The following is a 452,788-nucleotide window of genomic DNA, read 5'->3' on the forward strand; positions in this document are numbered from 1 at the left end:
GTCCAGGCGGGCACTCCGCCGCTGAGCACCCTCCAGGGCGTTCACGACCCGCACACCGTCCGGCGCATCCTTGCTGCCTCCGACGCCGCCACACCGCCGACCGCCCCCGGCGGCCTCGCCGTCGTCGACGGCCCCTCGTGGGACCAGCCGCTCGAACGCGGCGAGCTCGGCGGCCTCGTCGACCGCCTCGTCGCGCAGCACGCCTTCCTGCTCGTCGACGCCGGGGACGACCCCACCGACGGGGCGTACGCCGCGGTCGCCCGCTGCGACCGTGCCGTCGTCGTCACCGGGCCGGGGGAGATCGGGCTGCGGGCCCTCGAGGTCGCACTCTCCCGCCTCGACCGGGTCAACCCGGCGGCGGCGCGGTCGGCGGTCGTGGTCGTCGTCTGCCGCGAGGACGGAGACCCCGTCGACGAGGCTCGGCGTGCGGCCGCGGCCGTCGGTGCCGTCGACGGACAGGTGGTCGTCGTCGGGCGCGACGACGCGCTCCGTCACGGCCGCCCCTTCCGGGCCGACCAGGTCACCTCCCAGACCCGGTTCGCCTTGCTGCAGGTGGCCGCGCGGCTCGCAGAGGGACGATGAGCGGCGCCGACCAGGGCGGTACGCCGCCGACGCGCCCGGTCCCGCCGACACCGGGAGCGACGCTCGCCCGGACGCCGAACGCAGAGAAGTACGTTCTCGAGGCCGACGCGCTGCGCCGCAGGCAGCTCCGGTCCGCGCTCCTGCACGGCACACGGCGGACGTGGCGCGAGCACCGCTCCACGTGGCCGGCCGTGCTCGCCGGGGTGATCGTGGTCGCGGTCATCGTCGCCGGGATGGCGGTCACCAGCGCCTACCAGCGCCAGCAGGACATCCAGGAACGTCAGGAGCGCCAGCGCAGCAGTGCTGAGACGCCGTCCGCGTCGGTGCCGACGCCGTCACCGACCGGCAGAGAGCGACCCAGACGGTCGTTAGCGACCCCGAAGACTCCCGAGACCCCCGCCACTGTGGACGGCGAGGGATGACGAACCTCACCGCGTGTAGGTTCATGCCTTGACGTTGACGCTCGGACATCCAGCTGGAGGCCCTCCATGTCCAAGTTGCCGACCGCGGGTGAGACGCGCACCGCTGCGCGCCTCCCTTCCACGCGGGAGCGCCGTCCGGCGCTCGCTGCGCTCGCGGTCATCCTGATCGTCGGCGGGGCCCTCCTCTCGGGCTGGATCGCCATGAGCTCCGGTGACCGTGCCGACTTCCTCAAGGTCCAGGGCGAGGTGGCCCAGGGCCAGCGGCTGACCCTCGACGACCTCGGCACCGTCTCGCTGCCCGAGGGTTTCGACGGCGGCGTGCGTGCCGGAGAACGCGACTCGGTCGTCGGACAGTACGCGACCGCCCGGCTCCTCGACGGCACGGTGCTGTCGCCGGCGATGGTCGCGGAGTCGACCGGCGTCGGCAAGGGCAAGGCACAGTTCCCCATCCAGACGCCGGCCACCCGCTCGCTCACCGAGCTCCGCGGAGGCGCACCGATCGGCCTGTACCTCTCCGGTGCCGACGGAGACCCGCGCGGGATCGCCGCCGAGGTCGTCCAGGTCGGTGAGGTCGACGACGGTGCCCTGTCGTCGAGCCAGGACATCACCGTGCTGGTCAGCGTGGACGCGAGCTGTGGCCCGCGCCTGGCCGGCGCACTGGCCGACGACTCCGTCTATCTCGCGACGGTCGGCGAGGGCGCCGACCTCGACGACACGTGCGGAGGCTGACGTGGCGCTGATCGCCCTCGCCTCCGCCAAGGGTGCGCCCGGTGTGACCACGACGTCGTTGCTGCTGGGGGCGCTGTGGCCACGGCCTGTCGTCGTCGCCGAGTGCGACCCGGCGGGTGGTGACGTCGCCACCCGGATGCCCGCCGCCGACGGCAGCGCACTGGACCCGCAGACCGGGCTGACCAGCCTCGCCGCCGCGGGTCGCCGCTCGCTCTACCCCGAGCTCGTCGACGAGCACACCCAGCAGCTGATCGGCGGGCTCGAGGTGCTGCTCGGCCCACCGTTCCCCGAGCAGGCTGGCGGCCTCCAGGCGACCTGGCCCCAGCTCGGCCCCCTCCTGGCGCGCCTTCCGGGCCACGACGTCGTGGCCGACCTCGGCCGCATCGGCGTGCTGACCCCTCAGAACGCTCTCCTGGCCAGTGCCGATGCCGCGGTCCTCGTCGTCGACACGTCGCCGAGCAGCGTCGTGCACCTGCGCCACCGGCTGCGTCCGGTCTCCGACACGGTTGGCGGTGCGTACGGTGTCCCGGTCCACGTCGCCGTCGTCGCACCGCCGAAGCGGACGCAGACCGTCCGCGAGATCCGTGACGCGCTGACCGCGACCGGCGTGGAGCTCGCCGGCGTGCACCACCTCGCGTACGACGAGCGGGGCGCCCACCTCTTCCAGGGGCAGACGACCTCCCGGCCCGACAAGCTCGCGCTCGTCCGGTCGGCCGGACCGCTCGTCGCCGAGCTGGCCGCGGCCGTGGCTCACGGCTCACCGGTGGCGGCCGGACCCGTCGACGACCAGGAGCCCGCGTCCCCGGACTCGCACGAGCACGGACAGCGGACGGGAGCACACCGGTGATCGACCACACACTCGTCCGCACGTTGCGAGGACAGGTCGCCGACCGCCTCAACGAGCAACGCCGACGCGACCAGGCCGCCGGGCTCGCCACGATGTCGCCCGACGACGAGCGCGAGTACGCACGCTCCCTGATCGTCCAGGTGCTGGAGGACCACGCCCGGTACGAGATCGCCGAGGGGCGCACGCCGATCCCGCCCGACGTCGAGGCCGAGGTCGCGGGAGCCATCCACTCGGCGCTGTTCGGCGTGGGCCGCCTGCAGCCGCTCCTCGACGACCCCCAGGTCGAGAACATCGACATCAACGGGTGCGACACCGTCTTCGTCCAGTACGGCGACGGGCGCGAGGAGCGTTATCCGTCGGTGGCCGAGACCGACGAGGAGCTCGTCGAGCTCGTCCAGGTGCTCGGCGCCCACTCCGGCCTGTCCAGCCGGCCGTTCGACTCCGCGAACCCGCAGCTGGACCTCCGGCTGCCCGACGGTTCCCGACTGTCGGCTGTGATGAACGTCTGCTCGCGGCCGGCGGTGTCGATCCGCAAGGCCCGCATGTCGAAGGTCTTCCTCGACGACCTCGTCGCCAACGGGACGATGTCCGCCGACATCGCCGACTTCCTCAAGGCGGCGGTCGCCGCCCGCAAGAACATCATGATCGCCGGCGCTACGAACGCCGGGAAGACGACCATGCTGCGGGCGCTGGCCAACGAGATCCCGCCGCACGAGCGCATCATCACGGTCGAGAGGGCGCTGGAGGTGGGACTGGGTGAGACGCCCGACCTGCATCCCAACGTGGTCGCGTTCGAGGAGCGTCTGCCCAACTCCGAAGGCCTCGGCAGCGTCTCGATGGCGGAGCTCGTCCGACGCTCGCTGCGCATGAACCCCTCACGCGTCATCGTCGGAGAGGTGCTCGGCGACGAGATCGTCACGATGCTCAACGCCATGAGCCAGGGCAACGACGGCTCCCTCTCGACGATCCACGCCAACTCGTCGGTCGAGGTGTTCAACCGCATCGCCACCTACGCGCTCCAGGCCCGTGAACGTCTCCCGATCGAGGCGACCCACCTGCTGGTCGCGGGTGCGCTCGACTTCGTCGTCTTCATGCGCAAGCACAACGACGCCCACCTCGGCGGGGGACAGGCGCGCGTGGTCGAGAGCATCCGCGAGGTCGTGGGCTTCGACAACCAGGTGCTGTCCTCGGAGGTCTTCGCTCCCGACACCGACGGACGTGGTGTCCCGCACGCGCCGATCTCGTGCGCCGAGGAGCTCGCCTCGTACGGATACCAGCCGTTGGTGCACGGGAGCTGGTGATGGAGGAGCTGCGCGTCCCTCTGGCATTGACGGCCGGTGCTCTGGTGGGTGTCGGCGGGTTGATGCTGGCGTACGCGCTGCGCCGTCGTGCCCCGCGCCCCGCGATGATCCGGCGCAAGTCCTCCGCGCACCGTTCCGAGCGCCAGGTGCGCCTCGCCGTGGGCGGGATCATCGCGTTCGCCCTCACCCTGCTCGTGACCCGCTGGGTGGTGCTGGCGGTCGTGATCGGCGGCGTGGTCGCGCTGTGGGACAGGCTGCTGGGTGGCGGGCGCGCCGAGCGTCAGGCGATCGTGCGAGCCGAGGGGCTCGCCGCGTGGATCGAGGCACTGCGCGACACGATCGCGGGCGCCATCGGTCTCGAGCAGGCGATCCCCGCGACCGCCAAGAACGCCGCGCCCTCCGTCCGTCCCGCACTGAACCTCCTGGTCGACCGGCTGCGCGTCCGCGAGCCGCTCCCGGACGCGTTGATGCGCTTCGCCGATGACCTCGACGACCCCTCGGCCGACGTCGCCGTGGCGGCGCTCGTCCTCAACGCACGGCTGCGCGGGCCGGGTCTGCGCGAGGTCCTGTCGGCGCTCGCCGAGTCGGCCCGCGCCGAGCTCGACGTGCGCCGCAGAGTCGAGTCCAGCCGTCGCAGCACGCGCCGGAGCGTCCAGATCGTCGTCGGCGTGATCGTGGTCGTCGCCGGAGCGCTGGTGATCTTCAACGGTGCCTACGTCGAGCCGTACGGCACCTTCGTGGGCCAGATCGTCCTCGCCGTCGTGCTGGCGATGTTCGGTGCGGCCGTGCTCTGGATGCGGCGCTTGTCCGGGGTCGATCAGCCCGAGCGCTTCCTCATCGCGGCCGAGCCGGCCCGCAGACGCGACGGGCAGGTGGTCGCACGATGATGCTCGCGATGCTCGCCGGGGCCGCGGTCGGCGCCGGCATCCTGATCTTCGTCCGCATGGCCGTACGCCCGGTGCCGGGTGTGGCGGCGACGCTGGCGCGGGTCGACGGCGCCAGACGCCGGAGTCGTCCGCGCCGCACGGTCGAGGACGGCAAGAAGCCCGACCTGATCGACCGCTGGCGCGTATCGGTGGGGGAGAGGTTCGAGGACGAGGCCTCGGCCCGCGGCTGGTCGTTCACGCGGACGCGAGCCGATCTCGCCGTCGTCGACCGGCCGTTCGCGCAGCACCTCGGCACCAAGGTCCTGCTCGCGCTGGCGGCGCTGGTGTGGTTCCCGATGATCTTCACGCTGCTGGGCTACGACCCGCTCGGGGTTCCCGCCGTCGTGTCGCTCGCCCTGGCGGCGGGAGCGTTCTTCCTGCCCGACCTGGAGCTGCGGAGGGACGCCGAGAAGCGACGCCGCGACTTCCGTCACGTCACCGGCTCGTTCCTCGACCTCGTCGCCATGAACCTGGCCGGCGGCCGCGGTCTCCCCGAGGCGCTCCTGGCGGCCTCGACGGTCGGTGACCACTGGGCGATGGTCAGGATCCGCGAGGCGATCACCACCGCACGCCTGTCCGGGCGCACCCCCTGGGAGGGCATCGCCCACCTCGGTCAGGAGCTCGGCGTCGAGGAGCTCCGCGACCTCGCGTCCACGTTGGGGTTGGCCGGTGACGAGGGTGCCAGGATCCGTGAGAGTCTTCTCGCGCGGGCGAACAGCATGCGGCGCCGCGAGCTGGCCGACATCGAAGGCGCTGCCGGCGAGAGCTCGCAGTCCATGCTGGTGGCGCAGCTCCTGATGTGCGTCGCCTTCTTGGTCTTCCTGGCTTATCCCGCGGTGTCGAAGCTCGGGTGACGTCGTGCAGCAAGGAAAGGAAACACATGTACTCACAGGTGCTGGCCGCTCAGGTGATGATCTCGCGAGTCCGTGCGCGTGCCGCGCAGATGCGGCGCGAGGGTCGGTCGGAGATCGGAGCCTCCGCGATCGAGTGGGCGATCATCTCGGCGATCGTCGTCGCCGCCGCGCTGCTGATCGGCGTGGCGATCAACAACGTGGTCGACAGCAACATCGACAAGATCAACGAGGGCGGCTGAGCCGTCCCGTCGGGCACGGGCGCCTGGGGCGTGGTGGCCGTGGGGAGCGGGGCGCGAGCGCGGTCGAGTTCGCGATCGTGGCGCCGGTGCTGCTGCTCCTCGTCTTCGCCACCATCCAGATGGGGCTCTACATGTACGCCCGCAACGTCGCCCAGACCGCGGCGCGCGAGGGAGTCTCGTACCTCCGTCTGGCCGGTGACAACCCCAACGCCGGCTCGTACCTCACGCGTGCCGAGGAGCTGAGCGTCGGCTACGCAGGCAAGCTCGGGCGGCTCGACGCGGTGCAGGCCGACGGCTCGATCGACGAGACGACCGGCCGGGTCACGATGGTCGTCCAGGGGGAGGCAGTGCTCCCGCTGGGCGGCCGGGTCACCGTGGTGCAATCGGCCGACGCCACCCTCGAGCAGTTCCGTGTCGATCCGCGGAGCGTGGCGCCGTGACGATTGGCCGGGGGAGCGGTGCTGGTGGTCGACTGCGGCGCACCCGGGACGACGGGGGCGCCTCGAGCCTCGAGCTCGTGATCCTCGCACCGTTCATGATGATGCTGCTGATGCTCATCGTCGCGTTCGCCCGCTATGCGCAGGCCGAGAACCTGGTCGACCAGGCGGCTCGGGACGCCGCCCGCGCGGCCACGGCTCAGAACGATCGCGGGGCGGTCGCGAGCATCGCCGCCACGACGGTCACCTCGACGATGGACGACGCGCCGCAGAGCTGTCGCGACAGCGCGAGTGCCGGCGCGCCGGTGCTCAACGGCAAGGCGTTCACCATCCCTGACCCCGACGCCGCCGACGAGGTGGCGTCGGTGACCGTGACGGTCACGTGCACGTTGAGCACGGCCGATCTCAGCTTCTTCCCGTTCTGGGAGATCGAGGTTCAGCGCTCGTTCACCAGCCCGCTCGACCGATACCGGGGATACCGATGACGGGCGTCAAGACCTGGGTACGCCGGGTGGCTGCGCGGCGCGACGAGGCGGGGTCGGTGGCCCCGTTCGTCGTCATCGTGAGCGTGGGGCTGCTGCTCCTGGCCGGGATGGTCATCGACGGCGGACGCCAGCTCAACGCCAAGGGCATCGCGATCGCGTACGCCCAGGAGGCCGCCCGCGCCGGTGCCCAGGCCGTCAACGTGGCCGACCCGTCGCTCAACCTGATCAGCTCGGCCGCTCTCTCGGCCGCCCGCAACTACTGCGAGCAGGCACAGGCCGGGGACTCGACACTCGTACGGTGCAGCGCCGCGATCCGCGACGTCACCATCAACGGCAGCCGGACGAGCGCGGTGGAGGTCGAGACCGAGGTGTCCCGCTCGGCGATCATCATCGGGATGATCGGGCGCGAGACGCTCACCGCGAGCGGTGTCGCGCAGGCGCGTCCGGTCTCCGGGATCGACGCACCCGACGACGCGAAGGTCAGCACGCTCGAACCGCCGAGCGTGGCGCCGCCCGGCGGCCCCGGGGATGATGACGAGGACGAGGACGAGCTGCCGATCTCGTCGTGGTCTCCGCCGTCGCCGTCGCCGATCGACGAGTGCCGCACCCCGGACCCGGACGAGGACGAGGACGAGAACCCGGAGGCCTCGGAGTCGCCGCCGACCTCGACGCCGGAGGATCCGCCCGACGGCACCGACCCCACGGAGACGCCGACACCGACCCGCACGACGCCGACCTCGACGATCCCCACCTGTCCACCGGCCGAGGGCTGACGCCTGGGGGCGAAGGGTTCACGGGTGAGCCTCCAACCCGATACTGTGCGGTCTTGGTGTCGGATCTCCAGAACAGACGCGGAAGGGTCTCGGGCGTGCATCTGCGATGGATCATGACCGCCGCGGCGGCGGTGCTCCTACTGTCCGCGTGCAGCTCCGAAGACGACTCGGCCACGGCCGACCCGACCCCGACACCGAGCGAGACCGCCACGTCTTCGACGCCGTCTCCGACGCCGACAGCAGCCGCGACGACCGCCCCGCCGAACCCGTTCCCGGGGATCGAGATGACCTTCACCGGTGGCCGCGCGGGCGACGCGCGCGTGGAGGTGCTGAAGACGTTCGTCGCCGGGAGCGCGTACTCCCAGCGTGAGCATGTGGTTCCCGCGCAGTTGCGCGCGGTGCTCTCCCGCGATCTGAGTCGCTTCTTCGCCGGTGCTGTGAACGATGCAAAGAAGAACGGCTGGACTGTCCCTTCCAAGCCCGTCGCGCATGTCGGCCGACTCAAGGGTGATGCGAAGGCGTCCACCGTTCGACTGTGCCGATGGTCTCCCTCAATCTCCTGGGTCGATGCCAAGACTCGGAGGTTCATCGACCGCCGCAAGAACGAGTGGGAGGCTCTCGCCATCTCGATGAGGTCGACAGGCGACCGGTGGGTGCTGACGGCGGTGGAGCCGTCTGGACCATGCAAGCTTGGGGCACCGCGATGACCCGCCGCCGGACGCTCGCGTCCATCATCATCCTGATCGGCGCGCTGATCGCACCTCCTTCGAGTGTGTGGGCCGTCGACGGATGGGGCAAGCCGCCCGCAGTGGGGGGTGGTGGTGGCGGAGGGACGCCGACTCACTCTTCGCCGCCGCAGCAGGCGCAGATCGCGGACTGCACCGTGTACGCGAGCGGCACGGGCATGGGGTCCTCCTGTGCGCGCGGCGGCGGCAACGACGAGACGCTGCGCGAACGCTTCGGAGGCGAAGAGTTCGTCCCGTGCCGCTACTCCGATCCACCGCCGTGGATCGAGGTTCCCCCCAACCCCGATCCCGGCGAGGGGAGCTTCCTGCTCAAGCGCTGCATCGAGGACATCAACTGGGACACCTACGCGGGCGGCAGGGACATGCACCTGACGATCTCGCTGGAGTGGGTGCCGAACGGTGCAGACATCACGCCCCCCAACAACGGGCTGATGAGGTTCCTGTGGCAGCGCGTGACCGGCGACGAGACCGCACTCCCCGTGCCGATGATGCGTCCCGAGCCCTCGACGGTGCCCCTCGTCGGATACCCGACCTTCTTCACCTTCGCGTGGGTCGACCCGGAGACCAGCGACCCGGTCGCCGAAGGCGCCTTCGCGGGAAACCCGCTGGGGGCCCCGTACCGGGAGGTCCGCCTCGAGCGCCCCGGTGACGATCTGCACATGGTCGCCGAGGCGACCGAGATCGTGATCGACCCGCACCAGACCGACATGGAGCCGATCACCTGCACCCCTGACGAGCTCGTCTACGAAGAGGGCGCGTCGGTCGCCGACCAGCCGTCCGACTGCAGGATCACGTTCACCCGCTCGTCGGCCACCGCCAGGGCCTACGCGGACGCTGACGCGCCCGAGCTCCCGCAGGTCTATGTCTCCGCCTACCCCGTCACCGTGACGGTGAGGTGGAGGATCACCTTCGGGATCGGGAGCCCGACAGAGGAGCTGGGCAACGGATTCGAGATGACGGCGACGCAGGCTCTGCCCGTCCAGGAGGTCCAGGCGCCCAACGAGCCTCCGATCGTCCTGTACTGACCGCCCCGCAACTGAAGGACTGAAGGCGATGACCGTGACCCAGAGGAGCAACAACCGTCTCCCCGTGGCTCCCCAGCAGGGTGGGCGCGGTGGCGAGGTCGTTCGCGGGCTGGTCGCGCTGATCGCGATCCTCGCCCTCGTCGTGGGCGTGCCCTGGGCCCTCTGGACCGCGTTCGGAGCGCCGTGGCCCGACGCGCTCCCCGACACCGCCTGGATCAAGCAGCCACTGACGACCGACGTCCTGATGAGCGTCCTCGCTGCCATCGTCTGGCTCGCGTGGCTGCACTTCCTCGTCTGCCTCGTCGTCGAGACCGCCGCAGAGGTCCGGCACCGAGGCCTCGCGCCACGCGTCCCCGGCGGCGGGATCGGGACGCAGGCCTTGGCGCGCAAGCTCGTGACGACCCTCGTGCTCCTGGTCGGCACCGCCACCCTCGCTGCACCGGGCGCCAACGCCACCCAGGCCGGCCCCGAGCACCGCCCGGCCGGCGTCGAGCGCGTCGCGTCGCAGGCCCAGACGGTCGAGCGCACCGCCGACGCGGATCGTCCCGCCGCCTCCGACCTCGCGCGAGCGACCAAGGCGGAGCAGCGCGGCGGCGAGGTGACGACGTACTACGACGTCAAGCCGCCCAACAACCGCAATTACGACACCTTGTGGGACATCGCGGAGCGCTACCTGGGAGACGGGTTCCGCTACAAGGAGATCTACGCGATGAACCGCGACGCCGTCCAGCCCGACGGTCGTACGCTCACCAATCCCGACCTCATCCACCCCGGATGGGTCATGAAGATGCCCAACGACGCCCGCGGACCGGGTCTGAAGGTCGTCGAGGCCACCCGGGACGACGTGACGCCGCCCGTGTCGGCGCCCGACGGCACCTCGCAGGCCGAAGGTTCGGGTGCGGACTCCGACGCGGCCCAGGCGGGCGGCGCGGAGGGTGCGGGGGGTGGCGCCGGCAGCGTGGTCGACGACGCCGCGCCGCGGTCGGGCGTGGGGGAGTGGGCCCCGGTCTTCGGGGTCGCCGGCGGTCTCGCCCTGGCGGGTGCGCTGCTGGCCCTGCGGCGCCGCCGCGCCTCGACCCCAGGAGGTGGAGGCGATCGGCCACGCGGGTCGAAACCCGCCGCGGCGACCCCTCAGGTGGACATCGCGTCGCGTGTGGAGGCCGGTCTGAGGCAGGAGGCTGCCCCGAAGGACGGCCAGTGGCTGGCCGGCGCGGTCCGCGGACTGCACGCGACGGCGCTGCCCCCCGTGGCGAAGGCCGCGCTGTCGTCGGACGGGCTCGTCATCGCCTTCCGAACCGAGCCGGAGCGTGCGCTCCCCGCCGGATGGACCACCACCGGCGACGCGCGCACCTGGATGCTCCCTCGCGACGCGGACGTGTCGTCCACGTCGCCCTCGGCCCTGCCCGGCCTCGTGTGTGCCGGTGTCCGCGACGACGGCGCGGTGCTGCTCCTCGACCTCGAGTCGTACGACGGCGTCGTCTCTCTCGGTGGCGACCCCGACGTCGCCCGCGGCGTGGCGATGAGTCTCGCGGTGGAGACAGCCACCCACCCGTGGGCCGACGCCCCGGTGGTGACGCTGGTCGGGTTCGCCGACGACGTCGCGGGGATCGGCAACGTGCGCGCCGTCGGCGACATCGATCGAGCGCTCGACGCACTCGACAATGTCGCCCACGACCAGCGCGCGACCTGCCGTGCGTACGGCGTGGAGTCGGTGCAGGAGGCGCGGCGTGTCGCCGAGCGCCCCGAGGAGGTCCGACTCCAGCTCGTGGTCTGCTCCGGCGTCCCTGACGCCGCGTCCCTCGCGCGCCTGCGTGCGTGGGCGGCCGACCCGATGGTCGCGCTCGCGGCCGTCGTCGTCGGCGACTGCCCCGACGGTGCCGCACGGCTGACCGCGACCGAGGAGGGCCGGCTCGTCAGCGGCCCGCTGGCCGTCGACGTCGCTGCACAGGAGCTCGCGCCAGAGGCCTACCGCGGTCTCGCCACGTTGTTCGAGCTCCCGGCGGAGCCCGCGGCGGTGCGGATCGAGGAGCTCGCCGAGGCGCTCGTGGTGGAGGAGGCCGTGCTCGCCACCGGCGACGACGATCCCGTCGTCGTCTCCGTCGACGTGCTCGGGCCGGTCCACGTCCGCGCCACGGGGCCACTCGAGGAAGAGCGGCGTGAGCTGTTCTCGGAGATCGTCACCTACCTGGCCCTGCACCCCGAGGGCGTCCACGTCAACGTCCTCACCGGTGCGCTCTGGCCCCGCGGCGTCGACCCGACGACCCGTGACGCGACACTCGCGTGCGTCGCGGAGTGGCTCGGGTCGACCGCGGCCGGCGAGCCGGTGCTCGCCGACGACGCCGGCGTGTGGTCGATCCGTCGATCGTCGCTCGCCTGCGACTGGGACCGGTTCCGGGCGGCGCTCAACCGCGCCGTCGCCAGCCGGTCGCGCGTCCCGGCACTGCGCACCGCCATGTCGCTGGTCCGCGGGCCCGCCTTCGAGGACGCCCCCCAAGGCCGCTACGCCTGGCTGGCCCACCTGAGCATCGAGGACGACGTCGCCCTCGCCGTCGAGATGACGTCCGCAGCGCTGGCCACCGAGTGCAGCAACGCCGACGATCCCGACGGTGCGCGGGACGCGCTCCTCGCAGGGCTCGCCGCACTCCCGGCCAGCGAGGCGTTGTGGTGCGCAGCGATGCGGCTCGCCCTGCGGTTCAGCGGTCGCCACGACGCGATGGTCGTGGCCGACCAGATGTACGCGGCGGTCGCCGCCCACGGCTCACCTCTCGGCGTGACGTCACGAACGGAGGCGCTCGTCGACGAGATTCTGCCGGGCTATCGCCGTGGCGTAGCCTGACGTCCGTCTCGTCTCCCGTCTCGTCGTTCGTCACACCAGGAGTCTTCGTCGTGCGTCTTCGTCCGTGGATCGTCGCTGCCCTCACCGTGGTCCTCCTCGCCGGCTGCGGAACCGATGAGAAGGCCGATGACGCCGACGTCTCCTTCTCGGCGGATCAGGCGACGATCAAGACCAACCGCGGCGACATCACCGTGACGCTGTTCGCCGACAAGACGCCCACGACCGTCTCGAACTTCGTCGGGCTCGCGACCGGTGAGAAGGCGTGGACCGACCCGGAGTCGGGGGACGAGAAGGCGGGCGAGCCGTTGTACGACGGCACCATCTTCCACCGGGTGATCCCGGGATTCATGATCCAGGGAGGCGACCCGCTCGGTACGGGCACGGGCGGGCCCGGATACGAGTTCAAGGACGAGATCGTCGACGACCTCACCTTCGACCGCCCGTACCTGCTGGCGATGGCCAACGCAGGCCCCGGCACCAACGGTTCGCAGTTCTTCATCACCACGGTGCCGACCCCCCACCTCGATGGCAGGCACACGATCTTCGGCGAGGTCGCCGACGACGCGAGCAAGGCGATCGTCGACGAGATCTCCGCGGTTCCGACCGAGTCGGACCTGCCCGTCGAGCCGGTCGTGGTCGAGTCCGTCGTCGTGGCGGACTGACACCACTCCGTACACTGGTCGGTGGCCGGGTTCTCGGCTCCGAGGGCGTCGGTGCCCTCCCCCTCACCTTCTTCCACTCCCAGGAGCAGCTCCGCCATGATCAGCGTCCACGACCTCGAGCTGCGCGTGGGTGCCCGGGTCCTCATGGCGGGTGCGACGTTCCAGGTGACCGATGGAGACAAGGTCGGTCTGGTCGGACGCAACGGCGCCGGCAAGACGACGCTGACCAAGGTCCTCGCCGGTGAGGGCGGCGACCCGACCGCGGGGACGATCACCCGACGAGGCACGATCGGCTACCTCCCGCAGGACCCCCGCACGGGAGACCCCGAGCAGAGTGCACGCGACCGGATCCTGTCGGCTCGCGGTCTCGACGAGGTCTATCGAACGTTGCGCCGGTCGGAGATCGACATGGGCTCCGAGGACGACGCGGTGCGCGACCGTGCGATGAACCGCTACTCGCGTGCCGATGCCGAGCTGCACGCCGGCGGTGGCTACGCCGCGGCGTCGGAGGCGGCCACCATCGCCGCGAGCCTCGGGCTCCCCGACCGGGTCCTCGACCAGCCGCTGAAGACTCTGTCGGGCGGCCAGCGTCGCCGTATCGAGCTCGCGCGCATCCTCTTCCTGGGTGCCGACACGCTCCTTCTCGATGAGCCGACCAACCACCTCGACGCCGACTCGATCGGGTGGCTGCGCTCGTTCCTGATGTCGTACAAGGGCGGTGTGGTCGTCATCAGCCACGACGTGGTGCTCTTGCAGGACGTCGTCAACAAGGTGCTGCACCTCGACGCCAACCGTGCCGAGATCGACGTCTACAACATGGGCTGGCGCAAGTATCTCGAGCAGCGCGAGACCGACGAGCGGCGTCGCAAGCGCGAGCGCTCCAACGCAGAACGCAAGGCCACGACCCTGATGGCACAGGCCGACAAGATGCGGGCGAAGGCGACGAAGGCGACCGCCGCGCAGAACATGGCGCGCCGCGCCGAGAAGATGCTCGCCGGCCTCGAGGGCGAGCGCGCGTCCGACCGGGTCGCCAAGATCGACTTCCCGACCCCGGCGCCCGTCGGCAAGACGCCGCTGATGGCCGAGGGCCTTTCGAAGTCGTACGGCTCGCTGGAGATCTTCACCGACGTCGACCTCGCGATCGACCGGGGGAGCCGCGTGGTCATCCTCGGACTCAACGGTGCCGGCAAGACGACGCTGCTACGGATCCTCGGTGGCCTCGACACTCCGGACACCGGCGAGATCCGTCCGGGACACGGACTGAAGATGGGCTACTACGCCCAGGAGCACGAGACCCTGGACCTCGATCGGAGCGTCCTGGAGAACATGCAGTCGTCGGCCCCGAACCTGACCGACACCCAGGCACGCAGCGTGCTCGGAGCGTTCCTCTTCAGCGGTGACGACGCGCACAAGCCGGCGAAGGTCCTCTCGGGCGGCGAGAAGACCCGGCTCGCACTCGCGACCCTGATCGTCTCCCAGGCCAACGTGCTCCTGCTCGACGAGCCCACCAACAACCTGGACCCCGCGTCACGCGAGGAGGTGCTCGGGGCGATCCGCTCGTACGAGGGCGCCATCGTGCTCGTCACCCACGACGAGGGGGCGGTCGAGGCGCTCCAGCCCGACCGGGTGCTCATCCTCCCCGACGGTGTCGAGGATCTCTGGACCGCCGACTACCAGGAGCTCATCAGCCTCGCCTGAGCGGCGACCAGGGCGGGGGATAGCCTCGCCCCATGACGTATCCCTCTCCTGAGACCCTGGCCGAGGCGGGCCTCGAGCTCGCCGTCGACGGCGCCGTCCTCACGGTCACCTTGAACCGTCCTGACGTCCGCAACGCGCAGACTCCGGCCATGTGGCGCGGGCTGGCGGCAGTCGGTGCCGCCGTGGAGCCCGACGTCCGTGTCGTGGTGCTGCGCGGCGCGGGCGCCTCGTTCTCGGCCGGCCTCGACCGGGCCATGCTGTCGCCGAGCGGCATCGAGGGCGAGGCGTCCTTCCCTCAGCTCGCCGCCGCAACCGCGGAGGAGTTCGACGCGACGATCGCGACCTACCAGGAGGGCTTCACCTGGCTCCGGGACCCGCGCTTCATCTCCATCGCCGCGGTGCAGGGACATGCCGTCGGTGCCGGCTTCCAGCTGGCGCTCGCCTGCGACCTGAGGGTGCTGGCCGACGACGCGCAGCTGTGCATGAAGGAGCCCGCGCTCGGCCTGGTGCCCGACCTCACCGGCACCAAGCCGCTGGTGGACGCCGTCGGCTACGCCCGTGCGCTCGAGATCTGCGCAACCGCACGGTGGGTCTCCGCCCAGGAGGCGCACGCGCTCGGGATCGGGCAGGAGATCGTCCCGGTCGAGGGGCTGGACGCCCGCGTGGCCGAGCTGGCCGCCGCGCTGACGGCGGCGCCGCACCACGCCGTCAGCGCCACCAAGGGCTTGCTCCAGAGCGCGGGTGATCACGACCTGGCCGCGCAGACCGCAGCGGAGCGGCGTGCGCAGCGCGAGCGGTTCATCGAGCTGGTGACCGCACGATGAGCACCCCGTACGACCTCACGGGTCGTGTCTTCATCCTCACCGGTGCCAGCCGCGGGCTCGGGTTCGCGACCGCGGAGGCGCTGGTCGGCCTGGGAGCCGACGTCGTCGTCTCCGGGCGCGACGCGGACGCGGTGGAGGCTGCGGTGGACCGTCTCGGTGCGGAGCATGCCGTCGGGGTGGCGGCCGACAACGCCGATCCGGCGACGCCCGGGACGCTCGTCGCGGCAGCCCGCGACCGGTTCGGCAGGCTCGACGGCCTGGTCCTGAGCGTCGGCGGTCCACCGGGCGGCACGGTGATGGACGTGACGGACGACCAGTGGCGCGCGGCGTTCGAGTCGGTCTTCCTCGGCGCCGTCCGGACCGTGCGGGAGGTCGCCCCCGAGCTGGGTGACGGCGGCGCGATCGCGCTCGTGCTCTCGTCGTCGGTCCGGGCGCCGATCGCGGGCCTGGCGATCAGCAACGGGCTGCGCCCGGGTCTCGCGATGCTGGTCAAGGAGCTGGCCGACGAGCTCGGACCTCACGGCGTACGCGTCAACGCTCTGCTCCCGGCGCGGATCGACACCGAGCGGGTGCGCTATCTCGACGGTCGGGCGCAGGACCCGGCGGCAGCGCGTGCCGCGCACGAGGAGTCGATCCCCTTGCGGCGATACGGGCGCCCGGAGGAGTTCGGGGCCGCAGCGGCGTTCCTGCTGTCACCCGCCGCTTCGTACGTCACCGGCGTGATGCTGCCGGTCGACGGGGGCGCCATCCGCGCGCTCTGAGGCCGGCGGTGCCGTCGGACGGCTGCCGCCGTCGCGTGCCGCAGCCGCGCGCTCGGCGGCGGCACGCGCCGCGGGCACCGAACGCTGGCCCGGTCTGGCGTGACCGGCCCTGCGCGGGCCACGCGGGTGGGCCTCGGCCCAGGCGAACCACCCGAACCCGCCGAGGGCCAGGGCCGCGAAGAACCACCACTGCACGCCGTAGAAGAAGTGCGGCCCGCTGCCGAGCTCGGGCCCCTCGGGGGCGACGAACCCGTCGGTGGCCGGCTTCTGCTCCTCGAGCGCCAGATAGCCGCCCTCGTACAACGGATAGTCGAGCGCCTGCCCCATCCCGAGAGTCGAGATGGCGCGGACCTGGCCCTCGTCGGGCTGGGTCGCCGACAGGGGCACGTGGTCGTCGGCCCGCCACCAGCCCAGGACGGTCACCTCGCCGGCAGGAGGCTCCGGGATGTCGACCTCGGCGCCCGTCGTGTTGGCCGACGGCACCCACCCGCGCTCGACGAGCAGTGCGCGACCGTCATCGGTCCGCAGCGGGGTGACGACGTCGACGCCGGGCCCGCGCTGCTCGCGGGTGCGGTACTTGACCACGACCTGCGCGTCGGTGTCGTACGTCCCGGTCACCTCGACCCGCCGCCACTCGTGCTGCTGCGACGCGTCGGGGTCGCTGGTCGCCAGCTCGTCGGGCGCGACGGGGGTCGAGACCATGTTGTGCCGGGTCAGCTCGTTGCGGGCCTCACGCAGGTCCCCCCTGCCGAACTGCCAGAATCCCAGCCAGATGCAGACCCCGGAGAGGAGCGCGACGAAGAGCGCGAAGGCGATCCAACGTCGCGTCAGCAGGAACCTGTACACAACACGACGGTAGCGAACTGGTCCACGCGCCCCGGGCGGGAGGGCCGTTGTCCTGCCTAGACTGACGGCATGACCGCCGACTCCGTCGTGCAGCACGCCCCGGACGAGACCCGAGGAGGGCTCGCCGACCGACATGGACGCGTCGCGACCGACCTCCGGGTGTCGCTGACCGATCGCTGCAACCTGCGGTGCCAGTACTGCATGCCGGCCGAGGGCCTCGACTGGATGCCGACGGCGGAGACGCTGACCGACGACGAGGTCGTCCGCCTGGTCACGATCGGCGTGGAGCAGCTCGGCATCACCGACGTCAGGTTCACGGGAGGTGAGCCCCTGCTCCGCCGCGGGTTGGTAGACATCGTCTCGGCGACCAAGGCGCTCTCCCCGTCGCCGACGGTCTCGCTGACGTCGAACGGTCTCGGGCTCAAGCACACGGCGCAGGCGCTGGCGGCCGCCGGGCTCGACCGCGTCAACATCAGCCTCGACACGATCCGGCCGGAGACGTTCGAGCGGATCACCCGGCGCAAGCGGCACGCGGACGTCCTTGCTGGGCTGGCGGCAGCCCAGGCGGCCGGGATGGCTCCGGTCAAGGTCAACGCCGTGCTGCTGCGCGACATCAACGACGACCAGGCACCGGAGCTGCTCGCGTGGTGCCTCGAACGCGGATACCGGCTGCGCTTCATCGAGCAGATGCCGCTCGACGCCCAGCACGGGTGGGACCGCGGCTCGATGGTCACCGCCGACGAGATCTTCGAGCGCCTCGCGCCGCACTTCGAGCTGTCGCCGGCCGACCGCGAGCGCGGCTCCGCTCCCGCCGAGGAGTTCCTCGTCGACGGCGGACCGGCCACGGTCGGCATCATCGCGTCGGTCACGCGACCGTTCTGCGGAGACTGCGACCGCGTACGCCTGACCGCCGACGGTCAGGTCCGCAACTGCCTGTTCGCCCGCGAGGAGTCAGACCTTCGAGCGGCGTTGCGGGGAGGGGCGTCGGACACGGAGATCGCCGACCGTTGGCGTGCCGCGCTGTGGACCAAGCTGCCCGGCCACGGGATCGACGACGTCGACTTCCTGCAGCCCAGCCGCCCGATGTCGGCGATCGGCGGCTAGAGGCCGTCCGAGAGCGGCTGGGTCTCTTTCCAGAACCCACGGGCGGACAAGAACTGACGCAGGGACGCCTCGTGCTCGTCGCACGCCAGCCAGGTCTTGCGCCGGTCGGACGTGTGGATCTTGGGGTTGTTCCACAGCAGTGCATGCTGCGCGGGACTCTCGCAACCCTTCGCCGAGCAGATGAGGGGCGCGTCGGCGGCGGGGTCAGTCTCGGTCATCGCGTCCTGTCTCGGGGGAGGAGTCGTCGGCGGCGGGCTTCGTCACGGGGCCGGTCCCGAGCTCGCCGATCGGCTCCGGGCGGACGACGTCGGCCTGGTCGGTCGGTCTGCGGCGCGCGGTGTTGGCGAAGACGACGGCGACGTAGGGCAGGATCAGGGCTCCGGCGATGAAGACCCACCGAGCCCAGCCGGTGACCACGACGGCCATGATGAAGCAGACCGTACGGATCAGCATCGACACCAGATAGCGGTTCTGCCGGTGGCGAAGCTCCTCGCTGCGTCCGACCTGGGCGGTCGTGATGGCGACCGGGTCGTCGTGACGATCCTCCATCCCCCCACGGTACGCCAGCCGATCAGCGGCATGATGGGCAGCATGACGAACCGCACCTACCGCATCACCGAGATCGTCGGCACCTCGTCCGAGAGCGTGACCGAGGCCATCACCAACGGCATCTCGCGCGCTTCCCGAACCTTGCGCCACCTGGACTGGTTCGAGGTCGAAGGGATCCGCGGCCATATCGAGGGAGACCAGGTCGAGCACTACCAGGTGACTCTCAAGATCGGGTTCCGCCTCGAGGACGACGAGTAGGCGGTGAAGCAGCTCGTCGTGGTCCGGCACGCGAAGGCCGAGGGATCCGCGCCGTCAGACGCCGCTCGGGCGCTGACAACGCGCGGGCGCGCGGACGCGCGCCGACGCGGCGAGCAGCTCGCCGACTTCGTCACCGGGACGACGAGGGCTCTGGTCTCGCCGGCGGTGCGGACGCGGGAGACGTTCGAGGAGCTCAACCGCTCCCTCGGCCTGGGTGAGGACCACGTGACGTACCCGGGTGCGCTCTACGAGGCGAGCGCGCACGGGGTCCTCCAGGAGGTCCGGATCCTCGACGACGCGCCGGTCACGGTGATCGTCGTCGGGCACAACCCGGCGATGGGCGATCTCGTGTGGATGCTGCACGACGGGACCCGCAACGCCGCGTGGACGGCCTATGGGGATCGGGGCTTCCCGACCGCGGCGGCGGCAGTGATGACGTACGACGGCGAGTGGGCCGACATCGACCCGCGGACCATGCGGCTGGAGGACTACCTGGCGCCGTCTCCGGGCTGAGGGTCGGTCTCGGCGACCTCGGCGTCGGCGGCCTCGATCTCCTCGCGGGTGATGCCGAGGAGGAAGACGATCGCATCGAGGTAGGGGACCGACAGCGACGCGTCAGCCGCGTCCCGCACGGCGGGCTTGGCGTTGAACGCGATGCCGAGCCCGGCCTCGGCGAGCATGTCCAGATCGTTGGCGCCGTCGCCGATCGCGACGGTGTTCGCGACCGTGATGCCCGCCTGCTCCGCGAACCGCCGCAACGCCGCAGCCTTGCCGGCCCGATCGATCACCGGGCCGGCGACGCGGCCCGTCAGACGGCCGTCGCGGACCTCGAGCGTGTTGGCGGCCCAGTAGTCGATCCCCAGGTCGGCGGCGAGGGTGTCGATGATCTGCGTGAAGCCGCCGGAGACCAGGGCGAAGCGGTAGCCGAGCCGCTTGAGCGTCCGGATCATCGTCCGAGCGCCGGGCGCCAGCTGGATCGACTCGTAGACGGCTCCGAGCACGGAGACGTCCACGCCTTCGAGGAGGGCAACGCGCTCGCGCAGGGAGTCGGCGAAGTCGAGCTCGCCGCGCATCGCCGCCGCCGTCACCTCGGCGACCTCCTTCTCGCACCCCGCATAGGCGGCGATCATCTCGATCACCTCGCCCTGGATGAGGGTGGAGTCGACGTCCATGACGACGAGCCGTTGGGCGTGCTGGTGGATGCCGAGCGGCTGCACCGCCACGTCGACCCCCTGACGCGCCGCCTCCAGGGCGAGGGCACGGCGCAGGGCCTCGGGTGCGGCGCCGGAGACGTCGAGGTCGATCGCGGTCACCGGGTAGCGCGCCATCCGGACGATCCGGTCGATGTTGCCGCCCGCGGCGGCGATCTGAGCCGTCACCGCGGAGAACTGGCTGGGAAGCAGAGGGGCGCCGAGGACGGTGACGTGGCTACGGCCGCGGCGGCGCCCGCGGTTGTCACCCTGCCCGTACGACACGTCGTGGTCCATGTCGAGCTCGGACGCGACGTCGGCCACCGACCGCTCGAACGCCTCGCGGTCCGCGGGCTCGGTGAGCAGCACCGCGAGCACGAGCCGGCCCCGCAGCACGATCTGCTCCACGTCGATGACCTCGACCTCGTACGGCGCGACGACCTCGAAGAGACGAGCGGTGACGCCGGCGTGGTCACGGCCCAGCAGCGTCACGGAGACCGTGGGAGCGTCGAGCGGCGCGGTCGGCGTGGGGACAGGCGCGTTCACGGCACGAGATTAGGCCATCGTGCGTGCGGTCAGCGGGGTCGACCCGCGCTGCACGCCACCACCAGCGCGTGCCGCGCGGCCCGCGCGAGCGCCCGCAGGTGGACCGCGCGGGTGTCGGACTCCCAGACGGTGACCGCCGCGGAGTCGGTGTCCTCGGCGAGCTCGGCGATCGCCAGGCACCGCAGGGCGGTCGCGGTCAGCTGCGCTGCTCGCGGGTCGTACCCCGGCGCCAGGGAGGGCGCGGTCACGTCCCTGATGTCGGAGAGGGCCTCACGCACCTCGGGGCGCCATCGGGCGACGTCGAGTGACAGCAGCTCGTCGGCGGCCGTCGCGAGCTCGGTCCGCAGCTCGCGCGAGGCCTCGGCGACCCCCGCAGTGGGGGAGACGGGACGGGCCTCGTACAAGTGCCAGAAGACGCCGCTCCCGACGACCTCCGGCACGAGGCCGACACCGGCGCCCTCCACGACCACGGCCTCGCCGGCATCGGTGGCGGCGGCGGTGAACGCCGCCGGCCCGGCCAGTCCGTACGGGTCTCCCGGCGCGGGGAGCGCGAGGCTGGCGCCCGTGGCCCCGGCACGGCGCAAGGCGCCCCACGCGAGCAGCAAGGTCTCCGCCACCGGGGTGGCGTCGCCCCCGGGGGAGACGGGTCCGTCGGTGTCCGCGAGCACGTGGTGGGCGGCGTCCTCGGCGCGCACGGAGTCGACCGCGGTCTCGAGCGGCGCGGCGCCGGCGAGCCAGGAGTTGAACCAGCACACCCAGCGCGCGGAGCGGGTCAGAGGAGGCACGACGACGAGCCTAGGACGTCAGGTGGTAACCCGCGTCAGGCACTGCGACGACGGGTGCCGTAGGTTTGGGACGCCCACCCCAGAACGGCCAGGAGTAGTGCATGGCGCCCGTGCTCGAGCTCGCCGACGTCTCCGTACGACGCGGCACCGCCACGTTGCTCGACGACGTCAGCTGGACCGTCCGTGAGGGCGAACGCTGGGTGGTCATCGGACCCAACGGCGCCGGCAAGACGACCATGCTTCAGATCGCCTCGACGCAGATCCATCCGTCGTCCGGCGTGGCGACGGTGCTGGAGGAGGTCCTCGGCGCGGTCGACGTCTTCGAGCTGCGTCACCGCATCGGCTACACGAGCGCGGCGGTCGCCGAACGCATCCCCCGTGGTGAGCGCGTCCTCGACGCCGTGCTGACCGCTTCGTACGGCATGACCGGTCGTTGGCGGGAGGAGTACGAGGAGTTCGACGAGGCCCAGGCCATGCTGCTGCTGCGGCTGATGGGTGTGGACGGACTGGCGGGACGCACCTTCGGCACGCTGAGCGAGGGCGAGCGCAAGCGTGTCCTGATCGCCCGCGCGCTGATGACCGATCCCGAGCTGCTCCTGCTCGACGAGCCTGCTGCCGGTCTCGACCTCGGCGGACGCGAGGATCTGGTCTCCAACCTCGGCAAGCTCGCGCGCGACCCCGAGGCGCCGGTGCTCGTCCTCGTGTCGCACCACGTCGAGGAGATCCCGCCGGGCTTCACGCACGTCCTCATGCTGCGCGACGGCAAGGTCACCGCGAAGGGGCCGATCGAGGAGACGCTGACCGCGCAGAACTTGACGATCACCTTCCAGATGCCGCTGATCCTCGAGGTCCGCGACGGTCGGTACGCCGCTCGTCGCGCGCCTCGCTGACCGTCGTCTTGCCCTCAGGTCGCGGGAACCGCCGGAATCACCCGCGCGCCCGATAGAGTCCTGTTATGGACGCGTTCTGGAACTGGCTGGCCGACAACGGATGGGCCGGCTGGCTGGGCGCCGGTCTTCTGCTGGCGACGGCCGAGCTGCTGAGCCTCGACCTCGTGCTGCTGATGCTCGCGGTGGGCGCGTTCTCCGGTGCTTTCGCCGCTGCCGTCGGGGCGCCGTTCGCGGTCTCCGCCCTGGTGGCCACGGCCGTCTCGCTCGCGATGCTGCTGCTGGCGCGGCCTTCGATCGTCAGGCACCTCCACCGCGGGCCGGAGCTCGCCACCGGCACCAAGGCCCTCATCGGCACCAGCGCGGTCGCGCTGACGCCTGTCGACGCCGCCACCGGGCAGGTCAAGATCGGGGGAGAGACGTGGTCTGCGCGGTCCTACGACCCTGCGGTCGTCATCGAGGAGGGCGCACGCGTCGCCGTCTTCGAGATCGACGGCGCGACCGCCGTCGTCTACCCCGAGGCGTAGCCAGGAGCCGGCTTCGGTTGTGTTCGGGTCTGCGCTAGTCTCCGGGTCACGGGTCCTCGAAGAGCAAGGAACGAAACAGCATGGCAGCCCTGATCGTCCTGGCACTGCTCGTGATCGCCGTCGTCGTGGCGCTCGCGAAGTCCATCCAGATCGTGCCGCAGGCCCGGGCAGGGATCGTGGAGCGGTTCGGCAAGTACAAGACGACGCTCAACGCCGGGCTCAACGTCATCACGCCGTTCGTCGACAAGGTGTCGTTCAAGATCGACCTTCGCGAGCAGGTCGTGTCGTTCCCGCCGCAGCCGGTGATCACCGAGGACAACCTGGTCGTCTCGATCGACACGGTCATCTACTTCCAGGTCACCAACCCCATCGCCGCGACGTACGAGATCGCCAACTACATCCAGGCGATCGAGCAGCTGACCATGACCACGCTGCGCAACATCATCGGCGGCATGACGCTCGAGCAGACCCTCACCAGCCGCGACGAGATCAACACCAAGCTCCGTGGCGTCCTCGACGAAGCGACCGGCAAGTGGGGCATCCGGGTCAACCGTGTCGAGCTCAAGGGAGTCGATCCGCCGCCGTCCATCAAGGACTCGATGGAGAAGCAGATGCGGGCCGACCGCGACAAGCGCGCCGCGATCCTCCAGGCCGAGGGCAGCCGGCAGGCCGCGATCCTCACGGCCGAGGGCGAGAAGCAGTCGCAGATCCTGCGTGCCGAGGGCGACCGCGAGGGTCAGATCCTCAGCGCCCAGGCCAAGCGGGAGTCGCAGATCTTGACCGCGCAGGGCGAGGCCCAGGCGATCGCCACCGTCTTCCAGGCGATCCACGACGGCCAGCCCGACCAGTCGCTGCTCGCCTACCAGTACCTCCAGATGCTGCCCGCGATCGCTCAGGGCGACGCCAACAAGCTGTGGATCATCCCCAGCGAGGTCGGTGACGCTCTCAAGGGGCTCGGAGCAGCAGTCGGTCAGATCCCGACGGCCGTCGACGGACCCAAGACCCGGGTGTCCTACGACGAGCCGGTCACCGACGCCAGTGCTCGGCCCAACCTCTCGGAGGCCCACCGCGCCGTCAGCGAGGCGCTCGAGGCCGCCAAGGAAGCCTCCGCTCCGGATGTCCCGCCACGGGTGCTCTCCGACGGACCCGAGGCGCCGGCCCAGGACGTGCCGGCTCCCGAGGCGCCGGCCCAGGACGCGCCGACTCCGGACGCCGTGCAGGGTGAGAGCGCTGCCGGCTGGGAGGACGACACCACCAAGATCTGGGAAGACGGGTCCACGGGACGACAGTGAGCGGGGCTCAGCAGTAGCGCCACCGGGTGATCAGGCGCACACTGGGACAAAGTCCCGTTCAGCTCCTCCCCAGGAGGCCGCCATGAGGTCCAGCAGCGTCCCCGAGCTCGTCCCGGTCCTGTCACCGGGGAAGCACCGGAACCCCCGAAAAGGGGCGTGCTTCATGGAGTTCGCGTCGTACCTGGCCGGTGAGAAGTGGAGTGACCAACCGGCCTGCACCCACCCGCTCCTGGCCGGGCTCGCCCGGCTCGTCAACGACAACGTCACCGACGACACTCGTACGTCGATGGTCGAGCTGGTGCCCAAGGTGGTCGGGCTGAACAGTCCAGATCCGAGGATCCACGCGGCGATCTGTGTCCGGGCCGCGGCGATCGCGCTGCCGCTGTCACCACGGGCGCACCAGCGGGCGCTCGCAGTGGGCCTGCTCGCGGTGGAGCGCTATCTCGAGGACATCGACATGGTGCTCCCCGAGGAGCTCGACGGACTGACGGCCGACGCGTTCGCGCAGGCGCCCGCAGCGGAGCAGTGGGCGCGCGGGTTCCGTCGCGGGCTCACTACCCACCCGAAGCACTTCTCGAGGCGCGCCGCGCCGCGGATCGTGCTCAACAGCGTCGACGGCGTCGTACGGTCGGTCAGCACCGACTCCGACACCGTCCTCCGGCGGATGCTCTCCGACGCCATCGACGACTGCGAGCAGCTGATCAGTGCTGGAACGTCCCGAGAAGTGTCGCCCGCGCCAGTGTCTTGAACGCGAGGTTGAACGAGACGACCGCCGGCGTGGCGTTCTCGTCCACGCCGAGGCGCTCCTCGCCGATCGCGTGGACGACGAAGTAGTAGCGGTGCGGCATGTCGCCCTGCGGGGGCGCCGCACCGGCGTAGTCGGACGTCCCGAAGTCGTTGCGGACGTGGAACGCTCCGGCGGGGAGGATCCCGCCGGAGCCGGCTCCGGTCTCCAGCGACCGTACGTCGCCCGGGACGTCGACGAGCACCCAGTGCCAGAACCCTGACGGAGTCGGTGCGTCGGGATCGAAGCAGGTGACCACGAAGCCCTTGGTGGTGTCCGGGAATCCCTCCCACGACAGCTGCGGCGAACGGTTGCCGGCGTCGTAGACCTGCGCCTCGTCGAGTGCGTCTCCGTCGGAGATCTCGGTGCTCGTGACGGTGAAGGACGGGACGGGCGGAAGGTAGTCGTACGGGTTCGGCGCCACCGGTCGGTCGAGGATCATCGGCACTCCTTCGAGTAGGGGATCTCCACCGGACGGTATCGCGAAGGGACCTGGTTAGCATCGAGCTGTGAGCCACGGACCCGGACTGCCGCACCCGCCATACCCCTCAGGGCTGATCCTCGCCGGTCGGCGGGTGGTCGTGGTCGGGGGTGGCCACGTCGCCGCGCGCCGTCTGCCCGCGTTCCTCGACGCGGGGGCCGCCGTGACGGTCGTGTCGCCCAAGGTCGACCCGGTCGTCCGCGAGGCGGCGTCACGGGGCGAGATCGCCCTCGTGGAGCGGGAGTACGAGCCGGGGGATCTGGCCGGCGCGTGGTACGCGATGGCCTCGACGGACCGGCCGGCGGTGAACGCCGCCGTCGTCGACGAGGCGACCGAGGCGCGGATCTTCTGCGTGCGCGCGGACGACGCCCCCCTCGGCACCGCGTGGACTCCCGCGGTCGGGCACGTGCACCAGACGACGGTCGCGGTCCTCTCCAACCGTGACCCGGCTCGGTCGGCGCGGACGCGCGACCGGCTGCTCGACTCCCTGCGAGACGGCGCCGATGGCTGAGGTCGTCGCCGTCGACGACCCGGCAGACGCTCGGCTGAGGGACTACGTCGACCTCCGCGACGTGCAGCTGCGCAAGCTGCTCGAGTCCGAGCGCGGAGTCTTCATCGCCGAGGGGGAGAAGGTGGTCCGGCGAGCGGTGGAGTCCGGCCACCAAGCACGCTCGTTTCTGATGGCGCCGCGGTGGCTGGAGACGCTCTCCGACGTGCTCGACACCACCGACGCGCCGGTCTTCGTCATGCCGGAGGCGGAGATCGAGCGGGTGACCGGCTTCCACGTCCACCGGGGTGCGCTCGCGAGCCTGGACCGGAAGCCGGTGCCCCCGGTCGAGGAGGTCCTGGCGAACGCCCGCCGTGTGGTCGTCGCCGAGGACCTCATGGACCACACCAACGTCGGCGCGGTGTTCCGCAGCGTCGCAGCCCTCGGCTTCGACGCGGTGATCCTGTCCCCACGGTGCGCCGACCCGCTCTACCGTCGAGCCGTCAAGGTGTCGATGGGGTCGGTGTTCTGGCTGCCGTACGCCCGGGTCGACGACTGGTACGGGTTCCCGGAGCTGCTTCGGTCGCTCGGCTGGACCAGTCTCGCGATGACGCTCGCCGAGGACGCTCGAGACCTGCGCGACGTGGCGCCGGCCGACCCGGGGGAGAAGATCGCGCTCCTCGTCGGCGCCGAGGGCGACGGCCTGTCACCGCACTGGAGCCGCAGCGCCGACGTACGCGTGACGATCCCGATGGCCGCCGACATCGACTCGCTCAACGTCGCAGCCGCGACGGCGGTCGCCTGCTGGGCGTTGGCCGGACCTGCGGTCGGCTAGGTCAGAGGTCGTGCGCCGAGGTGACGCGCGCGACGGCGGGCCAGTCGGCGGGGTAGTCCTCCGCGATCGCCTCGGCCTGCTTGAAGAGCTTCTTGCGGGCCCGCGCCGGGACACGGTCGCCGAAGACCGTGCCCATCAGGTGATCGGTCTCGTGCTGGAGGCAGCGCGCGAGCGTGCCGCCCTCGCCGACGTAGGTGACCGGCGCGCCGGTGTGGTCGGTGCCCTCGACGCGCGACCAGTCGGGCCGGGCGCAGTACGAGTAGGCACCGGGAAGGGAGAGGCAGCCCTCCTCGCTGTCGTCGAGGTTGCGGTCGCCGGGCTCGGGGAGGGTCAGGACCGGGTTGCAGACGACGCCGGCCACCCGCTTGTTGTCACCGTCGGTGCAGTCGAAGACGAACACCTGGAGGTCCACGCCGATCTGGTTCGCCGCGAGCCCTGCACCCTCGGCCGCGTACATCGTCGCGAACATGTCGGCGACCAGCTGCTCGAGGTCGGCGTCGTACGAGGTCACCGGTGCGAGCTTGCGGTGCATCACGGGCTCACCCCAACGGGTGATCGGACGTACCGTTCCTCCGGAGGGCAGGGAGACGGGCAACAGGGGCTCCTTCGCACGGAACTTCGGCCGACGGGCTGACCAGGGCAGGGTATCCGACCTTGTTCTTCAGGATGGATGCGCGAGGTTGCAACTCACAGTTACAGTGGGCGTCACAGGTTCTGCCTTTCCGACCACGAGGAGACGCTGTGACAGCGCACTCGACGCGCCGAGACCCCATGAGCAAGGGTCTCGCCGTCCTCAACCGGATCGCCTCGATGCCGGTGCTCGACCGACTCAACCTCCGCCACCCCTCCGAGCAGGTGGCCTACCACGGGGCGCGCGTCGGCTTCCGCACGGCAGGCGCCGTGAGCCGGGGCTTCCGACGAGTGCCCGGACGCGGCGCACCGGTGCGCCCCACGGCGGCGCCCACCACCGGCGTCTTCGATCTCACGCCGACCGAGGACCAGCAGATGATGGTCGACGTCGTCGCCGAGTTCGCCAGGGAGGTCGTCATCCCCGCGGTCGAGAAGGCCGAGACGGCCCTCGACACGCCCGCCGACCTCTTCACCCAGGCGTACGAGCTCGGGCTCACGCTGACCGGTCTCCCGGAGGACCTCGGAGGACTCGCCGCGGAGCGCTCTGCCACGACGGGCGCTCTGGTGGCCGAGGCGCTCGGCCGTGGCGACATGGGGATCGCTGCCAGTCTCCTCGCGCCGGGGTCGGTGGCGACGGCGATCGGGTTGTGGGGCGACAGCACCCAGCAGGCGACGTACCTGCCGGCGTTCACCGGCTCCGACGTCCCGGCTGCCGCGCTCGCCGTGGCCGAGCCGCGGGCGCTGTTCGACCCGTTCGGACCGCGGACGACCGCACGCTCGGTCCCTGGCGGCGGCTTCGTGCTGGACGGGGTGAAGTCGGGGGTGATCCGGGGAGCGTCTGCCGAGCTCTTCGTGGTGGCCGCGACGACCGACGACGGGCGGCCGGCGCTGTTCGTGCTCGAGTCGAGCACGCCGGGCATCACCATCGAGACCGACCCGTCGATGGGCCTGCGAGCGGCCGCACTGTCGCGACTCGTCCTCGACGGCGTGACCGTGCCGGCCGAGGCCCTGCTGCCCGAGAGCATCACCTCGTACGCCGACAGCGTCCGCCTTGCCCGGATCGCGTGGAGCAGCCTGGCCATCGGCGCCATGCGCGCCGTGCTCGACTACGTGATCCCGTACGTCAAGGAGCGCAAGGCGTTCGGCGAGCCCGTCGCCCACCGTCAGAGCGTGGCGTTCATGGTGGCGGACATGGCGACCGAGCTCGAAGGCGCACGCCTGGCGACGTTGCGTGCGGCCTCCCGCGCCGACCTCGGCCGGTCGTTCGCCCGCGAGGCGGCGCTGTCGCGCCGTCTGTGCACGGAGTACGGCATGAAGATCGGCACCGACGGGGTGCAGCTCCTCGGCGGTCACGGCTTCACCAAGGAGCACCCGGTCGAGCGGTGGTACCGCGACCTGCGTGCGGTCGGCGTCATGGAGGGCGGCCTCCTCGTCTGAGGGGCTGCCAGGAGGAGACAAGAGCAGATGATCAATCTCGAGACGCCCAACAAGTTCCGCGGGTTCGTCGCGCAGGCCCATCGGGTCGCTGCCGAGTTCATGCGGGCCAACTCCCGCAAGTACGACCTTGCCGAGCACGAGTATCCCAAGGAGCTCGACATGCTCGCCGCCGTCGTCGACGGCATGGGCGACTCCGGCGAGGGCCAGGGCGCCGGGGCCGCCGGGGTGCGCCGCGCCGCGGAGACCGGCACGGCGGTCCGCAACGGCTCCAACATGGCCTCCGTCCTGTCGGTCGCCGAGACCTGCTGGGGTGACGTCGGGCTCACCCTGTCGCTGCCGCGCCAAGGGCTCGGCAACTCCGCGATCGCCTCGGTCGCCACCGACGAGCAGCTCGAGCGCTTCAAGGGCATGTGGGCGTCGATGGCGATCACCGAGCCCGGCTGCGGCTCGGACTCGGCCGCGATCACGACGACCGCGACCAAGGACGGGGACGTCTACGTCCTCAACGGGGAGAAGATCTACGTCACCTCCGGCGAGCGCAGCGATGCGGTGGTCGTGTGGGCGACGCTCGACAAGGCGCTGGGGCGGGCGGCGATCAAGTCGTTCGTGGTGCCGAAGTCGTTGCCGGGCATCCGGGTCGAGCGGCTGGAGCACAAGCTCGGCATCAAGGCGTCGGACACCGCCACCATCATGCTCGACAACTGCCGTGTGCCCGCCGAGAACCTGCTCGGCGACCCCGAGGTGCACACCGACAAGGGGTTCGCCGGGGTCATGCAGACCTTCGACAACACCCGGCCGCTGGTGGCGGCGATGGCCGTGGGGTGCGCGCGTGCGGCGCTCGAACGCACCCGCGAGATCCTCGAGGACGCGGGGGTCGACATCGACTACGACCGGCCGGTGCTCGCCCAGTCGGCCGCGGCGGCGGCGTACCTCCAGATGGAGGCCGACTGGGAGGCTGCGCATCTCCTCATGCTCACCGCGGCGTGGATGGCCGACAACCGCCTGCCCAACTCCCTCGAGGCGTCGATGGCCAAGGCGAAGGCCGGGCGCGTCTGCAACCAGGTCACGCTGCGCTGTGTGGAGCTGGTGGGCACGTTGGGCTACTCGGAGGACGAGCTCCTCGAGAAGTGGGCGCGCGACTCCAAGATCCTCGACATCTTCGAGGGCACGCAGCAGATCCAGCAGCTCATCATCGCGCGTCGCGTGCTGGGCCTGACGTCGACGGAGCTGCGCTGAGGTGATCGTGCCCGGACCGGTCACGCGGTCATCTGGGTCCGCGTGACCGGTCCGGGCGGATACGCTGGGCCCTGACCGTGCGGGCAACCTGCCCGGCGGACGTGGTCGCCTCCCTGCACCGAACCGGAGCTTGCGCTATGACGACGATCCCCGATCAGGCGTTTGCCGGCGTCGAGCACGACGTCGAGTACGAGGTCACCCGTCTGCTACGCCGCTCTCGCCTGCGCGGGCTGGGCACCATCAACCGGATCCACCCTGACCTGGACTTCGCGTCCTACATGCTGCTCGTGGCCATCGTCGATGCGCGGCCAGGTGGTGGGCACGGCGTCCGCGGTTCCGACCTCGCCGATGCGGTGAGCGTGCACAAGTCGACGGTCAGCCGGGGGATTGCCCAGCTGGAGCAGCTCGGACTCGTGGAGCGCGTGCCGGACCCGACGGACGGTCGGGCCAGGCTCATCTCTCTCACCGAGGTGGCGCGAGAGCGGCTGGCGGAGGTGCGCGCGACTCGACGGGCGCGACTCGCCCGGGCGATCGCCGACTGGACCGAGGACGACCTCGACACCCTCGCGTCGTTGCTGGGCCGCCTCAACACCGGGCTCGAAGCTCCCACGGAGTAGCCGCCCGCCGTACGCTCGCCCCGCCCTCCTCGCGCCGGCCCCGACGGCGATTCGGTGAGGAGATCGGGACGTTCGTGCCGTACGAGCCCGATCTCCTCACCGAATCGCGGGTGGGGCGTCGCGGGTGGGGCGTCGCGGGGTGGGGCGTCGCGGGGTGGGGCCGCACCGCCGGGCGCCAGAGTGCCGAGGATCTGGGAGGGTAGGGGAATGAGCAATCTCGAGAAGCCAGTCATCGAGTTCCCCGAGGGCGACGAGCCGGAGGACCTCGACATCCTCGACATCGTGGAGGGCACCGGCGCCGAGGCCAAGCCCGGCGACTACGTGACCGTGCACTACGTCGGCGTGAAGTTCCGTGACGGCGCGGAGTTCGACGCGTCGTGGAACCGCGGCGAGTCGATCCGGTTCCCGCTGCAGGGTCTGATCCAGGGATGGCAGGAGGGCATCCCCGGGATGAAGGTCGGTGGGCGCCGTCAGCTCACCATCCCGCCGCACAAGGCGTACGGCGCCGCAGGCGGCGGTCACCCGCTGTCCGGCGAGCCGCTGATCTTCGTGATCGACCTGCTCGGCGTCGGCTGAGCAGACGTCTTCCCTGGTCGGGCGCCGTCGCGGCGCCCGACCGGGCCTCACCCGGTGCGTGACGCTGGTCGCAGCGTGGCCGAGCCGGCGCGGGTCGAACTGAAGGCCCCGGTACGGTAGGAGCGATGAACACCTTCTCGGGACGTTCGCGGCGTCGTGCCGCCCTCGCACTGTCCGCTGCGACGGTGTCGGTGATCGCCCTCGCGGGGTGCTCGGAGACCGAGGAGCCCGTGCCGGCGCCAGGGCCCGCCGCCCCCGCGGCCCCGACCCTCGGGAGTCTCGGAGAGCTGCGCGGCCTGACGATGATCGACACCTCGTGGGAGTCCTACCGCACCGCGAAGGTCACCTCCGTCACTGGCCGGCCCGACGCCCGGGCCGTCGACGTCACGTACGAGGCGAGCGACGCGACGTGCGAGAAGCTGGCCGGATTCGCGCAGCGACGCACCAAGACTCAGCTCCAGGTGACGATCGTGATCGGGCGCCAGGACGACTGCGAGCCGGGCACCGTGAAGGCCGCCACCACCTCCGTTCCCCTCACCGAGCCGTTGGGCACCCTGGCACCGGTCGCCTCGCCGTACTCGGAGGAGTCGGTCGCGATCGGCTGAGGTGCCTCACCTCAGGGCGGAGATGAGCTTCGTGACCCGCTTCGGTGAGACCGAGGCCGCGGTACGCAGACGCTGCGCGAAGAGGCTGACCCGCAGCTCTTCGAGTGCCCAGCGAGCCGCCGCCACCGCGTCGGACTGCCGCTCGATGTCAGGAAGCGCTTCGACCGCCTCATAGAACCGTGCCTCGAGGTCCTGGACGATGTGGCGGTTCTCCTCCTCGCCGCGGTCCGTCGCGTGCTGGACCCGGAACGCGGCGGCACGGAGATAGCGAGGCACGTGACGCAGCTGCTCGAGCCCGGTCTCGGACACGAACCCGTCGAAGACCAGCCACGACAGCTGCACCTCGACGTCGCGCACGATCTCCGGCTTGGTCCGGCGGGCCTCGTCGAGCTCGGACCGCAGGGATCCCAGGTCGGAGATCACCCGCTCCACCTCACGCGCCACGGCCGAGGTCTGGGCGTACAGCTCGGAACGCACCTGCTCACGCAGCAGCCCGAACGTCTCGGCGTCGCGGACGACAGCACGGCCGGTGACCGCGTCGATCCCTGCCAGGACGCAGTCGGCCATCAGCAGGGACGTGCTGCGGTACGGCGAACCGGCCAGCACCAGCAGGGTGCGGGTCCCGAGGTCCTTCGACACCTGCGCGGCCGGCGACGGGACGTTCAACGCCAGCAGACGGCGTACGCCCTGCCGCGTCGCGATCTCGGCGTGGAGGGCGGAGGCGAAGACCCGGAGGTCGACGTGGGTGCCGCGGTCGACGAGCGCCGGGTAGGCCGTGACCTCGTGCCCGCGGCTCACCGACGTCACCTCGGTCGGGATCGTGCCGAGGTCCCACGCCATGATGCCGGTGCGCTCGAGGTTGCTCGAGGCCGCGGAGATCGTCCGGCCGAGGCGGGGACGCAGCTCGGCTCGCAGCGCGTCGAGATCCTTGCCGCGGGCGACCTCTGCCTCGCCGTCCAGCACACGGAACGTGACTCTCAGGTGCCGGGGGAGAGAGGCCAGGTCGAACGTGCCGGGCGCGACGACGTCGCCGTTGAGGGTCCGGATGCCTGCCGACATCGCCTCCGCCACCGGGAGCGTCGTGTCCAGGGGGAGCGCCAGCAGCCGGCGGGCTACGTCGGGTGCGGGAACCAGCCGCCGTCGTACGTCCTTGGGGAGCCCGCGCAGCAGTGCCGTCACGAGCTCCTGACGGTAGCCGGGCACGCCCCACAGGAAGGCCGTCTCGTCGAGATCGGTGAGCCGCTCGAGCGGGACGTCGACCGTGACGCCGTCGACGTCGCTCTCGGGCTCGAAGGCGTACGAGAGCGGGAGGTCGATGCCCGCGGACTCCCACGTCGTCGGGTACGCCTCGAGCGCCACGTCACCGGCGTCGTCGCGCACGAGGTCGTCGGGAGTGAGGTCGAGGAGGTCGGGCGTGCGCCGTCGCGCCTTCTTCCACCACGTGTCGAAGTGGCGCACCGAGACGACGTCGGCCCCGACCCGGTTGTCGTAGAACGCGAACAGGGTCTCGTCGTCGACGCGGATGTCGCGCCGGCGGACCCGGTCCTCCAGGCCCTCGATCTCGGCGATCACCTCGGCGTTGTGGGTCCAGAAGGCATGGTGCGTGCTCCACTCGCCCTGCACCAGCGCGTGCCGGATGAAGAGCTCGCGCGCCACCTCCCGGTCGATCGGCCCGTACGAGACCAGCCGGTCGGCGACGACCGGCACGCCGTACAGGGTGACCCGCTCGTGCGCCATGACCGCCCCTCGGCGCCGCGACCAGTGCGGCTCGGAGTAGGTGCGCTTGAGAAGGTGGGCGCCCTCCCGCTCGATCCACGCGGGCTCGACCTTGGCGACGGTGCGGGCCCACAGCCGCGACGTCTCGACGAGCTCGGCAGCGACGACCCACTGGGGCGGCTTCTTGGCGAGCCCTGATCCGGGGAAGATCGCGAACCTGCCGTTGCGGGCGCCGAGGTAGTCACGGGTCTCGCCCTCGCGCAGGCCGATGTGCGACAGCAGCCCGGCGAGCGCCGCCGCGTGGATGCGGTCGGGGTCGGCAGGAGGTCCGTCGGACTGGCCCAGGTCGAGTCCGAGACCACGGCACTGGTCGCGCAGCATCGCGTGCACGTCCTGCCACTCGCGGATGCGGACGTAGTGCAGGTACTCCTCGCGCACCGTCCGGCGGAAGGCGTTGCCGGACAGCTCACGGCGCTGCTCGCGGAGGTAGTTCCACAGGTTCAGATAGGCGAGGAAGTCCGAGGTCGGGTCGGCGAACCGCGCATGCTTGGTGTCGGCCTGCTGCTGCGCCTCGAGCGGGCGTTCGCGCGGGTCCTGGATGGACAGCGCCGAGACGATGACGAGCATCTCGCGCAGCACCCCGTACGACGAGGCGGCGACCAGCATCCGCGCCAGCCGGGGATCGAGCGGGAACGCGGCGACCTGTCGCCCGACGGTGGTGAGCGAGCTCCGCATGCCCCGTGCGCCGTCGCTCAGCGCCCCGAGCTCCTCGAGGAGGCCGACGCCATCGCGCACCGCGCGGCGGTCGGGCGGGTCGAGGAACGGGAAGTCCTCGACCGGCCCCAGGTCGAGCGAGGCCATCTGCAGCAGCACCGACGCGAGGTTGGTCCGCAGGATCTCCGGGTCGGTGAACTCCGGACGCGACGCGAAGTCCTCCTCCGAGTAGAGCCGGATGCAGATGCCGTCCGACGTGCGCCCGGAACGGCCGGCCCGCTGGCTCGCGCTGGCCTGGGAGATCGGCTCGATCGGCAGCCGCTGCACCTTGAGACGCTGGCTGTAGCGGGAGATGCGGGCAGTCCCGGGGTCGACGACGTAGCGGATGCCGGGGACCGTCAGCGACGTCTCGGCCACGTTGGTGGCGAGTACGATCCGGCGCCCGGTGTGGGGCTCGAAGACCTTGTGCTGCTCGGCCGCGGACAGCCGGCCGTACAACGGGAGGATCTCGGTGCGGCGGAGCTTGCGCTCGCGGAGCATGTCGGCGGTGTCGCGGATCTCGCGCTCCCCGGAGAGGAAGACGAGGACGTCGCCGTCGGACTCCCGGCCCAGCTCGTCGACGGCGTCGCCGATCGCGGCGAGGACGTCGCCTGATCCGGCGTCGGCGCGCTCCGAGGGCGGACGGTAGCGGACCTCGACCGGGTACGTCCGTCCGCTCACCTCGATGATCGGTGCGGGGCTGCCGTCGGGCGCCGCGAAGTGGGCCGCGAAGCGCTCGGGGTCGATGGTCGCGGAGGTGATGACGACCTTGAGGTCGGGACGACGGGGGAGGAGTCGACGGAGGTAGCCGAGCAGGAAGTCGATGGTCAAGGACCGCTCGTGCGCCTCGTCGACCACGATCGTGTCGTAGCGGAGCAGCATCGGGTCGTCGTGGATCTCGGCCAGGAGGACACCGTCGGTCATCACCCGGACGAGCGTGCTGGGACCGGAGCGGTCGTCGAACCGGACGGCGTACCCGACGGTCTCGCCGAGCGTCGTCCGGGTCTCCTCCGCGATCCGGGCGGCGACGCTGCGGGCGGCGATGCGGCGGGGCTGGGTGTGTGCGATGGTCCCGCGGAGACCGCGACCGAGGCCGAGCAGGATCTTGGGCAGCTGGGTCGTCTTGCCGGAGCCGGTGGCGCCGGCGACGATGACGACCTGGTGGTCGGCGATGGCGGCCGCGATGTCGTCACGACGCTCGGTGACCGGCAGCTCGGGCGGGAAGTCGAGGTCGGGGACCGACGCCCGGCGAGCGGCCGCCCGTGCCTCCGCCGCGGCCACGTCCTTCTCGACGTCGGCGAGCTGCTCGGTGCGTCGAGCGGCGTCGCGCTGGGACGCTGCGCGGTCGAGCCGTCGCCGGAGCCGTCGCTCGTCGCGCAGCGTCACCTCGCGCAGCCGCGTGCGCAGCTCGCCGACGGTCATCCGAGAACCCCTAGGGAAGGTCGAGTGCGTCCTTGAGCAGGGCGTACCCGACGAACGCGACGATGTCGATCACCGCGTGGGCGATCACCAGCGGCACGATGCGCCCTGTCCGCTGGTACCAGTACCCGAACACGATACCCATCACCGCGTTGCCGATCGCCGGCCCGATCCCCTGATAGAGGTGGTACGAGGCTCGGAGGGCAGCGCTGGCCGCGAGCACCGACCACCGGTTCCACCCCAGCTGGGTCAGCCGCCACATGAGGTATCCGACGACGATGACCTCCTCCAGCACCGAGTTCATGAGGGCGGAGAGGATCAGCACCGGCACGCGCCACCAGTGCTCGTCGAGACCGCTGGGCACGATGGTCGCGGTGATCCCGAGCTCCCGGCCCACGAAGTAGAGGCCGAGCCCGGGGACCCCGATGAGCGCGGCGAGCCCGACGCCCCAGCCGGCGTCACCCGCGGCTGTGCCTCGTCCGATGCCGAGGACGCGACGGGGAGCGTCGCTCGAGCGCACGAGGAGATAGAGGACCAGGGCGACCGGCACCAGGGCGAAGCCGATGCCGAGGAGCTGGTAGGTCAGGTCGAGCCAGGGCCGGTCGCTCCGAGACGAGTTGAGTGTCGCCGACTGGTCGGCCAGCGGTCCACGCGTCAGCTTCGCCACCAGGGAGACCGTGGCGTAGACCGCCGACTGCAGCAGCGACAGCAGCAGGACGATCCAGACCTCGGTGCTCAGAAGCCGCTTCTGCGGCGCCGCAACGGGGTCGGGAGCCGGGACCAGGGGTCCGGGGAACGTGAGCGTCACGGCATCACGGCGTCACAGCCTGCGCGCGGACAGCGTGTCGCAGGAGTTGACGTCGCCCTTCTCGTATCCGGTCATGAACCAGCGCTGACGCTGCTCGGCCGAGCCGTGGGTCCAGCTCTCCGGGTCGACGCGGCCGGTGGCCGACTTCTGGATGCGATCGTCACCCACCGCTGCGGCGGCCGACAGCGCAGACGCGATGTCGGCCTTCGTGAGCGGCTTGATGAGGGTGGTGCCCTGCTCGTCCTGGGTCGTCGCTGCATGGTTGGCCCAGACGCCGGCGAGGCAGTCGGCCATCAGCTCGACCCGGACCGCGCCCGACTTCGCGCCCTGCGGGTCCTCCTGGGAGTACTTGAGGACGCCGAGCAGGTTCTGGACGTGGTGACCGTACTCGTGGGCCACGACGTACATCTGGGCCAGCGCACCGTCGTCGGCGCCGAACCGCGTCGTGAGGTCGTCGAAGAACGACGTGTCGATGTAGACCTGCTCGTCGGACGGGCAGTAGAACGGCCCGACGTCACTGCTCGCCGCGCCGCAGCCCGACTGGGTCTGACCGGAGTAGAGGACGGTGTACGCGTCGCGGTACTGGCGGTTCGCGTCGGCCGGGAGCGCGTCACGCCAGTAGTCCTGGACGCTGTTCACGGTGCCGATCACCCGGCACGTGTCGTCGCGGTTCGCATCGGCCCCGGTCTTGCACTCGGAGAAGTCGGCCTGCGTGCCGGACTGCTGGACCTGAGACGTGTCGAAGGCGCCCGCCGAACCGCCCTGGTCGAACGGGTTGACCCCGAGGAAGGTCGCGATGAGGAACAGGATGATCGAACCCGCACCACCGCCGATGAGCGCGCCACCCCGGTTGGAACCGCCGCTGCGCACCTGGCTCGTGTCGAGACTGGCGCCTTCGTTGAACGTCATGGTCGGAGTGTAGGGCCGGGCGGCCGTACGATCCGGTCGCCGGGGGAGGGCTTCCCCGCCATCGGACCGGGCGGGACCGCCCCGGCTACAGTGCAGCGGTGAGCGAGTTGAGCACCGTCGGCTTCACCGTGCCGTCATCTCTCGGGGGTTCGGACGAGGTGCGTCGACGCGGGTTGCGTCGCATGCGCACGCTCGCCACCGGGCTGCTGGTCGTGGCGGCGGTGATCTATGCGCTGACGCACGGCGAGTCGGGCGCGCTGGGCTACGTCAACGCCGGCGCCGAGGCGGCGATGGTGGGTGCGATCGCGGACTGGTTCGCGGTGACGGCGATCTTCAAGCACCCCATGGGCCTCCCGATCCCGCACACGGCACTGATCCCGCGCCGCAAGGACGCGCTCGGCGAGAGCCTCCAGGAGTTCGTCTCTGACAACTTCCTCAACGAGCCGGTGGTCCGCGAGCGCGTCGAGGCAGCACGGATCAGCCTGCGCGTCGGCAGCTGGCTCGCCGATCCGGTCCACGCTCGGCGCATCGTCGACATCGGGTCGCGGGTCTTGCGTGACGGGCTGTCGCGCATCAGCGACGACGACGTGGCGGCCATCGTCCGCGAGGTCATCGTGCCCCGCCTCAAGGCTGAGCAGCTCAGCCCCGCCGTCGGCCAGGCCCTCGGCGAGATCGTCCGCGACGGCGCCCATCACGGGCTGGTCGACATCGCGGCGGAGGAGATGCACCGCTGGCTCGTCGACAACCAGGAGGCCGTCGAGGGCATGGTCGCCGAGCGGGCCCCCTGGTGGACCCCGCACTGGGTGGACGGAAGGATCTCCACCCGGATGTATCGCGAGGCGTTGTCGTGGGTCGACGACGTCCGTACCGACCCCGACCACAGCGTCCGGCAGTCGCTCGACGCCTTCCTTGTCTCGCTCGCCGGCGACCTGGAGCAGGATCCGGACACCCAGGCCCGGGCCGAGGCCCTCAAGGAGCGGATCCTGTCCCAGCCGCAGGTCGTCGACGTGGCGGTGGCGCTGTGGAGCGGGCTGCGGCACGCCCTCCTCGACTCGCTCGACGAGTCCGCGGGCATGCTGCGCACCCGCATGGTCGCGCTCCTGTGCGAGACGGGCGAGCGCGTCGCCGCCGAGCCCGAGCTCCAGGCTCGCCTGGACCGCATGATGAGCGACACCGCGGCGTTCGTCGTCACCAACTACGGCAGCGAGATCGCCACGGTGATCTCGGAGACGGTGAACCGCTGGGACGGCAAGGAAGCGTCCCGCAAGATCGAGCTGCACGTCGGCCGCGACCTGCAGTTCATCCGGATCAACGGCACCGTGGTCGGCGCGCTGGCGGGCGTCACCATCCACGCGGTCTCGCAGCTGCTCTGACCGGCACCCACGTAGGGTGAGCGGGTGAGCGAACGCTTCTCCTCCGTCGACGACGTGACCGAGCGGCTCGCTGCCCTCGGCTATCTCGCGTCCACGTCCGTCGCGACCACCGTCTTCCTCGCCGACCGGCTCGACAAGCCGCTGCTCGTCGAGGGCCCCGCGGGCGTCGGCAAGACCGAGCTGGCCCGCGCCGTGGCCGGGGCGACGGGAGCCGGGCTGGTGCGGCTGCAGTGCTACGAGGGCGTCGACGAGGCCCGGGCCCTCTACGAGTGGAACCACGCCAAGCAGCTGCTGCGCATCACCGCCGGTCGCGGCGAGACCTGGGACGCGACCCGCGACGACATCTTCACCGACGAGTTCCTGCTCGCTCGACCCCTGCTCCAGGCCATCCGTTCCGACGAGCCGAGCACCCTGCTGATCGACGAGGTCGACAAGGCCGACCTCGAGATCGAGGGCCTCCTCCTAGAGGTGCTCAGCGACTACGCGATCACGGTGCCTGAGCTGGGGACTCTCACCGCCCGTCACGCGCCGTTCACGGTGCTTACCTCCAACGCGACGCGGGAGCTCAGTGAGGCGCTCCGGCGGCGCTGCCTCTTCCTGCACATCGACTTCCCCGAGCCTGAGCTCGAGGAGCGGATCGTCCGTACGCGGGTCCCCGCCGTCGACGAGGCGCTCGCGGTGTCACTGGTGAGGGTGGTCAATGCCCTGCGGCGGATCGACCTGCGCAAGGCGCCGTCGGTGTCGGAGACCATCGACTGGGCCCGGACGCTCCTCGCACTCGGCGCGGACTCGCTCGACGAGGCGGTCGTGGACGAGACGCTGGGCGTCCTGCTGAAGCACACCGACGACGTCGCCCGTGCAAGGGCGCACCTGCAGCTCGACGAGGCGGACGGGCGCAGATGAGCGTCGGGTCGGGAGAGACCGGCTCACTCCCTGGGCGGCTCGTCGCGATGGTGGAGTCGCTGCGCGGCCACGGCATGGTCGTGGGCACCAGCGAGACCGTCGACGCCGCCCGGGTGATGGAGGTGCTGTCGCTCGCCGACCGTGCCCTCCTGCGTGAAGGGCTCGCCGCGGCGTTGCTGCGGCGGTCGGGGCAGCGTCGGGTGTTCGACGCCGTCTTCGACGTCTACTTCCCGGTCGGCGTCGGTGGGCGCGAGTCGGTGCGTGAGGAGACGCAGACCCGCGCGACCGGTGCCGGCGATGACCGCTCGTCCGAGCCGCCGACGGTTGCGGAGCTTCGTGAGGATCTCGTCGACGCCCTGGCGCGGGGGAGTGGCGGGGCGCTGGACGAGGTCGCCGCGGCCGCGGTCGACGCGCTCGGGGCGGTCCAGGGTGCGGACGGTCCCGGCATGGCAGGATCCGGCTGGTCGGCGCGCCAGACCCTCGAGCAGCTGCGCCCGCAGACCGCGATCGTGAGGGCGCTGGCACGACGGGGGAGCACCGAGGGCTTCGCCGAGCGGCTCGACCGTGACGAGGTGCGCCGCGACGTCGAGCGTTTCCGTGAGCTCGTCCAGTCCGAGGCCAGCCGTCGTACGGCCGAGGTCCGAGGGCGCGAGCGGGTCGCGCGCTATGCCGTCCGGCCCGACGCCAGCCAGGTCGAGTTCCTCGCCGCCAACCGGGCGCAGGTGCTGGAGCTGCGCCGCGCCGTCCAGCCGCTCGCGCGGCGCCTGGCCACGCGTCTGTCGGCGCGACGACGGCGCCGCAACCGCGGTCAGGTCGACATCCGGCGGACGCTGCGGCGGTCGATGTCATACGGCGGGGTGCCGCTGCAACCGGTCTTCGAGCACCGGCGCAAGGCCCGGCCCGAGCTGGTGCTGCTCTGCGACGTGTCGGGGTCGGTGGCGGGGTTCGCTGGGTTCACGATGCTTCTGGTGCAGGCGTTGCGCGACCAGTTCAGCAAGGTGCGCGTGTTCGCGTTCGTCAACCACACCGACGAGGTCACCGAGCTCGTCACCTCCGGGGAGTCGGACCCGGCGGCTTTGGCTGAGCGCATCTCGTCGAGCGCGAACGTCGCGCCCTGGCACCCCTCGAGCGACTACGGGCGGGCGCTGCGTTCGTTCGTCAGCCGGTACGGCAACGTCGTCGGTCCCCGTACGAGCGTGCTGATCCTGGGGGACGCCCGCACCAACAACCTGGATCCGGACCTAGACGCGCTGCGTGACGTGGTGGCTCGTGCCCGCCGCACGTTCTGGCTCAATCCCGAGCACGAGAGCCGGTGGGGGCTGGGCGACTCGGTCGCGCCGGCGTACGCGCAGATCGTCGACATGCACGAGTGCCGCACCGTCGATCAGCTCTCGCGGCTCGTCGGCCGGCTGCTGCCGGTCTAGCCCTACGACCCGAGGTGCCACGCGGCAGAGAGGAGACAGAGGTGCGACCGCCGGAGATCCTCCCTGCGCTGCGTGAACGGTTCAGCCCGATGGCGTTCGACCGGAGCCACACGCTCTCCGACCTCGACGTGGAGGCGCTGCTCGAAGCGGCGCGGTGGGCGCCGTCGGCCGGAAACTCCCAGCCCTGGGCGTTCCACCTCCGCCGCCGTTACGAGGCCGGGCACGACCTGCTCGTCGAGCACCTGGCCGCGAGCTCGCGACGCTGGGCGCCGGACGCCAGTGCGCTCGTCGTCAACCTCGCCCGTCACGAGGTGGGCGACAGCGGCCTGCAGTACTCCGAGTTCGCCGAGTACGACCTGGGTCAGGCGGTCGCGCACATGACGATCCAGGCGCACGCGATGGGCTTGGCGTGCCGCCAGTTCCGGGCCTTCGGCCTGGAGGCGCTCGAAGCCTCGCTCGAGGTGGCACCGGGGTGGCGCGTGCTCACGATGACGGCGATCGGTCTCGGCGAGCCGGACCCCTCCACGGAGCGGACGCGCCGGACCATCGGCGAGCTGCGCAGCGACGGGACGGCCTAGTCGATCGGCTGCGGGTCGTGGGGATGGTCGGCGTCGGCGAGGAACGCGTGCTCGTAGATCTCGTGGACCAGCGCCGACTTCGCAGCGTTGTACTCCGACATCCGCTGCAGCGAGCGGCCCGACAGGCCGGTCTTGAGCGCTGCGTACGCCGCCCGGTCGTCGCCGTCCCTGCGCAACCAGTCACGGAACAGCCGGTGGCGTCGCGGCTCGACGGCCTCGGGCCCGAAGACGTGCAGGTTCACCGCCGGGCGTTCGTGACGGAGCATGCGGTGCCCCTGCCACCACGGCTCTCGCACCCGCAGCACGTAGCCGCGGCGTTCGAGGGCCGGCACGTAGGTGTCCTCGGCCGCCGGGTCGGCGACGACCAGGTCGACGTCGATGACCGGCTTCGCGGGGAGACCGGGGACCGAGGTGGAGCCGATGTGCTGGAGGTCGAGCACCCGGTCCTGGAGCGCCTCGCGGACGGACGCGGCAACACGCTCGTACGTCGTAGGCCACTCGGGGTCGTAGGGCACGACCTCGATCGGACCAGGCGTGCGGGGCTCGCTCCCGGAGACGAAGGCCTGGTCTGTCTCGTGCTGAGTGGGTTGCTCGTGCGGGCGCCAGAGCGGGTGAACGGTCACGACGCGAGCGTACGGAACGCCTCGACGAGGAGGATCAGGGCGAGCACGGCGTACACGCACGCGGCCAGCACGCCGAGCGCGGTGCCGGCCCGCCCGCGAGAGTCGAGCGCGCGACCGAGACGCCCGGCGGTGAGGCCGATGACGGTGTCGCAGATCAGGCCCACGACCAGGAACACCGTCCCCAGGGCGAGCATCTGCGCCACGGTGGAGCCGTGCCCAGCGACCACGAAGCCGGGGAGGAACGCCGCGAAGAAGAGGATGACCTTCGGGTTGGTGAGGTTGGTGACGGTCGCCCGGACGAGCACGGTCCCCGTCTGGGGGACGACCTCTGCCTCGGACGTGCTGCGCAGTCCTCGAACGGTGTCGACCGCGAGCCAGATGAGGTAGGCGGCGCCGACGAGCTGGATGACGGTGATGATCTCGGGGTTGAGGCGAAGGAGCGCGGCGAGGCCCAGTGCGGCCGCCACGACGTGGACGACCATGCCGCAGGCCATCCCGAGAGCGGACACCACGCCGGCGCGGGGTCCGTGGCGGAGGGCCACGGCGGCGATGTAGGTGTTGTCGGGGCCCGGCGCGATAGTCACGACGAGCACCGCGACGACGAACGCGGGCAGCACGGCGGGATCTAACATCTCCTTACCGTAACGCTAATGGGCGACATTTCTGTTACGGTTTTCGGGTGCTCACCCTCGCACCCGAGTCCGTCGCCATGCTCGTCAACGAGTGGGGCACGGCGGCCCGCGCCGAGGCGGGCGAGTCTGAGCAGCCGTTCCCCGACGCATCCGAGCTCGGATGGTCGGGGGCCGGCCACGCCGACCTCGTCCGTACGGCCGACCTCCTCCAGCCCGTCTTCGCTGCCGGCACACCCGACGAGCGGGTGCGTCGGCTCGACCGTCTGCTCACCGACGCCGGCGCATCGGTCCGCCTCGGCCTCAGCGACGGGCGCGTCGAGGACCGCTGGGTCGCCGCCCGCCCCGCCGACCGCCTGCTGGTGGCCGCTCTGCGCACCATCCGCGACGTGCTCGCCGACCGTGGTGCCGACGCGATCGGCACCTGTGCTGACGATGAGTGTGTCGACGTGTGGATCGACGGTCCCCGTGGTCGCCCGCGGCGATACTGTTCGGACTATTGCTCAGGTCGTGCCCGCGTGGCCGCCTACCGCAGACGTCAGAGAGAGGAGCGGGCATGAGTGCCCTTCCTGACCCCGTATGGCCCGTGGTCGTGCTGGCTGTTATCCAGCTCGCGGACGCCGTCTTCTGCGTGAAGCCGTTGGCCTTCGTGCGCGATTGCCTCGCCGACGTCCGTTTCCCGCGCCGCTGGTGGCCGGTGCTGACGCCGCTCAAGCTCGCCGCGGCCGCCGGTCTCATCGCCGGGATCTGGATCCCCTACCTCGGGCTGGTGACGACGCTGGCGCTCGTGGGCTACTTCCTCGCCGCGATCACGGCGCACATCCGCGCCCACGACCTCGGTCGCAACCTCTTCCTCAACGCCGTGGGGATGCTCGTGATCTGCGTCGGCGTGGCGTGGTGGTCGTTCGCGTGAGGTACGACGTGCAGGTGGACGTCGAGGCGCCCGCCGAGGTCCTGTGGTCGGTCGTCGCCGATCCGTCGCAGTGGCCGCTGATCTCGGACAGCTTCATCAAGGTGGCCCCGGTGGGAGACGGCGAGCTGGTCGTCGGTCAGCGCTACGTCGTACGGCAGCCAGGCATCCGCTCGATGAGCTGGACCGTGACCGAGGTCGAGGACGGCGCGGCCTTCACCTGGCGGTCGTCGGTCCTCGGCATCAGGACCGACGGCATCCACCGGGTGGTGCCGAGAGGCCAGGGGACCTCGCGGCTCGAGCTCGCGATGGAGCAGTCCGGGCCGCTGTCGCGGCTGGTGGCGGCGATGGGAGGGGCCCACTACCGGGCACTGGTCGACCGCGAGGCCGCGACGATGGCCGGTGCCGCCGAGCACCGGGCGCGCGGAGACCGCGGAGACGACGCGTCGCCGACCGGTTGATCTCACCACCCCCCGGCTAGCCTCGTCCGAATGGGTTTCACGCGTTCGACGGCGAGCACCGACCCACTTCTCGGGTCCCGTCTGCACATCGCCGTCAAGGCGGCGATCGCGGCGGCGGTGGCGTGGCAGCTCGGCAACCTCCTGCCGAGCCCGATCGGCGACTACGCCTACTACGCCCCCATGGGTGCGGTGCTCGCCGTCCACCCGAGCGTGGCCGGCTCGGTGCGGGAGTCGGTGCAGATCTTCGTCGCTCTGGTCATGGGCGCCGGCATCGGCGCCGTGTTCCACGTGCTCCCGGTGCCGGGCTGGGCGGCCATCGGCCTGCTCGTCCTGGTCGCCGTGATCCTCGCCGGCTGGGACCGCCTGGGCGACGGACGCAGCTGGGTCATCACGGCAGCACTGTTCACCTACATCCTGGGCAACATCGACACGTCCGACTTCGTCTCGGGACTCGTTGGTCAGGTCTCCCTGGGGGCAGCGGTCGGACTGGCCCTCACCCTCGCGCTGCCACCTATCCCCGCGCGGATCGCGCGGCGTCACCTCGACTCTGTCGCCGCCGACGTCTCGGAGCAGCTCGAGGGGATGGCGAAGGTCCTGCGGGGGCAGACCGCCGACCCTGAGCAGGCCTGGCTGGAGGTGGCCCGTGAGGTGTTCCCGGACGCGCTCCGGCTGCGCGAGAGCTTTCTCGCGCTCGACGACTCTCTTCGGGGCAACCTTCGTGCCCGCCGGTGGCGCGACCATGTCGGGCGTCGACGGGCCGACGCCGAGGTCGTCGAGCGGGTCGCGGCGCTGGTGGAGAACCTGACGTACATGCTCGGCGAGGTCCAAGCGTCGCCGCGCCCGTGGCTGCGCCTCGGCGGAGAGGCGGCGCAGAGCGTGGCGGACACTCTCGACGAGCTGGCGTCGGTCGTCCGCAGGCTGGTCGGAGACGAACCGATCCAGGGCAGCGACGTCCAGCCGTTGGCGGTGGGCGTCGAGAGACTCTCGGTGCTCGTGCGCGACACGGCGGACCACGGCGAGACCTCCTTCCCGGGAGCCGCCGTCGTGGTGAGCCTTCGCCGCATCCTCGGGGTCCTGCCCGTGCCGGAGTCCGAGGAGGTCGCCTCGCCCATCCCGCCGCTGCGTGCGCCCAGAAGGCGCTGACTGCTCGGGTACGCGGCCCCTGCGCCGGGTGTCATCAGCGACGGGATCGGGGTCCTCGCCGACGTTGTCCGGGGGGGCACTGGACAAAACATGAGGGGATCCTCGGATACTGGGGGTGTGCACTCCCACCCTCAGACCGAGATCACGTTCCCCTCCGTGGACGGCCGCCGCCCGACCACCCCGACGGTCCGGGCGATCCTCGCCGACGCTGCGCGCGAGATCGACCCCGAGCTCGCCGCGGACATCGAATCGGCGCACTCGTGGCGCTCCGACTACGTGCCGCTCGTCGGACGCGTGACGGCGGCCTCGGCCGAGTCGTCGAAGGCAGCGCTCGCCCTGGCGCACGGGGGAGTGGCCTCGATGCGCGGCCGGATGGTGGCCGCCGCCCCCTCCGGTGACGTCCCGCTGGAGGAGTGGGGCCTAGAGCCGCGCGCGACGCCGTTGGCGACCGAGGTCGTGCGCGGCACCTCCTCGCCGGTGCGCGAGCTCGCCGTCCCGTACGGCGGGTCGAGCCTGCACGGGGACCGGCTGCGAGAGCAGCTCCGGCGATGGCGTGACGCGGGCGTGGTCGAGGAGTCCTTCGTGACCGCGATCGAGCAGGTGATCGCCCATCCGGAGTGGTTGTCGCTCCCAGGACGCCGGGTGGCCCTGCTCGGCGCCGGCGCGGAGATGGGCCCGTTGGAGCCTTTGGCGGCATGGGGCGCCGACGTCCTCGCCGTCGACCGGTCGTCACCGTCCATCTGGGACCGGGTCCGCTCCCTGGCCGAGAGCGGGGCCGGGACGGTCGCGCACCCGGTGGGGCCGGACGGTGCGCCGGGCGCGGACCTGGTCACGCAGACCGGAGACGTGCTGGCATGGCTCCGGACCCGGGCGGCGGGCAGTGCGCTGGTCGTCGGCATGTACGCCTACGCCGACGGAGGTGCCCACGTCGCCGTCACCGCGGCGGCCGACGTCGTCGCGACGCGGCTCACCGACGACGACCCGGACACCGCCCTCGCCTATCTGGCGACGCCGACGGACGCGTTCGTCGTCCCCCGGGACGTCGTCCAGGCGAGCGCTCGCGCGTACCAGGACCGCGGGCCCGTCCGATGGTTGCAGGCCCCGTTGCGCGTCGTGAGCCGAGGAAGGCTCTTCGTGCCCAACTACTCCACCGTCCTTCCCGACGGCACCGGCGTGGCCGACATCCTCGTCCCGCAACAGGGCCCCAACTACGCGATGGCGAAGCGGATCCAGCGGTGGCGCGGCGTCGTCGCCGAGGACTGCGGCCAGCGGGTGTCCTTCAACGTCGCCCCGGCGACGTGGACACGGTCGGTGACCAAGAACCGGTTGCTCGCAGCCGCCTACGGCGGCGCACGGCACTTCGGCGTGGAGATCTTCGAGCCGGCGACCACCCGCGTGCTGATGGCGGCACTACTCGTCCACGACCTCCACGCGGCGACCGAAGCGCGCGAGCATCCCGAGCAGCTGTTCACCGACGGAGCAGCGCACGGTGGCCTGTGGAGGGTCGGGTACGAGCCGCGTTCGGCCCTCGGCGTCGCCGCCGTAGGAGGCCTTCCGTCGATGGTGCGCCGAGCCTGAGAGCGCCGCCGAGAAGCGGGTCCGCCTGGCCTTCCGATCGCGTACGGTATCGCCGTGAGCGATCAGTGGTCCGGCCCGCCGTCCAACGACGGCCCGCAGCCCCCGTACCCCCAGCAGCCGCCGCAGGGACAGCCCCCGTACGGTCAGCAGCCCCCGTACGGTCAACCCCAGCAGCCGTACGGCCAGCAGCCGCCGTACCAGCAACCGACCTACGGCCAGCAGCAGTACGGCCAGGGCCAGCAGTCCTACCAGGGGCAGGCGCCGTACGGCCAGGGCCAGTCGCCCTACGGTCAGCAGCCGCAGTACCTCCCGCCCAACGCGCCGCAGGGCGGCAAGAAGGGCACCGGCAGGCTCATCGCCATCATCGGCGGCGTGGTCGCTGTCGCCGCAATCATCGGCGTCGCGTTCTTCCTGATGCGAGACGGTGGTGGAGGCGCCAGCGCGTCGACGCCGAAGGATGCCACGCAGAGCTTCATCGACGCCATCAAGGACCGTGACTGCGACGCGATCGTCGCCGTGACGACCGACAACTTCCGCGACGGGGAGGGCGCCGACAAGTGCAAGAAGGCGCTCGAGAAGGAGGGTGACGGCGAGGGCGGCATGCTCGACGCGCTCCAGGCAGCGACGTTCGACGTCAAGGACACCACGATCGACGGCGACAAGGCCACGGTGGCGGTCGCGCTCACGCTGGCCGGCACGCCCGTCGACCAGACGCTCCAGCTCGTCAAGGACGGCTCGACCTGGAAGGTCGACGACATCGCCATGGACGCGGGAAGCAGGCCGGAGATGCCGGACGTGCCTGACATCCCTGACCTGAACCTCGTCACGCCGCCCACCCCCTGACACGCAGGTCGTGCGGCGCGAGTGCGTCGCACGACCTGGCGATCGCGGTGGCGTGGCGTGGCGTGGTTCAGGGAACCGGTCGCAGACGTGCCTTCCAGGCTGCCGCCTCTGCGCCGTCACGCCAGACCTCCCCGTGTCCCGGCAGCACCGTACGCATCCCACTCGCGCCGATCGCGTCGAGCGACTGCAGCGCCTGCTCGGCGTCGTGAGTTCCGGCCTGGGCGACGATGCACGGACCGGTCCTGCCGGTGTACGGGTCGAGCGTCACGAGCGCGTCGCCGGTGATCACCGCGTCGTGGTCGGGGAGGACGATCGCGACGTGCCCGTCGGTGTGCCCCGGCGTCGGCACGACCGTGAGGACGTCCCCGAACGGCATGGGGTCGTCGTAGACCCTCGGTGCGTCCACGCCCTGCACCCACAGCGCCCCTGCGCCCACCAGCGACGCCAGGTGGGGGAGCGAGCGGGGGTGACGGATCGGGTAGGTGAGGCGTGGCCGTCCCGGCTCGTACCGGTAGGGGTGCTCGGCGATCCGCTGGTCTCCGCGGTGCACCCAGACCTGCGCGCCGGACTTCTCGAGCCTGCGGGCGATGCCCACGTGGTCGAAGTGGCCGTGCGTCAGGAGGACGTGCCGCACGTCGTCGGGGGTCCGGCCCAGGGCCTTCAGCGCCTCGGCAAGATCGGACCAGAAGGCTGGCAGCCCGGCGTCGACCAGCAGGATCTGGTCGTCGGTCTCCACGAGGTAGCAGGCCGTGGAGCCGCGCGCCAGGCGGTGCACGCCTGGCACGATGTCGAGGGTGTGCATGGCAACCTCCCAGGTCGGCTCGGGATCGTCCGTTCCTGCGGTGGTACCCGAATGCGGCTGCTTCCCACGTCCTCCGCACGACGCCGGACCCGACCTGGCCGGACCCTGCCGTCCCGCAGCAGATGCACGTGGACGTGATGGTGGAGGACGTCGCTGCCGCGGGCGCGCGTGTCGTCGCCCTGGGGGCGCACCACCTGGAGGACGACGTCTACGCCGACCCGGCTGGTCACCCGTTCTGTCTCATCCGCCGACCAGGATGGGCGCCGCCGCTCGACGCGGGGTGTGGGGACGTCCTACGGCAGGGTGAGGCGGATCCCGGCGTCCTCGGCGGTCATCGCATCGCGGAGCGCGTGCGTCCGTTCGAGGTCGCCCTCGGCCGTCCATCTGCTGGTGAAGTCGACGCGGGCGGTCCACTTCCGCGCGAAGCTCAGCGCGGCGTACAGGCCGGCGAAGTTCTCGTTGTGCGTGGCGCCCTTGAGTGCGGAGAGGTAGTTCAGCCGATAGACGGTCGGGATGACGATCCGGACCTCTCCTGAGCCGTGGAGCTCGGCGTTCATCATCACCCGCGCGATGCGGCCGTTGCCGTCGGCGAAGGGATGGACCTCGCTGACCATGAACATCACGTAGACAGCGCGCGCCCACGGCGACACCAGGCGTGATCCGACCTCGTACCCCCGCCGCAGCGTGCCCTCGACCAGCTCCGGTGCGACGAAGTGCGTCTCCCCGGCACGGTTCGCCTGCGTCTTGAACTTCCCCGGCCCCACCAGCGGACGGCCGCCCATCAGCACGGCGTGGCGTTCCCTGAGGAGGGTGAGGAGCTCCTGGTCGGTGGCGGGCCTGCGACGCATCTCGGCATCGGACGACGTCAGACGATAGGTGCCCAGGATGTCGTGGGCGTCCTCGGGGCGCTGCTCAGGGACCACGTCGTCGAAGATGATGTCGGCTGCCTCGTCGAGGGTGAACTCCGTGCCCTCGATGTAGTTCGAGAAGTAGGCCTCATAGAAGGGCAGCAGAGTCCGCCGGCCGCGGTCGGCGGGCATGGCGGTGACGAGGTCGGGCGGTTGGCCCTCGAGGTAGTCGACGAGACGGCCGAAGATGTCCACGCGACGACGGTCGAACGCCTGGCCGGCGGCGCGCCCGATCAGCTCCGGCGTCTGCAGGATCGCCGTCGGGTGAGTGTTCATGGACGCCCCGACCAGACGGTTCAACAGGTCGCACTCCGCCAGTCGACCGAGGAATGGCGCCAGCTCGCGGGCCTGCTCGCGGATCTCGTTCAGGCCGTCCTCGCCCCGGTCTCGGCAGAGGTCATCGATCCACAGCTCGACCTGCGCGCGCGTGAGTGTCCGCGGTGGCCTGCCTGACGCCGGCCGGGTCGGTGCCAGGTTCTCGAGGAGGCTTCGGGCCGGGCCGGCGAGCCACAGGCCGTCGGGCAGTGCGATGTCACCGGGCATCGGCCCGCTTCCGTGGCGCGGCTCGACCACCACGCCGGCAAGCTTCAGAGGCCGCGTCCGGCGATGCGTCACGAAGAGGAACCCGTCCACCGCCACGCCTCCGTGACGTGCCGAGCGGTCGGTGATGACGGCGCCGGGCAGCTTGTGGGCGACGATCTCCCACAGCCGCTCGCGCACGACGTCCTCGGCTGGCTTGCTCAGGTCGTTGACGTACACGCCGGATCCGACCTTGACCAGCCGTCCGGCGGCGCGTGCGCGGGAGATGCGGTCCTTGTCGTGTACATCGCTGTACACGACAGTGGGGAAGCCGTCGTTCATCGCCGGTCCTCTCGTGACATCGGTGTACAACACCGTACGCCCCTCCTGCGACATTTTGCCGCCCTCGCAAGACTGAAAGTCACGAATCCTCGCGCTGCACGCGAGAATATGCCGGTTTCGCGACGTGTTCGCGCGGACGATATCCTCGCTCGCGTGAGAGAGCGCGCGGACCTGTTGATGCCGTTCCTCGCGTTGCTGCTGGGCGCGGTCGTCGGGGCACTGACGTCAGTGCTCCAGACGGGCCTCGACTTCCCTTGGCTGGCGCTCGTCAATGCGGTCAGTCCGTGGCTGACGACGGCGTTCGTGGCGGGAGCCCTGCAGTCGCGGTTGCGAACGGCGGTGTGGACCGGACTCCTCGCGACCTTCGTGCAGGTCGTCGCCTACTACGCCGTGGCAGAGCTGCGGGGTTACGACGCCTCCGTGTACTACCTGGTGTTCTGGTCGCTCTGCGCCGTCGTCGGCGGCCCTGTGTTCGGAGGGGTCGGACACGCGTGGCGTCACGCCTCTCCGGCAGGCCCCGGAGCCGCGGCCCTGCCGGCTGCGTTCTTGAGCGAAGCCGTGGTGACCTACTGGATCGTGCTCGGATACAGGTCGAGCGCCGTGCTGTTCGGCGCCGTTGCCGTGGTGCTCGCCGTGAGTCTCGGGGCGTACCGCCACCAGTACCGTCCGATGCTGCGTTGGATCGGCCCTGCGCTGCTCGCGGGGTTGGCGGGCACTGCAGGTCTCGCGCTGGTCGCCTGACCTCCGAAGGCGGGACGATGTGTTTTCGCCGTGCCGTCGGTCCCTGGCTTGGCACAGCACACGACACAAAGGTGGGGATTCGATGTCGCATGCCAGCTTGATCGTCTCGATGGGTGTCTCGGTGGACGGATTCATCGCCGACCGCGAGGGCGGGTTCGCGTGGACGGCTCCGATCGACGAGCTGTTTCGATTCCATCTCGAGGAGGTGGGGAAGCTCGGCGGCTACCTGCTGGGGCGCAGGCTCTACGAGAACATGCTCGTCTGGGAGAACGACCCGTCGATGCGCAGCACCGAGGCCGGGGCCGAGTTCGCCGACGTCTGGTGCGCTCTTGCGAAGGTGGTGTTCAGCCGCACGCTCGACCACGTTCAGGGCAACGCCCGACTCGCCGAGGCGTCGGTGGCCGACGAGATCAAGGCCGCCCTCGCCGCCACCGACAAGGACGTCTCGATCGGCGGAGCCGACCTCGCCGGGGCAGCTCTCGAGCTCGACCTCGTCGACGAGGTGCGCATGTTCCGCTACCCCGTGATCGTCGGCGGAGGCACGCCGTTCCTGCCGCCGGTCACCCATGACATTCAGCTGGACCTCCTGGAGACCAGGACGTTCGGATCTCGGGTGGTCTACGAGCGCTACGGGCGTGCCCGCGACGCGGCGTGAGGTGGTTCGAGACGAACACCGTCGTCCCACGGAGCGCGCTTCTGGAACATGATGTCGTCGCGCCATCGCCCGTCGATGTGGATGTGTCCTCGCGACACGCCCACCGTCGTGAACCCGTTCTTCTCCAGCACCCGGCACGATGCGGCGTTCTCTTCACGCGCAAACGCATCGACACGGTGCAGGCCCAGAGGGTCGAAGGCGATCTCCACGGCGCGCGCGGCTGCTTGAGTGGCGAGGCCGCGGCCGCTGTAGGGCCGGGCGATCCAGTAGCCCAGAGAGCAGCTGCGAAACGGTCCGCGAACGATGCCGTTCAGACTCACCCGTCCGACGAGACGACTTCCCTCGAGAACCACTCCTGACCACATGCGTCCCTCCGCACACTCGCGCACGGTCGCTCGCACAGCGTCGGCCTGGCCGTCGTCGGTGTAGAAGACATCGGGACGCTGCGGGTCCCAGTGCGTGAGGAAGTCGCGGTCGCCTCGGTACAGATCGGCGAGATGCGGGCTGTCATGGACAGTGAGCGCGCGGATCGAGATCTCGGTCATGACGAGAAGTACATCGTGCTGCGGAGTCGCGGAGCGGGCCGAGCCCGTCCCCGTCCCAGGAAAAGCGAAAACCCCTGGTATCCCAGGGGTTTCGATCTCGCTGTGTGAGTGTCCGAGGGGGGACTTGAACCCCCATGCCCTAATACGGGCACTAGCACCTCAAGCTAGCGCGTCTACCTATTCCGCCACCCGGACAGGGTTGGTGACCGGCGTCGTGCGTCGTTCACCGTGCGTCAGAACTCTAGCAAACACCCGCCGCTCAACCCCAAACCGGGGGGCGCCCGTTGGCCGCCGCCCGCCCTGGCCAGGCAGGATGGGGGAATGACCGCCGGTGACCAGCGTGAGACCCCCGTCCTCGATCCTGCTGCGGAGGTCGTCGAGATCTGCCGGAACCTGATCCGGATCGACACGACGAACACCGGCGACAACACCGGTCCGGGGGAGCGGAAGGCCGCAGAGTACGTCGCCGAGCTGCTGGCCGAGGTGGGGCTGGAGTCCGAGATCGTCGAGCTGTCGCCGGGCCGGACGAATGTGCTGGCACGGTGGGAGGGCAGCGACTCCACCCTGCCGCCGCTGCTCGTCCACGGGCACCTCGACGTGGTCCCGGCTCAGGCGTCCGACTGGTCGTACGACCCGTTCGCCGGTGAGATCGTCGACGGCTACCTGTACGGCCGCGGCGCGGTCGACATGAAGGACTTCGACGCGATGGTGCTGTCGGTCGTCCGGGCACGTCGCCGCGCGGGCACGCCGCCACGACGGACGATCGTGCTCGCGTTCACGGCCGACGAGGAAGCGGGCTCCGTCCACGGAGCCCACAAGATCGTCGACCACCACGCCGATCTCGTCGCCGACTGCACCGAGGCGATCGGAGAGGTCGGCGGGTTCTCGACGCACATCGGCGGCAAGCGCCTCTATCTGCTGGAGGCGGGGGAGAAGGGGCTCGCCTGGATGCGCCTCTCCGCTCAGGGCACCGCGGGGCACGGGTCGATGGTGCACGACGACAACGCCGTGACGGCCGTCGCTCGTGCCGTCGCCGCGATCGGCGACCACGACTGGCCGTACGAGCCGGGCCCCTCGATGCAGGCGCTGATGGCGAAGGTCCGCGACCTGACCTCGGCGACCGATGCCTCGATGGAGGAGCTGCTCGCGGAGTTCGGACCCGCCGCCCGCATGGTCCGCGCCGGCATGCGCAACATCAGCAACCCGACGATGCTCGAGGCCGGGTACAAGGTCAACGTCATCCCAGGTGAGGCGGCGGCCCACGTGGACGGGCGGTTCCTCCCAGGCCAGGAGGAGGCGTTCCTCGCCCAGGTGCAGGCGCTGGCCGGCGACGCGGTCAGGATCGATCCCGTCACGGTGCAACCCGGTCTGGAGTACCCGTTCAGCGGCGACCTCGTCGACGCGATGACCGTGGCGCTCCATGCCGAGGACCCCGAGGCGCACGTCGCCCCGTACCTCATGTCGGGGGGCACCGACGCGAAGGCGTGGCACCGGCTCGGGATCCGCTCGTACGGGTTCACGCCGCTGCGCCTGCCGGCTGACCTCGACTTCACCGCCCTCTTCCACGGAGTCGACGAGCGGGTGCCGACCGACGCGCTGGAGTTCGGGGCGCGGGTGTTCGACCGGCTGCTCGACCTGGCCTAGCGGCGGGCTGGCTGGTCAGAGGGTGCTGCGGACGCGGATGATGCGTCGTCGTAGCGTCACGCGCCGCCGCCCGTCGGGGAAGAGGCGCAGCCGGGCGAGCTCCCAGCCCTGGTGCTCGGCGGCGTCGACCAGCAGACGGCGCACGGCCTGACGGGACTCCGTGCGCGGCAACCAGAACCGCTGGAACTCGTACTCCGTCACACCGCCTCCGTCACACCGTCTCGATCGACACGTCCTCGAGCGCCTCGACGATCTCGTCCGGGAGCGAGACCTCCTCGACCGAGAGCGCTGCCTTCAATTGTGCCGCCGTCCTGGGACCGATGAGGGCGCTGGCGACGGCGGGGCGGTCGCGGACCCACGCCAGCGCCACCTCGAGCGGAGCGAGCTGCAGGCCCTCGGCGGCTCGGCAGACCGCCTCCACGACCTGGCGGCAGCCCGCATCGAGATAGGGCTCGACGAATCCCGACAGGTGGTCGGAGGCCGCGCGCGAGTCCGCCGGGATGCCGAAGCGGTACTTGCCGGTCAGCACCCCGCGCCCGAGCGGTGACCACGCGAGCAGACCGACGCCGAGCGCCACCGACGCCGGGACGACCTCACGCTCGGCCTGACGCGCGAGGAGCGAGTACTCCACCTCCGTCGCCACGATCGGCGCGCTGGCCTCACGCAGCGCCTGACGCGTGTGCGCGTACGCCGTCTGCCAGCCGGTGTAGTTCGCGACGCCGACGTATCGGGTGCGCCCGGTGGCGACGGCGTGGTCGAGGGCCGACAGGGTCTCCTCGGGCGGGACGCGGGGGTCCCAGCCCTGGACGAGCCACAGGTCGAGGTGGTCGACGTGGAGGCGAGCGAGGGAGTGGTCGAGGGCCGAGAGCATCGCGCCGCGCGACGTCCCGCAGCGTCCGGGAGCGATGCTGGAGCCGGCTTTGGAGACCAGCACCACGTCGTCTCGGCGGACCTCGCCGAGCAGCTCACCCAGGAGGGTCTCGCTCGCCCCGGCGCCGTACGAGGCCGCCGTGTCGATGAGCGTCCCACCGGCCTCGAGGAACAGGCGGAGGATGTCAGCGGCCTCGTGCTCGTCGGTGTCACGCCCCCACGAGGCCGTGCCGAGACCGAGCCTCGAGACGGCGAGTCCGCTGCCTCCCACGAAGCGTTCTTGCATGTCTCTCCTCGGGTGAAGGCCCGCGCCGGACCCATGTCGGAAGGCTAGTCGAGGCCGCGGGTCGCGTGCCGCTAGGCTCGCCCTGCGCCGAGCACGTCGATGAAGGGGAGCAGAGCATGAGGCTGGGAGTCAATGTCGGCTACGTCGCCGGGCCCGACGTCGCGGAGCGGGTGGAGACGGCCGTGTACGCCGAGGCGCTCGGCTACTCCTCGGCCTGGGCCGCGGAGGCCTACGGCTCCGACGTGCCCACGCTCCTGTCGTGGATCGGGGCGCGCACGACGACCCTCGAGCTCGGCACCGCGATCCTTCAGATCCCCGCTCGCACGCCCGCGATGACGGCGATGACCGCGGCCACGCTCGACCGCCTGTCCGAGGGCCGGGTGCGCCTGGGCCTCGGTGTCTCCGGACCTCAGGTGTCGGAGGGGTGGCACGGGGTCAAGTTCGACAGGCCGCTCGGCCGGACCCGGGAGTACGTCGAGATCGTCCGTACGATCCTCGCCCGCGAGGAGCCGCTCAACTATGCCGGTGAGCACTTCACGCTCCCGCTGCCCGACGGCCCCGGCAAGCCGCTCAAGATCATGCTCCACCCGTATCGCTCGGACATCCCGATCTATCTCGCGGCCGTCGGCCCCAAGAACCTCGAGCTCGCCGGCGAGATCGCCGACGGCTGGCTGGCGATCTTCTTCAACCCCGAGCAGGCGGCGGTCTCCACCGACCACCTCCGCGCCGGGCGGGAGAAGGCCGGGAAGACCCTGGACGGCTTCGACATCGTCCCGACCGTCCCCGTCGTCATCGGGGACGACCTGGAGAAGTGCGCCGACATGGTGCGGGCCTACACCGCGCTGTACGTCGGCGGCATGGGCAGCCGCAAGCAGAACTTCTACAACGCCCTGGCACGACGGATGGGGTTCGAGGACGCCGCCCAGAAGATCCAGGACCTCTACCTCGACAAGAAGCAGGCCGAGGCCGCGGCCGCGGTGCCGTTCGAGCTCGTCGACCAGACCTCCCTCATCGGACCCAAGGAGCGCATCGCCGAGCGTCTCCACGCGTACGCCGACGCCGGCGTCACGACGCTCGCGCTCGCGACCTTCGGCAGCACGCACGACGAGCGGGCCGACGTCCTCCGTACCGTCTCCGACGCTCTCGACGCATCGGGGCTCGGCTCTTGATGGACCTGCTGCAGGCACTCGTCCTCGGGCTGATCCAGGGCCTCACCGAGTTCCTCCCCATCTCATCGTCCGGCCACCTCGCGATCTTCCCGAAGTTCTTCGGGTGGGAGGACCCGGGCGCCGCCTTCACCGCCGTCGTCCAGATCGGCACCGAGCTCGCGGTCGTCCTCTACTTCTGGCGCGACATCACGACCATCGCCGGCGGCTGGCTGCGGGGTCTCGTCAAGCGCGAGGCGCGCACGACCCTCGAGTGGCGCATGGGCTGGTTCGTGATCGTCGGATCTCTCCCGATCGTCATCCTCGGCATCGCGCTCAAGGACGTCATCGAGCACGAGTTCCGCAACCTCTGGGTGATCGCGACGATGCTCATCGTGATGGGCATCGTCCTCGGGATCTGCGACCGCTTCGGACGCCAGGAGCGCGAGATCGCCGACCTCAACGCCAAGCACGCCGTGCTCTTCGGTCTCGCCCAGGCGATGGCGCTGATCCCCGGCGTCTCGCGCTCGGGTGCCACCATCAGCATGGGGCGTGCGCTCGGCTACGACCGTGCCGCGGCGACGCGCTACGCATTCCTGCTCGCGATCCCGGCGGTCGTCGGCGCGGGGCTGTTCCAGCTGCCCGAGATCCCCGGCGGCGAGAACGCGTACGGCGTGGGTCCGACGATCCTGGCGACCGTGGTCTCGTTCGTGGTCGGCATCTCGGTGATCCACTGGCTCCTGCAGTACGTCAGCAAGCACTCCTACACGCCGTTCGTGATCTATCGGATCGGACTCGGAGGCCTGGTGCTGGCGCTGCTGGCCACCGGGGTGATCACGGCCGGGACGGCGGTCGGCTAGTCGTCACGGGGCGTCGGCATGCAGACGTTGCGTGCCGACGACCTTGACCAGCTGCAGCAGCTCGGCGTCGCGCGAGCCTGGCGCGGCGGAGTAGACGATCACGGTCTGGTCGGTCTCCGGGATCTCCAACGCGTCGCAGTCGAGCGTGACTGCGCCGACGCTCGGATGAGTGATGGTCTTGCGGTGACTGCGCCACACCTGCGACGGAGCCTCGTCCCACAGGCGAACGAACTCGTCGCTGTGGGCGCGCAGCTCGGCCACGAGCCGGCGCAGATCGGGATCGTCGGGATACTTCGCGGCGGCCGCGCGCAGGGAGGCCACGGAGCGTGCGTCGGTGCGCGCCGCCTCCTCGGCGGAGACCGACACACGGCTCGGCTCCCCAAGGAAGCGCTGACGGACGATGTTGCGCTCTGCTGCCGGGAGGGCCGAGAAGTCTCCGAGCAGGGCTGCGGCCAGCGGGTTCCACGCCAGCACGTCGGACTTCGCGCTCACCACGACGGCCGGCTGGTCGTCGAGGCGTTCGAGCAGGCGCAGGATGCTGGCGCGCACGAGCATCGGCACGTGGCCCTCACGCGGCGCCGCGGCGTCTGCGAGGTCGAACATCTCTCGCCGCTCGTCGTCGCTCATGCGCAGCGCCTGGGCGAGCGATGCCAGCACGGACGGCGAGGGGTGTGCGCCGCGACCCTGCTCGATCCGCGTCACGTAGTCGACGCTCACCCCGGCGAGCACGGCGACCTCCTCTCGCCGAAGACCTGCGACCCGTCGGCGGGATCCTTCGGGCAGACCGACATCCCCGGGGGCGATCCTGCTACGCGCGCGTACGAGGAGGCGGCCGAGCTCTTGGCGATCCACCTCCTCAGCCTGGCACGCGGAGGTGGCCGCCACCACGGCACACCGTGGTACGGGGAGTACCAGGACGACGTGGTCCTGGCACGCCCGTCGCACCGACCGCCAGGCTCGCTCCATGACGACAACGAGAACAACCACGACGGCCCTGGTCACCGGGGCGAACAAAGGAATCGGCTACGAGACCGTGCGCCAGCTCGCCGGACTGGGTTGGACGGTCTGGCTCGGTGCCCGTGACACCGAGCTCGGCAGCAAGGCCGCCGACGCCCTCCGAGGCGACGGCCTCGACGTACGACCCGTGACGCTCGACGTCACCGACGACGCGTCGGTGGCTGCGGCAGCGACGACGGTCGAGAACAGTGGGACAGGCCTCGACGTCCTGGTGAACAACGCGGGGATCGCCGGCTCCTTGCACGCCCCGGCTGACACGGTGGCGACCGATTTCCTCGCCGTCTACGGTGTCAACCTCCTGGGGCCGGTGCGCGTCACCCACGCTCTCCTCCCGCTGCTGCGCGGCTCGCCGCACCCGCGGATCGTCAACGTCTCGAGCGGCATGGGGTCGTTCGGGATCACCGGTGACCCGGCGAGGCCCGAGTACGGCTTCTACGGTCTCGTGTACCCCTCGTCGAAGGCTGCGCTCAACATGGTCACGACCATGTACGCCAGGGGCCTGCCCGGGATCGCGGTGAACGCGGCCGAGCCCGGCTACACGGCCACAGACCTGAACGGACACTCCGGCACACAGACGGTCGAGGAGGGCGCGCTCGCCAGCGTGCGGGCGGCGACGGTCGATCCGGAGGGCCCGACCGGGGCGTTCTTCGGCCGTGACGGCTTCCTGCCCTGGTGAGGTCAGGCTCAGCGCGATCGAGGCGACTCGCGTCGATGTGTGGCGTCAGAGCCAGCCCGAGCGCTTGAACGCTCGCCAGAGGACGAGGACGAGCCCGGCCATCACCACGAGCGTGAGGGGGTAGCCGAGCGACCAGCCCAGCTCGGGCATGTCCCGGAAGTTCATCCCGTAGATGCCGGCGACGAGGGTCGGCACGGCCGCCATCGCGGCATACGCGGCGAGCTTGCGCATGTCGTCGTTCTGCTGGATCGAGATCTGGGTGGCACGGGCCTGCATCGCGTTGTCGAGCAGGCTGTCGAGAGTGTCCATCGTGCCCCGCGCATGGACGAGGTGGTCGGCGATGTCGCGGAAGTAGACCCCCATCCCCTCCGGGATCGTCCATTTGGCGTGGCCCTCGAGAAGCGCCTCGAGCGGAGCGTGGATCGGCGCGACGGCCTTCCGGAACTCGAGCAGCTCCCGCTTCAGCGGGTAGACCCGCCCGGTCGTGCCTGGGGCTGCCTCGGAGAACACGGCTTCCTCGATCTCCTCGACGTCCGAGGTCAGCTGCTCGGCGATGAGCTCGTACTCGTCGACCACCGCGTCGACCACGTGGTACGCGGCGGCGACGGCACCGAACTTGAACAGCTCCGGCTGCTTCGCTGCCCGGTCTCGGATGCTGTCGAGGCGTGGCCACGTCCCGTGCCGGACGGTGATGGCGTAGTGCGCTCCGATGAACATCGAGATCTCGCTGAGCAAGACCTCGCTCGTCTCGGTGTCGTACTCCAGCGATCGCAGTGCCAGGAATGCCGAGCCCTCGTAGATGTCGATCTTGGGGCGCTGGTGCGCGGCGACGGCGTCCTCGACAGCGAGGGGGTGGAGCGAGAAGATCCGTTGGAGGTCCGTGAACTCTCCGTACGTCGGGTCCTCGAGGAGGACCCACACGAAGTCTGCCGGACCGGTCAGGGTGGCGGCGAGCTCGCTGAGCCCGTCGAGCGTCGTGCTGACCTGGACGGGCGTGAGGTCGCGATAGGCGGCGCAGTCCAGGATCACACCGTCATTGTGCCCCGCGGGGGCGTCGCGGGCCGACTACGCTCGGGGCGTGCCGACCCTGATCCTCGTCCGTCACGGACGTACCGCCGCCAACGCCGACGGCGTGCTCGCCGGACGCAGCCGGGGCATCGGTCTCGACGACGTCGGTCTGGAGCAGGCCCGTGCGGTCGCCGACCGGCTGTCCGTCATTCCTCTCGCCCGCCTCGTCAGCAGCCCGCTCCTGCGGACGATGCAGACGGCGCGCCGGATCGCCGACGCGCAGAAGGAGAACGTCCAGGTCCGGCGGGAGGCCGGGCTGGTGGAGTGCGGCTACGGACGGTGGACCGGCAAGAAGATCGTCGATCTCGCGCGCGAGCCGTTGTGGGCGACGGTTCAGCAGCAGCCGAGCGCGGTCGAGTTCCCCGGCGGAGAGCGTCTCGCCGACGTCTCGGCCCGGGCGGTGGAGGCGGTCCGGCGGATCGATCGACGCGTCGAGCGGCGTCACGGTCCCGGGGCCGTGTGGGCTGCTGCGAGCCACGGCGACGTGATCAAGGCCGTGCTGGCGGACGCCCTCGGTCTCCACCTCGACCAGTTCCAGCGGATCGCGGTGGCCCCAGGATCGGTCAGCGTCATCACCTATGGCTCTCACCGCCCGAGCGTGCGCCACGTCAACGACCTCGGATCCGACCTCAGCGGGCTCGCCCCGGCCGCGGGGGGAGACCGCCCGTCCGGCGACGCGCCGGTCGGGGGAGGTGCCTGACCGTGCGCATCCCGCGGGGCAGGAGTCGCCGCCACCCAGGCCCCTGTCTAGGCTCGGTCCCATGCTGATCCACCGGTTCGAACGCCCACGGCGTTTCGTCGCGGGCACGGTCGGTGCCCCCGGTGAGCGGACCTTCTTCCTCCAGGCCAGCGACGGTGGTCGCGTGACGTCGGTCGCCCTCGAGAAGGAGCAGGTCCTGGTGCTCGCCGAGCGCCTCGAGGCGCTCCTCGTCGAGGTCGGAGGCGACGCAGGATCGGGCACGGCCCCCGAGCGCACGGTCGATCTCGACCCGCTCGACCAGCCGATCGAGGAGGAGTTCCGGGTCGGCACGATGACGCTCGCGTGGGAGCCCGAGGCGGGGGAGATCGTCGTCGAGGCGTTCGCGGCGACGGAGGACGAGGACACGGAGGCCAGCGACATGCTGGTCGTGACGCTGCGACCCGAGGTGGCTCTGGAGTTCGCCGAGCGCGCCAAGAGCGTCGTCGCCGCCGGTCGGCCGACCTGTCCGTTCTGCGGCGGTGTCGTCGAGGCCGAGGGACACCTCTGCCCCCGCGCCAACGGGTTCCGCCGAGTCGCGCGTGAGTGACCTGCGTGCCCTCTCGGAGGGAGAGCTGGAGGTCACGGGGCGACTCGTTGCGGCCTCGAACGGCACGTTCGTCGGACAGGTCGTCCAGGGCTCCCTCGCCACGGAGTGCGTCTACAAGCCGGTCCGGGGCGAGCGACCGCTGTGGGACTTCCCCGACGGCACGCTGGCGGCCAGGGAGTACGCGGCGTACCTCGTCTCCGAGGCCGCCGGCTGGCACGTCGTCCCTCCGACGGTGCTCCGTGACGGCCCGTTCGGCGTCGGCATGGTCCAGGAGTGGGTGGACGTCGACGTGGACGCGCCACAGGTCGCCGTCGTACCGGCCGACGAGACGCCCGACGGGTGGTTCGCCGTGGTGGACGCCGTCGACCTCGACGACCGGCCCGTCACGCTGCTGCACCGCGACACGCCCGACCTGCGGACGGTGGCGCTGTTCGACGCCGTCGTGAACAACGCCGACCGCAAGGGTGGGCACCTTCTCCCGTCGGACGGCCGGGTGCGCGGTTGCGACCACGGCCTGACCTTCCACGAGGAGCCCAAGCTCCGCACTGTCTTGTGGGGATGGTCCGGAGACGTCCTCGAGCCGGGGGAGCGGTCGCGGCTGGAGACCTTGCGCGCAGACGTCACCTCCGGTCCGCTGTGCGACGCGCTCGCGGACCTGCTGGCCGTCGACGAACGCAGGGCACTGACTCGCCGTATCGACCAGCTGCTCACGTCCGGGAGGATGCCCGACCCGGGGGACCGGTGGCCCACGATCCCGTGGCCACCGCTGTAGGGACCGCCTTATACCCTCAGGGCATGCGCGCCTGGACGTCCCCCGAAGTCCCCGACCTCTCCGAGCTGGGCCTCGGGCGCGGTTCTGCTGTCGAGGTCTTCGACACCTCGACGGGTGCGCTGACGGTGGCCGACCCGCCCGACCGGGCCCGCCTCTACGTCTGCGGCATCACCCCGTACGACGCCACGCACCTCGGCCACGCAGCGACGTACCTGACCTTCGACCTGCTTCAACGGGCGTGGCGCGACCGTGGTCTCGAGGTCCTCTACACGCAGAACATCACCGACGTCGACGACCCGTTGCTCGAGCGGGCGACCGCCACGGGGGTGGAGTGGAGCGAGCTGGCCAACCGCGAGATCCAGCTGTTCCGCGAGGACATGGCCGCGCTCCGCATCCTGGCCCCCGACCACTACATCGGCGCGGTGGAGTCGATCGACCTCGCCGTCGCGCTCGTGGAGCGCCTCCGTGACCGCGGGGTGACCTACGAGGTCGACGGAGACGTCTACTTCGCCGTGCGCGAGGACGCCGACTTCGGCAGCGTCTCCGGGTACGACCGCGCGACGATGCTGAGCCTGTTCGCGGAGCGCGGTGGAGACCCCGACCGCCCCGGCAAGCGTGATCCTCTGGACTGTCTGCTCTGGCAGGCCGAGCGCCCGGGCGAGCCGTCGTGGGACAGCCCGTTCGGTCGCGGGCGCCCGGGGTGGCACGTCGAGTGCGCCTCGATCGCGCTCGAGACGCTCGGCGAGGACTTCGACGTCCAGGGCGGCGGGACCGACCTGATCTTCCCGCACCACGAGATGTCCGCCTCCGAGGCGCACGCCGCGACGCAACACCGGTTCGCGCGGGCCTACGTGCACCAGGCCATGGTCGCCTACGACGGGGAGAAGATGTCGAAGTCGCTCGGCAACCTCGTGCTCGTGTCACGGCTCCGCGCCGACGGGCGCGACCCCGTCGCGATCCGTCTGGCACTGCTGGCGCACCACTACCGGACCGGCTGGGAGTGGGCCGACGGTGACATCGTCGACGCGCACAAGCGCCTCGCGAGGTGGCGTGAGGCGTTCGCTGCGGGCGGGCCGGCGGCGGCGCCTGTCGTGGCGGGGCTGCGCCAGGCCCTCGCCCGTGACCTCGACACCCCCCAGGCCCTCGCGGTCGTGGACGCCTGGGTGGACTCGGCCCTGGCCGGCCGCGAGTCGGACGACCACGACCCTGCCTCCGGCCGTGTGGTGGGCGCCGCCGTCGATGCGCTCCTCGGTGTCGTCTGAGCGGCATAGAGTGAAGGCGTGAGCGAGCACAGCAGCGATTTCCCTGGGGTCGTCGACCCGTGGATGGTCGTCGCCTTCGAGGGGTGGAACGACGCCGCCGAGGCGGCGACCGACGCCATCGACCATCTCATCGAGTGGTGGGACGCGGAGCTCATCGCCGAGCTCGACCCGGACGACTACTACGACTACCAGGTCAACCGGCCCTACATCGGTCGCGACGACGAGGGCGAGCGGTCGATCTCGTGGCCGACGACGCGGGTCTTCGTCGCCCGCCCGGTCGGCTCGGACCGTGACGTGCTGCTGGTGCGGGGGATCGAGCCCAACATGCGGTGGATGCCCTTCTGCGACGAGCTCCTGTCACTGGCCGACCGCTTCGCCGTGCGTGGCATCGTGACGCTCGGTGCGCTCCTCGCCGACACCCCGCACACCCGCCCCGTACCCGTCACCGGGTCCACCAGCGACGACCGGCTCGCCGCGCGCCTGCACGTCGAGGAGTCTCAGTACGAGGGCCCGACCGGGATCAACGGCGTCTTCGCCATGGCGAGCAGCGAGGCGGGGATCCCCACCGTCTCGCTCTGGGCGGCTGTCCCTCACTACGTGGCGCAGCCCCCGAGCCCGAAGGCGACCCTCGCACTGCTCGGCTACCTCGACGACGTGCTCGAGATCAGCCTGCCGCTGGGCGATCTTCGCGACCTTGCTCGCGCCTGGGAGCGAGGCGTCGAGGAGCTGGCGAGCTCGGACCCCGAGATCGCCGCCTACGTCGAGTCCCTCGAGGAGGCCCGGGACACCTCCGAGCTTCCGGAGGCCTCGGGTGACGCCATCGCGCGCGAGTTCGAGCGCTACCTCAAGCGCCGGTCGCGCGACACCGACACCTGAGCTGTCGGTCCCATACTGGTTTGCCCCTCCCGCGAGGGCCGCGCGAGACTGGTGCGGCCGTCCATGTCCATCCTTCCCCCCGAAGTGAGCCGATGAGCCTCAGCGACACCCGCCCGACGAAGACCTTGCCTGACGCGGTCCTGTGGGACCTCGACGGGACGATCGTGGACACCGAGCCGGTGTGGCTCGCGGCCGAGCTGTCCCTCGCCTCGCGCTACGGGGCCTCGTGGTCGGAGCAGGACGGGCTCGAGCTGGTCGGCAGCGACCTGCTCGCCGCCTCGAGGGAGATGAAGCGACGGATGGCCCTGCCGCTGTCGCCGGAGGAGATCGTCGACACGCTCGTCGCGGAGGTGGCCGCCTACATGTCGACCGGTGAGATCGCGTGGCGACCAGGCGCGCTGGAGCTGATCGGAGCGCTGGAGGCAGCGGGCGTGCCGCAGGCGCTCGTCACCATGTCCTACAAGGCGATCGCGACGCCCATGCTGGCCCGTGTACCGGGGGAGCCGTTCGGCGCGGTGGTGACCGGCGACGTGGTGAGCCAGGGCAAGCCGCACCCCGAGCCCTACCTCGCGGCGGCAGCTGCGCTCGGCGTCGATCCGCACCGGTGCGTGGCCATCGAGGACTCGACCACCGGCACCCGCTCGGCTGCGGCCGCCGGTTGCCACGTGCTCGTGGTCCCGAACCTGGTCGCTGTCGAGGAGGGCGAGCGCCGTACGCTCGTCGACTCGCTCGAAGGCACCAGGCCCTACGACCTCGGCGCCCTGCTCGACGTCTCGCGATGACGCTCGCGACGGTCCTCACCCTCGTCGGCATCGTCGGCACCGGCGTGATGGCCGGTGTCTACGTCGCCTTCTCCGTCATGGTGATGCCTGCTCTCGACCGCAGACCTCCCGGCGAGGCGGTCGGGTTCATGCAGGCCACCAACCGGTACGCCCTCCGGCCGCCGTTCCAGCTGGCGTTCTCCGGGACGGCGGCGGTGGCGGTCGCGCTGGCGGTGATCGCGTTCGTGGTCGACGACGCCGACCGCGGCCGGTTGCTGGTCGGGTCGGTCACCTATCTCCTGACGGTGGTGGTGACGGGGGTGTTCCACGTCCCGCGCAACAACGGGATCGACGCGGTGGACGCCGCCGACGCCGAGGCCTCATTGGTCGCCTGGAGGGCGTACTCGCGGCCCTGGCGGCTCGGCAACGATGTCCGCGCCCTCCTCTGCGTCCTCGCTCTCGTCGCCTACGCCGACGCGTTGCGCGTCGCCTGACCGCGCGTCCATCTCGCGCCACTCGGGCCGGAGCCCGGTCAGGCTCGTGGTCAGGAAGTACGTCAGGCCGAAGACGAGCAGCACGGGGGAGAGCCCGACAGCGGTGACCGCCACACCGGCGAGCAGTCCGCCGAGCGGCATCCCCGCCCAGGCGACGGAGTCGCTCAGGGCGCCGACCCGTCCGTAGAGGCGACGTGGGACGCGCTCGAAGAGGATGGCGCCGAGGATCGGGTTGAGGAAGCCGGCCCCGACTCCTCCGACGGCGAGCACGGCGACGACGACCGGACCTGGTACGTCGAGCAACAGGACGAGGAAGCGTGGCGCCCCGGCGACGAGGAAGCCCCCGAAGAAGACGAGCCGGCGCGGCATCCGGTGTGCCAGTGCCGAGGCGAGGAGGCTCCCGACGACCGCTCCTGCGCTCGACACGGTGAGGAGGAGCCCGACCGTCGCGGCACCGCCACCGGAGTCGCGGGCCCACACCGGGAGGAGAACACCGATGTAGGCGACGTCCAGGAGGTTCGTGATCCCCACCATCACCACGATGGCGACGAGAAGGGGATCCCGGCGGAGGAAGGAGGCACCCTCCGCGAGCTGGTGCAGGTAGCCGTCACCGGGCTCATCTGAGACTTCGGCGTCGGCGCGTGTGTGAGGTCGGCCCATGCCGCGGGGGAGGGCGAAGGCGACGACGACCGATCCCAGCACGAAGCAGGCAGCGTTGACGGCCACGCCGGCGACGGGGCCCGCGACCGCGATGAGCACCCCGCCCAACGCCGGACCGGCGGTGGAGGCGAGCCGCTCGACCGTCGACGACAGGCCGGTCGCCCGGACCAGGGGCACATGCGCACGCTCGGCCGCGTCGGGGACCATGATCTCCTTCGCCAGGTCGCCGGGGCCTCGTGCGGCGCCGACGACCGCGACCAGGATCAAGAAGACCGGGAGCGTCAGTCGGTCGACGGCGTACAGGACGGGGATGGTCGCCGCTGCGGCGGCGCTCACGAGATCGGCGCTCCACGAGATCGACCGACCACCGACGCGGTCGATCCAGGGACCGCTCAGCGCTTTGACGAGGACGTACGGAGCGAGCTCGAACAACGCCACGAGGCCGGTCTTGGTCGCGCTGCCCGTCGTCGCGAGGACGAACCACGGGAAGGCGACGGCAGACACCCGGGTGCCCGCGTTCGACACCGCCATGGCGAGGAGCAGGCCGAGCAGTGGGCGCACGGGCCCTCTCGCGCCGGTCGGTCGACGGCTCATCCCAGGCCGTCCCCGTCTCGGCCGTCTTCCGACGCGGTCTCCGGCTGGGGAAGCACCTGGAGGATGACGCTGACGCGGTCGGCGTCCTCGGGCGCACGGTTCTCCGGCACGTCGTAGCGGAACTCGCGGACGACGGTGTGGAGGCGTACGGCAAGGGTCTTGGCCTCGTCCGGCGTGAGTCGCAGCAGGTAGTCGCTCATCTCCAAGGTCCCGCGCCAGGCGCTCGGGAGCGTCGCGCGTTCGTTCACCGCCTGTTGCAGGAGAAGGGTGTAGTTGGCCGCGACCGAGCGCAGGTAGGTGTCCACGGCGTCATCGTCGGTCGGGTCGAGGTCATGGATGCGAAGCGTCGTGGACCGGTGCGCCGCCCGCCACCACCGGTCCCGTGCGTTGCCGCGCGTGGTGTCGTCCGCGACGAGGCCGGCCCGCTCGAGCTGGCGGAGATGGTACGACGCCGAACCCGAGCTGATGCTGAGCCGCTGACCGAGTTGCGTCGCGGTGGCGGGACCGTAGCGGCGCAGTGCCCCCAGGAGGGAGACGCGCAGCGGGTGGGCGAGAGCCTTGAGTGCGGAGGAGTCGAGGACGACGTGAGTCGGTTCGGCGGCCATCGGGCTACCGTAAAACTGCAAAGGTTCTTTGCAAAGAGTTTTTGCAAAGAACATTTGCAATTATTCGCGAGCGTCAGTCCGCGTCGACTGTGCTCTCGGCAGGCGAGTGGACGGCAGGCTCGATCGGCAGCGTGTCGCGCTCGGGGAGCGGTGGCGGGGTGCCTCCCCACTCGGGGCAGCGGGCCTTGTGGTCGCACCACCCGCACAGCGGGCTCTTGTGCGGGCGCCACTCGCCGGTGGTCGACGCCCGCTCGATCGCGGCCCACAGGGCGCGCAGCTTGCGCTCGGTCGCGAGTAGATCGGCCTCGTCGGGGGAGTATCGGAGGATCTCCTCGTTGCCGAGGTACATCAGCTGGAGCAGTGTCGGGACCGTCCCGGTGGTCCTCCACATCACCAGGGCGTAGAACTTCATCTGGAACATCGCCTTGGCCTCGAACACCTGCCGCGGCGCGCGCCCGGTCTTGTAGTCGACGACCCGCACCTCGCCTGTGGGCGCGACGTCGACCCGGTCGACGTAGCCACGCAGGAGGAGCCCACCGTCGATCACGGTCTCGACGTACTTCTCGCGCTCGGCGGGCTCGAGACGCCGAGGGTCCTCGAGAACGAAGTAGGACATGAGGAGGTCACCGGCGGTGCTCAGCCACTCGGCGAGAGCGTCGCCGTCGTCGAACAGCGCGGCCACCTCGGGCTCCGCCTCCTGGAGGCGCGCCCACGCGGGGCCGACCAGCGCACGCGCCCGCTCGAGCGTCCGCTCGCCGGGAGGTGCGTCGAAGAGCTCTTCGAGGACGGCGTGCACGAGCGTCCCGCGCACCGCGTCGGCCGACGGCTCCTCGGGCAGGCGGTCGACGACGCGGAAGCGGTAGAGGAGCGGACACGTCATGAAGTCGGCCGCACGGCTGGGCGAGAGGGATCCGACGACGTCGACGCCGTCCACCTCTGTGCGCTCGATCGTCTGTGTCCTCATGCCAACCAGCCTAGGCCAGCGGACCGACAGTCCCGGCGTGTCACGACCCGATACGGTGGAGGGTGTGAACGCGTCGTCCACACCCCCCACCCGTACCCGTCCACCGGGGACGTTGCGCATCGGTGGACCCGATACGGTGGAGGGTGTGAACGCGTCGTCCACACCCCCCACCCGTACCCGTCCACCGGGGACGTTGCGCATCGGTGAGATCGGGGGGATCGACGTCCTCGTGCGTTCCTCGTGGCTCGTCGTCGCGGTCCTCATCGCCTTCGTCCTCCAGCCGACGATCGAGGTGATCGCACCAGGGCTGGGCGCCCTCACGTTCGTGGCCGGGCTCGCGTTCGCGGTCCTGCTGTACCTCTCGGTCCTGCTCCACGAGATCTCGCACGCCCTCGTCGCGAAGGCCTTCGGCTACGAGGTCCGGTCGGTGACCCTGAACTTCCTCGGCGGCGTGACGGAGATCGAGGGAGAACCCGACACGCCGGGCCGCGAGTTCTGGATCGCGGTGGTCGGCCCCCTGACCTCTCTCGCGGTCGGCGCAGCGTCGTGGGGCCTGTCGTTGCTGATGCCCGACACGGGCCTGCTGCTCTTCGCCTTCCGCGCCCTGGCGCTGGCCAACATCGTGGTCGGTGTCCTCAATCTGCTCCCCGGCCTGCCGCTCGACGGCGGCCGGGTCTTCCGTGCCGCCGTCTGGAAGGCGACCGGCAGTCCGTACGCCGGTTCGGTCGCAGCCGGCTACGGCGGGCGCGCCGTGGCGGTGCTCGCGCTCGCGTACCCGTTCGTCGGCGGCGAGCTGCTCGGCTTCGACATCACGCTCCTCGACTACATGATCGCCTTCGTGGTCGCCCTGTTCCTGTGGACCGGGGCGACGCAGGCCCTGGTGGCGGCGCGGATCCGCCGCGGTCTTCCGGGGCTGACGGCGCGCGGGCTCGCTCGCCGGGCGATCGACGTGCCGCGCTCGACGACGGTCGGGCAGGCCATCGAGCAGGCCCGCGAGGCCGGCGCCGGAGCCATCGTCGTCCACGGTCCGACCGGCACGATCGACGGCATCGTGGACGAGCGAGCAGTGCTCGCCACACCGGAGGCCCGACGCCCGTGGGTCGACGTCGGAGCCCTGGCGCGTACGCTCTCCCCGGGCCTCGCACTGCCCGTCGATCTCGCCGGAGAGGCGCTGGTCCGGGCGTTGCAGAGGACACCGTCAAGTGAGTACCTCGTCGTCGACGGCGAGCACCTGTACGGCGTCCTCGTCACGGCGGACGTCGACAGCGCGTTCTCCGAGCGGGTCCGCGCTGGTGGCAGGCAGGGCGACGCAGGAAGGCAGACGCATGGATGAGCGACTCTCGGGAGTCCACCGCGGACCGATGGCGGTGGGCGAGTGGGTTCGACTCACCGACGCCAAGGGTCGGCGGCACAACATCCAGCTGGAGGAGGGCAAGAAGTTCTTCACCAAGCTCGGCGAGATCGCGCACGACGGGCTGATCGGCCAGCCGGAGGGCATCGTGGTCGAGTCGTCGCTGGGCGGCCAGTACCTCGTCTTCCGCCCGCTGATGCACGAGTACACGACGTCGATGCCTCGCGGGGCAGCCGTGATCTACCCCAAGGACGCCAGCCAGATCGTCACCTTCGCCGACATCTTCCCCGGGGCGCGCGTGCTCGAGGCGGGCGCCGGCTCGGGTGCTCTCACGACCTTCCTCCTGCGAGCCGTCGGCAAGGGAGGCCTCGTCTCGTCCTACGAGCAGCGTGAGGACTTCGCCGAGATCGCGACCCGCAACGTCGAACAGTTCTTCGGCGGCCCGCACCCCGCCTGGAGGCTCACGGTGGGCGGGCTCGGCGAGAGCCTCGTCGACACCGAGGTCGACCGGATGATCCTCGACATGGTCGACCCGTGGGAGTACGTCGCGCTCGCGGCCGACGTCCTGGTGCCGGGCGGCATCCTGTGCTGCTACGTCGCCACGACCACGCAGATGTCGCGGGTGGTCGAGACACTGCGCGCGCACGGCGAGTTCGCCGAGCCGTCGTCCTGGGAGACGATGCAGCGCGGATGGCACCTCGAGGGCCTGGCCGTGCGGCCGGAGCACTCCATGAACGGCCACACCGCCTTCCTGGTCACGTCGCGGCGGATGGCCCATGGGCAGCGGGCGCTCACCAAGAAGCGGCGCCCGGCCCCCGGCGCGTACGGCCCGGACTACTCGGGGCCGCGTCCCGCCGACCTCGCGGAGTGACCTGAATCACATCCCGGTATCTCATCGTAAGAACGCCGATTCGTACGAGCGGATGACGACCACAGGCGGGTAGTGTCGTCGTACGAGGAGCCAACACGCCGCGCACACGGGTCGACCCCGGCGGTGTTCGGGTCAGACGGTGTCACGGCCTTCGCGGGAGGTACGACATGAGCGAGTTCGACCACACCGATCGGCGCCCGCCTGCGAACGAGCAGACCGCCCACCAGCAGCAGGCCGAGATCGACTACCTGCGCGCCGAGGTCGAGCACCTCCGTCGGCGTCTCGCGACCGGCCGCCCGGACAGCACCGTCGACGCCCGCCTCGCCGAGACCGAGGCGCGCCTCGCCGCGGTCACCGCTCAGAACGCCCGGCTCGGCGACACCCTCCGCGAGGCGCGCGACCAGATCCTCTCGCTCAAGGAGGAGGTCGACAGGCTCGCGCAGCCGCCGACGGGGTTCGGCACGTTCATCCAGCAGAACGAGGACGACACCGTCGACGTGTTCACCGGCGGCCGCAAGCTGCGCGTCAACGTGAGCCCGTCGGTCGAGGCGGAGGATCTCCGTCGCGGTCAGGAGGTCATCCTCAACGAGGCCCTCAACGTCGTCGCCGCGCTCGACTACGAGACCGTGGGCGAGGTCGTCATGCTCAAGGAGCTGCTCGCCGACGGGGAGCGCGCGCTCGTCATCGGCAACGCCGACGAGGAGCGGATCGCGCGCATCGCCGACTCGCTCATGGACACGCGCCTGCGCGCCGGCGACTCCCTCCTGCTCGACTCCCGCGCCGGATACGTCTACGAGCGTGTCCCGAAGTCGGAGGTGGAGGAGCTCGTGCTGGAGGAGGTCCCCGACATCGACTACTCGAGCATCGGAGGCCTCCAGGGCCAGATCGAGTCGATCCGCGACGCGGTCGAGCTGCCCTACCTCTATCCGGAGATCTTCATCGAGCACGAGCTCAAGCCGCCCAAGGGCGTCCTTCTGTACGGCCCGCCCGGGTGCGGCAAGACGCTGATCGCGAAGGCGGTCGCGAGCTCGCTCGCCAAGAAGGTGTCGGCCAAGACGGGGGAGGAGGGCCGGTCCTACTTCCTCAACATCAAGGGCCCCGAGCTGCTCAACAAGTACGTCGGCGAGACCGAGCGCCACATCCGGCTCGTGTTCCAGCGAGCACGCGAGAAGGCGAGCGAGGGCACGCCGGTCATCGTCTTCTTCGACGAGATGGACTCCCTGTTCCGCACCCGCGGCTCGGGCGTCTCCTCCGACGTCGAGAACACGATCGTGCCGCAGCTGCTGAGCGAGATCGACGGCGTGGAGGGCCTCGAGAACGTCCTCGTCATCGGTGCCTCCAACCGCGAGGACATGATCGACCCCGCCATCTTGCGACCAGGTCGTCTCGACGTGAAGATCAAGATCGAGCGGCCCGACGCCGAGTCCGCCCGCGACATCTTCTCCAAGTACCTGACGCCCAGCCTCCCGCTGCACGAGGACGACCTCGGGGAGTTCGGTGGTGACCGGGTGGCGTGCGTCAACGGCATGATCCAGCGCACCGTCGAGCGGATGTACACCGAGTCCGAGGAGAACCGATTCTTGGAGGTCACCTACGCCAATGGTGACAAGGAAGTCCTCTACTTCAAGGACTTCAACTCCGGCGCGATGATCCAGAACATCGTCGACCGGGCAAAGAAGATGGCGATCAAGGACTTCCTCGAGCTGCGCCAGAAGGGTCTGCGCGTCCAGCACCTGCTCCAGGCGTGCCTCGACGAGTTCAAGGAGAACGAAGACCTGCCCAACACGACCAACCCCGACGACTGGGCGCGGATCTCGGGCAAGAAGGGCGAGCGGATCGTCTTCATCCGTACGCTCATCTCCGGCAAGCAGGGCAGCGAGCCGGGTCGGTCCATCGACACCGTCGCCAACACCGGGCAGTACCTCTGACCGCTGGACCGAGGCACCGCACAATGGAGTGCGTGCCTCCGATCCTGTCCGCTCTCGACATCCGTGTCGTGGGCTACGACCATCCCGACGCCGTCCTGCTCGTCTCCGAGGTCCAGGCGGAGTACGCGCGGCGGTACGGCACGCCTGACCAGGGACCCGCCGACGCCGACGAGTTCCGCGGGCCCGGGGGAGTGTTCGCCGTGGCGTACGCCGACGGGACTCCTGTCGCGACGGGCGGGTGGAGGCGCTTGGGCGACGACCGCGCCGAGATCAAGCGGATGTACGTCCGTGAGTGGGCGCGCGGTCGTGGCTACGCCCGCGCGATGCTCGCCTGGCTGGAGGAGACCGCGGCGGCAGCGGGTGCGAGGGCGATCATCCTGGAGACCGGGCGGCCGCAGCCGGAGGCGATCGCGCTCTACCGTTCGTCGGGCTACACCGACGTCGAGCCGTTCGGTTACTACGCCGACGACCCGCTCTCGCTCTATCTCGGCAAGACTCTCGCCTGACGCCGCGGCGGCGCCGCTGTGACGGCGGGTCCACATGGCGGACGCACGCCGCGGGGGCGACGTGGGCGACCGTCCGTCGACTAGTCTCGAAACCGGCGCTCCTGCGCCAATCACCCCATTTCGGAAGGGCACGCGTCGTGAGCAGCAACCTCCGTCCGGACGCGACCGACGAGCTGACTGAGGCACTCCGGTCGCGCATCCTGGTGCTCGACGGGGCGATGGGCACCGCGATCCAACGCGACCGGCCCGACGAGGCCGGCTACCGCGGCGAGCGCTTCAAGGACTGGCCCTCCGACGTGCAGGGCAACAACGACCTGCTGACTCTCACGCAGCCCCAGCTCATCGCCGCCATCCACCGCGAGTACCTCGACGCCGGCGCCGACCTCATCGAGACCAACACCTTCAACGCCACCGCGATCTCGCTGAGCGACTACGGCATGGGAGACCTCGCGTACGAGCTCAACTACGAGTCGGCCCGGCTCGCGCGCGAGGTCGCCGACGAGGTCGGGCAGGCGACGGGACGTCCGCGATACGTCGTCGGGGCGCTCGGGCCGACCACACGCACGGCCTCGATCTCACCCGACGTGAACGACCCCGGCGCGCGCAACGTCACCTACGACCAGCTGGTCGACGCGTACGCCACCGCGACCCGGGGCCTCCTCGACGGCGGTGCCGACGTCATCGCCATCGAGACGATCTTCGACACGCTCAACGCGAAGGCGGCCATCTTCGCCGTCGAGACCGTGTTCGCCGATCACGGCCGTCGGTGGCCGATCATCATCTCCGGCACGATCACCGACGCGTCCGGCCGTACGTTGTCGGGGCAGGTCACCGAGGCCTTCTGGCACTCGGTCCGGCACGCCCGGCCGCTGCTCGTCGGCCTCAACTGCGCGCTCGGGGCCAAGGAGATGCGGCCCTACATCGCCGAGATCGCGCGGATCGCCGACACGTTCGTCAGCTGCTACCCCAACGCCGGTCTCCCGAACGCCTTCGGTGAGTACGACGAGGCACCCGACGAGACGGCGGCGATCCTCGCCGAGTTCGCCGACGCAGGGTTCGTGAACCTCGTCGGTGGTTGCTGCGGGACGACGCCGGCGCACATCGCGGCGATCGCGCGCGAGGTGGCGGACAAGACGCCGCGGGTCCCACCGACGGCCGTGCCGGCGCTGCGGCTGGCCGGTCTGGAGCCCGTCACCGTCGTCGACGACACGCTCTTCGTCAACGTCGGAGAGCGCACCAACATCACCGGGTCCGCCCGCTTCCGCAACCTGATCAAGGCAGGTGACTACTCGGCGGCTCTCGACGTGGCGCGCCAGCAGGTCGAGAGCGGCGCGCAGGTGATCGACGTCAACATGGACGAGGGCATGATCGACGGGGTGGAGGCGATGGTGAGGTTCCTCAACCTCATCGCGTCCGAGCCCGACATCAGCCGTGTCCCGATCATGGTCGACTCCTCCAAGTGGGAGGTGATCGAGGCTGGTCTCAAGTGCGTCCAGGGCAAGCCGATCGTCAACTCCGTCTCGATGAAGGAGGGGGAGGAGGCCTTCGTCGAGCACGCCCGGCTGTGCCGCCGCTACGGTGCGGCGATCGTCGTCATGGCCTTCGACGAGGACGGCCAGGCCGACAACCTCGAGCGCCGCAAGGAGATCTGCGAGCGTGCGTACCGCCTGCTCGTCGACGACGTGGGCTTCCCCGCCGAGGACATCATCTTCGACCCGAACGTCTTCGCCGTCGCCACCGGCATCGAGGAGCACGCGGCATACGGCGTCGACTTCATCGAGGCGACCCGCTGGATCAAGCAGAACCTTCCTCACGCGCTGGTGTCGGGCGGGGTGTCCAACGTGTCGTTCTCGTTCCGCGGCAACAACGCCGTGCGCGAGGCCATCCACGCCGTGTTCCTGTATCACGCGATCAGTGCCGGGATGGACATGGGCATCGTGAACGCCGGTGCGCTCGAGGTCTACGCCGAGGTGCCCGAGGTGCTGCGCGACCGCATCGAGGACGTCGTCCTCAACCGCAGGCCGGACGCCACCGAGAGGCTGCTGGACATCGCGGCCGACTTCGCCGGGGACGGCGCGGTCAGAGAGGTCGCCAACGAGGAGTGGCGGTCGCTGCCGGTGGGGGAGCGGATCACCCACGCGCTCGTGAAGGGCATCGACACGTACGCCGAGTCCGACACCGAGGAGCTGCGCCAGGTCATCGCCGCGCGCGGGGGCCGGCCGATCGAGGTCATCGAAGGCCCGCTGATGGCCGGGATGAACGTCGTGGGCGACCTGTTCGGCGAGGGCAAGATGTTCCTGCCGCAGGTGGTGAAGTCGGCGCGCGTCATGAAGAAGGCGGTGGCGCACCTGATCCCGTTCATCGAGGCCGAGCGTCAACCGGGTGATGTCGAGCGGACCAACGGCAAGGTGGTCATGGCGACGGTCAAGGGCGACGTCCACGACATCGGCAAGAACATCGTCGGCGTCGTCCTCCAGTGCAACAACTACGACGTCGTCGATCTTGGCGTGATGGTGCCGGCTCAGAAGATCCTCGACGCCGCGAAGGCCGAAGGTGCCGACGTGATCGGGCTCTCGGGCCTGATCACGCCGTCGCTCGACGAGATGGTCAACCTCGCCGGCGAGATGGAGCGGCAGGGCTTCGACATCCCGCTGCTCATCGGCGGTGCGACGACGTCGCGCGCCCACACGGCGGTCAAGGTCGACAAGAAGTACCACGGTCCGGTCATCTGGGTGAAGGACGCCTCGCGCTCGGTACCTGTCGTCGCGGCCCTGCTGTCCGACGACCAGCGGCCGCGGCTCCTCGCCGAGACCGAGGCCGACTACGAGGCGCTGCGAGAGCGCCACGCGGCGCGGCAGAGCAGCCGGTCGCTGCTCCCGCTCGAGAAGGCCCGCGCGCAGGCGACACCGATCGACTGGAGCGACTACCGGCCTCCACGTCCGCACATGCTGCTCCAGCAGGCGCGCGACGTGTGCTCGGGTGCCGGGTGCGACCACCGCCACGACGGGCACGTCCAGCTCGTCCGCACGCTCACCGACTACTCGCTCGAGGAGCTGCGCGGCTACATCGACTGGCAGCCGTTCTTCAACGCGTGGGAGATGCGCGGCAAGTTCCCCGACATCCTCAACAACCCGTCGACCGGCGAGGCCGCCCGCAAGCTCTACGACGACGCCCAGGTGATGCTCGACCAGATCGTCGCCGAGAAGTGGGTCCGCGCCAACGGGGTGTTCGGTCTCTTCCCGGCCAGCCAGGTGCCTGGCGACGACATCGAGGTCTATACCGACGAGTCGCGGAGCGAGGTGCTGACGACCTTGCACACGCTCCGCCAGCAGGGCGAGGGGCGAGAGGGATCCCCGCGCAAGTCGCTCGCCGACTTCGTCGCTCCGAAGGCGACCGGGCTGCGTGACTACGTCGGTGCCTTCGCGGTGACCGCGGGGCTCGGCGTGTCCGAGAAGGCCGCCGAGTTCAAGAAGAACCTCGACGACTACAGCGCGATCCTCCTGGAGTCGCTGGCCGACCGGCTCGCGGAGGCCTTCGCCGAGCGCCTGCACGAGCGGGTCCGCAAGGAGTTCTGGGGCTATGCGCCGGACGAGGCGCTGACGAACGAGGCGCTGATCAAGGAGGGTTACGTCGGCATCCGGCCTGCCCCTGGATACCCTGCCTGTCCGGAGCACACCGAGAAGCAGACGATCTGGGAGCTCCTCGACGTCGAGAAGAACGCCGGGATCGAGCTGACCGACAGCATGGCGATGTGGCCTGGTGCGGCCGTCAGCGGTCTCTACTTCTCGCACCCGGAGTCGCAGTACTTCGTGCTGGGTCGCATCGGTCGCGACCAGGTCGAGGACTATGCCGCGCGCAAGGGCTGGACGGTCGCCGAGGCAGAGAAGTGGCTCTCGCCCAACCTCGGCTACCGCACCGACGAGGACTGACGGGCGCGAAGCCAGGGTCCGACCAGTGCGCGGGAGTCCGGCACGAGTGGCCACGCCGGGTCGCCGAGGCGGCGCACGACCTCGGTCAGCGGCATCCATCCGCCCCAGGCGACCTCCTCCGGCTGCCAGCGGACCGGGCCGTCCCATCCCTCGACGAGGTAGCCGAACGCCTCGTACGAGGTGTGCTCGTCCTCGTACCGGCCGGTGAAGATCGGCTGGAGCGGGGCCGCGGTGATCCCGAGCTCCTCGGCGAGCTCGCGGACGGCGCCGTCACAGGGGGCCTCGTCCGCGAGAAGGACGCCGCCCGCGCACACGTCGTACATGCCAGGGAAGACGTCCTTGGACGTGGTGCGCCGGTGCACGTAGACCTGTCCCGCGGGATCGAGGACGACCACGGCGGTGGCCGCGTGGTGAAGGTTCTCGGCCCGGACACGCGACCGCGGAGCCGACCCGGCCGGTCGTCCGTCCCTGCTGTACAGCGCCACGATCTCGTCCACGCCGCCATCATGACAGCGCGGTTCCGGGGCGGCGTCGGTCACACTGGCTAGGCTGGCGACATGACGGTGCGACGGGTGATGGGTTCCGAGGTCGAGTACGGCATCTCGGTCAAGGGTCAGCCCACGGCCAACCAGATGGTGGCCTCGACCCAGGTCGTCAACGCCTACGCGAGCGCCCACGGGCTGACGCGCCGCGCCCGCTGGGACTTCGAAGAAGAAAACCCCCTGCGCGACGCGCGCGGCTTCGACCTCAGCCGCGATCGTGCCGACTCGACGCAGCTGACCGACGAGGACCTGGGCCTCGCCAACGTGATCCTGACCAACGGTGCCCGCCTCTACGTCGACCACGCCCACCCCGAATACTCCACTCCCGAGTGCACCAACCCCCGCGACGTCGTGCTGTGGGAGAAGGCCGGCGAGCTCGTCATGCAGCGCGGCGCCGACCTGGCCTCGCAGCTCCCGGGATCCCCGGGCCTGCTCCTCTACAAGAACAACGTCGACAACAAGGGCGCCTCGTACGGCTCCCACGAGAACTACCTCATGCGGCGAGACGTGCCGTTCGGCGCGATCGTGGAGCATCTGACGCCGTTCTTCGTCTCCCGGCAGGTCATCTGCGGAGCAGGCCGCGTCGGGCGCCAGCAAGACGGGTCCGAGAGCGGCTTCCAGATCAGCCAGCGCGCCGACTACTTCGAGGTCGGCGTGGGCCTCGAGACGACGCTCAAGCGGCCGATCATCAACACCCGCGACGAGCCGCACGCCGACCCCTCTAAATATCGCCGCCTCCACGTCATCATCGGCGACGCCAACATGTCGGAGATCGCCGGCTACCTCAAGATGGGCGCCACCTCGCTGGTGCTGGCGATGATCGAGTCCGGCGAGCTCTCGAGCGGTCTCGAGCTGGCGCAGCCGGTCAACGCGCTGCACGCCATCTCCCACGACGCGTCCCTGCGCACCGCGGTGGAGCTCGCGGACGGTCGGACCATCACGGCGCTCGACCTCCAGTGGAGCTATCTCGAGAAGGCCCAGGCCTTCGTCGCGCGGGGCCATGACGGAGACGACCCGGCTGCAGGACAGACCAAGGACGTCCTGGACCGCTGGGAGTCGGTGCTGACCCGGCTCGCCGAGGACCCGTTCCAGCTCCGGGACGAGCTCGACTGGGTGGCCAAGCTGGCACTCCTCGAGTCCTACCGCGAGCGCGACTCGCTCGACTGGGACCACGCAAAGCTCCACCTCGTCGACCTCCAGTACGCCGATCTCCGACCCACGAAGGGCCTGTACCACCAGCTCGTCCGCACCGGCCGGATGAAGCGCCTGCTCTCCGACACCGAGATCGAGAGGGCGGTCACGCAGCCGCCCGAAGACACCCGCGCCTACTTCCGAGGACAGTGCCTCACCCGCTATCCGGAGTCGGTCGCGGCGGCCTCGTGGGACTCCGTGATCTTCGACCTCCCAGGCCGGGACACCCTCCAGCGCGTCCCGACCATGGAGCCGTTGCGCGGGACCCGCGAGCACGTCGGCGGGCTCTTCGAGGCGCACAGCACCGCCCAGGGGCTGTTCGACGCGATCACCCGGCGCTGACCGGCGTCAGGGAGCCTCACGCGGTTCGCGGGGCAGGCCGTCGATGACGAGCTCGACCCTCAGGTCCGGTCCACCAGCCCGGGCCAGTGTCTCGAGAGCGTCAGCGGAGAGCGCCGCAAGCGCGGGCGCCGGCCAGAAGCGCACCGTCGTCCCGGTGCTCCCGTCGGCGGTGAACGGCTCCAGGACGGTCACCGGCACGCCGTGCTCGTAGCACTGCCGCCACGAGCCGCTCGAACGACGGTTCTCGTGGACGAGCCGTGCGCTCAACGCCGCGACGACCGACAATCCGCGGCGGGGCTGGCCGTCGGCGAGGAGCGGGGGAGCGGCGGCGTCGAAGAACCGGAGGTCACGGGTGGCCATCACCGGCTTCTTGACGAGCACGCCGTGGGCGTCGGTGCGGGTGTCCGTCCCACGGCCGTCGTCGGCGACCGAGACCGATCCGTCCGCGTGAAGGGTGATGACTGCCTGCCCACCACCACGGGACTCAGCCTCGTCGGCAGCGTAGGCGAGCACCTCGAGCACGAGGTGCAGGGTGCCTCCCGGTGCATACGTCTCGACCGCCTCCGCGATGGCGGCGAGGTGGTCGAGGTCGACGGTCGCGTGCCAGTCGTGGGTGGTGTTCTCCCAGGTGTCCCCGCGGCTCCGATCCATCGGCACAGTCTTTCAGCGCGTTCGGTCACCAGGCCGGTATAGGGTCGAGTCGACGGCACGAAGAGCCGACTCGAGGAGGTTGCGATGGCACGCGACGGTGGGCAGCAGCACAAGACCACACGCAAGAGCACCGAGGGTGAGGACGACGTCCAGGTCGACACCTCGGAGGACGTCGCCGAGCGCAAAGAAAAGCTCGACGACGACATCGACTCCATCCTCGACGAGATCGACGACGTCCTCGAGGAGAACGCCGAGGAGTTCGTCCGCAGCTTCGTCCAGAAGGGCGGGCAGTGATGCTGCCTGAGGCCTTCCTCGCGGCCGGTTCGTCGTCCTTCACCGAGTTCCTCGCACGACACCAGCCCGAGCTGCTCCCGGCCGCCCGGCTCGCCGACGCGTCGGTCGCCCAGCCGCTGACGCACGCGACGACCATCGTCGCGGCCACCTTCCCGGGCGGCGTCGTCATGGCCGGCGACAGGCGGGCCACGATGGGCAACGTCATCGCCCAGCGCGACATCCAGAAGGTCTTCCCGGCCGACGAGTACTCTGCCGTCGGCATCGCCGGCACGGCAGGGATCGCCGTCGAGATGACGCGCCTGTTCCAGCTCGAGCTCGAGCACTACGAAAAGATCGAGGGCATCCCCCTCTCGACCGACGGCAAGGCCAACCGCCTCGCGACGCTCATCCGCAACAACCTCGCGATGGCCATGCAGGGACTCGCCGTCGTGCCGCTCTTCGCCGCCTACGACCACGACACCGCGGTCGGCCGGATCTTCGTCTTCGACGTGACCGGCAACCGCAACGAAGAGCGCTCGTTCCACTCGGTCGGATCCGGGTCGACCTTCGCCCGTGGTGCCCTCAAAAAGCTCTACCGTCCCGACCTCGACGAGACCGAGGCCGTGACGGCCTGCATCCAGGCGCTGTACGACGCGGCCGACGACGACTCGGCGACCGGCGGGCCCGACCTGACGCGTCGGATCTTCCCGATGGTCGCCGTGATCACCGCCGACGGCTACCGGGCCTACGACGACGACGTGACAGCGGCGATCGCCGACCGTGTGATCGGGGGCCGCATGGTCCGCCCGGACGGGCCATCAGCCCCGCTGGAGTGACGCATCCGTTCATCGCCGTACCGCTGACCAGAGAGGACTCACGTGAGCGCAGGGTTCTACGTCTCGCCCGAGCAGCTGATGAAGGACCGTGCGGACTTCGCGCGGAAGGGGATCGCGCGCGGCCGCAGCGTCGTGGTGGTCCAGTACGCCGACGGCGTGCTCTTCGTCGCCGAGAACCAGTCCAACGCCTTGCACAAGATCAGCGAGGTCTACGACCGCATCGGCTTCGCGGCCGTCGGGCGCTACAACGAGTTCGAGAACCTCCGCATCGCCGGCGTCCGTCTCGCGGACCTGCGCGGCTACTCGTACGACCGCAGCGATGTCACCGGGCGTGGGCTCGCCAACGCCTACGCACAGACGCTCGGCACGATCTTCTCCTCCGGGGGAGAGAAGCCGTACGAGGTGGAGCTGTTCGTCGCCGAGGTGGGCGCTGCACCGGCACAGGACCAGATCTATCGACTCACCTATGACGGGTCGGTCGCCGACATCCAGGGCCATGCGGTGATGGGCGGACAGGCCGAGGCTGCCGAGGGCTACCTCAAGGACCACTACACGGAGGGACTCGCGCTCGAGGCTGCGATCATCCTCGCCGCCAAGGCTCTGGGCCACGACGACACCACGCCGCGCGTGCTCACCGCCGACCAGCTCGAGGTCGCGGTGCTCGACCGCACCCGCACCCGGCCGCGCAAGTTCAAGCGCCTGACGGACGCTCAGGTCGACGCGGCGCTCGCCTCCGCCTGAGCTGTCGTGGGGGGGGGCGGGGGGGGCCCCGCCCCCGACAGCAGCGGGGGGAGCGGCGGCGGCCGTACGCCCGCATCGTGAGCGGCGCGAAGATCAGGACGATCACGGCAGCCGCGGCGAAGGTCCACATCACCTCGTCGCCGACCGCGTCGCCCGACATCAGTCCGCGCACGGCGTAGACGGCGTGCGAGATCGGATTGACCTCGACGAACGCCTGCAGCCAGTTGGGCATCGTCGACGGATCGACGAACACGGGACTCAGGAACGCCAGCGGGAACAGCACCATCATGCTGATCCCCATCACCGACTGCGGGCTGCGGGCCAGGAGCCCGACCCACGTCCAGATCCAGCTGAACGCGAAGCAGAACACCATCAGCACCGCGATGCCGGCGACGACGCCGATCGCTCCACCCCCGGGGCGGTAGCCCAGGATCAGCCCGAGCGCGACGACGAACAACGACGCGAGCGTGTAGCGGACGGCGTCGCCGAGGAGTGCTCCGACCAGGGCTGAGGGGCGCCAGATCGGCAGCGTCCGGATCCGGTCGAAGACGCCCTTCTCGATGTCGGTGTTGATCGCGACGCCGGTGTACATCGTGATCATCACGACCGTCTGGACCAGGATGCCCGGCAGCAGGAACTGGAGATAGGTGCTGGTCGAGCCCGCGATCGCCCCGCCGAACAGATAGGTGAACATCAGGACGGAGATGATCGGGAACAGCGTCACGTCGAACAGCTGCTCCGGCACGTGCTTGATGCGCAGGATCGCCCGCCAGCCGAACGCCAGCGACGTCGTCACCGCGCCGGCCCGCGGAGGGCGGGGCCCGGAGGCGAGGACGGCGTCGAGCTTGGCGGGCACGATCTGGGAGTCGGTGGTGCCCGTCGTCGTGGTCGTCATGCCATCGCTCCTTCGGTGTCTGCGTCCGAGGGCGCCGTCTCCTCGGCCGGATGGCCGGTGAGGGCGAGGAACACCTCGTCGAGGGTCGGCTGCCCGTAGCTGAAGCCGGCAAGCTCGACGCCGTCGGCGGCGAGGGTGGCGAGCGCGGCGGGGACCTTGGTGCGGTCGTCCACCCGGCCCGTGACGTCGGCGGCGTCGGCTCCTGGGACGACCTCGTCGCCGAGGGCGCGCGTGAGCACGTCGATCGCTCGCGGCCGGTCGGCGGGATCGTGGAGGTGGACGTGGAGCGCGCCGGAGCCGACCTCGGACTTGAGCTGGCTGCTGGTGCCCTCGGCGATGACCTTGCCGGTGTCGATCACGGCGATACGCCCGGCGAGCTGGTCGGCCTCGTCGAGGTATTGCGTGGTCAGCAGCACGGTCGTACCGCGTGCCGTCAGCGACCGGACGATGTCCCACACCTGGATCCGGCTGCGGGGGTCGAGCCCGGTCGTCGGCTCGTCGAGGAAGAGGATCTGCGGGGTGACCACGATGCTCGCGGCGATGTCGAGCCGGCGTCGCATGCCGCCGGAGTAGCGCTTGACCTGGCGGTTGGCGGCGTCGGTCAGCCCGAAGGCCTCCAGGAGGTCGTCGCACCGGCTCCGTGCCTGCGCCCGGGAGAACCCGAGGATGCGGCCGAGGAGCTGAAGGTTCTCGCGGCCGGTGAGGTCCTCGTCGACCGACGAGTACTGGCCGGTCAGGCTCACCACGCTGCGTACGGCGTCGGCTTCTGAGACCACGTCGTGGCCCAGCACGCGTGCCGACCCGCCGTCAGGACGCAGGAGAGTCGCGAGGATCTGGATCGTCGTGGTCTTGCCGGCTCCGTTGGGTCCCAGGAAGCCGTAGACGCCGCCCTCGGGCACACGGAGGTTGATGCCGTCCACCGCCGGTTTGTCCCCGTACGTCTTCACGAGCTCATGCGTCTCGATCGCGATTCCGCTGGCCATGTCTCCCACCTCGTGTCGTTGCGCACGCCAACGTGTTCCTCTTAGGAACACCACTCCAGCGTCCCATACGCCGCCGACGGAACTCGACCGGAATTTGCCCGGCGAGGCCGCCGCGAAGCACAGAGTGCGCCGACCGTTTCCGGCATAGGGTGGAGGCGTGGAGCGACGGATCTTCGGCATCGAGAACGAGTACGGCGTCACGTGCACGTTCCGCGGACAACGACGCCTGTCGCCCGACGAGGTGGCCCGCTATCTCTTCCGCCGGGTCGTCTCCTGGGGCCGCAGCAGCAATGTGTTCCTGCGCAACGGAGCGCGCCTCTACCTCGACGTCGGCAGCCACCCGGAGTACGCGACGCCGGAGTGCGACGACATCGTCGAGCTCGTCACCCACGACAAGGCGGGGGAGCGGGTGCTCGAGGGCCTCCTCCTCGACGCCCAGACGCGGTTGCGCGAGGACGGGATCCTCGGCGACATCTATCTCTTCAAGAACAACACCGACTCGGCCGGCAACTCCTACGGGTGTCACGAGAACTACCTCGTCTCGCGCGACGGCGAGTTCAGCCGGATCGCGGACATCCTGATCCCGTTCCTCGTCTCGCGACAGATCATCTGCGGGGCCGGCAAGGTCCAGCAGACGCCACGAGGGGCGATGTTCTCGGTGTCGCAGCGCGCGGAGCACATCTGGGAGGGCGTGTCGTCGGCGACCACGCGGTCGCGACCGATCATCAACACCCGCGACGAGCCGCACGCCGACGCCGAGCGCTATCGCCGGCTCCACGTGATCGTCGGCGACTCCAACATGAGCGAGACCACCATGCTGCTCAAGGTGGCGACGACCCACCTCGTGCTGCGCATGATCGAGGCGGGCATCCCGATGCGCGACCTGACGCTCGACAACCCCATCCGCGCGATCCGCGAGATCTCCCACGACATGACGGGTCGGCGCAAGGTCTCGCTGGCCAACGGGCGCGAGCTGTCGGCGTTGGAGATCCAGGCGGAATACCTCGGCAAGGCTCGCGCGTTCGTCGACCGGCACGACCCGGACGACCCGGTGGCCGCGCGGGCGCTCGAGCTCTGGGAGCGGACCCTCAAGGCGGTGGAGTCCGAGGACCTCTCGCTCGTCGAGCGCGAGATCGACTGGGTCATCAAGTACCGCCTGCTCGACCGCTACCGCGAGAAGAACGACCTGACCTGGAGCCACCCGCGCATCGCTCAGATGGACCTGGCCTACCACGACATCCTGCGCGACCGGGGTCTCTACTACCTGCTCGAACGCCAGGGCGCGGTCGCCCGGGTCACCGACGACCTGTCGATCTTCGAGGCGAAGTCCAAGCCGCCGCAGTCGACGCGCGCCCGGCTGCGCGGGGAGTTCATCAAGCGCGCGCAGGAACGCCGGCGTGACTTCACGGTGGACTGGGTGCACCTCAAGCTCAACGACCAGGCCCAGCGGACCGTGCTCTGCAAGGATCCGTTCCGATCCCACGACGAGCGCGTCCAGAAGCTCATCGACGGGATGTGACCAGCGTTCTCAGGCTCCCTCATCTAATTTTGAGGTTCGTCGGCTACCGTTGTCGACGTTGTCCCGCTCCCCAGTGAAAGGTCGCCGCCGCGTGCGCCGCCTAGCAGCCGTTCTCATCGCTCCCGTACTCGTCCTCACAGCCGCCTGTGGCGGGGGAGGTGACGACGACGCGGACGCCGGTTCTCTCGACGCGGTCAAGGTCACCGGCAAGGTCGGTGAGGCCCCGAAGATCGAGAACGCCAAGGGCGTGAAGGTCGACAAGGTCACCACCCGGGTCATCACCGAGGGAGACGGGGCGAAGGTCGCCGACGGCGACGAGGTCGTCATGAAGTACGTGCTCGTGCAGGCCAAGGACGGCAAGGAGGCCAGCAACACGTTCAAGGGCGACGCCACAGGGGCGACCCCGATGAGCAAGGAGCAGGACAAGATCATCTCTCCCGCCGTGATCGGCAAGCCGTTCGGCACGCGCGTCCTGGTCGGTGTGACCGGCGAAGACCTCGGCGCCGAGAAGGGCACCGAGCAGGGGGACGAGACGCTCCTGGTCGTCGCCGACGTCCTCTCCAAGTGGGAGGCGCCCAAGCCCAACGGGTCCATCGCCGACGTGAAGGTCACGGGCGCCTGGGGCAAGCAGCCCACCGTGACCCTCGCGAAGAAGCCGCTCGTCGTGGCCAAGACCGAGTCCAAGGTCGTCATCCCGGCCAAGAGCAAGAAGGCCGCGACCGTCAAGGAGAACGACACCGTCACCGTCCGCTACCTCGGCGTCAACGGGCGCGACGGCAAGACCTTCGACAGCTCGTACAAGCGCGGCGACACGGTCGACTTCCAGCTGGCACCGGGGCAGATGATCCCGGGCTTCATCACCGGCCTCGTCGGCCAGAAGTACGGCAGCCGCGTGCTGGTCACCATGCCGTACACCGACGGCTACGGCTCTACGGGCAACCCTCAGGGCGGGATCAGCGGTGGTGACTCGCTCATCTTCGTGGTCGACCTCGTCAAGAAGGGCAAGCCGGCGCCTGCGACCCCGGCCCCGGCCCCGGCGCCGTAACCTCGCCGCGGCGCTCCACCGCGTCGGGTCGGACGATGTAGTTTGTTGGCTGACCTGCTGGTCCGACCCGACGAGGAGCACCTGGTGGCACCACGCACGACCGAGCGGCTGATGAATCTCCTCATCGCCCTCCTGGTGACACCGACCTATCTCCCGAAGTCCCGCATCCGCGAGGTCATCGAGCCCTACCGGGGGCAGTCCGACACCGCGTTCGACCGCATGTTCGAGCGCGACAAGGATTCCCTGCGGACGATCGGGATCACGATCGAGGTCGGCGAGACCGAGTCGTACCACGGGGTCGAGCCCGGCTACCGGATCCGGCGTGAGGAGTTCGAGCTCCCGCCGATCGACCTCGAGCCGTCGGAGGCCGCGGTGCTCGGCGTCGCGGCCCGGGTCTGGCAGAGTGCACGCCTCGGCGAGGCGACGGCGGTGGCGCTGCGCAAGCTCCTTGCCGCCGGTGTGCCCGTCGATCCTGAGGCTCTCTCGGGCGTCGAGCCCCGGCTCGCGGCGAGCGAGCCGGCCTTCGAGCCGATCTGGGAGGCGGTCGTCAGCCGTACGCCCGTGACGTTCCTCTACGAGCGGGCCGACGGTGCGCAGGCTCAGCGGGTCGTCGAGCCGTGGCGGCTCGTCTCCTGGCACGGCCGCTGGTACCTCGTCGGCTACGACCGCGAGCGCGCCGACCAGCGTCTCTTCCGGCTCAGCCGGGTGGTGGGCGACGTCCGAGCCGCGGGCTCTCCCCGTGAGTTCGACGTCCCCGACGACGCCGACGTCCGGGAGATCGCCGCATCCCTGTTCCCCGCGCCACCGACCGCCGACGCGGTGGTCCGGGTCCGCAAGGGTCGCGGTCTCGGCCTGCGCCGCCGGGCCACCGCCCAGGAGCCCACCGAGGACGGATGGGACCAGATCGAGCTGCCGTACGGCTCGGTGGGTGAGCTGGCGACCGAGATCGCCTCGTACGGCGCCGACGCGGTGGCCGTCTCGCCGCCTGAGCTGCGCGCCGAGGTGCGGACCCGACTCGCCCGCGTCCTGGAGGTGGCACACCTGTGAGCCCGTCGGCGAAGCAGATCGAGCGCATGCTCGCGCTCGTCCCGTACCTGCGCACCAACGACGGCGTGCCGGTGGCGGAGGTGGCCGAGGTCTTCGGAGTACCTCGGGCGCAGATCGTCAAGGACCTCAACGTCTTGTGGTTCTGCGGCCTCCCCGAGGCGGTGACCGGCGAGATGATCGACATCGACATGGACGCCCTCGAGGTCGACGGCGTCGTCTATCTCGACAACGCCGACTTCCTCGGGCGTCCGCTGCGGCTCAACGGCTACGAGGCCGCGTCGCTCATCACCGCTCTGCGCGCCCTGCGCGAGACCGCCGGTGGCCAGGACCAGCCCGCGATCGAGTCCGCACTGGCCAAGCTGCTCGCTGCCACCGGCGACTCCGAGCACGGCGTGGACGCCGCGGAGGTCCTGGTCGACGACGCGCAGTCCGCCGCCCACGAGCGCGTTGCCGACGCGCTGGCGCGAGGCCGCCGGATCCACCTCGTCTATCGCGTGGAGTCGCGCGACGAGCTCACCGAGCGCGACGTCGACCCGCTGCGTCTGATCACCGCCGAGGGCAGGCTCTATCTGGAGGGGTGGTGCCACCGCGCCGACGGCGTCCGGCTGTTCCGACTCGACCGGGTCGAAGGCATCGAGGTCCTCGACACCGCTGTCGCCGAGCACGAGGGCGTCGAACCCCGGGACTACACGACCCACCTGTTCGAGCCTCACGAAGGGGACGCGGAGGCGATCGTCGCGCTCCACCCCAACGCGCTGTGGGTCCGCGACTACGTCGACCACGCCGAGATCGGGACGGACGACCACGGGTGGCTGCTGATCAAGGTGGTCACCGGCGACGAGGCGTGGCTCAAGCGGTTCGTCCTGCGGTCGGCGGGCAACGTGCGGGTCGTCGAGCCGCGACGCCTCGCGGAGCAGGTCATCGCGGAGACCACCGCCTCCCTGGCGGAGTACGACCGGTCGACCGACCATTCCTGAGCGCTTCGTTTCGCGGGCCCCAGATGCGTGTGAGGGGAGACGAGTCCTTCCTCGGCGGCGTACGATGCCAGTGAAGGCGCAACGGAGCGCCCTGCGCACCGACGCACGGAATCGTGAGGTCCTTATGTTCAAGCAGATCGGCCCGATGGAGATCGTCCTCATCCTGGCCGTCCTGGTCCTGCTGTTCGGCGCCAAGAAGCTCCCGGAGCTTGCTCGGGGATCCGGGCGCGCGCTGCGGATCTTCAAGTCCGAGACCAAGGGCCTGATGGACGACGACGACGACAAGCCCGTCGTCGAGAAGCCCGTGGTGGAGAAGCCTGTCGTGGAGAGGACTGCCGCGCTGCCGTCCGACGTGGTGCAGCCGACTCGCCCGGCGACCGCGTACGACAAGCGTCCCGAGACGCCCTGATCTGACCCGTGGCGCTCATCTCGAGGGGCAAGCGGTCCGAACCGGCCGCTGCCCCCGACGGCACGATGCCTTTGGCAGAGCACCTGCGTGAGCTGCGTGACCGTCTCCTCAGGGCCGTGCTGGCGATCGTCGCAGGCACGGTCGTCGCGGCGTTCTTCTACGACCAGCTGCTCGACTTCCTGACCGTCCCGTACTTCGAGGCCGTCGAGACGCTGGAGGAGAACGGCCGCGACATCAACGAGGCCCTGACGTTCTCGGGGATCGCGGACCCGTTCACCTTCGCGCTCAAGATCTCGCTCGTCGCAGGGCTCGTCGTCTCCAGCCCGGTCTGGCTCTACCAGATCTGGGCGTTCATCGTGCCCGCGCTGCACCGCAACGAGCGGCGCTGGACGATCCTCTTCTGTGCGATCGCCGGTCCGCTGTTCATCATCGGGTTCGTCACCGGATACCTGGTGCTGCCCAAGGGCATCGAGCTCCTCATGGGCTTCACGCCCGACTTCGCCTCCAACTTCAATGCGCTCCCGGACTACCTCAGCTTCGTGCTGCGCATCCTGCTGGTGTTCTCGGTGGCGTTCGAGATCCCGCTGTTCGTCGTCCTCCTCAACGGCATGGGAGCGGTGTCCGGCCGTCAGCTGGCCGGGGCCCGCTCCTGGATCATCGTGGCGACGTTCGTCTTCGCCGCGATCGCGACACCGTCGACAGACCCGCTGACGATGGTGGTCCTTGCGCTGCCGATGACGGTGCTCTTCCTGATCGCGGAGGGGATCGCGCACCTCACCGACCGCCGGAGGGCCAAGCGTGCCGTCGCGGAGGGTCTCGCCGTCTCCGACGACGAGATGTCCGACATCACCGTCGAGCACCGCCTCGAGGACGAGCGCCCGAGCGACCTCGACGCTCCCGACGATCCAAGGAGCGCCCCGTAGGCTGGAGGTATGACCTCACCGGCGGAGCGATATGCCCAGTTCCGGGCTGCGCAGGCCAAACCTCTCCTTGCTGAGTTCGCCAGTCTGTACGCGTTCGATCTGGATCCGTTCCAGGTCGAGGCCTGCGAAGCATTGGAGAACGGCCACGGAGTCCTCGTCGCGGCTCCGACCGGGTCCGGCAAGACCATCGTGGGTGAGTTCGCGGTCCATCTCGCGCTGGCCACGGGCCGCAAGTGCTTCTACACGACGCCCATCAAGGCGCTGTCGAACCAGAAGTTCCACGACCTGGTCGAGCGCTACGGTGCCGACCGGGTAGGGCTGCTGACCGGCGACAACACGATCAACGGCGAGGCGCTGATCGTCATCATGACGACCGAGGTGCTGCGCAACATGCTCTACGCCGGCTCCCGGACGCTGGAGGGTCTCGGCTACGTGGTCATGGACGAGGTGCACTACCTCGCCGACCGCTTCCGCGGTGCGGTCTGGGAGGAGGTCATCATCCACCTCCCGGAGTCCGTGCAGGTGGCGTCGTTGTCGGCGACGGTCTCCAACGCCGAGGAGTTCGGTGACTGGCTCAGCGAGGTGCGCGGCGACACCGTGACCGTGGTCTCCGAGCGTCGTCCGGTCCCGCTCTATCAGCACGTCCTCGTCGGGCGGCGCCTGTACGACCTGTTCGAGGGTGACCCCGCCGAGGGTGCGCAGGTCAACACCGAGCTCGAACGGATCGCCCGCGACGAGTGGCGGATGCGTCAGGTCGGACGCGCCGGCGGCGGGCCGGGGAAGCGCGGCAAGCGCGGCCAGTCGTACGGGGCCCACCGGCACCGCTCCCGCAACTACACGCCCAACCGGGTCGATGTCCTCGACCGGCTCGACTCCGCCGGACTGCTGCCGGCGATCACGTTCATCTTCAGCCGAGCCGGCTGCCAGGCCGCCGTCGAACAGTGCCTGTCGACGAACCTGCGGCTCACCTCACCGGCGGAGGAGCGCGAGATCCGCGCCTACGTCGAGTCCGCGACGGACAACCTCCCGCCGGCCGACCTGGAGGTCCTGGGCTACGCCGACTTCGTCGAAGGGCTCGCCCGCGGCATCGCCGCCCACCACGCGGGCATGCTGCCGACCTTCAAGGAGGTCGTCGAGCACCTCTTCAGCCAGGGCCTCGTCAAGGCCGTTTTCGCCACCGAGACGCTGGCGCTGGGCATCAACATGCCCGCCCGTTCGGTCGTCATCGAGCGCATGACGAAGTGGAACGGCGAGACGCACGCCGAGATCACGCCGGGGGAGTACACGCAGCTCACGGGTCGCGCCGGACGTCGAGGCATCGACGTCGAGGGACACGGGGTCGTGCTCTGGCAGCCGGGTCTGGATCCCAAGCACGTCGCGGGCCTCGCGTCGACGCGCACCTATCCGCTCCGGTCGTCCTTCCACCCGTCGTACAACATGGCCGTCAACCTGGTCCACCAGGTCGGTCGTGCGACCGCGCGGCAGATGCTCGAGCAGTCGTTCGCGCAGTTCCAGGCCGACCGACAGGTGGTCGGGCTCGCGCGCCAGGTCCACAAGGCGGAGGAGGCACTCGCGGGGTACGCCGAGGCGGCGACCTGCTCCAGGGGTGACTTCATGGAGTATGCCGCGCTGCGCCGCCGCATCAAGGACCTGGAGCAGAACGCGTCCCGCAAGCGACGCTCCGCGCACGCCGACGATGTCGCCGCCTCGCTGGCACGGCTCCGCCCCGGCGACGTGATCGCGGTGCCCGCCGGGCGGTGGGCAGGCTGGGCCGTGATCCTCGACCCCGGCACCCAGGACCGCAGCGCTCCCCGTCCGTTCGTGCTCACCGACGACCGGCACGCGCGCCGGCTCGGGCTGGTCGACTTCCCGTCGCCCATCACCCCCGTCCGTAGGATGCAGGTCCCGCGGACCTTCAACGCCCGCAACCCGCAGCAGCGACGCGATCTCGCGTCGACGTTGCGGCAGAAGACGCGCGACCTCGATCTGCCGAGTGCTCGCCGGAGCAAGGGCGCCCCGGTGCACGATCCCGAGATCGACGAGCTCCGCGACACGCTCAAGCATCACCCGTGCCACCGGTGCCCCGACCGCGAGGACCATGCCCGCTGGGCCGAGCGGTGGTTCCGCCTGGAGCGCGACACCGCCAACCAGCGCCGGCGGATCGAGCAGCGGACGAACACCGTCGCTCGGCAGTTCGACCGGGTGTGCGAGGTCCTGGACGAGCTCGGCTACCTCGACGGCGACACCGTGACCCCGGACGGCCGGCGCCTGCAGCGTCTCTACTCCGAGCTCGACCTGCTCGCAGGGGAGTGCTTGCGGCGCGGCACGTGGGACGACCTGGATCCTGCCGAGCTCGCCGCGGTGCTCAGCGGGCTCACGTACGAGTCACGCAACCCCGAGGGTGACGGCCCGCCACGGTTCCCGCGCGGGACCGCGGCGATCGTCGCCGACGAGATGGCGCGCACCTGGGCCGAGCTGGAGCAGGTGGAGCGCACGCACCGGCTGTCGTTCCTGCGGCGTCCCGACTTCGGCTTCGCCTGGACGGCCTGGCAGTGGGCGTCGGGCTACGACCTCGACGTCGTCCTGGAGTCCAACGACGTGGCCGCCGGCGACTTCGTCCGCGCGATCAAGCAGCTCCTCGACGTCATCGAGCAGGTTGCCGCGGCGGCCACCGACGACGCGCTGCGCAAGAAGGCGCGGGCAGCCGCAGACCTGCTGCGCCGCGGCGTGATCGCCTACTCCTCCGTCTCCGAGTAGCCCCGCGGGTCACTCTCGGGGGCTCGCGGGTCACTCCTGGACCGCTCGCGGGTCACTCTCGGGCGCTCGCGGGTCACTCCTGGACCGCTCGCGGGTCACTCTCGGGGGCTCGCGGGTCACTCCTCGCCGAGCAGCTCGTCGATCCGCTGGACCTTCTCGGAGAGCTGTCCCGTACGTCCCGGACGGATGTCGGCCTTGAGCACCAGCGACACCCGTGGCGAGACGTCGGCCACGGCCTCGACGGCACGCCTGACGACGTCCATCACCTCGTCCCACTCGCCCTCGATGTTGGTGAACATGGCGTTGGTCTCGTGAGGCAGGCCGCTCGCGCGGACGACGGCGACGGCCCGTGCAACGGCTTCCCCTACGCCGCCGGCGTCGTCGGCGGTCGCCGGGCTGATGCTGAACGCTGCGATCATCGCCTCAGCGTACGAGAAGGCCCGCCACCTGGCGCTGTCTGTCGTACGTCGTGAGGCGATCCGTCGCCGCCGCCCGCTACGGTGCGGGTATGTCCCAGCAGAAGCTGCTCCTGCTCGACTCGGCCTCCCTCTACTTCCGGGCGTTCTTCGGGATGCCCGACACCCTCAGGTCGCCCGACGGCACGCCCGTCAACGCCGTACGAGGGATGCTCGACTTCGTCGCAACGCTGGTCGACTCGCTCGAGCCGGATGCGATGGCCGCGTGCTGGGACAACGACTGGCGGCCGGCGTGGCGCGTCGAGCTCATCCCGTCCTACAAGGGACACCGGGTCGAGGAGGCCCAGGCGTCGGCCCCCGACGTGGAGGAGACGCCCGACCTCCTCGACGTCCAGGTGCCGGTGATCGCCCGAGCCCTCCAGATCCTCGGCATCCCCGTCGTCGGTGCCGACGGCTACGAGGCCGACGATGTCATCGGCACCCTCGCGACCACCTGGGACGGCCCCGTCGACGTGGTGACGGGTGACCGCGACCTGTTCCAGCTCGTCGACGACGCCCGTGGCGTGCGCGTCCTCTACCCGGCCAAGGGGATGAGCAAGCTGGAGTCGGTCGACGCAGCGTGGATCCGCCACCGGTACGGCATCGAGCCGGCCCAGTACGCCGACTTCGCGGTGCTGCGCGGCGACCCGTCCGACGGCCTGCCCGGTGTGGCCGGGATCGGCGAGAAGACGGCCGCGACCCTCCTCGCCGCCCATGGTGACCTGGCGGGCATCGTGGAGGCTGCCGCGGACCGGCACGTCCAGATGGCCCCGCGGGCTCGCAAGAACCTCCTGGCGGCCGCGGACTATCTCGCGGTCGCGCCTCGAGTCGTCGAGGTGGTCCGTGACCTGCCGCTCGATGTCGACCTGACGCTCCGGCCCGTGACGACCGAGCAGATCCGCGAGATGGCGGAGCTGGCGGAGGCCTGGGGTCTCGGCCGTCCGGCCGAGCGGGCCGTGGCTGCCCTGACGGCGCCCTGAGGGCCCGCGGGGCGCCGACGGTAGTCTCGAGGGCATGACCACCGACATCTCTCGCCGGCTCGACGCTGCCCGGGCGGCAGCGAAGGACTCCGGAATCGACGCTCTTCTGGTCACGCCCGGTGCCGACCTGCGCTACCTCACGGGGTTCGCCGCGATGCCGCTCGAGCGTCTGACCTGCCTGGTGCTGCCGACCGAGGGCGACCCGGTCCTGGTCCTTCCGCGTCTCGAGGTGGCGATGGCGGTCGAGGCCGGTGTCGAGGAGCACGGGATCGCCCTGGTCGGCTGGGAGGAGACCGACGACCCGTACGCCGCCGCCCACGCAGCAGCGAAGCGTGCCCGACGTGTCGCCGTGGACGACCACATGTGGGCCGAGCGTGTCTTTGCGTTCGGCCTCGCCTTCGGTGACGCCGACCAGGTCCTCGCCGGCGGCGTGCTGCGGCCGCTCCGGACGCGCAAGACGCCCGACGAGATCGAGGCCCTCCGCGAAGCCGGCGCCGCGATCGACCGCGTCCACACGCGCATGGGGGAGTGGCTTCGACCCGGCCGGACGGAGCGGGAGGTGGGCCGGGACATCGCCGAGGCCATCCTGGCCGAGGGCCACGAGAGCGTCGAGTTCGTGATCGTCGGTTCCGGACCCAACGGGGCCTCGCCGCACGCCGAGGTCTCTGACCGCGTCATCGAGCGCGGCGACCCCGTCGTCGTCGACATCGGCGGAGTGATGCCGTCCGGCTACTGCTCCGACTCGACCCGCACCTACGTCGCCGGGGGCTCGGCACCGGCGGACTTCCTCGCCTACTACGAGGTTCTCCGCCGAGCTCAGGACGCGCAGTGCGCGTACGCCCGCCCCGGCGTCTCGGCGCAGTCGGTGGATGCGGTCGGCCGCGACGTGATCGCGGAGTCCGGCTACGGCGAGGCCTTCCTCCACCGCACCGGCCACGGGATCGGGCTCGAGACCCACGAGGAGCCCTACATCGTCTCCGGCAACAAGCTCGCACTCGAGCCGGGGATGGCGTTCTCGATCGAGCCCGGGATCTATCTCGAGGGTCGTCACGGTGCCCGTATCGAGGACATCGTCGTGACCACCGACGACGGCCTCGAGCGTCTCAACCTCACCACCCGCGACCTCGTCGTGCTCGACTGACGTGAGAGACGACGTCTCTGACACCGGTCAGATCGTCGCCTCCCGGGCCGCGGTCGATATCCTGTCGCACGTGGAGGATACCGACGCGCAAATCGTCCGGCTACTGTCTGCTGACGGCCGGATGTCTTTCACCGACCTCGGACGGGCCACCGGCCTGTCCACCAGTGCTGTCCACCAACGTGTCAAGCGGCTCGAGGCGCGAGGAGTGGTGCGTGGCTACCAGGCCCAGCTCGACCCGGCGGCGGTCGGCCTGGGCCTCAGCGCCTTCATCTCCATCCGTCCCATCGACCCGAGCCAGCCTGACGACTCCCCAGAGCGGCTGCGGCACCTCGACGCCATCGAGGCCTGCTACTCGGTCGCGGGGGAGGAGAGCTATGTGCTCAAGGTCAGGGTGCCGAGCACCGTTGCCCTGGAAGGGCTGCTCGCCGAGATCCGGGCGGCGGCGAACGTCTCGACCAGGAGCACCATCGTCTTGTCCACCTACTACGAGAACCGCCCGATCGGAGGCTGACCCTAGTATGGCCGACCTGGCCACCTTCACCGTACGACGTGTCACCGACCCAGAGCCTGAGCTGCTGGACTCGCTGCACGCTTTGATCACCGAGCTGGTGGAGGAGGGTGCCGCGCTCGGATGGCTGGAGCCACCGAGCCGGTCCGACGTCGGCGACCTTCTCGGCGACCTGGTGCAGGAGAGCGACCTCGACGACGCCTGCCTCGCTGTCGCCGAGGACGCCGAGGGCGGTGTCGTCGGGTTTGCGTACTGGTCACGCCGGATGGGCGAGACCGAGCAGCCGCACGCGGACATCGGCCGCGTCGCTGTCTCGTCACGTGCGCGGGGGGCCGGCCTCGGCCGACGCCTGGTCGGCGAGCTCATCGACTACGCCCGCAAGTCGGGCATCGAGATCCTCACCCTGGACGTACGCGGCAACAACCACGCGGCGATGGCGCTGTACGAGCGCCTCGGATTCCAGGAGTACGGCAGGATCCCCGACTTCGTCGCCATCGGCGACCAGCGGTGGGACAACGTCTACTTCTGGCTGGACCTTCGCACCGACGAGCACGACCTCACGCTCCACGGCGACACACCGACCGGGCCCGGGGCCTCCGAGGTGCGTTGATGGGTGGCGGCCGGACTCTGTACCGCGGGGTCAGTCTCCTGGACCGCCGCCGTCCTGCCGCGCTGGCTGTCGAGGGCGAGACGATCGCCTGGATCGGTGACGACCACGACGCCGCGTCGTGGGTCGACGGTGCGACCGAGGTCCGAGCGCTCGACGGGACGTTGCTGACGCCCGGATTCGTCGACGCCCACGTCCATCTGGCGATGACCGGTCACGCGCTGCGAGGTCTGGACCTCGCAGGAGCGCGCTCGCGGGTCGAGGCGCTCGAACGCCTGGGCGTCCACACGTCCCGCTCTGGCGACGTCGTCGTGCACGGTCGGGGGTGGGACGACACGTCCTGGCCCGACGGCACGCTCACCGGTCCCGACCTCGACCGCGCCGCCGGTGGGCGTCCCGTCTACCTGGGACGCGTCGACGGGCACTCGGGCGTCGTCTCGGCCTCTCTGGTCAGCAGGGTCCACGGCCTGCGAGAGGCTGACGGCTGGAGCGCCGGCGGACGGGTCGAGCGAGACGCCCACCACCTCGTACGCCAGCATCTGGCGACGCTGTCCGATCCCTCCCACCGTGCGGCGACGATCGGTACGGCTCTGCGTGCGGCGGCCGCAGCCGGCATCGTCTCGGTCCACGAGAACGCCGCCCCGCACATCTCGCCGCTGGAGGACGTGGACGTGGTGCGCGCGCTGGCCGCGTCCGAGGTCCTGCCGCACGTGGTGACCTACTGGGGTGCGCGCGACGCCTATGCGGACGCGCGAGCGTACGGCGTGGCGGGCCTGGCGGGAGACCTCAACATCGACGGCTCCCTGGGCTCGCACACCGCTGCGCTGCACGAGCCGTACGACGACCGTCCGTCGACCATCGGGCACCAGTACCTCGAGGCGGACGAGGTTGCCGAGCACGTCGTCGGCTGCACGCGCGCCGGCCTCCAGGCGGGCTTCCACGTCATCGGCGATCGAGCGTCGGCCACCCTGGTCGAGGGTCTGCGTCGCGCACGGGACGTCCTCGGGACGGATACGTTGCGCGCCGCGCGCCACCGTGTCGAGCACCTCGAGATGCCGTCGGGGGCCGACCTCGAGCTGCTCGCCCAGCTCGGTGTCACCGCCAGCGTCCAGCCGGCGTTCGACGCCGCGTGGGGCGGGTCGGACGGGATGTATGCCGCTCGTCTCGGGAAGGACCGTTCGCACGGGATGAACCCGCTGGCGGCGATGGCCGCGATCGGCGTCCCGCTCGCCTTCGGCTCCGACGCCCCCGTGACTCCGCTCGCGCCGTGGCACGCCATCGCGGCGGCGACGAGGCCGCAGGCGGGCGGGCAAGCGCTGTCGCTCGCACAGGCGGTGCATGCGCACACCGTCGGCGGATGGCGGGCCGCCCGCATCGACGGCACCGGCCGGCTCGAGCCGGGGGCGGCGGCACATCTCGCGTTCTGGGAGGTCCCGGCGGGAGCGCAGGCGGCCGAGGCGGCCGTCGCCGGCGAGGCGAGGTGCGTCCGCACGGTGGTGTCGGGACGCACCGCGTACGAGATGGCCTCGAGCGTCGCCTGAGTGTTGACACGAGCGGTCAGGGAGGGCACTGTCGTATCTGATCGCCTCTCGGATGCTGGCGGTATCACGGGGAGAGGCTTCACGCCAGAGGCACCTGGCGCCCACTAGACAACAGCTTCTGCTGGTCCGAAGGGCGCCGGGCCTCTGGCGGATCACTTCTCGCACGGTCACCTCCCTCTCGCCGCTCCGTCGGTGGCACCTCCCGGTAGCGTTGACCTGTGCCTCGTGCTCTCTCCTTCGCCGACCGGACCTGGTTCCGGCGCACCGCCCTTGCTGTGGCGGCCGGCCTGGTCGTGTCGTGCGGCTTCGCGCCGGTCTCGCAGCCATGGTCCGTGTGGCCAGGCCTGATCCTGTTGGTGGTCGCCCTTCGTGGCGCGAGCGTCGGCGTGGGGGCGTGGTTGGGCTGGGCGTTCGGGACGTCGTTCCTCCTCGTCCTGCTGTCCTGGGTGCTGGTCTTCGAGATCCCCGGGGCGTACGTCGCCCTCGCCGCCTTCGAAGGCCTCTTCTACGGCGCGTTCGGTGCCGCCTTCGCGGCACTGGCGCGCCTGCGAGCCTGGCCGGTGCTCGGCGCACTGGCGTGGATGGCGGCGGAGATGCTGCGGAGCCTGTTTCCCTTCGGTGGTTTCCCGTGGGGGAGGCTGGCGTTTGCCGCGGTGGACACGCCGCTGGCGCCGATCGCGCGCTGGCTGGGGGTCTCGGCACTGTCGGGAGCGGTGTTCCTGACGGCGGCGCTGGCCGTGTGGGCGTTCTTGTGCTGGCGCGCCGAGTCGGGACGCGTGCGTCGGCTGGCTCTGGGCGCGGTGTCCGTCGGCGCTGTCTTCGCGGTCGGTGCCGTGCTTCCCGTCGGGATCGCCGGGGACGGTCGTTCGATGCAGGTGGCGATCGTGCAGGGTGACGTTCCCGGGACCGGCGCGTCCTGGTACGGCGAGCAGCGCCAGGTCCTCGAGAACCACGTCCGCGTGACGTCGGCGTACGCGGCTCAGGTGCGCAGTGGCGCTCTCCCTCCGCCCGACCTCGTCCTGTGGCCGGAGAACGCCTCCGACATCGACCCGACGACGGACCGGGCGGCGGGCGAGGCGATCACCCGTGCGGCGCGTGACGTCGGCGCCCCGATCCTGGTGGGTGCCATCCTCGATGGACCCCGAGAAGATACGGCGTACAACGCCGGCCTCGTGTGGGACCCGGTGACCGGACCCGGCGACCGCTACATCAAGCAGCACCTCGTCCCCTGGGGCGAGTACGTGCCGTTGCGGGGGTTCTCCGAGTGGCTGGTGCCGCTCCTCGCGGAGGAGATCCCACGCGACATCCTCCCCGGTGACGAGTCCGGCTCCCTCCCGATCGGCGACAGCGTCGTCGGCACGATGATGTGCTTCGACGTGGTCTTCGACGGGCTGGCCCGCAGCGCGGTGCTCGGCGGGGCGGAGCTGCTCGTGGTGCAGACCAACAACGCGACCTTCACGGGAACCTCCCAGCCCGAGCAGCAGTGGCAGATCTCGCGGCTGCGCGCGATCGAGTCGGGGCGGTACGTCGCCGTGCCGTCGACCAACGGGATCTCCGGTCTCATCCGTCCAGACGGTACGGTTCAGGCGACGGCGCCGCAGGAGGAGCCGGGCTATCTCGCCGAGGAGATCCAGGCCGCCACGGCGGTCACGACCGGCACGCGGCTCGGCATCTGGATAGAGGCGGCCGCGTCGCTCACGGTCGCCCTCGTACTGCTGAGCGGAATCCGAAGGAAGGTACGTCGACGGTGAAGTCCCTGGTAGTGATCCCCACCTACAACGAGGTGGAGAACGTCGAGTCGATCGTGGGGCGTGTCCGTGGCGCGCAGCCCGACGCGGACGTGCTCGTCGTCGATGACGGCTCGCCTGACGGGACCGGTGATCTCGCCGACCAGTTGGCCGCCGCGGACCCCTCGGTCCAGGTCATGCACCGCACCACCAAGGACGGTCTCGGCGCGGCCTACCTCGCAGGGTTCGCGTGGGGCCTCGAGCGTGGGTACGACGTCCTCGTCGAGATGGACGCCGACGGCTCCCACCAGCCGGAGGAGCTCTATCGTCTCCTCGACGCGATCGACGCCGGTGCCGATCTCGTCCTGGGCTCGCGTTGGGTCGACGGGGGTTCGGTGGTCAACTGGCCCAAGCAGCGCGAGGTGCTCTCACGCGGCGGCAATCTCTATGCGCGAGTGGCGCTCGGTCTGCCGCTGCGTGACGCCACGGGGGGATACCGGGCGTTCCGAGGCGCGGTCCTCAAGGACCTGCTGGCTGACGAGATCGCGTCGCAGGGCTACTGCTTCCAGGTCGACCTGGCCCGGCGCTCGGTCCGTGCCGGGTACGACGTCCGCGAGGTCCCGATCACGTTCGTCGAGCGCGTGGCGGGGGAGTCAAAGATGGACGGCGGGATCGTCCGTGAGGCGCTCTGGCGCGTGACGGGCTGGGGACTGCACGACCGCACCCGTTGGCTGCGCCGCGTACGCTCGTCGTAAGGCACCGAGAATTCTGAGCGTCCCGGGGCGAGAGGGGAAGTCGATGCGTCGAGGTATCGCAGCCGCGTTCTTGCTGCTGCCCGTGGCGGAGATCGCCGTCGCGGTGGGAGTGAGCCGGCTGATCGGCGTCGGCCCCACGCTGCTCGTGCTCCTCGCCCTCACCGTCGTGGGGGTGCTCGTCCTGCGCGAGGCCGGGCGTCGTGGCTGGCAGGCGATGCGTCAGGCCGCCCGTGAGGGTGCGGTGCCGACCGGTGGGGACGGGCGAGCGCTGACCGTGCTCTCCGGCATCCTCCTCGCCGTACCCGGATTCCTCACCGCTCTCGCCGGGCTCCTCTTGATGCTGCCGCCGGTCCGTCGGCTCGTGCGCAGCCGGACACGACGATGGGTCGAGAGCCAGGGCGCCTGGGTGGTCGTGGACCGCTTCGGCCGCCCAACGAGCCGAGGTGGCCGCACCGGTCCCGCGGACGCGTCGAGCACGGTGGTCCAGGGCGAGGTCATCGAGGACGACGACCTGCCGGGCAGCCGAGCGCGACCCGCTCCGGCGCCGAACACACCGCAGCGGACCTTCCCACCGCCGACCCCGTAAACGCCGGCAGGCCCGGGCACAGACAAAAGCCTGGGCCGCACCATGGGGGGAGACGGTGCGACCCAGGCGATCCGGGGGATCAGGTCGGGAGCTTGTCGGTCAGGCCGTACGCTTGCGAGCCTTGGCCTTGGCCTTGGACTTCGCCGGGCGGTGCAGGTGCGCCGGGCCGATCTCGCCGGCGCGCAGAAGCTCCAGGCGCTCGGTCAGGATCTCCTCGAGCTCGGGGATCGAACGCCGCTCGAGCAGCATGTCCCAGTGCGTACGCGGGGCCTTGACGTCCTTGTGCTCGGGCTCGGTGCCGTCGACGAGGCGACCGATCTTTCCGGTGCGCGGGTCCTCCCACTCGGCGGGGATCTCCGCGTCGTCGGCCATCGTGATCGTGAATGTCTTACCGTCAGGGAGGACGTACTCGACGTCCTGCCGCGGCGCCATCTCGACGCCACGCTCGTCCTCGAAGCTCTGGGTTCCGAGGCGCGCCCCCCGGAGTGCGCGTTCAGCCATTAATGCCCTCCCGACAATGAATCACAACATGGTGGTACGAGACGTGTCCGTTTCCGTACACGCTGTCCAACGTATCGGGGGCTCGTGAGATTCCCCTGAGAGCGAATCGTGTCCTAGGCCACGCCGTCAGACCACGGCGGGGACGGTGTTGCCGGCCTCGCGGATCGCACGTCGGGGGTCGAGCCGCGTCAGGAGTACGAATCCGACCAGGAAGAACACGATCAGCGCGAAGATCGCCGGACGGTACGACCCCGTCAGCTGGTGGACGAGGCCGAAAACCAGCGTACCGAGCCAGCTCGTCCCTCGCTCGGCGGCCTGGTAGAGGCTGAAGTACTCGGCCTCGCGTCCCTTGGGGATCATCTGGGAGTACAAGGAGCGCGACAGCGCCTGCGTGCCGCCCAGCACGATGCCGATCCCCGTCGCCATCGCGAGGAAGGGCACGACCTGGCCTGCAGGCAGGACGTATCCGACGCAGACGATGACCATCCACACGACGAGTCCGCCCATGATCGTCCGGGTCGCTCCGACGCTGCGTGCCACGCGCCCGAAGAAGAGAGCGCCCGCGATCGCGACGAACTGGACGAGGAGGATCGTGGCGATCAAAACCTCCTGCGAGAAGCCGAGCTGCTTCTGCCCGTAGATGGAAGAGGAGTAGATGACGGTCTGGATGCCGTCGTTGTAGAAGAGGTAGGCGACGAGGAAGAGCAGCGTCTGTGGATATCTCCTGAGGTCCTTCAGGGTCGTCCACAGCTGCCCGAAGCTGCGTTGGACCAGTCCGGGTCGATGCTCGGGGTCGGCGGCGACGAGGTCGGCCGGCGGATGGTCGCGAAGCCCTCGGTACGCGACGATCGTGAACCCACCCCACCAGATACCGGCCGAGAGCAGGCTGATGCGGACCGCCGTGTCGGTCCCGACGACGTCGCCCGCTCCCAGGACGAGGCCGAGGTTGAGCAGGAGCAGCACCCCTCCGCCCAGATAGCCGACGGCCCAGCCCCGGGATGACACGTGATCGCGCTCGTCCGGCTCGGCGACGTCGATCAGGATCGCGTCGTAGACCGTCAACGAGGCAGCCATGCAGAGGTTCGCGACCATCAGCAGACCCGCGCCGAGCTGCCAGTTGCTGCCGGCGACAAGGAACATGCAGCAGGTCGCGAGAGCGCCGGCCCACGCGAGGCGAGCCATCAGGGTGCGCTTGGACTCGACGCGGTCGGCGACGGCTCCGACGATCGGCAGGACCACCGCGGAGAGCAGCGTCGCGAAGGTGACGACGTAGAACACCAGCGAGCCAGCCGACAGACCGAGTCCGAGAAGGTCGACCCGGCTTGTGCACGGGTCGTCGACGGTGCCGACCCGACCGCACGCGTCCCGCTCGGCGACCGAGGTGAGGTAGGGGCCGATGAGCACCGTCCCCACGCTGGTGATGTAGGCGGAGTTGGCCCAGTCGTACCAGTACCACGCACGCTGCTCCCGGCGTCGGGCCGCTGCCGGGGTCGGGCCGCTCGTCTGTGCCGTCGTCATCGTGCGTCTCCTCCGGTCCACTGCCCGCGGGCAGTCAGGACGTCCTTCAGGACGTCGATGCGGTCACTCATCAGCCCGTCGACCCCGAGGTCGAGGAGGTGGTTCATGTCGTCGGGGTCGTCGATCGTCCACACGTGGACCTCGAGGCCGAGATCGTGGGCGGTCTCGACGAACCGAGGTGTGACGACCGACAGCCACCCCTGCCGGGTCGGCACCTGCACGCACGACGCCCCCAGCCGGCGCAGCCACGGAAGCACCCGCCACGGACGGACCGACATGCGGGCGATCTCCGGGGGAGAGGCGGACGTGGCGAGGTACGGCGCGAGCGCACGGACCCGGGAGAGACGACGGTGCGAGAACGACGCGATGCACACGCGCTCGCCGGCCCTCGCGTCGTCGATCACCCGCAGGGTGGGCGCGACCGCTGCCATCTCCTTGACGTCGATGTTGACGTGCACGTCCGGAAAGGCGTCGAGGACTTCTCGGAGCAGCGGAACGGGCTCTCGTCCGCCGATCTGGGCGCGCTCGATCGTCGAGGCGGGGAGCCGGGCGAGCTGCCCACGGTGGTCGGTGGTGCGGTCGAGCGACGCGTCGTGGAACGCGAACACCACGCCGTCCGACGACACCCGCGCGTCCGTCTCGAGGTAGGTGTAACCCAGTCGTACGGCGTTCTCGAACGCCGCAAGAGAGTTCTCGATGCCGAGGTTCGGACCGTAGTGTGCGCCACCACGATGGGCGTACGCCAAGGGCTTCGGCGAGGCGAGGAAGGGCGGCACCGCGGCTGTCACCGCCCTAGTATGCAGCCCTCTGGCTCGTCTGTCGGTTCTTCGACGACATCATGGCTCCCGGTGGCCGGCTCGTCCCTCGCCGACCACCTCCGCCTCACTCCTCAGATGTCGCGGTGCCTTCTGTCGCGCCATCCTGCGGGGCTCGGCTCCCGGTGGCCGGCTCGTCCCTCGCCGACCACCTCCGCCTCACTCCTCAGATGTCGCGGAACGTCTCGATCTCGGCCCCTAGCGCGTTCAGGCGCGTCGCGAGGTCCTCGTAGCCACGGTTGATCACGTAGACGCTTCGCAGCACCGACGTGCCCTTGGCCGCGAGCATCGCGATCAGGATGACGACCGCTGGCCGCAGCGCCGGCGGGCACACGAGCTCGGTGGCGCGCCACCGGGTCGGGCCCTCGATGAGCACGCGGTGCGGGTCGAGCAGCTTGACGTTGGCGCCGAGCTTGTTGAGCTCCGTCAGGTAGATCGCGCGGTTCTCGTAGACCCAGTCGTGCAGGAGAGTCGTGCCCGAGGCGGTCGCGGCGATGACTGCGAAGAACGGCAGGTTGTCGATGTTGAGGCCGGGGAACGGCATGGGGTGGATCTTGTCGATGGGGGCGTGCAGCACCGACGGGTACGTGGTGATGTCGACCAGCCGGGTGTGGCCGTTCTCCGCGAGGTACTCCTCGCTGCGGTCGTAGGCGAAGCCCATCTCCTCGAGCAGCGCGAGCTCGATCTCCATGAACTCGATCGGCACGCGGCGGACGGTGATCTTCGACTCGGTCACGATCGCGGCCGTGATCAGGCTCATGGCCTCGATCGGGTCCTCGCTCGGCGCGTACTCCACGTCCACGTCGATCCGCGGACGCCCGGTGACCCGGAGGGTGGTCGTGCCGATGCCCTCGATGACGACCCCGAGCCGCTCGAGGAAGAAGCACAGGTCCTGGACCATGTAGTTGGGGCTCGCGTTGCGGATCAGCGTCGTGCCGTCGTGGCGGGCCGCCGCGAGCAGGGCGTTCTCCGTGACGGTGTCGCCGCGCTCGGTGAGCACGATCGGACGGGTCGGCGACACCGACGGGTCGACGGTCGCCTGGTAGCTGCCTTCGGTCGCCTTCACCTCGAGGCCGAACGGACGCAGTGCCGTCATGTGCGGCTCCACCGTGCGGGTGCCGAGATCGCAGCCGCCGGCGTACGGCAGCTCGAACGACTGCTCGCGGTGCATCAGCGGGCCGAGGAACATGATGATGCTGCGCGTACGGCGTGCGGCCTCGGCGTCGATCGACGACAGGTCGAGGGATGCCGGCGGGATCAGCTCGAGGTCGCCCTCGTCGCCGATCCACGTCGTCTTGAACCCGATCGACTGCAGCACCTCGAGGAGCCGGTTGACCTCCTCGATGCGTGCGACCTTGCGCAGCGTCGTCCGGCCCTCGTTGAGCAGAGCGGCGCACAGAAGCGCGACGCCGGCGTTCTTGGAGGACTTGACGTCGATCGCGCCGGAGAGCTTCGTCTCGCCCGCCACGCGCAGGTGGCTCGGACCGGACGTGCCCAAGGCCACGAACTCCGAGTCGAGGGCGGCGCCGACGCGGGCGAGCATCTCGAGGGAGAGGTTCTGCTGGCCCTGCTCGATGCGGTTCACCGCACTCTGGCTCGTCTTCAGGAGATTTGCGAGGTCCGCCTGGGTCATCCCGCGGTGCTTGCGCGCATCTCGGATGAGGTTCCCGATCCGAGTGAGGTAGTCGTCAGTCATGGGCTCCACCGTATCTCAGATATGAGATAATCGTCGAGGACACGAGGTGTGATACCTCGTACGGTCACGGCTGCCCGCGCCACGGCGAAGGCACCTCGACCCACCGTACGGGGTGGTTCAATGGCGCGGTGAGCAACCCCACCGCCGTGTCGCCGACTGGCAGCGACCGTCCTGTGAACCCGTTCCTGCATGCTCTGCCGAAGGCTGAGCTGCACGTTCACCTGCTCGGAGCGGCATCTCCCGAGACCGTTCTCGGGCTCGCGCGCAGACACCCCCAGGTCGGCGTCCCGGTCGAGATCGAGGCACTCCGGGAGTTCTACCGCTTCCGCGACTTCGCCCACTTCATCGAGGTCTACGTCCAGACCAACCAGCTCGTCACCACCCCCGAGGACGTCGAGGACCTCGTCGCGGGAGTCGGGGCGGACATGGCGGCCCAGAACATCCGGTACGCCGAGCTGACCATCACCCCGGACAGCCAGCTCCTCATGGGGATCGAACCCGACGCCCTGGCCCAGGCGCTGGTCGGCGGGCGGGAGCGGGCTCGAGAGAGCGGCGTCGAGCTGGCGTGGATCTTCGACATCCCCGGCGAGCTCGGTGTGGTGTCGGGGGAGCGGACCATCGACTGGGTCGAGAAGTACGCGCCTTCGGGAACCGTCGGGTTCGGCCTGGGCGGCCCCGAGATCGGCGTCGCTCGCCCCCAGTTCGCCGAGGTCTTCGCGCGAGCCCGGGCGATCGGTCTCGGGAGCGTCCCGCACGCCGGCGAGACGACCGGAGCCGAGACCGTACGCGACGCGCTCGATGCGCTCGGAGCCGTCCGGATCGGACACGGGATCAGGGCGGTCGACGACCCGGCCCTCGTCGCAGAGCTGGCAGACCGCCGCATCCCTCTGGAGGTGGCGCCGACCTCGAACCTGCGGACGGGCGCGGTCGCCAGGATGCAGGAGCACCCGTTCGTCGCGTTGCGCGAGGCGGGTGTCGTCGTCACGCTCAACAGCGACGACCCGGGCATGTTCGACACGACCCTCGAGCACGAGTACCAGCTCGCCCACGACGTCTTCGGCCTCAGTCTCGCCGACCTCGCCGACGTCGCCCGCACCGCGGTCGACGTCTCGTTCGCGCCGGACGCGCTGAAGCTCGCGCTCCGTGACGAGATCGACGCGGTCGTCGCCGAGGCGATGCTGGAGTCCTGACCGGCGGCCTCGTCCCGGCTCAGGCGGCGACGCCCCTGCTCATCTCACACCGTCGCCGTGGCGTCCGGCCCGAGCAGCAGGGCCTCCTCTGCGCCGCCCATCTCGGCCACCCGGCCCCAGTAGATGGGATAGCCGAGGTCGGAGATGGTGCCGTCGTGGATCGGGAAGACGACCCGCGGCGCCACCGCCCGTACGAAGTCGACCGTCTCGCTCACCTTCGCCCACGGGGCGCTGAGCGGGACAGCCAGGACGTCGACCGCCCGAGGGACCGACTCGTAGGAGTCGCCGGGGTGGAACAGGCGCGTGTCCTCGGCTTCCACGAGGACGCCGACGTTGCCGATCCGGGGTATGTCCGGGTGAATCACGGCGTGCTCGAAGCCGATGCCCGTGAGGGTCAGCGACGGTCCCAGCTCGACGGTCACGTTGGCCGCGAGCGGCTGCCAGACGCCCAGACCGCCCAACGCGGCGACCGTCTGCGGCTCCGCGAGCAGCCTGGCGTCGGGGTTGGCGGCGAGCAGGCGCTCGATGCGAGCCGGATCGACGTGGTCTGGGTGCTGATGAGTGACGACGATCGCGTCCAGCCCGGTGAGGGAGAAGGCCTCGTCGCGGCTGAACGTGCCGGGGTCGATGAGGACCCGGTGCGGTCCAGACTCGACGAGGAGGGCGGAGTGGCCGAAGCGCGTGATGTCCATGGCCCTATCTAACCCCGCGGGCGCCGATCACCGTCGACGTGCGACGACCTCGAGAACGTGAGGAGCCACCCACCGCTCGCTCAGCGTCTCCCACCCTCGCAACCTCGACACGTTGCTCTCGCCGAGCCTCACAGCGACGAGGCCGTCCGGCCGCAGCGCAGCCTGGATGTGCGCCCAGAGCTGCTCGGAGCCCGATCTGAGCAGTGCGGAACGCACGTGCACCAGGTCGGCGTCGGGGAGACCGCTCAGCTGCGGCAGGCTCTCGGCGACCAGGGTGAGGCGGTCGAGCGCCTCGGTGCCGGCTCGCGCACGTACGGCGTCGCACGTGGCTGGGTCTTCGTCGATGCCGATGACTGTCCAGCCGAGCTCGAGGAGGGCGGTCGCCTCGGCGCCGGCGGCACATCCGACGACGACGGCCGTACGGCCTTTGCCGGGTCCGACGAGCGCGAGCGCGGTGGAGCACAGCGGTGGCACCGCCGTACGTCGCGGGCTGACGGTGGGGGGCCTCTCATTTCGCACATGCCGATGCTGGCACGAGGTCGCGGCGCTGTCCCAAGGGGGGAGGCCCACCGGTGTGTCGACCGTTCCCGAGTTGGGATCATCGAGCTCTCTGCCTTCCCGAAGGAGCTCTCGATGTCGGTGATGCGCTCGATCGTCCTGTTCGGCGTGGCAGCACTCTTGGAGATCGGCGGTGCCTGGCTGGTCTGGCAGGGTGTGCGCGAGCACCGGGGATGGGCGTGGATCGGTGCAGGCGTGGTGGCGCTCGGAGCGTACGGGTTCGTCGCGACGCTCCAGCCCGACGCCAACTTCGGCCGCATCCTCGCCGCCTACGGGGGAGTGTTCGTCGCCGGCTCGCTGGCGTGGGGGATGGTCGCCGACGGGTTCCGACCCGATCGCTGGGACGTCGCCGGGGCGCTGGTGTGCCTCGTCGGCGTCGGGCTCATCATGTACGCCCCACGGAATGCGTGACACGCCCTGACCGCGCCGATACTCTCCCACCTGTGAAGAGCCCTCGCGCCATGCCGGTGGAGACGCGGCGGATGTTCGTGATCGCCGCGGGCGGCACGCTGGCGGCCGGCCAGCTGGCGAGCATGGGCAGGGCCGCGGTGCCGCTCGCGCTCCTCGCACTGGCTGCCTGCGGCGTGAGGTGGGCGCGTACGGTCTTCGCCTTCGGCGCTGCCTTCTGGGCGCTCTTCGCCGTGTGGGGATGGACCTACTACGTCGTGCACGGAGGCTCTGCTCTCACGGCGGAGGAGCACCGTGTGCTCGCTGCCATGACGATGTGTGCCCTCGCGTTCCTCGCCGTGACGGCGCCGGCCGTGAAGGACTGGGTCCGTGCTCAGCCCTCGCCGCCCGCGGTCTTACCGCGTACGATCTCGCAGCTTCGATGACCTCTCAGGTCATGGTCGCTGGACGGTGGATGCGCCAGAGTGGGAGCCGTGACGACGGAGACCGTGACGAGGCAGCCCGGGGAGCGCGCCCTGGGGGACCTGCTGCGGACGTGGCGGACGCGGCGCCGCTACAGCCAGCTCGCGCTGTCGTCGGAGACCGGGATCTCGACGCGCCACATCAGCTTCGTGGAGACAGGACGGTCACGGCCGAGCAGCGACATGATCCTCCGCCTCGCGGCAGCACTGGACGTGCCGACGCGAGTGCAGAACAGGATGCTGCTCGCCGGCGGATTCGCGCCCGCCTTCCCCGAGCGCCCACTCGAGCACCGCGACCTCGAAGCGGCGCGCTCTGCGGTGCGTGAGGTCCTCGTCGCGCACGAGCCGTACCCCGCGCTCGCTGTCGACCGGTTGTGGAACATCGTCGACGCCAACGCCGGCGTACGCGCCCTGGCGGCGCTCGCCTCGCCCTCCCTGCTCGAGGGGCAGGTCAACGCGCTTCGCCTGACACTCCACCCTGACGGTCTCGCGCCGCACCTGGTCAATCTCGCGCAGTGGCGCGAGGCGGTGCTCGCCGGGTTGAGTCGCATGGCGCAGGCGCAGGGGGACGTCGAGATGCTGGCGCTCCGCGACGAGCTCGCGGGGTACGAGGTCCCCGTGACGTCGGACGCGCGGGCGCCTGATGGTGGTCAGGTGTTCGTGCCGCTGGTCGTTCGTGTCGGCGACGACGTGCTGACGTTCCTCTCGATCATCTCGACGTTCGGCACACCGATCGACGTGACCCTGTCGGAGCTGGCGATCGAGACCTTCGTCCCGGCCGACGACACGACGCGCCGGTGGCTCGGCCAGCACGTCCAGGTCACGGCCGGCTGATGGATCGCGCGGCGGAAGCGGCGATCACCCCCTTCCGTGCCCACGTACCCGACGATGCGCTCGGGGACCTGCGCGACCGTCTGCGCCGGACTCGATGGCCGGAGGCGGAGCCGGTCTCCGACTGGTCGCAGGGTATTCCGCGGGGCTACCTCCAAGACCTGTGCCGCTACTGGGCAGAGGACTACGACTGGCGGGCGACCGAGGCGCGCCTCAATGCTGTCCCGCAGTTCCGTACGCGCATCGACGGGCTCGACGTCCACTACCTTCACCGCCGCTCGCCCCACCCGTCTGCGCTGCCGGTGGTGCTGACCCACGGCTGGCCGGGCTCGGTGCTGGAGTTCCTCGACCTCCTCGATCCACTCACGGATCCGACGGCGCACGGGGGAGCGGAGGAGGACGCCTTCGATGTCGTGGTGCCCTCCCTGCCGGGGTATGGATTCAGCGGCAGACCCACGACCACCGGCTGGGGCGTCGACCGCATCGCCGGCGCGTGGGCACGGCTGATGGAGCGCCTGGGATATCGCCGTTACGGCGCCGCAGGCAGCGACTGGGGGACGAGCGTCAGCAGCGCGCTCGGGCGCCTCGATCCCGATCATGTGGCAGGCATCCACCTGGTGCCACCGCTGGCCGGTCCCGACCCCGACGACCCCTCACCGCCGACAGCCGCCGAACGCACGGCGCTGGGTGACCTCGAGCGCCGGGCCCGGCAGGAGTCGGCCTACTCGGAGGTCCACCGCACCAAGCCGCAGACGATCGGCTACGCGCTCGTCGACTCTCCGGCCGCACTCTGCGCGTGGATCGTGGAGAAGATGTGGTCCTGGACAGACCACAACGGTGACCTCCACTCGGTGCTGACGCGCGACCGGGTGCTCGACGACGTCAGCCTCTACTGGTTCACGCAGACCGGTGCGTCGTCGGCGCGGCTCTATGCCGAGAGCATCGACCTGGTGTCGCGGTGGATCAGCGGCGCTGACGCAGAGCAGGTGACGGTGCCGACCGGGGCGTCGATCTTCGGCGCCGAGGTGCCACGACCCTCACGGCGCTGGGTCGAGCGCCGCTATCCGGACCTGCGCTACTGGGCCGAGCACGCCCGTGGCGGTCACTTCGCTGCCTGGGAAGCACCCGACGCGCTCGTGGAGGACCTGCGCAGGTTCTTCCGCCCGCTCCGATGACAGCCACGGCCGCGAGAGGGCAGAGTGTCAGGGAGTCACGATCTCGACCCCAGGAGGAACCGATGACGACCCGACTCAACCCCTACCTCTCGTTCGGAGACCAGGCGCGCGCGGCGATGGAGTTCTACCGGTCGGTGTTCGGGGGTGAGCTCACGCTCAGCACCTTCTCCGAGTTCGACCCCACGGTGGGCACGGGCACGGGCGCGGGCGACGGGATCATGCACGGACAGCTCGAGGCACCCAACGGGATGGTCCTCATGGGGGCGGACACACCTCCCGAGATGAGCGGCCCGACACCGAACGGCACGGTGTCCTTGAGTGGAGACGACGAGTCGGAGCTGCGCGGCTACTGGGACGGTCTCGCGGACGGTGCCCAGGTCACCGTGCCGCTGGAGAAGGCACCGTGGGGCGACTCGTTCGGCATGCTGACGGATCGGTTCGGTGTGGGCTGGATGGTCAACATCTCAGAGGCGGACTGACGTCGTGCCAGGTCGCATCGCCACCGCTGACACGGTCGACCGCGAGGCGCTGCTCGCGTTCCTGCGCGGCCGCAGCCATGCCGTGCTGCACACGACCCGCAAAGACGGGTCTCCACAGATGAGTCCCGTGACCTACGGAGTCGACGGTGCCGGGAGGGTGGTCGTCTCGACCTACCCCGAACGCGCCAAGGTCGCCAACCTCCGGCGGCGTCCCGCCGCCTCGGTCCTGTCGCTGGGGACGGACTTCAACGACGCCTGGGTGCAGGTGGACGGGACAGCCGAGGTCATCGATCTCCCGGACTCCGTCGAGCCGTTGGTGGAGTACTACCGGGCCATCTCGGGGGAGCACCCTGACTGGGACGAGTACCGTCGGGCGATGGTCGAGCAGGGCAAGTCGATCATCCGCATCTCGATCGAGCGGTGGGGGCCGGTCGCTACGGGCGGCTTCCCGCCTCGGCTGGCCGAGGGCTGACCGTGACGAGCTCCACCTCGTCGTCCTGACCCGGCCACCGACCGAGCAGGGCGTACGGCGACGGTGTCCCGCGCTGAAGGTCTGCGCCGACAAGCACGCGGCGGACCACCAGCGACGCCTGGTCGGCGTCGACGACTGTCTGCTCGGCGTCGCTGCGAGCCACCGGCGCCACCACCTCGGGGACCGGCGTGCCGGGCGAGCCGCTGCCTGTCACGAACGTCGTGGGCTCGCGCCGAACGAGGCCGGCATCGGTCTCGACGAACTCGTCCGCCTGGCGACCGCCCGTACGGATGGCCGCGAGTGCCGCCTGCACGTAGACGGGGTCGCCGCACCCGTCGTACACCCACCGCCGGCCCAGGACGGAGTGGTCCATGGTGGTGATCAACGCCGCATCGGCACCCTCGAGAGCGGACGCCCGGTAGGTCAGCGGCACCTGCAGGAGCGGACCTCCCGGTGTGCGGACGAGGAACGTCTCGATGCCGACCTCGCCGTCGGGATCGTCGAAACGGAAGGCGCCGACGCGCTCCAGCGCTCCGTCTGCCGCCGACCGACCCCACGGTTGCGTCGGCACCCACTGCTGGAGGAGCTCGAGCTTCGTCGGGCGGATCTCTGCCTGATAGAGGTGAGCCATGCCGACATCCCACCACGGCAGAGAGTCGCCGCGCCCGGTCAGACGACCGAGGCGCTCTCGCTCGGCTCGTCAGCCTCTGCCAGCTCCTGGTCGCGCTCCGCGCGGTGGCGCTTGAACGAGTACACGACCGCCGAGACCCACAGTGCGACGATGACGATGTACGCCACCGACCGCAGGCCCCCCGCGGCATCGATCCAGTCGCTCGTCAGCAGGGTCCGGGTGTTGGTGAGGATGATCAGACCGCCGACCAGCGACCCGAGGACACGCGGCGGGATGTGGCGGACCAGCCACGCCGCGATCGGCGCGGCGATCGCGCCGCCGATGAGCAGTGCCAGGGCCCAGGTGTAGTCGACGCCTGCCGACCCGATGCCGACGATGAATCCGAGGCTCGCGGCGATGGCCACGAGGAACTCGCTGGTGTCGATCGAGCCGATGGTCTTGCGGGGCTCGAGGCGTCCGCTGGCGAGGATCGCCGGTGTGCCGACCGGGCCCCAGCCACCCCCGCCGGTGGCGTCGACGAATCCTGCGAACAAGCCGAGGGGTGTGAGGAACCGCTTGCGGAGAGGCTTGCCGAGGTTGCCCTTGGGCAGCCCTTTCGCGGTGAACCGTACGAGGATGTACAGGCCGAGGGCCAGGAGGATCACCGACATCAGCGGCCCGGCTGCCTCGGTGGAGAGGCTCGAGAGGAATGTCGCACCGGCGAACGCGCCGATGGCGCCGGGGATGCCGATCTTGGCGACGACCTTCCAGTCCACGTTGCCGAACCTCCAGTGCGCCGCACCGGAGACCAGCGTCGTGCCGATCTCGGCCAGGTGCACGGTGGCCGACGCGGCCGCGGGGTTGGTCCCGATCGCCAGGAGGAGCGTCGTCGACGTCACCCCGTACGCCATGCCGAGGCTGCCGTCCACGAGCTGCGCGCCCAGCCCGACGAGCGAGAGCAGTACAAGAGTGCGCATTGTGTCCCCACGAGATTAGGTAAGTCACTAGGTTCGGTACACAATGACAGAGTTCCGATCACCGTGCAAGAAACTCGCCCGGTCGAGGTCGGACTAACGGCGCGTGCGGGGAACCCGCGTGACCCAGTACGGGGTCTGCGGGGTCGGGGGAGTCCCGAACCGGGCGTTAGGAAGATAGAGCCACGGTCCGAACGCCGCCACGGTGGTCGGGACGTCGAAGCGAGGGCTCGTGATCTGGTCGACCAGGCGGCCGGTCGTGCCCCGTCGGTCGAGGCGGAACACCGCGATCGTGTTCAGCCGGTTCTGGACGACGTACAGGGTGCGTCCTTGGAGGAGCATGCCGTCGCCGTTGGTGAGGACGTAGCCACCCAGGTCGACGATCCGCGTCCGGCCCGTCCTCGTGTCGACGCGGTGCAGCTCGCCGCGCTCGGACAGCACCACGAGCAGGGCGCGGCCGTCGGGGGTCTCGGTCAGCCCGTTGGCGCCGAAGCCGGTGCCCTGCTGCCAGTCCCCGGACAGCGGCAGCGTCACGACGTCGTCCGGGTCTGCCGGGCGCCCGCCGCGACGGAGGGGCACGCCGTACAGCTGCGGCTGCAGCGAGTCGGTGAACCAAGCGGTGCGCCTGGTCAGGACGACGTCGTTGACGAAGCCGGCGCCCGTCGTGAACGGGTACGACGCGAGGGTGGCACCGGTCCGGGTGTCCACGATGCGGCCGGTGCCGGAAGGACCCCCGGCGACGTACAACCGTCCTCGACGATCCGACTTGAGGCCGGCCGCGGCCGTACCCGGTCCCTGGCTGATGACCTCGCCCCTGCCGGTCCGCAGATCCACCTGGTAGATGTCGCCGTCGGCGAGCGAGCCGAACCACGCGGTCGGTCCAGGACCGATCGCGATGCCCTCGGGCTGGAAGCCGTCAGGGAGCGGGAACTCGGCCGGGAACGCCCGGGGTGTGGCGGTCGCCACCGACGTGGTGGGGGAGAGGACCGCTGCGCCCACGGCGAGCGCGATCGCGAGGACAAGTCGACGTGTACGCATGTCGTCACGCTAGACGCGTCACGCCTGTCCTGCACCGCCAAAGCAGCGTCAGGCGACGAAGATGCAGAACGGATGCCCCGAGAGGTCGGCGAACACGAACAATGCCTCGTCGGGATCGTCGCTGCGGTCGAGGATCAGCTCCGCGCCGAGCGCCTCGGCACGCTCTCGGTGGCGGTGCAGCGCGGAGGCGTCCGGGACTGTGAAGTCCAGGTGCAGCTGCATCGGGACGTCGTCCTTGGGCCAGGTCGTCCGCGTGAGCTTCTCGACCTTCTGGAAGGAGAGCACACGGTGGCCACTCTCATCGACCAGGACCAGCCAGTCCGGCTGACCGTCGTCGTCGGCACCGGGCTCGTCGCCGGCCCGGTAGTCGAGACCCAGGAGGTTGCGGTAGAACTCCGCGAGCTCACGGGGGATCGTCGAGTCGAGGACCGAGGTCTGGAGTTGGGGGTAGTCGCTCATGCCGCACCACGCTAGCGGGATCGTGCCTTACACGAGGCTCGCCGTGAGCCCGCCGTCGAGGACGTAGTGGCTTCCGGTGATCCACTCGGCGCGGTCGGAGGCCAGGAAGCAGGTGACCTCGGCGACGTCGGCCGGCGTCCCGAGCCGTCCCTGTTTCGCCCCGACGAGGTCGGCGAACGGGACCTGCGTGGCGTCCTCGAAGTCAGGCCGCAGCCGATCGACCATCTCCGTGTCGACGAAGCCGGGGCACACGGCGTTCACTCTGACCCCCGAGGCGCGGAGCTCGATGGCCGCGACGCGGGTGAGCTGGATGAGCGCCGCCTTGGTCGCGCAGTACGAACCCAGGAGCGGGCTGCCTCCGAGGCCGGCGACAGAGGCGATGTTGACGATGTTGCCGCCCGACTCGACGAGGTGGGGGACAGCCGCCTTCGTGGCCACGAACGGCCCGCGTACGTTGACGGCGAAGATCCTGTCGAAGCTCTCCGTCGACTGCGTCACGAGCGGACTCGACACCTCGATGCCGGCGTTGTTGACGAGCACGTCGAGCCCGCCCAGCAGGCCGACGGTCTCCGCGATCGCGGCACCGACGGCGGCCTCGTCGGAGACGTCGCAGCTCGCCGTACCCGCAGCGTCCAGCTCACGGCGAGTCTGCTCGGCGGCGTCGGCGTCCGCGTCGCTGATGACGACCCGTGCCCCGCGCTCGATCGCGAGCGCCGCGATGGCGCGACCGATGCCGCGGGCGGATCCGGTGACGAGGACGCGCTTTCCGGTGAGCTCTGACATGGGAGGAGGCTAGCGTCAGTCGTGGGCCAGGGGGTGGACCTCACCGAGGGCTGCTCGCCCGTCGGACGGATCGTCGGGCTCCCAGCGCAGCAGGTCGCCGGGCTGGCACTCGAGCACCTCGCAGAGGGCCGCGAGCGTCGTGAACCGTACGGCTTTGGCGCGCCCGTTCTTGAGGACGGCCAGGTTGGCGGGGGAGATGCCGACCCTCTCTGCCAGGCCGCCCACGGACATCTTGCGCTTGGCCAGCATCACGTCGATGTCGACGACGATCGGCATCAGATCACCTCGTCCAGCTCGGCACGGAGATGCTGCGCCTCGGTGTCGCGCGCGACCGCCTGCGCCAGAAGCATGCGCAGCACGAGGACCAGGAGAGCGACTCCCGCGATCATCGTCCCGAGCCCGCCGATCAGCAGGACGACGCCGGGGGCGACTGCTTCTCCGGGGGCGAGCACGACTCCTAGGGCATAGGTCAGAGCCGACGCGACGGCGATCGCACCGATCACGACGTCGACATAGCGGAACGCCGAGTGCGAGAAGACGGTGCCGCGACGCACCATCGTCAGCAGGCGCCACACACAGAGCATCGTGACCTGCGCAGTGGTGACGCCCAGCAGCACGATGAGGACGAACGGGACGCGCACCGCGGTCGGAGCGTCGTCGAGATCTGCGGCGAGCAGCGGCACCATCACCGCTTGGATGAAGACCGAGCCGACCAGCCCGATCACGATGACGATCCGCAACGCGAGAACGGCGAACTGTCCCATCGGCTTCTCCTCTATCGAAAGACGATGCTAACCTATCGTTATTCGATAGCCTCGGCAAGAGCGCCTCGTCCTCGGCCTAGGGTTTCCTGAGTGGGCACCACGCTGCGGTTCGCCGGTCGTATCGCCGGTTGGGGCACGGCTTCGGGGACGCGGTTCGTCGTCGGGCGATGGGATGTCTCGCCGTACGGATCCTTCGCGGACGTGATGCTCGAACGTCCCAGCGGGGAGCGGTCTCTGCTCGCGCCGTCGGAGGAGATCGCGCGGCTGGTCGCCTCCACCTACCAGTTCGACAGGGTCGAGGTCGTCCCCGTGGTCGTCGCCGACGCGCCACCGGGTGGACATCGGTGGCGGATCTCTGCCGGCCCGCTCGTCGCGGAGCTCACCATCGGAGGCCGGACCACGCTCGGCCGCCTGCTGCGGCTGGTCCCGCCTCGGGTGGCCACCTCGGTGAGCGCGACAAGGGTTACGGATCCGGTCGCGCGGCTCCTTCTGCAGGGCGTACGGACGCGGGGGAGCGCGGGGTCGGGCAGACGGGAGTACTACGGCGCGACGGACGTGCACCGTCTCGACGCCGTACGCACCTCCTGGGCGGGCGAGGACCTCGGACCCATGGGGGCGGTGGATCCTCCGGTGCGGTTCGGCTTCGGGTCCACGCCTGCGGCGCCGGCGGTGACGGACGTCGTGACCACGATCGTGCTGGCTGACAGCGCTCGGGGCGACGTCTGGGGATGATTCTGTCGGCGTTCGGTGGGAGGGTGTCGGCAAGGAGACGGAGACGAACGGAGCCAACGCCATGAGCCGCCAGATCCAGGTCACCTTCGACGCCCGCGACCCCCGAGCACTGTCGACGTTCTGGCGCGACGCGCTGGGATACGTGCACCCAGGCCCGCCGGGGGTCGAGCTCTCCGAGGGAGACGACCCGCTCGCTGCCTGGGACGAGTTCCTCGAGCGGCTGGGCATGCCGCGGGAGCAGTTCAACTCACGATCGGCCATCGAAGACCCGGAGGGCAAGGGCCCACGCATCTTCTTCCAGCAGGTGCCGGAGGACAAGGTCGCCAAAAATCGCGTCCACCTCGACGTGCGCGCTGCGCCTGGCCTCCAGGGAGTCGAGCGCATGGAGGCGTTGGAGGCGGAGTGCGAGCGCCTGGTGTCGCTCGGGGCGACGAGGGTGGGTCGCTACGAGCCCTCACCGCCGATGGGCGCGGGACACATCGTGATGACCGATCCCGAGGGCAACGAGTTCTGCCTGGACTGACACGTTCGTCGGCGCGGCGTCCGTGCGCGCTGCTACCCTCCGCGAATGCCCGCCGAGAGTGACGCCGGACCTGATCGCCTTCCGTCGAGGCGGCGCCACCTCTCCCGGCAGATCGCAGTGCTCGGTCTGTCAGCGGCGGCGGGGTTCGCCGCGATCGGCGTCGGCGTTCACACGTGGGTCAACGCCGGGCCGCGGATCGAGGATCACGGGTTCGACGAGAGCACCGCAGGCGTCGCGCTATCGAGCCCCGTGGCCGGCCCGGCGACATTGACGATGGATCTCGGACCGGTCTGCTTGGACGACGAAGGCTCGGTCGAGCTCGTGTCCGTCGTTCCCTATCGTCCGCTCAACGGGTTCAGAGTGACCGACTTCGGTCTCGTGGATTCGGTCGTGATCGGAGAGGCGACGACCTCGGGGATCGAGAACGAGCGCTCCACGTTCGCCGAAGCGCTCGAGGGCAGATCCGTGACACGGACCTTGACGCACGAGTGCGTGTCGGACGGGTCGTCTCCCAATCTGATCGTGGAGCTGCGCAAGCCTGCTGCTGAGAGCGTCCAGGCCCTCGGCTACCACGTCCACTACACCAGCGCGGGTCGCTTGCACCGGACCTTCAACGGCCTCGGCATGCACTTCTGCGAACGCGAGGCGCCTCGGTTCTGCGAACGGGTGTGATCGTCATCGCGGGATCGTGCAGGTCTGGATGTTTTCCTCGCCATTTGACCGGAACCATAAGACTAGGGACAGGTCGGTCACGCCGACGATTCTGAGACCTGCGGGGTCTTGCGGCAAGCCTCCACGTCCGTTATAGATCGAACATGAGGGCACCGGTGGGTGCTCTCTTCTGCTGTTCAGGCCACGGGCGGGAGGGGCGCAGGCTGTGATCTTGCCGAAGGTGCGTGACGACCGGTTCATCACGACCCGCCGGGGAGGGACGCTGACCGACTCCGATCACCGGCTCCTGGCGCTCTGGGCCGCTGCGTGCGCGGAGCACGTGCTCCACCTCTTCGAGTCGGTCCAGCCTGGGGACCCGCGGCCGCGCTTCGCGATCGAGCAGGTACGAGCGTGGGGGAGAGGCGAGATCCGCATGTCCGAGTCCCGCGCCGCGGGCGGGCACGCCATGGCGGCGGCACGAGACCTGCGTGGTGCGGCACGACACGCCGCCTTTGCCGCGGGTCAGGCGGCGGTGACTGCGCACGTCGCCGCCCACGAGCTCGGCGCTGCGGCGTACGCGATCAAGGCGGCGCGCGCTGCCGCGCCCGCCGCCGCCCAGGACGCCGGACGGATGGAGTGCCGGTGGCAGCGCGAACAGCTTCCCGAGGCGATCCGTGACCTCGTCCTTGATGATCAGCGGCTCCGCAATCAGATCTGCTGGTCGGTGTTCGACTCAGTCCCCCCTGTCTGAGGCCGACTGGCCGTCACTCGAGATACAACCGGAAGCCCTCGGCCTCGGCCTGGAAGCCAAGACTGCGATACAGGTCGTGGGCGCCGTCGGAGGCATGCCGTTTGTGGGTGAGCAGCTGCACCTTGTAGGCCCCGGCGGCTCCAGCGTCCCGCAACAGGGTCTGCAGAAGGAGACTCGCCACTCCTCGACGCCTGTGCGCGTACGTCACGACCACCGCCTCGATGAAGGCGGTGGGCCGGCAGTCATAGGTGAGGTTGGGCAGCAGAGACAGGCACGCGGTTCCGACGGCGCCACTGTGGCACTCCGCGAGGTAGACCGTCACGTCCGACGTGCGCTGAATACGGGCCCACGTCGTGCTCTGGCGAGGTGATGCCTCGGGCGCCGCGGATGGAGGCGCCGGCACCGGAGCCAGTGCCTCGTTCTCTGCGAGGACTCCGAGCACGCTCGAGAGATCGTCGTCGCTCACTGCTGGGCGCACCCGATAGCGTGTCTCCACGCACGGCAGCCTAGGCGCTGGATGTCAGTAGTAGCAGGCAGGATCATCGACATGGACGGACGTGCTGTCGCGGTCACCGGTGCCGCGTCGGGCTTGGGCCGGCACATCGCGGTCGAGCTGCTCACCCGGGGCCGTCCGGTCATCCTTCTCGATCGGGACTCCGACGGCCTGGATGCTGCGGTCGATGAGCTCGGCGGGCAGGGGAGTCGAGCGACGGTGTCGGCGGTCGTGGCCGACCTGTCCACGCTGGACGGCATCCACGCGGCGGCTGACGAGCTGACCGGGCGATCAGACCTGGGCGGGCTGGTGAACAACGCGGGCGGCTGGCTTCCGGGCGATCAATATCCCGACGCGGACCCGGACGCGTGGCTGTCGGCGATCACCCTGAACCTCCTCGCCCCTATGCTGCTCACGCAACGGTTGTGGGCCAGGCTCGCGACGGGCGGTGGCGCGGTGGTCACGATCGGCTCCAGCGGAGGGATCGGTGACGACGCCTACGGGTCACCTGAGTACGCCGCGGCGAAGGCCGGCATCCGACGATTCACCACCAGCCTCTCCGCGCGCACCGACGTGCGCGTCATGGCGGTCGTCCCGGGGTGGATCGGCCTCGAGCGCGCTCACCGTGAGTGGGCTGCGCTGTCGCCCGAGCAGCAGCATGACGTCGGACCGCTCATCCCGCCGGCGGATGTTGCCGGCGTCGTCGTCTCACTCCTGACCGACGGCAGTCCAGGCGAGGTCGTCGACCTGATCGTCACCGCTTAGACGGTCAGCTCGACAGGTCTTTGAAGTACCGGGCTACCGGCCAGCGCTCGAAACCCGCAGTCTCGTAGGCGGCCCGTGCAGGGGCGTGGCCGGGATCATCGCCGGTCTCCACCATCACCATCAGCATCCCGGCCTCGCGCCCCCGCTCAAACGACCGATCCATGAGCGCCCGCGCGATGCCTTCACGCTGACGAGATGGATCGACGGCGATGACGTAGAGCTCGCTCATGCTGTCCTCGGGGTGCATCTTCGTGCAGACCCACCCGACTGGATCGGATCCGTCGAGCGCGACGTCGACGCTCTCCGACTCGTGGGCCAGCACTTCCTCGAGGTCTGCGTACTGGCGGGCGCGCCAGCCGTCCGGATAGAACGCGTCGTAGACGAACGGAGAGACGGCCGACTGCATCAGCGGAAAGACAGGCTCCCAAGCCCGGATAGCCAGGTCGAGAAGCGCCTCGCGGTGCGCCTCCGCGTACGGGACGATGGTGAGCATGCGGGCAACCCTACGATGCAGCGAACCCCGCTCTCGCGCCTAACCACGCACTCCCGACAGTGCGCCGATAAGCGACATTATGTCAATCTGCAATCCGTCAGCCAACCGCTCCACTGCCCGCGCCGGGATCCCTACGACTTCCACTGTGCTTGGATCGAACGCATGCCGAGCTCGTTGATCGAAGTCAGACGTGAGTACACGGATGCTCAGGAGGTGGCGTTGATGGACGCAGTGCATAACGCCCTCGTGGCTGCATTCAAGATCCCTGTCGAGGACCGGAACGTTCGGGTGCTCACCTACCGACCACATCAGATGGTTCACGGCACCGAGCCCGGGGTGGCCGATAGCTACACGCGAGTCACGATCGATTGCTTCTCTGGGCGCTCATTGGACGCTAAGCGTGCCCTCTATCGGGAGGCAACCCACCGGCTCGGCGCGCTCGGTGTACCGCCGCACAACGTCAGCATTCTGCTGCGAGAGTCACCGATCGAGAACTGGGCTTGGGACGGGCAGGCAGCATGCGATCACGATCTTGGCTTCACGGTTGAGGTGTGAGGTCCCGAACACTCGAGTCAGCCTGAATCGGCCGGACCCAGCGTCGCCACTCCTTCTGGGAGGCAAATCCTTCGGAGCGCCATATCGACTGACCAAGGTCATTGCTTTCCAACACCATCGCGTCCAGGCGGGTGGCGCCCAGGTCGGTCAGCCGTTCGGTAGCAGCAACTAGCAGCTGCCCACCGACACCTCGCGACGTGCGTCAGGGTGAACCGCGAGTCGGTAGAGATGAGCACGCCAGCCGTCCCAACCAGCGATGACGCTCCCGACGATGCGACCATCCATCTCCGCGATGAACAACGCCTGCGAGTCACGCGCCAGAAGCGTCTCGACGGAACGCGCGGAATCAGCCGGACGTGCATCGTTCTCCGCGGCCTCCTCCCAGAGAGCCATCACAGACGGCACATCCACACGCGTCGCGTTCCGGATCGAAACTCTCACCTGAGCGACCGTATCGCTTCGGCATGCAACCTGAACCGGAGGGAACGAGGCCTCGTGCATGTCCAGGTGCGCTTCGATTTCGCACAGACTTGATACGCAGGGTTTCCAGTACCGCCCTGCGTACTGCATGAGGGGTCTCTACATCTTGCTCGCGACCACCATGTAGTTCTCGGCCTCACGTTCGAAGGTGCTCACGTCCGTCCGGAGTCCGACCCGGTGCAGCTCGAGTTCCAGTTCCTCGTGCCGGTAGGGCCAGCAGGACAGCAGTTCCGAGCGAACAAGAACCCGCCCGGTCGCATCAAACTGCGCGATCGCAATCTCGATGTGGTGCTCCTCCTCCCAATGCGGCGCAATCTCCCAGCGGTAGACCACGACGGCATCGCGACCGTTCCGGCGGACGAGTCGGTCACTGATGTCCAGCCGGGAACCCCTGGACCGCACGAGCTCCCAAGCGCGGGATGTGAGCACCAGGCGCCCGCCAGGGCGCAGAAGCCGTGACATCGACTCCAGAGCAGCAACCCTGCCTGGCGCTCCCGCGGCATGATGCAGCGAGTTGCCAACGCAGAACACCATGTCGAACGTGCCGTCCTCAAAATGGTCGGGCAACTCTTCCCAGGTCGCCCGCATGGCCCGTACGGATGCCCCGAACTCCTCAGACAACTCTGCAGTCCGACGAACCATCGCTTCGCTGGCGTCAGTTGCGACAACCTGCATGCCACGACCGGCGAGGCCAACCGCCAACTGTCCGGTTCCGCACGAACAGTCGAGGACGTGAGCGTTCGACGGCAGGAGACTGAGGACGTCATCGAATGACGCAGCGAACTCGGCGGGAGGCAACTTTGCATCCGAGATGAGCCATTCGTACACCTCGGCAAGCACGTCATAATCCGTCACAACCCACAACCTCCGTCACGCGGCAGACTCACGCCGGGACGTCAGTCCATCAGCGGGGCAAGCCGGGCACCAATGGTTTTCGCAGCCCGCTCCCCTATCCTCACCTCCTCCCACCTGGCCGTCTGACCTGCGAAAACGTCGACGCAACCGTTTGCGAAAACTTCCCGACGAACCTAGGAGACGGCCTCCAAGCCGAAGAAGATGAACCCGATGAAGCGGCTGGGGTCGGGCTCGCTCGTCGGAAGCAGCTCCGGTGGCGTATCGGGCGACACCGGCGGCTCGCTGATCGCCGAGATGCGAAACCCCGCCGCGGTGAACGACTCCGACATTGCGCTCAGGGAGCGGTACCAGATCGTCAGTGTCGCGGTGACACCGTCGAAGTCGTACGCCTCCTCGTTTGGCACAGTCTCGAAGTAATTCACCTCGGGGTACATCACCGGCGGGATGGCCGGGTGATTGACCACCACGATCAGCCGGCCACCGGGCTTCAGCACCCGGCGCAACTCCACCAGCGGCCGCGACCAGTCCTCGAGGTAGTGCAGCACGAGGACGGCCAGCACGTCATCGAACGCCGCATCGTCGTACGGAAGCGGCTGCGTCAGATCGGCCAACTGCAAGTCGGCTTCGCCTCCGAGCCGCTCCCGGGCTAGCTGGATCATCGCGGGGCTCGCGTCGAATCCGGCCACACTCGCGCCTCGCTCCCTCAGATCGCGGAGGAGCGGCCCGGATCCACAGCCAGCGTCCAGGATCCGACGCCCGGCAACGTTCCCGAGCAGGTCCAGCACCCCGGGTCGTGCGTACCACCTGTTGAACAGACCGTTCTCGTTCGCCCTCGCGTACGCGGCAGCGAAGGCGTCATAGTGGTCCGGCCGCTGCTCAGGGATCCGCGTTTCGGAGGTCATGTCACGCCACTCTGCCAGTTGAGAGGGGCGGCGGGTGTCGACGCCCGCGCGGCCAACCGGCTTCTGAAACTGGTGGAATGGAGCACCCCATCCGGAACGTCTCCCACGTGCGGCCCAAGGCTGGAACCGACGTGAGGCGGCGTCCGCCGCATCAGACGACGACGAGCCTCCCAAGTACGGGAGATGCCGATGTCAGAGCGCGCGGAGGGCGGTTCGGTCTGAGTGCTCGCGCAGGTGGTTGAGCACCGTCGCGGTCGCGTCGTCAGCGGGCAGGAGAAGGATCAGTTGCTGGGCGTCCGAGGCAGGAAGCTCAAGGAGCTCCCGGTCCCATCGCAGTTGGTGCCCGCGGGGGTGAGTCATCCTCAGCGGGACTTGGGCAGGAGGAATGTGGCGGTGCAGTCGCCGCGTGAACTCGGCTCCGGCGATCGAAGCGAAGTCTGCCGTGAACCATTCGAACGCGTCGTTCGAGGGCCCGAGCCACAAGTTGAAGACCTGTTCGTCGGCGATCTGGTCCCAGTCCACGAAGGTGGTTCGGGCGTGAGGATGGGTGAAGACATACCTGGTGAGGTTCGGTTCCTCGGCGTCCAGGAGGCCGGTGTCGCGCATCACCGTGGCGAAGCTGTCGGTGTGCGCAAGCACGTCACCGAGCCTGTTCGTGACGAAGGCGACGCCCGGCTCCAGGAGGCTGAGTACCTGGCGCACGGCTGGCCGGACGGTGCGCTCGGGTGGCGTCGCCCTGACGTGCCCGGCGCACGCCTCACCGGAGATCTTGGCGAGGTAGCCCAGATGAGTGCGTTCGGCGGTGTCGAGGTCGAGCGCGTCGGCGAGGGCGTTGACGACTGAGGGCGACGGATTGCGGTCGCGGCCCTGTTCGATTCTGGTGAGGTACTCGACGCTCACCCCGGCCCGCGAGGCCAACTCCGAACGTCGTAACCCGGGAGCACGTCGTCGTTGGTGTGATGGAAGGCCGAGGGCCTCTGGTTGGATGCTGTCGCGCTTGGCCCGGATGAAGTCCCCTAGCGGCGTACCCATGCAGTCAGCCTAAGGTCCGGTGCGCCTGGCCGGCGGAGTTCAAGGTGACCCTGCGCGGGCCAGCCTGCACCCGGTCTGGTTGCTCGGCCGCGAGCGTCACATGGTCGACGGTATGAGCGATAACAGCAGACTCGTGATCATCGTCGGCAGCGTACGTGAGGGCCGGTTCGGGCCGGTCGTCGCGTCGTGGGTAGCGGAGCAGACTCAGGCACATGGCGGTTTCGACGTCGACCTCGTCGATCTCGCGGGGGTAGACATTCCACTGGCGCTGCCCGCCACTCCACCCAAGTTCGCGGGAGACGACTATCCACGTCCAGAAGGTATGAAGGACCTCACCAGAAAGCTGTCGGAGGCTGACGCCTTCATCATCGTCACTCCCGAGTACAACCACAGCTACCCGGCGTCGTTGAAGGCACTGATCGACTGGCACTTCACCCAGTGGACCGCCAAACCGGTGGCCTTCGTCAGCTACGGCGGTGCGGCCGGTGGCCGGCACGCGGTGCTTCACCTGGAGAACGTGCTCACCGAGCTGCACGCGGTGACCATCCGCGACGGACTTGCCTTCCCCAACTACTTCACCACCTGGCGGGATGGGGCCCCGCTCGACGCCGCGGCAGCCGTCTTCGCCAAGACGCTTCTCGAACAGCTTTCGTGGTGGGCGCAGGCATTGCGCGCCGCCCGCACCGCCGCCCCGTACCCAGGTGGGGCGTGAAGGCTGATGGACTACACCAGTCTCGGCTCCTCGAGCCTGCAGGTGAGCCGGATCGCGCCCGGCTGCATGGGACTCGCCCGGCCCACCGATAGGCACCCATGGGCCGGTGGATTGGAGCACCTGAGACCGACGCGAGGCGGCGACCGCGGCGTCCTAGACGACGACGAGCTTCTCTCCCCCGGGCTGCTGGTCGGCCATCGCGACGCTGTGGATCGCCGGGTCCTCGTACGTGTTCCAGTAGTAGGTCGTCGTCGCTGACGAGAAGAGGCCGGTGTAGATCGTCTTCTCGAACTCGCCCGACTCCATGGCCGCGCAGCCGTCGACCATCGCGACCTGCTGCAGAGTGTGGAACGCGCGGCTGACGTTCTCCTCCTCGCTCCCCTTGTCCGGGTAGTACGCGTTGACGTAGGCCGCGCGCACGAACCTGGACGGCGAGTAGTAGTCACCGGGGATCCCGCGCATGTGCGACCCCGAGCCGAACGGGGCAAGATGTGCCCGCCTGAGGGGCATCTCCTTGGGAAAGGCGGGCGAGACGTTGAGGTAGTTGCGCAGGTTTTCGTGGTGCCAGGCGAAGCCGGGCTGGTTCGTCAGGACGTCGACGTCGTCGTCGAAGACGTGCAGGCCGTCGCTCGTGCTCTCCACCACGATGGCGCGGGAGGCGTCACCGATGATCCAGTGCAGCATCGAGCTTGGATACTTCTCGTTGATCGGCTTGTCGACGATGACGACGTCACCGAGTGCCGCCTCCACCTCGTCGACGCTGGCGAACTGGGAAGCCACCCACAGAGGGAACTCGAACGCGGCGACGTTGGTCGCGCCCTCGGCTGGCTCGTCTGCATAGCTCGCATACCCCGGGAAGTTGAGGCCCGCAACTGCCAGGCCCGCATCGTTGCCGCAGTCGAAGTAGAGCGGGGTGTCCTCCTCCACGATCCCCATGCCGATGACGGCGTGCCGGATATTCGGCACCGCGCCGAACGGCGAATGGGTGGCGTACCCGGTGGGCGTCACAACCACCCGCTCCCCATAACCGCTCGTCCAGTCGAGATTGCGTGCGAGATAGAGATTGTTGCTGCCGTCCGAGAACCTGATGCCTGTGCACACGTCGATACCCCTTGCTGTGGGCGGGAGATCCGCTCTCCGATCATCGCCCGAGGCACCGTGATCGGCACCTCGATCACGCGCTGGACGAGGCGCCGACGTGGTCCACGCGGTCGAGCCAATCGTTCATGAGACTCCCGAACAGCTCCGGTCGCTCGATCTGCGCGTTGTGTCCGGCCGTGTCCAGCACCGCGAATGTGGCGCGGGGGTAGTGCTCCAGCAGAGCCCACGAATCGACGTACCCCGTGGACGAGTCCTGACGCCCCGTGACGATGAGCGTCGGGCCCTCGTACGCTGGTCCGCCCTCGGGGTCGTCCTTGAGCACCCAACGCCGGCGGATCCTTGCCAACGCCTCCGCGTCGGCCAGCTCCACACCGACCACGACCTCGCGCTCCGTGCGCTCGAAGGTGTCAGCGGTCTGCACCACGGCGATCTCGGCGAACTCGGAGCCGGGCTCCACCTCGATCTCCTTCACCAGGACCTGGTGCCGCGGCACGGTGCGATCTGCCTGCTCGACCGCCCGCCCGACCGGGCAGATCAGCGCGAGCCCGCGGACCTGTCCCGCTCGACGCGCCGTCAGCGCGCGGGCGAGATAGCCGCCGTACGACTCCCCCACCAGGAGGAACGGGCTGTCACCGAGCTGCTCATCGACGTACGCCTCGACGCAGCTCAGAACGTCGTCGGAGCTCGCGACCCCCGCGCCCGACGACCGGCCCATCCCAGGAAGGTCCGGGTAGAGCCGTCGGTAAGGCCGCGGGCGGGCGGCGAATACCGGCTCGCAGCACCCCGTCATGAGGCGATGGTCGGGCGTCCAGCCGTGGATCGCGAGAACGGGTGTCCCGTCAGCCGGACCGTGCTCGGTGTGGTGCAGTGCGGGAAGGTCATCGGGCCTCATGCCGCTTGTCTACCAGTCCCCCGGCCACCGTCATCCAAGGGGCAAGGCCGTCATCTGGCGCCACGATCCGGGGACGGGAGATCCGCACCAGAGGGATGCCGAGGTGACTGGCGCCTCGACCGGAAGGCGCGGCACGATGTGGCGCTCCGCCTCGACCAGCTGCGGTTCGTCGGCGCAGTCCCCCACGGTGAGGTGCGGGACGACGTCGAGGTCCCGCGGTGGCACGAACGGATAGAGAACGGTCACGATGACCGCACTCTCGACGGGCGTCATGCCAGCGACCGTAGAGGTGGACAACCTCACCAGTCGAGCAGGTTCTGCGCGTCGTGCCGGTAAAGCACGGCGTGGTCGCTCAGCTCGGGCTTGCCGAGCCGCCGTGCCGCTTGATCGCTGAAGGCGGCCAGCGCGAGGAGGCGCCGGCGCACCATGAGGGTGAGCTCGGACAGAGGCCACTCGTCTCCGTAGGCGCGCATCAGGCGCTGCGCGCGCTGTCGCCGTTCCGCAGGAGCGAAGCCGTCTCCCCAGTCGTCGGTGGTGAGAGGAAGGATGCGGTACGCGAGATAGGCGAGATCCCAGAGACGCGGTCCGGGAGAGGCCATGTCCCAGTCGATGACGCCGACGACCACGCCGGCACGGAAGACCAGGTTGTACGGGGCGAAGTCGTTGTGGCAGATCACGTCGGCCGGCTCGCGGGTGGGCGACCGCCACGGTCCCTCGACGCTCAGTCCGACGGTCGCGTCGTGAACCCGTCGTAACGTCTGAGCAGCCGACTCGAGCGCCGCGTCGCCCCAGACCCACGCAGGCGTGGGAGAGGCAGGCACCTCCCCCTCGATGAAGCGGAGGACCTCGCGGCCGTCGTCGGTGACGCCGAGAGGAGCAGGCACTCCCCCGATGCCGGCGTCGTTCAGCTGGCGCAACAGGCGGTGCACGGCGGGAGTCCACTCGCCCGACTCGCGCATCACACGGTCACCGTGGCGCACCACCGTGCCCATGTTGCCGCCGGCGAGGCGGTGCGAGGGACCGTCGGTCACTACTGCCCGACGCGGCCGTCGATGCACTCGCGCAACAGGTCTGCGTGGCCACAGTGCCGCGCGTACTCCTCGATCCGCTGGGCCATCAGACCCCTCACGGTGGTCCCGTCAGGGACGAACCGCGCGCCGTGATCGGGGAACTGCGCGAGGAGCGCGTCGGTCGCCACCTGCTCTCGCGCGAGGTCGGCGTAGGCGGACTCGACGACCTCCGCGCTGGCGACTGCGTCGTCGAACGCCGCATCATCGTCGCCGTACAGCGTGGCGACCGGCTGCTCCGGCGTGATCCACGAGCGCCAGCTGCGCTCGACCTCGACGAGGTGACGGAGCAGTCCGAGCAGCGACATCGTGGAGGGCGGCACCGAGCGGCGGGCCAGCTGTTCGGTGTCGAGACCCTCGCACTTCATCAGCAGGGTCATGCGTAGCTCGTTGAGGGAGCCCTGCAACGTCGCTGCTTCGCCATCCGGGCTGGGCAGGTCGATGTCGCGCGGATCGCGGTGGGGATCCGCCCACATGTCGTCGTTGACGGTCGCTTCGGTCCACCGCTGGGGTTGATCTGCCATCCGACGAATGTAGTCCCCCAGATGCCGTACGTCTTAGTGCCAGTCGCTGATCTGTACGTCGCCCGGCGCTGGCGCCCCCTCCCCTGTCTCGACGAGCGACTTCAGGCTCAACAGGTACGACGCCCACTTCGTGCTGCAGTGGTGCATGAACTCGACGGGCTCCTTCCACCCCTCGTGCGAGAACAGCACGATCGTGTAGTCGCCGTCCTGGCGGAGGTCCCACGTGACCGTCGTCCCGATCCACTCGTCGGGACCGTCGGAGACCCGCCACCTGACCCGCTCGGGCGGTTCCACCTCGAGCACCTCCATGTCGAACCCTCCGATCGGCGGGAACCGGAACTCCACGACGCCCCCGGTGACGTCGGCGCTCCCCCGCGTGTCTTCGGTCCACCAGCCGGCGAGGCCCTCGGGCGTCGTCAGCGCGTCGTACACGGCTGCGGGGCTGGCGTCCTTGACGCCGACCCTGTGCAGGATGTCCACCATCGCCGTTCTCCTTGCTCTGATCCGTGCTGGTCTGATTCGCGCCTCAGCGCTGTTGCGTGCGCTCGATCGCCTCAGCGATCCGCTTGATCCGTTGCAGACGGCCGTCCCAGGCGGTGCCGACGGCGTTGAGCTGTGCCACTGCCCGCTCGAGCTGCTCTTGGTCGACCCGGAAGTGCCGCTCGCGGCCGACCGTGGTTCCTCGGACGAGGCCGACGCGGTCGAGCACCCCGAGGTGCTTGGCGACGGCCTGCCGCGTCACCGGGAGGCTCTCGCTGAGCGAGGTCGCCGTCGCAGCGCCGCTCGTGAGGAGCAGGTCGAGCATCCGCCGCCGGGTGGGGTCACCGATGGCGGACCAGAGGTCGTCGTCGACCTGGTCGTCCACCGCGACGCTCATCGCCGCGCCGTCAGCCTGGCGACGTACGGCGCGATCCGCGGGAGGTAGAAGTCCCAGCCGGTGACGTGCTCCCGGTACTGGTTCTCGAGCACGGCGGCCTCCCAGCCCCGCTCGCGGAAACCGGTCTCGGTCATCCGGAGGAGGGTGCCGCCGTCCTTCGGTGTGAGATCGAAGGTCACCAGCAAGGAGTTGTCCTCCCCCGCCGTCGCGCCTGCGGGGTGCGTCCAACGGAACGTGAACTGTCGCGGAGGCCGCACGTCGACGACGGTGAACGCCACGACAACACCGTCGGCTGCTGGGTCGCCGAAGGTGATCTCCCCTGCCGACCCCGGGCTCGGCTCGTACTGCGCCTCGTCCGGCCACCAATGCTTCAGGTGCTCAGGACTGCTCACGACCTCGAAGACCGTCTCCGGCGGCGCGTCGACGTAGATCTCGCGTTCGATCGATCCGAACTCCATGACATCCTCCTGCAACCTTTGGTTGCAGGACACGCTAGCGGGTGAACAGCAATCACGCAACCATCAGTTGCGCTTCCCGAGGATGCCGGTGTGGCCGGCCTCGCGTACACGAGCAACCCGTGGCAGTCTCATGCCGCATGATCGACGAATTAGCCAAGGCCAACCTGCACGGGAGGCTGCGGCGGGACCGCACGGCGCTGCTCTGGAAACTCGATGGCTTGTCTGAATATGACGCCCGCCGACCTTTGACAGAGACCGGGACCAACCTCCTCGGCCTGGTCAAGCACGTCGCCACGGTCGAGGCCAGGTATTTCGGTGAGATCTTCGACCGGCCTTCGCCGGAACCGCTGGGCCGGTGGCAGGACTCCGACCGCAGCGACCACTGGGCGGCCGAGAACGAGACGCGCGATCACATCGCCGGGGTCTACCGACGCGCGTGGAAACACTCGGACGCGACGATCAACGAGCTCGCCCTCGATACGCCCGGCCACGTGCCCTGGTGGCCGGAGGCTTCTGCGAACACGAACCTGTTCGGCATCATGGTCCATGTCCTTGGCGAGACCATCCGGCATGCCGGGCATGCCGACATCTTGCGCGAGGCGGTCGACGGCCGGACCGGGCTGCGCCCCGAGAACGAGCAGCCGATCGACGAGGAAGCCCGCCGAGCCCACTTCGCGATGCTCGAGCAGGTCGCCAGATCAGCCGCGCCAATCGAGGCCTAGGTGGACAGCCAGGCCGGCTGACATCAGCTCCCCTACCGGCGTCGTCGTCCAGCTCTGGCGCTGAGGTTCAAGCACGCATATCTCGTTATTGACCGGTCAAATGGGCGGTGATTCAATTCGGCAACCGGCGCAACCTCGTCGATGCCGATGGTCGACCGACTTTCGAAGAATCGCTGATTGGGGTGCCCGTGTCAGAGGTGGTCGACGAGCTCGCTCGTGCGAGCAACGAGCGAGCGGCAAGTCTCGGCTCCCAAGCTGAGGTCGAGTCGTCGTGCGAACAGTAGCCCGTTGGCTGCTGTTCAGCCTCATCTTGGCGATTGGCGGGGCTGCCGCGGGGTGTGGGGAGACTTTTCGAGACGAGGAGGGCGGGCTGACGCGGCAAGAGTTCGCGGCGTGCTCGGACCAGGTGTTCGTCGGCCATGTCACGGATGTCGTCGCTCGGGGTGAGTCGGGTGATGTGGATGTCTCGCTCGAGGTCGAAACCTGGTTGAAGCCGGCTACCGGGCCAACGACGGTTTCGCTGCGCGCCGTCTACGACCCAGACCCCCCTATTGCCTGGCGGGTAGGGCCAGAGCGGCGATTGGTTTTCGTTGCACTCGACGAACCGGGGCGTTCGCAGATGGGCAATGACGGTGTCGCTCAGTTCGTTGGTGGAAACCTCGACGAGCTCGTCGAGGTGACCAAGGTCGACGTGCGTAACACCATGCGGAACGAGACCACCTGCCCCCCAGTCACGCCGTGACGGCGAGCCACGCGGTCTCCGCCGTAGGAGACACGCCCTAGGCAGACGGTGTGCGTGAAGAGGCGACGGGTCCCGCCCACCCGTACACGCGTGAGAACCGCACGGTCACGAGCAACCGTCTCTCGGCGACCATCGCCGCACGGAACTCGGCCCAGTCCGGATGTTCACCCCGTACGGCGCGGTAGTGATCGACGAGACCCTCGACCGCCGCGTCGTCGGGCGCCGCCGCGACCTGGCCCAGCTCGGCCAGCCCTTCACCGACGGCGTACGCGGCCAGCCCTTCGGTGGTCACGTAGTAGCTTGCGCGCGGGTCACGTCGCAGGTTGCGCACCTTCGCTCGGTCGGCCCTCGTCGAGATCACGACGGCATCGGTCTCCGGGTCGTACACGTGGCCGACGTTGGAGAGCTGAGGGCGCCCGTCGCGCTTGAGCGTCACCAGGACTCCGCGCCAGGATCCGGTGAAGATGTCTCGGAGCTCCGTCACACGGCGATCCTTCCACACACCCACTGGCGGACCGAGCGAAAACTCGCTGCCGTGCCAGCCTCGGGCCCGCACCGATGACTTTGCCGCCTTCGCCATGTCCTCCCTGCCCGACCACCATGCCTGAGGAGGCTCCATGCGAGACCTGTACGCGTTCCTGCTGACGTCCGTCGACGGATACCACGCCGACGCCGACGGCGGCACGGACTGGTTCAACGTCGACGACGAGTTCGAGGAGTACTCACGCGCCCAGGGCGAGCACATCGACGCGATCCTGATGGGACGCGTCACCTTCGAGATGATGGCAAGCTTCTGGCCCACGCCCGAGGCGTACGAGCAGGACCCGGTGGTGGCCGGATTCATGAACGACCTGCCCAAGGTCGTGGCCTCGCGCACCATGACCGAGCACCCGTGGGGGCCGACGACCTTCGTCGCCGACGACGTCGCCGAGCACGTGCGTGCGCTCAAGGAGGCGCCGGGCAAGGACATCGCGATCTTCGGCAGCTCCAGCCTCGTCGCCGAGCTGCTGCCGACCGGGGTCATCGACGAGCTCCGGATCATCGTCGATCCTGTCGCGCTCGGTCGAGGGATCCCGGCGCTGGCGGGCCTCGCCAAGCCCGTCCCGCTGAGACGCACGGGTCTGCAGGCCTTCGCCAACGGGCACGTCGTCCTGACCTACGTGCCCGTGCGGTCCTGAGTCAGACCGAGATGCTGACCGGGAACGTCGCGATCCAGGCGATCGCGCCGACCAGGGCACGACGCCGACTACCCTGAAAGTCGGAGGTGATCACGTGAACGACCGTGACCGCGCCCGGCGGCGCAACGCCCACAGCGACGATGACGCGGAGGCGTTCGCCGTCCAGAAGGCGTCCTTCGTCGACCAGCAGATCCGGGCTGCGATGGCACGCGGTGCGTTCGACGACCTGCCCCTCCACGGCAAGCCGATCCCCGGTCTCGGGGACACCCACGATCCGGACTGGTGGGTGAAGCGGCTGATCGACCGCGAGGACATCTCGGGTGCGCTGCCCGAGGCTCTCCAGCTGCGCAAGGACGACAGGGCTCTCGACGTCGTCCTGGACCGGTTGGGGTCCGAGAAGGCCGTGCGCGACGCCGTCGAGGCCTTCAACAGCCGGATCGTCGAGGCTCGGCGGCAGCTCCGCGGCGGACCGCCGGTGATCACCCCGACCCGCGACGTCGACACCGAGACGCGGCGTTGGAGGGAGCGGAGGCGCGCACGGAGGAGTGCGTGAAAGAGGCCGCGGCACGCGTCGCTAGGCTGGGCGCGTGAGTGACATCGGAGGGATCGCAGGCTTCGCAGCCGACCTGATGGAGTGGTTGGGTGCACCTGGGGCCGGCCTTGCCGTCGCCCTGGAGAACATCTTCCCGCCGATCCCGAGCGAGGTGATCCTGCCGCTCGCGGGATTCACCGCCAGCGTCGGCGACATGAACCTCGCCGCCGCCCTGATCTGCACCACTCTCGGCTCGATCGTGGGCGCGCTCGCGCTCTACGGGATCGGCCAGGCGTTCGGACGTGACCGGCTGTACGCGGTGGTGGCCCGCATCCCTCTGGTGAAGGTCACCGACGTCGAGAAGACAGAGGCGTGGTTCGCCAAGCACGGAACGAAGGCCGTCTTCTTCGGCCGCTTCATCCCGATCTTCCGCAGCCTCATCTCCATCCCGGCCGGACTCGAGCGGATGCCGCTCCGGATCTTCCTGACGCTGACCGCGCTCGGCAGCGCGATCTGGAACACGCTCTTCATCATGCTCGGCTACGGGCTGGGCTCACGCTGGGAGACCGTCAGCGACGTGGTCGGGACCTACTCGAAGGTCGTCCTCGTCGCGGCAGTGCTCGTGGTCGTCGTCTTCGTGGTTGTCCGCGTCGTCCAGCTGCGGCGTCGCCAGCGGGCAGGCCTGTCCGAGGAGCCCTGAGCCCGCGGCGCGCCAGCGCGTCGAGTCAGCGCGTCGAGGTGATGTGCTCGATGAGTGCGGTGGTCGAGACCGAGGGTGTGCGCGGGAAGTAGACGACCTCGCAGAGGTTGGCGAACTCGTCGAAGCGGCCCTTCCAGTCGTCGCCCATCGCAAGGACGTCGGCATCGAACTGGCGGATGTAGTCGCCCTTGAGCTCGAGGCTCTCCTCGACGAACACCTCGTCGACGCAACGCAGCGAAGCGACGATCTCGAGCCGCTCGTCTTGGGAGAAGACGGGCGCTCGGCCCTTTTTGCGGACGTTGAGCGCATCGGCGGAGACACCGACCACCAGTCGGTCGCCGAGCTCGGCGGCTCGCTCGAGGATGCGGACGTGCCCGACATGGAACACGTCGAACGTGCCGAAGGTGATGACAGTGCGCTCGTTCACGCGACGAGGCTACCGCCTGGTCATGACGCGCGACGTGGCGGTCCAGAGACTCCGGGCAGTGCTCATCGGTTGCGGGAGCGCGTACGGAGCAACCACCAGAGTCCGACGACGGGCAGGACGAGCGGTACGTAGCCGTAACCGGCGCCGAACTCCGACCACACGGTCGCGTCCGGGAACAGCTCCGGGTCGAGGACCGTCAGCGTGCCGACGACGAGCACGCCGACCAGCTCGACACCGATCGCCACGGCCGCGACCTTGGTCGACGTCTCACCGCTGCGGGCGAGAGCAACCGTCGCGACCACGTACACGACCGCCGCGAAGGCCGACAGAAGGTAGGCCAGCGGCGCCTCGTCGAACTGCAGGGCGAGCTGGACACCGGATCGCGCCGTCGCCGAGATGGCGAACACCGCATACACGGCGACCAGGACACGCCCGAAGCCCGAGGCCGTACGCGCGCGCGTCGGTTCGTCGGCGGGAGACGGGACAGGCTCGCTGTGCTCAGGCATGGCCGTTCCAGATCTGGACGAGACGAGCGACGAGGACGGCGACCGTGAGCATCCCGACGACGACCACGCCAGTGCCCCAGCGGGTCTTCTCGGCGACGCCCCAGATCACGGCCGCCGGCGGGATGAGGACACACGTCAGCAGGTATCCGACGAACGTCACGCCCTCGACGTCACGCCCTGTGTTGGCGAGCGCGACGCACCCGGCGACCGTCTGGACGACGACCAGGACCTCGAGGGCAGCGGCGGCGTAGAAGAGCGGGTTGTCCACCGGGCGGTCGCGGACCAGGAGGAACGCTGCGTATCCGGCCACGGCGACGGCTGCGAGCGCGACGAACCAGGCGAACCAGAGAGCCACGGGCGGGTCAGCTCTGGGACGGGCGGAAGGCGGCCTGCCCGGTGAGAGCCTGACCGACGATCAGCGTGTGCATCTCGGAGGTGCCCTCGTAGGTGAGGACCGACTCGAGGTTGTTCATGTGGCGGATGACCGGGTACTCCAGCGAGATGCCGTTGGCGCCCAGGATCGTGCGCGACGTGCGGCAGATCTCGAGTGCCTCGCGGACGTTGTTGAGCTTGCCGTAGCTGACCTGCTCCGGCCGCAGACCGACAGTGTCCTTGCGGCGACCGAGGTGCAGGGCGAGAAGGATGCCCTTGTTGAGCTCGAGCGACATGTCGGCGAGCTTGGCCTGCGTGAGCTGGAAGCCGGCGATCGGCGCCCCGAACTGGGTCCTGGTGCCGGCGTAGGAACGCGCGGCCTCGTACGACGAGCGCGCCGCGCCCATCGCGCCCCACACGATCCCGTACCGGGCTTCGCTCAGGCACGACAGCGGGCCGCGCATGCCGGTGACCTCGGGCAGGACCGCGTCGGCGGGGAGGCGGACGTCGTCGAGGACGAGCTCAGCGGTGACCGACGCCCGCAGCGACATCTTGTGCTTGATCGTGGTGCCGGTGAAGCCGGGTGTCTCGGTCGGGACGACGAACCCGCGCACGCCGCGTCCGCTGCCGGCCTCCTCCGTCTGGGCCCAGACGACGGCCACGTCGGCGATCGAGCCGTTCGTGATCCACATCTTGGTGCCGTTGAGGATCCAGTCGCCGCCGGCGTCCTGGCGGGCGACGGTGCGCATGCTCGCAGGGTCGGACCCGGCGTCGGGCTCCGTGAGCCCGAAGCAGCCCACAGCCTCACCCGAGGCCATCCGCGGGAGCCAGGTCTGCTTCTGGTCCTCGCTGCCGAACGCCCAGATCGCGTACATCGCGAGCGACCCCTGGACGGAGACCATCGAGCGGATGCCCGAGTCGGCGGACTCCAGCTCGAGGCAGGCGATCCCGTACGCCGTCGCACTCGTGCCGGCGCAGCCGTAGCCGTCAAGGTGCATCCCGAGGAGCCCGACCTTGCCGAAAGCGCGCATCAGGTCGCGCGCAGGCAGGTCACCGGTCTCGAACCACTCGGCGACGTACGGGTCGACCTCGCTGGCCAGCATGCTGCGTACTGTGTCGCGGATCGCGATCTCCTCCGGCTGGAGAAGATCGTCGATGCCGAGCGGGTCGTACGGGTCGAGCGTGGGCGGACGACGGTTGCTCATGGCCCCGATGCTAGTCCCGGGACCCACGCAGACGGACATAGGCTGGGGCGCATGACCGCTCCTACCGCACGCCGGCGCGTCGTCGAATGGGTCGACGGAGCCGCGCGCGCTCGCGAGGACCGGCTCATCACCGAGGAGCCGCTCGAGATCCGCGTCGCGACACCGGGTCTCCCCGATCGCCGCCTCGGGGTGACGATGCGGACCCCGGGCCACGACTTCGCGCTCGCCGCGGGTCTGGTCCTGGCCGAGGGCGTCGTCCGTGGGCGCGACGACATCGCCGGCATCGCGTACTGCACCGATGCCCGCCTCACCGAGGAGCAGCGGTTCAACGTGGTGACGGTGGCACTCAGCGGGGCGCCGGCACGTACCTGGCAGGAGCGCTCGCTGCGAGCGACGTCGGCGTGCGGGGTGTGCGGCACCGACTCGCTCGACGAGGTCGCGGACCTCGTCACGCGTCTGCCTGACCACCGCCGACCGCACCGGTGGGAGCCGACCGCGCTCGCGGCGCTCCCCGACCTGCTGCGGGCCCACCAGCGCCACTTCGACCGTACGGGCGGGGCTCACGCTGCGGGGCTGTTCCATCCCGACGGCACGGTGGTGGTGGTCCGCGAGGACGTCGGCCGTCACAACGCCGTCGACAAGGCAGTCGGGCACACGCTTCTCGAGGGCAATCTCCTCGACGGCACCTTTGACGGCCTGGCGCTGTGCACGAGCGGCCGGATCGGCTTCGAGATCGTCCAGAAGGCCGCGGTCGCCGGAGTGGCGGCGGTGGTCGGCGTCGGCGCCCCGACCACGCTCGCAGCACGGTTGTGCGACCAGACCGGGATGACGTTGGCCGGATTTGCTCGTGACGGACGTGTCGTCGTCTACGCGCAGGGAGACGAGACACCGGGGCAGGCCTAGACTCCCTCCTCGTGCACACCGATCCCACGAAGCCACACGTCGTCATCGCCGCGGCGATGGGCGTGCACTCCCGCTACTACCGCGAGCTCGCCGACGAGCTCGCGGTCATCGGCTGGAGCTCCTGCATCCTCGCCGCACGCGGCGTCGACCGTGACACCGAACGACCGTCCCGTGACAACGACTGGGGGTACGCCGACCTCGCCGCGGCACTCGGTGACCACGTCGCCCGCGTCCGCGACCAGCACCCCGGCATCCCCGTCGTCCTTCTCGGACACAGCCTGGGTGGGCAGGTGGCGCTCGGACACCTGCTGTCGGGTGGCGATGCCGACGGACTCGTCCTCGCAGGAGCCTCCGAGCCCTACTTCCGGCGGTACGGAGGCCGGGGCTGGGGACTCTGGGGCCTCGCCGCCGCCGTACCGTCGGTGACGGCGGCCTACGGCTACTGGCCGGCCTGGGGGTTCGGGGGCCCGCAGCCCAAGACTTTGATGCGGGAGTGGGCGCGGCTGGTGCGTCGCCGCCGGTTCCCCTACCCCGAGGGACCCCTTCCGCACGACGCGCTCGATCTGCCGACCTTCGTCCTCCAGGTCGAGGGCGACGAGCTCTCGGTCCCCCGCGCCGCCCGAGCGCTCGTGCGTGCCGTACGGGAGGAGTCGGTGACGTGGTGGGACTACCGCCGAGCCGACGCTCCCGCCGGGACGGAGATCGACCACCTCGCGTGGGCGAAGGCGCCCGCGCCGGCCGTGGCCGCGCTGCAGGACTGGTGGTCACGGGAGCGCGCCGCCGCCACCTCCCTCTGACCCTGGGGAGCCCGCGCGGGCCGGCGGGCAAATCGCGTCCGTCGGCACCGACCGGCGGACCGAGGTCCAGCCGATCGGCTGATGCGCCGACGTCACGCCAGACGGTGGGATGGACCTATGACGACGACATCAGCGCCCGCCATCGAGGTTCGTGGTCTGCGCAAGACGTACGGCCCGGTGGTGGCCGTCGACCACGTGGACCTCAGCGTGTCCGAGGGGGAGATCTTCGGCGTGCTCGGGCCGAACGGGTCGGGCAAGAGCACGACGGTCGAGTGCATCGCCGGGCTCCGCCGGCCCGACGTGGGCACGATCCGCGTGCTCGGACTGGACCCGGAGAAGGACCGCGACGCGCTGAAGCGCACGGTCGGGGTGCAGCTCCAGAGCGCCGGCCTCCAGCCGAAGCTACGCGTCCGCGAGGCGCTCGACCTGTTCGCCTCCTTCTACGACGACCCCCGTGACCCCGACGAGCTGGCCGAACGACTCGGCCTCACCGAGCGGATGGACCACCCGTGGCGCAAGCTGTCCGGCGGTCAGCAGCAGCGGCTCGCGATCGCCCTCGCACTGGTCGGGCGCCCGAAGGTCGCGCTGCTGGACGAGCTCAGCACCGGACTCGACCCGGCCTCGCGCAGAGAGGTCTGGAAGCTGGTGGAGGAGGTGCGCGAGGAGGGCACGACCATCCTCCTCGTGACACATCTGATGGAGGAGGCGCAGCACCTGTGCGATCGGATCGCGCTCGTGCAGCAAGGGCGGATCCTCGTCGCCGACACCCCCGACGGGCTGATCAGCCGTACGGCGGCGCCGCTCGTGATGTCCTTCGGGACCGCCGTTCCCCTCGATCCCGCCCTCCTCACCGATGTCGCCGGTGTCGCCGACGTGATGGAGCGCGCCGAGCGGGTCCAGGTCGCCTGCGACGACAGCGCGGTGCTCCTCGTGCTCGACCGGCTCCGCGACGCCGGCGTCCGGCCCGAGCACCTGCGGATCACCGAGTCCTCCCTCGACGAGGCGTACCTCGACCTCATGACAGACGCCGACGAGAAGGAGACCGTCCGATGAGCACCGCCACGACCTCCCCCACCACCGCGATGCTGCGGACCGAGTCCCGGCTCATGCTGCGCGAGCCGGGCGCGATGTTCTGGATCGTGCTCTTCCCGACCATCCTGCTGTCCATCCTCGGTGCGATCCCGTCCTTCCGGGAGCCGGACGAGAGCCTCGGCGGGATCCGCGTCATCGACCTGTACGTGCCGATCGCCATCTTGCTGTCGGCGATCATGGCGTCGCTGATGTCCATGCCCACGATCATCTCGGGGTATCGCGAGAACCAGGTGCTGCGACGGTACGCGACGACTCCGGCCAAGCCGACGCAGATCCTCATGGCCCAGTGGGTGCTGCACGGTGCCGGCATCCTCGCGGGATCGGTGCTGGCGATCGGGGTGGGCCGGCTCGTCTTCGACGTCGCCCTGCCCGGCGCGCCGCTGACGTACCTGGGGATCTTCGTCCTCGTGGTCCTCGCGAACCTGTCGACGGGTGGGCTCATCTCAGGACTGGCACCGTCGACCAAGGCGTCCGCGGCGATCGGGACGGTCGTGTTCTTCCCGTCCATGTTCACCTCGGGCGTCTGGCTGCCGGTCACCGTCCTGCCGGGCCTGCTGGGCGACATCGTCGCGTTGACGCCGAACGGCGCGGCGGCGCTCGCGCTCGACGAGGCGGCGGCGGGTCGGACACCGGAGCTGCTGCACGTCGTGGTGCTGCTCGTCTGGACGGTGGGGCTCGGGTCGTTGGCTGCGCGATACTTCCGTTGGGAGTGAACCGGATGCGACGGGCGACGGAGTGCACATGAACGACCTCTCGGCACGGATCGAGCGCCGGTGGAGCGTCCTCCTCCGGTACGGGGCGTATCCCCTCCTCGTCCTGTCGCTCGCCCTCGCCGTCCCGCTCGCCCAGGCGGTCGGGACGGCGGACCGGCTCCCGCTCCTGGCCGCGCTCACCGTCGTCGCGGGGCTCGCCCACTGGTGGTGCGTCTCCCGGCGGTGGCAGGAGCCGCTCGACGACTGGCTCGGAAAGGCGTACGTCGTGGCCCGTACGGGCCTCGCGTTCGTGCTCTCCTGGCTGAACCCGTTCTTCAGCATCTACGCGTCGATCGGCTACTACGACGCCTCGGTGTTCCTCCGCAAGCGCGCCACGTGGGCGGTGCTGCTCGTCACCGCGGCCACGATGGCGGGAGCGCAGTCGGGCGGTCTCCCGCCCCAGAGCGCGGGCCAGGCGGCCGCGTTCGCCGGGCTGTTCGTGCTCAACGCCGGTCTCGTCCTCCTGTTCACGGCGATCTCGCACAACGAGTCGGACCTTGCTGAGGAGCGCTCGACGACGATCACCGCGCTCGAGGAGGCGCTGCGCGAGAACGCCGCCCTGCAGGAGTCGCTCACAGCGAGGGCGCGCGAGGCCGGCATCCATGAGGAGCGTGAGCGTCTGGCCGCCGAGATCCACGACACCATTGCCCAGGGTCTCGCCGGGATCGTGACGCAGCTCCAGGCCGCCGAGGACAGCCCCGACGACGCCGCGGCCGCCGCACACCGCAAGCGCGCCGCGGAGCTCGCCCGTGCCTCCCTCGAGGAGGCACGGCGCTCGGTCCAGGCCCTCAGCCCTGCCGCGCTCGACCATCTCGACCTCGTGGACGCGGTCCGTCTGCGCACCGGCGAGTGGTCGGCGGAGACCGGGGTCGACACCGAGCTCGTGGTGACGGGTACCCCGACGCGGGTCGACGCCGCCGCCGAGGCCGTCGTGCTCCGCGTCGTCCAGGAGTCGTTGACCAACGTCGGACGGCACGCGCGAGCCTCGCGGGTCGGCGTGACGCTCTCCTACACCGACGACGAGACCATCCTCGACGTGCGCGACGACGGCCGAGGGTTCGACGTCTCCCGGGTGGTCGGCGGTGACGGCAGAGGGTTTGGGATCATCGGCATGCGGCGGCGCGCCGAGCGGGCGGGCGGGGCGCTGGTCGTCGAGTCGGAGCGCGGAGGTGGGACGGCGGTCTCGCTCCGCATCCCGTCGGAGGCACCATGATCGAGTCCGTGCTCCGCCTCGTCCTGGTCGACGACCATCCTGTGGTCCGCGACGGTCTGCGCGGCATGCTCGAGGGGGCGGGCGAGTTCGCGGTCGTCGGCGAGGCGTCCGACGGACCGGCAGGTGTGAGACTCGCGATGACGCACCGGCCCGACGTCGTCCTGATGGATCTGCGGATGCCGGGAGGGGGCGGGGTGGACGCGATCTCCGCGCTGCACCAGCGGGGATTCGCAGGGCGCATCCTCGTCCTCACCACGTACGACTCCGACCGAGACATCATGGCGGCCCTCGATGCGGGGGCTACCGGCTATCTCCTCAAGGACGCCCGCCGCGACGATCTCTTCGCGGCGATCCGCGCCGCCGCACGCGGTGAGTCGGTACTCTCCCCCGCGGTGGCGACCCGCGTGGTGTCACGCGTGCGCTCCCGGTCGCAGGAGCTGAGTCCGCGCGAGGCGGAGGTCCTGGCCCTCGTCGCGAAGGGCCGCCCGAACCGCGAGATCGCGAAGACGCTCTTCGTGAGCGAGGCCACCGTCAAGACGCACCTCGGGCACGTCTACGAGAAGCTCGGCGTCAAGGACCGCGCCGCCGCCGTCGCCACCGCATACGAGCGGGGCCTCCTCGGCGGCTCCTGACGCCGGGCGGCTGCCGTCAGGCGCCCGGGATCGGGACCGACGGGTCGTACGGGACGCGGGTGTAGCAGAACGTGCCGATGTCGAGGTGGCTGATCGTGCGGTCCTCGCGTCGCACGACCTGGAGAGGCTCCCCCAGCGAGTAGCCGCTCAGCCCGATCCAGCGATCGACTCCGTCGGGCGCGAACGTGAACGCCCTGCCCCCGTCGGCGGCCAGCACGAGGACGTTGCCGTCGTAGGCCATCGTGAACGGCTGGTGACCCCAGTGCCAGGTGCCGAGGAGCTCACGGACGCCCTCGGGCAGCTCGCGGGTCGGTGTCCACTCCGGGGCGATGACCGGCTCGTGCGCAAGGACGGTCTCGATCAGCGTGCGCGGCAGCTCGCCCACGTCCAGTCCGTACGCGGTGTTCGCCAGCACGACGGCGCCGACGCCGCTGTCACGGTCCACGTACGCACCGGCGAGGAATCCAGGCATCGATCCGCCGTGACCGACCAGGACGCGCTCCCCCGCAACCGACAGCCGCAGGCCCAGCCCGTACGCGCCCGCGCCCTTCTCGTCCGGGTCGGCAGACTGCGGCGTGGTCATCGCGGTGATCGCGTGATCGCTGAGCAGTGTCGGGCGGGCGAGCTCCCCGAGCCACCGGCACAGGTCGGCCGGTGTGCTCCAGAGCTGGCCTGCCGGGGCCATGGCGCCGGTGTCCTGGAGCGGCTCGGCGACGAGCATGCCCGTGAGGGCCTCGACCGAGTAGCCGTCCGCGTGCGGTGCAGCAGCGGCGTACGTCGTGCGGGACATGCCGAGCGGAGCCAGGATGCGCTCGGTCAGCACGTCCGCCCACGGCGCGCCGCGAAGCGCCTCCACCACGCGGCCGAGGATCGCGTAGGAGAGGTTCGAGTAGTGGTACCGCTCCCCCGGCGCGAGGACGCGCGAGGCGTTGGCGTTCGCGCCCACCAGCGCCTCGTAGGAGCCACCGGGGCTGCGCTCCCACCACGGGCCGGCGGGCTCCGCCGGCAGACCGGCCGCGTGCGAGAGCAGGCCACGGATCGTGGCCTCGGCGAAGGGACCCTCGGGGACGTACATGGCGACGGGGTCTGCCAGGTCGAGCGCGCCTTCGTCAGCCAGCTGCATCACGAGCGCAGCGGTGAGCGTCTTGGTGAGGGACCCGATGCGGTACTGGGTCGCGGGAGCCGGTCGCGCGGTCTCTCCGGCGCGCACCGACGTCCCCCGCGCGCCGTGCCACACGACCGACCCGTCGCGGACGACGGCCGCGCTGAGGGACGGCGCGCGGCTGGTCGCCTGTGCCGACGCCACGGCGGCGTGGAGGTGGAGAGCGGTCGGAGGGAGGACGGGGTCGGTCTGTCCGGTCACTCCGCGAATGCTTCCGGAGGCGGGCATGCGCACGCAAGGTTGCGGTCGCCGTAGGCCTGGTCGATCCGGGCGACCGTCGGCCAGTACTTGTCGACGTGGCTCCCGGTCGGGAAGGCGCCGAGGTCACGGTCGTACGGGCGGTCCCACTCACCTGCCAGCGCCTTGAGCGTGTGCGGAGCGCGACGCAGCGCGCTCTCCCCCAAGGCCACCTCGCCCCGCGCGACGGTCTCGGCCTCGGCTCGGATCGCGATCATCGCCTCGCAGAACCGGTCGATCTCGGCCAGCGACTCCGACTCCGTCGGCTCGACCATCAGCGTGCCGGCGACCGGGAAGCTCATGGTGGGAGCGTGGAATCCGTAGTCGATCAGCCGCTTCGCCACGTCGTCGACACTGACGCCGCTCGCCTTCGTCAGCGGGCGGACGTCGAGGATGCACTCGTGCGCGACCAGCCCGTGGTCGCCGGCGTACAGCACGGGGAAGTGCTCACCGAGGCGGTGCGCCACGTAGTTCGCGTTGAGCACGGCGACCGAGGTGGCCTCGGTGAGTCCCTGAGCGCCCATGAGGGCGACGTAGGCCCAGGAGATCTGCAGGATCCCGGCCGAGCCGTACGGGGCGGAGCTGATCGCCCCGATCCCCTCGCGGTCCTCGGCGAGCGGTGCCATCGGGTGGCTCGGCAGGAACGGCTTGAGGTGCTCGGCCACCGCGACGGGACCCACACCGGGTCCGCCTCCGCCGTGCGGGATGCAGAAGGTCTTGTGGAGGTTGAGGTGGGAGACGTCGCCGCCGAACTCACCCGGTTTGGCATGCCCGAGGAGCGCGTTGAGGTTGGCACCGTCGACGTACACCTGGCCGCCCGCACCGTGCACCACGTCGCACAGCTCGGTGATCCCGTGCTCGTAGACGCCGTGGGTCGACGGATAGGTGACCATGATCGCGGCGAGGTCGTCGGCGTGCTCGGTGCACTTGGCGCGCAGGTCGGCGAGGTCGACCTCGCCGTCGTCGGCAGCCTTGACCACGACGACGCGCATGCCGGCCATCACCGCCGACGCGGCGTTGGTCCCGTGCGCGGAGGATGGGATCAGGCAGACGTCACGGTGCACGTCGCCGCGGCTGCGGTGGTAGCCGCGGATCGCCAGCAGCCCTGCGAGCTCGCCCTGCGACCCGGCGTTGGGCTGCACCGACACCGCGGCGTAGCCCGTCACCTCCGCGAGCCAGGACTCCAGCTGCTTGACCAGCCGCAGCGTGCCCTGGGCGTCCTCGCCGGGAACGAACGGGTGGAGGTCGGCGAACTCCGGCCAGCTCACCGGCTCCATCTCGGTGGTCGCGTTGAGCTTCATCGTGCAGGAGCCGAGCGGGATCATGCCCCGGTCGAGCGCGTAGTCGCGGTCGGCGAGCCGCGTCACGTAGCGCAGCATCTCGGTCTCGGAGTGGTGGGTGTTGAAGACCGGGTGCTCGAGGAAGCCGCCCTCGCGCTCGAGTGCCTGCGGCAGGGAGTCGCGGGCGGCGGCGTCGATCGCGGGCAGGTCGAGTCCGTCGATCCCGAAGGCCTCCCACACCGCCTCGAGGTGCGACGGCGTCGTGACCTCCGAGGTCGAGATCGCCACCTGGTCGGCGTCGACGCGCCGTAGGTGGATACCGCGGGCCCGGGCTGCGCTCACGACGTCGTCGGACCGGCCGGGGACCCTGGTGAGGACGGTGTCGAAGAACGTCTCGTGCACGACCTCGACGTCACCCGCGCGCAGCCCTTCGGCGAGCACGGCCGCGGACCGGTGCACCCGGTAGGCGATCTGCCGGAGGCCCTCGGGCCCGTGGAAGACCGCGTACATCGACGCCACCACGGCGAGGAGCACCTGCGCCGTGCAGATGTTGGACGTCGCGCGGTCGCGGCGGATGTGCTGCTCGCGGGTCTGCAGCGCGAGCCGGTACGCCGGGCGGCCCTCGGCATCCACGGACACGCCGACCAGACGGCCGGGCAGATGGCGCTCGAGCCCGTCCTTGACGGCGATGAACCCGGCGTGAGGGCCTCCGTAGAACATCGGCACGCCGAAGCGCTGGCTCGAGCCCACCACGACGTCGGCGCCGAGCGACCCGGGCGAGGCGAGGAGCGTCGACGCGAGCGGGTCGACGGTGACGACCGCGAGACCGCCACGCTCGTGCACGGCGGCGATGACGTCGCTGGGATCGATGATCGCGCCGTCGTGGCGAGGGTAGGCGACGAGCGCACCGCAGAGGTCGCCGTCGGGAAGTCCCCCGGAGAGGTCGGCCTCGACGAGCGGGATGCCCATCGCCTCGGCACGCGTACGGACGACGGCGAGCGTCTGGGGAAGGCAACCGGTGTCGACCACGAACGGCTTGGTGGCGTTGGCGCGCACGGCCCGGCGCGTCAGCGTCATGGCCTCGGCCGCCGCCGTGCCCTCGTCCAGGAGCGAGGCGTTGGCGGTCGGGAGCCCGGCGAGGTCGGCGACCATCGTCTGGAAGTTGATCAGGGCTTCGAGCCGCCCCTGCGAGATCTCGGGCTGGTACGGCGTGTACGCCGTGTACCAGCGGGGGTCCTCGAGCACGTTGCGACGGATGACCGCCGGTGTGACGGTCGGGTGGTAGCCCAGACCGATCATCGCGACACCGGGGTTGTTCTGGTCGGCGAGCTGGCGAAGCGCGCCGGTCACCTGCGGCTCCGACAGCGCCGGCAGCAACGACAGGGTCTCGCCGAGACGGATCCCCTTGGGTACGGCTGCAGACATCAGGTCGTCGAGGCTGCGATAACCCAGCGCCTCGAGCATCGTCGCCTGCTCGGCGGCGTCAGGGCCGATGTGGCGGGTGGCGAACGGTGCTGCGCCGGCCAGCTCGGACAGCGTGGGCCGTGCTGGCCCGGAAAGGGACGTGGACTGGTCGCTCATCGGCGATCTCCCGCAGGCTCGGGTGGGTCGGTCAACCCTCCCCCTCTGTCACGCGTCGTCACGCTTCAGAGTGCCTGGGTCACGCGGTCCTGGTGCCTGAGAGGTTCCGGGGAGGAATTGCCCCTTCGGCGCCGCGACGCTCGCGGGCTCTCCCGCGTGACGTGTTCGGCCGTACCCGGCCAGGCTAGCACCGCCGGGCCGGACAGCGGAGGCCGTGCGTCAGCCGACGCGACGCGCCTTGCGGCGCGCAGCCAGCTCGTCGTCGGGATCGGCCCCGGTGACGATGCGCTCGCTCGGAAGGTCGGAGAGCGTGCCCTCGATCTCGCGCCAGACCCCACCGATCGCGATGCCGAAGACACCCTGGCCGCCCTGGAGCAGATCGATGACCTCGTCGGCCGAGCGGCACTCGTACACCGACACTCCGTCGCTCATCAGGGTCACGCTGGTCAGGTCGTCGGTGCCGCGCTCACGGAGGTGCTGGATCGCCGTGCGGATCTGCTGGAGCGAGATGCCGGCGTCCAGGAGGCGCTTGATGATCTTGAGCAGGAGCACGTCGCGGAACGAGTAGAGCCGCTGGGTGCCCGAGCCGCTGGCATCCCGTATCGACGGCTCCACGAGCTGCGTGCGCGCCCAGTAGTCGAGCTGCCGGTAGGTGATCCCCGCCGCCTTGCACGCGTTCGGCCCACGGAAGCCCGTGTCCTCCGGGACTCTCGCCACGTCGTCGTCGAAGAGGAGGCCCTGATCGCTGGCCGCCTCACGCGCCGCGGCGACACCCTCGTCGTGCTGGGTCGTCGAGTTCTGCTTGCCGCTCACCGGAGCCTCCGTCTCGCACCATCATCTGCCCGTTCAAAGTAGGGCCGCTCCCCCGGGGGGTCAACGACATCGGCCGCGACTCGCCGGGATGACCCTGAACCTCGAGTCCAGGATGACTTTTGGGGTCAGGAACCTCCCTGCTCGAAGTCCTCGGGCGTGATCTCGTCGAGGAACTCTCGGAACTTCTCGACCTCTTCCTCCTCCTCGTCAGGCACACCCACCGAGGACTCGGTCAAGACGTCCTCGTCGCAGTAGATCGGCGTGCCTGTGCGCAGCGCGAGCGCGATGGAGTCGGACGGGCGCGCCTCCACCTCCGCGCCCGAGGCGAAGACCAGGACGGCATAGAAGACGTGGTCCTTGACCTCGGTGATGCGCACCTCGGTGAGCTCGTCCCCGAGCGCCTCGATGACCTCCTTGAGGAGGTCGTGCGTCAACGGCCGGGGCGGCACCACACCCTGCTGGGCGAAGGCGATCGCCGTCGCCTCGACCGCACCGATCCAGATGGGTAGGTAGCGCGGCCCCGAGACCTCACGGAGCAGCACCAGAGGATTGTTGGTGGGCATCTCCACCCGAACGCCGACAACATCGAGCTCCCGCACGAGACTCAGCCTACCCCCGGTGGCGCAGTCCGTTCTTGACGAGCATCGTGTGGAGCAGCACCGAGAGCGACGCGATGTTGCGCGCGGTCTCGTCGGCCCTTGCCGCAGACTCCGGATCGCGCCGCCGTCGCAGGGGCTCGACGATCTGCTCGAGCATGCTCACCTCGCGGTCGGCAGCGGTACGGATCGAGCGCAGGTGCCGCGGCTCCAGCCCGAAGGCCGCGAGCTCGCCGAGCGTCTTGGCGATCACGACGTCGGCCTCGGTGAAGTGTCCGGACGAAGGGGCGACCAGACCGTACTGCTCCGCCTCGTCCAGCAGATCCTCGTCGATCTCGGACGCCTGCAGCAGCTCGGAGCGTCGGAACCGGATGCCCTTCGGGCTGCTCGCGAACGTGTCAGGCCCAGGCAGCCCGTCCGAGGACATGATCACCCGTGGCACCTGAAGGGTCCCCTCGTCGTCGGAGGAGAGGATCCCCCGGTCGAGGTCGTCCAGCTTCTGCCGGATGACCTTCAGCGGCCAGTACGTGTCCCGCTGCACGCGCAGCACGAGGTGCAGGCGCTCGACGTCGGCCCGGGAGAACTTCCGGTAGCCCGACGGCGTCCGCTCCGGCTCCACCAGGCCCTCGGTCTCGAGATAACGGATCTTGGAGATCGAGATGTCCGGAAAGTCCGTACGAAGCTCGTCGAGCACCTCCCCGATGCTCAACCGCGCGGCGTTCGGCGCGGCCTGGGTCACGAAGCGGTGCTCCCCGCGGCGCTCGGGTAGTAGACCAGGCGGAACTTCCCGATCTGCACCTCGTCGCGGCTGCTGAGCAGGACGTCGTCGATCCGGTCGCGGTTGACGTAGGTCCCGTTGAGGCTGCCGACGTCGCTCACGGTGAAGCCCTCCTCGGTACGCCGGAACACGGCGTGACGCCGCGACACGGTCACGTCGTCGAGGAAGATGTCACTGTCGGGGTGACGTCCCGCCGACACCTCTTCGGTGTCGAGGAGGAAGCGCGAGCCGGCACTCGGCCCCCGCTGGACGACCAGGAGGGCCGAACCCGGCGGCAGCGCATCGAGCGCCGCCGCGTCGTCCGCACTCAACCCACCGCCCGACCCGAGGTCGGTGTCCGACGTCGGGGGCAACGAGATGGTCGACGTCGTCTCAGACGGGCTCTCGGGGACGTCCTGGTTCGGCTCGTCCTCGTTCGTGCGCGACATTGGCGGGGATCCCCTTCGCTACTCTCAACCAGTGCTTCAGGTTGACGACTGTTGCATGAAACCTACGTGCCCGCCGTGGGGCGGTCAACCGACACACGGGATCACGGCGGGGCCGATCAGGACTCGGTCGCCGCCCCGTACGCGGCGGCGTCCATCAGGCCGTCGAGCGCCGCCGGATCGGCGACCCGGACCGTGATCAGCCAGCCCTGGCCGTAGGGGTCGGCGTTGACCGTCTCCGGGCTCGCCTCGAGCGTATCGTTGACCGACACGATCTCGCCGGTGACCGGCGCAAAGAGGTCGCTCACCGACTTCGTCGACTCGAGCTCTCCGATCACCGCGCCCGCCTCGACCGTGTCGCCGACCGCCGGCAGCTGCAGGTAGACGATGTCTCCCAGCTGGTCCTGCGCGTAGTCGGTGATCCCGATCGTCGCGGTGTCGCCGTCGAGCCGGATCCACTCGTGGTCGGCGCTGTACTGGAGGTCTTCGGGGATCACGGTCACTCCTCGTCGTCAACGTGCGGGCCGAGCGTACTCGGCCTCGCGCTCCTCGGCCAGTGCGGTGATCTCGAGGGACTTCGTCTGCTCGACGGCGACGTCGCCACCGAGTGCCTCCACCTGGTCGACGAGCCCGCCTCGGAACACCACGGCCTGGTCCAGCGTATGGGAGTCGCCGATCGCCTCGATCACGAAGGGTCGCTTCACCTCGCGGCCGTCGATGCGGACCCCGCCCTCGGGCGAGTCGGTGACGTAGGACTGGGCGACGACCCGGACCACGCCGTTGACCTGGATCGACTCTGCCCCGGCGTCGCGAAGCTCCTCGATGGCGTTGAGGAGCGTGCTCGCCCCGACCGTGGAGTCAGGGTCCTCGATCGTGATCACGACGCCTGGTCCGACGGTCGGTACCGTCCCCGCCAGGATGGCCAGCGTGTCGGCCGCCTTGCGGGTCTCCTCGATCGCGGCCTGGTTGCGCTCGGAGCTCTGCTGGAGACGTCGTTGCGTCGCGGACAGGTCGGCGCGCTGCTGCGTCAACCGGTCTTCGGTGCTGTCGAGGGTCTCGAGGAGGTTCACGAGCTCGTCGCGGCGCATGCCGGCGTAGCCGTCGTCGTTGGCCGAGCGGACCTGGGTGACCGCAGCGAATCCCAGCACGAGGAACAGCGCGGCCACGACCCACTGGCCGCGGGTCGGACGCCCGGTGAGGGCGTGCCTGACGCGCGCCCAGGCCTTCGCCGAGTCGGGTGCCTGGCGCTCACTCATGACTCTGCCTAGGCATGGAAGAGGTGCCTCCTGATCGCTGCGGCGTTGGAGAAGATCCTGATCCCGAGCACGACGATGACGCCCGTCGAGAGCTGGGACCCGACTCCGAGCTGGTCGCCGACGAACACGATGAGCGCCGCGATCAGCACGTTGGAGATGAACGAGACCACGAAGACCTTGTCGTCGAAGCGTCCGTCGAGGTACGCCCGGATCGCACCGAACACCGCGTCGAGGGCGGCGACGACCGCGATCGGGAGGTACGGCTGGAGGCCGGCGGGCACGGTCGGCTCGAAGAGGAGCCCCAACGCGGCTCCGACCACGAGGCCGAGGACGGCGATCACTTCTCCTCCACCTCCAGCACCTTTGCGTTGCGGATCGTCGAGGCGCGACGGGGCGCCGCGGGGAGGGTGGCCTCGGTGCGCGCGCTCACGTCGAACCGCATATCGAAATTCTCCTTCAGTCCACTCCAGGCCTGCGCCGCAGGGGTCTCGGCGAAGTTGGCGGGAAGCGTACGCGGGTTTCCGATCGCGGTCACGACGTACGGGCTCGTGAGCGAGCGGTAGTTGACCGTGATGCCTTCTCCGGCAGAACGGATCGGGGACATCGCGGTCAGCCTGTTGCCGTTGATCGCGATCGCCTCCGCACCGGCCTGCCACAGCCCGTTGACCAGGAGCTGGAGGTCTTTGTCGCGAACCCGCTCAGCACTGCCTGCGTCGGCGTCCGGTGCCCCGTCGACGGTGACGCGCAGCGCCGGGCCGGTCACGGCCACCGTGCCGACGACGGCGGCCTGCTCGCGAGCCCTCGCCAGCCCCTCGGCCCCCGACTCCTCACGTCGGAGCCGTGCCACCGACCCGCTCAGCGCGGCGACGTCCTCCTGTAAGGCGGCGATCTCGGTCCTGCGCTGGTCGATCTGGCCGGTCAGCACGGCGCGCTCGGTCTCGACGGCCGGGCGGCTCGCTCGGGTCTGGAGCAGGGCGAGAGTGATGAGCAGGGTGAAGAACGCCACCACCGCGATGGCGGCCAGACGCCCGCGCGACGTGCGAGCGTGCGGCGCGTGGGTGTAGTAGTCGTCGTCGAGCGGGTTGTCGGTGATGGTCTGCAGGAGCGTCATGGAGTTGCCCGTGACGTCCCCCGACGTCGTGCTGCGGTCCGTCACGGCGCTCCTAGCGGGCCTTCACCGGCGGCATGGTCGTCATCAGACGTCTTACCTGCCAGACGTAGAGCAGACCGGCCCAGCAGTAGAGTGCGACGCCCCAGATCGCGAACGCCCAGCCGAAGACGCGGGCCAGGCCGGCGACCGTGCCGGTGTCGTCACCGAGGAGCAGCAGCGGGAACGCGTACAGGAGGCCGGCGGTCGCGGCCTTGCCGAGGAAGTGCACCGGCAGCGAGCTGTAGCCGCGGGTCCGCAGGAACGGCACGAGCGCGAACAGCATGAGGTCGCGCAGCGGCAGGATGAGGGCCAGCCACCACGGGATGATGTCGCGCATCGCGAGACCGAAGACCACGGCCAGGATGTAGAGCCGGTCGGCGATCGGGTCGAGCAGCGCGCCGAGCTTGGAGGTCTGGCCGAGCCGCCTCGCGAGGTAGCCGTCGAGGTAGTCGGTGATGCCCGAGACCACGAGCACGACGAGGGCCAGGACGTCCTCCTCAGGGCCGAGGACCAGCCACAAGAAGACCGGCACGCCGAGGAGGCGGACGACACTGAGCGCGTTGGGGATCGTCAGGACACGCTCGGCACTCGAGGCGTTCGGGGCGGCGGTCACTGGGTTCCTTCACTCGAGAGGCGTCGCTGACGCGGGAGTCACGGCCGACCCCAGACTAACCGCTGCCCATACGCGCTCGGTGGATCACCTGACGAACCCGGCGCTTGCACCGCCGTGAGGGCTGCGAGACTGTGAGCACAACTCAAGAGAATCGATGGAGGACACGTGGCTGAGTACACCTTGCCCGATCTGCCGTACGACTACGGAGCTCTCGAGCCGTACATCTCCGGCAAGATCATGGAGCTGCACCACGACAAGCACCACCAGACGTACGTCAACGGCGCCAACCAGGCGCTGGAGCAGATGGCCGAGGCCCGCGACACCAACGGGCTGTCGACTGTCAACCTCCTGGAGAAGAACCTCGCGTTCAACCTCGCCGGACACGTGAACCATTCGGTGTTCTGGCCCAACATGTCGCCCGACGGCGGCGACAAGCCCGATGGCGAGCTGGGTGCTGCGATCGACAGCTTCTTCGGGTCGTTCGACAAGTTCCGCGCCCACTTCGAGGCGACGGCACTCGGTATCCAGGGCTCCGGCTGGTCCATCCTGGCCTGGGAGACGCTGGGTCAGCGCCCGATCATCTGCCAGCTGTACGACCACCAGGGCAACCTGCCGGTCGGACTGGTCCCGCTCCTCATGCTCGACATGTGGGAGCACGCGTTCTACCTGCAGTACCAGAACGTCAAGGCGGACTACGTCAAGGCATGGTGGAACGTCGTCAACTGGGCGGACGTCCAGGCCCGGTTCGAGGCAGCGCGCACGAACACCACGTCGCTCTACGTGCCGTGACCGCACGCGCAGCGTGCTGAGGCGTTAGCCGCCTCAGCGGTCGGGAGCCCGGTCGGCCTTCGGGTCGGTCCGGGCTCCTGCCGTCTCCTCGGTCCTCTCCCCCGGGCCGCGCCTCGGGCGCTGCTCGGCGAGCTGCGCGAGATAGGCGTTGTACGCCGTCAGGTCGGCGTCGTCGTTCTGGTTCGCACTGCGATCGTGACGCACCGCCTCACGCGCGTCCGACCGGAACCACTGGACGAACAGGGCGCCCATCACGAGCACCAGCGGCACCTCGCCCATCGCCCAGGCGATCCCGCCGCCGAGATACTGGTCCTCCAGCAGGTCGGTGGCGTACGGGCGGTCGAGCGAGGTGTAGTAGCCGCCCGCGACGACCGTCGTCATCGCCATCAACGCGATCGAGAAGAACGCGTGGAACGGGATCGTCACCAGGAGGATCACGAACCGCCAGAGGGGGGCGAGCCGCCGCGGAGACGGGTCGACCCCAATGATCACGTAGTAGAACAGCGCGCCTGCGGCGAGGAAGTGCAGCTCCATCAGCCCGTGGCCGATGTGGCTCTCCATCGCGTTCTCGAAGACGGGGGTGAAGTAGAGCCCGTACAGGCTGCCGACGAAGATCGCCGCGGCGAACAGCGGGAACGTCACGACGCTGACGAAGCGTGAGTGCAGCAACGAGACGAGCATCGCGCGCGGGGACACGTCGCCCTTCTGCCTCGGACCAGGGAGCGTCCGAAGCGCCAGCGTCACCGGCGCACCGAGGACGAGCAGGATCGGCGCGACCATGCTCAGCACCATGTGCGACACCATGTGGGCGCTGAACAGGACGTGCGAGTAGACGCCCAGGCCGCCGAAGGTCGCCCAGGCGACCATGAGCAGACCCGACATCCAGGCGATCGTGCGTCCGAGCGGCCACGTGTCGCCGCGACGGCGCATCACCCGCAGGCCCGCGACGTACAGGGCGAGCCCGAGCCCGACGACGGCGAGCCCGACGCCGTTGGCGGTGAACCCCCAGACGAGGTGCCACAGCGTCGGCGCCGGCGGGAGCGCCCCACCGAGGATCGCCTCGGCGGGCGACTGGTAGAGGTCGGCCGGCCGCGGGGTGGGGGTACGGGACAGGGCGACTGCGACCGCGACCGTCATCCCCATCACGAGGAGCTCGACCGCGGCGACGCGGAGGAACAGGTAGCGAGCGCGCCCCTGTGCGGGCCCGTCCTCGACGAGACCGCCGGAGCGCTCGAGCGCGACGACCGTACGGCGACGGTGCAGGAGGCCGATCATCGCGAGGACGACGAACGCAGCGACCTTCGCCCACACCAGCAGCGCGTACTGCGAGTCGAGGTCGCCGAGGTCCTGGAGGCGGGTCGCCGCATTGACCACTCCGGAGATCCCGATGATGACCACGCACCACAGCGCGAGCGTCGAGAACCGCGACACGCCGGCCGGCAGCCGCCGGCTCCCGCGGAGCGCGATCCACGCCAGCCCGGCGAGGCCGCCGACCCAGAGCGCGGCGCCGGCGAGGTGCAGCAGCATGCTGACCACGGCCAGGTCGTGGGACCCCGATCCGGCGGCATGTCCCGAGAGGGCCTGCGGGACGAACCCTCCGAGAGCGAGCCCGAGCAGGAGCGCCGTGGCCCTGACGCTGAAGGTGCGGCGGGCGAGGACGGCCACCAGCAGTGCGATCACCGCTTGCGCGACCAGCGCCCAGCCCAGCGAGGAACCGTCGAAGAACTGTGTCAGGACGCTCCACGAGAGCTCGTCGACGCCGATGAGGAGGGTCGCGGCGGCGTTCAGCGCGAAGAGGACGAGAGCGGCGGCGGCCCAGACGAGGGCAGCGACAGCCGCCCGGCGTACGGCACGAGCCGAGAGCCCCTGTACCTCGCGGGCGCTCGAGGGCAGCAGGAACGCGGCGGTCGTCAGGAAGCCGACGGTCACGAGGCCGGCGAGGTCGGACACGACCTTCACAGCAGGGATCGCCCATCCCGTGAACGGCCCCGGGTCGGGGATCCCCGGAGGCGGCGGCTCAGGCGCCGCTCCCCCCAGCTGCAGCGCCACGTACAGCGTCACGGACGTCACGAGGAACCCGGCAAGGGTCCAGCGCACGGGCGCGGTCATGACGACTCCTTGTCCTCTCGCCGCCGCGGCCACAGGAGGAGCGCTGCCGCGGCGACCACTCCGGCGGCACCCCACAGAAAGTGTGCACGGTGCGCGTGAAGGAAGCTCTCCTGGTGGGCCTCCTGGTCGTCGGCCCGGGTCTTGTCGACGGTACGCCCCTCGGTCACGGTGAAGAACACCGATCCGCTGATGGGGTGGCCGTCGGCGGAGACGACGCGGTACGAGGCCCGGTACTCCCCCGCGATCTCGGCGTCGTCGAGCCGGGCGCGCACCGCCACCCCGTCAGTCCGTGCCTCGCCGGCCGTGACGTCGGTGCCGTCAGGGGCCTCCACCACGACGAACGCGGGCGTGGTGACCCTCTCGTTGAAGGTCAGCACGATCTCGGCGGGCAGCGTCGCCACCGTGGAGCCGTCCTCGGGCGAGCTGGACACCAGGGCGGCGTGACCGACCGCCGCCGGGCTGCTGAGCAGCAGCAGCCCGACGACGGAGACGCAGACGAGCGCGGCGTCGCGCACGCTGCGAGCGGCCCGGTTCATGAGGACCGTGACCTCCTGCGGACAAGGCTGGCGCCCAGCACGCCGACCGCGAGGGCCAGGACCGCGATCCCGCCGACCAACCAGCCGTCGACGCCCTCGGAGTCGTCGTCGGCGGCGTCCGAGGAGTCGTCGGTGGTCTGGGCGCCGTGCGACCCGTGGCCGCCCTCCCCGGCGTCGGCCAGTGTGACCACCGGCGCGGGGCGCTCGGGCTCCTCGGCTCCCTCCTCGGTCGGCTGGTCCCAGGCCACCGAAGAGCCGTCGGAGTAGGTCTGGGTGGCGGGGAACACGAGAGTGTCGGTGTCGGTGGGCAGCGGTCCGACCCGCAGGTCGAACACGTCGAACTCGCCTGGCGCGATACCGGCGCCGGGCTCGGCGGTCCAGGTCACGGACCGGTCCTCGACCTTGGTGACCTTCCACCCCGGCTTCGTCCGGGTGCTGACGAACTCGAACGTCACGCCCTTGGGGAAGGTGACGGTGAGACCGGTGGTCCTGGCGGTGTCGGACTCGGTCGGGACGCGGAAGGACAGGGTGGACCATCCACCCTTCGCCGCGTCCGGGGCGTCGACGCCGACGTGGGCGGCGGCCGGCGGGACGGTGGCGAGGGCGAGGGCTGCAGATCCGGCGAGCACGCCGGATCGCACGACGAACGTCTTCATGCTGGTGCTTTCTGCTGGTGGGGGTGCGTGACGGAGGGTCAGACCCGCACAGGGGGGCCGCGACGGCTGACCGTCGGGCCGAGCAGAAGGACGGCCGGCGGCGACGAGTCGGTCGCCCACCGCACGTCACGCGACGGACGCGGGAGAACCGGGACGACCAGCGCACCTGCGGCGTACGCGAGGCGGCGCACCGGCCGGGCGACGACCAGCGACAGGACGCTGACGAGGGCGGCGTCGCCGTGGCGGAGCAGGGCGACGGTCGCGACGGTCGCCACGAGGTGGCCGGCGAGCATCGCCGCGTCGGGAACGGCACCCGGCGATGCCGTCGATGGAGCGACGGGCCCGGCCTGGGCTCCCGCGATCGAGCACCAGAGGTGGACGCCGGCCTGGACCGCGAGCACGAACCCGCTCAACGTCCGCACGGTCCACCGGCGCGCGGCGAGGCGGTAGGCCAGCGCGGCCGCGACCGCCACGGTCACCACAACCGTCCGGCCGGACGGGACAGAACCCCCGCCGGACAGGTGTCCGAGCAACGCGACGCAGAGCGCCGTCGCGGCGACCACCGTGGCGCGCGCCGCGCGCCAGAGGGGCGCGCCTGCTGCCTGGTGGACGACCGTGCTCACGCCCGCCAGCCTAGTTGACCGCGTCGTGGGGGCTCGAGGTCCCCGGCCTCACCCCTCGCGCGGCTCGCGGTCGGAGACGCTGCCGTCGGCGCTGATCAAGGTCACGGCGTCGTCGGAACCGCGCGCCGAGCCACCGGTGATCTCCGCGCCGGCGTCGGCCACCACGCCCACGAGACGCACCCCTGCCCCGACGCTGACCCCTTCGAGCAGGACGCTGTCGATGATCTCGGCGCCCTCGGCGATCTGGCAGTCCGGTCCGACGACGCTGTGCCGCACCGAGCCGGCGACGCGGCTGCCGGGGGCGAGCAGCGCCTCGTGGACCTCGGCGGACGGCGCGAGCCAGGCCGGCAGGCGGACGGGTGCTGCGGTCCGGATGGGCCACTGCGGGTCGTCGAGCCTGACACCGGTCCGGTCCAGCAGGTCCATGTGCGCCTGCCAGTAGCCGTTGATCGTGCCGAGGTCCCGCCAGTAGGACTCCAGCCTGTGCTCCACCACGCGAGCGTGGTCCACCAGGTGAGGTACGAGCTGGTCGCCGTAGTCGTCGAGCTGGTCGTGCTTCTTCAGGAGCTCGTCGATGGTGTCGAGGAGCGCCGTCGTCCGGTAGACGAAGATCTCGGCGGCGACCAGGTCGGTGGCCGGCTCGTCCGGCTTGTACGCGAAGCCGGTCACACGGCCGTCGTCGTCGGTCTCGAGGACGCCGTGGCGTGAAGCGTCCGGGACGCCTGTGGTGGTCACGACCGTGAGGTCGGCGTCCGCGTTCGTGTGCGTCTCGAGGACGTCGCGCAGGTCGAGGGTGTAGAGGTGGTCGGCGCTCAGGACGAGGACGACGTCGGGCGAGCGGTCTCGCAGTGCCTCCACCTGGCGGGCGATGGCGTCGGCGTTGCCTTGCGCGAACCCGCTCCCCTCCGTCCCCTCGAAGGGCGGCAGCACCTGGAGCCCTCCCCAGGATCGGTCGAGGTCCCACGGGCGGCCGTGCGCGAGGTGCTCGTTGAGGCTGCCCGGCAGGTACTGCTCGATCATCCACACGTCGCTGATCCCGCTGTGCACGAGGTTCGACAGCACGATGTCGACGAGCCGGTAGGTCCCGGCGACCGGAAGAGCGGGCTTGGCGCGTCGGTCGGTGAGCTCGCCGAGGCGGCTTCCCTTGCCCCCGGCGAGCACGATGGCGATGATGTCGAGACGGTCCATCCTGGAACTCTAGGCTCGCCGTGGTCGCCCCGCCGGTCGCGAGCGCAGCGGCCACGTCGTCGTGACGAGTCCCGATCAGCCGAGGATCCGACCGAGGGCGACGGCGTCGTACGGGGCGCGTCCGTCCGCATCGTTGTCGAAGTACACCCACGTCGGCTGGTCCCAGGATCTGATGCGGTCGGCCCAGGTCCGGAGCCGCTGGACCGAGTAGCCGCCGTGGTAGAGGTCGGTGTGGCCGTGCAGCCGCACATAGGCGAACGAGGCCGTCGGCCTCTCGATGATGGGCCACCGGCCTGCCCCGTCGGAGACGACCAGTGCGACGCGGTGGCGCCGGAGCACCTCGACGACCTCGTCCAGCCCGTCTGTGGTCCGGACCTCCACCGCGTGCTGGATCGGGCGCTGCCCTCCCTCGACGGCGCCCGGCAGCCAGACACGATCGCCACCGACCTGCGGTCCGTGCCGGCGTGCCAGCGTGACGGCCTGACCGTACGTGCGCGGCAGCAGGCTGCAGAACGCGTCGAGCGACTCCGGGGTGGGGGCGCCGCGGGCCGGGAGCTGCCACAGGAGCGGCCCGATCTTCTCGCGCAGCGCGAGCACGCCGGAGGCGAGGAAGGTCGCGAGCGGCTGCTCCGCGTCGCGCAGCCGAAGGAGGTGCGTGAGCAGACGACTGCCCTTCACGGCGAACCGGAAGCCCTGCGGCGTCGCCTCGTACCAGCGCGCGTACGTGGTCGGCCGCTGCAGTCGGTAGAAGCTCGCGTTGACCTCAGCGGTGTCCATGCGCTGCGCGACGTAGGCCAGCTCGTCGGCCTGTCTGAGCCCTCGTGGGTAGAAGTCTCCGCGCCATGATCCGTAGCTCCAGCCCGAGATCCCGACCCGAACGCGTCGCGACCCTGCCATGGCTCCACGCTAACGGCCCGGTATCGGCCATGCCGACGTACGAGCGCTGGTTTCCACCGCCGGGTTCGTCACGCGCAGGTTCGTACGGTGATCATCCCTCCTTGGCGAACCGCAGGAGCTGCGGCAGGTCGAAGCTGCCGTCGTCGCGGGCCATCGGTGCCTGCGGCCTCCAGTTGGGCTCCACGCTGAGGTACGACAGCGGGTCCTCGTTGAGGAGACCGATGAGGACCTCGGCGACGATTCGCCCACCGACCGGTCCGAGCGTCTTGCCGTCCGCGAGCGTCTCGGCCTCCTTGAGGATGTAGAACCACAGAGGCGGATGCATGCGGAGGTCCTCGCTGAGGTCGCCGATCCCGAGCGTGGCCGCGTCGAGCGGGTCGACGCCCATCGCGCGGGCGACCGTGTTGCCGGCCGGAAGCCCGAGCGCGACCCCGCGCTGCAGGTTGCGCTCCGCGAGGGCGTGCGGCGGGTGTGCCGACACCGAGAGCGGAAGGTCCGCCAAGGGCCGCGCGAGCTGCGTATCGATGGGCAGCGACGCCTGCGCAGGAGTATCCGAGCCAGGCATGTCGACCATGAACTTCCACTCGACCGCCCACTGGGGAGGCAGGCGACGGAAGCCGTTGAGGTTCGACAGCTCGTCGGGCGGCAGCTCCGTGCCGAAGATCGGGATGGGGCCCTGCGCCCCTCGTGCGTTCCGGACGAAGTCGTTGATGTGGTAGCGGCCGCGGATCATCGAGTGCCCGAACCGGTAGGCCGCCACGGCGAACTCCACCGGGATGTAGGCCTCGTGGGCCGGCTCGTAGAACTGGAACGTTGGCCGTACCAAGGACGTCGTCGCCCCGTCGGGGCCGGAGACGAAGGTCTCCGTGCGCAGGATGTCGTCGACGACCGCCTGACCGACGATCCGCCGGAGGAAGTCGTGCACGACCACCCACTGGTAGTGCCACCTGACCAGGCGCTGGGTCTCCTTGAATGCGTCGTCGCCAGTGAGCGGGGTGGTCGCTCCCACGACGTCGGCGACGCGGTTGTGGAACTGCAGCATCGAGACGTGGAGCTGTGACACGAGCAGGTTCTCGTCGTTGCGGGGATCCCCGATGAGCGCCCGCCCGAAGAAGACCTCCTCACCGCTCGTGCGCTGCCGGGGCTCGTTCCTCGGGAGGTCGGGCCCCGCGCCGCTGGTCTCGGTCGGGACGACGCCGACGTCCTCACCGAGCCGCATCTTCGTCACCGGGCCGGAGTCGTCGTACAGGTACGGCTGGTCCGCGGGACCGCGCCCGTACAGCGAGTCCAGGTCGAACCGCGGCGTACGGAAGTTGTGCAGCGCGTCCGGGTCGTTCTGACGACGCAGGCTCGACACCGGGTCGAACGTGATGTCGTGGTCGACGAACTGCCCGAAGTAGGTGTACCCGGACGGGATGTCGGGGTTCTCTGCGGCGGGTGGTCCGGCCGGCTCGACCATGCGCTGTGCCAGAGCGGTCATGTCGTCGGCGGCATGCTCGAACACCGGGAGGTGTCGGAACATCCGTCCGAAGCGGCCGGACTTGAACGACGACGACGGGATCATGTCGATCCCGCGCTGTGACGCCCCGTGGTGGACCGGCCTCGTGGGCGTGGTCGGCTCGGGCGCCGGTGTGGGCGGGCGCTCCTCGGCGGAGGTCGTCTCGTGCCCGATGGTTGTGGCCATGGTGCTCTCCTCACAGGTGGGGTTCCCGAGACACCGGCACGACAGCGCCGGCGTGGTGGCGGTCGAGGGCCCGCCGATCTCGAGCCTGCCCCGCACGAGGGTCACGATCAGGCGTGATTGCAATCGGACAAATCAGCCAGGTCGTGTCAGGCCAGGCGAGCTTCGCCGACGAGATCCTCGGCCAGGGCCGCGGTCAGCTCGTCGTAGGTGAGCCCGCAGCCGAGCAGGTAGTGGAGCTTCGTGTACGCCGCCTCCACGGTCATCGCCCCACAGCTCACCACGCCTCCCTCCACCAGGACCCGACCGGCGGCGTACCGGGTCAGATCGACCACGGCCGCCGGTGTCTGGCTCACCGCCACCACCGGGATCCCCGCGTCGCGCAGGTCCAGAAGTCGTGACTCGGCCACCGGGTCACGCGGGGCGGTCCCGCCCCCGAACACCCGCACCACCACACCGGCCGGCTCCCGTGACCAGGCGAGCTGGTCGTGCCAGTGGTCGAGAGTGACGGTGGCGAGGGCGACGAACCGCTCCGCGGCGTACGCCTGGAAGCGGTCGACCGGCAGGAGTGCCGACCGGCGCCGGCTGGTGCCCGGGTCACCGGCGAAGCCGTCGAGGTCGGTGGTGGAGCGCTTCCATGCCGTCGCGGCGGCGAGAACGCGCCCGGCGAACGCGACCGAGACCCCGGGCCGGTCCTCGATGGCGGCGTCGAGCGCGAGCCTCAGGTTGTCCGCCACGTCGCTCCCCGGCTCGTTCGGGCCACGCTGGGCTCCGGTGAGCACCACCGGACGCGGGGCGTCGGCCAGCGCGTACGCGAGAGCGCCGGCGCTGAAGGCCATGCTGTCCGTGCCGTGCACGAGGACGACACCGGCGACCGACGGGAGCGCCGCACGGATCTGCCGCTGCCACCGGTTCCAGTCCTGCGGACCCATCTCCGCGCTGTCTCGCAGCGGGAGGTCGAGGACCAGCTCGGCCGGGACGTGGCGGACCGCCGCCCATCCGTCGACCACCGCCCGCAGCACGTCGACGCCCTCGGCACTGACCTCCAGGCCGCCGCCGGATCCCGGCGACATGGTGGCGGTGCCGCCGGTGACGATGACGAGGACGCCGCGCCGCCCGCCGAGTCCCGGCGACGTCCGGACATCGGCACGTCCGCGTGTCGTCAGGCCGTCGGTCACGGCGCCGAGGCTACCGGTCCCGTTCGCCCGCCACCTGTCCGGACGTCGAGCACAGGACGGTAGCGGTCGTACAGGCTGACGATCAGCGTCAGGAGGAACACGAAGAAGAAGCCAGCCGTGAGGAAGAACTGCTCGTTGTTCGGGAGGACCAGGCTCGCCACCAGCACCAGTCCGATGTTGAGCGCCGACAGCGCGAAGAACGTGGTGACCGCCGACTCGAGTCCACCACCGCGTCGGGCTGTCCACAGTCCGAGGAAGGAGTTCACGACCACCAGCACGGTGCAGCTCACGGCGATGTCGAACGGCGACGTACGCACGCTCGGCACGATGTTGGCGATGATGATGCTCACGAGCGCGACGATCACGGTCTTCTCGCCCAGCTGGGCATCCAGGACCTTGCCGTGCGCGACCCGGAACGCCGCGCGTTCCCGCTCCCTGTCGATCTCGGCGGGGATCGGTGGCGCCACGACCTGCCAGGCGTGGTCGGGTGGGGCGAGCCGCGGTCGTACGACGAACCAGAAGACCGCCGCGAGGACGAGTGCCGCGAAGACCATCGCGGGCAGGAACCAGTCGACGTCACGGATGGTGTCGGTCAGGTCGAGCTTGAAGACGTGGATCCACGCCTCCTGCGGGATCTTGATGACGACCCAGATCACCGCTGCCGCGGCGATCCACCAGCGCATCGAGAAGCGCTTCGGGTCCCATCGCAGACGCACGAGCTCGTAGAAGATGAAGAAGTACTCGAACGTGTTGGGGAAGACCAGCAGCAGCCACCGGTGGGTGCCGCCGGTCAGCTCGAAGATCGTCGTCCCCACCAGGCGGTAGAAGAAGAGGAACCGGGCCACCTCGAACGCCGGGCGGCTCGTCCAGTTGCGCATCGTGGCCACGTAGGCGAGCGAGAGGTAGAAGACGTCGAGCGCCTTGTCATAGCTCTGGTAGTGCGTGAGGTCGAGCGACGTGAAGGTCTGGAAGATCGTCTGGTCGACACCGTCGAGCAGCATGCAGGCGACGATCCCCGGCAGGGGGAACGTGAAGATCAGCAACGGGACCAGCAGGCGCGCGGCGACCACTGCCCAGAACACCGTCATGTCCACCGACTCGTTCATCCGCGTCCTCCTAGTCGGCGCCCAGCTGCGCGACGAGCGGAGCGTCGAGAGGTCTCACGGCAGGTGCTCCTCGGTGAGCGCGTCCCAGCCGGTCGCGATCGGCACCGTCCGGGCGTCCAGCCAGTGCTCGTGCTGGTCGAGCGAATGAGGGCTGGCAGGATCACCGGCCGCACCGAACGGGACCCCCCACCTGCTCCGGGAGCGGTCGGACAGGTCCCAGATCCACCGAGCGACGGACCCTCGCGAACAGACGTCGCTGACTCCCGGGATCGTCGCGGTCGACCGCACGGTGTCGGTGTCACCCGAGAGACCCGTTCTGGGCAGTCGGGCGAACGCGGCACCGGGCACGCCGGCGAGCACGCGCTGGGGCTCGAGCCGATGACGGTCGCCCCAGGCCTCACCGCCGTCTCGGGCTGCCGCGTCCTCCAAGGCGTCGCGCGCCACGGCAGCACGGTCGATGCCGAGCGGGCCGGCCGGCCCGTCGGCGGCGAGGAGCACGCCCAGGCCGTCGGCGATCCTCGCGCGCACGTCGAACCACGGGTCGAGCACCGGTCCCATCTCGTGGGGGGCGTGCAACGCCGCCAGCGCGGGCAGATCGGCCAGCCGACCCACCAGTGCGCTGCGCCAGGCGGCGAAGGCGGCAGCCTCCACGCTCGCGGCGTCCATCCGCCCGTCCCACGCCCGCAGGCGTGCGGCCAGCTCGTGAGCCCGCGCCGAGACGGCGGCATCCCCGGGCGCTGGGAGGTGATGGAGGAGGCCGACTGCGCTCGAGGCGAGCGTGTCGCGGTGGATGTCGTGCATGTCCTCGACGGCGAGCGCTCCTCGTGCGTCGAGCAGCTCGTCCAGGAGCGTACGGATCCGCCTCGCCCGGTGCGGCGGAGAGTAGGCGTGCCCGAGGCGCAGCGCCGGGTCCTCGGGGCGCTCGTTCGCATCGACGGCGCAGTCGTGGATCGCGCGAGAGGGCGGCAGCCGCCTCCACGCGACCTTCTCGACCCCGGCTTCCCAGCCGTCGCGAGATCGACGTCGGGCCGTGGCACCGGTCTCCGGCACGCGCCCGGCAGTCAGGCTCAGCACCTTCCCGTCCTGGTCGGCGGTCAGCACCCGGTTCACCGGGTCGACCCAGCGACCGAAGGCGGCGGCGACCTCCTCGGCCGACCGGGCCTGCAGGAGCGGCCGCAGCGCGGCGGTCCCCAGGTCGGAGGTGGCGCGTGCGGGGAACCGCGCCGAGTAGGCGAGGACCTCGTACCCCGGCCGCTCGGGACCGAAGCCCGGGCCGAGACCGGGGCCTGCGACGACGAGGCCCCTCGGCGTCTCGATCCAGCCGGCCGCCACCGGATCGTCATCGCGTACAGCGATCACCTCCTCCCCCGACGCCACGGCCTCCCACCCGGCCGGGCCGTACGCCTGGACCTCCCCGCTCTCGGTGCGACGGAGGCGCTCGCGGAAGACGTCGACGTGGTGAGCGGCCGCGTTCGTGATGCCCCACGCGACCTTCTCCGCATGACCGAAGTGCGGGACACCCGGCACTCCCGGGAAGGCGAGGCCGACCACGTCCACACCCGGGCATGCCAGGCGGATCTGCTGGTAGACGGCGGGAATCCCGATGGTGCGGTGCGGGTCTCCGGCGAGCAGCGGGGCGCCGGTGCTCGTCCGTGAGCCGTGCAGCGCCCACGCGTTGCTCCCGGACCCGGTCGCGGTGTCGGCGTGGAAGACGTCGACGAACGCGTCGCCGAGAGCTCGCCGGACGTGCTCTCGCCAGAGCAGCGAGGGCAGGTCGGAGAACAGGAGGTGCGTGACGTGCAGGATCCCCAGCGGCGCCCACTCGGGCCAGCGAGCCTCGGGGAGGACGGCGTTCACCCCGTCGACGTAGGCCGAGACCCACGCCCGGTCGTCGGGGTCGAGGGCCTCTGACGCCCGCCGTGCGGTGTCCGCGATCCGCGCGCTCCGGGCGAAGCGGTCCCACGCGACGCCATCGCGCCCGATGTGCTCGGCGAGGGTGCCCTGCGCTCGCCAGTGCTCGACCTGGATCTGGTCACCGCGGTCGCGAGCCGTCACCCGTCCCTGCGCCTCCGCCAGCTCGAGGAGGGACTCCGCACGCACGTGCGGCACCCCGTACGCGTCGCGGAACAGGCGGGCGTTCATGCCCGAAGTGTGGCATCACCTACCGTGTTCGGGTGAGCTCAGACGAGACAAGGCACGGAGTGCACGCCAACACCCGTACGGTCGAGGACGGTGTCGTCACCGACTTCTCCGACCGCATGAGCTACGGCGGCTACCTCGATCTCGACACCCTGCTGTCGGCGCAGCGCCCGATCAGCAGGCCGGAGCACCACGACGAGCTCCTCTTCATCGTGCAGCACCAGACCACCGAGCTCTGGCTCAAGCTGGTGCTGCACGAGCTGGAGAGTGCGTGCGCCCTCCTCCGCGCCGACGAGCTCGGACCGGCGCTCAAACGCATCGCGCGCGTGAAGCACGTCCAGCGCACGCTGGCGGAGCAGTGGTCGGTCCTCGCGACGCTGACACCGACCGAGTACGCGGAGTTCCGCGGCGTCCTCGGCAACGCGAGCGGGTTCCAGTCGTACCAGTACCGCGCGGTCGAGTTCGTCCTCGGCAACAAGAACGAGGCGATGCTGGCCGTCTTCGACGCCGAGCCGGCCCACCGGGAGATCCTGCGGCACGTCCTCGAGGCACCGAGCCTGTACGACGAGTTCCTCCGTTATCTGGCTCGGGCCGGCTACGCCATCCCCGCCGACGTGCTCGAGCGCGACGTCACCAAGGCGTGGACCTTCCGCCCCGACCTGGTGCCGGTCCTCGCGTCGATCTACTCCGACGCAGACGACCACTGGTCGGCGTACGAGACCTGCGAGGAGCTCGTCGACCTCGAGGACAACTTCCAGCTGTGGCGGTTCCGTCACCTCAGGACGGTCTCGCGCATCATCGGGACCAAGCGCGGCACGGGTGGATCGAGCGGGGTGCCCTTCCTGCAGCGTGCCCTGGAGCTGACGTTCTTCCCCGAGCTGTTCGCCGTACGGACCGAGATCGGCGGCTGACCCGTGGCGGGTCTCCTTCCGCCGTTCGTGGACCACCACGTCCACCTCCAGCTGATCGACGTGCCGCAGCTCCTCGCGTGCGGACTGGGAGGCGTGGTCGATCTCGGCGGTGCACCGCCGGCCGTGGCCTCCCTCGCCGCCGCTGCCGACGCGGCGGGGCTGCCGTACGTCCGGCACGCCGGTGCGTTCCTCGCTGCGCCCGGCGGCTACCCGAGCGCACGGCCCTGGTGCCCGGACGGCGCCGTGCGTGAGATCCGCTCACCCGCCGATGCCGCGGAGGCGGTCGCCGAGCAGGTCGCGAGCGGTGCGACGGTCGTCAAGGTGACGTTGAATACCGACGCCGGACCGGTGCCGGACCGATCGACGCTCGCCGGCGTCGTCACTGCGGCGGAGCGGCACGGAGTCCCGGTCGCCGCCCACGTGGAGGGGACGGGGATGACCGAGCTCGCCGTCGAGGTGGGCATCCACGCGCTCGCCCACACCCCGTGGACCGAGCCGCTCGACGCCTCGCTCGTGCAGAGCGCGGTGGACCAAGGACAGCGATGGATCACGACGCTCGACATCCACCGCGACAGCGGGTCGGGCCAGCAGACCGCCGTCACGAACCTCGGAGTCTTCCACGCCGCGGGCGGTCGCGCGCTGTACGGCACCGACCTCGGCAACGGTGACCTCCCGCTCGGCGTCAATCCGCGCGAGATCGCCGCGATGATCCGCGCCGGTCTCGATCGCGAGACCATCCTCGACGCCCTGACCGACCCGTGGCCCCTGACCCTGCACCCCGATGGCATGGCCACTCGGATCCCCATCGACGAACCCCCGCGCGAGGCCGATGTCCCGATGTGGTTCGCCTCGGCACAAGCGGTCCGTCAGCGCTGACGGCTGCGGCTCTCGACGCGCCTGCCGACGCCTCGGCTCGATCGAGCCGCGCGGGCCGTGGCATAGGCAGGCTCTCGCACACGGCGCACCCAGGCGTACGTCTCCAGGCCGGGCAGGGTGCAGCGCACCGGGTCGAAGTCGACCGAGGCGTCGGCGCCGACACCGGGCGCAGCGGGGAGCTCCAGGACAGCGAACGCGTGCCACGGCCCCGCGAGACGCGCCCACGACAGCCGGACCCTGCCGTCTCCGTCCACGTGCTCAGCCCCGATCAGCACCGGGCCGCCAGCGGTGCGGTACGGCAGCAAGGTGGTCAGCGGCCGTGCCGTCGGGACGCGGCTCGCCGTCAGGAAGAACCGGCCGACGCCGCCCCACCCGGTCGAGGCGAGCAGCAGGTCCCCGTGCCGACCTGGTCCCGTCGGCACCCGCAGGGCCAACCCATGCACGTCCGGAACTCTGGCTGGTAGCCCCACCGCTCTCGAGGTCCGGGCGAGCACCCGGTCGACACCCGCACCGTCGATCCAGGCGACACCGCTCGCACGGGCACGGTCCTGCACCCTGCTGCGGGTCAGCGTCGCCTCCACGACCGCACCACGCGGGTGCAGCGGCTTCGCGGTGAACCGTCGGAGCGCAGCGAGGCCGAACGACGCCCCGGCGAGCAGACCGCCACCGACGTGAGCGGGGAAAGCGGCTATGGAACGGGGCGGCGTCATGTCTGAGCGGGTACCCCGTGGTGGCGTCTGCGACACTCGCCGAGGATCTGCTGCCTGTCTCGAGGAGTGCCGATGAGCCTCACCGTCCCTGCCCTGGTCACCGCGTCCGCCGGAGCTCCCTTCGAACGCGCGACCATCGACCGCCGCGCTCTTGGTCCCGGCGACGTGCTCATCGACATCGCGTACGCCGGGATCTGCCACTCGGACATCCATCAGGCGCGCGAGGAGTGGGGCACCGCGATCTTCCCGATGGTCCCCGGCCACGAGATCGCCGGGGTCGTCGCCGAGGTCGGCGAGGCCGTGACGCGGTACGCCGTCGGCGACCGCGTCGGCGTGGGGTGCTTCGTCGACTCGTGTCGCGAGTGCGAGACCTGTCGTGCCGGTGAGGAGCAGTACTGCCTCAGCGGCAACGTGCCGACGTACAACGGGCGCGATGCGGACGGGACCCCCACCTACGGCGGCTACTCGACGCAGATCGTCGTCGATGAGGCGTACGTCCTCGGGATCCCCGAAGGCATCTCGCTCGATGTCGCTGCGCCGCTGCTGTGCGCGGGCATCACGACGTACTCCCCTCTCAAGCACTGGAAAGCTGGCCCGGGGACGAAGGTCGCCGTGGTCGGCATGGGCGGTCTCGGGCACCTCGCGGTCAAGATCGCGCACGCGCTCGGTGCTGAGGTGACGGTCATCAGCCACACGCTGTCCAAGAAGGACGACGGGATCCGCTTCGGGGCCGACCACTACGAGACCGGGGACCGCGAGACGCTCAAGCGCCTGCGGGGCTCGTTCGACCTGATCATCAACACCGTCTCGGCGGACCTCCCCGTCGACGCCTACCTCCGCGCGCTGAGGCTCGACGGGACGATGGTCTTCGTCGGAGCACCGGAGAACAAGCAGTCGTTCCGCGCGTTCTCGTTGATCGGCGGGCGACGGAGCCTTGCCGGGTCCAACATCGGAGGGATCCGCGAAACCCAGGAGATGCTGGACTTCTGCGCGCAGCACGGCATCGGCGCCGAGATCGAGACCATCGGCGCCGACGACGTCGACAAGGCGTACGACCGGGTCGTCGCCTCGGACGTGCGCTACCGCTTCGTGATCGACACGTCCACCATCCCGGCGCGATGACGCTCGAGTGAACCGCAGGGTGCGGTCACCTGCTGGCGCGATGCAGGCTCGAACGCGCCGTCGCGAGCCACCCCGAGAGCGTGCAGGTAGTCGCGGAACCGACGGCGGTGGATGCGGTCTCGATCCTCGATGGCCCGCCGTGACGGCCCGTGCACTCGCCGGAAGACGAACCCGCCCGCCTCGTCGCGCTCGACTCCGAGACGGCCGGCATGCACGGCCAGGTGGCAGGCCCGGCAGAGTCCCACCAGATTGACGAGATCGGTCCGGCCGCCGTCCCGTTCCCACCACGAGACGTGATGAAGCTCGAGGTTGGTGTGACTGCACCCGGGTGCGGCGCAGTGCCCGTCCTGCTGCACGCGGACTGCCACCCGTTGGGCGCGGGTCGCGAGTCGTCGTGTGCGTCCAACGTTGAGCACCGCGGCATAGGGTGTCCTCCCGCTCGTCGTCCCGTGCGTGAGGACCGTCGTGTGGTCCCCCTCGCAGGCGAGGTAGCCATAGAGGTCCGGGCCGATCACGCCGTACCCCTGGAGCGTGGGCGGGGCGGACCCGGGCTGGTGCGACAACCACTCGGCCTCCACGGTGACGTGCAACTGCGGTCGCACGCCCTTGTCGCCGGGGATGCCGTCCGCGATCGCGGTGTCCAGCAGCTCGTGGAGAGCGTCGGTCCGACGCTGCGACGCGGGACGCTCGTCGGCGCACGAGGCGCTCCCAGCCGGGCCGTCCGCCTCACCGGGGCCGGTCGATCGCGGCGCCGATGCCGCGACGAGGAACGACGCCAGCTTGGCGCCGAGAACGATGTCGACGAACCCAGCTAGGTGGTAGCCGTCACCTGCGCGGGTGACCTGCACGTCCCGTCTGTCCATCCCCCGCCGCCAGGCCTCGTCGACCTTGGACGGATGGGTCACCTCGTCGAGTCGGTCGATCGCCACGGCGAGGTCGCTTGGAGCCGCCTGCTTGGCCAGCGGCAGCAAGATCTGCTGCGTCGCGTCGGCAAGCACGGCGGTGTCCACGCGCCGAAGGCCGCCGGTGAACTGGGCGACGTGATCGAGTCGTATCTCGCCGGCCAGCATCGCCTCACCGACTCCCGGAAGCACCTGCATCGTGCGCCCGGCGGCTCGCAGCCGCGCCGTGGACGCCGCACTCAGCCGCAGCTCGCGGCGCGCCCACGACAACGTGGACGAGGCGCCGTCATCCGCGTAAGCCCCCGTCTCGTCCATCTGGCGCAGCAGCCTCGCGCGAAGCCCCTCGGCGCGGTCGGACATCGCTTGGAGAGTCCTCAACGCGGCCCGGGTCTGCATGGTGTCGGCAAACTCGTGGGGCATCTCCACGACCGCATCGAACGCCTCGTTGAGCACAGCGTATCGGCTGGAATCGAACATACGTTCATCGTGGCGCATCGGAACGGCGCGGCGGCCGGTCGTCGAACGACCTGTGGAACAGTCCCGCGGTCGGCGACCTGTGGACCAGTTCCGATCACCCCACGCTCGCTGCCATCCGTTCGACGATCTCGGACAGGATCGGCTTCGACGTCGCGGCGGTGACCCGGACGTGACCCGCTCCCCCGGTCCCGAACGTCGGACCCGAGCCGAGGGCGACCCGTCCGCGCTCGAGGAAGGTCTCGGCCGGATCGTCCCCGAGTCCGAGCGCGCGACAGTCCAACCACGCCAGATAGGTGGCCTCCGGCTCCCGCAGCCGTACGCCGGGGAGCCGTTGCGCGAGCTCGTCGGCCAGGTGGGAGCGGTTCGCGGACAGGGCGGCGAGCACCTCGTCGAGCCACTCCCCTCCGTCGCGCAGCGCAGCGGTGTGCCCGATGACCCCCAGATGACTGGGGCCGTGGGCCACGACCTCGGGCATCCGTCCCAGGTCGTCCACGGCGCCCGAGCCCGCGAGGACCGCACCGGCCTTCGCGCCGGCGAGGTTCCACGCCTTGGAGGCCGACATCACCGCGAAGGCGTCGTCGGTCCCTTCGAGCGACAGGTACGGGGTGAACCGGACGCCGTCCAGCACGATCGGCGCGTGGATCTCGTCCACGACGACGCGGACCCCGTGCTCGTGCGCGAGCCGCGCGACCGACGCGAGCTCGTCGGGACGGTGAGCGGTCCCTGTCGGGTTCTGCGGGTTGCAGAGGAGGTACGCCACCGGCAGTCCGGTCGTCGCGGCGCGGGCGAACGCCTCACCGAGCGCCTCGAGGTCCAGGCGCCCGTCAGCGCCGAGGGGCGCGTCCACCGGACGCCGGCCGATCTTGGAGACGAAGCCGAAGAACGGCGGATAGACCGGTGGGTTCACGACCACCGGCGAGCCGGGCTCGGTGACCAGCTGGAGCACCTCCGACACGCCGGTCATCACGTCAGCCACCATCGCCGACCGCTCGACGCTGACCCCGTCCCAACCCCACCGTGTCGACGCGAAGGCCGCCAAGGCTTCGACGTACCCCGTACCGCTGGGGTAGCCCGTGTCTCCCCGGCGCAGCGCGTCGCTCAGCGCACGCACCACCGGCTCGGCGAGGACGACGTCCATCTCGGCCACGAAGGCGGGCAGGACGTCAGGCGGGTGGAGACGCCACTTCACACTCGTCCGCGCGTGCAGGTCGTCGAGGCTGAGCATCTCGAGCGGATTCACCCCGCCATCGTGCCGCACCGGGCCGCGCGTCGTCTGTGCGATCCGCTGTGCTCTGTCAGGCTCGATGCCATGACCTCGCACGACCTCACCTCGACCGACACGCGGCTCAACCGGCGGATCACCGGCCCTCTCCTCTTCGCCTTCATCCTCGGCGACGTGCTCGGCGCCGGGATCTACGCGCTCGTCGGCGTCCTCGCAGGAGACGTCGGCGGGGTGATCTGGCTCCCGTTGCTGATCGCCCTGCTCCTCGCGCTCCTGACGGCGGGCTCGTACGCCGAGCTCGTGACCAAATACCCGCGGGCGGGCGGTGCGGCGGTCTTCGCCGAGCGCGCCTTCGGTTCTCCGTTGGTCGCCTTCCTCGTCGGGTTCTCGATGCTGGCCGCCGGGGTGACCAGCGCCGCCGGCCTCTCGCTCGCGTTCTCGGGCGACTACCTCGCCACCTTCATCGACGTGCCCACGACGCTCGCCGCCATCCTCTTCCTCGCCGCGGTGGCCGCGCTCAACGCCCGAGGGATCCGGGAGTCCATGGGGACCAACCTCGTGATGACGGTGATCGAGGTGAGTGGTCTGGTCCTCGTCGTGGTCGCCGTGGCGATCATGGTCGGTGACGGGCGCGGCGACGTCTCCCGGGCGACCGCGTTTCCCGAGGGCGCGGCGCCGGTGACCGCGACGCTCAGCGCGGCGATCATCGCCTACTACTCCTTCGTCGGCTTCGAGACCTCGGCGAACATCGTGGAGGAGGTCCGCGATCCGTCTCGGGTCTATCCCAAGGCCCTCTTCGGCGCGCTGGTCGTCGCCGGCCTCGCGTACGTCGCGGTCGGCCTGGCGAGCGCCGTCGCGCTCCCGTCGTCCGAGCTCTCCGAGTCCAGCGGGCCTCTGACGGCCGTCGTCGGCGCCACCGACCTCGGCATCCCCGACGAGCTGTTCAGCGCCATCGCGCTGATCGCGGTCGCTAACGGCGCGCTGCTGACGATGATCATGGCGAGCCGCCTGACGTACGGCATGGCAGAACGCGGACTGCTGCCGCCGGTCCTCGGTGCGGTCCTCCCCCGCCGTCGGACGCCCTGGGTCGCGATCCTGGCGACCACCGCCGTCGCGATGGGGCTGACACTGATCGGTGACCTCGCCACCCTCGCGGAGACCGTGGTGCTGCTGCTCCTCTTCGTGTTCATCAGCACCAACGTGGCTGTCCTCGTCCTGCGTCGTGACGTCGTCGACCACGACCACTTCAAGGTCTGGTCGTTCGTCCCGGTGCTCGGGGTGATCTCCTGCGTCGTCCTCCTCACCCAGCAGAGCGGCATGGTGTGGGTGTTCGGAGCGGTGCTGCTCGGCGTGGGTGCGGTCCTGCACCTGCTGGCGCGGCTCACAGGACGCGGCGACGACCCCGAGAACGCCGGGAACTCCCAGAACGAGGACTCCAACGACTCCGAGAGCCGCTAGGCCGTACGGGTCCGCGCTATCTCACGGCAGTCAGGCCCACGGTCCGCCGCGGGCTGACCGCCGTCCGGTACGATCCGCGCGCCGGCCGGACCTCGAGGTGCAGGTGCGGCCCGTCCGGCGCTCCTCGGGCCCCGCTGCGCCCGATCAGGTCACCTCTGCTCACACGCTCGCCGTGCTTCACCCGGCGTGATCGCAGGTGGCCGAGGAGGACGTCACGCCCGCGCGAACGGATCACGACCGCCCGAGTGCCGTACGCCGATCCGAGACCGCGGGTCACGACGCGCCCGGACACCCCGGCGTAGACCGGCGTGCCGCGGGGCATGTCGATGTCGAGCCCGTGGTGGAACCCCCTGCCGCCGGCGCAGCGCCTCGAAGGCGGGTACCACGGCGCGCGGGTGCAGCCGAACGGGATCATCCGCCGGTGGGCGCCGGCGAACCACCGCGAGGCGTAGCAGCGCGTGTCGCTCGTCCAGAAGCGCTTCACTCCCGAAGGGGTTCGGCCCGGGCCCACCCTGCACGCCGGGGCAACGCGCTGAGCCGGCGCTGCCTGCGCAGTCGGCGCCGCCTGCCAGGGCCCGATCCGGACCGTGGTCCCGTTGCCGATGTCGAGGGACTCCGTCGTGCGGACGACGACAGGCGGCTGTCCCTCGGCGAGCTGGAGCGCGAGCACGGTGATCCGCTCCGTCTCGGCCCCGGCGAGGCTGCCCGTCCACTCGACGTTGGCATACGCCTCACCCGCCGGCGGCACGGGCACGACCTCCGTCGGTGTGCGCTCCCCCGTACGCTGCCGGTGCTCGGCCGCCAGCTCGAGCGGGTCGCCGCTCTCCCCCCGTCCGCCGATGCCGGGGAACCCGTCGACGACGCAGGCCGAGCCGGTGTTGTTGCGCAGCACCGCCCTCGCGTAACGGTGTCCCAGTGCCGGCTCCGCGGGGGTGAGGGCCACGCTGACGTCCCGCGGTCCGCACGAGCGGGCAGTCGCTTGCTGCGTCGCCTGGAGCCGGAGGACACCGACGTCCGGCGGGGCCTGCTCGCTCGGGGTCGCCGCGGTGGCGGACACCGTCGCGGGCTCCGTGCGTTCGTCGCTCGACGACCCGCACGCGGAGAGGACCAGCAGCGCGCTCGCGAGGAGCGGGAGGCACGCACGTCGCATCTCTGCAACCTACGCGACGCCCGCTCCACCGGCCGGGGTCGTGACTCAAACCCTCGGCGTACCGAGATGGACCACCTTCGTCGTCGCCATCTCGTCGAGCAGCTCGGGTCCGTACCCGAAGCCCGACCCGCTCGCCCCCCGAGGCTGCGCGGCACCGCCCGGCGCGCCTCCGAACGCGGCGTTGACCTTCACCGTGCCGACCTGCAGCTCCCGCCACGCGCGCTGGGCGTGCTCCATATCGGCGGTGAGCACCACCGCCGCCAGCCCGTACGGCCCCGTCATCGCCGCCGTCAGGGCGGTGTCGAAGTCCGGCACCACCCGAACCGGGGCCACCGGCCCGAAGGTCTCCTCACGCATGACCGTCATCGCATCGGTGCAGTCGGTGAGGACCGTCGCCGGATAGAACGTGCCCGGACCGTCGGGTACCTCACCGCCGGCGAGCAACGTCGCACCGTCCACGATCGCCTCGGACACCTGGTCGTGGACGCTCCGGCGCATGCGCTCGTCGACCAACGGCCCGAGCTCGGTCGCAGGCTCGACGCCCGAGCCGGCCGCCAGCGCCTTCGCGCGCCGGACCAGCGCGTCGAGGAAGTCGGCGGCGACCGGCTCGGCAACGTAGATCCGCTCGATCGAGGTGCAGATCTGCCCGGCGTTGGCGAACGCGCCGAGTGCCGCCTGCTCGGCTGCCCACACCGGATCGACCCCGGCGTCGACGATCATCGGGTCATTCCCGCCGTTCTCCAGCACGGCCTTTGCACCGGTGCGCGCCGCGGCCTGCGCGATCGCCCGCCCGGTCAGGGTCGAACCGACGTGCGCGACGACGTCGACGAGCGGGTCCGCAGCGAGCGCGGCCCCGGTACGGCCGTCGCCGACGAGGACCTGCAGCACTCCGGGCGGCAGCACCTCGGCGAACGCCCGGGCCAGCTCGACGCCCGTGTGCGGGCTGCGCTCGGAGGGCTTGAAGACGACCGTGTTGCCAGTCACCAGCGCAGCGCCGATCAGTCCGCACGGCACCGCGACGGGATCGTTCCACGGCGTGATCGCGGCGACGACGCCCCGTGGCTGCGGCACCATGAGATCGGTCGTGTCCCAGCCTCCCTGCAACGACCGGCCGCGGTGGAGGGGACCGAGCTCGGCGTACTGGCGCAACGTCGCGACACCGGCGTCGACTCCCCCGCGAGCGTCCGCGGGCGGCTTGCCCATCTCGCGGGTAGTGAGGACGGCAAGTGCGTCAGCGGAGGCGGCAAGCCGGGCGGCGGCCTCCGCCACGCACGCGGCACGCTCGGCCGGCGCGGTACGCGCCCAGTCCAGCGCAGCCTTGGCGGCGGCCTCGACCGCCGCCCCGACCTCGGCCGGCGCGGCGCACTCCAGAGTGCCGACGAGCGAGCCGTCCGCGGGATCGAGGACGGTCAGCAGGTCGGAGTCGTACGGTTCAGCGCCAGGCACAGCGGCTCCCTCGGCGTCGGGGTAAGGGTCCTCCGCCCCGTACCCCGACGCCGGCCGGCCAATCAGGCACCTCAGCCGATCCGCACGACCACCTTGCCGCGGGTGTGGCCCTTCTCGACCGTGCGGTGTGCATCGGCGGCGTGCTCGAGATCGAAGACCTCAGCGATCTCGACCTTGACGACACCCTGATCGATCAGCGTCGCCAGCTCGGCGAGGGCGTCGGCGTCGGGGCGGACCCAGACGTAAGCGCCGCCGAGCTCGTCACGGGCACGCGGGTCGGTGATCGAGACGATCCGGCCGCCGTCGGCGAGGAGGTCCGGCGCGGTGTCCACGGCCTCGCCGCCGACGTAGTCGAGGATGACGTCGAACCCGCCGGGTGCCACCGCGCGAGCCCTCTCGACGAGACCGTCGCCGTACGCGACCGGCTCGGCACCGAGCGAGCGCACGTAGTCGTGGTTGTGCTCGGACGCCGTACCGACGACCCGGGCACCCGCGTGCACGGCGAGCTGCACCGCGAACGAGCCGACGCCTCCGGCCGCAGCATGGACCAGCACCGTCTGACCCGCGACGAGACCCGACCGCCGGATCGTCTGCAGGGCGGTCAGTCCCGCGAGCGGGACGCCTGCGGCCTCCTCGAACCCGATGGTCGACGGCTTCTTGGCCAGGGTGCGGACGGGGACGGCGACGTACTCGGCGAGCGTGCCGCCGGAGACCACGTCCTTGCGGGCGTACGCGAACACCTCGTCGCCGACCTCCAGCTCCGGGGTGTCGAGACCGACCTTGTCGACCACACCCGCGACGTCCCAGCCGGGGACGGCCGGCAGATCGACGTCGATCAGTCCCTGCAGGTGACCCTCTCGAACCTTGTAGTCGACGGGGTTGACGCCTGCGGCGATCACCTTGACCACGACCGTGTCGGGGCCGATGTGCGGCTCCGGCAGGTCGCGGAGGCTCAGGACGTCAGCGCTTCCGAACTCCTCGTACGCGATAGCTCTCATGCAGGGACGAACCGTGCCGGGCAGCCGCGCATTCCGAACGTGCCCGACGCCAATGCCCCGGCGAGGTCATCTCTCGCCGTAGCGGGAGAGGAGCTCGGCACCGATCCTGCGGAGCTCCTCCTTCACCGCGTCTCCCTCGACGACCTCGACCCGTGCTCCCCAGCCGGCGAGCTGCTCGGCGACCGACACCGCCGTGTGGGCCGCGACCCTGACACGGGCACGGCCGTCCGCGGCCGGCGGCCCGGGAGTGCAGTGCTGACCGAAGTGGTCACGCAGGACGGGGACGAATCGCCTGTCGACGAGCACGACGGCGGACACCAGGGATCGTCGGCGCTCCATCGTGGTCACCACGTCCGCCCACGCCTCCTCCAGCGCGAGGTCGTCGGGTCGCTCGGCCGACTCGTCGGTGACCTCCGCCGTACGCACCCGGTCCACGCGGAACGTTCGTCGACCCCGCTCGGTCCCCGCCAGGAGATACCAGCGGTCGTCCTTGTCGACGAGCCCCCAGGGGTCCACGAGCCGCTCGGTCTCACCGCCGCGACCCTCGTACACGAGGCGGACGCGTCGACGCCGGACCACGGCGTCCTGGAGGCGCTCGACGAGCGGGGGCCGCGACCGGTCGGCTCCACCCCACGGGGTCGCGTCGACGTGGACCGCCTCGGCCGCCGCCTCGGCGTCCTCGCGGAACGTGCGTGGGAGTGCTCGGACGAGCTTGCGCAGCGCCGCCTTGAGCTCCGGGGATCCGGACGCCGCCGGGCCTGCGAGCAGGAAGAGCGTCCGGGCCTCCGACGCGGTGAGGCCCGTCAGGTCCGTCCGGGCGCCGCCGACGAGCGACCAGCCCCCGTGACGCCCTGGTCGCGCATAGACCGGGACACCGGCGGACGACAGAGCCGTCAGGTCACGCCGCGCGGTCGCCACCGAGACCTCGAGCTCCGACGCCACCTCGGCAGCGGTGACCTGTCCCCGCGACTGCATGAGCAGGAGGGTGGCGACAAGACGGTCCGCACGCATGTCCCGATCTTGTCAAAGAAAGTGCTCAGAAGGTGATCACTTAACGAGGCACGCTGGAATCACCACCCCACCAGAGAGGACCACCACCATGCTTCGCGGACTCGCCACCATCAGCTTCTACGCCGACGACCTCGCCGCTGCCCGAGACTGGTACGCCGAGGTGCTCGGCGCCGACCCGTACTACGCGTTCCCTTCCGAGGGGGCGCCCGGCTACATCGAGTTCCGGGTCGGCGACTACGAGCACGAGCTCGGCATCATCGACGCGCGGTACGCGCCCGCGGACCGTCCGTCCGGGCCGGCCGGAGCCGTCACCTACTGGCATGTCGACGACCTGCAGGCAGCACACGACCGTCTCCTCGCCCTCGGCGCGACCCCGCACCTGCCGATCACCGAGCAGGGTGGCGGCACGGGATTCGTGACGGCGTCGGTCGTCGACCCCTTCGGCAACCTCCTGGGCATCATGAACAATCCGCACTACCTGGAGGTGGTGAGGGCAACCGGTACCTTCGCGGCGCCTGCTGCCCCGTAGATTTCACGTATGTCCTTCGATGTGGCCGCCGAGTCCTACCAGCGGTTCATGGGGCGATTCTCCGAGCCCCTCGCGGCCGCGCTGGTCCTGGCCACGGACCCTCAGCGCGGCTGGAAGGTGCTCGACGTCGGCTGTGGGCCGGGCGCGCTCACCGGCGATCTCGCGGCCTGGATCGGTGACGAGGCGGTGAGCGCTGTCGATCCGTCGCCGGCCTTCGTCGGGGCCGTGCATCGACGTCTCCCCCACGTCGACGCACGCCTCGGCCGCGCCGAGGACCTCCCGTTCGCCGATGCCACGTTCGACGCGTCGTACGCCCAGCTCGTGGTGCACTTCATGCACGATCCCGTCGCCGGCCTGCGCGAGATGCGGCGGGTCACGGCGCCTGGTGGTCCGGTCACCGCGTGCGTCTGGGACCACGAGGGCGGGACCGGACCCCTTGCCGCCTTCTGGGACGCCGTACTCGACGTCGATCCGGACGCCCCGGACGAGTCCGGCCTCGCAGGGACCCGGGAGGGCCACCTGGAGGAGCTCTTCGCCGAGGCAGGACTCCACGACCTCGAGGCGTCGGCGCTCACCGTGACGGTGCGCTTCGAGTCGTTCGAGCAGTGGTGGGAGCCGTTCCTGCTCGGGGTGGGTCCGGCCGGAGCCTACGTCGCCGGACTCGACGAGGACGCGCTCGCGGCGGTCCGCAAGTCTTGCCGCGCTCGCGTGCCGGCGCGGCCGTTCTTCGTCGACGCGACCGCCTGGTGCGTCACGGGACGGGTGTGATTGCCCGGCCGGTCAGCGGGTACCCCCACATCATGACCAACGCATCGAACGAGCCCGCCGACGTCGGCGACGACGAGGCCATCAACGACGACGCCACGGAGGCCGACGAGATCCGCTCGTCGCCGTCCGCCGACTCCGTGCGCGAGGACGGCACGCGATCGACCGACGACGACCAGGACGCGGAGCCGCCCGGCAACGCCCCACCGGGCGTTGCACCTAACGATCCTTCGGGATCCTGAGTCCTCTCAGGGGACGGAAGAACTCCCGTACGTCAGAGACCCACAGGTCGGGCACCTCCATCGCGGGAAAGTGACCCCCGCGGTCGAAGTTCGACCAGTGCGCCAGGCTTCCCTCCGGGTCGGCCAACGACCGCACCGTGGTGTCGGCCGCGAACACGGCGTACCCGGTCGGTGGGCCTTCGGGCAGCTCCGATCCCTCCGAACCGTGGCCCGCACCGTCGGTCTGCGCTGCCGCCATCTGCTTCCACGCCTGGATGCCCTCGTAGGTGGCGTGGGCGGAGGTGGCCCCAGCCTGGCGGAACCAGTTCAACGAGACGTTGGTCAGGAGCTGGTCGCGGTCGACAGCCTCGTCGGGCAGCTCCGCAGCGGGATCGGTCCACTCGTGGAACTTCTCGACGATCCAGGCCAGCTGACCGACGGGCGAGTCGGTCAGCGCGTACGCGATCGTCTGCGGCCGGGTTGCCTGAAGGTGGAAGTAGCCGAAATCTTCGTCGCGGTCCTTGTTGAACCGCTCGATGCGGTCGCGGTCCGCGCCATCGAAGTCGTCGGGGTCGAGGGCCGGCCCGAACGGCGTGCCTGCGGAGGTCCCGGTCAGGTGCATGCCGACGACCTGCCCGGGCGCGATCATCGCAAGCATGCCGGCGACGCCGGCTCCGGCGTCTGTCGCCTGGAGGCCGTACCTCTCGTAGCCGAGGCGACGCGCGAGCTCCGCCCACGCCTGCGCGACCTGGAAGAGGTTGCCCCATCCCGCGTGGAAGGGCGTGGACAGGCCGTACCCGGGCAGCGTCGGCACCACCACGTCGAACGCGTCGGTGGACTGCCCACCCGACCGTTGCGGGTCCGCGAGAGGCTCGAGGACCCGGAGGAACTCGACCGACGAGCTCGGCCAACCGTGCGTCAGCATCAGCGGCATCGCGTCGGACTCCGATGACCGGACGTGGAAGAAGTGGATGTCCTGTCCGTCCACCGTGGTCACGAACTGGGGGATCGCGTTCAGACGGGCCTCCTGGGCCCGCCAGTCGAAGTCGTTCAACCAGTAGTCGGTCAGCGTCGCCAGGTAGCCGGGCGGCACTCCCCTGGCCCAGTCGGAACCCGCCGAGAAGTCGGGCCATCGCGTACGGCGAAGCCTCTCGTGCAGGTCGTCGACGCTGCTCTGAGGAATGTCGATCTGGTACGGCCGGATAGCTGCGCTCTCGTCCATCTCGTGACGGTAGAACGACATGCGGAAGATCTCCTTCCGCGATTTCAGGGCAGGATAAAGGAGTGCTCTCGACCTCAGCACGCCTGCTGCAGCTCCTGTCTCTCCTGCATTCGCAACGTGACTGGACGGGGTCGGCGCTGGCAGCGCGCCTCGAGGTGAGCGCGCGGACCCTGAGGACCGACGTCGGCCGGCTTCGCAGCCTCGGCTATCCGGTGGAGGGCGTCCCGGGTGTGGCCGGCGGATACCGCCTCGGTGGAGGCGCCGCGCTTCCGCCGCTGCTCCTCGACGACGACGAGGCGTTGGCGGTCGCGATCGGTCTCCGCACCGCGGTCGGGGGTTTCGCCGGGTTCGAGGGCACGGCCATGAGCGCGCTGGTCAAGGTCGAGCAGACGCTCCCCGCTCGGCTTCGTCACCGGCTCGAGGACCTCGTGGCGGCCACGGTCGCGCTGCGGACGGAGTCGTCGGCCGTACCGGTCGAGCGGCTCACCGCCATCGCCGACGCCGTGCGCTGCCGCGAGAGCGTGCGCTTCGGCTACGAAGACAGCGACGGAGTCTCGACACTCCGTACGGCTGAGCCCCACCGGCTCGTCCACACCCGTGGCCGCTGGTACCTCGCGGCGTGGGACGTCGCGCGTACGGCGTGGCGGACATTCCGCGTGGACCGCATGCGCCTGCGGACACCGAACGGGCCACGCTTCCTCCCGCGAGACGAGCCCGACGGTGACCTCATCGGATTCGTCGAGCGCACGCTCGGGACAGTGACCTGGCAGGTCAGGGCACGCGCGCGCGTCCAGGCGCCTGCGGCGCGGATCATTGCACGGGTGCCAGCCGCTGTGGTCGTGGAGGAAGTCGACGTATCGACCTGCATCGCTCACGTGGGCTCCGACTCGTGCGATCAGCTGGCCCTGTGGCTCGGGCTCCTCGACGCCGACTTCACCGTCGACGGACCGGCTGAGCTCGCACCCGCCCTTCGTCGCGTCGCCGCGCGCTACGGCCGTGCGGCCGACGCCGCCGAGGACGATCGGTCTGGCTCCGCCTGAGCCGGGTGAGATCGTAGATCAGATATCCCCCGCGCTCGTGGCGAGAACCCTCAGCGAGAAGGTGTGGGACGCGCACACGACGACGGCGGCTTCTCGGCGGCGATCTCGTTCGGCCCCTCCGACGTCAGCCTGATCTCCGCCTCGACGACGCTCAGTCCCGTGCTGGCGTCCGAACCTGCGGCGCCGACGACCTCGCTGACGGTCAACACGTACGGGGGCATCGGCGTGTCGGTGGCCACGGGCGGTCGTCGGTCAGTCATGGGACTCCCCTCGGGCCGGACCAGGAGGGCCGACGGAAACGAAGGTATGCCTTCCACCGCCCACGTGCGTCCGTCATGCACCGGACAGATCAGATGCAGCGTGGCCTCGAGTCACGGTGGAACCGGTCAGGTGATCGTCTATCCTATATTTTCCGATTGAGCGGTGGCAGGAGAAGACATGAGGGTAGGCGTGGTGCTCGGCACCGGACACGGCGAGAAGGGCACGACCGGCATGGTGGTCGACGCCCTGATCGTGCGGATGCGCGAGCGCGTCGAGATCGAGGTCGACGTCATCTGCACCGACGATCTCGTACTCGGACCGAGCTGTCCCGCGTGCCTCGCCTGCATGACCGCGGGCGAACAGGCGTGCCCGAACGCCGACAACGCCTCGCCGGCCCGGGAGCTGATGGATGCTGCGGACCTCGTCATCTTCGCGACCGCGGTCCACAGCTTCACGCTCTCCGCGACCATGAAGCGGTTCGTCGACCACTTCGCCTACCTGATCCACCGCCCACGCTACTTCGGGACCCCGGCCATCCTCGTCTCGACCGCCGCGGGCGCCGGTCACGATGCCGCTCTCGGCTACCTGACGACCGCCATCCGCCGGTGGGGGTTCCACACGGTGGGCCAGCTCGGCGTGAACGGTCCGGGCCTCGCCAAGGCGCCGTACCGCGCAAAGGTGGACCGCGCGCTCGACGAGCTCGCGGCGACCGCCGTACGGGCCGTGCACGACGGCGGGGAGCCCGCACCGACGACCTCCGACCTGATCGGCTTCCGCGTCGCCCGCCTGCTGGTCGAGTCCGGCCGCAGCGACGGCCCGGTCGACGCGGCGTACTGGGACGAGCGCGGCTGGTTCGAGGCGGACTGGTTCACGGGCGCCAAGGTCGGGCGAGTCCGCAACGCCGTCGCGGCGCTCGTCGAGCGACGCATCCGCACCGGCATCGAGAACGGCTCTGCCAAGCCGTACACGGGTTGACAGAGCGGCCCGCGACGCCGTGACGGCTGACCGCCTGCCGCGTAACGTGACGGGAGACGTCCGCCGCCCGCGAAGGAGATCGTCCGTGTCGAAGCCACCGCTGCCCGATGAGGCCATCGCGCTCCTGCGCCGTCCGAACCCCTGCGTGATCGCCACCGTCCGCCAGGACGGGTCCCCGGTCACGACGGCCACCTGGTACCTCTGGGACGACGGCCGCATCCTCGTCAACATGGACGAGGGCCGAGTCCGGTTGAAGCATCTGCGCCGCGAGCCGCGAGTCAGCCTCACGATGCTCGCCGAGGACGGGTGGGCCACCCACGTCACGGTGATGGGCCGGGTCGTCGAGATGCACGACGACGAAGGGCTCGTCGACATCGACCGCCTGTCGACGCACTACACGGGTCGCGCGTACCCCACCAGAGACCGCCGGCGGGTCAGCGCCTGGATCGAGATCGAGCGCTGGCACGGCTGGGGCGCGCTCAAGGACAACGACCAGGCGGGCGGTTGAACAAACCCCTCGTCGTCGTCGCGACGCGGCTCCGCTAGCGTAAGCGCATGAGTGACGTCGCCGCGATCCGGCACCCCGTTCCGGCGCTGGTCCGCCTCCTCGACGTCGCAGCCAAGGGCCTGCTGGTGCTCATGCTGGCGCTGGCCCTCGCCTTCCCGCAGTTCGGCAACCTCGAGGACAAGGGTGCGGGGCTCCGGGCGATCGCCTACCCGATGCTGGCGTTCACCATCCCGGTGATCTGGCACCTCTACTGGCGTGAGCGGGCGTCCTTCCCGTGGCTCGCCGACCTCCTCGTCACCATCACGTGCTTCACCGACATCCTCGGCAACCGGATGGACCTCTACGACACGATCGTGTGGTTCGACGACTGGATGCACTTCATGAACACCGGTCTGCTGGCAGGGGCCGTGATCCTGCTGACTCTCCCTCGTACGGCGACCCTGGGCATGACACTCGAACGCGCGCTCGCCTTCGGGGTGACTGCCGCGGTGGTCTGGGAGCTGGCGGAGTACTTCGCGTTCATCAGCAAGTCTGCGGAGCGCCACAGCGCCTACTCGGACACGCTCGGTGACCTCACCCTCGGCACGCTGGGCGCGCTCGTCGCCGCGGCCGCCATCCACGCCGCGTGGCGCAGGGGCAGGCTGCACAAGGCGGCGCCGCAGCTCGAGGGCAAGATCGTCACTCCTGAGGTGGGCGCTCCGTCTGCTCCAGGACCCCGCCAGTCGTCGCTCTGACGACGCGTCACGCCGAAGTCTTGTGGGTACGATCCCAGTCAGGGGCCCACGATGACACACCACCACACCGATCTCGCTGACCTCGACCCGTCGACGACCACAGTCACCGTTCTGGGTACGGGCATCATGGGGACGGCGATCGCCCGTCGGCTGCGGCACGCTGGGTTCCAGGTGACTGTCTGGAACCGGACGATCGAGCACGCCCGTCCACTCGCGGACGACGGGATCGGTGTAGAGCCGGCCCTCGACCGCGCCGTGGAGCGCGCCGCCGTCGTCCTCACCATGCTCGTCGACGCGGCTGCCGTCCTGGATGTCGCCGACGGCTGGTTGCCGTACGCGCCTGAGGACGCTGTCTGGATCCAGAGCGGAACCATCGGCATCGAGGGCACCGAACGCGCGCACGCGCTAGCCGAGGACCACGGTCTGCGCTTCGTCGACGCACCCGTCCTCGGCACCAATGGCCCGGCTGAGGACGGGCGGCTCACCATCCTCGCGTCTGGTCCGGACGAGCTCGTATCCGCTCTCTCCCCCGTGTTCCAGGCGTACGGCGCCAAGACCGTCCAAGCCGGCACCCGCGCCGGTGCCGGAACGGGACTGAAGCTGGCGTGCAACACCTGGCTCGCGTGCCTCACCGCGGGGACGGCGCAGGCGATGAAGGTCGCCGACGTGCTCGGCCTGCACCCGCGTCTGTTCCTCGAGGCGATCGGCGGCTCGACCTCGGACAGTCCGTACGCCCAGTCGAAGGGTAGGGAGATCCTCGCCGGCGACTATGATCCCCAGTTCGCCACGAACGGCCTCCTCAAAGACCTACGACTCGCACAATCGGCCGTCGCCGGACGGCTCAACGAAACTCTCCTCACGACACTGACCGCGCTGTTCGACGAGACGGTGGAGCTCGGTCGAGGTGACGAGGACGTGGCGTCGGTGGCGTACGCGTTCGCTCCGGCGCTCTACCACTAGAGCGCCTCGGCGGTCTGGCGAGGCGTCGAGCAGCCGCTCCGCGGGGTCGCCATGTCTGTACCATCCGGTTCATGGCCAGTCCACGTCCGCGCGAGGAGCTCCTCGAGAAGGCGATCGCCGTCTTCGTGGCCCGCGGGGTCGGTGGCACCAGCCTGCGCACCCTCGCCGCAGAGATGGGCACCAGCCATCGAATGCTGATCTACCACTTCGGGTCCCGCGAGGATCTGCTCGCTGCGGTCGTCTCGCACCTCTGGCACAGCCAGCAGGCCGTGCTCGACGCGCTCACTGGTGCGGACCCCGCCGACCCACGTGGCAACGCCTGGCGGATGTGGGAGGTGATGGCCGCGGGCAGCGCCATCACGCCCCTCGTGTTCGAGCTGTCCGCACCCGCGATGAAGGACGCGGCGTGGACACAGTCCTTCCGTGAGGGCACGGCCGCCTGGGTGCGCCAGATCAGCGCTCACCTGGTCGCCTACGGCGAGTCCCCTGAGCGGGCAGAGGAGCTGGCGCGGGCCGGCATCGCGGTGGTGCGTGGAGCCCTCTGGGAGCTGGCGATCACCGGGGACCGGGCCGCCGCAGACCTCGCCGTGCGCACCGTGTTGGACGAGACGTGGCCAGGGCGGTGACTGGGCGCGACGATCGACACTCAGCGACCGACGGTCACCTCGGCGGTGACGAAGCGACCAAGCTCGGCGGCCAGCGCATCGGGCTGGTCGACGGGCACCAGCGTGTAGGAGTCGTCGACCTCCACCAGGCGCCCGTGATCGAACAACGCGGCCAAGCGGTGGCCGTGCTCCCGAGGCATCAGCTTGTCCTCCACGGCCCAGACCACCAGCACTGGCCCGTCGAAGGACCGAAGCCGTTGCGTCAGTCCGACCAGCTCGGCGCTCGACGGTGTGGACAGCGCGAACGCCCGCAGATCGCGACGCACGCCAGCGTCGAGCCGTGCGGGCGCGAACCAGCGGTCCATCACCGCATCCGGCACCGGCTGCTTGCTCATCCACCCCCAAGCGCCCGGAGCCCGGCGGAACCAACCGGTGCGGTGGAGCTGCATCGAGAGCCAGAGCAGACCGGGCACGCGGGCAGCGGTGGTGACCGCCTTGCCCGGTCGACCCGGCGGGAAGTTGTCGAACGCCTCGCAGGCGACGAGCGCGGCTCCGGCGATCCGCTCGTTCGGGCCATCGGCCAGGAGGAACTGGGCACCCCCCCAGTCGTTGAGCACCAGCGTCACCTGGTGCAGGTCCAGAGCCTCGAGCAGCTCCCCCACCATCGCCGCCACGCCCCGGTGAGTGACCAGATCTGTCCTCTCCATCGGACGCCGATGGCTCCCCAACGGGAGCGTCGGAGCGATACAGCGGAAGCCAGGTCCCAACGCCGCGACGACGTCATCCCAGATGCCGCCGTCCATGGTGACCCCGTGCAGGAGCACGAGGACCGGCCCGTCACCGCCGGAGTCGGAGTAGTCGATCTCACCGGCCGAGAGTCGAAGGGTAGGCATGAAGTGCTCCTCACTGGATGTACCACCTGGTACATCGCAGTACAGCACCGGGACTGCTCCACGTCCAGGGATTTAGCAGCCGGGGCCGGCGGTCTCCGCAACCGCCGGCCCCGTCGTCGTTCGTTCTAGCGAGTCACGGCGGCCCTCTCGATGAGGTGGGCGACCTTGTGGGGCACCTCGAGCATGGAGAGGTGGTCGGCCTTGGCCTTCACCACGACACCTCCAGCCCGGTCGGCCATGGCCAGCTGTTGAGCGGGAGGGATCACCTTGTCGGTCGTGCCGACGAAGAAGTAGCTCGTGATCGTCTTCCACGCCGGCGCCCCCGAGCGCGCCTTCAGGGCACTCTCGGTCGTGATCGGCCGCTGACCGGCGGCGAGAACGGCTGCCCGGTCGCGCGACAGGCCGGCAGCGAAGATCTCGCTGAAGCGGGCCGCCTTGACGTACGCGTCGTAGTCGTCGACTCCGGCGCCGGGGAACTGGACGAAGTCGAACACGGTGCCGAGGTCCGCCGGAGGCACGTTCAGGAGAGATCCGGGCTTGGCACCCGTCAGCTCGTAGGCGCTCTCTCCCTCGTCCGGGGCGAACGCGTTCACGTACACCAGCGCCTTGACCCGCGGCGTCTCTGTCGCAGCGTTCGTGATGACGCTGCCCCCGTACGAGTGACCCACCAGGACGACTGGTCCGGTGGTGTTCTGGTTGACGAACGCGGCCACGTACGCCGCGTCGGTGGCGAGGGAGCGCAGCGGGTTCGGAGCGCTCACGACCTTGTAGCCGTCTTCTTGAAGGGCAGCCGTGACGGGAGCGAAGCTCGAGGCATCCGCCCATGCGCCGTGGACGAGGACGACGGTCGGTTTGACCGGCTTCGGATGGGTCGAGGGTGCGGCGGCGGAGGTTGCAGCGGGGAGGGCGAGCCCCACCACTGCGGCCGCCGCAGCGAGGAGACCGACGACTCTGAACTTTCTGGGCGTGGCGATGGACATGATGGATTCCTTTCTTGGCGCGTCGCGCCGATGGGTGCTGACCTCGCGGACCTCAGCGTGCGAGGAACGTCAAGAGGGCGGCGTTGAACTGCTCGGAGTGGGACACGTTGATGCCGTGCGGACCGCCGTCGATGACGACGAGCTCGCTGCCGCGTACCGCCTCCGCGGATCGGCGTCCACTGATCGAGAAGGGGACGACCTGGTCGGCATCTCCATGGACGATCAGCGTCGGGACGGCAAGCTTCTCCAGATCGGCCCGGAAGTCCGTCCGCCCGAACGCGGAGACTCCGGCCAGGGTGGCGCGGGGCGAAGCCTCGTTCGCCAGGTCGCGCCCGTACGCGCGCTGCGCCTCGCTGACGGTCAGGCCGTCGGCGTTGGAGTAGAACATCGTCAGGAAGTGGTCGACGAAGTCAGCACGGTCGGCGGCGATGCCAGCCTCGAAGTGTCCGATCGTCGCGTCGTCGAGTCCGCCGCCAGGGTTGCCTTCGGTGGCGTACAAGTACGGCGTGACAGCGCTCGCCAGGACCGCCTTGGCGACGCGGTCGGTGCCGTAGGTCCCGAGGTAGCGGGCCGCCACACCTCCACCGGCCGAGAATCCGACCAGCGTCACGTCGCTCAGGTCGAGCTGCGCCATGAGTGAGTCGAGGTCCGCTGCGGCAGTGTCGAAATCGTGCCCCTCCCAGGCCGGCGTCGACAGGCCGAAGCCACGGCGGTCGTACGTGATCGCCTGGTGCCCCGCGGCGACGAGCGGGGCGATCTGCATCTCCCAGGAGCGCCCGTTCAGGGGCCACCCATGGATGAGGACGACTGGAGCCCCCTGCCCGTGCATCTCGTAGTGGATCTCCACGGGGGCGCCGTTCTCGTGACCCACGGTGATTCTTGCCATGTCGTCGCCTCCGACGGTGGGCGAAGAACGCGGCGCGCTCCTCGCAGTGAGTAGTTCATCGCAACTTAGTTGCGATTCACTACTCGCGCAAGTGGAAATGGACTCAGTTGCTAGAATTGACTGATGAAGCGTGAGTTCTCGACGTGGCCGTGCTCGATCGCTCGCTCGGCGGAGCTGTTCGGCGATGCGTGGACGTTGCTGATTGCGCGAGATGCGATGCAGGGCCTCACGAAGTTCGACCAGTTCCAACGGTCGCTCGGCATCGCCCGAAACACGCTGTCGGACCGCTTGGGCAAGCTCGTCGACGCGGGCGTCCTGAAGAAGGAGTTCTACCAGGACAATCCGCCGCGCTACGAGTACGTGCTGACGGAGATGGGACGTGACTTCTTCCCCGTGCTGGTGGCGATGCTGGCCTGGGGCGACCGATGGCTGGACGGCGGCGACGGCGCGCCGGTGACCCTCCACCATCATGAGCCCGACCATGCGATTGTCGGCCGGCTGGTGTGCGAGGTGTGCGGGGAGACAGTCGGACCGGATGATGTGCAGTTCTGCGTCGGTCCCGGCTATCCGGACGACTACGACGGGCCGAGGGACACCCGCGACCGACTCGCCCGCACCCCGGGTGGCAGCGGCGGACGTCCGTGGCTGCGGCAGACCGGCACCGACGGCGCCTAGCGAGCGAGAGCAACGTCACGCGCGTGGTGGGCTCTCAGGGTCAGCGGTCGCCCGCCGGACGATCTCCCCGGCATGAAAGGATCAGGCTCCCCCGAGGAGGTTGCGTGTACTGGCTCATCAAGTACGTCCTGCTGGGTCCTCTCGTGCACTGGGTCACGCGCCCGAGGCTGATCGGAAAGCTGCCCGCGGGGCCCGTCGTCTTCGCGCCGAACCATCTGAGCGAGATCGACTCACTCGTCGTGTGTGCCGCCCTCTCCCGTCGGGTGACCTTCGTCGCCAAGAGTGACTACTTTGCGCGTGGCAGTCTGCGCGGACGGCTGTACGGCACGCTGTGCCGCGTCACCGGCCAGATCCCGATCGAACGCTCGGGCGCGGGCAGCGCGGATGCTGCTCTCGAGGGGGCGCGCGGGACCTTGTGCGAGGGCGGCGTGTGGGTCATCTATCCCGAAGGCACCCGCTCGCCCGACGGTCGCCTCTACCGCGGGCGTACGGGGGCCATGCGGGTGGCGCTGTCCGTGCCCGACGCAGCCGTCGTGCCGGTCGGGCTCCGCGGCACCAGGGAGATCGACCCGCCGGGACACCGCGGCTGGCGCCGGGGCCGCACCGAGGTGCACCTCGGTGATCCGATCGACCTGAGTCCGTGGCGTCACCGAGCCGACGACCCGGAGGCGTGGCGCGAGGCCACCGATGCGTTGATGGCCGCCATCCAGAAGCTGAGCGGGCAGGAGTACGTCGACCGTCACCCGACCGCTGACGAGCTTCAGCGCCGCGGCGAGACGCCTGACAGCCCGACGCCCTGACCCGCCGACGCCTGCCTGAGCCACTCTCACGACACCCTGGGAGACGGGACAAGGGATGCCAGGCACGCGGCGAGTGCGACGGCTGCGGCGAACCAGTAGCCCGAGGCGAAGGCGGCGAAGCCCGGAGTCAGGAGCGCCGCAGCCGCGACGCTCGAGATCGCGGAGACACCGGCCGCGGCTCCGAACTCGTGGAAGGTGCTGAGTGCACCGGAGGCCACTCCCGCCTCCTCCGGTCGGACGGCGGAGAACATGCTGCCCGCCGCGGCCACGAAGGTCGCACCGATACCCAGCGCGGCCACACTGGTGGCGACGATCAGGACGGTCATCGAGAAGACCGCCGCGGCTGTGGCCAGTCCTGCGGCTGCGACGAGCAGACCCACGATCGAGACCGCGCGCACGCCCCGGCGCGGAATCATCTGCCCGGCAAGGGTCGAGCCGAGAATGGTGCCGAGAGCGACCGGCAGGAACGACAGCCCGGTCTCCAGCGCACTGAACCCATGCAGGTGCTGCAGGGCGAACGAGCCCAGGAAGAACACCGAGATCATCAGCGCCGTCGCCAGGAAGATCAACGCGAGGCCGCGCACCACCGAAGCACGGCGCAGCATGGCCGGATCGATGAGCGGCGCTGCGGCGCTGCGGATCCGCCACCCGAAGAGCGCGTATCCAGCAACGCCGGCCGCGACGGCGATCAGGGTATGAAGACTGAGCCAGCCCTTGTCCCCGGCGGCCACCAACCCGTACACCACGGCCCCGGTCGCGGCGGTGACCAGCGCGGCGCCCACGACGTCGACGCTGCCACCCGAGCCCGGCAACGGCCGCACCGATCTCACCAGGCCGACCAGCAGCACGACGCCGACAGGGATGTTGATGAGGAACACCCACGGCCAACCAGGACCAGCGGTCAGCACACCGCCGAGGAGCACCCCGATCGCCGCACCCGCTCCTCCCAGCGCCGACCACACCCCGATCGCGCGAGTCAGCTCGGCGCCGGTGAACGTTCGTACGATCACCGAGAGTGCCGCCGGAGACATCGCCGCTGCACCCAGACCCTGCAGCACCCGCGCGACCAACAGCATCTCGCCGCTGCCGGACAGCCCCGCCAGCAGAGACGCCGCCACGAAGACGCCGAGCCCGCTGAGCACCACCCGACGGGGACCGAGGACGTCGGCGGCCTTGCCACCGAGCAGCATCAACCCGCCGAACACCAACGCATAGCTGCTCGCCACCCAGGCGACGCCCGTACGGTCGAGTGCGAGATCGGCCTGCATGTCCGGCAGGGCGATCGCGACCACCGTGACATCGACGATCAGCATCAGCTGCGCCACACCCAGCAGACCCAACGTGCGCCAACGTCGCCGATCGGAAACAGCAGCGCCCTCTGTCGCCACAGCATCGGATGCATCCATCGCACAGCCCCTCACCCGTAACTCAAACAGTCGCGTTCGAGTACAGTAACTCGAACACGACTGTTCGACAAGAGGGTAGATGCTCCTGAGTGCTAAGGCCCCTCGATGAGCCGCTCGCGGACGACCCGCCGCATCACCTTGCCGATCTGGGACCGCGGGAGCTCGTCGACGACGTACACCGCGCGCGGGAGGGCGTAGCGGGCGACGTACTGCTCGGCGTGGGCCTGGACCTCCTCCACCGTCGGCTCCACGGCGTCGAGCTCAAGGACGAGCACCGCGACGACCAGGTCGTCGCCACCCGAAGCTGGGAGGCCCACGATGGCGACGTCGGCCACCCCGGCGAGCGTACGGAGGTGGTCCTCCACCGGCGACGGATAGACCTTGAACCCGCCGACGATGATCATCTCCTTGACCCGGTCCACGAGGCGGACCCAGCCGGTCGCGTCCACCTCGACGACATCACCCGTACGCAGCCATCCGCCGGGCAGCAGCTGATGGGCCGTCTCCTCCGGTCGGTTCCAGTAGCCGAGGAACACCTGCGGACCGCGCACCAGCAGCTCACCGCGGCGTACGCCGTCACTGTCGGCTTCGACGACGACCGACGGGTCGTCGATGTCGACGATGCGGATGTCGGTGTTCGGGAACGGCACGCCCAGGGTGCCCGGACGCCGCGTCGGGGCGCAGGGGTTGCCGAGCGCGACCGGCGCGCACTCGGTCATCCCGTAGCCCTCGATCAGCAGCCCGCCGGTCAGCGCCTCCCACCGCTCGACGGTCTCCGCGGGGATCGGCATCGCGCCGGCGAAGGCGAGTCGGATCTGCCGCAATCCTTCGGACGGCGGGTGGGGCATCGACTGCGCGGCCGTCGCGATCCGGTCGAACATCGGCGCCACACCCGCGATAAAGGTCGCAGGGCGTCGGCCCGCCGCCTTCAGTACCTCCGCCGGGTCGAAGTTCGGGAACATGACCAGCGTCGCCCCGATCTGTCCCGGGAGGTTGAGGCAGAAGGTGAGGCCGAAGGAATGGAAGAACGGCAGCACGCCGTACACCGTCTCCTCCCCCGGTCGGAACCCCACCCAGGTCTCGCCGTGCACGAGATTCGCGACCAGGTTGCGGTGCGAGAGCATGGCGGCCTTCGGGGTGCCGGTCGTTCCGCCGGTGTACTGCAGCAGCGCCAGGTCGTCACCTCCGACGGATTCTGACGAAACCGCCTCAGGTTCGTCCCCAGCACCCGCCTGCCGGAGCAGGTCGTGCCAGTCCGCGACGTCAGGGGGTACGACGCCGCGCAGCGCTGCCCGCTTCTCCCGCGCTGCCGCCACGGGCAGGCGGAGCAAGAGCCGCGATCGGAGGGGCAGGTCCCGAACCATGTCCACGCTGACCACCTGGGTCAGTGGAGTCCCAGGGCGCGCCGACAGCACCGGCTCGACCGCCTTGTGCCAGACGATCGCGAACCGGGCGCCAGAGTCGATGAGCAGGTGGTGCAGCTCGTCGGCGGTGTACGTCGGGTTCAGCTCGACCGCCACAGCCCCGAGTCGCAGCACCGCGTGGTACGCGATGACGTGGGAGCTGCAGTTGGGGAGGACCAGCGCGACCCGCTCCCCGCGATCGACCCCGAGGCGGCGCAGGGCCACCATTGCCCGCCGGATCTGCTCGTCGGCCTGCGCATAGGTCAGGGACGCACCGAGGAAGTCCAGCGCGACCCGGTCAGGCCAGCGCTGGACAGCGCGCTCGAACGGGGCCGTGACCGGCTCGTCGGGGATCTCGATGCGGTCAGGCACCCCGGGCGGGTAGTGGCTGACCCACGGCCGTTCGCTGTCTTCGTCGGTCGTACCCACGAACTCTTCCACGTCTCCATCTTCTCACCCGGACAAGGTGGAGGAGGCTCGTGGCAGGCTCAGGACAGCGCCGCAAGCGTGGTGTCACGCACCAGTACGGGGGCGTCCTCGGGGGTGATCTCGCCGCGGTGAACCGCAGCCGAGGCGCCGTGCAGGATCGCCTGGATCACGCTGATCTGCCACTCGATCGGCACGTCGTCGCGGAACTGGCCGGCCTCCCGTCCGCGCTCGAGCAGGCCGCGGACACGGGCAGCAGGCTCGTCGTGGGCGCGGCGGATCTGCTCAGGCGACAGCACCTGGGACGCGGCGACCACGACGGCGCCGAATCTGTGGGTGAGGTGCCAGGTCTCTTCCAGCAGCCTGCCGAGCGCCTCGCGGGGATCGCCGTCGAGCTCCACTCCTGCCAGTGCCTTGTCAGTGTGGACGATAGCCCGGTCGACGACCTCGCCGATCAAGGCCGCGCGGGAGTCGAAGTGACCGTAGAGCGTCACCCGCCCCACCCCGGCGGCCTTGGCGATCTCGTTGACGCTCACGTCCGGATTGACCGCCAGCAGCCGCGTGGCCGCGGCCACGATCGCTTCGATGTTGCGCACGGCGTCGGCGCGCTTGCCGCGATCGGGGGCTTCGTCCTCGACAGACGCGCTGGTCTTGGCCTGAGTCACGCCATCCACCCTTCCCCGCTGGTGCAGACACCAGTGTTCATGTTAACGGACGGGTCCCCTACGGGAGAGGCTGCACGTCCGGAGGGACGAATCCCGCTCTGGCCTCAGGTGAGAAAAGACGTGCACTCGAGTAGTAGTCCTCGAGCAGGTCGGAACGCAAGAACTGAGGGTTCCTCCGGATGAAGTCCTCAAAGTCGTCTCCCGGGTCGGAAGCAGTCTTGTCCCCCACCAGGCGTGCCCAGGCCATGGTGATCGTCTCGTGGTACTTGCCAGGGTGCCCCGTCGCTTCAGCCATGGCCTTCAACCCGGCCCTGGCAAAGCGAATCGCATCCTCCTTTCCCGCTCGTCGCGTCTGCAGGTAGACCATCCGTACGTGGTCGACGTGCGGGAAGTCGTCCAGGTCGCCCGCAGTGAATCTGTCGAGAAACTCGAGGTCGTTCATTCCATCCCCATTCCGTCCCTGCTCGACCGCCATTACTACGAGTTCGTAGTATATGACTGCCCAGGGTCACGGGACAGCGGATTAAGCGGACGTGGGTGACTTCGGATCACTCCGCCTCTGCCAGCGCTTCAAGCACCGTCGCGCAGCCGGCAACCGCGTTCGCACCAGCACGCGCGGCCAACATCGAGTCGACCGCCCGAAAGGCCGGCCCGATGGCCTCCAGCTGACGCCGACCGGAGGAGGTGAGATGGACCAGCCGTGATCGTCGGTCCTCCGGATTGGACGATCTATAGACGTAGGCGGCCTTTTCGAGCCGGCTGACCAGGCTGGTGGCCGTGGATGCATGGATGTGCAGCGTCGACATGACGTCCGACATCGTCAAGGGACCGTCGCCCAAAGAGGCCACCAGGACCGCCTCACCCGCACTCAGATCGGTGGCAGAAAGATGAGCCTCCAAGAGGCGAGCCGCCTGGTGCCCCGCCACCAGAAGGCTGGCGGTGAGCCCGTTCGAGTTCTCCACACCGAGCCTTTCCACACAGGTGACGTCATCCTAGCGACGACCCGTCGTACGCCTTCTCAGCCGCGCTGCACGACTCCCGGCTCAGCGAGCCGGTCCGACACTACGGTGGTGCCGTGAACGGCGCGACAGCATCTGAGATACCTCTGCCCGTCGTCGAGAGGGCGGGCAGAGATCGTGGTGCCGTCGCTTTTGCGTGGCTGTGGATCGCGGGGGCGCTCCTCGCGAGCGTGGCGCTGGCTCTTCTGGCGACCGTGCCAGCGTTGCCGACGACCGCCGACGCGGTCGCCCTGTGGGTCGACGACGCCAGCTTCCAGCTCACGTGGGCGGGAGAACTCCTGTTCTTCGCGACCATCGCGTGGGGAACCGGTGCCGCAGGTGCGTTCGGCGCGCACGGTCGTGGCTCGCCGCTGCGCCGCACGACCGCGCTCGTCGCACTGGGCGTGGCACTCATCGCGTTCGTGGTCGTTCTGCTTGCGCTGGGCCGTCTGGTCTATCCGGTCGCCGACATCGAGCTCGCGGTGGAGACGATCGTCCTTCTCGAAAGTGTGGTCATCGGCGCCGTACATCTGGCACTGCTTGGCCTCGGGGTTGTTGCGTTCACTCTGCCGGTGCCGGCGAGGTCGACCGGGGCACGTCGAGCCACCGTGGCCGCGGGCGTCGCGCTTGGCGTGCTGTTCCTCGTCGGCTCCTACCCGTGGCTGCTGCCGATGTGGCTGAATCTCGTGGTCGCCGGCGCGGTCGGCTGCTGGGGTGCGCTCGTCGGCGCCGCCGTGTTGGTACGAGACCGCGATGCCGCCCGAACGTAGGCGGACACCCGCCGCCCATCGCGACCTCGTGCCTCTCCGGCCAAGGAGACAGGGACTGCTCCCTGGCTCGGAGAGGTGGCAGTCTCGCCCCATGGCCACCAAACACCATCGCCCACACCTTGCTCGTCGTCTCGCGCACGTCCGATGGATCGCAGGCGGTACCGGGTCGGGCAAGAGCACCCTTGCTCGAGCGCTGGCCGAGCGGTACGACGTGCTGGTCTACGACGGGGACCGCGCGGAACGGGACTACGTCGCCCGCTGCACCCCGCAGGCGACACCGAACTTCTGGGCGTTGTTGCAGGCTCCGCCGTCCCGGACGTGGAACGGGAAGAGTGCGCGAGAGGTGTTCGCGTCGATGCCGAGCCTGCACGGTGAAACCTTTGGTTTCGTCGTCGACGACTTGTTGGCGCTGCCTGCCGGACGTCCCGTCCTCGTCGACGACTTCCGGACCCTGCCCCGCGACGTCGCTCCGCTGCTCACCTGGCCCGAGCAGGCGGCGTTCCTCCTGCCCGCCCCGAAGTTCCGAGAGCAGGCGTTGCGGGATCGCTTCGCCGACGCCGCCAGAGCGCGAGCGAACTGGGGGGACAGCGACCACGACGAGGCCCTCGCCGTGCGACTGGCTCGCGACGAGCTGTGGGACGCCGAAGTCCGACGCCAGGGCGCCGAGCTCGACCTCTCGGTCCTCACTGTCGACGGCTCGCGGGACGTCGAGGACCTTGCCGACGACCTCGCGACCCGCTTCCACCTGCGCTAGGGAGGATCCGTGCACTGACTCGTGAAGGCGAGGTCGAGGCCGTCCTCGCCCTGGCAGTCCATCGACGCGTCGCGTTGCAGTCCGGCCTTCAGCGCCACGCTCTGGCTGGACTGGTTGTCGGGTCGCACCCGTGCCACGATCCTCTCCCCCGGCATCTCGTCCAGGCACCTCGACACGACGGCCGCGGCGGCCTCCGTGGCGAACCCCTGTCCCCACACCTCCGGCACGAAGCGATAGATCAGGTTCAACACCGGACGTCCGTGGATCAGCATCCGCTTGACGCCGGCGTAGCCGATGATGTGGTCCGAACCGGACGTACGGACGCACCAGTAGCCGAAGCCGTGCTCGTCCCAGTGGTGGACCCACCGGGCCACCAGCTCAGTCGCCTCGTCGAGGTCCTCCAGCTGGTCGGACGGGTTGTGCTCAACGGTGCGTGGGTCTCCGAGGATCGCGAACACCCCCGCCGAGTCCCTCGCCACAGGTCGGGTCAACCGCAGCCGGTTGGTCCTCATCTCCTGGACACCACCCACCGCTCGATGATCCCACGCCGCACCCTGTGTGGGAGTGGCGAATCGTCGGCTCATGGGCTCGCGCCGAGTCCTGGAAACGCGTGAGGCCCGAGGATCCGTAGATCCCCGGGCCTGTCTCCGCAGTTCACAAGCCATCTCTTGCCTGAGCGGTTCGGTCGGGCTGACAGGATTTGAACCTGCGACCCCTTGGAGCCGTCAGCCACCTCGGCGACGACTCCGATCAAGTCGGAAAACCTGCGATCCCCTCGACCAGAGCCAAGGAAGCGAAGGATGCGCCGTGCAGGAGGAGTGCTCTCAACGAAACCGCACCCTAGTCATGCGCGACGACGTGGGGGGATTCCACGTTCCAGTGCCGGAGTAGCTCACGGAACAGCGTGCTTTGCGTCCCAAGATCGACACGGTGAGCGGGGTTCATGGACGATTGGCCGTAGCCGGGCATGTCCCATAGGTAGACGGCGAACTCGCGGCTGAGAGCTTCAGCAAAGGGTTGCCACAAAGCCGAAGACCACGGGGTGCCATGACACATAACCACGGCCGGCCCGGATCCGAGACGGTCCCACGCGACCGAGCGGCCCTGCCATTCGTATGTCCGCGTGAGCTGCATGCGGGAAATCTGTCACGCTTGTCAACGGCCGGGTAGGTCAGCAGCCGACCCGCACACTCGGATCGCGGCATATCAGGACGGGTCTGGCGCCGCTACCCTCGCCACGTGGATCTCGCAAAGCGAATCGAGGCCGGCAAGGGCGACTTCGTCCTCTTTGCCATCACGCCCCCGCGGCAGTCGACGCCCGCCGATCGGTTCCCGGAGATCGCCCGCGCCACCGTCGAGCGATTGGACCACCTCAATCTCGACGGATTGGTCCTGTACGACATCGACGACGAGAGCTCCCGCAACCCGTCGGAGCGCCCGTTCCCCTTCAGCCCGACGGTTGACCCCTCCGAGTACCGGTCCGACCACTTCCAGTCGTGGCGGACGCCGGTCATCGTCTACCGGGCGATTGGCAAGTATCAGCGCGAGGGTCTGCGCATCTGGCTCTCTGAGCAGGATCCCAGCCGCACGTTGACGGTGATGGTCGGCGCCGCCTCCAGCACCGCCTCCGGGCCGGTGTCCCTTGCCGAGGCGCAGGCGCTGCGCGCCGAGCTCAACCCGGGGTTGCTTCTCGGGGGAGTTGCGATCCCTGAGCGGCACAGTCGCCGCGAGAACGAGCACCTGCGGCTGATCTCGAAGCAAGAGGCGGGCTGTCGCTTCTTCGTCACCCAGGTCGTCTACGACGTCAACGCCGCCAAGAACCTGGTCTCTGACTACCGCTATGCGTGCCAGTCGCGAGAGATGCCTCCAGCGCCGATCGTGTTCACCTTCTCGGTCTGCGGCTCGATGAAGACCCTCGAGTTCCTTCGATGGCTCGGGGTCGACGTCCCGCGTTGGATCGAGAACGACCTGCGGCACTCGACGAACCCGCTGAGCGCTTCGTTGGAGCAAGCAGCAGCGACAGCCGCTGAACTCGCCGACTTCTGCCGCCGACTCGAGGTTCCGTTCGGCCTCAACGTGGAAAGCGTCTCGATCCGGCGCGAAGAGATCGAGGCTTCAGTGGAACTCGCGGCGCGGCTGACCGCCCAGGTTCGTTCTGGCTGAGGGCCGACGCGTCCGCACATCGGCAGGATCGCGCGAACCCATGGCTAGATGAGAGATCAGAGTTCGAGGTCGTCGTGCTCGCCTCGCTCGGCAGTAGCCATGCGGTCCTCGCCCTCCACCATGTCTTCACCTTGTTCGGGATCGAGATCCTCGAGATACCCGAGGCAAGTACGGCCAAATGGCGACAAGGCATAACCGTTCTCGGGGAGGCTTCCCGGCTTCTTGATCCGCTTGGGCTTGTCTGAGTTGGAGATCCGCTTGGCTGGGTTCTCGACTATCTTCTGAAGCTTATTCACCTCGCCCTCGGGCTCAACAGACGGCCTGACCGCGCGGATCGCGGCATGAGCGGACGTTCAGCGGCGGGCCGTGGTGGCCAACCTGGTGCGGCAGTATGAGCCGCATGCCCATCCGCTACGTCAGCCAGAATGAACTCATCGCGCTGCTACGAGACAGCCCCGACTTGCTGGCGGAACGAGCACGTGCCTCGCTGGACCCTACGGACATGGAACTGGTGCCGGTTTCCTCCGGCACCTTAGATCTCAGGACGTACGCACGCTCATCGGCATGTCAGGACGTTGAGCACCCCCGCCAACAACGGTCACAACGCCGCCTTTGGGACGCGACCATCCGCGTCTGGATCTCCCGCGATCCGCGCGGTCCCGCCGATGACTGGACGCTTGTACGGGGGTCAGCGCCGATCGAGGCGGCTCAGAGTCCGAGGTCGCGGCTGGTGCTGGTCGCGAGCGCTTCGGCGGGGCGGATGTAGTGGTTGAGCAGCGTGCTGAGGTCGCGGTGGCGGGTCTGGGCGGCGATGCGGTCGATCGGGGCGCCGTTGAGCGACGCCGTGGTGGCGTGCCCGGCGCGAAGGGAGTGCCCGGTGACGGGGAGGCCCTCGAAGCCCGCCGCGTTGGCGCGGTCCTGGACGAGTCTGCTGACCGCTCGGGGGGCGATGCGTTCGGTGGTGGCGGTTCCGGATGCGTAGACCCGGGTGAAGAGCGCCGTGGCCTGCGGGGGCGGACCTTGAGCCAGGCTTCCAGGGCGCCGATGGGGTCGGTCTGACGGTGTTGGCCGCGGGCGACGCCGACGAGCTGGCCGTGGCCGTCCTGGTCGGTCTTGGAACGCCGGACGGCCACCAGGATGCCGGTGGGCTTGGTGAGAGCCGCAATAGCAGGGGCGGTGTGGTTCGTCATGGACCACACTCCCCTACCTCCGGCTACCCGTCGTCCGAGCCTGGAGAAGTAGCCTCCGGGAAGGAGGGTTTCTGGAGGGTGTATCAAATCTCAGACGCTTCAGGCTCGGAGATCACAGATCTCCGAGCCTGAAATCGGTCGGGCTGACAGGATTTGAACCTGCGACCCCTTGACCCCCAGTCAAGTGCGCTACCAAGCTGCGCCACAGCCCGAAGGCCCAGAAACGCGTCCTGGACCCGACAAGCAACATTAGCAGCCGTCCCGAACCCGTTCGACACTGCCTACGAGGTCGCGCGAGGTGCCGAGCGCGGGGACGGACGACCCTGCTTGACAGCCGCCGTACGGTCGCCTCATGGCACCGCCGCTGGTCCTGCTGCCCTCGCTGGGCGAGACGCGTGCGAGCTGGGACGCCCTCATGCCCGCCCTCTCCCGAGGGCGCGAGGTCCACGCGACCGACCTCCGTGGACATGGGGACGCACTGTGGGAGCCGCCGTACACGTTGGACCGGATGCGTGATGACGTCATCGACCTGCTCGATGCGCAGGGCATCGACCAGGTCGACCTCGTCGGCCACTCGCTCGGCGGAGCCATCGCGTGCCAGCTCGCCGCGACGTATCCGAGCCGGGTGCGTCGTCTCGTCCTCGAAGACGTCGGCGCGCTACGACCGCGCACCCCGAGCACCCCTCAGCGGCCCGACGGACCGCTGCCCTTCGACTGGGACGTGGTCCTTGCCGTCCGCCGCCAGATCGACGACCCGGACCCCTCGTGGCGCGAGGACCTCGCGCGTGTCAGGGCACCGACGCTCGTCCTCGCCGGTGGCCCCACCAGCCACGTCCCGGACGACACCATCGACGAGCTGGTGCACCGAGTCCCCGACGCGCGCCGCGTCACCATCGACGTCGGCCACCTGATCCACGCCCGGGCTCCCCAGGCATGGCTGGACACCGTGCTGCCGTTCCTCGACGGCTGAGCCTCGCGAGGCGATCGATCCCACGCGAGGCGCCTGACGTCAGCGGCGCTTGCGCTTCTCCCGTACGCGCTGAGTCAGGTGGATCGGCGATCCCTCGAACCCGAACTCCTCACGCAGCCGGCGCTCGATGAACCGGATGTACTGGTCCTCGAGCTTGCCCGACGTGAAGAGGACGAACGTGGGCGGCGCCACGCTGGCCTGGGTCCCGAAAAGCACCTTGGCCTGCTTCCCGCTGCGCACCGGGTGGGGGTGCTCGGCGACCAGACGGCCCAGGAAGGTGTTGAGGAGCCCCGTCGGGACGCGGGTGTACCAGCCGTCGAGCGCGGTGTTGAGCGCGCGCACGATGCGGTCGACGTGCCAGCCCGTCAGCGCCGTGATGTTGACCCGGGGCGCCCACTGGACCTGAACCAGCTCGCGGGTCATCTCGCGGTCGAGGTAGTAGCGGCGCTCGTCGTCGACGAGGTCCCACTTGTTGAACGCGAGGACCAGTGCGCGCCCCGCCTCCTCGACCTGGCGGATGATCCGAAGGTCCTGCTCCGAAATCGGCTCGCTCGAGTCGATGACGACGACGGCGACCTCGGCCCGCTCGATGGCCGTCGCGGTGCGCAGGCTCGCGTAGTACTCGTGGCCCGACGCCTCCTTGACCCGGCGGCGGATGCCGGCGGTGTCGATGAAGCGCCAGAGCTCGTCACCGAGCTCGACCAGCTCGTCGACCGGGTCGACGGTGGTGCCGGCGACGCTGTCCACGACCACCCGCTCCGAGCCGGCGATCCTGTTGAGGAGGCTCGACTTGCCGGCGTTGGGCCGGCCGACCAGGGCGACCCGGTGCGGTCCCTCGTCCTCGTCGTCGGTCTCCTGCGGTGCGTCGGGGAGGATCTCCAGGATGATGTCGAGGAGGTCGCCGGCGCCTCGGCCGTGAAGGGCGGAGACAGGGAACGGCTCACCGAGGCCCAGGTTCCACAAGGTCGCCGCCTCGAGCTCTCCTCGCTCGTCGTCGACCTTGTTGGCGACCAGGACGACGGGCTTGCCCGAACGACGGAGGACCTTGACGACCTGCTCGTCGGCATCGGTGATGCCCACGGTCGCATCGACGACGAACATGACGGCGTCGGCCGCGGAGACCGCCACCTCCGCCTGCGCCGCGATGCGCTCGGCGAGACCTCGGGCGTCGGGATCCCAGCCGCCGGTGTCGACCACGGTGAACTCGCGTCCGCTCCACTCGGCGTCGTACGAGACCCGGTCGCGGGTCACGCCGGGGACGTCCTGGACGACGGCCTCGCGTCGCCCCAGGATGCGGTTGACCAGCGTCGACTTGCCGACGTTGGGGCGGCCGACGACGGCGAGCACGGGGACCCGTCCGCTGTCGGACTCGTTGACGGGATCGGTCATGGGGTGGTTCCTCCGAGAGCAGGGGCGGCCTTCGCAGCGAGGCGGACGACCTCGTCGATGACCTCGTCGAGCGTCAGATGGGTGGTGTCGAGCTGGATCGCGTCGTCAGCCTTGGCGAGGGGCGACGTCGTACGAGACGAGTCGATCGCGTCCCTGCGTTGGAGCGACGCAGCCGTCGCCTGGACGTGAGCGGCCTCTGCCTGCCCCTGCTCGGCCGCCCGCCGAGCGGCGCGGGCGTTCGTGTCGGCCACGAGGAAGACCTTGAGCGGCGCGTCGGGGGCCACGACGGTGCCGATGTCTCGACCCTCGAGGACGATCCCCTCCGAGGCCGCGATCGTCTCGCGCTGCAGCCTGACCAGGCGTTCGCGAACCTCCGGGACCCGGCTCACCTGGCTGACGGCATCGGTGACCTCCTGGCTGCGGATCGGACCGGAGACGTCGACACCGTCGACGGCGATCGTCGGAGCCTGCGGATCGGTGCCGGAGACGATGGTCGCGTCCGCGGCCGCGGCGGCGACCGCGGCGGCATCCTCGACGTCGGCGCCCCGCTGCAGCACCGCCCAGGTCAGGGCGCGGTACATCGCCCCGGTGTCGAGGTAGGCCAGGCCGAGCCGCGTCGCGACGCCTCGGGCCGTGCTCGACTTGCCGGACCCGGACGGGCCGTCGAGAGCGATGACAACAGGGGGCACAGAGAGGTCCTTCCTCACAGGTGGGCAGTCCAACCGCGCTCGGTGAGCGCGGCCGCGAGCTCGTCGGCGCGCTCGGAGCGGACGGTGATCTCCGCGACACCGACCGGTCGGCCGAGGTCGTGGTCGATACGCAGATCCTCGATGTTCACTCCCGATTGTCCCGTATCGCGGAAAAGGCGCCCGAGCTCGCCCGGTTGGTCGGGCACCTGGATGAACACGGTGGCAAGCGCAGCGGGCGTCTCCTCGCCGTGCTTGCCCGGGATCAGACGGGTGCCGGAGACACCGCGGCCGAGCACGTCCTCGATCGTCTGGCGGCGTTCGATGCCGTCGAGGAGCTCGTCGAGGTCGTCGCGCACACCTCGCAGCAGCTCCACCAGCGGCAGCCTGTTCGCGTAGAGAATCTGGCGCCAGAGGCCGGGATCGCTGCCGGCGATGCGGGTCACGTCGCGCAGACCCTGGCCGGCCAGGGCAAGGTGGTCGGTCGGACCTCCGTGCAGGCGCGCGGCCGTCAGGACCGACATCACCTGCGGCAGGTGCGAGACACGCGCGACGGCGACGTCGTGCTCGTCCGGTGGCATCTCGACGAGCGTCGCCCCGGCCGTACGGCCGAGGTCACGGACGAGCTCCATGGCGGCGTCGGAGACGGCGGCGTGCGGGGTGATCGCCCAGGCACGCCCTTCGAAGAGGTTCTCGGAGGCGGCCGTCGGGCCGGACCGCTCGCTGCCCGCCATCGGGTGGCTCCCGACGTAGCGTTCGAGGCCATCGGTCCCGGCCGACGCGAGCGCCTGCAACGGCGGCAGCTTCACGCTGGCGACGTCGGTGACGACGGCGTCCGGCCACTCCCCCAGCGCCTCGGCGACGACCTCGGCGACGTAGTCCGGTGGAACGGCGACGACGACGAGCGCCACCCTCTCGGGAGCGGCCAGCGTGCCCGCGCCGAGCATCTCGGCGGTGCGCGCGTGCTCCGGTCTGGTGTCTCGCAGGTGCACCTCGGCGCCCGACCGCGTGAGCGCCAGCGCCAGCGAGGTGCCTACGAGTCCGCAGCCCACGACGAGGACGGGACCCGGGAGAGCGCGGGACTGCGGGGCGGAGGTCACAGCTTCACGCTATCCAACAGGACCCCGAGCTCGTCCGACGTCAGGTCGCGCAGCTCCCCTGGCTTCATCCCGCCGAGGTGGATCCCCCCGAACGCCGTCCGGGTGAGCTTCACGACCGGGTGGCCGACGGCCTCCATCATGCGGCGCACGATCCGGTTGCGGCCGAGGTGGATGTCGAGCTCGACGATGCTCCGGTCGGCCGTCGTCTGCTTCACCGCGAACCGGTCGACGCGCACGGGTCCGTCGTCGAGCTCGATCCCGTCCTTCAGCCGTCGCCCGAGCCCGCGGGTGACCTCGCCCTCGACCTCGGCGACGTAGGTCTTGGTGATCTCGAACGAGGGGTGCGCCATCCGGTTCGCGAACTCGCCGTCGTTGGTGAGCAGCAGCAGTCCGCTGGTGTCGGTGTCGAGCCGGCCGACGTGGAAGAGCCGCTCCGGTCGGTCGGCGACGTACGACGAGAGGTCGCTCCGGCCGTGCTCGTCGCTCATGGTCGACACGACGCCGCGCGGCTTGTTGAGCACGAGGTACGCCTTGTCCGACGCCGGTGGGATGCGTTTGCCGTCGACGTGGATGACGTCGGTCGCGGGGTGCACGCGCAGGCCCATCACGGTGACGACCTCGCCGTTGACCGTGACGCGGCCCGCGGCCATCAGGTCCTCGCTGGCGCGACGCGAGCCCACCCCGGCCTGCGCGAGGACCTTCTGCAGACGGACACCGTCGGGGTGCTGCTCAGACATGCTCGTCTCCTTCAGGTTCGGCGCCTTCACCCTCGGGCGGCTCGGGGGTCACCGGTGCGGCGCCGCCGCCGAGGACCTCGGGATCGTCCATGTCGTCCATGCTCGGCAGGAACGGCGCCAGGTCGGGCAGCTCGTCGAGGCTGGAGAGTCCCATCCGCTCGAGGAAGTACGGAGTCGTCGCATAGAGCACGGCTCCGGTCTCGCTGTCGGTCCCGGCCTCGGCGACCAGCCCACGCGTCACGAGCGTGCGCATGACGCCGTCGACGTTGACGCCGCGGATCGCCGAGACCCGCGCCCGCGAGACCGGCTGACGGTACGCGACTACGGCCATCGTCTCCAGCGCCGCCTGCGTCAGGCGGGCCTGCTGACCCTCCAGCACGAAGCGCTCGACCGCTCCCCCGTACTCGGCCCTGGTGAAGAAGCGCCAGCCGCCGGCGATCCTGCGCAGCTCGAACCCACGGCCCTCATCGTCGTAGGAGCGCGCGAGCTCGACGAGCTCCGTCTCCACCACGGCCGGAGGGTGCCCGACGGCCGACGCGAGGGTGACGTGGTCGAGGGGCTGGTCGGCGACCATGAGGACGGCCTCGAGCGCGGGGCGCAACGGGTACGCCTCGGGCGGCTCCTCCGGGTCCTGCGGGTCCTCCGGCTTCGGCTGATCGGCAGGACCGGTCGGCCCGGTCGCGTCACTGTCGTCCATCTGCATCCTCGGTCTCGGGTTCGTTCCCGGCTCGTGCCCCGTCGTGTACGTCGTCCGGTGCGCCCACGGGTACGGCGTCGGACTCGTCGAACTCCGCGCTCACCTCGACCTCGCCGTCCTCTGTGCCCGTCCACCGGATCGTGAGCTCGCCGAGCGGCGTGACCTGGTCGAACGAGACGACGCTCTCGCGGAACAGCTCCAGCAGGGCGAGAAACCGTGCCACCTTGGTCAACGTGTCCGGGGCGTCGGCCACCAGCGCGCGGAAGGTCATCGAGGTGCCGCGCCGCAGCCGCTCGACGACCAGGACCGCCTGCTCCCTGACACTGACCTGCGGTGCGTGCAGGTGCGTCAGCGAGAGAACCTGCGGCACCTTCGGCTGCATGGCCTTCGCGGCGAGAAGGGCGAGCTCGTCCGGACCGATGCTGATCAGCACCTCGGGCAGCAGCGTGGCGAAGCGGGGCTCCAGCGCCACCGACCGAGGGAACCGCTTTGACTCCTCCGCCAGCCGCGCCTGCATCCGCGCCGCGACGAGCTTGAACGCGCGGTACTGGAGCAGCCGGGCGAACAACAGGTCGCGTGCCTCGAGCAGCGCCAGGTCCTCCTCGTCCTCGACGTCGGCCTGCGGCAGGAGCCGTGCGGCCTTGAGGTCGAGCAAGGTCGAGGCGACGAGGAGGAACTCGGTCGTCTGCTCGAGGTCGCCGTCGGGGCCCATCGCCTTGAGGTGGGCGATGAACTCGACGGTGACCTTTGACAGCGCGATCTCGGTGATGTCGAGCTTGTGCTTGGCGATCAGCTGCAGCAGCAGGTCGAACGGACCCTCGTACGCGTCGAGGTGCACGACGAACCCAGCGGGTTCGCTCACGTCGCCCCGAGTCGCCGGGCGAGCTCGCCGTCGGCACCGTTCTCGGCGTACTCAGCCAGCGCCATCGCGACCGCCTCGCGGATCAGCCGTCCGCGGTCCAACGTCTGTCCGAGGTCGCGCCGCAGCTCCAGGCGGGCCGCCTCGAGATCGAGGAGCTCCGCGGAGTTCATGTAGACGGTGACCTTGCTGTCGTGCTTGACCCGCCCGCCGCGGCGTCCGGCGTCCGCGGCCCCGTCGCCCTCTGCGGACGCAGCAGAGCCTGGGTGCTCCGGGGCGGTGGTCGGTCGGAACAGCTCGTCGGCGCCAGGCAGCTTCACACGCCGGGGCACCGGACGAGCACCTCCCGAGCAAGCTGGCGATAGGCCTCGGCACCCTTGGACTCGGGTGCGAAATCAGTGATCGGCTCCCCCGCCACGGTGGCGTCGGAGAACTTCACCGTACGGCGGATGACGGTGTGGAAGACCTTGTCTCCCCACCCGTCGACCAGGGTCTGCAGCACCTCTCGGCTGTGGAGCGTCCGGCTGTCGTACATCGTCCCGAGGAGACCGATGATCTCCAGGTCGAAGTTGGTGCGCTGGCGGACCTTCTCGATCGTCTCCTTGAGCAGCGCCACACCGCGCAGCGCGAAGTATTCGCACTCGAGCGGGATCAGGACGCCGTCGGAGGCGGTCAACGCGTTGACGGCGAGCAGGCCGAGCGACGGCTGGCAGTCGATGAGGATGACGTCGTAGTCGTTGAGGACCGGCCGGAGCATCCGGGCCAGCGTCTGCTCGCGGCCCACCTCGTGCACCAGGCTCATCTCGGCGCCTGACAGGTCGATGCTCGACGGCAGCAGGTGGAGGTTGGCGGTGCGGGTCTTGAGCAGCACGTCCGGCACGTCGACGTCGTCGTGCATGAGCAGGTGGTAGACCGTGGCCTCGAGATCGTGGGCCGGGAAGCCGAGGCCGACGGTCAGGGAGGCCTGCGGGTCGAAGTCGACGAGGAGGACCCGACGACCTGCCTCGGCCAGCGCGGCACCGAGGTTGATGGTCGTCGTCGTCTTGCCGACGCCGCCCTTCTGGTTGCACAGGGCGATGACGTAGGCGGGTCCTCCGCTCGGGGGTCCCGCAGCGGGGAACTCCGGCATGGGCCGGCCGGTCGGGCCGATCTCGGCGCCGGCCGACGGGAGCTCGCTGAGCAGATCGCGGTGCTGGTTCATGCGCTCTCGATCCCGTGGTGGTGGCTGACTGGACTGTACCAAGTCGACAAGTCTCCACCCTGGCGCCGCGCGGCGTGTCGGCGGCGCTACGCGAGGGCGCGTGGATGTGCCGTGGCATACACCTCGCGCAACTTGTCGATGGTCACCAGCGTGTAGACCTGCGTCGTGGTGACCGAGGCGTGCCCGAGCAGCTCCTGGACGACGCGGACGTCGGCGCCCCCGTCCAGCAGATGGGTGGCGTAGGAATGGCGGAGCGTGTGCGGCGAGACGTCGACGGTGATGCCGGCCCGTTGTGCAGCCTTCGCGAGAACCGCCCAGGCGCTCTGCCTCGACAGCCGACCGCCTCGGGAGTTGAGGAAGATCGCTCCTCCCGGGGTCCGCGCGCTCACCAGTCCCGGCCGCACTCCTTCGAGATAAGCCCGTACGGCCTCCTGGGCGAAGCGCCCGACCGGGACGATGCGCTGCTTGCCGCCCTTGCCGCGCAGCAGCACCTCACCGGCCTCGAGATCGAGGTCGTCGACGTCGAGCCCGACGGCCTCCGAGATCCGGGCACCCGTGCCGTACAGGAGCTCCAGCAGGGCCCGGTCACGTGTCGCCAGCGCGGTGCCCGCCGATCCGGAGGCGTCCAGCAGCGCCTCGACCTCCTCGACCGCGAGGGCCTTGGGAAGTCGCCGCGGCGGTGCCGGTGGCTTCACCTCCGCCGCGGCGTCGCGTCCGATGACGCCCTCGCGGAGCGCGAACTTGTGAAGGCCCCGGGCCGCGACGAGCGTGCGGGCCGCGCTGGGCGCGCTGAGCGGCGGATGGTCGTCGTCTCCCTCCCGCAGCGCGGCGAGGAAGTCCGTCACGTCGGCCTCCGCGATCTCGTCCAGGGACGCGATCCCCCGCTCCCGGAGATAGGCGGAGTAGCGGCGCAGGTCCCTGCGGTACGAGGAGAGCGTGTTGGCGGCGAGGCCCCGCTCGACGCCCAGGTGGCTGAGGTACTCCTCGACGAGCCGACCAACGTCGCTTCGGCCGGCTTCGCTCACGAGACCCCCACGACCGCGTCGGGCGAGACGTACGTCATGGCGTGCGCCTCCGCGACCCCCTCGTTGGTCACCGAGCCGTCGTGGACGTTGAGACCGGCGCGGAGGGCAGGGTCCAGCCGCAGCCCCTCGCGCCACCCGTGCTCGGCGAGCGCCAGGACGTACGGCATGGTCACGTTGGTCAGCGCGTACGTCGACGTGTGCGGCACCGCACCAGGCATGTTCGCGACGCAGTAGAACACCGACCGCTCGACCGCGAACGTCGGCGCGAGGTGCGTGGTCGGACGCGAGTCCTCGAAGCAGCCGCCCTGGTCGATCGCGATGTCGACGAGCACGCTGCCGGGTCGCATCGTGGCGACCATCTCGTGGGTCACCAGGCGCGGCGCCTTGGCTCCCGGGACGAGCACCGCGCCGATGACGAGATCGGCCTCAGCCACCGCGCCCTCGACCTGATAGCGGTTCGAGGCGACGGTCTGGAGCCGTCCGCCGAACTCCGCGTCGAGCTGGCGCAGCCGGCCGACGTTGATGTCGAACAGGGAGACACGTGCCCCCATGCCGAGCGCGATCGCGGCAGCGTTGCGGCCGGACACGCCCCCACCGAGGACGACGACGTCGGCCGGATGCACTCCGGGCACGCCGCCCATGAGCACGCCGCGGCCCTCGGGGGCCAGCAGGTGGTAGGCACCCACCTGAGACGCGAGGCGTCCCGCCACCTCGCTCATCGGCGCGAGGAGCGGGAGCGCCCGGTCGGCGGTCTGCACGGTCTCGTACGCGATCGCCGTGGTCCCGGCCGCCAGCAACGCCTCGGTGCACTCTCGCGACGCGGCGAGGTGCAGGTAGGTGAAGAGCACCTGGTCGGGTCGCAGCCGGGCGTACTCCTCGGGGATCGGCTCCTTGACCTTCAGCAGCATGTCAGCGGCCGCCCAGACCCCCTCGGCACCGGGGAGGATGTCAGCCCCGGCACGCACGAACTCGTCGTCGGAGATCGAGGAGCCCTCGCCGGCTCCGGCCTCGACGAGCACGTCGTGGCCCGCCTCTCGAAGCTCACGCACTCCCGCCGGGGTGATCGCGACGCGGTACTCGTGGACCTTGACCTCGCGTGGGACGCCGATCCTCATCGTGCACTCCTCCCGGACCGCTCATGACAGGCGTTGCCGCTGGGCGGTCGTCGACACAGCCGATCCTAGGCGGACGTGTCCCCGTGTGCGCGCACCTGACACGCGAGCAGTCCAGCGACGGTCAGCGCGTCGGTGATCCGCCCGTCGAGCACGGCCGCGACCGCGTCGCCCAGCGGGACCCACACGCTCGTCATGTCGGCCTCCTCGTCCAGCCGCTCGGTACGGGCGTCATCGGCGACGGCCTCGAGCCCTTGCGCGAGGTAGACCTCGACCCGCTCGTCGGTGAATCCGGGCGACGAGCGGAGGGTGACGAGGTGCGACCACTCCGAGGCGACGAGGTCCGTCTCCTCGGCCAGCTCGCGCGCCGCGGCGTCGGCGGCCGACTCGCCCTCGATGTCCAGGAGCCCGGCCGGAAGCTCGACGAGCCGCTCTCGGACGGGATGCCTGTACTGCTCGAGCAGGAGGACGCGCCCCTGGTCGTCGAGCGCCACCACTCCCACCGCGTCGTCGTGGCGGACGGTCGTCCGGTTGATCGTGCCGCCCTCGGGCGTCTCGACCTGATCCAGGACGACGTCGACGAACGCCGACGCGTACGGGGTCTCGCTGCTGCGGACCTGCCACGACTCGGCGCGGTCCTCGAGCTGCTCGCCCGGAGCGAGCAGGAGACCGGGCAGGGTGGGGTGCGCGACGCGCGTCGCCGCGCTCACGCGGTGACTTCGGCGGGACGCCGACGCAGACCCGACTCGTCGACCGGCAGACGCATCTCGCGCTGCCGGGCCAGCGCCGCAGCGACAAGACCGGCGAACAGCGGGTGCGGACGGGTCGGGCGCGACCGCAGCTCGGGGTGCGCCTGGGTGCCCACGTAGTACGGGTGGACCTCGCGCGGCAGCTCGACGAACTCGACCAGATGGTTGTCCGGCGAGACGCCGGAGAACGACAGCCCCGCCTTCTCGAGCGTGTCGCGGTAGCCGTTGTTGACCTCGTAGCGGTGCCGGTGGCGCTCCTCGACCTCGGTGGCGCCGTACGCCTCCGCGACGACCGAACCCGGCGTCAGGCGAGCGGCGTAGAGACCGAGACGCATCGTGCCGCCGAGGTCGCCGGCGCCCTCGACGTACGCCTCCTGCTCGGCCATCGTCGCGATGACGGGGTGCTCGGTGGCGGGGTCGAACTCCGTCGAGCTGGCGTCGGGGATGTCGGCGAACGAGCGCGCGTACTCGATGACCATGCACTGCAGACCGAGGCAGAGCCCGAGGGTGGGCACCTGGTGCTCGCGCGTCCAGGTCAGCGCACCGAGCTTGCCCTCGATGCCGCGGATGCCGAACCCGCCGGGGACGCACACGGCATCGACGTCGCCGAGCCACTGCTGAGCGCCTGCCGGCGTGGCGCACTCGTCGGACGGCACCCACTTCACGCGGACCTTGGCGTCGTGCTCGAAGCCGCCGGCCCGCAGCGCCTCGACCACCGAGAGGTAGGCGTCGGGAAGGTCGACGTACTTGCCGACGAGCGCGACGGTGACCTCCTCCTCCGGCTCATGGACGCGGCGCAGGAGCTGGTCCCACTGCTTCCAGTCGACGTCACGGAACGGGAGGTCGAGACGGCGTACCACGTAGGCGTCGAGGCCCTCGGTGTGCAGGACCTTCGGGATGTCGTAGATCGACGGCGCGTCGATCGCGTTGACGACCGCCTCGGCGTCGACGTCGCACATCAGCGAGATCTTGCGCTTGACGCTCACCGGGACCTCCCGGTCGGAGCGGCACACGATGGCGTCGGGCTGGATGCCGATCGAGCGCAGGGCGGCCACCGAGTGCTGTGTCGGCTTGGTCTTGAGCTCCCCCGACGGACCGATGTAGGGGACGAGCGAGACGTGCAGGAAGAAGCAGTTGTCGCGGCCGATCTCGTGGCGGACCTGGCGCGCGGACTCGAGGAACGGCTGCGACTCGATGTCACCGACGGTGCCACCGATCTCGTGGATCACCACGTCGACGGCAGGCCCGCCCATGGTGAGCATGCGGTCCTTGATCTCGTTGGTGATGTGCGGGATCACCTGGACGGTGTCGCCGAGGTAGTCGCCACGACGCTCACGGGCGATGACCTCGGAGTAGACCTGACCCGTCGTCACGTTGGCGCGACCGACGAGGTCCTCGTCGAGGAACCGCTCGTAGTGGCCGATGTCCAGGTCGGTCTCGGCCCCGTCGTTGGTGACGAACACCTCGCCGTGCTGGAACGGGTTCATGGTGCCCGGGTCGACGTTGAGGTAGGGGTCGAGCTTCTGCATCGTGACGCGCAGACCGCGGGACTTGAGGAGCCGGCCCAGGCTGGACGCCGTGAGGCCCTTGCCGAGCGAGGAAGCCACGCCGCCGGTGACGAAGACGTGCTTGGTGGGCACCGAGTTTGCCAAGGGAACTCCCGTGATCGTGTGTGTTGCCGGGTCGGCGTCCGGTTGGTCCGGACGACGCGTGGCACGTCAGTGGAACACAGGCGGATCAATGCACATGTTCACGGGATTTCACCCTATCAAGGTCCGGCAACGTCCGGGACCTCCGCGGGGCGTGGCGCGTGCGACCTGCGACACCTCGGCCGGCCAGGCCGAGGTCATCCGGGCGTTGGCAGATCACCGTCGGCCGCGCCCGAGGTGCCGAAGTGTCCGGCCTTCCCGCTGCTCTCCTGCTGCAGGGCGGTCACGAGGGCGACGTCTCCGAACGGCACCCCGACCACGTCGACCGTCGACACGCTCTCGGCAGACGGCGACGCGCGGACGGCCTCGACCGCGCCGTCGGGGGCACCCGAGCCCACCGGGCCGACCACGAGGCTCCCCAGGCCCGCTGAGTCCATCCCGGAGACCATGGTGGCCAACAGCTCACCGCGTCCACTCTCGAAGGTCTCGTCCGTCCCCGCGACCACCAGCGCCAGCTGAGCGCGCGACGCCGGCGCCTGCGCGGTCCCCACCAGCTTCGCCTCGGTGAGTGCCGACACGATCGTCTGCGCGGGGGCGTCCACCGCGGTCGTCGCCTTCGCCGCGAGCCCACGTCCCAGCGCGGCTCCGACCACCTCGTAGTTGGCGAGCCCATCGGTCGGCGTGTCGGTCACGCCCTTCAAGGTCTGCTGGGCGACGCCTACAGCGAGCTGGCGGTCAGCAGGGTCGAGCATGCGGTCGGTGACGGCCACCGAACCGACCACGGTGGCCCCGGCCGCCTTCAGTGCGGCGTCGACGGAGTCGACGGTCGAGTCCGCGGCCCCAGGCAGGGTGACCATCACGACCGACCTGCCGGTGAGCCGGCCGGCCAGCGGTGCCGCACCGAGCTGGTCGCGGTAGGCCTCGGCGAGGCCGCGGGCAGCGACGTCCTCAGGAGTGTCCTCGGCCGACCTGGAGGTGTCCGCGGCGGCGGGAGGAGCCTCGGCACCGTCGAGCACACCGGTCCCGAGAGCGATCCCGCCGGCGAGAGCGAGCAGGAGCGCAGCGGCGACGACGAGCAGCGAGCGGACGGGCATCAGGCACGGGCTTCCTGGATCGCGGTGGACAGCCAGTCGCGGGCGGAGTCGAACCACTCTCCCCCGACCGGGGTGGTCGCGATCGCCGCCCCCAGGGCGACCAGGGCGACGAGCAGGACCAGGAGCACCTGGAGCCAGGTGAACCGCGGACGGTGAAGCCCTGTGATCGCCTTGGCGTCCACGAGCGTCGCGCCGAGGCGAAGGCGGGTGAGGAACCGGGTGGCGCCTCCCGAGCGGGCGGAGTCGAGGAACTCCTCGAGAGTCCCGAAGCCGCCGACGGTCACGACGACCCGGGCGCCCCGCGCATCCGCGAGGAGCAGCGCCGCCTCCTCCGACCCGCTAGCACCGGGGAAGCCCACCGACGTGCGCTGCAGTCGCTCCAGGCGCTCCTCCGACTCCGCGTGACGACGAGACCCCGTGACGACGACCTCCCCGGCGACCCGCAGGGTGCGATCGCTCATCTGCGCGATGTCACCCACCACGACCGCCGGTTCGTAGCCCGCGGCCATCAGCGCGTCGGCGCCGGAGTCGACACCGACCAGGACCGGCTTGCGCTCCTTCAGATAGCGCTTCATCGACCGGATCTCGGCGCGGGCGTCCGCGCCCGGCAGCACGACGACGACCTCGCGACCGGCGAGGCTCGTGGTGAGCTCCGGCACGCCGACGCCCTCGAGGAGCATGGCGTGCTCGCGGCGCAGGTACTCGCCGCTGTTGGCCGCCAGCGTCTCCATCTGCCTCGACATGCCGTTGCGTCCGCGGCTCAGCAGCTCCTCGACCGCCGTCGCGTCCACGAGCGTGCCCTCGGCCACGGGCTCGTCGCCACGGACGAGCCTCGTCCCGTCAAGTCCGACCGTTTCACCGTCCTTGAGCGACGTGAGGACCTCGGAGCCGACGGCGTCGAGCAGAGGGACGCCCGCACCCACCAGCACATGGGGGCCGAGATTCGGATAGCGCCCCGTGCTGGAGGTGGCGGCGTTGACGACCGCTACGACCCCCCGCTCACGGAGCTCTTCGGCGGCACTGCGGTCCAGGTCCGGCAGGTCCGCCACGGCCACGTCGCCGGAGCGGACGCGTCTGATGTCTCGTGCGCTGCGTACGAGGCGTACCGGTCCCATGACGTCGAGGTCGGTGTCGCGAGGCGTACGGCGGAGGTTCAGCAGGCTCACCGACGCCATGCTGCCACCGGCCCTGCGGGGATCGGCGCACCCTGGGCCGTCCGGCGTGTCCGGATTGGCCCGCTCAGGGCGCACCGTCAGCGCGCTCCACCGTCAGCGGAGGGCGCGATCCTCCGCCGCCAGGTCGACGAGCTCACGGGCGTGGGCCTCGGCCGTCGCCGACCCCTCCAGCCCGGCGAGCATCCGCGACAGCTCCGCCACGCGTGCGTCGTCGTCGAGCAGGCCGACCCCGCTCGTGGTGACCGTGCCGTCGTCGGACTTGAGCACGTGGTAGTGCCGGTCTCCGAACGCCGCGACCTGCGGCAGGTGGGTCACGACGAGGACCTGGGCGTTCGCCGCGAGCCGGGCCAGCCGACGCCCCACCTCGATGGCAGCGCGTCCGCCGATCCCGGCGTCGACCTCGTCGAAGACGAACGTCGGCACGCTGGCGCGGTCGGCCAGCACCACCTCGAGCGCCAGCATCACGCGGGAGAGCTCTCCGCCGCTGGCTCCCTTGGCGAGAGGCCGAGGGGCCGCACCAGCGTTGGCGGCCAGCAGCATCTCGACCGCGTCCACACCGTCAGGACCGAGATCGGCCGGCGTCGGCGAGGCCGGCGCGTCCACCTGCACGTCGAGCCGCGCGTGGGGCATCGCGAGCGCCTCGAGCTCCGCACCGACCTCGGCCGCCAGGCGTACGGCCGACTCGCGGCGACGGGCGGTGATCGTCGCCGCCTGCGCGAGCAGCTCGCTCTCCAGGGCCGCGATCTCGTCCGCGAGCTCGGCGATGCGACCGTCGTCGCCCTGCAGCGTCGTCACGCGGACCTGCGCCTCCTCGGCCCAACGAAGGACGTCGGCCACCGTGGGACCGTACTTGCGGGTCAGCCCGGCCAGGGCCGCCCGACGCTCGGACACCCCCGCCAGCCGTGCCGGGTCGACCTCCACGCCGTCGGAGTACGAGGCCAGCTCGCCCGCGACGTCGCTGACGGTGAACCGCACCTCGTCCAGCCGGCGCGCCTGGACGTCGAGAGCCGGGTCGTGCTCGCGGACGCCGTCGAGCAGGGCGCTCGCACGGCCCAGCAGGTCGAGCACGTCGGAGGCGTCGTCGGTGTCGGACAGCAGACTGTGCGCCTCCGCGGCGGCGAGAGCGAGCGACTCCGCGTGGGCGAGTCGCGCCTCCTCGATGCGGAGCGCGTCGTCCTCCCCCTCCTCAGGGGCGACGGCCGCGATCTCGTCGAGACCGAAGACGAGGACGTCGAGCTCGCGGGCGCGTTCCTGGCCGGCCGACGTCAGGTCGTCGAGCGTGCGGCGTGCTTCGAGCAGCCGGGAGTAGGCCGGTCGGTAGTCCTCCAGCAGCGCCTCGACGTCACCGAAGCGGTCGAGCGCCGCACGCTGGGCACCCGTCCGCAGCAGCCGGTGCTGGTCCGACTGTCCGTGGACCGCCACCAGCTGCTCGCTCAGGCGGGCCAGCATCCCGGCGGGCACCGACGCGCCGCCGAGGTACGCCCGGGAGCGGCCGTCCTTGCCGATCGTCCGGGCCAGGACGAGCTCGTCGCCCTCGGTCTCCGCAGGCGTCTCGTCGAGGAGCGCCCGGACCCCGGGCAGCGCCCCGACGTCGACGGTCGCCTCGACCCGCAGCCGGTCCGCGCCGTGCCGGACCAGCCCGGAGTCCGCGCGCGACCCGCGCAGCAGTCCGAGTGCGGTCACGACCATGGTCTTGCCCGCACCCGTCTCGCCGGTGATGACCGTGAGCCCGGGACCGAGCTCGAGCTCGGCGTCGGCGATCACGCCCAGCGACGACAGCCTGATCTCCTGCCACACGAGCGCCTCAGCCCTCCTTCGATCCGCCGTAGGGGCTCCGCCGGTCCTCCGCGCTGATGCGGTTCGCCGCGGACCCCCGCCAGCCGCTCACGGGCAGGTCGAACTTGCGCACGAGGCGGTCGGTGAACGGTGCCTGGTGGAGGCGGGCGAGGCGGATGTTCTTGTCGCCCTGCCGGACCTCGACGCGCGCACCGGGCGGCAGGTCGTACGTCCGTCGTCCGTCGCACCACAGGACTCCGGAGGACGGTGCCTCGGGGATCACCTGGATCGCCAGGAGCGACGTCGGTGAGACGACCATCGGGCGGGCGAACAGCGCGTGCGCACTGATCGGCACCATGAGGAGCGCCTGCACCTCGGGCCAGACCACCGGGCCGCCGGCGCTGAAGTTGTAGGCCGTGGAGCCGGTGGGCGTCGCACAGACCACGCCGTCGCAGCCCCAGCGCGAGACCGGGCGGTCGTCGATCGCCACGACGACCTCGAGCATCCGCTCCCGGGACGCCTTCTCCACGGTGGCCTCGTTGAGCGCCCAGCTGTGGGCGACCTCCTGGTCGTCGACGAAGACGCGCGCGTCGACGGTCATCCGCTCCTCGACGGTGTAGCGGCGCTCGACGACCCGTCGCACCGTGTGGTCGAGATCGTCCACGTCCGCCTCCGCCAGGAAGCCGACGTGGCCGAGGTTGACACCGACCAGCGGCGTGCCGCACTCGCGGACGAGCTCGGCAGCGCGCAGGAGGGTCCCGTCGCCGCCGAACACCACCGCGAGCTCGCAGCCACGTCCCGCTGCGGGCTCGACCGGGACGATCTCCGCGTCCGGGAGACCCCAGCGCTCCAAGGCAGGTGCGTCCTCGGACACGACGCGGACGGCGATGCCCTCGGACACCATCGCTCGGGCGAACTCAGCGGCGACCTTGCTGGCCTCGTCGCGGCCGGTGTGGGCGAGGATCAGCACGCGCCGCCCACCGCTGGTCGATGGTGCAGTGCTCACTGGTGCTCCCGTCCGCTCGGTGATCCCAACGGTCCTGCGTCCACCGCCGCGCGGACGTCGTCCTCGACGACGGGCGGAGCGTCCCGCCGGAACCACCCAAAGTACTCGACGTTGCCGCTCGGGCCAGGCAACGGGCTGGCGGCCACCGCTCGGGTGCCCCATCCGACGCCCTCCGCCGCGCGGCACACCCCCACGACCGCGTCCACGTGGAGCGTCGGGTCACGGACGACGCCCTTCTTGCCGACACGGTCCTTGCCCACCTCGAACTGCGGCTTCACCATCAGGACCAGGTCGCCGTCGTCGACGCAGACCCGCGCGAACGCGGGCATCACCAACGTGAGCGAGATGAACGACAGGTCCGACACGACCAGGTCGACCGGCCCACCGATCGTCTCCCGCTCGAGCTCGCGCACGTTGGTCCGGTCGTGGACCACCACGCGAGGGTCCGTCTGGAGCGCCCAGACGAGCTGGCCGTAGCCGACGTCGACGGCCACGACCTCCTTCACACCACGCCTCAGCAGGACGTCGGTGAAGCCACCCGTCGAGGCACCGGCGTCGAGGCACCGGCGTCCGTCGACGGCGAGGCCGAGCGGCTCGAAGGCCTCGAGCGCACCCAGCAGCTTGTAGGCGCCCCGGGAGGCGTACCCCGGGTCGTTCTCCACGTCGCGGACGACCACCGCCTGATCGGTGGTGACCTGGGTCGCCGGCTTCGACGCTCGAGCGCCGTCCACCGTCACCCGTCCCGCGGTGATGAGGTCGCTCGCCTGCTCGCGCGACCGCGCGAGCCCACGGCGTACGAGCTCCGCGTCGAGCCGGATCCGTCGGCTCACGGGGTCTCGGGTGGTTGCTGGCCGGCCGTCTGCAGGACCTCGCGGAGCTTGGCGTGCACCCGCTCGTACACCGCGAGGTGCTCGCCGACCGGCAGCTCGGCGAGCTTCTCGAGATCGGAGAGGACCGCCTGGACACGGGGGTCCGGCCCGTCCTCGTCGGCGGCCGCCGCCTGGGGCGGGGCCGGTCGCGGGCTCGGAGGTCCTGGACGGGGACCCGGTCGCAGGCCCGGGGTCTCGCGCTCGGAGGCGCCTTCGGTCATCTCGCGCTCCTTCGTGTCACCGGATCGATCATCGCACTCCCCAGCCTCCGAGGGCGGCACGGACGGCAGAGAGGTCGAGCCGCGACCCCGACTCCCCCGCCACCTCGTCGTGGTGGTGCCACGACAACGCCACGACGGCACGCAGCAGCTCGACGGCCGACAGCGGCTCGTCCACCCCCGGCGCGCCGTCCACGACGAGGGCGCCTCGCTCGGCACGGACCGTGTGCCGGCCACAGCGTGCGGAGCCGTCCACGACCTCCACCGCGGTCTGCGGCAGCGAAAGGGCGCGCAGGTCCGGCGCGACGTAGGTGGGACGCACGGAAGGCGCTGCGGCGACCACGGCGTCGAGATCACTGACGCCGGTCAGCACGAGGAGGCTGTCGGCTCCGACGTTGTTGGCGCCTTCGATGTCGGTGTCGAGCCGGTCGCCGACGACGAGCGGGTGCGACCCACCGACGCGGAGGACCGTCTCGTCGAAGAGCGGCGGGTACGGCTTGCCCGCAACCTCCGGCCGACGCCCGGTGGCGGTGGCGACGGCAGCGACGAGGGTGCCGTTGCCGGGAGCGAGACCGCGCGCGGTCGGGATCGACCCGTCCGTGTTGCTCGCGACCCAGGGGATGCCGGTCGAGACCGCGTACGCTGCCTCTGCCAGCTGCTTCCATCCGAGGTCGGGCGAGAAGCCCTGGACCACGGCTGCCGGCTCGTCGTCAGCAGACGTCACCACGACGAGACCGTGCTCCTCGACCGCGCGCCTCAGGCCCTCGCCGCCGACGACGAGGACGCGGGAGCCCGCCGGTACAAGGCCCGCGAGAAGTCGCCCCGCCGCCTGGGCCGAGGTGACCACGCCGTCGTCGTCGGTCGGCATGCCGAGCCCGCGGAGCTTGGCCACCACAGCGTCGGGCGTCCTCGCAGCGTTGTTGGTCACGTAGGCGAGTCGCAGGCCCGCCTTGTGGGCCTCCTCGAGGTTCTCGGCGACATGCTCGATCGCGTCCTCGCCGCGGTAGACGACGCCGTCGAGGTCGAGCATCGCGACGTCGTAGCGCTCCCGGAGCGGGTCGTCGCAGGCGGAGAGGCGCACGGTCGGGCGCCGGCGGGAGTCGGAGGAGGCGTTCGCCCACGAGGCGGCGGCAGGTTTGAGCGTGTGGTCGGGCATCGCGACCAGCGTAGGGCCACGACGTCTGGCCTACGATGCACCGGTGGACAACGCCGTCATCCGACCGTTCCGGGCTGTGGGCTTCCGCGGCGGCTCCGCCGTCGTCTCGACCCGTACCTACGTGCCGTCGGCGTCCTGGTCACGGGCCCCTCGAGACCTGCCCGAGCACCACGTGCTCCGGCTGCTCGAGCCTGCGTTCAGGAGCGACGACCCCCATCAGGCGACGCGCGTCGCCCATGAGTGGATGGACGACGGCACGCTCGGCATCGACGCGGAGCCCGCCTTCTACGCGTACCGCACGGTCGAGGACGGCCACGAGGCCCTCGGCGTCGTCGTGCTCGTCGACCTCGAGGCGGGCAACCTTCGCCCGCACGAGGACGTGATCGCCGCGTACGCGATCCGGCAGGCCCGCCTCGCCGAGGCGACGCGGGCCCAGTGGGAGCCGATCACCGCCTACACCACGCGGGAGCCGATCGGTCCCCTGCTGGCGGCGGCGACGGACCGCCCAGCCGACCACGTGGCGGAGGACCTCGGCCGGTCGGACGAGATCTGGGCGATCACCGACCCGGAGACTCTTCGAGCGGTCAGCGAGCGCCTCGCGGACCAGCAGCTCGTCATCGCCGACGGCCACCACCGTTATGCCGCGTGGCGCACCGCCCCCGAGCGTGAGGGCCGACTCGCGCTCACGCTCGTGCTCGACCAGCCCGTCCTCACGGTCGGCCCGATCCACCGGTTCGTCGCACAGCTCAACCTCGACGAAGCGCTGCTGGGCCTGCCGCTGCCCGCTCTCGAGCTTGCCGGCGTCGAGGCCGCTGCGGAGTTCATCGCCGTCAGCGAGACGCGCTGCGTGCTGACCGACGGGCGACGGTTCCTGGGCGTCGACGCGTACGAGTGCGCCTCGTGCTGGGTCGAGGACGTCTTCACCCCCCACCACGGGCTGGAGTCCGACGCGGTCAGCTACGAGCCGGACCTGGACGCGGCCGCGCGCATCGCCAAGGAGGAGGGCGGCGTCTCGCTCCTGCTGGCGACGCCGTCTCTGGAGACCGTGACACGGGCGGCGACTACCGGTCGGCTCCTGCCGCACAAGTCATCGTGGTTCCGCCCGAAGCCGCGCGTCGGCATGATCATGCGCCGCTGGGGCTGACCTCCCCGCTGCACACCCACGATCGGGCGACTGAGCTCGTCGCCACCGGGAGCGCCCGCCCGGCGCTTCCCGGAAGGCGACACCGATGAGCGCCTCGGAGCACCTGTTCGGGCCCACGGAGAGGGATCTCTCACGGCGCCCTGACGTTGCGCGTGCCGGCCAAGCGCGAGGGCGAGCGCTTGCCGAAAGGATCATGGCGTTCTGGCTCTGAAGACGCGAGGGTGAACGCAAAAATGACCGAAGGCCGTCACCAGTGGTGACGGCCTTCGGCCTAAATATTGTCCGGCGGCGTCCTACTCTCCCACACAGTCTCCCGTGCAGTACCATCGGCGCTGAAGGGCTTAACTTCCGGGTTCGGAATGTTGCCGGGTGTTTCCCCTTCGCCATGGCCGCCGTAACCCTTCGGGTTACAACCCCAAAACTTTGGTGTGTTTCGGGTTCTGGGTTGTGGTCCCAGAACCTCACAGTGGACGCATAAGTGTCGTTGAAGTGTGTGTAGAACAAGCCCTCGGCCTATTAGTACCGGTCAGCTACACGCATTGCTGCGCTTCCACTTCCGGCCTATCAACCCAGTGGTCTACTGGGGGCCTTAACCCACAAGGGGTGGGAAACCTCATCTTGAAACGTGCTTCCCGCTTAGATGCTTTCAGCGGTTATCACTCCCGAACGTAGCTAATCAGCAGTGCTCTTGGCAGAACAACTGACACACCAGAGGTTCGTCCATCCCGGTCCTCTCGTACTAGGGACAGCCTTTCTCAAGTTTCCTACGCGCGCGGCGGATAGGGACCGAACTGTCTCACGACGTTCTAAACCCAGCTCGCGTGCCGCTTTAATGGGCGAACAGCCCAACCCTTGGGACCTGCTCCAGCCCCAGGATGCGACGAGCCGACATCGAGGTGCCAAACCATCCCGTCGATATGGACTCTTGGGGAAGATCAGCCTGTTATCCCCGGGGTACCTTTTATCCGTTGAGCGACGCCGCTTCCACATGCCAGCGCCGGGTCACTAGTCCCGACTTTCGTCCCTGCTCCACCCGTCGGTGTCACAGTCAAGCTCCCTTGTGCACTTACACTCAACACCTGATTGCCAACCAGGCTGAGGGAACCTTTGGGCGCCTCCGTTACATTTTAGGAGGCAACCGCCCCAGTTAAACTACCCACCAGGCACTGTCCCTGATCCGGATCACGGACCTAAGTTAGATATCTAGTACGACCAGAGTGGTATTTCAACGATGACTCCACAACCACTGGCGTGGCTGCTTCACAGTCTCCCACCTATCCTACACAAGTCGAACCAAACACCAATACCAAGCTGTAGTGAAGGTCCCGGGGTCTTTCCGTCCTGCCGCGCGTAACGAGCATCTTTACTCGTAGTGCAATTTCGCCGAGCTCGTGGTTGAGACAGCGCCCAAGTCGTTACTCCATTCGTGCAGGTCGGAACTTACCCGACAAGGAATTTCGCTACCTTAGGATGGTTATAGTTACCACCGCCGTTTACTGGGGCTTAAGTTCAGCGCTTCGCACCGAAGTGCTAACACGTCCCCTTAACCTTCCAGCACCGGGCAGGAGTCAGTCCGTATACATCGAATTACTTCTTCGCACGGACCTGTGTTTTTAGTAAACAGTCGCTTGGGCCTGGTCTCTGCGGCCGTCATCGCTCCCACCGCAAGGGTGTTCACGAGTCGGGCCCCCCTTCTCCCGAAGTTACGGGGGCATTTTGCCGAGTTCCTTAACCACGATTCACTCGATCGCCTTGGTATTCTCTACCTGACCACCTGTGTCGGTTTGGGGTACGGGCGGCTCTGGTACTCGCTAGAGGCTTTTCTCGACAGCATAGGATCACTCACTTCGCCTGAAACGGCTCGGCATCAGATCTCAGACACATGAGGAACGGATTTGCCTATCCCTCGTCCTACATCCTTACACGCGGACAACCATCGCCGCGATGAGCTACCTTCCTGCGTCACCCCATCACTTGCCTACTACCAGCTCGGGTCACACGCTTACCAAGACACGCCACCCCGAAGGGCAGTCACGCTCGGCTCGGGTGCTTAGCATTACTGATTCAGCATGGGCGCACCAACGCCGGTACGGGAATATCAACCCGTTGTCCATCGACTACGCCTGTCGGCCTCGCCTTAGGTCCCGACTTACCCAGGGCAGATTAGCTTGACCCTGGAACCCTTGGTCATTCGGCGGAAGAGTTTCTCACTCTTCATTCGCTACTCATGCCTGCATTCTCACTCGTGTGGCATCCACGGCTGGGTCACCCCGCCGCTTCACACGCCACACGACGCTCCCCTACCCATCCACACACCTGGACCCGCCACCCGAAGGAGACGAGCCGAGTACACGTATGAATGCCATAGCTTCGGCGGATTGCTTGAGCCCCGCTAAATTGTCGGCGCAGAATCACTTGACCAGTGAGCTATTACGCACTCTTTCAAGGGTGGCTGCTTCTAAGCCAACCTCCTGGTTGTCTGTGCGACTCCACATCCTTTTCCACTTAGCAATCGCTTAGGGGCCTTAGCTGATGGTCTGGGCTGTTTCCCTCTCGACTACGGAGCTTATCCCCCGCAGTCTCACTGCCGCTCTCTCACTTGCCGGCATTCGGAGTTTGGTTGATTTCGGTAAGCTTGTAGGCCCCCTAGACCATCCAGTGCTCTACCTCCGGCAAGAAACAAACGACGCTGCACCTAAATGCATTTCGGGGAGAACCAGCTATCACGGAGTTTGATTGGCCTTTCACCCCTATCCACAGGTCATCCCCTCAGTTTTTAACCTAAGTGGGTTCGGTCCTCCACGCGGTCTTACCCGCGCTTCAACCTGCCCATGGATAGATCACTCCGCTTCGGGTCTAGAGCACGCGACTCAAACGCCCTATTCGGACTCGCTTTCGCTACGGCTACCCCACAACGGGTTAACCTCGCCACGTACCACTAACTCGCAGGCTCATTCTTCAAAAGGCACGCCGTCACCACGACCGAAGTCAAGGCTCCGACGGATTGTAGGCACATGGTTTCAGGTACTATTTCACTCCCCTCCCGGGGTACTTTTCACCTTTCCCTCACGGTACTAGTCCGCTATCGGTCATCGAGGAGTATTTAGGCTTAACGGGTGGTCCCGCCAAATTCACGCGCAATTCCAGGAGTCACGCGTTACTCGGGATACGCACAAGGAAGGCTCAGGTTTACGTCTACAGGGGTCTCACCCTCTACGCCGGACCATTCCAGGCCCTTCGACTTCAACTGAGCTTTATCACTTCCCGCTAGTCCGGCAGAACCAGCAAGCACGTTCCCACGACCCCGCACAGACAACGACCGCCGTCTTTAACATCTGCACGGTTTAGCCTCATCCGCTTTCGCTCGCCACTACTCACGGAATCACTGTTGTTTTCTCTTCCTGTGGGTACTGAGATGTTTCACTTCCCCACGTTCCCTCCGAACGCCCTATGTGTTCAGGCGCCGGTGACCAGACATAACTCTGGCCGGGTTTCCCCATTCGGACACCCCTGGATCACAGCTCGGTTGTCAGCTCCCCAGGGCTTATCGCAGACTCCTACGTCCTTCATCGGCTCTCGATGCCAAGGCATCCACCATGTGCCCTTAGTAGCTTGTAAAATTACACACACTACAAAGACACTCGCGTCCACTGTGAAGTTCTCAAACCACAACCCGCAACCACCCCGAACCACGAAGAAACCTCCGCAGCCGACATGGCCGGAACCAAGACAACAGCACCCCCACCAACCCCCCAAACAAGGGAGACCAGCAGAAGCGCCTGATGCCTCAGGACCCAACAGTGTGCCCAACCCGCCCCACCACACCCAACCCCGTTCCACACCCACCCCCAAAGGAGACAGGCAGTACTAAGACCAGGCCGGCAGAACCAGCTGAATAATCGACGTTCCACCATCTGAGCACCCGACCACCACGACACTCGCGTGATCAAGCCGGGAACACACCCCCCACACCACCAGGATGCAGGAGATGAGCAATGCTCCTTAGAAAGGAGGTGATCCAGCCGCACCTTCCGGTACGGCTACCTTGTTACGACTTCGTCCCAATCGCCAGCCCCACCTTCGACAGCTCCCTCCCACAAGGGGTTAGGCCACCGGCTTCGGGTGTTGCCGACTTTCATGACGTGACGGGCGGTGTGTACAAGGCCCGGGAACGTATTCACCGCAGCGTTGCTGATCTGCGATTACTAGCGACTCCGACTTCATGGGGTCGAGTTGCAGACCCCAATCCGAACTGAGACCGGCTTTTTGGGATTCGCTCCACCTTACGGCATCGCAGCCCTTTGTACCGGCCATTGTAGCATGCTTGAAGCCCTGGACATAAGGGGCATGATGACTTGACGTCATCCCCACCTTCCTCCGAGTTGACCCCGGCAGTCTCCTATGAGTCCCCACCATCACGTGCTGGCAACATAGGACAAGGGTTGCGCTCGTTGCGGGACTTAACCCAACATCTCACGACACGAGCTGACGACAGCCATGCACCACCTGTACACCAGTGTCCAAAGAGACCCACATCTCTGCAGGCTTCTGGTGTATGTCAAACCCAGGTAAGGTTCTTCGCGTTGCATCGAATTAATCAGCATGCTCCGCCGCTTGTGCGGGCCCCCGTCAATTCCTTTGAGTTTTAGCCTTGCGGCCGTACTCCCCAGGCGGGGCGCTTAATGCGTTAGCTGCGGCACGGAACCCGTGGAATGGATCCCACACCTAGCGCCCAACGTTTACGGCATGGACTACCAGGGTATCTAATCCTGTTCGCTCCCCATGCTTTCGCTCCTCAGCGTCAGAACAGGCCCAGAGAACCGCCTTCGCCACCGGTGTTCCTCCTGATATCTGCGCATTCCACCGCTACACCAGGAATTCCGTTCTCCCCTGCCTGCCTCTAGTCTGCCCGTATCGGAAGCACGAATGGGGTTAAGCCCCAAGTTTTCACTCCCGACGCGACAAACCGCCTACGAGCCCTTTACGCCCAATAATTCCGGACAACGCTCGGACCCTACGTATTACCGCGGCTGCTGGCACGTAGTTGGCCGGTCCTTCTTCTGTAGGTACCGTCACTCTCGCTTCGTCCCTACTGAAAGAGGTTTACAACCCGAAGGCCGTCATCCCTCACGCGGCGTTGCTGGATCAGGCTTTCGCCCATTGTCCAATATTCCCCACTGCTGCCTCCCGTAGGAGTCTGGGCCGTGTCTCAGTCCCAGTGTGGCCGGTCACCCTCTCAGGCCGGCTACCCGTCGTCGCCTTGGTAGGCCATCACCCCACCAACAAGCTGATAGGCCGCGAGCTCATCCCCCACCGAAAAACTTTCCACCACCCACCATGCGGCAGGAGGTCATATCCGGTATTAGCCACCGTTTCCAGAGGTTATCCCAGAGTGGAGGGCAGATTACTCACGTGTTACTCACCCGTTCGCCGCTCGTGTACCCCGAAGGGCCTTACCGCTCGACTTGCATGTGTTAAGCACGCCGCCAGCGTTCGTCCTGAGCCAGGATCAAACTCTCCATCGAAACCCAACCAAACGGTCAGGCACAACAAAAACGTTCAACCCCGGACATCACTATTTGCTGACAAATAATTCTGTCACGGAATTTGACCAAAACAACAACCCAGCAAAACCAGGCCATCATCAAGGTCGCTGATTATCTCGTCGACTTTTGACACACTGTTGAGTTCTCAAACATCAGACACACAAAACCCTCAACCCCACACAGGAGCATCAGACCAAGGCGCGACCCCCAAACCTACCAGGCGTCCGACAGAGACCCAAACCTGGGCCCCTCGAGCGCTCAGCAGCGACCTTGACTAGTCCCGAACGTGCGGAACCGGCTAGGTTCTTCTGGAGGTGGTGGTTACCAGGGCCGCGTGCCCGGCCTCTCGGCCTTGCCCGCCGCCGTCCCCGGCAACAAGAAGAACATTACAGGGTCGGTTTCGGAGGGTCAAACCGGGGGTACCCCTTAGCGCTAAAACCCGCTCTGACCTGCGGCGATGTGCGCACTGACCGCCTCCGGTGCCCCTCACCGGACGCGGAGCTCCACGACGGCATCCGCCTCCACTCTCGCCGTCTCACCCCACCCCGGCGGCACCAACGGCATCCGGACGCCAGCTCGCAGACGCACGCGGACCGCGTCACCTCGCTGGTCGACCTGCCAGGTGAGCCCTCGGACCGTTGCTCCGGCCCCGCTCTCGCGGAGGTAGTCCTCGGTGGCGGCGTGCGCGGCGGCCGCGTCGAGCGCGATCGTCCTGTCACCCGCCGCGTACAGGCTGGAGCGGGTCACTCCTTCGCTCGCCGCGAGTGCCGCGCCGTCCGCGAGGTCGGCGAGACGGCGTTGGCCGAGGTACGCGGCCGACGCGTTGACCGCCATGGCGACCACCAGGCCAGCGACGACAAAGAATCCGACGATCATCACGGTGACCTGCCCACCCTCGGACCGACTCATGACCGGTCCTCCCGGAAGCGGCCGTACGGCTCCGTGTGGGTGCCGTCCACGCGCACGGCCGGCCGAGCGCCCCCGAGGGCATCAGGGATGAACGGCAGCTGGGCACGCGCCGTCACGGTGACGACGATCGATGACCCGGGACTGAGGCACGGGCCCCCGGTGCACCGCAGGCGGACGTCAATCATGTCGGTCTCGATCCGATGGTCCTCCAGGACCAGCTGCGCCGCCCGGCGGGCACGCCGCTCGGCGACCGGCGGGCTCGGCGCCTGGACGTACGCACGTCCGGCCGCCCGGCCGGCAGCGCTCACGCCGTACGCAGACCGCTGGACCTCGAAGACGGAGAGGACCACGTACAGGAGCGGAACCAGGAGAAGGAGCGCGAGCCACGTGGTCTCGACCACCGCGGACCCGCTCTCTCGTCCGAGGTCACGAGTCCTCCCTCGCGTCCTCATCCGATCTCCGTCACGGCCCGGCCGACGCCTTCGACGTCGACGGTGGACCCGAAGATCCCCAGCGCGGGGACGCTGGCGCGTACGCGGACCATGACGACGGGCTGTCCGTGGACGGAGGCCCGCTCCGCCCGGACGTCACCGGCGTACCGGGCGGAGAGAGCTCGAGTGATCTGTGACCGGGCTCGCGACACCCCCGTCTGGAGTGAGGCGCCGTCCCGCGACGCCGCGCGAGCACCGTCGGCAGCAGCAGCGGTGACCGTGTTGCGGACGTGGAGGACGAGCCCTACCTGGACGATCGCCAGCACGAGCGGGACCAGCACCACCATCACGAGACAGAACTCGGCGACGGCCGACGCCTCCTCGTCCCCACGTGGATCGCCGCGGCGGCGCGCGACGCTCATCCCCCGACGGAAGCCAGAGCAGCCTGGAGCATCGCCTTCAGCTGTGGCCCGGCCAAGGCGGTCAATCCGGCGACGAGACCGGCCGACATGACGGTGATCATCACCCACCCCGGGACGTCGCCGCGTTCGCCGCGACGGCGGACGCGCTCACGCACCCCCGGGCGCGGCGGGCATCCGAGACGACGGTGCAGGGTTGCGAGCTGCATGGGCACTCCTCTGGAGTTCATGGCGTGGTGACGGACAGGCTGACCAGGCCGGGATAGAAGGCGAAGAGGACGGTGACGGGCAGAACGAGGAACACCACCGGCACGAGCATCAGCACCTCGCGCCGTGCGCCGGACTCGACCAGCTCGCGGCGGCCGGCCTCTCGGACGTCCGCGGCCTGTGCGTGCAGGACGTCGACCAGCGGCGTCCCCCGCTCGACCGCGACGGCGAGCGTCTCGGCGAACCGTGCGACCGCGGGCACGCCCGTACGAGCAGACAAGTCGTCGAGCGCATCGGCCAACGGTCGTCCGGTCCGGACGTCGGCGACGACCGTGCGAAGGTCCCGCGACATGGCGCCGTTGCTCACGTCTGCGACGCGTTCCAGGGCTGAGACAGGCCCCTCTCCTGCGGCGACGGCCAGTGCGAGCAGGTCCGCAAGAGTCGGGAACTCACGGGTGACCCGTTCCTCGTGGCGCAGGACCTCGTGGGTGAGCGCAAGGTCGCGGGCGAGAACACCGGCGACCCCGGCGGCCACGCAGAGGAACAGCCCCGCAAGGGGCCGGACGTCGGCCACCATCCCCCAGGAGAGAAGGACCGCCGCCGACGCCCCGAAGGCCGCGACCCCCCACACGACCTGGCTCGCCCGGAACTCCTCGAGCGTGCTCGTCGACGCCTGTCTGCGGAGACGCCTGCGGACCGAGGCGCTGCCTCCCAGCACCCGCTCGACCACGCCCGCCGTACGGCGCACTGCCGGGCCGAACACTGCTCGACCGGCAGCCCACGACTCGACCCCCTCGCGGAGGGCCGGCATGCCGACCGTGACGTCGCGGACAAAGGGCTCGATGCGGCTCACCAGGGAGGGGCGCTGCCGCAACCGCGCGACGCGCACGAGCTCGAGCAGCCCGATCGCGACGCCGGCGGCGAGGAGCGCACCGAGAAGCGGCGCCGTCACCGCAGCACCCGCGGCTCACGTGGAAGACGCCCGATGAGCAGCATCAACCGATAAGCGAGGACACACACGGCGAGGCCGACGACGAGCAGCGCGAGTCCCGTGCCGGATCCGAACCGGGTGATCGCGTCGCGCTGCAAGGACATCAGTCCGAGGACGATCCAGGGCGCCGACACCGCCAGACGCGCGCCGTTGATGGTCCAGGCCTGCCGTGCGACGAGCTCACCGCGCGTGCGTAGATCGTCGCGCAGGAATCCCGACAATGTCCGCAGCATCCTCCCGAGATCGCCGCCACCGACGTCTCGAGCCACGCGCAACGCCTCGACGACGCGGTCTCCGACCGGATCGGCAAGCCGTGCCTTGAGTCCGTCGAGGCACTCGGCGAACCTGCCGCTCGCCTGGTAGTCGCGGGCGAACGCAACGAAGGGCTCTCGAAGCGGCTCGGGGCCGCGCTCCCCCAGCCCCGAGATCGCCTCCGGCAAGGACATGCCAGCGCGCACCGCCGACGCCAGATGATCGACGGCTTCCGGCCAGGCCGCCGCCCGCTCCTCGGCTACCCGGCCGGCGCGACCGCGGATCACGGCAAGCGGGACATACGCCGCGCCGATGCCGGCGACCAGTGCCACCGTGGGCGTCGCCGTGACGAGCAGAGCGACGACCAGTCCGCCCAGGCCGCAGGCGGCACACACCAAGATGAGTCCTCGTGCGGTGGTGCCGGGGGCACCCGCCCGTGCGAGAAGCTCATCCAGGCTTCCCCTCCGGCGTCCCCGCGCGCCGTCCCGAGCGGGGGCGGTCACCCCGGACCAGACCAGGAGCGCCCCCACCCCGATCCCGAGCCCGAGCACGTAGCCCATCAGTCCTCCGTCCGCAGGAGCGCCGACACGTCGATCCCGGCCTGGACGAACCGCTCGGTTCGAGCCGGCGTGCCACTCGCCCGGACCAGCACCCCGTCGCGATGGACGAACAAGGACTCCGTCTCGATGACGTCGTTCTCGACCCGCCCACTGACGGCCGCGATCTCCCGCACCGTCCGCCGTCCCTGCGCGTCCATGCCCAGATGGACCACGTGGTCCACGCAGGTCGCGACCGTGGGCACGACGAACCGCGCAGAGATGTTCTCACCAGCGAGCAGGGGGAGCGTGCACATCTTGACCAGCGCCTGCCGTGCCGACGACGCGTGCAAGGTCGCCATCCCCGGAAGACCTGCGTTGAGTGCGAGCAGCAGGTCGAAGCACTCCTCCGAGCGCACCTCCCCGATCACCAGTCGTGACGGGCGCATGCGCAGCGCTTCCTTCACCAGCGTCCGGAGCCGGATCTCTCCCGTGCCCTCCAGCCCGGCCTGCCTCGTCTGGAGCGCGACCCAGTCGGGATGGGCGAACCGCAGCTCGAAGACTTCCTCGGCCGACACGATCCGCTCCGTCCCCGGAACCTCGGCGGCGAGTGCGTTGAGGAACGTCGTCTTGCCGGCCTGGGTGCCTCCGGAGACGAGCACGTTGTGCCCCGACACCACGCTCGCCCTCAGGAAGGCCGCAGCGTGCTCGCTCAGCGCGCCGGCGGCGACCAGGTCCCCCAGACCGCGGAAGCGCGCGACGAACTTGCGGACGTTGACCGCGGCGAATCCGCGCGAGATCCCCTCCAGCACCACATGCAGGCGATGACCTCCCGGAAGCGTCGCATCCACGAACGGCTGGCTCAGATCCAACCGCCGGCCACTGGTCGCCAGCATCCGCTCGACCAGCTCACGCACCTCGACCGGGCCGAGGATCACCGACGTCAGCTCGTGCCTGCCCCCACGCGCCACAAAGACCCGCGACGGCTCGTTGATCCAGATCTCCTCGACCTCCGGATCATCGAGGTACGGCTGGAGCGGCCCGAGGCCGGACACCGCGGCGACCAGCTCGCCGACCGTCGCGTCAGGATCGGTCAACGCCGCCACGGCGCCAGTCAGGCTGCGTTGGTCGTGAGCCGCAGCAACCTCCTCGGCGATCCGCCGCACCGTCGCGGCATCCCGTAAGGGATCGACGCCCTGCGCACGCACGTGGGCACGCACCTCGTCGGCCAGGCTGCTCGTCGTCACGGGACTCCCCACGGCGGTTGTCGTCCCGGAATCCTGCCGCAAACAAGGGCGACCACAACAGACCCCGTGGCCACACTGTGGACAACCCCGGCCCTCGACAGGGCCCGCCGTCAGTGCGCGTCGGCCTCTGCGCGCTCCACCCGGTCACGGAACCAGTCGAGGATGAAGCGGTGCGACGCGATGCCGTAGTCGAGCGTCGCGCGTTGATAGGTGGCGACGTCGGCGAGCTCGTCGGGGACCTCGACCGTCTCGAGGTGAGAGTCGAGGCTCGTGAGCCTGGAGAGGTCGGCCTCGACGCGCGTCTCGATGCGGCGCAGGACCGACGGACGGTCGGCAGGATCCAGAAGCCCGAGGAAGTAGAGCCGCGAGAGCGCCGCGCCCTCGAGATCTGAGCCGACGAGGTCACCCGTCATCCAGGCGTGGAACTCCTCGCGGCCGGCGTCGGTCACGCGATACACCTTCTTGCCGCGCCCGCCCGCCTCGACGCTCGCCACCTCGATGAGCCCCCGGTCGAGCAGGACGTCGAGGGCGCGCTTGATGCTGCCCGAGCTCGCGCTGTAGAAGAGCGCGACGCCGGCCTCGAACGCGCGGACGAGGTCGTAGAGGCTCTGCGGAGCGATGAGGAGCAGGCCCAGGATGACGTTCGCCATGCGCCGACCCTAGTCCATTGACTCTTTGAGACCTATCTACTAGACATGTCTCAAAGAGAGATGAGGAACGTCCATGACTGAATCGCCCATTGACCGCACCACCACCACGCCGGACAACCGTGTCCCCGCCGATCTCGATCGACGCCTGGTGCGCCTGCTGGAGACGTTCGTCGTACGACGCGGCCTCCACCACGCCCGCGTCGCCATCGCGACCGACGACGGCCAGCACTGGTCGGCGGCCGTCGGCCCGGCAGGCCTCAGCGATCCCCCGCCGCGGCCCGAGACACCGTTCTTCGTCGCGAGCATCACCAAGCGGTTCATCGTCACCCTCGTGCTGCAGGCGTACGAGCGTGGAGAGCTCGACATCGACGCACCGATCACCGCGTACCTGCCGACGGAGACGACCGCCGGCCTTCACGTCCTCGACGGCGTCGACCGGACAGCCGCGATCACCGTGCGCCACCTTCTCAGTCACACGTCGGGGCTGCCCGACTACTTCGAGGTACGCGACGGCGGGCCGAGCCTCCACCAGCGTCTCGAGGCCGCAGAGGATGCCGGCTGGACCTTCGACGACATCCTCCGGCTCACCCGCGCGAACCGCCCGCACTTCCCGCCGCAAGACCTCGCCGCTCCACGACAGAAGGCGCGCTACTGCGACACCGGCTTCCAGCTGCTCATCCGCATCCTCGAGTCGGTGACCGGTCGACGCTTCAGCGACCTGCTCACCGAGCGGATCATCGACTCCCTCCGCCTCACCCAGACCTGGCTCCCCGGGCACCGCCCCACCGCCACGACGGCGCAGCGAGACCGCGGGCGGCCCCGTCCGCATCGCGTCGGTCAGCCCGGGAGTCGTCGTCACCGACGGCATGATCCGAGAGGCCCGCGAGCTGGGGCTCATGTCGACGATCGCCGGCGCGCTTTGCCAGGGTGCGCAAGGCGCGAACCGTTCCCGATGTACGCCAAGCAGCGGCGGGTCGACCTGCCCTCGGTCATCGCGTCCAGCAACGACCTCGTGAGCACCACCGGAGACCTGATCACGTTCCAGCGCGCGCTCCTCCGCGGCGAGCTCTTCCGCGACGCCAAGACGGTGGACCTGCTCACGGAGCGGCGCAACAGGCTCCGCGACATCCCCGTCCTCCAGTACGGCCTCGGCACCATGTTCTTCACCGTCGGCCGGCTCATGTCCGCCGGGCGTCGACCCGTCATCCTCGTCGGCCACTCCGGCTCCACCGGCACGTGGCTGTTCCACTGTCCCGAGCGGGGGCTGCACCTCGCGGGCACCGTCGACCAGGTCAAGGGCCAGGCGATCCCGTTCCGGCTGATGGCGCGGCTCCTCTACACCTGGCCCCGCTGAACGCGGGCTCGGCGTACGAGGCGGCACCGCGCACCTGACCGCGCGTCAGCGCAGACCGAAGTAGTCGGTGAGCGCGGCGACGAAAAGAAGCGTCCCGGCGACGATCAGCAGCACTGCGCTGATCCTGCGCCAGTGCTGCGAGCGGACCCACGCGACCACGCGGTCGGCAGGACCCGCGAGCGCCGGGATCCGGAAGCGGCCCCACGCCAGCAGGACGTACGGCGCCGCCGCGGCTGCCGCGAAGCCGACGTACACGAGCACCTGCAGCGCGACGACCGAGGTGCTTTCCCGCGCCAGCCGAACGACGAGGTACGTCGTCGCAGCACCGCTCACGCCCACGACGGTGTTGAGCACCGCGAAGGTGTACAGGTCCCGAGGGCGGTCGAGCAGTCGCTCGGCCGTGCGTGAGACCGCTCGATCGTCGGTGGTCGGGCGCCGCCACAGGAGCCAGATCCCGGCCACGACGAACAGCACACCGGCGATCTCGTCGAAGGCCTGCTGGAGGAAGAGCTTCTCGACCTTCCCGCGCAGCACGTAGTCCCACGTGTCGGGATTGACGACCTGCAGGACGAGGCTGAGGACGAGGGCGCCGGTGGCGACCCCGCAGGCGACCACGAGGCCCGGGCGCACCGACCCACGCGACCGCGCGACGACCGCCACCTGGGTCGCGATCAGCGTCGGGCTGAACCCCATCACGAGTCCGAGCAGGACGAGGCTGACGACCGTGCCCATGAGGACGGTCGCGGCGTTCAGGAGCATCGCCCGAGTCTAGGGAACGGGCCGCCGATCCTCGCGCGATCGACGGCCCGTCCCCGTGACGATCAGCCTCGCGGTCCCGCCTTCACCTGCACGGTGACCGGACCCGAGGCCGAGGCGTCGAAGCCCGACCCTGCCTTCGGCGTGTACGAGGCGGTGAGCACGTGGGTGCCCGGACGCAGACCCCGCAGGGTCAGCACTGCCGTACCGTCGCGCCGGACGCGTGCCGTGCCGAGCAGCGACCGGCCCTCGCGGACCTGGACGACGCCCCTCGGCGTGCCCGCTGCCGGATCGTCCGCCGTCACCGACACCTCGAGCTCGACCGAGCCCGGGCGCGCACGGCCGACCTCGAGCGTGGTCGACGTGGCGACCGGCGCCGCGACACCCTCACCCTCTGGTGCCGCCCAGAACAGGCCGCGCGCGGCCTGGCTCTGACCGCCCTTGGGGTGGGTACGGAAGAACACCGACGTCCCGAAGACGAGGGCCTTCGCACCCGACTCCGCCTCCGCCGACACCACCGCGGGCTGACCCGCGGCATCCTCCGGTCCGTCGGGGTTCGTCCCGGTGTCACCACCTCGGCGCCAGTGGCCCGCGACCAGCGGGTTGCCCGTCGCGTACGACTGCTCGACCGTCGTCCCCGCCCCCAGCCCGGTGAACCAGGTGGCCGGATAGATGAACGAGTAGGGCTGCGCGTACGGCGCCAGGACCCCGTCGTCAGCGGTGTCCACCGCGACGATGCCGTTGCCGTTGCGGTTGCCGGTGACTGCGGTGCCGGTGACGAGACCGGCGGTCCTCGCGGTGTCGAACGCACCCGCGCCGCGGCCGACGATGCTGCCGCCACCGTCGACGTACGCCTGCAGCGCCGCAGCGCCGGCGGACTGCCCGGCGTTGAACGTCAGCGCCGACCCGAGCCAGAGCACGTCCACATCGTCGAGCACCACGGGAGTCGCGGTGATCGTCGGCGCGCTCAGCGGCACGAGGTCGTCGAACCCGAGCTGGGTCAACGACAGCAGGTCGTCCTGGGACCCCGTGTAGCCCACGGTCAGGTCCTCCAGGCCCTTCGCGGCGCCCGTGCGGAGCTGGGCGACCTCGGACGCGGACGCCTCGGCGAAGTCGACGTCGAGCTCCTCGGCGACCTCCTCGACCGCGGCGTACGTCTCCTTGTCGGCACCGACGACGGCCGACCCGTCCGCGAGCTGTGAGGCGGCGATCCCGTCCTCGAGCAGGGCGTTGAGCGCCCGGAAGTCGTTGACGCCTGCGAGGTCGAAGGTCAGGTACGACCCGCGGTCCGGGACGTCACCGTCGACTGCTCCGGCGCCGGCGGCCGGGACCGTCCGAGGCAGTCGACCCTCGCCCGTCGTGCCGGCGGGCTCCACCGTGGCGCCCCACAGCAGACCCCAGCTCCAGGCCGAGATGTCGTACATGCTCGGGAACTTCGCCGAGATGTCGGTTCCTGGCGCGAGGAGAGCGTGAGCCAGGTTGCGCAGCGGCTGGTGCATGTCGACGACATAGGACCCGGTCGGGTACGCCGTGCCGTCGATCCTGGCCGTCCGCGCCAGCCGGTCGACCTCGATGCCGTGCAGCTGCAGACGGCTCACGAGCGTGCGCGCGTCGGTCAGCGACCGCTGCCCCTCGCCCACGGGGACGACGAACGCCCGCGGGTACGAGACCGCGTTCTGGTCGTCGGCCGCGTCCCACTCCGCCTTCCACTCCTGCGGACCCGGGACGTCGGCGATGTTCTCCGTGGTCAGCGCCGTACGCGGGGCTCCGACGTCGGCCCGGCGGAAGAACTCGATCTGGTCGTCGAGCATCGCCGCGTCGTTCGTGCCGACGTAGTCGACCAGGCTCTGCATCGTCTTCAGCGCCACCGCCGTGTTGACGACCGCGCTGGCCGGCGTCTGGCTGCTGCCGTTGGGACGCGACTTCGGCAGCTCCACCGTCGCCGTCACCGAGCCGGAGAAGGCGGCGTACTGCGCGGTGAAGACCGGCGGGAAGTCGTCCCACCCCGACGGGGTGTCGCGGTACGGGATCTTGATGTGCGCGTTCTCGGGGCCGGTGACCTCCGGGACGACCCGTCCGGTGGTCACGTCGTAGTAGGTGTTGCCGGGGATCGCGGCCCCGACGACGTCCTTCTCGACCTGGAGCGCCGCCGCGTAGGCGTGCGGGATGAACAGGTCGTACTCGTAGTCGTCACCGTGCGGCGGGCCGCAGGGCTCGATCTGGAGCACGCTCGTGTAGCCGTGGAAGTCGGCGGCGTACAGCGCCTGAACGGCCTGGGCGGTACGGATGAACGACGTCGACTCCGGCGTGGTGTTGGTGATCATGTCGCGGTTGCCGTCGAGGTTGAGCGCGGTCGCCCGCTGCCCGATGGTGCGGCCGTCAGGGTTCAGAGCGAGGCTGAAGTAGAGCCGGTGCTCCGAGAGGAGGGACTTCACCTCGCTCCACGGGGCGGTCGCCAGCTCCTCGATGTACTGCAGGGCCGCGTCGGTGCCCTCCCACTCGTTGCCGTGGATGTTGGCGCTGATCCAGAGGGGGGTCTTGTAGTCCCGCTCGAGCCGCTTGTCCCGGGCCGCGGCCCGCGGCTCACTCTTGATCTTCTCCCGCCACGCGGTCTGACGCCTGGTCTCGCTCCGGCTCTCCGGAGCCGTCACCGTGACCAGGTAGAGGTCACGACCCTGCGTCGACTGCCCGACGACCTGCGTGGAGACGCGGTCGGACGAGTCCATCAACGCGTTCAGCGTCGGCGCGATGTCGTCGAAGCGGACGAGGTTGCCGCTGTCGGACGCGTCGGTCTCGGCCTCGGGGAACACCCTCAGGTCCGGCTGCGTCGGGTACGACGACGGCATCGGCAACGGGTCGCCGACCGTCGTGCGCCTCGCGGCGTTCCGGGCGGCCTTCGCGGTGAGCGACCCGGTCGCCGTCGGCTCCTTGGCCGAACGCTGGTTGAACGGTGAGACGGGGGGTTCTTCGGCGACGGCTGACGGTGCCGTCAGGAGTGTCGTCGAGGCGAGCGCGAGGCTCGCGACGACACCCACCACACGTGACGTTCGCACTGGGAGTCCTCTCGGAGGGGACGGTCCGTCGTGACGCACGCGACACGGCGGCGGGACCGTTCCGATCCTGCCCAAGATTCGACGAGCGGGGAACCCTTTGACGTCCTGTTAAACCCAGCCAGGATCACGAAACCCGGCGGAAACGCTGCTCGCGGAAGAGCGGCGGCAGATAGCGCAGCACCAGGGCCGACCACGTCAGGTGGGTCAGCATCGGCGCCTGGATGCCGCCGGTCGCCCGCCGCTGGAGCCCGAAGAGCGTGCCCATGACGGCACCGGCGAGCACGAGCGAGGGGTTGCGCGACGACGCGGTCGTAGCGGTGTACGCGAGCGTCGACGCCAGCACGCCACGCCGCTCCCCCACCGCCTCGTACAGGGCGCCGCGGAAGAACAGCTCCTCCGCCGCGCCGTTGGCCAGGGTCGTCAGCACCACGAGCGGAGCGCTGCCCTCCTCGGCGAAGCGCAGGACGCGGCGGACCGCGGCGTCGAGCACCGGGACGCGCTGGGCGACGAGTCCCCCGGCCACGAAGCAGCCGAAGGCACCGACCCCGGTCAGGACCGGCACCACGACCGGCCGCCGGCGGACGCCGTCCTGCATCTCGATCCAGCCCTGGTGCAGCGGTCCGGACGCGAGCGCACCGAGGGTCCACGTCGCCGCCGTCGCCGCCGTGAGCGCATAGAACTGCGGAGAGTCGGGCTTGGTCTGGAGGGAGACGCCGAGCATCCCGGTCCCGGCCAGACAGCCGACCGCGACCGTACGGCGTCGCCGGCGCACGACCGCCTCGGGCTCGGGCGCATGGGACGGAACGGCGTACCCCAGACCTCGGGGCAGCACCGCACGGGTCCTGGCCCGGACGGCGCCGACCGCGGCACGCAGGGCCCCGGTCACGTCGGGTCCTCCTCCGCCTCCCGCTCGCGGGCCTGGGCGCGGGCACGCTCGGCGAGCGCGCGCAGGACGGCCTCGTCGTACGAGAGGGGCTCGAACGGCACCGCCTGGCGGATCGCGTCGTCGCGCACCACGACCTCGTTGACCATCGAGTCGACCAGCGAGCGCCCGGTGCGGGTGTCCACGTCGGTGACGAGGGCGAGCCAGCGCGACGAGAGTCCGGGACTCAGCAGCGGCACCGGCACGATGATCGGGTGACGTCCCTCGATCTCGGCGACCCGACGCATCATCGCCCCGTACGCGAGGACGTCGGGCCCGCCGATCTCGTACGCCCGGTCCGTGCCCTCGGGCAGGGTCAGGACCCCGACGAGATAGCGCACGACGTCGTCCACGGCGATCGGCTGCGTCCGTGTGCTCACCCACCGCGGGGTGATCATCGCGGGCAGGTGTTCGACGAGCTGGCGCGTCATCTCCCAGGAGATGCCGCCGTGCCCGACGACGATGCCGGCCCGCAGCGTCGTGACGGGGACACCGCCACCGGCCAGCAGGCCCTCGACCTGACGGCGGCTGCGCAGGTGGTCCGAGAGCTCGTCGGAGTCGTCCCCGAGGCCGCCGAGGTAGACGATGCGGCGCAGCCCGGCGTCACCGGCAGCCGCTCCGAACGCGGACGCCGCGTCGGCGTCGCGGCGGACGAAGTCGTCGGAGTCGAGGGAGTGGACGAGGTAGTACGCCGCGTCCACGTCGGAGAGGACGTCAGCGAGGGAGCCTGCGTCGTGGACGTCGCCGAACACCGCCCGCCCGACCCCGGCGTACCGGTCGGGATTCCGCGTCATCGCGACGACCTCGTGCCCGTCCGCCTCGAGGGCGGGCGCAAGTCGCCGCCCGATGAATCCCGTCGCTCCCGTCACGAGCACGCGCATCGAGTCCCCCGTCGCCGATCGCCCTGCGTCTGACCTTGCGTTCTCTCGATCATCCGTCACGGGGCGGGCGGCGTCAGGCCGGGCGGATCGCCGGCGACGTCCGCCGAGCCTCGGAGATTCCGCCGGGCCGTAACAATTCTGTGTTGTTCGTGTGGAACCATCCGTTCCGCATGATCCATCAAGCGCAAGGAGCACCACCGATGAAGGTCACCGGACGACGCCTGGGACGCGCAGCTGCTGCTGCCGCCGGGGCACTCGCTCTCACCGTGACGATGGTCGCCTGCGGCGGCGACGGAGACGACTCGGCCGCCGAGGTCGACGGCATCAAGCTGGTCTCGGCCGACACGCTCACCATCTGCACGAACATGCCCTACAAGCCCTTCCAGTACGAGGAGGGCGACGAGATCATCGGCTTCGACACCGACCTTCTGACGCTGGTCGCCGACGACATGGGGCTCAAGACCAAGATCGTCGACGTCGACTGGAACCAGGTCACGTCCGGTGCCGCGTTCAAGGCCGGCAAGTGCGACGTCGGCATGGGCGGCATGACGATCACCGACGAGCGCGCCAAGGCGATCGCGATCTCCGACCCGTACTTCGAGGCCACGCAGGCGCTCCTGGTCAAGGCCGACTCCGGCATCACCGGGCTCGACGACCTCAAGGGCAAGAAGCTGGGCGTCCAGGTCGACACCACCGGCCAGATCTACGCCGAGGACAACGCCGACAAGTTCGGCTACTCCATGCCTGCGTTCGACGACCTCTCGCTCGAGGTGACCGGGCTCCAGGCCGGCCGCGTCGACGCCGTCATCAACGACAACGGTGTCCTCTACGACTTCGTCAAGGACAACCCGGAGTTCGCCGTCGCCACCGAGTTCGACACCGGCGAGGAGTACGGCTTCGCCGCCGCGAAGGACGCCAACGGCGAGAAAATGATCGACAAGGTCAATGAGGTCCTCAAGGCTGCCGAGGAAGATGGCAAGTACGAGGAGATCTACAAGAAGTACTTCGGCGAGGCGCCCACAAGCGAGTAATCTCGCCGTTCGCACCACGTCCGACCACCTCACAGGAGAGCGATGAGCACCCCCACGAAGGTGGCGACCCGACGTCCGCTGAGCCCGCGCAAGCGGGCTCAGCGGATCCGGTTCGTCCAGTACGCCGTCCTGATCGGGCTCGTCCTTGCGGCGATCTTCTTCGCCGACTGGCAGTCGATCGGTGACGCGTTCTTCAAGCCCGATCTGATCAAGGAAGCGATCACCGGCGGCTTGTGGGACGCGCTGTTCCACACGGTGATCTACACCGTCGGGGCGTTCGCCTTCGGGCTGGTGGTCGGCACGATCCTCGCCATCATGCGGCTGAGCGAGGTCGGCCCGTACCGCTGGCTCTCGACGGCCTACATCGAGTTCTTCCGCGGGCTTCCGGCGCTGATCGTGTTCCTCATCTTCTCGCTGCTGCCGCTGGCGTTCCCCGCCCTGCGGATCCCCTTCGACCCCTACGGCACCGTCTGGCTGGCGCTCGGCATCGTGGCGAGCGCCTACATGGCCGAGACCATCCGCGGCGGGATCCAGGCCGTCCCCAAGGGCCAGACCGAGGCCGCGCGCTCGCTCGGTATGACGTCGGGCCAGGCGATGCGCAAGGTCGTCCTGCCGCAGGCCTTCCGCACCATGCTTCCGCCGCTGACCAACGAGCTCATCCTGCTCGTCAAGGACTCCTCTCTGGTCTTCATCATCGGGCTCACCGCCGACCAGGCCGAGCTGACCAAGTTCGGTCGCGACATGTCGGTGACGTACGCGAACGTCACGCCGCTCGTCGTCGCAGGATTCGCGTACCTGATCATCACCCTCCCGCTGTCGGTGATCGTCCGACGCCTGGAGGCCTCTGCCGGGAAGGCCCGCTGATGCCCGAGACCCTCGTCGAGATCAAGGACCTGCACAAGTCGTTCGGCGACAACCACGTCCTCCGGGGCATCGACTTCACGGTCGGCACCGGCGAGGTGGTCTGCGTCATCGGCCCGTCCGGCTCCGGCAAGTCCACGCTCCTGCGCTGCGTCAACCTGCTCGAGCAGCCGAGCGCAGGCACGGTCCTCGTCGCGGGCGAGGACCTGACCGACCCCGACGGCAACATCGATGCCGCCCGGCGCCACGTCGGCATGGTGTTCCAGAGCTTCAACCTCTTCCCCCACCACACCGCCCTCAGCAACTGCATGGTCGCCCAGCAGACCGTGCTCAAGCGGGGCAAGAAGGACGCTCGCCGGATCGCTGAGAAGAACCTCGACCGCGTCGGACTGACCGACAAGCACGACGCCTACCCGGCCAAGCTCTCGGGCGGTCAGCAGCAGCGCGTCGCGATCGCGCGCGCCCTGTCGATGGAGCCCAACCTGATGCTCTTCGACGAGCCCACCTCGGCGCTCGACCCCGAGCTCGTCGGTGAGGTGCTCACGGTCATGCGCACGCTCGCCGAGGAGGGGATGACGATGCTCGTCGTGACCCACGAGATGGCGTTCGCCCGCGAGGTCGCCGACCGGGTCGTCTTCATGGACGGCGGGGTGATCGTCGAGCAGGGCATCCCCGAGCAGGTGATCGGCAGCCCGAAGGAGGCGCGGACCAAGGAGTTCCTCCGCCGCGTCCTGGACCCCACGCACGTGACTCCGAGCTGATTGAGGGATAGTCGGAGTCCCCACGACTGACCGGAGGATCTCGTCATGGCTGAGAAGCAGTCCGTCCTCGGCCGGGTCACCGCACTCGCGCAGGCCGACGTCCAGACGCTGATCGACGACTCCGCTGACCCCGAGCAGCTGTTCATCGCGCTCGGGCGCGCGTTCGCGACGACGATCACCGAGGCGGAGGACGCTCTCGCCGTCGCGGTGGCGGCCAAGCGGTTGACCGAGCACGACCGTGCGGAGGACCGGCAGACCGCCGACGACTGGGGCGTCCACGCGGCGACCGCTGCCTATCACGCGGCTGAGCTGCGGGTCGAAGGCAACATGAGTGGCGCGGCGGTCTTCGACGGCCTCGCCCGTACGGCGCTGGAGCGGCAGCTCACGACCGAGCGGGCCGTCGCCGACGCCGCCGGCGTGGTCGCGGCGCTTGCGTCGTACGTCGAGCGGCTGCGCGAGCAGCTCGACCTCGCCAAGGAAGAGCTCGCCGTCCTCGAGGAGCGCCGCAACCTCCAGATCGGCCACCTCGAACCCGAGGACGGGCGCCTCCTCGACCCCGAGATCCCCCACGTCCTCGACCCCGACACCGAGCTGAGGGCGTTCGCGGAGAAGCTCCTGCGCGAGGACGAGCGGCAGACGTCCACGGTGGAGCAGCCTTCCTACCTCGACGGCCGTTTCACCGAGACCGTGGCCCCCGCGCTGCGGCCCGAGGTCGAGCGCCGCCTCGAGCTCGTGCGTCCTGACGAGGGCGAGCTCGTCGCCGCACTGGCGATGCGGGCGTCCGCGGAGGCCGCACGCATCGCGGACGAGGCCGAGCGGATGGTCGCTCAGGCTCAGCAGCAGGCAGAGATCGAGGTTGACCAGGTCGAGGTGGCGGCTGAGCAGAAGGTCCTGCCCGAGCCTGCACCGGTGCCGGAGCAGCAGGCCGTGGCCGAGCCGGAACCCGAACCCGAGCCGCAGGTCGCGGCCGAGCCGGAGCCTGAGCCGCAGGTCGCGGCCGAGCCGGAGCCTGAGCCGCAGGTCGCGGCCGAGCCGGAACCGGAGCCCGAGCCCGTCGACTCGCCCGTCGACTCGCCCGTCGAGGCGGAAGCGGACCTGGAGCTGGACCTGGAGCTGGAGCTGGAGGATGAAACGTTCATCGAGGGTGAGGTCGTCGCGCCCGTCGAGCTCGCCCGCCGGCGCCGCCTTGCGGAGCAGTCGCCGTCCTCCGAACTCCCGACGCACGACGACGTCGACCTCGGCCTCGGCCTCGACGGGGAGAGAAGCGTCGTCATCGAGAGAAACCTCGTCGTCGAATCGGCCGCCCAGGAGCCTGCTGTCGAGCCCGTCGAGGCGGCGCCCGTCACGCTGGAGTCTGAGGTGGACGACGACGCAGCTGGGCTGGCTCGCTCGGCCCAGGACGAGCCGGACGAGCAGGATCTCCACGACGAGACCGACGTCCGCGACGTCCACGACGAGACCCACGTCCGCGACGAGCCCGACAAGCCCGACCTCCAGGACGAGGCGGACGTCCGCAACGAGGGCGAGCCGAACGAGGAGGACGAGCAGGACCTCCACGACGAGACCGCCGCCCGCGACGAGCAGGCCCTCCACAGCGAGCAAGGCGAGCACGACGAGGACGAGCCGGCGGGGCGCTCGGCGTTCGACGACGAGCGGTCTCGGCCGGTCGGCGGCCGCCGGCGCGCAGACGTGCCGGTCAGAGGCCCCGACGACGACCTCGTCGCCCCTCCCGCCGACCACCCGCGCCGTGACGATGCGCTGGACGCCGCGCCGGAGGGTGACGACCACCGCGAGCCGCCGCCTTCTCCACGCTTCTCGTTGGGCCTGAACGGCACCTTGCCGCCCACCAACCCCTTCGCCGGCATCGCCGACGTCGACGCGGCGTACCGGCTCGCGCGGGCGCAGGAAGAGACGCAGTGGGACATGCCCGCCATCGTCGACGAGCCCCGTCCGACCGACCCGGCTGCACCCCCCGCCGGCCCGCACGCCGTCCACGGCCTGCCGGCGCCGGACGAGGACGAGCTCCCGACAACCGAGTACCCCGCGATCCGCTTCGACACCTTCGGTGGACCGGGGCCTGGACCGTTTGCTGCTTCGGCGCTCGCGGAGTCGGTGAACGAGCCGCCCGAACCGCGGGAGATCGGCCGGGACCACGATCCCGACATCGACGGGCGCGATGATCGGCCCTTCGTCCACGATCTGCCCGACAACGAGGACGACGTCCTCGCTCGCCGCCGAGCTCGACGCTCGCGAGACCCGCGGAGCCCTCGCGTACCGACCGCCTACGACCTCGCGTACGACCCGACCGAGGGTCCGAGCCACCCCAGCGTCAACGGGGCCGCGGGCACGCTCGACGACTCGGGCGACGCGCAGGTCTTCCCCCTGCGTCCGCGGGGCGACACCCCGCCCGACCAGCAGCGCTGACCCTCAGAGAACAGGGCCGGCACCTCCGCGCGGAGGTGCCGGCCCTGTTCGCGGCGCTCAAGTCAGGAGGGTCCGGACGACCCGGAGCCCCACGGAGAGCCGGGCGAGGTCGGGAGTGTCCTCTCCCCAGATCTCCTCGAGGGTCTCCTCGGCCCGTTTCAGGGTCACGGCCTCGGACGTGCCCCATGCGTCTACGCGGTCGTGCGGAGACAGCGCGTCGTCCGTCGTCGCGAGCACCTTGCGGACAAGCTGCCCCTGGACGCCCAGCAGGTCGTCACGCAGCGCGGCACGCGCCATCGACCGCCAACGGTCGTCGCGCGGCAGCGCCTGGATGCGGTGCGAGAGCCGGTCCAGACCGAGCTGTTCGCCGAGCTCGGCGAACACCCGGGCGACGGTCGAGGCATCGACACCGGTCGAGAGGGCGATGTCGGCCATCTCGATCGCGCCGTACGCGGGTCCGAGCGCAGCGAACGCCTCGGCGTCGTGCGTGGCGACCCCCGCCTTCTCGAGCTTGTCGGCCCGATCGCGCCACCTGGCGTGCTCGCGCCCGACCAGGAGCTGCGGGAGGTCACGCAGCAGGTGCTGCACCGTCGTCCCGAAGTAGTCGACGCTCCCCTCCACGTCGTCGAACCGCCGGTGGTTCACCAGCCATCGGGACATCCGCTCGACGAGCGCCTGGAGCGCACCTCGCATCTGCTCCTGGACGTCGGCCGGCACCTGGTTGTCGAGGTCGGCGACCCGTTCGATCAGGGCACCCTCGCCGCAGATCTCCGCAGCGATCGACCGCGCGCGAGCGAGCTGGTCGGCTGACACCCCGGTCTCGCCCGAGAGCCGGTGGAAGTACGAGACACCACCACGGTTCACCATCTCGTTGACGATCGCCGTGACCACGATCTCGCGACGCAGCGGGTGCTCGGCCATGTCGCCGCGATAGGCGTGCTGGAGCGGCGTCGGGAAGTAGCGGAACAGGTGGGCTCGGTAGTACGGGTCGTCGGCGATGTCGGACGAGAGCAGCTCCGCCTCGAGCACGATCTTGGTGTACGCCAGCAGCACCGCGAGCTCCGGAGCCGTCAGACCGACACCTTGCGCGCGCCGGTCGGCGATCTGCTTCTCGTTGGGCAGGTACTCCAGAGCCCTGTCGAGGTAGCCGGCCCGCTCCAGCCGCGTCATCCAGCTCGCGTGAGCGTGCAGGAGGCTCACCGCGGCGTCGACCGAGCCCGCGAGCGACACGTTCTGCTCGTAGTTGTCGCGGAGGACGAGCCGTCCGACCTCGTCGGTCATGGAGGCGAGCAACGAGTCGCGCTCCTCCGACGAGAGCTCGCCCCGAGCAGCGGCCTGGTTGAGCAGGACCTTGATGTTGACCTCGTGGTCGCTGGTGTCGACGCCGGCGGAGTTGTCGATGAAGTCGGTGTTGATCCGGCCACCGGTCAGCGCGTACTCGATGCGGCCGCGCTGGGTGAGCCCCAGGTTGCCGCCCTCGCCCACGCACTTGCAGCGCAGCTCGTTGCCGTTGACACGGAGAGTGTTGTTGGCTTTGTCGCCGACGTCGGCGTGCGACTCCGTCGACGCCTTCACGTAGGTCCCGATCCCGCCGTTCCACAGCAGGTCGACCGGCGCCTTCAGGATGGCCCGCAGCAGCTCCGGCGGACTCAGGCTGGCCACGTCTTCCTCGATGCCGAGGACCACGCGCATCTGCGGGCTCACGGGCACCGACTTGGCGGCACGGGGGAACACTCCTCCACCCTCGGAGATCAGGTCCTGGTCGTAGTCCGCCCAGCTCGAGCGGGGCATCGCGAAGAGCCGCTGGCGCTCGACGTAGGACCGTGCTGCGTCGGGATCGGGATCGATGAAGATGTGCCGGTGGTCGAACGCCGCCACCAGGCGGGTGTGCTCCGACAGGAGCATGCCGTTGCCGAAGACGTCCCCCGACATGTCGCCGATGCCGACGCAGGTGAAGTCCTCGCGCTGACAGTCCACGCCCATCTCACGGAAGTGGCGCTGCACCGACACCCACGCCCCGCGAGCGGTGATCCCCATCGCTTTGTGGTCATAGCCCACGGAACCGCCGGAGGCGAAGGCGTCCCCCAGCCAGTAGCCGTAGTCGGCCGAGATCTGGTTCGCGATGTCGGAGAACGTCGCGGTGCCCTTGTCGGCGGCGACGACCAGGTAGGTGTCGTCGCCGTCGTGCCGCACCACGTCCGGAGGGGGCACGGCACGGTCGCCCACCCGGTTGTCGGTCAGGTCCAGCATCGAGGAGATGAACGTCTTGTACGAGGCGATGCCCTCCGCCATCCACGCCTCGCGGTCGCTCGCATCCGGCAGCCGCTTGCAGTAGAAGCCGCCCTTGGCCCCGACAGGGACGATGACCGCGTTCTTGACCATCTGCGCCTTGACCAGCCCCAGGACCTCCGTACGGAAGTCGTCGCGGCGGTCAGACCAGCGCAGACCGCCGCGGGCGACCGCCCCGAAGCGCAGGTGCACGCCCTCGACCCGCGGTGAGTAGCAGAAGATCTCGTGCGCGGGTCGCGGCTCGGGGAGGTCCGGGATCTCACGTGGCGCGAGCTTGAACGAGACGTACGACCGCGGGCGGCCGTCGGCGTCCCGCTGGTAGTAGCTGGTGCGTGCGGTGGCTCGGACCAACGTCCGGTACGACCGCAGGACGCGGTCGGCGTCGAGCCCTTCGACGGCCTCGAGCCGCTTGCGCAGGTCGCTCTCGACGTCCTCGGTGAGCCGCTCCCGGTCGGCGTCGTCGATCGCGGGGTCGAACCGGGTCTCGAACAGGGCGACGATCTGGCGGACGACGTCGGTCTCGGCCAGGAGGACGTTCTGCAGCGACTCCAGGCTGAACGGCGTCCCGGCCTGCTGCAGGTAGCGCGCGTACGCCCGCAGCACCACGACCTGACGCCACTCGAGCTCCGCGGCGAGAACGAGCCTGTTGAAGCCGTCGACCTCCGCCCGGTCCTCCCAGCAGGCGACGAACCCGTCGGTCAACCGCCTCAGACCGTCGTCGTTGGCGACCGTGCGCGAGCGCGCGCGGAACCAGTAGACCCAGACCGGCTCCGGAGTGGCGAGACGGTAGGGCCGTTCGTCGATGATGTCGACGCCGTGCGAGGCGAAGACGGGGAGAACGTCGGTCAGTGCCGCAGGCTCCCGGGTGTAGAGACGCAGACGCAGCGCGTGCTCGTCGTCGACGGCGGGGTCGGGCTCCACGGTGAGCCTGACGCGGTCGTCGCCGTCGAGGAGCGCTCGCGCGGAGAGGATGTCGTCGACCGCGCTCGCAGCGCTGATGTCCTCCTTGTAGCCGGCCGGGAACGCGCCGCGAAAGTCGGCCAGCTGCGCGGTCGCGGCCGCCTTGCCGAAGCGGACCTCCATCGCCTCACCGACGGCGTCGCTCCACGAGCGCACCGCCTCCGCGATCTCGGTCTGGAGCTCGGCGGGCTCCACCTTGCCGAGCGTCTCCCCCGGCCTCGGGCGTACGACGAGATGGACCCGGGCCAGCTGTGACTCGCTCACCCAGACGCTGTAGTCGATCATCGGGTCCCCACCGACCCGGGCTGCGACCATCTTCTCGATCGTGAGCCGTGCACCGGTCGTGTAGCGGTCACGCGGCAGATAGACCAGGCACGACAGGAACCGGTCGTACGAGTCGCGACGGACGAAGAGCTGGACGTGCCGGCGCTCCTGCAGGTGGATCAGGGCCTCGGCGATCTCGGCCAGCCCATCGACCGGTGTCTGGAAGAGCTCGTCACGGGGGTAGGTCTCGAGAAGGTCGAGGATCTCCTTCGCCGCGTGGCTGTCGGCGTCATAGCCGAGGCCCGAGATCACCTGCTCCACCTTGCGGTCGAGGATCGGGATGCGGGTGATGCTCCCGGTGTAGGCCGAGGACGCGAACAGCCCGAGGAACCGTCGCTCACCCACCACCTCACCGGAGGCGTCGAACGACTTGATGCCGATGTAGTCCAGGTAGCTGTTGCGGTGCACGGTCGAGCGCGAGTTGGCCTTCGTGATGACGAGGACCGTCTTGTCGCGCGCACGCGCGCGCGAGCGCGTGGGCAGCGGGCTCCGCGAGGCCGTGTCCTTGCGCCCGCCACGCAGGATCCCGAGCCCGCTCGTCGGGACGGTCCGCAGACGCTCCTCGCCGACGTCACCCTCGAGGTCGTATTCCCGGTAGCCGAGGAAGGTGAAGTTGTCGTCGGCGAGCCAGGCGAGCAGCTGCGCCGCCTCTGCGGACTCGTCGGCCACGATCCCCGCCGGCGGGTCGGACCGGAGCTCGGCGACGATCTCCAGCGCCCGGGAGCGCATGGGAGCCCAGTCGTCGTTGACCAGCGCGACGTCCTCGAGGACGCGGCGCACACCCTCGGCGATCGCCTCGGCCGCCTCGGCCCGGCCTCGGTGGTCGATCTCGAAGTACATCCACGACTCACGGGTCGCGTGCGGCTCGCCGGTCGATCCGGCCACACGGGCCGAGACCAGCTCTCCGTCCTCGTCACGCACCACGTCGAGCTGAGGGTGGACCAGCCAGTCCACCCCGAACCCGGCCGTGGACAGGTAGGCGATGGTGGAGTCGACCAGGAAGGCCCGGTCGTCGGTCACCACCTGCAGGACCAGGCGTCCTCGCGCGTCCCACCCGTCCTCGTCGACGGTCGGCTCCCAGACGCGCAGCAACGTCTCGCCGGGCTCACGGACACGCGCCAGCTCGGCATGGCTGAGGACGGCGCCGCGCAGGGCGTCGAGCGACCGTTCCTCCCGCTCGGCAGACGGGACGTGCTGGTAATAGGCCTCGACCAGCACCTTGGCGACGTCGGCGGACAGCTCGCCTTCCTCGACGGACAAGATCCAACTCCTTCGGGTTCACATCGTTGTGACTCTCTGCACACTACTTCCCTGCCTTCGAGAGGCCGCCTGCCATGATGGCCCGATGAAGCTGCACGAGATCTCCGAGTACCCCGGCGCCACCCCCGACCAGGTCTTCGCGATCATCCGCGACGACGAGTTCCGCGCGCAGGTCTGCGAGAAGATCCACGCCCTGGCGTACGAGGTGACGGTGGACGACGACGGCGATCAGGTCCGGGTCCGCATCGATCGGACCATGCCGGCGGAGATGCCCGACTTCGTCAAGAAGCTGACCGGCGAGACGGTCGAGGTGCGCCAGGTCGAGGAGTGGGGACCCCCCGCTGCCGACGGCGCCCGTCGCGGGACGGTCCGTCTCACGATCAAGGGCCAGCCGGCGACGATGAACGGGACCACGGCCATCCGGGCGACCCCCGACGGGTCGGAGCTCGTCGTGGAGGGCGACGTCAAGGTCGCGATCCCGCTGATCGGCCGCAGGATCGAGCCCGAGGTCGCGAAGGCCATCACGGCGGCCCTGCGCGTGGAGTCCTCGCAGGGCCGGGCGAGGATCGCCGCCGAGGCCTGACCCGCGGTCGCGCGTCACCGGTCTCTCAGACACCGATCCACGCGGCGATCGCCGCGGCCCCGGCGCGCTGAAGCAGAGCGGGCGCCTCGGCGATGCAGCGTTCGAGGTCGGCCTCGAGCTCCTGGAGCGCGTGGACGCCCGCGAATCCTGCCTGCCGAGCCTGCGTCTCGGACAGCGTCGTCCGACCGCAGACCACGACCACGGGAACGCCCTGGCGCGCAGCCCTCGCCGCCACGACGGCGGGGGCCTTGCCGCGCAGCGTCTGCTCGTCGAACGACCCCTCCCCCGTGACGACGAGGTCGGCACCGGCCAGAGCGGCGTCGAGACCCACGAGGTCGAGGACGAGCTCCGCCCCCGAGCGGGTCTCCGCACCCAGGACCGACAGCGCGGCGAAGCCCACACCACCCGCGGCGCCCGCGCCGGGCACCTGGCGCAGGTCCCGTCCCGTGACCGATGCCACGACGTCGGCCCACCGGGAGAGGCCCCGGTCGAGCACCTCGATCTGCCCCGGGCGCGCGCCCTTCTGCGGCGCGTAGACGGCGGCAGCACCGTGCGGGCCGGTCAGCGGGTTGTCGACGTCGCAGGCGACCACGAGGGTGGTCCCGCCGAGCCGGAGGCCGTCGAGATCGACCGACGCCACCTCGGCCAATCCGACCCCACCCTCGGGCACGAGGGCCCCCTCGCTGTCGAGCAGGCGCGCACCGAGCGCACTGAGCATCCCCGCGCCGCCGTCGGTGGAGGCGCTGCCGCCGATGCCGACGACGACCTGGGACGCGCCGTCGGCGATCGCCGCCGCGACGGCCTCGCCGAGGCCACGCGAGCTCGCCGTCATCGGCGCGGGCGGGCCGTCGAGGCGCACCAGCCCGCAGGCGTCGGCCATCTCGACCACCGCCTGGTCGCCCCGACGCGCGATCGTGGTCGACACCGGCGTGCCGGTCGGGCCCGCGACGGTCACCGGCACGGGCCGCCAGCCGCTTGCCAGCGCGGCCGCCACGGTCCCGTCGCCGCCATCGGCAACGGGCAGCTCGACGACCTCCACGTCCGACCGTCGCATCCCCCGTGCCAGTGCTGCCGCGACACCGGCCGCGTCGAGCGAGCCCTTGAACTTGTCGGGTGCGACGACGACCCGTGTCACAGGTACGGCTCGACGAGCTCGACGTAGCGGCGCACTGTCGTCGCGACGACCTCGTCACCGTCGGCGGCCCAGACGTCGGCGTTGAAGATCTCCACCTCCACGTCTCCGGCGTAGCCGGCAGCGGCGACGGCCCGCGTGAACGCCGCGAAGTCGACGTGTCCGTCGCCCATCATCCCGCGCCCCAGGAGGTTGTCGGCCGGGACCGGGGTGATCCAGTCGCACACCTGATAGGCGACGATCCGATCCCCGGCGCGCTCGATCTGCTCGGTGACGCCGGGCTCCCACCAGAGGTGGTAGGTGTCGACGACGACACCGACCTGCTCCACCGGGTGCTCCTCGGCGATGTCGAGCGCCTGGCGCAGCGACGAGACCACTCCGCGGTCGGCCGCGAAGATCGGGTTCATCGGCTCGATGCCGAGCCGGACGCCGCGCTCCCCCGCGTACGGCGCCAGCCGGGCGATCGCCTCGGTCGCCCTCTCCCGCGCGCCGGCGAGGTCCTTGCTGCCCTCGGGCAGCCCTCCCGGCACGAGGACGAGGGTCGGGGCTCCCAGTGCGGCTGCCTCGTCGACTGCGGCCACGTTGTCGGCGTGCGCGGTCTCGCGCGCCTGCGGCTCCTCGGCGGTGAAGAAGCCCCCGCGGCACAGCGACGACACCCGCAAGCCGCTGTCGGCGACCCAGCGGGCGACGGTCGCGAGCCCGACGTCGGCCACCGGCTCCCGCCACAGCCCGACGGCGCCGAGGCCGGCGGACCGGGCCCCCTCCAGAGCCTCACGCACGGACCACTGCGCCGTCGTGCGCTGGTTGAGGGACAGCCGCGCGAGCCGCGGGTCACCCGGAGCCGGGGTGTCGAACCGCGCGGCCCGCCCGCTCGGTACGTCGAGGAACGCCGTCATCGACGAGCTCCGGCGGTCTCGAGCAGCAGGTTGAGGCGGTACGCGGCGAGGTCGGGGTCGGGAAGCAGCCGAGCCTCGTTGGCCAGCGCGAACACCTCAGCGAGATGGACGACGCTGCGGGCCGACTGCAGGCCGGAGACCATCGAGAACCCGGGCTGGTGACCCGAGAGCCACGCCAGGAACGCGATCCCCGTCTTGTAGTAGTACGTCGGGTTGCTGAAGAGGTGCCGTGACAGCGCGAGCGTCGAGGCCATCTCGGCGTCGTACGTCGCGAGGTCGCCGTCGTCGAGGGCGCTCAAAGCCGCGGACGCCGCCGGCGCGACGGCCGCGAAGGCGCCAAGGAGGGCGTCGGAGTGGTGGGTTCCGTCACCGCGGATCAGCTCGGGGTAGTGGAAGTCGTCACCGGTGTAGAGGCGCACTCCCTCCGGGAGCGCCGACCTCAGCGCGACCTCGTGGTCGGCGGACAGGAGCGACACCTTGACCCCGTCGATGCGATCGGCGTGGTCGGTGACGAGCTGCACGAACGTCGCCGTCGCCGCGTCGACGTCGCTCGATCCCCAGTATCCGGCGAGCTGCGGGTCGAACGCCTCACCGAGCCAGTGCAGGATCACCGGTCCGCCGACCTGACGAAGCACGACGTCGTACACGGTCAGGTAGTCCTCGGGCGAGCGCGCGACCGCGGCCAGGTGGCGCGAGGCCATGACGATCACCTGTGACCCGGCCCCCTCGATGGCCGCGACCTGCTCCAGATAGGCGTCGGTGACCTCGCCGAGCGTCCGGAGGACGCTGCGGTGGTCGGTGCCGGCCCCGGAGGCGATCCGCGCACCGGCCTCATGCGCCTGCTCAGCGCTGCGGGTGACCAGCTCGACGACCGCCGGCCAGTCGAGTCCCATGTTGCGCTGCGCGGTGTCCATCGCCTCGGCGACACCCATCCCGAACCGGAAGAGGTGCCGCCGGAACGCGAGCGTGGACTCCCAGTCGATCGCGGCGGGGGCCCCCGGGACGTTGTCGCCGTACGGGTCGGCGACGACGTGCGCCGCTGCGAAGACCGCGCGGCTGCGGTACGGCGCCGGGTGCTCCGGCCACGCCCGCGGCGCCCGGAGCTCGACCCCCTGCCAGCTGCCGTCGGCCCGCGGGAGAGCCACGGTGTCGCGTGTGGCCGTCATGCGATCGCCGCGACGTCGACCGTACGACCTGCCTGCGACGACTCGAGGGCCGCGTCGACGAGCTGAAGCCCGCGGACGCCCGACCACAGGTCGTGGCGGTGCGGACGTCCCGCGTGCCAGTCCAGGAGGAACTCCTCCCACTGCGCGCGGAAGCCGTTCGCGAACTCCTCGTTGTCGGGCACGTCGGCCCACTGGTCACGGAAGACCTCGTCGGTGGGGAGGTCGGGGTTCCACACCGGCTTCGGCGTCTGCACCCGCGACTGCACCTTGCAGCCGAACAGCCCGGCGACAGCCGAGCCGTCGGTGCCGTCGACCTGGAACTCCACGAGCTCGTCTCGATGCACGCGGACCGCCCACGAGGAGTTGATCTGGGCGATGATCCCGCCCTCGAGCTCGAAGATCCCGTACGCCGCGTCGTCCGCGGTCGCCTCGTACGGCTCGCCCTTCTCGTCCCACCGCTGCGGGATGTGCGTGACGGCCCGCGTGGTCACCGAGCGGACGCGTCCGAGGATGTTCTCGAGCACGTAGTTCCAGTGGCAGTACATGTCGAGGACCATGCCGCCGCCGTCCTCGGCCCGGTAGTTCCAGCTCGGCCGCTGCGCCGCGATCAGGTCGCCCTCGAACACCCAGTAGCCGAACTCCCCGCGGACCGACAGGATCCGACCGAAGTAGCCCGCGTCGACCAGTCGCCGGAGCTTGAGCAGGCCCGGCAGATAGAGCTTGTCGTGGACGACACCGTTCAGGACCCCGGCGGCGTCGGCGGCGCGGGCGATCTCCACCCCTTCGCCCACCGTCTGCGCGATCGGCTTCTCGGTGTAGATCGCCTTGCCGGCCGTGATCGCCTTCAGCAGCGACTTCTTGCGCTCCGACGTGACGAGCGCGTCGAAGTAGATCGGGGCACTCTGGTCGGCCAGCGCCTCGTCGACGTCCACCGTCCACTCCGCGATGCCGTGCCGGTCCGCCAGCTCGGCGAGCTTGTCGGCGCTGCGGCCGACGAGGACCGGCTCGACCTGGAGACGGCCGCCGTCGGGCAGCTCGACTCCGCCCTCATCCCGGATCGAGAGGATCGACCGGAGGAGGTGCTGCCGATATCCCATCCGGCCGGTGACGCCGTTCATGATGATGCGGACGTTCTGCGATGCCATCGGCTTCACCTGTTCCTGGAGGGATTCGTGGTCGGGACGGACGCCGCCGGAGCAGGATCGCTCGGTCGTCCGCCGAGGTAGAGCGCGCTCAGCTGCGGATCCGCGAGCAGCTCCGGCGCAGGTCCCGAGATGTGGACCCGGCCGAGGTCGAGCACGCAGCCGACGTCGGCCGTCTCGAGCGCACGGCGAGCGTTCTGCTCGACGAGGAGGACAGCGATCCCCGCGTCGCGCATGCGCGCCACCTGGTCGAACACGGTGGCGGTCGTCTTGGGGTCGAGACCCATCGACGGCTCGTCGAGCAGCACCACCTTCGGGCTCACCATCAGTGAGCGCGCGAACTCGACCTGCTTCTGTTGCCCGCCCGAGAGCAGGCCGGCGAGCTGCTTCCAGCGCTCACCGACGATTGGGAAGAGCGACCGGACGAAGGCGACGCGCTCGGCGACCGTGGCCTTGTCGCGCACGGTGAACGCGCCCAGCATGACGTTCTCCTCGACCGTCATCTCCCGGAACACGCTGTGCCCCTGGAGGACGTGCGCCAGACCGGAGGCCAGCATCTGCTGCGGACCTCTGCCGGTGACGTCCTCGCCGTCGACCACGATCGAGCCCGACCTCGGCGCGAGCAGACCGCTCGCGACCTTGAGCACGGTCGACTTGCCGGCACCGTTGGGGCCGACCAGGCACACCACCGAACCGGCGGGCACCTTCACGGTGAGGCCGCGGAGGACGAGCGCTGCTCGCCCGTACCCGGCCTCGATGTCATGGAGCTCCAGCAGGTAGTCAGACACCGAGATACGCCTCCAGCACACGAGGATCGGACTGGATCTGGGAGGGAGGTCCCTCGGCGATCGGCCGACCGCGGTCGAACACGATGACGTGGTCGCTCAGGCTCATCACCATCTCCATGTTGTGCTCGACGACGACGAACGTCCGCCCCTCCGCGTTGAGCTCGCGGATGAGGGTGCCGATCCGGCCGATCAGCGCCGGGTTCACCCCGCCCGCCGGCTCGTCGAGCATGATCAGGTCCGGCTCGGCCATCAGGACGCCGGCGAGCTCGAGGAGCTTCTGCTGGCCGTACGAGACGTCGGCGGCCTCGGAGTGCTCGAGGTGGTCGATGCCGACCCGCCGCAACCAGTGCCGGGCCCGCTCGATCTCGTCGGTGTCGCGCGCGCCCTTGAGCAACGAGCGGAGCCCGTGGGTGCGGTGGGCGACGAGGACGTTCTCGAGAACGGTCATGCGGGGGAAGATCCGGCACAGCTGGAAGCTGCGTCCGATCCCGGCGCGGGCGATCCGGTGCGGCGAACGGCCGGTGACGTCGCTCCCGCGATAGGTCACCGCCCCCGAGTCCGGTCGGATCATGCCCGTGACGCAGTTGAAGAACGTCGTCTTGCCCGACCCGTTGGGACCGATCAGGGCGTTCACCTTGCCCTCGTGGAACGTGACGGTGGCGTCGTCGACGGCCTTGACGCCTCCGAACGCCTTGCTGAGCGAGATCGTGGCGAGGCTCTCGCGGGGAGGTGCGGCAGTCGTGGTCATCGCGTCGCCTTCTCTCGGGGGTGCGGTCGCTCGTCGTCGTCCCGCTCGAGCAGCTCCGCGGCGGTCATCTCCCGGATCGAGCTGCGCTCCGGCGTGAAGCGGTCGACGAGCTTCATGCCGGCGGGGATGATCCCGTCGGGCATGAAGAGGACCACGACGGCCAGGAGGAGCCCCGTGGCGACGAGATGGAACTGGGTGTCCCCGAACTCGAGCTTGAAGTACTCCAGCGCGGTGCCGACGATGAGCGCCCCGAGGAGCGGGCCGTACAGCTGACGGACGCCGCCGAGCAGCGCCATGAGCACCATGTACGAGCCGATCAGGATCGAGAACTGGAACACCGGGTCGAGGTCGCCGAACCACAGCGCGTACATGCCGCCCCCGAGCGCGGTGAAGAACGCCGACACGACGTAGACGACGAGCTTGTAGGCGTAGGTCGGGACGCCGAGCGCCTCCGCCTTGTCCTCGTCCTCGCGGATCGCCTTCAGGCCCATGCCGAACCGGCTGCGGTCGATCAGCCACCAGGCGAGGAGCGTGACCGCGAGGAGCGCCACGAAGAGGTAGAAGAACGTCTCGTGGTGCTCCGGCCGGAGCATGTCGGGGAACGGTCGCGGGACCACGAGGCCGTTGGAGCCACCGGTCAGCGAGCTCCAGCTCTGGAAGACCAGGAGCATGATCAGCACGAGCGCGATCGACACGATCACGAACGACGCGCCCCGCACCCGCAGCGCTGCCCAGCCGACCGGGACGGCGAAGAGAGCGACTCCGACCCCGGCCAGCGCCCACGCGACGAAGCTCGGCATCTCGAGCCGGGTGATCAGCAGTGCCGTCCCGTACGCGCCGAGCCCGAAGAACGCGGCGTGGCCGAGCGAGATGTAGCCGGTGAAGCCACCGACGAAGTTCCAGGAGGTCGAGAGGACCGCATAGCTGAGCACGACGATGCCGGCCGAAAGGATGTAGGGGTTGGCCGCCCATCCCGGGAAGGTCAACAGCGCCGTGGCGCACGCGGCGAACGCGAGGGCCTTGGCGACGAGGGTCCGAGAAACACGGGCCCGAGAAGCGTCGGCCTTAGAAGCGCTGGGCTTAGAAACGCTGGGCAAGACGACCTCCGAAGAATCCTTGCGGACGCAGCATCAGCGTGGCGAAGAGCGCCACGTAGAAGATGGTCTGCGCCCACGTCGTGCCCATCGGGATCTGCAGCAGGCTCTGGCCGATCCCGAGCACCATCGCCGCGATCGCGGCCCCGGGGATGCTCCCCAGCCCGCCGACCACGATGATCGCCATCAGCGGGCCGATCCAGTGCCAGTGCAACGACGGGTAGATGGTGGCGTCGAGCGACAGCGCAGTGCCGCCGATCGCCGCCGTGGCCAGACCGAGGCCGAAGCCGTAGCCGGCGACCCGGTCGGTCTTGATGCCGACCAGCTGGGCGGCGTCCCTGTGCTGGATGGTCGCGCGCAGCGACTGGCCGAAGCGGGTGTGCTTCATGATCACGTACAGCGCGGCGAGCGAGGCGACGGCGAGCCCGAACGTGATCAGCTTGACGACCGCGAAGCGGGCACCGAAGAGCTCGAGGCTCGCACCGCTGTAGTCGAGCTGGATCCGGCGCTGGGTGCCCGAGAACGCGAACCCGAGCAGGCCCTCGATCGTGAGGGCGATCGCGAACGTCAGCAGGACCGACATCATCGTGAGCGTGACCGGGCGGAGCCGGGCCACGAGCAGCCGCTGCATGAGCACGCCGACACCGAAGAACAGCGGGACGGTGATGAAGAGGGAGAACAGCGGGTCGATGCCGGTCTCCCGGTGGAAGTACCACGCGAGGTAGGCGGCGAGGATGAGGAACGCCGAGTGCGCGATCATCACCACACGCATGATCCCGAAGTAGAGCGTGAGCCCGGCCGCCAGGAGGGCGTAGAGCCCTCCCAGCAGCACACCGAGCACCAGGCTCTGGAAGATGAGGGCGCCATCCATCAGGACGTCACCAGGCCGGCTTCGGGTTGACGATGTCGGCTTCCTTGACGTCCTCGGGGAGGACGATCTTGATCTGGCCGTCGACGTACTGCTGGATCATGTGGGCGCCCTGGGGCCTGCCCGCCTCGTCCCAGCTCAACGGTCCGACCACCGTGTCGACCTCGTTGTCACGGAGCCAGTCGATGAGCTCCTTCTGGCAGTCGCCCTGCTCCGCGCAGCCGACCGCCTCGACGGCGGCAGCCACGACCTGGCCGGTGGTGTAGGCGTTGGCCTCGTCCTCGCCGGGCGGGGTGCCGTTGCGCTCGGTGTAGCTCGCGACGAACTCCTTGTTGGTGGGGATCGCCGCCTGCTCGGTGTAGCCGGTGGGCGACAGGATGCCCTCGGTCTTCGCACCGATCGCCTCGGGGAACTCGGGATTCGTCGGCGCGGTCGAGAACGCGGCCAGCTTGGGCTGGTAGTCGAGCTGCTGCAGGGCCACGATCAGGTTGACCGCGTCCTGGTACTGCGTGCCCCCGACGACCATGTCGGCGTTGGAGCTCTCGATCTTGGCCGCGATGCTGCTGAAGTCGGTGGTGTTCGGCGGATACTTCTCGTCGACGACGGTCTTGACGCCCGCGGCCTCCATCTTGTCCTTGAGGCCGTACGCGGTGCCCATCGCGAAGGGGTCGTCCATCGCCGCGTACGCCGCGGTCTTGGGCCGCTTGTCCGCAGGCAGGGCCTCGATCCACTCCGCCAGGTAGTTGTAGTGGTCGTCCGCGACGGCAGGGGCCGCGTAGAAGAGGTTGTCGAATCCCTGCTCGAACACCTCGGGCGCCGCGCCGGCGGGCTCGACGAACAGCATCCCGTACTCGTCGGCGACGCGGGCCGCGGGCACGACGAGGCGGGTGGAGAACGGACCGAACACGAGGTCGACCTCGTCCTGCGCGATCAGGGACTCGTAGTCCGCGACGACCCGGTCGGCATTCGACTGGTCGTCGAGGATCTTGAGCTCGACCTTGCGCCCGAGGAGTCCACCGGCGTCGTTGACGTCGGCGGCCCAGGCCTCGTACCCGCGCTGGACGCCCTTGCCGGGCTCGGCGAAGTCACCGGTGAGAGGGAGCGAGACGCCGATGGTGATCGGGCCGTCCTCGTCGCCGCCGGAGTCTCCATCCCCGCCGCAGGCCGTGAGCGCGAGGGTCGCGGCGCCGAGCAAGGCGCCGATTCGGATGATGCTCGTTGTCTTCGTCGACATTGACGCTCCTACGATTCGAGGTCCGCGTGTCCGGGGCCGCCGTAAGCGCTTTCGTAAGCGCTTTCGTAGGATAGACATGGGTGAACGCGTGTGGCAAGAGTCACAGCACTGGTCGTTTCTGAGGGGGACATCCGGATGGCGAGAGTTCGATCCGCGCCGCGGCTCGTCGACGTGGCAGAGCGCGCGGGAGTGTCGCTCGCGACCGCCTCGCGGGCACTGGCCGGCCGCGAGGGCGTGAGTCCGGGTGTGGCCGAGCGGGTCCACCAGGTCGCCGACGCCCTCGGGTACGTCGTCAACGCTCACGCACGCTCCCTCGCGGGCGGGTCGGCGTCGGTGGTCGGGCTGATCGTGCACCAGATCGACGACCCGTACTTCTCCGAGATCGCCGCAGGCGTCATCTCGGTGGCCTACGACAAGGGCATCACGGTCCAGATCTGCCACTCCGCACGCGACCCGGAGAACGAGCTCCGCCAGATCCGCAGCCTGATCGCGAACAACGTGCGGGCCATCATCGTCGCCGGTTCCGGCTACGTCGGCGACGGACTCGAGGCCGCTGCCGAGCGCGAGCTTGCCGCCTTCCAAGCCAATGGCGGCCGTGTCGCCGTGATCGGCCGGCACGCCCTGCGCGCCGACGCCGTGCTCCCCGACAACGAGGACGCGGGGGCCGCACTCGCCGAGCACCTGGTCGGCCTGGGGCACCGCCGGATCGCGATCGCCGCCGGCACCGTGAACCTCACCACCGTGGTGGACCGCCTCGCGGGGATCGAGCGCGCCCTCGCCGAGAACGGCATCGAGCTCGATGAGCTTTCCCTGGTCGAGGCCGAGTTCACCCGTGACGGAGGCGCGTACGCCGCCGAGCAGATCGTCACGCAGCACCCTGAGACAACCGCGATCATCGCCCTCAACGACGCGATGGCCATCGGGGTCCTCGCCGTCCTGCGCACCCGCGGCGTCGCCGTACCGTCGGAGATGTCGGTGGCCGGGTTCGACGACGTCTCGGTCGCGGCCGACCTCGCCCCGAGCCTGACGACGGTACGCCTGCCGATGACCGACATGGGAGCAGCGGCGCTCGAGATGGCGCTCAAGGATCCGTCGTCACGCCCTCGACGTCGCCACACCGGCCACGAGCTGATGGTCCGGAGCTCGACCGGTCCGGCGCGGGCATGACGGGAGGGCGGCGGGTCGACCGCCGCCCTCCCGTTCAGGTCACCGCTCGACGCGACGGAACTGCTGGTTCACCTCCAGCTTCGTCAGGGAGCTGTCGAGGAACATGAGGCTGTCCATGCGGCAGTTGCACGGATTCCGCTCGGAGCCGTCCTGCGGGAAGCTGCCACCGATCTTGATGCCGCGGGGGTTGGTCGCCGACGTCGTCTCCTCCCCCGGTGCGCTGTTGCCCCAGGGATCGTCGGTCCGGGTGTAGAAGCCCGGGATCGGCCTGCCGTTCTTGTAGAGCGCCATCGTGCCGTTGGCGTAGTCGAACGTCGCGGCGAGGTGGACCCACTCACCCTGCGGGAGCAGGGTGCGCCAGTCCTCCGACGCGGCGAACGTCTGCGACGCCCCGGTGTCGACGCGGCGTCCGAGGGCGACGAGCCGGAGCTCGCCTCCGACGTCGATAAGCTCGAGGAGGGCACGGACGCCGTGGCCGTCGGAGTTCCCGGCCAGCACGCCGGCCAGCCCGACGGCGTTGTACCGGTCGTCCGGGGCGGGGGTGTTGGTGTTGAGCGACGGGTTCTCGCCGGTCATCTTGAACCAGCCCATCACCGTGGTTCCCTTGACTCCGTTGAAGCGCGACAAGGACTCCACACCGTCGGCGTCGTCGTCGTACACGCCCGCCTTCCACGCCAGCCGACCGGTCACGGGATCGGCGTTGCGGATCTGGAGCGAGCGCCTGCTGCCCCGGAACGCGCCGTCCTTGACCCGCATGTCGGAGCCGCCGTTGATCAGGTCGATGTCCGTGCCGGACGGACCACGGTCACGCTCGACGTCTCCGCGAGGGCGCTCGAAGTCGTAGTGCGAGACGAGGTACGGCGACAAGGCCGGGTGCACGTCACGATCACGCGTGATCTTCTTGGTCCCGACGATCTTCCAGATCTTGCCGTTCGCCTTGGCGAGCAGATAGAGCTCGTCGTCGCCGTCACGACCGAGCCGCAGGTCGACACGACGGTCGCCCGCCAGCACCGGCGTCGTCACCTCGTTGCCACGCTCGTCGAACAGCGTGAGCTCGTGGATCTGGGCCGACGGCTTGCCACGCCGCATCTCGCGGTTCTCGGTGTACATCACCCGACCGTCCACGAGGTCGGCGAAGAGGTACTTGTCCCGCAGCTTGGGGACGTCCCCGCCTCGATAGACGAAGCCGCCGCTCACGGCGTGTCCGACGTCGGCACCGCACGGGAAGCCCGGCGGCGGGTTGTGGTCGTACTGAGCGACCGGGTAGGTGTAGCCGTTCTCGGCGTCGTCCTCCGGCAGCGGGTAGAGGTTGCAGCGGTCGGACTTGTCGAACAGGAACGATCCCTCGCGCTCGTCGCTGCGACCAGTGCGGCCGCGGCGAGGAGACTCCACCTTCGCTGGGTCATTCCATCCACCGTCCGTGTCGTCAGAGGGTTTCTCGGACAGCCCGAGAGCCGGCGGCAGGAATGTGCGTCCTGACGGCCCGGATCCCCGAGAGACGTGCTGGAAGCGCTTTCGTAAACGCTTTCGTGAACGGTAGGCGTATGACGTACGTCACGTCAAGATAGGGCTCCGGCTGACCCCAGGCGCCCGCAAGCGGGCCTTGACGGAGGACGGCGGCGAGGAGGATCGTTCGGTCCCTGGCGCTGCTGGAAGCGCTTGCGCCGCCCGCTGTGCCGCGGGAGGATCCGCCGCGTCGAGGGAGATGTCATGAGGATCAGAACTGTCCTGGCGGGCGCCGCCGCCCTGCTCGTGGGTGCCACCGTACTCGCTGCCTGGCCCTCGACCGCCGACCGGGGCGGGCCACGCTGGGCGGTCGACGACGACAGCCGCGCCGACTACGGCGTCTGTCGCGGCACCGATCCCGGGTGCTACCACGACTGGGAGACCGCCTTCAAGACCGATGGCGTCGACCGGGTGCTCGTCTACAGCGCCACCGGCGTCTCACGGCACGCACACCTCGGCCCTCGCCTCGCCCCCGGGATGAACCCACCGCTGACCGACGCCCACGTCGCCCAGCAGGCGATGCGCCGCTGGGGCACGGAGCACGGTCTGAGCGTCGACTGGACCGAGGACGTGCTCCAGCTCGACTCCCCCGGCAAGCTGCTCGGGTACGACGCTGTCGTGTTCCTCAGCAACTCGCGCGACATCCTCGACGACGCGGCGCAGACCTCCCTGATGCAGTACGTGCGTGCCGGCGGCGGGTTCGTCGCGGTGCACAACACTCTGGGCGCCGAGTACCACTGGCCGTACTTCCAGGGCCTTCTCGGCGGCGCCGCCTTCTATGACCACGGGCCGTCACGCAACGGCCGCGTCGAGAAGACGAGCCGTCGCGACGTCTCCGTCGCCGACCTCCCGAAGCGGTTCGTGCTCAAGGACGAGTTCTACAACCTCGCGCCCTTCCCGACGGGGGTCCGCATCCTCGCCGAGGTCGACCCGGACACGCTCGAGGGCGGCGGGAAGGGCTTCAACGGCCACCCGGGGCATCCCGACCAGCACCCGGTCACGTGGTGCCAGTACTACGACGGGGGACGCGCCTGGGTGACCTCGCTCGGCCACGAGGTCGCGCTCTGGCGTGACGGTGACGGCAATGGGGACGCCGACGAGCAGGCACGCCTGTTCAAGAGCCACGTCGTCAACGGGCTGCTCAGCACGATGGGCAAGAAGGCGTTCTGCCGGGCGTGATGGACGTCAGGCGCCGATCTGCTCCAGCACGGCGTCGAGCTCCTGCGTTGCATACCACGCCAATTCGTCGCCGACGTGGATCGCGGCGACGTCGCGCAGCGCGACCGGACCGGTCACCTCACCGTCAGGCCCGGCAGCGGCCTGCGTCACGACCACGACCACCGACCCCCAGCGCTCCTCCGCGATCTCACCGGCCACCGCCATCGCGTCGTACTCGTCCTGCTCGTCGTCGCTGGCAGCCACCACGCATGCGTACGCGTCGCCAGGGAGCTCGCCGGTGTCGGCGAGGGACCGCAGGTCCGCAGCCCGAACGGCGAGATAGGCCCGCCGAGTCACGCGGAGCCCTCGCCGGGGCTGGCCGCACGGTCACGACGCCCGGGCGCGCCGCCTCGCGGTGCGCGCACGCGGGTAGGGCTGGCGGTCTCGACCAGCTCGGCGAGGGCGTCCTCGACGCACTGTCCGAGGACGTCGGGCTCGGCCACCGCGGCGCGGTCGGCCACCATCCCGTAGTAGACGCCGCCGGCGTAGGACGTCACCCCGATCGACAGCGTCCGACCCGGGATGAGGGGGATCCCCGGATAGGTCTGGACGATCGGGGATCCGGCGATGAACATCTGCTCCTGGGGCCCGGGCACGTTGGTGACGACCAGGTCGTACGGGTGGTGGTCCTGCGTCTCCGCGACACGCGCACCGACCGCGTGGAAGGTCGTCGGGGCGAAGCCCGGGAGCTCCGCCAGCGTGTTCGCAGCGACCGCCACGCCGGTCTCCCTGTGCGCCTTGAGCGCGTACGAGACCTGGTGCAGGCGGACGACCGGGTTGGTCTCGCCGACGGGCAGCGACACCAGGTGACCGCGGACGGTGGAACCGTACGAGGTGGGAGCGCCGTCCGGGGCGGCGACCGACATCGGGACCATCGCCCGGAGTCGCGTGCTGTCGCTGACCGGCATGGCCTGGTTGAGCATCCATCCACGGATGCCGCCGGCGATCGTGCTCAGCATGACGTCGTTGACCGTGCCGCCGTGCGCGTCGCGGACCAGGCGGTAGTCGTCGAGCCGCGTGCTCACGGTGACGTAGCGGCGGTGTTGGCTGAGCCGTCGGTTGAACGGCCCTGCGGCGTCCGCGGCGACCGGACCGACGACCGGCAGCGTCTGCACGACCTTGCCGACCGCGGACTGGAGGCGGTCGAACCCCGCCGTGACACGGCTCGCGGCGCGCCGAGGACTCAGCGCGGTGTCAATGACCGACCTCGCGACCAGCGACATGCTGCCTGGACCGGCACGGGGGACCCAACCGTCGGGTGGCACGTCACGGTCGCGGGGGGTCTCGTCGAGCAGCACCTGAGCGAGGTCCACCGTCACGGACCCGTCGACCAGCGCCTGGTGCGACTTGATCAGCACCGCGACTCGGCCGTCCTCGAGGCCCTCGATGACGTAGGCCTCCCACAGGGGTCGCGACACGTCGAGACGCCGTGCGATCAACCGGCTGACGAGCTCGCGCAGGGCGGCACTCGTGCCCGGGGCGGGGAGGCCGGAGCGTCGCACGTGGTAGGTCAGGTCGAACGCTTCGTCGTCCACCCACACCGGCGGCCCCACATGACCCGGGACGGTCGCCACCCTTTGTCGGTAGCGAGGGACCAGGCCGATGCGTTCGTTGACGACCCGCACGAGCGTGTCGTAGTCGAAGGTGCGCTCGCCCGGCTCGATCACCGCAAGCGTCATCACCTGGCGCGGCGTCGTGGAGGTCTCCTCGTCGAGGAACGCCGCATCGAGGGCATCGAGACGTCGGGGCACGAGTAGAGGTTACGCCAGTTCGGGGCGGCGGGCGGCGATGCCACCGCTCAATGTGGACAACGCCGTCCGGAACGCTGACTCCGGCGCTCCCTCGACCGGCGTGTAGCCGTGCACGAGACAGCGGTCGATCGCCACCGGGTCGTCTGGGAGGAAGGCGGAGGGTCGCAACGTCGTGAAGCGCTCGACCGCGTCGGCGACCTCGCGAGCACTCCAGCCGAGCGTGGCACGCATCCGGTTGACGACGATCTCCGGCTCGATCTTGAACCGTGTGCGGATGTCGAGAACCGCCCGGGCCAGCCGTGCCAGACCCACCGGATCGGGGTTGCCCACGACGAGCACACGGTCGGCGACCACGAGCGTGTGCCGGGTGACGGCCGTCCGCCGCGGTGCGGCTGAGTCGAACGCCTGCTCCTCGACGTCGTCCACCGCGAACCCGAGGTCGACGACCACCTCGTCGGCGAGCTCCCGTGCGGTCTCGAGCACCGCCTCGTACGCCGCGGCCCGCAGGCTCGGCCACCGGTCAGCGCGTGGCAGGCCGGTGAGGACGGCCAGGTCGGGACCGATCCAGCGCAGAGATGCGGTCAGGGCAGCCGGGGTGAGCGTGCCCGCGTTGGCCTCGCGCGTGGACGCGAGCAGACCGCTCACCTCGTCGAGCAGTGCGAGCGCCACGGCCTGCGTGCCGCCGTCGACGTCGGCGTCGACCAGCACGGTCCGTCTCCCCGTGGCGGCCATCTCCGCGGCGAGCCCGCGAGCGACCGTGCTCCGCCCCGGCGCACCCGCCGGTCCCCACACGGCCGTCACGACGCCGTCGCGAGGGACACCGGCTGCGGGTCGGAACGCGTCGTCCCGCCGTGACGGTGCGGGCCGGAGCCCGTGCTCGGCACCCGGGGTGCGCGCTGTCGACGCGAGGTGCGCGACCGTCGAGAGACGCGTCCACGGCAGCACGGAGTCGATGCCGAGTGCGGCGGCACGACGCTCGGCGTCGGGACTCGAGGCTGCGTCGTCGACGACCGCGACCACGAGGACGTCGGTGCCCGTGACGCGGCGGACGGCGTCGGCGTCCAGCCCGGCGAGACCGAGGGACACGAGCGCGACACCGACCGCGCCGCTCGCCGCGGTCGCCACGGCGTCGGCCACGTCCACGCAGCGGCGTACGACCTCGATCCCGTCCGCCTCGACGGCAGCGGCCACCAGGTCGGCCTCCCAGGGTTCGCCACCCGCGGCGATCAGGACGGGAACGCTCACGCGGACGGCCCCATCCGCCGTACGAGGGTGGCGCTCCCTCCCGCGAGCGCCGCCAGCGCCCGCGGGAGCACCTCGCCGCGTTCGTCCTCGACGAGGACGACCACGCTCCGCACCGAACCCTCGCCGAAGGCGCTGGCGTCACCGTGCACCGCGACTACCGCGACGTCGTCGATGACGCGGCGGGCGGCCTCCGACCTCGTCCCGGCGCTCGGCTGCTCCGCGGCGACCCAGACGTCAACCCGGTGGCCGGGGCCGAGGTCGGCGGGCATCGCGGTCCCGGTGACCTGCAAAGGCACCTCAACGCCACTCACCACGGTCTCGCCCGCCACGGCCGCGACCGGAACGAGCTCGCCGGCCGCGAGGTCGCGTGCCCATGCCGCCCCCGAGAGCCGCTCAGACAGCGAATCGGCGTCCGGCTCGTCCAGGTAGGCCCCGGAGGCAACAGGATCGAGCCGGACATCGACCCGCTCGAGGTCTCCTGGTCGCACGGGCTCGCCGGCGCGAACGTCGGCCGAGACCGCCCACACCTCCGTGGTCTTGGCGACGTTGGTGACGAGCAGACCGCCCAGCAGCATGCAGACGGCGACAAGCGCGGCCCCGGTCACCGCACGGGGGTGGGTCCAGCGGGGTCGGTGAAGGCGGCGGGCGTCGGTGTGCGGCGTCGCCGAGGCTGACGACCCCGGCAGGAGCGTGGGCATGCGCCTATTGATGCCGCAAAGGAGTCCGATCCGTCCACCCTCTGTCCACAGATCGACGGTGCGGCCGCGACCTCGGGGCGGTCCTGCTGGCAGAATCGACGCATGCCTCTCGGATCCGAGTCACCCCGGTTCCTGCGGCTGTCGGACGTGGCCGAGGTGCTCAACGTCTCCGAGCGGCAGGTCTACGCGCTGGTCCGGCGCGGAGACCTGGCCGCGATCCGCGTCGGCGGCCGAGGGGTGTGGCGGGTCGAGGCCGACGTGCTCGAGCGCTACATCGCCGACCAGTACGCCGCCGCGCGAGACCACATCGCCGCGCACCCGTTCGTGGAGGGCGACGAGTCACGCGACGGTGAGGACGTCAGCGCGGACACCTGACCGCCGCGACCGCCGTGTACGGCACCAGCTCGCCGCCGATCTCCGCGTAGTCGCTGCCCGCTCGTGTCGGGGTGCCTCGCACGGTGCTGCCGTCGACCAGCACCACGACGACGACGTCACGGTCGCGGACGAACGTCGCCCACGCCTGCCGCCAGGTCGTACGCCGCTGCACCTCCCCGCGCGCGGTCAGGGGCGCTCCCGTCCCCGCCGTCACGCTGAGCACAGCATCCATCGAGACCACCCAGTCGGTCGTGACGTCGTGGTGCAGGAGCACCCAGTCCGCGGTCGCCATCGCGAGCTCACCTCGAACCAGACCGACCGCCGTGACGCTGAGCACGATCTCGCGCCCTAGACACCGGTCTGCCCAGGAGACGGCGGCCGACCGCTCCACGGCGAGGTCCTCGATCTGCCGGTCGCGCTCCGCCTGACTCTCGCCGTCGGCCTGCAGGGCCAGGTCGGTCTCGAGCGCGTCGAACCGTTCGTCCCACCGCATGTGCCGCACTCTAGCGCCCGACGAACCTGTGGACGAACGGTTGACTGTGTGGTTAGACATACGCAAACGTAGGCAAACGTCATCAAGAGGAGGTGCCGATGAAGACCCGACCGTTTGCTGGACTGACCGCCCTCCTGCCCGCGACGGCCGTCGTGCTCCTGATCGGACGGGTCCCGGCGGCCTGCACCCAGCTGGCATCCGCGACAGCGCCGTACCCTCCTCGCCTGGATACCCTGCTCGGCGCCGTCGCCGTGCTGCTGGCGGTCGCCGCGACAGCCTGGCTCACGTTCCTCAGCGGGGTCGCGCTGATCTGTCGCGTCATCCGAAGGCCGGTTCCGCGGAGGCTGCTGGCCTGGTCACCGCCGTCCTGGCGGCCGGTCGTCGCGGCGGTGGCGGGGACGGTGGTGCTGGTGGCCCCGCCTGCCTCCGCCGCAACCACGACCCCGGGGTCACCAGGAGCATCCGGTGCCTCGTCCGCCTCGGGCGCTGCTGTCCGGCCACCCACTTCGGCGTTCCAGGGGCTGCCGTTGCCCGACCGACCCGGGCGCCTTGCGGCGCCGCGACCTGCGCGGCCACAGGGTGAACCGCCACAGGGTGAACCGACCATCCGCAGGGCATCCGAGGGCGCTCCCCCTCCCGCTCGTGGCATCGACTCGCCCTCGACCTCCGTGCGATCGACCGCGGAGCCCTCGGGTCGCCGCGTCCGTGCCGGCGAGACGTTGTGGAGCATCGCCGCCGACGAGCTTCGCTCCGCCGGAGACGTCGCCGGTCCGCGACGGATCGACCGGTCGTGGCGCCGCTGGTACGCCGCGAACCGATCGCTCATCGGCGCCGACCCGGACGCACTACGGGTCGGGCTCGTTCTTCGGCGACCAGGTCGCGCCCCCGCACCCGACACCCCCTCCTCACCCACCGCACTCGACGAAGGAGAACCCCGATGACCACCGACACCACTCACACACGCGACGCCAACGCGACGAGCCTGCACACCGTCCCACCTGCGACCCACCGCGGGAGCCGACGCGCCCGTCGACGCACCGTCACCGAGGACGGCGCCGCCAACCAGAAGGGTGTCCAGGAGACACGCGTGCGTGAGCGGGCCGTCCAGTGGTCCCTGCCGCTGGTCGAGGGCTCGCTGGCGCTCTCGGCCGAGCCGCCCGCCTCCCCGGTTGCCGAGACTCGGCCACGCCTCAGTCTCGTGCCGGCTCCCGACCGCGAGCTCGAGCAGCGCGCGGGCCGGTTCGTCCAGGCAGTGCTCGAGGTCACGGCCGGCGCGCGGTCTCTCCAGCAGCTGACGCGGGTCGTCCGTCCGGACGTGTACGAGGAGATGCAGCACCGGCTCACCGTCCTCAGCCGCGTCCGGGCCCGTGACCCCCGCGTGCCGTCGGCGGCACGCGTGGCGAGCGTCCGCGTCTACAAGCCACGCGACGACGTCGCCGAGGTCACCGCCCGCGTCGTGAGAGACGGGCGCTCACGCGCCGTGGCGGCACGACTGGAGCACGACACCGACCGTCGTGATCCGACGTGGGTCTGCACGGCACTGTGCTGGGTGTGAGGAGTGAGGCACAGGTGGTCGGCGAGGAACGAGCCGCCCGCCACAGCCGACCTCCGCAGCACCCGGCACGAAAGGCACTCTGCTGGGTGTGAGGCGCTGGGCGCGAGGAGTGAGGCGCTGGGTGTGAGGAGTGAGGCACAGGTGGTCGGCGAGGAACGAGCCGCCCGCCACAGCCGACCTCCGCACCGACGACGAAGGACTCGGCATCGCGACCACCTCGTGGCTGCGATGTCGAGTCCTTCGTCGTGGTGCGGTCAGCGGTTGCGCTTGCGCGACTTCCGCTGCGCCTTGGCCTTCTGGCGCGCCTTGTTCTTGGCGTTGTTCTGGCGGACCCTCTCGTTCTCGCTCAGCGCCAACGGGTCGTCGTCCTCCTCGTCGCGGGTCTCGACCTCGACGCCACTGCCACCGGCCACGTCGTCGGGTCCGCTGTAGGTGAGCTGCTGCGGGACGTTGTCCTCGAGACCCTTGGCGGACACCTCGACGTCGCCGTCCTGCTCCGGCTCGACCTGGACGTCGACGTTGAAGAGGAAGCCGACCGACTCCTCCTTGATCGCCTCCATCATCACCGTGAAGAACTCGTGGCCCTCGCGCTGGTACTCGACGAGGGGATCGCGCTGGCTGTAGGCGCGCAGTCCGATGCCCTCGCGCAGGTAGTCCATCTCGTAGAGGTGCTCGCGCCACTTGCGATCCACCACCGAGAGGACCACACGACGCTCGAGCTCGCGCGTGACCTCCGAGCCGAGCTCCTTCTCGCGGGCCTCGTACGCCGTCCGCGCGTCGGTCGTGATCGACTCGACGAGGATGTCGCGGGTCAGACCCGAGCGGCCACCGTGCTCGTCCTCGAGGCCGGCGATGGTCACCGAGATCGGGAACAGCGTCTTGAGAGCCGTCCACAGCGCCTCGAGGTCCCACTCGTCGGGGAACCCCTGCGTCGCGCCGTTGACGTAGCCGGCGATGGTGTCCGTGATCATCTCGCGGACCCAGTCGCTGAGATCCGCGCCCTCGAGCACGCGACGACGCTCGGCGTAGATGACCTCACGCTGACGGTTCATCACGTCGTCGTACTTGAGGATGTTCTTGCGTGTCTCGAAGTTCTGGCCCTCGACCTGCGACTGTGCCGACGCGATGGCGTTGGTGACGCGCTTGTTCTCGATCGGGACGTCGTCGGGGACCTTCATCGTGGTGAGGATGAAGTCGACCCAGTCGGCCTTGAACAGACGCATCAGGTCGTCCTGGAGCGACAGGTAGAAGCGGGTCGACCCCGGGTCTCCCTGGCGACCCGAACGACCGCGCAGCTGGTTGTCGATGCGCCGGGACTCGTGCCGCTCGGTGCCGATGACCGCCAGACCGCCGAGCGAGACGACCTCGTCGTGGTCCTCCTGGACCTGCTTCTCGACCTCGGCGAGGGTGTCGGGCCAGGCCGCCTCGTACTCCTCGGGCGTCTCGACCGGGTCGAGGCCCTTGGCCCGCAGCGCCTGGTCGGCGAGGAACTCCACCGAACCGCCGAGCATGATGTCGGTGCCTCGACCGGCCATGTTGGTCGCGACCGTGACCGCACCCTTGTGACCGGCGACCGCGACGACCGACGCCTCACGCTCGTGCTGCTTGGCGTTGAGGACCTTGTGCGCGATGCCGCGCTTCTTGAGCATCGAGGACAGCCGCTCGGACTTCTCGACGCTCGTCGTGCCGACGAGGATCGGCTGACCGATCTCGTGGCGCTCGGCGATGTCGTCGACGACCGCGTCGAACTTGGCGTCCTCGGTGCGGTAGACCAGGTCACGCTCGTCGACACGGGCGATCGGCTTGTTGGTCGGGATCGGGACGACTCCGAGCTTGTAGATCTTGTCGAACTCAGACGCCTCGGTCATCGCCGTGCCGGTCATGCCGGAGAGCTTCTCGTAGAGGCGGAAGTAGTTCTGCAGGGTGATCGTCGCGAGGGTCTGGTATTCCTCGCGGATCCTCACGTTCTCCTTGGCCTCGATCGCCTGGTGGAGTCCCTCGTTGTAGCGACGACCCTCCAGGATGCGACCGGTGTGCTCGTCGACGATGAGCACCTCGCCGTCCATCACGACGTAGTCCTTGTCGCGCTTGAACAGCTCCTTGGCCTTGATCGCGTTGTTGAGGAACGAGATCAGCGGCGTGTTGACGGCGTCGTACAGGTTGTCGATGCCGAGGTAGTCCTCGACCTTGGTGATCGACGGCTCGAGCACGGAGACCGTGCGCTTCTTCTCGTCGACCTCGTAGTCGACGTCACGCTCCATCGGGGCGACGATCGACGAGAACTCGCCGTACCACTTGACCTCGTCCTGGGTGGGACCGGAGATGATCAGCGGGGTCCGCGCCTCGTCGATGAGGATCGAGTCGACCTCGTCGACGATCGCGAAGCTGTGCCCGCGCTGGACGCACTCGTCGATCGAGTCGGCCATGTTGTCGCGGAGGTAGTCGAAGCCCAGCTCGTTGTTGGTCGCGTAGGTGATGTCGGCCGCATACGCGACGCGCCGCTGCGCCGGCGTCATCGACGGCAGGATCACGTCGGTGGTCAGACCGAGGAAGTTGTAGACGCGACCCATCCACTCGGCGTGGTACTTCGCGAGGTAGTCGTTGACCGTGACGACGTGCACGCCCTTGCCCGACAGCGCGTTGAGATAGCTGGGAAGGGTGGCGACGAGGGTCTTGCCCTCACCGGTCTTCATCTCCGCGATGTTGCCCAGGTGAAGGGCGGCGCCGCCCATGATCTGGACGTCGAAGTGACGCTGGCCGAGGACGCGGCTCGCGGCCTCGCGCACGGTCGCGAACGCCTCAGGCATGAGGTCGTCGAGAGACTCCCCGCCGGCCAGGCGCTCCTTGAACTCGTCGGTCATCGCACGGAGCTCGTCGTCGCTCATCGCGACGAAGTCGTCCTCGAGGGCGTTGACCTGCTTGACGATGGCCTGCAGCTGGCGAAGGATCTTGCCCTCGCCCATGCGCAGGATCTTGTCGATCACCTTGGGCACGGAATCGCACTCCTGAGAACTTGCTCGCCGAGCCGTCGACGGGGGCCCGGACAGAGCGGCCACCGACAGCAGAACCTCGACCATCCTAGGCGACAGGAGGCGCCAACCGTAACCGTGTCGGAGATCGCCGTCACACCGCGGCAGGTTCGACGCCGCCGCTGCCGGGCACCGCCCGGTCGACGACCCCTGCCAGGACCCCGGCCAGATCCCCCTTCGGCTCCACCTCGACCGTGTCGAGACCGAGCCAGCCCGCCGCCGACCACAGCTGCTCGGCCAGCGCTGCCGCCACCCGGTCACGCGGCGCGCCGGGCTCAGCCCAGGCCGACCGGACGAGCAGACGTCCCGTGGCCCGGTCCGCCTTGAGGTCGACCCGGGCGACGATCGCGTCGTCGAGGAGGAACGGCAGGACGTAGTAGCCGTGCACCCGCTTGTGCGCGGGCACGTAGATCTCGATCCGGTAGCGGAACCCGAAGAGGTCCTCCGTGCGGGCACGCTCCCAGACCAGCGGGTCGAACGGGCTCAGCAGAGCAGCGGCACGAATCGAGCGGGGGGTGGTCGCGGCGGTGTGCCGGTACGCCGGTCGCCGCCAGCCCTGGACCGTGACCGGCTCCAGCGTGCCCTCCTCGACGAGCTCGTGGACCGCCGTGCGGGTCTCGGCCACACCCATCCGGTAGTAGTCGCGCAGGCTCGCCTCCGTCGCCACCCCCGACGACGCGGCCGCTCTGCGCAACAGTGCGCGGGCCGCCTCGGCGGGATCGGGCTCAGGCAGGTCCAGGACCGCCCGCGGAAGGACCCGCTCGGGCAGGTCGTAGACCCGCTCGAAGGCGGTGTTGCGTCGAGCGACCGTCAGCTCGCCGGCCAGGAAGAGGTATTCGAGGGCGTACTTGGTCTCCGACCAGTTCCACCCCCAGTTGTCCCGGCTCCGCTGGGTGGCCGGGTCGAGGTCGCGCGCCGTGACGGCACCGCGCGTCGCGACCTCCCGCAGCAGGTCGTCCGCGATCTCCGGCCGGCCCTTGTCTCCACCCCAGGCGTGGCCGCGGTCGCGATAGCGGCGCATCCGGTGCTGCATCGTCGGCCAGAGCTCGACCGGCATGTACGCCGCGACGTGCGCCCAGTACTCGACGAGGCGGCGTGGACGCTTCTCCGCCGCGCGGTGCAGGAGCGTGGTGTCGTACGGACCGAGCCGGCTGAAGAGGGGCAGGTAGTGGGCGCGCTGAAGCACGTTGACCGAGTCGATCTGGAGAACTCCGGTCCGCACGAGCGCGCGGTCGAGCGTCCGCATCGTCACTCGGTTGTGCGGCCGGTCGGTGAACCCCTGCGCAGCCAGGACCGTACGGCGAGCGGTCGCTGCCGACATCTCCTCCGGCCGGCTCACGGCGGATCGAGCAGGCGCTCCCGGACCGCGTAGGTCGCCGCCTCGACGCGCGACCTGAGCTGGAGCTTCTCGAGGATGTTGCGGACGTGGTTCTTGACGGTGTTCTCGCTGATGAAGAGCGCGCGACCGATCTCGCGGTTGTTGTGTCCGAGCGCGACGAGGCGCAGGACCTCGAGCTCGCGGTCGCTCAGCCTGGTGCCTCGCGGCTCCGGCTCGCCGCGCGTCGCCAGCTGCCGGAACTCCTCCAGCAGGCGGGTCGCGACCTGCGGACTGATGAGCGACTGACCGGAGGCGACCCGCCGGACGGCATCACTGACCTGGTCGACCGAGGAGTCCTTGAGCAGGTAGCCCGACGCACCGTTGCGGATGGAGCCGAGCAGGTCGCTCTCCTCGTCGCTGGCCGTGAGCATCACGATGCGGGCCGACGGGGCCGCCTCTTTGATCGCGGCGGCCGCCTCGGGACCGTTCATCCCGGGCATCCGGACGTCCAGCAGGACCACGTCCGGTGGGCTTGCGGTCGCCTGAGCGACGGCGGAGGGCCCGTCCTGGGCCTCCTCCACCTCGAGCCCTGGGTCTGCCTCGAGAACCATCCGGAGACCGCGCCGGAACAGTTCTTGGTCGTCGACCAGGAGGACCCGGATCGACTCGACATGATCGGCTGCGGAGCTCATCGCAGCCGATCATGCCACGAGCCAGGTCAGCTCACCGCGGTGTCCAGCGTGTCGGCGTCGGTCTCCGGGTCGATGTGGATCACGCCGTAGTCGTAGCCGTGGCGCCGGTAGACGACGCTCGGCTGACCGGAGTCCTTCTCCACGAACAGGTAGAAGTCGTGGCCGACCATCTCCATCTCGTAGAGAGCCTGGTCGAGAGTCATGGGGCTCGCACGGTGCGTCTTCTCGCGGACGACGAGCGGCCCCTCTCCGCGGACCTCGACGGGACCTGCGTAGCGGACGGCGTCGATCGGCTCCTCCTCGTCGGCCGGCGAGTCCTGCGCCGTTGTCGAGGCGAACTCGGCGACGGACATCGGGGTCCGGCTGCCACGGTGGACGCGCTTGCGGTCCTGGGCCTTCCTCACCTGGGCCTCGAGCTTGTCGACAGCCTTGTCGAGTGCCGCGAGAGGCTCGTCGGCGCAGGCCTCGGCGCGGATGGCCGGCCCACGGCTGCGCAGCGTGATCTCGACACGCTCGCAGCGCCCGCTCTGGCGAGGGTTGTATTCCTTGGTCAGCTCGACGTCGACGCGCTGAATCTTCTTGCGCTGGTCGTACTTCTCGATGCGAGGTATCTTCTCGTCGACGTAGTCACGAAAACGCTGGGTGATCTCACAGTTTCGACCCTTCACGACAACTTCCACGAGGCCTCCTCGGGTCAGCGTCGGCCACCGCTGACGGTGCCGACGCGGGGCGGGGGTGGTTCACATATCTCGACCGTAGACCGCCGCGTCGCATTTCTCCACCGAAGCGGCGAACGCGGTCACGGGTCACCCTAGGGGACGTTGCGAAGGACGACGAAGACGGCGCGTAGCCGCCAGGGTCGCCACTGCGACGGGCCGTGACCCGGCCGCCGTGAGCGCGCGGACCGCCTCACCGACACTGGCCCCGGTCGTCACCACGTCGTCGGTGACGACCACCGCCGCCCCACCCACCACCGGCCGTCGTACGCGGTAGGCACCGGCCAGATTCGCGGCGCGCTCGGCCGCGCCGAGCCCTGCCTGATCGGCGATCCTGCCGACCCGCAGGACCGGATCGGCGCGGGCGCGGACCCCCTGTCGCCTCAAGGCCGACGCGGTCGCACGGGCGAGCTGCGCTCCCGCGTCGAACCCACGTGCGCGCACCGCCTGACGCCGCGACGGCACCGGGACCAGGACGACCGACCAGGTCTGGCGCCTCCCGAGTGCGAACCCGCGCTCCTCGGCGACCCCGAGCGCGAGGAGGACCGCCACCGCCAGGAGGGCCCCCAACGGACGTGCGAGAGCCGTCCGCGGCTCTTCCTTGTAGGCGTGCAGCAGCTCGACGACGACGCCCTCGTAGGCGGTGAGCGACACCGGGACCACCAAGGAGGGCCGCAGCAGTGCGAGCGGGACGGGGTCGGGCGCACGGATGCCGGGTCGGCCACCGACCGCTCGACGGCACCGCTCGCAGAGCACCAGGCCGGGCAGACCACATCCGGCACACCTCACTCCGAGCACCAGGTCGGCCGCCGCCCTCAGGAGTTCGCGCACGTCGTCAGGGTGCTGGCCCGGAGGCCGGCAGGGCCGCGACCCTCGGACGTCCTGGGGACGATCGAGCAACGCGCGGGCCTGGGGACGACCGAGCGCCGCGGGCGGCACGAGGGCTCAGCCGGCGAAGCCTGCCGAACCCACCGGGTCGCTCCCGGGCTGCTGCCACCGGCCGTCGTTGTTCTGCGTCCACAGCATGCCTCGCGCGTCGAGCACGTAGAGCGGCGCCGAGACCAGGCCCGGCGCGAGGACCTGACGGGCACCGTCCTGCGGCAGCAGACCGACGCGGACCGCTCCGGTAGCCGCACTCGAGGAGTCGATCGCGACGAGGGTCACCTGTGGCGCCCGCTGGGCAGCGCGTGCGAGGAGCGCCAGGGACGTGCTCGAGCGCCAGGCAGCCGAGATCGGGACACCGGACTCAGCCGGAACAGGGATCTCTCTGACGTCGACCAGGGCCACCACCGTCTCGGACTCGGGCTCGTAGCGGACCGCACCGACGTACACCCCGTCACGCCCGGCGACGCGCGCCGTCGCGACGAATCGTGCGCCGTCCGGCGACAGCTCGAACCCGGTCACCCGGCCCCCGGCCAACGGCCCGAGACCAACGATGCGAGCGCGCTCGCCGGGCCGTCCCACGGTCAAGGTGGACCCGCGCCGCGTCCGGTCGAGGGTCCACAGCCGACCGGCGGCGTCCCAGCTCGGCCGCAGCAGGTCGGAGCCCTGACGGACGACGACGGGTTTCGGCTCACCGGTCAACGGCGAGACCCGGACCACCTTCCGCCCGTCGGTCACGAGGGCGATGCGGTCGCGGTCGACAGAGACGCGGAAGTCGTCGGACTCCACCGGGTCGCTCCCCCACACTCCCCCGAACGGACTCGTGCGGGTCCGGTCGACGACGCGGAGCCGGCCGTCGACCATCGCGAACAGCTCCGTCGACCGGTCCGCCGCTGGGTCGTACTCGGTCCAGGCATCCACCGCCTGGCGTCGTGGCGTACCCGGCAGTGCCACGGCCCGCTCACCGACGACGATCTCGACGGCTGTGACCGCGGGGATCTGCCGCAGGCTCCAGACGAGCTGGGCCGAGAGACGCTCGCGGTCCTTGAGCGGGACCTCGGCGGGCGAGCCGTCGAACCGGATGACGGCGACGCCCGCGTCGTCGATCTCGACCTGGCGTGCCAGCACCCAGCTCTCGGGCAGGAACGAACGCGCCTGGCCACCGACGGCACCCCGAGGCCCCTTGAGGACCGAGGAGACGAGATACGTCGGGAGGTTCTCGTCGTCGGGCAGGTGCACCGGCTCCGCCACGAGCTGGCTCCCCGCGGCGTCGAAGAAGTAGCTGTTGAACGAGTCGTAGTAGTCCTCGAAGAAGTCCTGCTTGATCATCGCGCCCTGCGGAGGGTCGGCGATCCGCCACTGGTCCTCTTCCTTCACCAGCGTGAGGTCCAGGTGCTGCTCGCGCGACGTCGGCACGGTGAACCGCCCCTGGTCGGAGAGGACCGCCTCGCGCACGAGGTCGACGCCGACGCTCTCGCCGCCGGTGCGGGTCTCCGGCAGCGACACCGACGTCTGCGAGTACACCGTCACGGAGTCTCGGGGACGCCAGTCGTCCGACGCCCCCTCGGTGAGGAACCGGCGGGCGATGTCGTAGCGCACCGGCGAAGCCATCATCGCCTGGAGGAAGCCGTTGACGACGTCATTGGGAGTTGCGCCGTCGACCGGCCCCGCGGGACGGAAGCGGGCGGGGGATGCCTGCTCGGGTCGACCGTCCTCGACCGAGCGGACGGCCCCGCTGTCCGGGATCGACACGCATCCGCTCAGGACGGTCGCGAGCGCGACGAGCGCCACGAACGTACGGCCGGCCGCGCGCCGCGACGGCCCCTGTGCTGTCGAGACCTTCATCGGACACCTCCCGTCCGGCGACGCGTGTCAGGACCGCTGGTGGTCGGCACGAGTGGCAGCGGGGACCGTTGCGGGTCGTCGCCCGCCTGCTTCGGCAGCGTGAGCCGGAACTGCGCCCCGAGCCCCGGCTCGCCCCACGCCTGCAGCCAACCCCCGTGGAGGACGGCGTCCTCCAGAGCGATCGCGAGCCCGAGGCCGGTCCCTCCGCGGCTGCGCTCGCGGGCCGGGTCGGCGCGCCAGAACCGGTTGAACACCAGCTGCGACTGGCCGGGCTCCAGCCCGACGCCGTAGTCGCGCACGGCGATCGCCGCGCTGGTGGGGCCGTGGGCGACGATCAGCTCCACGCGGTCCGAGCCCGAGTAGTGGATCGCGTTCGCGACGAGGTTGCGGACGATCCGTTCGATACGCCGCACGTCGGCCTCGACCACGGCCGGACCGTCGCGGTTGACGACGCTCAGCTCGACACCGTGCCGCTCGGCGAGCGGGCGGTAGTGGACGCACACTCCCTCGACGAGCTCCACCAGATCGACCGCGTCGACCTCGAGCCGCGCGGCGCCGGCGTCGAAGCGGCTGATCTCCAGCAGATCCGCGAGCAGGGACTCGAAGCGGTCGAGCTCTGCCTGGAGCAGCTCGGCGGAGCGCTGGGACGCTGGATCGTAGTGCTCGCGGTTGTCGTAGAGGAGATCCGCAGCCATCCGGACGGTCGCGATGGGCGTACGGAGCTCGTGCGAGACGTCGGAGACAAAACGGTGCTGCAACCGCGACAGCTCCTCCAGCTGCCGGATCTGCCGTTGGAGGCTCTCAGCCATCCGGTTGAACGAGAACGACAGGCGGGCGATGTCATCCTCGCCACGCACCACCATCCGCTCCTCGAGCCGGCCGTCGGCCAACCGCTCGGCGATCCGGCGCGCCAGCCGCACAGGCGTGACGACCTGCCGCGTCACCAGCCACGCGACCCCGGAGGACAGCAGGACCAGCGCCAGCCCTGCGTACAGCAGCGAGTTGCGCACCAGCGCCAGCGTCCGAGCCTGGTCTGCCATCGGGAAGGCGTAGTACAACGCGTAGGACTGGGTGCCGTCGGGCATCCGGAGCACGTCACCCACGAGGATGGCCGCCGACTCCTCGTCGCTGCCGTCGACCTGCATGCGGCTGAAGGTGTACGCGACACCGTCACCGGCCGCGACCGAGCGCGCCAGGTCGTCGGGGATGCTCTGCGACGCGATGCCCGACGACGAGACGACGGCGGCGTCGGCGTTGCCCGTCCCGTCGAGCGGACCCTCGAGCAGGACCTGGTAGGACGGCGGCGAGCCCGACCGCGACGCCAGGTCGGTGACGAGGGTGCGCAGCACGTCGGTCTCGGCCGAGGCGTCGGAGATCGCGCTCACGTCGAGCGTCTGCTGGGCGGCGCTGAACCCGGCGCGGGCCTCCGAGAGCGCGACGTTGCGCCGCGCCTCGACCATGCCGTCGGCGACACCTTGGAGCATGAGCCAGCCGACGCCGCCGATGACCAGCGCGCTGATCATCATCGTCGTGATGACGACCCGGGCCTGGATGGACCGTCGCCACAGCGACACCGCGGGCAACAACGCGTTGCGCACCCGCAGCAGCCCTCGACGCAGCCACCTCGGCGCCCGTCGCGCCATGGCCGTCAGGAGCTCCCGGCCTTGTAGCCGACCCCGCGGACCGTGACGACGACCGTCGGGTTGTCGGGATCGGGCTCGACCTTCGAGCGCAGTCGTTGGACGTGCACGTTGACGAGCCTGGTGTCGGCCGCGTGCCGGTAGCCCCACACCCGCTCCAGGAGCACCTCACGGGTGAAGACCTGCCGCGGGCTGCGTGCCAGGCAGACCAGCAGGTCGAACTCCAGCGGGGTGAGCGACAGCTCCTGGGAACCCCGACGGACCACGTGACCGCGGACGTCGATCTCCAGGTCACCGACGGCAAGAACCTCGGGGTCGGGCTGGTGGTGGACCCGGGTCCGCGCGCGGACCCGGGCGACGAGCTCCTTGGGCTTGAACGGCTTCACCACGTAGTCGTCGGCACCCGATTCGAGCCCGAGGACGACGTCGACGGTGTCGCTCTTGGCCGTGAGCATGACGATCGGCACACCAGACTCGGCCCGGATCACCTTGGCGACGTCGATGCCGTTCATGCCCGGCAGCATGACGTCGAGCAGCACCAGGTCCGGCTGGTAGCTGTGGAACACCTCGACGGCGGCGGTGCCCGTGGAGGCCACCGCCGTGTCGAAGCCCTCCGCGCGCAGCACGATCGTCAACATCTCCGCCAACGCACGGTCGTCGTCGACCACGAGGATCTTGCCGCCGTACCGGGCAGGGGCCGGTTGGTCGTCATTGACCACCGGCTCCCTGACAGCGCCGTTGCCGTCCACGTGTGTCTCCTCCGCCGAAGGCTCAGTAGCGATAGTGGTCGGACTTGTAGGGTCCGCTCACAGGGACGCCGAGATAGCTCGCCTGGTCCTCGCTGAGCTCGGTGAGCTCCACGCCCAGCGCATCGAGGTGCAGACGCGCGACCTCCTCGTCGAGGTGCTTCGGCAGCGTGTAGACACCCACCGGGTACTCCTCGTTCTTGGTGAAGAGCTCGATCTGCGCCAGCACCTGGTTGGTGAACGAGTTGGACATGACGAACGACGGGTGACCCGTCGCGTTGCCGAGGTTGAGCAGGCGCCCCTCGCTCAGCACGATCACGGTGCTGCCGCTCGGCACCGTCCACAGGTCGACCTGCGGCTTGACGTTCTTGTGCTTCACCCCGGGCGTCGCCGCCAGCCCGGCCATGTCGATCTCGTTGTCGAAGTGGCCGATGTTGCCGAGGATCGCCTGGTGCTTCATGCGACCGATCTGCTCGGCGGTCACGACGTCCTTGTTGCCGGTCGCGGTGATGACGATGTCGGCGTGCTCGATCACCGAGTCCAGGCGCGCGACCTGGTAGCCGTCCATCGCCGCCTGCAGCGCGCAGATGGGGTCGATCTCGGTCACGATGACGCGCGCACCCTGGCCACGCAGCGAGTCGGCGCAGCCCTTGCCGACGTCGCCGTAGCCGCAGACGACCGCGACCTTGCCGCCGATGAGCACGTCGGTCGCACGGTTGATGCCGTCGATGAGCGAGTGGCGGCAGCCGTACTTGTTGTCGAACTTCGACTTGGTGACCGAGTCGTTGACGTTGATCGCCGGGAAGAGGAGCGTGCCCTCCTTGAAGCGCTCGTACAGCCGCAGCACCCCCGTCGTCGTCTCCTCGGTGACGCCCTGGACGCTGTTGCCGATACGGGTCCAGCGCTGCGGGTCGGACTCCATGCTGCGACCGAGGACCCGAAGGACCTCCTTGAGCTCGGCGTTGTCGGTGGTGTCCGGGGACGGCACCTCGCCGGCCTTCTCGTACTCCACGCCGAGGTGCAGCAGGAGGGTCGCGTCGCCGCCGTCGTCGAGGATCATGTTGGGGGTCTCGTCACCGGGCCAGACGAGCATCTGCTCGGCGAGGTCCCAGTACTCGGCGAGGGTCTCGCCCTTCCAGGCGAACACCGGGACGCCCTGCGGGTCGTCGACCGTGCCGCTCCGACCGACGACGACCGCGGCAGCGGCCTCGTCCTGCGTCGAGAAGATGTTGCAGCTGGCCCAGCGCACGTCGGCGCCGAGATCGACGAGGGTCTCGATGAGGACGGCGGTCTGCACCGTCATGTGCAGCGACCCCGCGATGCGGGCCCCTGCGAGCGGCTTGCTGTCGCCGTAGCGCGCCCGCATCGCCATGAGGCCGGGCATCTCGTGCTCTGCAAGGGTGATCTCCGTGCGGCCGCGGTCGGCCAGGGTCAGATCAGCAACCGAAAAGTCCATTCCTCCATCGTAGCCAGGCTGGTGAAGCATCCGGGCCACCGTGTCGATGTGCCGGGTCACCGATCTCCGCAGGCTACGACGCCCCGCCGCCGCTCATCGTCCGAGACCGACCGCGAGGTACGCCGCCGCGTAGCCGCCGATTGCCACCAGCGAGGCGTACCGCGCCACCTCCCCGCCCCCGACCGACGCCACCTCGTCGTGCCGCACCCCTTGGCTCTGCGCCGCACCCAGGACGCGGCCCCGGTCGACCCGCACCGTCGGCGCGTCGACCTGGTCGTCGAGCAGCACGAGGTACGGGGAGGCGTCTTCGACCGCGTCCTCGAAGGGGTCGGCGAACACGTCCCGGCGCGGGCTGGCCTGCAGCACCGCGACCAGGTCGTCGGCCTCCGCCGCGAGGGCCGGGCGCGCGGAGACCCGACGCAGCCCCTCCGCCCACCGGCGCGCGGCCCGTGCCGCGAGGACGCTGCCGCCCCACACCAGCGGGACCGTGTCACCGAGCCCTGACGCGAGCTGCTTGGCCCGGTTGGAACCGAGGTCGTGGAACGGCGAGCACTCGACCGCCACCGTGTCGAGCGCCGCTGCCACCTCGTCGGCGTCGACGGCCGGGGCGAGCCCGAGCGCAGCGAGGGCCTGGAGAGCCACGACCGACGACGTCAGCCCGTCGGAGGTCGCGGTCGGCAGCAGGGTCGTCCAGCGAGAGGCGCCGACCTCGGCGAGCGGAGAGGTCGCCGCGGTGACGAGCAGCATCGGGCACCCCCGGCGTACGGCCTCGGCGGCCGTCGAGTGGGCCGCCTGACCGTCGGGAGCACCCAGCGCGACGACCAGGTCGAGGTTGCCTGCCCATCCGGGCAGGCCGGGCCCGGGCCAGGCGACGAACGGCACGGGGCACACGGGCTCGAGCACGGCGCGCAGCAGGCGGGCGGCCGGGCCTGCGGCGACGACCGCCCGAGGACGCTGGTCGTCGTCGTGCGCGAGCGACGCGACGACCTCCGCCGCGGTGTGGGTGTCCATCCTGACCCGCGCGCCGGACTGGGCCAGCTCACGCAGGACCGGGTCGGCGCGCGTCAGGGCGCCTTCGTCGTCCAGCAGCGCGTCGTCGAACACGGCTCGTCCGATGCCTGTGTCAGTCGGCCAGGCTGCGGGCCTCGCCGACGAGCATCACCGGGATGTCGTCGCGGACCGGATAGGCGAGCCGGCACAGGTGGCAGACCAGCTCGTCGCGGTCCACGTCCACGGCGAGCGTGGCGCGGCACTGGGGGCAGACGAGGATGTCGAGCAGCGCGGGGTCGAGGTTCATGGGGTCTCCTCCTGGTGGATGAGCGTGAGGACGTTGTCACGGACGCGGGCCAGCGTGGCCTCGTCGTCGGCCTCGACGTTGAGCCGCAGCAGCGGCTCGGTCTGCGAGCTGCGGAGGTTGAACCACCAGGTGTCCGCGGTGACGGTGAGGCCGTCGAGGCGGTCCTGGTCGTACTCGGCGTACGCCGCCGCCACGCGGGCCGTCACCGCCGCGGCATCGGCGACGCGATTGTTGATCTCTCCCGAGGACGGGTAGCGCTCGTACTGCGCGACGACGTCGGACAACGGGCACCCGGCAGCGTTCATCGCCGCCATCACGTGCAGCGCGGCGAGCATGCCGGAGTCGGCGAGGGAGAAGTCGCGGAAGTAGTAGTGCCCGGAGTGCTCGCCGCCGAAGACGGCGCCGGTGCGCGCCATCTCCGCCTTGATCAAGGAGTGACCCACCGGGGTACGGACAGGGGTGCCGCCGCTCTCGAGGATCACCTCCCGCACCGCTCGCGAGGTGATGACGTTGTGGAGGACCGTCTCGCCGGGGTGGGTCGCGAGCTCGCGGGCGGCGATCAACGCGGTCACCGCCGACGGGGACACCAGCTCGCCGCGCTCGTCGACGACGAAGCAGCGGTCGGCATCGCCGTCGAAGGCCAGACCCACATCGGCACCCTGCTCGCGCACCGCCCGCTGGAGGTCGACCAGGTTGGCCGGGTCGAGCGGGTCGGCGGGGTGGTTGGGGAAGGTGCCGTCCAGGTCCATGTAGAGGCCGTGGAGCTCGACGTCGAGGCGCGCGAAGACGGCGGGGACGATGAGTCCGCCCATCCCGTTGGCGGCGTCGACGACGACCTTGAGCGGCCGCGGCCCGGCGGGCACCGAGACCAGCTCGGTGACCCGCAGCGCGTAGGCGGTCAGGGCATCGCGCGCCACGACCGAACCCCGCGCCACGACGGGGTCGACGCCCTTGACGGCGCGCTCGGCGATGGCGGACAGGCCGGTGTCGCGACCGATCGGCCGAGCGCCGGCGCGGCAGAGCTTGAGCCCGTTGTCGCCGCTCGGGTTGTGGCTGGCGGTGACCATGATCCCCGGCAGCTCCCACGCCCCGGACGCGTAGTAGAGCATGTCGGTGGACGCGAGCCCAATCGTGACCACGTCGGCACCGGTGCTCGTGACGCCTTCGGCGAGGGCGTCTGCCAGCTCGGGCGAGGTGACGCGCATGTCGTGGCCGATGACGACCGAGCCTGCAGCCCCGTCGTCCCCGGGGGCGGCGCCGGTCTCGACGGCGAAGGCAGCGCCGAGCGCCCTCGCCACGTCGGCGTCGAGCACCTCCGGAGACGCGCCGCGCACGTCGTACGACTTCACGAGGACAGAGAGGCGCGCGGCAAGAGTGTCAGGGGTCATCATCAGTCCTGTGGTCCCAGGACGCGGAGGTGCCCGCGTCGTGTCGTTTCGGTGGGGCCGGCGACCGGCGGCGGCGCCTGGGCCGCCTCGCGCACGGCGTCGGCGAGCGCCTCGAGGTCGTCCGGTGAGGGCGCCTGGACGGCGAGGTCGATCTCGAGCCTGAGAACCTCCCAGCCCTTGGGCGCCGACAGGCGCTCGGCGTGGTTCTCGCACAGGTCGTAGCTGTGCGGCTCGGCGTAGACGGCCAACGGACCCAGCACGGCGGTCTTGTCGGCGTACACGTACGTCAGCGTCGCCACGGCGGGTCGCACGCACGCGGGGCGGGTGCATCGACGCAGGGGGCTCACCCCGCGAGGGTAGCGTGCCGCATCCGCCGTCCAGGACGCGGCGCACCGCCGCGACGACTGTCCGGCACCGCACCGACGGCGTCCTTGCGCACCGTCGGCCCGCGGGATAGAAGGAGGGATGAGGAGCGCTCGTTCGCATCCGCGGGTCCCTCCGCTGGTGGAGCCCCGCGGCGGGACCCGGCGGGACCGCCGCGGCCGGGGGTTCCGCGGACCGGTGGCGCTGCCCGGCCCGCTCTCGCCCGAGGGTGTCCCAGGTGCGTGGGACCGCCGGGCACAGTTCGACACCGCCGTCCTCGGAGCGATCGCCCGCCTGCGGACCCGGCACTCGTCGGCGCTCGAGCAGGTCGACGTCGCGGTCGAGGACGTCCCGGTGCTGCCACGGCGGTGGCGCGAGGAGGTGCCGCTCGGAACGGTCGTCGCCGACCGCGGGCGGCCGCGCGTCGTCCTCTTCCGTCAGCCCGTCCAGCACCGGACGTCCTCGCGAGCAGAGCTCGACGACCTGGTGCTGAGCGTGCTCGTCGACCAGCTCGCGGCGTTCTGGCAGGTCGACCCCGACGAGGTCGACCCGCGCGCCTGACCGGTCAGGGCGCCCCGGCCCGCACGACAGGAGCCGCCTCACGGACCGGCGCGGCATTCAACGGCGTGACGGCGAGCCCGCCGCCGGTGTACGAGGCGGCCGCCCGCACCGAGCCGCTGGTCGTCTCGATCGTCAGGTACGACACCTTGCCGGCGGCGACACCGACGCCGCCGGAGCCGAACGGATCGAGCGACGTCGTCGTCCCTGCCGGCGCCTTGACGTCGGCCGTGCCGAGCTCGGAGCCGTCCTCCGCGTGAGCGGTCACCGTCAGCCCCGCAGGACGGTCGCCGTCGGCGCTCACCACGAGCGCGGAGCCGCCGGGTCGCAACGACGAGCCGATCTGGACGGGCATCGCCGCGGTCCCCAGCCACGGCACCGCGGCGACGGAGTAGGCGTGGTCCCGCCCGGAGCGGGTGCGGACCGACGCGGTGACGGGAACGTCCGAGGCGAGTCGCACCGCGTACGCCCGAGGGCTGATGTCGGCGGGAAGCGTCACCGAGGTCACCGACTGGGGAGCGGCGTCGACGGACTCCAGGCCCGAGGGGGTGAAGACGCCGTCGTTCGTCGCGATCGAGAGGCCCACCGTGGCCGTCCGGTCCGAGGGGTTGGCGATCAGCAGCGTCCGCGAGCCACGCTGCGCCGGCACTCCGGCCACGGTCTGGTCGGTCGCGGGAAGCGCCGATCCGGGAAGGAACTCGCTGCCCGGAGAAGCACCCGCCGCGATGTCGACCGCGCCGACGGCCACCGCTCCCCGGCGGACGACCGCGCGGACGGCGAGCTCGGAGTCGTCCGAGGTGAGCTGGGTGAGCCGGAGCACCCGAGCGCTGCCGGCGTCGACCACGATCCCGCGGGTGCCGACCCCCTCGATCGGTCCACCGTCGCCGTACAGGGTCAGGTCCACGACACCCCGCGAGCTCGACGTGTTCGTCAGCACGAGCGCGGTGCTGCGCTGAGGCGTGCTCCCGGCACCGACGAACCAGCGCTCGGGCGCCGGGCGCGGACAGGCCGCCACCGCGAGACCCCCGCCGTCGGCGAGCGACGCCCTGGAGGCCGAGTACGCGACGGTGCCGGGCGCCTGGGCGCCCGCGGCGTCGACGAGGACGGCGCGGGTCCCACGTCCGGCCGACGCCGTCGCCCACGTCCCGCGCGGCGCATCGGCGAGGCCGGCGACAGGGTCGTCCCCGGGGAGCCGCACGACCGTGCGTGATCCACCGTCGCGCTTCTCACCCGGGAGGGAGGCGACCGCGACGGTGGTCGGCGAGGCGGTACGGGACTGGAGGAAGGCCGGGCACCCGTACGTGAGCGCGCTGACACGCTGCTCCGACGGCGGCTCGGGGGACTCCCCCGACGACGCGGTACGGATCTCCCCGACGACCAGCAGCAGCGCCGCGACGACGATCGCCCCGATCACCAGCCGTCCCGACTGTGCACCGAGGGCGAGTGCCGCCGAGGTGGTCTCGACGACCTGGTCCTTGACGCGGCGGCCGCCGGCCTTGCGCTTGGACTTCCGCGGGCTCATCGCACCTCCCTCGTTCGTCCGGGCGCCGCCGCGATGACGACGACGACGAGAAGACCCAGCTGGACCCACGCGATCAGCGGACGGGTGGCGGAGTCCGGGAGGGCCCGCGGCTCCCCCGTCGTCGTGAAGGTCCAGACCCGTGAGCCCTCGGGCCCTCCGGAGGGCTCGAGCCCTGGTGCGACCTCGAGTGCGTCGACGAGGTCGGGATCGGCCGGCGCGGGGACGTAGATCGCCTCGATGCCGTACGCGCCGAGCCGCTCGAGCACACCGGTCGACGGGTTGGACAAGAGCTGTCGCACGTCGGCGTCGAGGGGACCGAAGGCCTCCGGTCCCGGCAGCACCGCCTCGTCACCGAGCCGCATCCCGTCGCCGGAGTAGACCTGCTGGGTCACGCCTTCCTCGCGCGACCCGCTCAGGACGAGCGTGGAGGCGCCGTCCTTCGCCCGGGACGCCAGATACGCGGGGACCTGGTCGACCGCACCGCGTTCGAGGGGGTCGTCGACGCCGCGTACCACCCACCACCCGGTCGCGAGGAGCGGTCCGGCGATCGCGAGCGCGGTGCCGACCGCGAGGACCCGCCGGCGCAACGGCCGGCCGGACCAGCGGTCGCTCAGCCCGTCGGCCGCCATGCCCGCTGCGGCGGCGAGGGCGGCGACCCACAGCGTCGCGGGGACACCGACCCAGGCCGGGCCGGTCGAGATGCCGTCGGTGAAGCGCGACCCGGCCCCCAGGCTCGCCCACGCCAGCCCCCACAGGCCCGCGGCCCACGCGACGAGGACGGGACCGCGACGCTCGCTACGAAGAAGGGCGAGGAGGCCGAGGACGACCAGCGCGCCCGTTGCGTAGGTTGCGGCGCCGGGACCGCCGGCGTGCCCGAGCGCGAGCTGCCACGTCGGGGGGTCGAGCGGACCCACGTGGGCGTCGGCCCGTCCCGCCTCCCACCACCAGGCGCCGGGGTCGAGGGCTCGTCGCCACATCCACGAGCCGAGCAGGAGCCACGGCAGGACGAGCGCGGTGCTGATGCTCGGCCACCCACGGCGACGCAGGAGCAGCGCACCGGCGAGCAGCAGCGGCACGGCGGTCAGCAGGTAGGCCAGCGGCGCGAAGGCGGTCGCCAGCGTGAGCCACAGGCCGAGCCGGAGCCCGTCGGTGACCTTGGGGCGGGTCATCAGCAGGTAGGCCGAGTTCACGATCGCCGGCACGGCGGCCAGGGCGACCACCGTCCCGATGCGGCCCTGCGCGACCGCGCCGGACGTCGCGACGAGCACGCCGTACGTCACTCCCCACCACAACCGCACGCCCGGTGAGACGAACAGCCTCCGGGCGAGGCGGTGCGCGGTGAGCGCGGCGAGGACCGCGCCGGCGAGGACGACGATCGAGACCGCGAGGTCGGCGTTGCCTCCGAGCAGGGTGCCGAGGAGGGCGAGGGGGACCAGGTAGCCCGGAGCCGGCACGTCGCTGCCGATGCTGACGTCGTGGGAGCCGGAGACGAAGAACGACCACCAGTCGCCGGTGCCGTCCGGTGCGGGCAGCAGCGCGCCGCCGGCCAGCAGTCCAGGGCCGATCACCGACCGTGCCGCGACCAGCGAGACGAGGAGGAGGAGCAGGACCGTTGCGGCCCACGGGTGGCGCGACAGGAAGGACCCGCTGACGGGCAGCGCGTCGTCCTCGTCCTCCGGGCGGGCCTCGACCGCTGCGCGACGCCCCGTCATCTCGGGCGCGGGCCCGACCAGCGTGTTGACCAGCTCGCCCACGGCGTCGAGACCGTGGCGGTACGGCATCAGCGGTGGCGGCAGCAGCGTCTCGCGCACGGTCTTCTCGTCGACCCGCGCGGCGGCGTTGCGACGGCGGCGCGCCGAGATCATCGTGGTCGGGCGCGTGTAGACCGTCAGGACTCCGAGGATCTCGTCGACGGCCTCGCGCGGAGCCTTGGCGACGAGGAGCGCGAGCGCCCGCAAGAAGGTGCCGAGGAGCAGCCGCACCGACTGCCACCAGAAACCGGCTCGGCTGGCGTTGGCCAGCAACGTGTAGGTCGCCGCCCGTCTCGCATCGCGCCGTGGGCGCCGGGAGAGAGAGCCTCGGCGCACGCCGGTCGCGCTCGCCTCCACATGGAAGAAGACCGACTTCGGGACCACGCGGACGCGGTAGCCGCGCCGCGCGGCACGCCAGCCGAGGTCGACGTCGTCGAAGTAGAGGGGGAGCTTCGGGTCGAACCCGCCGAGATCGTCGAGGACGCGGCGGCGGACGAGCATGCCGGCCGTGCTGACCGCGAGGACGTCGCGTGGACGGTCGTGCTGGCCCTGGTCCGGCTCACCGCGCTCGAGTCCGGTCTCGCGTGACCCGGTGCCGGTGATCGACACACCGACCTCGAGCAGGCGCTTGAGCGACGGCCACTCGCGGAGCTTCGGCCCGACGATGCCGATGCGCTCGGACTGGGTCGCCTGGTCGAGCAGGTGGGCGAGAGCATCCGGGCCGGGCGACGAGTCGTCGTGGAGCAGCCACACCCACTCGGTCGGCTGGGCGCCGTCGAGGGCGACACGGACGGCGTCACCGAAGCCGGTGCCGGCCGGGGCGGTCCTGATCGATGCGGGGTGCAGGTAACGGGCGAGGATCTCGCGCGTCTCGTCCGTGGAGGCCACGTCGACCGCGACGACCGCGGTCGGGAGGTGGGACAGGGATGCCAGCGAGTCGAGAACCTGAGGGAGCCACCGCGCGCCGTTGCGGCACACGATGACGGCGGTGACGCTGGGGGGCGAGGCGGTCCAGTCACGGGAGGGAACCAAGCCCTCTTCGACGCCTTCGATCATAGGTGGGCGAGTCTAGCCATGACGCCAGAGCGCTCACCGGGCCGGTCCAGCCCTGGCGCGACGGCGCTCGCCGGGCGTCGTCCGCGGGCCGGTCGTGGACCGGCCCCGCGGCGACTTAGATCGCGTGCTTCTTGAGCTTGCGACGCTCGCGCTCGGAGAGTCCGCCCCAGATCCCGAACCGTTCGTCGTTCTGCAGCGCGTACTCGAGGCACTCGCCACGCACGTCGCAGGTCAGGCAGACCCGCTTCGCCTCGCGTGTCGAGCCGCCCTTCTCCGGGAAGAACGCCTCTGGATCGGTCTGCGCACACAGGGCGCGATCCTGCCAGCCCATCTCCTCGGCGTCTGCATGGAAGATGTCCTCCATCAGTCTCGCCTCCTGCCCCTGATAGTCCCCGTGGTCCGTACCGCCCCCGGCCCCGGCGCCAGTCCTCGACCCCTCGTGGACCGTGATCGTGGCTCGTGAGAGTCCCGATCGTGCACCTGAGCCGTCCAAGAGGACGACACTAGTGAAATTACAAGCCTGTCAATACCCATCCGTCAAGCCGAGTAGTGCTAATGCGAAGGCCCGCACCATCGGTGGTACGGGCCTTCGTCAAGCTCCGAGATGGATCAGGAGCCGCTTCCGGGCGTCCACCAGGACGAGGAACGAGGCTCGTCGCCACCGTCCTCGCCGTCGGTCGGCTTGTCCGACGACTCGCCAGTCGACGTCCCTGCCTCGTACGTCGCGTCCTTCTCGGGAACAGCATCGAACGTGGCGTTTCCGAGGCGTGCGACCGGCTGATCGCCCTCGGGCTCAGTCGTGGGAGCGGACCAACCCGTCGAGGGGGACGAGCTGCCCCATCCGCCACCCTCGCCCTGCCACGTCGGCTGGGCAGGCTGCTCAGGCGGCGTATAGGACTGCTGCTCGGGCTGCGGCGGCTGCGGCGGCTGCGGCCAGGTCGATCCGTACTCGCTGGGCGGCTGCCACGTCGGCTGCTCGGTCGCCGGCTGTGCCCACGTGCTCGGGATCGGCTGCTCGGGCGGCGACCACTGCGAGTCACGCCCCCATCCGGCGTCCGGTGCGCTGCTTCCCCAGTCGGCGTTCGGCTGCTGCTCGGGCGGCTGCGCCCCCCACGCCGAGGCCGGCTGCTCCTGGCCCGGGCTCTGCGACCGTAGATCGGTCGAGGGCTCCTCAGCCGGCGGGGTCCACACCGCCGTGGACTGCTCGGCCGGCTCCTCGGGGGCGGGCGCCTCGGGCGCCGGGTACGAGGGGGTGCCCCACGAGGGCGAGTGCTGCGCGGCCTCGGCCGCACCGTAGCCGGCGGCGGCACCTGCCGCGCCCGCTCCGTACCCCTGCCAGCTCTGCTGCTGCGGCTGAGGCGCCTGCGGGCTCTGCTGCTGCGGGAGGCCCTGCTGCGGCCAGCCACCCTGGTCGGCCCACTGCTGAGGCTGCGGCTGCGGCTGCTGCTGCGCGGGCCAGCCCTGCTGGCCGCCCTGAGGCTGCCCCCACGGCCCCTGCTGCTGGCCGCCCCACGCCTGCTGGTGCTTCGGCGCGCGCGCCGGAGCAGGCAGCTCGCGGAGAAGGGTGACGGCAGCGAAGATCACGAGGCCGTTGAGCGCCAGTGTCGCCAGCACGAGGATCGTGAAGGACGCCTTGTTGGGGTAGAGGTCCTCGCTGAGCGCCTTGATGAGCCCCCACAGGCCGAGCGCGATGCTCACCCCGAGCACCGCGATCGCGGCGATCGTGATCGTGCGCGCTCCCGAGCTCAGGTCGTCCTTGCGCGGTGCGGCGATCGCGACGGCGAGGGCGGTGACCAGCACGAGGCCCGGGTTGAGGGCGGCGTTCGCCCAGGAACCCCAGCCGCGGTCGTCGAGCAGCGCGATGAAGTGCGCCAGCAACGTCGCGGCAACGATCCCCAGCAACGCGTACGAGAAGATGTCGCGGTACTTGCGTAGTGAGTCGAACACAGATCCCCATCTCCTGGATCGGGCGCAGGGTCGTGCCCTGGCCCAACGAACGGACCTACCCTACGCACGAGACAGTCCATTCGTCCGGCCGGGAGTGCGTCGGATCAGGACCGGACAGGGAGAATGTCCGCATGAGGATCACCGTTCTGTCCGGAGGTATCGGCGGCGCCGCGTTCGTCCGCGGCCTGCTCGACGAGGTAGGCGACGAGGCCGAGGTCACCGTCGTCGGCAACACCGCCGACGACCTGTGGCTCTTCGGACTGAAGGTCTGCCCCGACCTCGACACGCTGATGTACACCCTCGGCGGCGGGATCGACGAGGAGCGCCGCTGGGGCCGGTCCGACGAGACCTGGAGCGTCAAGGAGGAGCTCGCCGCGTACGGCGCGCAACCCACCTGGTTCGGGCTCGGCGACCGTGACGTCGCCACCCACCTCGTGCGTACGCAGATGCTGCAGGCGGGCTACCCGCTCAGCGACGTCACCCGCGCGCTCTGCGTGCGGTGGCAACCCGGTGTCACGCTGCTCCCCATGACCGACGACCGGGTGGAGACCCACGTCGTCGTCGAGAACGAGGGTCAGCGCCGCGCGATCCACTTCCAGGAGTACTGGGTGCGCCTCCGAGCCGCCGTACCCGCCCACGACGTCGTCATGATCGGCATCGAGGAGGCCAAGCCCGCCCCCGGTGTGATCGAGGCGGTCATGGACGCCGACGTGGTCCTTGTCCCGCCGTCGAACCCCGTCGTGTCGGTGGGGCCGATCCTCGCCGTGGCCGGTGTCTCGGACGCGCTCCGGACCACCCGTGCCCCCGTGATCGGTATCTCCCCCATCATCGCCGGCGGTGCGGTGCGAGGCATGGCCGACCAGCTGCTCACCGCGCTCGGCGTCGGTGTGAGCGCCGGCGCCGTGGGGGTCCGCTACGGCGCCCGTAAGACCGGTGGCGTGCTCGACGGCTGGCTCGTCGACACCGGTGACGCCGACCAGCTCGGCCCGCTCGAGGAGGCAGGCCTCGTCGCCCGCGCGGTGCCGCTCTACATGTCCGACGCCGAGACCACCCGCACGCTCGCCGCCGACGCGCTCGCTCTCGCACGTGAGGTCGGCGTCGCCCGATGAGCCTCACGCTGTGGCCGGTCACCGGCGTGCGCGAGGTGCGGCCGGGCGACGACCTCGTCGACCTCCTCCTCGGCCGTCTCGACGAGCCGCTCCGCGACGGTGACGTCGTCGTGGTGACGAGCAAGGTCGTCAGCAAGGCACTCGGCCTCGTGACGACCGGGGACCGCGAGACCGTGATCGATCGCGAGACCGTCCGCGTGGTCGCGCGCCGCGGTCCGACCCGCATCGTGCGCAACCGCGCGGGCCTCACGATGGCCGCGGCCGGCGTCGACGCCAGCAACACCACGCCGGGCACGGTCCTGACACTGCCGGACGACCCCGACGCGACGGCGTACGACCTCTGGCGGGCGCTCCGGCGGCGGGCAGGGGTGGAGATCGGCCTGGTGCTCTCCGACACCGCGGGCCGGGCCTGGCGGCGCGGGCAGACCGACATCGCGATCGGGAGCGCGGGTCTGAAGGTGATGAACGCGCTGTCGGGTACGCAGGACTCCTACGGCAACGCCCTGCACGTGACCGAGCCCGCGGTCGCCGACGAGATCGCCGGCGCGGCGGAGCTGGTCGCCGGGAAGACGAGCAACACCCCGTTCGTGGTCGTCCGCGGCCTCCCGCGTCACTGGGTCGGGGACCACTGGACGACGGCCGGCACCGGGGCGCGCGACCTCCTTCGCCCCGAGGACGAGGACCTTTTCGGCCTGGGCGCCCGTGACGCGGTCGAGGCGGTGCTGACCGAGAGTCGGCCCGCGGGCTTCTCCCCCGCCGGCGACGGCGCGGCCGACCGCGTCCACGAGCTCGCGGCCCCCGACGAGGACCTTGTCGCCGTCACGCACGCCGAGGGCACCTTCCACGTGACGCCCCTCGGTGGCGGCGCGGCCGCCATGGTCGAGGCCGGACGTGTCGCCGAGCGCCTGCGCATCGGTGCCGCCGCGTACCGTCTGGAGGTCGAGGTCGAGGTGAGGACCACGCTCACCGCGGGCCGTTAAGGTGGCTGCGTGACCATCGCCGACCTCCTCACGAGTGCCGCTCGAGCCGATCCGTCACGGCCCGTGGTGACGTTCTACGACCTCGAGACCGGTGAGCGCACCGAGCTGAGCCTGACGACCACGATGAACTGGGTGGCCAAGACGGCGAACATGCTGCAGGACACCCTGGGTGCCGACGACGAGAGCACCGTCGGGGTGCTCCTCCCGATCCACTGGGAGACCGTCGTGTGGCTGCTCGCGGTCTGGGTGGTCGGGTCTGCGGTCAGCCTCGAGCCCGGCCACCCCGTCGTGGTCGTCGACCCGGCGACGCTCGAGGTGGCCGGCGACGCCGACGACATCGTCGCGCTGTCGCTGCGTCCTCTCGGGGGCCGTTTCACGTCACCGCTGCCGCCAGGGGTGATCGACTACAACGCTGACGTGGGCGGGCACGGCGACCGGTTCACTGCGTACTACCCGCCGCGCAGCTCCTCCGTCGCGGTTCGCGACGCCGACGGCATCGTCACGCACGCCGACCTGGTCGCCGACTCCGCCGACCGCTACCCCGACGGCGCCCGCGTGCTGCTGGTGGGAGACCGCGACACCGCGGCGTTGATGCCCGCGATCCTCGGGGCCCTTCACGCCAAGGGCTCCCTGGTGCTCGTTCGCTCGCGCTCGCCGGAGTCCGACGCCGACCGCATCGCGGCGATCGCCGAGACCGAGCGGGTCACCGTCGGCTGACAGGCACGCAGGCCACCGGGCCGACCGACGCGTGATCGTCAGCAGGCGTCCGCCAGGTCCTCGGCCTGGTTCGCCCGGGCCGCTCGCTCGGCAGCAGGGTCGCCCCCGGTCTTCGTCACCGCTGGGCGACCGGACGACCCGGCCTTGGTGGCGGAGCCGCCGCCGGACTCGCCGGCCCCGTCCTCGGAGCGCTTCACCGCCTTCGACACCATCTTCCGGATCTTGCCGAAGTCCGGATCACCCGTGTCGACCTGGGGCGGCACCAGAGAGACCGTCGAGATCTTCGCACCCCGCGCCTTGAGCGCGAGGTCGACGAAGGTGTCGAGCTCACCGGCGGGGATGTCGGTGCTGAGCATCCGCTTGCTCGACTCGGCGATGCCCGTCGCCTTGAGCAGCACCGTGTTGGGGTCGAGCTGCTGGAGCATCGCGTTCATCAGGCACTTCTGCCGTGCCATCCGTGAGTAGTCGGAGTTCTGCACGCGGCTGCGGGCGTACCAGAGCGCCTGCTTGCCGTCGAGGACCTGCCTGCCCTTGCGTATCCAGCCGGTGATCGGCGAGCCGATGCCGCCGATGGCGGTGCGCTCGCGGACCCGGACCTTCACCCCACCGACGGCGTCGACGAGGGAGGCGAAGCCCTTCATGTTGACCAGCACGTGATAGCTGATCTCGAGCCCCGTGATCTCCTCGATCGCCGCCTCCGTGGCGGCGATGCCCTCGTGCCCCTTGCCGCCGAAGATCTCGGGGTGGCCGTCGGCCCAGGTGTTCACGCTGTTGAGGTAGCAGCCCTCGCAGTCGAAGCCGTCCGGGAACTCGTCATGCATCGGGAAGCTCTCGGGGAACGGCACGTTGGCCAGGTTGCGCGGCAGGCCCACCAGGACGGTGTCACCGGTCTCGGAGTCGATGCTCGCGATGGTGAGAGAGTCCGGGCGGAGTCCGTCACGGCCCTTGCCGGAGTCTGCACCGAGGAGCAGCACGTTGTAGCGCCCCGCGTCGGTCCCGCTGACCGCCGACGAACCGAAGACCGTGGTGATGAAGTCCTGCTGGACGGCCATCAGGTTGGAGGCGACGAACAGCGCGCCGGCGGTCACGAAGCACAGCACGCCGCTGACTCCGCTCAGCGCGAGCCTCTGGCGACGCTCCAGCCGCAGCGGTGCCCCGAGTCGCCAGGCGTCGGCGAAGAGCGCCACCCACGCGAGCGCGAGGATGATCAGGCCGAACCGCAGCAGCCAGAGGATCCCCGACGAGGTGAGCAGCCAGATGATGATCCCGCGGTCGAGCAGCCCCAGCAGCACCGCGATCACCACGACACCCCAGACCGCTCCCCAGACCCGCAGCGCGAGCAGCCCGATCCTGCGATGGCCGGCGACGACCTGGGCCGAGCCCGGAGCGACCAGCGTCATGAGCATCAACGAGAGTGCGCGACGGAAGCGGATGCGGGCCGATTGCTCCTCGGCCTGCGTCCGCCCGTAGGCATCTGCGTAGTCGGACATGTACCCCCATGACGTCTCTGTCGTGCTGCGCCGGCCCCGAGTGGACGCCACGCCAGTATCACCACCGGAGGGTGGCGTCCCGGGGCGACGCGCCGACACGTCGGCGGGTCGAACGACCTGTCCGGTACCTTCGACCGCATGCCCGATCGAGATCCGCGCCGCGGTGACGGCGACGACTTCGACTGGCTCTACGGCCCTGGCGACGACGCCACGCGGGTCGTCGGAGGCCCGTCGTCGCAACCGTACGGTGGCCCGCCGTACGGTCCTCCGCACCAGCAGCCGCACCCCGGCCAGCCGCAGCAGCGGCCGTCGGACCTGCCCCCGATGCAGTTCCCCGACGAGCGCCGGCCGGCCGCCACGCCGCGCCGCTCGGGCGGAGGCGGAGGCGCGGGCCGCCGGTGGCTCCGGCCGCGTCGGATCATCCCCCTGCTCCTGGTGGCTTGGCTGATCTTCCTGATCGCGGTGCCCGTGTGGGCGTGGGGAAAGATCGAGAAGGTCGATGCCACGCCGGGTGGTGAGCGTCCCGCCGACCAGCCGGGCACGACCTACCTGCTCGTCGGCTCGGACAGCCGTGAAGGGCTGACCAAGGCCCAGCGCAAGAAGCTCGCGACCGGCAACGCCGAAGGACGGCGTACCGACACGATCATGATGATGCACGTCGGTGGCGGACCGACGACGCTCGTCTCCATCCCGCGCGACTCCATCGTCCCGATCCCCGGCCACGGCCGTACCAAGATCAACGCGGCGTACGCGTACGGCGGGCCCAAGCTGCTCGTCGAGACTCTGGAGCAGTCCACCGGCGTCCGTATCGACGACTACGTCGAGATCGGTTTCGGCGGCTTCGTCAACATGGTCGACGCCGTCGGTGGCGTCGAGATCTGCCCGAAGCAGGGGATCAAGGACAAGGACGCCGGCCTCAAGCTCAAGAAGGGCTGCCAGGAGGTCGACGGCGCGCAGGCCCTCGGGTACGCCCGCTCGCGCCACTCGTACGCGACGCAGGACCTCCAGCGGGTCCAGTCCCAGCGCGAGGTGCTCGGCGCGATCGCGGGCGAGGTGAAGTCGCCGTCGACGTTCTTGAACCCGTTCCGGTACGCCGGCGTCGTGACGGCAGCGACCGACTCGCTGCGGATCGGCGACAACGTCGGTCCGATCTCGCTGGGCCGGTTCGCATGGAGCCTGTCGGCGGCGATGGGCGGCTCGGGTCACAACTGCACGGTCCCGATCGCCGACGCCTCGGTCCGGTGGGACAAGAAGCGGGCGCTCGAGCTGTTCGGCTACATCAAGGCCGGCGAGACCGACAAGATCACCAAGGCCGTTTGTACCAAGGATGGTCTACCCGCGCGCTGACCCCGTCCGGTCTCTGCTAGGTTCAGCGCCATTCTTCGGCGTGGGCAGCGATGCCTCGAACTGATCGGAAACCGCTGTGGCGCGTCGTGTTGTCGTGGGGTTGGTTGCTGCTGCCGTGCTGGTGGCGTCCGGAGCGGGGCAGGTTCCTGCAGGGGCGGCGGAGACGGCGGTGTCCGGCTCAGCGCCGCCGGTTCTGACCTCCCCGGCTGCGGAGACGGAGGTCGGCGGGACGGCCGAGCTCGCCGCGACGTCGGAGTCGCCGTACGTGGTCTTCGAGCTGGCGACGTCGGCAAGCTCGTCGTGGATCGTCCGGCGCACGCCGGTGGCTGCCGGCGCGGACGGCATCTTCCGCGGCACCCTGCCGACAGCCGGGCTCCCCCCACGGTTCGTCGCATGGGTCCGGGCATGCTCCGATGCGAGCCTGGAGTCGTGCACCACCGCCAGCGAGGCCGTCCCGGTGCTGGGGCTGCGGCCGACGCTCACACCGACCAAGCCGTTGCCGTCGGTGATCGACCCGTCGGTCATCAAGCGGGTCTCGCTGCGGGTCACAGGTCTCGGGGGGTTCCCGGCGACGGTCGACGGCGGCGTCAGGAGCAGGCAGGTCCGTGACGGCGACGTGATCGATGTCGACATCCCGAGCACATCGAGTGTCGACGTCTACGTCTCGCTGCAGCAGTGCAGTCCGCTCAATGCGGCGGTGTGCGAGGGAGCGGGCCTCTCCCTCAGGGTTCGCAAGGAACCGGACATCACCCTGTCGAGTCCGGGGCCGATGCTGCTGAGCCAGAACGGCGACGGCCTGTGGGAGACCGCGACCAGCCACGTGAGCCTGGACTCCCGTACTCCGCTCACTGCCCGCTGGCGGATCATCTCGACTGCCGGTGCCACGGTTGCCGGCCCGTACGAGTTCACCGCCGACGAGATCCGGGCGGGACAATTCGGCGGAAACTGGGCGGGGACCAATTTGCGCGTCCTGATCGACCCGAAGGCACGTCTGGGTCGTCCTCTGCCGGCCGGTGAGTACCGGTTCGAGGTCGAGGTCACCGCGACGGCCACCGACTTCACGAAGTCCGCCCGCAAGAGCGTGCCGCTGTTCGTGAGCAACGCCGCGAAGATCACGAGCTTGACGCCGACGACGCCCTTCTTCTACCCGTTCGCTGGCGTCGGCCCTGGCTCCGGGGTGCCGACCGTGATGAGGTTCAGCCCTGCGCTCGACCCCATCGAGGCGAGGTACGGCGACATCCGCTACAGGATCCTCGCGAGCAACGGCAAACCCCTGGGCGGCAGCACGCCGCTCCTGGGTATCGCGGGTGCGTTGGAGTGGAACGGTCGCTACTGGAAGGACGGCGTGGCGACCGTGGCGCCCAGTGGACGCTACCGGCTCGAGCTCGTGAGAACGCGGAACTGCACCCACACCGGATGCGAGTACGTGTACGGGCCGGTTTCGGCTCCGTTCACGGTCCGCGCCACCCCGCCAAAGCTCATCAAGACGACGGTGAGAGCCTCCGCGCGCTCCACGTTGAAGCGCACCCTGGTGAAGCGGAACGCCCGCGTCAAGCGCGCCAGGCATGGCAACGTGCGATTCGTGCGGAAGGCGGGAGGGCGGGGACTGGGACGCGTGACGACCCTGCACTCGTTGCGGATCCCTGGCGACCGCAACCGTGATCTCTGGTTCGCCGCTCGTGTGCGTCTGCGAGGCACCTGGGGCACGCAGAACGACATCAGGATCGCCGTCGTCACGCCACGAGGGCGGACCCTCCCCTTCCGCCATCTCCCCAGCACGCGACGCCACCTCGCCTTCGATGCCGCTGAGCGGGAGGTCGGCGCCGACGGGCGCCTGCGGCTCAAGGTCATCTGGAAGGGCAAGAAGCCCGTCCGGTTGGACCAGTTCGTGGTCACCTACCGCAAGTACGACCTCAGGTCGTGAGCTGAGGCAGGTGGGCACGGGCCGAGACCCGTGCCCACCCGTCTGGGCGGTGGGTTCACTCTTCGACGTCAGAGAGCAGGAACTCGACACCACCGGTGGCGAAGTCGAAGGCGTCGCGTGCGACGGCTACGCCGTTCTCGTGCTCGAAGGCAGCGACGGCCGTGTCGTAGTCGGCGAAGTACAGGTCGGCAGTGCGCCACCGCGGCCGCGGGGTGCCGTCGTCCTTGGGGAAGACCTTGCCGTACTCCGCGCGCAGGAGATCCGGGACCTGTGACACGAGCTCCTTGTGCGCCTTGTAGCGGCGCTCGAACTCCTCTTCGTCGACCGGGTTGGCGTAGATCATGGTGAGCTTGGCGGTCATGGTGTCCTTCTTTCTTCGATGGGATGGATCGGGCTCGTCACGTCGAGCGACGTGCCGCTGACGGACGCGGGGCTCACCTCGCGGCTCGTTCGATGACGTCGGTCACGACGCCGGGGCGGCTGAGCATGACCGCGTGAGAGGCGTCGACCTCGGTGACGTGGGCACCGGCGCGGCCGACCATCATGCGCTGGAGGGCGGGGTCGATGGCGTGGTCACGGCGGGTCAGGAGGGCCCAGGAGGGGATGGTGCGGTAGCCCTCGACGACGCTGGCGTCGGTGACGGTCGCGGAGTTCGCGGGCCGCTGCGTGACCGCGAGGTTGGCGGCGGTCGTCTTGTCGAGATCGCCGGCGAACACCTCAGGGAACTCGGCCGGGTCGATGGCGACGTCGACACCGCCGGGGACCGGCGTGTAGGTCAGCGGGATGTCCGACCCTTCGGTGAGGCCGGCGATGGTCTCACCCTTGGCGGGGATGAAGGCGGCGATGTACACCAGGGACTTGACGTCGGGCACCGAGGTGGCGGCGTTGGTGATGACGGCGCCACCGTAGGAGTGGCCCACGAGCACCTTGGGTCCCTCGATCGCGGTCAGGTAGCTGCTGAGGTAGGCGGTGTCACTCGTGAGGCCCTGCAGCGGGTTGGCGATGGCCCGGACCGGATAGCCGTCCTTTCGCAGCCGCTTGATGACCGGATTCCAGCTGGAGGAGTCCGCCCACGCGCCGTGGACGAGCACGATCGTCGGCTTGGGCGACGCGGGGTGCTTCCCGCCCGCGGGTGTGGCGCCGGTCGCCGTCGCCGGCATGGAAGCGGCGAGCAGGGCGGCCGCGGCGGTGCCGATGAGGGCTCCCTTGAGGGTGTGAATACGCATGACAGAGGTTTCCTTCCTGATGGGGTCGTGCTGTCTCCTTCACCCGCCGCGGTCGCGGCGGGACGTTCATCCGGCCGGGCGTTCAGCGGCCGTAGGCTTCGAGCAGCCGGAGCCACACCTCGCTGGTCGTGGGGAAGGCCGGAACCGCGTGCCAGAGCCGGTCCAGCGGGACCTCGCCGACGACCGCGATCGTCGCCGCGTGCAGCAGCTCTGCGACGTCAGGCCCGGCGAGCGTGAAACCGACGATGACCCGTCGCTCCTCGTCGACGACCATGCGCGCCTGGCCGCGGTATCCATCGGCGTGCAGGGCGGAGCCGGTGACGGCGCCCAAGTCCTGGTCGATGACCCGGATCCGCATCCCGGTCGCTGCGGCGGCGGCTGCGGTCAACCCGACCGACGCGATCTCCGGTTCGGTGAAGACCACCTGAGGAACCGCACGTTGATCGGCCGTGGCCACGTGCCGACCCCACTGGTGGTCCTGGACCGGTTCGCCCTTGGCGCGTGCCACGATGACGTCTCCCACGGCTCGGGCCTGGTACTTGCCCTGGTGGGTCAGCAGCACGCGCTGGTTGACGTCACCGGCGGCGTACAGCCAGCCGCCTCCGATCGGTGCGCCGTCGGCGGCGAGGACGCGCAGGGTGTCGTCGACCTCGAGCCACGCGCGCGGAGTCAGACCGACGGCGTCCAGTCCGACGTCCTGAGTATTCGGTACGCGGCCGGTCGCGACGAGGAGCTCGTCGGCTTCGATCTGCTCACCATCGGTGAGACTGATGCGCACCGTTCCGTCGGCCTCGCGCGTCACGGATGTGGCCTCCGTGCCGAGCCGTACCGTCACGCCGGCGTCCCGCAGCGACTCGACGACCAGGTCGCCGGCGAACGGTTCCGCGCGCGGCAGCACGCCGTCACGGACCAGCATCGTCACCGACGCCCCTAGCCCGGCAAACGCGGTCGCCATCTCCGCTGCCACCGCACCGCCGCCGAGGATGGCCAGCCGGTCGGGAACCGCAGCAGCGGCGGCCGCCTCCCGGTTGGTCCACGGTTCGGCCTCGCGCAGACCGGCGATGTCAGGGACCAGTGCGCCGCTCCCGGTGGCGATGACGACCGCGTGGCGTGCGGTCAGCACAGTGGTCGCACCGTCGTCACCGGTCACCTCGACGGTTCGGGTGGAGTTGATCCGTCCCTGCCCGCGGTACAGCGAGATGCCCGCCTGGTCGAGCCAGGACACCTGGTTCTGGTCCTTCCAGTGCGCGGCGAAGGCGTCGCGCCGGCCGAGCACGGCCGCCACGTCCAGGCCGCCCGTCAGCGCTTCCCGCGCTCCGGGCACGTCCCGAGCCGCCCGGAACGCCGCCCCGCTGCGCAGCAGCGCCTTTGTCGGGATGCACGCCCAGTACGAGCACTCACCGCCGACCAGCTCGCGCTCGACGATGGCAGCGCTGAGACCGCCCTGCGTCACGCGGTCCGCAACGTTCTCGCCGACCGGACCTGCGCCGATGATGATGACGTCGTATGTCGTGGTGTCCATGTCAGCTCTCCTGCGCGACGCGGCCGAGGCGCAGGGCTGAGATGAGGAAGAAGACCCCGCCGAGAGCTGCGTAGCCGGCCAGGCCGGCAAGGGACGGGTCATCGGCGCCGGCCGCGAGGATGAACCCAACGCCGACGAGCACCGAGAGGCCGCCGCTGAGGATCATCGGCCACTGGCCCCCCAGGGTGCGGCGCGCGATCCCGACACTGAGCTGCACGAGCCCAGACACGACGGCCCAGGCCCCCCACACGCGCAGGACAGTAGACACGTCCGACGTGCAGGCGAGGGCGATGCCGACGGCGGCGAGCGCGCTCACCGCGATGTTCACGTACAGCCCACGAGCTTGCTCCGCGGCATGGGAGGAGCGAAGGTCGACGACAGCTGCGGCGACATCGAAGGCGGGATAGAGGACGAGCAGGACGACGCTGACCGGGTTGAGGTCGGAGCTGCTGAGGAACAGCAGTGCTGCCCAGACGATGGCGAACCCGAACCTGGCGTAGTACAGCCGACGCAGGCCGTGCTCGAACTGTGAGGTAGTGGGTGAGGCGACGGTGGTCATGACGACCCCTTTCGGAGAGCTCGCGGACGGGTGAGTGCGAGTCAGCCCGTGCCTCGAGCGCCGAGACCGGTGCCCTACGAGCCGACCCTGAGGACCGATCGCGGCGGCGCCCCGAGCGGCGCGTCGTGAGAGACCCCCGTCTCCACCCCTCTCACTGAATAGGTTCTACGTAAAAGTAGCATGGACTGCATTAATTGGCTAGATGCTATTTTTGTCCACATGGAAGGCAGACGCAACAGGAAAAAGAAGCAGACCCGAGATCGGATCCGGGCCTCGGCGCTGGAGCTGTTCACCGCGCACGGCTACAGGAACACCACCATCGCGGCGATCGCCGAACACGCGGACGTCGCGACGCGGACGGTCACGCTGCACTTTCCCACCAAGGCGGACCTGCTGTTCGCCGACGAGGATCCGTTCGCACCGGAGTCGCTGGCTGCCCGCCTCGCCGACCGCACCGGCGACACGCTCGACGCCTTCAGCGTATGGATGCACGACACGATGCACGCCCTCGGCGAAGACGACACGGACCAGGGCCGATCGCCCGGCGAGATGTTCTCCCTGCACGCGAAGCGCGCTGCCCTGATCGCCGAGGACGCGGATCTGAGCAGCCGGGCACAGGTCTTCTACGCCGAGCTCGAGAACGTGATTGCCCAGGCACTCGGGAAGGAGCTGGACATGTCGCCAGATGCGCTCGCCCCCCGCCTCACCGCGTACACGCTGGTGGGCGGCCTGCGCCTGGGCGTCCTACGCCAGGTCTTTGTGGCCGACGAAGCGAGCCGCGAAGAGCTGCCCTCCCTGGTCGACCGCGTGCTCGAGTTCGCGCGCGCCGGCCTGGCCGAGCTGACGACATAGCCGTTCCGCTCGCCGAGACAGACCATCCCCAAGGGCGCAGTGCCCTTGGGGATGGAATGTGCGGATGCCCGGATGTTGACTACAGCTGCGACTGGATCCCGGCGAGGAGCTGACGCGCCATCACGATGCGCTGGACCTGGTTGGTGCCCTCGTAGATCTGCGTGATCTTCGCGTCGCGCATCATCCGCTCGACCGGGTAGTCGCGCGTGAATCCGTAGCCACCGAGCAGCTGCACCGCATCGGTCGTGACCTGCATCGCCGTGTCGGAGGCGAACGCCTTGGCGGCAGCCCCGAAGAACGTGAGGTCCTTATCGCCGCGCTCGCTGCGACCGGCGGCGGCGTACGTGAGCTGGCGGGCCGCCTCCACCTTCATGCCCATGTCGGCGATCATGAACTGCAGCCCCTGGAACTCGGCGATCGCCTTGCCGAACTGCTGGCGCTCCTTGACGTAGCCCAGCGCGTAGTCGAGCGCGCCCTGGGCGACGCCGACGGCCTGTGCCGCGATCGTGACGCGGGTGTGGTCGAGGGTGCGCATCGCCGTGGCGAAGCCGGTGCCCTCCGCGCCGATCATGCGGTCGGCGGGGATGCGGACGTTGTCGAGGTAGACCTCGCGGGTCGGGGAGCCCTTGATGCCGAGCTTCTTCTCCGGCGCCCCGAACGAGACACCCTCGTCGGACTTCTCGACCACGAAGGCGCTGATGCCCTTCGAGCGCTTCGTAGGGTCGGTGACCGCCATGACCGTGTAGAAGTCGGACTCCCCGGCGTTCGTGATCCAACGCTTGACGCCGTTGAGGACCCAGTGGTCACCGTCACGGACGGCACGGGTCTTCATGCCCGCGGCGTCGCTGCCCGCGTCGGGCTCGGACAGCGCGTAGGAGAACATCGACGTGCCAGCGGCCAGCGGCGTGAGGTACTTCTTCTTGAGCTCCTCGCCGCCGGACAGGATCACCGGCAGACTGCCGAGCTTGTTGACGGCGGGGATCAGCGAGGACGACACGCAGGCGCGCGACACCTCTTCGATCACGAGCACGGTCGCGAGGGCGTCGGCCCCAGCGCCGCCGTACTCCTCGCCGACGTGGGGCGCATGGAAGTCCGACGCCACCAACGCGTCGTAGGCCTCCTGAGGAAAGCGCACCTCCTCGTCGACGGCGGCGGCGTACGGGGCGACCTTGGCGTCGCAGACGGCCCGGACGGCCTCGCGGATCGCCTGGTGCTCCTCGGACAGGGCATACATGGGCTGGTCGTTGGTCACCCCTCCATGCTAATGAGTGTTAACCAGCGACCAGCAGGGCCCTAACCTGGTCGCATGACCGCGATTGCCGAGCCTGCTGCCCACGTCACCGAGATCACCTCCCTCGAGGAGCTTCGCGCGCTCGTCGGCGAGCCCCTCCCCCGTGTGCGCGACAAGGTCATGTCGACGCTGGTCGACGACCACGTCGCCTGGCTCGAGGCATCCCCGTTCTGCCTCGTCGCGACCTCGGACGCCTCCGGGCGGTGCGACGTGTCTCCGAAGGGAGACCCGGCCGGCATCGGCCACGTCGTCGACGCCACCACGGTCGCGATCCCCGAGCGCCCCGGCAACAAGCGGGTGGACGGCTACCTGAACGTGCTCGAGAACCCGCACGTCGGTCTGCTGTTCATCGTCCCCGGACGCGGCGACACGCTACGGGTCAACGGCCGGGCGCGGATCGTCTCCGACGCCCCCTACTTCGACGCGATGACCGTCAAGGGCCACCGGCCGATCATGGCGCTGGAGGTCTCGATCGAGGAGGTCTTCTTCCACTGTGCCAAGGCGTTCCTGCGCTCGCGTCTGTGGAACCAGGACTCCTGGCACCCCGAGGTCCTCGCGACCCGCGCCGAGATCGCCAAGCGCCTCGAGCGTCCGGAGGAGTCGCTGGGCGCACTCGAGGCCTACTACGGCGAGGCGTACTCCAAGAACCTCTACTGAGCGGCGCCCGGCCGCTGACCCCGGACGGCTGCGCCCTTCGCCCGCGCGGCGTCGGCGAGGCGTGACTGGAAGGCGACCATCGCGTCCGCGAGCGCGGGGTCGGACGCCGCGAGGATGCGTACGGCGAGGAGACCGGCGTTGCGTGCGTTGCCGACGGCGACGGTCGCCACCGGCACGCCGGCGGGCATCTGGACGATCGACAGCAGCGAGTCCATGCCGTCGAGATACTTCAGGGCGACCGGCACACCGATCACCGGCAACGGCGTCACCGACGCCAGCATGCCCGGCAGGTGAGCCGCTCCTCCGGCACCGGCCACGATCACCCGGAGGCCGCGGCCGTGGGCCTCGCGGCCGTACGCGATCATCTCGTCCGGCATGCGGTGGGCCGAGACGACGTCAGCCTCGTACGAGACACCGAACTCCTCGAGCGCCTCTGCCGCCGCCTTCATCGTCGGCCAGTCGGAGTCCGACCCCATCACGATCCCGACCTGTGGTGTCTCACTCACCGGTGCTCCCCCTGTCCCACTCGTCTGGGTCCACGTCGTCTCGGTCCTCGTCGTCTGGGTCCACGTCGTCGTCCAGCCGCCCCTCGAACCAGGCTGCGGCGTGCCTCGCCCGCGCAAGGAGATCATCCAGGTCGTCGCCGTAGACGTTCACGTGGCCGACCTTGCGCCCGGGCTTGACGGCCTTGCCGTACAGGTGGACCTTGAGCCCGGGGTCGCGCGCCATCACGTGCGGGTAGGCGTCGTACAGGTGCCCCACCTCGCCGCCGAGGATGTTCACCATCACCGTCCACCGGGCCCGCGCCCGTGGCGAGCCCAGCGGCAGGTCGAGCACGGCGCGCAGGTGGTTCTCGAACTGGCTGGTCTCCGCGCCGTCCATGGTCCAGTGGCCGGTGTTGTGTGGGCGCATCGCCAGCTCGTTGACGAGGATGCGGCCGTCGGCGGTCTCGAAGAGCTCGACCGCGAGGATCCCGACGACGTCGAGCTCAGCGGCCACCCTCATCGCGAGCATCTCCGCCTCTGCAGCGCGTTCGGGGTCCAGACCGGGGGCGGGCGCGATCACCTCGCGGCAGATGCCGTTCTCCTGTTTCGACTCCACCACCGGGTAGGTCGCGACCTGGCCGGAGGGCGACCGCGCGGCCAGTGCCGACAGCTCGCGACGGAAGTCGACCAGCTCCTCGGCGATCAAGGGCACACCGGCCGCGAACACCTCGGCTGCCGCTCCTGCGTCCTCGACGACCCACACGCCCTTGCCGTCGTACCCGCCGCGCGTGGTCTTGACGACGACCGGGTAACCGTCACCGTCGGCGGCGAAGCGGTCGAGCCCTGCGGCGTCCGAGACCGGCGCCCAGCGAGGACACGGCACGCCGAGTGCGGTGAGCCGCTCCCGCATCTCGCGCTTGTCCTGGGCGAAGAGCAGGGCGTGCGGCCCTGGACGACAGGCGTGACCCTCCGCGTCGAGGGCACGGAGGTGCTCGGGCGGCACGTGCTCATGGTCGAAGGTCACGACCGCGCACCCCTCGGCCACGCCTCGGAGCGTGGCGAGGTCGCGGTAGTCGCCCACGGTCGTCGCCGGGTTCACCTGGGCGGCGCTCACATCCGGCCCTTCGGCGAGGAGATGGACCGGCACCGCGAGGGAGACGGCGGCCTGCTCCATCATCCGAGCCAGCTGCCCGCCCCCGACGATGGCGAGCGCGGGGCTGTCGATCGGGCTCTGCACGCGGTCATGCTATCGGGCGTGCTGGACGTGTCCGAAAAGGCGCAGGGGCGTGACCCGAGGCGGGCTTACCTTGGCCAGGCGCTCACGCGACCGTGTCGGGCGTCACGATCAAACCCGGGGGAAACATGAAGAAGGCACAACGACAAGCTCGCACGGCGATCCTGGTGATGGTCGCTGCGACCGCGCTGGCCGTCGGCGCTCCCGCCTACGCCGGCGCCGTCCAGAGCCCGCCGGCCACCGCGCAGGGCACGAGCACTCCGTCGGCTGACGATGCCGTACGAAAGGCGCCACGGACGGTCATCACTCTCAAGATCGCGGGCTGCGAGGGTTGTCGCCTCCGTCCGACGCAGGCGGTCCGGGGGAAGTCCGCCTGGACGGGGAAGGCCAAGAGGGTCCGTGACGGCAAGGTCCGCTGGTCCGTGCGTACCGACCGCACCGCCGGTCTGACCTTCTTCGTCGAGCGGAACCCGAAGGCTGCGTCGACCACAGTGCTCAACGCCGTCCCGATGATCGTCGCCCGCTACCGCGGCAAGGCGGTCGGCAGCCGAGTCAGCGACGCAGCAGCACGCAAGGCCAAGCGGGCGACCCCCTGCTTGCGTGGCACGCAGGCGTCTCGCTTCACCAGGCGAGTCGTCGTCCGCTACTCACGGGTCGACGATCCGACCGGCCCGGGCACGGTGCGCGTCCCGCGCTACTACTTCAAGAAGACCCAGCGCGCGACCAAGCCGTACTCGCGAACCTTCAAGGGGACGCTCGCCGCGCAAGACCTCTACGTCTGTCCTTGACGACACGGCAGTCGAGCGAGGCGGCAGACAGGACTCCGTAGGCTGAGCCCGTGACTTCCTCTCTGTCGCCGTCGCGCGTCACCACTCGGCTCGGTGAGGTCGCGAGGTTCGGGACGGTGGGTCTCGCCGGCTACGTCACGGACGTCGTCGTCTTCAACCTGCTCCGGTACGCCGGTGACCCGGGAGTCCTGGAGCACAAGCCCGTGACGGCGAAGATCCTCTCCGTGGCCGTCGCGATGATCGTGACCTACGTCGGCAACCGGCAGTGGACGTGGCGCGGTCGGAGCAATCGCAGCGTCCACCGCGAGGTCGTCCTCTTCGTGGTGATGAACGGCATCGGCATGCTCATCGCCGTCGGGTGCCTGGCATTCTCGCACTACGTCCTGGGACTCGACAGCGCCCTCGCCGACAACATCTCCGCGAACGTCGTCGGGTTGGGTCTCGGCACCCTGTTCCGGTTCTGGGCTTATCGGCGGTTCGTCTTTCCCGACGGCGACCCCGCTGAGCCGTCGTAGGAGCTCTCGTGGGAGACCCTCAGCCGTTGTAGGACCAGCGGTGCCGCACCGTGAGCGGCTCGACGTTGCCGAATCCCCGCAGGTTGCGCTGGGCCATCGCCCGGGTCTCGAACCTGTCCCCGAGGCCCTCGGCGGTCGCCGCGTCGATGATCACACGGTTGCGGCGGGCGACACCGGTGAGCCGCGCGGCGAGGTTGACCGGTGGACCGTACACGTCTCCGAGCCGCGAGATCACCGGCCCCGTCCCCAGACCGACGCGCACGTCGGGCAGGTTCTTGTCGCCACCGATCTCGGCCACGATGGAGAAGGCGATGTCGGCCGCGACCTCGGGGGACTCCGCGAGATAGAGGACGGAGTCGCCGAGAGTCTTGATCGGCCGACCGCCGCCCTCGGTGACGAGGTCGATGCAGCGTGTCTCGAACTCCTCGACCAGATCGGCCAGGCCGTCGTCGTCAAGCCCGTTCGACAGCTTGGTGAACGCCACCAGGTCGGCGAAGCCGACGGTGACGACCATCCGGAGCACGTCCTCCTCGTCGGCGGCCAGCGCCTCCGCGCGCGTCGCCGACGCGGCCAGGTGCCGGCGCCACGAGTACACCAGCAGGCGCTCGAACACCGGCCCCATCGTCTCCGCCACCGAACGACCCGACGATGGCCACCGCCGACGGTCCTCCTCGGACTGGTTGCGCCGCTCGAGGACCTCGGCGAGGGTCGACACCTGCCACTCGGCGAGGCGCGACATGGTCGAACCGAGGGCGCGGGTCAACCGGACGACCGTGTCGTCGTCGAGCACCCCCGAGGCAACGACGGCGCGTACCGTCTTCAGCGCGTCGAGGTCGGCAGGGACGAAGGCCTTGGCGTCGGCCGAGTCGGGGAACCCGAGCGCTCGCCAGAGTCGTCTCGCCTCCTCGTACGAGACTCCTGCTGCCGCGGCGACCTCGTCGCTGCTGAAGATGGGATCCGCACCGAGGATGGCGCGGGCGAGGTCGTCGGGCACGTCAGATCTGCTCGTCGCTCGTCATCGGCTGGTGCGCCTCGAACACGAGGGAGCTGAGCTGCCGGTGGACGTCCTCGATGTGAGGGACGTCGCGGATACGCAGGCCGTCCTGCTCACTGGCGGCGTGGACGATCAGCGTCCCGCACCCCAGCAGGCGGTCGGTGAGCTGCTTCTCGAACGAGACGTCGTTGATGCGGTTGAGCGGGATGATCCGACCGGTGCGGGTGAGGATGCCGCGCTGCTCGATGAGACGTCGATTGGTCACGGTCCACGTCCAGGTGAACCAGCCCAGGAACGGGAGGACCACCCACATCAGGACGACGAGCAGCGCGACCACCACGACGACCGAGCGCACGGGCCCGACCGTGACCGCCGCTCCGAACCCACCGGCAGCGGCAGCGACCACGAGGACGAAGACGGCGCCGAACAGCGCCTTGACGTGTGTCCTGACCGTCAGGACCTCGTTCTCGCCGCCGATCAACAGCTTCTTGGAGACACCCACGGGGTCATGGTGTCATGCCCGGGACCGCAGATGCGTGATGTCTCCGGCACTGACTGTGGTCACCTCGCCGTTCACCGAGATCTCCAGCCGGCCGCTGTCGTCGAGTCCGACGGCCTCGCCCTCGATCCGCTGGCCGTCGGGAAGCTCCACCGACACCTCGCGTCCGAGGGTCGCGCTGCTCCGCTCGTACGCCTGCCGGATGCCGATGTCGGGATCGCCGCCGGCGTCGGCCCATGGCACGTACAGGGCCTCGAAGGCGGCGGCGAAGCCGCTCAGCAGCCCGGTCCTCTCCGCCGTCGGTGAGCCTTCGTTGGTCAGCGAGGTCGCGTTCGGGACACCGATCTCCTCAGGGGTCGTCGACACGTTGATCCCGCACCCGACGACCGCGGCCGGCCCGGTCGGGGTGTCGACCCGCTCGACGAGGATGCCGGCGAGCTTGCGGTCCTCGACGACGACGTCGTTGGGCCACTTCAGCTGGGCGACGACCCCCGCCTGACGCACGGTGGCGACCACGGCGGCGCCGGTCAGCAGGGGGAGCCACGTCCATCGGTAGCCGTCGATGCGCGGGCGTACGAGGACCGAGACGGCCAGCGCGGAGTAGCGCGGCATCTCCCAGGTCCGGTCGAGCCGTCCACGCCCTGCCGTCTGGTGGTCGGTGGTCAGCAGCGTGCCTTCCGGCGCGCCCTCCCGGGCCAGCCGGGCGAGGTCGGCGTTGGTGCTGGCGGTCTCGGGGACCACGCGCACCTCCTGCCACCACGACGTCGGTCGGATCAGGGCCTGCTCGAGACCGGCGGCGTCGAGTGGACGGCGGGCGAGAGGAGAGTCGGCTGGCGGTGAGTCGCTCATGTCCCCACTGTCCCATGATCCGCGCCCCTCGTCGGGGCGAGCGGACCGACGGCTACCCTGAGCGCGTGAGCGAAGCAGTGGCACCTGAACCGGGTCAGATCGACACGCACACCACCGCCGGCAAGCTGGCCGACCTCGACCGGCGCCTGGACGAGGCGGTGCACGCCGGGTCGGCGAAGGCCGTCGAGAAGCAGCACGCCAAGGGACGCCAGACGGCCCGCGAGCGGATCGAGATGCTGTTCGACGAGGGCTCCTTCGTCGAGATCGACGAGCTGGCGCGGCACCGCTCGACGGCGTTCGGTCTCGAGAAGAACCGCCCCTACGGCGACGGCGTGATCACCGGCTACGGCACGGTCGACGGCCGTCAGGTGTGCGTGTTCTCCCAGGACTTCACCGTCTTCGGCGGCAGCCTCGGTGAGGTCTACGGCGAGAAGATCACCAAGATCATGGACCTCGCGATCAAGACCGGCTCCCCCATCGTGGGCATCAACGAGGGCGCCGGCGCGCGCATCCAGGAGGGGGTCGTCTCCCTCGGCCTGTACGGCGAGATCTTCCGGCGCAACGTGCACGCCTCAGGGGTCATCCCGCAGATCAGCCTGATCATGGGGTCCTGCGCGGGCGGTCACGTCTACTCCCCCGCCGTCACCGACTTCACCGTGATGGTCGACGGCACCTCCAACATGTTCATCACCGGCCCCGACGTGATCAAGACCGTCACCGGCGAGGACGTGACGATGGAGGAGCTCGGCGGCGCCCGTACGCACAACACCAAGTCGGGCAACGCCCACTACATGGGCGCCGACGAGGAGGACGCGATCGAGTACGTCAAGGGGCTCCTCTCCTTCCTCCCGCAGAACAACATGGAGGACGCGCCGGCGTACGACGGCCTTGCCGACCTCGAGATCAGTGACGTCGACCGCGCGCTGGACACGCTCATCCCCGACTCGACCAACCAGCCGTACGACATGCACACGGTGATCGAGTCCGTCCTCGACGACGGCGACTTCCTCGAGGTCCAGCCGTTGTTCGCGCCCAACATCCTCATCGGCTTCGGCCGGGTCGAAGGGCGCAGCGTGGGCATCGTCGCGAACCAGCCGATGCAGTTCGCCGGCACGCTCGACATCGACGCGTCCGAGAAGGCCGCGCGCTTCGTCCGCACGTGCGACGCGTTCAACGTGCCGGTCTTGACCTTCGTCGACGTGCCGGGCTTCCTCCCCGGGACCGACCAGGAGTGGAACGGCATCATCCGCCGGGGCGCCAAGCTCATCTACGCCTACGCCGAGGCGACCGTCCCGTTGGTCACGGTGATCACCCGCAAGGCCTACGGCGGCGCCTACGACGTCATGGGCTCCAAGCACCTCGGCGCCGACCTCAACATCGCGTGGCCGACCGCCCAGATCGCCGTCATGGGCGCGCAGGGCGCGGTCAACATCCTGCACCGCAAGACGCTCGCCGCGGCCGACGACCCCGAGTCGAAGCGTGCGGAGCTGATCGACGCGTACGAGCAGACGCTGGCGAACCCCTACGTCGCCGCCGAGCGCGGCTACGTCGACCAGGTCGTCCAGCCGCACGAGACCCGCATCGAGATCGTGCGTGCGCTGCGGCTCCTGCGCAGCAAGCGCGAGACGCTGCCGCCCAAGAAGCACGGGAACATCCCGCTGTGAGCACCGGGCAAGAGGACACCGCCGCAGCGCCGCTGCTGCGGGTCGTCAAGGGTGACCCGTCGCCGGAGGAGCTCGCGGCGCTCGTCGCCGTCGTCGCCGCACACGGAGCCGCCTCGGAGCTGGCTCCTCCGACGCGGCGATCCGCGTGGGGAGATCCCTCGCTCGCCACGCGCCCGCCGCACGCCCACGGGCACGACGGGTGGCGCAGGTCGGCCTTCGCGCGCTAGAACGCGTTCCCGACCCTGCATCACGCGGCGAGGGGTACGAGCCGTGTCCGCCCACCCGTACGGCCGATCCGGAGCCGTACGCTGGCCCGCGTGACTCGACCACGCCTCGTCCTCGCCTCGCAGTCCCCCGCCCGTCTCGCGACCCTGCGCAGCGCCGGCCTGGAGCCGGACGTGATCGTCTCCGGAGTCGACGAGTCGGTCGTCGTGTCCGACGACCCGGTGGTCGTGGCCACCGAGCTCGCGCGGCTGAAGTGCCGGGCGGTGTCCCACCGGCTCACGAGCCCGGACGACACCCTCGTGATCGGTTGTGACTCGGTGCTGGCGTTCGACGGGGAGATCCTCGGCAAGCCGTCCGACCCGCAGACCGCGATCGAACGCTGGCGGGCGATGCGCGGCCGTTCCGGGGTCCTCCACACGGGACACTGCGTGCGGCTCGGGGAGCGCGAGATCTCCGACGACGGCGCGACGACCGTGCACTTCGCCGACCTCGACGACGCGGAGATCGAGGCGTACGTCGCGACCGGCGAGCCGCTGCAGGTCGCTGGAGCCTTCACGGTGGACGGGCTGGGCGGCCCGTTCGTCGAGCGGATCGAGGGCGACCACCACAACGTCGTCGGATTGTCGCTCCCGCTCCTGCGCAGGATGCTCGCCGGACTCGGTGTCCGGTGGACCGACCTCTGGGACGCGTCGCGCGGCTGACCTGGCGAGCGCACGCGTGGGTGCACGCGGGCACGGACGGTCGCCGCTCAGGTCCTCAGCCGGAGGAGTCGATCGAGATGGCTCTCGATCCGTGAGAGCGGGTCCGCTCGGGGACGGGAGCAGCGACGCGCCCGGACAGGCTCGCGGGCGGGAGGGGGCGCCGGCGGCGCGACAGGGGCGTCCCTCGTCTCGCGGAGGCCACGAAGGCGCGCGCTCAACCGCTGACGCTGGACGCGGTGGTGGTCCTCGATCTCGAGGATCCTCGCTCCCTTGCGGCGGCTGAAGACGAACCCTCTCTGGCCGTCGGCCTCGACCCAGAGCTTGCCGGCGTGGACGAGCTGGTGGCAGCGAGGACACAGTCCGGCAAGGTTGTCGAGGTCGGTCCGGCCGCCGTCCCGGTCCCACCACGCGACGTGGTGGACCTCGAGGTGGGTGCCGCCGCACGCCGGGTTGGCACAGACCCCACCCTGACGCGCGAGAACGGCCTGCCGCTGTTTGTAGGTCGCCAGCCGGTGGGTGCGCCCGACGTTGAGGATGTCGGCCTGCGGCGTCGTGGACGAGGTGACTCCCGCGACGAGCACGTCGGTGCGGTCCGCACCGCAGGCGAGGTAGTCGAACAGTCCAGGCCCCACCGGCCCCCAGCCCGTGAGGACCGGCGGCTCCGCCCCGGGCAGGCCTGCCAGCCAGGCGGCGTCCACCATCACGTTGACCTGCGGGCGGACGCCGCGATCGGAGAGCAGGCCGTGCTCCAGCGCTGCAGCAGCAAGATCGCCGACCGCGTCGACGCGTCGCTGGGCCGGGGTCCGGTCGTCCTCGGTCCCTCGCGGCGCCGACGCCGCCGTCAGCCAGGTCCGCAGGCGCGTGCCGTTGACGGCGTCCAGGAACCCGTTGACGTGATAGCCCTCTCCACACCGTGCAATCGTCAGATCGTGCTTGTCCATCCCGGCGACGTAGGCACGGTCAAGGTCTTCGGGGTGCGCTACCTCCACGAGCATCGTCAGCTGTGCCGTCAGCTCGCCCGGCTCGCACACGCGGGCGACGTCGAGCATGACGTCCTCGGCCGCCTCGACGACCTCACGATCGGCCTTCTTGAGCGCAACCGTGAACGCGTCCACGTGTGCCCGGCGGATCTCTCCCGCGCGGTGCGCGGCGCCGACCGCGGGCAGCACGCGCAGCGTCCGTCCCGCGGCGATCGCCGCTCGCGACTGCCGGACGTCCCAGCGCAGCTCTCGACGTGCCCACCCGGCCGTCGACGAGGCGCCCTCCGCCTCGTACGCCGCCCGCTCCTGCATCTGGTCCAGCCACACCGCCTGGAGACCGGCGAGCCGGTCGGCAGCGTGTGCGAGCCGTCGGAGCGTCTCGCACGTCTGAGCATCCGAGGCCGAGGCGACAGGTAGGTCGGCGAGCGCGTCGAGCATCACCTCCAGCCTGGCCAGCACCTCGGTATCGAACATACATACGACTCTAACGGTGCCCACTGACAGGTCTCGATCGCGCGACCTGGACTCTTCTCGTCCGGTCATCGTTCGGCAGGATGGCTCGTGTCGACGCACCCAGGAGACACGCCGACGCCACCCGCCGACGCGTGCAGATGAACAACGCGATCCGCCCCGTGGCGAGACCGCGTGGCTACTCGACGGGCAGCCCGAGCCCACGCGCGATGAGCATGCGCTGGACCTCCGACGTACCCTCACCGATCTCCAGGATCTTGGCGTCACGGTAGAAACGGGCGACCGGATACTCCTCCATGAAGCCGTACCCGCCGAACACCTGCGTCGCGATCCGCGTCGCGGTGACGGCCTGCTCGGTCGCGTACAGCTTGGCGATCGAGGCGGCTTGCTTCAGCTCCTGCCCGCCGACACCGGCGTCCTTCATCGCCGCCGCCTCGTACGTCAGCGCACGCGCCGCCCGGGCAGCCACGGCGAGGTCGGCGATCTGGAACGCGACACCCTGCTTGCGTCCGATCGGACCACCGAAGGTCTGGCGGTCGAGCGCGTACTCGCGGGCGAGATCGAGACAGGCTTCGATGCACCCGACCGCGAGCGCGGCGATCGCGATGCGTCCGTCGTCGAGAGTGGCGAGGAACTGCGCATAGCCCCGGCCACGCTCGCCGAGGAGGTTCTCCTCCGGCACGCGGCAGCCGGTGAACGTGAGCGGGTGCGTGTCGGAGATGTGCCAGCCGAGCTTGTCGTAGCCGGGCTCGGCGACGAAGCCGGGCGTGCCGGCGGGCACCATGATCGTCGAGATCTCGGGCCGGCCGCCGTCACGGACGCCCGTACGGGCGGTCACCGTGACCACGGAGGTGATCGCCGAACCGGAGTTGGTGATGAACTGCTTGGCGCCGTCGATCACCCACTCCCCGGCCTCGAGAGTGGCCTTGGTGGCGGTGGCGCCCGCATCCGACCCCGCGCCAGGCTCGGTGAGCCCGAACCCGGCGAGCGCCCGCCCCTCGACGAGGTCAGGGAGCCACTGCGCCTTCTGCGCCTCCGTGCCGTACGTGAGGATCGGGTTGATGCCGAGCCCCACCGCGGCCTCGAGCGTGATGCCGATCGACTGGTCGACACGACCGAGCTCCTCGATGGCGACGCAGAGGCTGGTGAAGTCGCCGCCCGAGCCTCCGTACTCCTCCGGGGCCGTGAGCCCGAAGAGTCCGAGCTCGCCCATCGTCGTGACGAGGTCCACCGGGAAGTGGTGGTCCTTGTCCCACTGCGCCACGTGCGGGGCGATCTCGGCCTGGGCGAAGTCGCGGACGACCTTGCGGAAGGCCTCGTGCTCTGCGGAGAGGGTGCTGTACGCCATCCGCCGATGTTAACAGTCGTTAACCTGACGAGGAAGTGTCGTCGTCCGCGCACCGACCACCGCAAGGGGGTCGTCTCGGAGCATGGAATGCTTCCTCCGAGACTTGACGTGTTCGCAATCGCAAACATATGGTCGTGTTCGCAATCGCAAATATCGCCTCTGCGCCTCCCCGGCCGCCCCTCCGAGAGGAACCCCGTGCGACTCCCCCACGTCCTGGCCCGCCGCACAGCCAGCATCGCCACGACCGTCCTCGGTGGCGCTCTCATCGCCTCCACGGCTCTTGCCACCGGCGCCTCCGCCGTCTCGTCCTCCGCCCCGGCGCTGGCATCTGCCGACGCCGACGACACGGGACGGATGATGCTGGTTCTCGACTCCTCGGGGTCGATGAAGGAGAAGGCGGGAGACGGCGCGACGAAGATCGAGGCAGCCCGGACCGCCCTCGAGAGCGTCGTCGACAAGCTGTCCGACTCCCAGGACGTCGGGATGCGTGTCTTCGGCGCGACGGTCTTCTCGCGCAACGACAAGGGCGCCTGCACCGACACCCAGAAGGTCGTCGACCCCGGCACCGACAACCGCGACGCGCTGCGTGCCGCGATCAGCGCCTACAAGCCGTACGGTGAGACGCCGATCGGCACGGCGCTGCTCGAGGCCGCACGCGACCTCGGCGACGAAGGGCGGCGATCGATCGTCCTCGTCTCGGACGGGGAGTCCACCTGCGCTCCCGACCCGTGCAAGGTCGCCGCGCGCATCTCCAAGCAAGGCATCGACCTCACCGTCGACGTCGTCGGCCTGTCCGTCGACGCCAAGACCCGCAAGCAGCTGCGCTGCATCGCCGAGGCCGGCAACGGCCGCTACTACGACGCCGAGGACGCCGGCGAGCTGTCCGGTGCGCTCGACACGGCGGCCGTCCGCGCCGCGCGCCCGTGGACCGCGATCGGCACCCCGATCACCGGCGGCCCCGACGCCGCGAACGCCACTACGATCACCACCGGCGACTGGCGCGACGTCCTCGGTCCGCAGCACACGGTCCCGGGGCAGCGCTGGTTCCGGTTCACCCGCACGATCCCAGGGTCGACGGTGCGGGTCTCCGCCGCGATCGCCGGTCCGACCGGAGGGTACGAGGTCGACGACGGCCTGTACGTCGAGACGTTCGTCGGGAGCGAGGACTGCGGCACCGGCGCGGACTCACAGGCGGGCACCGGCTACCAGCCGATCCTGGTCGCGACCGAGGCCGTCCCCGGCAACCGCGACTACAACGACGAGTGCAAGGACGGCTCCGAGATCACCTTCAACGTGACCCGTGGCAAGCAGTCCGGCGACGTGTCACGGCGTACGGAGGAGCTCGTCGAGATCCGCATCATCGAGGAGCCGCCCGCGGCCAACGCCGCCAGCCTGCCCGCCTCGGCCCCGAAGGCGTCCGAGGACGTGCCCTCGATGTCCGACCCGACCCCGCTCCCGACCGGCGGAGTCTCCTTCGGCGACGCGGCGCCGCTCGACCCCGGCGCTTTCCGAGGGTCGATCGTGCCCGGCGAGACCCAGATCTTCCGCATCGACCTCGACTGGGGCCAGAGCCTGTCCTCGGTGATCCAGTTCGACCCGATCACCGACACCCAGAAGCAGGCTCTGGGCGACGTCGACCTCAACACCACGCTGTGGACGTTCTCCCCCGGGCGCGCCATCGCGCGAGCACCGTTCGTCTCCGACTCTCGGGGCAGGCTCACGGACTTCTCGTCGCCCGAGCTGGCCGCGGTGACCCCGGTGGTGACCTACAACGAGCGCCGCTCGACCGCCGACGGCAATGCCGCGGCCTCGATCGCCGGACCGTACTACCTCGTCCTCGGCGTCGCCGGCGAGAACGGCGGGACCGTCGAGGGCGCAGCGGCAGGTGTCGAGCTCGGGTTCACCCTCGGCCTCGCCCGCAACGGGGAGCGCAAGGGCGTGCCGGAGTACGACGGCGAGGCGCCGCAGTTCGGCGGCGAGACGAGCGAGACGGTCGACCCCGGCGACGACGACTCCGGCGAGGCCGACGCGAGCGACACGTCCGCGAGCTCGGCGACAGACTCCGACGACGGCGCCGGCTGGCTCCCGTTCGCCCTGGCCGGGGCAGGAGCCGTCCTGGTCCTGGGCGGTGTCGCCGCCCTGCTCGTCGTCCGTCGCCGGCGACGCCAGTCGGCGGAGCAGGCTCCGCCGGCCTACCAGCCCTGGGAGGGGCCGGGCGGCGCGAGCCCGTACCAGTGAAGACCTGCCTGACCGCCCTCTCCCCGCTCGAGATCCACGAAAGGACCACCGTGCACCGACACGCACTCCCTCTCCGGACCCCAGTCCTCGTCGCAGCCGCGGCACTGACCGCGACCGTCGTCCTCACCACGCCCTTGCCGGCCGCGGCCGACGACGCGGCGACGTACGAGCCGGCCGGGAAGTCGGTCGACGGCGGCGCCAGCGCCGGCGACGCGACCGGGCTCGAGGCGGGTGACTGGAAGGACACCATCGGCCTCACCGGCACCGCAGAGGGCCAACGCTGGTACACGGTCAAGCGGACCGTCGACGGCTCGACCGTCCGCTTCGCCGCAGCAGCGCCGTCCGGGGCGCCGACCGCCAAGCACAAGGTCACGGTCGAGGCGTTCGCGGGCAACACGAGCTGCGGCAAGGGCGACTCCTCCTCGGCAGGAGGAGGGCACCAGCCGATCGTCGTGGCCAGCGCCGCCGCGGGGTCCGGCGACTCGGACGAGTGCGTCGACGGTGACGCCATCACCTTCAGCGTCACGCGCGAGGTGTCCGAGGGCAGCGAGGAGCAGACGGACGAGACGCTCGAGATCCGGGTGGTGGAGGAGCCGACGGCCAAGGATGCCGAGCAGCTCCCCACGAAGTCCGCCGAGCTGCCCGAGAAGAAGCCGCCGCTGTCCGATCCCGAGGAGCTCCCGGCCGGCGGAGTGTCGTTCGACGAGGCTGTCTCCCTGGACCCGGGGGCCTACGAGGGCACCATCAGCCCGGGCGAGACCCAGATCTACCGGGTGGACCTCGACTGGGGACAGAGCCTCGACACCGTCGCGCAGTTCGCCCCGGTCACGGCGGCGCAGGCCACGTCCTTCGACGGGGAGGACGTCCAGACCAGCCTCGTGACGTACGCGCCGTCGCGGGCGGTCGCGACCGACAGCATCTCGTACACGTACGGTCGCCTCAACGAGTACTCCTCGCCCGAGCTGCGCTCCACCACGCCGTTCGTGCTCTACAACGCCCGCGAGAACTCCTACGGCACAGCGACGGCGGTCTCGTCCGCCGGCCCGTACTACGTGGTCGTCGCGGCACCGCCCGTCGAGGAGGGCTCCGGCGCCGCCGGAGCCGACCTCGGCTTCACGCTCGGCGTCGCCGTCAACGGCGAGGTGTCAGGCACCCCCGACCTCGGCGACCAGGCGGCCGTCATCGGCCCGGACCTCGACGGCGGCTCCTCGGGCTGGCTCACGTGGGTGCTCGTCGGCCTCGGGGTGCTTCTCGTCCTCGCTGGTGTGGCAGCGGTGCTGATCGCACGACGGCGCGCGGCCGGCGCACGCGCGGAGGCCACCCCGTACGGCGGCTACACCCCGCCCGACGCACCGCAGGACTACCCGCAGCCGTACGGCGGGCAGCAGGCTCCGTACGGCCCGCCGCCGGCGGGCCGGGGCGAACGGCCCGGCGACGGCTGGTGACGGCGCTCAGCCGAGCAGCATGAGGATCGCCAGCACGATGACGAGTCCCCCGGCGCCGACGCTCAGCAGGCCGAACGCGGCCAGCGGGCTCGGCCGCCGGGTGGACGCCGGCGGTCGCGGAAGGCCCGGTGGAAGACCCGGCGACGGGGACGGAGAGGGCAGCGGCTCGGGCGCCGTCGGCGGCAGGGGGACAGCGCGGAGTGCGGGGGCCGCGTCGGTCCCGTGCAGCCGCACGTGCTCGAAGACCTCGATCTCCGCTCCGTCGTCGCCGGGCGCTGCACCGGCCGGAGGGACGAGGCCCGTGTCGTGCAGCATCCTGCGTGCCCGCGCCGCGCTCGGCGGCCTGCGCGCCGGGTCGGGCGCCGCCAGGCCCCGCGCGAGGTCCCACAGCCGTCGGTCGACCCCGGGCGGCGGCGCCGACGGCAGGGCGCGGCCGTCCTCGGGCCGCTCGCCGGTCAGCATCTCCGCCAGGACCACACCGGCGCCGTAGAGGTCCTGCACAGGCAGCGGGTCGGCCCCGACCGCGCTCTCGGGCGCGCGGTAGCCGCGGGTGCCGAGGACGATCGCCGGGGCGGTCATCCGGGGCTCGTGCAGGGGCACCGCCACCCCGAAGTCGCTCAGTCGCAGGTACGGCCGGCCGCGGCCGGTCGGCTCCAGCAGGAGGTTGGCGGGCTTGACGTCACGATGCACGACGCCGGCCCGGTGGACGGCCTCGAGCGCGTCGAGCAGCTGGTCGAGCAAGCATGCGGCCCAGGGCGCTGGGAGGGCCCCGAAGTCCTCGATCAGGTGGTGCACCGACCCGCCCCGTACGACGTCCATCGTGAACAGCACCGTGTCGTCCTCGCCGGCCCAGCCCCGCGGCACGACCGTGTGCGGGTGCTCGATCCGGGTGCTCAGCTCGCGGATGAACCGCAGCAGCAGCGACGCGTCGACCTGACGGACGAGCTTGGCCGCCCGGAGCTGGTCGTCCCGACGGTCGTGGACCAGCCACACCGTCCCCATGCCACCGGCACCGATCGGCTCCAGGAGCTCGTACCGGCCGGCGAACACCTCACCCACGCCCGTGGCCCCCGTACTGACGGAGGAGCTGGGCGATCAGCGGGTGGTCGGCGTCGAGCAGCAGCGCCGCGGCCTCGTACTCGTCGGGATCGCCCGCGACGCTCAGCACGGTCCGCAGCACAGCGGCCTCGGTGCTGCGGTGCGTGACGACCCCTCCCGCTACCTCGCGCTCCAGCTCGGCCAGGCCCTCCTCGGACGTGGTCTCGCCGCGCGTGACGCGGCCCGCGATGTCGTACGCGGCCTGCAGCCTGGCCACCGCCGCCGGGTTGCCGATCTTGACGCGGTGACCGTTGACCAGCTGCGAGAGCATGGGCGCCGAGATGCCCAGCAACGACGCCATGCGCGCCTGCGTGACCCCGAACGTCTGGACGCACCGGCGCACGATGATCCCGAGCGGCTCGCCGTACAGCTCGGCCTGCGCGCGGGTGTTCGCGTCGATCTCGGGACTCGTCATGACGGCCTTCACCCTATCCGCAGCGAGCGCCCTCCGAGAGCGACGGCAGGCGGGTCGTGAGCGGGCCGCTCCTGCTCAGTCCCCGAGCACCTGACGGCAACCGTCAGGGTGCCGCTTAGACTCGGCACGCAGCCCCCAGGCACGTCGAGGAGCAGACCTGTGAGCAACAACGAAGGCATCCGGCCGCTGACCAAGGTCCTCATCGCCAACCGTGGCGAGATCGCGGTCCGCGTCGTCCGCGCCTGCAAGGACGCGGGGATCGGCAGCGTCGCGGTGTACGCCGACGCCGACCGTGACGCGCTGTTCGTCCGGCTCGCCGACGAGGCGTACGCGCTGGGTGGCGCCACCCCCGCCGACACCTACCTGTCGATCGACAAGATCCTGGACGTCGCGCAGCGCAGCGGCGCCGACAGCGTGCACCCCGGCTACGGGTTCCTCGCCGAGAACGCGGCGTTCGCGCAGGCCGTCATCGACGCCGGGCTGATCTGGATCGGCCCCCCGCCGCACGCCATCGAAGCCCTCGGCGACAAGGCCAAGGCCAAGCACATCGCTGCGCGGGCCGATGCCCCCCTGGCACCGGGGACCAAAGACCCGGTCGCCGACGCCGACGAGGTCGTCGCCTTCGCCAAGGAGCACGGCCTCCCGGTCGCGATCAAGGCGGTCTTCGGCGGCGGCGGACGCGGTCTCAAGGTCGCTCGCACGCTCGAGGAGATCCCCGAGCAGTACGACTCTGCCGTCCGCGAGGCCGTCACGGCCTTCGGGCGTGGCGAGTGCCTGGTCGAGAAGTTCCTCGACCAGCCGCGTCACGTCGAGACCCAGTGCCTGGCCGACGCGCACGGCAACGTCGTGGTCGTCTCCACCCGCGACTGCTCGCTGCAGCGCCGTCACCAGAAGCTCGTCGAAGAGGCGCCCGCGCCGTTCCTGACCGACGACCAGATCGAGCGCCTGTACGCCTCGTCGAAGGCGATCCTCCGCGAGGCCGGCTACGTCGGCGCGGGCACGTGCGAGTTCCTCGTGGCCCGCGACGGCACCATCTCCTTCCTCGAGGTCAACACCCGCCTCCAGGTCGAGCACCCGGTCTCGGAGGAGGTCACGGGCCTCGACCTGGTCCGTGAGATGTTCCGCATCGCCGCCGGCGAGGAGCTCGGCTACGACGACCCGGAGATCCGCGGCCACTCGATCGAGTTCCGGATCAACGCCGAGGACGCCGGACGCAACTTCCTGCCCGCCCCGGGGACCCTGACGACGTGGGATCCCCCGTCGGGCCCGGGCGTACGCGTCGACTCCGGCTACGTCGTCGGCGAGACGATCCCCGGCTCGTTCGACTCGTTGATCGCCAAGCTCATCGTGACCGGCTCGAGCCGGGAGCAGGCCATCGAGCGGTCGCGCCGCGCGCTCGACGAGTTCGGCGTCGACGGCATGCCGACGGTGGTCCCGTTCCACCGCCGGGTCCTCGACGACCCGGCCTACCTCGGTGACGGCGAGGGGTTCGGCGTCTACACCAGCTGGATCGAGACCGAGTTCGACAACACGATCCCGCCGTACGACGGTGCCGCCGGCGAGGCGCCTGAGGCGGAGGAGCGCGAAACGGTGACCGTCGAGGTCGGCGGCAAGCGACTCGAGGTCGTGCTTCCCGCGGGGCTCGGTGCCGCCGGTGCTGCCGCCGGAGCCGGCGCCAAGAAGCCGAAGCGGGCGGCCGGCAAGAAGGCTGGCGCCGCGGCCGGTGGTGACGCGCTGGTCTCCCCGATGCAGGGCACGATCGTCAAGGTCGCGGTCGTGGAGGGGCAGGCCGTCACGGAGGGCGAGCTCGTCGTCGTCCTCGAGGCGATGAAGATGGAGCAGCCTCTCAACGCGCACAAGGCCGGCACCATCACCGGGCTGGTCGCGATCGCGGGCGAGACGGTCACCGCCGGCGCCGTTGTGGTCGAGATCAAGGACTGACGTTGCAGACAGGGACCCGAGCGCTGTGCCATGGTGCTCCCCATGACGATCGCGGTTGCCTACACCCCTGACGAGTACGGCGAGGTCGCCCTCGAGCACGGCATCGCCTGGGCTCGCTCCCACGATGCACGGCTCGTCGTGGTCAACGTCGCGAAGCACTCCCGGTTCGAGGAGGACCCCGACTTCGTCCACGGGTACGACCTCGAGCAGCTGCGGCACCGGTTGGCCGGTGCCGGACTCCCCGGCCACCGCCTGCGGCAGCCCGTCGGACCCGGCATCGGCGACCTCATCATCGAGGCCGTCGAGGACGAGGGCGCCGAGCTGCTGGTGATCGGCATCCGCCACCGCACCCCCGTCGGCAAGCTCATCATGAGCAGCGTCGCCCAGAAGCTGCTGCTCGATGCGCCGGTCCCGGTCTTCGCGGCCAAGCCCGGACAGCACCCGGTACCTTGAGAGCCGGCCGCCCCACCGTCGCGGCGGCCGACCGGACCTGATGCGCTCGATCGGAGTACCCCCATGTTCCGCAAGGTCCTCGTCGCCAACCGCGGCGAGATCGCGATCCGCGCCTTCCGCGCCGCCTACGAGCTCGGCGCCCGCACCGTCGCCGTCTTCCCGTACGAGGACCGTGGCTCCGAGCACCGTCTGAAGGCCGACGAGGCCTACCAGATCGGTGAGGTGGGCCACCCGGTCCGCAGCTATCTCGACCCTGACGAGATCGTCGCCACGGCCGTACGCGCCGGGGCCGACGCCGTCTATCCGGGATACGGCTTCCTCTCGGAGAACCCCTCGCTCGCGAGCGCCTGCGCGCAGGCGGGCATCACGTTCGTCGGCCCGTCCGAGGAGGTCCTGCGCCTCACCGGCAACAAGGCGCGAGCCATCGAGGCGGCACGCGAGGCGGGTGTGCCGGTGCTCGCGTCCGTGCCACCCAGCCGTGACCGCGACGAGCTGGTCGCCGCCGCCGAGGCCCTCCCGTACCCGCTGTTCGTCAAGGCCGTCGCGGGTGGCGGCGGGCGCGGCATGCGGCGCGTCGAGGACCCGGCCGAGCTGCGCGACGCGGTCGACGCCGCGATGCGGGAGGCAGAGGGCGCGTTCGGCGACCCGACCTGCTTCATCGAGCAGGCCGTGGTCGACCCGCGCCACATCGAGGTGCAGATCCTCGCCGACGCGACCGGTGACGTGATCCACCTCTTCGAGCGCGACTGCTCGGTCCAACGGCGCCACCAGAAGGTCGTCGAGATCGCCCCCGCCCCGCGGCTCGACCCGGAGATCCGGGACCGGATGTGCGCCGACGCCGTCGCGTTCGCCCGGTCCATCGGCTACACCTGCGCCGGCACGGTCGAGTTCCTCCTCGACCCCCAGGGCAACTACGTCTTCATCGAGATGAACCCGCGCATCCAGGTCGAGCACACCGTCACCGAGGAGGTGACCGACGTCGACCTGGTGCAGGCGCAGCTGCGGATCGCCGCCGGCGAGACCCTGGTCGACCTCGGGCTCCGCCAGGACGAGATCGCCGTCCGGGGCGTCGCCATGCAGTGCCGGATCACGACCGAGGACCCGTCCAACGGCTTCCGCCCGGACACCGGCCGGATCACGACGTACCGCTCCCCCGGCGGCGCGGGCGTCCGCCTCGACGGCGGCACCACCTACTCCGGCACCGAGATCGGCGCCTACTTCGACTCGCTCCTCACCAAGCTCACCTGTCGGGGCCGCACCTTCGAGGCCGCGGTGGAGCGCGCGCGGCGTGCGATCGCGGAGTTCCGGATCCGCGGCGTCACGACCAACCTGACCTTCCTCCAGGCGCTGCTGGGCAACCCCGAGTTCGTCGCGGGCGGTGTCACCACCTCGTTCATCGACCGCCACCCGGAGCTGCTCGACACGCTGCCGTCTGCCGACCGCGGCACCAAGCTGCTCACGTACCTCGCCGACGTGACGGTCAACCGACCGCACGGCCCGGCGCCGGACGTGATCGATCCCCGCGAGAAGCTCCCGCCGGTCGACCTCGGCGCGGCGGCGCCGGCGGGCACGCGTCAGCAGCTGCTCGAGGTCGGGCCCGAGGCGTTCGCCCGGGCACTGCGCGAGCAGACTCACGTCGCGGTCACCGACACGACGTTCCGAGACGCGCACCAGTCGCTGCTCGCCACCCGGGTCCGTACGTTCGACCTGCTCGCTGCGGCGCCGGTCGTCGCACGGGCGACGCCACAGCTGTGGTCGATCGAGGCCTGGGGCGGCGCGACGTACGACGTGGCGCTGCGGTTCCTCAAGGAGGACCCGTGGCAGCGTCTCGCGGAGCTGCGCGAGGCCATCCCCAACGTGTGCCTCCAGATGCTGCTGCGTGGACGCAACACGGTCGGCTACACGCCGTACCCGACCGAGGTCACCGACGCCTTCGTCGCGGAGGCGACCGCGACCGGCATCGACGTGTTCCGGATCTTCGACGCACTCAACGACGTCGAGCAGATGCGTCCCGCCATCGACGCGGTGCGCGCGACCGGCACGGCGGTGGCGGAGGTCGCGCTCTGCTACACCGGCGACCTGATGGATCCGGACGAGCCGATCTACACGCTCGACTACTACCTGCGGCTCGCCGAACGCATCGTCGACGCCGGCGCGCACGTGCTCGCGATCAAGGACATGGCCGGGCTGCTGCGGGCGCCGGCCGGCTGGCGTCTGGTCACCGCCCTGCGCGAGCGCTTCGACCTGCCGGTCCACCTGCACACCCACGACACCGCCGGCGGCCAGCTCGCCACGCTGATGGTCGCGATCGACGCCGGTGTCGACGCCGTCGACACCGCCTCGGCATCGTTGGCCGGGACCACGTCGCAGCCGCCGATGTCGGCGCTGGTGGCGGGCCTGCAGCACACGACGGCGCCGACCGGCCTGTCGCTCGAGGCGGTCGGTGACCTCGAGCCGTACTGGGAGGCCGTCCGCAAGCTGTACGCGCCGTTCGAGGCGGGACTGCCCTCGCCGACCGGCCGCGTCTACCGCCACGAGATCCCGGGCGGGCAGCTCTCCAACCTGCGGCAGCAGGCGATCGCGCTGGGGCTCGGCGACCGGTTCGAGCAGATCGAGGACATGTACGCCGCTGCCAACGACATCCTCGGCGACATCGTGAAGGTGACGCCGAGCTCGAAGGTCGTCGGCGACCTCGCGCTGCACCTCGTCGCGGTCGGCGCGGACCCGAAGGAGTTCGCCGACAACCCGCAGGCCTACGACATCCCGGACTCGGTGATCGGCTTCCTCGCGGGCGAGCTGGGCGACCCGCCCGGTGGATGGCCGGAGCCCTTCCGCAGCAAGGCGCTGGAGGGCCGTACGGTCAAGATCGGCGAGACGGAGCTGGGACCGGAGGACCGCGCCGGTCTCGAGGCCGACCCGCGGCCCACGCTCAACCGGCTGCTCTTCCCCGGACCCACGCGCGACTTCGAGCACGCGCGCGGAGAGTTCGGCGACGTGTCGGTGCTGCCGACCGAGGCGTACTGGTACGGGTTGCGGCCCGGCGCTGACGTCGAGGTGACGCTCGAGGAGGGCAAGACCCTGATCCTCGGGCTCGAGGCGATCAGCGACGCGGACGCGCGGGGGCTCCGCAACGTGCTCTGCCGGCTCAACGGCCAGCTCCGTCCGGTGACGGTGCGTGACCGCTCGGTGTCCAGCGACGTCGTGACCGCCGAGAAGGCCGACCCGGCCGACCCGCTGCAGGTCGCGGTGCCGTTCGACGGCGTCGTGACCCCCTCGGTCGGGGTCGGTGACACCGTCGAGCCCGGCCAGCAGGTCGCGACGATCGAGGCGATGAAGATGGAGGCCGCGATCACCGCACCCAACGGCGGCACGGTGTCGCGCCTGGTGATCGAGGGCCCGCGCCAGTCCGAGGGCGGCGACCTGCTGCTCGTCCTGGGCTAGCTCCCGCCCCGTCCCGTCCCGTCCGCGATTTGTGCAGTTGATCAAGGAATCCCCTGCCGACTTCCTGGACCAACTGCACAAATCGGGGACGGGATCTCCACAGGCGACAGATCGGGTGTCCTCAGTCGCGTTAGCGGCACCACGCTCCCGGCATGAAACCCGTGCCCGAGGAGCTGCGCGACGGCCCCTTCACCAACGCGACCGCACGCACTCTCGGCTTCAGCGCCCAGGACCTGACGGGCGCGCGGTTCCGGCGGCTCTTCCGCGGCGTCCACGTCGCGGCGGACCTGCCCGTGTCGTTTGCCCTCCTCGTCAGGGCGGCGCTCCTCGTCCTTCCCGACGACGCCCTCGCGAGCCACCTCAGCGCCCTCCGCCTCTGGGGCCTCGGCGTCCGATCGGTGCTGCCGCTGCACTTCTCCACCAACACCACAGCGCAGGTCCGACGCGACGAGATCCGTCTCCACCGGCGACGTGGCCGGCTGCGGATGGCCGTCAGAGATCACATCGGGTGCACGGGGCCGGACCGCACGTACGTCGACCTCGCCACGATCGTCAGTCTGGTCGAGCTGGTCCAGGCTGCCGACCACCTCATCCACTGCGGACACACGTCACGTTCGCAGCTGCGGTCGTACCTCGACCGGTGCCACCTCGACGGCGTCGTGCGTGCCAGGCGCGCGTTCGCCTACGTCCGGGAGCGGGCCGAATCACCGATGGAGACGCTGATCAGGCTGATGCTCGTCTTCGCTCGTCTCCCCGAGCCGGAGTGCAACCAGGAGATCCTCGACGCGTGCGAGAGGTTCGTCGCGCGGTGCGACCTCGTCTACTGGCGATGGCGGGTGATCGTGGAGTACGACGGCGCGTGGCACGAGCGCTCGAAGCAGCAGCGCGCTCGGGACCGTACGCGCCGCGAGAACCTCGAACGCCTCGGCTGGACGGTCGTCGTGGTCCTCGAGGACGACCTCAGGAGTCCGAAGGCGATCGTCTGGCGCGTCCACACGGCCTTGCGCGACAACGGGTACGAGGGCGCACGACCGCTCTTCAACGCGATGTGGACCCGTTGGTTCGCCTGACGCCTCGTACCCGTCCGCGCTGTGTGCAGTTGGTCGCAGAATCGGGCCAACAGTTCCTGGACCAGCTGCACAAATCGGGGACGGGGCGGTCAGCGGGGCTGGTGCAGGCGGCGGGCAGCCTCGGCGACGGAGCCGCTCATCGACGGATAGACCGTGAACGCGTTCGCGACCTGGTCGGTCGTGAGTCCGGTCGAGACCGCGAGCGACACCGAGTGGATGAGCTCCGACGCACGCGGCGCCACCACGACGCCACCGATCACGGCGCCGCCGCCGGCCCGGCAGAAGAGCTTGACGAAGCCGTCGCGCACGCCCTGCATCTTGGCGCGCGGGTTGCCCGACAGCCGCAGGGTGACCGACTCGGCGTCGACCTCGCCGGCGTCAATCTCCTTCTGCGTCACCCCGACCGTGGCGATCTCCGGCGCGGTGAACACGTTGGAGACGACAGTCCGCAGACGCAGGGGGTGCACGGCGTCGCCGAGGGCGTGCGCCATCGCGATCCGTCCCTGCATGGCCGCGACGGAGGCGAGCATGAGGACACCGGTGCAGTCTCCAGCGGCGTACACCCCGCGGGCCGAGGTCCGCGAGACGCGGTCGACCTCGATGAAACCGCCCGCGTCGACCCCGACGCCTGCCGACTCCAGCCCGAGTCCCTCGCTGTTGGGGATCGACCCGAGAGCGAGCAGGCAGTGCGACCCCTCGACCTCGCGGCCGTCGGTGAGACGCACGAGGACGCGGTCGCCCTTGCGCTCGACCGACTCCATCCGCGAGCGCGACAGCACGTTCATGCCGCGCCGCGTGAAGACCTCCTCCAGGACGACGGCCGCGTCCGGATCCTCGCCGGGGAGGACGCGGTCACGGCTGGAGACCAGCGTGACCTCGCAGCCCAGAGCCTTGTAGGCGCCGGCGAACTCGGCGCCCGTGACACCGGAACCGACGACGACCAGGTGCTCGGGCAGCTCGTCGAGCTCGTAGACCTGCTCCCAGGTCAGGATGCGCTCGCCGTCGGGGATCGCGGTGTCCACGACCCGCGGGTGGGCGCCGGTCGCCAGCAGCACCACCTGCGAGTGCAGCTCCTCCGAACCACCGTCAGCGCGGTCCACGAGGACCGTCTCGGGCCCGTCGAGACGGGCGGTGCCGGCGATGACCTCGACGTTCTCCCGCTCGATGCGCCGCCGGATGTCGTCGGACTGCGCGAGGGCGAGCCGCTTGACCCGGTGATTGACCCTACGGAGGTCGACCGACTCCGAACCGGCGCCGACGAGTCCGAGCTCGGCAGAACCGGCCACGTCGGTCATCAGGTCGGAGGTCGCGATCAGCGTCTTGCTGGGGACGCAGTCGGTGAGGACGGTCGACCCGCCGAGCCCGTCGCGCTCGACGACGGTGACCTCCGCCCCGAGCTGTACCGCGACCAGCGCAGCCTCGTACCCACCAGGTCCACCACCGACGATCACGACGCGATTCACGCCGTCATTGTCTCGCACCTCGGACGAGCGGCACGCGGCGGCGTGCGCACGCGTCGTGCCGATGTGGCGCTCGTCGCTCAGGCGCTCATCTCGGCGAACAGCGCCTCGTTGAGGGCGAAGGCGACCTTGACCTCGTCGACGACGCGCTGCTTGGCAGCGTCGTCGAGGGGAAGGGTGTCGAGGCGCGCACGGTAGGCGTCCTTGTACAGCTTGGGCTTCGGCACGAGCGGGAAGTCGTAGAACGTCACGCCACCCTCGGCGAGGCCGTACTCGCGCTGGAGGATGCGGCCGATCGCCTGCCCGCCGGACAGATCGCCGAGGTAGCGCGTGTAGTGGTGCGCCAGGAAGCGCACGGCATCGTCCTGGGTCTCACGGACCCGCTGCACGTACGCCGTGGCCGCGGGGCCGACGGGGATGTCGCGCCAGTCCTCCCCGGCCAGGAAGACGAGGTCGGCCTCGATGGCGGCCGACCGCTCCACCGCGGCGTCGACGACGGCCGACCCGACGGGGTCGGCGGCGAGCACCGTGCCGACCGACTCGATCGCCTCGTAGACGACGGCCAGCTGACGCAGGAAGACCGTGTAGCGCTCGACCGACGAGCGGCCCTCGAGGAGATCGGACATGAAGGTCGAGTTCTCCGCCGACGTGTGCTCGGCGCGGGAGCCTTCTCGCATCAGCGCGGAGAGCTCGGAGCTGGGAACGGTCGTCTCCTGCGTGGCAGTGACGGTCATCGGGGGGCCTCCACGAGATGGGCGCGAGCGGGACGGATGTCCGGGGACCAATATGACACGGCGTCATCATCGAGGAGACGCCGCGTCAGGACCAACCTGACGATGTGTCACCTTATCCGGGGCTGGTTAGCGAGGCAAGCCTTACCTATGCTATTTTCCGTCGAGGTTAGGCTTCCCTCGGAATCGGAGCATGTCGTGCCACGCCGCCGCCCCTTCATCGTCGCCCTCCTCTGCGTCTGTACGGCGTTCGCCTCAGCGTGCGGGCCTGCGCAGAGCGGTGAGGCGGAGAGCCCCGAGGCCGTGACGTCCATCCCGCGGCTCAGCGACGTCGATGTCTCCGGCGCCGCGAAGGACCTCTCCGGCGAGATCAACCTCGACCTCGGGGCCGACGAGCCCAGGCCGATCGTCGAGGACCCGGCCCAGAGCCTCCCCGTCACCGTCAAGGACAGCCAGGGCAGCCGCGTCACCGTGAAGACCGCCGAGCGGGTCCTGGCGCTCGACCAGTACGGCACGCTGGCGCAGATCACGTACGAGCTGGGGCTCGGCGACGCGCTCGTCGGGCGCGATCTCTCGACGCAGTTCACGCAGGCCAAGGACCTCCCGCTCGTCACCCACAACGGGCACGAGCTCAACGGCGAGGCGATCCTCGACCTCTCCCCCGACCTGATCATCACCGACACCTCGCTCGGTCCGTGGGACGTCATCGAGCAGGTCCGCGACGCCGGCGTCCCGGTCGTGGTCGTCGACAGCGCGCGCAACCTCGACAACATCGCCGACCTGGTCGGCCAGGTCGCCTCCGCGCTCGGCGTCAGCGACGCCGGCACGGCGCTCGCGAAGAGGACGGCCGAGGAGGTGGCCGCCGTCCGGGCGGTCATCGACGAGAAGGCACCGAGCTCGGTCCAGGACAAGCTCCGGACGGTGTTCCTCTATGTGCGCGGGCAGAGCGGCGTCTACTACATGTTCGGCCAGGACTCGGGCGCGGACTCCCTGATCTCGGCCACGGGGGCGTACGACGTCTCCGAGGAGATCGGGTGGAAGGGGATGAAGCCGCTCAACGACGAAGGACTCGTCGCCGCGCAGCCCGACGCCATCATCATGATGACCAAGGGGCTGGAGTCGGCCGGCGGCGTGGACGGCCTGCTCGAGCGCTACCCGTCGCTGGCCAACACCCCGGCCGGCTCGAACCGCCGCTTCATCACGATGCCGGACAGCCAGATCCTGAGCTTCGGCCCCCGCAGCGCCGACGTGCTCAACGCGCTCGCGGTGGCGATGTACGCCCCGGAGTCGCTGCGATGACCGTCGTCGACCCGACGATCTCGGTCAGGTTCCGTCTCAGCGCGACGCTCGTCCTCTTCACTGCCCTGTCGGTCGCCCTCGTGGTGCTGGCCGTCCTCTCGGCCGGGACCGGCCAGCTCTCGATCCCGCCGGCCGAGGTCCTCGGCTCGTTCCTGCACCGGCTCGGGATCGACGCCGGCCCGATGCCCGCGCACCCCCAGGGCGACGCCGCGCTGTGGAGCATCCGCTTCCCGCGCGTCGTGATGGCCCTCCTCGTCGGCGCGGCGCTCGCAGCAGCCGGAGCGCTGATGCAGGGCGTCTTCGGCAACCCGCTCGCCGAGCCGGGCGTGATCGGGGTGTCCTCGGGCGCCGCCGTCGCCGCGGCGTGCGCCATGGTCTTCGGGCTCACCGCGCTCGGGACGTGGACCGTGCCGGCGCTCGCCTTCGTCGGCGGCCTGATCACCACCGTGGCCGTCTATCTTCTCTCACGCTCCGACGGCCGGACAGAGGTCGTCACCCTCGTGCTCACCGGCATCGCCGTCAACGCGGTGACCGGCGCGCTGCTGGCTCTGATGATGTTCCTCGCCGACACCCAGGCGCGCGAGGAGATCGTGTTCTGGCAGCTCGGCAGCCTCAACGGCACCCGTTGGCAGTATGTCGGCGTCGTGGCGCCGCTCGCCCTCGTGGGCATCGCCGGCGCCTTCGTGCTCAGCCGCAGGCTGGACCTGCTGGCGCTGGGCGACCGGGCGGCACGTCACGTCGGCGTCGACGTCGAGCGGCTGCGCCTCGTCGCCATCACGCTGGTCGCGCTCCTCACCGCCGCTGCTGTCGCCTTCTGCGGGATCATCGCGTTCGTCGGCCTGGTCGTCCCGCACCTCATGCGCATGGTGGTCGGCCCCGGCCACCGGCTGCTGCTGCCGGCCAGCGTGCTCGGCGGCGCGGTCCTGCTGCTCGCGGCCGACCTGGTCGCCCGAACCGCCGTCCCGTACGCCGAGCTGCCGATCGGCATGCTGACGTCGCTCCTCGGAGGCCCGATGTTCTTCTGGCTCCTTCGCCGCACCCGTCGTACGGCGGGAGGCTGGGCATGAGGACCCGCGCGACGCTCCAGGTGCTCGGCGGCTCCGTCTCGTACGGGCAGGCCACCATCCTTCGTGACATCGACCTCGACGTCCGCCCCGGCGAGCTGCTCGTGCTGGTCGGCCCGAACGGCGCCGGCAAGTCGACGCTCCTCGGGGTCCTCTCCGGTGACGTCGCGCTCTCACGCGGCAAGGCCCTGCTCGACGGGGAGCCGATCGCCTCGCGACGTGCCGGCGAGCTCTCCCGGCGACGTTCGGTGCTGCTCCAGGAGCACCGGCTCTCCTTCCCGTTCAGCGTGGCCGAGGTGGTCGCGATGGGTCGCGCGCCGTGGCACGGGCGCGACGAGTCCGACTCCGACGAGGCGGTCGTCGCCGACGCGATGCGGCGCGCCGACGTCGAGCGACTCGCCACGCGCAAGTTCCCCACGCTCTCTGGCGGAGAGAAGGGGCGTACGTCGTTCGCTCGCGTGATGGCCCAGGAGGCGCCGGTCGTGCTGCTCGACGAGCCGACCGCGGCGCTCGACATCGCGCACCAGGAGGCGTTGCTCACCGAGGCGCGCCGGCTGGCTCGGGAGGGCCACTCGGTCGTGGCCGTGCTGCACGACCTCTCGCTCGCCGCCGCGTACGCCGACCGGATCTGCATCCTCGCCGACGGTCGGGTGCGCGCTGACGGAGCGCCGGGAGACGTGCTCCGACCCGACCTGCTCAGCGACGTCTACGGCCACCCCGTCGACGTCTTCACCCATCCGCGTACGGGCGACCTGGTGATCACCCCGCTGCGGACATCCGTCGAGGAGGTCGTCCGATGAGAAGCATGCTCCGACGCAGGCTCGCCGGCGCCGCCACTGTCGCGCTCGCGGCGCCTGCGCTCGCGCTCACCGCTGCCCCGGCCCACGCGGCCCCCCAGGTCACCGTCACCAGCTCCGCCGGGACGCCGACCGCCGCGGTCGACGGTCCCACGACGCTCACCGTCAAGGGCCGAGGGTTCCAGTCGATCAAGGGCGGTGCCGGCGGCATCTACGTCGCGTTCGGGTGGGTCTCCGACCCCCGAGGCGGTTCCTGGAAGCCCTCGCGCGGCGGCGCGACAGGTGACGACTACCGCTACGTGCCCGACAGCGAGTCGGCCGACAACGAGGGCCACCAGCGCTACCTGGCCTTCCCCGGCTCCGACACGGCCTCCTCGGCGAACGGCACGCTCCGCGCCTCAGGCAGCTTCACCACCACGGTGAGCCTGCCGGGCGCCCGCTTCTCGTCGGTCGACCGAGCGGGCAGGACCGTCATGGTGGACTGCACCACGGTCACCTGCGGCGTGATCACGATCGGTGCCCACGGCATCAAGAACCCCCGCAACGAGACCTTCACTCCGGTGCGGTTCGCCGCGTCGACCCGAGGCGACGCCGCGCTGTCGGCACCGCGTGGCACGACGCCCACCGCGGCACCGGCGCCGGCCGCAGCGACGACACCGGCTGCACCGGCCCGCAGGGGCACGCCGTCGGTCGCCGTCGACCGTGCCACGGCCGTGGTCGGTCGCGTCCTGACGTTCACCGGCACGTCCTTCCAGCCAGGCGAGCAGGTCGTCGCGACCCTCGACGACGGTGTCGCCGCGGTCGGTCCGCTCGCGGCCGGGCAGTCCGGCGAGGTCGCCGGGGTCCTCCAGCTCCCCGCCTCGATCCAGCCGGGCACGCACGTCCTGCGGCTGACCGGTGCTGCCAGCGGCGCCGCGCCGGAGATCGCCTTCCCGGTCGCCGCCGGCACCCCGGTCGTCGACGCCACGGCGCCGGTCGCGGACGAGGACCCGACCGCAGCGGCGTGGATCTTCCTCGCCGCGGCTGCCGTCCTCCTGCTCGTCGCGGTCGTCGCCGCCGTGCTGCGGGTGCGCCGCGCGCGACGCGCTCCCCAGACCCCGAGCGTGCAGGCTCCCCCCACGACGACCACGCCGACTCCCACGACGGTGACCCGATGATGCGCCGACTCGCCCTGCTCGCCTCCGTCGCGCTCGTCGCGCTCACGGTGCCGTTCGCCCCTGCCGCCGCCGATGCCGAGGGCGAGAGCGAGACCACGGCCCGCGCCGTCAGCGGCGCCACGCTGCGCTGGGGCCTGTCGAACGAGGTCCACAACTCCGCGTACGCGCCGGGGACGTACAACTTCCTGTCCGCCGGCAAGATCGGCAACCCGAGAGCGGGCGGCCAGACGCTCAAGAACGCTGCAGAGTGGACCAACGGCAGGGCTGCGGGCTGGAAGGCCTCGGCAGGCGCGGTGTCGATCGAGAAGCAGACCGCCGGCGGCTCATACGCACCGGCGACCTGGAGCGGACTGACGACGTCACCCACCGGCGGGTCGATCAACCCGCCCACGAGCCGGAGCTTCAGCGACCACCAGGTGGTGCTCTCCGGCGGCGCCGGCTGGGCCGACCCGCAGACGGGTCGGGCGTCGCTGTCCTGGAAGGGATCGTTCTCGGTCGTCTTCTATTCCGGGATGCTCTTCTTCTATGTCGCAGACCCCCAGCTGAACGTCGGCCGGGACGGTTCCGGCACGCTCACCGCGACGCTCAGCGGCTATGGTTCCTCGCTCGACGACCAGTCGGTCTGGAAGACCGTGGCCCCGAAGAAGGTCACGCTCGCGACGTTCCCCGAGGTCGAGATCGGTGAGGGCGGTGTCACCGTCACGCCGGCGTACGCGGGTGTGAAGAACGGTGCCTCCGACCAGCTGACCACGGTGCCCGGCTGGGGATCGTGGCCCGCCTCCTTCGTGGCGTGGCTCGCCGAGACCGGCACCTCCTCGTACTGGTACACCTCCGGCGGTGCGATCGACGCGAACAAGCCCCCGCTGCCCGTGACCTTCGCGTGGTCGCTGGGCGATCCCCTCGCCTCCGACCCGGACGACCCCGGGGTCCCGGTCGACCCGGAGCCCGCCACGCCCGCGCCCTCACCGGGCGGCGCGCCGACGACCACCCCGCCCCCCTCCCCACGGCCCGGCGGCACGGCCACGAAGGCGTTCACGGTCTCCGACGCCCAGCTGCGGTGGGGCCTCAGCGACGAGATGAGCAACTCGGCGTTCGCCCCGGGCACACGCAACTTCTTCTCCGCAGGCACGATCCGCAACCCAGGACGAGGGGGCACGTCGGTCGCCGCCGGCGACTGGGCGGCCCGCCGCGGCAACGTCCGGATCGAGAAGCAGACTGCCGGCGGAGGACACCGGCTCGCGACGTGGCCCGGCCTCGGCACCACCCCCGACGGCCGCCCGCTCGGGTCGGCGACGAACGGGTTGCTCAGCAACCACACCGTCGTCATCGACGGCGGAACGGGAACGGTCGACCCCGCGACGAAGACCGCGACGATCCGCTGGACGGGCACGTTCACGGTGGTGCTCTACAGCGGGCTGTCGACCTTCAGCGTCACCGACCCTGTCCTCACCGTGACCGCGGGCACCGCGCGGCTCGACGGCACCCTCGGCGGCTACGCCTCGGACCGCGAGGACGCCTCGCTCTGGGAGCCCCTCGCACCGAAAAGGGTCCGCCTCGCCGACGCACGCGTCCCGAGCCTCTCGAACGCGCGCGGGTTCAGCACCACGCCGCGCTTCGCCGGTGTCCGGTACGACCCTCCGGCCGGTGCGGCCGCCCAGAACCGGAGCACGCCGGGGTGGGGCGCCTTCCCCACGTCGTTCGTCCGGTTCCAGGAGCGGGTCGGCACCGCGGCGTACTGGTACACCAGCGGCGCCGCGACGGACCGGTTCAAGGCCGCCCTGCCGATCACCGTGAGCTATGACGCCGACCGTCCCGCGGCGGCCCCCACGAGCGGGTCGGGCGGCGGCGGCCCGCAGGCGACGGGTACGACAGGCACGACGAGCACGTCCGCGAGCGGGCCGGGCGCAGGCGGGCACGCTGCCGGTCCCGTCCCGATCGGCGGGGTCCCCGCTGCGGCCACGACACCCGGCACCGTCCACGGCGCCACCGTCCCCGTCGGCACCACCGAAGGCATCCGTCCCGTCGCCCAACCGCTCGGCGGCTCGTCCCCGGCCTGGCCGTGGTGGCTCGGCGGCGGTCTGGTCGTCGCGGCGCTGGCCGTCACCGCAGGCGCGCGAGTCCTCACCGCGCGTACCCCCTGAGCTGAACCTCCTCACCCACACGAAGGGAAGCAACACCATGTCCACGTCCCTCCCCCGGCGGTTGCGGCGTCTCGTCGCCGCCACCGCCGCCACGGCACTCGCGGCGGGCTCGCTGGCCGCCATGGCCGCGCCCGCCCAGGCGGCCACCACGCCGGTCGCCGGCGCTGTGTTCGCCTGGGGCCTCTCCAACGAGGCCAACAACGCCGGATTCGCGCCGGGCACCGCCAACATGCTCTCGGCCGGCAAGATCGCCAACCCGGGTGTGGGAGGTCAGACGCTGACGTCGGCGACCTCGTGGAGCAACGGCGCGGCCGCCGGCTGGAGCGCCAGGGCCGGCAACGTCGAGATCCAGAAGAAGACCGTCGCCGGCGGATACGCGACCGCGACGTGGGCGGGCCTCAAGACCAGCCCGAGCGGCGCGTCGATCTCGCCCCCGACCAGCAGCACCTTCAGCGACCACCGCGTGGCGATCAAGGGCGGCACCGGCTCTGCCGATGTCGCGGCGGACGACGCCACGATCACCTGGAGCGGCGACTTCACCGTCCTGGGCTACTCCGGCATGACGTTCTTCTACGTCTCCGACCCCACGCTGAGCGTCGACAACGGCGTCGGCACGGTCACCGCGACGCTGGACGGCTACGGGACCAAGCAGGACGACACCTCCGTGTGGACCGACCTCGAGAGCGCCAGAGTCACCCTCGCCACGTTCTCCGGAGTCGACGTGACGCCCGCCGGCATCACGGTCACCCCTGACTTCGCCGGCGTGGAGTACGAGAGCACCGCCGTGCCGCAGAGCCGTACGACCACGGGCTGGGGATCGTGGCCCTCGTCGTTCGTGACGTTCGTCGAGCCGACGGGCCAGGCCGCGTACTGGTACTCCACCGGCGGTTCGGTCGACAAGAACAAGACTCCTCTCCCCCTCACCGTGTCGTTCCCCGGCCCGGCCAAGGTGACGGTGAGCAGCACCACGATCCCGGACACCGGCACCCACCAGGTCACGGTCAAGGGCAGCGGCTTCGACCCGTCGCTCGCCACGGGCACCCGCCCGCCGCTCGCAGGCAAGCCCACCGGCGCCTACGTCGTCCTCGGCACCGTCGCCGACGTGTGGAGGCCGAGCGCGGGCGCGCCGTCGAGCGCACGCAAGTCGATCACGCAGAGGTGGGCCGTCCTCGCCGAGGACATGGCCACCATCGGCGGGCCGGCCGCCGGGGCGATCGAGCTGAAGCCCGACGGGACCTTCACGACCTCGTTCTCGATCTCCAAGGCCGCGATCGACGCGTCCAAGGACAAGCTCGCGAACCTCGGCATCTACACGTACGCCGGTGGCGGTCCGCAGCAGACGCTGTACGAGACGTTCACCCCGATCACCTTCGCGCCCGCGGTCGCGTCCACGACGACGCTGTCCGCCCCGACGAAGCTCACGTACGGCCGTACCGGCACGGCGACGGTGACCGTGAGGGCATCCAGGGCTCTGACGGGCTCGATCCAGCTGCTCGACGGCACCAGGGTCCTGGGCACCCGTCCCGTCGGCGCGGGCAGAGTGTCGTTCACACTCCCGAAGAACCTCACGGTCGGCGCTCACCGCCTGTCGGCCCGCTTCGTGTCGGGCAACGTTCCGGTCGTGAGGTCGTCCTCGTCGGCCGTCCGTACGCTGTCGATCGCCAAGGTCGCCACCAGGACCGCTCTGAAGGTGACGAAGAAGCCGACCCGCAAGAAGGCCGGCAAGGCCAGGGTCACCGTCTCGGGCACGCCGAAGGCGAAGGGCCGGGTGACTCTCGTCATCAAGGGCAAGGGCATCAAGAAGACCGTTCGCGCGACAGTGCGCAACGGCAAGGTCGTCGTGACACTGCCCAAGCTCAAGAAGAGGGGCACCTACAAGGTCACCGCGACGTTCGCCGCGACCAGCACCCACTCGGGCTCGAAGAAGACCGTGAAGGTGAAGGTCACGCGCTGACGACGGCCATCCGGCATCAGGACTCGGCGTTCCTCCCCGCAGCGGGTGGGACGTCGGGTCCTCTTGCCAGCGGGGGGCGGGGCGGTGTCAGGCGGCCACACCGACGGCGCGGAGCACGAACCGCTCCGTGACCGCCACCGCGGCGTCACGCTCGGACGCCTCGGGGTGCGTGACCTGTCGGCTCTGCAGGCAGGCCAGGACGAGCCCGGTCGTCGCTCGGAGGTCGTCGACGACGAACGCTCCCTGCGCCATCCCGTCCTCGAGCACGTCACGGAGCAGGTCCTCGACGACGATCACGTGCTCGCGCATGTGGAGCAGCGCATCGCGCGAGAGGACCGAGTACAGCTGCGGTCCGAGACCCATGTGCATCTCCCGCGAGAGCGCCACGTGCATGCGGACGTAGGTGCGCAGACGTCCGACCGGATCGGCGACGTCCTCGAGCGCGGAACGGATCGCCCCGACGTAGCGTTCGGTCTCCTCCATCGCGAAGGCGAGGAGGACGGCTTCCTTGTCGGCGAAATGGTTGTAGATCGCCGTACGCCCGATCTCGGCGCGTGTGGCCACGTCGGCGAGCCGCACGGCATCGTAGCCGCGCTCGGTCAGGAGGTCGCCGAACGCGCTGAGCACCCGACGTCGGGTCTCGACGCGGTGCTCGGCCAGGCTCTCCCCGATGATCTTCGGCACCCCGACAACCTACCGGGGTGTCGGTGAGGCTGGGTTAATGTACCGAGGTGAGTGTCGCAGCCGAGAGCCCCCAGCCCCGTTCCCCCGAAGAGATGGCGACCGCCGCCGCAGAGGTGCTGCGCCAGCGCACCGGAGGCGACCACGACGTCGCGCTCGTGATGGGGTCGGGCTGGCGTCCCGCTGCCGACATCCTCGGTGAGCCCGAGCACGAGATCCCCGCCACCGACCTTCCCGGCTTCCGTGCGCCCTCGGTCGCAGGGCACGGCGGGACGATCCGCTCGGTCCGCGTCGGTGACGCCCGGGTGCTGGTCTTCCTCGGTCGCACCCACCTCTACGAGGGCCACGGCGTCGACGCGGTCGCCCACGGCGTCCGTACCGCAGCGGCGGCGGGCTGCCGCGCGGTGGTCCTCACCAACGCGTGCGGCGGGCTCCGCGAGGAGTGGGTGCCCGGCACCCCCGTCCTGATCAGCGACCACATCAACCTGACGGCGACGTCGCCGCTGCACGGCGCGAACTTCGTCGACCTGACCGACCTCTACGCGTCCCGGCTCCGCGCCCTCTGCCTCGACGTCGACCCGACGCTCGCCCAGGGTGTCTACGTCCAGGTGCCCGGGCCGCACTACGAGACGCCGGCCGAGATCGGCATGGTGCGCGCCATCGGAGGCGACCTCGTCGGCATGTCCACGGCGCTCGAGGCGATCGCGGCCCGTGCCGCCAATCTGGAGGTGCTCGGCATCTCGCTCGTGACCAACCTCGCTGCGGGTGTCTCCGCGGAGCCGCTCGACCACGACGAGGTCCTCGCCGCCGGGGCTGCGTCGGCCGAGACGATGGGGCACCTTCTCGCCAGCGTGGTGGACCGCATCTGATGCGCGTCCTCGTCACCGGCTCGTCCGGCGCGATCGGCCGGACGGTCGTCTCCGGCCTCTCCTCGCAGGGGCACGCCCTGCGCGGGGTCGACAGGGCCGAGGCCGACACGGAGCTGACCGGGCTCCTGCCCCTGGGCGCCGTGGTCGGTGACGTGACGGACCCGGTGATCGCGGCGAGTGTCGTGTCGGACGTCGACGCCGTCGTGCACCTGGCGGGCCACCCGGACGAGGCGACGCTGCCGGAGTCGCTCGCCTCGCACGCCCACACGACCGCGGCGCTCCTCGACGCGATGGTCGAGGCGGGCGTGCCGCGGATGGTCTTCGCCAGCAGCAACCACGCGGTCGGGCTCTCTCCGCGCACGGACCTGCTCGCCGCGGACGCACGCCCACGGCCCGACACGTTCTACGGTGTCGCCAAGGTCGCGGCCGAGGGCCTGCTCAGCCTGTACGCCGACCGCTTCGGCATCGCCGCCGTCGCGCTGCGCATCGGCTCGTTCCTGCCCGAGCCGACGACCGTGCGCGAGCTGTCGACCTGGTTGTCGTACGGCGACGCGGTCCGCCTCGTCGACGCCGCGCTCACTGCCCCGGTGGAGGGGTTCGCCGCCGTCTACGGCATCTCCGCGAACTCCCGCGCCTGGTGGGACCTGGAGGCCGGGCGACGTCTCGGCTACGAGCCGCGCGACGACGCAGAGGCGTACGCCGACCAGATCGGCGCGCGCAGCGAGGACGAGGGCGAGGGCGCGTACGCAGGCGGACCCTTCGCCGTGATGCCGCTCGGGAAGGCGATCTGATGACGACCCCCCTCGAGGACGAGGTGCGCGCCTGGATCGACCAGGACCCTGACCCGGACACGCGCGCCGAGCTGGAGGACCTGCTCGCTGCGGGTGACGAGGCGGGGCTCGCCGTACGGTTCGGCGGCCGTCTCGAGTTCGGCACCGCCGGCCTGCGCGGGCCGCTCGGCGCCGGCCCGACCCGGATGAACCGCGTGGTCGTCGCCCAGGCCGCCGCCGGGTTGGCGGCGTACGTCCTGTCGCGGGCCGAGAGCGGGTCCCCCGCGCTGGTCGTCGGCTTCGACGGGCGGCACAACTCGGCCGTGTTTGCGCGCGACACCTGCGAGATCGCCCAGGCGATGGGCATCCGTGCTCTCCTCCTGCCCGAGGCGCTGCCGACACCCGTGCTGGCCTTCGCGATCCAGCACCTCGGCGCCGACGCCGGCGTGATGGTGACCGCGTCCCACAACCCTCCGCAGGACAACGGCTACAAGGTCTATCTCGGCGACGGCAGCCAGATCGTCGCCCCGGCCGACCGTGACATCGCGGCGGCGATCGCGGCGGTCGGCCCTGTCGACGCCCTCCCCCGAGACACCTCGTACGCGGTGCTCGGGAGCGAGGTCGAGGACGCGTACGTCGCGGCGGTGGCAGCCCTTGCCGCCCCCGGGGCTCGTGAGCTCACCGTCGCCTACACGCCGATGCACGGTGTCGGCCGCGTGACCGCCGAGCGTGCGGTCGAGGCGGCCGGTTTCACTCCGCTCCACGTGGTGGCCGAGCAGGCCGACCCCGATCCAGACTTCCCGACGGTGGCCTTCCCGAACCCCGAGGAACCGGGCGCCACCGACCTCCTGCTCGCCCTGGCCGAGCGGACCGGCGCCGACCTCGCCGTCGCCAACGATCCCGACGCGGACAGGTGCGCCGTCGCCGTCCCGACCGCGAACGGATGGCACGCGCTCACCGGCGACGAGGTCGGTGTGCTCCTCGCCGACTTCCTCCTGCGCCGCGGCGTCGAGGGGACGTACGCCACCACCATCGTGTCCTCGTCCCTGCTCGGCCGACTCGCGGCGGCGTACGACCAGCCGTACGCCGAGACCCTGACCGGATTCAAGTGGATCGGACGCGTGCCGGGTCTGACCTACGGGTACGAGGAGGCGCTCGGCTACGCGGTGGCGCCTGAGATCGCCCGCGACAAGGACGGCATCAGTGCGATGGTCCGCATCCTCGAGCTGGCGGCCGAGCTCCGGGCCGAGGGACGCAGCCTCGTGGACCGTCTGAACGAGATCGCCGAGCGCTTCGGCCTGCACGCCACCGCGCAGCTGTCGGTCCGCGTGGACGACCTCAGCCTGATCGGCGCGGCCATGACGCGCCTGCGCGAGGCGCCGCCGCCGAGGCTCGGCGGCTTCGACGTCGAGCGCGTCGACGACCTGGAGCGCGGATCACGCACGCTTCCACCGACCGTCGGGTTGAGGTTCGTGCTCGCGGAGGGAGCGCGCGTGGTGGTGCGTCCGTCGGGGACCGAGCCCAAGCTGAAGTGCTATCTCGAGGTGGTGGTCCCCACACCTGACGGGCCCGGCGCCGCACGTATCGCCGCGGCCGCCCGCCTCGACGCGATCCGTGGCGACCTGTCGGCGGCGCTGGGGATCTGACGTGGCCGCGCCGACGAGGATCCTCCGCGTTCGCAGAGGAGACGTGGCGCGGCTCCTCGTCGCCTGGGTGGCGGGCACCGTCACCCTGGTGGCCGTCGACGTCCTGCTCGACGACCTCCGGTTCACCGCCTGGTGGACGCCCATCGTCGCGTCGGCGGTGATCGGTCTCATCGGCTTCGTCCTGCACCCGTTGCTCGTCGCCGTCGCGGCACGGGTGGGATGGCTCGCCGTGATCGCGCTCGCCGTCGTGGGCCAGGCACTCGTGGTCGCCGTCGCCCTCGCGGTCGTCCCGGGTGTCGAGGTGGAGTCGTGGTGGGCCCCTGTCATCAGTGCGTGGCTGGCCGCGTTGGTCGGCTCGGTGCTGGCCTGGCTGGGGACGGCAGGAACCGACGAGGGGTTCGCCGTCTCACTGGCGCGCCGCGGTCGACGGTCCCGGCCGCGTACGGACGGCCCACTCCCCGACGGCCTTCTGGTGGTCCAGCTCGACGGTCTGCCCTACCCGGTCCTCACGTGGGCGCTCGCCGCCGGCAACGCCCCGACCGTCGACCGTTGGCTGCGCGACGGCTCGCACACGCTCCACGAGTGGCGGCCGACCGTCCCGGCGACGACCCCGGCCAGCCAGCTCGGGATCCTGCACGGGACGGTGGAGCCGGTGCCGGCCTTCCGGTGGTACGACCGCGAGCTGGGGCGGGTCCTCACCGCGAACCATCCGGCGGACGCCGCGATCATCGAGGCCCGCGCGCCCGGACCAGGGCTGCTGGCCGACGGTGGCGTCTCGGTGTCCAACCTGTTCAGCGGCGGCGCCGACCGCTCGGCGATGGTGCTGTCGCGCCTGCGCGTCGCACGCGGCACGACGATCACCCGGGAGGCGGTGGCGTGGTTCCTCCTACGGCCCGACGGGTTCGCGCGCAGCCTCTTTCGCGCCGTCGGCGAGATCGTGCGCGAGCGCACCCAGGCGAGGCGCCAGGTCCGGCGCGACCTGCGACCGCGGATCACGAGGGACTGGGCGTTCGCGCTGCTGCGGGCGGTCACCAACGGCGTCATCCGCGACCTCTCCACCGCCGTGGTAGCCCAGGAGATGCTGCGGGGGACGCCGATCGTCTACGTCGACTACGTCGACTACGACGAGGTGGCTCACCATGCCGGCCTGTTCCGCCAGGAGTCGCTCGCCGTCCTCGCGGCGCTCGACTCGGTCCTCGCCACGCTCGAGACGGTGGCCGAGACGGCGTCGCGCCGGTATCGGATCGTGGTCGTCAGCGACCACGGGCAGTCCCAGGGCGACACGTTTCTCCAGGCCGACGGCGTGACGCTCGCAGACACCGTCGCCGAGCTCACGTCGGGCTCGGTGCAGGCGGTGCAGACGACCGGCGAGGACTACGCCCGGCTGCGTGCTCTCGCCGAGGACATGGCCGAGACTGGCGCCGGCTCGGGCGCGGCGCGGCGTGCCGCCGCCCGGCTCGACGAGCGGACGTCGGTAGTTGCGGACAGTGGCGCGACCCCGGGCGGCGTCCCGCCCGGCCGTACCGTGGCCGACGGCGACAATGCACCGGCCGCGGCCGCCGACAGCGACCTCCTGGTGCTCGCCTCGGGCAACCTCGGGCTGGTCCAGGCCCGTACCGAGCGCCGTCTTCTCCTGCACGAGATCGACGAGCGGTGGCCGGGGCTGGTGCCAGGGCTCGTCGCCCGCCCGACCATCGGGTGCGTGGTCGCGATGACTGCTGCCGACGGCCCGGTGGCGATCGGGCCCGACGGCCTCCACGTGCTCCGCACCGGTGCCGTGGTCGGCGGGTGCGACCCGCTGGCAGCGTACGGCGCCGGTGCGTGCGAGCGGTTGCTCCCCGCCGCGGATCGTGCGGTGGCCCCGGACCTCTACGTGATCAGTGCGTGTGACGTGTCGACCGGGGCCGTCCACGCCTTCGAGGAGCTGGTGGGCAGCCACGGCGGGCTGGGCGGCTGGCAGGACCGGGCCGTGCTGCTGGCACCGGCCGACCTCGGCGCCCCGCCCGCCTCGATCCTCGGCGCCGACTCCCTCCACCGGGTGCTGCAGGACTGGCGGACGGAGCTCGGCGCCTAGGATCGTCGGTCAGACGGAGCGTCGATAGCTCCCGAAGGCCCGTGTCGCGAGGCACGCCATCCCGACGGCGAGCACGAGCAGGAGGCCGAGCCGACCTCCGACGACCGACCAGTCCGGTGCGGCAGACAGCGCCTCTCGTGACGCGACTGCCGCCCAGTCCACCGGGTTGAACCGCGACACGTCGGCGACCCACTCAGGCATCAGGGACGGCGCGAGCATCACCGACGACAGGAAGGTCAGCGGCAGGACGAGGAACTGTGAGATGCCGATCAGCGCCTCTTGCTGGCGGACGAGCAGCGCGACGGCGTTCGACAGGGCAGCGAACACACAGCCGAGAAGGACCGCGGCGGCCACCACGACGATCCACCCGAGCGGACCGCCGTCGAACCGTGCCCCCGCGACCACTCCCACCACCATCACGATCAGCGTCTGCACGACGACGGTGGCCGACTGCGAGGTCAGCGAACCCGCCATCAGCGCCGCGCGGCTCACCGGCGAGGTGAGGTCACGGTCCATCACGCCTCGGTCCATCGCCACGATGAACCCTGTCCCTGCCCAGCCTGCGGAGAACATCGCCGTCATGACGACGACTCCCGGAGTGAGGTAGGTCAGGTAGTTGTCGGACCCGAAGCCGGGAAGCTCCACGACGTTGCGGAAGAGCTGCCCGAACAGCAGCAGCCAGACCAGCGGCTGGACGAGCGTGAACGCGAGATACGCAGGCTGGCGTGCGAAGGTCCGCAGCGATCTCTCGGTGAGCAGCCGCGTGTGCACGAGCGACGTGCTCATGCCGCCACCTCCGCGCTCGTCCCGTCAGGCCCCGTCCCGTCAGGCCCCGTCCCGTCAGGCCTCGACGCGGCGCTCTCGGCAGCGGCGGCGAAGGAACGCCCCGCGTAGCGGAGGTAGACGTCGTCCAGCGACGGCCTCGACACCGTGACGGCGGCGAGCCGGAGACCGGCGGCGTCGAGTGCCGCCATCACCGGTGGGAGCGCGGCGGCACCGTCATCGACCCTCGCGCGGAGCGTGCCGACGTCGCGGGTCAGCTCGCGTACGCCGCCGAGTCTCCCGAGGATGCCGACGGCGCGGTCGGCATCGTCGCGGTCGGCGAGGTCCACCGCGATCGCGTCCCCCGACAGCCCGCGCTTCAACGCCTCTGGCGTCCCGCTGACGACCACACGACCGTGGTCGACGATCACCAGCCGCTGGGCGAGGTGGTCGGCCTCCTCGAGGTAGTGGGTCGTGAGCAGGACGGTGAGCCCGTCGTCGGAGGCGAGACGGCTGATCTCGGCCCAGAGGTCGGCCCGTGCCTCGGGATCCAGCCCGGTGGTGGGCTCGTCGAGAAACAGGACGTGGGGCCGGTGCACGAGGCTCATGGCGACGTCGAGCTTGCGCTGCATGCCACCGGACCAGGTACGGGCGAGACGGCGTCCCGCGTCGGCGAGCCCGAACCGCTCGAGCAGCTCCTCAGCGCGTCCGCGGCTGGCTCGTGGCGACATGCCGTAGATCCGTCCGGACAGGACGAGGTTCTCCACGCCTGTGCCGAGGGGGTCGAAGCCGGGCCTCTGAGACACGTAGCCGATCGCCCGTCGTACGTGCCGTCCGTCGCGACGGACGTCGTAGCCCGCCACGGTGGCGGTCCCCGAGTCGGCCTGGGAGAGGGTGGTGAGGATCTTGACGACGGTCGACTTGCCGGCGCCGTTGGGGCCGAGAAGTCCGAGGACGGTGCCGGCGTCGACGGTGAAGCCGACACCGTCGAGCGCCCGGACCTCACGGTCCCGGGCACGGTAGGTCTTCGTCAGATCGGCGACCGTGATCGCCGACCGAGGATCGGTCGTGGTGGACATGGTGGTGCTCCTTGAGGTGAGGAGTCCACCGCTGGTGCCGTAGCCTTGAGGTGCAGCCGTCGTGGCTCGGCGTCAGCGTCGGACTCGATGGTCACGGTCCCCGGTCGATGCCAGTCGGTCGGGGACCGCGCTTGTGTCCGTACGGCCGCGGGTGCGGCGTACGGGTGTCGTGGGTCAGGTCTCGGGCATCGGGTTGCTCAGCTCGGGGAACTCCTCGACGAGCCGCTGCTGCGTCTCGTCGGGCGAGAGGCCCTCGTCGCGCAGCTCGTGCATGCGCCGCCACACGCCCAGCCCGCCGAAGGATCCCTCGCGGATCTCCGCGAGGAGGCCGGAGACGAACGCGTGCTCGGCGTCGCGCAGGGCTTGCTGGTAGTCGCTCTCGACGACGAACAGCCGCGGGAAGCCGCCGGGGACCGCCGCGCGGATCGCCTCGTACGCCCGTCTCTGGAAGGCGAGCTCGGCGAGCCTGCGCTCGAGGAGCGGCACGACGTCCTCCGGTGGCAGCGTCGCGACGAGCGACAGCGCCGCTTCGAAGTCGGTGAACTGCGCCGTCGGCTCGCTCAAGAGCTCGCTCAGCCAGTCGGTCATCATGACCTGACCGTCTGGGGTGATCTCGTACACCGTCCGCTCAGGGCGTCGCCCCTCGCGCACCGTCTCGCGCGCGGAGATCAGGCCCTTCTTCTGCAGCGACTCGACGACGGAGTAGAGGGAGCCGTAGTTGAGACGGATGCTCTCCTCCTTGTGACGCTGGCGCAGTGTGCTCGACATCTCGTACGGATGCATCGGGCGCTCCGACAGCAGCGACAGCACCGCCAGCGCGAGCGCGTTGGACGGTCGGCGTACGGCCATGGCCACCTTCTCCTCGAAATCGAGTACCCGACTCAGAGTATTACTGCGGGAGTAAGACGTCAACGGCCCTCTCGCCGGGAAGCGAGAGGGCCGTCGAGGGCCGAGGGTCGGGTCGAGCGTCAGTCGGCCTGCGAGGGGATCGTGATCCCGAGGTGCGGGCCGACGTGCGAGAGGAAGTCCGGCACCGGCGCCATCCGGACGAAGTCCGGGAGCGGCTTGGCCGCCGGCTTCGTGGCAGCCGGCTTCTTGGCGGCGGGCTGACGCGCGGGAGCCTTGGCCGTGCCCGCTGCCGGGCGCTTCGCACTGCGGCTCACCGGCGGCGCCGTGGCGCGCCCGGGAAGGGTCTCCCCGGCAGCCAGCGCGTTGAGCACCTTGCGGGGAGCGATGTTCACGTCAGCACGACCGGGGACACCCGGGACGCGACCGGTGCTGGAGTGCTGCCAGATCGCGTACTTGTTCCACGGGGACGGCACCTTCGGCAGCCTGGTCCCGTAATGGGCGACCCACAGGGGGTAGCGCGCGAACGTGCGACGCGCCCCCACGTTGCTCGACCAGAACCCGGGACCGGTGTAGATGATCGGCCGCTGGCCGCTGAGCCGTTCGACGGTGGTGAGCCAGGTCTTGGTCCACGCTCGGATGTGGGCCGGCGAGCGGCCGTCGGAGACCTCGAGGTCCAGCACGAGCATCGGCGCCTTCACATCGGTCCGCCGCACCTGCCGGACGAAGTGGCGAGCCTGTGCACGCGCGGAGCTCGTCGGTCGCGCGAAGTGGTAGAAGCCGGTCGCGAGGCCGGCTCGGGCGCTGGCGCGGCCGTCCACCTTCGCGTACTCGTTGACGAAGCCGCGGCCTTCGGTGGCCTTGACGAACGCGAAGCCGTAGCCGGCCTTGCGGACCTTGCGGAAGTTGATCGCACGGCCACGGGGGTGCTGGTGACCCGAGACGTCGATCCCGCGGACGGCCTGTTTGCGGGCCGAGTCGTCGATGGCGGCGGAGGCCGTCGAGGGCGACGCGAAGGCTGTGAGGCCGAGCACGGTGATGACTGCCAGGGCGATCGTGATCGCGCGGCGAGTCGTGAGGGCGAGGACATGGGTCGCCATGGACTTCTCCTGTTCCGGGGCGGGGGTTCCGCGACCACGGAGGAGCAGGGAAGACAGGCACGAGCAGCCGAGGGGTCTCGGCATTTACGGAGGTGCTCGTACGCTCCGGGGGTCACGGCGTACGGATTGACCGGCGGGCGCCGGACGTCAGGAGCGGATCGTCGTCATCCTGCGCCGACCACCACCCGTCGGGGGACCGGGGTCTCAGCACACACGGCCAGAACCTCGGCCGTTCTCCAATGGGTCAAGCCTACATATCATGACAAACCGGACACAAGAACTCTGGGGTGTGACAAAGGGACCAGGGATCGCGGCCGGTGGCGGCCACGATCCCTGGTCCTCGTTCGTTACCCCTCAGCGCACGACGGCCACGCTGCAGCGCGCACGGTGCAGCAGGCCCTGGCTCACCGAGCCCAGGAGCATGCCCTCGAAGGCCCCGCGGCCACGGGACCCGACGACGACCAGCGCCGCGGTCTCCGAGGCCTCCGCGAGCGCGACCGAGGCCGGGACGGTGATCGCCTCTCGCGTCACCGCGACGCCGGGGAAACGAGCCGCGTACGGCGCCACCACGTCCTTCAGCATGTCCTCCGCGACGGCGATCTCGTCCCCCACGGTGGTGGGAATGAAGCCGGACAGGATCGCCGGGCTCGACGCCGACGTCTGGAACCCGTAGACCACCGCGAGCTCGACGCCCGCGGCCTCGGCATACGCGAAGGCCCACTCGAGGGCGGGGCGGCTGCCGTCCGAGCCGTCGGTGCCCACCACGACGCGGGTCGCCTGAGCCTGCGCCTGCTCACGGACGACGATGACCGGGCGCGGGGACTGCCGGGCGACGTGCTGGCTGACCGACCCCACGACGAGGTCCGAGAGCGTGCTGTGCCCCCGGCTGCCCATCACGACCACCGAGGACTCCTCGGCGCAGCGGACGAGCTGCTCGGCTGGCTTGCCGGTGCGGGTCTCGACCTCGTACGACGGCACGCCGTCACCGTCGAGGAGGGCGCGAGCCTCGGCGAGAAGGCTCTCCTCGACCTCGTCGGCGGCCTCGGAGGCCGCCAGGTCGTCGGTGAGGACGCCGACTGCGCGCACCGGCGCTCCCACCGCTCGCGCGTACCGCATGCCCCAGCGGAGTGCTCGGATGCTGTCGTCGGAACCGTCGATACCGACCAGGACGGGTGCGTGTGCGTCAGTCATGACCCCAGCATGCCCGCAGCGCGGGGACGGCGCCCCAAGGCCCCCGCCTAGACTGTCGGGGTGACCACGACACCGACCGACCTCGGCAACGCCGCTGACGTCCGGACCGTGCTGGGCGACCTCTCGGGCGTCGACCAGGTCGGACTGGAGGCACGCGCCGCCGCGCTCGCGACCCGATCGATCAAGAAGGACGCCAAGCGCACCGCGATCGACCTCGCGATCTCGATGGTCGACCTGACCACCCTCGAGGGCTCCGACACCCCCGGCAAGGTCCGCTCCCTCGCCGCCAAGGCGCTGCGTCCGGACCCCTCCGACCCGACCTGCCCCCGTGTCGCCGCCGTCTGCGTCTATCCCGACCTCGTCGGCACAGCGCGCGAGGCCCTCGGCGACGCCCCTGTCGGCGTGGCCAGCGTCGCGACCGCGTTCCCCTCCGGCCGCGCACCGCTGGAGGTGAAGGTGATCGACACCGAGTACGCCGTCGCTGCCGGCGCGAGCGAGATCGACATGGTCATCGACAGGGGCGCCTTCCTCGCCGGCGACCTGCAGAAGGTCTACGAGGAGATCGTCGCGATCCGCGCCGCGTGCGAGCGCCCCGACGGCACCCACGCCCACCTCAAGGTCATCCTGGAGACCGGCGAGCTCGCGACGTACGACAACGTCCGCAAGGCGTCGTGGCTGGCGATGCTGGCCGGCGCCGACTTCATCAAGACGAGCACGGGCAAGGTCTCCCCGGCCGCCACGCTGCCGGTCACCCTGTTGATGCTCGAGGCGGTCCGCGACTACCGCGACGCCTTCGGCCGCCAAGTGGGCGTGAAGCCCGCCGGCGGGATCCGCACCACCAAAGACGCGATCAAGTACCTCGTGACGGTCAACGAGACCGCAGGGATCGACTGGATGACGCCGACCTGGTTCCGGTTCGGCGCGTCGAGCCTGCTGAACGACCTGCTGATGCAGCGACAGAAGCTCAAGACCGGTCGCTACTCCGGCCCCGACTACGTGACGATCGACTGAGGCACCGATGGCTGAGTTCACCGATCCCCCCGTTGTCCCCCCGACCGGGCTCGACTACGCGCCCGCCCCCGAGTCGCGCTCCGTCGTCGACCTCCAGCCCTCGTACGGGTTGTTCATCGACGGCGCGTTCACCGAGGGCAGCGACGGCCGTACGTTCAAGACGGTCAACCCCGCCACCGAAGAGGTCCTCGCCGAGGTCACCGAGGCCACCGAGGCCGACGTCGACCTCGCCGTGGACGCCGCGCGGCGGGCGTTCGCCGGCTGGTCCCGGATGCCGGGCCGCGAGCGCGCGAAGTACCTCTACCGGATCGCCCGCATCCTCGCCGAGCGGAGCCGAGAGCTGGCCGTGCTCGAGTCGCTCGACAACGGCAAGCCGATCCGCGAGTCGCGCGACGTCGACATCCCGCTGGTCTCGCAGTGGTTCTTCTACTACGCGGGATGGGCCGACAAGCTGTCGTACGCCGGCCTCGGCGCCAACCCGCGCCCGCTCGGCGTCGCCGCACAGGTCATCCCGTGGAACTTCCCGCTGCTCATGCTCAGCTGGAAGATCGCGCCGGCCCTCGCCGCCGGCAACACCGTCGTCCTCAAGCCGGCCGAGACGACGCCCCTCACCGCGCTGCTGTTCGCCGAGATCTGCCAGCAGGCCGATCTCCCGCCGGGCGTCGTCAACATCGTGACGGGCGCGGGAACGACCGGTCAGACGCTCGTGTCGCACCCGGGCGTCGACAAGGTCGCGTTCACCGGCTCCACCGACGTGGGTCGACAGATCGCCCGTGCGGTCGCGGGCACGAACAAGCGACTCACCCTCGAGCTCGGCGGCAAGGCCGCCAACATCGTCTTCGAGGACGCGCCGATGGACCAGGCGATCGAGGGCATCGTCTCGGGCATCTTCTTCAACCAGGGCCACGTCTGCTGTGCCGGGTCGCGGCTGCTCGTCCAGGAGAACGTCTACGACGAGGTGATGGAACGGCTCAAGCGCCGGATGGCGACCCTGCGCGTGGGCGACCCGCTCGACAAGAACACCGACATCGGGGCGATCAACTCGCGCGAGCAGCTCGAGCGCATCACCGAGCTCGCCGACGCGGGTGACGCCGAGGGTGCCGAGCGCTGGTCGCCACCGTGCGAGCTGCCGAGCTCCGGCTTCTGGTACGCACCGACGGTGTTCACCGGCGTCACGCAGGCGCACCGGATCGCGCGCGAGGAGATCTTCGGCCCCGTGCTGTCGGTCCTCAGCTTCAGGACACCCGACGAGGCGGTCGCGAAGGCCAACAACACCCCGTACGGCCTCTCGGCCGGAGTGTGGACCGACAAGGGCTCGCGCATCCTGGCCATCGCCGACCGGCTGCGAGCCGGCGTGGTGTGGGCCAACACGTTCAACAAGTTCGACCCGGCGTCGCCCTTCGGCGGCTACAAAGAGTCCGGCTACGGCCGCGAGGGTGGCCGCCAGGGCCTCGCCGCATACCTGCAGGAGGGCGAGACCGCATGAGCCGGCTCGACGTGCGCAAGACCTACAAGCTCTACATCGGCGGGTCGTTCCCGCGGTCGGAGTCGGGGCACACCTACGAGGTCCTCGACACCGAGGGACGCTTCCTCGCCAACGCCGCCAAGGCGTCGCGCAAGGACGGCCGAGACGCGGTCGGTGCGGCCCGGAAGGCCTTCGGCGGCTGGAGCGCCCGCACCCCCTACAACCGCGGACAGATCCTCTATCGGGTGGCCGAGATGATCGAGGGTCGCCACGACCAGTTCATGTCCGACGTCGTCTCGGCCGAGGGCCTCAACACCCAGCAGGCCTCGAAGGTCGTCGACGCCGCGGTCGACCGGTGGGTCTGGTACGCAGGGTGGGCCGACAAGCTCGCGCAGGTCACCGGCAACGCCAACCAGGTGGCCGGCCCCTACTTCAACCTGTCGTCCCCCGAGCCGACGGGCGTGGTCGTCGTGGTCGCGCCGCAGGACGACAGCCTCCTCGGGCTCGTCAGCGTGCTGGCTCCCGTCATCGTCTCCGGCAACACCGCGGTGGTCGTGACGTCGTACGCCCGCCCGCTCCCGGCGGTGACGCTCTCCGAGGTCCTCGCCACGTCCGACGTGCCCGGTGGGGTCGTCAACATCCTCACTGCGGACGCAGCGGACGTCGCCCCGTGGCTCGCCGGTCATCTGGACGTCAACGGGCTCGACCTCACCGGCGTCGACGACGCCTCGCTCGCCACCGACCTCGAGGCGGAGGCCGCCGTCAACCTGAAGCGCGTCGTACGCCCGAGCAGGCCGGACTGGGCTGCAGAGCCGTCGCTCTCCCGGATGACGGCCTTCCTCGAGACGAAGACCGTCTGGCACCCCGTCGGCGTGTGACCGCTCACCGCTCCCCCGGGGTCGTGGTCCTCACCGGGCCGTCAGGCTCCGGCAAGTCCCGCGTGGCCGAACGCAGCGGCCTGCCCGTGGTCCGGCTCGACGACTTCTACCGCGAGGGCGACGACCCGCTGCTGCCGACCATCACGTTCGGCGACACCGAGGTCGTCGACTGGGACGACGCCCGATCGTGGGACGCCGCCGCCGCGTGCGACGCCCTCGAGCGCCTGTGCACGACCGGCGAGGTCGAGGTCCCTGTGTACGACATCGCCCTCAGCCGGCAGACGGGGAGGCACACGGTCGCTCTCGGTGACGCCACAACGGTGGTGGCCGAAGGGCTGTTCGCCCAGGCGGTCGTCGCCGAGCTCGCGCGGCGCGGGCTCCTCGCCGACGCCATCTGCGTGCGGCACCACCGCGTCATCACGTTCGTCCTCCGGCTCGTGCGCGACCTGCGCGAGAAGCGCAAGCCGCTCCCCGTTCTCCTCCGACGCGGCTGGCACCTCATGCGGGAGGAACCGACCGTCGTCGCGGAGGCGGTCGACCACGGCTGCCGCCCGATGACGCCACGCCGGGCCGAGCGCCACATCGACATCGTCGCCGCCGCCACACGACGGTGACGGCGGCGACGAGGGTGACGGCTCAGTAGCGCGAAGGCTCAGTAGCGCGACTGCAAGGCGTTGATGAAGACGTCCACGATCTCGTCCGGCTCGCGCGCGAGGTAGACCTGCCCGCCGCTGGCCGTGGCGATCTTCTGCAGGGCGAAGCCGTCCGCGTCCTGGGTGATACCGATCGCCACCACCACGACCGGACGTGCTGGGTCCCGCTCGCGCTGCAGCGCCGCCACGAGCTCGCCCTGGGAGATGCTCCCGGGGTCGTCGTTGCGCCCGCCGGTCAGGATGATCACCGAGTTGACCGTCTTGGGATCGTAGGACGCCTGCACCTCACGGTAGGCCGCGAGCGTCACGTCATAGAGCCCGGTGCGCCCACCGACCCGCTTGGGCAGACTCTGGATGACACGGGTCACCTTCTGGCGCTGGGTGCCCGCCCCGTCCTTCGCGTCCAGGCGCTGCATCGATGCGAGCGCCTTCCAGTCCTTCTTGCCGTCGAGCTTCTCGGAGAACACCCACGTACCGAGCGCCCACGAGTCCGGCATCAGGCCAAGGCCCTTGAGTGCGGCCTGCGCGGTCAGCGCCATCTTGGTCGACCCGCCAGCACGCGCCTTCATCTGCTTGGACACGTCGATCACCGCGAGCGCCCGGGCCGGCATCGCGATGAGCGACCACCTCTTGATGGTGTCGGCGACGATCGCGTCGTCCGAGAGGGACATCGCCTCGAAGTCACCGACGCTCCGTCCCGACTCCAAGGGTTCACCCAGAGGAGAGCGGAACCCGGCCTTCGTGAACGCGGCCTGTGAAGGCTTCGACATCAGCGCATCACCCAGTGCCTCCGCCGCCTCGTCGTGCTCGGAGTCACCGGAGACCGCCACCAGCGGATAGCCGAGCGCGAGGCTGGCCGAGGTCGGCAGCACCGGGTCGAACGCGGCAGACGACTCGGACCAGGCGTTGAACGCCTGCTCGCTGACGACCGTGCTGCCGCCCGACTTCGCGACCGCCGCGAGCAGCGCCGCCGGATCGGTCGGAGGCGGGTTGCCGGACTGGCGCTGCGCGAGCCTCACCTGAGCGGCACTCACGGTGTTGAACGTCGTGGGCGAGACTCCGCGGGCAGCTTCCGCGTAAGCAGCGAGGAGCGGCCCCGCGGCGGTGGCAGTGGCGAGCGGGTCGCCCGCGGTGAACGTCGCGCTGGTGAGCACCGAGAGCCAGGACGAGGGGTGGGGTCCGTCTGACTTCGGCCACGCCAGGACCACAGGGGTGCTGGCGATCGAACGCACGACCGTCTTCGGCGCAGCGACGCCCTCGACGAGCTGGGACGACACCCGCGACACCCACACCGACGAGTCCGGGACCCACAGCTCCGGCGCGCCGTCACCGATCGCCACCGACTGCGCGGTGAGCGCCGGGGGCTCTCCCACCACCTCGTAGGCGAGGCACGAGCCGCGATCCACACGTCGTGCTGCCGCGGCGACGAGATCCTCCGCCTCCGGGGCGACGGCGACCCGCACCACCACGTCGGAGCCGCACCCTGCTGATGCGGAAGGGTCGTCGTGGCGAGCCACCAGAACGCCGACCACCGCGACCGCGACCACGAGCGCCACGGCACCGACCGCGTACTTCAGGCCCCCGCGAGCCCCCAGGTCCTTGTCCCCGGCGTGTCGCCCGCCCATGTCTGCTCCTTGACTCGTGAACGGCTGCCGGCGGCGTCCCTCGACGCCGCCGCTCCGCCCCGATGTCCCGGGCGGAGCGACGGCATGCGGGTGGAGCTAACCGCGGGCTTCCAGTGCCTTGACGAACACGTTCGCGATCTCGTCCGGCTCACGGGCGATGTAGGACTGGCCGCCCGTGGCCTTCGCGATCTTCTCGAGCGCCGATGCGTCCGCGTCCTTCGTGATGCCGATCGTGATGACGATCACCGGGCGAGCGGGGTCACGCTCGCGCTGCAGCGTGGCGAGCAGCTCCGACAGCGAGAGGCTGTTGGCGTCCTCGTTCTTTCCGTCGGTCAGGATCACGACCGAGTTGATCGACTTCGGGTCGTACTGCGCCTGCACCGTGCGCCACGCCGCGAGGGTCGTGTCGTACAGGCCGGTGCCGCCTCCGACGAGCGAGGGCATCGATCGCGTCGCGTCGACGACGAGATCACGGTGCTTGACGCCATTGGTGACGGTGCCGAGCTTGCGGATCGCGGCGAGCTTCTTCCAGTCCTGCGTGCCGTCGATCCGGTGGGAGAAGGCCCACGAGCCGACCGACCAGGAGTCGGGCATCAGCGACAGGCCGGTCAGCGCCGCCTCGACGGTCAACGCCATCCGGCTCGAGTCACCGGCCTGCGCCTCCATCGAGCCCGACACGTCGACTACCGAGAGCATCTGCGCCGGCAGGGCGATGACGGACCACTTGCGCAACGTCTGCGCGACCAGCTGAGGGTTGTCGATCGTGATGGGGGCGAACTTGCCGACGCCCACGCCCTCGGGCAGGGGCTCGCCCTTCGGGGTCCGGAACCCGGCGGCGGTGAGGTCCTTGACGCCGTCGGCCGAACCGAGCGCCGAGGCGAGCGCCTTGCCGACCTCCTTGTTGCCCGGGTTGTCCGACGTCGCCGCCATCGGGTAGTCGAGTAGCAGACTGCCCGTCTGGGGGACGACCGCGACGAACGGGCTGGCCTCCTGCGCGGCAAACGCCTGCTCGCTCACGACCGTGCTGCCCCCGGCCTTCGCAACCTCCGCGAGGAGCTCCGACGGATTGGTCTTGGGTGTGGTGACCGACTGCCGCTGGGCGATGGTGACCATCGTCGCGCTGACCTGGTCGGCACTCGTCAGCCCCTTGGCCGCCTCGGCCTGCGCCGCAAGCAGAGGGACAGCCGCCGAGGTCGTGGCGAGCGCGTCCCCGGTCGTAAACTTCGGGTCCGACATCGCCTGGAGCCACGTCTCCGGACGCCCGGGGCCGTCCTTGGGCAGCGCCAGGACGATCGGTGACAGGGCAACCGACTTGGCGATCTCCTGAGGCCCCTGCGCGCCCTCGACGAGCTGCGCGCTGACGCGGGCGAGCCAGAGCGACGAGTCCGGGATCCAGAGATCGGGTGCGCCTTCGCCGATCGCCAACGTCTGCGCGACGAGAGCGGGAGCCTGTGGCTCGACCGTGAACTTCGCGCACGCGTCGCCGCTGACGCGCTTGGTCGCCGCCTCGACGACCGGCGCGATCTCAGGCGCGGCCGCGACGGTGACGTCGCGCGTCGTGGAGCACGACGCAGCAGCGGGGTTGTCGTCCTCCTGAAGGACGAACACCCCGGTCAAAATGGTGGCGATGACCACGAGCCCGATGCCGTACTGCCACTTGTGGCCGGAATCGGACTCCTTGGCAACGGCATGACGCCCGCCCATAGAATCTCCCTAACTCGTGGCACGTTTCACACACGACTGCGCACAAGGTAGCAGAGTCCGAATTGCTAAATACCATAAGCAGGCTTGATCGCATCTTGGATCAGTGCGAGGCGCTCGTCGAACGGCAGGAACGCGCTCTTCATCGCGTTCACCGTGAACCATCTGAGGTCGTCCAGGTCGTAGCCGAAGGCGTCCACCAGAAGGCCCATCTCGCGTGACAACGAGGTCTGGCTCATGAGGCGGTTGTCGGTGTTCACCGTCACCCGGAAGCCGAGCCGAGCGAGCGTGCCGATGGGGTGCTCGGCGATCGACGCGGCCGCCCCGGTCTGCACGTTCGACGACGGGCACAGCTCGAGCGGGATGCGCTTGTCACGGACGTACGCCGCCAGCCGGCCCAGTCGGGGACGCTCTGGGTCACTGATGTCGATGTCGTCGATGATGCGCACGCCGTGACCGAGCCGGTCGGCACCGCACCACTGGATCGCCTGCCAGATCGACGGCAGCCCGAACGCCTCACCCGCGTGGATGGTGAAGTGGGCGTTCTCGCGATGCATGTACTCGAAGGCGTCGAGGTGGCGGGTCGGAGGATAGCCGGCCTCGGCTCCGGCGATGTCGAAACCGACGACACCGCGATCGCGGTAGGCGACCGCCAGCTCGGCGATCTCCAACGACCGCGCCTGGTGCCGCATGGCCGTCAGGATCTGCCGCGCGTGGATCGTGCGGCCGCGACGTGCGGCCTCCGCCGTCCCCTGGGCGAAGCCTTCGCGTACCGCGTCGACGGCGCCGGTCAGCGAGAGCCCTTCACGAAGGTGCTGCTCGGGCGCCCAGCGCACCTCGGCATAGAGGACGCCGTCGTCGGCGAGGTCCTCGGCGCACTCGCGCGCCACACGCACGAGATCCTCGGTGGTCTGCATGACACCGACCGTGTGCTCGAACGTCTCGAGGTAGCGCACGAGACTGCCCGAGTTCGCGGCGTCGGCGAACCACTGCCCGAGCGCGGCGTGATCGTCGACCGGCAGCTCGTGCCCTGTGCGGTCCGCGATGTCGGCGACGGTCGACGGACGAACACCGCCGTCGAGGTGGTCGTGCAGGAGGACCTTCGGGACGCGTGCGATCTGCTCGGGACTGACCATCGGGTCAGCCTAGTTCGCCGCCGTCAGACGATGCGCTCCAGGACCGGGGAGCCGGCCACGGAGGGCGCCGCGTCGCCGATGTCGTAGCCACCCTCGAGCGCGGCGAGGGCGCGGGGGAACCGCTCCGGCGTGTCCGTGTGCAGCGTCATGAGGGGCTCCCCCTCGCGCACGGCGTCACCGGGCCGCACGTGCAGCTCGACACCGGCCGCCGCCTGCACCGACTCCCCGGGCCGCGAGCGGCCTGCGCCCAGGCGCCAGGCGGCGAGCCCGACGGCCATCGCGTCCAGCCGGGTGACGAACCCGTCACGCTCGGCAGCGACCACCTGGATGTCGCGGGCACGAGGCAGCTCGGCATCGGGGTCCCCACCCTGGGCCGTGATCATCCGGCGCCAGACGTCCATCGCGCGACCGGACGCCAGCACGTCGGCCGGGTCGACGTCTTCTCGGCCGGCGGCCGAGAGCATCTCCCGCGCCAGGGCGACCGTGAGCTCCACGACGTCCGCGGGACCACCGCCCGCGAGCACCTCGACCGACTCGCGCACCTCCATCGCGTTGCCCGCGGTCAGCCCGAGAGGTGTCGACATGTCGGTGACCAGGGCGCGGGTGTCGACGCCTGCGTCCTTGCCGAGCGCGACCATCGTGCGGGCGAGCTCGCGTGCGGCGTCGAGGTCCTTCATGAACGCGCCGGACCCGACCTTCACGTCCAGGACCAGCGAGCCCGTCCCCTCGGCGATCTTCTTGCTCATGATCGAGCTCGCGATCAGCGGGATCGACTCGACGGTGCCGGTGACGTCGCGCAGCGCATAGAGCTTCTTGTCGGCCGGCGCCAACCCCTTGCCCGCCGCGCAGATCACGGCGCCCACGTCCTCGAGCTGGGCCATCATCTCCTCGTTGGAGATCTCGGCGCGCCAGCCCGGGATGGACTCGAGCTTGTCGAGGGTGCCACCGGTGTGGCCCAGTCCACGGCCCGACAGCTGCGGGACCGCGACGCCGCAGGCCGCGACGAGCGGGGCGAGCGGGAGCGTGATCTTGTCGCCCACTCCCCCGGTCGAGTGCTTGTCCGCGGTCGGCCACGAGAGACCGGAGAAGTCCATCCGCTCACCGCTGCGGATCATCGCGTCGGTCCACCGGGCGATCTCGGTGAACTCCATGCCGTTGAGCACGATCGCCATCGCCAGCGACGCCATCTGCACGTCGGCGACCTCACCGCTGGTGAAGCCGTCGACGACCCAGTCGATCTGAGATCCGGTCAGCACGTGGCCGTCCCGCTTCGCCGCGATCACCTCGACCGCGTCGTGCCCTGACATCGTCATGCTGCCTTCCCGAGGTTGATCTGTACGGACTCGAAGCCTCGCAGCACCCAGGTCGGCCGACGCGGGGCGACCCCGGTCAGCTCCAGCCGGGGGAACCGCTGGAGGAGGCGCGAGATCGAGATCTCGAGCTCCATCCTGGCCAGCGGTGCACCGAGGCAGAAGTGCAGTCCCATCCCGAAGCCGACGTGCGGGTTCGGATCGCGGGCGACGTCGAACGCCTCGGGGTGGGTGAAGACGGCGGCGTCACGGTTGGCCGATCCCATGAGACAGGCGACCGTGTCGCCCTCGCGTACCAGGGTGCCGGCGACGTCGACGTCCTCGGTCGCCGTCCGCTCGAACATCTGCAGCGCCGCGTCGTAACGGATCATCTCCTCGAGCGCCGTGGTCACCGACACCTCCCCGGAGAGCACGCGGTCACGCTGCTTGGGGTGCGACAGGAGCGCATGGACTCCGTTGCCGAAGACGTTGACCGAGGCCTCGTGACCGGCGTTGAGCAGCAGCACCACGGTGGCGACCAGCTCGTCCTCGCTGAGGCGGGCCGCGCCGCCCGAGGCGGTGTCTCGCTCGGCGATGAGGTCGGTGAGAAGGTCCTCCCCGCGGATGCCCTGCGCCATCTGCGCCTTGCGCTCGTCCACCAGCTCGGCGACGTACGCGCTGAAGGCCACGCTCGCCTCGATGGCCTCCCGCTTGGTCGTGTCGTCGACGCCCTGCTCGTACATGTGCACGATGGCCTGCGACCACGCGCGCAGCTGCGCGTGGTCGGCGCCCGGCACACCGAGCAGGTCGCAGATCACGTCGACCGGCAGCGGCTCGGCGTAGTCGCCGAGGATGTCGGCCGTGCCCGAGAGCCCGTCGAGCAGCCCTGCGGTCAGCGCCTCGACGCGTGGCCGCATCCGTTCGACGTGGCCGCGCCCGAAGGCACCGGCGACGAGCCGCCGCAGCCGCGTGTGTGCGGGCGGCTCGTTCTCCATCATCTGGTTGCGGTGCAGAGCGTTGAACGGCTCCATGTCGTCGACCGGCTCCCAGTCCCGCCAGAGGCGGCCGAGCCGTCGGTTGCGCAGCGTCTGGCTGACCGCGTCGTGGGTGGTGGCGAGCCAGCGCCGGGACGGCTCGTGCCACAGCAGCGGGCCTGCGGCACGCAGCTCGGCGAGCACCGGGTACGGATCCGCGACGAACGCGGGATCGCTGAGGTCGACGTCGGTCTTCACGCCTCCATCATCGCCCGCGGCGCTCAGCGGCCCGTCGCGAGGTCGCCGTCGTCGAAGGCGTCCGGGAGGACCTCGGTCATCGGCACGACGCCACGCGGCCCGTCCAGGAGCATCTGGGGCCCACCGCTCTCCCAGAGCAGCTGACGGCACCGACCGCACGGCATCACCGGGTCGCCGTGGCCGTCGACGCACACCACGGCGACCAGGCGACCACCTCCGGTGGAGTGCAGCGCCGAGACCATCCCGCACTCGGCGCAGAGCGCGACCCCGTACGCCGCGTTCTCGACGTTGCAGCCGACCACGACACGGCCGTCGTCGACCAGGCCCGCGGCACCCACGCGGTAGCGCGAGTACGGAGCGTACGCGCGCTCCATCACCGCGACAGCCGCCTCGCGCAGGGCGGGCCAGTCGACGGTCACCGTGGGTGTTGCGTCCGTCATCCTGCCTGCCCCTTCCGGTACGGCTTCCCGTCGGCCGCGGGCATCCGCAGCCGTTGTGTTCCGAGCGCGAGCACCAGCAGCGTCGCGACGTACGGCGTCATGCCGGCGAACTCGCGCGGCACCTCGTCGCTCAGCAGGAACCACGCCAGGAAGCCGACACCCACGGCGGCGAAGAGGATCGCGTTCTTGCGGTCGCCCTGCCGCAGGCGCAGGACGGTGAAGACCAGGAGCAGCACCGCGACCAGGAGCAGCAGCGCGTGCACGGCGTCGGCGTTGCGCAGCTGCATCGCGTCGGTGTAGCCGAACATCGTCGCGGCGCCCGCGGCGCCGAACGGTCGCCAGTTGCCGAAGATCATGGCCGCGAGCCCGATGTAGCCACGGCCACCGGTCTGCCCGGTGACGAAGCCGCTGGAGGCCACGAGCACGAGCATGTAGCCACCGAGACCGGCGAAGACACCGGAGATGACGACCGCGACGTACTTGAAGAGGTAGACGTTGACCCCGAGGGTCTCCGCAGCCTGCGGGTTCTCTCCGCACGAGCGCAGCCGGAGTCCGAAGGTCGTGCGCCACAGGATCCATGCCGTGAACAGCACGAGTGCCGCCACCAGGTAGACCATGATCGACATGTTGCGGGTGAGCGCTGCGACCACCGCCGCGAGGTCGGAGATCACGAACCAGTGCTTGCCGGCGAGCTCGGCCGCGGCGTCGCCCAGCCAGGGGATCTCCACCTTGGGTGGCGTCTCGAGACCGGTGAGCTGCTTGATGCCGCCGCCGTCGAGGTCGCGGAAGTAGGCCTCGGCGAGGAACGCGACGGCTCCGGCGCCGATGATGTTGAGCGCGACACCGGAGACGATGTGGTCGACCCCGAACGTCACCGTGGCGACGGCGTGAAGGAGGCCGCCGAGGGCGCCCATGAGCGCGGCACCGAGGAGGCCGCCCCACGGACCGTAGAAGTAGGTGAAGTAGGCCGCACCCCAGGTCCCGAGGATCATCTGTCCCTCGAGCCCGATGTTGACGATGCCGGCGCGCTCGGCCCAGACGCCGCCGAGCGCGGCGAGCAGGATCGGGCAGGTCGCGATCAGAGCGGCCTGGATGGTGCCCACGGAGTCGATCTCGTGGGCGCCGCTGATCAGCCGCACCGACGACACGATCGCCAGGAAGCCGAAGGTGACGATCAGCCAGCGGTACGACCGTCCGACCGAGGCCGACGGTGCGGGAGGAGGCGGCGGCGTCGTCGTCGTGACCACGGTGCTCATGCCGGGACCTCCTCGGTGGTCGCGTCCTGGCGGGCCTGGGCGACCCTCTGCTCCTCGGACCGGACGCGATATCGACGCACCAGCTCGTAGGCGATGACCACGGCGAGCACGATGATGCCCTGGGTGATCTGGATGACCTCGACCGAGATGCCGGCCTCGATCGTGAGGCGGTTCGACTGCTCGTTGAGATAGGCGAACAGCAGGGCGGCGAAGGCGATCGGCAGCGCTCGGTTGCGCCCGAGGAGTGCCACCGCGATGCCCGTGAAGCCGAGACCGACCTGGAAGGTGGTGCCGTAGTAGTGGGCGCTGCCGAACAGCGACGGCATCCAGATGAGGCCGGCGATGCCGCCGGAGATGAGCATCGTCAGGATCGTCATCTTCTTGGTGTTCACACCGCTCGCGACCGCGGCGGACTCCGACTGCCCGGTGGCTCGCAGGTCGAAGCCGAACCGTGTCTTGTTGAGCACGAGCCAGAAGGCGACTCCCGCGAGGACGGCGAGCAGGCCGAGGGTCCAGACCTCCCCGGCGGCCTTCTCGAAGGGCTGCCAGCCCGGCACCTGGCTGGACTCGGGGATCACCTCGGTACGGCGGGAGTCACCGGCCTTGACGCCGTAGGTGTTGATCAGGTAGCCGGTGATCGTCACCGCGATGGCGTTCAGCATGATCGTCGAGATGACCTCGCTGACGCCGCGCGTCACGCGCAGCAGGCCTGCGATCCCGGCCCAGGCGGCGCCGGCCGCCACGGCCACCAGCAGCGCCCCGATCACGTTGAGAGCACCGGGCAGGAGCGCAGCCCCCGCGAACAGCGCACCGGCGTACGCGGCCATGCGGTACTGGCCCTCGACACCGATGTTGAAGAGGTTCATCCGGAAGCCGACGGCGGCGGCGAGCGCGGAGAGGTAGATCAACGACGTCTGGTTGGCGATGTTGACCAGGATCCGGTCGGCCGGCCAGGAGAAGATGATCCCGATGAAGTCAGCGGCAGAGCCGCCGGAGATCTCGATGACCAGGCTCGTGACCGCGAGCGAGAACGCGATCGCGAGGAGGGGCGCGGCCACGGCCACGGCGATGTTGCGCAGGCGGTTCATTCTTCCTCCTGTCCGCCCGTCATGGCCTCACCGAGGTCCTGCGGGGTGACCGTACGCGGGTCGAAGGTGCCGACGAGGCGACCCCGCAGGATGACCTCGATCCGGTCGGAGAGGCCGATGAGCTCGTCGAGGTCGGCAGAGATCAGCAGGACCGCGAGGCCAGCCCGGCGGGCGTCCTTGATCTGGTCCCAGATCGCTGCCTGGGCACCGACGTCGACGCCTCGGGTGGGGTGGGAGGCGATGAGCAGGCTCGGCTCACCGGAGAGCTCGCGCCCGACGATGAACTTCTGCTGGTTGCCGCCGGACAGCGCGCGGGCCATCGTGTCGATGCCGGGGGTCCGGACGTCGTACTGCTCGACGATCCGCTCCGCGTCCCGCCGCGATCCACCGCGGTTGATCCAGCCGCCCTTGACGGCGACGTCCTCGTAGGTGTGCCCGAGGACGCGGTTCTCCCAGAGCGGGGAGTCGAGGAGGAGTCCGTGCCGGTGCCGGTCCTCCGGGATGTAGCCCACACCTGCTGCGCGCCGGCGTCGTGTCCCCCAGCGGGACATGTCCTCGTCCCCGAGGCGCACCCGGCCGGTGGCGGGCCGCATGGCGAGGATGCCCTCGACGAGCTCGTTCTGCCCGTTGCCCTCCACGCCGGCGATGCCCAGAACCTCGCCGCGGTGGATCTGCAGGTTGATCCCCTCGAGGACCGTACGGCCGAACTCGTCGACCATCGTGAGGTCCTCGACCGACAGCTGGACGGTCTCGGTGACGGTCGACTCCTCGGTCGCGGGCGACGGCAGCTCGGACCCGACCATGAGCTCGGCCAGCTGCCGCTTGGTGGCGCTCGACGGGTCGGGGTGGCCGACGGTGGTCCCGCGACGCAGGACCGTGATCGCGTCGGCGATCGACAGGACCTCGTCGAGCTTGTGGGAGATGAACAGGATGGTGTGACCCTCGGCCTTCAGTCCTTCGAGGTTCGCGAAGAGCGCCTCGACCTCCTGCGGGACGAGCACGGCGGTCGGCTCGTCGAGGATGATGATCTTGGCGCCGCGGTACAGCACCTTCAGGATCTCGAGCCGCTGCCGGGAGGCGACGCCCAGCGACTCGACGAGCACGTCGGGGTCCAGGTGGAACCCGAATCGCTCGGAGATCGCTCGGACCTCGGCACGAGCCTTCGCGCCGGTGCCATGGAGCTTCTCGGCCCCGAGGACGACGTTCTCGAGGACCGTCAGGTTGTCGGCCAGCATGAAGTGCTGGAAGACCATCCCGATCCCGTGCGCGATCGCATCGGACGGGCTCGAGAACGAGACGACCTCACCGTCGACCTGGATGGTCCCCGCGTCCGGCTTCTGCACCCCGTACAGGATCTTCATCAACGTCGACTTGCCCGCGCCGTTCTCGCCGATGACGGCGTGGACCGTGCTCGGCGCGATCCGCATGTTGACGTCGTGGTTCGCGACTACGCCGGGGAAGCGCTTCTCGATTCCCTGGAGCTCCACCGCGGAGGTCGTCATCGTGCTCCTTCTGAACTCCAGCTGAACGGGCTCGGACCCGGGGTGACTGGACGCCACCCCGGGTCCGCTGCCACGACCGTCACGATAGGACTCGAGGCCCTACCTGGCGATCACGGCGCTGCCGAAACCTTGATCTTGCCGCTCTTGATCTCGTCCGCGTAGCCGTTGAGCTCACCCTCGATGTCGTCGACGTACCCACCGGAGGTGGCGTAGCCGACGCCGTCGGACTTGAGATCGTAGACCTTGTAGCCGACGAGCGGCTTGCCCTCGTCGACTGCCTTGATCGCGTCGAAGCTGGCGACGTCGACGCGCTTGAGCATCGAGGTCAGGATGTGCGGCTTCTCGGACTTCGAGGCGGTCAGCCACTGGTCGGAGTCGACGCCGATGGCCCACATGCCGTCACCGGCCTCGACAGCGGCCTGGAAGACACCGGCACCCGAGCCGCCGGCGGCGTGGTAGACCACGTCGGCGCCCTGGTCGAACATCCCGGTTGCGGCGGCCTTGCCCCCGGCGGGATCGTTGAAGCCGCTCGCGTCGGACTCCTCGATGTACTTCACCTGGACCTTGATGTCCGGCTTGGCCTGCTTGGCGCCTGCGACGTATCCGGCCTCGAACTTGTTGATGAGGTCGGAGTTCACGCCGCCGACGAAGCCGACGGTTCCGGTCTTGGACTTGAGCGCCGCGGCAGCGCCGACGAGGAACGAGCCCTGCTCCTCGGCGAACCCGAGGTAGGCGACGTTCTCGTTGGGCTGGTCGTCGGGATCGAAGCCGTCGACGACGTCGAAGTTGACCTCCGGGTAGTCCGGAGCGACCTTGTTGACCGACTCGCTGTAGAGGAAGCCGACCGCGAGGATCGGGTTGTGGCCTCCGTCGGCGAGCTGGCGGAGACGGTCCTCACGAGCGGACTCGGCCTCGCCGTCCTGGGCCTCGGCCTCGGTGCAGGTGGCGTCGAGCTCGTCGACGGCCTTCTTGACGCCGACGGCGGCGGCGTCGTTGAAGGACTTGTCGCCCTGACCGCCCACGTCGTAGGCGATGCCGACGTTGGGGCCGTCCCCCTTGGCGGCCGCGCAGTCGAGCGCGTTGCCGCCCGACTTCGCGTTGTCGTCATCGCTGTCATCGTCGCTGCCGCAGCCGGCGAGAGCCAGCGCAGCCACCGCGGCCAGCGCGGTGATCTTGCCCATTCGACGCAAGGGGACTCCTCAGTCAGGAAATTTGTTCGTGCCCGGGCCAGGCCCGGAGGATTTTCGAACCATAACCCCGACGTCTGCGGCACGAACCACAGACCCCCAGGTAGATGCGCACTTGTTATCGGCGCCACACCGGTCCGCGCGGGGTGGTCAGACCGTCGCGCTCGCCAGCGCCGACATGGCGAGGACCTTCGCGCCGATCGCCACGGCCCGCTCGTCGATGCGCAGGTTGCCCTGGTGGAGGTCGTACGTCGGTCCGCCAGGAGTGCGGGTCCCGAGCCGTCCCATCGATCCAGGGACCGACTCGACGAACCAGGCGAAATCCTCGCCTCCGAGGCTCTGGCTGGTCGTCGTCACGGCGGTCGGGCCGAGGGCGACGGCGACCGCGTCGCGCAGGATCTCGGTCGACTCCACGTCGTTGACGACCGGCGGGACGCCCTGGGTGTAGGTGACCTCGGCATCCACGCCGTACGGAGAGACGATCTCGCGGACGAGCGCCCGCACGAGGTGCTCCGCCTCGTGCCAGGCGGTGGCGTCGAGCATGCGCAGCGTCCCGGAGGCCTCGCCGGTCGCGGGGATGACGTTGGGAGCGCTGCCCGCGTTGATGCTGCCCCACACGAGACTGGCCCCGGCGCGCGGGTCGAGCCGTCGCGAGAGCGCCGCGGGCAGCTGGGTGCAGAGCGTCGCCAGGGCGAAGGTGAGGTCCTGGGTGAGATGAGGACGCGACGTGTGGCCCCCACGGCCGCTGAGCTGGACCCGCACCCGGTCGGCGGCACCGGTGATGGAGCCCTCTCGCAGCCCCACGAGCCCGACGTCGAGAGAGGGGTCGCAGTGCAGCGCGAACGCCCGAGAGACGCCCGACAGCGCGCCCGCGGCGAGGATCGACAGCGCACCACCGGGCATCACCTCCTCGGCGGGCTGGAACACCAGCCGCACCCGGACAGGGAGCCCTCCGTCGTGCGCGTGCCGCGCGAGGGCGCCGGCCGCCCCGATGAGGGCCGCGGTGTGGACGTCGTGGCCGCACGCGTGCGTCACACCGGGCACGGACGAGCGCCACGGGTCGGAGGTCTTGTCTGTGATGGGCAGGGCGTCGAGATCGGCGCGCAACGCCACGACGGGTCCCTCGGCGTCACCGACCTCGGCGACGAGCCCTGTCGGGTCCAGTCGCGTCGACTCGATCCCGAACTTGTCCAGCCAGCCCGCCACGACGTCGGTGGTTCGGTGCTCCTGCCAGGACAGCTCCGGATGGGCGTGCAGGTCACGGCGGACGTCGAGCAGGTCGGGCACGAGTGCGTCGACGGCCGCGACGAGGTCCGCGGGCGTGGGCATGGCCTCAGGTTATCGCGAGGTCTCGGTCGCACCGCCCCGGCCGGCGGCAAGTCGGCGGCCCGCACCTGCTCCAGGTGCGGGCCGTCGGACGGACGTCGGTCAGTCCTTGCCCTTGGCGAGCGCTCCGAGCAGGTCGCGGTTGAGCCGCGAGATCGTCTCGAGCGGGATGCCCTTGGGGCAGGCTGCCGTGCACTCGCCGATGTTGGTGCAGTTGCCGAAGCCCTCGGCGTCGTGCTGCTCCACCATGCTCACCACGCGCTCGGCGCGCTCGGGCTGTCCCTGCGGGAGCAGGCCGAGGTGTGTGATCTTGGCGGCGGTGAAGAGCATCGCCGAGCCGTTCGGGCAGGCGGCGACACAAGCGCCACAGCTGATGCAGGCGGCCGCCTCGAAGGCGCGGTCGGCGTCTTCCTTGGGAACGGGGAGGTTGTTGGCCTCGGGCGCCGATCCGGTCGGAGCGCTGATGTAGCCGCCCGCCTGGATGATGCGGTCGAACGCCCCGCGGTCGACGACGAGGTCCTTGACCACCGGGAAGCTCGCCGAGCGCCACGGCTCGATGTCGATGACGTCGCCGTCGTTGAAGGACCGCATGTGCAGCTGGCAGGTGGTCGTACGCTCCGGGCCGTGCGCCAGCCCGTTGATGACCACGCCGCACATGCCGCAGATGCCCTCGCGACAGTCGCTGTCGAAGGCGATCGGCTCCTCCCCCTCGAGGGTGAGGCGCTCGTTGAGCACGTCGAGCATCTCGAGGAACGACATGTGCTCCGAGACGTCGTCCAGCTCGTAGCCGACCATCGTGCCCTGGTCGGAAGTGTTGGCCTGACGCCACGCACGAATGGTGATCTTCACTTGTAGCTCCGCTGCTTCATCTCGACGTTCTGGTACACCAGTGCTTCCTTGTGCAGGACCGGCTTTCCGCCGTCCCCACCGAACTCCCAGGCCGCGACGTAGGCGTACTCGTCGTCGTGACGCAGCGCCTCACCGTCCTCGGTCTGGCTCTCGACACGGAAGTGGCCTCCGCAGGACTCGCGGCGGTGGAGCGCGTCGATGCACATCAGCTCGCCGAGGTCGATGAAGTCGGCCACCCGGCCGGCGCGCTCGAGGGTCTGGTTGAGGTCCTCGTTGACGCCGGTCACCTTGACGTCTCGCCAGAACTCCGTGCGCAGCTCACGGATGAGCTCGATCGCCTTGAGCAGCCCGCCCTCGGACCGCGCCATGCCGCAGTACTCCCACATGATGGTGCCGAGCTCGCGGTGGAAGGAGTCGACCGTCCGGGTGCCGTTGATCGACAGCAGCTTCTCGATGCGGTCGGTGACCTGCTGCTTGGCCTCGACGGCAGCGGGGTGCGACTCGTCGACCGGCTCGTACGGGCCGTCGGCCAGGTAGTTCGCCAGCGTGTTGGGCAGGACGAAGTAGCCGTCGGCCAGACCCTGCATCAGCGCGCTCGCCCCGAGACGGTTCGCGCCGTGGTCGGAGAAGTTGGCCTCGCCGGTCACGAACAGGCCCGGGATGGAGCTCTGCAGGTCGTAGTCGACCCACAGCCCGCCCATCGTGTAGTGCACGGCCGGATAGATCCGCATCGGCGTCTCGTACGGGTTCTCGCCCGTGATCTGGGCGTACATGTCGAAGAGGTTGCCGTACTTCGCCTCGACCGTGGCGCGTCCGAGGCGGGCGATCGCGTCGGCGAAGTCGAGGTAGACCCCGAGGCCGCCGGGACCGACGCCACGGCCCTCGTCGCAGACGTACTTGGCGGCGCGCGAGGCGATGTCACGAGGCACGAGGTTGCCGAACGCCGGGTACTGGCGCTCCAGGTAGTAGTCGCGCTCCTCCTCGGGGATCTCCGCGGCCGGACGGTCGTCGCCGGCCTTCTTGGGGACCCAGATGCGGCCGTCGTTGCGCAGCGACTCGCTCATCAGGGTGAGCTTGGACTGGTAGGCGCCCGAGACGGGGATGCAGGTCGGGTGGATCTGCGTGTAGCAGGGGTTGCCGAAGTAGGCGCCCTTGCGGTGCGCCCGCCAGGGCGCGGTGACGTTGGACCCCATCGCGTTGGTCGACAGGAAGAAGACGTTGCCGTAGCCGCCGGTCGCGAGGACGACGGCGTCGGCGAAGTGCGACTCGATCTCGCCGGTGACCATGTCACGCACCACGACCCCGCGGGCGCGGCCGTCGGCGACGATCACCTCGAGCATCTCGTGGCGGGTGTGGTTGACGACGGTCCCCGCGGCGACCTGACGCTCCAGCGCCTGGTAGGCGCCGATCAGCAGCTGCTGGCCGGTCTGGCCGCGCGCATAGAACGTGCGCGAGACCTGCACGCCGCCGAACGAGCGGTTGTCGAGGAGTCCGCCGTACTCACGGGCGAAGGGCACGCCCTGGGCGACGCACTGGTCGATGATCTCGACCGAGACCTCGGCGAGCCGGTAGACGTTGGACTCCCGGCTCCGGAAGTCGCCGCCCTTGACCGTGTCGTAGAACAGCCGATAGATCGAGTCGCCGTCGTTGCGGTAGTTCTTGGCGGCGTTGATGCCACCCTGCGCGGCGATCGAGTGCGCCCGTCGCGGGCTGTCCTGGTAGCAGAAGCTGGTGACCTGGTAGCCGGCCTCACCCAGGGTGGCGGCCGCCGAGGCGCCGGCGAGGCCGGTGCCGACGATGATGACCTTGAGCTTGCGGCGGTTGGCCGGGTTGACCAGCTTGGCCTCGAAGCGGCGGGTCTCCCAGCGCTTGGTCACGTCGACGTCGGGCGCCTTCGTGTCGGCGATCGGGGCGCCGAGGTCGTAGAGGTCGGTGAAGTCGTCGGTGCGTTCCGAGACGTTGACGGTCATGGGGTCAGCCCACCCATCCGAAGAAGATGGCGAACGGCGGGATCAGGAAGCCGATGGTGATGATTCCCGAGACCGCGTACGCGAGAAGGTTGAGGTTGCGACGTGCCTTGGCGCTGGTGTTGGCGCCGAGGGTCATGCCCGCGGCCCACACGCCGTGACGGAGGTGGAAGCCCACCGCCAGCAGCGCCACCGTGTAGGCGAGCACCATGTACCACTCGCCGAACGTGTTGAGGACCCGCTCGTACGGGCTCGGCGAGGCGCCGCCCGGGGCGATGTCGTTCGTCGTGAGGTTCAGCAGGTGGAAGATGATGAAGAGGAAGATGATCACGCCGCCCCACCGGAGGGTGAACGACGCGTAGCTGCGCTGGAAGCCGCGCTTGTTCTTCTTCGACTTGTATCGGGATCCCGGGGAGGTGCGGGTCGCCTTGCGGTCTCGGATCGTCAGCACCACGGCCGCGTAGACGTGGGCGATGATCGCCGCGAGCAGCACCACGCGGATGATCCAGAGGAGTCCCTCATAAGGGAGGAGCGGCTCGCCGAGCGTGCGCAGGTGGTGCGAGTACTCGTCGAAGGCCGCCTGGCCGCTGAAGACCTTGAGGTTGCCGTACATGTGGAGCAGGAGGTAGCCGACCATGATGAGGCCGCTGACCGCCATGAGTGCTTTGAGCGCGACCGTGGAGCGTCGGGCGCCCGGTCGCGGTTTGGTGATCTCGGTTGTCGCCACCCGCTCACGATAGGCCGGACTCCACCGACTGCGCTAAGTCATACTGAGGCTCACTTTCATAGCCAACAGGCATGGCACACTGGAGTCGTGCAGATCCAGCAGCTGACCTACTTCGTCGCGGTCGCCCGCACGCGGCACTTCACCCAGGCCGCGGACGACTGCGGCGTCTCTCAGCCGAGCCTGTCCAAGCAGATCCGAGTGCTGGAGAACTCGCTCGGCACCGCGCTGTTCGAGCGTGAGCGTGGAGCCGTCCGGCTCACCCCCGCCGGCGAAGCGCTTCTCCCCCACGCCCAGGAGATCATCATCGAGCACGACGAGGGCCTGCGCGCCGTCAGGGAGGTGGCCGGCCTCCAACGCGGTCGCGTCCGCGTCGGGGCGACGCCCTCGATGTGGGAGGGCCTGATGGCCGACGCCCTGATCGCCTTCCGTTCGACCTACCCGGGGATCGAGCTCGAGGTGACCGAGGGCGGTTCCCGCACCTTGACCCGCGCGCTCGGCCGAGGAGACCTGGACCTGGCGCTCGTGATCGTGCCCCTGCGCAGCGACGATCCCGACCTCGTCGCCACGCCGCTGCTGCGCGAGCGCCTGGTGGTCGCCGGGCCCGCAGACGCGCCGGCTCCCGGCAAGGATCCCCTCGCCGTCCGCGACCTTGAGGGCGTGCCGCTGGTGATGTTCCGCGAGGGCTACGACCTGCGCGACACCACGATGAAGGCCTGCCTCGACGCTGGCTTCGAGCCGACCCTGGCGATCGAGGGCGGCGAGATGAACGCGGTCCTGCGGTTCGTCGAGGCCGGGCTCGGCTACGCGGTGGTCCCCGGCATGGTGCTGCCGTCACGCCCGTCGCTGCGCGGCACCCCGATCGGCGAGCCGGAGCTCACCCGGACCATCGCGCTCGCACACCGCCGTACGGAGGCGCTCCCGCTGGCCCCCCGCGCCTTCCGGGACCTCCTCGTCGAGCACCTGCGCGGGCTCGCCGCCGAGGACCTGGGCGTCGACGTGGACCTGATCGGCTGACCCTGCCTCTTAACCTGCCTCGGCCACGAGTCAGCGAGAGACCGTGGCCACCACGTCGTCGGGGATGGTCGGGTGGTTGCCGCCGGAGATGACGACGACCACCGTCTCGCCCTCGCGGACGTCCGCCTTGCCCGCGACCAGCGCCGCCAGCGCGGTCACACCTCCGGGCTCGGCGAGCACCCGGCACTCGTCCCACAGCAGACGTCGTGCGGCGAGGATCTGGTCGTCGCTGACCAGCATCGGCTCGGCTCCGAGCTCGCGGGCGACCGCGAACGCCCGCTCACCGGTCCGCGCCGCGCCGAGCGAGTCCGCCGCCACCCCCGACACCTCGACGTCGACCCGGGCACCGGCGGCCAGCGCGGCGGTGAGCGAGGGGCAGCGGTCCGGCTCGACGGGGACCACCGGGATCTGGTCGCGCAGGGCGAGCGCGGTGCCGCTGTAGAGCCCGCCGCCACCACACGGCACCAGGACCCGTCGGGCGTACGGCGCCTGGTCGCCGATCTCGACCCCGACCCCCGCCGCCCCGGCCACGATCGTGTCCTCGTCGTAGGCGTGCACCGGCACCACGGCGCGGCCCTCCGCCCAGGCACGCGAGGCCTCGTACGCGGCGGCGTACCAGCCGTCGACGACGTGCGCGGTCGCCCCGTACTGCTCGATCCGCCGCACCTTCTCGGTCGGAGAGGTCGAGGGGACGAAGACGTCCGCCTCGATGCCGGCGATGCCGCAGGCCCACGCCACCGCGGCACCGTGGTTGCCGCCCGACGCGGCCACGGCACCTGTCGTGCCCTCGGGCATGCTCAGCACCGTGTTGAGCGCGCCGCGCGCCTTGAACGAGCCGGTGTGCTGCAGCAGCTCGAGCTTGAGCAGGACGCGTCCGGCGACCCCGACGTCTCCACCGTCGATCTCGACGACCGGAGTGCGGCGCACCAGCGGGCGCACCCGTGCGTACGCCTCCTCGATCTCGGCGTTCGAGGGCAGTCTTCTGGTCACAGTGTGTTCCTCGCCTTGTCGTGCCGGAGCCAGGCCCACGCTGCCACAGCCAGGCCGGCCAGGAGCAGGAGGACGCGCGACGGCGTGGCCGTCTCCTCTCGCCCTGGCGCCGCCTGCGGCGCTGGGGCGAGGCCTGCCGGAGTGACCTCTGCGCCGACCGACGGCACGATCGTGGGTTCGACGACGACGCCGCGCGTGCGGGACTCGGGCGAGGTCAGCGCCCAGGAAGCGCCGTAGATGGTGAGCTGGGCGAAGAAGTGGATCCAGACCAGCAGCGTCACCGCGAGCGCCAGGGACGCGAGTCCCCCACCGGCAGCGGCGTCCAGGACGAACGACGCGAGCTGTTTGATCGCCTCGAACCCGATCGCTGCGAGGAACGCGCCGCGCCACAGGGCGTGCGGGGGCACGTCGGTGTGCGGAAGGATCGCGTACATCGCGAAGAACAGGAGGGTGCTCGAGGCGACGCCCAGCACCACGCTCAGCACGCCGACGGCGATCTCGATCGGCAGGCTGTAGATCCCGATCCGGTCGAGAAGGTCACCGGTGTAGCGGGTGACCGCGCCGGAGATCCCGACCGAGAGCAGCAGGATGATGCCGACCAGCACGAGCGTTGCGAGGTCGCGCAGCTTGCCGGGCAGGAATCCGTACGTCCGTTTGGGCGGCACCACGAACGCCGCCTCGAGCGACGTCCGCAGGTTCGAGACGAAGCCGAGGCCGGTGTAGAGGACACCCAGGACACCCAGCACACCGGCGATGTTGCGGCTCGCCGCGATCTGGTCGAAGGAGATCATGCCGTCGGGCGGGGGGCTCTGCGTCGTCACGATGCCGGGCAGGATCTGGTCGATCGCGGTCTCCAGCGCATCCTGCGCGCCGGGGACGTACTCGGAGAGGTAGCCGACGACGAAGAAGGCCAGCGCCAGGATCGGGAACACCGAGAGGAACCCGAAGTAGGTGATGCCTCCCGACAGGATGTTGCCGCGTACCGCGATGAAGTGCGCGACGGTCCGGGCCACGTGGTCCACGAACGGTCGTCGACGACGTACCGACGCGAACCAGGCCTTGACCCGCTCGATCAGCCTGCCCAACGACGCTCCCCCCGTCCGCGCGTCCGCGACCTCAGCCGAGCTCGAACTCCTGGTACGGAACCCATCCCACCTCGTCGTCGTGCCGGTACGCCGCGAACGCGCGGACCTCGAACTCGCACGAGAAGTCGGCGAGCTCCTCGTAGGCCCGGTCGAGCGCGGCCTCGCTCACGCGGTGCGCGACGGTGACGTGCGGGTGGTAGGGGAACTCGAGCTCACCCTCGTCGAGCAGTCCGTCGCGGATGTGCTTGGCGAGCTGCTCGGTGCTGGAGATGCCTTCGCTGACCGCGACGAAGACCACCGGGGAGACCGGCCGGAACGTGCCCGTCCCCCGGAGCCTCATCACGAACGGCTCGATGGCACGAGCGTCCACGCGGAGCTTGTCGTTGACCATCTCGAGCGCACGCTCGGAGACCTCCATCGGCGGGAGGAGGGTCACGTGGGACGGGATCAGCGCAGCCTGGGTGTCGCCGAACTCCGCGCGGTGCTCGCGCAGCTCGCTTCCCCAGGGTTCGGGGACGGGAATGGCGACGCCGATCGTGGGCATGGCGACCACCCTAGCGCTCGGCCGTACGGGCTGGCCGGGCAGCGAGTGATCCCCGCCGACGGCTCGTGTCAGCGTGCGCGGACGAACCCCACACGGTCGTACACGTCGCCGAGCGTCTTGGACGCGACCTCGCGTGCCCGCTGCGCGCCGTCGCGCAGGACGGCGTCCAGCTCGGCCTTGTCGGCGAGCAGCGCCTCGGTGCGTTGGCGCAGCGGTGTCACGAAGTCGGCGACGACCTCACCGAGGTCGACCTTGAAGGTGCCGTAGCCCTGGCCGCCGGCGTACTGGGCGACGATGTCGTCGACCGACCGCCCGGTGAGGGCCGAGTAGATCGAGAGCAGGTTGGACACACCCGGCTTCTCCTCAGCGTCGAAGCGCACCTCCGCCTCGGAGTCGGTGACCGCGCCCCGGATCTTCTTGGCCGCCGACTTGGGCTCCTCGAGGATCTCGAGGATGCCCTTCGGCGACGACGCCGACTTGCTCATCTTGATCGTCGGGTCCTGCAGGTCGAGGATCTTGGCGGTGTCGGCGACGATGAGCGGCTTCGGCACGGTGAAGGTGTCGCCGTAGCGGCTGTTGAAACGCTGCGCGAGGTCGCGGGTCAGCTCGAGGTGCTGACGCTGGTCCTCTCCGACCGGGACGCCGTCGGCCTGGTAGAGCAGCACGTCGGCAGCCATCAGGACCGGATAGGTGAAGAGCCCGACCGAGGCCTGCTCGATGCCGCCCTTGGCCGACTTGTCCTTGAACTGCGTCATCCGGCGGGCCTCGCCGAACCCGGTGATGCAGTTGAGGACCCACGCGAGCTCGGCGTGCTCGGGGACATGGCTCTGGACGAACAGCGTCGCCCGCCGCGGGTCGAGGCCGAGCGCGATCAGCTGCGCGGCGGCACGGTAGGTCCGGGCGTGCACGACGGCGGGATCGAACGCGACGGTGATCGCGTGCATGTCGGGGATGAAGTAGAACGCGTCGTGGTCCTCCTGCAGCGCCACCCAGTGCCGCACCGCGCCGAGGTAGTTGCCGATGTGGAACGCGTCCGCGGTCGGCTGGATCCCGGAGAGCACACGGCGGGGCGAGGTAGCGGCGTCAGGCATGCTCCGATTCTGCCAGCCCCTCCTCGGGCGGCGCCTCCGGATTCGCTGCGGCGGACTCGGGCTCGACCCGCAGGCGCGCTGCGCGGCGCCCGTCCATCGCGGTCACCGTCAGGCGGTACCCGTCGATCGGCACCGACGACCCCACCTCGGGGATCCGGCCGAGCCGGGCCACCAGATATCCCGCGACCGTCTCGAACGGGCCTTCGGGAAGCTCGATCCCCGTCTCGTCGGCGAAGGCGTCACGGTTGAGCAGCCCGTCGACCTCGACGGCGCCGCCGAGCAACCGGGTCGTCTCGGAGTCGGCGGTGTCGTACTCGTCGCGGATGTCGCCGACCAGCTCTTCGACGAGGTCTTCGAGCGTGACGATCCCGTCGGTGCCGCCGTACTCGTCCACCACGATCGCGAGATGGGTGTTGGCACGACGCATGTCGGTCATCGCGGCGAGCACCGGCCGCGTCCCGGGGATCATCACGACCTGACGCACCAGCTCACCGACCCGTACGGCGCGGTCTCGCATGCCGGGGTCGAACAGGTCGCGGACGTGGACGAAGCCGTCGACCTCGTCCGCGGTCCCCCGGATCACCGGGTAGCGGGAGTGTGGCTTCTCGCGGGCCAGCTGCACGGCCTTGTAGACCGGCAGCGAGCTGTCCATGAAGTCGACCTCGGTCCGCGGCAGCATCACCTCGCGGACCTGGAGGTCACCCGCGGCGAAGACGTCCTCGACGATGCTGCGCTCCTCGTCCGAGAGACCCTGCGTCGTCTGGACCAGGCCCCTCAGCTCCACGTCGGTGATCTCCTGCCGGGCTGCCGACGGGTCGCCCCCGAGCATCCGCACGACGACGTTCGTCGACACCGACAGCAGCCAGATCACCGGCGTCGCGAACCGGGCGACCGCGTCGACCCCCGGTGCGAGCGCGAGCGCGAACGCCACGGAGTGCTGCATCGCGAGGCGCTTGGCGGTGAGCTCCGAGAAGACGATCGACAGGTACGAGATGACGACGGTGGTGAGGATCAGCGCGGCGACGGAGGCGACGCCGGACGACAGGCCGAGCTCCTCGAGGAGCGGGCTCAGGTCGTTGGCGAGCGTCGCGCCACCGAAGGCGGCCGACAGGAACCCGCTGAGGGTGACACCGATCTGCACCGCCGACAGGAAGCGGTTCGGGTCCGACGCCAGTCGCGCGACGGTCGCACCGCGCTTGCCCCGGTTGGCGATCTCGGGGAGCTGGGAGTCACGGAGGGAGACCAGCGCCATCTCCGCCGCGGCGAACACACCGCCGAGGAGGATGAACACGAGCACGAGGGCGATGTTCCACAGGGTCTCGTCCACCCCTCCAGCGTAGCGAGACGCCATGCGCGAGGATGGCTCGCATGACTGCAGCCGAGCCCGTTCCCGATGGTCAGGTCGGTGTCTGGGCGGCTCCCGGACGCGTGAACCTGATCGGCGAGCACCTCGACTACGTGGGCGGCCCGGTCCTCCCCATCGCGATCGACCTGCAGACCACCGTGAAGGCTCGGCGGCGCACGGACGGCCGTGTGCGCGTGTGGTCGGGGATCACCGACCGGTCGGTCGAGTTCGGCGCCGACACCGCCCCCGGCGACGTCGACGGATGGGCGCGCTACGCGGCAGGCACCGTGTGGGCCCTCGCAGAGTCCGGCCGTACGACCGGGGGCGCCGACCTCGTGATCTCCTCCGACGTCCCCCTCGGCGCCGGCCTCTCCAGCTCGGCCGCGATCGAGTGCGGTATCGCGGTGGCGCTGGCCGGCCTGGAGGGCTGGGAGGTCGACCCGGTCGAGATGGCCCTGATCTGCCAGCGGGGCGAGAACGACTACGCGGGAGCCCCGACGGGCTCGATGGACCAGCTCGCGTCGATGTGCGGCGAGCAGGGGCACGCGCTGCTCATCGAGACGGCCTCTGCACCGCCGACCGTCAAACCGGTCCCCGCGCACTGGGTGGACGACGGCTACGCCCTGGTCGTCGTCGACACGCGGGCCAAGCACAGCCATGCCGGCGGCGAGTACGGTCAGCGGCGCGCGCAGACCGTCGAGCTGACCGAGCTCCTCGGCCTGGAGACGCTGGCCGCCGCACCGCCCGACGCGGTCCTCAAGGTCGACGACCCCACGCTCAAGGCTCGGCTCCGGCACGTGATCACGGAGACGCAGCGGGTGCGGTCGGCGGTGCGCGCCCTCGCTGCTCGCGACTGGCCGCAGCTCGGTCAGCTGATGACCGCGTCCCACGTGTCGTTGCGCGACGACTACGACGTGAGCGCACCCGAGCTGGACCTCACCGTGGAGGCGGCCCTCGAGCACGGTGCACTCGGGGCCCGGATGACCGGTGGGGGCTTCGGCGGCAGCGCGATCGCGCTGGTGGAGGCCGGTGGTGTCGACGCACTTCGGGCAGCCGTGGCTGCGGCGTTCGCCAGGGTCGACTTTCCCGCGCCCCGCACGTTCGTGGTCGAGCCGGCCGACGGGGCACGGCGCGTCTCCTGACCCGTCTGCCCGCCGTCCGCCGGCGGGTCGTCGGGCGCACCGCCGCCTGGTGGCGGTGCGATGATGGCGCCGTGACCCAGGACGTGGACCTCCCCCGCCGCATCGCCTACCAGGGCGAGCCCGGCGCCAACTCTCACATCGCGTGCGCCGACGCCTACCCCGACTGGGAGCCGATGGCCTGCGCGTCGTTCGAGGATGCGTTCGCGGCGGTGACCGACGGACGCGCCGGGTTGGCGATGATCCCGATCGACAACACGCTCGCCGGCCGCGTCGCCGACATCCACCACTTCCTGCCGACGTCGGGGCTGCACATCGTCGGCGAGTACTTCCTGCCGATCCACTTCGACCTGCTCGCGGTGCCCGGGGCGACACTCGACACCATCACCGAGGTCCACAGCCACGTCCACGCTCTCGGTCAGTGCCGCCGCATCATCCGCGAGCGCGGGCTGCGACCGGTGATCGCCGGGGACACCGCGGGCGCCGCCCGCGAGGTCGCCGAGTGGGGTGACCCGACCAAGGCAGCGTTGGCGACCCCGCTCGCCGCGAGGACGTACGGCCTGGAGACGTTGGCCACCGCGGTCGAGGACGAGGAGCACAACACGACCCGCTTCGTCGTCCTCTCACAGCATCCGCAGCCCGCCCCGCGGGGCGACTGGCCGACGGTGACGACGTTCGTCTTCAACGTGCGCAACATCCCCGCTGCGCTCTACAAGGCGCTGGGCGGCTTCGCGACCAACGGCATCAACATGACCAAGCTCGAGAGCTACATGGTCGGCGGCACCTTCACGGCGACGATGTTCCTCGCCGAGGTCGACGGCCATCCCGAAGAGCCGGCGTTGGCCCGCGCACTGGAGGAGCTGGCGTTCTTCTCGACCGACGTTCAGGTCATGGGCGTCTATCCGGCGCACCCTCACCGGTTCGCCGAGGCGTAGCCTCGTCGACCCGGGCGGCTTCTCGGCTCCGGTACCCGTCCAGGGCGATCAGGGCGGCCTGCGTACGGGCACTCTCGGCCGCTGCCTCGGCAACAACCCGAGCCTCCTCCCAGCGCCGCTGCTCGTAGGCCAGTCGTTCGCGCTCGCGCAGGCGTTCCCGCGCGCGCTCCGCGCGGCGGTCCCAGAGCTCCACGGACTCACAGATGACGAAGACGACGCCGCCGACGGTGCGGACCACCCACAGCCAGAACGGCGGGTCAGGCCAGACGAACATCATCCCCGTGGCCGCGAGCATGACGATCAACCCGGCGTGGCTCAGCGCGAGCCCGACTGGCCGCACCCCGAACGACCAGCGCGGTTCATCAGGACGGCGCGAGGCCGACACGACGTCGACGATCGCCCACGCGACGAGCAGCGTCACTCCGGCGAGCAGGACGGCGCCGTCATACGCTCGCCGCCAACCGATCGGCAGCATCACCACCACGATCAGCCCTAAACCCGACGACAGGAGGGCGGAGGCCGCGACCTCGACCGGGGAGCGCTTCTTTCGCAGCGCGCGCGGGAGCCGTCGATCGCCTCGACGAGACATGGCCGGACTCTACCGCCGTTTCGGCTCGCGAAACACAGTTCCAGTCATACGAGGCTCTCTTCTTCCATCGAGCGCCGCACCATTCGTCGCCTCGGCTCGGGTACCCCGATGTCGCTCGCCTCCCTGACGCCTGACACCGGCGGCTGCCTAGGGTGGAGGTACGGGTGGGAATCCTGCGGGCCCGTCCGCTGTTGAACACCGCAGACGCACAGACGCACCCGATCGAAATGGACGTGACATGGCAACCACTGCCCTGACCTCCGACAGCTTCATGGACACCATCTCCTCCGACGGCATCGTGCTGGTGGACTTCTGGGCCTCCTGGTGCGGCCCGTGCCGCCAGTTCGCCCCCGTGTTCGAGGCCGCGGCCGAGAAGAACGAGGACATCAAGTTCACCAAGGTCGACACCGAGGCGGAGCAGGATCTCGCCGGTGCGCTCCAGATCACCTCGATCCCGACGCTGATGGCCTTCCGTGACGGCATCCTCCTCTTCAACCAGCCCGGGGCGCTGCCCGCACAGGCGCTCGACCAGGTGATCGACGCCGTACGCGAGGTCGACATGGACGAGGTCCGTTCCCAGGTCGCCGAGCAGCAGGCACAGCAGGGGCCGGCGCAGCAGGCCTGACCCTCCGCACGCACTCCCCGACAGCCCTCTGGCCCCGTGGCCAGGGGGCTGTCGCGCATCCGCCCGGTGGGCCCGCCGTACGCTGTGCGGCATGTCCACCACCACCTCCACGTACGTCCTGACCCTGACCTGCCCCGATCGCCCGGGGCTGGTGCACGCCATCTCGTCGTGGATCGTGGACCGCGGAGGCAACATCGTGGACGCGCAGCAGTTCACGGACGCGACGGCGCGACGGTTCTTCCTGCGGGTGCACTTCGAGAGCGTCGGTGACCCGTACGACGTGGACGCGCTCCGAGGCGGGTTCGCTCCGGTGGCCGACGAGCACGCGATGACGTGGAGCCTGGTCGTGGCCGAGGCGCCGTGCCGCACGCTGGTGATGGTCTCCAAGGAGGGTCACTGCCTCAACGACCTCCTGTTCCGGCAGAGCATCGGCGCTCTCAACATCGAGATCGGCGCCGTGGTCTCCAACCACACGACCCTCGAGCGGCTGGCGAGGTCGTACGACGTCCCGTTCCACCACGTGCCGGTGACGGCAGCCACGAAGGCGTCGGCCGAGGAGCAGGTGTTCGGCCTCGTCGACGAGCTGGGGATCGACCTCGTGGTCCTGGCGCGCTACATGCAGATCCTGTCCGACGACGCCTGCCGGCGGCTCCAGGGACGGGCGATCAACATCCACCACAGCTTCCTGCCGAGCTTCAAGGGCGCCAAGCCGTACCACCAGGCGTACGAGCGCGGGGTCAAGCTCATCGGCGCCACGGCCCACTACGTGACCGCCGACCTCGACGAGGGCCCGATCATCGAGCAGGACGTCACCCGGGTCGCTCACCAGCAGGACCCGGCCTCGCTCGTGCAGGCGGGCCGCGACGTCGAGACCCGTGTGCTCTCGCGGGCCGTAGGCCTGCACGCCGAGCAGCGCGTCCTGCTCAACGGCTCCCGGACCGTCGTCTTCCCCTGAGCTGAAGGGCTGCGACGGCGCCGCGCCCACATCGTGAGAATCGGCGCCTGCATGCCCCTGTGTCGCTATAGTCGAGTAATCTACTCGGGATTAGTAACTCACTGGCTACAGCGCACAAGGCGCACGTCGAAAGGCACGACATGTTCACTCGGAAGCGGGCAACCCGCCTGATCGCCGCAACCACCGCGCTCGCCGCCGCGCTGGGGCTGTCGGCGTGCGGTGGCGCCGACGCCGACAGCTCCAGCACAACGCTGTCGCTGGTCGGCTTCGCGGTCCCCAAGGCGGGCAACAACGCCGCCCAGAAGGAGTTTGGGAAGACCGACGAGGGCAAGGGTGTCGTCTGGAAGGAGTCGTACGGCGCGTCCGGCGACCAGAGCCGCGCCGTCGCCGGCGGGCTGAAGGCCGACTACGTGCACTTCTCCGTCACACCGGACGTGACACGCCTGGTCGAGGCGGGACTGGTCGAGGACACCTGGGACGACGGCGAGCACAAGGGCATCGTGACGGACTCCGTCGTCGTGCTCGTGGTGCGCGAGGGCAACCCCAAGAACATCCAGACCTGGGACGACCTCGTGAAGCCGGGCGTCTCCATCGTCACCCCCAACCCGGGCTCGTCCGGCGCTGCACGGTGGAACATCCTCGCCGGGTGGCAGCAGGCTGCGGCAGACGGCGGCGACGCCGCCGGCACGGCGTACCTGACGAAGTTCTTCAAGAACGTCGCAGCGCTCCCGGGCTCGGGCCGCGACGCCACCGCAGCCTTCCAGGCCGGCACCGGCGACGTCCTCATCTCGTACGAGAACGAGGCGATCCTGGCCCGCCAGCAGGGCGAGAAGTTCGACTACGTCGTCCCGGACGAGACGCTGCTGATCGAGAACCCCGGCGCCGTCACCAAGAAGGCCGACCCGAAGGCAAAGGCGTTCCTCGACTTCGTGCTCAGCGAGGAGGGCCAGGAGCTGTACGTCTCGAAGGGCTTCCGTCCGATCAGCCCCGACGTGAAGGTCGGCAAGGTCAAGGGCGCGAACGATCCGTCGGACCCGTTCCCGACGCCGTCCAAGCTCTTCACCATCGACGGTGACCTCGGCGGCTGGGAAGCCATCAACACCAAGTTCTTCGACGAGAAGAACGGCGTCGTCACCAAGATCCAGCAGGAGACGGGCAAGTCGTGACCACGTCCACCCTCACGCGGGTCCGGCGCCGGGGTCCCCGGCGCCGGGCCCGCGCGGCCACGGCCCTGACCCCCGCAGCGGGGTTGGGGCTGGGCGTCGCGCTGATCTGGTTCAGCATCCTCGTGATGCTGCCCCTGTCGGCCGTCGTCCTCACCACGACGGAGGGTGGCTGGACCACCTTCGTCGAGACGATCCAGCAACCGCAGACGTGGGCCGCGATCAAGCTCACCGTCGGCGAGGCCGTCCTGGTGACCGTGACGAACGTCGTCTTCGGCACGCTCATCGCCTGGGTCCTCGTCCGAGACCACTTCTGGGGCAAGGGGATCCTCGAGGTCGTCATCGACATCCCGTTCGCCCTGCCGACCATCGTGGCGGGGTTGGTGCTCCTGAGCCTCTACGGTCCCGGCAGCCCGATCGGGATCGACGTCGCCAACACCCGCGTCGCCGTCTTCCTGGCACTGCTGTTCGTCACCACGCCGTTCGTGGTCCGGACGGTGCAGCCGGTCCTGCTCGAGCTCGATCCGGAGACCGAGCAGGCCGCCGCGTCGCTCGGCGCGAGCCGGCTCACGACCTTCCGCAAGGTCCTCCTCCCGGCGCTGACGCCGGCCATCACCGCCGGTGCGGCGCTGTCGTTCGCCCGCGCCATCAGCGAGTACGGCTCCCTGGTGCTGCTGTCGGGCAACCTCCCCATGCGCACGGAAGTCACCTCGGTGCGCATCCTGACCTACATCGAGAACGGCAACATGGCGGCCGCCGCCTCCGTCGCGTCGCTGCTTCTCCTCGTGGCTCTCTTCGCGATCATCACCTTGGACGTCATCGCACGGAGGGTGGCCCGACGATGAACGAGCGCGGTCCCGTCCGTTACGTCCTGCGCGCGATCGTCCTCGTCTATCTGACGCTGCTGATCGTGTGGCCGGTCTTCCTCGTCGGCAAGAACGCGTTCGCCGAGGGGACCGGGGCGTTCGTGGACGCCCTCACCGAGCCGACCACCGTCGACGCGTTCGAGCTGACGCTGGTCGTCGCCGCCTGGGCGGTCGTCATCAACACCGTCTTCGGCGTCCTCATCTCGGTGCTGCTCGTCCGCTACACCTTCCCCGGCCGCCGTATCCTCTCCGCGCTCATCGACCTGCCGCTCTCGGTCTCCCCGGTCGTCGTGGGGCTCGCCCTGCTGCTGGCCTACGGGGGCACCAACGGCTGGTTCGGACCGACGCTCGAGAGCTCCGGCCTCCAGGTCATCTATGCGACTCCAGGGATCATCATGGCGACGGCGTTCGTGTCGCTCCCGCTGGTGATCCGCGAGGTCGTCCCGGTGCTCACCGAGATCGGCACCGAGCAGGAGCAGGCCGCCGTCAGCCTCGGGGCCAACGCCTGGCAGACGTTCCGCCGCATCACGCTCCCGGCGATCCGCTGGGCGCTCGTGTACGGCGTCGTCCTCAGCCTCGCTCGGTCGCTCGGCGAGTTCGGGGCGGTCAAGATCGTCTCCGGCAACATCGTCGGGCAGACCCAGACCGCGACCCTCGTGGTCGAGGAGCGCTACCAGAACTTCGAGCAGACGGCCGCGTACGCCGCCTCGTTCGTGCTGGCCGCTGCCGCGGTGCTCGCCCTCATCGTCGTCACGCTCCTGCGACCGGGGCACGCCGCGGCGCCCACCATTCGGGCGTCCGCCGAGGTCGCCACCCCCCTCACCACCGAGAAGGACCCAGCATGAGCATCGAGATCGCAGGGGTCGGCCGCCGCTTCGGCGACTTCGTGGCCCTCGAGGACATCAATCTGTCGGTCCCCGCCGGGCAGCTCACCGCCCTGCTCGGGCCCAGCGGCGGCGGGAAGTCCACGCTGCTGCGGATCATCGCCGGCCTGGAGAACGCCGACAGCGGCACGGTCACGATCGAGGGCAACGACGCCACGCGACTCCCGGCCCGCAAGCGCAACGTCGGCTTCGTCTTCCAGCACTACGCCGCGTTCAAGCACATGACGGTCGCTCGCAACGTCGCGTTCGGGCTCGAGATCCGCAAGCAGCCCAAGGACCAGGTCGCCGAGCGGGTCCGCGAGATGCTCCGCCTCGTGCACCTCGAGCAGTTCGCCGACCGCTACCCGGCCCAGCTGTCGGGCGGTCAGCGCCAGCGCATGGCGCTCGCCCGTGCGCTCGCCATCGAGCCGAGCGTGCTGCTGCTCGACGAGCCGTTCGGCGCGCTGGACGCGAAGGTCCGCAAGGAGCTGCGCGACTGGCTGCGCCGCCTCCACGACGAGGTCCACGTGACGACGGTGTTCGTCACGCACGACCAGGAGGAGGCTCTGGAGGTCGCCGACCAGATCGTCGTCATCAACCAGGGCCGGATCGAGCAGATCGGGACGCCGGACGAGCTGTACGACCAGCCGGCGTCGGACTTCGTCCTGTCCTTCCTCGGCCCGGTGACAACCCTCGACGGGCGGCTCGTACGGCCGCACGACATCGAGGTCGCCGCAGGACCCGTGCCGGACTCCGTCGTCGGCACCATCACGCGGTGGACGCGGATCGGCTACGAGGTGCGGCTCGAGGTCACACCGACGAGCGGCGGCGACCCGGTCCAGGTCCAGCTCACCCGCAACGACGCGCTCCAGCGTGGGCTCGCCGAGGGGTCGACCGTCTGGCTCCGTGAGGTCGCGCCGGTCAACGGCGCCCACTCCCCCGTACCCGCGTGAGCTCCGGCGTCGGGCCCACTCTCGCGGGGGCCCGACGCCGAGGCAGCGCGGGTACGGCGGCGCCGGCTCAGTGCGAGAGCGACAGGGAGAGCCGCTCGCCGCGATACAGCCAGGCCGAGGCGACCAGGATGATCAGTCCGGCGAGCGAGAGACCCACGCCGACCCACGCGGTGGCGAGGTATCCCAGGCCGGCCGCGATCGCCGCGCCACCGAGCCAGGCGCCGAGCGCGTTCGCGGCATTGAGCGCTGAGTGGTTGAGCGCGGCGCCGAGCATCTTGGCGCTGCCCGAGACCTCCATCAGGCGCATCTGCAGCAGCAGACCGAGTGCTGCGGCGGCCGTGGACAGGAGGAAGACGCCTCCGAGCAGGAGGATCCCGTGCTGCGCGGTGTAGGCGAACAGCGCCAGCAGCAACGCCATCGCCACGAGCGTCGCGCACAGCCACGCGAACAACGCGTGGTCGGCGAGGCGGCCACCGATCTCGGTGCCCAGGATCGACCCGATGCCGTAGACGAGGAGCACCCACGGCACGAACCCCGCACTGAGGCGGGTGACGTCGGTCGTGATGGGGGCGATGTAGCTGTAGACGGCGAAGAGGCCGCCGAAGCCGACGGCTCCGACCCCGGCGGTCAGGAGCACCTGGGGCTGCCGCAGCGCCCGCAGCTCGCGGCGCACCGTCGCGGAGGTGTCACGCTGCTGCTGCGGGACGAAGGCCCCGATGAAGCCCATCGTGACCACGGCGAGGCCGACGACCACCCAGTAGGCCGAGCGCCACCCGAGCAGCTGTCCCAGGAACGTGCTCGCCGGGACGCCGATCAGGTTCGCCGCCGCGAGTCCCATCATCACCGACGCGACCGCACGGCCGCGCCGCTGCGGCGAGACCATCGAGGCGGCGATCAGCGAGGCCACTCCGAAGTAGGCGCCGTGCGGGAGGCCGGCGAGGAACCGTGCGGCGAGCAGGGTCTCGTACGACGGCGCGATCGCGGTCAGCAGGTTGCCGAGCGCGAGGGCGGCCACGAGCCCGATCGCGAGTGCCTGCTTGGGCAGCCGCGCGGTCATGGAGACGATGACCGGGGCACCGACGACCACGCCCACCGCGTACGCGGAGATGACGTGACCGGCGCTGGGGATGGACACCCCCATCCCGGAGGCGATCTCGGGCAGCAGACCCATCGTGACGTACTCGGTGGTCCCGATGGCGAAGCCGCCCAGCGCCAGCGCGAGCAGGGCGAGGAGCAGGCGGGGACGACGATCGCGCCGCTCACGCAGGACGCGCGGCGTGCGGGTACGACCAGGTGGGGAGGCGGTGAGCTGCATCCCTTCCAGAATAAGTTCGGGGAGAAAACAATTCCCGAGGTCAGGGCGTGAGGTCGCTCACTCGCTCGCGGGAGGGCTCAGAAGTCCCAGGCCGACAACACCGCGACCACCACGACGAAGGCCGCCACGAAGGCGGTCGTCCGCAGGAGGCCGGCGATGCCGCGCCGCACGGTTTCCGGTGCCATCACCACAGCATACGGCAGATCGAAGGATAAAGTTCGGATCACCGAAATCTTCTCGCCGCTACGCTGAGGCGCGTGATCGTGACCGCCCTCTCCACCGCCCACCAGGACTATCTGAAGACCGTCTGGGCGATGACGGAGTGGGATGCCGAGCCGGTGACGTCCAAGGCGCTCGGCGCCAAGCTGGGCCAGCCGCCGTCGACCGTCTCGGAGACTGTGCGCCGTCTCACCGAGCGCGGACTCCTGCGCCACGCGCCGTACGGGACGATCGAGCTCAGCGAGGCCGGTCGTGCCGCGGCCGTGCAGATGGTGCGTCGCCACCGCCTCCTCGAGACCTTCCTCGTCGACTACCTCGACTACGCGTGGGACGAGGTCCACGACGAGGCGGAGATCCTCGAGCACGCCGTGTCGGACGCCTTCGTCGAACGCCTCGACGACAGGCTCGGCCGGCCCGTCCGGGACCCGCACGGTGACCCGATCCCCTCACGTGACGGGTCCGTCCCCGGACTGGGTGCCGTACGCCTGAGCGAGAGGCACGATCCGGCGACGTTCGTCGTCGCCCGCGTCTCCGACGCAGATCCCGACCTCCTGCGCCACCTCACCGGGCTCGGCGTCGTGCTCGACAGTCCCCTGGTGCTCGTGGAGCGGCGAGACTTCGCGGGGACGCTCGCTGTCGAGATCGGCGGCATCGCCACCGAGCTGGGACTGCGCGCCGCCGAGGCGATCTGGGTGCTGCCGGCCGACTGACGACCGGCGTGCCACGACCCGGGGTGCACACCGGGCGCAGGGCGAGCACAATGCGAGACGGGACTGTCAGGGGGACGTCCCGCCCACGAGGGGGGATCCATGACGCCCGATCTACGTGCTCGTCTCGGAGCCGAGGTGCTCGGCTCGTTCTGGTTGGTGCTCGGCGGTTGTGGCGCCGCCGTCCTCGGAGCGGTCTTCGTGACACCCGAGGTCGGCAACCTGGGCATCGGACACCTCGGCGTCGCGTTCGCGTTCGGCCTGACCGTCCTGACGGGCGCGTACGCCGTCGGCCACATCTCGGGGGCCCATTTCAATCCCGCGGTCACCGTCGGCCTCGCCGTGGCACGGCGCTTCCCGTGGCGTGACGTGGGTCCATACGCCGCCGCGCAGATCGTCGGCGCGTCGATCGCTGGAGCCGTCCTGCTCGCCATCGCCCGTGGGGTGGAGGGCTTCTCCGCGGTCGACAGCGGCTTCGCGACCAACGGGTACGGCGACAGGTCGCCCGGCGGGTACGCCCTGTGGTCCTGCCTGGTGTGCGAGATCGTGATGACGGCGATGTTCGTCTACATCATCCTCGGCGTGACCTCGAAGCGTGCCCCCGTCGGGTTCGCGCCGCTGGCGATCGGCCTCGGCCTGACGCTGATCCACCTGATCTCCATCCCGGTCACGAACACCTCGGTCAACCCGGCCAGGTCGCTCGGCGTGGCGTGGTTCGCCGGGGCGGACGCCCTAGCGCAGGTGTGGCTCTTCATCCTCGCGCCGTTGATCGGCGCGGCCATCGCCGGAGCCACGTTCGTCTTCATCACCGGCGTCGACCGGTCCGACGTCGACGTGGTCGGAGACTCCGACTCCTGACCTCTCTCCGCACAGCGAGCCGGGCCCGCACCCCTGACAGCAGGGAAGGGCCCCGCCTTGCTAGCGTCAGGAGCACGTACGTGCCTGTACGCCCCGCCCTTGCAAGGAGATGTCGTGAGCGCAACACCCGTGAAGGTCGCCGTCACCGGCGCCGCCGGTCAGATCGGCTACAGCCTGCTCTTCCGGATCGCCGCCGGCGATCTGCTCGGCCCGGACACCCCGGTCCAGCTTCGTCTGCTCGAGATCACGCCCGCTCTCAAGGCGCTGGAGGGCGTCGTGATGGAGCTCGACGACTGCGCGTTCCCGCTGCTCGACTCCGTCGAGATCGGCGACGACGCCAACACGATCTTCGACGGCGCGAACCTCGCCCTCCTCGTCGGCGCCCGTCCGCGGGCCAAGGGCATGGAGCGGGGCGACCTCCTCGAGGCCAACGGCGCGATCTTCACCGCGCAGGGCAAGGCGCTCAACGACCACGCCGCCGACGACATCCGGATCGGCGTGACCGGCAACCCGGCCAACACCAACGCGCTCATCGCCAAGACCAACGCGCCGGACATCCCCGCCGAGCGCTTCTCTGCGCTCACCCGCCTGGACCACAACCGCGCGATCTCGCAGCTCGCCGCGAAGACCGGCGCGAAGGTCACCGACATCTCCAAGATGACGATCTGGGGCAACCACTCGGCCACCCAGTACCCAGACCTCTTCCACGCCCAGATCGCCGGCAAGAACGCCGCCGAGGTCGTCGGCGACCAGGCGTGGATCGAGAACGACTTCATCCCGACCGTCGCCAAGCGCGGCGCTGCGATCATCGAGGCCCGCGGTGCGTCCTCGGCGGCGTCGGCGGCGTCGGCGACGATCGACGCGGCGCGCGACTGGCTGCAGGGCTCGGCCGAGGGCGACTGGGTCTCGATGGCCGTCTCGTCCGACGGCTCCTACGGTGTCCCCGAGGGTCTCATCTCGTCGTTCCCCGTCGTGACTCGCAACGGTGACTGGGAGATCGTCCAGGGCCTCGACATCGACGACTTCTCGCGGGCCAAGATCGACGCCTCGGTCGCCGAGCTCGCCGAGGAGCGCGAGGCCGTCACCAAGCTCGGCCTCATCTGAGCGCACGCACGATCTGCGAAAGCCCCGACCTCCGGCCCGTACGGGCTGGGGTCGGGGCTTTCGTCGTCCCGTCAGCGCGGTCTGCCGGCGGCCCTGTCGTCGCGGCGGCGCTTGAGGAAGATCATCGGCAGGAAGAATGCGGCGAGCGCCGTCACCAGCCACACGATCAGTGCCGCAAGAACCCAGGTCGTGACCCCGGAGATCGACAGTCCGTCGGTCGCCACCCGGGCGATGATCAGCGCGACCAGGGTCGAGACCAGCCCGATGCCGCCGAGGAAGGCCGGCGCGTTGCGCGCCGCGACCGTCGTGACGAACGGCGACAAGATCACCTGAGCGAGGGTGAACACCACGACCGCCGTCGCGAATCCGCTCGCCTCGACGTCCATCTCGGGCAGCGCCCAGGTCGCGACGAGGATGCCGACCGCGCTCGACCCCAGCGCGATGGCGGCGTTGATGAGCAGCCGGATCATGGCCGCAGCCTAGCGGCGACCGACCTCGCGTCGAGGTTTCGTGCTCAGGAGCCGATCCCGGGGGGTACGACGAAGGCGAGCGTGACGAGCCCGGATCCCAGGAACAGCATCCACGCGGTGTCGAAGACCCGGCCCCGCACCCGAAGGAGCCCGGTGCGGGGCTCGGGGAGGACGGCGCGCACGGCGCCACCGAGGACGAGCGCGCCGCCGAGCAGGATGATGCCCTGCCGCCACGCTCCGAAGGCCACGAGAGCCAGACCCACGACGACGGCCACGACCAGCGCGGCGTACATCTGCGTGCCCGCTGTGAGACCCTCCCGTCGGCTCATGCCACGCCGGCTGCGCGTTCGGAGGCCTCCACCACGTTCTGGAGGAGCATCGCCCGGGTCATCGGTCCGACACCGCCGGGGTTGGGCGAGACCCATCCGGCCACCTCGGCGACGCCCGCGTCGACGTCACCGGCGATCTTGCCCTCCGCGTCACGGCTCACGCCGACGTCCAGCACCGCCGCCCCCGGCTTGACCATGTCGGCGGTGACGATCGACGGCACACCCGCCGCCGCGACGACGATGTCGGCGCGCCGCACCTCGGCGGCGAGGTCGCGGGTGCCGGTGTGGCACAACGTGACGGTGGCGTTCTCGGAGCGTCGCGTCAGCAGGAGCCCGAGCGGGCGTCCGACGGTGACGCCGCGTCCGACCACGACGACGTGGGCGCCGGCGATCTCGACGCCACCCCAGCGCAGGAGCTCCACGATCCCGCGTGGCGTGCAGGGGAGCGGGGCGGGCTCGTTGAGCACCAGCCACCCGAGGTTGGTCGGCTGGAGCCCGTCGGCGTCCTTCGCCGGATCGATCCGTCCGATGACGGCGTTCTCGTCGATGCCCTTGGGCAGCGGCAGCTGCACGATGTATCCCGTGCACGCGGGGTCGGCGTTGAGCGTGTCGACCGCGGCGAGCACCTCGGCCTGCGTGGCGGTCGCGGGCAGGTCGACCCGGATGGACTCGATGCCCACCTGCAGGGAGTCCCGGTGCTTGCCGGCGACGTAGATCTGGCTGCCGGGGTCGTCTCCGACCAGCAGCGTGCCCAGCCCCGGTCGTACACCGCGCTTCGCGAGGGCGGTGACCCGCTCGGTGAGGTCGGCCTTGATCGCCGAGGCCGCTGCTTTGCCGTCGAGAATCTGTGCGCTCACCCGAGAAGTCTCGCATGCAAGACTTCGTGCGGGCCCCCTCGCCTCGGAACCCTCGGAGTCGGGCCGTACGCGCTCTGACGCACGGCCCGACGCGTCAGTGGAAGAAGTGACGCGACCCGGTGACGTACATGGTGATCCCGGCGGCGTTCGCCGCCGCGACCACCTCCTCGTCACGGACCGAGCCGCCTGGCTGCACCACCGCACGGACCCCGCCGTCGATGAGGACCTGCAGCCCGTCCGCGAACGGGAAGAACGCATCCGAAGCAGCGACCGCGCCGCTCGCCCGCTGCTCACCGGCGCGCTCGACGGCGAGCCTGCAGGAGTCGACACGGTTCACCTGGCCCATCCCGACGCCGACGGCCGCACGGTCCTTCGCGAGCAGGATGGCGTTGGACTTCACCGTGCGGCACGCCTTCCACGCGAACGCCAGGTCGGCGAGCGTCGCGTCGTCGGCGGGCTCACCCGCGACGAGGGTCCAGGCCGCCGGGTCGTCGCCGGGTGCGTCGACGTGGTCGCGGGCCTGCATCAGCGCACCGCCCGAGATCAGACGCAGCTCGATCCGCTGAGCGTGCTCGTCCAGCGGGGCGACCAGGATGCGGATGTTCTTCTTGCGGGTCAGCACCTCGACCGCGCGCGGCTCGAACTCGGGCGCCACGATGACCTCGGTGAACACCTCGGCGACCTTCTCGGCCATCTCGACCGTCACCGGCCGGTTCGCCGCGATCACGCCCCCGTACGCGGACAGGGGGTCGGTCGCGTGGGCCTTCGTGTACGCGTCGAGCACGTCGTCGCCGACCGCGATGCCACACGGGTTGGCGTGCTTGATGATCGCGACCGCGGGCTCGTCGAAGTCGTTCGCGGCCCTGCGCGCCGCATCGGCGTCGACGTAGTTGTTGTAGGACATCTCCTTGCCGTGGAGCTGGGTCGCGTTCGCGATCCCCGGCCGCTCACCGTGATAGAGCGCCGCAGCCTGGTGCGGGTTCTCGCCGTAGCGCAGCACCGTCGAGAGCCCCCAGTCGCCACCGATCCACGCCGGGAACTGCTGCTCGGGCTGCGGCGCGTAGACGTTCTCGAACCACGACGCGACCGCGATGTCGTACGACGCGGTGTGGGTGAACGCCTCGGCGGCCAGCCGCGCGCGCTGGGCCAGCGTGAACCCCCCGCCGCGGACGGCGTCGAGCAGGGCGTCGTAGCGTCGCGGATCGACCACGACGGCGACCGACGGGTGGTTCTTGGCCGCCGCGCGGACCATCGACGGGCCGCCGATGTCGATCTGCTCCACCACGTCGTCAGGCGCGGCGCCCGAGGCCACCGTCTGCCGGAAGGGGTAGAGGTTGCTGACCACCAGGTCGAACGGCTCGATCTCGAGGTCGGTGAGCTGCTCGACGTGGCTGTCGAGCCGGAGGTCGGCGAGGATTCCCGCGTGGAGGCGCGGGTGCAGCGTCTTGACCCGGCCGTCGAGGGTCTCGGGGAAGCCGGTCACCTCTTCGACCCGCCTCACCGGCACGCCTGCCTCGGCGATGCGCTCGGCCGTCGACCCGGTCGAGACGATCTCGACCCCCTCGGCATGGAGGCTGCTGGCGAGCGCCTCGAGCCCCGTCTTGTCATAGACCGAGATCAGGGCCCGCTTGATCGCGCGCCTGCCGTCGTCCTGACGTGCGCCGTACGCGTCATCGCTCATCCGATGGTGACCTTTCTTCCGGCGATGGTCCAGCCTCCGCGGACCATCGCTCCGACGGCGTCGACGAGCTGACGACGCTCTGCTTCCTTGATCCGCTCGGTGAGCGTGTCTTCGGTGTCCTCGTCGAGGACCGGGACGGCGACCTGGGCGATGATCGGCCCGGTGTCGACGCCGTCGTCGACGAAGAACAGGGTGGCGCCCGCGACCTTGACCCCGTACGCGAGGGCGTCGCGCGGTCCGTGGATCCCCACGAAGCTCGGCAGCAGCGAGTTGTGGGTGTTGACGTAGCGATCGGCGAAGGCGGCGAGGAACTGCGCGCCCACCAGCTTGAGGAAGCCCGCCGACACGACGAGGTCAGGCTCGTACGAAGCCACGCTCGCGGTCAGGGCGGCGTCCCAGGCAGCCCGGTCCTCGTGGTCGCGGAGCCGGTGGACGAACGTGGCCGCACCGGCACGCTCCGCGCGGGCGAGCCCTTCGATCCCGTCGCGGTCGGCGCCCACCGCGACGACCTCGGCACCGTAGGCCGGGTCGCGGGATGCGTCGATCAGGGCCTGCAGGTTGCTGCCGGACCCGGAGACCAGCACGACGAGCCGTGCCGGACGGTCAGTCGACGGGGGTGGAGTCCGGCGTGTCTGGGACCGCGGAGGCGGCGTCGTCTGCTCCACGGCGCCCACGATAGTGCGCCGCGGCCGCGCCGACCGCGCCACCCACGGCGAGGACGACGATCGACAGCGGCACCGCGAGGCCGACGTCGGGACCGGTGTGGCCCAGCCGTCCTGGTCCGATGGCGCCGCCGGACAGGAGCAGGCCGACCGCGACGGCCGAGCCGGCGAGCGCACCCGACCCGGCACCCGCGGTGAGGACTGTACGAAGGGTGCCTACCCTCGCCCCGTCCGGTCGCGGGGCCACGGTGGAGTATCCGGCGACCGCACCGGCCAGCAGGGGCACCACGGCGAGGACCACCAGCCATGCCGGACGCGGACCGACCGGCGGCAGCGCAGCCAGGACCGGCAGGGCGGGAACGGCTCCCAGACCGCTGGAGGTGAGCGTCACCGAGGTGCCCGTACCCACGGCATACCCGGGGCCGAGGAGGGCAGCGGCGTTCCACAGGACGAGGTTGGGCAGGACGAGCACACACACGAGGAGCAGCCCTACGCCGCCGAGGACACCAGGGTTCAAGCCGCTCCAGAGTGCGCCCGCGGCATCGAGGCGCACCACGAGGCCGCCGATGACGAGCAGCGCCGCCACGGCGAGCACCACGGCGGCCCCGAGCATCGCGCCCCGCAGCGCAGCCCGCCCGAGCACGGGCAGCGCCAGGTACTGGCGACGGGCGACTCCCGTCCCCTGGGCACACCCGGTCGTCCCGCACAGCGCGCCCAGGAGGAAGCCCGCGAACGCGGCCCGCAGCGGCTCGACCTGCACCGCCGCCAAGGCCGACCACCACGCCACGAGGACGAGCACCACCGCGTACGCCGTCCCGCACGCCAGGCCGGCGATCACCGCCTCCCGCACCGAGGACGACACCCCGTACGCGGCGGCGAGCCGCGACACCGCGCCGTGCAGGAGCACCACGACGAGGGCGAGGAGGCCCAGAGGGATCGCGTTGATCACCGTGCTCCCGACCGCGACGCCCGTCCCGTGGGCGGCGAGCCAGCCGATCGCGCCGCCGCGCAGCGCTCCTCCGGCCGTCCCTCCCTCGCCGGAGAGCCAGACCACGACGGTCAGGCCACCGCAGAGCAGGAGGCCGATGGCGGCGGCGAGGAGGGCGCCGGTCGCGCCGGCCGCCCAACCAGGCCGCCCGACGCTGACGAGGCGTCCACGAACAGGGCCCGGTGCTGATCTCAAGGTCTCGGTCATCATCACCATCGTCCCTGTAGCCTGGGTCGCCGGGACGGAGGCACGCCGGACGCGCTGCCAGGGGGACCGCCCAAAAGACCGAGCACCTCACCCCGACGTTGGGAGATCCGAGTCATGCCGAAGGTGGAAGAGTTCGACACCTTCTACGACTCCACCAGCCGCTACGTGACCCACCTCACGTACGCCGAGAGCGGTGACCGCACGCTCACCGAAGAGGCGGTCGCCGAGGCGTACGGGAAGGCGTGGCAGAGCTGGGGCAAGCAGCGGACCCGCGACCCTCTCGCGTTCGTGCGCGGCGAGGCGTTCCGCCACGCACGCGTGGCCCGCGGCACCCGGCCGTGGCGCCGCCGGAACGAGGACGACAGCGACGTCGCCCTGATCGAGGCGCTGCAGGGACTCGGCAACCGCACCCGCCGGCTCATCATCCTCCAGACCCTGGGCGAGCTCGACCTGTCCTCCGCCGCCCGTGACCTCGCGATGACCGACGCTGACGCCGTCACCGAGACCCAGCAGGCGGTCACCGAGCTCGAGCAGGCCCTGGGCCAGAGCATCGGGCAGGTCGAGAGCCGTCTCCTCGGACTGTCGGAGATCTCCGAGCGCATCCCCCTCCAACGCCCCGCCAGCATCCGCGGCAAGGCGCGCAAGCGCAGCCGCCGCCGCACCCTCGGCTCCGTCGCGGCGGCGACCGCGGCGGTGGTGGCCGCCGGGTTCGCCGTCGCACCGACCGCTCCGCTGAGCCCCGCCCACGCGCAGGAGCGCAACCGCGTCGGCGAGCGCATGGTCGAGCCGGCGCGACCCGGTGACGCGGTCACCGCGCGCTCGCTGCTCAACGCGATCGAGGTCGGCCGGATCAACCCCAAGCGCGACTGGACCACGGTCACGACGGTCGCGGACGAGTCGGCGGTGGACGACGAGGGTGAAGCCTCGGCGGAGCCCGCCGGCGAGGACGTCCGTGACACGAGTGACGACCCGCTGACCTCCTGCGCCCCGCGACGCTTCGCCACCGACCGGCCCGCCAAGACCTATCTCCGTGAGTTCGAGGCGTACGGCCAGCCGGAGCAGGCGGTGCACGTCCTCGAGGTCGCGCGCGACACCCAAGGTGCGCAGCAGGCGTTCAAGCGTCGGCTCCAGTGGTACGCCGACTGCGCGGTGCCGCGGGTCCAGATCACCTCCAGCAGCGCGACCGTGGCCGGGGCGGCGTCGCCGGTGACGATCCTGCGGCTCCAGGAGCTCACGTCTCCCACCAGGACGCTCACCATCGGTCTGATGCAGACCGGCGTCGTCAACACGATGCTGATGCACCGCGCCGACGGCTCGGCCGCTCCGTCGATGGCGGCGTTCGGCCAGACGCTCGTCGAGGGCATGCGGCTCGCGTGCGCCGCGTCGGGCGGTCCCTGCACGACGTCGACGAAGGTCGTCGGGGCACCGCTCCCCCGGACGTCGTCCAACCCCGGCTTCCTCGCCGCCGTCGACCTGCCTCCGGTGGGTGCCCAGTCGCAGCCGTGGGCGGGCACCGAGCCCAAGGCACCCAGCGACAACCCCGCCGCCACCATGTGCGACCGCGCCAACTTCCTCACGCGCGGCGTCGTCAAGGCGCGTGGTCGGATGTACGTCGTCCCGAACGACAAGGCTGCGCCGCGAACCTTCGGTATCGGCCAGTCGATCGCCACCTTCCGGACGCCGGCTCGAGCACGCGCCTTCGTCAAGAGCCTCGAGAAGCGCATCGCGAAGTGCGAGGACCGCAACCAGGCGGCCACGATCTCCGCCGGCAAGCCGATCCGTGGCGCCGGCTACACCGGCAAGACCTGGCGGATGTCGTTCGAGACCGGCCGCAAGTCGGTGATCAGCTATCGCCTCGCGCTCGTCGTCCGGGGCGCCACGGTCACCGAGGTCGCGCAGTCGGGCAACAAGCGGGCCGACCTGAGCGCCGGGCAGTTCTCCCAGATTGCCGATCGCGCCGGCCAGCGCCTCGCCCACTGGCGCTGACCGGCGTCGAGCCGCGTCCCCGCTAGGCCATGGCGGGCACGGGGTCGGCGATGGCCGCGTCCACGAGATCCTGGTCGACAGCCGTGGCGGCCAGCAGTCCCGCCGAGATGGCCGTGACGACCGAGGCCAGCGGCATCGGCAACGAGGCGAGGTGCGCGAGGTCACCGGCGGCATAGATCCCGTCGCGACTCGTGCGACCCAGCTCGTCGGTCCGGATGCAGCCCGACGGCAGCATGGCCAGGCCCAGCTGCTCAGCGAACGGCGCGGCCTGGGCGAAGGAACCCGTGGTGACGAACATCCCGCCGATCTCCTCGGCCGGCCCGTCGGCGAACGACACCACCGCCCCGTCGCCGCGACGCTGGACGCCGGAGATCGGCTCCTCCCGCACGTGCACCCCGTTCCTCGCGAGGAGCTCACGGGTCTCCCCCTCGAGGTCCTCGCCGTCGGCGAGCACCGTGATGCGGTCGGCGATCCGCGCGAGCAGCATGCTCACACGGCCTGCGTGGGGACCGCTTCCGAGGATGGCGACGTGGCGCTCCTTGAGCTCGTACCCGTGGCAGTAGGGGCACTGGGCGACGATGTCGCCCCACAGCTCCGCCAGCCCTGGGGTGTCGGGCAGCGTGTCACGCAGCCCGGTGGCGAGGATGACGTTCTTCGCGCGCACGCGCAGCGAACCACCGTCGGGCGCGGCATCCACGCGAACGCTAAAGACATCTCCCTCGGGGACGACTTCCGTCACCTTCGCCTCGCACGTCTCCACCGTGTCGTACGCGGCGAGCTCCGCGCGAGCCGCCGTACGGAAGTCCTCGGGCGAGGTCCCGTCGCGGGTGACGGCGTTGTGCATGTGCCGCGCCGAGGCGTTGCGGTACTCGCTGGAGTCGAACGCGACCACGTCACGCCGCATCCTGCCCAACGTCAACGCGGCCTGGAGTCCTGCCGGGCCTCCGCCGATCACGACGGCGTCGTAGGTCTTGTCCGGTGCGATGGTCATGGTGTCCTCTCATGCTCTGGGTTGATTGAGGTACCCAGCATGTGACTTCATGTCAACATGAAGTCAACCTCCGACGAAGTGACCTGGTCCGTGGGCGACCTGGCGGCCAGGTTCGACCTCCCGACGAACGTCCTCCGGCACTGGGAGTCGGTCGGCCTGCTCGCGCCAGGCCGAGACGCGGGCGGCAGACGCCGTTATGACGACAGCGACGTCGTCCGTGTCGCCGTCATCCTCCGCAGCAAGGCCGCGGGCATGTCCCTCGACCAGATCCGAGTACTCCTGGACGCGCAGTGGGCCGGACGGCACAGCGTCCTCGAGGCGCACATCGCCGACCTGGACCGGCGGATGGCCGAGATGGTCCGGTCCCGCGAGATGACCGCCCACGCGCTGGAGTGCCGGGCGCACGACATCACCTCGTGCCCGAACTTCCGGTCCACCCTCGACGACGTCCTCCAGGGCGGCGAGTGGAACGCCGAGGGCCCGGACCACACGTGATGCCGTACGCAGAGGCGCCCCGACCAGAAACCCGGTCGGGGCGCCTCGTACGTGCCGCGCTGGCGCGGCCGTCGGGCCTGCGTCAGAGAGCCTTGAGGATCTCGCGCATGAGCTCGGCGGTCTCGGACGGCGTCTTGCCGACCTTGACACCGGCGGCCTCGAGGGCCTCCTTCTTGGCCTCGGCGGTGCCCGAGGAGCCCGAGACGATGGCGCCGGCGTGGCCCATCGTCTTGCCCTCCGGGGCAGTGAAGCCTGCCACGTAGCCGACGACCGGCTTGGTGACGTGCTCCTTGATGTACGCCGCGGCCCGCTCCTCGGCGTCGCCACCGATCTCGCCGATCATCACGATCGCCAGGGTCTCGGGGTCGTTCTCGAACGCCTCGAGCGCGTCGATGTGCGTCGTCCCGACGATCGGGTCGCCGCCGATGCCGATGGCGGTCGAGAAGCCGTGGTCCGACAGCTCGTACATCATCTGGTACGTCAGCGTGCCCGACTTCGACACGAGGCCGACCGGGCCCTTGCCCGCGATCGTGTGCGGAGTGATGCCGGCCAGCGACTCGCCCGGCGTGATGATGCCCGGGCAGTTCGGCCCGATCATCCGAGTCTGCTTGCCCTCGAGGTACGACCAGACCTCGGCCGTGTCCTGGACCGGCACACCCTCGGTGATGACGACCAGCAGACCGATGCCCGCGTCGATCGCCTCGACGCAGGCGTCCTTGGTGAAGGCCGGCGGCACGAACACGACCGACACGTCGGCGCCGGTCTCGGCCATCGCCTCCTTGACGGTCCCGAAGACGGGCAGCTCGACCTCAGCGCCGCCCTTCTTGTGGGTCACCGTGGTGCCCGCCTTGCGGGCGTTCACACCTCCGACGATGTTCGACCCGGCGTCGATCATCAGCGCGGTGTGCTTGGCACCCATCCCGCCGGTGATGCCCTGGACGATGATCTTGGAGTCTTTGTTCAGGTAGATCGACATGTCCTCGACCCCTCTCAGGCGTTCGCCAGCTCGGCGGCCTTGTCGGCCGCGCCGTCCATGGTGTCGACCAGGGTGACCAGCGGGTGGTTGCGCTGGTCGAGGATCTGCCGACCGAGCTCGACGTTGTTGCCGTCGAGGCGGACGACGAGCGGCTTGGTCGCCGCGTCGCCGAGCAGATCGAGTGCACCCACGATGCCGTTGGCGACCTCGTCACAGGCGGTGATGCCGCCGAAGACGTTGACGAACACCGACCGGACGTCGGGGTCGCCGAGGATCACGTCGAGACCGTTCGCCATCACCTCGGCGTTCGCGCCGCCGCCGATGTCGAGGAAGTTCGCGGGCTTCACGCCGCCGTGCTTCTCACCGGCGTACGCGACGACGTCCAGGGTCGACATGACCAGGCCCGCACCGTTGCCGATGATCCCCACCTGGCCGTCGAGCTTGACGTAGTTGAGGTTGAGCGCCTTGGCCTTGGCCTCGAGCGGGTTCTCCGCGCTCTTGTCGACGAAGGTCTCGTGATCGGGGTGGCGGAAGTCCGCGTTGTCGTCGAGCGAGACCTTGCCGTCGAGCGCCTCGAGCTTGTCGCCGGCCAGACGCGCGAGCGGGTTGACCTCGACCAGAGTGGCGTCCTCCTCGACGAAGACCTTCCACAGCGCCTCGATCAGCGTCACGGCCTGCTCGAAGATCGGCTCGGGGAAGGCTGCCTCGGTCGCGATCGCGCGGGCCGTCGCCTCGTCGACGCCGGTGCCCGGGTCGATCGGGATCTGCTTGACGGCGTCGGGGTTGGTCTTCGCGACCTCTTCGATCTCGACACCACCCTCGACCGACGCGATGCAGAGGTACTGCCGGTTGGCGCGGTCGAGCAGGAAGGAGAAGTAGTACTCGTCCTCGATGCTGGCGGCGGGCGCGACCAGGACACGGTTGACCGTCAGGCCCTTGATCTCCATGCCGAGGATGTCGCTGGCGCGGTCGAAGGCCTCCTGCGGCGTCTTGGCGAGCTTGACGCCGCCGGCCTTTCCGCGGCCACCGGCCTTGACCTGGGCCTTGACGACGACTGCGCCACCCAGGTCTTCGGCGCCCTTGCGCGCCTCTTCAGGGGTGTTCGCCACGACGCCGAGCGTCACGGGAACCCCATGCTTGGCGAAGAGCTCCTTCGCTTGGTACTCCATCAGATCCACGGTGATGCCGTCCTTTTGGTACAGGTGCGCTGCCGTACAACCTTCGCGACTTTAGCCCCGTGAGCCTCGTCACAACCGGACGGGGTGCGCGGACTAGGATCCGCGCATGGCAGGTGACAGCGCTCCTCTCAGTGTGCCTTCTGCAGGCGTGACGCTCGCCGTGCACCGGTCGGGCACCCGTACGGGACCCACCGTCGTCCTCTCGCACGGCTACCCCGACGACCACCACGTCTGGGACCGGGTGATGCCCCTGCTCGACGATCACGACGTCGTGACCTACGACGCCCGCGGCGCCGGAGAGTCCTCGGCACCGAGCGCCCGAGCGGGTTATCGGGTGGAGCGGCTGGTCGACGACCTCGTCGCCGTCCTCGACGCCGTCCGCCCCGACGGCGGCGCCGTGCATCTCGTCGGTCACGACTGGGGCTCGGTGCAGCTGTGGGCCGCGGTGTTCGCCGCGGGCGACGACCCCCGACTTCGCGGACGGATCGCGTCGTTCGTGTCCATCAGCGGGCCGGACCTGCGGCTGTACGGCGCGTACCTCCGTACCTCCGCGCGCGAACACCGCTGGCGGCGCCTCGCGGGACAGCTCGCGAAGTCGTCCTACATCCTCGCGTTCCAGGTGCCCGTCATCCCCGAGCTCGTCGTACGCGCGGCACCAGATCGAGTGCGACAGGCACTGGCGCGCTCGCAAGGGCTCGAGGAGGACCACTGGCCGGACTCGTTCGGGACGACGGCGGCCAACGGGCTCAACCTCTATCGCGCCAACGCCTTCCGGTCGGCGTCGTCACCGCTCCCCGAGCCGACGGACATCCCGGTGACGCTGGTGATCCCGGTTGAGGACGACTTCCTCTCGCCGTCCTTGTACGACGGGCTGTCGCACTACGTACGGCACCTGTCCCGGCACGAGGTCAGCGCCGGTCACTGGGTGCCCTGGACCCGGCCGGAGGCGGTCGCCTCCACGGTGCGGGAGACGGTGTCGGCAGCGCCCGGCACGAACTGAGATCGAGGTCATAGACGGGCCGTCCCTCCCCCGCCACGACAGGGATCCAGAGGCTGACCTTGACCAGTCGCCCAAGATGCAGGACAGTGGTCCGGTTGTCACTCTTCGGTAACGGGGGCGCTTCCGTTAGGGTCAACATCCAGGCAGTCCACAGTGGAGGTTGAGTACGTGACGTCGCGCCCCGCGCCCAAGCGCCGCGCCGAGAAGCCCAAGAGGGGCATCTCGCGACCGTCAGACTCCACCACCCCCAACGCCTCCGCCGCCACGAGCGGACGCAGGGTCGCAGGCCGTACGGCCTCCCCCGCCGGCGAGGCGACGCGATCTCCCCAGATCCACCCGACGCCGCTTCCCGCGTCGGCCGTCGAGACCACGCTCATCCGGACCGAGATCACCGCGGTCCGCACCGAGGTCGCCTCCCAGGCGGAGGTCAGCCGCCCGCAGCCTGCGCTTCCTCAGCTCCCGAGCGCGATCGACTCCTCTGCCGGCTCGTCCGCGACGCCCCCCGCGCGTGACCAACCTTCCGCACCGGGCCGCCGGGCCCGGCGTTCCGAGCCCGAGGTCGCGCAGAGCGCCCCGCGTGAGAGCGCCCCGCGTGAGAGCGCCCCGACCGGCTCCACTACTGCGTCGTCCTACCGCGGCAAGCGCGCCGCAGAGCTCCCCCCGATCCCGGCCGAGTCCACGGCCACGATCGATGCGGTCTCCGAGCACACCACGATCACCGAGCGACGCTCCGGCGAGATGCGCACCGCTCGCCGTGCCACTCCTCCTGGCTCCCGCTCCGCCCACACGCGCACCCGTCGCTTCCCCGGGCTCCCGACGCCGGCTGTGATCGGTGCCGCCGCCCTGGTGGTTGCCGGTTTCGGCGCGGTGGCCATGTCGTCGGCCAAGCCGCCGGTCATGGAGACCGCCGACTTCAAGGCGCTGTCCGCCGACGTCTCGGGTGGCGCGGCCGCCAAGCGGTACGACCCCAACAACGTCGACGTGACCCGTGACTTCGACCGGGCGTTGATCGCCAAGCAGGCGGAGCAGCAGGCCGCTCAGCGCAGCACCGCTCTCTCGCAGCTGGCCGACAAGACAGAGGCCCGCTCGCAGGAGATCAAGAAGAAGCAGTGGGTCCTCCCGCTGACGGGCTACCGCCTGACCGCACGCTTCGGCCAGTCCAGCTCGCTCTGGTCGACGACCCACACCGGGCTCGACTTCGCGGCCCCCTCAGGCACGCCGCTGGTCGCGATCGCCCGCGGCACGGTGACCAGCACCGGCTTCGACGGGGCGTACGGCAACAAGACCGTGCTGACCCTCGAGGACGGCACCCAGATCTGGTACTGCCACCAGTCGTCGGTCAAGGCCAGCGTGGGCGACTCGGTCGCGCCGGGCAACGTGATCGGCTATGTCGGCTCGACCGGCAACGTGACAGGCCCGCACCTCCACCTCGAGGTCCGGCCCACCCCGGACACGCCGGTCGACCCGATGACCGCCCTGCGCGAACACAACGTCTTCCCCTAACCCGTCGCGGGTCATCCCCTGGCCCTCGCGGGTCACCTTCTCGCGCTCGCGGGTCACTCCCTGGCGCCCGCGGGTCACCCCTGGCCCTCGCGGGTCAGTGTCTGGCCTTCGCGGGTCACTCTCTGATCGCTCGCGGGTCACCCTCTAGGCCTCGCGGGTCACTCGCCCTACCACTGGCGGGGTCACCTCCCCGATCGGTACGGCGGGCGGGGCCGGGTGCCAGAAAGTGACCCACGGAGTCGAGAAAGTGACCCGCGGGCAGCGGGGAGTGACCCGCGAGTGCCAGAAAGTGACCCGCGGGCGGCAGGAAGTGACCCGCGAGCGCCAGAAGGTGACCCGGGGTCAGATCTTCTCGACGGGGGCGTAGCGGAGCAGGAGCCGCTTGACGCCCTCGGACCCGAAGTCGACCGACGCCACGGCACGGTCGCCGGCGCCCTCCACCGCCACCACCGTCCCCAGACCGAACGTGTCGTGTGAGACACGGTCGCCCGGCGACAGGTTCGGAACGTCACGCTTGGCCTTGCTCGCCTTGTCAGCCGTCGCCGAACGCAACGGGGCCGCGGAGGTCCGGCGCGGCAGGTAGCCGCCGGACCACGTGGTCGTGTCGGCCTGGGTGCGCTTCCAGTCGACGAGGTCCTCGGGGATCTCGTCGAGGAAGCGCGACGGCGGGTTGTGCGAGGGCGCGCCCCAGGCGGAGCGTACGAGCGCCCGGGTGACGTAGAGCCGCTGCTCGGCCCGGGTGAGCCCGACGTAGGCGATCCGGCGCTCCTCTTCGAGCTCCTTGGGATCACCCAACGACCGCATGTGCGGGAAGATCGACTCCTCGAGCCCGGTCAGGAACACGACAGGGAACTCCAGCCCCTTGGCCGTGTGCAGCGTCATCAAGGTGACCATGCCGTCGCCGGAGTCCGGGATCGAGTCGGCGTCGGCGACGAGCGAGACGCGCTCGAGGAACGCGGCCACGGAACCCGGCTGCAGGACGTCATCGTCGGCGGTCTCTGCGTCACCGTCTCCCGCATCGGCGGTGAGCGTCGCGGCGTCGGAGACGAACTCGCGCGCGACGGCCACCAGCTCCGAGAGGTTCTCGACGCGAGCCTCGTCCTGCGGATCGGTGCTGTTCTCGAGCTCATCGAGGTAGCCGGAGCGGGCCAGCGTCGCCTCGAGAACCACGTCGACCGGCTCGCCCGACGCCGCCATCTCCTGCAGGCCGGTGATCGTCTCGACGAAGCCGGCGATCTGCTTGAGCGACCGCGTCGCGATGCCGGGTGCCTCCTCCGCACGCTGCAACGCCTCCCAGAACGTGATGCGGAGACGGTCGGCATACGCCCCGACCACGGCCTCTGCTCGGTCTCCGATGCCGCGCTTGGGGGTGTTGAGGATGCGACGCAGCGAGACCGTGTCGGCCGGGTTGACCAGCACCCGGAGGTAGGCGATCGCGTCCTTGATCTCCTTGCGCTCGTAGAAGCGCACCCCGCCGACGACCCGGTAGGGCAGGCCGACGCGGATGAAGACCTCCTCGAACACGCGCGACTGTGCGTTGGTCCGATAGAAGACGGCGACATCGCTGGGCTTGGCCAGCCCTTCGTCGGTCAGCCTGTCCACCTCGTCGGCGACGAACTGCGCCTCGGCGTGCTCGTCGTCGGCGACGTAGCCGATGATGGCCTCGCCCTTGCCCTGCGCGGACCACAGGTTCTTTTTCTTGCGGCCCTCGTTGCGGGAGATGACGGCATTGGCCGCGTCGAGGATCGACTGCGTCGAGCGGTAGTTCTGCTCGAGCATGATCGTCGTCGCTGTCGGGAAGTCGGCCTCGAACTCGAGGATGTTGCGGATGTTGGCCCCGCGGAAGGCGTAGATCGACTGATCGGAGTCGCCCACCACCAGCAGGTCGGAGTCGGGCTCGGTGCACAGCTCGCGGATGAGGACGTACTGGGCGTGGTTGGTGTCCTGGTACTCGTCGACGAGCACATGACGGAACCGGCGCCGATAGACGTCGGCGACGTCGGGGAACGCCTGGAACAGGTGCACCGTGGTCATGATGAGGTCGTCGAAGTCCATGGCGTTGGACGCCCGTAGACGCTCTTGGTAGGCCACGTAGGCCGTGGCGTAGGCGCGCTCGGTGTCGTTGTGCGCCTTGGATGACGCCTGCTCGTGGTCGACGAGCTCGTTCTTGAGGTTGGAGACCCAGTTGAGCACTCCACGCGGCGGGAACCGCTTGGGGTCGAGCTCGAGGTCTCGGCAGACCTGGGTCATGAGGCGCTTGGAGTCGGCCGCGTCGTAGATCGTGAACGTCGACGAGTAGCCGAAGCGCTGGGCCTCCTTGCGGAGGATGCGTACGCAGGCCGAGTGGAACGTCGACACCCACATCAGCCGCGCGCGCCCGCCGACGAGGTCGGCGACGCGCTCGCGCATCTCGGCAGCAGCCTTGTTGGTGAAGGTGATCGCGAGGATCGACCCCGGGTGGACGTGGTGCTGCGAGATCATCCAGGCGATGCGCCGCGTCAGGACGCGGGTCTTGCCCGAGCCTGCGCCGGCGACGACCAGGAGCGGGCCACCCGCGTGGGTGACGGCCGCGCGCTGCGGGTCGTTGAGCCCCTCGAGCAGCGCGTCTGCCTTCGCCGCGCGGCGCGCCTCGATCTCCTCGTCGCTCGGACCGTCGTGGCCGCCTCCGCCAGGGCTGCCGAGAGCGGGGGTCGTACGGGCGTCGCCGGGTCGCGAGCCGCCCGGCAGGCGGTCTGAGGGCACGGGAAACGGGAGGCTCATCGTGCTCCCCAGCCTACGGGGGCCGACGGACATGATCGCGCCGGGCGTACTGGAACAAGCTCACCCACTGTTCACCAGTGGCGGCCTACTCTTGACAAGGGGGGTCACTGCGAGCTAAGGAGGCGCCGACGTGCGCATCGTCATTGATCCCGACGTGGGTGAACCCCCGTACGAGCAGGTACGCCGCCAGATCGCGTCGCAGGCAGCCGACGGCACGCTGGGTCCGGGGGCACGTATCCCGACGGTGCGTGCGCTCGCCCACGATCTCGGCCTCGCGGTGAACACCGTGGCGAAGGCCTACCGCGCACTGGAGGCCGAAGGCGTCGTCGAGACGCTGGGGCGCCGCGGGACGTTCGTCCGTACGTCGGTGATGACAGCCGACGTCTCACGTGCCGCTGCCGCGGCGGCCGACGCCTACGTCAGCGAGCTTCGCCGCCTGGGCCTGGCTCGCACCGAAGGCGTCAGGATGGTCGAGGACCGCTGGCTCTGACGCCCACCGAGTCTGCGCTCAGGCGCCCACGTAGTCCGCGAGGTGCTTGCCGGTGAGGGTCGACCGGTCGGCGACGAGATCAGCGGGGGTGCCCTCGAAGACGACCCTGCCTCCGTCGTGGCCTGCTCCCGGACCGAGATCGATGATCCAGTCCGCGTGGGCCATCACGGCCTGGTGGTGCTCGATGACCACCACCGACCTCCCGGAGTCCACCAGCCGGTCGAGCAGCGCGAGCAGCTGCTCGACGTCGGCGAGGTGGAGACCGGTGGTCGGCTCGTCGAGGACGTAGACGTCCCCCTTCTCGGCCATCTGCGCCGCCAGCTTGAGCCGTTGCCGCTCTCCGCCCGACAGGGTCGTCAGCGGCTGCCCGAGGCTGAGGTAGCCGAGCCCGACGTCGACCAGCCGGTGGAGGATCTTGTGCGCAGCCGGTGTCCGTGCGTCACCGTCGCTGAAGAACGCCTCGGCATCGGTCACCGACATCGCCAGCACCTCGGCGATGTTGCGGCCACCGAAGGTGTACTCGAGGACCGATCCCTGGAAGCGCCGGCCCTCGCACTCCTCGCAGGTCGACTCGACGGTCGCCATCACCCCGAGCTCGGTGAAGATCACTCCTGCGCCCTTGCAGGCCGGGCACGCACCCTCCGAGTTGGAGCTGAACAGTGCCGGCTTCACGCCGTTGGCCTTGGCGAAGGCCTTACGGATCGGCTCCAGCAGACCCGTGTACGTCGCGGGGTTGCTGCGTCGCGAACCCTTGATGGCGCCCTGGTCGACGACGACCACGCCGTCGCGCTCGGCGATCGAGCCGTGGATCAGCGAGCTCTTGCCCGAGCCGGCGACGCCGGTGACGACGCACAGCACGCCCAGCGGCACGTCGACGTCCACGTCTTGCAGGTTGTGCATCGACGCGCCACGGATCTCGAGCGCCGCGGTGGACGTGCGGACCTCCTCCTTGAGCCTCGCGCGGTCGTCGAGGTGGCGCCCGGTGGTCGTGTCGCTCTCCCGGAGCCCTTCGATCGTGCCCTCGTAGCAGATCGTGCCGCCGTTGGTCCCCGCGCCGGGACCGAGATCGATCACGTGGTCGGCGATCGCGATCGTCTCCGGCTTGTGCTCGACGACGAGGACGGTGTTGCCCTTGTCGCGCAGCTGGAGGAGCAGCTGGTTCATCCGCTCGATGTCGTGCGGGTGGAGCCCGATGGTGGGCTCGTCGAAGACGTACGTGACGTCGGTGAGGGACGAGCCGAGGTGGCGGATCATCTTGGTCCGCTGCGCCTCGCCGCCCGACAGCGTGCCGGCGGGACGCTCGAGGCTCAGGTATCCCAGGCCGATCTCCTGGAACGCGACGAGCAGGTGCTGGAGGCCGCGGACGAGGGGGGCGACTCCCGGCTCGTCGAGCTCACGCATCCACGCCGCGAGGTCGCTGATCTGCATCCGGCAGAGGTCGGCGATGTTCTTTCCCCGGATCGTCGAGGAGAGCGCCTCCTTGCTCAGCCGGGTGCCGTCGCAGTCGGGGCAGGTCGTGAACGTGATCGCGCGCTCCACGAATCGACGCACGTGCGGCTGCATGGCGTCGACGTCCTTCGAGAGCATCGACTTCTGGATCTTGGGGATCAGGCCCTCGTACGTGAGGTTGATGCCCTCGACCTTGATCTTGGTCGGCTCCGCGTAGAGGAGCTGCTGGAGCTCCTTCTTGGTGAATTTCGCGACCGGCTTGTCCATCGGGATGCCGGCGCCGCTGAAGATGCGTCCGTACCAGCCGTCCATGCTGTATCCCGGGACGGTCAGCGCGCCCTCCTCGAGACTCTTCGACTCGTCGTACAACGCGGTCAGGTCGAAGTCGCTGGTCACTCCCATCCCCTCGCAGCGCGCACACATGCCGCCCTGGTAGACCGCGCCGCGGACGACCGTCTTCTCCTCCTTCCCGCCCTTCTCGGTCTTCATCACGCCGCTCGCCGTACGGGTCGGGACGTTGAACGCGAAGGCCGTCGGCGGCCCGATGTGCGGGGTGCCGAGGCGGCTGAAGAGGATCCGCAGCATCGCGTTGGCGTCGGTGGCGGTACCGACCGTGGAGCGCGGGTTCGCCCCCATGCGCTCCTGGTCGACGATGATCGCCGTGGTGAGCCCCTCGAGGTGGTCAACCTCGGGACGCGCGAGCGACGGCATGAAGCCCTGGACGAACGCCGAGTACGTCTCGTTGATCATCCGCTGAGACTCCGCGGCGATCGTGGCGAAGACCAACGAGCTCTTGCCGGAGCCGGAGACCCCGGTGAACGCCGTGAGCCGGCGCTTGGGGATCTCGACGCTCACGTCCTTGAGGTTGTTCTCGCGCGCGCCCTGCACGCGGATCAGGTCGTGGCGGTCCGCCGCGTGGTCGGAGTCGGCCTGGGGAGGAGGAGCGGGGTGGCGGGCGGTGTCCATGGCCGCCACGCTAGCGGCGAGCGAGCTCCCGTCGCTTCTTCATTCCTGACCTCCGAGCGGGCCGTCAGCGCGGCGTCTCCGTGTGCCCATCGTCGTGCGGCTCATCCTTGTGCTCCCGCCACGGGCGCTCGAACGGCAACCGCCAGGCGTTCGGCGCGATCAGCTGGTGGATCGCGTTCGGCCCCCACGAGCCCGGCGGGTAGACCCTGACCGGCGACGGGTGGTCGATGAGCTGTTGCGAGAGACCCCACAGCTGCTCGATGCCGTCGGCGGTTGTAAACAGCGTGTGGTCGCCGCGCATCGCGTCGTAGATGAGCCGCTCGTACGCCTCGAGGGCCGACACCGCGCCGGGGTCCTCGTGGAACGAGAACTGCATGGAGTACTTGTCCATCCGCATGCCGTGCCCGGGCTTCTTGCCGTAGAACGACAGCGACAGCCGCGCGCGGTCCGCGAGGTCGAACGTCAGGTGGTCCGGGCCCTGCGCACCCACACCCGACCCCTCGGGGAACATGCTCTTGGGCGGCTCCCGGAACGCGATCGAGATGATCCGCGCGCCTTCGGCGAGCTTCTTGCCCGTACGGAGGTAGAACGGCACTCCCGCCCACCGCCAGTTGTCGATCCAGCACCGCAGCGCGATGAACGTCTCCGTCTCGGAGTCGTCCGACACGGCCGGCTCCTCGCGGTAGCCCGCGTACTGGCCGCGGACGACGTCGGCGGGCTCGATGGGCAGCATCGACCGGAAGACCTTGTTCTTCTCCTCGGTGATCGCGTGCGGGGTGAGTGCCGTCGGCGGCTCCATGGCGACGAAGCCGAGCACCTGGAAGAGGTGCGTCACGACCATGTCCCGGTAGGCACCGGTCTCCTCGTAGAACCCGATCCGCCCACCGAGCCCCAGTGTCTCCGGCACGTCGATCTGGACGTGTTCGATGTGGTTGCGGTTCCAGATCGGCTCGAACAGGCCGTTGGCGAAGCGGAACGCCAGGATGTTCTGCGCCGCCTCCTTGCCGAGGAAGTGGTCGATACGAAAGATCTGGTCCTCGCGGAACACCTCGTGGAGCGCCGCGTTCAGACGCCGGGCCGACGCGAGGTCGGTGCCGAAGGGCTTCTCCATGATGATCCGCGAGCGCGGCGCCAGGCCGGCCTCGTCGATCTCGTGCACGACCGACAGCGCGGCCTTGGGCGGAACGCTCAGGTAGTGCAGGACCTGCGGCTCGCCGCTGACCTCGGACTCGGCCTTGCGAACGACGGCGGCAAGCCCGTCTGCGCCCTCGTCACCAGGCGCCCAGCGGAGCATGCCGGCGAACTCGGCCCATGCCTCGTCGGTGGGTGCCGGCGTGCTGAACTCGTCGACCGCGTCACGCGTCAGCGTGCGGAACTTGTCGAGGTCCATGTCGTCGAGCGACGTGCCGACGATCCGGGCGTCCTGGAGCAGGCCGGCCTGCCAGAGGTGGAGCAACCCTGGAAGCAGCTTGCGCCGTGCCAGGTCCCCCGTCGCCCCGAACAGAACAATGACGTACGACTGCGACTCCATGCGCCTCAGCGTAGTGCGCGCCCGCGGATCTCGATGGTGGAGCGACCGCAACGAGGGGCGACCGGGGAGTCTCGTGACCGCCGTCACAGCCAAGCGGGGTTGCCGACCAACCTACGGTTGCGTAGGTTGTTGGTGCACGGCCGTTCACTGAACCCTCGGAGGCCCCATGGGAATCGTCCGCAAGGCGCTCGCCTCGCGTCCGATCGCTGCCCTGACCTCGCCCCACACCATCGACCACTATCTCGACCAGATCCACCCCATGCTTGTGGTGCAGCACGTCCGCGCCCGGGTCGTCGAGGTGATCCACGAGACCGGTGTCGCCAGCACGGTCGTGCTCCGACCCAACGGCGTCTGGGAGGGCTTCGCGCCCGGGCAGCACGTCGAGTTCGGCGTGGAGGTCGACGGCAAGCGCCGCGTGCGCGTCTTCTCGGTCTCCAGCTCAGCCCGCCGCAAGGACGGGCTCTTCAGCGTCTCCGTCAAGGCGCACCCGGACGGCTACGTCTCCCAGTACCTGCATCACGAGCTGGCCCCGGGGACCCTCGTGCACCTGTCTCAGGCCGCCGGCGAGTTCGTGCTGCCCGAGACCGTCCCAGAGGACCTGCTGCTGCTCTCCGGCGGCAGCGGGATCACACCTGTCATGTCGATGCTGCGGACGCTCCGCGACGACGGCCACACGGGGCGCGTCACCTTCCTCCACTACGCCCGCAGCCGCGAGGACGAGATGTTCTCCGCCGAGCTCGACGAGCTCGCCGCCACGTACGGCGCGGTGCGCGTGGTCCGCGTCTACACCCGTGCCCCCGAGCCCGACGCCGAGCTGACCGGGCGGTTCGACCTCGTCCATCTCAAGCATCTCGACGTCGACCCCACCACCACTCTCACCTACGTGTGCGGGCCTGCCGGGCTCATCGCGTCGGTGCGGGACGCGTACGACGAGATCGGCGCCGCAGCGCAGCTGCGCCAGGAATACTTCAAGGTCCCGACGGTCGATCTCTCCGCAGCAGACGCGACCGGGACCCTCACCTTCGACGACAGCGGCATCGACGCCGCCAACTCCGGCGCGACCATCCTCGAGCAGGCCGAGAAGGCCGGGCTCACGCCCGACTTCGGCTGCCGCATGGGCGTCTGCAACACCTGCGCCATCAAGAAGAACCACGGTGCCGTCCGCCATGTCATCTCGGGCGAGGTCACCGCCAACACCGACGAGACCGTCAAGATCTGCGTCCAGGTCCCCGTCGGCGACGTCAACGTCGCCCTCTGAGAGGTAACCCATGTCCCACTACCGCAAGAAGCGCGCCCCGATCGAGCCGCTCAGCGCCAGCAACCACAACCAGGCGCCCGTCCCCCTCGTCGGCGAGGACGCCTCGACCCGCGCCACCATCGGGCTGGACCTGATGACGTACGAGCAGCTCGAGGAGTTCGGCAAGGAGCTCGACAAGGTGCGCCAGCGCGTCCTGGACGACCTCGGCCAGAAGGACGCCGACTACATCCGCCGCGTGATCAAGGCACAGCGCGTGTGCGACGTCGTCGGCCGCGTCGGCGTCTTCATGCCGTTCTTCCCGCCCGCCTTCGTCGGCGGCATCGCGAGCCTGGGCATCTCCAAGATCCTCGAGAACATGGAGATCGGGCACAACGTGATGCACGGCCAGTACGACTGGATGAACGACCCGGTCGTCGACGGCAAGAAGTACGAGTGGGACAACGTGGCGCCGGCCCAGGACTGGAAGCACGGCCACAACTACATCCACCACACCTACACCAACATCCACGGCATGGACCGGGACATCGGCTACAACCTGTTCCGGATCGACGACGAGCAGCCCTGGTACCCGAGCCACCGGTTCAACCTGCCGCTGGCGTCGCTCCTCATGCTCTTCTTCGAGTGGGGCGTGATGTACCATGGCATCGAGCTGGACGAGTACCTCGGTGGCCGCATGAGCAAGGCTGAGTTCACCGCCCGCAAGAAGCGTGCGCTTCAGAAGGTGCGTCGTCAGGTCGTCAAGGACTACGTCGCTTTCCCGCTCGCCTCGGTCGCGCTCGTGCCGTTCACCGCCTGGTGGGTCCCGCTGGCCGTGCTCGGCGGCAACGTCGCCGCCAACATCATCCGCAACGTGTGGACGTTCATCATCATCTTCTGCGGGCACTTCCCCGCCGAGGTGGAGACGTTCACCGAGGAGGAGGCCCAGAACGAGACGCGCGGCCAGTGGTACCTCCGCCAGCTGCTCGGCTCGGCGAACATCACCGGCTCCAAGCTCTTCCACGTGATGTCGGGCAACCTGTCCTACCAGATCGAGCACCACCTCTTCCCCGACATCCCGGCGCGCCGCTATCCCGAGGTCGCGAAGGACGTGCGCCGACTCGTCGAGAAGTACAACCTGCACTACAACACCGGTCGTCTCTCGAAGCAGATCGGCAGCGTCGCCCGTCAGCTCGCCGCTCTCGGCAAGAAGCCGTCCGACCCGTACAAGGTCGGCAACTCGCCGGAGTCGAAGGCGCTGCGTCGCGAGAAGCGCGAGGCCGAGAAGGCCGCACGCGAGGCGCTGACGCAGGCCGCCTGACCGTACGGCTCGTACCGAGCGACGATGCGTTCCGACCACACGCTGGTCGGAACGCATCGTCGTCTCAGGCGACGTCTCGTCCGACGACGTCGGGACGGAGGTCGAGGCGGCGGAGCAGCTGCGCGTTGAGGGCGACGACCACCGTGGACGCCGACATCAGGATCGCTCCGACCGACATCGGGAGCACGAAGCCGACCGGCGCCAGGACACCCGCAGCGAGCGGCACCGAGATCAGGTTGTAGCCCGCGGCCCACCAGAGGTTCTGCTTCATCTTGCGGTACGTCGCCCGCGACAGCGCGATCACCGAGAGAACCGAGCGCGGGTCGGAGCTCGCCAGGATGACGCCGGCAGAGGCGATCGCGACGTCGGTGCCGGCGCCGATCACGATCCCGACGTCGGCCTGGGCGAGTGCCGGTGCGTCGTTGACGCCGTCGCCGACCATCGCGACCTTGAGTCCCTCTCCTTGCAGCTCGGAGACCTTGGCAGCCTTGTCCTCGGGGCGGACACCGGCGTAGACGCGGTCGATGCCCAGCTCGTCGGCGACCGCCCGCGCCACCGCCTCGGCGTCACCGGTGATCATCACGACCTGCACCCCGATCGCGTGCAGGGCGTCCACGGCCTGCCTCGACTCCTCGCGCACCTCGTCAGCGAGCGCGAGCGCACCCGCCACCTCCCCGTCGACGAGGACGTGGAGGATGATCGCGCCCTTCGTCCGCCACGCCTCGGCCACACCGAGTTCGCGCCCGCCTTCCTGCTCGAGGAGCGCAGGCCCTCCGACCTGCACCCGCCTGCCGTCGACCACCGCGGTCACGCCCACGGCCGGCGACGAGCTGAACCCGCCCGAGACGCCCACCGTCAGACCCCGGGCGCGAGCAGCGGCCGTGATCGCCCTCGCGAGCGGGTGCTCGCTGTCGGACTCCGCCGCGGCGGCGAGCGCGAGCACCTCGTCCGGGCTGCGCCCGCCGGTGGTCTCGACGGCCGTCACGGTGGGCTCGCCCTTGGTCAGGGTGCCGGTCTTGTCGAACAGCACCGCGTCGACGGTGCGCATGCTCTCGAGGGCGAGCCGGTCCTTGACGAGGACGCCGCCGCGGGCCGCGCGCTCGGTCGCGATGGACACGACCAGCGGGATGGCGAGCCCGAGGGCGTGCGGACAGGCGATGACCAGGACCGTGATGGTGCGGACGACCGCCTTGTCGGGCTCACCGATCAGTGACCACACCAGTGCCGTGATCAGAGCAGCACCCAGCGCGAACCAGAACAGCCACGCGGCAGCGGTGTCGGCGAGGCGTTGGGCTCGCGACGACGAGCTCTGCGCCTCGGTGACCAGCCGTTGGATGCCCGCGAGCGCGGTCTGGTCGCCGACGGCGGTGACCTCGATCCGCAGACCGGAGTCGGTGGCAACCGTCCCCGCGACCACGGGATCCCCGACGCCGCGCGGGACCGGCCGCGACTCCCCCGTCACCATCGACTCATCGATGTCGGCGGCGCCCTCCACGATGCGTCCGTCCGCGGGGACGCTGCCACCGGGGCGTACGACGACCAGGTCGCCGACCCGCAACCGGGATGGCGCGACGGTCACGATCTGGTCGCCCTCGACACGCTCTGCCTCGTCCGGCAGGAGCGCCGCCAGCGAGTCGAGCGCGGAGGTCGTCTGCGCGAGCGAGCGCATCTCGATCCAGTGACCGAGCAGCATGATGACGATCAGCAGCGCGAGCTCCCACCAGAAGTCGAGCTGGTGGTGGAGGATCCCGAGACTCGCACCCCACGACGACACGAACGCGACGGTGATCGCGAGCCCGATGAGCAGCATCATGCCCGGCTGGCGTGCACGGATCTCGCTCACGGCGCCGCTCAGGAACGGCTGGCCGCCCCAGGCGTACATCACGGTGCCGATCAGCGGAGAGACCCAGCCGACCCAGGTCGCGTCAGGAAGGTCGTAGCCGACGATGTCCGCGAACATGCCGGAGAAGCCCACGACGGGCACGGCGATGACGAGCATGATCCAGAACAGACGACGGAACTGACCGACGTGGTCGCCGTGGCCCGCGTGCCCCTCGCCCGCCATCTCGTGACCCTCGTGGCCCGCCATGTCCGGGTCGTGGGCGTGACCTGCGTGTCTGCCGTGCACGTGTTCCGTGGGCATCCCCGGCCCGTGGTGATGACCGCTCATGCCACCGACAGTATACCCCTAGGGGGTATCTGCCAACCGGCCGAGAACCAACGTGGCCACCCGCTCGAGCTCGGGAGTGAGCGCGCTCTCCGGGACCGTCACCTGCTGGTCGCCGTACGCGAACGTGTAGGTGAACCGGTCGGCGCCCCGCGGATCGGCGTCGCGGATGGGCAGCGCCGTGAAGTTGACCTGCTGGAGAATCGACGCCACTTCGGCCCCGAGAGGCCCCTCGTCGGCGTCGACCGCGGCCTCGCGCACCACGCCGGTGAAGCCGCCCGTGCGCGACACCACGATCCGCCCCGAGCGACGGGCCGGAGCGCCCGCATCCGCGGCATCGAGACCCGGGGTGACACCGACCTCCTCCCACGCCGCGCTCACGGCGTCGGCCTCCTCCTCGCCGTAGAGGTCCCCCGCCGCGGCGACCGTCGCGGCAGCGAACTCGCCGAACCCGCTGTCACGTCCGACCGCGTCCCCGGTCAGCGCGGCGTACCAGATCCTCCCGGTGCGCTCCCACGTGTAGCCGCCCAGGCGCAGCGCCGCGAGGGTGAACGCCTTGTTGGGGATGCCGGAGTTGATGTGCACGCCACCGTTGTCGGCCGTGGTCTCGACGTAGTCGCGCATGGACCCGACCTGCGGGTCCCTGCCCAGCAGCGGGTCGTCGTACGCCGTGCCGGGCTCGCGCATCGAGCGGAGCGCGACGGCGTTGATGCTCGGCTTGAAGAGGCCCTCGCCGATCAACCAGTCGGCCTGCTCGGCGGTCTGGTCGAACTGGCGCTGGAGTGCCATGGCCGCGAAGCAGTCGGACACCGACTCGTTGAGCGCACCGGACTGACCCGAGTAGCGCAGGTCCGCGGTGAACTGCGTGACGCCGTGGGTGAACTCGTGGAAGAGCACGTCAGGCGGTTTGGTGAACCGCTCGAACACCTCGCCGTCCCCGTCGCCGAACACCAGCTGGTCACCGTCCCAGAAGGCGTTGTCGTAGGCCCGCCCGAAGTGGACCGTGACGGTGACGGTGCTGCCTGCGTCATCGATGCCACTGCGTCCGTAGACGGTGGAGAACAGCTCGTGCACGATGCCGGTGCTGTCGTACGCTTCGTCGACCGCCTGGTCTCCCGTCGGCGGGTCGGCGTCACCGCGGACCTTGTCGCCCGGCAGGCTCGTCCCACCCCCGGCGCTGTAGATCGTCTTGGTCCCGTCCGCGTCGGGCGGCTGCGCGACCGACGGTGACGTCGTCGCGCGCCGCTCCCTCAGCCGCTCGTCGAGCCCGCGGGTGCGGCCGAACCAGTCGGCGGCGTGGCCGTGGCCGACATCGGCGAGCCGGTCGAGGAGGTACGGCGGCACGAACTGGCATCTCATGCGTCTTGTCTACCGTGCCGCACCGACACCGGCGACACGGTCGAGCGCCGCCCAAGGGCGCTGCCCGGGGCGCCTCAGATCAGGCGGCGGTCGTTGGCCCACCGGGTGAGCTCGTGACGGCTCGACAGCTGGAGCTTGCGCAGCACGGACGACACGTGGGTCTCGACGGTCTTCACGGAGATGAAGAGCTCCTTGGCGACCTCCTTGTAGGCGTAGCCACGGGCGATCAGGCGCATCACCTCACGTTCGCGCTCGGTGAGCCGGTCGAGGTCGGAGTCGACCTGCGCGACCTCGATCGTCCCCGCGAACGCGTCGAGCACGAATCCCGCCAGCCGCGGCGAGAAGACCGCGTCGCCACCGGCCACCCGACGGATCGCGTCCACCAGCTCGTCGCCCGTGATGTTCTTGGTGACGTAGCCCCGGGCGCCCGCGCGGATCACCCCGATGACGTCCTCGGCGGCGTCGCTCACCGACAGGGCGAGGAACTTCGTGTCCGGGTAGCGGGTCGCGACCCGGCGGAGGACCTCCGCACCGCCGCCTCCCGGGAGGTGGACGTCGAGCAGGACCACGTCGGGACGGTACGACTCCACCGCACGCACCGCCTCGTCGACGTCCCCGGCCTCCGCCACGATCCGGACCGTGCTGCCGAGCTCGGCCCGCACACCCGTCCGGAACATCGCGTGGTCGTCGACGAGCAGGACGCCGAGGTCCCTCAAGCTGCCGGTCTGCGTCGGGGTGCTCACGCGTCTCCTCCTCCGTCCGCGCCGTTGCGCGCAGCCTCGTGTGCGCCGTTGGGCGCCTTGTCTCGTACGAGGGGCAGCGCGAGTCGAACCTCCGTGCCCTCCCCTGGTCCTGAGCGTACGACGGCCGTGCCGCCGTGCCTGTGCATGCGCGCCACCAACGAGCGGCGGATGCCCAACCGGTCCTCCGGGATCGCCGACGGGTCGAACCCGACGCCGCGATCGCGCACGAAGACCTCCGCCGCCGCACTCCCGACCTCGACGTAGACGTCGATGCGGTCGGCACCGGAGTGCTTCGCCGCGTTCGTCATGGCCTCGCGCGCAGCCGCACGCAGCGCCTCCACGTCGACGTCCGGATCGAGGTCACCGACCCCGACGACCTCGATCGGCACCCGGTAGGTCGTCTCGATCTCGGCGGCGTCGGCGACCAGGCCGGTCCGTAGCGTGGAGCCGTCGTCGTCGGCCGGCTCGCCGTACAGCCAGTCGCGCAGCTCCCGCTCCTGACGCCGGGCGAGCGTCGCGACCTGCGCCGGGTCGTTCGCGTTCTTCTGCAGCAGCGCCAGGGTCTGAAGGACGGAGTCGTGGAGGTGGGCCGCCACGTCGGCCCGCTCCTGCGACCGCACGCGCTCGCGTCGCTCGGCAGCGAGATCGCTGACCAGGCGTACGATCCACGGCCCGAGCAGCAGGCCGGCGCCGGCGACGGCGACTACCAGCGCCGCGAGCAGCTGAGCGGCCGACCCCAGACCGCCCCCGAGCTGCGCGACGAACACGCCGTAGGCGATGAGCACCAGCAGGGCGCCGGCCGCCATCCTCAGCACGGCGGCCCATCCTGACGTCACCCTGACCCAGCGGCGCAGCAACCGGTCGTCGGCCTGGCGCCAGATGAGCGCGAAGCCGGCGATCGCCAGGACAGCGGGGAAGACGAGGCTCGAGACCCTGTCGCTGCCCAGGACGAACCACGCCACGCCGACACCGAGCACGACGAGCGCGGTGGTCTGCAGGGTCATCCTGTTCGACGGCGGTGTCGCCTCGTCCTCGTCGAGCCGCAGCCCGCGGCGGGTCGCACTGGCCAGCCCGGGCGAGCCATCGGCGCTCCCCAGCGGGACGAAGACCCAGAAGGCGACGTACGCCAGGACGCCGGCGAGCTGGAACAGCGTGCCCACGACGAACGCGAGCCGCACCCACAGGACAGGGACGCCGAGGTGGTCGGCGAGTCCCTGCGCCACCCCGCCGAGAACGCGTGGGCTCGCGGATCGGGAGAGCCGTCTCACCGGTGTCGCACTGATGGTCACGCTGTCGATCGTCACACGCGGCACTGGTCTCGGACCAGCCGGATCGACCCCTGAGCGACCCTGGGGCGGGCCGGCGCGCACCGGGTGCGGACCAGGGGTCTCACCCATACTCCAAGTGACACAAGCCGAGCAGGATGGAGCCATGGACGACACGACCTCACGCCCCGAGGACCCGGTGACACCACCGGCGAGCCTCGGGACCGGCTCGAGCACCGCGCCCGAGGGCGCGGCCCGACCACCGACCACCGGTTCGCTGACCGACATCCGGCGGACCGAGAGCGGACGCATGGTGGCCGGGGTGTGCGCGGGCATCGGGCGGACGCTCGGGATCGACCCGGTCATCCCGCGCATCCTGTTCGCGGTCTTCACCCTCGTGGGGTTCGGTGGTGTCATCGCCTACGTCGCCTCATGGATCCTGATTCCGGACGAGCGGACGGGCGAGAGCTATCTCAAGCGATGGTTGGGACTGGGCGACAGCGAGCCCCAGATCCGTCTCGTCGGTCTCGGGGCCGCGGGGCTGATCGCGGTCACGTGGACCTGGGGCTGGGGATGGCAGATCGGCCCGCTGTGGGTCGCGGCGCTGGTCGTCATCGCGTGGGTCGGCTACCGCGAGTACCAGGAGCGGCGGGACTCCGGCACCTCCTCGGTCACGCCGCCGCCGAACGTGCCGCCTCCGCCGGCGCCCTCGTACGCTCCTCCGCCGTGGGCGCCGACCGCTCCGGCGCCGACCACGGCGACGCCCTTCGCGCCGACCGGAGCCCCGTCGTACGCCGCCGTGCCTCCTGTGCCGCCGGGACCACCCGGACCAGCGTGGGGTTCCGCTCCTCAACCCGCCCCGGTGAAGCCGCCCAAGCGGCCGAACCCGCGGCACGACCGCGGGACGCTGACCGTCATCACCCTGTCGGTGATGCTCATCGTCACCGGTGTCACGCTCGTGGCCACCCAGGGCGACCTCGCGCCGTCGGTCTACGCCGCGGCGGCGACGGGCACACTCGCGCTGGGCATGCTGATCGGCACGGTGTTCGGCAACGCTCGTCCGTTGATCCTGCCGGCCATCCTCGCCGTCATGGTCCTCGCTGTCTCCACCGTCATCCCACGCCTGGACGCCGGCCGGATCGAGACCGTGCCGACCAGCGCGGCGGACCTGAGGTCCGGCTACGCGGTCGGGACGGGCGACGTCGTGGTGGACCTGCGGCAGGTCTCCGACCCCGCGGCCCTGGACGGGCGCCGGCTCGAGCTGGAGGTCGGTCTGGGTGGCGTCAGGGTGTACGTCCCCGCCACCCTCGACATCGACCTCGACGCCTCCGTCGGCGCCGGCTCGATCACAGCCCTCGGCTACCAGCGCGGCGGCGTGCAGACGTCGCTGGACGTGCGCGACGACACCTCGCTCCCCGACCTCATCCTCAGCATCGACGTCTCCCTCGGTGACGTGGAGGTGATCCGCTCATGAAGCGTCATCCGTTGGACGCCGTCACCCTCGTCGCGCTCGCGTTCGTGCTCGTCGCGGGCGCCCTGTGGGGCATGTGGTACGCAGGTTGGGAGCCGGCCACCCTCGCGGTGGCGGCCCCCCTGCTCCTTGTCGCCCTCGGCACGGTCGGGCTCGTCGCGACGCTGATCGCCGCGCGCCAGGCGGGTCGGCGGCAGCGCGAGCAGCGCACCGCGGTGGCGCCACCGACGACTCTGGACCCCACGCCGGGCGCTGCCGAGCAGCCGGACGACGACGACCCGGCCGAGAACACCGACACCGTCCCTGCCGACACACTCACCTTGGAGGACCTCACGCGGTCCTCCGACGACCGAGAGGACCCCCGATGAACCGTTCCAAGCAGCTCGCCCGCACGACCCACGACAAGTGGATCGGAGGAGTGTGCGGAGGACTGGCCCGCTATCTGGGCGTCGACCCGACCGTCGTCCGGCTGGGGTTCGTCGTCCTGACGCTGCTCGGACTGGGATCCATGATCCTCGTCTACCTCGTCGCCTGGCTCCTCATGCCCGCCGACGCCTGAGCCACCACCACCCCCTGAGGGGCGCGCGGGTCGGGAGGACGGTGGCGGGCCCTCACCGCGAGCGCGGGCGCTCGAACAGCCGCGACATCACGATCGCGCTGCGTGTCCGCTCGACCCGCGCGTGCTCCCGCATCCGCTCCACGACCTGCTCGATCTCGGTCATGCTCGTCGCCATCACGTGCACGATCGCGTCGGCGTGGCCGGCCACCGTCCACGCGCCGACGATCTGCGGGATGGCCGCGAGGTTGCGCTTGAGCTCGGCCACGGAGACGTTGCCGTCGTAGTAGATCTCGACGTACGCCTCGGTGGTCCAGCCCAGCGCCGCCGGGTCGGTGAGGGCGGTGAACCCGGTGATCTGGCCGCGGGCCCGCATCAGGTCGACCCGACGCTTGACCGCGGGCGCCGACAGCCCGACACCTGACCCGATCTCGGCGTAGGTCGCCCGCCCGTCGCGCATCAGGTGCCCGATGATCTCCCGGTCGACAGCGTCCATCGGTCGGGCCTCCTCGGTGTCGCGCGCGCCCTCGTGCCGCCCAGCCTAGAGCCCGCGGCGCAGTCACGGCCCCTACCCGCCCTGACAGGCACCCCACGTGGTCGCTAGCTCTGCCAGGACTTCCACAGGGCCGCATACGACCCTCCGCGGGCTACCAGCTCGTCGTGGCTGCCGAGCTCGGTGATCGCGCCGTCCTCGACGACGGCGACGCGGTCGGCATCGTGCGCGGTGTAGAGGCGGTGCGCGATGGCGACCACGGTGCGTCCCTCGAGCACCGCGCTCAACGAGCGCTCGAGGGCGCGGGCAGCGCGCGGGTCGATCAGCGACGTGGCCTCGTCGAGCACGAGCGTGTGGGGATCGGTCAGGACGACGCGCGCCAGCGCCAGGTGCTGCGCCTGGGCGTCGGTGAGCCGGTGCCCACCGGATCCGACCATCGTGTCGAGGCCGTGCGGCAGCTGCGCGACCCAGTCACGCGCGCCCACCGCGTCCAACGCCGCCCACAGCCGGTCGTCGGCGGCCGTACCCCCGTCCTCCAGGGCAAGCTGGAGGTTGTCACGCACGGTGCCGACAAAGACGTGGTGCTCCTGCGTCAGCAGCGCCACCCGGCGCCGGAGGTCGTCGAGCTCGAGCTCGGTGACCCCCACCCCGCCGACCGTGACCGCGCCGCTCGTCGGACCCTGGATGCCCGCGATCAGGCGGCCGATCGTCGACTTCCCCGCGCCCGACGGGCCCACGACGGCGAGCCGCTCGCCCGCCGCCAGCTCGAGGTCCACCCCGTGGAGCACCTCTCGGCCCTCGATGTAGGAGAACCGGACGTCGTCGAGCTCGATCTCCTCGCCTGCAGGGGTGCGACCGGTCGGCACCCGGTCGTCCGGGACCTCCGCCACGCCCAGCAGGCGCGCGAGCGACGTCGCACCCACCTGGAGGGTGTCCATCCAGCTGATGATGCGGTCGACCGGGTCGATGAGGAACCGGACGTACAGGACCGCCGCCGTCATCTGGGCCAGCGTGATCGACCCCTGCGCCATCAGCCATCCCCCGACGAGCAGGGTCGCGACGACGGGCACCAGATAGCCGATCTCGACCGCGGGGTAGAACACCGAGCGGAGGTTGCGGGTGTAGGACTCGGCCGCGTACGACTCCGCGATGTCGGCGTCGATGCGTTCGCTGCGCTGCGCGCCCAGCCCGAGGGCCTCGACGGTGCGAGCACCCTCGACGGTCTCGGCGAGCGTGGTGTTGATCCGCGAGTACGAGGCGTGCTCGCGGATGTAGCCGGCGCGCGCACGCGCGAGGTACCACCGGGAGGCCACCCAGATGACGGGCACGCCCAGCACGAGCGGGACGGCGACCCAGCCGCCGACGAGCAGCGCTGCGACGATCGTGCACGCCGCCGTCACGAGAGCGACGACGGTCTCCGGCACCGCGAAGCGCACGGACCATCCGAGCGTGTCGACGTCACGCGACGTCCGGGTGAGGAGGTCGCCCGTCCCAGCGCTCTCGACGACACCGATCGGCAGGCCGAGCGCCTCGTCGACGAAGTCCTCGCGCAGCCGGGCCAGGACGGTCTCGCCGAAGACGGCCGAGCGCAGTCGCGCCCACCGGGTGAGCACGGTCTGCGCCAGCAGGCACACCGCGACGAAGATCGCGATCCGGTCGATGGTGCCGTAGCCGCCCTTGTCGGTCGCGGCCTCGACGAGGTCGCCGATCAACCACGGCACCACGAGGCCGGCGCCGGCTGCCGCACCGTGCAGCACGACGATCACGACGAGGTCGCGGCGGTGGTCGCGCCCGATCCGGCGCAGGTAGGAGCGGAAGACTCGGCTGCCGGCGATGGGCAGGGCATCATGCAACGTCCTCGGCCTCCTCTCGGGTCACGACCTGGCGGTAGGCACGGTCGGTGGACATCAGGTGGTGGTGCTCGCCCCTCGCGACGACGCGCCCTCCGGTGAGGAACACGACCTCGTCGGCGACGTCGAGGACGAGCGGGCTGCTCGTGACGACGACCGTGGTCCGTCCGGCGCGGTGGCGTCTCAGCCGCTGGGCGATCCGCGCCTCGGTGTGCGAGTCCACCGCCGAGGTGGGCTCCACGAGGACGAGCACGTCGGCGTCGGTCAGCAGTGCTCGTGCGAGCACGATGCGCTGGCGCTGACCGCCGGACAGGGACCGCCCGCGCTCGGCCAGCTCACCGTCGAGCCCGTCGTCCAGCGCCTCCAGGACGTCGTCGGCCGAGGCGGTCGTCAGGGCGTGCGCGACCTCTTCGTCCGAGGTCGCACGGCCGGCGTCCAGGGCGTCTCGGAGGCGCCCGCTGAAGAGGGCGGACGCGGTGTCGCTGACGACGACCCGGCGCCGGAGCTCGTCCCGACCGACCGCACCCAGCGGCACGTCGCCGTAGGTGACGGCGTCGACGTCGTCGCGTCCCGGCTGGACGTAGCCTCCGAGCCGGTCCGCCAGCGCCACGGCGTCTCGCGGGTCGTCGCTGACGACGGCGGTCAAGAGGCCCTTGCTCGCCACGAACGAGGTCGAAGCGTCGACAAGGTCGCCGTCGGGCGGGCTGACCGGGTCAGCGGGGTCGGAGACGCTCGGGACGATGCGGAGGATGCGGATGACGTGCCGCGCCGAGACGTGGCCGCGGATGATCTTGTTGGCGGCCTCGGTGAAGGTACGCAACGGCAGCAGCAGGAACGTCGCGTAGCCGTAGAACGCCACGAGGTCGCCCGTACTGATCTCCCCGGACGCGGCGTAGCGCGCGCCGAGCCAGACGACGAGCACCACGAACGCCCCGGGGAGCAGGACCTGGAGCGCGTCGAGCACCGACTGCACCCGCGCCACCTGGACGCCGGCTCTGCGGACGTCCTGCGACGCGGCGCGGTAGCGGCGGTCGAACATCGCCTCCCCGCCGATCCCGCGAAGCACCCGCAGGCCGGCGACGATGTCGCTGGCGAGCGTGTTGAGCTCCCCCTGGAGAGCACGGGCGTGCTGGTTGCGTCGGTTCAGACGGCGCAGCAGCGGGCCGGTGGCGAGCATCAGGACCGGGACACCGATCAGCACCACGAGGCCCAACGTGGTCGATGAGCGGAGCAGGATCACCGCGACGACGAGATAAGCGACGATCGCGCCGGCGAAGCGACCCGCGACGTCCACGTAGTTGCCGAGGTTCGCGAGGTCGGTCGCACCCACGGAGACGACCTCGCCGTGAGCGACCCGGCGGTTCAGCTCCGAACCGAGCCGGCCGGAGTGCCCGCTGACCAGCTGGACGTTGCGGTAGGCCGCATCCAGCCACATCTGGACCGAGAGCCGGTGACGGATGATCCCGGCGGCCGCCCCGATCGCACCCACGAGCAGCAGGAGCGCTGACCAGAGCACCAGACCCCGCCCGAACCCGTGCTCCACCACCGCGTCGATCGCCGCGCCGATGACGGCGGGCACCGACGCCTGGGCGACCATCCAGGTGATCCCGAACGTGACCGCGCCGACGAGCGTCCAGCCCTGGACACGCAGGATCCACGCCATGTAGCGGGCCGCCGAACGGAGGTCCGGTGTGCCTGGGTCGTCCAGCGGGAGGCTCTTCACAACGGTCAAGCCTAAGCACCGTGTCGGAGGCGCCGCGATCGAATATCGACCGTCCGGACGGTATGTGATCCTGGTCTCCTCAGCGAAGCAGCGAGTCGCCGGTAAAGTGTGTGTCGGTGTGCCGGGAAGTCTGGTCGGCGTCGTCTCGACCACCCCAGAAGGAGCACCGTTGTCCCAGAACACCGTCCTCGGTCGCGGCTCATGGCCTGAGGCCTCGCGCATCGCCGCGCTGCTACGGCAGGAGACCGTCGGCGGCTTCCTCCTGATCGGCGCCGCCGCGGTCGCGATCGTGCTCGCCAACAGCGGACTCGGCGACGCCTACACGACGCTGCGTGACACCCGGATCGGCCCCGAGTCGCTGCACCTGGACCTGAGCCTCGGCACGTGGGCGGCCGACGGCTTGCTGGCCATCTTCTTCTTCGTCGCCGGGCTCGAGCTCAAGCGCGAGCTCGTCGCCGGCGACCTGCGCGACCCGCGTCGAGCGGCGATCCCGATCCTCGCTGCCGTCGGTGGCATGGTCGTGCCGGCACTGATCTTCGTGGCCGTCAACCTCAGCACGGGGGGCACGGCGCTGCGCGGCTGGGCGATCCCCACGGCGACGGACATCGCGTTCGCCCTGGCCGTCCTGGCCGTCCTGGGGTCCTTCCTGCCGACGGCGCTGCGGACCTTCCTGCTCACCCTCGCCATCGTCGACGACCTGCTGGCGATCGTCATCATCGCGTTCTTCTACACCGACCAGCTCGCGGTGGGGTGGTTCGCCGCCGCCCTCGTGCCGATCGGGATCTTCGCGGTGCTGGTGCAGCGACGGGTGCGCTCGGGCTGGATCCTCATCCCCCTCGCGCTGCTCGCGTGGGGCCTCGTCCACGCCTCAGGGGTGCACGCCACGGTCGCGGGCGTCATCCTCGGATTCACCGTGCCGGTGGCGCGCAGAAAGGCAGCGGGCGGCCCGGAGGCCGGCCCGGGGCTCGCCGAGCACTTCGAGCACGTCTGGCGACCGATCTCGGCAGGCATCGCCGTGCCGATCTTCGCGTTCTTCGCCGCTGGTGTCGACGTCGGCGGAGTCAGCGGGCTCCTCGACGCCAACCGCAGCACGATCACGTACGGGATCGTCCTCGGTCTGGTGGTCGGCAAGACGCTCGGCATCGTCGGGGCCACCTGGCTGATGGCGAGGTTCACGCACGCACGCCTCGATCCGTCGCTCGGGTGGATCGACGTCGTCGGCGTCGGGATGCTCGGAGGGATCGGGTTCACCGTCTCCCTCCTGATCGGCGACCTCGCGTACGGTCTCGCCTCGACGTACGACGAGTACGTGAAGATCGGGGTGCTCGAGGGCTCTGTCCTCGCCGCGCTGCTCGCCACGGTCGTGCTGCGGCTGCGCAACCGCCGCTACCGTCGGATCAGTGAGGACGAGGCGTGTGACGACGACCGTGACGGCGTGCCCGACGTCTACCAGCGCGACGACGAGGCGTAGTTGCCGTCGCCCGAGGACGCGCGGTCGTTAAGCGATTGACCGCCCCTCCGACCGGGGACACACTCGCCAGATGCTGCCCGCGATCCATCCCGTCCCCCTGCCTTCCTCCGCCACCTCCCCCGAGGCCTGGGCGCTGCTGGGGGTCGAGCGTGTGCGGGTGGCGAGCGACGACGCACTCCACGGCCACCACGACCTGACGCCGGGCTTCGCCCAGATGGCGTCGATCCTGGCCGACCGCACGTACCGCCCACAGCACCGGATCGTGGCCGTCTGCGACGACCTCCGTACGCCGGAGTCCGTGGTCGGCCACGCGTCGGTCCGGCTGCCCCAGGTCGGCGAGACCGACGTCGTGCACCTCGACCTCGGGGTCGACCCCGCATGGCGTCGGCGCGGGATCGGGACGGCGCTCGCCGCCGTCCTCGCAGAGAGGGTCCGGGAGACGGGACGCACGGTGGTCAAGGCCGAGACGTCGTACGGACGGGTCATCGACACCGGCGCCGAGACGCTGGCCGCGACGACGGGCGTGGGCAGCGTCCCCGCCGACGATCCTGCGACCCGCTTCGCCGTCCGGTACGGGTTCACGCTCGAGCAGGTGGAGCGGCAGTCCACGCTCCCGTTGCCGGTCGGCCACGAGCACCTGGCCGGTCTGTCCCGGACGGCGGCCGCGGCCGCCGGCGACGCCTACCGCCTCCACACGTGGGTCGACGAGATCCCCGAGGCGTGGGAGGTCCAGTACGCCCGGCTCCTGACGCGCATGTCGACGGCCACACCGTCCGGCGGGATGGAGCAGGTGGAGGATCCCTGGGACGTCGCACGGCTCCGCGAGGCGACGGCACGACGGCAGGCGACCGGGGACCTGGCGCTCGTCGTCGCGGCCGAGCACGTCCCGACGGGGGAGCTCGCCGCCTACACCGTCGTCGAGTTCACCGACTCACGACCCGAGTCGGTGATCCAGGACGACACGCTTGTGCTGCCGGAGCACCGCGGACACCGCCTCGGGATGCTGGTCAAGTGCCGTCTGCTGGAGACGCTGGCGTCCGTACGCCCGCAGGCGCGGCGCATCCACACGTGGAACGCCGAGGAGAACACGCACATGCTGGCCATCAACGTCGCGCTCGGCTACCGCCCGGCCAGCGTGAGCGGGCAGTGGCAGCTCCGGCTGACGGACTCCTAGCGCTGGTTGTCGATCTCGGGGGATCCTGTTCGTTGTCCGGGTGAGGGCCCCGACCCGCGGGGCCGACCGAAGGAGAGACCGATGAGCGAGCGCTACCTCTTCATCCTGTTCGACGACGAGGCCACGTGGGCCGAGGCGTCCCCCGAGGAGTGGGAACGCGAGATGGCTGCCCACGACCGATTCTCCAAGGCGGTCGCGGCCGCCGGTGGTGTCGACCACGGGGGCGAGGCGCTGCAGCCGACGACGACCGCGACGACCGTGCGCAACGGGCCCGAGCCGGTCGTCACCGACGGACCGTTCGTCGAGTCGAAGGAGGCGTTCGGCGGCTACTACCTGATCGAGTGCGACGGGCTCGACACCGCGCTCGCGCTCGCGAAGCAGTGCCCCAGCGCGGTCGTCGAGGTGCGGCCGATCCTCGATCTCGGCGGGGAGTGACGGCCCACGTCGCCTGAGACGACACCCGTGACGGTCGACGAGGCCGTCGCCGCGCTGCACCGGGAGCACTGGGGCCGCGTGGTGGCGGCCACGGTCCGCACCGCCGGCGACATCGACACCGCCGAGGACTGCGCACAGCACGCGTTCGAGCGGGCGCTGCAGACCTGGGTGCGCGTCCCGTCGAGCCCGGTCGGGTGGCTCGTCCGGACCGCACGCAACCACGCGCTCGACCTGCACCGCCGGACGGGATCGCTGCGGCAGCGGATGCCCGACCTCGCGCTGCGAGAGGAGTCGCGCCACGCCGACGCCGCGGCCGCCCGCTGGAACGACGAGCTCCTCCGTCTCGTCTTCACGTGCTGCCACCCGTCGCTGTCCGAGGCCGACCGGGTGCTGCTGACGCTGCGGGTGGTCTGCGGGATCCCCACACCGACCGCGGCCTCCCTCCTCCTGATCCGTCCGTCGACCGCAGCGGCTCGGATCACGCGAGCGAAGCGCAAGATCACCGCAGCCGGGATCCGGTACGCCGTCCCGGCCGCGAACGACCTTCCCGAGCGGCTCGGCGCCGTGCTCGAGGTCGTCCACCTGGTGGCCACCGCGGCGCACGAACGACCGCGCGACCCGCAGACCGACGCGCTCGAGGTGGCGTCACGCTCGCTCGCGACGAGCCTCGGCGAGATCTTCCCCGACGAGCCGGAGGTCCTGGGGTTGCTGGGCCTGGTGCTGTTCACGCAGGCGCGCACGTGGGCCCGTCGCGAGGCCGACGTGGTCCTCCTGGACGGTCAGGACCGCGGATCGTGGGACGTGCGGCTGATGGCGGGTGGCCGGGAAGCGACCACCCGAGCGATCGAGCGGGCACTGGCTCGCGACGGCCGTGCAGGGCGGTACGCGCTCCAGGCGGCCATCGCCGGCGTGCACGCCGACGCGGCCAGCGTCGACACGACCGACTGGCCCGCCCTGCTGCGGCTGTACGACCGGCTGATCGAGGAGTGGCCGACCCCGGTCGTCCGCCTCAACCGCGCGGTCGCGGTGTCGTACGTCGAGGGTCCCGAGGCCGCGCTCACGGCGCTCGAGCCTGTCATCGGCGACCCGAGCCTGCGCGAGTACGCCTACCTCCCCGCCGTGCAGGCGCGACTGCTCGCCGACGTCGGGCGACGCGAGGAGGCGGCCGACGCCTACCGCCGTGCAATCGCGGTCGCCGGCGACGATGGCCAGCGTCGGTTGCTCACGTCACGCCTGGACGCGCTCAGACCCTGACGCCGACGTCGTGGAGGTGGTGCGCGGCATCGTGGAGGAAATAGCGTGAGAAGGTCGTGATCGTGAACGACGCCCCGTCGCTCCGCCGACCCGTACGCGTCCACCGGTCCGCAGGGACCGCGTCGAAGGCCGCAGCCACGAGCGCCGCCTCGCGGGCGAGCTGCTCGGACACGGCGCCGGGGTCCTGCTCGGAGTACCTTTCGGCGTCCGCGGTCGCGTCCTGGTCCCAGTTCGGATAGGTCGGGCCGTCCTCGTCGAGCATCAGGCCGAGGCGGTGGCGGTACAGCGCGAAGACGTCACGGACGTGGCAGGCGTACTCCAACGGCGACCAGGTGCTCGCGTCCGGCCGGTCGCGCACGTCGGGGCGCTCGAGCACCGCCGGCCATCGTGCGGCGAGCGCACGCACGTGCGCACCGACCTCGCCGTCGCTGATCGCGGCCGGATCGAAACCGCACTCCGGGCACACCTTCCGCGCCGTCCAGGTCCAGTCCTTCGTGTCGGGGACGATGGCCACGGCTCACTCCCACTCGATCGTGCCGGGCGGCTTGCTGGTGATGTCGACGACCACCCGGTTGACCTCGCGGACCTCGTTGGTGATCCGGGTGGAGATGCGCTCAAGGAGCTCGTACGGGAGACGACTCCAGTCGGCCGTCATCGCGTCCTCGCTGCTCACGGGACGCAGCACGACCGGGTGTCCGTACGTCCGTCCGTCGCCCTGGACCCCGACCGAGCGGACGTCGGCCAGCAGCACCACCGGGAACTGCCACACGTCGCGGTCGAGACCGGCGGCGGTGAGCTCCTCCCGGGCGATGGCATCGGCCTCGCGCACGATCTCGAGACGCTCCTCGTCGACGGCGCCCACGATCCGGATCGCGAGCCCTGGCCCCGGGAACGGGTGGCGCCAGACCATCGCCGGCGGCAGACCGAGCTGCTCGCCGACCTGCCGGACCTCGTCCTTGAACAGCGTGCGCAGCGGTTCGATCAGGCTGAACTCGAGGTCCTCGGGGAGGCCACCGACGTTGTGGTGGCTCTTGATGTTGGCCGCGCCCTCGCCCCCGCCGGACTCGACCACGTCCGGATAGAGCGTGCCCTGCACGAGGAACCTGACCGGCGTGCCAGGGGTCTCGAGGATCTCGCGCTCGGCGGCCTCGAAGGTCCGGATGAACTCGCGGCCGATGATCTTGCGCTTCTCCTCGGGGTCGGTGACGCCCGTGAGGTGGCCGAGGAACTGCTCGCGGGCGTCCACGACCTTGAGGTTGACGTCGGTCGCGTCCACGTAGTCGCGGACCACCTGGTCTCGCTCGCCCTTGCGGAGGAGCCCGTGGTCGACGAAGACACAGGTGAGCTGGTCACCGATCGCGCGCTGCACGAGTGCGGCGGCGACCGACGAGTCCACACCGCCGGACAACGCGCAGATGACGCGGGCGTCGCCGACCTGCTCCCGGATCCGGTCCACCTGCTCGTCGACGATGTTGACCATGGTCCAGGTCTGCCGACAACCGGCGATCTGGACCAGGAAGCGCTCCAGCACCTGCTGACCATGCTCGGTGTGCAGGACCTCGGGATGCCACTGCACCCCGGCCAGTCCACGGTCGACGTCCTCGAACGCCGCGACGGCCGCGCGGGGTGACGACGCGGTGACCACGAAGCCCTCCGGCGCGGCGACGACCTCGTCCCCGTGCGACATCCACGCCCGGAGCTGGTCGGGCAGCCCGGCCAGGAGCACACCGTGATCACCGACCGTGACGTCGGTGCGGCCGTACTCACGCTGGCCGGTGCTCGCGACCGTCCCTCCGAGGACCTGGGCCATCGCCTGGAAGCCGTAGCAGATGCCGAAGACCGCGGTGCCCGTGCCGAAGAGCGCCGGGTCCAGGCGCGGCGCGCCCTCCTCGTACACCGACGACGGGCCCCCCGAGAGGATGATCGCCTTCGGCTTCTTGGCGAGCATGTCCTCGACCGGCATCGTGTGGGGCACGATCTCGGAGTAGACCTTCGCCTCCCGCACGCGTCGGGCGATCAGCTGCGCGTACTGGGCGCCGAAGTCGACGACGAGGACCAGGTCGTGCTCAGGAATCTCGGTCACACCTCGATCCTATCGAGCGCCGTCAGCTAGCTGACGCCGACGATGGGAAGACGCAGCGCCGCAGGGGCGTCGACCGGCACGACGGGGTTCTTCGGCGCCACGGGCTCGAGGCGCGCGTAGGCCTCGCCCGTCGCCGGACGCGGGTCCGACTGGTCCCTGTTGGGCCAGAACGCCATCGCCCGCTCGGCCTGGGCCGTGATCGTCAGCGACGGGTTCACGCCCAGGTTCGCCGAGATCGCGGCGCCGTCGACGACGTGGAGGCCGTCGTAGCCGTACAGCCGGTGGTACGGGTCGATCACCCCGGTGGCCGGGGAGTCGCCGATCACGCAGCCCCCGATGAAGTGCGCGGTGAGCGGGATGTTGAACGGCTCACCGATCGTGCCTCCGGGCCAGCCGTCGATCTTGTCAGCCGTACGGCGCACGGCCTCGTTGGCCTTCGGGATCCACGAGGGGTTCGGGTCGCCCGCCCCCTGGGCCGAGGTCAGCCGCAGGCGTCCGGTGATCCGGCTCCGCTTCATGGAGGTCGTGATCGAGTTGTCGAGCGACTGCATGGCCAGCAGGATGATCACCCGCTCCGACCAGTGCTTGAAGTCGTACAGCTCTCTGACGTTGCGCTTCTGCGCCCACAGCTCCTTGAGCCAGGCCTGCCAGCGCGGCCTCTCCCCGTCACCGTCGGTGAGCACCGTCTGGAGCAGCGACATCGCGTTGGAGCCCTTGCCGAAACGGACCGGCTCGATGTGGGTGACCTCATCGGGGTGGAACGAGGAGGTGATCGCGACGCCGGTGGAGTAGTCCACGTCCCGGCTGCCGGCGATCGCCCCGAGCAGCGACTCCGAGTTGGTCCGGGTGAGGACCCCGAGCCTCGACGAGATCCGCGGGAGGACGCCTCGGCTGCGCATCCTGTGCAGGAGCTTCTGTGTGCCCAGCGAGCCGGCGGCGAACACGACCTGGTCTGCGGTGAAGCGGCAGGCGACCTTGCGGCGCCGGTCCGTACGCCGCGTGTCGACCGTGTAGCCGCCACCGGGGCGCGGGCGGACCTCCGTCACGGTGGTCAGCTCGTGGACGCGCGCGCCGGCCTGCTCGGCGAGATAGAGGTAGTTCTTGACCAGCGTGTTCTTGGCGTTGTGGCGGCACCCCGTCATGCACTCGCCGCACTGGATGCATCCGGCCCGATCAGGGCCTGCACCACCGAAATAGGGGTCGGCGACGGTCTCACCGGGGCCCCCGAAGAAGACGCCGACCGGTGTGGGGTGGAACGTGTCGGCGGCGCCCATCTCCTCGGCGACCTCCCGCATGACCTCGTCGGCAGGAGAGGTGACCGGGTACGTCGTCACACCGAGCATCCGCTTGGCCTGGTCGTAGAAGGGCGCGAGCTCCGCCTTCCAGTCGGTGATGTGACCCCAGGCAGGGTCGCGATAGAAGGGCTCGAACGGCTCGTAGAGGGTGTTGGCGTAGACCAGCGAGCCGCCGCCGACACCCGCGCCGGACATGATCATCACGTCCTTCAGGAGGTTGATGCGCTGGATGCCGTAGCAGCCGACCTCGGGCGCGAAGAGGTAGCGCCGGAGGTTCCACGAGTTGTCCGCGAAGTCCTCGTCGCGGAACCGCGCCCCGGCCTCGAGGACCCCGACGCGGTAGCCCTTCTCGGTCAGTCGCAGTGCGGTCACGCTCCCGCCGAACCCCGAGCCGATCACCAGGACGTCGTAGTGCTGCGGTGCGGTGTCGTTCACAGCGTCAGCGTAAGACCGCGTTCACGCTATTGCTACCCCTGGGTAACGAATATGTCATCGCGGATGTCGTATCCCCTCCGACGCGGCGTGACGGTCGGTGTCAGGCCCGGCCGGCCTTCTTCAGGACGCGCAGCGCCGCGGTGATCGTCGTCTGGAAGGCCGCATCGCTCACCATCCGGGGAGCCGAGAGGGGCAGCAGCCGCTGGTTGGCGACCGCCTGCGTCTCGGTGTAGCGGAGGATCCCCTCCGCACCGTGCCGACGGCCGATGCCCGACTCCCGCATCCCGCCCATCGGCGCCTCCAGCGAGGCGAAGGTGGCGGCGAACCCCTCGTTGATGTTCACGCTGCCTGCCTTGATCCGGCGAGCAAGCTCGCGACCCCGCGCGACGTCACGTGTGTAGATCGCGGCGTTGAGGCCGTACGACCCGGCGTTGGCGCGGTCGATGGCCTCACCCTCGCTGCCGAAGCGGTAGAGCGAGACGACCGGGCCGAAGGTCTCGTCGGCGAAGCAGTCCATCGCCGGGCTCACACCCTCGAGCAGCGTGGGCTCGTAGAAGTACGGACCGACCTCGGGGCGCGGCCTCCCGCCGGTGAGGACGCGGGCTCCCTTGGACACGGCGTCGGCGACGTGGGCGGACACCGTGTCCAGCTGCCGCTGCGAGACCAGCGAGCCCATGTCTCCGTCGTAGTCCAGCGACGCCGACATCGTCATGCGGCCGATCCGCTTGACGAGCTTGGCGACGAAACGGTCATAGACCGCGTCCGCGACGAACAACCGCTCGACCGACACGCAGAGCTGGCCGGCGGAGGAGAAGCACGCACGGACCGCGCCCTCGACGGCGCGGTCGAGGTTGGCATCGGCGAGGACCAGCATCGGGTTCTTGCCACCCAGCTCGAGCGAGGTCGAGACGAGCCGCTCGGCCGCCTGCGCCGCGACACGCCTGCCGGTCGCGGTCGAACCGGTGAAGCAGACGTGGTCCGCCCGCTCGACGATCGCGCCGCCGATCACGGGGCCGGGCCCGTTGACGACCTGCCACAGGCTCGCGGGAAAGCCGACCTCGCGGAACAGCTCGATCGCGGCCAAGGCGGAGAGAGGTGTCTGGCCGTCGGGCTTGTGGACCACCGCGTTGCCTGCCGCGACGGCAGGGATCCCGTCCGAGATCGCCAGCGTGAGCGGATAGTTCCAGGGAGAGATGATCCCGACGACGCCCTTGGGGACCCGGTTGATCCGCGTCTGGGTGAAGAGCGGGTAGACCCCGGGGACGCGACGCGTCGTGAGGTGCCGCGCGAGGGTGCGACCGTAGTAGCGAGCGGTGAGCGCCACGTGCAGGACCTCGTCGAAGGCGTGCTTGCGCGCCTTCCCCGACTCCCACTGCACGAGGTCCATGAGGTCGTCGGCGTGGTCGAGAACCGCGTCATGGAGGTCGAGGAGCAGCGCCGACCGGTGGGACAGGTCGGTCCGCGACCACGGGTCGTGCGCCGCCCGGGCAGCCGCGAACGCGTCCTCGACGTCACCGGTGTCCGAGACGGGGAGCGTAGCGATCGGCTGCCCGGTGAAGGGCGCGTACGTCGTCTCCGCCTCGCCCGACGTGGCGCGCAGCCCTGCGGTCAGACGACGGACGAGGGCCGGGTCGACGGCGAACGCGGCTGTCGCGTCGTGCTCGGGGTCGGCGGGGAGGCGCCCGTGCTCCGGAGCGCTGGGGTCGCGTCGTGACATGCGGTCACTGTAGAGGGGGCACCACACCAGTGCTACCCCCCGGTAACGAGTCCGCCACCGGCAGTGTCACGAACGCCGGGCGTCGGCGCTACTGGACGACGACCTCGACCCGCTGGAACTCCTTGAGCTCGGTGTAGCCGGTCGTCGCCATCGCCCGGCGGAGCGCGCCGACGAGGTTCATCGTGCCGTCCGGCGCGGTCGACGGCCCGAAGAGCACCGACTCGAACGAGCCGACGGTGCCGAGGTTGATGCGCTGGCCGCGCGGCAGGTCGGGGTGCCACGCCTCGGCGCCCCAGTGGAACCCGCGTCCGGGCGCCTCGGCCGCACGCGCGAACGGCGAGCCCACCATGACCGCGTCCGCTCCGCAGGCGATCGCCTTCGCAAGGTCGCCGCTGTGGCCGACCGAGCCGTCGGCGATGACGTGCACGTAGCGGCCGCCCGACTCGTCGAGGTAGTCACGTCGTGCCGCGGCGACGTCGGCGAGCGCGCTCGCCATCGGCACGGCGACTCCGAGCACCTGGCGGGTGGTGTGCGTCGCTCCCCCGCCGAAGCCGACCAGGACCCCCGCGGCGCCGGTGCGCATCAGGTGGAGGGCGGCCTGGTGCGTGGCGCAGCCGCCGACGACGACCGGCACGTCGAGCTCGTAGATGAACTCCTTGAGGTTGAGCGGCTCGGTCTGCCCCGAGACGTGCTCGGCCGACACCGTGGTCCCCCGGATGACGAACAGGTCGACGCCCGAGTCGACGACCGTCTGCGCGAACTGCTTGGTCCGCTGGGGCGAGAGCGCACCGGCGACGGTCACGCCGGCATCGCGGATCTGCTTCAGCCGCTCGTGGATCAGCTCGGCCTTGATCGGCTCCTGGTAGATGCGCTGGAGCCGGACCGTCGCCTCACGCGACTCGAGGTGGGAGACCTCCTCGAGCAGCGGCAGCGGGTCGTCGTAGCGAGTCCAGAGCCCCTCGAGGTCGATGACGCCCAGACCACCGAGCTTGCCGAGCATGATCGCCGTCTCCGGCGACATCACGGAGTCCATCGGCGCGGCGACCACGGGGATCTCGAACCGGTAGGCGTCGATCTGCCAGGCCGTCGAGACCTCCTCGGGATCACGAGTCCGGCGACTCGGGACGATCGCGATGTCGTCGAACGCGTATGCCCTGCGGCCGCGCTTGGCGGCGCCGATCTCGATGTCCATCCCCGCATTCTAGTGAGGCGGGGCGAACACCGAGGACTGCGTCACAGCCTGGCGTAGTTCGGGGCCTCGACGGTCATCTGGATGTCGTGGGGGTGACTCTCCTTGAGACCCGCTGACGTGATCCGGACGAACTGCCCGCGGTCCTGCAGCTCCGGGACGGTGTGGGCACCGACGTAGAACATCGACTGGTGGAGCCCGCCGACGAGCTGGCGTACGACAGCGCCGAGCTGGCCGCGGTAGGCCACCTGGCCCTCGATGCCCTCGGGGACGAGCTGGTCGTCCGAGGTGACGTCGGCCTGGAAGTAGCGGTCCTTGGAGTAGGACTTCTTGCCCCGCGACGACATCGCGCCCAGCGACCCCATGCCGCGGTAGCTCTTGTACTGCTTGCCGTTGACGAAGATGAGCGAGCCGGGGCTCTCCTCCGTACCGGCCAGGAGCGAGCCCACCATCACCGTGTCCGCACCGGCCACGAGAGCCTTGGCGATGTCGCCGGAGTACTGGAGGCCACCGTCACCGATCAACGGCACTCCCGCCGGCTTGGTGGCGCGGGACGCCTCGTAGATGGCGGTCACCTGCGGCACGCCGACGCCGGCCACGACACGTGTCGTGCAGATGGAGCCGGGTCCGACACCGACCTTGACGGCGTCGACGCCGGCGTCGACGAGCGCCCTCGCGCCGGCGTACGTCGCGATGTTGCCGCCGATGATCTGGACGTGCGAGGTCGCGGGATCACGCTTGAGGCGCTGGATCATGTCCAGCAGCGCCTGGGCGTGGCCGTGGGCGGTGTCGACGACGAGGACGTCGACACCGGCCTCGATCAGCGCGGTCGCGCGATCCCAGGCGTCACCGAAGAAGCCGACCGCGGCACCGACCAGCAGCCTGCCCTGCGCGTCCTTGCTGGCGTCGGGGAACTGCTCGGACTTCACGAAGTCCTTCACCGTGATGAGGCCGCGCAGGTGGCCGCCCTCGTCGACGAGCGGGAGGCGCTCCTTCTTGTGGGAGCGGAGCAGCTCAGCCGCCGCCTCGCGGTCGATGCCGACCGGGCCGGTGATGAGCGGCATCGGCGTCATGACCTCGCCGACCGTCTTGTGGGACCACTCCGCCAGGGGGACGAAGCGCAGGTCGCGGTTGGTGACGATGCCGAGGAGCGTGTCGTCGGCATCGACGACCGGGAGGCCGGAGACGCGGTACTGGCCACAGATCTCGTCGAGCTCCTCCAGCGTCGCCTTCTCGGTGATGGTGATCGGGTTGGGGATGACGCCGGTCTGCGTGCGCTTGACGAGGTCGACCTGGTAGGCCTGGTCCTCCACGGACAGGTTGCGGTGCAGGATGCCGATGCCACCCTCGCGCGCCATCGCGATGGCCATGCGCGCCTCGGTCACGGTGTCCATCGCCGCGGAGATCAAGGGGATGCGGAGAGAGATGTCTCGGGTCAACCGCGCCGTGGTGTCGACCTCGCTCGGGACGACGTCGGTCTCGCCAGGGAGCAGCAGGACGTCGTCGTAGGTGAGGCCCAGCGGTGCGAACTTCTCCGGCACACCCGCGGCGTTGAGATCCATGACGTCCTTTCCTCGAGCATCCGACGTCCCCATCCTACGAGGACCCCTGTCGACACATCCAACGACGGATGGGCGCAGCTGCTTCCGCGGCCGCGTGCGGCGGCCGTCACGTCCGGCGAGGACCGTCGAGGAGCGTCAGCGCACGACGTACGACGGGCGCCACGACGACGACCTGTCGGCCCACTGGTCGCCCGAACGATCACGGTCCCGGTCGCGGTCCCCGTCACGATCACCGTCCCAGGCGCCGCCGCGATCACGGTCCCAGGCGCCGTCACGGTCACGGTCCCAGTCCCGATCACGGGTCCCGTCGTCGGCGGGAGCGGGCGCGGTCGTCACCACCCCTGGGACGGGCGACGGCGCAGGAGTCGCCGGCTGCTCGGCCCGGGGCGAGTCCGCACGGCTCCGTCCGTCCCGCGAGGGAACGGGGTGAGATGCCTCGCCCTTGTGAGCAGACGAGAGCGCCTCGGCGCCGGAACGCCCGGTGTGCACTTCTGAACCTGTGACCGCCGGCGCCGACAGGTTGGGGCGCTCATGCCTCTTGGCCGTCCGCGGTGTCGCGACCTCCTCACCCAGCCCGACCGCGCGTCCGACGACGTAGGTGAGCGGCGCAACGGGGCTGCCGGCGACCGCCTGGCTGACGCCCATGGCGAGCAGGACGACGACGCCCACACCAAGCTCGGTGGCGCGGCGGACGCCCGGCGCGGGTCGAGTCGCGCGACCGCGGTGGGCGCGGCGGCGGTCGACCGGGCGCACGCGACGGGCACCCACAGGCCCCACCCGCCAGCCGGCCCGGCCCGGCGCCCTCGACACGGCGGTCAGCCGGTCAGCGGCGGGGTCCCCGGCGCCGGGGAGCGCGGCCATGACGTCGGTGCGCCAAGCGGCCAGTCCGTCGAGGAGGGGGTCGCCCGTGGCCCGACCGGCGATCAGGTCGTCGAGGAGACGGTCGTCGTGCGCGACCGGATCGACGCCGGTCACGCCGAGACCTCCCCGCGCGTCACCTGGCGGTTGCGGTGGAGGTCGCGCAGCCGCTGAAGGGCACGGTGCTGCGCGATCCGTACGGCGCCGGGCGTCATCCCCATCGCGGTGCCCACCTCGTTGGCGGTCAGTCCCATCGCGACCCGGAGGACGAGCACCTCGTGCAGTCGGCCCGGAAGGCAGTCGAGCAGGTCGAGGACATCTTGGGACTCGAGGCGTCCGAGCACCTCGCTCTCGGCCGAGGCGACGCCCGAGTCCGGGACGACCTCGACGAGAACCTGGCGCGAGCGGTAGGCGCTGCGCTGGGCGTCGGCCACCTTGCGGCTGCCGATGGCGTACACGAACGCCTCGAAGGGAAGACCCTGGTGCTCGAAGGTGGGGAGTGCCTGGAAGACGGCGATGCAGATCTCCTGGGCGACGTCCTCGGCCAGCTGCGCACCGTCGCGGTATCCGCCGAGGCGGGCACGGCAGTAGCGGTGCGACACGGTGCGCACGTCGCGCATGAGGGCATCCATGACGTCGGCATCATCGAGGGCTCGCAGCGCCAGCTCGGCGAGGTCTGGCTCACCGGAGGGTGGGCGGGGAAGCATCCGGGGATCCTTCGGGGGCTCAGGAGCATCAGGACGGGTCAGCACCGGTGGTGCCACGCCCACCGTCCCACGTCGCCGGGCGACACGCCAGACCGGATGCACAACGACGAAGGCCCGCCCCTCACGGGACGGGCCTTCGTCGTGGGAGTGCGCTCGGATCAGCTCTCGTCGTCGGCCGGCTTCTCGACCACCAGCGTCTCGGTGGTGAGCAGCATGGCGGCGATGGAGCCCGCGTTGGCCAGCGCGGAGCGCGTGACCTTAACCGGGTCGAGGACGCCCTGGGCGACCAGGTCGCCGTACTCGCCGGTCGCGGCGTTGTAGCCCTGGCCGCTCTCGCGGACCTTGGCGACCACGACGTAGCCGTTCTCGCCACCGTTCTCGGCGATCCAGCGCAGCGGCTCGACGGCCGACTTGCGGACGATCGCGACACCGACGGCCTCGTCACCGGTGAGCCCGAGGTCGTCCTCGAGCACCGACACGGCGGTCACGAGAGCGGAGCCGCCACCGGCGACGATGCCCTCCTCGATCGCCGCACGGGTCGCCGAGACGGCGTCCTCGATGCGGTGCTTCTTCTCCTTGAGCTCGACCTCGGTCGCGGCACCCACCTGGATGACGCAGACGCCGCCGGCGAGCTTCGCGAGGCGCTCCTGGAGCTTCTCGCGGTCCCAGTCGGAGTCGGTCGAGTCGATCTCGGCCTTGATCTGGTTGACGCGGGCGGAGACCTCGTCGTCCTTGCCGGCACCGTCGATGATCGTGGTGTCGTCCTTGGTGACGACGACGCGACGCGCCGTGCCGAGGTCGTCGAGCCCGATCTGGTCGAGCTTCAGGCCGAGGTCGGGGGTGACGACCTGGGCGCCGGTGAGGACCGCGATGTCCTGCAGCATCGCCTTGCGGCGGTCACCGAACGCCGGCGCCTTGACGGCGACCGAGGTGAACGTGCCGCGGATCTTGTTGACGACCAGCGTCGAGAGCGCCTCGCCGTCGACGTCCTCGGCGATGATCAGGAGCGACTTGCCCGCCTGGACGACCTTCTCCAGCAGCGGGAGGAGGTCGGCGACGGACGAGATCTTGCCCTGGTTCACGAGGATGTACGGCTCGTCGAGGACGGCCTCCATCCGCTCGGTGTCGGTCACCATGTAGGGCGAGAGGTAGCCCTTGTCGAACTGCATGCCCTCGGTGAACTCGAGGCCGGTGCCCATCGTGTTGGACTCCTCGACGGTGATGACACCGTCCTTGCCGACCTTGTCGAAGGCGTCGGCGATCAGGCCACCGATGTGGGCGTCACGCGCCGAGATGTTGGCGACGTGCGACATGTCCTGCTTGTCGTCGACGTCACGGGCCAGCTCGAGGAGCCGCTCTGAGACAGCGGCGACGGCCTTGTCGATGCCGCGCTTGAGGGCGATCGGGTTGGTGCCCGCCGCCACGGCGCGCAGGCCCTCGTGGACCATCGCCTGAGCGAGCACGGTCGCCGTGGTGGTGCCGTCACCGGCGATGTCGTTGGTCTTGGTGGCAACTTCCTTGGCGAGCTGGGCGCCGAGGTTCTCGAACGGGTCGTCGAGCTCGATCTCACGGGCGACGGTCACGCCGTCGTTCGTGATCGTCGGCGCACCCCACTTGGAGTCGAGGACGACGTAGCGACCCTTGGGGCCGAGCGTCACCTTCACGGTGTCGGCCAGAATGTCGACGCCACGCTCGAGTGACCGACGAGCAGTCTCGTCGAACTCAAGAATCTTGGGCATGGGGATCCTTCTCTGTGGTGTCGGACCCGTCGAGACACCGCGGGCCCATGTGCTGCGGACGAGTGCTTTCGCCCCAGCGGTCTCGGACCGCCGGGGCGAGCACGTCGCTACTTCTCGATGACCGCGAGGACGTCGCGCGCCGACAGGATGAGGAACTCCTCGCCGTCGTACTTCACCTCGGTGCCGCCGTACTTGCTGAAGACGACGACGTCGCCGACCTTGACGTCGACGGGGATGCGCTCGTCGCCGTCCTCGTTGAAGCGGCCCGGGCCCACGGCCAGGACGGAGCCCTCGGTGGGCTTCTCCTTGGCGGTGTCCGGGATGACCAGGCCCGAGGCGGTGGTCTGCTCCGCCTCGAGAATCTTGACGACGATACGGTCCTCGAGCGGCTTGATGGTGACCGACACTTGTCGACCTCCCCTTTCGTGTTACCCCGTGAGCGGGCGTTCGCCCGTACGACGGGACTGGGACTGTGGGTCCTTCGAGGTGCTCGCACGCACGCCGTCGCGGGAGCCGTACGCGGTGCACCGTTAGCACCCAGGATACGAGAGTGCTAAATCCAACCTAGAGCCGGGTTAGCACTCGGTCAAGCAGAGTGCCAGCGCCCGTGAGCCCGGCCTCCGGGCCCGTGCTGCGAGACTTGCCCCCATGGAGGTCGAGACGTTCGAACGACTCCTCGACGCCGAGGGACAGCAGGTCCTCCGCGAGGCCGAGGCCACGTACGGGAGCGTCGACGAGCTGACGCTGGTCACCCGGCTGCGCCGGCAGGGCCACTCCCCCGAGCTGGTCGCGGCGGCGACGAGTCAAGTGGCGCTGCGGCGCCGGGCGGCCACCAAGCTCGGCGCCGACGCCGCGAACATGTACTTCACCCCGGACGCGCTCGAGCAGGCGACGCGCCTGCGGGTCGCCGCTCATCGCGCCGAGCGGCTGAGCGCCACCGGCGCCCGCACGCTGGTCGACCTGGGGTGCGGGATCGGCGCCGACCTCGCGGCGTTCGCCCGCGCGGGACTGTCGGTCCACGGCGTGGAGCGCGATCCGCTCCGGGCCGCGATGGCGCGGGCGAACCTCGCTGCCCTGCGGCTCGACGGCACCGTCGGCGTCGCGGACCTGACGGCGGTCGACCTGACCCCGTACGACGCGGCGTTCGTCGATCCGGCACGGCGGGACGGGCGCGGTCGGACGTTCGACCTCGACGCGTTCAGCCCTCCGTGGTCGTTCGTGGTGGGGGTGCTCGCCGATCGCGGCCTGGCCAAGGTGCTCCCGGGCATCGCCCACGATCTGGTTCCCGACGGTGTCGAGGCGGAGTGGGTCAGCGACCGTGGGGACCTCGTCGAAGCCTGCCTCTGGGGACCCGCGTACGCCGGGGCGACGCGGCGGGCCACCGTCATCGGGACCCACGCCACGGCCACGCTGACCGACGCGGACGCGCCCACCGAGGTCCACGTCGCCGCCCCGGGTGACTGGCTCTACGAGCCCGACGACGCGGTGATCCGCGCAGGTCTCGTGACCGCGGTCGCTGTCCTCACCGACGGCTGGCTCGTGGATCCGCACATCGCCTACGTCTCGAGCGCCACGCACGTGGCGACGCCGTACGCCCGGGCCTTCCGTGTCCTGGAGGAGCTCCCGTACCGGGAGAAGCAGCTGCGGGCGGCGTTGCGCGAGCGCGACGTCGGCACGCTGACCGTCAAGAAGCGGGGCGTCTCGGTGGTCCCTGAGGTGCTGGTCAGACGGTTGCGGCTGGCCGGCTCGGAGACCGCCACCGTCGTCCTCACCCGCGTGGCGGGAGAGGGCCGGGCCTACCTCGTCGAGCCGGTCCTCCGCACAGACGCACCGGTGGCGGGACCCTGAGGTCCCGCCACCGGCGTTCGTGCTTCAGTGCCGCTCAGCGGCTCCTGCTCAGCGACCCAGGTGACCCAGGATCTTGCAGGCGAGCCACTTGAGCCACTTGATGGGCTCGCGCAGCGGGTTGGGCATCGGACCGCACTTGTCGGCCGGCGGCTGCGTGACCTTGGTGACGGTCACGGTGACGGTGCCGGTCGCCTCCGCCTGGCCGTCGGAGACGGTGTAGGTGAAGGTGTCGGTGCCGGAGAACCCGGCCCTCGGGGTGTAGGTGACGTTGGCGCCCGTACCCGTCACAGTGCCGTTGGCCGGCGTGCCGTAGGTGTAGGTCAGGGTGTCGCCGTCGGCGTCCGCACCGCGCAGCGCGATGTTGACGGCCCTGTCCTGGTTGGTCGTCGCCGTCACGTTGCCCGCGGTAGGCGGCGTGTTCGGCGGGATGACGACCTCGTTGACCGTCACGGTGACCGTGCCGGTGGCCTCCTCCTCGCCGTCGGAGACGGTGTAGGTGAAGGTGTCGGTGCCGAAGAAGCCGGCGTTCGGGGTGTAGGTGACGTCGGCGCCCGTACCCGTCACGGTGCCGTTGGCCGGCGTCCCGTAGGTGTAGGTCAGGGTGTCGCCCTCGTCGGCATCAGCGCCCTCGAGCGTGATGTCGACCGCCTCGTCCTGGTTGGTCTCCGCCGTCACGTCGCCCGCGGTGGGCGGCGTGTTGTCCGGCGGGTCGATGACCTCGGTGACCGTCACGGTGACCGTTCCGGTCGCGGTGCCGCCGTTGCCGTCGTCCACGGTGTAGGTGAAGGTGTCGGTGCCGAAGAAGCCCTCGTTGGGCGTGTAGGTGACGTCGGCGCCCTCACCGGTCACGGTGCCGTTGGCCGGCGTCCCGTAGGTGTAGGTCAGGGTGTCGCCCTCGTCGGCATCAGCGCCCTCGAGCGTGATGTCGACCGCCGAGCCCTCCCTGGTCTCCGCCGTCACGTTGCCCGCGGTCGGCGGGACGTTCGTCGGCGGGTCGGCAGTGACGGACACGGTGATCGTCGCGGTGTCGGTGCCGCCGTTGCCGTCGTCCACCGTGAAGGTGAACGTGTCGTCGCCGGCGAAGCCCTCGTCCGAGGTGTAGGTGACGTTCGGGCCCTCACCGGACACCGTGCCGTTCTCAGGCTGGGTGTAGGTGTAGGTCAGGTCGTCGCCGTCGGGGTCAGAGGCCGACAGGGTGATGTCCACCGGGTCGCCACTCTGGACCGCCGCCGTGCCGTCGTTCGCCGTCGGCGCCTGGTTGGGCGGCTCGCCGACGTTGACGGTGACGGTGCCGGTGGCCTCCGCCTCACCGTCGGAGACGGTGTAGGTGAAGGTGTCGGTGCCGAAGAAGCCCTCGTCGGGCGTGTAGGTGACGTTGGCACCCTCACCGGTCACGGTGCCGTTGGCCGGCTCTCCGTAGGTGTAGGTCAGCTCGTCGCCCTCGTCGGCATCGGCGCCCGCGAGCGTGATGTCGACCGGCGCACCGAAGTCCGTGGAGGCCGTCACGTTGCCCGCGGTGGGCGGCGTGTTCGGCGGCGGCGGCGGTTCCTCGATCCCGAACGTTCCGAAGGTGTCGTCGCTGGCAGCGGGCAAGGTGCACGCCATCGTGACGGCGCCCTCGCCGCCCACCAGCTCACCGGCGGCGTTGCGCAGCGATGCGATGACGTTGAACGCCCGCGGCATGTGGATGGTGCCCGTGCTCGGCAGCTCGAGGCCGGGGTACTCCGCCGTCGTGGGAACCGGGATCGCGGGCACGTCGCCCTCGGTCGGGATCTGCCACGGCGGGGTCGACGTCGCCGGGACGGGCGACCACGGTGCGGCGAGGTTGGCGATCGGGTACACGAACGGGTCGGTGATCCCCGGAACCGTGATGTTGATGCTCGCGTCGTTGGAGAAGCCGCTGGCCGATCGCGCACCGAGCAGGCCGTACGTCGCCGAGCGCAGCGGCTCAGGCAGCGTCAGCGTGATCTGGGTCTTGCGAGCCGGGATCGTGTCGCCGGGGGCGACAACATCCGGGATCACCACCCTGGCGTTGACACCCACGGAGAAGTCACCGAGCGCGAGCCCTGCCGCGACGACGTTGCACGTGTAGGTGAAGTCCTTGTTGAGCTCGACGTCGTCCGCACTGGCCGGCGCCGCCCCGAGAGCCGTCGCGCTCACGGCGATGCCGGCGACCAAGGCCCCGGATGCTGCGAGCGACAACGGCCTTCGAGCCGTTGGATTCCTAAAAATGGACAAGGTGATCCCCTCCAGATCGACGGCCCGCCCTCGCGAGCGTCCGTCTGTCCGATACCCAGTGAACTGGGTGTTACGGCTCAGTAACCTACGCAGGTGTAACCACAAGTTGCAATAGGGGAGACGCAAGAAATGTGTTCTTGCCCACACGAGTGGGTGGCTGGAGAGGCCGCTCAGGCGACGATCTGCGTGACCGGCATCGAGGAGTCCGCGGCCAGGTCGAGCGAGCTCGGCGCGGCGCCCTTGGCGACCAGGGCCGAGCCGAGCGCCGCCACCATCGCGCCGTTGTCGGTGCAGAGCACCGGCGGCGGGATCCGTACGTCGATCCCGGCCGCCTCGGCGCGCTCCAGCACGTAGTGGCGCAGGCGGCCGTTGGCCGCGACACCCCCGCCGAGGACCAGGTGCTCCGCCCCGTGATCGACGCACGCGCGGACCGTCTTGGCGGAGAGGACGTCGCACACCGCGTCCTGGAAGGAGGCCGCGACGTCGGGGACCGAGATCGACCGGCCCATGCGCTCCTCGTGCTCGACGTGCCGCGCGACCGCACTCTTGAGCCCCGAGAACGAGAAGTCATAGCGGTGCTTGTCCATGTCGCGTCCACCGGTCAGGCCGCGAGGGAACGCGATCGCCGTGGGGTCGCCGTCGCGGGCGGCGCGGTCGATCTCCGGACCACCGGGATACGGAAGGCCCAGCAGACGGGCGACCTTGTCGAAGGCCTCCCCCGCGGCGTCGTCGATCGTCTCGCCGAGCATCCGGACCGAGCTGGTCACGTCGTCGACGAGCAGGAGGTTGGTGTGGCCGCCGGAGACGAGCAGGGCGGCGGTCGGCTCCGGGAGCTCACCGTGCTCGAGCCGATCGACGCAGACGTGGGCGACCAGGTGGTTGATGCCGTACAGCGGCTTGTCGTACGCGATCGCGAGCGCCTTCGCGGCGGCGATCCCGACGAGGAGCGCGCCGGTCAGTCCGGGCCCGCTGGTGACGGCGATCGCGTCGACGTCGGCCACGGAGACGCCCGCGTCGGCCTGTGCCTTCTCGAGCATCGGGACGAACGCCTCGAGGTGCGCGCGGCTCGCGACCTCCGGGACGACCCCGCCGAAGCGGACGTGCTCCTCGACGCTGGAGGCGACGGCGTTGGCGAGGAGCTCGGTCCCGCGGACGATGCCGACCCCGGTCTCGTCGCAGGACGACTCGATCCCCAGGACGAGGGGGCCGTCGGCGTGGGTCGTCGCAGTGCTCACGTCCCCATGGTGCCAGGGTGGGGTCATGGACCGTACGGACACTCCATCCACCGTCGACGAGCGCACCACAGCGCTCACCCTCCTCCGCTACGTCAGGGAGACCGCCCTCGCGAAGGCCGAGGGCCTCCCCGAGGACCTCGCGCACGCCACACCGCTGGCTACCTCGCCGCTGATGTCGATCGCCAACGTGATCAACCACCTGCGCTGGAACGAGCACTACTGGGTCGAGGTGGTCGTCGCGGGCGGCGAGGACCGTGCCCCCTGGTCGGACGAGCACCCCGACGGCGAGTTCGAGATCGCCGCACAGATGACGCTGGACGACATCCTCACCGGCTACCGCCAGCAGATCGCCGCCTGCGACGCGATCCTCGCCGAGCGCGACCTGGACGACCTGACGGCGAAGCCGCGGCGCGACTTCCAGCCGAACGTACGCTGGGTCGTCGCGCACCTCGTCGAGGAGACCGCGCGCCACAACGGGCATCTCGACATCTTGCGGGAGCTCGCCGACGGAGAGGTGGGTGACTGAATGCGGATGCGTCCGCTGGGCCGAAGCGGCCTGATGGTGTCAGTGGTCGGGATCGGGTGCAACGCGTTCGGGTCGCGCGTCGACGAAGCCGGTACGAAGGAGGTCGTGCACGCGGCCGTCGACGCCGGCGTCACGCTCTTCGACACCGCCGACACCTACGGGACCGGCGCGAGCGAGGTCCTGCTCGGACGGGCGTTGGGTGCTCGGCGTGGGGACGTCGTCCTCGCCACCAAAGGCGGCATGGACATGGGCGGCGCCAACGGTCCCGACTGGGGCGCCCGCGCGTCGCGCCGCTATCTGCGCCGTGCGCTCGAGGCGAGCCTCACCCGCCTCGGGACCGACTACGTCGACCTCTACCAGCTCCACACGCCCGACCGCGTCACGCCGGTCGAGGAGACGCTGAGCGTCATGGACGACTTCGTGCGGGAGGGCAAGGTCCGCTACGCCGGGTGCTCGAACTTCACGGCGTGGGAGCTGGTGGACGCCGACTGGACCGCGCGCACGGCGGGGACCACGGCCTTCGTGTCGGCCCAGAACGAGTACTCGCTGTACAACCGCGCGGCCGAGGCCGAGCTGGTCCCGGCGTGCGAGGCGCTCGGCGTCGGCCTGCTGCCGTACTTCCCCCTCGCGTACGGTCTTCTGACCGGCAAGTACGCCCGCGGCCAGGCCGCTCCCGAAGGCTCGCGTCTCGCGGCCGACAACCAGGCCGCACGCCTGGCTAACGCCGACTGGGACCGCGTCGAGGCACTCGAGGCGTACGCCCGCGACCGTGGCCGGAGCATGCTGGAGGTCGCGATCGGAGGACTCGCGGCCCAGCCCGCCGTCGCGAGCGTCATCGCCGGCGTCACGCGGGTCGAGCAGGTCCACGCCAACGTCGCCGCCGCGGAGTGGGAGCCGACCGACGACGACCTCGAGGCGCTGGACGCGACCCGGCCCGCCGAGCGCTGGTCCTACACGTCGTTCGCGCCTCGGCCGGAGGCGGGACGTCGGTAGCGTGACCACCATGGCGGCAGAGACGGCGGACGTACGCTCACGCTTCCCCGTGGACGACGACGCGCTCGGCGCTCTGCACGCGCGCGCGTTCGGCACCCGAGGATCCACGACCTCGTCCTGGAGCCGGCGGCTGGCGCGTCACAGCATCGCCTGGGTCGGCGCCTTCGACGGCCCCCGCCTCGTGGGTTTCGTGCACGCGGTGGGGGACGGGGGCGCGCACGCCTTCCTTCTCGACACCGTCGTGGATCCCTCGTGGCAGCGGCGCGGGATCGGCCTCGCGATCGTCGACCGGATCCAGGACGACGTCGCCGCGGCGGGAGTCACCTGGCTGCACGTCGACTTCGAGCCGCACCTCGCCGGCTTCTACGCCGCGTGCGGCTTTCGCGACACGTCCGCGGGCCTGATGCGACTCGGTCAGCCAGCGGCCTTCTGAGCCTTCTCGGCCTTCCGTGCCGCGCGAGCCGCACGCTCCTCGGCATCGAGGCGCGCCGCCTCCTCGAGCGTGGGCGCGGAACCCCCGAGCCGCGCCGGCGCCCACCACTGACCCTCGAGGGGCTCGGGGTAGGCCGCGATCGCCTCGTCGAGGAGCCTCTCGAGGGACTCTTTGAGGGCCTTCGTCTCGGCAACGGGATCTGCACCGGTGGGGTGCTGGGGCTCGCCGACGTTGATGACGATCGGCAGGCCCCACGGGAGCGAGGGCTTGTGGCCCTTGGTCGTGATGCGCTGCGTCCCGAAGAGCACCATCGGGATCAGCGGCACGCCCGCCTGCGCGGCGATGCGCGCAGCGCCGGACTTGACCCCCTTGATCTCGAACGACTGGCTGATGGTGGCCTCGGGGAAGATCCCGACGAGCTCACCACGACGGCAGTAGTCGACGGCCGCCTCCAGGGACTCCGCACCCGACGAGCGGTCGACCGGGATGTGGTGCATCGATCGGAGGACCGGGCCACCGACCGGGTGGTCGAAGGCCTCCTTCTTGGCCATGAAGCGCACCAGCCGGCCGCGACGCGCGGCGGGGAAGCCGTCGAGCACGAAGTCGGCGTACCCGACGTGGTTGGACGCGATGACGGCCCCGCCCTCGCGGGGGATGTTCTCGGTGCCCAGCATCTGGATCTTCCAGCCGCGCAGCTTGAAGAGGGTCTTGGCCGTCGCCACGACGGGCGGGTACGTGATGTCGCGCATCCCGCAACCCTACCGACCTACGGTCGCGTAGGTTAGTGGTGGCTCGGATGCGGCGCCTCGTCCCGGATCAGCTGCGCCACCAGCTCCGGCTCCTCGAGGCCGGGCAGGTGCGCCACCGCCGGCAGGACACGACCCGGGCCCTGGCCGATGCGACGAGCGGTCTCCTCGTAGAACGGGAGGTCGCACGGCAGGTCGTGCTCACCCCACGTGGTCAGCACCGGCACGGTCAGCTCGCTGAGCCGCGTCCAGGCGTCGAGCCCCGCGTCTCCCGCCGACTCGGGAGCGGCGACGTCGAGGATGGTTCGATTCATGGCCTCGAACAGCGTCCGAGGTGGGCCGCCGACCCTCCCCTCGACAGTCCCCGGGCCGTCGAGCCACAGGTGCGTGAGCGCACGGATCCGAGCGTCGACGCTCAGGGACGGATCATCAGCGCGGTCGATGAGGGGCCCCGAGGCTGGATCTGGTTGCCAGTCGAACGGAGTGTCCTCGTCGGTCATGCCCGACACACCGGCTCCGACGAGCAAGACCCCTGTGACGCGATCCGGGTGCAGCAGCGCCGCGTCGAGCGCGAGGGCTCCGCCCATGGAGTTGCCGACGAGGAAGACCTGCTCGAGCGCCAGGTCGTCGAGGACCTCGATCAGGTCCGCCACGTGCGTGAAGGCCGAGGTCGGATCGGCGGCGGGACTCGCCCCGTAGCCCCGTCTGTCGTAAGCGACGACATCGAGACCGTCGTCGACGAGTGCGTCCGCCACCGCTGCCCACGATCGACTGTCCGCCACACCGGCATGCAGGAGCACCACGGCGGGGCCCTCCGCCGGCCAACGGGTCACGGCCAGTCGTCCACCGTCTGCGGTCGAGAGCACGTGCTGCTGCCTATCCATGACGCCCGAACGTACCGGAGGAGGGGCGCCTCAGCGATCCCTCAGCGACCCTCGGCGTAGGCGTCGATCTCCACCTCGACGAGATGGTCGGGATGCATCAGCCGGTTGACCTCGAGCATCGTCGACACCGGCGGCGTGGAGCCGAAGAGCTCCCGGTGGGCGCGGCCCACCTCGTCGGCATCGGTGATGTCGATGACGTACATGCGGGTCCGCACCACGTGCTGGGCGTCGAGCCCGCACTTGCGCAGCGAGTCCATCGCGATCCCGAACGCCACCATGGTCTGCACGTACGGGTCGTTGACCCCGATCACGGTCCCGTTGACGGTCGCCGTGGTGCCGGCGATCGCGACGTGCGGTCCGTACGAGACCGCGCGCACGTATCCGTACCGTTCCTCCCACGGTGTTCCCGACGGCAGCCGGTACATCAGCCATCCCTTCGGGGCACCACGCGGCGTTCCATGACGACGGCGTCCGCGCCCGAGCGGTAGTAGTTCGGCCTCGTCGCGATCGCGGCGAAGCCCCCTGCCTCGTACAGCCCGGTCGCCGCGACGTTGTCGGATGCCACCTCGAGCAGCACCCGCTCCACGCCTCGTCGCTCGGACTCCCCCAGCAGCGCCGCCAGAAGCCGGCGCCCTACCCCCGTCCTGCGCCGCCCGGGCAGCACCGCGATCCGGACCACGTCCGCGGTGTCCCCGGCGACGACCAGGCTGCCGTAGCCGATCACGGCGCCGGCTTCCTCGGCCACGACCACGTGCCGGCTCGCGCCGTCGAGCTCGTCGGCGACCTGCTCCTTCGACCACGCCTCACGACCGAACGCAGCGTCCTCCAGCGAGGTCAACGCGTCCAGGTCGCCTGGCATCCCAGGGCGGATCACGCCGACGCGCGCTTGCGCTGGACCGCCGGAGCGGCATCGGGACGCCGCAGGTAGAGCGGCTCGGTGCCCACCTCGACCGCCGTCCCCGCTGCCACCATGCCGGCGAGCACCCCGGCATCGGGGTCGGCGGGTCCGTCGACGCGAGCGAGGACCTCGGCGTACAGGTCCGCTCCTCGTCCGAGCACCGGCATCGTCGACGGCAGGCGTGCCGCGAGGTCGGCGGGCCGCATCACATCGGCATCACCGACGCGCTCACCGCGCGGCGTGTACTCCGCCCAGTAGACCTCCTTGCGACGGGCGTCAGTGGCGACGACGAACGCGTCCTCGACCGCACCTGCGGCGACCGCCTCGGCGGCGATGACGTCGAGCGAACAGACACCGTGCAGCCGCGCGTGCAGCGACACCGCCAACGTCCGCGCCGTCACCACACCGACCCGCAGGCCGGTGAACGGCCCGGGCCCGACGCCGACGGCGACATCGGTCACGTCGCGGCGGTCGACGCCCGCCCGAGCGAGGACGGCGGCGATCGCCGGCGCCAGCATCTCGCCGTGACTCATCGCGCCGGGGCGCGAGTCGGAGGCGAGCACAGTGGTCCCGTCGTGGAGGGCGACCGAGGTCGCCGGTGCGGCGGTGTCGAGGGCGAGGATCAGCATCGGGGCACAGGTTACGCCAGGCGTGGTGACGCTCACAGTGGTCTCGGCTCTTCGAGGCCGCGGGCCTGCGCCGAGTGCGCGACCGCGCCGGGACCGAGCAGCGTCGACCGCAGCGGGACCCTCGCCCACCGCACCCCGTGCGGCTTGACCGTGACGAGGCGTACGTCGTGGTCGTCGACGTCCGCACGCTCGGGCGCCTCGGCGCCCAGCGGGTCGAGGACGGTCGCCGCGCGCCGCTCCAGCCGTACCTCGAGCCAGGAGTCGCTGAGGTCCTCGGCCATCCCTGCGCCCCACTCGACGACGGTCACCGAGTCCTCCGTGGCGGTGTCGAGGTCGAGGTCGTCGAGCTCGAGCGCACCGCCGAGCCGATAGGCGTCGACGTGGACGAGCGGTGGGCCCCCGGCCAGGTTCGGATGCGTACGGGCGAGGACGAAGGTCGGTGACGTGACCGGACCGCGCACGCCGAGGCCCTCCCCGATCCCCTGGGTGAGCGTGGTCTTGCCCGCACCGAGACCGCCGGACATCACCACGACGTCACCCGCCTGCAGCAACGAGGCGAGCCGGACTCCGAAGGCGTGCGCGTCCTCGGCGGTGGGGAGCTCGCGCGCGAGCCACAGCGTCTTGCCGAACTCGATCGTCGTGCCGTGCTGCCGGACCGGGAAGTAGCGTCGGCGCGTCCAGAACGTGACGTTCTCCGGGAGCTCCTCGCGCACGTCGAGCCAGACGCCGTCCAGACCGCGCTCCTCGGCGGTGTCCTCGGCGACGCCGACCATCGCCGAGGCGACGCCGCGGTCCTGGTGGTCCGGGTCGACCGACACACGACGGAAGCCGAGCAGGCCCGGCCGCGACGTGTCGTAGAGCATGGCGCCGATCGGCTTGCCCCGGCGCTCGACGAGCAGTCCGCCACCCTCGGCGAGGGCCTCACGGACCGACTCCACGCTCTCGGTCAACGCGGTCGACGGCGGGTCGAGCACGGGCCGGGCGCCGAACGAACGACGGATCACCGCGAGCACGTCGGCAGCACGCTCCGGCGGGGCGTCGAAGACGTTCAGGGCGTGGAAGTTGGGCAGCGTGGAGCCGGTCATGCGGGCCAGCCCTCCCCGCTCCGTACGGCCGGCTCGGCCGATCCCCACAGCCCTTCGATGGCAGCGGTGACCTCCTCGTGGCGCTCGAGCATCATCATGTGGCCGGCACCCTCGTACGCGATGAGCTCGGACCCGTCGATCATCTCCGCCAGCCGGCGCGAGTGGCGGAACGGCGTCAGCCGGTCCTTGGTCCCGCCCATGACGAGCGTGCGTCGCCCCGGCAGCACGTCGAGGGCGTCGTACAGGTCCAGGTCGACGAAGTTGGCGGCGAAGTCCCACAGCGCCCGGTCCCGGGACCGGGCGATCATCTCGTCCGTCATGTCGGCGTACTTGGCAGACGACGTCGGTCCGATGGCGAAGGCGCGGGTGACGGGGTACGAGTCGAGGCGGCGGGCCGCCGCCACGAGCGGCCCGAGGCGCGGGAGCCACGGGTGCAGGAGGGCCAGCGGGTCCTTGGGACGGACCAGGTCGCCGGCGCTGGTGCCCATGAGGACGACACCGACGACGCGGTCACGGACGACGTCGCCGTACTGGGCGGCGAACGACATCACGGTCATCGCGCCCATCGAGTGACCCACGAGGATCAGGGGACCCTCCGGCGCGACGGCGTCGATCACGGACTTGAGGTCGTCGCCGAGCTGGTCGAGCGTGCAGCTCTCCGGCGACCCGTCTCCTGAGCTGCCGTGCTCACGCTGGTCCCAGAGCACCATCCGCGCCTGCCCGCGCAGCGCGGCGCGCTGGTAGTGCCAGCAGTCCAGGTCGAGGACCCAGCCGTGGCAGAAGACGATGGTGGGCCGGTCGCCCGCCTCCACGTCGTCGGGCTCCTCTACCTCGACGTGGAGAGGGACGCCGTCGGTCGCGGGCACGGTCACCGCCGGGACGTGCAGCGTCCCGAACTCCATCGCGTCACCTCGGCGGGAGCGACGACGCACCCGCTGGCGGTCGGTCGCGACGCGGGCGGCAGCAGCCGTGGCACCGGCCGCCGCGACCGTCCCTGCGGCCACCGCCGCGTACGCCCCCACCTTGCGCCAGTCCATGCGTTGCTCCTCCTCTGTGGCAGCGACGACCGACTCCGAGCGGCGTCGCGGCACGTCAGTGTGCCGGTCGCGGGGAGCCTGCGTAGCGCCGGACGATCCTGCCTCCAAGCCTAGTGACGACCTCGTAACCGATCGTGCCCGCCGCCACCGCCCAGTCCTCGGCGAGCGGCTCGCCCCGATCTCCGGGGCCGAACAGGACGACCTCGTCACCGCGCTGCGCCTCGAGGTCGCCGAGGTCGAGCACGATCTGGTCCATGCAGACCCGGCCCGCGATCCTCACGCGGTGGCCGCCGACCCAGGCCGGCGCCTTGCTGGACGCGGCCCGCAGGATGCCGTCGCCGTAGCCCAGCGGGACGAGACCGAGCGTCGTCTCGCGCTTCGTGACGAAGGTGTGCCCGTACGACACGCCGGTGCCTGGCGGCACCCGGCGGACCAGCGAGAGCGCGGTCCGCAGCGTCATGACGGGCGTCAGACCCAGGTCGGCAGGCGCTCCGATCGCCGGGCCAGGGCTCAGTCCGTACGAGGCGATGCCGACGCGCACCAGGTCGTGGTGGGTGCTCGGCCGTGTCAGCGTCGCCGCGGAGTTCGCGAGATGGCGCAGCTGCGGCTCCACTCCGAGCGACGCCAGCTCGGCGACCGCGGCGGCGAACGCATGCTCCTGGGCACCGTTGACCGGGCTCGCCGGCTCGTCGGCGCAGGCCAGGTGCGAGAAGATCCCGACGATCTCGAGCCGTCCCGAGCGTTGGGCGTCGCGGGCCGCCTCGAACAGCGCGGTCAGCTCCTCGCCGCGTACGCCACCCCTGGCCATGCCGGTGTCGACCTTGAGGTGCACACGGGGTCGCTCCGTGGCGCCCGCCTCGAGGACGGCATCGAGCTGGGACACCGATCCGGCGGCGACATCGACCCGGGCGTCGATCGCCGGAGCGAGGTCCGCCCCCGCCGGCGAGAGCCAGGCCAGCACGGGTCCGGTGTCACCGCCTCGCCGCAGGACCAACGCCTCCTCGACCGTGGCGACGCCGAGCCACTCCGCACCGGCTTCGCGAGCCGCGCCCGCGATCTCGACCGCGCCGTGCCCGTACGCATCCGCCTTGACCACCGCCATCTGGAGGGCGTCAGGCGCCGCCGTACGGAGGACCGCGAGGTTGCCCCGGTAGGCGTCGAGGTCGACGACCGCCTCCGCCGGGGCGGTCACCGGTCCCTCCAGTCGCGTACCTGCGACTCGTCGAGGAGGCCGTTGCGCCACGCCGTGATCACCGCGGGAACGGCGTCGGCGACCTGCCCGGCGGTCACCGGGCCGCCGGCCGACGCAGTGACCGCCGCGACACCGTGCACGAAGGCCGCGAGCGAGCCCGCGTCTCGGGGGTGCGCCCCCGCGGCGAGGAACGACCCGGCAAGGCCGGCGAGGACGTCGCCGGCACCGGCGGTGGCCAGCCACGGCGTCCCGGTGAGGTTCACCCGCGTGGGTGAGCCCGGGTAGGCGACGAGGGTGCGTGCGCCCTTGAGCAGCACGGTCGCGCCCCAGCGCTCCGCCGCGCGGGTCGCATGTCCGAGCGGGTCGGCCTCGACCGCCGACCGCTCGACGTCGAGCATCCGCGCGAGCTCACCGGCGTGCGGGGTCAGGAGGGCCGGGACGGCGAGGCGGTCGGGGAGGTGCTGGAGCGCGTCCGCGTCGACCACGACCGGGACCTCGTCCTCGAGCGCCATCCGCAGCCGCTCGGACGCGTCGTCACCTCCGCCCGAGCCGACGACCCACGCCTGGACGCGGCCGCGCTCGGCCGCGTCGGTGTGGGCGACGACCTCCGGGCACCGGTCGACCACCCGGGCGGCCAGCGCCGGCTCGCCGACGAACCGCACCATCCCCGCGACACCGGCCAGCGCGCCGCGGACGCACAGCTGCGCGGCGCCGGCGTACGCCGACGACCCGGCAGCGACACCGACGACGCCGCGCGCGTACTTCTGCGTCGGCGAGGTCCGCCGCTGGTCCAGGGTCGGGGCGAGGACGGCCATCAGCAGCCGGTTGTCGGAGGCCTCCAGCGCCTCGACGGACGGCGCCGGGAGGTAGGGGCCGAGGCCGATGTCGACCAGCCGGGGCAGCGCTCCGTGCACGGCCCAGCGCGCCGCGGGGTCCACCAGCAGCGCGTTCTTGTAGGTCCCGAAGGTGCACGTCGCGTCGGCGGCGAGGAACGACTCCGGCACGGTGGCGCCGTCCACGTCGACACCGCTCGGCACGTCGACCGCGATGACGAACGGCCGCTCGGCCTCCAGGATCGCCCGCCAGCCGTCGACGGGCGGCCGGAGCCCCGGCGAGCCGCCGATCCCGACGACACCGTCGACGACCACCGTGAAGCCCGTCGGCGAGTCGACCAGGCGACACCCCGCAGCCTGCGCGGCACGTGCCCCGTCGACGTGAACCCGGGCCGGGTCGGCGAACGCGACCGCGACGATGCGCTCACCCGCCAGCTCGGCGGCGGCGTACAACGCGTCTCCGCCGTTGTCTCCGGTGCCGACCAGGAAGACGACGGGTCTCGGTCCGGGAGCGACCTCCCGGACGTACGCCGCGAGGCCGGCCGCCGCCCAGCGCATGAGCGAGCCCGGTGGGACTCGCGCCATGAGGGCGGCCTCGGCGGCGCGGACGTCGGCGACGGTGTGTGCGTGCAGCATGTCAACCCTCTCCCACGACGAACGCGGTGGCGACCGGCCCGTCGTGGGCGATCGACAGGTGCCACCGAACCACACCGAGCTCCGCGGCGCGAGCGCCGGCAGCGCCGGTGACCGTCAGCGTCGGTCGTCCGGACGCGGAACGCCCGACCTCGGCGTCGTGCCAGGAGAGCCCGCCCGGCGAGCCCAGCGCCTTGGCCAGCGCCTCCTTGGCGGCGAAGCGCCCCGCGAGCACCACCGGCGCACCGGTCCGCTCGCCGGGCGCGAAGAGCCGCTCACGCAGCGCTGGAGTCTGCTCCAGCGCGGCGGCGAAGCGCTCGACGTCGACCACGTCGACGCCGATCCCGACGATCA

General features: G+C 70.4%; 451 protein-coding genes, 2 tRNA genes, 3 rRNA genes, 2 pseudogenes and 1 riboswitch (3 of these 459 running past the window's edge). Of the genes and pseudogenes, 201 read left to right on the top strand and 257 right to left on the bottom strand.

The features are described 5' to 3' along the window. The 18 genes from KV100_RS04075 to KV100_RS04160 all read left to right on the top strand — a co-directional run. Window positions 1–582, top strand: the end of a protein-coding gene (locus KV100_RS04075) for a hypothetical protein (protein WP_220341613.1). 606 nt of this gene lie to the left of the window's left edge; only the last 582 of its 1,188 coding nucleotides appear in the window; its start codon lies off the left edge, out of view; it ends in the stop codon at window positions 580–582. Continuing rightward, on the top strand, window positions 579–1,004 hold the full coding sequence (locus tag KV100_RS04080) for a hypothetical protein (protein WP_220341614.1): 426 nt from the start codon (window positions 579–581) through the stop codon (window positions 1,002–1,004). The genes KV100_RS04075 and KV100_RS04080 overlap by 4 nt, the downstream gene beginning before the upstream one ends. Before the next feature lie 66 nt (window positions 1,005–1,070). Further along, on the top strand, window positions 1,071–1,733 hold the full coding sequence (locus KV100_RS04085; protein ID WP_220341615.1) for an SAF domain-containing protein: 663 nt from the start codon (window positions 1,071–1,073) through the stop codon (window positions 1,731–1,733). A gap of 1 nt (window position 1,734) precedes the next feature. Continuing rightward, window positions 1,735–2,580 (top strand): hypothetical protein, encoded by an 846-nt coding sequence (locus tag KV100_RS04090; protein ID WP_220341616.1) that lies wholly within the window; start codon window positions 1,735–1,737, stop codon window positions 2,578–2,580. Next, window positions 2,577–3,881, top strand: a complete 1,305-nt coding sequence (locus KV100_RS04095; RefSeq protein ID WP_301022378.1) for a CpaF family protein — start codon at window positions 2,577–2,579, stop codon at window positions 3,879–3,881. The genes KV100_RS04090 and KV100_RS04095 overlap by 4 nt, the downstream gene beginning before the upstream one ends. Further along, complete coding sequence (locus KV100_RS04100; RefSeq protein ID WP_220341617.1) at window positions 3,881–4,768, top strand: type II secretion system F family protein; 888 nt, start codon at window positions 3,881–3,883, stop codon at window positions 4,766–4,768. Before KV100_RS04095 ends, KV100_RS04100 begins: the two co-directional genes overlap by 1 nt. Next, window positions 4,765–5,661 (top strand): type II secretion system F family protein, encoded by an 897-nt coding sequence (locus KV100_RS04105; RefSeq protein WP_220341618.1) that lies wholly within the window; start codon window positions 4,765–4,767, stop codon window positions 5,659–5,661. Before KV100_RS04100 ends, KV100_RS04105 begins: the two co-directional genes overlap by 4 nt. A gap of 26 nt (window positions 5,662–5,687) precedes the next feature. After that, window positions 5,688–5,900: a hypothetical protein gene (locus KV100_RS04110; RefSeq protein ID WP_220341619.1), complete on the top strand. Its 213-nt coding sequence runs from the start codon at window positions 5,688–5,690 to the stop codon at window positions 5,898–5,900. Between the two features lie 23 nt (window positions 5,901–5,923). Then, window positions 5,924–6,340, top strand: coding sequence for a TadE family protein (locus KV100_RS04115; protein ID WP_255566007.1), 417 nt, complete (start codon window positions 5,924–5,926; stop codon window positions 6,338–6,340). Beyond that, entirely contained in the window at window positions 6,337–6,822 is a 486-nt protein-coding gene (locus tag KV100_RS04120; RefSeq protein WP_220341621.1) for a TadE family protein, read from the top strand. The genes KV100_RS04115 and KV100_RS04120 overlap by 4 nt, the downstream gene beginning before the upstream one ends. Beyond that, window positions 6,819–7,595, top strand: a complete 777-nt coding sequence (locus tag KV100_RS04125) for a TadE/TadG family type IV pilus assembly protein (protein ID WP_220341622.1) — start codon at window positions 6,819–6,821, stop codon at window positions 7,593–7,595. Before KV100_RS04120 ends, KV100_RS04125 begins: the two co-directional genes overlap by 4 nt. A 53-nt stretch (window positions 7,596–7,648) precedes the next feature. Further along, the gene (locus tag KV100_RS04130) at window positions 7,649–8,302 is read left to right on the top strand and encodes a hypothetical protein (RefSeq protein ID WP_220341623.1); all 654 of its coding nucleotides are present in this window, start codon (window positions 7,649–7,651) and stop codon (window positions 8,300–8,302) included. Beyond that, the gene (locus KV100_RS04135; protein WP_220341624.1) at window positions 8,299–9,366 is read left to right on the top strand and encodes a hypothetical protein; all 1,068 of its coding nucleotides are present in this window, start codon (window positions 8,299–8,301) and stop codon (window positions 9,364–9,366) included. Before KV100_RS04130 ends, KV100_RS04135 begins: the two co-directional genes overlap by 4 nt. A gap of 28 nt (window positions 9,367–9,394) precedes the next feature. Continuing rightward, a complete protein-coding gene (locus tag KV100_RS04140; RefSeq protein ID WP_220341625.1) occupies window positions 9,395–12,202 on the top strand; it encodes a LysM peptidoglycan-binding domain-containing protein in 2,808 nt (935 codons plus the stop codon). A 164-nt stretch (window positions 12,203–12,366) separates the two neighbouring features. Next, window positions 12,367–12,864, top strand: a complete 498-nt coding sequence (locus KV100_RS04145; protein ID WP_308291393.1) for a peptidylprolyl isomerase — start codon at window positions 12,367–12,369, stop codon at window positions 12,862–12,864. Window positions 12,865–12,960: 96 nt separating this feature from the next. Continuing rightward, window positions 12,961–14,562: a ribosomal protection-like ABC-F family protein gene (abc-f, locus tag KV100_RS04150; protein WP_220341626.1), complete on the top strand. Its 1,602-nt coding sequence runs from the start codon at window positions 12,961–12,963 to the stop codon at window positions 14,560–14,562. A gap of 32 nt (window positions 14,563–14,594) precedes the next feature. Then, window positions 14,595–15,386, top strand: a complete 792-nt coding sequence (locus tag KV100_RS04155) for an enoyl-CoA hydratase/isomerase family protein (RefSeq protein WP_220341627.1) — start codon at window positions 14,595–14,597, stop codon at window positions 15,384–15,386. Further along, window positions 15,383–16,147: an SDR family oxidoreductase gene (locus KV100_RS04160; RefSeq protein ID WP_220341628.1), complete on the top strand. Its 765-nt coding sequence runs from the start codon at window positions 15,383–15,385 to the stop codon at window positions 16,145–16,147. Before KV100_RS04155 ends, KV100_RS04160 begins: the two co-directional genes overlap by 4 nt. Here the strand turns inward: KV100_RS04160 and KV100_RS04165 are convergent. After that, window positions 16,079–16,993 (bottom strand): SURF1 family protein, encoded by a 915-nt coding sequence (locus tag KV100_RS04165; protein ID WP_220341629.1) that lies wholly within the window; start codon window positions 16,991–16,993, stop codon window positions 16,079–16,081. The two genes, KV100_RS04160 and KV100_RS04165, sit on opposite strands and share 69 nt — an antisense overlap. Window positions 16,994–17,062: 69 nt before the next feature. On the opposite strand from KV100_RS04165, the gene moaA reads away from it, so the two are divergent. Beyond that, the gene (gene moaA, locus KV100_RS04170) at window positions 17,063–18,097 is read left to right on the top strand and encodes a GTP 3',8-cyclase MoaA (protein ID WP_220341630.1); all 1,035 of its coding nucleotides are present in this window, start codon (window positions 17,063–17,065) and stop codon (window positions 18,095–18,097) included. On the opposite strand, the gene KV100_RS04175 is transcribed toward moaA, so the two are convergent. Together KV100_RS04175 and KV100_RS04180 are read right to left on the bottom strand one after the other, a co-directional pair. Next, entirely contained in the window at window positions 18,094–18,315 is a 222-nt protein-coding gene (locus KV100_RS04175) for an acetone carboxylase (RefSeq protein ID WP_220341631.1), read from the bottom strand. The two genes, moaA and KV100_RS04175, sit on opposite strands and share 4 nt — an antisense overlap. After that, window positions 18,302–18,646: a DUF3099 domain-containing protein gene (locus KV100_RS04180; protein WP_220341632.1), complete on the bottom strand. Its 345-nt coding sequence runs from the start codon at window positions 18,644–18,646 to the stop codon at window positions 18,302–18,304. Before KV100_RS04180 ends, KV100_RS04175 begins: the two co-directional genes overlap by 14 nt. Window positions 18,647–18,688: 42 nt before the next feature. On the opposite strand from KV100_RS04180, the gene KV100_RS04185 reads away from it, so the two are divergent. Together KV100_RS04185 and KV100_RS04190 are read left to right on the top strand one after the other, a co-directional pair. Then, entirely contained in the window at window positions 18,689–18,904 is a 216-nt protein-coding gene (locus KV100_RS04185) for a dodecin (RefSeq protein ID WP_220341633.1), read from the top strand. Window positions 18,905–18,907: 3 nt separating this feature from the next. Then, window positions 18,908–19,417: a histidine phosphatase family protein gene (locus KV100_RS04190; RefSeq protein ID WP_220341634.1), complete on the top strand. Its 510-nt coding sequence runs from the start codon at window positions 18,908–18,910 to the stop codon at window positions 19,415–19,417. Here KV100_RS04190 and serB read toward each other — a convergent pair. Together serB and KV100_RS04200 are read right to left on the bottom strand one after the other, a co-directional pair. Beyond that, a complete protein-coding gene (gene serB / locus KV100_RS04195; RefSeq protein ID WP_220341635.1) occupies window positions 19,393–20,640 on the bottom strand; it encodes a phosphoserine phosphatase SerB in 1,248 nt (415 codons plus the stop codon). The genes KV100_RS04190 and serB overlap by 25 nt on opposite strands. Before the next feature lie 29 nt (window positions 20,641–20,669). After that, window positions 20,670–21,425: a hypothetical protein gene (locus KV100_RS04200; RefSeq protein WP_220341636.1), complete on the bottom strand. Its 756-nt coding sequence runs from the start codon at window positions 21,423–21,425 to the stop codon at window positions 20,670–20,672. A gap of 101 nt (window positions 21,426–21,526) precedes the next feature. On the opposite strand from KV100_RS04200, the gene KV100_RS04205 reads away from it, so the two are divergent. The 4 genes from KV100_RS04205 to KV100_RS04220 all read left to right on the top strand — a co-directional run bounded on the left by KV100_RS04205 (window position 21,527) and on the right by KV100_RS04220 (window position 24,879). After that, window positions 21,527–22,315 carry an ABC transporter ATP-binding protein gene (locus tag KV100_RS04205; protein ID WP_220341637.1) on the top strand — a complete coding sequence of 263 codons (789 nt, stop codon included), beginning with the start codon at window positions 21,527–21,529 and terminating at the stop codon, window positions 22,313–22,315. A 65-nt stretch (window positions 22,316–22,380) separates the two neighbouring features. Then, complete coding sequence (locus tag KV100_RS04210; protein WP_220341638.1) at window positions 22,381–22,839, top strand: NfeD family protein; 459 nt, start codon at window positions 22,381–22,383, stop codon at window positions 22,837–22,839. Window positions 22,840–22,919: 80 nt separating this feature from the next. Continuing rightward, window positions 22,920–24,131, top strand: a complete 1,212-nt coding sequence (locus KV100_RS04215; RefSeq protein WP_220341639.1) for an SPFH domain-containing protein — start codon at window positions 22,920–22,922, stop codon at window positions 24,129–24,131. 82 nt (window positions 24,132–24,213) lie between these two features. Next, window positions 24,214–24,879 carry a hypothetical protein gene (locus KV100_RS04220; protein ID WP_220341640.1) on the top strand — a complete coding sequence of 222 codons (666 nt, stop codon included), beginning with the start codon at window positions 24,214–24,216 and terminating at the stop codon, window positions 24,877–24,879. On the opposite strand, the gene KV100_RS04225 is transcribed toward KV100_RS04220, so the two are convergent. Next, complete coding sequence (locus KV100_RS04225; protein WP_220341641.1) at window positions 24,833–25,357, bottom strand: YbhB/YbcL family Raf kinase inhibitor-like protein; 525 nt, start codon at window positions 25,355–25,357, stop codon at window positions 24,833–24,835. The two genes, KV100_RS04220 and KV100_RS04225, sit on opposite strands and share 47 nt — an antisense overlap. 67 nt (window positions 25,358–25,424) lie before the next feature. Between KV100_RS04225 and KV100_RS04230 the strand changes: the two genes are divergently transcribed. Beyond that, the gene (locus tag KV100_RS04230; RefSeq protein ID WP_220341642.1) at window positions 25,425–25,907 is read left to right on the top strand and encodes a bifunctional precorrin-2 dehydrogenase/sirohydrochlorin ferrochelatase; all 483 of its coding nucleotides are present in this window, start codon (window positions 25,425–25,427) and stop codon (window positions 25,905–25,907) included. Then, a complete protein-coding gene (locus tag KV100_RS04235) occupies window positions 25,900–26,718 on the top strand; it encodes an RNA methyltransferase (protein WP_220341643.1) in 819 nt (272 codons plus the stop codon). The genes KV100_RS04230 and KV100_RS04235 overlap by 8 nt, the downstream gene beginning before the upstream one ends. A 1-nt stretch (window position 26,719) precedes the next feature. Here the strand turns inward: KV100_RS04235 and def are convergent, their stop codons facing one another. Continuing rightward, complete coding sequence (gene def / locus KV100_RS04240; RefSeq protein ID WP_220341644.1) at window positions 26,720–27,313, bottom strand: peptide deformylase; 594 nt, start codon at window positions 27,311–27,313, stop codon at window positions 26,720–26,722. Window positions 27,314–27,459: 146 nt separating this feature from the next. On the opposite strand from def, the gene KV100_RS04245 reads away from it, so the two are divergent. The 5 genes from KV100_RS04245 (at window position 27,460) to KV100_RS04265 (ending at window position 31,819) form a co-directional block, all read left to right on the top strand. Beyond that, a complete protein-coding gene (locus KV100_RS04245; protein WP_301021738.1) occupies window positions 27,460–28,785 on the top strand; it encodes an acyl-CoA dehydrogenase family protein in 1,326 nt (441 codons plus the stop codon). 27 nt (window positions 28,786–28,812) lie between these two features. Beyond that, the gene (locus tag KV100_RS04250) at window positions 28,813–30,021 is read left to right on the top strand and encodes an acyl-CoA dehydrogenase family protein (RefSeq protein WP_220341646.1); all 1,209 of its coding nucleotides are present in this window, start codon (window positions 28,813–28,815) and stop codon (window positions 30,019–30,021) included. A gap of 137 nt (window positions 30,022–30,158) precedes the next feature. Further along, complete coding sequence (locus KV100_RS04255; protein ID WP_220341647.1) at window positions 30,159–30,638, top strand: MarR family winged helix-turn-helix transcriptional regulator; 480 nt, start codon at window positions 30,159–30,161, stop codon at window positions 30,636–30,638. A gap of 207 nt (window positions 30,639–30,845) precedes the next feature. Then, entirely contained in the window at window positions 30,846–31,214 is a 369-nt protein-coding gene (locus tag KV100_RS04260) for an FKBP-type peptidyl-prolyl cis-trans isomerase (protein WP_220341648.1), read from the top strand. Window positions 31,215–31,339: 125 nt separating this feature from the next. After that, the gene (locus tag KV100_RS04265; protein WP_220341649.1) at window positions 31,340–31,819 is read left to right on the top strand and encodes a hypothetical protein; all 480 of its coding nucleotides are present in this window, start codon (window positions 31,340–31,342) and stop codon (window positions 31,817–31,819) included. Between the two features lie 6 nt (window positions 31,820–31,825). On the opposite strand, the gene hrpA is transcribed toward KV100_RS04265, so the two are convergent. From hrpA to KV100_RS04280, 3 genes are read right to left on the bottom strand one after another with little or no spacing between them, the layout of a single operon-like run. Next, a complete protein-coding gene (hrpA, locus tag KV100_RS04270; RefSeq protein WP_220341650.1) occupies window positions 31,826–35,710 on the bottom strand; it encodes an ATP-dependent RNA helicase HrpA in 3,885 nt (1,294 codons plus the stop codon). A gap of 10 nt (window positions 35,711–35,720) precedes the next feature. Next, entirely contained in the window at window positions 35,721–36,515 is a 795-nt protein-coding gene (locus KV100_RS04275) for a CPBP family intramembrane glutamic endopeptidase (protein ID WP_301021736.1), read from the bottom strand. Window positions 36,516–36,527: 12 nt separating this feature from the next. Further along, on the bottom strand, window positions 36,528–37,424 hold the full coding sequence (locus tag KV100_RS04280) for a neutral zinc metallopeptidase (RefSeq protein ID WP_220341651.1): 897 nt from the start codon (window positions 37,422–37,424) through the stop codon (window positions 36,528–36,530). A gap of 98 nt (window positions 37,425–37,522) precedes the next feature. On the opposite strand from KV100_RS04280, the gene KV100_RS04285 reads away from it, so the two are divergent. Genes KV100_RS04285 through KV100_RS04300 form a run of 4 tightly spaced genes read left to right on the top strand, consistent with a single transcriptional unit; the run spans window position 37,523 to window position 41,702 of the window. After that, window positions 37,523–38,797 carry a DUF445 domain-containing protein gene (locus KV100_RS04285; RefSeq protein ID WP_308291328.1) on the top strand — a complete coding sequence of 425 codons (1,275 nt, stop codon included), beginning with the start codon at window positions 37,523–37,525 and terminating at the stop codon, window positions 38,795–38,797. Window positions 38,798–38,821: 24 nt separating this feature from the next. Next, entirely contained in the window at window positions 38,822–39,700 is an 879-nt protein-coding gene (locus KV100_RS04290) for a MoxR family ATPase (protein WP_220341652.1), read from the top strand. Further along, window positions 39,697–41,124: a VWA domain-containing protein gene (locus tag KV100_RS04295; protein ID WP_220341653.1), complete on the top strand. Its 1,428-nt coding sequence runs from the start codon at window positions 39,697–39,699 to the stop codon at window positions 41,122–41,124. The genes KV100_RS04290 and KV100_RS04295 overlap by 4 nt, the downstream gene beginning before the upstream one ends. Before the next feature lie 41 nt (window positions 41,125–41,165). Continuing rightward, the gene (locus KV100_RS04300; RefSeq protein WP_308291329.1) at window positions 41,166–41,702 is read left to right on the top strand and encodes a nitroreductase family protein; all 537 of its coding nucleotides are present in this window, start codon (window positions 41,166–41,168) and stop codon (window positions 41,700–41,702) included. Here KV100_RS04300 and KV100_RS04305 read toward each other — a convergent pair. Continuing rightward, window positions 41,699–42,325 carry a GrpB family protein gene (locus tag KV100_RS04305; RefSeq protein WP_220341654.1) on the bottom strand — a complete coding sequence of 209 codons (627 nt, stop codon included), beginning with the start codon at window positions 42,323–42,325 and terminating at the stop codon, window positions 41,699–41,701. The genes KV100_RS04300 and KV100_RS04305 overlap by 4 nt on opposite strands. Next, window positions 42,322–42,957: a LysE family translocator gene (locus tag KV100_RS04310; protein WP_220341655.1), complete on the bottom strand. Its 636-nt coding sequence runs from the start codon at window positions 42,955–42,957 to the stop codon at window positions 42,322–42,324. The genes KV100_RS04305 and KV100_RS04310 overlap by 4 nt, the downstream gene beginning before the upstream one ends. Window positions 42,958–43,004: 47 nt before the next feature. Here KV100_RS04310 and KV100_RS04315 point away from each other — a divergent pair, with 47 nt between their 5' ends. From KV100_RS04315 to KV100_RS20025, 6 genes are all read left to right on the top strand, one after another. Next, window positions 43,005–43,514, top strand: coding sequence for a CGNR zinc finger domain-containing protein (locus KV100_RS04315; protein ID WP_220341656.1), 510 nt, complete (start codon window positions 43,005–43,007; stop codon window positions 43,512–43,514). Further along, window positions 43,511–43,867 carry a DoxX family protein gene (locus KV100_RS04320; RefSeq protein WP_220341657.1) on the top strand — a complete coding sequence of 119 codons (357 nt, stop codon included), beginning with the start codon at window positions 43,511–43,513 and terminating at the stop codon, window positions 43,865–43,867. The genes KV100_RS04315 and KV100_RS04320 overlap by 4 nt, the downstream gene beginning before the upstream one ends. Then, on the top strand, window positions 43,864–44,325 hold the full coding sequence (locus tag KV100_RS04325) for an SRPBCC family protein (protein WP_220341658.1): 462 nt from the start codon (window positions 43,864–43,866) through the stop codon (window positions 44,323–44,325). Before KV100_RS04320 ends, KV100_RS04325 begins: the two co-directional genes overlap by 4 nt. 30 nt (window positions 44,326–44,355) lie before the next feature. Beyond that, window positions 44,356–45,468, top strand: a complete 1,113-nt coding sequence (locus KV100_RS04330; RefSeq protein ID WP_220341659.1) for an aromatic acid exporter family protein — start codon at window positions 44,356–44,358, stop codon at window positions 45,466–45,468. Between the two features lie 117 nt (window positions 45,469–45,585). Further along, window positions 45,586–47,046 (top strand): hypothetical protein, encoded by a 1,461-nt coding sequence (locus KV100_RS04335; RefSeq protein WP_220341660.1) that lies wholly within the window; start codon window positions 45,586–45,588, stop codon window positions 47,044–47,046. A gap of 54 nt (window positions 47,047–47,100) precedes the next feature. Next, entirely contained in the window at window positions 47,101–47,889 is a 789-nt protein-coding gene (locus tag KV100_RS20025; protein ID WP_220341661.1) for a DUF4878 domain-containing protein, read from the top strand. A 67-nt stretch (window positions 47,890–47,956) separates the two neighbouring features. Here KV100_RS20025 and KV100_RS04345 read toward each other — a convergent pair whose 3' ends face one another. After that, window positions 47,957–48,691: an MBL fold metallo-hydrolase gene (locus KV100_RS04345; protein ID WP_220341662.1), complete on the bottom strand. Its 735-nt coding sequence runs from the start codon at window positions 48,689–48,691 to the stop codon at window positions 47,957–47,959. A gap of 35 nt (window positions 48,692–48,726) precedes the next feature. On the opposite strand from KV100_RS04345, the pseudogene KV100_RS19355 reads away from it, so the two are divergent. Beyond that, window positions 48,727–48,924 (top strand): annotated as a pseudogene (locus KV100_RS19355) (VOC family protein); the annotation flags it as partial. A 60-nt stretch (window positions 48,925–48,984) separates the two neighbouring features. On the opposite strand, the gene KV100_RS19360 reads toward KV100_RS19355, so the two are convergent. After that, on the bottom strand, window positions 48,985–50,460 hold the full coding sequence (locus KV100_RS19360; RefSeq protein ID WP_255565905.1) for a Fic family protein: 1,476 nt from the start codon (window positions 50,458–50,460) through the stop codon (window positions 48,985–48,987). Between the two features lie 153 nt (window positions 50,461–50,613). Between KV100_RS19360 and KV100_RS04355 the strand changes: the two genes are divergently transcribed. Both KV100_RS04355 and KV100_RS04360 read left to right on the top strand, forming a co-directional pair. After that, window positions 50,614–51,201, top strand: coding sequence for a DUF6518 family protein (locus tag KV100_RS04355; protein WP_220341663.1), 588 nt, complete (start codon window positions 50,614–50,616; stop codon window positions 51,199–51,201). 82 nt (window positions 51,202–51,283) lie between these two features. Continuing rightward, the gene (locus tag KV100_RS04360) at window positions 51,284–51,856 is read left to right on the top strand and encodes a dihydrofolate reductase family protein (protein WP_220341664.1); all 573 of its coding nucleotides are present in this window, start codon (window positions 51,284–51,286) and stop codon (window positions 51,854–51,856) included. On the opposite strand, the gene KV100_RS04365 is transcribed toward KV100_RS04360, so the two are convergent. Continuing rightward, window positions 51,829–52,401 carry a GNAT family N-acetyltransferase gene (locus tag KV100_RS04365; RefSeq protein ID WP_220341665.1) on the bottom strand — a complete coding sequence of 191 codons (573 nt, stop codon included), beginning with the start codon at window positions 52,399–52,401 and terminating at the stop codon, window positions 51,829–51,831. The genes KV100_RS04360 and KV100_RS04365 overlap by 28 nt on opposite strands. A 109-nt stretch (window positions 52,402–52,510) precedes the next feature. Next, window positions 52,511–52,596: transfer RNA gene (locus KV100_RS04370), tRNA-Leu, on the bottom strand. 126 nt (window positions 52,597–52,722) lie between these two features. Between KV100_RS04370 and KV100_RS04375 the strand changes: the two genes are divergently transcribed. Then, the gene (locus KV100_RS04375; RefSeq protein WP_220341666.1) at window positions 52,723–54,045 is read left to right on the top strand and encodes a M20/M25/M40 family metallo-hydrolase; all 1,323 of its coding nucleotides are present in this window, start codon (window positions 52,723–52,725) and stop codon (window positions 54,043–54,045) included. A 15-nt stretch (window positions 54,046–54,060) separates the two neighbouring features. Here the strand turns inward: KV100_RS04375 and KV100_RS04380 are convergent, their stop codons facing one another. Next, window positions 54,061–54,246, bottom strand: a complete 186-nt coding sequence (locus KV100_RS04380) for a DUF5703 family protein (RefSeq protein ID WP_220341667.1) — start codon at window positions 54,244–54,246, stop codon at window positions 54,061–54,063. 10 nt (window positions 54,247–54,256) lie between these two features. Next, on the bottom strand, window positions 54,257–55,201 hold the full coding sequence (locus KV100_RS04385; protein WP_220341668.1) for an aldo/keto reductase: 945 nt from the start codon (window positions 55,199–55,201) through the stop codon (window positions 54,257–54,259). 116 nt (window positions 55,202–55,317) lie between these two features. Here KV100_RS04385 and KV100_RS04390 point away from each other — a divergent pair, with 116 nt between their 5' ends. Further along, the gene (locus tag KV100_RS04390) at window positions 55,318–56,370 is read left to right on the top strand and encodes an LLM class F420-dependent oxidoreductase (RefSeq protein WP_220341669.1); all 1,053 of its coding nucleotides are present in this window, start codon (window positions 55,318–55,320) and stop codon (window positions 56,368–56,370) included. Continuing rightward, window positions 56,370–57,206, top strand: a complete 837-nt coding sequence (locus tag KV100_RS04395) for an undecaprenyl-diphosphate phosphatase (RefSeq protein ID WP_220341670.1) — start codon at window positions 56,370–56,372, stop codon at window positions 57,204–57,206. Before KV100_RS04390 ends, KV100_RS04395 begins: the two co-directional genes overlap by 1 nt. A 3-nt stretch (window positions 57,207–57,209) precedes the next feature. Here the strand turns inward: KV100_RS04395 and KV100_RS04400 are convergent, their stop codons facing one another. Continuing rightward, window positions 57,210–58,094 (bottom strand): helix-turn-helix transcriptional regulator, encoded by an 885-nt coding sequence (locus KV100_RS04400; protein WP_308291330.1) that lies wholly within the window; start codon window positions 58,092–58,094, stop codon window positions 57,210–57,212. A gap of 76 nt (window positions 58,095–58,170) precedes the next feature. Here KV100_RS04400 and KV100_RS04405 point away from each other — a divergent pair, with 76 nt between their 5' ends. Further along, the gene (locus KV100_RS04405; RefSeq protein WP_220341672.1) at window positions 58,171–58,899 is read left to right on the top strand and encodes an SDR family NAD(P)-dependent oxidoreductase; all 729 of its coding nucleotides are present in this window, start codon (window positions 58,171–58,173) and stop codon (window positions 58,897–58,899) included. 45 nt (window positions 58,900–58,944) lie between these two features. Here the strand turns inward: KV100_RS04405 and KV100_RS04410 are convergent, their stop codons facing one another. Further along, window positions 58,945–59,928 carry a magnesium and cobalt transport protein CorA gene (locus tag KV100_RS04410; protein ID WP_220341673.1) on the bottom strand — a complete coding sequence of 328 codons (984 nt, stop codon included), beginning with the start codon at window positions 59,926–59,928 and terminating at the stop codon, window positions 58,945–58,947. Between the two features lie 49 nt (window positions 59,929–59,977). Here KV100_RS04410 and KV100_RS04415 point away from each other — a divergent pair, with 49 nt between their 5' ends. The 7 genes from KV100_RS04415 to KV100_RS04445 all read left to right on the top strand — a co-directional run bounded on the left by KV100_RS04415 (window position 59,978) and on the right by KV100_RS04445 (window position 65,418). Next, a complete protein-coding gene (locus tag KV100_RS04415; RefSeq protein ID WP_220341674.1) occupies window positions 59,978–60,667 on the top strand; it encodes an MSMEG_4193 family putative phosphomutase in 690 nt (229 codons plus the stop codon). 61 nt (window positions 60,668–60,728) lie between these two features. After that, window positions 60,729–61,253 carry a DUF3090 family protein gene (locus KV100_RS04420; protein WP_220341675.1) on the top strand — a complete coding sequence of 175 codons (525 nt, stop codon included), beginning with the start codon at window positions 60,729–60,731 and terminating at the stop codon, window positions 61,251–61,253. Next, window positions 61,246–62,025 (top strand): SCO1664 family protein, encoded by a 780-nt coding sequence (locus KV100_RS04425; protein WP_220341676.1) that lies wholly within the window; start codon window positions 61,246–61,248, stop codon window positions 62,023–62,025. Before KV100_RS04420 ends, KV100_RS04425 begins: the two co-directional genes overlap by 8 nt. Before the next feature lie 23 nt (window positions 62,026–62,048). Beyond that, the gene (gene mshC / locus KV100_RS04430) at window positions 62,049–63,287 is read left to right on the top strand and encodes a cysteine--1-D-myo-inosityl 2-amino-2-deoxy-alpha-D-glucopyranoside ligase (RefSeq protein ID WP_220341677.1); all 1,239 of its coding nucleotides are present in this window, start codon (window positions 62,049–62,051) and stop codon (window positions 63,285–63,287) included. An 18-nt stretch (window positions 63,288–63,305) separates the two neighbouring features. Then, on the top strand, window positions 63,306–64,163 hold the full coding sequence (locus tag KV100_RS04435) for a PAC2 family protein (protein WP_308289333.1): 858 nt from the start codon (window positions 63,306–63,308) through the stop codon (window positions 64,161–64,163). Window positions 64,164–64,255: 92 nt separating this feature from the next. Next, window positions 64,256–64,945 carry an HAD family phosphatase gene (locus tag KV100_RS04440; protein WP_220341678.1) on the top strand — a complete coding sequence of 230 codons (690 nt, stop codon included), beginning with the start codon at window positions 64,256–64,258 and terminating at the stop codon, window positions 64,943–64,945. Next, entirely contained in the window at window positions 64,942–65,418 is a 477-nt protein-coding gene (locus tag KV100_RS04445) for a DUF1772 domain-containing protein (RefSeq protein ID WP_220341679.1), read from the top strand. Before KV100_RS04440 ends, KV100_RS04445 begins: the two co-directional genes overlap by 4 nt. Here KV100_RS04445 and KV100_RS04450 read toward each other — a convergent pair. The 3 genes from KV100_RS04450 to KV100_RS04460 form a co-directional block, all read right to left on the bottom strand. Further along, the gene (locus KV100_RS04450; protein ID WP_220341680.1) at window positions 65,305–66,639 is read right to left on the bottom strand and encodes an MFS transporter; all 1,335 of its coding nucleotides are present in this window, start codon (window positions 66,637–66,639) and stop codon (window positions 65,305–65,307) included. The genes KV100_RS04445 and KV100_RS04450 overlap by 114 nt on opposite strands. Window positions 66,640–66,668: 29 nt before the next feature. Next, window positions 66,669–67,277: a transcriptional regulator gene (locus KV100_RS04455; protein ID WP_220341681.1), complete on the bottom strand. Its 609-nt coding sequence runs from the start codon at window positions 67,275–67,277 to the stop codon at window positions 66,669–66,671. A 73-nt stretch (window positions 67,278–67,350) separates the two neighbouring features. Continuing rightward, a complete protein-coding gene (locus KV100_RS04460; RefSeq protein ID WP_220341682.1) occupies window positions 67,351–68,241 on the bottom strand; it encodes a PD-(D/E)XK nuclease family protein in 891 nt (296 codons plus the stop codon). 145 nt (window positions 68,242–68,386) lie between these two features. On the opposite strand from KV100_RS04460, the gene KV100_RS04465 reads away from it, so the two are divergent. The 5 genes from KV100_RS04465 to metH all read left to right on the top strand — a co-directional run bounded on the left by KV100_RS04465 (window position 68,387) and on the right by metH (window position 76,826). After that, a complete protein-coding gene (locus KV100_RS04465; protein ID WP_308291331.1) occupies window positions 68,387–69,574 on the top strand; it encodes a site-2 protease family protein in 1,188 nt (395 codons plus the stop codon). Continuing rightward, window positions 69,567–70,463, top strand: coding sequence for a tRNA (adenine-N1)-methyltransferase (locus tag KV100_RS04470; protein ID WP_220341684.1), 897 nt, complete (start codon window positions 69,567–69,569; stop codon window positions 70,461–70,463). The genes KV100_RS04465 and KV100_RS04470 overlap by 8 nt, the downstream gene beginning before the upstream one ends. A gap of 167 nt (window positions 70,464–70,630) precedes the next feature. Next, the gene (gene arc, locus KV100_RS04475; protein ID WP_220341685.1) at window positions 70,631–72,391 is read left to right on the top strand and encodes a proteasome ATPase; all 1,761 of its coding nucleotides are present in this window, start codon (window positions 70,631–70,633) and stop codon (window positions 72,389–72,391) included. Between the two features lie 32 nt (window positions 72,392–72,423). Continuing rightward, a complete protein-coding gene (locus KV100_RS04480) occupies window positions 72,424–72,897 on the top strand; it encodes a GNAT family N-acetyltransferase (RefSeq protein WP_308289331.1) in 474 nt (157 codons plus the stop codon). A 137-nt stretch (window positions 72,898–73,034) separates the two neighbouring features. Then, on the top strand, window positions 73,035–76,826 hold the full coding sequence (metH, locus tag KV100_RS04485) for a methionine synthase (protein ID WP_220341687.1): 3,792 nt from the start codon (window positions 73,035–73,037) through the stop codon (window positions 76,824–76,826). Here the strand turns inward: metH and KV100_RS04490 are convergent. Continuing rightward, window positions 76,805–77,323 carry an NUDIX hydrolase gene (locus tag KV100_RS04490; RefSeq protein ID WP_220341688.1) on the bottom strand — a complete coding sequence of 173 codons (519 nt, stop codon included), beginning with the start codon at window positions 77,321–77,323 and terminating at the stop codon, window positions 76,805–76,807. The two genes, metH and KV100_RS04490, sit on opposite strands and share 22 nt — an antisense overlap. A gap of 60 nt (window positions 77,324–77,383) precedes the next feature. Between KV100_RS04490 and dop the strand changes: the two genes are divergently transcribed. Continuing rightward, complete coding sequence (gene dop / locus KV100_RS04495) at window positions 77,384–78,901, top strand: depupylase/deamidase Dop (RefSeq protein ID WP_255559174.1); 1,518 nt, start codon at window positions 77,384–77,386, stop codon at window positions 78,899–78,901. Between the two features lie 6 nt (window positions 78,902–78,907). On the opposite strand, the gene KV100_RS04500 is transcribed toward dop, so the two are convergent. Beyond that, the gene (locus KV100_RS04500) at window positions 78,908–79,552 is read right to left on the bottom strand and encodes a hypothetical protein (RefSeq protein WP_220341689.1); all 645 of its coding nucleotides are present in this window, start codon (window positions 79,550–79,552) and stop codon (window positions 78,908–78,910) included. Between the two features lie 84 nt (window positions 79,553–79,636). Between KV100_RS04500 and KV100_RS04505 the strand changes: the two genes are divergently transcribed. Genes KV100_RS04505 through prcA form a run of 3 tightly spaced genes read left to right on the top strand, consistent with a single transcriptional unit; the run spans window position 79,637 to window position 81,402 of the window. Next, the gene (locus KV100_RS04505; RefSeq protein ID WP_220341690.1) at window positions 79,637–79,846 is read left to right on the top strand and encodes a ubiquitin-like protein Pup; all 210 of its coding nucleotides are present in this window, start codon (window positions 79,637–79,639) and stop codon (window positions 79,844–79,846) included. Beyond that, window positions 79,846–80,661 (top strand): proteasome subunit beta, encoded by an 816-nt coding sequence (gene prcB / locus KV100_RS04510; protein WP_220341691.1) that lies wholly within the window; start codon window positions 79,846–79,848, stop codon window positions 80,659–80,661. The genes KV100_RS04505 and prcB overlap by 1 nt, the downstream gene beginning before the upstream one ends. Before the next feature lie 42 nt (window positions 80,662–80,703). After that, window positions 80,704–81,402, top strand: a complete 699-nt coding sequence (gene prcA, locus KV100_RS04515) for a proteasome subunit alpha (protein ID WP_220341692.1) — start codon at window positions 80,704–80,706, stop codon at window positions 81,400–81,402. Here the strand turns inward: prcA and KV100_RS04520 are convergent. Together KV100_RS04520 and KV100_RS04525 are read right to left on the bottom strand one after the other, a co-directional pair. After that, window positions 81,353–82,297 carry an ABC transporter permease gene (locus tag KV100_RS04520; protein WP_220341693.1) on the bottom strand — a complete coding sequence of 315 codons (945 nt, stop codon included), beginning with the start codon at window positions 82,295–82,297 and terminating at the stop codon, window positions 81,353–81,355. The genes prcA and KV100_RS04520 overlap by 50 nt on opposite strands. Beyond that, entirely contained in the window at window positions 82,294–83,280 is a 987-nt protein-coding gene (locus KV100_RS04525) for an ATP-binding cassette domain-containing protein (RefSeq protein WP_220341694.1), read from the bottom strand. Before KV100_RS04525 ends, KV100_RS04520 begins: the two co-directional genes overlap by 4 nt. A gap of 157 nt (window positions 83,281–83,437) precedes the next feature. Here KV100_RS04525 and pafA point away from each other — a divergent pair, with 157 nt between their 5' ends. The 7 genes from pafA to KV100_RS04560 all read left to right on the top strand — a co-directional run bounded on the left by pafA (window position 83,438) and on the right by KV100_RS04560 (window position 91,957). Then, window positions 83,438–84,799, top strand: coding sequence for a Pup--protein ligase (gene pafA / locus KV100_RS04530; protein WP_220341695.1), 1,362 nt, complete (start codon window positions 83,438–83,440; stop codon window positions 84,797–84,799). Window positions 84,800–84,890: 91 nt separating this feature from the next. After that, window positions 84,891–85,844 carry an FKBP-type peptidyl-prolyl cis-trans isomerase gene (locus KV100_RS04535; protein ID WP_220341696.1) on the top strand — a complete coding sequence of 318 codons (954 nt, stop codon included), beginning with the start codon at window positions 84,891–84,893 and terminating at the stop codon, window positions 85,842–85,844. 84 nt (window positions 85,845–85,928) lie between these two features. Continuing rightward, window positions 85,929–86,891 carry a YafY family protein gene (locus KV100_RS04540; protein WP_220341697.1) on the top strand — a complete coding sequence of 321 codons (963 nt, stop codon included), beginning with the start codon at window positions 85,929–85,931 and terminating at the stop codon, window positions 86,889–86,891. Further along, window positions 86,888–87,868, top strand: coding sequence for a YafY family protein (locus KV100_RS04545; RefSeq protein WP_220341698.1), 981 nt, complete (start codon window positions 86,888–86,890; stop codon window positions 87,866–87,868). The genes KV100_RS04540 and KV100_RS04545 overlap by 4 nt, the downstream gene beginning before the upstream one ends. A 124-nt stretch (window positions 87,869–87,992) precedes the next feature. After that, complete coding sequence (tatA, locus tag KV100_RS04550; RefSeq protein ID WP_220341699.1) at window positions 87,993–88,277, top strand: Sec-independent protein translocase subunit TatA; 285 nt, start codon at window positions 87,993–87,995, stop codon at window positions 88,275–88,277. A gap of 65 nt (window positions 88,278–88,342) precedes the next feature. Beyond that, window positions 88,343–89,200, top strand: a complete 858-nt coding sequence (gene tatC / locus KV100_RS04555; RefSeq protein WP_220342502.1) for a twin-arginine translocase subunit TatC — start codon at window positions 88,343–88,345, stop codon at window positions 89,198–89,200. Between the two features lie 9 nt (window positions 89,201–89,209). Further along, window positions 89,210–91,957 carry an RNA helicase gene (locus KV100_RS04560; RefSeq protein ID WP_220341700.1) on the top strand — a complete coding sequence of 916 codons (2,748 nt, stop codon included), beginning with the start codon at window positions 89,210–89,212 and terminating at the stop codon, window positions 91,955–91,957. A gap of 116 nt (window positions 91,958–92,073) precedes the next feature. On the opposite strand, the gene KV100_RS04565 is transcribed toward KV100_RS04560, so the two are convergent. Continuing rightward, window positions 92,074–92,376: a thiamine-binding protein gene (locus KV100_RS04565; protein WP_220341701.1), complete on the bottom strand. Its 303-nt coding sequence runs from the start codon at window positions 92,374–92,376 to the stop codon at window positions 92,074–92,076. Between the two features lie 89 nt (window positions 92,377–92,465). On the opposite strand from KV100_RS04565, the gene KV100_RS04570 reads away from it, so the two are divergent. From KV100_RS04570 to KV100_RS04605, 8 genes are all read left to right on the top strand, one after another. After that, the gene (locus KV100_RS04570) at window positions 92,466–93,392 is read left to right on the top strand and encodes a 5'-3' exonuclease (protein WP_220341702.1); all 927 of its coding nucleotides are present in this window, start codon (window positions 92,466–92,468) and stop codon (window positions 93,390–93,392) included. Window positions 93,393–93,426: 34 nt separating this feature from the next. Then, window positions 93,427–94,533, top strand: coding sequence for a Xaa-Pro peptidase family protein (locus tag KV100_RS04575; protein ID WP_220341703.1), 1,107 nt, complete (start codon window positions 93,427–93,429; stop codon window positions 94,531–94,533). A gap of 70 nt (window positions 94,534–94,603) precedes the next feature. Next, on the top strand, window positions 94,604–95,044 hold the full coding sequence (locus tag KV100_RS04580) for an Lrp/AsnC family transcriptional regulator (protein ID WP_220341704.1): 441 nt from the start codon (window positions 94,604–94,606) through the stop codon (window positions 95,042–95,044). Window positions 95,045–95,051: 7 nt separating this feature from the next. Continuing rightward, window positions 95,052–95,651, top strand: a complete 600-nt coding sequence (locus KV100_RS04585; protein WP_220341705.1) for a GNAT family N-acetyltransferase — start codon at window positions 95,052–95,054, stop codon at window positions 95,649–95,651. Further along, window positions 95,651–97,189, top strand: coding sequence for an amidohydrolase (locus tag KV100_RS04590; RefSeq protein WP_220341706.1), 1,539 nt, complete (start codon window positions 95,651–95,653; stop codon window positions 97,187–97,189). The genes KV100_RS04585 and KV100_RS04590 overlap by 1 nt, the downstream gene beginning before the upstream one ends. Before the next feature lie 218 nt (window positions 97,190–97,407). Beyond that, window positions 97,408–98,940 (top strand): apolipoprotein N-acyltransferase, encoded by a 1,533-nt coding sequence (lnt, locus tag KV100_RS04595; protein ID WP_220341707.1) that lies wholly within the window; start codon window positions 97,408–97,410, stop codon window positions 98,938–98,940. Further along, entirely contained in the window at window positions 98,937–99,671 is a 735-nt protein-coding gene (locus tag KV100_RS04600; protein WP_308289327.1) for a polyprenol monophosphomannose synthase, read from the top strand. The genes lnt and KV100_RS04600 overlap by 4 nt, the downstream gene beginning before the upstream one ends. Before the next feature lie 43 nt (window positions 99,672–99,714). Next, window positions 99,715–100,257, top strand: a complete 543-nt coding sequence (locus KV100_RS04605) for an FxsA family protein (protein WP_220341708.1) — start codon at window positions 99,715–99,717, stop codon at window positions 100,255–100,257. A gap of 99 nt (window positions 100,258–100,356) precedes the next feature. Here the strand turns inward: KV100_RS04605 and KV100_RS04610 are convergent, their stop codons facing one another. The 4 genes from KV100_RS04610 to KV100_RS04625 form a co-directional block, all read right to left on the bottom strand. Next, window positions 100,357–100,758 carry an RNA polymerase-binding protein RbpA gene (locus tag KV100_RS04610; RefSeq protein WP_220341709.1) on the bottom strand — a complete coding sequence of 134 codons (402 nt, stop codon included), beginning with the start codon at window positions 100,756–100,758 and terminating at the stop codon, window positions 100,357–100,359. A 126-nt stretch (window positions 100,759–100,884) separates the two neighbouring features. After that, window positions 100,885–102,276, bottom strand: coding sequence for an MFS transporter (locus KV100_RS04615; protein ID WP_220341710.1), 1,392 nt, complete (start codon window positions 102,274–102,276; stop codon window positions 100,885–100,887). Further along, window positions 102,273–103,064, bottom strand: a complete 792-nt coding sequence (locus KV100_RS04620) for a glycerophosphodiester phosphodiesterase (RefSeq protein ID WP_308291332.1) — start codon at window positions 103,062–103,064, stop codon at window positions 102,273–102,275. The genes KV100_RS04615 and KV100_RS04620 overlap by 4 nt, the downstream gene beginning before the upstream one ends. A 193-nt stretch (window positions 103,065–103,257) precedes the next feature. Further along, window positions 103,258–104,787, bottom strand: coding sequence for a UDP-N-acetylglucosamine 1-carboxyvinyltransferase (locus KV100_RS04625; protein WP_220341711.1), 1,530 nt, complete (start codon window positions 104,785–104,787; stop codon window positions 103,258–103,260). A 128-nt stretch (window positions 104,788–104,915) separates the two neighbouring features. Between KV100_RS04625 and add the strand changes: the two genes are divergently transcribed. Then, complete coding sequence (gene add, locus KV100_RS04630) at window positions 104,916–105,977, top strand: adenosine deaminase (RefSeq protein WP_308291333.1); 1,062 nt, start codon at window positions 104,916–104,918, stop codon at window positions 105,975–105,977. Window positions 105,978–106,021: 44 nt separating this feature from the next. Here the strand turns inward: add and KV100_RS04635 are convergent, their stop codons facing one another. Next, window positions 106,022–106,669, bottom strand: coding sequence for an MBL fold metallo-hydrolase (locus tag KV100_RS04635; protein WP_220341712.1), 648 nt, complete (start codon window positions 106,667–106,669; stop codon window positions 106,022–106,024). A 27-nt stretch (window positions 106,670–106,696) separates the two neighbouring features. Beyond that, window positions 106,697–107,188, bottom strand: coding sequence for a methyltransferase domain-containing protein (locus tag KV100_RS04640; protein WP_220341713.1), 492 nt, complete (start codon window positions 107,186–107,188; stop codon window positions 106,697–106,699). Window positions 107,189–107,302: 114 nt separating this feature from the next. On the opposite strand from KV100_RS04640, the gene KV100_RS04645 reads away from it, so the two are divergent. The 6 genes from KV100_RS04645 to KV100_RS04670 all read left to right on the top strand — a co-directional run bounded on the left by KV100_RS04645 (window position 107,303) and on the right by KV100_RS04670 (window position 111,053). Further along, window positions 107,303–107,638, top strand: a complete 336-nt coding sequence (locus tag KV100_RS04645; RefSeq protein WP_220341714.1) for a YnfA family protein — start codon at window positions 107,303–107,305, stop codon at window positions 107,636–107,638. Between the two features lie 32 nt (window positions 107,639–107,670). Continuing rightward, window positions 107,671–108,060, top strand: a complete 390-nt coding sequence (locus tag KV100_RS04650; RefSeq protein WP_220341715.1) for a hypothetical protein — start codon at window positions 107,671–107,673, stop codon at window positions 108,058–108,060. 48 nt (window positions 108,061–108,108) lie between these two features. Further along, window positions 108,109–108,930, top strand: a complete 822-nt coding sequence (locus KV100_RS04655) for a helix-turn-helix domain-containing protein (RefSeq protein WP_301022448.1) — start codon at window positions 108,109–108,111, stop codon at window positions 108,928–108,930. Then, window positions 108,930–110,102 carry an epoxide hydrolase family protein gene (locus tag KV100_RS04660; protein ID WP_220341716.1) on the top strand — a complete coding sequence of 391 codons (1,173 nt, stop codon included), beginning with the start codon at window positions 108,930–108,932 and terminating at the stop codon, window positions 110,100–110,102. The genes KV100_RS04655 and KV100_RS04660 overlap by 1 nt, the downstream gene beginning before the upstream one ends. Window positions 110,103–110,164: 62 nt before the next feature. Beyond that, on the top strand, window positions 110,165–110,581 hold the full coding sequence (locus KV100_RS04665) for a VOC family protein (protein WP_220341717.1): 417 nt from the start codon (window positions 110,165–110,167) through the stop codon (window positions 110,579–110,581). Between the two features lie 4 nt (window positions 110,582–110,585). Beyond that, a complete protein-coding gene (locus tag KV100_RS04670) occupies window positions 110,586–111,053 on the top strand; it encodes a PPOX class F420-dependent oxidoreductase (protein WP_220341718.1) in 468 nt (155 codons plus the stop codon). Here KV100_RS04670 and KV100_RS04675 read toward each other — a convergent pair. The 7 genes from KV100_RS04675 to KV100_RS04705 form a co-directional block, all read right to left on the bottom strand. Continuing rightward, window positions 111,016–111,684, bottom strand: a complete 669-nt coding sequence (locus tag KV100_RS04675; protein ID WP_220341719.1) for a hypothetical protein — start codon at window positions 111,682–111,684, stop codon at window positions 111,016–111,018. The genes KV100_RS04670 and KV100_RS04675 overlap by 38 nt on opposite strands. A 38-nt stretch (window positions 111,685–111,722) precedes the next feature. Continuing rightward, entirely contained in the window at window positions 111,723–112,640 is a 918-nt protein-coding gene (locus KV100_RS04680) for a sulfite exporter TauE/SafE family protein (RefSeq protein WP_220341720.1), read from the bottom strand. Window positions 112,641–112,733: 93 nt separating this feature from the next. Then, window positions 112,734–113,675, bottom strand: a complete 942-nt coding sequence (locus KV100_RS04685) for an SMP-30/gluconolactonase/LRE family protein (RefSeq protein ID WP_220341721.1) — start codon at window positions 113,673–113,675, stop codon at window positions 112,734–112,736. Between the two features lie 48 nt (window positions 113,676–113,723). Further along, window positions 113,724–114,134, bottom strand: coding sequence for a VOC family protein (locus tag KV100_RS04690; protein WP_220341722.1), 411 nt, complete (start codon window positions 114,132–114,134; stop codon window positions 113,724–113,726). A 27-nt stretch (window positions 114,135–114,161) separates the two neighbouring features. Beyond that, window positions 114,162–114,917, bottom strand: coding sequence for an SDR family NAD(P)-dependent oxidoreductase (locus KV100_RS04695; protein WP_220341723.1), 756 nt, complete (start codon window positions 114,915–114,917; stop codon window positions 114,162–114,164). 15 nt (window positions 114,918–114,932) lie between these two features. Further along, window positions 114,933–115,193 carry a helix-turn-helix transcriptional regulator gene (locus tag KV100_RS04700; protein WP_220341724.1) on the bottom strand — a complete coding sequence of 87 codons (261 nt, stop codon included), beginning with the start codon at window positions 115,191–115,193 and terminating at the stop codon, window positions 114,933–114,935. Next, on the bottom strand, window positions 115,193–115,681 hold the full coding sequence (locus KV100_RS04705; RefSeq protein WP_220341725.1) for a DUF2975 domain-containing protein: 489 nt from the start codon (window positions 115,679–115,681) through the stop codon (window positions 115,193–115,195). Before KV100_RS04705 ends, KV100_RS04700 begins: the two co-directional genes overlap by 1 nt. A gap of 90 nt (window positions 115,682–115,771) precedes the next feature. Between KV100_RS04705 and KV100_RS04710 the strand changes: the two genes are divergently transcribed. The 4 genes from KV100_RS04710 to KV100_RS04725 all read left to right on the top strand — a co-directional run bounded on the left by KV100_RS04710 (window position 115,772) and on the right by KV100_RS04725 (window position 118,338). Continuing rightward, on the top strand, window positions 115,772–116,413 hold the full coding sequence (locus KV100_RS04710) for a hypothetical protein (RefSeq protein ID WP_220341726.1): 642 nt from the start codon (window positions 115,772–115,774) through the stop codon (window positions 116,411–116,413). Window positions 116,414–116,474: 61 nt separating this feature from the next. Continuing rightward, on the top strand, window positions 116,475–116,936 hold the full coding sequence (locus KV100_RS04715; protein WP_220341727.1) for a VOC family protein: 462 nt from the start codon (window positions 116,475–116,477) through the stop codon (window positions 116,934–116,936). A 45-nt stretch (window positions 116,937–116,981) separates the two neighbouring features. After that, window positions 116,982–117,608, top strand: a complete 627-nt coding sequence (locus tag KV100_RS04720; protein ID WP_220341728.1) for a hypothetical protein — start codon at window positions 116,982–116,984, stop codon at window positions 117,606–117,608. A gap of 205 nt (window positions 117,609–117,813) precedes the next feature. Next, window positions 117,814–118,338, top strand: a complete 525-nt coding sequence (locus tag KV100_RS04725; protein ID WP_220341729.1) for a putative immunity protein — start codon at window positions 117,814–117,816, stop codon at window positions 118,336–118,338. 13 nt (window positions 118,339–118,351) lie between these two features. On the opposite strand, the gene KV100_RS04730 is transcribed toward KV100_RS04725, so the two are convergent. Further along, on the bottom strand, window positions 118,352–118,834 hold the full coding sequence (locus KV100_RS04730) for a GNAT family N-acetyltransferase (protein ID WP_220341730.1): 483 nt from the start codon (window positions 118,832–118,834) through the stop codon (window positions 118,352–118,354). Window positions 118,835–118,885: 51 nt separating this feature from the next. Between KV100_RS04730 and KV100_RS04735 the strand changes: the two genes are divergently transcribed. Continuing rightward, complete coding sequence (locus tag KV100_RS04735) at window positions 118,886–119,596, top strand: SDR family NAD(P)-dependent oxidoreductase (protein WP_220341731.1); 711 nt, start codon at window positions 118,886–118,888, stop codon at window positions 119,594–119,596. Window positions 119,597–119,600: 4 nt separating this feature from the next. Here KV100_RS04735 and KV100_RS04740 read toward each other — a convergent pair whose 3' ends face one another. Next, complete coding sequence (locus tag KV100_RS04740) at window positions 119,601–120,089, bottom strand: GNAT family N-acetyltransferase (RefSeq protein WP_220341732.1); 489 nt, start codon at window positions 120,087–120,089, stop codon at window positions 119,601–119,603. Between the two features lie 162 nt (window positions 120,090–120,251). Here KV100_RS04740 and KV100_RS04745 point away from each other — a divergent pair, with 162 nt between their 5' ends. Beyond that, entirely contained in the window at window positions 120,252–120,644 is a 393-nt protein-coding gene (locus KV100_RS04745) for a tautomerase family protein (RefSeq protein ID WP_220341733.1), read from the top strand. Window positions 120,645–120,812: 168 nt separating this feature from the next. Here KV100_RS04745 and KV100_RS20030 read toward each other — a convergent pair whose 3' ends face one another. From KV100_RS20030 to KV100_RS20035, 4 genes are all read right to left on the bottom strand, one after another. After that, the gene (locus KV100_RS20030; protein ID WP_308291334.1) at window positions 120,813–121,214 is read right to left on the bottom strand and encodes a GNAT family N-acetyltransferase; all 402 of its coding nucleotides are present in this window, start codon (window positions 121,212–121,214) and stop codon (window positions 120,813–120,815) included. 9 nt (window positions 121,215–121,223) lie between these two features. Further along, window positions 121,224–121,979, bottom strand: coding sequence for a class I SAM-dependent methyltransferase (locus tag KV100_RS04755; RefSeq protein ID WP_220341734.1), 756 nt, complete (start codon window positions 121,977–121,979; stop codon window positions 121,224–121,226). 173 nt (window positions 121,980–122,152) lie between these two features. Next, entirely contained in the window at window positions 122,153–122,881 is a 729-nt protein-coding gene (locus KV100_RS04760; RefSeq protein WP_220341735.1) for a class I SAM-dependent methyltransferase, read from the bottom strand. A 192-nt stretch (window positions 122,882–123,073) separates the two neighbouring features. Next, window positions 123,074–123,583, bottom strand: coding sequence for a hypothetical protein (locus KV100_RS20035; RefSeq protein WP_308289329.1), 510 nt, complete (start codon window positions 123,581–123,583; stop codon window positions 123,074–123,076). On the opposite strand from KV100_RS20035, the gene KV100_RS20040 reads away from it, so the two are divergent. Continuing rightward, on the top strand, window positions 123,509–123,724 hold the full coding sequence (locus KV100_RS20040; protein WP_308289330.1) for a hypothetical protein: 216 nt from the start codon (window positions 123,509–123,511) through the stop codon (window positions 123,722–123,724). The two genes, KV100_RS20035 and KV100_RS20040, sit on opposite strands and share 75 nt — an antisense overlap. Here KV100_RS20040 and KV100_RS20045 read toward each other — a convergent pair. Then, a pseudogene (locus KV100_RS20045) lies at window positions 123,725–123,913 on the bottom strand (helix-turn-helix domain-containing protein); the annotation flags it as partial. 19 nt (window positions 123,914–123,932) lie between these two features. Here KV100_RS20045 and KV100_RS04770 point away from each other — a divergent pair. Further along, the gene (locus KV100_RS04770) at window positions 123,933–124,625 is read left to right on the top strand and encodes an NAD(P)H-dependent oxidoreductase (protein ID WP_308291335.1); all 693 of its coding nucleotides are present in this window, start codon (window positions 123,933–123,935) and stop codon (window positions 124,623–124,625) included. A gap of 153 nt (window positions 124,626–124,778) precedes the next feature. Here the strand turns inward: KV100_RS04770 and bsh are convergent, their stop codons facing one another. The 8 genes from bsh to KV100_RS04810 all read right to left on the bottom strand — a co-directional run bounded on the left by bsh (window position 124,779) and on the right by KV100_RS04810 (window position 129,544). Continuing rightward, window positions 124,779–125,726, bottom strand: coding sequence for a choloylglycine hydrolase (gene bsh, locus KV100_RS04775; protein WP_220341737.1), 948 nt, complete (start codon window positions 125,724–125,726; stop codon window positions 124,779–124,781). Between the two features lie 73 nt (window positions 125,727–125,799). Further along, the gene (locus KV100_RS04780; protein WP_220341738.1) at window positions 125,800–126,618 is read right to left on the bottom strand and encodes an alpha/beta fold hydrolase; all 819 of its coding nucleotides are present in this window, start codon (window positions 126,616–126,618) and stop codon (window positions 125,800–125,802) included. A 30-nt stretch (window positions 126,619–126,648) separates the two neighbouring features. Beyond that, window positions 126,649–126,891: a hypothetical protein gene (locus KV100_RS04785; protein ID WP_220341739.1), complete on the bottom strand. Its 243-nt coding sequence runs from the start codon at window positions 126,889–126,891 to the stop codon at window positions 126,649–126,651. Between the two features lie 26 nt (window positions 126,892–126,917). After that, window positions 126,918–127,649, bottom strand: a complete 732-nt coding sequence (locus tag KV100_RS04790) for a phosphotransferase (RefSeq protein ID WP_220341740.1) — start codon at window positions 127,647–127,649, stop codon at window positions 126,918–126,920. After that, on the bottom strand, window positions 127,649–128,209 hold the full coding sequence (locus tag KV100_RS04795) for a DUF664 domain-containing protein (protein ID WP_220341741.1): 561 nt from the start codon (window positions 128,207–128,209) through the stop codon (window positions 127,649–127,651). The genes KV100_RS04790 and KV100_RS04795 overlap by 1 nt, the downstream gene beginning before the upstream one ends. 33 nt (window positions 128,210–128,242) lie before the next feature. Next, entirely contained in the window at window positions 128,243–128,692 is a 450-nt protein-coding gene (locus KV100_RS04800; RefSeq protein WP_220341742.1) for an SRPBCC domain-containing protein, read from the bottom strand. Between the two features lie 43 nt (window positions 128,693–128,735). Continuing rightward, window positions 128,736–129,086, bottom strand: coding sequence for a metalloregulator ArsR/SmtB family transcription factor (locus KV100_RS04805; protein WP_220341743.1), 351 nt, complete (start codon window positions 129,084–129,086; stop codon window positions 128,736–128,738). Further along, entirely contained in the window at window positions 129,083–129,544 is a 462-nt protein-coding gene (locus KV100_RS04810; protein ID WP_220341744.1) for an SRPBCC domain-containing protein, read from the bottom strand. Before KV100_RS04810 ends, KV100_RS04805 begins: the two co-directional genes overlap by 4 nt. A gap of 137 nt (window positions 129,545–129,681) precedes the next feature. Here KV100_RS04810 and KV100_RS04815 point away from each other — a divergent pair, with 137 nt between their 5' ends. Next, entirely contained in the window at window positions 129,682–130,266 is a 585-nt protein-coding gene (locus tag KV100_RS04815) for a DinB family protein (protein WP_220341745.1), read from the top strand. Window positions 130,267–130,537: 271 nt separating this feature from the next. After that, complete coding sequence (locus tag KV100_RS04820; RefSeq protein WP_220341746.1) at window positions 130,538–131,008, top strand: hypothetical protein; 471 nt, start codon at window positions 130,538–130,540, stop codon at window positions 131,006–131,008. 37 nt (window positions 131,009–131,045) lie between these two features. On the opposite strand, the gene KV100_RS04825 is transcribed toward KV100_RS04820, so the two are convergent. Next, window positions 131,046–131,492 carry a PPOX class F420-dependent oxidoreductase gene (locus KV100_RS04825; RefSeq protein WP_220345138.1) on the bottom strand — a complete coding sequence of 149 codons (447 nt, stop codon included), beginning with the start codon at window positions 131,490–131,492 and terminating at the stop codon, window positions 131,046–131,048. 133 nt (window positions 131,493–131,625) lie between these two features. Here KV100_RS04825 and KV100_RS04830 point away from each other — a divergent pair, with 133 nt between their 5' ends. From KV100_RS04830 to KV100_RS04840, 3 genes are all read left to right on the top strand, one after another. Continuing rightward, window positions 131,626–132,186 carry a dihydrofolate reductase family protein gene (locus KV100_RS04830; RefSeq protein WP_220341747.1) on the top strand — a complete coding sequence of 187 codons (561 nt, stop codon included), beginning with the start codon at window positions 131,626–131,628 and terminating at the stop codon, window positions 132,184–132,186. A gap of 94 nt (window positions 132,187–132,280) precedes the next feature. Next, complete coding sequence (locus KV100_RS04835) at window positions 132,281–132,739, top strand: DUF1992 domain-containing protein (protein ID WP_308291338.1); 459 nt, start codon at window positions 132,281–132,283, stop codon at window positions 132,737–132,739. Window positions 132,740–132,773: 34 nt separating this feature from the next. Then, entirely contained in the window at window positions 132,774–133,418 is a 645-nt protein-coding gene (locus tag KV100_RS04840) for a DedA family protein (protein WP_308289321.1), read from the top strand. Window positions 133,419–133,443: 25 nt separating this feature from the next. Here KV100_RS04840 and KV100_RS04845 read toward each other — a convergent pair whose 3' ends face one another. The 4 genes from KV100_RS04845 to KV100_RS04860 all read right to left on the bottom strand — a co-directional run bounded on the left by KV100_RS04845 (window position 133,444) and on the right by KV100_RS04860 (window position 135,928). Next, window positions 133,444–133,845, bottom strand: coding sequence for an adenylyltransferase/cytidyltransferase family protein (locus KV100_RS04845; protein ID WP_220341748.1), 402 nt, complete (start codon window positions 133,843–133,845; stop codon window positions 133,444–133,446). Between the two features lie 62 nt (window positions 133,846–133,907). Then, window positions 133,908–134,351 (bottom strand): hypothetical protein, encoded by a 444-nt coding sequence (locus KV100_RS04850; protein ID WP_255559071.1) that lies wholly within the window; start codon window positions 134,349–134,351, stop codon window positions 133,908–133,910. After that, entirely contained in the window at window positions 134,344–134,706 is a 363-nt protein-coding gene (locus KV100_RS04855) for a hypothetical protein (RefSeq protein ID WP_220341749.1), read from the bottom strand. Before KV100_RS04855 ends, KV100_RS04850 begins: the two co-directional genes overlap by 8 nt. 7 nt (window positions 134,707–134,713) lie before the next feature. Further along, window positions 134,714–135,928, bottom strand: a complete 1,215-nt coding sequence (locus tag KV100_RS04860) for an acyl-CoA dehydrogenase family protein (protein ID WP_220341750.1) — start codon at window positions 135,926–135,928, stop codon at window positions 134,714–134,716. Between the two features lie 51 nt (window positions 135,929–135,979). Between KV100_RS04860 and KV100_RS04865 the strand changes: the two genes are divergently transcribed. The 6 genes from KV100_RS04865 to KV100_RS04890 all read left to right on the top strand — a co-directional run bounded on the left by KV100_RS04865 (window position 135,980) and on the right by KV100_RS04890 (window position 141,317). After that, window positions 135,980–136,831: a formate dehydrogenase accessory sulfurtransferase FdhD gene (locus KV100_RS04865; RefSeq protein ID WP_220341751.1), complete on the top strand. Its 852-nt coding sequence runs from the start codon at window positions 135,980–135,982 to the stop codon at window positions 136,829–136,831. A gap of 11 nt (window positions 136,832–136,842) precedes the next feature. Further along, window positions 136,843–137,628, top strand: coding sequence for an alpha/beta fold hydrolase (locus tag KV100_RS04870; protein ID WP_220341752.1), 786 nt, complete (start codon window positions 136,843–136,845; stop codon window positions 137,626–137,628). A 117-nt stretch (window positions 137,629–137,745) separates the two neighbouring features. Continuing rightward, complete coding sequence (locus KV100_RS04875) at window positions 137,746–138,681, top strand: ABC transporter ATP-binding protein (RefSeq protein WP_220341753.1); 936 nt, start codon at window positions 137,746–137,748, stop codon at window positions 138,679–138,681. Further along, a complete protein-coding gene (locus KV100_RS04880) occupies window positions 138,678–139,433 on the top strand; it encodes an ABC transporter permease (RefSeq protein ID WP_220341754.1) in 756 nt (251 codons plus the stop codon). Before KV100_RS04875 ends, KV100_RS04880 begins: the two co-directional genes overlap by 4 nt. Window positions 139,434–139,461: 28 nt before the next feature. Next, window positions 139,462–140,685: a sensor histidine kinase gene (locus tag KV100_RS04885; protein WP_220341755.1), complete on the top strand. Its 1,224-nt coding sequence runs from the start codon at window positions 139,462–139,464 to the stop codon at window positions 140,683–140,685. After that, on the top strand, window positions 140,682–141,317 hold the full coding sequence (locus tag KV100_RS04890; RefSeq protein WP_255559070.1) for a response regulator transcription factor: 636 nt from the start codon (window positions 140,682–140,684) through the stop codon (window positions 141,315–141,317). The genes KV100_RS04885 and KV100_RS04890 overlap by 4 nt, the downstream gene beginning before the upstream one ends. 16 nt (window positions 141,318–141,333) lie before the next feature. On the opposite strand, the gene KV100_RS04895 is transcribed toward KV100_RS04890, so the two are convergent. From KV100_RS04895 to KV100_RS04945, 11 genes are all read right to left on the bottom strand, one after another. Further along, on the bottom strand, window positions 141,334–142,680 hold the full coding sequence (locus KV100_RS04895) for a serine hydrolase domain-containing protein (RefSeq protein ID WP_308289320.1): 1,347 nt from the start codon (window positions 142,678–142,680) through the stop codon (window positions 141,334–141,336). Then, on the bottom strand, window positions 142,677–145,577 hold the full coding sequence (gcvP, locus tag KV100_RS04900) for an aminomethyl-transferring glycine dehydrogenase (RefSeq protein ID WP_220341757.1): 2,901 nt from the start codon (window positions 145,575–145,577) through the stop codon (window positions 142,677–142,679). Before gcvP ends, KV100_RS04895 begins: the two co-directional genes overlap by 4 nt. 74 nt (window positions 145,578–145,651) lie before the next feature. After that, a riboswitch (glycine riboswitch) is annotated at window positions 145,652–145,742 on the bottom strand. A 54-nt stretch (window positions 145,743–145,796) separates the two neighbouring features. Next, on the bottom strand, window positions 145,797–146,390 hold the full coding sequence (locus KV100_RS04905; RefSeq protein WP_220341758.1) for a MerR family transcriptional regulator: 594 nt from the start codon (window positions 146,388–146,390) through the stop codon (window positions 145,797–145,799). 125 nt (window positions 146,391–146,515) lie between these two features. Continuing rightward, window positions 146,516–146,989 (bottom strand): bifunctional nuclease family protein, encoded by a 474-nt coding sequence (locus tag KV100_RS04910; RefSeq protein ID WP_220341759.1) that lies wholly within the window; start codon window positions 146,987–146,989, stop codon window positions 146,516–146,518. Window positions 146,990–146,999: 10 nt separating this feature from the next. After that, window positions 147,000–147,725 (bottom strand): MerR family transcriptional regulator, encoded by a 726-nt coding sequence (locus KV100_RS04915; RefSeq protein ID WP_220341760.1) that lies wholly within the window; start codon window positions 147,723–147,725, stop codon window positions 147,000–147,002. Beyond that, window positions 147,722–148,192, bottom strand: coding sequence for an FHA domain-containing protein (locus KV100_RS04920; RefSeq protein WP_220341761.1), 471 nt, complete (start codon window positions 148,190–148,192; stop codon window positions 147,722–147,724). Before KV100_RS04920 ends, KV100_RS04915 begins: the two co-directional genes overlap by 4 nt. 116 nt (window positions 148,193–148,308) lie before the next feature. Then, window positions 148,309–148,686, bottom strand: coding sequence for a glycine cleavage system protein GcvH (gcvH, locus tag KV100_RS04925; RefSeq protein WP_220341762.1), 378 nt, complete (start codon window positions 148,684–148,686; stop codon window positions 148,309–148,311). 15 nt (window positions 148,687–148,701) lie between these two features. Then, window positions 148,702–149,445: a DUF881 domain-containing protein gene (locus tag KV100_RS04930; protein WP_220341763.1), complete on the bottom strand. Its 744-nt coding sequence runs from the start codon at window positions 149,443–149,445 to the stop codon at window positions 148,702–148,704. A gap of 8 nt (window positions 149,446–149,453) precedes the next feature. Then, entirely contained in the window at window positions 149,454–149,786 is a 333-nt protein-coding gene (locus KV100_RS04935) for a small basic family protein (protein ID WP_220341764.1), read from the bottom strand. Continuing rightward, window positions 149,783–150,601, bottom strand: coding sequence for a DUF881 domain-containing protein (locus tag KV100_RS04940; protein WP_220341765.1), 819 nt, complete (start codon window positions 150,599–150,601; stop codon window positions 149,783–149,785). Before KV100_RS04940 ends, KV100_RS04935 begins: the two co-directional genes overlap by 4 nt. Before the next feature lie 7 nt (window positions 150,602–150,608). After that, window positions 150,609–151,208 (bottom strand): CDP-alcohol phosphatidyltransferase family protein, encoded by a 600-nt coding sequence (locus tag KV100_RS04945; RefSeq protein WP_220341766.1) that lies wholly within the window; start codon window positions 151,206–151,208, stop codon window positions 150,609–150,611. A gap of 165 nt (window positions 151,209–151,373) precedes the next feature. Here KV100_RS04945 and KV100_RS04950 point away from each other — a divergent pair, with 165 nt between their 5' ends. Beyond that, the gene (locus KV100_RS04950; protein ID WP_220341767.1) at window positions 151,374–151,997 is read left to right on the top strand and encodes a superoxide dismutase; all 624 of its coding nucleotides are present in this window, start codon (window positions 151,374–151,376) and stop codon (window positions 151,995–151,997) included. A gap of 33 nt (window positions 151,998–152,030) precedes the next feature. Here KV100_RS04950 and KV100_RS04955 read toward each other — a convergent pair whose 3' ends face one another. The 10 genes from KV100_RS04955 to KV100_RS05000 form a co-directional block, all read right to left on the bottom strand. After that, window positions 152,031–154,106: a cytochrome c oxidase assembly protein gene (locus KV100_RS04955; protein ID WP_220341768.1), complete on the bottom strand. Its 2,076-nt coding sequence runs from the start codon at window positions 154,104–154,106 to the stop codon at window positions 152,031–152,033. After that, complete coding sequence (locus tag KV100_RS04960) at window positions 154,103–154,642, bottom strand: copper resistance CopC family protein (RefSeq protein WP_220341769.1); 540 nt, start codon at window positions 154,640–154,642, stop codon at window positions 154,103–154,105. The genes KV100_RS04955 and KV100_RS04960 overlap by 4 nt, the downstream gene beginning before the upstream one ends. Continuing rightward, entirely contained in the window at window positions 154,639–155,298 is a 660-nt protein-coding gene (locus KV100_RS04965; protein WP_220341770.1) for a YcnI family protein, read from the bottom strand. The genes KV100_RS04960 and KV100_RS04965 overlap by 4 nt, the downstream gene beginning before the upstream one ends. 38 nt (window positions 155,299–155,336) lie before the next feature. Then, window positions 155,337–155,921, bottom strand: a complete 585-nt coding sequence (locus KV100_RS04970; protein WP_220341771.1) for a hypothetical protein — start codon at window positions 155,919–155,921, stop codon at window positions 155,337–155,339. 48 nt (window positions 155,922–155,969) lie between these two features. Next, on the bottom strand, window positions 155,970–157,109 hold the full coding sequence (locus tag KV100_RS04975; protein ID WP_220341772.1) for a glucose-1-phosphate adenylyltransferase family protein: 1,140 nt from the start codon (window positions 157,107–157,109) through the stop codon (window positions 155,970–155,972). A gap of 75 nt (window positions 157,110–157,184) precedes the next feature. Continuing rightward, complete coding sequence (locus KV100_RS04980) at window positions 157,185–158,006, bottom strand: DUF72 domain-containing protein (RefSeq protein ID WP_220341773.1); 822 nt, start codon at window positions 158,004–158,006, stop codon at window positions 157,185–157,187. Between the two features lie 91 nt (window positions 158,007–158,097). Further along, window positions 158,098–159,690 carry a heme peroxidase family protein gene (locus KV100_RS04985; RefSeq protein WP_220341774.1) on the bottom strand — a complete coding sequence of 531 codons (1,593 nt, stop codon included), beginning with the start codon at window positions 159,688–159,690 and terminating at the stop codon, window positions 158,098–158,100. A gap of 146 nt (window positions 159,691–159,836) precedes the next feature. Then, entirely contained in the window at window positions 159,837–160,865 is a 1,029-nt protein-coding gene (locus KV100_RS04990; RefSeq protein WP_220341775.1) for an asparaginase domain-containing protein, read from the bottom strand. Next, a complete protein-coding gene (locus KV100_RS04995; protein ID WP_220341776.1) occupies window positions 160,862–161,971 on the bottom strand; it encodes a hypothetical protein in 1,110 nt (369 codons plus the stop codon). Before KV100_RS04995 ends, KV100_RS04990 begins: the two co-directional genes overlap by 4 nt. A 54-nt stretch (window positions 161,972–162,025) precedes the next feature. After that, the gene (locus tag KV100_RS05000; protein ID WP_220341777.1) at window positions 162,026–164,113 is read right to left on the bottom strand and encodes a penicillin acylase family protein; all 2,088 of its coding nucleotides are present in this window, start codon (window positions 164,111–164,113) and stop codon (window positions 162,026–162,028) included. Window positions 164,114–164,145: 32 nt separating this feature from the next. Between KV100_RS05000 and kynA the strand changes: the two genes are divergently transcribed. Together kynA and KV100_RS05010 are read left to right on the top strand one after the other, a co-directional pair. Further along, complete coding sequence (gene kynA, locus KV100_RS05005) at window positions 164,146–165,021, top strand: tryptophan 2,3-dioxygenase (protein WP_308291340.1); 876 nt, start codon at window positions 164,146–164,148, stop codon at window positions 165,019–165,021. Window positions 165,022–165,024: 3 nt separating this feature from the next. After that, complete coding sequence (locus KV100_RS05010; RefSeq protein WP_220341778.1) at window positions 165,025–165,897, top strand: hypothetical protein; 873 nt, start codon at window positions 165,025–165,027, stop codon at window positions 165,895–165,897. Here the strand turns inward: KV100_RS05010 and KV100_RS05015 are convergent. Further along, on the bottom strand, window positions 165,888–166,607 hold the full coding sequence (locus KV100_RS05015; RefSeq protein WP_220341779.1) for a hypothetical protein: 720 nt from the start codon (window positions 166,605–166,607) through the stop codon (window positions 165,888–165,890). The two genes, KV100_RS05010 and KV100_RS05015, sit on opposite strands and share 10 nt — an antisense overlap. Window positions 166,608–166,679: 72 nt before the next feature. On the opposite strand from KV100_RS05015, the gene KV100_RS05020 reads away from it, so the two are divergent. Further along, the gene (locus KV100_RS05020) at window positions 166,680–167,729 is read left to right on the top strand and encodes an NAD(P)-dependent alcohol dehydrogenase (protein ID WP_220341780.1); all 1,050 of its coding nucleotides are present in this window, start codon (window positions 166,680–166,682) and stop codon (window positions 167,727–167,729) included. Here KV100_RS05020 and KV100_RS05025 read toward each other — a convergent pair. Both KV100_RS05025 and KV100_RS05030 read right to left on the bottom strand, forming a co-directional pair. Next, entirely contained in the window at window positions 167,687–169,108 is a 1,422-nt protein-coding gene (locus KV100_RS05025) for an HNH endonuclease signature motif containing protein (protein WP_220341781.1), read from the bottom strand. The two genes, KV100_RS05020 and KV100_RS05025, sit on opposite strands and share 43 nt — an antisense overlap. 94 nt (window positions 169,109–169,202) lie before the next feature. Continuing rightward, complete coding sequence (locus KV100_RS05030) at window positions 169,203–170,348, bottom strand: aminotransferase class I/II-fold pyridoxal phosphate-dependent enzyme (protein ID WP_308291341.1); 1,146 nt, start codon at window positions 170,346–170,348, stop codon at window positions 169,203–169,205. Between the two features lie 69 nt (window positions 170,349–170,417). Between KV100_RS05030 and KV100_RS05035 the strand changes: the two genes are divergently transcribed. Further along, a complete protein-coding gene (locus KV100_RS05035) occupies window positions 170,418–171,788 on the top strand; it encodes an APC family permease (RefSeq protein ID WP_220341782.1) in 1,371 nt (456 codons plus the stop codon). A 16-nt stretch (window positions 171,789–171,804) separates the two neighbouring features. Here KV100_RS05035 and KV100_RS05040 read toward each other — a convergent pair whose 3' ends face one another. The 4 genes from KV100_RS05040 to KV100_RS05055 all read right to left on the bottom strand — a co-directional run bounded on the left by KV100_RS05040 (window position 171,805) and on the right by KV100_RS05055 (window position 176,393). Beyond that, a complete protein-coding gene (locus KV100_RS05040) occupies window positions 171,805–172,938 on the bottom strand; it encodes a peptidoglycan DD-metalloendopeptidase family protein (RefSeq protein ID WP_220341783.1) in 1,134 nt (377 codons plus the stop codon). Between the two features lie 45 nt (window positions 172,939–172,983). After that, window positions 172,984–174,384, bottom strand: coding sequence for an aldehyde dehydrogenase family protein (locus KV100_RS05045; protein ID WP_308291343.1), 1,401 nt, complete (start codon window positions 174,382–174,384; stop codon window positions 172,984–172,986). 71 nt (window positions 174,385–174,455) lie between these two features. Beyond that, window positions 174,456–175,382: an NADP-dependent oxidoreductase gene (locus KV100_RS05050; RefSeq protein ID WP_220341784.1), complete on the bottom strand. Its 927-nt coding sequence runs from the start codon at window positions 175,380–175,382 to the stop codon at window positions 174,456–174,458. A 66-nt stretch (window positions 175,383–175,448) separates the two neighbouring features. Continuing rightward, on the bottom strand, window positions 175,449–176,393 hold the full coding sequence (locus tag KV100_RS05055; protein ID WP_220341785.1) for a YafY family protein: 945 nt from the start codon (window positions 176,391–176,393) through the stop codon (window positions 175,449–175,451). Window positions 176,394–176,481: 88 nt separating this feature from the next. Here KV100_RS05055 and KV100_RS05060 point away from each other — a divergent pair, with 88 nt between their 5' ends. Genes KV100_RS05060 through KV100_RS05070 form a run of 3 tightly spaced genes read left to right on the top strand, consistent with a single transcriptional unit; the run spans window position 176,482 to window position 177,929 of the window. After that, complete coding sequence (locus KV100_RS05060) at window positions 176,482–176,922, top strand: VOC family protein (RefSeq protein ID WP_220341786.1); 441 nt, start codon at window positions 176,482–176,484, stop codon at window positions 176,920–176,922. 9 nt (window positions 176,923–176,931) lie between these two features. Then, a complete protein-coding gene (locus tag KV100_RS05065) occupies window positions 176,932–177,690 on the top strand; it encodes a class I SAM-dependent methyltransferase (RefSeq protein WP_220341787.1) in 759 nt (252 codons plus the stop codon). Between the two features lie 32 nt (window positions 177,691–177,722). After that, window positions 177,723–177,929, top strand: coding sequence for a hypothetical protein (locus tag KV100_RS05070; protein ID WP_220341788.1), 207 nt, complete (start codon window positions 177,723–177,725; stop codon window positions 177,927–177,929). Here KV100_RS05070 and KV100_RS05075 read toward each other — a convergent pair. Then, window positions 177,907–179,130, bottom strand: a complete 1,224-nt coding sequence (locus KV100_RS05075; protein ID WP_220341789.1) for an epoxide hydrolase family protein — start codon at window positions 179,128–179,130, stop codon at window positions 177,907–177,909. The two genes, KV100_RS05070 and KV100_RS05075, sit on opposite strands and share 23 nt — an antisense overlap. Window positions 179,131–179,192: 62 nt before the next feature. Between KV100_RS05075 and KV100_RS05080 the strand changes: the two genes are divergently transcribed. Then, complete coding sequence (locus KV100_RS05080) at window positions 179,193–180,170, top strand: YafY family protein (protein ID WP_220341790.1); 978 nt, start codon at window positions 179,193–179,195, stop codon at window positions 180,168–180,170. A 50-nt stretch (window positions 180,171–180,220) separates the two neighbouring features. Here KV100_RS05080 and KV100_RS05085 read toward each other — a convergent pair whose 3' ends face one another. After that, complete coding sequence (locus tag KV100_RS05085) at window positions 180,221–180,430, bottom strand: cation-transporting P-type ATPase (RefSeq protein ID WP_220341791.1); 210 nt, start codon at window positions 180,428–180,430, stop codon at window positions 180,221–180,223. 178 nt (window positions 180,431–180,608) lie between these two features. On the opposite strand from KV100_RS05085, the gene KV100_RS05090 reads away from it, so the two are divergent. The 5 genes from KV100_RS05090 (at window position 180,609) to KV100_RS05110 (ending at window position 184,234) form a co-directional block, all read left to right on the top strand. Beyond that, window positions 180,609–181,406, top strand: coding sequence for a flavodoxin family protein (locus tag KV100_RS05090; protein WP_220341792.1), 798 nt, complete (start codon window positions 180,609–180,611; stop codon window positions 181,404–181,406). Window positions 181,407–181,491: 85 nt separating this feature from the next. After that, entirely contained in the window at window positions 181,492–181,914 is a 423-nt protein-coding gene (locus tag KV100_RS05095; RefSeq protein WP_220341793.1) for a PPOX class F420-dependent oxidoreductase, read from the top strand. Between the two features lie 47 nt (window positions 181,915–181,961). Next, on the top strand, window positions 181,962–182,648 hold the full coding sequence (locus tag KV100_RS05100; protein ID WP_220341794.1) for a hypothetical protein: 687 nt from the start codon (window positions 181,962–181,964) through the stop codon (window positions 182,646–182,648). A 51-nt stretch (window positions 182,649–182,699) separates the two neighbouring features. After that, entirely contained in the window at window positions 182,700–183,608 is a 909-nt protein-coding gene (locus KV100_RS05105) for an NAD(P)-dependent oxidoreductase (RefSeq protein WP_220341795.1), read from the top strand. 71 nt (window positions 183,609–183,679) lie between these two features. Beyond that, window positions 183,680–184,234, top strand: a complete 555-nt coding sequence (locus KV100_RS05110) for a TetR/AcrR family transcriptional regulator (protein WP_220341796.1) — start codon at window positions 183,680–183,682, stop codon at window positions 184,232–184,234. Between the two features lie 20 nt (window positions 184,235–184,254). Here KV100_RS05110 and KV100_RS05115 read toward each other — a convergent pair whose 3' ends face one another. The 3 genes from KV100_RS05115 to KV100_RS05125 form a co-directional block, all read right to left on the bottom strand. Beyond that, window positions 184,255–185,106: an alpha/beta fold hydrolase gene (locus KV100_RS05115; protein WP_220341797.1), complete on the bottom strand. Its 852-nt coding sequence runs from the start codon at window positions 185,104–185,106 to the stop codon at window positions 184,255–184,257. A gap of 125 nt (window positions 185,107–185,231) precedes the next feature. Beyond that, a complete protein-coding gene (locus KV100_RS05120) occupies window positions 185,232–186,086 on the bottom strand; it encodes an alpha/beta fold hydrolase (RefSeq protein WP_220341798.1) in 855 nt (284 codons plus the stop codon). A 52-nt stretch (window positions 186,087–186,138) separates the two neighbouring features. Continuing rightward, window positions 186,139–186,972 (bottom strand): alpha/beta fold hydrolase, encoded by an 834-nt coding sequence (locus KV100_RS05125; protein ID WP_220341799.1) that lies wholly within the window; start codon window positions 186,970–186,972, stop codon window positions 186,139–186,141. A gap of 123 nt (window positions 186,973–187,095) precedes the next feature. On the opposite strand from KV100_RS05125, the gene KV100_RS05130 reads away from it, so the two are divergent. Next, complete coding sequence (locus KV100_RS05130) at window positions 187,096–187,647, top strand: helix-turn-helix domain-containing protein (protein WP_220341800.1); 552 nt, start codon at window positions 187,096–187,098, stop codon at window positions 187,645–187,647. Between the two features lie 104 nt (window positions 187,648–187,751). Next, window positions 187,752–188,447, top strand: coding sequence for a 1-acyl-sn-glycerol-3-phosphate acyltransferase (locus KV100_RS05135; RefSeq protein WP_220341801.1), 696 nt, complete (start codon window positions 187,752–187,754; stop codon window positions 188,445–188,447). A 26-nt stretch (window positions 188,448–188,473) separates the two neighbouring features. Here KV100_RS05135 and KV100_RS05140 read toward each other — a convergent pair whose 3' ends face one another. The 5 genes from KV100_RS05140 to KV100_RS05160 form a co-directional block, all read right to left on the bottom strand. After that, on the bottom strand, window positions 188,474–189,853 hold the full coding sequence (locus KV100_RS05140; RefSeq protein ID WP_220341802.1) for an MFS transporter: 1,380 nt from the start codon (window positions 189,851–189,853) through the stop codon (window positions 188,474–188,476). Between the two features lie 92 nt (window positions 189,854–189,945). Beyond that, entirely contained in the window at window positions 189,946–191,697 is a 1,752-nt protein-coding gene (locus KV100_RS05145) for an AMP-binding protein (RefSeq protein WP_308291346.1), read from the bottom strand. A gap of 47 nt (window positions 191,698–191,744) precedes the next feature. Further along, a complete protein-coding gene (locus tag KV100_RS05150) occupies window positions 191,745–192,347 on the bottom strand; it encodes a TetR/AcrR family transcriptional regulator (RefSeq protein WP_220341803.1) in 603 nt (200 codons plus the stop codon). Between the two features lie 58 nt (window positions 192,348–192,405). Continuing rightward, window positions 192,406–192,789, bottom strand: coding sequence for a hypothetical protein (locus KV100_RS05155; protein ID WP_220341804.1), 384 nt, complete (start codon window positions 192,787–192,789; stop codon window positions 192,406–192,408). A 106-nt stretch (window positions 192,790–192,895) separates the two neighbouring features. Then, window positions 192,896–193,309 (bottom strand): MarR family winged helix-turn-helix transcriptional regulator, encoded by a 414-nt coding sequence (locus tag KV100_RS05160; RefSeq protein WP_220341805.1) that lies wholly within the window; start codon window positions 193,307–193,309, stop codon window positions 192,896–192,898. A 260-nt stretch (window positions 193,310–193,569) separates the two neighbouring features. Between KV100_RS05160 and KV100_RS05165 the strand changes: the two genes are divergently transcribed. Both KV100_RS05165 and KV100_RS05170 read left to right on the top strand, forming a co-directional pair. Beyond that, window positions 193,570–194,115, top strand: coding sequence for a hypothetical protein (locus KV100_RS05165; protein WP_220341806.1), 546 nt, complete (start codon window positions 193,570–193,572; stop codon window positions 194,113–194,115). Window positions 194,116–194,206: 91 nt separating this feature from the next. Beyond that, the gene (locus KV100_RS05170; protein ID WP_220341807.1) at window positions 194,207–194,869 is read left to right on the top strand and encodes a hypothetical protein; all 663 of its coding nucleotides are present in this window, start codon (window positions 194,207–194,209) and stop codon (window positions 194,867–194,869) included. Here the strand turns inward: KV100_RS05170 and KV100_RS05175 are convergent. Together KV100_RS05175 and KV100_RS20330 are read right to left on the bottom strand one after the other, a co-directional pair. Beyond that, window positions 194,866–195,453: a GNAT family N-acetyltransferase gene (locus KV100_RS05175; RefSeq protein ID WP_220341808.1), complete on the bottom strand. Its 588-nt coding sequence runs from the start codon at window positions 195,451–195,453 to the stop codon at window positions 194,866–194,868. The two genes, KV100_RS05170 and KV100_RS05175, sit on opposite strands and share 4 nt — an antisense overlap. A 256-nt stretch (window positions 195,454–195,709) precedes the next feature. After that, window positions 195,710–196,003, bottom strand: a complete 294-nt coding sequence (locus tag KV100_RS20330; RefSeq protein WP_220341809.1) for an alpha/beta fold hydrolase — start codon at window positions 196,001–196,003, stop codon at window positions 195,710–195,712. A 105-nt stretch (window positions 196,004–196,108) separates the two neighbouring features. On the opposite strand from KV100_RS20330, the gene KV100_RS20050 reads away from it, so the two are divergent. Further along, the gene (locus KV100_RS20050) at window positions 196,109–197,032 is read left to right on the top strand and encodes a methylenetetrahydrofolate reductase (RefSeq protein ID WP_220341810.1); all 924 of its coding nucleotides are present in this window, start codon (window positions 196,109–196,111) and stop codon (window positions 197,030–197,032) included. A 56-nt stretch (window positions 197,033–197,088) separates the two neighbouring features. Here the strand turns inward: KV100_RS20050 and KV100_RS05190 are convergent, their stop codons facing one another. The 3 genes from KV100_RS05190 to KV100_RS05200 form a co-directional block, all read right to left on the bottom strand. After that, window positions 197,089–197,328, bottom strand: a complete 240-nt coding sequence (locus KV100_RS05190; protein WP_220341811.1) for a hypothetical protein — start codon at window positions 197,326–197,328, stop codon at window positions 197,089–197,091. 412 nt (window positions 197,329–197,740) lie between these two features. Further along, on the bottom strand, window positions 197,741–198,229 hold the full coding sequence (locus tag KV100_RS20335; protein WP_220341812.1) for a tyrosine-type recombinase/integrase: 489 nt from the start codon (window positions 198,227–198,229) through the stop codon (window positions 197,741–197,743). Window positions 198,230–198,360: 131 nt separating this feature from the next. Beyond that, window positions 198,361–198,434, bottom strand: a tRNA-Pro gene (locus tag KV100_RS05200). A gap of 140 nt (window positions 198,435–198,574) precedes the next feature. On the opposite strand from KV100_RS05200, the gene KV100_RS05205 reads away from it, so the two are divergent. Further along, window positions 198,575–199,192: an alpha/beta fold hydrolase gene (locus KV100_RS05205; RefSeq protein WP_220341813.1), complete on the top strand. Its 618-nt coding sequence runs from the start codon at window positions 198,575–198,577 to the stop codon at window positions 199,190–199,192. Window positions 199,193–199,231: 39 nt separating this feature from the next. Here KV100_RS05205 and der read toward each other — a convergent pair whose 3' ends face one another. The 19 genes from der to KV100_RS05300 all read right to left on the bottom strand — a co-directional run bounded on the left by der (window position 199,232) and on the right by KV100_RS05300 (window position 217,690). Then, the gene (der, locus tag KV100_RS05210) at window positions 199,232–200,581 is read right to left on the bottom strand and encodes a ribosome biogenesis GTPase Der (protein WP_220341814.1); all 1,350 of its coding nucleotides are present in this window, start codon (window positions 200,579–200,581) and stop codon (window positions 199,232–199,234) included. Next, complete coding sequence (gene cmk / locus KV100_RS05215; protein ID WP_308291347.1) at window positions 200,578–201,270, bottom strand: (d)CMP kinase; 693 nt, start codon at window positions 201,268–201,270, stop codon at window positions 200,578–200,580. The genes der and cmk overlap by 4 nt, the downstream gene beginning before the upstream one ends. Window positions 201,271–201,284: 14 nt before the next feature. Further along, window positions 201,285–202,367 carry a prephenate dehydrogenase gene (locus KV100_RS05220; protein ID WP_220341816.1) on the bottom strand — a complete coding sequence of 361 codons (1,083 nt, stop codon included), beginning with the start codon at window positions 202,365–202,367 and terminating at the stop codon, window positions 201,285–201,287. Further along, window positions 202,364–203,104 carry a pseudouridine synthase gene (locus KV100_RS05225; RefSeq protein ID WP_220341817.1) on the bottom strand — a complete coding sequence of 247 codons (741 nt, stop codon included), beginning with the start codon at window positions 203,102–203,104 and terminating at the stop codon, window positions 202,364–202,366. The genes KV100_RS05220 and KV100_RS05225 overlap by 4 nt, the downstream gene beginning before the upstream one ends. Then, window positions 203,097–203,801, bottom strand: a complete 705-nt coding sequence (scpB, locus tag KV100_RS05230; RefSeq protein WP_220341818.1) for an SMC-Scp complex subunit ScpB — start codon at window positions 203,799–203,801, stop codon at window positions 203,097–203,099. Before scpB ends, KV100_RS05225 begins: the two co-directional genes overlap by 8 nt. Beyond that, window positions 203,788–204,663 carry a ScpA family protein gene (locus KV100_RS05235; protein ID WP_220341819.1) on the bottom strand — a complete coding sequence of 292 codons (876 nt, stop codon included), beginning with the start codon at window positions 204,661–204,663 and terminating at the stop codon, window positions 203,788–203,790. The genes scpB and KV100_RS05235 overlap by 14 nt, the downstream gene beginning before the upstream one ends. Continuing rightward, a complete protein-coding gene (locus KV100_RS05240; RefSeq protein WP_220341820.1) occupies window positions 204,660–204,992 on the bottom strand; it encodes a hypothetical protein in 333 nt (110 codons plus the stop codon). The genes KV100_RS05235 and KV100_RS05240 overlap by 4 nt, the downstream gene beginning before the upstream one ends. Then, on the bottom strand, window positions 204,977–205,861 hold the full coding sequence (locus KV100_RS05245; protein ID WP_220341821.1) for a ParA family protein: 885 nt from the start codon (window positions 205,859–205,861) through the stop codon (window positions 204,977–204,979). The genes KV100_RS05240 and KV100_RS05245 overlap by 16 nt, the downstream gene beginning before the upstream one ends. A gap of 86 nt (window positions 205,862–205,947) precedes the next feature. Continuing rightward, window positions 205,948–206,886 (bottom strand): site-specific tyrosine recombinase XerD, encoded by a 939-nt coding sequence (gene xerD / locus KV100_RS05250; protein WP_220341822.1) that lies wholly within the window; start codon window positions 206,884–206,886, stop codon window positions 205,948–205,950. Then, on the bottom strand, window positions 206,883–208,001 hold the full coding sequence (gene ald / locus KV100_RS05255; RefSeq protein WP_220341823.1) for an alanine dehydrogenase: 1,119 nt from the start codon (window positions 207,999–208,001) through the stop codon (window positions 206,883–206,885). Before ald ends, xerD begins: the two co-directional genes overlap by 4 nt. A gap of 65 nt (window positions 208,002–208,066) precedes the next feature. Continuing rightward, window positions 208,067–208,708 (bottom strand): NUDIX domain-containing protein, encoded by a 642-nt coding sequence (locus tag KV100_RS05260; RefSeq protein ID WP_220341824.1) that lies wholly within the window; start codon window positions 208,706–208,708, stop codon window positions 208,067–208,069. Then, a complete protein-coding gene (locus KV100_RS05265; protein ID WP_220341825.1) occupies window positions 208,705–210,399 on the bottom strand; it encodes a CTP synthase in 1,695 nt (564 codons plus the stop codon). The genes KV100_RS05260 and KV100_RS05265 overlap by 4 nt, the downstream gene beginning before the upstream one ends. A 194-nt stretch (window positions 210,400–210,593) precedes the next feature. Continuing rightward, window positions 210,594–211,490 (bottom strand): copper transporter, encoded by an 897-nt coding sequence (locus tag KV100_RS05270; protein WP_220341826.1) that lies wholly within the window; start codon window positions 211,488–211,490, stop codon window positions 210,594–210,596. Next, entirely contained in the window at window positions 211,490–212,656 is a 1,167-nt protein-coding gene (steA, locus tag KV100_RS05275; RefSeq protein WP_220341827.1) for a putative cytokinetic ring protein SteA, read from the bottom strand. The genes KV100_RS05270 and steA overlap by 1 nt, the downstream gene beginning before the upstream one ends. Before the next feature lie 102 nt (window positions 212,657–212,758). After that, window positions 212,759–214,462, bottom strand: a complete 1,704-nt coding sequence (recN, locus tag KV100_RS05280) for a DNA repair protein RecN (RefSeq protein ID WP_220341828.1) — start codon at window positions 214,460–214,462, stop codon at window positions 212,759–212,761. A 7-nt stretch (window positions 214,463–214,469) separates the two neighbouring features. Then, a complete protein-coding gene (locus tag KV100_RS05285) occupies window positions 214,470–215,447 on the bottom strand; it encodes an NAD kinase (protein ID WP_220341829.1) in 978 nt (325 codons plus the stop codon). Next, entirely contained in the window at window positions 215,444–216,277 is an 834-nt protein-coding gene (locus KV100_RS05290; RefSeq protein WP_220341830.1) for a TlyA family RNA methyltransferase, read from the bottom strand. Before KV100_RS05290 ends, KV100_RS05285 begins: the two co-directional genes overlap by 4 nt. Next, window positions 216,274–216,537, bottom strand: coding sequence for a hypothetical protein (locus KV100_RS05295; RefSeq protein WP_220341831.1), 264 nt, complete (start codon window positions 216,535–216,537; stop codon window positions 216,274–216,276). Before KV100_RS05295 ends, KV100_RS05290 begins: the two co-directional genes overlap by 4 nt. 28 nt (window positions 216,538–216,565) lie before the next feature. Continuing rightward, window positions 216,566–217,690: an HAD-IIA family hydrolase gene (locus KV100_RS05300; protein WP_220341832.1), complete on the bottom strand. Its 1,125-nt coding sequence runs from the start codon at window positions 217,688–217,690 to the stop codon at window positions 216,566–216,568. A gap of 43 nt (window positions 217,691–217,733) precedes the next feature. Between KV100_RS05300 and KV100_RS05305 the strand changes: the two genes are divergently transcribed. After that, window positions 217,734–218,834, top strand: coding sequence for a DUF1015 family protein (locus KV100_RS05305; RefSeq protein ID WP_220341833.1), 1,101 nt, complete (start codon window positions 217,734–217,736; stop codon window positions 218,832–218,834). A gap of 280 nt (window positions 218,835–219,114) precedes the next feature. Here KV100_RS05305 and rrf read toward each other — a convergent pair. The 11 genes from rrf to KV100_RS05360 form a co-directional block, all read right to left on the bottom strand. After that, window positions 219,115–219,231 (bottom strand): 5S ribosomal RNA (gene rrf / locus KV100_RS05310). A 99-nt stretch (window positions 219,232–219,330) separates the two neighbouring features. Next, window positions 219,331–222,452 (bottom strand): 23S ribosomal RNA (locus KV100_RS05315). A 388-nt stretch (window positions 222,453–222,840) separates the two neighbouring features. After that, window positions 222,841–224,359 (bottom strand): 16S ribosomal RNA (locus tag KV100_RS05320). The 16S, 23S and 5S rRNA genes sit together here, the layout of an rRNA operon. A gap of 507 nt (window positions 224,360–224,866) precedes the next feature. Beyond that, window positions 224,867–225,289 (bottom strand): pilus assembly protein TadG-related protein, encoded by a 423-nt coding sequence (locus KV100_RS05325; protein WP_220341834.1) that lies wholly within the window; start codon window positions 225,287–225,289, stop codon window positions 224,867–224,869. Next, window positions 225,286–225,690, bottom strand: a complete 405-nt coding sequence (locus KV100_RS05330; RefSeq protein ID WP_308291350.1) for a hypothetical protein — start codon at window positions 225,688–225,690, stop codon at window positions 225,286–225,288. The genes KV100_RS05325 and KV100_RS05330 overlap by 4 nt, the downstream gene beginning before the upstream one ends. A 47-nt stretch (window positions 225,691–225,737) precedes the next feature. Next, window positions 225,738–226,142, bottom strand: a complete 405-nt coding sequence (locus KV100_RS05335) for a TadE/TadG family type IV pilus assembly protein (protein ID WP_220341836.1) — start codon at window positions 226,140–226,142, stop codon at window positions 225,738–225,740. Next, window positions 226,139–226,348 (bottom strand): hypothetical protein, encoded by a 210-nt coding sequence (locus KV100_RS05340; protein WP_220341837.1) that lies wholly within the window; start codon window positions 226,346–226,348, stop codon window positions 226,139–226,141. Before KV100_RS05340 ends, KV100_RS05335 begins: the two co-directional genes overlap by 4 nt. 17 nt (window positions 226,349–226,365) lie before the next feature. Beyond that, window positions 226,366–227,298 (bottom strand): type II secretion system F family protein, encoded by a 933-nt coding sequence (locus KV100_RS05345; protein WP_220341838.1) that lies wholly within the window; start codon window positions 227,296–227,298, stop codon window positions 226,366–226,368. Beyond that, complete coding sequence (locus KV100_RS05350; protein WP_220341839.1) at window positions 227,295–228,149, bottom strand: type II secretion system F family protein; 855 nt, start codon at window positions 228,147–228,149, stop codon at window positions 227,295–227,297. The genes KV100_RS05345 and KV100_RS05350 overlap by 4 nt, the downstream gene beginning before the upstream one ends. Further along, complete coding sequence (locus KV100_RS05355; RefSeq protein ID WP_220341840.1) at window positions 228,149–229,372, bottom strand: CpaF family protein; 1,224 nt, start codon at window positions 229,370–229,372, stop codon at window positions 228,149–228,151. The genes KV100_RS05350 and KV100_RS05355 overlap by 1 nt, the downstream gene beginning before the upstream one ends. 110 nt (window positions 229,373–229,482) lie before the next feature. Beyond that, window positions 229,483–230,022, bottom strand: coding sequence for a PadR family transcriptional regulator (locus KV100_RS05360; protein WP_220341841.1), 540 nt, complete (start codon window positions 230,020–230,022; stop codon window positions 229,483–229,485). 73 nt (window positions 230,023–230,095) lie between these two features. Here KV100_RS05360 and KV100_RS05365 point away from each other — a divergent pair, with 73 nt between their 5' ends. Next, window positions 230,096–231,376: a serine hydrolase gene (locus KV100_RS05365; protein WP_220341842.1), complete on the top strand. Its 1,281-nt coding sequence runs from the start codon at window positions 230,096–230,098 to the stop codon at window positions 231,374–231,376. A gap of 45 nt (window positions 231,377–231,421) precedes the next feature. Here the strand turns inward: KV100_RS05365 and KV100_RS05370 are convergent, their stop codons facing one another. From KV100_RS05370 to KV100_RS05385, 4 genes are all read right to left on the bottom strand, one after another. Then, complete coding sequence (locus KV100_RS05370) at window positions 231,422–232,135, bottom strand: hypothetical protein (protein ID WP_220341843.1); 714 nt, start codon at window positions 232,133–232,135, stop codon at window positions 231,422–231,424. A gap of 62 nt (window positions 232,136–232,197) precedes the next feature. After that, window positions 232,198–235,185 (bottom strand): M14 family metallopeptidase, encoded by a 2,988-nt coding sequence (locus tag KV100_RS05375; protein WP_220341844.1) that lies wholly within the window; start codon window positions 235,183–235,185, stop codon window positions 232,198–232,200. 124 nt (window positions 235,186–235,309) lie between these two features. Further along, window positions 235,310–236,071, bottom strand: coding sequence for a CPBP family intramembrane glutamic endopeptidase (locus tag KV100_RS20055; protein ID WP_220341845.1), 762 nt, complete (start codon window positions 236,069–236,071; stop codon window positions 235,310–235,312). Then, window positions 236,068–236,988, bottom strand: coding sequence for an NAD(P)H-binding protein (locus tag KV100_RS05385; RefSeq protein ID WP_220341846.1), 921 nt, complete (start codon window positions 236,986–236,988; stop codon window positions 236,068–236,070). Before KV100_RS05385 ends, KV100_RS20055 begins: the two co-directional genes overlap by 4 nt. Window positions 236,989–237,188: 200 nt before the next feature. On the opposite strand from KV100_RS05385, the gene KV100_RS05390 reads away from it, so the two are divergent. From KV100_RS05390 to KV100_RS05405, 4 genes are read left to right on the top strand one after another with little or no spacing between them, the layout of a single operon-like run. Then, complete coding sequence (locus tag KV100_RS05390; protein WP_220341847.1) at window positions 237,189–238,019, top strand: transporter substrate-binding domain-containing protein; 831 nt, start codon at window positions 237,189–237,191, stop codon at window positions 238,017–238,019. A 42-nt stretch (window positions 238,020–238,061) separates the two neighbouring features. Next, a complete protein-coding gene (locus KV100_RS05395; RefSeq protein ID WP_220341848.1) occupies window positions 238,062–238,883 on the top strand; it encodes an amino acid ABC transporter permease in 822 nt (273 codons plus the stop codon). After that, window positions 238,883–239,641, top strand: coding sequence for an amino acid ABC transporter ATP-binding protein (locus KV100_RS05400; RefSeq protein WP_220341849.1), 759 nt, complete (start codon window positions 238,883–238,885; stop codon window positions 239,639–239,641). Before KV100_RS05395 ends, KV100_RS05400 begins: the two co-directional genes overlap by 1 nt. Before the next feature lie 45 nt (window positions 239,642–239,686). Continuing rightward, the gene (locus KV100_RS05405; protein WP_220341850.1) at window positions 239,687–242,065 is read left to right on the top strand and encodes a hypothetical protein; all 2,379 of its coding nucleotides are present in this window, start codon (window positions 239,687–239,689) and stop codon (window positions 242,063–242,065) included. A 57-nt stretch (window positions 242,066–242,122) separates the two neighbouring features. On the opposite strand, the gene KV100_RS05410 is transcribed toward KV100_RS05405, so the two are convergent. Then, window positions 242,123–246,898, bottom strand: coding sequence for an NAD-glutamate dehydrogenase (locus KV100_RS05410; RefSeq protein WP_255565910.1), 4,776 nt, complete (start codon window positions 246,896–246,898; stop codon window positions 242,123–242,125). A gap of 85 nt (window positions 246,899–246,983) precedes the next feature. Between KV100_RS05410 and KV100_RS05415 the strand changes: the two genes are divergently transcribed. Further along, the gene (locus KV100_RS05415) at window positions 246,984–247,481 is read left to right on the top strand and encodes a DUF2505 domain-containing protein (RefSeq protein ID WP_220341851.1); all 498 of its coding nucleotides are present in this window, start codon (window positions 246,984–246,986) and stop codon (window positions 247,479–247,481) included. Between the two features lie 25 nt (window positions 247,482–247,506). Here the strand turns inward: KV100_RS05415 and KV100_RS05420 are convergent, their stop codons facing one another. The 9 genes from KV100_RS05420 to KV100_RS05460 are packed head-to-tail and all read right to left on the bottom strand — an operon-like array spanning window position 247,507 to window position 256,549. Further along, window positions 247,507–248,616 (bottom strand): glycerate kinase, encoded by a 1,110-nt coding sequence (locus KV100_RS05420; protein WP_220341852.1) that lies wholly within the window; start codon window positions 248,614–248,616, stop codon window positions 247,507–247,509. After that, a complete protein-coding gene (locus KV100_RS05425) occupies window positions 248,613–249,509 on the bottom strand; it encodes a sugar phosphate isomerase/epimerase (RefSeq protein WP_220341853.1) in 897 nt (298 codons plus the stop codon). Before KV100_RS05425 ends, KV100_RS05420 begins: the two co-directional genes overlap by 4 nt. Beyond that, window positions 249,506–250,675, bottom strand: a complete 1,170-nt coding sequence (locus tag KV100_RS05430; protein ID WP_220341854.1) for a dihydrodipicolinate synthase family protein — start codon at window positions 250,673–250,675, stop codon at window positions 249,506–249,508. The genes KV100_RS05425 and KV100_RS05430 overlap by 4 nt, the downstream gene beginning before the upstream one ends. Then, window positions 250,672–251,820 (bottom strand): Gfo/Idh/MocA family protein, encoded by a 1,149-nt coding sequence (locus KV100_RS05435; protein ID WP_220341855.1) that lies wholly within the window; start codon window positions 251,818–251,820, stop codon window positions 250,672–250,674. Before KV100_RS05435 ends, KV100_RS05430 begins: the two co-directional genes overlap by 4 nt. Before the next feature lie 5 nt (window positions 251,821–251,825). Next, window positions 251,826–252,605, bottom strand: a complete 780-nt coding sequence (locus tag KV100_RS05440; protein ID WP_220341856.1) for an ABC transporter ATP-binding protein — start codon at window positions 252,603–252,605, stop codon at window positions 251,826–251,828. Continuing rightward, window positions 252,598–253,353: an ABC transporter ATP-binding protein gene (locus KV100_RS05445; protein WP_220341857.1), complete on the bottom strand. Its 756-nt coding sequence runs from the start codon at window positions 253,351–253,353 to the stop codon at window positions 252,598–252,600. The genes KV100_RS05440 and KV100_RS05445 overlap by 8 nt, the downstream gene beginning before the upstream one ends. Next, entirely contained in the window at window positions 253,350–254,450 is a 1,101-nt protein-coding gene (locus tag KV100_RS05450; protein ID WP_255560549.1) for a branched-chain amino acid ABC transporter permease, read from the bottom strand. Before KV100_RS05450 ends, KV100_RS05445 begins: the two co-directional genes overlap by 4 nt. Continuing rightward, entirely contained in the window at window positions 254,434–255,318 is an 885-nt protein-coding gene (locus tag KV100_RS05455; protein WP_220341858.1) for a branched-chain amino acid ABC transporter permease, read from the bottom strand. The genes KV100_RS05450 and KV100_RS05455 overlap by 17 nt, the downstream gene beginning before the upstream one ends. Before the next feature lie 7 nt (window positions 255,319–255,325). Beyond that, window positions 255,326–256,549, bottom strand: coding sequence for an amino acid ABC transporter substrate-binding protein (locus tag KV100_RS05460; RefSeq protein WP_220341859.1), 1,224 nt, complete (start codon window positions 256,547–256,549; stop codon window positions 255,326–255,328). 135 nt (window positions 256,550–256,684) lie between these two features. Here KV100_RS05460 and KV100_RS05465 point away from each other — a divergent pair, with 135 nt between their 5' ends. Beyond that, a complete protein-coding gene (locus KV100_RS05465) occupies window positions 256,685–257,716 on the top strand; it encodes a LacI family DNA-binding transcriptional regulator (RefSeq protein WP_220341860.1) in 1,032 nt (343 codons plus the stop codon). A gap of 39 nt (window positions 257,717–257,755) precedes the next feature. On the opposite strand, the gene KV100_RS20060 is transcribed toward KV100_RS05465, so the two are convergent. After that, on the bottom strand, window positions 257,756–259,108 hold the full coding sequence (locus KV100_RS20060) for a LamG-like jellyroll fold domain-containing protein (RefSeq protein ID WP_220341861.1): 1,353 nt from the start codon (window positions 259,106–259,108) through the stop codon (window positions 257,756–257,758). Between the two features lie 318 nt (window positions 259,109–259,426). Between KV100_RS20060 and KV100_RS05475 the strand changes: the two genes are divergently transcribed. Continuing rightward, window positions 259,427–260,401, top strand: a complete 975-nt coding sequence (locus KV100_RS05475) for a ThuA domain-containing protein (protein WP_220341862.1) — start codon at window positions 259,427–259,429, stop codon at window positions 260,399–260,401. Between the two features lie 6 nt (window positions 260,402–260,407). Here KV100_RS05475 and KV100_RS05480 read toward each other — a convergent pair whose 3' ends face one another. From KV100_RS05480 to KV100_RS05495, 4 genes are read right to left on the bottom strand one after another with little or no spacing between them, the layout of a single operon-like run. After that, on the bottom strand, window positions 260,408–260,737 hold the full coding sequence (locus KV100_RS05480; protein ID WP_220341863.1) for a hypothetical protein: 330 nt from the start codon (window positions 260,735–260,737) through the stop codon (window positions 260,408–260,410). After that, window positions 260,734–262,191: a wax ester/triacylglycerol synthase family O-acyltransferase gene (locus KV100_RS05485; protein WP_220341864.1), complete on the bottom strand. Its 1,458-nt coding sequence runs from the start codon at window positions 262,189–262,191 to the stop codon at window positions 260,734–260,736. Before KV100_RS05485 ends, KV100_RS05480 begins: the two co-directional genes overlap by 4 nt. Before the next feature lie 9 nt (window positions 262,192–262,200). Then, a complete protein-coding gene (locus KV100_RS05490; protein WP_220341865.1) occupies window positions 262,201–263,436 on the bottom strand; it encodes a hypothetical protein in 1,236 nt (411 codons plus the stop codon). After that, window positions 263,433–264,134: a hypothetical protein gene (locus KV100_RS05495; protein ID WP_220341866.1), complete on the bottom strand. Its 702-nt coding sequence runs from the start codon at window positions 264,132–264,134 to the stop codon at window positions 263,433–263,435. The genes KV100_RS05490 and KV100_RS05495 overlap by 4 nt, the downstream gene beginning before the upstream one ends. Before the next feature lie 102 nt (window positions 264,135–264,236). On the opposite strand from KV100_RS05495, the gene KV100_RS05500 reads away from it, so the two are divergent. Continuing rightward, window positions 264,237–264,509 (top strand): AlpA family transcriptional regulator, encoded by a 273-nt coding sequence (locus KV100_RS05500; protein WP_220341867.1) that lies wholly within the window; start codon window positions 264,237–264,239, stop codon window positions 264,507–264,509. On the opposite strand, the gene KV100_RS05505 is transcribed toward KV100_RS05500, so the two are convergent. After that, entirely contained in the window at window positions 264,493–265,002 is a 510-nt protein-coding gene (locus tag KV100_RS05505) for a hypothetical protein (RefSeq protein WP_220341868.1), read from the bottom strand. The genes KV100_RS05500 and KV100_RS05505 overlap by 17 nt on opposite strands. 98 nt (window positions 265,003–265,100) lie before the next feature. On the opposite strand from KV100_RS05505, the gene KV100_RS05510 reads away from it, so the two are divergent. Both KV100_RS05510 and KV100_RS05515 read left to right on the top strand, forming a co-directional pair. Next, the gene (locus KV100_RS05510; protein WP_220341869.1) at window positions 265,101–265,943 is read left to right on the top strand and encodes a LysM domain-containing protein; all 843 of its coding nucleotides are present in this window, start codon (window positions 265,101–265,103) and stop codon (window positions 265,941–265,943) included. Continuing rightward, window positions 265,940–266,557, top strand: coding sequence for an Rv3235 family protein (locus KV100_RS05515; protein ID WP_220341870.1), 618 nt, complete (start codon window positions 265,940–265,942; stop codon window positions 266,555–266,557). Before KV100_RS05510 ends, KV100_RS05515 begins: the two co-directional genes overlap by 4 nt. Window positions 266,558–266,811: 254 nt before the next feature. Here KV100_RS05515 and secA read toward each other — a convergent pair whose 3' ends face one another. The 13 genes from secA to KV100_RS05580 all read right to left on the bottom strand — a co-directional run bounded on the left by secA (window position 266,812) and on the right by KV100_RS05580 (window position 281,913). Next, complete coding sequence (gene secA, locus KV100_RS05520; RefSeq protein ID WP_220342519.1) at window positions 266,812–269,538, bottom strand: preprotein translocase subunit SecA; 2,727 nt, start codon at window positions 269,536–269,538, stop codon at window positions 266,812–266,814. Window positions 269,539–269,680: 142 nt separating this feature from the next. Further along, window positions 269,681–270,925 carry a DNA glycosylase AlkZ-like family protein gene (locus KV100_RS05525; RefSeq protein WP_308291353.1) on the bottom strand — a complete coding sequence of 415 codons (1,245 nt, stop codon included), beginning with the start codon at window positions 270,923–270,925 and terminating at the stop codon, window positions 269,681–269,683. Then, entirely contained in the window at window positions 270,922–271,596 is a 675-nt protein-coding gene (locus KV100_RS05530; protein WP_220341871.1) for a response regulator transcription factor, read from the bottom strand. The genes KV100_RS05525 and KV100_RS05530 overlap by 4 nt, the downstream gene beginning before the upstream one ends. A 26-nt stretch (window positions 271,597–271,622) precedes the next feature. Further along, the gene (gene hpf / locus KV100_RS05535; RefSeq protein ID WP_220341872.1) at window positions 271,623–272,276 is read right to left on the bottom strand and encodes a ribosome hibernation-promoting factor, HPF/YfiA family; all 654 of its coding nucleotides are present in this window, start codon (window positions 272,274–272,276) and stop codon (window positions 271,623–271,625) included. A 126-nt stretch (window positions 272,277–272,402) separates the two neighbouring features. Then, on the bottom strand, window positions 272,403–273,143 hold the full coding sequence (locus KV100_RS05540) for a ComF family protein (protein ID WP_220341873.1): 741 nt from the start codon (window positions 273,141–273,143) through the stop codon (window positions 272,403–272,405). A gap of 114 nt (window positions 273,144–273,257) precedes the next feature. Continuing rightward, a complete protein-coding gene (locus KV100_RS05545) occupies window positions 273,258–275,039 on the bottom strand; it encodes an LpqB family beta-propeller domain-containing protein (RefSeq protein ID WP_220341874.1) in 1,782 nt (593 codons plus the stop codon). Then, window positions 275,036–276,682 (bottom strand): MtrAB system histidine kinase MtrB, encoded by a 1,647-nt coding sequence (gene mtrB, locus KV100_RS05550; protein WP_220341875.1) that lies wholly within the window; start codon window positions 276,680–276,682, stop codon window positions 275,036–275,038. Before mtrB ends, KV100_RS05545 begins: the two co-directional genes overlap by 4 nt. A 5-nt stretch (window positions 276,683–276,687) precedes the next feature. Further along, window positions 276,688–277,398 carry an MtrAB system response regulator MtrA gene (mtrA, locus tag KV100_RS05555; protein WP_308291394.1) on the bottom strand — a complete coding sequence of 237 codons (711 nt, stop codon included), beginning with the start codon at window positions 277,396–277,398 and terminating at the stop codon, window positions 276,688–276,690. A 52-nt stretch (window positions 277,399–277,450) separates the two neighbouring features. After that, window positions 277,451–278,881, bottom strand: a complete 1,431-nt coding sequence (gene ahcY / locus KV100_RS05560) for an adenosylhomocysteinase (protein ID WP_220341876.1) — start codon at window positions 278,879–278,881, stop codon at window positions 277,451–277,453. Window positions 278,882–278,974: 93 nt separating this feature from the next. Beyond that, entirely contained in the window at window positions 278,975–279,985 is a 1,011-nt protein-coding gene (locus KV100_RS05565; RefSeq protein ID WP_220341877.1) for an SIS domain-containing protein, read from the bottom strand. A 19-nt stretch (window positions 279,986–280,004) separates the two neighbouring features. Further along, window positions 280,005–280,178 (bottom strand): Trm112 family protein, encoded by a 174-nt coding sequence (locus KV100_RS05570; RefSeq protein ID WP_220341878.1) that lies wholly within the window; start codon window positions 280,176–280,178, stop codon window positions 280,005–280,007. Next, window positions 280,175–281,566 carry a phosphomannomutase/phosphoglucomutase gene (locus KV100_RS05575; protein WP_220341879.1) on the bottom strand — a complete coding sequence of 464 codons (1,392 nt, stop codon included), beginning with the start codon at window positions 281,564–281,566 and terminating at the stop codon, window positions 280,175–280,177. The genes KV100_RS05570 and KV100_RS05575 overlap by 4 nt, the downstream gene beginning before the upstream one ends. Before the next feature lie 2 nt (window positions 281,567–281,568). Continuing rightward, complete coding sequence (locus KV100_RS05580; RefSeq protein ID WP_220341880.1) at window positions 281,569–281,913, bottom strand: DUF3499 domain-containing protein; 345 nt, start codon at window positions 281,911–281,913, stop codon at window positions 281,569–281,571. A gap of 118 nt (window positions 281,914–282,031) precedes the next feature. On the opposite strand from KV100_RS05580, the gene KV100_RS05585 reads away from it, so the two are divergent. After that, entirely contained in the window at window positions 282,032–282,490 is a 459-nt protein-coding gene (locus tag KV100_RS05585) for a metallopeptidase family protein (RefSeq protein ID WP_220341881.1), read from the top strand. Between the two features lie 4 nt (window positions 282,491–282,494). On the opposite strand, the gene KV100_RS05590 is transcribed toward KV100_RS05585, so the two are convergent. The 4 genes from KV100_RS05590 to KV100_RS05605 form a co-directional block, all read right to left on the bottom strand. Further along, a complete protein-coding gene (locus tag KV100_RS05590; protein ID WP_220341882.1) occupies window positions 282,495–284,009 on the bottom strand; it encodes a DUF5719 family protein in 1,515 nt (504 codons plus the stop codon). After that, a complete protein-coding gene (locus KV100_RS05595) occupies window positions 284,006–286,816 on the bottom strand; it encodes a glycosyltransferase family 2 protein (RefSeq protein WP_220341883.1) in 2,811 nt (936 codons plus the stop codon). The genes KV100_RS05590 and KV100_RS05595 overlap by 4 nt, the downstream gene beginning before the upstream one ends. A 115-nt stretch (window positions 286,817–286,931) precedes the next feature. Next, a complete protein-coding gene (locus tag KV100_RS05600) occupies window positions 286,932–287,180 on the bottom strand; it encodes a WhiB family transcriptional regulator (protein WP_220341884.1) in 249 nt (82 codons plus the stop codon). Window positions 287,181–287,425: 245 nt separating this feature from the next. After that, on the bottom strand, window positions 287,426–288,763 hold the full coding sequence (locus KV100_RS05605; protein ID WP_220341885.1) for a hypothetical protein: 1,338 nt from the start codon (window positions 288,761–288,763) through the stop codon (window positions 287,426–287,428). A gap of 131 nt (window positions 288,764–288,894) precedes the next feature. Between KV100_RS05605 and cofD the strand changes: the two genes are divergently transcribed. Genes cofD through KV100_RS05620 form a run of 3 tightly spaced genes read left to right on the top strand, consistent with a single transcriptional unit; the run spans window position 288,895 to window position 291,569 of the window. After that, a complete protein-coding gene (gene cofD, locus KV100_RS05610) occupies window positions 288,895–289,872 on the top strand; it encodes a 2-phospho-L-lactate transferase (RefSeq protein WP_220341886.1) in 978 nt (325 codons plus the stop codon). Beyond that, window positions 289,869–290,852 (top strand): coenzyme F420-0:L-glutamate ligase, encoded by a 984-nt coding sequence (gene cofE, locus KV100_RS05615; RefSeq protein ID WP_220341887.1) that lies wholly within the window; start codon window positions 289,869–289,871, stop codon window positions 290,850–290,852. The genes cofD and cofE overlap by 4 nt, the downstream gene beginning before the upstream one ends. 9 nt (window positions 290,853–290,861) lie before the next feature. After that, window positions 290,862–291,569 carry a TIGR03089 family protein gene (locus KV100_RS05620; RefSeq protein ID WP_220341888.1) on the top strand — a complete coding sequence of 236 codons (708 nt, stop codon included), beginning with the start codon at window positions 290,862–290,864 and terminating at the stop codon, window positions 291,567–291,569. A gap of 38 nt (window positions 291,570–291,607) precedes the next feature. Here the strand turns inward: KV100_RS05620 and KV100_RS05625 are convergent, their stop codons facing one another. Continuing rightward, complete coding sequence (locus KV100_RS05625) at window positions 291,608–293,059, bottom strand: LCP family protein (protein WP_220341889.1); 1,452 nt, start codon at window positions 293,057–293,059, stop codon at window positions 291,608–291,610. Between the two features lie 138 nt (window positions 293,060–293,197). On the opposite strand from KV100_RS05625, the gene KV100_RS05630 reads away from it, so the two are divergent. Continuing rightward, complete coding sequence (locus KV100_RS05630; protein ID WP_220341890.1) at window positions 293,198–294,406, top strand: LCP family protein; 1,209 nt, start codon at window positions 293,198–293,200, stop codon at window positions 294,404–294,406. A gap of 76 nt (window positions 294,407–294,482) precedes the next feature. Continuing rightward, window positions 294,483–296,330: a hypothetical protein gene (locus tag KV100_RS05635; RefSeq protein ID WP_220341891.1), complete on the top strand. Its 1,848-nt coding sequence runs from the start codon at window positions 294,483–294,485 to the stop codon at window positions 296,328–296,330. A gap of 55 nt (window positions 296,331–296,385) precedes the next feature. Here the strand turns inward: KV100_RS05635 and KV100_RS05640 are convergent, their stop codons facing one another. The 4 genes from KV100_RS05640 to KV100_RS05655 all read right to left on the bottom strand — a co-directional run bounded on the left by KV100_RS05640 (window position 296,386) and on the right by KV100_RS05655 (window position 299,637). Further along, a complete protein-coding gene (locus KV100_RS05640) occupies window positions 296,386–296,691 on the bottom strand; it encodes an EthD family reductase (protein WP_220341892.1) in 306 nt (101 codons plus the stop codon). 73 nt (window positions 296,692–296,764) lie between these two features. Next, window positions 296,765–297,556 (bottom strand): alpha/beta fold hydrolase, encoded by a 792-nt coding sequence (locus KV100_RS05645; RefSeq protein ID WP_220341893.1) that lies wholly within the window; start codon window positions 297,554–297,556, stop codon window positions 296,765–296,767. An 82-nt stretch (window positions 297,557–297,638) separates the two neighbouring features. Next, window positions 297,639–299,078, bottom strand: a complete 1,440-nt coding sequence (locus tag KV100_RS05650; RefSeq protein ID WP_220341894.1) for an NAD(P)/FAD-dependent oxidoreductase — start codon at window positions 299,076–299,078, stop codon at window positions 297,639–297,641. Window position 299,079: 1 nt separating this feature from the next. Then, a complete protein-coding gene (locus KV100_RS05655) occupies window positions 299,080–299,637 on the bottom strand; it encodes a hypothetical protein (RefSeq protein ID WP_220341895.1) in 558 nt (185 codons plus the stop codon). Between the two features lie 219 nt (window positions 299,638–299,856). Between KV100_RS05655 and KV100_RS05660 the strand changes: the two genes are divergently transcribed. Next, a complete protein-coding gene (locus KV100_RS05660; RefSeq protein WP_220341896.1) occupies window positions 299,857–300,489 on the top strand; it encodes a TetR/AcrR family transcriptional regulator in 633 nt (210 codons plus the stop codon). A 79-nt stretch (window positions 300,490–300,568) separates the two neighbouring features. On the opposite strand, the gene KV100_RS05665 is transcribed toward KV100_RS05660, so the two are convergent. Further along, window positions 300,569–301,723 (bottom strand): acyl-CoA dehydrogenase family protein, encoded by a 1,155-nt coding sequence (locus KV100_RS05665; RefSeq protein ID WP_220342522.1) that lies wholly within the window; start codon window positions 301,721–301,723, stop codon window positions 300,569–300,571. A 72-nt stretch (window positions 301,724–301,795) separates the two neighbouring features. Here KV100_RS05665 and KV100_RS05670 point away from each other — a divergent pair, with 72 nt between their 5' ends. After that, window positions 301,796–302,437 carry a pyridoxamine 5'-phosphate oxidase family protein gene (locus KV100_RS05670; protein WP_220341897.1) on the top strand — a complete coding sequence of 214 codons (642 nt, stop codon included), beginning with the start codon at window positions 301,796–301,798 and terminating at the stop codon, window positions 302,435–302,437. On the opposite strand, the gene purE is transcribed toward KV100_RS05670, so the two are convergent. After that, the gene (gene purE / locus KV100_RS05675) at window positions 302,431–302,943 is read right to left on the bottom strand and encodes a 5-(carboxyamino)imidazole ribonucleotide mutase (RefSeq protein ID WP_220342576.1); all 513 of its coding nucleotides are present in this window, start codon (window positions 302,941–302,943) and stop codon (window positions 302,431–302,433) included. The two genes, KV100_RS05670 and purE, sit on opposite strands and share 7 nt — an antisense overlap. Continuing rightward, the gene (locus KV100_RS05680; protein WP_308291354.1) at window positions 302,936–304,159 is read right to left on the bottom strand and encodes a 5-(carboxyamino)imidazole ribonucleotide synthase; all 1,224 of its coding nucleotides are present in this window, start codon (window positions 304,157–304,159) and stop codon (window positions 302,936–302,938) included. The genes purE and KV100_RS05680 overlap by 8 nt, the downstream gene beginning before the upstream one ends. A 125-nt stretch (window positions 304,160–304,284) precedes the next feature. Here KV100_RS05680 and KV100_RS05685 point away from each other — a divergent pair, with 125 nt between their 5' ends. Beyond that, window positions 304,285–304,944, top strand: coding sequence for a hypothetical protein (locus tag KV100_RS05685; protein WP_220341898.1), 660 nt, complete (start codon window positions 304,285–304,287; stop codon window positions 304,942–304,944). 50 nt (window positions 304,945–304,994) lie between these two features. Further along, window positions 304,995–305,459, top strand: a complete 465-nt coding sequence (locus KV100_RS05690) for a GtrA family protein (RefSeq protein WP_220341899.1) — start codon at window positions 304,995–304,997, stop codon at window positions 305,457–305,459. A gap of 19 nt (window positions 305,460–305,478) precedes the next feature. Here KV100_RS05690 and KV100_RS20065 read toward each other — a convergent pair whose 3' ends face one another. Genes KV100_RS20065 through KV100_RS05705 form a run of 3 tightly spaced genes read right to left on the bottom strand, consistent with a single transcriptional unit; the run spans window position 305,479 to window position 307,801 of the window. Then, window positions 305,479–306,453 (bottom strand): adenylate/guanylate cyclase domain-containing protein, encoded by a 975-nt coding sequence (locus KV100_RS20065; protein WP_220341900.1) that lies wholly within the window; start codon window positions 306,451–306,453, stop codon window positions 305,479–305,481. 1 nt (window position 306,454) lies between these two features. Continuing rightward, a complete protein-coding gene (locus KV100_RS20070) occupies window positions 306,455–306,955 on the bottom strand; it encodes a PH domain-containing protein (RefSeq protein WP_220341901.1) in 501 nt (166 codons plus the stop codon). 12 nt (window positions 306,956–306,967) lie between these two features. Continuing rightward, window positions 306,968–307,801 carry a biotin--[acetyl-CoA-carboxylase] ligase gene (locus tag KV100_RS05705; protein ID WP_220341902.1) on the bottom strand — a complete coding sequence of 278 codons (834 nt, stop codon included), beginning with the start codon at window positions 307,799–307,801 and terminating at the stop codon, window positions 306,968–306,970. A gap of 65 nt (window positions 307,802–307,866) precedes the next feature. Here KV100_RS05705 and KV100_RS05710 point away from each other — a divergent pair, with 65 nt between their 5' ends. The 3 genes from KV100_RS05710 to KV100_RS05720 all read left to right on the top strand — a co-directional run bounded on the left by KV100_RS05710 (window position 307,867) and on the right by KV100_RS05720 (window position 310,391). Beyond that, window positions 307,867–309,465: an acyl-CoA carboxylase subunit beta gene (locus KV100_RS05710; RefSeq protein ID WP_301022205.1), complete on the top strand. Its 1,599-nt coding sequence runs from the start codon at window positions 307,867–307,869 to the stop codon at window positions 309,463–309,465. Beyond that, complete coding sequence (locus KV100_RS05715) at window positions 309,462–309,692, top strand: acyl-CoA carboxylase subunit epsilon (protein WP_220341904.1); 231 nt, start codon at window positions 309,462–309,464, stop codon at window positions 309,690–309,692. Before KV100_RS05710 ends, KV100_RS05715 begins: the two co-directional genes overlap by 4 nt. Window positions 309,693–309,782: 90 nt before the next feature. Next, entirely contained in the window at window positions 309,783–310,391 is a 609-nt protein-coding gene (locus KV100_RS05720) for a nucleoside triphosphate pyrophosphatase (protein ID WP_220341905.1), read from the top strand. Window positions 310,392–310,438: 47 nt separating this feature from the next. Here KV100_RS05720 and KV100_RS05725 read toward each other — a convergent pair whose 3' ends face one another. Further along, window positions 310,439–311,845 carry an HNH endonuclease signature motif containing protein gene (locus tag KV100_RS05725; protein WP_220341906.1) on the bottom strand — a complete coding sequence of 469 codons (1,407 nt, stop codon included), beginning with the start codon at window positions 311,843–311,845 and terminating at the stop codon, window positions 310,439–310,441. A 175-nt stretch (window positions 311,846–312,020) separates the two neighbouring features. Next, window positions 312,021–313,190 carry an acyl-CoA dehydrogenase family protein gene (locus tag KV100_RS05730; protein ID WP_220341907.1) on the bottom strand — a complete coding sequence of 390 codons (1,170 nt, stop codon included), beginning with the start codon at window positions 313,188–313,190 and terminating at the stop codon, window positions 312,021–312,023. Between the two features lie 195 nt (window positions 313,191–313,385). On the opposite strand from KV100_RS05730, the gene KV100_RS05735 reads away from it, so the two are divergent. After that, window positions 313,386–315,428, top strand: a complete 2,043-nt coding sequence (locus tag KV100_RS05735) for a VWA domain-containing protein (protein ID WP_220341908.1) — start codon at window positions 313,386–313,388, stop codon at window positions 315,426–315,428. Between the two features lie 50 nt (window positions 315,429–315,478). Then, entirely contained in the window at window positions 315,479–316,873 is a 1,395-nt protein-coding gene (locus KV100_RS05740; protein WP_220341909.1) for a hypothetical protein, read from the top strand. 6 nt (window positions 316,874–316,879) lie between these two features. Here KV100_RS05740 and KV100_RS19900 read toward each other — a convergent pair whose 3' ends face one another. Beyond that, window positions 316,880–317,932: a serine/threonine-protein kinase gene (locus KV100_RS19900; RefSeq protein ID WP_220341910.1), complete on the bottom strand. Its 1,053-nt coding sequence runs from the start codon at window positions 317,930–317,932 to the stop codon at window positions 316,880–316,882. Then, window positions 317,925–318,386 (bottom strand): DNA-binding protein, encoded by a 462-nt coding sequence (locus KV100_RS05750; RefSeq protein WP_220341911.1) that lies wholly within the window; start codon window positions 318,384–318,386, stop codon window positions 317,925–317,927. The genes KV100_RS19900 and KV100_RS05750 overlap by 8 nt, the downstream gene beginning before the upstream one ends. A 159-nt stretch (window positions 318,387–318,545) precedes the next feature. Between KV100_RS05750 and KV100_RS05755 the strand changes: the two genes are divergently transcribed. From KV100_RS05755 to KV100_RS05770, 4 genes are all read left to right on the top strand, one after another. Then, on the top strand, window positions 318,546–320,327 hold the full coding sequence (locus tag KV100_RS05755; RefSeq protein ID WP_301022187.1) for a biotin carboxylase N-terminal domain-containing protein: 1,782 nt from the start codon (window positions 318,546–318,548) through the stop codon (window positions 320,325–320,327). 42 nt (window positions 320,328–320,369) lie between these two features. Continuing rightward, the gene (locus KV100_RS05760; protein ID WP_220341912.1) at window positions 320,370–320,780 is read left to right on the top strand and encodes a universal stress protein; all 411 of its coding nucleotides are present in this window, start codon (window positions 320,370–320,372) and stop codon (window positions 320,778–320,780) included. Window positions 320,781–320,843: 63 nt separating this feature from the next. After that, window positions 320,844–324,221: a pyruvate carboxylase gene (locus tag KV100_RS05765; RefSeq protein ID WP_220341913.1), complete on the top strand. Its 3,378-nt coding sequence runs from the start codon at window positions 320,844–320,846 to the stop codon at window positions 324,219–324,221. 152 nt (window positions 324,222–324,373) lie between these two features. Continuing rightward, a complete protein-coding gene (locus KV100_RS05770; RefSeq protein WP_220341914.1) occupies window positions 324,374–325,291 on the top strand; it encodes a DUF559 domain-containing protein in 918 nt (305 codons plus the stop codon). Between the two features lie 89 nt (window positions 325,292–325,380). Here KV100_RS05770 and KV100_RS05775 read toward each other — a convergent pair whose 3' ends face one another. Both KV100_RS05775 and KV100_RS05780 read right to left on the bottom strand, forming a co-directional pair. Continuing rightward, entirely contained in the window at window positions 325,381–326,754 is a 1,374-nt protein-coding gene (locus KV100_RS05775; protein WP_220341915.1) for an NAD(P)H-quinone dehydrogenase, read from the bottom strand. 77 nt (window positions 326,755–326,831) lie between these two features. Beyond that, the gene (locus KV100_RS05780; RefSeq protein ID WP_220341916.1) at window positions 326,832–327,485 is read right to left on the bottom strand and encodes a heme oxygenase (biliverdin-producing); all 654 of its coding nucleotides are present in this window, start codon (window positions 327,483–327,485) and stop codon (window positions 326,832–326,834) included. Window positions 327,486–327,680: 195 nt separating this feature from the next. Between KV100_RS05780 and KV100_RS05785 the strand changes: the two genes are divergently transcribed. From KV100_RS05785 to KV100_RS05810, 6 genes are read left to right on the top strand one after another with little or no spacing between them, the layout of a single operon-like run. Next, window positions 327,681–328,781, top strand: a complete 1,101-nt coding sequence (locus tag KV100_RS05785; RefSeq protein WP_308291356.1) for an ABC transporter substrate-binding protein — start codon at window positions 327,681–327,683, stop codon at window positions 328,779–328,781. Further along, window positions 328,778–329,848, top strand: a complete 1,071-nt coding sequence (locus KV100_RS05790) for an iron ABC transporter permease (RefSeq protein ID WP_220341918.1) — start codon at window positions 328,778–328,780, stop codon at window positions 329,846–329,848. The genes KV100_RS05785 and KV100_RS05790 overlap by 4 nt, the downstream gene beginning before the upstream one ends. Then, window positions 329,845–330,645, top strand: a complete 801-nt coding sequence (locus tag KV100_RS05795; protein ID WP_220341919.1) for a heme ABC transporter ATP-binding protein — start codon at window positions 329,845–329,847, stop codon at window positions 330,643–330,645. Before KV100_RS05790 ends, KV100_RS05795 begins: the two co-directional genes overlap by 4 nt. Next, a complete protein-coding gene (locus tag KV100_RS05800) occupies window positions 330,642–331,799 on the top strand; it encodes a hypothetical protein (protein WP_220341920.1) in 1,158 nt (385 codons plus the stop codon). Before KV100_RS05795 ends, KV100_RS05800 begins: the two co-directional genes overlap by 4 nt. Next, window positions 331,796–333,940 carry a hypothetical protein gene (locus KV100_RS05805; protein ID WP_220341921.1) on the top strand — a complete coding sequence of 715 codons (2,145 nt, stop codon included), beginning with the start codon at window positions 331,796–331,798 and terminating at the stop codon, window positions 333,938–333,940. Before KV100_RS05800 ends, KV100_RS05805 begins: the two co-directional genes overlap by 4 nt. Window positions 333,941–333,977: 37 nt before the next feature. Further along, a complete protein-coding gene (locus KV100_RS05810) occupies window positions 333,978–335,894 on the top strand; it encodes an Ig-like domain repeat protein (protein WP_220341922.1) in 1,917 nt (638 codons plus the stop codon). Window positions 335,895–335,981: 87 nt separating this feature from the next. Here KV100_RS05810 and KV100_RS05815 read toward each other — a convergent pair whose 3' ends face one another. Then, window positions 335,982–336,578: a TetR/AcrR family transcriptional regulator gene (locus tag KV100_RS05815; RefSeq protein ID WP_220341923.1), complete on the bottom strand. Its 597-nt coding sequence runs from the start codon at window positions 336,576–336,578 to the stop codon at window positions 335,982–335,984. Between the two features lie 92 nt (window positions 336,579–336,670). On the opposite strand from KV100_RS05815, the gene KV100_RS05820 reads away from it, so the two are divergent. The 4 genes from KV100_RS05820 to KV100_RS05835 are packed head-to-tail and all read left to right on the top strand — an operon-like array spanning window position 336,671 to window position 341,934. Further along, window positions 336,671–337,444, top strand: coding sequence for a purine-nucleoside phosphorylase (locus tag KV100_RS05820; protein ID WP_220342525.1), 774 nt, complete (start codon window positions 336,671–336,673; stop codon window positions 337,442–337,444). Further along, entirely contained in the window at window positions 337,444–338,235 is a 792-nt protein-coding gene (locus KV100_RS05825) for an NAD(P)-dependent oxidoreductase (protein ID WP_220341924.1), read from the top strand. The genes KV100_RS05820 and KV100_RS05825 overlap by 1 nt, the downstream gene beginning before the upstream one ends. Beyond that, complete coding sequence (locus KV100_RS05830) at window positions 338,235–339,860, top strand: phospho-sugar mutase (RefSeq protein ID WP_220341925.1); 1,626 nt, start codon at window positions 338,235–338,237, stop codon at window positions 339,858–339,860. Before KV100_RS05825 ends, KV100_RS05830 begins: the two co-directional genes overlap by 1 nt. 43 nt (window positions 339,861–339,903) lie before the next feature. Beyond that, window positions 339,904–341,934, top strand: a complete 2,031-nt coding sequence (locus tag KV100_RS05835) for a phage holin family protein (protein WP_220341926.1) — start codon at window positions 339,904–339,906, stop codon at window positions 341,932–341,934. 9 nt (window positions 341,935–341,943) lie between these two features. On the opposite strand, the gene KV100_RS05840 is transcribed toward KV100_RS05835, so the two are convergent. The 5 genes from KV100_RS05840 to KV100_RS05860 all read right to left on the bottom strand — a co-directional run bounded on the left by KV100_RS05840 (window position 341,944) and on the right by KV100_RS05860 (window position 346,912). Further along, window positions 341,944–342,720, bottom strand: a complete 777-nt coding sequence (locus KV100_RS05840) for an ABC transporter permease (protein ID WP_220341927.1) — start codon at window positions 342,718–342,720, stop codon at window positions 341,944–341,946. Then, complete coding sequence (locus KV100_RS05845; protein ID WP_220341928.1) at window positions 342,717–343,775, bottom strand: ATP-binding cassette domain-containing protein; 1,059 nt, start codon at window positions 343,773–343,775, stop codon at window positions 342,717–342,719. Before KV100_RS05845 ends, KV100_RS05840 begins: the two co-directional genes overlap by 4 nt. A 174-nt stretch (window positions 343,776–343,949) precedes the next feature. Continuing rightward, window positions 343,950–344,624, bottom strand: coding sequence for a PadR family transcriptional regulator (locus KV100_RS05850; protein ID WP_220341929.1), 675 nt, complete (start codon window positions 344,622–344,624; stop codon window positions 343,950–343,952). Window positions 344,625–344,743: 119 nt separating this feature from the next. Continuing rightward, on the bottom strand, window positions 344,744–345,721 hold the full coding sequence (locus KV100_RS05855; RefSeq protein ID WP_220341930.1) for a glycoside hydrolase family 25 protein: 978 nt from the start codon (window positions 345,719–345,721) through the stop codon (window positions 344,744–344,746). A gap of 354 nt (window positions 345,722–346,075) precedes the next feature. Continuing rightward, window positions 346,076–346,912 (bottom strand): universal stress protein, encoded by an 837-nt coding sequence (locus KV100_RS05860; RefSeq protein WP_220341931.1) that lies wholly within the window; start codon window positions 346,910–346,912, stop codon window positions 346,076–346,078. A gap of 60 nt (window positions 346,913–346,972) precedes the next feature. On the opposite strand from KV100_RS05860, the gene deoC reads away from it, so the two are divergent. The 4 genes from deoC to KV100_RS05880 are packed head-to-tail and all read left to right on the top strand — an operon-like array spanning window position 346,973 to window position 350,880. After that, on the top strand, window positions 346,973–347,923 hold the full coding sequence (gene deoC / locus KV100_RS05865) for a deoxyribose-phosphate aldolase (protein ID WP_220341932.1): 951 nt from the start codon (window positions 346,973–346,975) through the stop codon (window positions 347,921–347,923). A 7-nt stretch (window positions 347,924–347,930) separates the two neighbouring features. Continuing rightward, window positions 347,931–349,409, top strand: coding sequence for an aldehyde dehydrogenase family protein (locus tag KV100_RS05870; protein WP_220341933.1), 1,479 nt, complete (start codon window positions 347,931–347,933; stop codon window positions 349,407–349,409). After that, window positions 349,406–350,266, top strand: coding sequence for an aldehyde dehydrogenase family protein (locus KV100_RS05875; protein ID WP_220341934.1), 861 nt, complete (start codon window positions 349,406–349,408; stop codon window positions 350,264–350,266). Before KV100_RS05870 ends, KV100_RS05875 begins: the two co-directional genes overlap by 4 nt. Next, complete coding sequence (locus tag KV100_RS05880; RefSeq protein WP_308290210.1) at window positions 350,263–350,880, top strand: ATP-binding protein; 618 nt, start codon at window positions 350,263–350,265, stop codon at window positions 350,878–350,880. Before KV100_RS05875 ends, KV100_RS05880 begins: the two co-directional genes overlap by 4 nt. A 38-nt stretch (window positions 350,881–350,918) precedes the next feature. Here KV100_RS05880 and KV100_RS05885 read toward each other — a convergent pair whose 3' ends face one another. From KV100_RS05885 to KV100_RS05950, 14 genes are all read right to left on the bottom strand, one after another. After that, window positions 350,919–352,544, bottom strand: a complete 1,626-nt coding sequence (locus KV100_RS05885) for a substrate-binding domain-containing protein (protein WP_220341935.1) — start codon at window positions 352,542–352,544, stop codon at window positions 350,919–350,921. Window positions 352,545–352,640: 96 nt separating this feature from the next. Beyond that, window positions 352,641–354,248 (bottom strand): substrate-binding and VWA domain-containing protein, encoded by a 1,608-nt coding sequence (locus KV100_RS05890; protein WP_220341936.1) that lies wholly within the window; start codon window positions 354,246–354,248, stop codon window positions 352,641–352,643. Between the two features lie 65 nt (window positions 354,249–354,313). Further along, window positions 354,314–355,381 (bottom strand): adenosine deaminase, encoded by a 1,068-nt coding sequence (locus KV100_RS05895; protein WP_220341937.1) that lies wholly within the window; start codon window positions 355,379–355,381, stop codon window positions 354,314–354,316. A gap of 23 nt (window positions 355,382–355,404) precedes the next feature. Beyond that, window positions 355,405–356,688: a thymidine phosphorylase gene (locus tag KV100_RS05900; RefSeq protein ID WP_374197350.1), complete on the bottom strand. Its 1,284-nt coding sequence runs from the start codon at window positions 356,686–356,688 to the stop codon at window positions 355,405–355,407. A 2-nt stretch (window positions 356,689–356,690) separates the two neighbouring features. Further along, window positions 356,691–357,902 carry a cytochrome P450 gene (locus KV100_RS19905; RefSeq protein WP_220341939.1) on the bottom strand — a complete coding sequence of 404 codons (1,212 nt, stop codon included), beginning with the start codon at window positions 357,900–357,902 and terminating at the stop codon, window positions 356,691–356,693. A gap of 23 nt (window positions 357,903–357,925) precedes the next feature. After that, window positions 357,926–358,321 carry a cytidine deaminase gene (locus KV100_RS05910; protein WP_220342527.1) on the bottom strand — a complete coding sequence of 132 codons (396 nt, stop codon included), beginning with the start codon at window positions 358,319–358,321 and terminating at the stop codon, window positions 357,926–357,928. Window positions 358,322–358,338: 17 nt separating this feature from the next. Continuing rightward, complete coding sequence (locus KV100_RS05915) at window positions 358,339–359,598, bottom strand: ABC transporter permease (protein ID WP_220341940.1); 1,260 nt, start codon at window positions 359,596–359,598, stop codon at window positions 358,339–358,341. Further along, entirely contained in the window at window positions 359,595–360,686 is a 1,092-nt protein-coding gene (locus KV100_RS05920) for an ABC transporter permease (RefSeq protein WP_220341941.1), read from the bottom strand. The genes KV100_RS05915 and KV100_RS05920 overlap by 4 nt, the downstream gene beginning before the upstream one ends. After that, entirely contained in the window at window positions 360,683–362,188 is a 1,506-nt protein-coding gene (locus KV100_RS05925) for an ABC transporter ATP-binding protein (RefSeq protein ID WP_220341942.1), read from the bottom strand. Before KV100_RS05925 ends, KV100_RS05920 begins: the two co-directional genes overlap by 4 nt. 110 nt (window positions 362,189–362,298) lie before the next feature. Then, window positions 362,299–363,369, bottom strand: coding sequence for a BMP family protein (locus tag KV100_RS05930; RefSeq protein ID WP_220341943.1), 1,071 nt, complete (start codon window positions 363,367–363,369; stop codon window positions 362,299–362,301). 156 nt (window positions 363,370–363,525) lie between these two features. Further along, window positions 363,526–364,704 (bottom strand): amidohydrolase, encoded by a 1,179-nt coding sequence (locus tag KV100_RS05935; protein WP_220341944.1) that lies wholly within the window; start codon window positions 364,702–364,704, stop codon window positions 363,526–363,528. Between the two features lie 99 nt (window positions 364,705–364,803). Beyond that, window positions 364,804–365,550 (bottom strand): succinate dehydrogenase/fumarate reductase iron-sulfur subunit, encoded by a 747-nt coding sequence (locus tag KV100_RS05940; RefSeq protein ID WP_220341945.1) that lies wholly within the window; start codon window positions 365,548–365,550, stop codon window positions 364,804–364,806. Next, a complete protein-coding gene (locus KV100_RS05945) occupies window positions 365,547–367,520 on the bottom strand; it encodes a fumarate reductase/succinate dehydrogenase flavoprotein subunit (RefSeq protein WP_220341946.1) in 1,974 nt (657 codons plus the stop codon). Before KV100_RS05945 ends, KV100_RS05940 begins: the two co-directional genes overlap by 4 nt. Window positions 367,521–367,524: 4 nt before the next feature. Next, window positions 367,525–368,244, bottom strand: a complete 720-nt coding sequence (locus KV100_RS05950) for a succinate dehydrogenase cytochrome b subunit (RefSeq protein ID WP_220341947.1) — start codon at window positions 368,242–368,244, stop codon at window positions 367,525–367,527. Window positions 368,245–368,331: 87 nt separating this feature from the next. On the opposite strand from KV100_RS05950, the gene KV100_RS05955 reads away from it, so the two are divergent. Next, the gene (locus tag KV100_RS05955) at window positions 368,332–369,258 is read left to right on the top strand and encodes a LysR family transcriptional regulator (protein WP_220341948.1); all 927 of its coding nucleotides are present in this window, start codon (window positions 368,332–368,334) and stop codon (window positions 369,256–369,258) included. 30 nt (window positions 369,259–369,288) lie between these two features. On the opposite strand, the gene KV100_RS05960 is transcribed toward KV100_RS05955, so the two are convergent. The 5 genes from KV100_RS05960 to KV100_RS05980 form a co-directional block, all read right to left on the bottom strand. Beyond that, window positions 369,289–370,248, bottom strand: coding sequence for a serine/threonine dehydratase (locus tag KV100_RS05960; protein ID WP_220341949.1), 960 nt, complete (start codon window positions 370,246–370,248; stop codon window positions 369,289–369,291). Further along, window positions 370,245–371,333 carry a YihY/virulence factor BrkB family protein gene (locus KV100_RS05965; RefSeq protein ID WP_220341950.1) on the bottom strand — a complete coding sequence of 363 codons (1,089 nt, stop codon included), beginning with the start codon at window positions 371,331–371,333 and terminating at the stop codon, window positions 370,245–370,247. The genes KV100_RS05960 and KV100_RS05965 overlap by 4 nt, the downstream gene beginning before the upstream one ends. 31 nt (window positions 371,334–371,364) lie before the next feature. After that, entirely contained in the window at window positions 371,365–371,877 is a 513-nt protein-coding gene (locus KV100_RS05970; RefSeq protein ID WP_220341951.1) for a 2'-5' RNA ligase family protein, read from the bottom strand. A 68-nt stretch (window positions 371,878–371,945) separates the two neighbouring features. Further along, window positions 371,946–372,968: a tryptophan--tRNA ligase gene (gene trpS, locus KV100_RS05975; RefSeq protein WP_220341952.1), complete on the bottom strand. Its 1,023-nt coding sequence runs from the start codon at window positions 372,966–372,968 to the stop codon at window positions 371,946–371,948. Beyond that, on the bottom strand, window positions 372,961–374,295 hold the full coding sequence (locus tag KV100_RS05980; RefSeq protein WP_220341953.1) for a hemolysin family protein: 1,335 nt from the start codon (window positions 374,293–374,295) through the stop codon (window positions 372,961–372,963). Before KV100_RS05980 ends, trpS begins: the two co-directional genes overlap by 8 nt. 41 nt (window positions 374,296–374,336) lie before the next feature. Here KV100_RS05980 and galK point away from each other — a divergent pair, with 41 nt between their 5' ends. Together galK and KV100_RS05990 are read left to right on the top strand one after the other, a co-directional pair. Further along, a complete protein-coding gene (gene galK / locus KV100_RS05985) occupies window positions 374,337–375,455 on the top strand; it encodes a galactokinase (protein ID WP_220341954.1) in 1,119 nt (372 codons plus the stop codon). 71 nt (window positions 375,456–375,526) lie between these two features. Further along, entirely contained in the window at window positions 375,527–376,387 is an 861-nt protein-coding gene (locus tag KV100_RS05990) for a prephenate dehydratase (protein ID WP_308291359.1), read from the top strand. Here KV100_RS05990 and KV100_RS05995 read toward each other — a convergent pair. Further along, on the bottom strand, window positions 376,341–376,976 hold the full coding sequence (locus KV100_RS05995) for a hypothetical protein (protein ID WP_220341955.1): 636 nt from the start codon (window positions 376,974–376,976) through the stop codon (window positions 376,341–376,343). The genes KV100_RS05990 and KV100_RS05995 overlap by 47 nt on opposite strands. Before the next feature lie 238 nt (window positions 376,977–377,214). On the opposite strand from KV100_RS05995, the gene trxA reads away from it, so the two are divergent. The 6 genes from trxA to KV100_RS06025 all read left to right on the top strand — a co-directional run bounded on the left by trxA (window position 377,215) and on the right by KV100_RS06025 (window position 382,401). Continuing rightward, window positions 377,215–377,601 (top strand): thioredoxin, encoded by a 387-nt coding sequence (gene trxA / locus KV100_RS06000; RefSeq protein WP_220341956.1) that lies wholly within the window; start codon window positions 377,215–377,217, stop codon window positions 377,599–377,601. 91 nt (window positions 377,602–377,692) lie between these two features. Then, entirely contained in the window at window positions 377,693–378,556 is an 864-nt protein-coding gene (purU, locus tag KV100_RS06005) for a formyltetrahydrofolate deformylase (protein WP_220341957.1), read from the top strand. 140 nt (window positions 378,557–378,696) lie between these two features. Next, window positions 378,697–379,722: a sulfate ABC transporter substrate-binding protein gene (locus tag KV100_RS06010; RefSeq protein WP_220341958.1), complete on the top strand. Its 1,026-nt coding sequence runs from the start codon at window positions 378,697–378,699 to the stop codon at window positions 379,720–379,722. Continuing rightward, window positions 379,719–380,564, top strand: coding sequence for a sulfate ABC transporter permease subunit CysT (gene cysT, locus KV100_RS06015; RefSeq protein ID WP_220341959.1), 846 nt, complete (start codon window positions 379,719–379,721; stop codon window positions 380,562–380,564). The genes KV100_RS06010 and cysT overlap by 4 nt, the downstream gene beginning before the upstream one ends. After that, complete coding sequence (locus tag KV100_RS06020) at window positions 380,561–381,430, top strand: sulfate ABC transporter permease (protein ID WP_220341960.1); 870 nt, start codon at window positions 380,561–380,563, stop codon at window positions 381,428–381,430. Before cysT ends, KV100_RS06020 begins: the two co-directional genes overlap by 4 nt. Further along, window positions 381,427–382,401 carry a sulfate/molybdate ABC transporter ATP-binding protein gene (locus tag KV100_RS06025; RefSeq protein WP_220341961.1) on the top strand — a complete coding sequence of 325 codons (975 nt, stop codon included), beginning with the start codon at window positions 381,427–381,429 and terminating at the stop codon, window positions 382,399–382,401. The genes KV100_RS06020 and KV100_RS06025 overlap by 4 nt, the downstream gene beginning before the upstream one ends. A 67-nt stretch (window positions 382,402–382,468) precedes the next feature. Here KV100_RS06025 and KV100_RS06030 read toward each other — a convergent pair whose 3' ends face one another. Beyond that, complete coding sequence (locus tag KV100_RS06030) at window positions 382,469–383,716, bottom strand: MFS transporter (protein ID WP_220341962.1); 1,248 nt, start codon at window positions 383,714–383,716, stop codon at window positions 382,469–382,471. Between the two features lie 257 nt (window positions 383,717–383,973). On the opposite strand from KV100_RS06030, the gene KV100_RS06035 reads away from it, so the two are divergent. The 3 genes from KV100_RS06035 to KV100_RS06045 all read left to right on the top strand — a co-directional run bounded on the left by KV100_RS06035 (window position 383,974) and on the right by KV100_RS06045 (window position 386,604). Further along, window positions 383,974–384,645 (top strand): metal-dependent transcriptional regulator, encoded by a 672-nt coding sequence (locus tag KV100_RS06035; protein WP_308291361.1) that lies wholly within the window; start codon window positions 383,974–383,976, stop codon window positions 384,643–384,645. Between the two features lie 99 nt (window positions 384,646–384,744). Further along, window positions 384,745–385,500 (top strand): aquaporin Z, encoded by a 756-nt coding sequence (gene aqpZ / locus KV100_RS06040; RefSeq protein ID WP_220341963.1) that lies wholly within the window; start codon window positions 384,745–384,747, stop codon window positions 385,498–385,500. A gap of 114 nt (window positions 385,501–385,614) precedes the next feature. Further along, complete coding sequence (locus tag KV100_RS06045) at window positions 385,615–386,604, top strand: malate dehydrogenase (RefSeq protein ID WP_220341964.1); 990 nt, start codon at window positions 385,615–385,617, stop codon at window positions 386,602–386,604. 71 nt (window positions 386,605–386,675) lie between these two features. Here KV100_RS06045 and KV100_RS06050 read toward each other — a convergent pair whose 3' ends face one another. The 6 genes from KV100_RS06050 to KV100_RS06075 form a co-directional block, all read right to left on the bottom strand. Next, a complete protein-coding gene (locus KV100_RS06050) occupies window positions 386,676–387,074 on the bottom strand; it encodes a phage holin family protein (RefSeq protein WP_220341965.1) in 399 nt (132 codons plus the stop codon). A 44-nt stretch (window positions 387,075–387,118) separates the two neighbouring features. Further along, window positions 387,119–387,403, bottom strand: coding sequence for a DUF3017 domain-containing protein (locus KV100_RS06055; protein WP_220341966.1), 285 nt, complete (start codon window positions 387,401–387,403; stop codon window positions 387,119–387,121). Continuing rightward, a complete protein-coding gene (locus KV100_RS06060) occupies window positions 387,400–388,260 on the bottom strand; it encodes a bifunctional methylenetetrahydrofolate dehydrogenase/methenyltetrahydrofolate cyclohydrolase (protein ID WP_220341967.1) in 861 nt (286 codons plus the stop codon). Before KV100_RS06060 ends, KV100_RS06055 begins: the two co-directional genes overlap by 4 nt. Window positions 388,261–388,354: 94 nt before the next feature. Then, entirely contained in the window at window positions 388,355–389,941 is a 1,587-nt protein-coding gene (gene purH / locus KV100_RS06065) for a bifunctional phosphoribosylaminoimidazolecarboxamide formyltransferase/IMP cyclohydrolase (RefSeq protein ID WP_220341968.1), read from the bottom strand. Beyond that, entirely contained in the window at window positions 389,938–390,525 is a 588-nt protein-coding gene (purN, locus tag KV100_RS06070; RefSeq protein ID WP_220341969.1) for a phosphoribosylglycinamide formyltransferase, read from the bottom strand. The genes purH and purN overlap by 4 nt, the downstream gene beginning before the upstream one ends. 19 nt (window positions 390,526–390,544) lie before the next feature. Then, window positions 390,545–391,798, bottom strand: coding sequence for a DUF6350 family protein (locus tag KV100_RS06075; RefSeq protein ID WP_220341970.1), 1,254 nt, complete (start codon window positions 391,796–391,798; stop codon window positions 390,545–390,547). 114 nt (window positions 391,799–391,912) lie between these two features. On the opposite strand from KV100_RS06075, the gene KV100_RS06080 reads away from it, so the two are divergent. Then, on the top strand, window positions 391,913–393,784 hold the full coding sequence (locus tag KV100_RS06080; protein ID WP_220341971.1) for a sensor domain-containing protein: 1,872 nt from the start codon (window positions 391,913–391,915) through the stop codon (window positions 393,782–393,784). 22 nt (window positions 393,785–393,806) lie between these two features. On the opposite strand, the gene KV100_RS06085 is transcribed toward KV100_RS06080, so the two are convergent. Further along, window positions 393,807–394,775 carry an NAD(P)/FAD-dependent oxidoreductase gene (locus tag KV100_RS06085; protein WP_220341972.1) on the bottom strand — a complete coding sequence of 323 codons (969 nt, stop codon included), beginning with the start codon at window positions 394,773–394,775 and terminating at the stop codon, window positions 393,807–393,809. Window positions 394,776–394,832: 57 nt separating this feature from the next. Here KV100_RS06085 and KV100_RS06090 point away from each other — a divergent pair, with 57 nt between their 5' ends. Then, the gene (locus KV100_RS06090; RefSeq protein ID WP_220341973.1) at window positions 394,833–395,270 is read left to right on the top strand and encodes a MerR family transcriptional regulator; all 438 of its coding nucleotides are present in this window, start codon (window positions 394,833–394,835) and stop codon (window positions 395,268–395,270) included. An 82-nt stretch (window positions 395,271–395,352) separates the two neighbouring features. Here KV100_RS06090 and sucD read toward each other — a convergent pair whose 3' ends face one another. Continuing rightward, window positions 395,353–396,246 carry a succinate--CoA ligase subunit alpha gene (gene sucD, locus KV100_RS06095; RefSeq protein ID WP_220341974.1) on the bottom strand — a complete coding sequence of 298 codons (894 nt, stop codon included), beginning with the start codon at window positions 396,244–396,246 and terminating at the stop codon, window positions 395,353–395,355. A 14-nt stretch (window positions 396,247–396,260) separates the two neighbouring features. Next, on the bottom strand, window positions 396,261–397,424 hold the full coding sequence (sucC, locus tag KV100_RS06100) for an ADP-forming succinate--CoA ligase subunit beta (protein WP_220341975.1): 1,164 nt from the start codon (window positions 397,422–397,424) through the stop codon (window positions 396,261–396,263). A 106-nt stretch (window positions 397,425–397,530) separates the two neighbouring features. On the opposite strand from sucC, the gene KV100_RS06105 reads away from it, so the two are divergent. Both KV100_RS06105 and KV100_RS20075 read left to right on the top strand, forming a co-directional pair. After that, entirely contained in the window at window positions 397,531–398,424 is an 894-nt protein-coding gene (locus KV100_RS06105) for an alpha/beta fold hydrolase (RefSeq protein ID WP_220341976.1), read from the top strand. Window positions 398,425–398,592: 168 nt separating this feature from the next. Then, window positions 398,593–399,927: a M23 family metallopeptidase gene (locus KV100_RS20075; RefSeq protein WP_220341977.1), complete on the top strand. Its 1,335-nt coding sequence runs from the start codon at window positions 398,593–398,595 to the stop codon at window positions 399,925–399,927. Between the two features lie 342 nt (window positions 399,928–400,269). Here the strand turns inward: KV100_RS20075 and pcrA are convergent, their stop codons facing one another. Next, window positions 400,270–402,687: a DNA helicase PcrA gene (pcrA, locus tag KV100_RS06115; protein WP_220341978.1), complete on the bottom strand. Its 2,418-nt coding sequence runs from the start codon at window positions 402,685–402,687 to the stop codon at window positions 400,270–400,272. Between the two features lie 130 nt (window positions 402,688–402,817). Between pcrA and KV100_RS06120 the strand changes: the two genes are divergently transcribed. Further along, window positions 402,818–403,177: a GntR family transcriptional regulator gene (locus KV100_RS06120; protein ID WP_220341979.1), complete on the top strand. Its 360-nt coding sequence runs from the start codon at window positions 402,818–402,820 to the stop codon at window positions 403,175–403,177. Between the two features lie 18 nt (window positions 403,178–403,195). On the opposite strand, the gene KV100_RS06125 is transcribed toward KV100_RS06120, so the two are convergent. Together KV100_RS06125 and zwf are read right to left on the bottom strand one after the other, a co-directional pair. Further along, window positions 403,196–405,592, bottom strand: a complete 2,397-nt coding sequence (locus KV100_RS06125; RefSeq protein WP_220341980.1) for an excinuclease ABC subunit UvrA — start codon at window positions 405,590–405,592, stop codon at window positions 403,196–403,198. 64 nt (window positions 405,593–405,656) lie between these two features. Next, window positions 405,657–407,123: a glucose-6-phosphate dehydrogenase gene (zwf, locus tag KV100_RS06130; RefSeq protein WP_220341981.1), complete on the bottom strand. Its 1,467-nt coding sequence runs from the start codon at window positions 407,121–407,123 to the stop codon at window positions 405,657–405,659. Window positions 407,124–407,289: 166 nt separating this feature from the next. On the opposite strand from zwf, the gene KV100_RS06135 reads away from it, so the two are divergent. After that, entirely contained in the window at window positions 407,290–408,381 is a 1,092-nt protein-coding gene (locus KV100_RS06135) for a ferredoxin reductase (RefSeq protein ID WP_220341982.1), read from the top strand. Window positions 408,382–408,391: 10 nt separating this feature from the next. Beyond that, entirely contained in the window at window positions 408,392–409,678 is a 1,287-nt protein-coding gene (locus tag KV100_RS06140) for a fatty acid desaturase (RefSeq protein ID WP_220341983.1), read from the top strand. Window positions 409,679–409,742: 64 nt separating this feature from the next. On the opposite strand, the gene KV100_RS06145 is transcribed toward KV100_RS06140, so the two are convergent. From KV100_RS06145 to KV100_RS06160, 4 genes are all read right to left on the bottom strand, one after another. Then, on the bottom strand, window positions 409,743–411,848 hold the full coding sequence (locus KV100_RS06145; protein WP_220341984.1) for a heavy metal translocating P-type ATPase: 2,106 nt from the start codon (window positions 411,846–411,848) through the stop codon (window positions 409,743–409,745). A gap of 18 nt (window positions 411,849–411,866) precedes the next feature. Continuing rightward, window positions 411,867–413,204, bottom strand: coding sequence for a protealysin inhibitor emfourin (locus KV100_RS06150; protein ID WP_220341985.1), 1,338 nt, complete (start codon window positions 413,202–413,204; stop codon window positions 411,867–411,869). Between the two features lie 74 nt (window positions 413,205–413,278). After that, window positions 413,279–413,947 carry a response regulator transcription factor gene (locus tag KV100_RS06155; RefSeq protein ID WP_301022221.1) on the bottom strand — a complete coding sequence of 223 codons (669 nt, stop codon included), beginning with the start codon at window positions 413,945–413,947 and terminating at the stop codon, window positions 413,279–413,281. After that, on the bottom strand, window positions 413,944–415,236 hold the full coding sequence (locus KV100_RS06160) for a PspC domain-containing protein (RefSeq protein ID WP_308289307.1): 1,293 nt from the start codon (window positions 415,234–415,236) through the stop codon (window positions 413,944–413,946). The genes KV100_RS06155 and KV100_RS06160 overlap by 4 nt, the downstream gene beginning before the upstream one ends. A 142-nt stretch (window positions 415,237–415,378) precedes the next feature. Between KV100_RS06160 and KV100_RS06165 the strand changes: the two genes are divergently transcribed. Genes KV100_RS06165 through KV100_RS06175 form a run of 3 tightly spaced genes read left to right on the top strand, consistent with a single transcriptional unit; the run spans window position 415,379 to window position 417,242 of the window. Next, window positions 415,379–416,686, top strand: coding sequence for a PspC domain-containing protein (locus KV100_RS06165; RefSeq protein ID WP_220341987.1), 1,308 nt, complete (start codon window positions 415,379–415,381; stop codon window positions 416,684–416,686). Then, window positions 416,683–417,051, top strand: a complete 369-nt coding sequence (locus KV100_RS06170) for a hypothetical protein (protein ID WP_220341988.1) — start codon at window positions 416,683–416,685, stop codon at window positions 417,049–417,051. Before KV100_RS06165 ends, KV100_RS06170 begins: the two co-directional genes overlap by 4 nt. Next, window positions 417,048–417,242, top strand: coding sequence for a PspC domain-containing protein (locus tag KV100_RS06175; RefSeq protein ID WP_220341989.1), 195 nt, complete (start codon window positions 417,048–417,050; stop codon window positions 417,240–417,242). Before KV100_RS06170 ends, KV100_RS06175 begins: the two co-directional genes overlap by 4 nt. Before the next feature lie 52 nt (window positions 417,243–417,294). Here the strand turns inward: KV100_RS06175 and KV100_RS06180 are convergent, their stop codons facing one another. The 3 genes from KV100_RS06180 to KV100_RS06190 form a co-directional block, all read right to left on the bottom strand. Continuing rightward, the gene (locus KV100_RS06180; RefSeq protein WP_220341990.1) at window positions 417,295–417,735 is read right to left on the bottom strand and encodes an Lrp/AsnC family transcriptional regulator; all 441 of its coding nucleotides are present in this window, start codon (window positions 417,733–417,735) and stop codon (window positions 417,295–417,297) included. A 104-nt stretch (window positions 417,736–417,839) separates the two neighbouring features. Next, window positions 417,840–419,585, bottom strand: coding sequence for an ABC transporter ATP-binding protein (locus tag KV100_RS06185; protein WP_220341991.1), 1,746 nt, complete (start codon window positions 419,583–419,585; stop codon window positions 417,840–417,842). Continuing rightward, window positions 419,578–421,305: an ABC transporter ATP-binding protein gene (locus tag KV100_RS06190; RefSeq protein WP_220341992.1), complete on the bottom strand. Its 1,728-nt coding sequence runs from the start codon at window positions 421,303–421,305 to the stop codon at window positions 419,578–419,580. The genes KV100_RS06185 and KV100_RS06190 overlap by 8 nt, the downstream gene beginning before the upstream one ends. Window positions 421,306–421,474: 169 nt before the next feature. Here KV100_RS06190 and nhaA point away from each other — a divergent pair, with 169 nt between their 5' ends. The 4 genes from nhaA to KV100_RS06210 all read left to right on the top strand — a co-directional run bounded on the left by nhaA (window position 421,475) and on the right by KV100_RS06210 (window position 425,639). Continuing rightward, on the top strand, window positions 421,475–422,776 hold the full coding sequence (nhaA, locus tag KV100_RS06195) for a Na+/H+ antiporter NhaA (RefSeq protein ID WP_220341993.1): 1,302 nt from the start codon (window positions 421,475–421,477) through the stop codon (window positions 422,774–422,776). A 70-nt stretch (window positions 422,777–422,846) separates the two neighbouring features. Further along, window positions 422,847–423,950, top strand: coding sequence for a GNAT family N-acetyltransferase (locus tag KV100_RS06200; RefSeq protein ID WP_220341994.1), 1,104 nt, complete (start codon window positions 422,847–422,849; stop codon window positions 423,948–423,950). 81 nt (window positions 423,951–424,031) lie between these two features. After that, window positions 424,032–424,385: a YciI family protein gene (locus KV100_RS06205; protein WP_220341995.1), complete on the top strand. Its 354-nt coding sequence runs from the start codon at window positions 424,032–424,034 to the stop codon at window positions 424,383–424,385. A 27-nt stretch (window positions 424,386–424,412) separates the two neighbouring features. After that, entirely contained in the window at window positions 424,413–425,639 is a 1,227-nt protein-coding gene (locus KV100_RS06210; protein ID WP_220341996.1) for an RNA polymerase sigma factor, read from the top strand. On the opposite strand, the gene KV100_RS06215 is transcribed toward KV100_RS06210, so the two are convergent. The 10 genes from KV100_RS06215 to groES all read right to left on the bottom strand — a co-directional run bounded on the left by KV100_RS06215 (window position 425,629) and on the right by groES (window position 437,631). Next, on the bottom strand, window positions 425,629–426,153 hold the full coding sequence (locus tag KV100_RS06215) for a DinB family protein (protein WP_220341997.1): 525 nt from the start codon (window positions 426,151–426,153) through the stop codon (window positions 425,629–425,631). The two genes, KV100_RS06210 and KV100_RS06215, sit on opposite strands and share 11 nt — an antisense overlap. Window positions 426,154–426,156: 3 nt before the next feature. Then, on the bottom strand, window positions 426,157–427,713 hold the full coding sequence (gene guaA / locus KV100_RS06220) for a glutamine-hydrolyzing GMP synthase (protein ID WP_374106976.1): 1,557 nt from the start codon (window positions 427,711–427,713) through the stop codon (window positions 426,157–426,159). Window positions 427,714–427,748: 35 nt separating this feature from the next. After that, on the bottom strand, window positions 427,749–429,452 hold the full coding sequence (locus tag KV100_RS06225) for a GMC family oxidoreductase N-terminal domain-containing protein (RefSeq protein WP_220341999.1): 1,704 nt from the start codon (window positions 429,450–429,452) through the stop codon (window positions 427,749–427,751). 100 nt (window positions 429,453–429,552) lie between these two features. Then, a complete protein-coding gene (locus KV100_RS06230) occupies window positions 429,553–431,169 on the bottom strand; it encodes a succinic semialdehyde dehydrogenase (RefSeq protein WP_220342000.1) in 1,617 nt (538 codons plus the stop codon). A gap of 88 nt (window positions 431,170–431,257) precedes the next feature. After that, on the bottom strand, window positions 431,258–432,361 hold the full coding sequence (locus tag KV100_RS06235) for a GuaB3 family IMP dehydrogenase-related protein (RefSeq protein WP_220342001.1): 1,104 nt from the start codon (window positions 432,359–432,361) through the stop codon (window positions 431,258–431,260). A gap of 41 nt (window positions 432,362–432,402) precedes the next feature. Continuing rightward, a complete protein-coding gene (guaB, locus tag KV100_RS06240; protein WP_220342002.1) occupies window positions 432,403–433,920 on the bottom strand; it encodes an IMP dehydrogenase in 1,518 nt (505 codons plus the stop codon). 135 nt (window positions 433,921–434,055) lie between these two features. Further along, window positions 434,056–434,895 carry a hypothetical protein gene (locus KV100_RS06245; protein ID WP_220342003.1) on the bottom strand — a complete coding sequence of 280 codons (840 nt, stop codon included), beginning with the start codon at window positions 434,893–434,895 and terminating at the stop codon, window positions 434,056–434,058. Continuing rightward, the gene (locus KV100_RS06250) at window positions 434,892–435,485 is read right to left on the bottom strand and encodes a sigma-70 family RNA polymerase sigma factor (RefSeq protein ID WP_255565911.1); all 594 of its coding nucleotides are present in this window, start codon (window positions 435,483–435,485) and stop codon (window positions 434,892–434,894) included. The genes KV100_RS06245 and KV100_RS06250 overlap by 4 nt, the downstream gene beginning before the upstream one ends. Before the next feature lie 158 nt (window positions 435,486–435,643). Then, a complete protein-coding gene (groL, locus tag KV100_RS06255; protein ID WP_220342004.1) occupies window positions 435,644–437,224 on the bottom strand; it encodes a chaperonin GroEL in 1,581 nt (526 codons plus the stop codon). A 107-nt stretch (window positions 437,225–437,331) separates the two neighbouring features. Next, a complete protein-coding gene (gene groES / locus KV100_RS06260; protein WP_149770274.1) occupies window positions 437,332–437,631 on the bottom strand; it encodes a co-chaperone GroES in 300 nt (99 codons plus the stop codon). A 241-nt stretch (window positions 437,632–437,872) separates the two neighbouring features. On the opposite strand from groES, the gene KV100_RS06265 reads away from it, so the two are divergent. After that, window positions 437,873–439,072 carry a class I SAM-dependent methyltransferase gene (locus KV100_RS06265; RefSeq protein ID WP_220342005.1) on the top strand — a complete coding sequence of 400 codons (1,200 nt, stop codon included), beginning with the start codon at window positions 437,873–437,875 and terminating at the stop codon, window positions 439,070–439,072. Window positions 439,073–439,120: 48 nt separating this feature from the next. On the opposite strand, the gene KV100_RS06270 is transcribed toward KV100_RS06265, so the two are convergent. Both KV100_RS06270 and tsaD read right to left on the bottom strand, forming a co-directional pair. Further along, on the bottom strand, window positions 439,121–441,250 hold the full coding sequence (locus tag KV100_RS06270) for an Ig-like domain-containing protein (RefSeq protein WP_220342006.1): 2,130 nt from the start codon (window positions 441,248–441,250) through the stop codon (window positions 439,121–439,123). Between the two features lie 230 nt (window positions 441,251–441,480). After that, the gene (gene tsaD, locus KV100_RS06275; RefSeq protein ID WP_308289306.1) at window positions 441,481–442,545 is read right to left on the bottom strand and encodes a tRNA (adenosine(37)-N6)-threonylcarbamoyltransferase complex transferase subunit TsaD; all 1,065 of its coding nucleotides are present in this window, start codon (window positions 442,543–442,545) and stop codon (window positions 441,481–441,483) included. 25 nt (window positions 442,546–442,570) lie between these two features. Here tsaD and KV100_RS06280 point away from each other — a divergent pair, with 25 nt between their 5' ends. The 3 genes from KV100_RS06280 to KV100_RS06290 are packed head-to-tail and all read left to right on the top strand — an operon-like array spanning window position 442,571 to window position 444,497. Next, a complete protein-coding gene (locus KV100_RS06280; protein ID WP_255559062.1) occupies window positions 442,571–443,071 on the top strand; it encodes a DinB family protein in 501 nt (166 codons plus the stop codon). A 33-nt stretch (window positions 443,072–443,104) separates the two neighbouring features. Then, complete coding sequence (locus tag KV100_RS06285) at window positions 443,105–444,064, top strand: aldo/keto reductase (RefSeq protein ID WP_255559061.1); 960 nt, start codon at window positions 443,105–443,107, stop codon at window positions 444,062–444,064. Between the two features lie 10 nt (window positions 444,065–444,074). After that, the gene (locus KV100_RS06290) at window positions 444,075–444,497 is read left to right on the top strand and encodes a GNAT family N-acetyltransferase (RefSeq protein ID WP_220342010.1); all 423 of its coding nucleotides are present in this window, start codon (window positions 444,075–444,077) and stop codon (window positions 444,495–444,497) included. Here KV100_RS06290 and KV100_RS06295 read toward each other — a convergent pair. Beyond that, window positions 444,479–445,246, bottom strand: a complete 768-nt coding sequence (locus KV100_RS06295; RefSeq protein WP_220342011.1) for a 1-acyl-sn-glycerol-3-phosphate acyltransferase — start codon at window positions 445,244–445,246, stop codon at window positions 444,479–444,481. The genes KV100_RS06290 and KV100_RS06295 overlap by 19 nt on opposite strands. Before the next feature lie 32 nt (window positions 445,247–445,278). Beyond that, a complete protein-coding gene (locus KV100_RS06300; RefSeq protein ID WP_220342012.1) occupies window positions 445,279–446,127 on the bottom strand; it encodes an alpha/beta fold hydrolase in 849 nt (282 codons plus the stop codon). Window positions 446,128–446,168: 41 nt separating this feature from the next. Then, on the bottom strand, window positions 446,169–446,552 hold the full coding sequence (locus KV100_RS06305; protein ID WP_220342013.1) for a Rid family hydrolase: 384 nt from the start codon (window positions 446,550–446,552) through the stop codon (window positions 446,169–446,171). After that, window positions 446,552–446,986, bottom strand: coding sequence for a ribosomal protein S18-alanine N-acetyltransferase (rimI, locus tag KV100_RS06310; RefSeq protein ID WP_220342014.1), 435 nt, complete (start codon window positions 446,984–446,986; stop codon window positions 446,552–446,554). Before rimI ends, KV100_RS06305 begins: the two co-directional genes overlap by 1 nt. Before the next feature lie 11 nt (window positions 446,987–446,997). Further along, the gene (gene tsaB, locus KV100_RS06315; RefSeq protein WP_220342015.1) at window positions 446,998–447,654 is read right to left on the bottom strand and encodes a tRNA (adenosine(37)-N6)-threonylcarbamoyltransferase complex dimerization subunit type 1 TsaB; all 657 of its coding nucleotides are present in this window, start codon (window positions 447,652–447,654) and stop codon (window positions 446,998–447,000) included. Window positions 447,655–447,686: 32 nt separating this feature from the next. Further along, window positions 447,687–448,739, bottom strand: coding sequence for a tRNA (adenosine(37)-N6)-threonylcarbamoyltransferase complex ATPase subunit type 1 TsaE (gene tsaE / locus KV100_RS20080; RefSeq protein ID WP_220342016.1), 1,053 nt, complete (start codon window positions 448,737–448,739; stop codon window positions 447,687–447,689). Then, window positions 448,736–449,776, bottom strand: coding sequence for an alpha/beta fold hydrolase (locus tag KV100_RS06325; protein WP_220342017.1), 1,041 nt, complete (start codon window positions 449,774–449,776; stop codon window positions 448,736–448,738). Before KV100_RS06325 ends, tsaE begins: the two co-directional genes overlap by 4 nt. Before the next feature lie 55 nt (window positions 449,777–449,831). Next, window positions 449,832–450,968, bottom strand: a complete 1,137-nt coding sequence (gene alr, locus KV100_RS06330; protein ID WP_301022612.1) for an alanine racemase — start codon at window positions 450,966–450,968, stop codon at window positions 449,832–449,834. Further along, complete coding sequence (locus KV100_RS06335; RefSeq protein ID WP_220342018.1) at window positions 450,965–452,437, bottom strand: bifunctional ADP-dependent NAD(P)H-hydrate dehydratase/NAD(P)H-hydrate epimerase; 1,473 nt, start codon at window positions 452,435–452,437, stop codon at window positions 450,965–450,967. Before KV100_RS06335 ends, alr begins: the two co-directional genes overlap by 4 nt. A gap of 1 nt (window position 452,438) precedes the next feature. Beyond that, window positions 452,439–452,788: the 3' portion of a holo-ACP synthase gene (locus KV100_RS06340; RefSeq protein ID WP_220342019.1), read on the bottom strand. 1 nt of this gene lie beyond the right edge of the window; the window shows 350 of its 351 coding nt (coding positions 2–351); the start codon is cut by the window's right edge — 2 of its three bases fall inside, at window positions 452,787–452,788; its stop codon occupies window positions 452,439–452,441. Beyond that, window positions 452,786–452,788, bottom strand: the 3' end of a protein-coding gene (glmS, locus tag KV100_RS06345) for a glutamine--fructose-6-phosphate transaminase (isomerizing) (protein WP_220342020.1). The gene runs 1,845 nt beyond the window's last position; the window shows 3 of its 1,848 coding nt (coding positions 1,846–1,848); its start codon lies off the right edge, out of view — the gene reads right to left on this strand; it ends in the stop codon at window positions 452,786–452,788. The genes KV100_RS06340 and glmS overlap by 4 nt, the downstream gene beginning before the upstream one ends.

This window comes from Mumia sp. zg.B21 (assembly GCF_019550855.1).
Lineage (GTDB): Bacteria > Actinomycetota > Actinomycetes > Propionibacteriales > Nocardioidaceae > Mumia.

Excerpts from the sequence above, each read along its gene's own strand:
- KV100_RS05360 (WP_220341841.1), bottom strand. The coding sequence starts at position 230,022 with ATGGCGAACGTCATCCTGGGCCTGCTCCTCATCGCTCCGCAGAGCCTC.
- sucD (WP_220341974.1), bottom strand. The coding sequence starts at position 396,246 with ATGTCGATCTACCTGAACAAAGACTCCAAGATCATCGTCCAGGGCATC.
- KV100_RS06085 (WP_220341972.1), bottom strand. The coding sequence starts at position 394,775 with ATGACCATCGCACCGGACAAGACCTACGACGCCGTCGTGATCGGCGGA.
- KV100_RS05390 (WP_220341847.1), top strand. The coding sequence starts at position 237,189 with ATGAAGGTCACCGGACGACGCCTGGGACGCGCAGCTGCTGCTGCCGCC.
- KV100_RS05860 (WP_220341931.1), bottom strand. The coding sequence starts at position 346,912 with ATGACTGACGCACACGCACCCGTCCTGGTCGGTATCGACGGTTCCGAC.
- KV100_RS04675 (WP_220341719.1), bottom strand. The coding sequence starts at position 111,684 with ATGGCTCACCTCTATCAGGCAGAGATCCGCCCGACGAAGCTCGAGCTC.
- KV100_RS05015 (WP_220341779.1), bottom strand. The coding sequence starts at position 166,607 with ATGACGCCGCCCCGTTCCATAGCCGCTTTCCCCGCTCACGTCGGTGGC.
- KV100_RS05705 (WP_220341902.1), bottom strand. The coding sequence starts at position 307,801 with ATGAGCGACTCACCGCCAGCCGACTCTCCTCTCGCCCGCCGTCCACTC.
- dop (WP_255559174.1), top strand. The coding sequence starts at position 77,384 with ATGACGGTGCGACGGGTGATGGGTTCCGAGGTCGAGTACGGCATCTCG.
- KV100_RS06230 (WP_220342000.1), bottom strand. The coding sequence starts at position 431,169 with ATGTCACGACGCGACCCCAGCGCTCCGGAGCACGGGCGCCTCCCCGCC.
- KV100_RS05300 (WP_220341832.1), bottom strand. The coding sequence starts at position 217,690 with ATGCCCGACCACACGCTCAAACCTGCCGCCGCCTCGTGGGCGAACGCC.
- KV100_RS04660 (WP_220341716.1), top strand. The coding sequence starts at position 108,930 with ATGGATCGCGCGGCGGAAGCGGCGATCACCCCCTTCCGTGCCCACGTA.
- KV100_RS04265 (WP_220341649.1), top strand. The coding sequence starts at position 31,340 with ATGAACACCTTCTCGGGACGTTCGCGGCGTCGTGCCGCCCTCGCACTG.
- KV100_RS04140 (WP_220341625.1), top strand. The coding sequence starts at position 9,395 with ATGACCGTGACCCAGAGGAGCAACAACCGTCTCCCCGTGGCTCCCCAG.
- KV100_RS05625 (WP_220341889.1), bottom strand. The coding sequence starts at position 293,059 with ATGTCCGACTACGCAGATGCCTACGGGCGGACGCAGGCCGAGGAGCAA.
- KV100_RS04810 (WP_220341744.1), bottom strand. The coding sequence starts at position 129,544 with ATGGAGTTCGGATCGATCGAACGCGAGATCTACGTCGACGCGCCGCCG.
- KV100_RS04780 (WP_220341738.1), bottom strand. The coding sequence starts at position 126,618 with ATGAGGCCCGATGACCTTCCCGCACTGCACCACACCGAGCACGGTCCG.
- KV100_RS04695 (WP_220341723.1), bottom strand. The coding sequence starts at position 114,917 with ATGTCAGAGCTCACCGGAAAGCGCGTCCTCGTCACCGGATCCGCCCGC.
- KV100_RS05825 (WP_220341924.1), top strand. The coding sequence starts at position 337,444 with ATGCGCGTCCTCGTCACCGGCTCGTCCGGCGCGATCGGCCGGACGGTC.
- KV100_RS05645 (WP_220341893.1), bottom strand. The coding sequence starts at position 297,556 with ATGCGTATTCACACCCTCAAGGGAGCCCTCATCGGCACCGCCGCGGCC.
- KV100_RS06010 (WP_220341958.1), top strand. The coding sequence starts at position 378,697 with ATGTTCACTCGGAAGCGGGCAACCCGCCTGATCGCCGCAACCACCGCG.
- KV100_RS04745 (WP_220341733.1), top strand. The coding sequence starts at position 120,252 with ATGCCGAGCTCGTTGATCGAAGTCAGACGTGAGTACACGGATGCTCAG.
- KV100_RS05120 (WP_220341798.1), bottom strand. The coding sequence starts at position 186,086 with ATGTCCATCGCCACGCCCAGAAAGTTCAGAGTCGTCGGTCTCCTCGCT.
- tsaB (WP_220342015.1), bottom strand. The coding sequence starts at position 447,654 with ATGCTGATCCTCGCCCTCGACACCGCCGCACCGGCGACCTCGGTCGCC.
- KV100_RS05585 (WP_220341881.1), top strand. The coding sequence starts at position 282,032 with ATGAGGAGCGCTCGTTCGCATCCGCGGGTCCCTCCGCTGGTGGAGCCC.
- KV100_RS05570 (WP_220341878.1), bottom strand. The coding sequence starts at position 280,178 with ATGAACCTCGACCCCGCGCTGCTCGACATCCTCGTCTGCCCCCAGTGC.
- KV100_RS05900 (WP_374197350.1), bottom strand. The coding sequence starts at position 356,688 with ATGTCAGGGCACGACGCGGTCGAGGTGATCGCGGCGAAGCGGGACGGC.
- der (WP_220341814.1), bottom strand. The coding sequence starts at position 200,581 with ATGACCGATCCCGTCAACGAGTCCGACAGCGGACGGGTCCCCGTGCTC.
- KV100_RS06050 (WP_220341965.1), bottom strand. The coding sequence starts at position 387,074 with ATGATCCGGCTGCTCATCAACGCCGCCATCGCGCTGGGGTCGAGCGCG.
- KV100_RS04470 (WP_220341684.1), top strand. The coding sequence starts at position 69,567 with ATGGATGAGCGACTCTCGGGAGTCCACCGCGGACCGATGGCGGTGGGC.
- KV100_RS05760 (WP_220341912.1), top strand. The coding sequence starts at position 320,370 with ATGACGATCGCGGTTGCCTACACCCCTGACGAGTACGGCGAGGTCGCC.
- KV100_RS04500 (WP_220341689.1), bottom strand. The coding sequence starts at position 79,552 with ATGGATCGGAGCCGCGGGGACACCTGGGAGAACACCACCCACGACTGG.
- KV100_RS05400 (WP_220341849.1), top strand. The coding sequence starts at position 238,883 with ATGCCCGAGACCCTCGTCGAGATCAAGGACCTGCACAAGTCGTTCGGC.
- KV100_RS05650 (WP_220341894.1), bottom strand. The coding sequence starts at position 299,078 with ATGGACACCACGACATACGACGTCATCATCATCGGCGCAGGTCCGGTC.
- KV100_RS05725 (WP_220341906.1), bottom strand. The coding sequence starts at position 311,845 with ATGTTCGATACCGAGGTGCTGGCCAGGCTGGAGGTGATGCTCGACGCG.
- KV100_RS04080 (WP_220341614.1), top strand. The coding sequence starts at position 579 with ATGAGCGGCGCCGACCAGGGCGGTACGCCGCCGACGCGCCCGGTCCCG.
- KV100_RS04705 (WP_220341725.1), bottom strand. The coding sequence starts at position 115,681 with ATGGGACAGTTCGCCGTTCTCGCGTTGCGGATCGTCATCGTGATCGGG.
- tatC (WP_220342502.1), top strand. The coding sequence starts at position 88,343 with ATGCCTTTGGCAGAGCACCTGCGTGAGCTGCGTGACCGTCTCCTCAGG.
- KV100_RS04585 (WP_220341705.1), top strand. The coding sequence starts at position 95,052 with ATGGCCGACCTGGCCACCTTCACCGTACGACGTGTCACCGACCCAGAG.
- KV100_RS05855 (WP_220341930.1), bottom strand. The coding sequence starts at position 345,721 with ATGGCGACCCATGTCCTCGCCCTCACGACTCGCCGCGCGATCACGATC.
- KV100_RS04445 (WP_220341679.1), top strand. The coding sequence starts at position 64,942 with ATGACGCTCGCGACGGTCCTCACCCTCGTCGGCATCGTCGGCACCGGC.
- KV100_RS04135 (WP_220341624.1), top strand. The coding sequence starts at position 8,299 with ATGACCCGCCGCCGGACGCTCGCGTCCATCATCATCCTGATCGGCGCG.
- KV100_RS05595 (WP_220341883.1), bottom strand. The coding sequence starts at position 286,816 with ATGATCGAAGGCGTCGAAGAGGGCTTGGTTCCCTCCCGTGACTGGACC.
- KV100_RS05495 (WP_220341866.1), bottom strand. The coding sequence starts at position 264,134 with ATGCCCACGCTCCTGCCGGGGTCGTCAGCCTCGGCGACGCCGCACACC.
- KV100_RS06135 (WP_220341982.1), top strand. The coding sequence starts at position 407,290 with ATGGGAATCGTCCGCAAGGCGCTCGCCTCGCGTCCGATCGCTGCCCTG.
- KV100_RS04520 (WP_220341693.1), bottom strand. The coding sequence starts at position 82,297 with ATGACGACCACGACGACGGGCACCACCGACTCCCAGATCGTGCCCGCC.
- KV100_RS06055 (WP_220341966.1), bottom strand. The coding sequence starts at position 387,403 with ATGAGCCGACGGGAGGGTCTCACAGCGGGCACGCAGATGTACGCCGCG.
- KV100_RS05850 (WP_220341929.1), bottom strand. The coding sequence starts at position 344,624 with ATGGCCGTACGCCGACCGTCCAACGCGCTCGCGCTGGCGGTGCTGTCG.
- KV100_RS05405 (WP_220341850.1), top strand. The coding sequence starts at position 239,687 with ATGGCTGAGAAGCAGTCCGTCCTCGGCCGGGTCACCGCACTCGCGCAG.
- moaA (WP_220341630.1), top strand. The coding sequence starts at position 17,063 with ATGACCGCCGACTCCGTCGTGCAGCACGCCCCGGACGAGACCCGAGGA.
- abc-f (WP_220341626.1), top strand. The coding sequence starts at position 12,961 with ATGATCAGCGTCCACGACCTCGAGCTGCGCGTGGGTGCCCGGGTCCTC.
- KV100_RS05890 (WP_220341936.1), bottom strand. The coding sequence starts at position 354,248 with ATGGGCGGGCGTCATGCCGTTGCCAAGGAGTCCGATTCCGGCCACAAG.
- KV100_RS05795 (WP_220341919.1), top strand. The coding sequence starts at position 329,845 with ATGAGGACCCGCGCGACGCTCCAGGTGCTCGGCGGCTCCGTCTCGTAC.
- KV100_RS05065 (WP_220341787.1), top strand. The coding sequence starts at position 176,932 with ATGTCCTTCGATGTGGCCGCCGAGTCCTACCAGCGGTTCATGGGGCGA.
- KV100_RS05385 (WP_220341846.1), bottom strand. The coding sequence starts at position 236,988 with ATGCGCGTGCTCGTGACGGGAGCGACGGGATTCATCGGGCGGCGACTT.
- KV100_RS05780 (WP_220341916.1), bottom strand. The coding sequence starts at position 327,485 with ATGACCGTCACTGCCACGCAGGAGACGACCGTTCCCAGCTCCGAGCTC.
- KV100_RS04860 (WP_220341750.1), bottom strand. The coding sequence starts at position 135,928 with ATGAGCAACCGTCGTCCGCCCACGCTCGACCCGTACGACCCGCTCGGC.
- KV100_RS05085 (WP_220341791.1), bottom strand. The coding sequence starts at position 180,430 with ATGACTGACCGACGACCGCCCGTGGCCACCGACACGCCGATGCCCCCG.
- KV100_RS05660 (WP_220341896.1), top strand. The coding sequence starts at position 299,857 with ATGGAAGGCAGACGCAACAGGAAAAAGAAGCAGACCCGAGATCGGATC.
- KV100_RS04980 (WP_220341773.1), bottom strand. The coding sequence starts at position 158,006 with ATGGCAGGGTCGCGACGCGTTCGGGTCGGGATCTCGGGCTGGAGCTAC.
- KV100_RS04830 (WP_220341747.1), top strand. The coding sequence starts at position 131,626 with ATGCGAGACCTGTACGCGTTCCTGCTGACGTCCGTCGACGGATACCAC.
- KV100_RS05750 (WP_220341911.1), bottom strand. The coding sequence starts at position 318,386 with ATGACGAGTCCCGAGATCGACGCGAACACCCGCGCGCAGGCCGAGCTG.
- KV100_RS05630 (WP_220341890.1), top strand. The coding sequence starts at position 293,198 with ATGCCCGATCGAGATCCGCGCCGCGGTGACGGCGACGACTTCGACTGG.
- pcrA (WP_220341978.1), bottom strand. The coding sequence starts at position 402,687 with ATGAGCCTCCCGTTTCCCGTGCCCTCAGACCGCCTGCCGGGCGGCTCG.
- KV100_RS05155 (WP_220341804.1), bottom strand. The coding sequence starts at position 192,789 with ATGAACGACCTCGAGTTTCTCGACAGATTCACTGCGGGCGACCTGGAC.
- KV100_RS05590 (WP_220341882.1), bottom strand. The coding sequence starts at position 284,009 with ATGAGCCCGCGGAAGTCCAAGCGCAAGGCCGGCGGCCGCCGCGTCAAG.
- zwf (WP_220341981.1), bottom strand. The coding sequence starts at position 407,123 with ATGGAGTCGCAGTCGTACGTCATTGTTCTGTTCGGGGCGACGGGGGAC.
- KV100_RS04610 (WP_220341709.1), bottom strand. The coding sequence starts at position 100,758 with ATGGCTGAACGCGCACTCCGGGGGGCGCGCCTCGGAACCCAGAGCTTC.
- KV100_RS04570 (WP_220341702.1), top strand. The coding sequence starts at position 92,466 with ATGTCCCAGCAGAAGCTGCTCCTGCTCGACTCGGCCTCCCTCTACTTC.
- KV100_RS04180 (WP_220341632.1), bottom strand. The coding sequence starts at position 18,646 with ATGGAGGATCGTCACGACGACCCGGTCGCCATCACGACCGCCCAGGTC.
- KV100_RS04815 (WP_220341745.1), top strand. The coding sequence starts at position 129,682 with ATGATCGACGAATTAGCCAAGGCCAACCTGCACGGGAGGCTGCGGCGG.
- KV100_RS05770 (WP_220341914.1), top strand. The coding sequence starts at position 324,374 with ATGAAACCCGTGCCCGAGGAGCTGCGCGACGGCCCCTTCACCAACGCG.
- prcB (WP_220341691.1), top strand. The coding sequence starts at position 79,846 with ATGCTGCCTGAGGCCTTCCTCGCGGCCGGTTCGTCGTCCTTCACCGAG.
- KV100_RS05915 (WP_220341940.1), bottom strand. The coding sequence starts at position 359,598 with ATGAGCACCGTGGTCACGACGACGACGCCGCCGCCTCCTCCCGCACCG.
- KV100_RS06140 (WP_220341983.1), top strand. The coding sequence starts at position 408,392 with ATGTCCCACTACCGCAAGAAGCGCGCCCCGATCGAGCCGCTCAGCGCC.
- KV100_RS04995 (WP_220341776.1), bottom strand. The coding sequence starts at position 161,971 with ATGAACGAGTCGGTGGACATGACGGTGTTCTGGGCAGTGGTCGCCGCG.
- KV100_RS06025 (WP_220341961.1), top strand. The coding sequence starts at position 381,427 with ATGAGCATCGAGATCGCAGGGGTCGGCCGCCGCTTCGGCGACTTCGTG.
- KV100_RS06090 (WP_220341973.1), top strand. The coding sequence starts at position 394,833 with ATGAAGTCAACCTCCGACGAAGTGACCTGGTCCGTGGGCGACCTGGCG.
- KV100_RS05505 (WP_220341868.1), bottom strand. The coding sequence starts at position 265,002 with ATGCGGTGGGACGAACGGTTCGACGCGCTCGAGACCGACCTGGCCCTG.
- KV100_RS04460 (WP_220341682.1), bottom strand. The coding sequence starts at position 68,241 with ATGAGGACACAGACGATCGAGCGCACAGAGGTGGACGGCGTCGACGTC.
- KV100_RS04865 (WP_220341751.1), top strand. The coding sequence starts at position 135,980 with ATGACCGCTCCTACCGCACGCCGGCGCGTCGTCGAATGGGTCGACGGA.
- KV100_RS04720 (WP_220341728.1), top strand. The coding sequence starts at position 116,982 with ATGCCCGCCGAGAGTGACGCCGGACCTGATCGCCTTCCGTCGAGGCGG.
- KV100_RS05455 (WP_220341858.1), bottom strand. The coding sequence starts at position 255,318 with ATGGATGGCGCCCTCATCTTCCAGAGCCTGGTGCTCGGTGTGCTGCTG.
- KV100_RS04110 (WP_220341619.1), top strand. The coding sequence starts at position 5,688 with ATGTACTCACAGGTGCTGGCCGCTCAGGTGATGATCTCGCGAGTCCGT.
- KV100_RS05110 (WP_220341796.1), top strand. The coding sequence starts at position 183,680 with ATGGCCAGTCCACGTCCGCGCGAGGAGCTCCTCGAGAAGGCGATCGCC.
- KV100_RS05920 (WP_220341941.1), bottom strand. The coding sequence starts at position 360,686 with ATGAACCGCCTGCGCAACATCGCCGTGGCCGTGGCCGCGCCCCTCCTC.
- purU (WP_220341957.1), top strand. The coding sequence starts at position 377,693 with ATGTCCACCACCACCTCCACGTACGTCCTGACCCTGACCTGCCCCGAT.
- KV100_RS04105 (WP_220341618.1), top strand. The coding sequence starts at position 4,765 with ATGATGCTCGCGATGCTCGCCGGGGCCGCGGTCGGCGCCGGCATCCTG.
- KV100_RS04665 (WP_220341717.1), top strand. The coding sequence starts at position 110,165 with ATGACGACCCGACTCAACCCCTACCTCTCGTTCGGAGACCAGGCGCGC.
- KV100_RS05115 (WP_220341797.1), bottom strand. The coding sequence starts at position 185,106 with ATGCCTACCCTTCGACTCTCGGCCGGTGAGATCGACTACTCCGACTCC.
- KV100_RS05245 (WP_220341821.1), bottom strand. The coding sequence starts at position 205,861 with ATGAACCAGCACCGCGATCTGCTCAGCGAGCTCCCGTCGGCCGGCGCC.
- KV100_RS04455 (WP_220341681.1), bottom strand. The coding sequence starts at position 67,277 with ATGGCCGCCGAACCGACTCACGTCGTCCTCGACTCCTCCGCACTCAAG.
- KV100_RS05640 (WP_220341892.1), bottom strand. The coding sequence starts at position 296,691 with ATGACCGCCAAGCTCACCATGATCTACGCCAACCCGGTCGACGAAGAG.
- KV100_RS04615 (WP_220341710.1), bottom strand. The coding sequence starts at position 102,276 with ATGACGACGGCACAGACGAGCGGCCCGACCCCGGCAGCGGCCCGACGC.
- KV100_RS04740 (WP_220341732.1), bottom strand. The coding sequence starts at position 120,089 with ATGCTCACCATCGTCCCGTACGCGGAGGCGCACCGCGAGGCGCTTCTC.
- KV100_RS05575 (WP_220341879.1), bottom strand. The coding sequence starts at position 281,566 with ATGACCCCTGACACTCTTGCCGCGCGCCTCTCTGTCCTCGTGAAGTCG.
- KV100_RS04205 (WP_220341637.1), top strand. The coding sequence starts at position 21,527 with ATGGCGCCCGTGCTCGAGCTCGCCGACGTCTCCGTACGACGCGGCACC.
- cofE (WP_220341887.1), top strand. The coding sequence starts at position 289,869 with ATGAGCCTCACGCTGTGGCCGGTCACCGGCGTGCGCGAGGTGCGGCCG.
- KV100_RS04955 (WP_220341768.1), bottom strand. The coding sequence starts at position 154,106 with ATGACCGCGCCCGTGCGCTGGACCCTTGCCGGGTTCCTCGTGACGTCC.
- KV100_RS05075 (WP_220341789.1), bottom strand. The coding sequence starts at position 179,130 with ATGGACGAGAGCGCAGCTATCCGGCCGTACCAGATCGACATTCCTCAG.
- KV100_RS04310 (WP_220341655.1), bottom strand. The coding sequence starts at position 42,957 with ATGTTAGATCCCGCCGTGCTGCCCGCGTTCGTCGTCGCGGTGCTCGTC.
- KV100_RS05140 (WP_220341802.1), bottom strand. The coding sequence starts at position 189,853 with ATGGATGCATCCGATGCTGTGGCGACAGAGGGCGCTGCTGTTTCCGAT.
- KV100_RS05665 (WP_220342522.1), bottom strand. The coding sequence starts at position 301,723 with ATGTATGCCCTGTCCGAGGAGCACCAGGCGATCCGCGAGGCCGTCCGG.
- hrpA (WP_220341650.1), bottom strand. The coding sequence starts at position 35,710 with ATGACCGTCGGCGAGCTGCGCACGCGGCTGCGCGAGGTGACGCTGCGC.
- KV100_RS06145 (WP_220341984.1), bottom strand. The coding sequence starts at position 411,848 with ATGAGCGGTCATCACCACGGGCCGGGGATGCCCACGGAACACGTGCAC.
- KV100_RS06235 (WP_220342001.1), bottom strand. The coding sequence starts at position 432,361 with ATGGACATCGAGATCGGCGCCGCCAAGCGCGGCCGCAGGGCATACGCG.
- arc (WP_220341685.1), top strand. The coding sequence starts at position 70,631 with ATGAGCGAGTTCGACCACACCGATCGGCGCCCGCCTGCGAACGAGCAG.
- KV100_RS05840 (WP_220341927.1), bottom strand. The coding sequence starts at position 342,720 with ATGAGCACGTCGCTCGTGCACACGCGGCTGCTCACCGAGAGATCGCTG.
- KV100_RS05545 (WP_220341874.1), bottom strand. The coding sequence starts at position 275,039 with ATGAAGGTCTCGACAGCACAGGGGCCGTCGCGGCGCGCGGCCGGCCGT.
- KV100_RS04920 (WP_220341761.1), bottom strand. The coding sequence starts at position 148,192 with ATGTCGCGCACGAACGAGGACGAGCCGAACCAGGACGTCCCCGAGAGC.
- KV100_RS04125 (WP_220341622.1), top strand. The coding sequence starts at position 6,819 with ATGACGGGCGTCAAGACCTGGGTACGCCGGGTGGCTGCGCGGCGCGAC.
- groL (WP_220342004.1), bottom strand. The coding sequence starts at position 437,224 with ATGCCCAAGATTCTTGAGTTCGACGAGACTGCTCGTCGGTCACTCGAG.
- KV100_RS04100 (WP_220341617.1), top strand. The coding sequence starts at position 3,881 with ATGGAGGAGCTGCGCGTCCCTCTGGCATTGACGGCCGGTGCTCTGGTG.
- gcvP (WP_220341757.1), bottom strand. The coding sequence starts at position 145,577 with ATGAGCGACCAGTCCACGTCCCTTTCCGGGCCAGCACGGCCCACGCTG.
- KV100_RS05125 (WP_220341799.1), bottom strand. The coding sequence starts at position 186,972 with ATGGCAAGAATCACCGTGGGTCACGAGAACGGCGCCCCCGTGGAGATC.
- KV100_RS05995 (WP_220341955.1), bottom strand. The coding sequence starts at position 376,976 with ATGTCTCGTCGAGGCGATCGACGGCTCCCGCGCGCGCTGCGAAAGAAG.
- KV100_RS04700 (WP_220341724.1), bottom strand. The coding sequence starts at position 115,193 with ATGCCGATCGTCGTCGACATCGACGTGATGCTGGCCAAGCGCAAGATG.
- KV100_RS04360 (WP_220341664.1), top strand. The coding sequence starts at position 51,284 with ATGTCGCATGCCAGCTTGATCGTCTCGATGGGTGTCTCGGTGGACGGA.
- scpB (WP_220341818.1), bottom strand. The coding sequence starts at position 203,801 with ATGGACGACAGTGACGCGACCGGGCCGACCGGTCCTGCCGATCAGCCG.
- KV100_RS05820 (WP_220342525.1), top strand. The coding sequence starts at position 336,671 with ATGGCGACCGCCGCCGCAGAGGTGCTGCGCCAGCGCACCGGAGGCGAC.
- KV100_RS05930 (WP_220341943.1), bottom strand. The coding sequence starts at position 363,369 with ATGGGCAAGATCACCGCGCTGGCCGCGGTGGCTGCGCTGGCTCTCGCC.
- KV100_RS05600 (WP_220341884.1), bottom strand. The coding sequence starts at position 287,180 with ATGGAGGACATCTTCCATGCAGACGCCGAGGAGATGGGCTGGCAGGAT.
- KV100_RS06285 (WP_255559061.1), top strand. The coding sequence starts at position 443,105 with ATGGTGTCAGTGGTCGGGATCGGGTGCAACGCGTTCGGGTCGCGCGTC.
- KV100_RS04960 (WP_220341769.1), bottom strand. The coding sequence starts at position 154,642 with ATGAACCGGGCCGCTCGCAGCGTGCGCGACGCCGCGCTCGTCTGCGTC.
- KV100_RS04155 (WP_220341627.1), top strand. The coding sequence starts at position 14,595 with ATGACGTATCCCTCTCCTGAGACCCTGGCCGAGGCGGGCCTCGAGCTC.
- KV100_RS05475 (WP_220341862.1), top strand. The coding sequence starts at position 259,427 with ATGAGGATCAGAACTGTCCTGGCGGGCGCCGCCGCCCTGCTCGTGGGT.
- KV100_RS05295 (WP_220341831.1), bottom strand. The coding sequence starts at position 216,537 with ATGACCGAAGGCGCCTCCGAGCGCGAGACCCCGGGCCTGCGACCGGGT.
- KV100_RS04385 (WP_220341668.1), bottom strand. The coding sequence starts at position 55,201 with ATGCAAGAACGCTTCGTGGGAGGCAGCGGACTCGCCGTCTCGAGGCTC.
- KV100_RS04850 (WP_255559071.1), bottom strand. The coding sequence starts at position 134,351 with ATGCCTGAGCACAGCGAGCCTGTCCCGTCTCCCGCCGACGAACCGACG.
- KV100_RS05465 (WP_220341860.1), top strand. The coding sequence starts at position 256,685 with ATGGCGAGAGTTCGATCCGCGCCGCGGCTCGTCGACGTGGCAGAGCGC.
- KV100_RS06325 (WP_220342017.1), bottom strand. The coding sequence starts at position 449,776 with ATGGACTGGCGCAAGGTGGGGGCGTACGCGGCGGTGGCCGCAGGGACG.
- KV100_RS04220 (WP_220341640.1), top strand. The coding sequence starts at position 24,214 with ATGAGGTCCAGCAGCGTCCCCGAGCTCGTCCCGGTCCTGTCACCGGGG.
- KV100_RS04405 (WP_220341672.1), top strand. The coding sequence starts at position 58,171 with ATGACGACAACGAGAACAACCACGACGGCCCTGGTCACCGGGGCGAAC.
- KV100_RS05395 (WP_220341848.1), top strand. The coding sequence starts at position 238,062 with ATGAGCACCCCCACGAAGGTGGCGACCCGACGTCCGCTGAGCCCGCGC.
- KV100_RS04525 (WP_220341694.1), bottom strand. The coding sequence starts at position 83,280 with ATGGCCAGCGGAATCGCGATCGAGACGCATGAGCTCGTGAAGACGTAC.
- KV100_RS06295 (WP_220342011.1), bottom strand. The coding sequence starts at position 445,246 with ATGCGCGACATCACGTACCCGCCCGTCGTGGCGACGGCCAAGACCCTC.
- KV100_RS05895 (WP_220341937.1), bottom strand. The coding sequence starts at position 355,381 with ATGGTCAGTCCCGAGCAGATCGCACGCGTCCCGAAGGTCCTCCTGCAC.
- KV100_RS04605 (WP_220341708.1), top strand. The coding sequence starts at position 99,715 with ATGCGTCGAGGTATCGCAGCCGCGTTCTTGCTGCTGCCCGTGGCGGAG.
- KV100_RS06075 (WP_220341970.1), bottom strand. The coding sequence starts at position 391,798 with ATGACCGAGACCTTGAGATCAGCACCGGGCCCTGTTCGTGGACGCCTC.
- KV100_RS06170 (WP_220341988.1), top strand. The coding sequence starts at position 416,683 with ATGAAGCGTCATCCGTTGGACGCCGTCACCCTCGTCGCGCTCGCGTTC.
- KV100_RS06280 (WP_255559062.1), top strand. The coding sequence starts at position 442,571 with ATGGACCGTACGGACACTCCATCCACCGTCGACGAGCGCACCACAGCG.
- KV100_RS04885 (WP_220341755.1), top strand. The coding sequence starts at position 139,462 with ATGAACGACCTCTCGGCACGGATCGAGCGCCGGTGGAGCGTCCTCCTC.
- guaB (WP_220342002.1), bottom strand. The coding sequence starts at position 433,920 with ATGGATCTCAACGCCGCGGGTGTGCCGGAGAAGTTCGCACCGCTGGGC.
- KV100_RS04635 (WP_220341712.1), bottom strand. The coding sequence starts at position 106,669 with ATGGACATCACGCGCTTCGGCCACTCCGCCCTCCTCGTCGAGTCTGGA.
- KV100_RS04255 (WP_220341647.1), top strand. The coding sequence starts at position 30,159 with ATGACGACGATCCCCGATCAGGCGTTTGCCGGCGTCGAGCACGACGTC.
- KV100_RS04440 (WP_220341678.1), top strand. The coding sequence starts at position 64,256 with ATGAGCCTCAGCGACACCCGCCCGACGAAGACCTTGCCTGACGCGGTC.
- KV100_RS05730 (WP_220341907.1), bottom strand. The coding sequence starts at position 313,190 with ATGGCGTACAGCACCCTCTCCGCAGAGCACGAGGCCTTCCGCAAGGTC.
- KV100_RS05325 (WP_220341834.1), bottom strand. The coding sequence starts at position 225,289 with ATGAGTCGGTCCGAGGGTGGGCAGGTCACCGTGATGATCGTCGGATTC.
- KV100_RS04395 (WP_220341670.1), top strand. The coding sequence starts at position 56,370 with ATGGACCTGCTGCAGGCACTCGTCCTCGGGCTGATCCAGGGCCTCACC.
- KV100_RS05060 (WP_220341786.1), top strand. The coding sequence starts at position 176,482 with ATGCTTCGCGGACTCGCCACCATCAGCTTCTACGCCGACGACCTCGCC.
- KV100_RS06165 (WP_220341987.1), top strand. The coding sequence starts at position 415,379 with ATGGACGACACGACCTCACGCCCCGAGGACCCGGTGACACCACCGGCG.
- KV100_RS20030 (WP_308291334.1), bottom strand. The coding sequence starts at position 121,214 with ATGCAGTACGCAGGGCGGTACTGGAAACCCTGCGTATCAAGTCTGTGC.
- KV100_RS05500 (WP_220341867.1), top strand. The coding sequence starts at position 264,237 with ATGCCTCTCGGATCCGAGTCACCCCGGTTCCTGCGGCTGTCGGACGTG.
- KV100_RS06030 (WP_220341962.1), bottom strand. The coding sequence starts at position 383,716 with ATGCAGCTCACCGCCTCCCCACCTGGTCGTACCCGCACGCCGCGCGTC.
- KV100_RS05655 (WP_220341895.1), bottom strand. The coding sequence starts at position 299,637 with ATGACCACCGTCGCCTCACCCACTACCTCACAGTTCGAGCACGGCCTG.
- KV100_RS04365 (WP_220341665.1), bottom strand. The coding sequence starts at position 52,401 with ATGACCGAGATCTCGATCCGCGCGCTCACTGTCCATGACAGCCCGCAT.
- mshC (WP_220341677.1), top strand. The coding sequence starts at position 62,049 with ATGCGCGCCTGGACGTCCCCCGAAGTCCCCGACCTCTCCGAGCTGGGC.
- KV100_RS05170 (WP_220341807.1), top strand. The coding sequence starts at position 194,207 with ATGGCCACCAAACACCATCGCCCACACCTTGCTCGTCGTCTCGCGCAC.
- KV100_RS04210 (WP_220341638.1), top strand. The coding sequence starts at position 22,381 with ATGGACGCGTTCTGGAACTGGCTGGCCGACAACGGATGGGCCGGCTGG.
- KV100_RS06125 (WP_220341980.1), bottom strand. The coding sequence starts at position 405,592 with ATGGACACCGCCCGCCACCCCGCTCCTCCTCCCCAGGCCGACTCCGAC.
- KV100_RS06250 (WP_255565911.1), bottom strand. The coding sequence starts at position 435,485 with ATGCTTCCCCGCCCACCCTCCGGTGAGCCAGACCTCGCCGAGCTGGCG.
- KV100_RS20330 (WP_220341809.1), bottom strand. The coding sequence starts at position 196,003 with ATGCAGCTCACGCGGACATACGAATGGCAGGGCCGCTCGGTCGCGTGG.
- KV100_RS05040 (WP_220341783.1), bottom strand. The coding sequence starts at position 172,938 with ATGCGACGTGCGTGCCTCCCGCTCCTCGCGAGCGCGCTGCTGGTCCTC.
- KV100_RS04225 (WP_220341641.1), bottom strand. The coding sequence starts at position 25,357 with ATGATCCTCGACCGACCGGTGGCGCCGAACCCGTACGACTACCTTCCG.
- KV100_RS04795 (WP_220341741.1), bottom strand. The coding sequence starts at position 128,209 with ATGGCAGATCAACCCCAGCGGTGGACCGAAGCGACCGTCAACGACGAC.
- KV100_RS05935 (WP_220341944.1), bottom strand. The coding sequence starts at position 364,704 with ATGCCCACGCCCGCGGACCTCGTCGCGGCCGTCGACGCACTCGTGCCC.
- KV100_RS05105 (WP_220341795.1), top strand. The coding sequence starts at position 182,700 with ATGACACACCACCACACCGATCTCGCTGACCTCGACCCGTCGACGACC.
- KV100_RS05805 (WP_220341921.1), top strand. The coding sequence starts at position 331,796 with ATGATGCGCCGACTCGCCCTGCTCGCCTCCGTCGCGCTCGTCGCGCTC.
- tatA (WP_220341699.1), top strand. The coding sequence starts at position 87,993 with ATGTTCAAGCAGATCGGCCCGATGGAGATCGTCCTCATCCTGGCCGTC.
- KV100_RS05130 (WP_220341800.1), top strand. The coding sequence starts at position 187,096 with ATGAAGCGTGAGTTCTCGACGTGGCCGTGCTCGATCGCTCGCTCGGCG.
- KV100_RS05510 (WP_220341869.1), top strand. The coding sequence starts at position 265,101 with ATGAAGACCCGACCGTTTGCTGGACTGACCGCCCTCCTGCCCGCGACG.
- KV100_RS04175 (WP_220341631.1), bottom strand. The coding sequence starts at position 18,315 with ATGACCGAGACTGACCCCGCCGCCGACGCGCCCCTCATCTGCTCGGCG.
- KV100_RS05050 (WP_220341784.1), bottom strand. The coding sequence starts at position 175,382 with ATGAGAGCTATCGCGTACGAGGAGTTCGGAAGCGCTGACGTCCTGAGC.
- KV100_RS05090 (WP_220341792.1), top strand. The coding sequence starts at position 180,609 with ATGAGGGTAGGCGTGGTGCTCGGCACCGGACACGGCGAGAAGGGCACG.
- KV100_RS05175 (WP_220341808.1), bottom strand. The coding sequence starts at position 195,453 with ATGAGCCGACGATTCGCCACTCCCACACAGGGTGCGGCGTGGGATCAT.
- KV100_RS04185 (WP_220341633.1), top strand. The coding sequence starts at position 18,689 with ATGACGAACCGCACCTACCGCATCACCGAGATCGTCGGCACCTCGTCC.
- galK (WP_220341954.1), top strand. The coding sequence starts at position 374,337 with ATGACTGCAGCCGAGCCCGTTCCCGATGGTCAGGTCGGTGTCTGGGCG.
- rimI (WP_220342014.1), bottom strand. The coding sequence starts at position 446,986 with ATGCCAGGCGACCTGGACGCGTTGACCTCGCTGGAGGACGCTGCGTTC.
- KV100_RS04565 (WP_220341701.1), bottom strand. The coding sequence starts at position 92,376 with ATGATCGCAGCGTTCAGCATCAGCCCGGCGACCGCCGACGACGCCGGC.
- KV100_RS04985 (WP_220341774.1), bottom strand. The coding sequence starts at position 159,690 with ATGGCCACAACCATCGGGCACGAGACGACCTCCGCCGAGGAGCGCCCG.
- KV100_RS04235 (WP_220341643.1), top strand. The coding sequence starts at position 25,900 with ATGGCTGAGGTCGTCGCCGTCGACGACCCGGCAGACGCTCGGCTGAGG.
- purH (WP_220341968.1), bottom strand. The coding sequence starts at position 389,941 with ATGAGCGATGACGCGTACGGCGCACGTCAGGACGACGGCAGGCGCGCG.
- KV100_RS05870 (WP_220341933.1), top strand. The coding sequence starts at position 347,931 with ATGGCTGAGTTCACCGATCCCCCCGTTGTCCCCCCGACCGGGCTCGAC.
- trpS (WP_220341952.1), bottom strand. The coding sequence starts at position 372,968 with ATGCCTGACGCCGCTACCTCGCCCCGCCGTGTGCTCTCCGGGATCCAG.
- KV100_RS06305 (WP_220342013.1), bottom strand. The coding sequence starts at position 446,552 with ATGTACCGGCTGCCGTCGGGAACACCGTGGGAGGAACGGTACGGATAC.
- KV100_RS06080 (WP_220341971.1), top strand. The coding sequence starts at position 391,913 with ATGCCGAAGGTGGAAGAGTTCGACACCTTCTACGACTCCACCAGCCGC.
- tsaE (WP_220342016.1), bottom strand. The coding sequence starts at position 448,739 with ATGACCGGCTCCACGCTGCCCAACTTCCACGCCCTGAACGTCTTCGAC.
- KV100_RS05445 (WP_220341857.1), bottom strand. The coding sequence starts at position 253,353 with ATGACCACGACTGCCGCACCTCCCCGCGAGAGCCTCGCCACGATCTCG.
- ahcY (WP_220341876.1), bottom strand. The coding sequence starts at position 278,881 with ATGGACTTTTCGGTTGCTGATCTGACCCTGGCCGACCGCGGCCGCACG.
- KV100_RS05875 (WP_220341934.1), top strand. The coding sequence starts at position 349,406 with ATGAGCCGGCTCGACGTGCGCAAGACCTACAAGCTCTACATCGGCGGG.
- KV100_RS04975 (WP_220341772.1), bottom strand. The coding sequence starts at position 157,109 with ATGGACCGTCTCGACATCATCGCCATCGTGCTCGCCGGGGGCAAGGGA.
- KV100_RS04805 (WP_220341743.1), bottom strand. The coding sequence starts at position 129,086 with ATGAGCGTCGCGGTGGACGACCAGGTCGACGACGACCTCTGGTCCGCC.
- KV100_RS06180 (WP_220341990.1), bottom strand. The coding sequence starts at position 417,735 with ATGGACGCTGTCGACCGGGAGATCATCGGGCACCTGATGCGCGACGGG.
- KV100_RS06265 (WP_220342005.1), top strand. The coding sequence starts at position 437,873 with ATGGAGGTCGAGACGTTCGAACGACTCCTCGACGCCGAGGGACAGCAG.
- KV100_RS05970 (WP_220341951.1), bottom strand. The coding sequence starts at position 371,877 with ATGCCCACGATCGGCGTCGCCATTCCCGTCCCCGAACCCTGGGGAAGC.
- KV100_RS04880 (WP_220341754.1), top strand. The coding sequence starts at position 138,678 with ATGAGCACCGCCACGACCTCCCCCACCACCGCGATGCTGCGGACCGAG.
- KV100_RS06335 (WP_220342018.1), bottom strand. The coding sequence starts at position 452,437 with ATGCTGCACGCACACACCGTCGCCGACGTCCGCGCCGCCGAGGCCGCC.
- KV100_RS05790 (WP_220341918.1), top strand. The coding sequence starts at position 328,778 with ATGACCGTCGTCGACCCGACGATCTCGGTCAGGTTCCGTCTCAGCGCG.
- KV100_RS04690 (WP_220341722.1), bottom strand. The coding sequence starts at position 114,134 with ATGAGCGACTACCCCCAACTCCAGACCTCGGTCCTCGACTCGACGATC.
- KV100_RS05100 (WP_220341794.1), top strand. The coding sequence starts at position 181,962 with ATGAGTGACGTCGCCGCGATCCGGCACCCCGTTCCGGCGCTGGTCCGC.
- KV100_RS05370 (WP_220341843.1), bottom strand. The coding sequence starts at position 232,135 with ATGCTCCTGAACGCCGCGACCGTCCTCATGGGCACGGTCGTCAGCCTC.
- KV100_RS05800 (WP_220341920.1), top strand. The coding sequence starts at position 330,642 with ATGAGAAGCATGCTCCGACGCAGGCTCGCCGGCGCCGCCACTGTCGCG.
- KV100_RS06175 (WP_220341989.1), top strand. The coding sequence starts at position 417,048 with ATGAACCGTTCCAAGCAGCTCGCCCGCACGACCCACGACAAGTGGATC.
- KV100_RS05020 (WP_220341780.1), top strand. The coding sequence starts at position 166,680 with ATGAGCCTCACCGTCCCTGCCCTGGTCACCGCGTCCGCCGGAGCTCCC.
- KV100_RS05070 (WP_220341788.1), top strand. The coding sequence starts at position 177,723 with ATGACCAACGCATCGAACGAGCCCGCCGACGTCGGCGACGACGAGGCC.
- KV100_RS05425 (WP_220341853.1), bottom strand. The coding sequence starts at position 249,509 with ATGACGGCGTTCCTCGACGTACCGAGCGGGCGGGCCGCGCGGTTCGAC.
- KV100_RS05925 (WP_220341942.1), bottom strand. The coding sequence starts at position 362,188 with ATGACGACCTCCGCGGTGGAGCTCCAGGGAATCGAGAAGCGCTTCCCC.
- KV100_RS05810 (WP_220341922.1), top strand. The coding sequence starts at position 333,978 with ATGTCCACGTCCCTCCCCCGGCGGTTGCGGCGTCTCGTCGCCGCCACC.
- KV100_RS06205 (WP_220341995.1), top strand. The coding sequence starts at position 424,032 with ATGAGCGAGCGCTACCTCTTCATCCTGTTCGACGACGAGGCCACGTGG.
- KV100_RS05035 (WP_220341782.1), top strand. The coding sequence starts at position 170,418 with ATGACCTCGCACGACCTCACCTCGACCGACACGCGGCTCAACCGGCGG.
- KV100_RS04375 (WP_220341666.1), top strand. The coding sequence starts at position 52,723 with ATGACCGCCGGTGACCAGCGTGAGACCCCCGTCCTCGATCCTGCTGCG.
- KV100_RS04215 (WP_220341639.1), top strand. The coding sequence starts at position 22,920 with ATGGCAGCCCTGATCGTCCTGGCACTGCTCGTGATCGCCGTCGTCGTG.
- KV100_RS05685 (WP_220341898.1), top strand. The coding sequence starts at position 304,285 with ATGAAGAAGGCACAACGACAAGCTCGCACGGCGATCCTGGTGATGGTC.
- KV100_RS06300 (WP_220342012.1), bottom strand. The coding sequence starts at position 446,127 with ATGGATAGGCAGCAGCACGTGCTCTCGACCGCAGACGGTGGACGACTG.
- KV100_RS04250 (WP_220341646.1), top strand. The coding sequence starts at position 28,813 with ATGATCAATCTCGAGACGCCCAACAAGTTCCGCGGGTTCGTCGCGCAG.
- KV100_RS04800 (WP_220341742.1), bottom strand. The coding sequence starts at position 128,692 with ATGGTGGACATCCTGCACAGGGTCGGCGTCAAGGACGCCAGCCCCGCA.
- KV100_RS06020 (WP_220341960.1), top strand. The coding sequence starts at position 380,561 with ATGAACGAGCGCGGTCCCGTCCGTTACGTCCTGCGCGCGATCGTCCTC.
- aqpZ (WP_220341963.1), top strand. The coding sequence starts at position 384,745 with ATGACGCCCGATCTACGTGCTCGTCTCGGAGCCGAGGTGCTCGGCTCG.
- ald (WP_220341823.1), bottom strand. The coding sequence starts at position 208,001 with ATGAGGATCGGCGTCCCACGCGAGGTCAAGGTCCACGAGTACCGCGTC.
- KV100_RS06105 (WP_220341976.1), top strand. The coding sequence starts at position 397,531 with ATGGCAGGTGACAGCGCTCCTCTCAGTGTGCCTTCTGCAGGCGTGACG.
- KV100_RS04680 (WP_220341720.1), bottom strand. The coding sequence starts at position 112,640 with ATGCGCACTCTTGTACTGCTCTCGCTCGTCGGGCTGGGCGCGCAGCTC.
- KV100_RS05765 (WP_220341913.1), top strand. The coding sequence starts at position 320,844 with ATGTTCCGCAAGGTCCTCGTCGCCAACCGCGGCGAGATCGCGATCCGC.
- KV100_RS05460 (WP_220341859.1), bottom strand. The coding sequence starts at position 256,549 with ATGTCGACGAAGACAACGAGCATCATCCGAATCGGCGCCTTGCTCGGC.
- KV100_RS05225 (WP_220341817.1), bottom strand. The coding sequence starts at position 203,104 with ATGTCTGAGCAGCACCCCGACGGTGTCCGTCTGCAGAAGGTCCTCGCG.
- KV100_RS05025 (WP_220341781.1), bottom strand. The coding sequence starts at position 169,108 with ATGTTCGATTCCAGCCGATACGCTGTGCTCAACGAGGCGTTCGATGCG.
- KV100_RS04645 (WP_220341714.1), top strand. The coding sequence starts at position 107,303 with ATGTCGGTGATGCGCTCGATCGTCCTGTTCGGCGTGGCAGCACTCTTG.
- KV100_RS05885 (WP_220341935.1), bottom strand. The coding sequence starts at position 352,544 with ATGGGCGGGCGACACGCCGGGGACAAGGACCTGGGGGCTCGCGGGGGC.
- KV100_RS05945 (WP_220341946.1), bottom strand. The coding sequence starts at position 367,520 with ATGACCGTCAACGTCTCGGAACGCACCGACGACTTCACCGACCTCTAC.
- KV100_RS05000 (WP_220341777.1), bottom strand. The coding sequence starts at position 164,113 with ATGAACGCCCGCCTGTTCCGCGACGCGTACGGGGTGCCGCACGTGCGT.
- KV100_RS04505 (WP_220341690.1), top strand. The coding sequence starts at position 79,637 with ATGGCACGCGACGGTGGGCAGCAGCACAAGACCACACGCAAGAGCACC.
- KV100_RS04760 (WP_220341735.1), bottom strand. The coding sequence starts at position 122,881 with ATGACCTCCGAAACGCGGATCCCTGAGCAGCGGCCGGACCACTATGAC.
- cofD (WP_220341886.1), top strand. The coding sequence starts at position 288,895 with ATGAGGATCACCGTTCTGTCCGGAGGTATCGGCGGCGCCGCGTTCGTC.
- KV100_RS04590 (WP_220341706.1), top strand. The coding sequence starts at position 95,651 with ATGGGTGGCGGCCGGACTCTGTACCGCGGGGTCAGTCTCCTGGACCGC.
- KV100_RS04160 (WP_220341628.1), top strand. The coding sequence starts at position 15,383 with ATGAGCACCCCGTACGACCTCACGGGTCGTGTCTTCATCCTCACCGGT.
- KV100_RS05270 (WP_220341826.1), bottom strand. The coding sequence starts at position 211,490 with ATGCCCGTCCGCTCGCTGCTCGTCGTCGCCGCTGCGCTCCTGCTCGCT.
- KV100_RS04785 (WP_220341739.1), bottom strand. The coding sequence starts at position 126,891 with ATGACGCCCGTCGAGAGTGCGGTCATCGTGACCGTTCTCTATCCGTTC.
- KV100_RS05515 (WP_220341870.1), top strand. The coding sequence starts at position 265,940 with ATGACCACCGACACCACTCACACACGCGACGCCAACGCGACGAGCCTG.
- KV100_RS05830 (WP_220341925.1), top strand. The coding sequence starts at position 338,235 with ATGACGACCCCCCTCGAGGACGAGGTGCGCGCCTGGATCGACCAGGAC.
- KV100_RS04965 (WP_220341770.1), bottom strand. The coding sequence starts at position 155,298 with ATGAAGACGTTCGTCGTGCGATCCGGCGTGCTCGCCGGATCTGCAGCC.
- KV100_RS04625 (WP_220341711.1), bottom strand. The coding sequence starts at position 104,787 with ATGACTGACGACTACCTCACTCGGATCGGGAACCTCATCCGAGATGCG.
- KV100_RS04930 (WP_220341763.1), bottom strand. The coding sequence starts at position 149,445 with ATGAGTGAGCGCCAGGCACCCGACTCGGCGAAGGCCTGGGCGCGCGTC.
- KV100_RS05430 (WP_220341854.1), bottom strand. The coding sequence starts at position 250,675 with ATGACGGCCACACGCGACACCGTGGCTCTCCCGCGGGCCGACGGCAGC.
- KV100_RS04320 (WP_220341657.1), top strand. The coding sequence starts at position 43,511 with ATGAGTGCCCTTCCTGACCCCGTATGGCCCGTGGTCGTGCTGGCTGTT.
- KV100_RS04420 (WP_220341675.1), top strand. The coding sequence starts at position 60,729 with ATGCTGATCCACCGGTTCGAACGCCCACGGCGTTTCGTCGCGGGCACG.
- KV100_RS04085 (WP_220341615.1), top strand. The coding sequence starts at position 1,071 with ATGTCCAAGTTGCCGACCGCGGGTGAGACGCGCACCGCTGCGCGCCTC.
- KV100_RS04735 (WP_220341731.1), top strand. The coding sequence starts at position 118,886 with ATGGACGGACGTGCTGTCGCGGTCACCGGTGCCGCGTCGGGCTTGGGC.
- KV100_RS06290 (WP_220342010.1), top strand. The coding sequence starts at position 444,075 with ATGGCGGCAGAGACGGCGGACGTACGCTCACGCTTCCCCGTGGACGAC.
- KV100_RS05435 (WP_220341855.1), bottom strand. The coding sequence starts at position 251,820 with ATGGCATCGCAGAACGTCCGCATCATCATGAACGGCGTCACCGGCCGG.
- KV100_RS05670 (WP_220341897.1), top strand. The coding sequence starts at position 301,796 with ATGACCGCGATTGCCGAGCCTGCTGCCCACGTCACCGAGATCACCTCC.
- KV100_RS04575 (WP_220341703.1), top strand. The coding sequence starts at position 93,427 with ATGACCACCGACATCTCTCGCCGGCTCGACGCTGCCCGGGCGGCAGCG.
- KV100_RS05205 (WP_220341813.1), top strand. The coding sequence starts at position 198,575 with ATGGCACCGCCGCTGGTCCTGCTGCCCTCGCTGGGCGAGACGCGTGCG.
- KV100_RS04560 (WP_220341700.1), top strand. The coding sequence starts at position 89,210 with ATGACCTCACCGGCGGAGCGATATGCCCAGTTCCGGGCTGCGCAGGCC.
- KV100_RS04330 (WP_220341659.1), top strand. The coding sequence starts at position 44,356 with ATGGGTTTCACGCGTTCGACGGCGAGCACCGACCCACTTCTCGGGTCC.
- KV100_RS05335 (WP_220341836.1), bottom strand. The coding sequence starts at position 226,142 with ATGAGCGTCGCGCGCCGCCGCGGCGATCCACGTGGGGACGAGGAGGCG.
- KV100_RS19360 (WP_255565905.1), bottom strand. The coding sequence starts at position 50,460 with ATGAACGACGGCTTCCCCACTGTCGTGTACAGCGATGTACACGACAAG.
- KV100_RS04345 (WP_220341662.1), bottom strand. The coding sequence starts at position 48,691 with ATGCACACCCTCGACATCGTGCCAGGCGTGCACCGCCTGGCGCGCGGC.
- KV100_RS05340 (WP_220341837.1), bottom strand. The coding sequence starts at position 226,348 with ATGCAGCTCGCAACCCTGCACCGTCGTCTCGGATGCCCGCCGCGCCCG.
- KV100_RS05530 (WP_220341871.1), bottom strand. The coding sequence starts at position 271,596 with ATGAGCTCCGCAGCCGATCATGTCGAGTCGATCCGGGTCCTCCTGGTC.
- KV100_RS05365 (WP_220341842.1), top strand. The coding sequence starts at position 230,096 with ATGACTGAATCGCCCATTGACCGCACCACCACCACGCCGGACAACCGT.
- KV100_RS04280 (WP_220341651.1), bottom strand. The coding sequence starts at position 37,424 with ATGACGTTCAACGAAGGCGCCAGTCTCGACACGAGCCAGGTGCGCAGC.
- KV100_RS05415 (WP_220341851.1), top strand. The coding sequence starts at position 246,984 with ATGAAGCTGCACGAGATCTCCGAGTACCCCGGCGCCACCCCCGACCAG.
- KV100_RS04295 (WP_220341653.1), top strand. The coding sequence starts at position 39,697 with ATGAGCGTCGGGTCGGGAGAGACCGGCTCACTCCCTGGGCGGCTCGTC.
- KV100_RS05845 (WP_220341928.1), bottom strand. The coding sequence starts at position 343,775 with ATGTCCACCACGACCGATCCTCGGTCGGCGATCACGGTCGCCGATCTG.
- KV100_RS04685 (WP_220341721.1), bottom strand. The coding sequence starts at position 113,675 with ATGCGTACACGTCGACTTGTCCTCGCGATCGCGCTCGCCGTGGGCGCA.
- KV100_RS04875 (WP_220341753.1), top strand. The coding sequence starts at position 137,746 with ATGACGACGACATCAGCGCCCGCCATCGAGGTTCGTGGTCTGCGCAAG.
- KV100_RS06200 (WP_220341994.1), top strand. The coding sequence starts at position 422,847 with ATGCTGCCCGCGATCCATCCCGTCCCCCTGCCTTCCTCCGCCACCTCC.
- KV100_RS04390 (WP_220341669.1), top strand. The coding sequence starts at position 55,318 with ATGAGGCTGGGAGTCAATGTCGGCTACGTCGCCGGGCCCGACGTCGCG.
- mtrB (WP_220341875.1), bottom strand. The coding sequence starts at position 276,682 with ATGGCGCGACGGGCGCCGAGGTGGCTGCGTCGAGGGCTGCTGCGGGTG.
- trxA (WP_220341956.1), top strand. The coding sequence starts at position 377,215 with ATGGCAACCACTGCCCTGACCTCCGACAGCTTCATGGACACCATCTCC.
- KV100_RS06150 (WP_220341985.1), bottom strand. The coding sequence starts at position 413,204 with ATGAGATGCCAGTTCGTGCCGCCGTACCTCCTCGACCGGCTCGCCGAT.
- KV100_RS05350 (WP_220341839.1), bottom strand. The coding sequence starts at position 228,149 with ATGGGCTACGTGCTCGGGCTCGGGATCGGGGTGGGGGCGCTCCTGGTC.
- KV100_RS04890 (WP_255559070.1), top strand. The coding sequence starts at position 140,682 with ATGATCGAGTCCGTGCTCCGCCTCGTCCTGGTCGACGACCATCCTGTG.
- KV100_RS04260 (WP_220341648.1), top strand. The coding sequence starts at position 30,846 with ATGAGCAATCTCGAGAAGCCAGTCATCGAGTTCCCCGAGGGCGACGAG.
- KV100_RS05055 (WP_220341785.1), bottom strand. The coding sequence starts at position 176,393 with ATGCGTGCGGACCGTCTTGTCGCCACCCTCCTGCTCATGCAGTCGCGG.
- KV100_RS04715 (WP_220341727.1), top strand. The coding sequence starts at position 116,475 with ATGAGCCGCCAGATCCAGGTCACCTTCGACGCCCGCGACCCCCGAGCA.